Below are 461373 nucleotides of genomic sequence, written 5' to 3'. Positions count from 1 at the left end.
GGCGCTGGTCATTCGTATTGCCATGGTGCGCGGGGTGGTTACGCCGCTGCGCCAGGCGCTGGACCACTTTGCGCGCATTGCCGACGGCGACCTGACCGGGCGTATCGAAGACCGCGGCCGTAACGAGATTGGCCAGCTGTTCATTGGGCTGGCCGCCATGCAGGAAAAGCTCAGAACGCTGGTCCTCTCGTTGCGCAGCAGCAGTGAACACGTCTACAGCGGGGCCAGCGAGATTTCCTCCGGCAGCCAGGACCTCTCCTCGCGTACCGAGCAGCAGGCCGCCGCGCTTCAGCAAACGGCTTCCAGCATGGAGCAGATGGCGACCACGGTGGGCACCAATGCGGATATCGCCCAGCAGGCCGACCAGCTCTCCGTGGCGGCATCGCAGTCGGCAGAGCTGAGTGGCGACGAGGTCGAGCGAACCGTGCAACTGATGCGGGATATTGCGGCCAGCGCCGACAGGGTGAACGACATCATTGGCGTGATCGACTCGATTGCCTTCCAGACCAATATCCTGGCGCTCAATGCCTCCGTGGAAGCGGCCCGAGCCGGTGAGCAGGGGCGCGGCTTTGCCGTGGTGGCCAGCGAGGTGCGTTCTCTCGCTACCCGCAGTGCCGAGTCGGCCAAGGAGATTCGCGGCCTCATCGAGCAAACCACGACGCAAATCACCAGCGGTGCCAGTCAGGCCGAGCGCAGCGGGCAAACCATCCATCAGACGGTGGACGCCATTCGTCAGGTCACCACGCTGGTGGGTGAAATTTCCACGGCAACCCGTGAACAGAGAGGAGGGATCGAGCAGATCAATGCGGCGTTGACCGAAATGGATTCGGTGACCCAGCAGAACGCGGCGCTTGTGCAGGAAACCAGCGCGGCGGCCACGGCCCTGGAGGGCCAGGCCAGCGGTCTGGCAGAACTGATCTCCACCTTCCGGCTGGCTGCTGGCGAGCAATTGTCGCCTGCGCCGCAGGAGACAGCGCCCGCTCTTGGGCGACAAGCACCCGCCCCGATGCCCAAAGCCAAGTCTACCCAGACACAGCAGGACGAGTGGGACGAGTTCTAAAAAGGAAGGTCCAAGGAAGGTTACAGGACGCCCCCTGAGCGCACGACGTGCTCAGGGCGCGTTTTCTTTCAGGCGTGGGCCACCACGCGTAGGCGCACGTAGTCGGCGGTCCAGTTGCCGCGACCATCGCTCAGGCTATGCGCCAGCAGGTTGACCGCATTATCGAACACGGCATCTTTCAGATCATCATCCAGGCCGTGGAAGAACGGACTGGCAAAGGTGTCCAGCCAGTTGGCCATGCCCTTGGGCAGCGGCGTAGGGCGCGGGATGAGCTCGATGCTGTCGATACGAAAGCCCACGGTTTGCAGCAGGTTGGCGTACTCCTCTGCCGTCGGGAAATACCACGGGTGACGCCCTTTGGAGCTGATACCACGGAACTGCAGCGAAGCAATCAGCGCGGTGCAGATGGCCGCCACGTTACCGTGCCCACCAAACTCGGCCACAAAGCGCCCCCCAGGCTTGAGGGCTCGCTTGACGCCTGCCAACACGGCCTGAGGGTCGAGCATCCAGTGCAGGGCGGCATTGCTGAAAACCGCATCGAACTCGTGGTCGAAGGGCAGTTGGTGGCCATCGACAATTCTGGCCGTCACGCCGCGCTGCTGCGCCGCCGCGACCATTTCCGCCGACGCATCGACGCCCAGCACGTCAGCGCCCAGCTGCATGATGCGCTCGCTCAATACGCCATCACCGCAGCCCAGATCCAGAATGCGCTCACCCGGCTGAGGGGCGAGCAGCTTCAGCACCTCGTGGCCCAGCTTGGGCACGAAAGATGCGTTTTCCGCGTACTGGCTAGCATTCCATGCTTGCCCAGGCGGGGTATGTGAGGCGTTTGTCATGGCGGTATCCTGGCATCGTTATTCAGTGGTGCGATTATTCAGAGTGAAACACTGTATTAGAATAACGCTTTTTACAGTATAGCCATCCGCTGGATAAGCCCCAGTCACACAGCGTATTTCAGTTGTTGATGCGCACTGTCTTGGCCGTTGGTGACATATCCTGACGCTATACTGGTTCCATCACGTTTCACGTAAGCTGGTCATCTTTGTTTGACAATCCATACACCACACCCCGAGGCACCATGAACGACGTTATCAAGCTCTTGCAGTCCCACCGTTCCATTCGTAAATTCACCGACCAGGAGATTCCCCGTGGGCTGCTCCTGGAGCTGATCAAGGCTGGGCAGGCGGCGGCGACCTCCAGCCATGTGCAGGCGTACAGCGTGATTCACGTGAAAGATGCAGCCAACCGAGAGCAACTGGCCGAACTGTCCGGTGGCCAGGGCTATGTGGCCAGCAGTGCGGTATTTCTGGTGTTCTGCGCCGACATGAAGCGTCCTACCGAAGCCTCGGCGCGTACTGGCGCCAACGTAGAGCGCGGCATGACCGAGCAACTGCTGGTGGCCACCGTGGACACGGCGCTGATGGCCCAAAACGTGGCCGTGGCGGCCGAGTCGGAAGGGCTGGGCATCTGCTACATCGGCGGGATTCGCAACAACCCCGAGGCCGTCAGTGAACTGCTCAAACTGCCGCCCCATGTGTACCCGGTATTCGGCATGTGTCTGGGCTACCCGGACCATCAGCCGGAGGTCAAGCCCAGGCTGCCCGTGGAGGCGATTCTGAAAGAGGACTACTACACTGAAGACAGTGATCAGGTCGTGGCCTTCGATGACACCATGCGGGCCTACTACCAATCACGCAGTAGCGGCAATAAAAACAGTGACTGGTCGCACAACCTCACCCCTCTGTTCGACAACAAGCTGCGCCCCCACATGCGTGACTTTCTAGTGAAGCGTGGCTTTACCATGAAATAAGGAGCCCTTCATGTCCCTACAGCGTGCCTACCTTCTCTTCGCTGGGCTTTACAGCCTGCTGCCCGTGATGGGCGTCATTGCCATTCTCTTCGGGGGCGGGACACCGCTGGCGCTGGTGCACCTGTTCTTTGGGGTGTTGGGGGTCGTGGGGCTGTGGGGATACATGCTCAACCGAGGCGTCATGAATCAGCGCATGTGGCGGCCGCTGGCGCTGGTGTTTGCCGTGGGAAGCCTGGTGCAGATGGGCATTCTGCTGAGTACGCCAGTGGCGGGCGTAGAACTGACCTGGATGCTCATCAGCAGCATCTTTGCCCTCATCCTGGCCGTCATGCTCTATCACTACGGCAATCGAGACCAGCCGCTGTGGGCCAGTGAAGAAGAGCGAGTGGCCGCGTCGAAGCTGGCCCAACTGCTGGAGCAGCAGTCCAACGTCACGGCGTATCACCGGGAGCCGGGTCACGAGAACAGTGTCCGCGTCTCCAAAGTAGGCAGTGCCTATCAGGCCAGCGTTACCCGCCGCACCCCCAAAGGTCAGGAGACGTTCGAGCAGCGCTTTCGCCATCCTGAAACGCTGCTGTTCTTTGCCGAAAAGTTCGCGAGCGTCGCGCCACAGGAGTTCACTCGCCAGGAGGCGCCAGGCTCGCAGCCGGCGTGATCACCATCGTTATCCTTGTATGAGCTGCGTTAATGGGATGGGTTTGCCCAAATAGAACCCTTGTCCATAGGTAATGCCGTACTCTTGCAGAATAGGCGTCAACGGTGCCTGATCAACGAATTCAGCGATGGTCTGTTTACCGAACCCCTTGGCAATGTCGGCAATTGCTTTGACGATGGTATGGCTGTCGGGATTGATCAGCAGGCTACGAATGAACGAGCCATCGATCTTGATGTAATCCACCGGCAGTTGGCCAAGATAATGGAAACTGCTGAAGCCGATGCCAAAGTCGTCCAGCGCGGTACGGCAGCCCAGGTCTCTGAACGTTTGCAATACGTTGCGGGCGGTGGAAAAGTCGGTGATGGCTGCCGTTTCCGTGACTTCGAGAATCAGGTGGTGAGGGTCGGCACCGCTGCTGCGCAGCTCGTCGGTGAGGTACTGTTTCAAGCCCAGGTCGTGAAGCGACTGCCCCGACAGGTTCACGGCCAGCGAAACACCGCGCTCCTGCAGCTTGCCCAAGGCTTGCAGACTGTGCCTGATGACCCAGCGGTCCAGAGCGACTACCAGGCCGCTCTGCTCGGCGACCGGAATGAAGTGCTGAGGCGCCACCAGACTGCCATCCGGGTGTCGCATGCGGACCAGCACTTCGTAATGTTTGATATCGTGATCCTTGAGGCGCACGATGGGCTGCACCATCAGCTCGAACTGCTCGTGTTCCAGCGCGTTGTGCAGCTGTTCTACCCAATACACCCGCTCCTGCAGCTCATCCTTGGCATTTTCGGCCTGGGACAGCAGGTACCAATCCTGATTGCTGCTCTCTTTGGCCTTGTACATGGCCATGTCGGCGCTGGCCAGCAGGTCGGCAGAAGTCTGCCCATGGGCCGGGAACAGCGCGATCCCCATGCTGGCAGAGATATGATGTTTCCGGCCTGCGGCCTGGAAGCCAATGCTGCTCAGCAACTGGTTGATATAGTCGGCGACGCTGATGGCTTGCTCGCTGTTCACCCCTTCCAGCAACAGGGCAAACTCATCGCCCCCCAGCCTGGCAATCGTGCCACGCTGCCCGAGATTGATGAACAGCGTTTCGGCAACTTCACGCAGCAGGTGGTCGCCCACATGGTGCCCGCTCAGCTCATTGACCTCCTTGAACTCGTTGAGGTCGAGCAGCACGATGGCGCCTTCGCTCTGACACAGCAGGGCGTGCTGAACCGCGTCCTGGAAATATCGACGGTTGTACAGCTCGGTGAGTGGGTCGTGTTCGGCCAGCCAGGTCAAACGCTCTTCGGCAGCTTTGCGCTCGGTGATGTCCAGACCTACCGAAATGCGTGCTCCCCGCTCCCGATGGCTGCTGGTGAGTGGCGCATGGTACCAGGCCACGGTGGCGTAGCGCTTGTCCTGGGTATGCAGGGTTTTCTCTTCCTGCTGATGGCTGGCGAACTGGCCTGCGGGCTGCGCGTTGCGGTGCTCCGCTCCCCCTGGCAGAGGGTGGGCAGAGCTGTCGAAGATGTCGTAAAAATGGCGGCCTACCAGATCCTGGTCAGCCAACCCCAGGCGGCTGCGGGTATATTCATTGACTCGTTGAATGCGCCCAGTGGCCGTTTGCACGACAATGAACACCTGGGCCGTATCCAGCAGGCTATTGACGAAATCGCGCTCGCTGGCCAACTCCTCGATACGCTCGGCCAGTTGGCCGCTGTGATCATGTACCGACGACTCCAGACGCTCCAACTGGTCGGCCAGGGTGCGCGTGGCATTTTCCAGTATGTCGATCTCATTGGAGCGCCTGGGGGTCGTCATGGGCAGGCGGGTGCGCACGCGCTGAAACTGCCCATCCGACAGCGCCGGTAACAGGGCCGCTACACGGCGCAGCCGCGCCATGGGCCCGAGCAGAATCGCCAGCAGCAGCAATTCCGCCGCCAGCCAGCCCGCCACGCCCAGCGCCAGCAGCGTGTTGGTGGCCCGCTGAATGGCCGTCGTTTGCGTCGTGATGTCTGAAATCAACAGAAAATAGCTGGTGCTGCGCCAATCGGCATCGTCTTCCATGTAAACCGCGCTCAGCTCCAGGTAGCGTCCGGCGTACTCCATGCTGAAAGGCGTGTCTGCCAACTGGTAGATCGGCGTTGCCAACGAGGCCTGCTCCAGCAGCGGCAGGGTAGGTTCTCGGTTGGTGATGGCCACCAGATGACCGTTCCAGCCTGGCAGGTATCGCGATGGGTCGTTGGAGTCACCCTCGACGTGGCCCGTGACCATCAGCGCTACTTCGCTACCCGAGACCTCCTTGGCTTCGCGGGTGACGTCGGCAAGCGAACGAGACAGCATGACCATGCCGATGCTGTCGCCATCCACCAGAATCGGCACCGCCGCATATTGCTGGCAGCTGGTGGTACAGCGCAGCGTCTTGATGGGAATCTCTCGCGCCAGCAGGTCGTCTACCCAACCGCGAATGGGCAGCTCCATATCCGGGGAGCCCATCCCGGACTGCCCACGCTGCTGCCCCTGACGATCGAAGACGAACACGCCATCCACCCCGGCTTCCAACTGCAGCGAAGGCCACTGGGCTGCCAGCACCGTGCGTAGGCCTTCATCATCGTTCTGAGCCAAGGCATTGCCCAGGTCGGGGGCGTTTGCTGTCAAGCCTGCCAACTGGCGCAGGTTATCGGCAGAGCGCTGCATGGCCAGACGGATTTCTCGCTGTTGACGCTCATGATGCCCCTGACGGCTCTGTTCGAGCTGCTGGGTCAGGTGATGATGGCCAAGCCAGATGAACAGGGCCACCAGCACCAGCAGCAGCAAGCTGCTAGGCGCAATGACACGCCAGGCAAGACTCGAGCGACGCTTGACGGGTGGGCTGGACTGATTCATCGAGACAGATCCCGGTGGCAGGGTTTAAAAGCGCAGAGAGAGTTGAAACAGCAGCATGTTCCAATGCTTGCGGGTCAGGCCGGCATCGGGGTTGTCTTGCCGAGGCAGCCAACCGGTGCCATCCACGTAGTGATACTCCCCCGACAGCATGAGCTGGGGCGTGGGTGTCCACTGCACGCCCAGAGTGATGTCATCGGCGAATTGGGAATGCGCAGGACCGAACCCGGCCCGTTCGTAGGCGCGGCCCGAACGGTCCTCGGTATCGTTGACCAGCCGGTCGAAGCGAATCAGGCCGCTCCAGTCGGGAGAGAAGCGCCGCTGGTACTGGACATACCAGCTTTCACCCGTGATATCGAACGTGCGTGGCAGGTTATCGCCGCTCAGGGCCTGCTGGCGCAGCGCGTATTCGGCGGTCACGCTCCAGTACTCCTGGTCGTACTGCAAGGAAGCGATCCACGGTTGAAACTCGAAGTCGGCCGCCTGACCCACGAGCGTGGCATCCAGGTGCACCGAGGCCGTGCTCAATGCCGCTACCCACTGGCCGCTGTGGTCTTCGAAGAGCAGCTGCGCGATGGCCGAGGGCTCGGAGGCTGACACTCGTTGGGCCATGCCGCCAAACAGCTGGTCGGATAGCTCTGAGTCCGTCTGCGGGCGACCCAGGCCGCCTCTCAAGCGCCACGTACCCGCCGCGGTATGCTCCTCGGCATATAGGCTGATACCATCTGCCGCCAGCCCCAGTGCGCGGGTGCGGTCAAAGTAGATGGATTGAGGCAGCAAAATGCTCGGGCGTGTAAAGGCCACGTCCCGGGTCTGGTTGTAGAGTCCAAATGGGTTCTTGAAGCGGCCTGCCTGAACCCCCAGCGTGCGCGCCGGGCTGGACAGCATCTGGTAATCCACCACGCCGTAGTCGAGGGTGGGGGCCGCATCGCTGGTATCGCCTCCCGCACGGCGGCTGAGCAGTTGGCCTGCCACCAGCACCCGGCGGTGTGGGCGAAACGAGGCGTTCAACCCCAGTTCGGTATACTCCAGGCTGCCCTTGTCGCTACTGGGGCCAAAGAAGTCGTTATGGTCGGTGATGACCAGTGCCTGGCTGAGAAACCCGTGCACCTGAAGGGTGTCGGTGGGGGGCTCTTGGGCCATGCCTGCCATGGGCAGCCAGGCCAGCAAACCCGCCAGGGCGCAGCGCTGCCCCAAGCGCTTACTCCATGGAAATGACACGGACGCTTTCATCCAGGTACTCCCGCTCAAGGTAGCCTAGCGCGCCGGGAGTGCGGGCAACTCGCTCGCGCATATCCACTTGGTCGCGTACACGGTGGGGCGCTTGCCCCATGCCAGAAAACACCATCCTGTCCCAGGCGAGCTGCAGCTGATGCGGGTAGACGGCCAGCATCTCCTTGGCAAAGCGGGCATGTACAGGGTCGCGATTGGGTAACACAAAAACCTGCATGGCCTGGCCGCCAGGCCAGGTGCGTTGGCGCATGGCAAACATGGCGCGAAGGGCATCCCGTGGCAGCGCTGAAAGTTCGATGTCCGGGTGAGCCACGAGAACGATCGCCGTGAACGACTCGGTCGGCTCGGCTTCGGCCAGGGCACAGGCGGGCACCAGCCATAGCCAGATCAAGGCCAGCAGCCCATAGGCGCGACAGGGTCTCCGTGGCATCACGTTCAGCAAGGGCACCAGGAACAAGTGCCGTGTGTCATGGGTGTAAGAATGGGAAATCCCCCTGCAACGTACAAACGATGACCTAACAACGCTTCCGTCTCGACCCTGCCGTTCTTGTCATTTTTATATTAGAAAGATAGTACGCTAAAAGCGCGACAGGGTAACGATCGTCAGCACTTGAAAAAGCATGCTTATTCAACGATCAGTGACTGTAGGCGGTCCGGGTAATCCGTAAACAGTCCGTTGACTCCCATGCGCATCAGGCGCTCCATCTCTGGGCGCTCGTTGATGGTGTAAACGTGCACTGGCAGGCCGTTCTGCTGGGCCAGACGAATAAAGTCGGCATCGATCACGTCCTGCCCATCACGCTGGGCGTTGGTGCCGATCCCGACGGCGTATTCGGCGATGCGCTGAAAGTCGCTGGCACGCATCTGGGCGGGCCCGGGCGTGGTGTCGTTCCACTCGACCAAGGGGGAGCCTTCGCCCTCGCCAGGGGAGTACCACAACAGTTGCACCAGCGGGATCTCAGGATTGAGCGCCTGTATTTTCAGCAGGCTTTCCTGAGCAAACGACTGCACCAGTACACGGCCTTCCTGTACAAGGTCGTAGGCCTCCAGGCGCTCTACCAGCGCGGCTTCCAGGCCTGGGTTCAAGTGGGGTGACTTGGTTTCGATATAATAGCGGGTGGTATGCCCGAAGTGATCGAACAGTTCCTCCAGCGTCAGCATGGGTAAACCGACAAAGTCATCCGACGCTTGCGCGGGGTTTGCTTCGTTGAACCAGCTGCCGGTATCCAGCGCCTTCAGTTCGGCCAGTGTGTGCTCATGGATATGCCCTTCACCGTTACTGGTACGTTCCAGCGTGTTGTCATGAAAAATGACCACTTTGCCATCGGCGGTGAGCTGAGCGTCCAGCTCCAGATAGTCCACGCCCCACTCGTGAGCCAGCTCGTAGGCGGGCATCGTGCTTTCGGGAGCGTGACCGCTGGCGCCACGATGCGCGATGACCTGAAAGTTTTCCAAGGCGTTCAACTGCTGGGCCAGCGGCGGCTCGCTGGCGACCCCGGCAGTAGCAACGGTCATGAGTGCCGTCAGTGCGGCAGCAGTACTCGTATAGCGCGGCATGGTGGCTCCGTGGAATAGGTAATATTTATCAAGGACATAACGTCTGTCTATTAAAAACGCACGCACTCCCTGAAGAATCGGACGCACTCCCCGTGGCAGCGTGTTCATTCAGCACTTTCCCAGCACTCTCCACGAACAAGATGGCAATTAAAGGTATGCTGGTAGGAAAATACGCTCAATGTGGAGAACATCATGAGTCAGAAGAAGGGTAGGGGGGCGCTGGCACTTCGTGTGCTGTTTGCGGTGGTCATCGGGGTCGTGTTGGGCAGCGTCGTGCAAACCCAATTGAACCTGAGTGAGTTGCAGGCGTTGGGGGTGGCCATTCCCCTGGGTACACGGCTTTCGACCACGGCACAGGATCTTCTTCACTTTGCGCCCGTTTACGCAGGGCTGTTTCTGGCGGGGTTTCTGATCTCCCAGGCCGTGGCGGGCTGGCTCACTCGGCGGTGGCCTGCCAGCCTTCGACGCCTGGCCTTTGCGCTGGCGGCCGTGGCCGGGCTATGGCTGACTTTCCTGCTGACCAATACGTTTGCGCCCATGCCCACGCTGGTGGCAGCCACCCGCACTGCCGGTGGGCTGGCCGCCATGCTGGCAACGGCCGCCATAGCAGGCTGGCTGCTGGCCATGCTGACGTGTCCCGCGTCGCACAAGCGCCATGGCCGCACGTCTCTGGCCATGGCGCTGGTCGCCTTCGTGCTGCCCGTGACTCAGCCCGCTGCCGAAGCCCAAACGGCCTATCAGATCGACACCCTGGCCGATGCGCTGGAGCACCCTTGGTCGCTGGCATTCTTGCCCGATGGCCGCTTTTTGGTGACCGAGCGCCCAGGACGCCTATTGCTGCTGGATGACCGCGGCCAGACGCTGGCCGACCTCGATGGCGTGCCGGAGGTGTTTGCCTCTGGGCAATCGGGGTTGTTCGATGTGCTGCTTTCTCCCCAGTTCGAGACCAATCAACAGCTCTACCTCAGCTACGCCTGCGGTACGGCCAGTGCCAATCATGCCTGCCTGGCTCGGGCCACCCTGGGCGATATGCGTTTGGAGCAGGTGGAAGAGATTTTTCGGGTTCACCCCGCCAAGCGTGGCGATGCCCACTATGGGGGGCGCCTGGCATGGTTGCCGGATGACACGCTGATCCTCACCCTGGGCGATGGTTTCGATAACCGTGAAGATGCCCAGCGGGTGAACAGCCATATCGGCAGCATCGTGCGCCTGAATGCCGATGGCAGCGTGCCCGACGACAACCCCTTCCTGGCTCAGGCCGATGCACTGCCCGAGCTCTACAGTATTGGCCATCGCAACGTGCAGGGGCTGGTCTACGACGCCCAGCGCCAGCAGCTGTTTGCCCACGAGCATGGCCCGCGAGGCGGAGATGAGCTCAACCTCATCCAACCCGGCAACAACTACGGCTGGCCAATTGCCACCGGCGGGCTGGATTACACCTGGGCCAGAGTCTCGCCGTTTACAGAATACCCCGGCATGCAGCCCCCGGCGCTGGAGTGGACGCCTTCTATCGCCCCTTCGGGCATGGCCGTCTATCGGGGCGAGCTGTTCCCCGAGTGGCAGGGCGACCTGCTGGTGGGGGCATTGGTCAATCGTGAGGTGCGTCGGGTACGCTGGCAGGAAGACGGCAGCGCCGAAGACATAGAGGGGCTGTTTGGTGAGCTGGATGCGCGCATTCGTGACGTGCGAGTAGGCCCCGAGGGCGCAGTCTATTTGCTGACTGACAGTGAGGAAGGGCAACTATTGAAGGTAGTGCCCGCCCAATGAACTAAGCTGAGTAAACGAAGGCGACAACAGCCTCTTCCTCAGGAGACGCCATGATCCACCAAGAGCATCACCGCTCTCACCGCTCTGGCTGGTTAAGAGCTGCTGTACTGGGAGCTAATGATGGCATTGTTTCTACCAGCAGCCTGATTCTTGGAGTGGCCGCAGCGTCTACCGCACAAAGCGATATTTTATTGGCGGGGCTTGCTGGGTTGGTGGCTGGGGCAATGTCGATGGCGGCCGGGGAGTACGTCTCGGTAAGCTCGCAATCCGACACAGAACGTGCCGATTTAGCCATTGAGCGCAACGCGCTGACGCATCATTATGAAGCCGAAAAAGAGGAGCTGGCCTCCATTTATGTCGAGCGAGGTTTAACGCCTGAGCTTGCCAGACAAGTGGCAGAGCAATTGATGCAAAAAGATGCCTTGGGCACCCATGCCCGAGATGAAATCGGCATCACCGTGGTGAGCCAAGCAAAGCCATTGCAAGCAGCGTTTTCTTCGGCGGCGATGTTCACCATTGGCGCGCTAATACCGCTTCTGATGGCGTGGTGGGCTCCCACCCTGTTGCTGATTCCCTTGGTCGCCGTGACCTCTCTAGCGCTGCTGGCGCTGTTAGGTGCACTGGCGGCCAAAGTGGGCGGTGCACCGATACGTGCTGCTGCACTGCGTGTCCTGTTCTGGGGCGCGCTGGCCATGGCGTTGACATCGCTGATTGGCCGATTGTTTGGCGTTATGGCATAACCTGTATATGTCCATCGCTTGTAAGGAGAACGCGCATGCTGGCCTATACCATGGTGGGAACGAAAGACCTCGCGCGTGCTCTGCGGTTCTATACGCCGCTGTTCAATGCCATGGGGCTGGATATTTGTTGGCAAGATGATAGTTGCGTCTCATTCGGTGACCCGGACGATGTCAACGTGCCCCAATACTTCGTAGGCTACCCCTTCGATGGTCACGAGGCCACCGTCGGCAATGGCACCATGACCGCTTTCCAATTCGCCGATATCAAAGAGGTCGATACGCTGCATCACCTCGCCTTGGAAAGCGGCGGAAGCGACGAAGGCGCACCGGGTTTTCGCCCGCAGTATGGCGATGGTTTCTACGCCGCCTATGTGCGCGACCCCGATGGCAACAAGCTGGCGTTCGTGGTGTATCCGCACCGAGTAGGACTCTAACCTTTCAACTCCCTTAGTAACCAATCCACCAGCGCTTCGCTGCGGCGGGCGTTGGTGTGTTTGGGTAGCCATAGGCAAAGTCTGGCCGGGGTTTCGATGCTGCCCCAGGGGGCGACTAGCCGGCCGCTGTTTAGGTCGTCCTCCACCAGTAGCCTAGGGGCGATAGCTACCCCCAAGCCCGCTACGGTGGCTTCCATTAAGTAATAAAGATGCGCGAAACCTTGGCCCTTCTTCAGAGCCGTTTCCAAGGTGCTGCCATTCAACTTTTGAGCGGCTGCCCACTGGGGCCACGCTTGGGGGCGCGAGGCGGTATAAAGGAGCTTATTGGCAAATAGCGTTGCCGGATCAGCGTTTTGGCAAGCGCTGGCCAAGCGGGGGCTGGCGACGGCGCAAATTTCCTCAGGCATCAGCGTGATCAATTCACCCTCTTCAGGCCAGGGCGGTTCGAAAAAGGCCAGCGTGACACTGGTTTCCAGCTGCCCAGGCTGCTCGGCATCGCTCACCACCACCTGAAGTTTTAGCTCCGGCAGCGCTTGGTTCAAGCGGTCTAAACGAGGAATCAGCCAGCGGGCCAGCAGACTGCCGGGGCAGGCCAGGGTAAACGGCGCTTCTTCCACCTCATGCTTGAGCAACGTGCAACCATCCCTCAGTTTTGCAAAGGCTTCGCCCACGCCGCTTTGCAGCCGTTCGCCGTGGTGGGTAAGTACCAACCCGCGCCCGGACTTGGTGAACAGCGCCACGCCAAAATGCTCATCCAGGCTCTTTAGCTGGCGACTTACCGCGCCGTGGGTCACGCTCAGCTCATCGGCAGCAGCGGTCACGCTGCCTAGCCGGGCAGTGGCTTCAAAGGCGCGCAGGGCGCTCAAGGGCGGCAGGCTGTTTTGCATGGGGTCTCCTGAAACAGTTGCGTAAAACTCACAGGTGCTTGCCATCTTATCGATTTTTCTTCCCGCCTGCCTGCGCTAACGTCTTCACAAACCTAAATCGCACCCAAAACGCAGAGGTCATGATGAACCAACCCTTGAGCCTACCCGATGCCAACGGCATGTTTGGCAGCTTTGGTGGCCGCTTTGTGGCCGAAACTCTGATGCCGCTGATTCTCGAGCTGCAGGATGAGTACACCACCGCCAAAAACGACCCCGAATTCCAGCGCCAGCTCGCCTATTTTCAAGGCGACTACGTAGGGCGCCCCAACCCGCTCTATTTTGCCGAGCGCCTCACCGAGCACTTCGGCGGCGCGAGCATTTACTTCAAACGTGAAGAGCTGAACCACACCGGCGCGCACAAGATCAACAACTGCATCGGCCAGGTGTTGTTGGCCAAGCAGATGGGTAAAAAGCGCATCATCGCGGAAACCGGCGCGGGCATGCACGGCGTGGCCACCGCCACCGTCGCCGCGCGCTTTGGTCTGCCCTGCGTGATCTACATGGGCGCCACCGACATCGAGCGTCAGCAGGCCAACGTGTTCCGCATGAAGCTGCTGGGCGCGGAGATCGTGCCGGTCACTTCCGGTACCGGTACGCTAAAAGACGCCATGAACGAAGCGCTGCGCGACTGGGTCACCAACGTCGACGAGACCTTCTACATCATCGGCACCGTAGCGGGCCCCCACCCGTACCCGGCCATGGTGCGCGATTTCCAAGCGGTGATTGGCCACGAAACCCGCGCCCAGATGCTCGAAAAGCAGGGCCGCCTGCCGGATTCGCTGATTGCCTGCGTGGGCGGCGGCTCCAACGCCATGGGCCTTTTCTATCCGTTCATCAACGATGACAGCGTGCACATGGTCGGTGTGGAAGCGGGCGGTAAAGGCGTCAAGAGCGGCCTGCACGCCGCCAGCCTCAACGGCGGCACCCCCGGCGTATTGCACGGTAACCGTACCTACCTGCTGCAAAACGAAGATGGCCAGATTACCGACGCCCACTCCATTTCCGCAGGGCTCGATTACCCCGGCATTGGCCCCGAACACGCCTGGCTGCACGAGCAGGGGCGGGTCGAGTACGTCTCTGCCACCGATGACGAAGCGCTGGAAGCCTTCCAGATCTGCTGCCGCCAGGAGGGCATCATCCCCGCCCTGGAAACCGCCCACGCCCTGGCAGAAGTCGCCAAGCGTGCGCCGACACTGCCCCGCGAGCACCTGATGGTGGTCAACCTCAGCGGACGTGGTGACAAGGACATGAACAGCGTGGCCCAGCATCTGGGTGATCGCTTTGGCATGAAACACTCATGAGCGCGATACAGGAGACTCCCATGCAACCTACCTTGCAACGTACTTCTCGGCTCGACAGCTGCTTTGCCGCGCTCAAACAGCAAAACCGCCCAGCGCTGGTCAGCTACCTCACTGCCGGCGACCCGGACCCCGAGACCTCCCGCCGCTTGCTGCACGGGCTGCCGGAGGCCGGTGTGGATATCATCGAACTCGGCATGCCGTTCAGCGACCCCATGGCCGATGGCCCCGCCATTCAAAAGGCTGCCCTGCGCGCCCTGGAAAAGGGCCAGACCCAGGCCAAAACGCTGGCAATGGTGCGCCAGTTCCGTGAGCAGAACAGCACCACGCCCATCGTGCTGATGGGCTACTACAACCCGATTTACTGCTACGGCGTCGAGCGTTTTCTCAGTGACGCCGCCCAGGCAGGGGTTGACGGGCTGATCGTGGTGGACCTGCCCCCCGAGCACGACGAAGAGCTATGCCAGCCCGCCGCCAAGCACGGCATCGATTTCATTCGTCTGGCCACGCCCACCACCGATGCCAAGCGGCTACCCAAGGTGCTGGCCAACGCTTCCGGGTTCATCTACTACGTTTCCGTGGCGGGTGTGACGGGCGGCAGTGCCCCCACACCCGAGCGTCTGGAAAGCGCCGTGCACCAGCTGCGCGAACACACGCCGCTACCCATTGCCGTGGGCTTCGGCATTCGCACCGCCGAACAGGCCGCCACCATTGGCCGCTTCAGCGACGCCGTGGTAGTGGGTTCTGCACTGGTAGATTGCATCGAACATGCCAGCCGCGGCGATGACGCCGTGGCGCGGGTGCATGGGCTCGTCAAAGAGCTGGCGGAGAGTGTGAGAGGCTGCCGAGAAGCCCAGCAGGAACATGCCAGTTTGCCAGCCTGAAGGAAGTGGGAAAGCGCTATCAAAAACACAGAGCGGGCCATCATGGCCCGCTCTGTGTTTTACTGAATCCACCAAGCCCAACTTGCCGTTGTTTCTAGAAAACAGGCCTCATCCACGTTTGACGGCGGGATAACGTCACGTGTACTCAAACAGAGGAAAACCATGGGCAAGCTCTTTTCATTGCTGGTACTGCTGGGGTTGGGCTACGCAGGCATCTATTTCTACTACGGCGTGGTGATCGAGAAGGAAGTCGAGCAGCAGTTAGAAGCCCGTGGGCTGTCATCGGTGAGCGTGGATAACGTCGAGTACGATTGGCTGGCCCCGGTGAGCGACAGCGCCAATATTGCCGTGACGCTTAGCTACCGTGGCTCCCAGGCAGCAGTCAATGTGCAATTACAAGGCCACCCGCTGTTCTCTGATGACGTCACGTTACAGCTCGATAGCCTGCAAGCGCTGCGCTTGGGCCTTAGTTTCGGTCAATAAGATTTCTGAAAGGACACCCCCATGTTTACCGGTCTGAGTGCGTTTCCGCTGACTCCCATGAACGAGCAGGGCATCCACGAGCAGGAATTCATCCGGCTAGTGAGCCGTTTGGCGCAAGCGCAGTTGGATTCCATCGGCGTGCTGGGCTCCACTGGAAGCTACGCCTATTTGAGTGTGGAAGAGCGGGCTCGGGTGGCCAAGCTGGGCGTGGAAAACGCCGCTGGGGTGCCCGTGGTGGTGGGCATTGGCGCGCTGCGCACTCGCGATGTGCTGGCCAATGCCGAACATGCCCAGCAGGCCGGGGCGAGCGGGCTACTGTTAGCGCCTGTTTCTTATCAAAAGCTGACCGATGACGATGTGTTCAACCTGTTCAGCACCATCAGCCGCGCTATCAGCGTACCGCTGTGCGTGTACGACAACCCTGGCACCACGCATTTTACGTTCAGCGACGAACTGCACGGGCGCATTGCCGAGCTGCCCCAGGTGCGCTCGATCAAAATTCCGCCGGTGCCCAACCATCTAGACGAGGCCAACGCTCGTGTGGCGCGGCTGCGGGCGCTGATTCCTCATGATGTGACCATCGGGATCAGCGGCGACCCCGCCGCCGCCACGGGCCTGCTGGCAGGCTGCGAGGCGTGGTACTCGGTGATCGGCGGGCTCTACCCAGAACTCGCGCTGGCGCTCACCTGCGCCGCCCAAGCGGGCAACGCCGAAGAAATCCAAGCCTCTTCCGACGCCTTGGCCCCGCTATGGGCGCTGTATCACGACTATGGTGGCAGCCTGCGGGTGGTGGCGACCATGGCCGAACTCACTGGCCGCGTGAGCGCCCCCTGCCTGCCTCAGCCGCTGAACACCCTGCAAGGGGAGGCCCGCCAGCAGGTGGCAGCGGTGATCGAGGCGTTGGGGCTTCACTAGATCGCATCGAGCGAAGCGCACGTGGTTTACAGCCCTTGTGCCCCACGCCGCAGCCAGTCGTGAACGAATGCCAGCTTGCGCAGGGCCACATCTGAGAGCACGAAAGGATAGAGATCCGACAGGCCCATCGAGCGATTCACGTGGTTCACGCCCGCTACCAAAGAGGCCGCAATATGTATCAGCCGCTCGGCGTCCGGCTCTGCGTAGGCATCCCAGTTGTGGTCGTCCGGTAGCGCGGGCGAGGTCATGCCCGACGATACGAAGCTGTCGGTGATATCCGTCAGGTGCAGCAGGTGCGAGGCGGTTTCTGCCCAATCCTCGTGGGGGTGGGAAGAGGCATAGGTGGAAAGAAAGCGCGTTTGCCAATCCGCCGGCGGGCCGTTTTGGTAGTGGCGCTGCAGCGCCGCCGGGTAGTCTTCCCGCTCATCGCCAAACGTCTCGCGGAAGGCCGTCAGAAAATCCTCTCGCAGGCTAAGCCGCCACCACAGCATATGGGCGATTTCATGGCGCATATGGCCAATCATGGTGCGGTAGGGTTCATCCAGCGCCTCTTTACGGGTGGTGCGCAGCACGGCATCCGCTTCCGCCACGCTAATCGTCACCACGCCCCCCACGTGTCCCATGGGTACCGGCGTACCGCCTTCTGCCAACATATGAAACACCGGCGGCGCGCCCGGGTCTTCCGGGCGAAACCAGTGCCAGCGGCCAGATTATCGATGACCCAGCGCTTGGCCGCCTCGGTGTGCGCCCAATGGGGTATCGCATCGGAAATGGAAGGGTCTGGCGCCAGGGCGGTCATCGCGCAGGCGCGACAGAACTCGCCCTGCTTCGGGGCAATCCAGTTACAGCCAATCACCTCGCGGTTGGCGCAGAAGGGCGGCATGGGAATGAACGCCCGCGCCTGGGGGTCGTAGGCCACCGGCACACCATCCGCCGTGACCAAATTATCGAACCAGAGTGAACCGGCACCGACCGGATTAGAAAACACGCGCATAGGCCGGGTATCTTAAGAGAAACGAAGCTTCAGTCTAGGGGCCGTCGCCCGCCGACGCCAACGGCAATTGAGATACCCGCCGACTCAAGCGCTACACCACCGGTACCGTGCCTCCATCTATCACGAACTCCGTGCCCGTAATCGAGCCCGCCAGCGGCGAGGCCACGAACGCAATCAGGTTCGCCACTTCCGCCGGGGTAGAGGGCCTGCCCAGCGGAATGCCGCCCAGCGCGCCCATGATGATCTGCTTGCCCCCCTCGTAATCGGTGCCTGCCTGCTCGGCCAGCCGCTCTGCCAAGGCAACGGCAGCCTCCGTCTCGATCCAACCCGGCGAGACGCGCACCACTCGAACGCCTTGCGGCGACACCTCCTTCGACAAACTCTTGCTGTAAGTCGAGAGCGCCGCCTTGGCCGCCGCGTAGGCGGTGGTGGATTCCGGCAAAGGCAGCTCCCGCTGAATAGAAGTCACGTGAACGATCACCCCTTCACCCTGGGCCAGCATGCCCGGCAGCAGGGCGCGGTCTAGCCGCACGGCGGGGAACAGGTTCAGGTTCAGCTCCTGCTGCGACTCGTCTTCACCCAGGGCCGCAAAGCCGCCCGCCGGGGCGGATGAGCCGCCCACCACATGCACGATGATATCCACACCGCCCATGCGCGCCTTCACGGCTTCTGCCACTGTCGCGCAGCCTTCGGCCGTGGTGAGATCGGCGGCGACGAACAGTTCTTCAGGTAGGGCAGCGGGGCGGTTTCGGGCGGTGGTGAGCACCTGCGCGCCCTCTTCACGAAACAGCGCCACCACAGCCGCGCCCGCGCCTTTACCACCGCCTGTAATCAATACGCGACGGCCACTAAGCTGCAGGTTCATGGGGTAATCTCCAGGCTGTGGATGCGCTCATCGACCAATTCGATATGGTGAAACAGCTGCACCGGGCTACCGGGAAAATTGCCGGTCACGGTGGTGGTAATCACCATCTTGTCGCCATCACGAGAGACATCGGTGGGCGCCACGTGGTACTCAAACTGGCGGCGGGTGTCGCGTAACCAGGCACGAATGGCGGCAATGCCCTGGTGGGTTTGCCCTTCATCCAGCACGCGGGCATCGGCGGTAAAGCACTCCGCCAGCGGGGCATCATCCGCGCCGTTGCTAATGGCGATATAGGTGGCAATGGGAGTAGAGAGTGACACGCTCATGGTAGGCCTTCCTCATCGTGGTTGCTGTACGAGGATCTTCTGCTTAGGCTTACCGATTATCAAGAACGCACAAAAAGGTAAGTGGCTTACCCATGAGAAGGATTTACACGCCCACTAGCGCGGCCAGCGGAGTGGAAGATGTATTAAAAATGCTGGAAGGGCGCTGGAAGCTGATTATTCTCTTCCACCTCTTTGACGGTAACGTGCAACGCTACTCCGATTTTGAAAAGCTGATCCCCGGCATCTCGCAAAAAATGCTCGCCCAGCAGCTACGGCAACTGGAAGCCGATGGCATCGTGGCGCGCAAGGTGTACCCGCAAGTGCCGCCCAAAGTGGAGTACCGCCTAACCGAGTGGGGCCAAGCGCTCTGCCCCGCGCTGGATGCGCTGCTGAAATGGGCCGAGCAGAAGGATCACTTCAACCACCTTGCCGAGCAGAACGAACAAGACGATGTCGCCACCCAATGAGAACCGCCTGATGCGCTACCGCACCATGACGATCAACGACTACGAAGCCGCCATTGCCCTGTGGAGCGAAAGCCAAGGCGTGCGGCTACGCGATGCCGATTCACGGGAAGGCATCGAGAAGTACCTACTGCGCAATCCCGGCCTCAGTTTTGTGGCCGAATTAGAAGGCGAAGGAGAGAGCAAAGAGGGAGATAGAAACCAAGAGAGAGCAGGAGAGCTGGTGGGTACCATCATGGCGGGCCACGATGGCAAGCGCGGCTATGTGCAGCACTTATCGGTATCACATACCCACCGCCGATTAGGCATTGCCACACAGCTGGTTAGCCTCTGCCTGGAAGCATTGAAGAACGAAGGTATTTTGAAATCACACCTGATGATTCTTCCTGAGAACGAAGCCGCCCAGCGGTTTTGGGCAAGCCAAGGCTGGGCCTACCGATCTGATATTTTGCTTTATTCGTTTGTTAACGGGGATAACCACAACGTTTAACTGAGCTGAGCCTCAATCGCAGCCTGCACGCGACATGGGGTGAATCAATCGCCAAAAGCTCAATATTGAAGTGAAGGTCCGGTATCTGCTCATAATTGGCTTCAAGCATAGCGCGATAACCCTCAAGCCCTAGACTGGTTGGCGTGCGGGCATTCGCCAAGGGTAAGCAGGCTCAGTATCATACGCAGTCTAAACCAAGCCAAAGAAGTTATCGTTTATGTCATGCCCACCGTGCCCCCATTGCCAATCCGAATTCGTCTATCAAGATCAAAGCCTATTCATCTGCCCCGAATGCGCCCACGAATGGAACCCTGCTGAGGTTCAGGCGGAAGACACCGTCACGGTAAAAGATGCCCACGGCACGCTGTTAGCGGAAGGCGACAAGGTCACGATGATCAAAGACCTCAAGGTCAAAGGCAGCTCACTGGTACTCAAGGTGGGCACCAAAGCCGTGATCAAGAGATTAATGGACAGCAAGGATCACCAACTAGACTGTAAGGTAGATGGCGTCGGCGACATGATGGTGACCGCCCACTTTGTGAAAAAAGCCTAAACCAGCCCAGGATGCTTCTTGCCACCTCACGACGCCGTCAGCAATAACCATCCAACAAGGAGATACGAATGAAAGCCATCGTGTTTGACGTATTTGGCACTATTGTTGATTGGCGATCCAGCTTGATTCATCAGTTCAGGGGACTTGAGAAAGAACTGGGGATCGATCTACTCAGTGAAGAACTGGCTGACCAATGGCGGCAGCTTTATGCGCCTTCCATGGACAGGGTGCGCAGAGGGGAAATCCCCTGGACGGTACTCGATGAGCTGCATCGAGAAAGCTTGGTCAAACTATTCGATCAACAAGGCATAGCGCTAGACGAAGCGACCATTGATCGCGTCAATCACTTTTGGCACCAATTAGACCCCTGGCCGGATGTACCGCTAGGCCTACAGCGCTTGAAAGAGCACGGCATCATCGCCACGCTAACCAACGGTAATGTCTCATTAATGGTCGATGTTGCCCGTCACGCCAAGCTACCGTGGGATATGATTTTTTGCGCCGAGTTATTCGAGCACTACAAGCCTGACCCAGAGGTTTATTTAGGGGCTTGCCGCTTGCTACGCCTGCCGCCGGAAGAGGTAATGCTGTGCGCCGCGCATAATGCTGACCTGCGTGCTGCCCGCGCAGTGGGCATGAAAACGGCGTTTATCCCCCGGCGCACCGAGTATGGGCCCCACCAGAGCAAAGATTTAGAAGCTGAAGAAGCGTGGGATTTTGTGGCTGAAGATCTCGTCGCGTTGAGCGAGCATCTAAGACAGTGAGCCAACAACACGCACCTTAAGCGCACGGCGGCGTTGGTTCGAAAGCGGGTTGGAAAGGGCACGCGGGGGCCGTTTAAAGGCGACACACTCTAAAAGTGTATTCTTCTAGCATCCCGCGTGCACCGCAGTCATCACTAGTCCCTCCCTTCTCACTGACAGATATGACTAACGAAAGTGGAGACTGGTGGTTGCCGTGCAAGCGTCTCCGGGCAGATGACGCTCAGGTTCTTGGCCAGCCCGGCATCACTGACCGGGATAGCACACAAAGTGCCCGCTCGGATCTCCGCTTCGACGCAAGCCGCCAGCACCAGTGATACGCCCAGGCCTGCTTTGACAGCCTGTTTAACCGCTTCGGTACTGCCCAGTTGCATTGAAACCTTCGGGAACGGCCCTCTTTCGCCGAAGAAACTCGCCAGCAACCGGCCCGTACCTGTTCCGGGTTCACCGCCCAGCAGGCTCATTCCTGCGAGGGTTTTCCGGTCTATTTCATGCCATTCCGCACAGGGGTGATCGGGTGAAGTAATTAACACCACGGGCTCCTGTCGCCAATCCATTGCCTGGAAGCCAGATTTCGGGTGCCACCACTCCATCACCGCTATATCCAGCTCGCCGCTAGTCAGTTGTCTAGCAATGTTAGGATTGTTATCAATCACAAGATCCAGCTCAGGTACCGCCGGAATGTTCTTGAACGTGCTCACGTAGGGCTGGAGCATGTAAATACCGATGTTGGAACTTGCCCCTACGCGTAAACGCGTACCGCTAACGACTTCTCGAGCACGCTCGTCCAGTTGCAACATACTAAGCGCAAGCGGCATAAGCGCCAGGGCTGCTTTGGTGGGCTCGCAACCCGTTTTACTGCGGCGTATCAACAGGGCACCTAGCTGTTCTTCGAGCTTTTGAATGTGCTGTGAAAGCGTGGGTTGTGCGATACCGAGAGCTTGGGCGGCGGCCTGAAAACGTCGATGCTGAACCAGTGTGGTAAAACTTTTCAGCCAGACCAAGTTCAGCATGGAGTTGTCTCAGTGATAGTGGGCGAATTAGCCGCATCCTGAGGGCGTTCTCCTTGTAACGCTTGCAGAATATTGTCGGCAGCACGCTGTTCAATCATCAGCCGCACATCCTCGACGGCAGAGCCAATGTGTGCCGTGAATAGTGTGTTGGGATGTGCTCGCAAAGTGGGGCAAATCTCTTGCGGACGATCCTCTCGAGCCCAATCTTCCATTTCAAAAACATCCGCTGCGTAGCCGCCCAACTGCCCTGACTCCAATGCTTCCAAAACGGCAGCTTCCTGCACTACAGAACCCCTGCATGGGTTGATCAAAAAGGCGCCTGGTTTCATCAGGGCCAAGCGCGCAGCGTTCATGGTATGCAGCGTTTGTTTATTGAGCGGCAGGGCCAAAATGACAATGTCGGCTTGCCCGAGCAGCTCTTCAAGCGACTTGCGCGCCACGCCGAGCGTTTCCTCCTCCGCAGCGGGCAAGGCGTCTGGCTGAGAATACAGTAAGGTGGCCCCCCAGCCTTTGAACCGCGTTGCCACAGCCTTGCCGATGGGGCCCATGCCGACGATACCCACAGTAGCGTCTGCAATACCAAGCCCATAGAACGTTGGCTGCCACCCCCTGAACTGGCCAGAACGAACGTACTCGTCGGCCGCCCGAACATGTCGGATTAGGCTAATGGTTAGCCCTATGGTGAGCTCAGCCGTTGGCACTGTCAGCAAATCCGGTACGAAGGTCAGCCAAACGCCATGACGTGTACAGGCCTCTACATCGAAATTATCGTATCCCTTCAAAGCGGCGCCAATGACTTTCAGCTTGGGGCAGCCAGCTAGAAATTCCTCGCTGACCTGGTCCGGCATAAACACCATCATGCCATCTGCGGTTGCCGCGCGGGCCTTTACCTCGGCGGCGGGCAAGGTAGTGTCTGACTGGTTGGTGATTAATTCACAGCTCTGTTCCAGCCTTTCCAGCACACTGTTATGTACCCGGTGGGTAATGAAAACCCTTGGTTTCATTTGATTTCCTTACTTGAATTTCTTACGAAGATGGCCGCTAAGGCTATCCACCATTGTCACCATAACGAGTATGACAATCAGGATGGCGCTGACTTCCTGGTACTGCATGATGCGTAAAGAGCCCATTAGCTCGAAGCCGATCCCGCCGGCCCCCACCATGCCCATCACCGTCGAGGCGCGAAAATTGTATTCCCAGCGATAGATGGAGACATCGGCAAACTGAGGAAGAACCTGCGGCAGCACCGCGTGCCAGTGAACCTGTAAGCGAGTCGCGCCAGCGGCATTGGCGGCTTCCACTGGGTCTGGGTCGACATGCTCAATCGCTTCGGCAAAGAATTTACCCACCATCCCAATGGAATGAAGGCCGAGCGCTAGCACGCCCGGCAAGGCGCCAAAACCCACTGCAGCAACGAAGATAATGCCCATAATCAACTCGGGCACCGAACGCAGAGCGTTCAACAGCGTGCGGGTTACGTGGAATACCACGGGGTGGGGCGAGGTATTGCGAGCGGCCAGGAATGCCAGGGGTACCGAAGCGGTGACCGCTATCGCCGTACCGGCAATGCTCATGGCGAGGGTATCGACCAGCGGCGCTATCCAATCCATGGCGTTGGTGAAGTCGGGCGGTAGTGATTCTCCCAGTAGGGTAGCGATGGCAGGCACCCCGTTAGCCAGGGTGCGAAAATCCAGCAGATCCACATACCAACTTGCCAGGAGAACCACTGCCAGGACCAAGCCCGCCTGGAAGAGCTTGCTCCGCCAACCGCGCGCGTGTTCGTCCAGCACGGCGTCAGGAGAAAGCGATGAAAGGGGGGATGGCGCTGTTTTGGACTGATTCATCATGCCCCCTTACATCTCAGCGAAATCAAGATTGAGCAGACTACCCATTTCCCGGATCACATCGTAATCGGCGTCCGTGATAACTGCGAAACCTTCGGCTTTTAGGTTGTCCAGAATCTCTTCATCATCGATGCTAATAAAGGCATCTTGGATCTGCTGCTTGAGTTCAGGGTCCAGGTTGGAGCGCATCGCCCAGGGATACTGAGGAAACTCCCCGCTGTGGCCCAACACCCTAACCTGGTTGCGATCAATCAGGCCGCGATCCATTACGTGCTCAAAGATCACTTCCGATAGCCCGCCAGCATCCGCATTACCATTGGCCACGTTCACCGCCACGGCATCATGGGTGCCAACGAAGTGGGCTTCATAGTCCTCGCCTGCTTCCAGCCCCGCCGATTCAAGCAGCACGGTTTTGGGAATCAAGTGGCTTGATGTGGAGGCACGGTCGCCATAGGCCATCTTCATGCCTTCGATATCCGCATAGGACTCAATGCCGGAATCCACATTGGCAATGATGATGGAGCGGTAGGTGGGCTTGCCATCTACAATCATGGCGGCAAAGGGTTCGATCTCGCTTTTGCTTCTTGCCATGACATAGGAGAGCGGGCCGAAGTAGGCGAGGTCGATGCGACCAAAGCGCATGGCTTCGATCATGGAGGAGTAATCCGTGGTGACGATTAGCTCAATTTCTTTGCCAAGGGTACTTTCAAGATACTCTTTAAAGGGCTCGTTGCGTTTGATCAGCTCAGAAGCATTTTCATCGGGGAGTAGCGCGACTTTTAACAGATCCGGATTTGGATCAGGGTCCGCCGCCAAGGCCGGCATGGCGATTCCAAACATAAGACAGATGGCAAAGAAAAAGCTGAATAGCGGTTTCATTGGGCAATCTCCAGTTTTATCGGGGAGGGAGTGGTGGTTTGAGGGTTGGGTTCGGTGGTCTCAGCGGCGTCGGTCACAGCTCCGCGCGTGCCGTGGTAGATCTCGTTCAGGTGGCGTTGCTGTAACTGTGAGGGGGCCGCATCGAAAACGATTTGGGCATTCGCTAACCCGATAATGCGGTCAGCAAACCGCTGGGCATACTCCAGCTGGTGCAGTGAAATAATGGCGGTAATACCATCCTCACGGCATATATCCCGCAGTAACGTGAGCACTCGCTCAGAGGTTGCCGGGTCAAGGCTGGCCACTGGCTCGTCCGCCAATATCATGGCGGGCTGCTGCGCCAAGGCACGCGCAATGCCCACCCGCTGTTGCTGCCCGCCGGAGAGTTGATCGACCCGGGTAAGCGCTTTCTCGGCCATGCCTACGCGGTCCAGGCAGTGCAGAGCAAGCGCCTGTTCCTGCCTGGGTAGCGGAAACAAACTGCGCCAGGTGCTGTGGTAAGCAAGCCGACCGGTCAGCACATTCTGGAGCGCCGTATGGCGTTCAATGAGCTGATGGTGCTGGAAAACCATGGCGGTTTTGCACCGATGGCGGCGTACCGTAGACCGGGTTTCGAGCGCACCTAGCTCGGCCGAGATCACTTTGCCAGTGCTGGGCCGCACCAAGTGGTTGAGAGAACGCAGTAACGTCGATTTACCCGCACCGGAAAGGCCGAGTAGTACCGTAAACTCCCCTTTGTGGAAATCGACGGTGGTGGGGCGGAGTGCGAGGACATTCCCAGGATATGTCACCCCCATTTTCTCGATGCGGAGCATTAAGTCAGAGGATTGAATAGGCTCCATTGGATCACCTTCTGCAATGTATGAGCTCACTTGATTGTGACTCACAATGCAACGGTAGCCCGCCTAAGTGACAAAGCTGTGTCGTTCAGGTGATAAGTTAATGACACTCCAGAAAGAGCAGGTAGTCAGTCAAACGGCTCCGATAGCGCTTCCTCCGATAGCGCTTCAATAGACCAACATCGGCACAAAATAAGGCCCACCAGGGCTGGGCCTACCGATCCGCTATTCTGCTCTATTCGTACGTGATGGGGATAACCGCAACGTTTAACCTAGCTGAGTCTCAATCGCGGTTTTATCAATCACCGACCAGACCTCTCTAATCTTGCCATCGCTAAACAGGTAGAACGCGTTTTCGCAAAACGTCACGTTTTTGCCATCCACCGCAAGGCCAAGGAAGCTTCCTTTGGGTGTGACATCGAATCGCAGCCTGCACGCGATATGCGGTGGATCAACGGCCAGCAGCTCAATGTTAAAGTGCAGATCCGGTATCTGCTCGTAGTCGGCTTCTAGCATGGCGCGATAGCCATTAACGCCTAGGTAGCTGCCGTTGTGGTGGGCATCGTTATGCACGAACTGGCCAAGCTTCATCCAGTCTTGATTATTGAGGCAGGTGATGTAATCACGGTAGGTCGCTTCAAGGTCACGTTTGTTCATCCTGATGCTCCTTTCTTGGGCGGGCGTGAAGGCATTAGCCACGGTGCCAATGGCTCAGTATCATTATCAGCCTAAACCAAACCACAGAAGTCATCACTCATGCCGTGCCCACCTTGCCTCAACTAGCCAATCCGAATTCGTCTATCAGGATTAATGCCTGTTCCTCTGCCCCGAATACGCCCACGAATGGAACCCCACTGAGTCCATGGCGGAAGACACCGTGTCGATAAAAGATGCTCACGACACGCTGTTAGCGGAAGGCGATAAGGTAACAATGATCAAAGACCTCAAGGTCAAAGGCAGCTCACTGGTACTCAAGGTGGGCACCAAGGCCGTTATCAAGCAGATCACGGACAGCAAGGATCACCAACTGGACTGCAAAGTCTACGTCGTCGGCGACATGATGGTGACGGCCCATTTTGTGAAGAAGGCCTGCAGGAGCCAGTAGGCATCAGTAGCATTTGTTGGGATAGTGGCAGTTATAGGTATTAAGTATTTAAGCCGTGAGTTGGATTCCTGGGCCCAGGCTCAAGCAGATAGCGGAGGCAATCAAAAATATTTAAAAGGACACGCGATGTATTTGCAGAAAATGGCATAAACCGCAACATTCACGGTAACCCAAGGTAACCTATAAAAGTATTTTCTACGTACCTAAAAAAGGTAGTCACCATGTCAGCCACGATGAGCAAAGATGACGCGCACAAGCTAATTGAGCAACATTCCTGTGAATGCCACCTGGGAAGACCTTATGCATGAGATCTACATCCGGGAGACCATCGAAAAGGGCATGGCAAATAGCCAAGCGGGTAACATTACGAGTGTGGCGGATATTCGCAAGAAATACGGCTTGCCTGAATGAATGTGTTTTGGACAGCAACGCTATAGCGTATTGTCGCTACCCCATTCACGACGCAGTCAACTGAAGTTCATCCTCCACCACCGCATCACGCAACGTCTCAGCGAAGCTTGCCAGGGCGGGTGTCCAGGTTTCTGGTTCGGGGGCGACAAAATAGGTATCGACATTGGCGATGGGCGTGGGCAGTTCCAGCGTGTGAATCCCGAACCGGTGCTGATGGGCTTCAACCGTCCCACGGGGTAGTACCGTGTAACCCATTCCGGCAGCAACGCAGCCAAGCATTGCGTCCAGTGAACCAAACTCGAAGATCCGACCTGCATTGACACCCTGGGAGGCCAGCAGCAGCTCGATACGCTGGCGGTAGCTGCATCCCTGGCGAAACGCCAAGAAGGCAGATGTCAGCAGCGCTTGTGAAGAGGGCATCTTCGTCATCGGCGCAGAGCCGACTAATACAAGCTGCTCGCTAAACGCTTTGAGCGAGTGGTAGCGGCCATGCTCGAGCCGACCGGCCACGAAAACACAGTCCACCTGCCCGTTAAGCAACAACTCGACCAACTCAGCCGTAGGCCCGGTCTTGATCTGGATATCAACGTCAGGCTGCGCTGCGTGGTACGCCGCTAGTATCGGCGGAAGGCGCAACGCCGTCGTGGTCTCCATGGCGCCGATGCGCAGCCGCCCACACGCCTTCTCCTGGCCTTTGAACAGCGACACCGCTTCATCGTGGGCCGACAGCATGCGCTCGGCGTACTCCACCAGCGCCAACCCGGCACTGGTAGGGCGAACCCGCCCCGCACGGTGAATCAGCTGTACGCCTAACTCCTCCTCGAGCTTTTTAATGTGGGTGGTCACATTGGATTGCACCGTGTGCAGCTGCTTGGCCGCCGCACCAAAGCTGCCGGTGTCGGCCACGGCCACGAGCAGTCGCAGCGATTTAAGTTGCACGCGCCGTCTCCCTGTCAGGTTATCTATAAACAAGATAGTAGCTATCAAAACTAATCGTTTCCAGGAATGGCTACGCACGCGTAGCCTAAGAGGGTAACTACCTGCTGCTGACCTACCTGAGGTGGCTCCAAAGGGAACTGGCTTGATGAAGCGAACACTCACTACCGACGATCTGCCCGCGTTAATGACCGGCATCATGGCGACCCTGGCGGCGATAGGTATTGCTCGCTTTGCCTATACGCCGTTATTGCCCGCGATCATTCAGCAAGGGTGGTTTACCGCAAGCCAGGGTGCTTACCTGGGGGCGGCCAACCTGTTGGGGTATTTTATCGGCGCGCTTGCCGCCCACTCGCTGAGCGAGCGTTTTGCGCCGCGCTGGGTGTTGGCGGCAAGCTTTGCGGGTATCGGGCTCAGCTTCCTGCTTTGCGCGGGGGCGGGTGGCTTTCACTGGTTCTTCTTCTGGCGGCTGGTCTCGGGGGTAGGCGGGGGGATCTTGATGGTCGTGGGTCCCTCGCTGGCGCTGGCGGCCACGCCCCCGGAAAGGCGAACCCGTGTCGGTGCCCTGGTGTTTACCGGTATCGGGTTTGGAGCGCTGCTTTCCGCCCTCGTTGTGCCGTCACTGCTCGGGGTAAGCCTCTCGCTCACCTGGGGTGCGCTGGGGCTGCTCTGTTTGGCGGCTGGCCTGTCGTGCGACTGGGGCGTTGCGCGCTTGCCCCCACGCCCTGTGGCAAGCCAGGCGGCAAGCCCGGTGGGTCATAGCCCCGTTGGGTATGCGGGGGTAAAGTGGGTGGTGGTGCTGGTCATCGGCGCTTACGCGCTGGATGCGGTGGGGTTCGTGCCCCACACCGTGTTCTGGGTGGACTACCTCGCCAGGGAGCATGCCCTAGGCCATCAAGCCGCTTCCCTGCAATGGGGAATCTTCGGGCTGGGTGCCCTGTGCGGGCCGTTCATGGTGGGGGCGCTGGCCCAGCGCGTGGGGTGGCAAGGGGGCTTGATGATCGCCTTTACGGCCAAGGCCGCTGCCGTCATGCTCCCGGTGTTCTCGCTTGCCCTGCTCAGCCAGTCGGTTTCCTCGTTCATGGTGGGGGCAATGATTCCCGGCATCGTAGCCCTTACCTCTGGCCGCCTGGCCGAGCTGGTCGGGCCCACCGCCCACAAGCAGCTCTGGGGGCGAGCCACGGCCGCTTTCGCCGCTGCCCAGGCAGGGGCAGGCTATGCCATGTCGGCGCTGTTTGGCATGTGGGGCAGCTACACGCCGCTCTTCATCATCAGCGGCATGGCGCTTGCCCTTGGCTTGTTGCTAATACTGCTAAGCCGGGGCGTACAGCAGCGCCGCACACATCCTTCTGCCCAATAACCTAACAAGCACTATTCAGACAAAGGGAGGCCACCATGGAGCTCTACCTGAACGCAACATCCCCCTATGCGCGGCTGGTGCGCATCGTATTACTGGAAAAAGGCCTGATGGACGCCGTGACGCTCAAGTGGTGCGACCCCTGGGCCGACGACGCCGACCTTCTGAAGGCCAACCCCGCCGGGCGCATCCCCGCACTGGTAACGGAGGAGGGCACCACCCTCAGCGAATCCATGTTGATTGCCATGTATCTGGACAGCCTGGACAACGTAAAGCCCACCCCGCCCATACTGCCTACCAACTCGTTGAGTGACGTGCTGCACCTGGCAGGCCTGGGCCAAAACCTCATGGATGCCGCATTCACCACCGTGATTGCCCGCAAGCACTATGGCCAAGAGATCGACCAGAGCGAGCTGGGCCAACGCCGGGCAAGGGCCATGCAGCGGCTGTTGAAGCAACTGAATAGCGAGCTGAGCGGCAACCCCGCAGCCGCATCGATTCACTTGGGCGACATCGCCATCGCCGTCGCGCTGGAATACCTCGCCTTCCGGCTGCCAGAAATACGCTGGAAAGAAGCGCACCCCCAGCTTGCCGCGTGGCATGCGGCCGTAACAGCGCGGGCAAGCTTCCAGCAAACCGTCTTCACCTAGCCACCGTGGGAGGTGGCTTCAGCCCGCGACCACTTCCCCCAGAGGTGAACCAGCCCCGTGGGAGGTGGCTTTAGCCCGCGACCATTCCAGCGTGCAGCGGTAGCGTGGAAGTGATGACTCACCTTCCTCTCAAAGCATTCATGATCGACTAAAAACTAAGCCCCCGAGGTAGGCTTAACCCATGTTTGCTGCTAGGCTCAAAGTATTAGAGCGAATAACGCCGCAGGGACAACACAATGCAGAATGCTCGCATAACGCTTCACCCAAGCAAGCAGCGCATGCAAGTGCGGGTGGATGGCATTCTGCTAGCCGACTCCACCAATACGCTGGAACTCCGCGAACACGGCTACCCGCCACGCCACTACTTTCCACGTGAAGACGTGCAGATGGACTTACTTACTGCTTCTGAAAAGATCACCTATTGCCCGTTTAAAGGGCGTGCGGTGTATTTTTCGCTGGGTGAACGGTGGAATATTGCTTGGAGTTATGAGGAGCCGATTGAGGAGATGGAAGCTATTGCGGGTAGGGTGGCGTTTTATGGGGAAGTAAACGGATGATGCTTTTCGACCCGCAGTGGACATGCTGGGTAATGCAGCAGGCACGCGAGTTTTGGATATGTAGCCTAATTAAAATTAATGTCTCAAAGAATCATAGGCTTGGGAGAATCTGGCTGGCTGCATTTGCCGGAAAAAAGTGCCTGCACGTTCATTTAATCATAAAGCGAGCCGTCTAATACATTGTTAGGCATCCTTAACTAAACGGAGTATGAGAAATGTTTGGACTAGGCGTAACTATTTTCATCGTTGGGCTTTTTTCATTTATCCTTCCTTTGTTTGGCAGGCAGTTTATATTGATTACGCTATTTGAAATGTCCGGTATTCAATCGATTATCGCGGGCTTGGCCTTTATGGTCGTTGGTGCGATTTTGGCCATGAAAGCCATAAAAAGAGGTGATTTAGGATAGGCGTAAGAATATGTGTCAGTCAATTCGATCACATAACCTTGATTTAATTCGATGCATCAATGGTGCCTGAATCCGTGAGACCGGCCCCCGGAAGCACTTCTAACCCACTGACCTGCATGGCAATATAGCCATTATCGCCATTCACCCAGACAGTGCCATGCCCAACATAAAGTTCCGCGCCAGTTGCCGCACCCTCACCAGCCACGCCGGGCTGTCCATCATCGGGCAATGCTTCGAGATCGCTGGCGTCGACAGCATCGACAGCCGCTTCCCCACCACGCTGGGCATGCGCACCAGTGACGTGATCAAGAGCTACCTGGGCCTGCTGTGTCTGGGCATGAGCGACTATGACGCTGTCGAGAACTTCCGCCGCGACAAGCCCTTCCAACAACTGCTGACCCTGCAGAAGGTGCCGAGCGCGGCGACACTGCGACAGCGGCTGGAAAAACTTGCCGCCAACGACCTGCAGGCGCGCACCGCCACCTGGTCCACGACCCTGCTGTCACTGATCGAAGCACCGATCACCGCCGAGACGACGCACGTCTGCCTGGACATCGACACCTTCGTCATGGACAACAGCAACTCGAAGAAGGAAGGCGTCTCGCGGACCTACCAGAAGGTCGATGGCTACACCCCGATCGCCGCCTATCTGGGCAACGAAGGGTGGTGCCTGGGTCTGGAACTGCGGCCTGGCAAGCAGCACACCATGAAGGAGAGCAACGCCTTCCTGGAGCGGGTACTGCCTCGCGCCCAATGCTTGACCAAGCAACCGATCCTGTTACGCGAGGACAGCGGCTTCGACAGCCAGGCGCACCTGGCGCTTCTCGAACAGCAACGCCAGGTCTTTGCCGACGAGGGGCGCCGGCTCGACTATGTCGTCAAATGGAACCCGCGTGGCTCGGCCACGGCTGATCGAGATACCTGGCTGGCGGTGGCGGCGGACTACTGGGAAGAGCTGCGTCCTGGCAAGCGCCAGGCGCTGTGGTCGCAGACCGTCTCGATCCACGACGACAACAAGACCGAATACGTCGTCCAACGCGTGATGCGCCTGGTAGAGCGCACCGCCGATCGCGATGGCCAGTTGCTGCTCGAACCGGACTATGAGTTGGAAGGCTGGTGGACCAGCCTGGACGAGGCGCCGGAGGCGGTGATCAAACGCTACCAGGCGCATGCCACCCATGAGCAGTTTCACAGCGAGATCAAGACCGATCTCGACCTGGAGCGCTTGCCGTCCGGCAAGTTCGCCACCAACGATCTGATCCTGCATCTCGCCCAGTTGGCCTACAACATCCTGCGCCTGATGGGACAGCTGGGCATGACCGGCGAGCTGAGCCCGGTTCGCCACCCGGCCAAGCGGCGCGGCTGCGCACCGTGCTACAAGAGCTGGTGCACCGTGCGGCTCTCGTGATTCACAAGGCACGGCAGATCATCCTCGACTTCGGGCAGGATATCGGGCGCATGACGGTGCTCAAGACGCTGCGGAGCCGAGTGCGTTATCCACGAGGAACGCCATGCTGACCGTCAATCGGCGACACTCTATCCACAAGCAGTTCCAAGCGACACGCGATCGCCAGATATGTCGTGCCTGGCGGGTGGAAAGGCATGACAAAACGGGCCGTCAGCACCGATCAGCACGGTGGGTTTTGGCAATAACGGGCTTGCGAAAGCCAACTTGCACGGGGCGAATGATCAAAAAGTGCTCGCTGGCGGTGATAGGGAAAGTGTCGGCGCCGGCTTCACGGATTCAGGTGGTGGGCATAATAATACCGCACCCAAACTGGCATCAGTTGCAAACTCAAGCTACATATCAAAGATGGCAACGGGGCAGATGAATATCAGTGACTATACTGCGAGAGCTATCGAAAGAGCCTTGGAGTTACCAGAAGGATGGATGGATAGGGACAATATTTCCATATTAAACATGTCACTAACTCAATCCCAGATCCATTTCCTTGTCTCTAAACTAACCATTGAAAAGCAAACAGCATTATTCAATTTTTTATCGCCGGATGGGCTGTAATGCCTAACAAAAGCAGGCAGCGGGAACGCCAAACCGTCGCTTCGCTTTGGTTTGTCGTCCCCTGCTGCTGGCGTTATGGTTTCGAATCGTAAATGTATAGATGGTGTGTTTAGGGATGTAAATATATGGAAACTGTGAAAAGGCTTAACCCAACGCCGACTACACAGCGGGCTTTATTTCTGCTGTCAAGAAATGAATGCGCCTTTCCCGGGTGTACTCAAAGAATGGTCGACGACGTTGGTCATTACATTGGAAAAATTTGCCATATTGAGGCCGCAAATATTGGCGGGCCAAGGTTTAACGCAGCTCAAAGTAACGAAGATCGCCGACAATTCAGCAATTTGCTGTTGATGTGCGGGACTCATCATGACATCACGGATGATGTTATAAAGTATCCAGTTGACGTGATGCAGAATCTAAAGACCGAGCATGAAGGCCAAGCTCTTAGCGGTCCATCCGAAGCAGATATTCAACGCTTTGTGGATTTTAGTTTACTATCTACAGCTCAATATCCTGTTAGCTTCTCTAAGCTTGACCTTACTTATTGGGATGATAGAAGCTTTGAGGAAGCAATAAAATTTTTGGATATGTTTCTAAATGTTCCTACATTGTCGCGTAGTTTCTATGCACACGCATTGAATAATGCTTACATGGAAAATTTAGAACTATCTTTTGATCCTAGAGAGATACAGGTAAGACTAAATATAAACGGCCAAGAGCTGATGACTCATATTGCCATATTGCAGCGTTGCGGCCTACTTTCTGATTTAGACAACGACGAGTATCCACAGATTGTAAGGTACTACTTTATAACTAGCGATTTTGAGGATTACCAGATATCGTTTCTCTGTTCAGTGAAAGAATTATTCTCACAGAGACCTCACATGTTGATAGATTTCTTTGAAAGCTTAAACTTTTCGCACCTTGATGATTGACTACCATAACAAATGTAGGCACGGCGACGCCCATTACATTGCGCCTTCGGCTTCATTTCATGTGCGCGCATGTTGCAAGCGTTATGTGCTTGAAGTGACCTCCTCATTCAATAAGAACTAATTGTCAAACTCAGGAAGGAATATGAGACTAATAAGAGCTAGAGTAGAAAACTATCGCAGTGTGATAGATTCAGGGGAGTTTCATGTTGAGTCTCTGAAAACTATATTAGTTGGCCCCAATGAATCAGGGAAAACGGTTTTACTTCGAGCCCTCCAACAACTGAATAGACCTGAGGGTGTAGATGGATTTGATGCTCTTAGGGACTACCCTAGATCCAAATATAATGAAATTACAACCAAGCAAGTTAGCCCAGAAGACGTTACTGTCGTTACTGGTTATTTTGAACTTGAAGATAGTGACAAGGCGCTGATTCCAGCTGAATACCACCAGTGTGAATACAAACTATATCGCAATCTAGATAATAAAGGTTATCACTCCTTAGTCAGTGCTCCTGAAAAAAAGAAATATAGCGACCTTAGTAAAAATCTAAAACGCATGGTGTCTCATATGGATAAGCAACATGCAAGAACCCCTGAGGAGGAAGCCGGAGTTAAGCCATCTATGTCTTTAGAAGAACTTACCTCTAATTGGCTAGAGAGCACACCTATTTCAGGTGAGATCGCGAAATCACTATCTCTCTGGCTGGATGAAAATCTTGAATTTGTAGACGAAGATAACGAAACAGAAGAAAGAAGATATGATGAACTTGTTTCGAGTGCAAAATTCAACGACGGGTACGATGCAGTTCTTAAAACGCTTAGCGCACGAAAGCCGGTATTTATTCTCTTTAACAACTATTTTAATGTGAAACCTTCTATTCATTTAGAGCATCTTGCGCAAAGAGTTGAAGGTGACTTATTAGATGACAAGTATTATGACTATGGAAATCTATGCTTGCTTAAACTGCTTGGCTTCACGCCGAGAGAATTAGCAACATTAGGCTCAACTCCGAGTCCAAATATAAATGATATTGAGGCTCTAAAGAATTACCGCGATAAGCTTGATTCTAGGACATATCAATTAAATGCTGCGAGTGTAAGACTTACAAAAGAAATAAGATCGGTATGGATGCCAAACCCTGATCGACCAGAAGCAGATAAGTTAAAGGTTACTGCTGACGGGCAATACTTAAAGGTGGTTGTTGAAGATGATCTTGGTGTGGATGTAGAACTTGATCAAAGGTCAGAAGGGTTTCAGTGGCTAGTGTCATTTTTTGTAGTGTTTTTCTCAGAAGCAATGGATAAGCACAAGAATGCAATTTTGCTTCTCGATGAACCAGGTGTGAGTCTTCATGCGCTCAAGCAAAGAGATTTTAGAGAAACAATATCTAGATTGTCTGAAGGTAATCAGACTATATTCTCAACACACTCTCCTTTTCTCGTTGGGCCTGGCGAACTAGATATTGTTCGTGTCGTTGAAATGAAGAGTCGAGAGGCTGGAACAACAGTCCACACCACTTTGTCATCAGAAGACCCAGCTGGAATGCTTCCTCTACAAGAGGCGCTCGGCTATGACCTCGCCAATAGCCTATTTTCACAACAACGAAATTTGATCTTAGAGGGAATAACAGATTATTGGTATATCGAGGCTACGTCTGCACTATTTAAAGAAGCAGAAAGAACATTTTTAAATGACAAAATTGCGCTGGTATTTGCTAATACGGCGGGAAAGGTAGTTTATTACGCAACAATACTTCACGCCCATAAATTGAAAGTTGCTGCATTGCTGGATGCTGATAGCGCAGGAGATCAAGCAGCACAACAGGAAAATCTTGTTCACGCTCTCGGAAACAAAAATATTCTGCGAACAAAAGATTACTGCGACGTAGGGAAAGCGGAAATAGAAGATTTACTTAGGTTGACATTGGCATCAATCGTAAAGTCAGAATATGGAGTGGACCTTACAGAGAAAGTGACCTCTCAACCAAATAGGCCAGTTGTTGAACTGTTAACTAAAGAAATAGATGGCTTTTCAAAGTACAAACTAGCTAAGGCCTACATTCGCTGGACACAAAATCATACAGCAGACAATTTAGGCTCTGAGGAAATTGCTCAGTGGGATCAGCTATTTGATACTGTCAATAAAGTATTAAAGTAGTATTCATCAGCCATGCACATAAAAAACGCAATCAGTCGCAAAAATTACTCGCTGCGCTCGCAATTTTCCGCTGTTGCGGGCGTTAGGCTGTTTTCGAGCGTTGGGTGTTCACTCTAGGGAGTAAAAATTGAAAATTGAATCATCAGATCAAAAAATAGCTGACTTATTCAATGCTGGTTATTTTGTGATTCCTAGGTTTCAACGACCCTATTCGTGGGATCAAGAGAATATTTCCGAATTCTGGGATGATATTGTCAGGAATAAACCAACAGATTACTTTATCGGTTCGATGGTGGTTTACCGAATGGGTGATCGAAGATTCGGTGTTGTAGATGGCCAGCAACGTTTAACCCCGGCTTATTCATGAGGCAGGCCTGAAAACGAAGATAGCGGATGGTATTCTCTTAAAAAATCAGTGCATTTATGTTTTGGTTAAAATGGCCAAGAGAAGCCAGCTGGCTCTGCCAGGAGACTGGGATGATCTCACGATTGAGCATCTTATTCCTCAGGCCAGAATCGATGACGGTGCCCAAGCAGAGGAGATCGTTGGACAGATGGGTAATTTATTACTTGTGCCATCAAAGCTTAATGAAAAACTGAAAGACAAACCTTTTAAGGAAAAAAAGGCTATCCTCTTGAAGGAAGGGTATCCATTACCAAAGGAAATTGCCTCAGCAGATGAATGGACTGCCGAGCTTGTCGAGCTACGCACAGAGCAAATAGCTCTTGAGGCTTGTCAGAAAATTTGGAGAGTGTGAAGCCTCGCAAGTGAATCAAACCGACCGGTTTTCCGCTGCCGCACCAAACCGACGGCTTGTTCGTGACTTTATATCAGCACTACCTTAAAGACCGCTCTTGGCCGAAAACCGACACTACCAGCGCTGGTGGTGGCGGTTTCAATTAACCCCCAACCCCACTAACCCTAACCACCTCCCTCACCACCGCCTCATTCAACACCCCGCGCTTGGCTTCCACCACCGTGAGCCATTCGCGGGCGCGGGTGATGCCGGTGTACACCAGCTCGCGGGTCAGAATCGGGTTCAGCGTCGGTGGGAGCAGTAGGGCGGTGTGCAAGAACTCCGAGCCTTGGGATTTGTGCACCGTCATCGCAAACACGGTTTCTACCGCGTGCAGGCGGGAGGGCAGCACCCAGCGGATGGGTTTGTCGGTGTCGCTGGCAGCACTTGATGAAGGAAAGGCGACTCTTAATAGCTTCTGCTGCGGGTTGCGCGGGTCGGGCACGGCCAGGGTGATGCCGATATCGCCGTTCATCAATTTCAGGCCGTAGTCGTTTTGGGTGACCAGTACCGGGCGGCCCTCAAACCAGCCTTTCTCCAGCGTGTAGTCGCTGCCGAACAGCAGCTTTTCGCCGCGCAGCGTGCTGGTGATGCGCTGGTTCAAGCCTTCTACGCCCCAAGGGCCTTTGCGCAGCGCGCACAGCAGTTGGAAATGGCTGTAGGCGCTGAGTACCTCGCTGGCCCAGGCGTTGTAGGCGGCGGGGCTCTCCTCGAAGGATTCCCCCCGTGGGCGTTGTGCTTGCAGCACCTTGAGGTAGTGGCGGTAGCCCGTGGGCGGGGAGATGGGCTGGCCCTGGTGGTCGGTGCGGCCTTCGCCGTTACCCGCAAAGCCGCTGGGGCTGCCGTGAATCACCAGCTTGTCCAGCGCGGCGTCGTCACTCATCACCAAATGGTGAATATCCGGGTAGCCGTGGCGCAGCACGGCGGTGACGGCCTGCTGCTTTTCCCGCTCGCTTTGCGCATGGCCCGGTTGGTTGATGGCCTTGGCGAGCTGGCCGATGCCGCTGTGTTCATTGAAGCGGTGGCTGACCCGCAGCATGGTAATGGCCTGGTCCAGCGGTTGGCCAGCGGGGTCGATGAACTCCGCTGGCAGCGGTTGCCCGGTGGCCTGGGCCAGCCATTCGGCGGTGGCCGAGGTGTAGTGGGCGGCTTCCGCGCGGCGGCACAGGTCGCCGAGTACCGAACCGGCCTCTACCGAGGCGAGCTGGTCTTTGTCCCCCAGCAGTATGCACTGGGCATGGGCGGGCAGGGCGCTGAGGGTGGCGGCCATCATTTCGATATCCACCATCGAGGCTTCGTCGATCACCAGTACATCCAGGGCTAGCGGGTTGGCGGCGCTGTGGCGGAAGTGGCGGGTGTCGGGGCGTGCGCCGAGTAGGCGGTGCAGTGTCGTCACTTCCGTGGGAATCTCGATCTCGCTAGCTGCCGCAGAAGGTGAGTGTTCACTTAACAGCGTTGCCAACTCAGCGAGCGGTAACGCATTCACTTGCCCGGCGATGGATTCGTTCAAGCGGGCGGCGGCTTTGCCGGTGGGGGCGGCCAGGCGGATGCGCAGCGGCTGGCTGGGGTGCTGGGCGAGTTGCAGGGTTTGCAGCAGGGCGAGCAGGCGCACCACGGTGGTGGTTTTGCCAGTGCCGGGGCCGCCGGTAATGATGCCGAAGTGGCTGCGGGCGGCCAGGGCGCAGGCGGTTTTTTGCCAGTCCAGGGCGTTGCTTGGCTTGAACAGAATGTTCAGGGCTTGGGGGAGTAACCCAGGGTGACTGGCGTCACCCATCGCCCAATGAATTGGCCTCCCACTTTGGCTTTCTGAGCCTCTGCTTGCTGTGTGGCTAGTGGTTGGCTTGGCTGTCAGAGGAACTGGCCTCCCACTTTGGCTTTCTGAACCTGTGCTTGCTGTGTGGCTAGTGGTTGGCTTGGCTGTCAGATGAATTGGCCTCCCACTTGTGCTTTCTGCGCCTGTGCCTTCCAGGCGGGCGGCGATGTGTTGGTGGAGGCTTTGTTCGTACTGCCAGTAGCGGCGCAGGTAGAGCCGGGTGCTGGGCGTGGCGCTGGCTGAGTGAGTGGTTACTACCACCAGCGGCGTGTTGCCGGGGCCTTCGCTGGTGAGCAACGGGTGGTGCAGGGCGGCTTGCCATTCGCTGAGCGTGAGCGTGGCTAGCACGTCGCTGGGTAGCGGCGGCGGGTCGGTGAGGTCGTCGCCTTCGGGCGGTAGCGAAAGGGCGAAATCCGGCGCGTTGAGCGTGGCGTTGATATCCAGGCACACGTGGCCCCGGCCTAGCTGGTGGCTGGCCAGCGCTGCCGCCAGTAGCAGCAGCGTGGGGGCATCCGGTGCTTCGCTGGCGAGAAAACGCACCAGGGCGCGGTCCAGGTCCCGCAGCCAGCCGCGTGCCACCCAGCGTTCGCACAGGGCCAGCAGCTCCGGGGTACTGCTGAGTGCAGGATGGGCGCTGGCGGTGGGCGCATCGCCGAACATGTCGAAGGTGTGGGTGTCGTGCTGGCGGCTCATGCCGTGGCCTCCTGCTGGTTGGCGTGGGGTTCGCCTGCAAACAGGCTGTCCAGGGCTTCGATGAGCTCAACCGGGGCGGGTTCGCCCACCACGCCACGCCCAGGGCTGCGGCTGCCGCGCAGGAATACCGTCATCGAACCGCCCAAGTGCTGGTGCGGGTCGTAATCCGGCAGGCGCGCTTTGAGCAGCCGGTGCATGGCGAGCAGGTAGAGCGCAGCCTGCAGGTCGTAACGTTTGGCCAGCAGCGCGTGGCGCAGGGCCTCGGGTTCGTAGGCGCTGTCGTTGGGGCCGAGGTAGTTCGATTTCCAGTCCAGCACGTAGAAGCGCCCCTGATGCTCGAAGGCCAGGTCGATGAAGCCTTTCAGCATGCCGTTGAGGGTGTCGGCATCCAGCGCGGGGCGCTCGATGCCTGGCAGTAAGTGCTTGCTCACCAGCGCATCGATGGCCTGGGTGTTCACCCGCTTGGCGGCAAACCAGAACTCCAGCTCTACCTGGTAGCTTTCCAGCTCATTCAGCGCCACGCTTTGCGGGGTGGGCGCGGCCAGCGGCAGCGGCGTGGTGAGCAGGGCGCTTAGCCAGCCCGCCAGCGGTTCTTGCCATGCCTGCCAGCCGCGTAGCTGTACCCGCCGCCACAGCATGTCGTTGAGGGCTTCTCTATCATTTGCGGCAGCATCGAAACCTTGCTTGCCCGCCCACTCCAGCAGCCCGTGTAGAAAGGTGCCGGGGCCGGGGCCACGGGGGAATTTGTGCAGGTGATACGCTTCCGGTTGGGATCGTTCTTGAGATGGTTCTTGAGATGGTTCTTGAGATGGTTCTTGAGATAGTTCTTGAGGTTCATCCAGCACTTCGAAGGCGGTGGCTTCCTGGGCGGTGGTGGGCTCCAGCGGTGGCAGCACCGGGGCGGAGAGCGTGCCGGAAAGCCGCAGCGCGGAGTAGCTGGCAATCCACCAGTGCTCCTTGGCCGGGCGCGTGGGCGTGCGGGCGTGGCCCAGGGCGCTGCTTTCCGCCACGGGCGTCACGCGATCAGCGGTGGGCTCGGGCGGCATGCCGAGGTGGATGTCGCTGCCTTCCACCAGGGCATCGAGCGCCTTGGGGAGCGCATCGGGGGAAAGGGTGCTGCCACCGGTCAACAGGTAGCCCAGCGCGCTGTTTTCCAGGCCTTTCAGCGGGGCCAGCCCCAGCCAGGTGGCGTGGCGGGCGCGGGTGAGCGCCACGTAGAGTTTGCGCAGGTCTTCCCCCAGCCGTTCGCGGTCGGCGGTGGCGAGTATCGTGTCATTGGCGTCCAGGCTGAGCTGCAGGTTGCCCTCGCTGTCGTGCCAGCGCAGCGGTACGTCGTCGGCTTTCACCGGCCGGTGGTTGGCGATGAAGGGCAGGAACACCAGCGGGTACTCCAACCCTTTGGATTTGTGGATGGTGACCACCTTGACCAGATCCGCGTCGCTCTCCAGGCGCAGCTTGTGGCTGTCGCCGTGGCTTTCCGGGTCGGCAATGGCATCAAACAGAAAGCGAATCAGCGCGTGTTCGCCGTCCAGCTCGGTGCTGGCCTGTTGCAGCAGTTCGCCCAGATGCAGCAGGTCGGTGAGCAAGCGCTCACCCTCTTCGAACTCTGCCAGCAGCCGGGCGGGAATCTCGAAATCCACCATGATGCGGCGCACCAGCGGCAGCACGCCCTGGCGCTGCCACAGGCGGTGGTAGTGGCTGAACTTCTCGACCCGCGCTTCCCAGGCCAGCTCGTTCTGCTGCAGGTGGTCCAGCTCGGCAAGGCTGAGCCCCAGCACTGGGGTGGCCAGCGCGGCGCGCAGGTGCGCTTCGGCCTGGCGGGAGCTGGCCAGCGGCTCGGCGCAGGCGCGCAGCCAGCGCTCTACCTGGGCGGCCATGGGCGAGCTGAACACCTTGTCGTGGTCCGAAAGGTACACGCTCTTCACCCCTCGGCTGGCCAGCGCCTGACGTATGGCGCGGGCTTCCTGCAGGCCGTTCACCAGCACCGCCATATCGGAAGGCTTGAGCGGGGTGAGCGCGTCGTCGGTCTGAAAGCCGCTTTTGACGTGTTGGCCTGCGTTGAGCAGTTCCGCCATGTACGAGGCGCAGCGTTCGGCCATCTCGGTCTGGTAGGCGGTTTTGGAGAGCGGCTCGTCGGCGGCGAGTGGCCAAAGCGTCATGGCGGGCAGTGGTTGGCCCTGGTGAACGAGCTGTTCACTTCGGCCTTTGGCGTCTACCGGCAGAAACGGCAGCGGGTTGTCGCCGCCTTCTTCGCGGAATAAAAACGCCCCTGCCGGATGTTCATCGGCATAGCGGAAGCAGTGGTTCACCGCCGCTACCATGGCGCGGCTGGAGCGGAAGTTGGTGCCCAGCGTCACGTGGCGGCCTGCGGTGTCTTCGCGGGCTTTCAGGTAGGTGAAGATATCCGCGCCGCGAAAGGCGTAAATGGCCTGCTTGGGGTCGCCGATCAGCAGCATGGCGGCGTCGCGGCGGGGCCTGGCGACTTCATACACCGCGTTGAAGATGCGGTACTGGATGGGGTCGGTATCCTGGAACTCGTCGATCAGCGCCACGGGGAACTGGCGCAGTATCTGCGCGGCCAGCGCCTCCTTGTTGGGGCCTTGCAGGGCGCGGTCCAGGTGGGTGAGCAGGTCGTTGGGGCCCATTTCGGCGCGGCGCTCCTGCTCCCGCTCCAGGCGCACCTTGCACCACTGTACGGCGTGAATCAGCAGGTCGTTGCGTGGCTCGGGCAGCGTGTTGAGCGCGGCGGGCAGCTCGGCCAGCGCTTGCCAGGCTTTCGGGCAGGGTGGCGTGCCCTCTTTCCATATTTCCGCCATGCCGTCCGGGGTCAGGCGTTTCCAGGCGGCGGGTGTGAGCGCAGGGCGCTCTAGGTCGCTGTCGCTCCACTCCCGCAGTGCGCCTAGCCAGTTGGCGCGGCTTTTGGCGTTGAAGCTTTGGCCCTTGAAGGCTTTGCGCGTGGCGGCGTCTTCCAGTGCGGGCACCAGGTCGTCCAGCCATTCGGGCCAGGGGGCTTTTAGCGTGCTGAGCAGGGCGCTGCGCTCGGCGGCGGCGGTGCTCAGCGTGTGGGTTGGCTCGGGGCGTAACGCGCCCAGCGCGTCGCTTTCGTGGAGCAGTTTGCGCACGTCTTGGTGTAGCTGATCGGGGGATTTCCAGTAGCCGGTGATGCTGCCCAGGGCCTCGGCGTCCAGCGGGTAGTAGAAGGTGCGCCAGTAGTCGCGCACCACTTCTTGCTCCAGTTCGTGCTGGTCGTTTTCCAGGTTGAGCGAGAACAGGCTGCCGCTATCGAAGGCGTGTTCCCGCAGCATGCGGTAGCACCAGCTGTGGATGGTGGAAACCGCGGCTTCGTCCATCCACTCGGCGGCCAGCTCCAGGCGGCGAGCACAGGCGGGCCAGGTGGCCTCGGGGTACTGGCTGCGCAGCGCCAGAAGAAGAGAGTCTTCACCCTGATCACGAAATACGGCAGCCGCCTCCACCAGCCGATGGCGAATGCGTTCGCGCAGCTCCTGGGTGGCGGCGTTGGTGAACGTGACCACCAGAATTTCCGGCGGGGTGAGCGGGCGCACGAAGGCGGTGTCGTCCTCGCCGTGCTGCCCGCCCAGCACCAGGCGCACGTAGAGCAGCGCGATGGTGAAGGTTTTCCCCGTGCCCGCGCTGGCTTCGATCAAACGGCTGCCGTGAAGCGGCAGCGTCAGCGGGTTCAGCGGGGCGGGCTGGCTCATTCTTCTTCTCCGAACATCACGGCAGGCGGAAAGCAAAGCGCCTTGGGTGGGTGACCCAAGGCACCGGCACTATATCGCGTCGCCGGGTGCTGGGCAAAAGAGCAAAGCAGCGTTAGAGGCTGGTTTGAAAGACGCTATCGAACTCGCTGGAGAAGTCTTGGGTGGCTGGAAAAATCCCTAATTGTTCAGCGCTCCATGTCACGAGTCTTTTTGACGTGATGAGAAGAACGTCAGAAAGTTCGTTCAACAGGTTAAAGTGCTCTGCTATTTGCGCGTAGTGCGTCGAGTAATCATGAGCGGCAATATTGCGAATGGCACGACAACGCTGCCAGTCGCTGGTGGCGTCCACGACGCCTTGTTTTTCAAACAGCGAAAGGACTTTGAGAAAGCTGTCGGTCGATTCACCTGCCAACAGAGCGCTGTGCCTCATGGCAGACGCAATGGAGTCCTGGAGTTTGGCAAAGCGCTCATTGATAGCGGCCAGTGTTTCAAAAAGGTCGACGTCTTTTTTATGGTCGGCTAACCAGTCACCGTCCAAAGGCCATGTGACTTTTTTGCGTGACTGGTGAAGAAACCAGGCGCAACGCTGGATGGCTTCAAGCAGCTGCGCCAGATAACGCTGCTGTTCGCTAAGGACATCTTGGCTCATGCCGCTTCCTCAAGCGTTATTGAGCGTGACTGTGCGAGCGCCATGGCTTGAAACGGGGTGGGTTCCGCCTTTTTTACGTAGGTTACGAGATCGAACGGTAGCTGGAGGCGCTGTTCAAGCGCCATTTTGAGTTCAGCGCAGGCAAGTAGCGAAATAGCGGTGGGTGAGATAAGCAGTAAATCGACATCGCCGCCTCGCTTACCATCGTCTAGTCGCGAGCCGAATACATGCACGGCCACCGAAGGCCCAGCAAACTCACGGACGGCTGTCAGAATAAGCTCACGCTGTGATTGAGAAAGACGCATGGGGTCTGCTCCTCGCTGAACGCTAATGTTTTAAAGGTTAGCACTCTATTGCCGATGGCGGATAGTCGCTCAACTGCCCGCAAGTTAGGGCAAAAGAGGGCAGGGTGTGAGGTATCGCTGCCAACTGCTAATCTAGTGGGCTAGCCGCTCTTGGCGATCTGTTGACGCTGGTGAAGGGATCTCATGCTGACCTCGCTTCTGGATAACGATTTCTACAAGATCACGATGCAGAATGCCGTGATCAAACGCTTTCCCTATGCTCACGCCCGTTACGCATTCATCAATCGCGGGGAGCATGCCTTTCCCGAGGGCTTTGGTGAGGCGCTGCGCGGGGAGGTAGACCGCATGGTGGCGCTGTGCTTGACCGAGGAGGAGAAGCGCTATCTGGAAACCACCTGCTCTTACCTGGACCCCACCTATCTCGATTTTCTGGCGGGCTTTCGTTACGACCCCCGCGAGGTGACCATCGAGCAGCAGGGCGGCGAGCTGTCGGTGGTGATCGAAGGCCCTTGGTACCGCACCATTTTATGGGAAGTGCCGCTGATGGCGCTGATCAGCGAGCTTTGGTATCGGCTGCGCGGCGTGGTGGTGTCGGAAGAGGATGAAGCGCTCATCGAGCAGCGCACCCGGGAGAAGATCGAACTCTACCGCCAGCACGGGCTGAAGATTGCCGAGTTCGGCACTCGTCGGCGCTTCTCGTTTGCGGTGCATGACCGGGTGGTGGAAGCGCTGCGCCACTACGGTGGCGAGGCCTTTAGCGGCACCAGCAATGTGCTGCTGGCCATGCGCCACGGGGTGAAGCCCATTGGCACCCACGCCCACGAGTGGTTCATGTTCCACGGGGCGCGTTTCGGTTTCAAAATGGCCAACAGCCTGGCGCTGGAGCACTGGGTGGATGTGTACCGGGGGGATTTGGGCATCGCGCTCACCGATACGTTTACCACGCGGGCATTTTTCGAGAGCTTCGACAAGAAGTTCGCCAAGCTGTTTGACGGGGTGCGCCACGATAGCGGCGACCCGATCGAGTTCGCCGATGCCACCATTGCCCATTACCGGCGCCTGGGCATCGACCCGCTGAGCAAGACCATCATCTTCTCCGATGCGCTTACCCCTGAAAAAGTGGAGCGCATTCGCGCCTTCTGCCAGGGGCGCATTGGCATGGCCTTCGGGATCGGCACCAACTTCACCAACGATATCGGCGTGGCGCCCATGAACATGGTGATCAAGATGGTCGAGGCCCGCCCCGAAGGACAGGGCTGGCTGCCGGTGGTGAAACTGTCCGATGTGCCCACCAAGAACACCGGCGACCCTGAGATGATTGCGTTGGCGAAGAAAGTCCTCAGCATGGGCCGTTCATAGCCGTGTGGCTTTACTCCTTTTTACCCTTAACAGCGAAAAAGAGCGGCGCGTAAAGTGATTCGGTCAGTGTGGCAAAAGTGTGCCCGTTGGCCTGCTCGAAAAACAGCCGCTCGAAGCGGGGCCACTGGTGGCTTAAATACGCGCTTTGCGCGGCTTCGCCGGTGACCTTGTAACCCCCTTCATAGGCGGCTTCGGCGGCAGCAAAGGCGTCGCTGTCTCGGCCTTTCTCCTGCGCTATCTCCGGCGTGCCTTGCTTGGCCAGCCAGGCAAAACCGGCCTGTGGGGCCAGCGGCAGCGGGATTTGCAGGCCCGCTTGCCAGGCGGCGAGCTGAGTTTCCAGGTGCTGGCGGGCGGTGTCGGCGGCCACGGGTTCCAGCGTGACATGCCCGGCTTTGGAAAGTAGCAGGGTGGTCATCGGGCCGCTGAGGTTGCCTGCCAGGTGGGTAACCCAAGGGCGCAGCAGGTGGCTCCAGCGGTACTGGCCGCGCCCGCTGCCCTGGCTGATCAGGCTGCTGCTGAGCAGCAGCAGGCGGCAGCGCTGGCCTGCCTCATCCTGGCGCAGCTCGCCCAGGGGTTCCTCCAACGTGAGGCCGTGGGCCTCGAACTGCACCTGTGCGTCTGGCAGCGCGTGCGGCCACGCCGTGAGCGCTTCTTCGTAGGCGTTGAACAACTCTTCCATGGGGTCGGCGAGGGCGTCGCGCATGCGCTCGCCGAAGGCACCCATGGCCAGTACCCCTTGGCCTTGAAAGCGCTCCAGCGCGTCGTGCAGCGCCTCGATACGCGGCTGGCCGTGGTCCACCGCGTGGCGCTGGGCGGCAATCAGCTGGTCCTGGAGCTGCCAGTTTTGCAGGCCATCCAGCGCGAAGGGCTCGGCGTCCAGCTCGGCGATTGTCTCCTGTTCGAAATAGACCCCCAGCCGGGTATTGAAGAAGCTGCGCACCGGCTCGCGCAGAAAGCCGCCCAACTGGGCCAGCGAGAGGCTGGTGGGGGCGTTTTCCGGCGCGGGTAGCATGCGCTCCACCGCGGGCGGCGTGCGGGGGGCGTGTACTTCCCGCCATTCGTGGGCGTAGGTGAACAGGCGGCCCGCCGGTTGGTTGAAGTAAGCGCGGCTGAACGGCTGCAGCGGGTGTTCGGTGGTGAGACTTTCCAGCAGCGGCGCGCCGGTGTGCGTTTGCCAGCCAGCCTCCAGGTGATCGCGCAGTTGGCCCACCAGTACCGAGGGGGGCAGCGGGGAGTTGTCGATCTGGCTGCGGCCCATCCAACTAATGTAGAGCTGGTCCCGGGCGGAGAGCAGCGCTTCGAGAAACAGGTAGCGGTCGTCTTCTCGGCGGGAACGGTCGCCGGGACGGTAGTCGCTGCCCATCAGGTCGAAATCCAGCGGCGGCTGGGAGCGGGGATAGTCGCCGTCGTTCATGCCCAGCAGGCACACCCGCTTGAAGGGGATGGCGCGCATGGGCATTAGGGTGGCGAAGTTGACCGCCCCGGCCAAAAAGCGCTGGGAAAGGCTGTGTTCATCGATTTGTGCCAGCCAGTGTTCGCGCACCATGGAGAGCGGCAGCGGGTCGTCGAGTTCTGCTTCCTGGCTGCTTTCCAGCATCTGCTGCAAGCCGTTTTCCAGCTTGGTGAGCATGATGCTTTCCTGGGCATCGTCGGTGAGAAAGAAGGTTTCCAGCAGTGCCCGCAGCCGCGCCACCCAGGTGGCGGCATCGGTGGGTTGGCAGAAGATTTCCCAAGTGGCGTCGAGTTTTTCCAGCAGCGTGGCCAGCGGCCCTGCCAGGCCCGCTTCCAAGCCGCCAATATCATCGAAGGGCTCGATGCCTTGCCAGGCGTGGCCGTCGCCGACGGTGTAGCCCAGCAGCAGGCGGCGCAGGCCGAAGGCCCAGGTGTTTTGGCTCAGCCCACCGGGCAGTTCCAGCCGCTGGCGCTGCTTGGCGTTGAGGCCCCAGCGGATGCCCGCGCCTTCCATCCAGCGTTCCAGCACCGGCAGGTCGCGCTCTTCTAGGCCGAAGCGCTGGCGCAGGGCAGGTACATCCAGCAGGTCGAGCACATCGCTCACCGACAGGCGCAGCTCTGGAAGCCGTAGCAGCTTTTCCAGCGCAATCATCAGTGGCAGGCGGTGGCGGCTGGCTTGGTCGGAGAGCGTGTAGGGAATGTGCCGCGGGTCATCGGTGGGCAGCTGGCCAAACACCGCTTCGATGTGCGGCGCGTAACGGTCGATATCCGGCACCATAACGATGATGTCGCGCGGGCGCAGGTGTGGGTCGGCGCTGAAGGCGGCCAGCAGCTGGTCGTGAAGAATCTCCACTTCCCGCTGAGGGCCGTGGGCGATATGGAACACGATGGAGTCATCGGCAGCGGGCAGTGCGGGCCAATGGGCTTGGGTTTCTGCCACCGGGCGCAGCTCGCGGATATCGTCTTGCAGCTGGCTGAGCAGGCAGTGGCGCTCCTCGCCGCTGAACGGCTCGAACATATCGATGCGCAGCGCCTGCTGCTCGAATAGGGTTTGGTAGTTGCCCGCGTCGTCGTGCTCATCGAGCAGGCGCAGGTAGTCGCGGCCCTGCTTGCCCCAGGCGGCCAGCAGCGGCTGGGCGTGCAGGTGCAGGGCGTCATCGGCATCGCCGGTGCCCAGTACATCCAGCGCTTCGGGCATGCCGGTTTTGCGCCGCTGGCGATAGCGCTGGGCGCGCAGCAGGTCCTTGTGCTCGATGATGTCCGCCCAGTAGAACTGGCAGGGGTTGTGCACGCACAGCACGATCTGGCAGCAGCGTGAAAGCGCCGCCAGGGCTTCCAGGGTTTGCTGGGGCAGCGATGAAATGCCGAAGATAATCAGCCGCCGGGGCAGCCCTGGCGGGCAGGCCTGGCCTTCCAGCTGTTCGGTGGCCTTCAAAAAGCGCTGGTGTACCTGGGCGCGGCTGCTGTTCAGCCCGGCTTCGCCTTGGGTGGCGGCCACATCGTCACGCAGGATGCGCCACAGCGCAGGCTGCCAGCGCTGGTGCTCTTCCAGCGGGCGGTGTTCGCCTCGGGCGGTAATCAGCACATCGTGGCCGTTGGCCCAGGCGTCCAGCCAATCGGCGCGGTACACCTGGTACTGGTCGAAGAGATCCGCCAGCCGCTCGGCCAGCTGGTAGTGCTTGCGCTGGTCGCGGTCGGTTTCCAGAAACTGCGCCAGTGGTTCGAACACCGGCTGCCCGGCCAGGGTGGGCAGCAGGCGCAGCAGCCGCCACACCAGGCGCGATTTATCGAACGGCGAGGTTTCCGGCACGGCGTCGGCATCGTGGGAAACGTGGGTGAGCACCCGGCGGTAGGCCTGCCATAAAAACCGCGCGGGCAGCATCACGTCCAGCGCCGCTGCAATGCCCGCGCCGCCGTTGCCGGGGTCTTCCGCCAGGGCCAGCTTCAGCCACTGCCCAATGCCGTTGCTCTGCACCAGAATGGTTTCGTTCTCCAGCGGCCCCAGCGGCTGGCGGCGCATCCACTCCACCGCCAAACCGCGTAAATCTTCCAAGCGGTTAGCATGTACCACCATAAAACCGGGGGGGAGCGGAGTGGGGGAGAACAAAGCATTGGCAGGCATACGGCGGCGTTCCTTCACGGCAATCAGCGTCACGGGTAGCAGTGACGCTATGGTGCCATAAGTTAAGTACCTTGCGGGATGTAAGATATATCGCCAAGCTGTGGCCTTTGCCATGCCATTGAGAGGAGTCCGTGATGACCGAGCCGACCAACCATAATACCCGCCGCCACTCTGCCCAGGTGGTGGATGGCCCCGGTAAAGCGGCTAGCCGCGCTATGCTGCGCGCCGTGGGCTTCAACGATGACGATTTTCAAAAGCCCCAGGTGGGCGTAGCGTCCACCTGGAGCATGGTGACGCCGTGTAATAGCCATATCGGTGAGCTGGCAGAGTTTGCACGGGATGGGGCTGATGCTGCCGGTGGCAAAGGGGTGATTTTTAATACCATCACCATTTCCGATGGTATTGCCAACGGCACCGAAGGCATGAAGTACTCGCTGGTCTCGCGGGAAGTGATTGCGGATTCGATTGAAACCGTGGCGGGCTGCGAAGGCTTTGATGGCCTGGTGGCGATTGGCGGCTGCGATAAGAACATGCCGGGTTGCATTATGGGCTTGGCGCGGTTGGATCGCCCCAGCGTGTTCGTTTATGGCGGCACCATTATGCCCGGCAAGGGCCACACCGATATTGTCTCGGTGTTCGAGGCCATGGGAGCCCATTCACGGGGCGACATCGACCTGATCGAGTTGAAAAACATCGAAGAGACCGCGATTCCCGGTCCCGGTTCCTGTGGGGGGATGTATACCGCCAATACCATGGCTTCGGCCATCGAGGCGCTGGGCATGAGCCTGCCGGGCAGCTCGGCGCAGAACGCGATTTCCCAAGCGAAGCGTGATGACTGTAAAGCCGCTGGCGAGGCCGTGCTGGCGCTGCTGGCCCAAGACATCAAACCTTCCGACATCATGACCCGGGAGGCGTTCGAGAACGCCGTCACCGTGGTGATTGCCCTGGGTGGTTCCACCAATGCGGTGCTGCACCTGATTGGCATGGCGCGCACCATCGGTGTCGAGCTGACCCTGGCGGACTTCACCGAGATCGGTAAGCGCGTGCCAGTACTGGCCGACCTGCGCCCCAGCGGCCACTACATGATGAGCGAGTTGGTGGCGATTGGCGGTATCCAGCCGCTGATGAGAATCCTGCTGGATGCTGGGCTGCTTAACGGCAACTGCTTAACCGTGACCGGTAAAACGCTGGCGGAGAACCTCGCTAACGTCGAGCCGTACCCGATGGATCAGCAAATCATCGCGCCGCTGGGTAACCCGATTAAAGCCGAAAGCCACCTGCGTATTCTGTTTGGCAACTTAGCGCCGGAAGGGGCGGTGGCTAAAATTACCGGTAAAGAGGGCACGCGCTTTAGCGGCTCGGCGCGGGTATTCGGCTCGGAAGAGGAAGCCCAGGCGCGCATTAACGATGGCACCGTAGTGGCGGGCGATGTGGTGGTGATTCGCTACGAAGGCCCGAAAGGCGGCCCTGGCATGCGAGAAATGCTCACGCCTACCTCAGCCATTATGGGCCGTGGCTTGGGCAACGATGTGGCGCTGATTACCGACGGCCGCTTCTCCGGCGGCAGCCACGGTTTCGTGGTGGGGCATGTGTCCCCGGAAGCCTTCGAAGGTGGCCCGCTGGCGCTGGTGGAAGATGGTGACCCGATCACCATTGATGCCGAAGCCGATACCATTGATGTGCATATCAGCGATGAGGAGATGATGCGCCGCCGTGCGGCCTGGCAACAGCCTGAGCCGCGCTATCGTAAAGGCGTATTGGCGAAGTATGCCAAATTGGTCAGCTCGGCCAGTACCGGTGCGGTGACCGACCAAGAGTAACCTGTGAAGAGTCACCGGCACGGTTAGGCTGTCACTAAGTCGTCAAGCGCAAGGCGTACCCTTAATGCCTTGCGCTTTTTAATGAGTAAACGGTGGGTACGATGGCGGTAGAGAATAAGATACGAGGACGAGCCAGCGAGGTTTTTTGGGCATTTTTAGCGCTGGGGCTGACCTCCTTTGGCGGGCCGGTGGCGCACCTGGGCTACTTTCGTACGGCGTTTGTTGAACGCCGCCAGTGGCTCAGCGAGCAGGCCTACGCGGATTTGGTCGCGCTGTGCCAGTTCTTGCCGGGGCCAGCCAGTAGCCAGGTAGGCTTTGCCTTAGGGTTGATGCGCGCAGGCCCCTGGGGGGCGGCGATGGCGTGGCTGGCGTTTACGCTGCCCTCTGCCATCGTGCTGGTGCTGTTTGCATTGGGCGCGGCAGTGCTGGATGGCCCGGTGGCCAGCGGCATCATTCACGGCTTGAAAGTGGTGGCGGTGGCTATTGTGGCCCACGCGGTGTGGGGCATGGCGCGCAACCTCTGCCCGGATAAAACCCGCACGGGAATTGCCCTGGCAGCGGTGTTCGCGGTGGTGCTGGTTAGCGGGCCGTTGGGGCAGGTGGCGGCGATTGTGCTGGGCGGCGTGGCGGGGCTGCTGCTTTGTCGCCAAAGCGCTGCAGCATCGTCTAGCGAATCGCTACACTTCCCGGTGACACGCCAAGCGGGCACGCTGGCGTTACTAATATTCGCGGGGCTGTTGGTGCTCTTACCGCTGTTGGCGGCGAGTGCGGGTTGGTTGAACGTCGTCGATGCGTTCTACCGTTCAGGCGCGCTGGTGTTTGGCGGTGGCCATGTGGTGCTGCCGCTGCTGGAAGCGGAAGTAGTGCAATCGGGTTGGGTCACGGCAGATGAATTCTTAGCGGGTTACGGCGCAGCGCAGGCGGTGCCGGGGCCGCTTTTTACGTTTGCTGCATATTTAGGGGCGCTGCTGCCGGGAATTCCCAGCGTGATTGGCGCGTTACTGGCGCTGCTGGCGATTTTTGTACCGGGGTTTTTGCTGCTGGTCGGCGTGCTGCCATTTTGGAATCAGTTTCGCCAGTGGGGCAGTGCTCAAGCGCTGATGCGCGGTGCCAATGCGGCGGTGGTGGGGATTTTAGGCGCGGCGCTGTATCAGCCGGTGTGGACCAGTGCCATTATTGGGCCTTACGAGTTCGTGCTGGCGTTGACGGGCTTTATGCTGCTCACCGTATGGAAGTTGCCTGCATGGGTAGTCGTGATCGTCGTCGCTTTGGGTGGGGTAGTGATCACGCTGTAGCATCACTACCCCAGCCGGTTTATACGCGGCTTACTTTAACCGGTAGGCCTTGGCGCACGCTGGCGCCGCTAATCGGTTCAAGCCAAGTGCCGTCTACCGCCCGCGTAGGGTCTTTAAACCCCAAGTCGTTGATGTTGATGCCTGCCCGCATCCACGGCATATCAGGCTGGGGTTCACCGTCAATGATGTGTGGTGTGGCGCCTAAATCTTTATGACCGTAGCCGTGTTCAATACCCAGTGCGCCGGGCACAACGCTTTCGCTTACCAGGGCTAGCCCCACCACGCTGCCGCCAGGGCTTTCAATGCGAATGGTGTCGCCGTGCTGAATGCCAAAGCGTTCGGCATCTTGGCGGTGCATTTGCACGGGGTTGTAGGGCTTGATCATCCGCAGCCGTTCGTTACCGATGGCGTAGGAGTTCATCAGATTGGATTTGAACGAGAATGCCAGTAACGGCCACTCTTGCTCTGAGAAGATCTCCCGCATGGGCTGCTTATTCGCCATTTGAGGCAGCGAGTGACACGGTACGCCCCGGTTTGGCAGCCCATTGGTGGTATCAATGCTGGTGCCAACCGCTTCGTTATAGACACACAGGGTTTCTTTCCACTGGCGTTTTAAATGTTGGCCTACGAAGTGTTCACTGGCATCTTCAAAACGTCCACCCCGTGCGTACAGATAGGCCACACGGCTGCGCTCGTCGGCTTTCAGCGTACGTTCAAGCTTAGGCAGCAGCGGTGCAATGCCACTATGGGCAACGTCAGTTTCGTTCGCTTCTGGTAGCGGCGTCTCTTGGAAGGCAATATTGGCCGCTGCCCGCAAGTAGTAATCTTCAGCGCGGTTGAGGGGGTGCAGATTGCCATCGGTATCGGGGATGGCGTTATCACCGAAGCCCGGCAGCCCCAGCCGTTTAGCTACGGCGATAAAGAAGCTATCCATAGACACCGGCTCGCCTTCGGCGGTTTTTTGTTGGCGCGGTTCAACCACCGGCCAGCACGCGGTGGTCAGCTTGCCTAGCGTGCCTTTCCAGGAGCCTGCAAAGCCCCATACTTCGTACATCACTGAATCCGGTACGATGTAATCGGCGTAGCGGTTGGTCTCGTTGATAAAGCCATCAACCGCGACAAACAGCCCCAAGCGCTTGGGGTCTTTCAACTTATCAACAATCACGCCTTTTAAGCCCGCTTGGCCATAAATCGGGTTAGCCATGCAGCCAATCACCGCTTTAATGGGGTAAGGGTAGCCATCCAGCGCGGAAGGTAAATGTTCGGTGAGTGTTGGCGGCGCGAGCGAGCGCCAAGGAGCCTTAGCAGGGTAGGGGGGTTCGCCAGCCGCTACCTTGCGTTGATACTCCGACGATTTTTCATAGGGGAAACGTGAGCGCGAGAGAAAAACGCCCTGCGGGCCACGCTTGCCGGGGAAATTGGCTAAGTCGTAGCGTGGGCCTTCACCGGTGCCTTTATAGGTGCCGCCGCCCACCGCGCTGCCGCCTTTCATGTTGTAGTTGGCGGCCAACAGGTTGAGCATTTGAACGCCAAAAGCAGCGTAGAAGCCGTTGCCTGACATCATACCGCCGTGGCAGTTAACGGCGGCCTTACGGCCGTGGCTGGCATACTTTTTGGCTAAGTCGATAATCGTTGCTTTGGGAATACCACAATGTTCAGCATAGGTGTCCATGTCGTATTCATGGGCCGATTCACGCAGCAGCGTTAGGCTGGTTTTAACGGTGACGGTGCTGCCATCGGCAAGCTCCACTGCGCGCTCGGCAAATAGCTCGGCGGCCATGACATCTTCGCTGAGCGCGAATTCGCCGCCTGACACGACGACGGGAATATCCGCATCACTATCGGCCTCAGCAAGACCCAAATCGCTGGCGCGCAAAAAGTAGCCACGGCGCGGATGTTCGAACGTATCAATGATCAAATGCGTCGCGTTGGAGTGGGTGGTCTCACCTGCGGCATCGGCAGCGGTCTGGCCCGGCAGGGCGAGGAAGTCGCTGGCGTAACCCTCGTTATCCAGTAGCCACTGAATCATCGCCATGGCAAAGGCGCTGTCGGTACCGGGGCGAATGGGCACCCAGCGGTTATTATCCGCCGCGTGGGAAGTGGCGGCATTTAGCGCGGGGTCGACTACCACGTACTCAAGGGTTCCTGCAGCGCGCGCCTGAGCAAGCAAGCGGCCCTGACGCTTAAACGGGTTGCCTGCTTGGCTAGGCGCGCAGCCGATATACATGATGAACTGTGCGTTCTGAATATCGGGTTTTACATGGGCATTGGTGACAATATTGTTCATCACGGCCCCCGACCCCATGCGGAACGCCAAGCCGCAATAAGCACCGTGGTGGCCGTAGTTGCGGGTAGCAAAGGCGTTGAGCGTGAAGCGCTTGAGTAAATCGGAGCGCCCGTAGTCGGTGGCTTCCATGACCATCAGCTGGTTCGCCTTGGGGCCGTACTCTGGATTGGCAGGGTCGATAGGCGTGTCGTGGTCGTGAATGGCGCGCAGCCCATCTACATGGCCTTCACCAAACAGATCGCCCCCCTCACAAATCTCTTCAATCAACTGTTCAAACGAGATTTTTTGCCACTCCCGGTTACCGCGCTCGCCAACGCGCTTCAGGCAGTGGTCGATACGGAAAGGGTTGGTGATCTGGCTCATCATTGAGTTGCCACGGGCGCAGGCGGTAGAGCGATTTACTTGGCCCTGTTCTCCGTAAGCGCTCACGCTGCGCAATGCCTCGGCCACTGGAGTTCGCATTGGCAGATGGTCATCAGCAGAGAGCGGATGGTATGGGTTGCCAGATACACGCAGCACTTCGCCCCGGGTGTCATCGATGCGTACCCGCACACCGCATAGGGTAGTGCAGCCGTAGCAAATGGTAAAGGCGGTGCGTTGGTCGGGAGTGAGGGTTAGCTCGCCAGTGGCTAAGTCAACGCGGTACTCCGGCGTGAGCGAATTGCCGTGAATGTTGTGCTTGGGTTTTTCTCCTGCGCTGCCACTGAGTCCTTTGGCCATCTTGGCAAGCGGGTCAGCGTAGCCTACTGCAAAGGTGGCGGCACCGCCTGCGGCAGCAGCGCCTTTAAGAAACCGGCGGCGTGAGGGGTCTTGAGCAGACTTAGCCATGGTTAGGCGCTCCTTGTTCGGCGTTAAGCGAGTCACTGGATGTATTGGTATCGAAAGAGGGCGGCGGTTTAACGCCACCTTGCTGGGCTTGCCGCCATGGAATAAATAGCTCAATCAGTAAGATAGCGGCCAGCCAAAGCCCAAAGGTACCGACGATGCCTAAGATGCCGGAAGAGCCAGCGGGAATGCCATAGTGGTGGAAACCAGCACTATTACGGGCGACGTGCTGCACATCCATCAGCACCACCCAGCGGAACATCCAGCCCATATGAATAGCTACCAGGCCGAGTAGCCAAGCCCAGGCAAACAATGCGGGTTGGCGTTGGGCAGGGCGCGAGACTAACCACGCCACCGCTATAAAGAGCGTTATGCCAGTAATACCGCCCCACAGCGCGGTGCTGCGCCAGGAAGGGCTGTGACGAACAGACTCCAGCGCTGCTGCGACCGAGCCAACGTTGGCGTTAATACCATCCAGGAACCAGCTAGCCGCGATTAAACCCGCCACGGCACAGAAGGCAAGTAGGACATACAGCATTTGCCGAACGGTGGCGTGCGAACACACTCCGCTTACCCGGTTGAGTACCAGCACTAGCCCTGCTGCCGCGATGAAGCCTGTCGCGACCAGCATGGGCGGAAGCCATACGGTGTTCCATAGCGGGCGTGCTTTCACAATGGCAAGCTCCGCGCCGGTATAAAGCATAATGCCGCTGGAAAGCAGTAGTGCGGCTAGTCCCACGATGGCCACCAGCGCCCTTGGAGTGGCGCTATCGCCCAGACTTAGCCATTTAGCCATCCATCCGCTCAGCCCTGGCGCATTGCGCCGGGCCTGGAGCGCCGGGCGCCAAGCCAGCCAGGCAAGGCCCAGTACGCTGACGAGATAGAGCGGCAGAACCACGCTGCCAATAGACATCCACGAGTGGGTGTTGGCGTAAGCATAAAAGTGCCAAAAGCGCAGCGGTTGGTGTAGATCTGCAAGTAGTGCAACAGGTGCGACCAGCGTGGTGCTGACGCAAGCGATGAGTGCAAGACGTGCGGTGGGCAGCCACGCTTTTTTGCCGAAGATTAACGCGGGGGCTGCAAGCCAGAGACTCGCGTAGGAGACGGCGATCATGAAAAAGTACTGTACTGCCCAGGGGTACCAGGCAATGTCGTAGCGGGGGGCGAGCAGTTCAATGGTGGAATTCATAGCCCATCTCCTGGCCGTGGGGGTCAAACACTTCAAGCGCCACGGGTTCCGCCACGGGGCGTGTAGTGAAGCGTTCATCCATCCCGAGGTAGAACACTTGGGGAAGCGTGTTTTTTTCTGGCTGAAGTACCATCAGTGCATCACGGTGCTCTTGAATCATGCGGCTGATTTGGCTGTCAGGATTGCGCATATCACCAATAATCCGCGCACCTCCAACACAGCTTTCAACACACGCGGGCAGTAGCCCTGCCTCTAAACGGTGCGCGCAGAACGTGCATTTGTCGGCGGTTTGGGTGCGCTCGTTAATAAAGCGGGCATCGTAAGGGCAGGCGTTAACGCAATAAGCGCAGCCCACGCAGCGGTCGCTGTCCACCACCACGATGCCATCCTGCTGTTGGTAGGTAGCTTCAACGGGGCAAACGGGCACGCAGGGCGGGTTTTCGCAGTGATTGCACAGCCTGGGCAGCATAAACGTGGCAAGCTCACCGCTCTCCTGGTGCTGCACTTCGTACTGGGAGACTGTGGTGCGAAACTGGCCAAGCGGGGCGGCGTTCTCAATATGGCACGACACCGTGCAAGCCTGGCAGCCGATGCATTGGCGAAGATCAATCAGCATACCGTAGCGCTTTGTGGGATCACCTTCGCGCCGGGCAGGCTGCTGATTAATGCCTGCTTGGGCAAGGCTAGAAAAGGGTACCAGTGCAGCGCCTGCACTTAAGCGGGCCAGCTGGCCGAGTAGCGAGCGGCGTATGGCGTCCATAGCGCCTCCTTAGCGGGTAAAACGTCATTCGCAGGGGCGAATGGTCGGGGTACGCTAAGACTACTCCTTACGTTGAAGGGGAAAGTTGATTCACGTCAATGAGTTAGCGCGCTTTTCTTAATGCTCACTTAATCTTAAAACGCTAACTGATTGTTTTCATGAAAGATGTCCTATTAAGCGTGACAAACAAAAACAGGCTGACCCAATGGGCCAGCCTGTATCGAAAGGGGGTAGATTCTGATGTAGTAGCTGTTGCTATGGCGCCTCCAGCTCTAACGTGCGGCGCAGGACATTAAGCTCGTTGATGTCCAGATGCTCTAGCCTTCCGGCGAGCAGGTCGCTGATCTTTTGAACGGGTAAGCCAGCTTGGCGGGCTATTTCGCGGCTTCCCAGATCTGATACGGCGATCAGACGGGTAATAATACGCATGAGGCGCGTACGTTTTTCTAAATCCCTGACATCGAGGTCAGGGCTGCTTCGCGGAGGATCCTGCACTTCTGCGTGAGCAGTCGAGTATGCCGTACTCATGTGACTCCATGGGTCTGAAATGACAAACACACAATGCCGCCAACTCACGCGCTTTTCAATGCCTATTTAGATGAAAATTTCACGACCATGAGAAAGCCCGTAAACGCACTGGCTCTGGTAAACTATGCCCCTTCCCATTTTTCAATGAGCTGCAGCCTGTACGCGGCTCGTTCCACTGTTTTTCGCTAGAGCAGGCCATGGGCCGAGGAGTTATTGTATGTCGAACAGCGCACCCAAGGTGGGCGTGATCATGGGGTCGAAGTCGGATTGGCCGGTCATGGAGCACGCGGTGGCGATGTTGGAACGGCTGGGTGTTGCCTACGAAACCCGCGTGGTCTCGGCACACCGTACCCCGGACCTGCTGTTCGACTATGCGAAAAGCGCAGCGGAACGTGGCCTTCAGGTCATCGTGGCGGGCGCTGGCGGCGCGGCGCACCTGCCGGGCATGGTGGCCTCGCAAACGGCGCTGCCGGTGCTGGGTGTGCCGGTAGAGTCCAAGGCCTTGAAGGGGCTGGATTCGCTGCTCTCCATTGCACAAATGCCGGGTGGCATTGCCGTGGGCACGTTGGCCATCGGCAAAGCCGGGGCCACCAATGCGGGGCTGCTGGCGGCGCAAATCGTCGGCTTGCAGGACAGCGCCGTGCGTCAGGCCGTCGAGGCCTTCCGAGCAGAGCAAACGCAGCTGGTGCTGGATAACCCGGACCCCCGCCCGGATGCGCCTGCGGCCAGCGAATCGGCACAATAGGAAGCCCATCATGAGCGTGCATAGCAATCGCGTAAAACACATTGGCGTACTGGGTGCCGGGCAACTGGGCCGTATGCTGGCGTTGGCGGGCTACCCGCTGGGCAACACGTTTACCTTTCTGGACACCACCGGCAACCCTAGCGCCGGTATCGGTGAGGTGGTGGTCGACCCGGGTAACCAGCATCTGGCAGCGTTCCTCGACAAGGTCGATGTGGTGACCTACGAGTTCGAGCACCTGCCCGTGGCGCTGGTGCAGCAGATCGAACAGCACAAGCCGGTCTACCCCAGCAGCCGTGCCATTGCCGTGTGCCAGAACCGCGTGGAAGAGAAGGCGCTGTTCGACCGGCTGGGCATCCCGACGCCTGCCTACCGGGTGGTGGAGAGCGCCGAGCAGCTGCAGGCCGCTGCCACTGAGCTGGGCTGCCCCGTGGTGGCCAAATCCGTCACCGAAGGGTACGACGGCAAGGGCCAGGCGGTGCTGAGAGCGCCAGAGCAGGCCCAGGCCGCCTGGGAGTCGATTGGCCATTCCCGGTTGATCGTGGAAGCCTTCGTCGATTTCGTGCGCGAAGTGTCGCTGATTGCCGTGCGTGGTCGCGATGGGGAAGTGGTGTTTTACCCCATGGCAGAGAACCAGCACGTAGACGGCATTTTGCGCTATTCGGTGGCGCCGCTGCCCGACCTGGACAACAGCGTTCAGCAAACCGCCGATGGCTACATTCGTGCGCTGCTGGATGAGCTGGATTACGTGGGCGTGCTGGCGCTGGAGCTGTTCCAGACCCGCGACGGTAGCCTGCTGGCCAATGAGATGGCCCCGCGGGTGCATAACTCCGGCCACTGGACCATGGACGGCGCGGTGACCAGCCAGTTCGAAAACCATCTGCGGGCCGTACAGGGCTTGCCGCTGGGTTCGACTCAGGCGATTGGCCCCACCTGCATGGTCAACGTGATTGGGCAAGAGGGAGACAATCCCGCGCTGCTGGCGATTCCCCATACCCACCTGCACCGCTACGACAAGGCCGAGCGGGCGGGGCGCAAGCTGGCCCACGTGAACGTCGTGGCGGCCAGCCATGCCGAGCTGCTGGAAAAAGTACGCGCCTGCCAGGCACTGCTGCCGGGTGCTCCGGCGGTCGAGTGGAGCTTTGCCGACTCGCTCTGAGACGTGCGTTCGATGGCTGTCATGGCCTCTTAAGCCGCCCTTAGAGGCTAATGCCAGTCAGTTAAGAGTTTCATCAATGAGCTGACAATGCGATATTCCGGTATCAGTGATTCTCTGATACCGGATTTTTATGCATTTTAGTCAGGCCATTGATGCCATCGCTCGCGTTTCACCTGAACATTTCTCCAGCCTCGCGGATGTTCTCTCCCCCGAGCTGATTGACGAATGCCTAGCGCACGCCGGTGTAGCCACCTTGCGTAAGCGCCGTTTACCGCTTGAGATGGTGGTCTGGTCGATTGTCGGCATGGCCTTGTTCCGGCACATCCCGATGGGGCAAGTCGTTCATCAGCTTGATATTGTCTTACCCGGCCAACGTCCTTTCGTGGCACCCAGCGCCGTTGTCCAAGCACGTCAACGCCTCGGGGTAGAGGCTGTCAAACGTGCGTTCGAGCAAACGCAGGACCTGTGGCACGAACAAACCCCTCACCCTCATTGGTGTGGTCTCAGGCTGCTAGGCGTAGACGGAGTGGTATGGCGAACGCCTGACACGCCTGACAACCAAGCGGCTTTTACACGTACGCGTAACGCCTACCGAGAAGCGAGCTACCCGCAGGTGCGGATGGTGTGTCAAATGGAGCTGACGAGCCACCTAATCACGGGCGCCGCGTTTGACAGCATCTCGACGGGCGAAGTGGCGTTAACGACAGACCTGATCGCCAGTACACCTGACCACTCACTGACGTTATTTGACCGTGGGTTTTATTCGCTGGGTCTGCTGCATGCGTGGCAGCAAGCAGGCGAACAGCGCCACTGGATGATCCCGTTACGGAAGGGAGCGCAGTATGAAGAGATCTACTCGCTGGGACGTCAGGATCGACTGGTTCGTCTGACGACATCCCCACAAGCACGAGCGAAATGGCCAGACTTGCCCGCGACGTTAGAAGCACGTCTGATGCGTCGTAAGGTCAAGGGAAAAGAAGTTCAGGTGCTGACGTCGATGACCGATCCGCTGCGCTTTCCTGCTGCTGATATCGTGGATCTTTATAGCTATCGCTGGGAAATCGAGCTGGGCTACCGGGAAATGAAGCAGTCACTGCTGGGCAGCCGACTCACGCTGCGTAGTCGTACGCCGGACATGGTTCGCCAGGAGTTATGGGGAACGTTGCTCGCCTACAACTTGATACGCTTTCAGATGGCGCGAATGGCCTACAGCTTGGACAGCATTCACCCCAATCAATTGAGCTTTCACCAAGCTGCCCATTTTATTATCAAAGAGCTATCTATGTTGCCGGCGGTGTCACCTGGCCGTCTTCCCGAGGTCATGAGGTCGATGCTAGAGATGGCGCCTTCCTTCTTGTTACCCGATAGACGAGAACGGTCATACCCGCGTGCTGTTCGGACACGACCACAAAAATATGCGGTTAGAAAAATGCCAGTCAGGCTTAACTGACTGGCATTACCCTTAGAGGCGGCTTTTTCATGTTCGAAGGCTACTTTTACCAAACAGCGCGTAAAGCATCGCCCAGTCGGGCGGTGATACAAGCGCGCACCGCGTAGCGGTGCCAGATTGACTTCGCCTCATTACCCTGATATTTATACAGCATGACAAAGCGTGCCTACAAAGAGCGGTTCTACCCCACCTCCGAACAGGCTGAGCTGCTGGCGCAGTCGTTCGGGTGTGCCCGTTTTGTCTGGAATAATACCCTGGCCTATCGCACCGAGGCGTATCAGCAGCGCGGTGAATCGGTCTCGCACTCATCGGCGGAAAAGCGACTGGTGGGCTTAAAGGCGGAGTTTCCGTGGTTGCGGGATGTTTCCAGCGTGATCCTGCAGCAAACGCTCCGCGACCAGAAAGCCGCCTTCGACAACTTCTTCAACCCAAAGCTCAAGGCGCGCTACCCACGTTTCAAGCGCAAGGATTGCCGGCAGTCGATCCGGCTGACCAAGGCCGCGTTCCGCTATCGGGATGGTGAGATCACTATCGCAAAAGCGAAGACGCCGTTACCCATCCGATGGAGTCGGTCACTACCCTCTGCACCCTCTACCATCACGATTTCACGCGATCGTGCTGGACGCTACTTCATCAGTTGCCTGTGTGATTTCGTGCCAAAAGCGCTTCCGGTCACGCCCAAAACGGTCGGCATTGACCTTGGCTTGAGCGATTTGTTCATTACCAGTGACGGCGCAAAATCGGGCAATCCGCGTCATCTGAAACGCTACGAGGCGAAGCTGGCCTGCTTGCAGCGCCGGTTGGCGAAAAAACAGACAGGTTCAAACAACCGCAACAAACACCGTTGGAAAGTGGCACGGCTACATGCCAAGATCGCCGACTGTCGCCGTGACGCTACCCACAAAGCGACCCGCGCACTCATTAACGAAAACCAAGTCCTGTGCGTCGAGTCACTTAATATCATTGGTATGATCAAGAATAGACGGCTTTCTAAATCCATTAGCGATGCCGGGTGGGGTGAGTTCGTCCGGCAACTGGAATACAAGGCCGCCTGGGCGGGGCGCCAACTGGTGAAAGTGAGCCAGTGGTTCCCCAGCAGCAAGCGGTGTCATGGCTGTGGCTACAAGGTTGAGAAACTGCCGCTGTCGCAACGTCACTGGCACTGCGAAAGCTGCGGCTATCCCATTGACCGCGACATCAACGCGGCCAGGAATATACAAACCGCCGGGCTGGCGGGGTTAGCCTGTGGAGCGACCGGAGCGGAGGGCAGCGGCCTAGCTGCTATCTAGTGAAGGCGTGTGGAAGCAGGAAGGTTCTGGGGGTGATCTCAGAACCCTCGCCCAAAGCGCGAAGCGCGGCGGGCGGGGAGTGTCAGTGCGTAAACATGCTAAAAGATAGGGCGTGATAAAACGTTTGTATTAATCAATAAGATTGGCCCATAAGCCGACGAAAACGGGGGTTCTATGTCGCCCAGCAAGCCAGTGGCGTCGACGGCAACTGCGTCAGGGTTACGCAGCGGCTACCAGCGCGATCACCATCTCACCCTGCAACAGCTGCGCGGAGAAAAAGTGCGGATGTTGTATGACAACCTTTGGCAACCGGTGCTCAGCAGCGTTTTGGCGGGCGGCTTGCTGGTGGCGGCGATGTGGCCCGTGGTGGAAGGCTGGGTGCTGCTGGGTTGGTACACGGCTTTGGTGGTGGTGTCGGGATTGCGTTTGGCGTTGGCTCACCGTTTCAAGCGCTTGCCGATTCAGCAGCAGCAACGGCACCGGTGGCTACGCTGGTTTGCCATGGGGGCCATTGTTTCCGGGGTGGTATGGGGCAGTACGGGAGTGCTGTTGTTCAGCCCTGAATATCCGGGGCAAATTGCGGCGCTGTCGATCGTGCTGGCCGGTATCGCGGCGGGGGGCGTCACGACGCTGTCTTCGGTGTGGTGGGTGGCCACTGGCTTCGTATTGCCCATCCTGTTGCCTTTGAAATTCCAGTTCATGCTGATGGGAACACCGCTTTCCGTGTTGATCGGGCTGATGCTGGTCCTGTTTCTGCTGCTGATCCTGATCACCAGCCGCCGCTTGAGCCGAACCATCCATGACAATATCGCCCTGCGCGTTACCATGGCGGCCCGTGAGGCACAGCTTCGGGAAAGCGAAAACCGCTATCGCTCGATTTTCCAGCACTCCCCCTTGGGTGTTTTGCACTTTGACGACCAGGGGCAGATCACCGACTGCAACAGCAAGCTGCTGGAGATCCTGGGCGTCGAGCGTTCTCGGCTGCTGGGCTATCGCATGCTGGACCGTTCAGCCGACCGAAGCGTTGCCCGGGCCGTTTCCGCGGCGCTGGAAAAAGGCACCGGCTACTACGAGGGGACCTATCGGCTACCCAAGGCCAGTGAGGGGACGCCGCTGCGAGCGTTCTTCAACGGCGTACATGGCATGGATAACCGGATGATCGGCGGCGTGGCGATCATCGAAGACTTCACCGAGCGCAAGCGCAGTGAGGAGATCATTTATCGCCAGGCGTACTACGATGCGCTGACGGACTTGCCCAATCGGCGCCTGTTCATCGAGCGTATGGCAACGCTGTGCCAGGAGGAGGAGAGGCCGCAGCGGGGTGGCCTGGTGATGTTCATGGACATGGACCGCTTCAAACTGATCAACGACACGCTGGGACATGCCGCGGGCGATGACCTGTTGGTGCAGGTGGCGCGGCGCTTGGAGTCGTGCCTGCGCGACGGTGACATGGCCGCCCGGTTGAGTGGCGATGAGTTCGTGCTGCTGGCGCAGTTTTCAGAGCCTGATCTGGACAAGCTGAGCGCCCTGGCCGAGCAGTACATGCAGCGAGTGAAGCAGGCGCTGTCGGGGGAGTATCGGCTGGAGAGCCGCTGGGTAGAGGTGACCCCGAGTATGGGGTACACCTGCTTTGAAGCGTCTACCTGTGACCATGCCGAAGTGCTCAAGCAGGCCGATACCGCCATGTATCAGGCCAAGCTGGAAGGGCGTGATCGGCTGCGCCGCTACCAGCCCTGGATGCAGGACGAGGTCAATCGGCAGGTGGCAGAAAAGACGTTCAACCTGCCAGTTGGCCGCTGATCAATAGCCACAGGGCAATCAGGGCGAAGTGCCCTGGGTACCAGGCCAGCCACAGGCGGCGGGGCATGGCCAGCGCCACGGGCGGTACGCGCTGGGCGGCGCCCGCGGCCAGCATCAGCACCAGAACACAGGTACCGACGGTAAAGGATTTGGCCATGTCCGATGCGTTCATCTGCCCGGCGATCCAGAGCACCGGAAACGCCGCCAGACCCGCCCATAGCCTTGATTTGAGGGCATCGCGGGTCTCGCTGAGGGCCTGCATGGCAAACATGAACAGCGGAATCAGCAGCAGGCCGTTGTGGCCATACTCCACCCAGAAGCCCAGCAGATACCAGACGGTGACACACACGGCGGCCCCCAGCATCAGCCAGCCCAGGCCCAGCGTTTGTGCCTGGTAGTGCTGCCACCCCTGGCGTACCAAGGCACCGAGTGCCAGGCCGCTGGCCAGCGTAAAGCAGACATTCAGGATAAACGCATCCGAGGCCCTGGGCATCATCATGTAGGGCACTTGTGCCGCGATACCGATGATCAGGATACGGCGTGCGTAGCGCAGCGGCTTGCGGGTGTTGAACAGGCCGTGCCAGGCCACCATGGCAGCAAACAGCGGAAAGGCAATGCGCCCAATCGAAGAGCCCGCCCAGCCCAGGTCCCAGGCATCGGGCAGTACGTAGCGGGTCAGGTGGTCCACGGTCATGGTGAACAGCGCAAGCCACTGGCCCCAGGCGGTCCAATGGGACGAGGGGCGCATCGTCTCGGGTAGGCCCGTGGAGGGCGTTGCGTGTGCCGCTGAGTATTCTGCCATGTTACCTCCTTGTAAAAGCGCATTATGCCATTAAAGACCCGCATTGGCTGAGCAAGTTCGCTGGGCGGCTTCGGGCGCTCAGGGGGCGCTGAAAATCGGTTTGCCCAGTGCCCACACGTGGTCAATGGCCCAGCGACCTTCGCTCAACACGATGAAATCGGCATCCGAACCGGGTATCAGGCGGCCTTTTTGGGGAAGCTTCAAGGCATCAGCGGCGGTGGTGGTAGCACATTGCAGGGCGTGCTCCATGCTGATCTAATGAAGACGATGCCTGATTTCCCTGCGAGCAGCCCGGCGGTGCGGGCGTCGGAAGCAAGCCGCGTTAACTCTTGGGTAGTGGGGTGGGCTATTCGTCGAACCACTCGCTCAGGTAGAAGCGGACAATGGTGCCACGGGTACCTGGGCGTTGCGCATGGGGCGCAGAGGGGAATAGGCGGTCTGGAGTCATGGTATTGGCGTGCTGCCATGCCTTCCCTGAGGAAGGCATGGCGAGACGGTCAATGCTTACTCTTCGCCAAAGTAGCGAGTGTAGATTTCATCGTAGGTGCCGTCTTCCTGCAGTTCGGCCAGTGCTTCGTTGAAGCGCTCGGCCAGGGCCTGGTCGCGCTGGCGGAAGGCGATGCCGAAGCCGTCACCGAAGTACTCCTTGGGCTCGCTGATGCGCTCGCCTACGACCACGTACTCGGTGTCTTCGTTGTTCAGCAGGGTGGACTGGCCGATCGGATAGTCGAGGAAGACGATATCCAGGCGCTGTGCCTGCATGTCCAGCACCATGTCGTCAGCGGTGGAGTAGCGGCTGACGCTGGCAATACGGCCGTATTGGTCGGTCACGTAGTTGTCTTGCAGGGTGCCGCGCTGTACGCCGATGGTCTTGCCGGCCAGGGTCTCTTCGTTGGCCTCACTGAGTTCCAGGCTGGCGGGGGCAAACCAGGCCGACGGCATGGTGATGTAGGGGTCGGAGAACAGCACCTGCTGACGACGCTCGTCGTTGATGGTCATCGACGACATGATGGCATCGTAGTTACGTGACATCAGGCCCGGAATGATGCCGTCCCACTCCTGCTCGATCCACTCGCAGGTCACGCCGATGCGCTCGCACAGGGCGTTGCCCAGGTCGATATCGAAGCCGGTCAGCTCGCCGTCGGGGGTGCGGTATTCCATGGGCTCGTAAGGTACGTCGACGCCGATACGCACGTGGTCGTAATCACGGGCTTGAGCAGAAGACGCAGCAGCCACGGCCAGGCCCAGCAGAGAAACGGTCAGCAGTTTTTTCATTGTAGACTCCAAAGGAAGCAGGTTCACCGGAGGTGATCCCCTTTAAGCTACCCCAGCTTGCGGTTGGCGAAAAGGGGGGTGACCTGAATTAAACCAACGCTTGTTTTACGTTGGCGTACGTTGGATTTTTCGTCATGCTCAGGTTTGTGGCCGCAAATGTGCCAGCAGCCGTTTTTCCAGATAACGGAAAAAATACAGGATGGCAAAGGTGAGGCACAGATAAATGGCCGCCACGAACAGGAACGCATCGAAGGGGGCATAGAAGCGTGCATAGACGAAGCGTGCGGCCCCGGTCAGGTCCATCAGGGTGACGACGCTGGCAATGGCGCTGGCATGCAGCATGAAGATGACTTCGTTCCCGTAGGCGGGCAGGGCACGGCGAAAGGCGCTGGGCAGGATGATACGGCGCATCATCAGGCTGTTGGACATGCCATAGGCCTTGGCGGCTTCGATTTCACCCCGTGAGGTGGCTTTGATGGCACCCCGGAAAATCTCCGTGGTGTAGGCCGCCGTGTTCAAGGTGAAGGCGATCAGTGCTGGGTAGAAGGCTTCGCGCAGCAGCGGCCACAGGAAGGTTTCCTGAATGCCATCGATGAACACCACTCCGTAGTAGATGATGTAGAGCTGAATGAGCAGCGGGGTGCCACGAAACACATAGGTATACACATAGACCGGCAGGCTGATCCATTTGTGTTTTGAGCTGCGCATGATGGCCAACGGGACGGCCAGGATCAGGCCGGCCACCAGCGAGAGGAACACCAGCTGGGTGGTGGTCACCAGGCCTTCCCAGTAGTAGCCCAGGGTGGTGGGGGTGAAGATCAGGTTTCCCGCCAGTAAATCGTTGAACCATGCAGAGATGTCCAGCATGTCACTGCCCCCCGAAGCCGATGTCGTAACGTTTTTGCAACCGTGTGACGACCCACTCGGAGACGCTGGCAATCAGCAGATAAGCCGCCGCCACCGGAATGAGGAAGACAAATGGCTCGTGGGTGGCTCGAGAGGCTTCTGCCGCCACCCGCACCATGTCCGTCAGGCCGATCACCGACACCAGGGCGGTGGTCTTGAGCAGGACCATCCAGTTGTTGGAGAGGCCGGGCAGCGCATGACGCATCATCTGAGGAAAGCGAATACGCCGAAACACCAGTGCGTTGCTCATGCCGTAGGCCTTGCCTGCCTCGATCTGGCCGTTGTCGACGGCCATGAACGCCCCGCGAAAGGTTTCGCCCATATAGGCGCCGAAGATGAAGCCGATGGTGAGGACACCGGCCGCGAAAGCGTTGAAGTTGATGTAGATATCGATGTCGTAGCGGTCATAGAGCATATCGCTGATCGCATTGACCCCGATCTGCCCGCCGAAGAACAGCAGCATCATCAGCACCAGGTCGGGCACACCACGAATCACCGTGGTGTAGACCGTTGCGCTACGGCGCAATAGCCAGTTGCGGGACATTTTGGCGCTGGCGGTCAAGAGCCCCAGCACAATCGCCAGGATCAGCGAGAGGAGGGCCAACTGAACGGTCACGCCTGCGCCTTCCAGCAGGCGGGGGCCGTAGCCTTGCAAATCAAGCATCGTGCATGCCTCGCGGATCAGTATTTGGGCGCCAGAAACTGCTTCAGGCGCGGCGATTGCGGGTTGCCCAGCACGTCATCGGGCGTGCCGGCTTCTTCCACGAGGCCCTGGTGCAGGTAGATCACCTTGCTGGACACGTCCCGGGCAAAGCTCATCTCATGGGTCACCACTACCATGGTGCGCCCTTCGTTGGCCAAATCGCGCATGACCTTGAGCACGTCGCCCACCAGCTCAGGGTCCAGCGCCGAGGTGGGTTCGTCGAACAGCATGACCTCCGGGTTCATGGCCAGCGCCCGGGCGATGGCGCCACGCTGCTGCTGACCACCGGACATTTGCGCCGGGTAGGCGTTGGCACGCGCGCTGAGGCCGACTCGGTCGAGCAGCGCGTGGGCGTGTTCGATGGCTTCTTTCTTGGGTTTACCCAGCACGTGAATCGGCGCTTCGATGATGTTTTCCAGCAGCGTCATGTGGGCCCACAGGTTGAAGCTCTGGAAAACCATGGAGAGCTTGGCGCGCATCTGCACGACCTGTTTCCAGTCGGCGGGTTCACGGCCATGGCGGGTGGTCTTGAAGCGGATCTGTTCGCCGTGGACGATCAGGTCGCCGTCATCGGGCTGTTCCAGCAGGTTCATGCAGCGTAAAAAGGTGCTTTTGCCAGACCCTGAAGCACCAATCAGGGTGATCACATCACCTTTCTGGGCTTCAAGAGAGAGGCCTTTGAGGACTTCTGTATCGCCGAAGCGCTTTTTGATGTTACGCACTTCAAGGGGAGTCGGCGTAGCGGCCATAACTTAGGCTCCAGTACAGGGTTGCCGCAGCAACAACGAATGAGTGTTCGTGTTTCTGTGCGGCTGGCGCGAAAAAAGGGGCGATTCTATCAGGAGTGCGCCGGAGACGCGTACTTTATCAGGGCGACATTGGTCGTGTTGCCTGAAGAGCACTCCTGATGGCCCCTCTACGTTATTGTTATCAAACTATCTTTTCTTCAACGGGACTTTCTGTGGCTAGTTTGCCGTCCGTTCCGGTGCCACCAGCAAGGCGGCACGAGCACCTATCTCGACCTGTGCGTTGGGAAACACCACGTGCAGCGGCGTATCTTCCACCACGAAGTCACCGGCGGCGGCGTCTTTGGCCAGGCAGGTGCCGGTGTCGAAGCGGCTGAAGTTGGGAGTGTCTTCATCGAAACACAGCGTGAACTCCTCGGAATGACGCATCAGTTCATGCTGCACGCGGTAGAACGCCATGGCACTGGCTGGCTGGGTGGGGGGCGCATAGCCGCTACCGAGAGCACTGATCAACGTGAGCATGGGAGCCAGGGCGTCCATGTCGTTGTGGCCGAACGGGGCGACTCGCCCCAGCTCGAAGGTAAAGGCCTGGGCACCATGGTAGTGCTTGCTGTAGTGAGAAAACGTCCAGCTATGCTGATGCTGGTGAAGCACGGCCTGCATGTCGGCGGCGGCCAGCCACTCCCACTGTTCCGGGTCGGTCACCGACTCGGCGAACGGCTCGACCACGAAGCGGGTATGCAGGCTGTCGCGGATGGCGGTGTGCAGGTCGTAATGCAGCCGAGGCAGGGCGTGATGGCGAGCATAGAACGTATCCACGGCTTCCATCAGTTGTCGCGCTCGTTCGGGCTCGTCGCCCTGGTCGGCCAGTTCGCGCTTGAACAAGCGATTCAGGTTGGTGGTGATGTAGCGCTGCTGGGCCTTGAGCGCGGGAATGTTGCCCAGAATCACCAGCATGGGAGCGCCCAGTTGCAGGGTGCTGGCTTCCAGGGCAGCCAACCACTCGCCCAGCAGTTCTACCGGAGCGGTCTCGTTGCCATGAATGGCGGCGGAAAAGACACAGGCCCGGGCATGGGGGCGCAGTATGTTGGGCGTCAATTCCAGTACGCCCGGACGGTGCAGGTGATAGGTGCCGCTGGCAAAGCGGCCTATGCGTGGCAACGGGCGTTCACCGTCAAGGGTCCAGTCGAGCCATTGGCCTAGCATGAAAGTGTCCTTGGTCATGGGCATCTACTTGTGTTGCCCTACCTTTACCACGCTCAGCTCGTGCCACAAGGGGTGGTGTCGTGCGCGTGAAAATGGTCGGTGGGAAGATGAAAGTTGTTGGTACAAAAACGCTTATGGCAGATCGCTACAAGCGTTTTCAGGCCCAGCGCTTTTAGTGCCGAAGTGGCACAAGTGCAAGGTCGGCACATCGATGAAATCGAAGCGCGGCGTCGAAAACATTCGCTTTTATCTACGTTTAACTGCGCTATGTTTTAATGAGTTTTCACTGCCCGCCGTGGGCAACCTGTCTGATGCTTGAATGTAAGTCCAAAGGAGTGAGTAATGACGAAGGTACTGGTACTTTATTATTCCATGTATGGACATATCGATACCTTAGCAGCCGCTGTGGCGGAGGGGGCAAAGGGTGTTGATGGCGTAGAGGTCACGGTCAAACGCGTGCCCGAAACTATGCCGGAAGAAGCGTTCAAAAACGCGGGCGGCAAGCAGGATTTCACCACGCCGGAAGCCACGCCCCAAGAGCTGGCCGATTACGATGCCATCATCTTCGGCACGCCCACTCGCTTTGGCAACATGGCCGGTCAGATGCGTACCTTCCTCGACCAAACCGGAGGCTTATGGGCCAACGGCGCGCTGCGTGGCAAGGTGGCGAGCGTATTTACATCAACCGGTACTGGCGGTGGTGATGAGATGACCATTACCTCTACCTGGACCACGCTGGCCCACCATGGCATGGTTATTGTGCCGATTGGCTACGGCATTGAAGAGCAGTTTGATATTTCGAAAGTAAGCGGTGGCACGCCCTACGGTGCCGCGACGCTGGCCGGTGGCGATGGCTCCCGCCAGCCGGATGACCGCGAGCTGAAAATCGCCCGCTTCCAAGGAAAACACGTGGCTGAAATTGCCGCTAAGTTGGCGAGTTAATCGTTAGCTGCAAATTCTGGCTGAAAAAGAGCAACGCCTCGCTGTTAATGCAGCGAGGCGTTGCTCGTTATGGGGCGTTGTTTTTATAGGGAGATTAGCCGCCGATCCGATCAGCAATGGCTTTGCCCAAGCTTTCCGTGGTGCCCTGGCCGCCTACATCGCGGGTAAGCACCTGGCTATCGCCTTCGCCCAGCACGGCTTCGATGGCCTCGACCATGGCATCGCCAGCCTCTTTATAGCCCAGGTGCTCCAGCATCATCGCCCCAGACCAGATTTGGCCGATGGGATTGGCGATGCCTTTACCGGCGATATCCGGCGCGCTGCCGTGTACTGGCTCGAATAGGCTGGGGAATTTGCCTTCCGGGTTGATGTTGGCGGAGGGCGCAATGCCGATGGTGCCGGTGCAGGCCGGGCCTAAGTCGGAAAGAATATCGCCAAACAGGTTGCTGCCTACCACTACATCAAACCAGTCCGGGTGCAGCACAAAGTTGGCGGTCAAAATATCAATGTGGAACTTATCCACGGCGATCTCTGGGTACTGTTTGGCCATCTCGGCCACGCGCTCATCCCAGTAGGGCATGGTGATGGAGATACCGTTGGACTTCGTGGCCGAGGTGAGCTTTTTACGCGGGCGGGTTTGCGCTAGATCGAAGGCGTACTTTAGTACGCGGTCCACGCCGGTACGGCTCATCACCGTTTCCTGAATGACGATTTCACGCTCGGTGCCTTCATACATTTTGCCACCGATGCTGGAGTACTCGCCCTCGGTGTTCTCACGAACCACGTAAAAGTCGATATCACCAGGCTTGCGGCCCGCCAGCGGGCTTTTAATGCCAGGCATTAACCGGCAAGGGCGCAGGTTGATGTACTGGTCGAATTGACGACGGAATTGCAGCAGCGAACCCCATAGCGAAATATGGTCCGGTACTTTTTCTGGCCAGCCCACCGCTCCATAGAACAGCGCGTCAAAGCCTTTGAGCTGCTCAACCCAGTCGTCGGGCAGCATCTTGCCGTGTTCCAGGTAGTAGTCGCAGCTACCAAACTCAAACGTGGTGAATTCCAGGTCGATATTGAAGCGCTTGGCGGTGGCTTCTAGTGCGCGGATTCCTTCGGGCATCACTTCGGTACCGATACCGTCGCCAGCGATGACTGCAATACGATGGGCCATGGGGGCTCCTTGTTTTGTTAGACGTCACAAAATAGCAGGGCGTGTTTTCGTGGTATGAGTGTAGCGCCTGTTGGCGACGAGATAATCAGGCTACTATGCAAGCTATTGTTGCCTTAAAGTGAAGAATACCATGATGCTGGATGACCTCGCCTTTTTTCAGCAGCTGGCCCGGGCAGGGAGCTTAACTGCCACCGCCCGAGAGCTGGGGCTGTCACTCTCGGCCGTCAGCAAACGCTTAAAGCAGCTAGAAGCCCGGCTTGGCGTGACGCTGGCGGCGCGTACCACTCGCCGCTTGACGCTGACCGCCGAGGGGGAGCGCTATCTCACTCAAGGTGGGTTGATTTTAGAAGAGCTGCAAACGCTGGAGAGCGCACTCAGCGATACCGCGAGCCAAGGGCTTACTGGACGGCTGCGGGTCAACGCGACCTTTGGCTTTGGCAGGCGGCATATTGCGCCGCTGCTCTCACACTTTTGCGCAGAACACCCGGCGGTGGAGAGCTGGCTGGAGTTGACTAACTTTCCGCTCAATTTAAGCGATCACGGTTTTGACGTGGGGATTCGCATTGGCGAGCCGCCGGATTCGCGCCTAGTCGCCAAGCGTATTCTGCCCAACCGGCGAGTGCTGTGCGCCTCGCCAAGCTATATAGCGAAGATGCCCGCGCTGAATGTGCCGAGCGATCTTGCCCAGCACAGCTGTTTGGTGATTCGTGAAAATGATAGCGACTTCCCGCTATGGCGGTTTGAGTATCGCCACTCGTCGCAGCGCCAAGCGGTGAAAGTTAGCGGGCAACTGGCCAGTAACGACGGCGAGGTAATTACTCGCTTAGCGCTGGATGGCCATGGCGTGATGCTGCGCTCCTGGTGGGATGTGAACGAGCACTTGGCTAGCGGCGCGCTGCGCACGCTGCTGCCCGATTGGCAGGGCGTTCGCGCTGACTTTTATGCCGTGTTTGAGCACCGACGCCATATACCGACGCGCATTAGCGCCTTCATTGATTTTTTACAGCGGGAAATGGCGGGCAGGGTGCCCGCCTTGCCCAATGGCTGACAGACGGGGTGCGCTAGCGGCCTGGACAGGTTTGGTCCTGCACCACGTCAATCAGCTCATCGGTGGGGAAGTCCAGCTCGGCGGCGCGCTGGCGCAGGCGCTGCTCCACGTCGCCTTCAAGGGTTGGCGTGCGGGCCAGAATCCATAGATAGTCGCGGTTGGGGCCTGCCACCAATGCCCACTGGTAGTCGTCATCTAGCTCAAGGACGTTATAGCCGCCGTAAAACGGGCCAAAGAAGCTGACCTTCAGCCGACCAACGCTCTCATCATCAATAAAGTAAGCACGCCCCTCGGCTTCATCCCAGGCTTGCGCTTCCAGGTTGTAGCCTCGGTTGATTACCTTAACGCCGCCACCGTCACGCAGGCTGTAGGTGGCTGTGACGCAGTCCAACCCCTCTTCAAAGGAGTGATCCAGGCGGGCAATTTCATACCACTCGCCCAAATAGCGCTCTAGCTCAAAACCAGTGACGGGTTCGGTGCCATCGGGAATGCCGGTGCAGCCTACCAGCAGTGTGCTGGTGGCGGCGACCGCTACCAGAGTGGCCAGGCTCCTTGGCCGCGATGTGGGTTTCATCATCTTGCTCCTTGCACGTGAACAATAAACGTTAAATCTATCAGTGTGGGTCACTGCGTGCCATGGTTCCCGTTGGGCGCGATACGGCAGGCCAAGGAAATAGGCTATGGTATGTCTGTTACCGTATCCTCTTAACAATGCTTATAACAAAGGAGTGATTATGTGGCATCAACAAGAGATTCACTTGCCGGAAATGCCTCGGGGCTTTCACCTGATTACCGATGAGATTGTCAGGGCGCTGCCCTGTTTGGCGGAGTGCCACCAAGGGCTGCTGCATTTACAGCTGATGCACACTTCCGCTTCGTTAACGCTCAATGAAAACACCGACCCAGATGTTCGTCATGATTTGGATGCCTTTATTCGCCGCTTAGTGCCCGAAGGGCTGAGCTACTTCCAGCACACCTTAGAAGGCCCTGATGACATGCCTGCCCATGTGGCCTCTAGCCTGCTAGGCACTCAACTGAGCCTTGCGGTGCGGGATGGCCGTTTAGCCCTTGGCACGTGGCAAGGGGTATGGTTAGGTGAGCACCGTGAGCAGGGCGGTTCACGTCGCTTGCTGGCCACACTGAACGGCTGCGCCGCGCTCTAGCGACCGCCTATAGATGACCTTTTGAGATAAGCGCCCTACATGCCTCGACGTCTTTTTCGCCTCTCCCGCCAGCGCTGGTTGAGGCTGTTTTTTGTGCTGAACCTTGCGCTGGTCGCAGGTCTGATTATTTATCAGGTGTGGCTCTATGTGGCTGAGCCTGAATTTGAGTCGCTGCATACCGTGGAAGTCGCCGATATACGTGAACGGCTGTCAGGACGGGATGCCTACCGCTTTGCGGTGGTGGGCAATATCAATAACTCGGTGAACGTCTTTCAAGACGAAATTATTCCGCTGCTGAACCAAGGCGATATCGACTTTATGGTCTCGGCAGGTAACGCAGTGAGCGGCGGTCAGCAGGAGAGCTACCAGGCGATTTATCACAGCCTGGAGCTGCTCAACATGCCTTACCTGCTGACCTACGGTGATAACGAAGACAGCGATTTCGGCAGCTATCTGTTTTACGACTACTTCGGCCCGCACTTTTACTCGTTTGTGGCGGGCAATAGCCACTTTATTTTTCTGGACGGCACCGGTAAATCCTCTACCTCCTGGCAGTTGGATTGGCTGGAGCGCGAGCTGGCCGCCTCTGATGCCGTACACCGCTTTGTGTTTGTGGGCTTGCCGCTGCACAACGTGATTCAGGATGCGCCGCTGTTTGAAGAGGATAACTACCTTAACGACCCCCGGTTTGGCGATGGCATTATGCACTTGGCCGAGCAGTACCGGGTCGATACGGTATTTTCGGCGAATCTATCGCTATACGCCCAGCAAACCGTTAACGGTGTGAACTACGTCACCACGGGGGGCGCAGGCGGCCTGCTGCTGGATGCTGATGAGAGCTTTCATCACTATGTGGTGGTGGAAGTCGCGGGTGGCAGCGTCGGCATTTCGCCCGTGCGGTTGAATGTCGACCGTCCCGGCTGGTGGCGCATGCTGAGCAGCGTGGGCTCGACGATTTATGCGTTTTTCTACGTCAGCTATCCGCGTTTTCTGCTGATTGTCGGGGTGCTCACACTGCTGGCCATGCGCCTCTACCGGCTGATTTTTGAAGAGCGCGACTACTACCCCGATTTTGATATCGACCCCACGCCCTACCTGGAAAAAAGCCTGCGGGTGGCGATGGTCTCGAACAACTACTTCCCGTTTGTCTCTGGGGTGTCGGTTTCTGTTGAGCGGCTGCGCCAGGGGCTGGGCGACCTTAACCACCGTGTTCAGCTGCTGGTGCCGCGCTACCGAGAGCCGTGGCAGGATGATGACACCATTGTGCGCGTTCCTACGCTAATGGCATTTGGAGAGAAGCGTGAGTTTCGTTTAACGAACCCGTTTAGCGCCCGTTTTCGCCGCTGCCTGCGTGAGTTCAAACCCGATGTGATTCACGTGCATCACCCGTTCTGGCTGGGCTCGATGGGGCTGTGGATGGGGCGCAGGTTAAAGGTGCCGGTCATCTACACCTATCACACGCGCTTGGAGCACTATGCGCATTTTGTGCCGCTACCGGGGGCGCTGTTCCGCAATCTGATTTCTCACTACTTGATCAAGCGTTTCTCTAACCGCTGCCAAGGGGTCATTGTGCCGACTTACTCGGCAGAGGAGTACCTGCGCATGATCGGCGTGAAAACGCCGACGCTGGTGCAGCCCACCGGGATTGATGCTGAACGTTTTGCGAACGCCGATGAGAAGGCAGTGGCGCCACTTCGCCAGCAGTTGGATATCGGCGCCAACGATACGGTGCTGGTGAGTGTCTCTCGGATCAGCAAAGAGAAGAATATCGGCTTTATGCTGGAGGCGATGGCAGAGTTGAAGCGCAAGGGGAAGACAACGCTGCGCTTGCTGCTGGTGGGTGATGGGCCGGATCGTCAGACGATTCAAGCACAGATTGAAACGTTGGGCTTAGACGCACAGGTGACCTTGGTCGGGGCGGTGCCGCCGGAAGAGATGGCGCTCTACTATCACGTGGGGGATGTGTTTGTGTTTGCCTCTACCTCGGAAACCCAAGGCATGGTGATTTTAGAGGCCATGGCCGCTGGGCTTCCGGTGGTCGCCGTGCGCTCCAGCGGTATTGATGACGTGGTGCGCGATGGCTATAACGGTTTTAAAACGCCACAAAACCGCCAGAAGTGGGGGCAGCGTGTGGTGGAGCTGGCCGAGGATGAGGCGCTACGCGATACCCTAGGCAGCCAAGCAAACGCCTTCTCCGCTGACTACGATATTGCCAAGTTTGCCGGCGCCGTCGCGCATTTTTATGCCGAGGTGCTAGCGAAGCACGACTCTTCAGAGCATCCTTCACAAGAGAGCGAGGCCAAGCAGCGTGGCTAACTGAGACGTTAGGCGTCGTGTCGTTTGTTGGCCGTGCGGGCAGTCGCCACGCGCTTGAGTAGCCAAAGCAAGCCAATGCCCGCCACCAAACCGGCCACTGCCAGTGCCAACTCCTGCTTGGAGGCGGCAGTGAATAGCGCGCCGAGCTGGCTGCCGAGTAGGATCACCGCTGCCAGCCCCGGCACGATGCCCAGGGTCGATCCAATCATGTAGTCGCGGAAATTAAGGTGAAACGCTCCGGCGAGCATATTGGTGAGCGTGAAAGGAGCAAGGGGCAGCAGGTTGATCACCGTCATGGTGCGGATGCCGCGCTTGGAAAGGTAGCCGGAAAGACCGCGCAAATGGCGGCCGCCGTAGCGCATTAGGGCATCCCGACCCAGCCAATGGCCCACCCAGTAAGAGACCACCGAAGAGCTCAATGTGCCCAAGGTGGCGTAGGCCAACCCCCACACCGGCCCAAATAGCAGGCCAGTTAGCACCACTAGCAGGCTAAGCGGGAACATCACTAACAGCGAGCAGGTGTACACGGCCATGACGGCGGCAAACATCCAAGGGGCTCGCTGCCACTGGCTAATGGTGGTAGTGAGTTCTTCGAGGTGCGCTTGAGTCAGCAGCCCCTGCTGTTGCAGGTAGCGCCACATTACCCCTAGCACCACCAGAGCAATGAATAGGCCAAGGCCTTTTATTAACGTCCGTGACATCCCACTCCCACCGCCTACCTTGCAAAAGAGCAACAGCATACGCCACTGCGGCGGTGGGGTGAACGAACTCGTTACTGTAGGCGCGCTTCAATGACAGGCCAAGCAGCGTCACCATCGGTGGTCGTCACATCGGCCAGCATGGCTTCCACGCGCTCGGGGTGGTCGTTGATCCACTGCTGGGCCACCTCGGCAAGGTCGCGCTCCTCTTGGCCAAAGGCTTGGATCATCCAGCTCTGCTCGTCGGCGGTAAAGCTAAATTGTTCAAAGAAGGTAACCAGCGCCGGGTGGGCATCGGCGTAGTCGCTGCGCAGCAGGGTTCGTACGTCGCTTTCGCCGTTGTTCTCACCGAACAGGTTTTCCGGGTCTTCCAGGTAGCGCATGGGCAGCTCAAGGTTCATCCAGTGGGGCGTCCAACCGACCCACACAATGGCCTCTTCTCTGGAAATCGCATCTTGAGCGGCGGAGAGCATGCCCACTTCGCTGGTATCCACTAAGCTCCAGTCGCCCAGTCCCCAAGTGTCGTTATCAATCGCGTTATGGAGAATCTCGCTCGCCGCCGACCCTGCGCCAAAGCCATGAATTTGGCCGTTGAACTCATCACGGTGTTCATCTAAATCCGCGAAGCTTTGAATGCCGCGCTCATGCAGGTACGCCGGTACGGCCAGCGTCATCTGAGCGCCATCGACGTTGTTGGCGACATCGGTGAGCACGCCAGAGGCTTTACGCGGTTCGAACATCTCTTTTTGTGCGGGTAGCCAGGCGCCTAAAAAGGCGTCGACGTCGCCACTCTCCATGCCTTGATAGATCACCTGCAGGCCGATTTCGTGGGTTTGAGTGTCGTAGCCCAACGGGTTAAGGAGCTGCTCGGCAATTTCGGTTTTTACCGTAATACCGGGCCAGGCCGGGACGCCGAAATCGAGCGTGGCGTCATCAGCAATGGCGGCTTGGGTGGTAACGCCTGCCAAGCTTAGGGCAATCGTAGAAACGAGTGGATGGGTTAAACGCGTCATGGAAGGGGGTCTCCTTGCTTAGGTTGTTGTGATTACGCGGTAGTACGGGCGAGAACACGCAGGCGCGAAGCCAGCATATCGCGGTCTAGATAGGTGCCCTGAAGATGGCGAGCACCGCTATTGGGATCGAACTCCCGGCGGCCGTGAAGCACGCGACGGTTATCGAACGCCACCATCTGGCCCGGTTTTAAGGTGAACTCCAGCTGGTGGGCGTCGCTGTGGAAGAGCTGCCACAGCACTTTATAAGCGCGGTACCAGGCCGCCATTTTTTCGGCGGGTAGATGAAGGGTGTCGCGTATCCAGTTATTGAGGCGTATCTCCACCAGCTCGCCTTGGCTATCTAGGGTGATCACTGGGGCTTTGATGGCGATATCGTGGGTGTCGTCCTGAAAGCGAAAATCGATGGGTGTCTCACTAAGAATAACGAGCGCTTCCGGGTCCTGTTCGCGTAGGGCATTGATCACCCGGGCACCGTCAGCAAACAGCGACTCGCCACCGCTGGCGTCGTTTTGCAGGCAGTAGAGCAGTTGAATATCCGGCGGCTGCTGCCAGTTGGGCAGGTCGATATGCAGCGGTAGCCCGACAGCGGTATAGGCCGCGTTGTTGGGGTTGGGCTTGGAGCGAACATTAAAGCGCCCGCCGAAGTTGGTGGCGCGTTGCGGGCCAATGCGCTCGGCAAGGCGGCTGACTTCCTCTTCCACCAGCGGTGCGTCGGTGACCAGCGCTAAGCCGTCTCGTAGCAGGGCGGTCAGCCAGGTTTTCTCGCCTTCTGGGGTCAGAAAGTCGGCATGGCGAACGCCTTCGGGGAAGAAGTCGTCACGCCACGGCTGCGGGGCGGGCAGTGCAGAAAAGCGCGTCGCCTCAGGGCGGCGCTGGTACAGCCAGCCGCTATGAAAAGCGCTCACATGCCCATCCTGCCACTGTAAATAGAGGTGCCCATCTGCCAAGGTAACGCTAGGTGGCTGTTCGATATTGTCTAGCGGTAGGTAGAGACGCTCGCGGGTTTGCGGATGGCGACACTCGGCGCAGGCGCAGTGGTCGCGGAGCCATAGCAGGGGCAGTGCTGTTCGCGTACCGTCTTCCCAGGTCAGCGCAAGGCTGCTGTCGGTGAGCGTGGCATCGCTGAGTGCCGGGCCGTGTTCATAAGGCGTGAGTTCACTCATTTGAGGGGCTGAACGCTTTTCCGTCGCTGCTAGTGCGCTGGTCATAAGGGGCCTCGCTGTGGGTTGATGACATGTTGTTGAATGCTTCTATATAGGATGCGGAGTCCTCTGTGCAGTGACAAACGATTAATCTGGCCCCAAAGACTTTGTTTTATTTATAGGTAGCTTTTTCATGATCCAATTACCACCGCTGTTATGGCTACAAGCCTTTGAGTCGGCCGCCCGAACGTTGAGCTTTACTGCGGCGGGCCACGAGTTAGGTGTGACCCAGGCCGCCATCAGCCAGCGTATTCGGCTGCTGGAAGATCGTTTAGGCCAAAAACTATTCGTGCGCCACGCGCGAAGCCTGACCCTGACGCCTGCCGGGCAGGCGTGGCTGCCCAGCATTCATGATGCGTTTTCCCGCATTAGCGAGGGCACCACGGAAGTATTTGGGATGACTAGTGAGAAACCAGTGACGCTGCGCGCAACGCCGGTCATTCAGCAATCCTGGCTAGCACCACGGCTGGTGGCGCTGCATCAGCAAAAGCCCCATCTATTACTGCGTTTGGTGAGTGCGATCTGGCCTGACGACTTTGGCCCGGAAGGGGCGGACATTGAAATCCGCTATGGCCGTGGCGAGTGGAGTGGACTAGAGATGCTGCCGCTGGGCGACGAGCAACTGCTGCCAGTATGTACTCCGGCGTTGGCCCGTGAGTTAACCAAACCCAGCGACCTAGCAGGGCATACGCTGCTGCACGCGGTAGGTTTTGGCGTAGGTTGGCCCGGCTGGCTGCAGGCGGCGGGTATCGCCCATTTGGAGGCCGAGTGTCTGTCGCTTACCTGCGATAACCAAGTGATGACCTTGGCATTAGCCAGCCAGGGGGGCGGTGTGGCGTTAACCCATCGCCGTTTGCTGGATCAACGACAGGATTTAGTGGCGCCGTTTAACGTAGAGGTGCCCAGCGATGAGCGCTTCTGGCTGGTGCGGCCCAGTAAGCGGCAGGTAAGCGAAGAAGCTGGGGAGGTGTGGGATTGGTTAGCCACTTCCGTTTAATTGGTTTTTTTGCTGATAATGAGTAAATGCACCAATTTTCTTGCCATTTTGGTGCAACCGTGAAGAATGATGCGCCTTCTTTGTTTTAAAAAAGGTGTGTTTGGTATGGATTTTACTCTTCCTCCCCTGTTGACCGCGATGGTGGACCGCGGTAATGGGCTGTTATGGGGCAGTGTGCTGATTTACCTGCTCATCGGTGCTGGCCTCTATTTCACGGTCATGACCCGTGCTATTCAAATTCGTTATTTCGGACATATGTTCAAGCTGCTGCGCGGCTCCCGGCAGTCCAACGGCGGTATTTCCTCGTTCCAGGCGCTCTCTACCAGTCTCGCCGCGCGGGTGGGCACGGGTAACCTAGCGGGCGTTGCGGTGGCGATCTACTTCGGCGGCCCCGGCGCGATTTTCTGGATGTGGATGACCGCCATGGTGGGCATGGCGACCAGCTTTGTGGAGTCCACGCTGGCTCAGGCCTACAAAACTGACCATGGCGATAACACCTTTCGCGGTGGCCCGGCGCGCTACATCGAACGCGGCTTGGGGCTGCGCTGGCTGGCGGTACTGTTTTCTATCTGCCTGATTATTGCGTTTGGGTTGGCGTTTAACAGCGTACAGGCCAACTCCATCGCCCAGGCCATGGAGCAGGCATTCGCCATTCCCACCTGGGCCATGGGGTTAGTCTTGATGGCCATCGTTGCGCCGATTATTTTCGGCGGCTTGAAGTCGATTGCGAAAGTGGCCGAGTTAGTGGTGCCGCTGATGGCACTGCTGTACCTGATCTTGGCGCTGGTCGTGGTGGCGCTGAATATTAGCGACCTGCCCGCTGCCATCATGACAATCGTGCAGAGCGCTTTTGGTATTGAGCAGGCGGCCGGCGGTGCGATGGGCTATGCCATTTCCCAAGCGATTATGAACGGTATTCAGCGCGGCTTGTTCTCTAACGAAGCGGGCATGGGCTCTGCGCCTAACGCGGCAGCAACTGCTAGCACCCGCCCGGATCACCCGGCGGCCCAGGGCTTCATTCAAATGCTGGGCGTTTTTCTGGATACTCTAGTGATCTGTACCGCGACGGCGGCCATCATCATCATGGCGGGCCCTGAGCTGCTAGCGGGTGAAGAGAATAACGGCATTCAGCTAACCCAGACGGCGCTGTCCAGCCACGTAGGAGACTGGGGCGGCATGTTTATCGCCATTGCCATCCTGCTGTTTGCCTTCACCTCGGTGATTGCTAACTACTCCTACGGCGAATCCAACATCGAGTACCTGGCGGGCCGCCGTGCGCCGCTGGCGGTGATGATTTACCGCTTTGCCGTGCTGGGCATGATCATGGTGGGCTCCGTGGCCAGCCTGGGAGCTATCTGGAATTTTGCGGATCTCTCCATGGGTATGATGGCGATCATTAACCTGGTGGCGATTCTGCTGCTATCGCCCATTGCCTTTGCGCTGTTCAAAGATTACGACACCCAGCTCAAAGCGGGTAAAGAGCCGGTCTTCGATCCCAGCCAGTTCCCGAAACTGGCCAAAAAGGTCGACCCCAAGGCGTGGCCCAAGCAGAAGTAAAAGACGCGGGTTAAAAGTGCTAAACGCCCCGCTCGACGTTGCCAAACTGCAGCGTGGGGCGGGGCTTTTTCGTGGGGCGGATAATTCGATTTTGTCGAATGAAACTCGGAAAACGTTGCGCTTTTGCTTAGCCAAAAGCGCCGTAGAATAGCGCCTAACCTTCCCCCTGATTTTTAAGGATTTTTCATGACCACTCGTGCCCTTTTAGTGACCTCTTCTATTCTCGGCGACAACGGCCAGTCCAATGCGCTGGCGACTCATTTTCAACAGCAAGCCGCTGCACGCGATGGCGTCGCCGTTACCCACCGCGATGTGGTCGCCAACGCGCTTCCGCACCTCGCCATTGAAGAGTTAGGCGCTTGGCAGACCCCCGCTGAAGAGCGTACCGTTGAACAGCAGGCGCTTGCCGCTCACTCTGATGAGCTGCTGGCAGAGCTGCGCGCTAACGACGTGCTGGTACTGGCGGTGCCGATGTACAACCTGGGCATTCCGTCACAGCTGAAAGCGTGGTTTGACCGCGTGCTGCGCGCCGGTGAAACCTTCCGCTACACCGAAAACGGCCCCCAGGGGCTGATCGAAGGCAAGCGAGCTATCATTCTGGCCGCTCGTGGCGGTCAATACGCGGGCACCGAGTTCGATAGCCAAACGCCGCACCTGAAAACCATGTTGGGCCTGATGGGCATTCGCGATGTGGAAGTGGTGTTTGCTGAAGGTTTGAACATGGGCGACGCTCACCGCGATGCCGCGATGAAAGAAGCCTTCCAAGCCATTGATCAGCTTGTCGAAGCGCTCTAAACCAACGCCATAAGCCAAACGAGGTTGTCATGCCGCGCCCGGAACTGCTCGAACAGATTTACACTATTGTCGATCAAATTCCGGCGGGGCGGGTGACGACCTATGGCCGCATTGCCAAGATGACCGAAGGAGCAACGGCGCGCATGGTGGGGTCGGCCATGCGTCACCTGCCCGAGGGGCATCAGCTACCCTGGCATCGTGTCATTTCCGCGTCACTCAAACTGGCTGACCACGGCGGCGCGGCACGCCAGCACGAAAAGCTGCGTGCCGAGGGCGTCGCGTTCGATGCCAAAGGCCGCGTGCCGAGCCACCTTGTTTGGCCGGATGAGTAGCTCTTGGGTGAGTGGTTAATAGGGAGGTGTGAATAGAAAGCTGTGAATAGCGATTTGTGAATGACAAAACGCCGCCCGGTGGGCGGCGTTGGCGTACTTATGCGTAGTGGGTCGCAGGTTGAGCGTTAGTCTTCTTGCCTACTGCCGGACTTCAGCGACCAGTCCCGCCAGCGCAGGTCGAAGAGATCCTTGCGGCGGTCCTTGAGGTTGGTGACCGAGCCTTCTGCACGCACTACGGTCAGGCGGGTCAAGTCCAGGTCCGAGAAGATGATCATCTCGGTGTTGGGCGTGGTTTCGGCCAGCACTGCGTCATGGGGGAAGGCAAAGTCGGAGGGGGTGAATACCGCCGACTGGGCATACTGGATATCCAGGTTCTCGATGGACGGCAGGTTGCCGACGCTTCCGCAGATGACCACGTAGCACTCGTTCTCGATAGCCCGCGCCTGAGCGCAGTGTCGCACACGCAGGTAGCCATTTTTGGTGTCGACCCAGAACGGCACGAACAGAATGTCCATGTCCTGGTCGGCCAGCAGGCGGCCCAGTTCCGGGAATTCCACGTCGTAGCAGATCAGGATGCCGACACGGCCTGCATCGGTATCGAACACCTGCAGATCGTCGCCGCCTTCGATCACCCAGTCGCGCCGCTCCTGCGGGGTGATATGCAGCTTGGACTGTTTCTCCACCTCGCCGTCCCGATGGAACAGGTAAGCCACGTTATAAAGACGGTCATCCTCACCCACCTCGATCATCGAACCACCGACGATGTTGATGTTGTAGGACACCGCCATCCGCGACAGCTCGCTCTTGAAACGGTCGGTGAAGCCCGCCAAAAAGCGGATGGCAGCGGTCTGGTCTTTCTGCGCGGCGCGATCCTGCAGGCCCATGAGTGGCGTGGTGAACAGCTCCGGGAAAACGGCAAAGTCGCTCTGATAATCCGACAACGCATCGACGAAATACTCGATTTGCTGCAGCGCAGCCTCCACGGAGGCGAACTCACGCATTTGCCACTGCACCGCGCCCACGCGTACCTGAGTGGGGCGAGTGTCTAGCACGTTTTCAGCGGGCTCGAACAGAATATTGTTCCACTCCAACAGCGTGGCGTAGCCTCGGGACTGCTCGTCTTCCGGCAGGTACTTGCGTAACAGACGTTTGACCTGGAAGTCGTTGGCAAGCTGGAACGACAGAATCGGGTCGTAAATCTCCTTGCGGGAGACTTTGTCGATGTACTGGGCCGGGGTTAGCTCGCTGGCGTGCTGGTGATACTCGGGAATCCTCCCGCCCGCGAGAATGGCGCGCAGGTTGAGCGAACGGCACAGCTCTTTACGCGCTTCGTATAGGCGGCGGCCCAGGCGGTAGCCGCGATAGTCTGGGTGGATCAGTACATCCAGCCCGTACATGGCATCGCCTTCCGGATCGTTCAGGATGATTTCACGATGGCCGATCAAATCGTCGTATTTGTGCGGGTTGGAGAACTCGTCATAATCCACCTGCACGGTGAGCGCCACGCCGACCAGCACGCCATCGTCCTCGATAGCAATCTGACCATCAGGAAATTCTTGGATCAGCTTATCGATGGTGTGCTTGGGCCAAGCGCCACCAATGTCGTGATACACCGCGTCCATCAGCGACTTCAACTGATCGTAGTCGTCGCTGGTGAGGTTACGCAGATTGAGGTGCAGGTCTTCCAGGGACATAGGTCAGGGGTTCCCATTCAGCGAATGAAGTTAGCTTATTGTATCATTGCTGGGCGCTGCTCGTTTTACTGGCCGCCACGCGGCTGACCAGAGGGCGGGTCAAGGTCTGCGCCATGATCACGCCTGCCAGGATCAGCAGCCCGCCAATGAAGTGGAAGCCCGCTACCCGCTCACCCAAAAACGCCATGGCAATCAGGGCGCTGAACAAGGGCATCAGGTTGATGAAAATACTCGACTGGTTGGCCCCGATCTGACGGACGGCCCGCATCCACAGGAAGGTAGTGATCACCGAGGCCGGAATGCCCGCGTAGAGGATCAGCCAGACGTTGCTGCTATCCACTGGGGTCATGGGGCCCAACAGGTACGAGGGCAGCAGGAACAGGACGGCAAAGCAGACCTGGGCGTAAAGCATCACCCAGGGCGGAAGGTTCATGGCCCAGCGTTTCAGCATGACGCCATACAGCGCATAGCAGGTGGCTGCCACCACCATCAGCGCGTCGCCCTGGGCCACCTGCAGTTGCAGCAACGACAGCGGGTTGCCACGCCCCAGCAGTACCGTCACGCCAATGAAGGCCAGCACGCCGCCTGCCACGCCGCCCATCGTGGGGGGCTCACGCAGAATCAGCGCGCTGAGCAGTACCGTCAGCAGGGGCACCATGGCCGCCAGAATGCCCATATTGGTGGCGGTGGTGGTTTCGGCTGCCACGTAGGCAAGCCCCTGCCACAGGCCCATGCCCAGCAGCCCAAGCAGCGCCAGCTTCAGCCAGTTGCGGCGAATCTCGTCGCGGTGACGCAATACCGCAGGCAGCACGAAAGGGGTCATGACCACCAGCGCCAGCAGCCAGCGTAAAAAGGCGATACTGCTGGGCGCGATGGCGCCGACCGTCAACTGGTTGATGGTCATATTGCCGGACCATATCAGTACGGTGGCCAGTGGGGGCAAGAAGTAGATCAATGGCATAGCGCATTCCCTTAAAACAATCCCTTATCGTTAGCCGGTTAATGTGACGCGCTTTGCCGCCAGGGGCAAGGGGGGAAGTAGTCGATATAGCGACTATCGTCTGGATAAAAAGGCGATACAGTTGCGTGGTAAAAGTCTGTACGTAGCCAGCGCTATGTCATACGCTTGTTTGAATGTGAGTGGCAAGCCATTGATTGCCCGCCGTACTAATAACAGTGAAGGAGCACCGTGATGCACCAAGCGCCAGCTTATCCGCACCTATTTCGTCCATTAACCGTGGGACATTTAACGCTGCCTAACCGCGTATTGATGGGGTCCATGCACACCAATTTAGAAGAAGCGCCGAATGGCTTTGAGCGCTTGGCAGCGTTCTATGCAGAGCGCGCGCGTGCAGGGGTAAGCCTGATTGTGACGGGTGGCATTGCGCCCAATGCCGAAGGGGCGGTATTTCAAGGTGCCAACGCGCTGACAGAGGAGTCTCAAGTGGCGGAGCATCGCCATGTTGTCGACGCGGTACATGCTGCCGGTGGGCACCTATGCATGCAAATTTTGCACGCCGGGCGCTACGCTTACTCACCAGAGCTGGTGGCCCCCTCGGCGCTGCAAGCCCCCATCAACCCGTTCATCCCCCGAGCGCTCTCCAGTGAAGAGGTAGAGCAGCAGATTGCCGACTATGTTCGCTGCGCTACGCTCGCCCAGCAGGCGGGCTACGACGGCGTAGAGGTCATGGGCTCGGAAGGCTATTTGATCAACCAGTTTATTTGCCGCCGCACCAACCAGCGTGACGACGACTGGGGCGGCGATTTTGAGCGGCGTATGCGTTTCCCTGTCGAGATCGTCAAGCGTATTCGCCAAGCGGTTGGCGAGCGCTTCCTGCTGATCTTCCGCCTGTCGATGATTGATCTGGTGGAAGAGGGCAGCTCCTGGGAAGAGGTCGTACAACTGGGCCAGGCCATTGAAGCCGCTGGCGCGAACGTCATCAATACCGGCATTGGCTGGCACGAGGCACGGGTGCCGACCATCGTGACCAGCGTGCCCCGGGCCGCGTTTACCGAAGTCACCCGCCGCATTCGCGCGGCGCTGTCGATTCCGCTGATTACCACCAACCGTATCAATATGCCGGAGGTGGCCGAGCGCGTACTGGCCGAGGGCCATGCGGATATGGTGTCGATGGCGCGTCCGTTTTTGGCTGACCCCGAGTGGGTGCGTAAAGCCGAGGCGGGCTTGGCGAAGGAGATCAATACCTGCATCGCCTGTAACCAGGCCTGCTTGGATCACACCTTTATGGGCAAGCTGACTTCCTGCTTGGTCAACCCCCGTGCCTGCCACGAAACCGAGATCACCCTGGCGCCTGCGCAAACACCTAAGCGGGTAGCGGTGGTAGGCGGCGGCCCAGCGGGGCTTGCCACAGCAGTAGCGGCGGCCAGTCGTGGGCATGCCGTGGTGCTCTTTGAGCGGCGCAGCGAGTTGGGTGGGCAGTTTAACTACGCTCGCAAAATCCCCGGTAAAGAAGAGTTTAACGAAACTCTGCGCTACTTCCGCGTCATGCTCGAAAAGCACGCGGTGGACGTGCGCTTAAACACCGAAGCCACTGTAGGCGCCCTGGCAGATTTTGACGAAATCGTGATTGCCACGGGGGTGGTGCCCCGTGAACTGGCGTTACCTGGGGCCGACCACCCCAGCGTGCTGAGCTATGCAGACGCCATTGAGCAGCCTGAACGAGTAGGCAAGCGCGTGGCGGTGATTGGGGCAGGCGGCATTGGTTTTGATGTTTCGGAGCTGCTTTCCCACGAGGGGCACCCCACCATGGAGGTGGCCGCATGGTGCGATGAGTGGGGCGTGGATTTAGCAGTGGGCGAACGGGGCGGCTTAAAAGCGCCGCAGCCGCCACGTTCACCGCGCAGCATTGTGATGCTGCAGCGAAAAAGCTCTAAGCCAGGCAAAAACCTGGGTAAAACCACGGGTTGGGTGCATCGTGCCTCGTTAAAGCAGCGTGGCGTAGAAACACTGGCCGGCTGCGAGTATGTGCGCATCGACGATGCGGGCTTACACATCCGCCGCGAAGGGCAAGAGCAGGTGGTCGAGGTGGACACCATTGTGGTGTGCGCAGGCCAAGAGTCGGTACGCGACTTGATTTCGCCGCTGGCCCAAGCGGGTAGCCGCGTGCATGTGATTGGCGGCGCAGATGAAGCGGCCGAATTGGATGCCAAGCGCGCTATTGATCAAGGCACCCGGCTGGCGGCCTCGCTGTAACTCGCGTGGGGGCGTGACGTTCACGCTAAAATGGCGATAGACTGATGGATCACCCTAACTACTAAGCCACGTTAGGGATTTAAGGCGCGGGTGGCACCCAGCCTGCGCCGCACGACCGTCAGACAAAAGGATTATCGTCATGCTCTCGGAGTGTACCCCACGATTTTTAGCCAGTGACAACACCTCCGGTATCTGCCCGGAGGCGATGCAGTACTTACTCGAAGCCAATCAGGCCGATGATTTAGCCTACGGCAACGACCGCTGGACCGCCCGCGCCGCCGACCGTTTTCGTGAAATGTTCGACTACGATTGTGACGTATTTTTCGTGTTCAACGGCACTGCAGCCAACTCACTGGCGCTCTCCGCGATGGGGCGCAGCTACCACAGCGTGATTTGCCATGAGCTGGCGCATATTGAAACCGATGAGTGCGGTGGGCCGGAGTTCTTCTCCAACGGTGCCAAGCTGCTGACCTCGCCGGGAGCGAACGGCAAACTCACGCCGCAAGGGATTGAAGCGCTAGTGACCAAGCGCAGCGATATCCACTACCCGAAACCGAAGGTGGTATCGCTCACCCAAGCCACCGAAGTCGGCACCGTTTACTCCCGCGAAGAGCTGCTGGCCATTCGCGCCATGGCAGATAAGCATGACCTTCGGCTGCACATGGACGGTGCACGCTTTGCCAATGCTTGTGCCAGCTTGAACGCCTCACCCGCAGAGTTGACCTGGCAAGTGGGCGTCGATGCACTGTGTTTCTCGGGCACCAAAAACGGTCTGGCGTTTGGCGAAGCCATCCTGTTCTTCAACCGCGAGCTGGCGGAGGATTTTTCCTACCGCTGCAAGCAGGCGGGCCAGCTCGCCTCCAAGATGCGCTACGTCTCGGCGCCCTGGCTGGGCCTGCTGGAAAGCGGCGCCTGGTTGACCAATGCCGAGCACGCCAACGCCATGGCCCGATACTTGTCGGAAGGGTTGCAGGCGCTGCCTGGCGTCTCGCTGATGTTCCCCACCGAAGCCAACAGTGTGTTCGTTGAATTACCTCCTCACGCTATCGAAGCGTTGAAAGCCAAAGGATGGACCTTCTACACCTTTATTGGTGCAGGCGGGGCACGGTTTGTCTGCGCCTGGAACACTACCGTTGAATTGTTGGACCAGCTGTTGGCAGATGTGAAAGCGGTGCTTGACGTTCGTGCTTGAACAATACCGCCGCTAAAAACTGCTCTGACGTTAAGCTCTCAAGCGCCGCCTTCTCAGGCGGCGCGTTGCGTTGTGGAGTTGCCACAACATTTCACGCAACTAAACCCCTGTTGCTGTGCTCATATCGTTAACAGCGCTGCGTTGAAGGTTTAGTCATCACATTTTGCTAATGCTGACTACGCTGATAGAGCGACACTTCGCACGGCAGGCGGCCTGGGAATTTGGGTCAGGCGATGGCTGCCGGGGATGGGCCACAGGAGAGTTCCATGAGCATCTTTGATCACGTTCAAGACCGTTTTGCCCGCGTTCAGCAAGAGGACATGAGCCTGGAGGAGTATCTGGCGCTGTGCCGCCGTGATCCCAAGGTGTATGCCAGCGCCGCCGAGCGCATGCTGGAAGCCATAGGCGAGCCTGAAGTGATCGACACGGCGAAAGACCCGCGTCTGTCACGTATCTTTTCCAACAAGGTGATTCGCCGTTACCCTGCGTTTGCCGAATTTCATGGCATGGAAGAGGCCATCGAGCAGATCGTGGCCTACTTCCGCCACGCGGCCCAGGGCCTGGAAGAGCGCAAGCAGATCCTCTATCTGCTGGGGCCGGTGGGCGGCGGCAAATCGTCGCTGGCCGAGCGTCTGAAACTGCTCATGGAACGTATCCCGTTTTACGCCATCAAGGGCTCGCCAGTGTACGAATCCCCGCTGGGGCTGTTTTCACCGGAAGAGGACGGCAAGCTGCTGGAGCAGGAGTACGGTATTGCCAGCCGCTACTTGCGCAGCGTCATGTCACCTTGGGCCGCCAAGCGTTTGAAGGAGTACGGTGGGGATATCTCCCAATTCCGCGTGGTGCGGCTCTATCCGTCGCGCTTGAACCAGATCGCCATCTCCAAGACCGAACCCGGTGACGAGAACAACCAGGATATCTCCTCGCTGGTGGGCAAGGTGGATATCCGCCAGCTGGAGCTCTACTCTCAGGACGACCCGGATGCCTACAGCTTCTCGGGCGGGCTGTGCCGCGCCAACCAAGGCCTGATGGAGTTCGTGGAGATGTTCAAGGCACCCATCAAAGTGCTGCATCCGCTGCTGACCGCCACCCAGGAGGGGAACTACAACCCCACCGAAGGCATGGGCGCGATCCCCTTCGATGGCGTCATTCTGGCCCACTCCAACGAATCCGAATGGCAAGCCTTCCGCAACAACCGCAATAACGAGGCGTTCCTCGACCGTGTGTACATCGTCAAGGTGCCTTACTGCCTGCGCGTCTCCGAAGAGATCAAGATCTACCAGAAACTGCTCGAAGACTCGTCCCTGAGCGCCGCGCCTTGCGCCCCGGATACGCTGCGCATGCTGGCCCAGTTCTCCGTGCTGTCCCGGCTGAAAGTGCCTGAAAACTCCAGTATCTACTCCAAGATGCGGGTCTATGACGGCGACAACCTCAAGGATACCGACCCCCGCGCCAAGTCCATTCAGGAGTACCGCGACGCAGCGGGCGTCGATGAAGGCATGCAGGGGCTGTCGACCCGCTTTGCGTTCAAGATTCTGTCGAAGGTGTTCAACTTCGACAGCCAGGAAGTGGCAGCTAACCCGGTCCATCTGCTGTACGTGCTGGAGCAGGCGCTGGAGCGGGAGCAGCTGCCGTCGGAGGTGTTCGAGCGCTATCTGGGCTTCATCAAAGAGTTTCTGGCCCCGCGCTATGTGGACTTTATCGGCAAGGAGATTCAAACCGCTTATCTCGAGTCCTACAGCGAGTACGGTCAGAACATTTTCGACCGCTATGTGACCTATGCCGACTTCTGGATTCAGGATCAGGAGTACCGCGACCCCGAAACCGGCGAGCTGCTCAACCGCCAATCGCTGAACGAAGAGCTTGAGAAGATCGAGAAGCCAGCAGGCATCTCCAACCCGAAAGACTTCCGTCATGAAGTGGTCAACTTCGTGCTGCGGGCGCGGGCGCAGAACAACGGCATGAACCCCAGCTGGCAGTCCTATGAGAAGCTCAAGGGCGTCATCGAGCACAAGATGTTTGCCAATACCGAGGAGCTTTTGCCGGTCATCTCGTTCAACGCCAAGGCATCCAGGTCCGATCAGAAGAAACACGAGGATTTCGTGGCGCGCATGGTGGACCGCGGCTATACCGAAAAGCAGGTGCGTTTGCTTTCCGAGTGGTATCTGCGCGTTCGCAAGTCCCAGTAACCAGCCGGTTGCAGGGGTGACCCTCACGATGGGCGGGCGCGGATGTTCAGCGCTCCCGCCTGAGGTATCAAGGAGGTCGAATGACCTACTTCATTGATCGCAGACCTAACGCCAAGCACAAGAGCGCGGTCAATCGGCAGCGCTTTCTGGAGCGTTACCGCAAGCACATCAAGCGTTCGGTCGAGGAAGCCGTGAACCGTCGCTCCATCACCGACATGGAGCGCGGCGAGAAAATCTCGATTCCTGCCCGAGACATCTCCGAGCCGGTGTTCCAGCACGGCAGCGGCGGCGCCCGCACCATCGTTTCTCCCGGCAACAAGGAGTTTCTGCAAGGGGACAAGATTCGTCGCCCCGGTGGGCAGGGCGGCGGTGGCGGCGCGGGAGAAGGCGGGGCGTCCAACCAGGGGGAGGGCAACGACGAGTTTGCCTTCACCCTCAGCCGCGAGGAGTTTCTGGAATTCGTCTTCGACGGCCTGGAGCTGCCACACTTGCAGCGCAAGCCCTTGAAGTCGCTGGAAGAGATCAAGATGGTGCGGGCCGGGCTGGCCCGTGACGGCGTGCCTTCGCGCATCAGCATTACCCGCTCCATGCGCGAAGCCTACGCCCGCCGCATTGCCATGCGCGCCCCCATCAAACGGGCCTTGAAAGAGGCTGAAGAGGCGCTGGCGGCGGAAGAGCGCAAGGACCCCGTGCTGCGCAACCCGGCCCGAGTGGCGGAGCTCAAGGCCGAGGTGGAGCGGCTGGAGAAGCGCATCGAGGCGATTCCGTTCATCGATACCTACGACCTGCGCTATCACCAACTCGCCGCCCAGCCACAACCCTCGAGCCAGGCAGTGATGTTTTGCGTGATGGACGTTTCCGGCTCGATGACCCAGAACCACAAGGATATCGCCAAGCGGTTTTTCCTGCTGCTCTACCTGTTTCTGGAGAAGCACTACGAAAAGGTCGAGCTGGTGTTCGTGCGCCACCATACTGCCGCTCGGGAGGTCAACGAGGAGGAGTTCTTCTACTCCCGCGAAACCGGCGGAACCATCGTCTCCAGCGCGCTGACGCTGGTGAACAAGATCATCGAAAAGCGCTACCCGGCGGGCCAGTGGAATCTATACGTGGCCCAGGCCTCCGACGGCGACAACTGGGACGATGACTCCAATATCTGCCGCGACCTGCTGGTCAAGCAGCTGATGCCGCAGCTGCAGTATTACGCCTACGTGGAGATCACTCCCCATGATCATCAGTCGCTGTGGCATGAGTATGAAACCGTGGCTGCCCAGTTTCCCGAGCGTTTTGCCATGCGCCAGATCGTCAATGCCGGGGATATCTATCCCGTCTTCCGTGAGTTGTTCAAGCGCCGCTTGAGCCAGGAGCGCTAGCGCGCGTTAAGGAGTGGGCCATGAGTGTCGACCGCAACCCCATCGCGACGGGTTCCGACTGGAACTTCGGGATTCTGGAGCGCTTTGACGAAGAGCTGGCGCGGCTGGCTGACGAGTATCGGCTGGATACCTATCCCAATCAGATAGAAGTGATCACCACCGAGCAGATGATGGATGCCTACGCCAGCGTGGGGATGCCGGTGGGCTACCATCATTGGTCGTTTGGCAAGCAGTTTCTGGCCGTGGAACAGGCCTACAAGCGGGGCCAGATGGGCCTGGCCTACGAATTGGTGATCAACTCCAACCCCTGTATCGCTTACCTGATGGAGGAGAACACGTTGATGATGCAGGTGCTGGTGATTGCCCACGCCTGCTACGGCCATAACTCCTTCTTCAAGGGCAACTACCTATTCCGTACCTGGACCGATGCGGAATCCATCGTCGATTACCTCGTGTTCGCCCGAAAATACATCGCCCAGTGCGAAGAGCGACACGGCTCCCACGCCGTGGAGCAACTGCTGGACGCTTGCCACGCCCTGCAAAACTACGGGGTCGACCGTTACAAGCGGCCTTCGCCCATGTCGGCCGAGGAGGAGGCCAAGCGCCAGGAGGAGCGAGAGGCCTATCTGCAAACCCAGGTCAACATGCTCTGGCGTACCATTCCCGAGCCGCCGACGGGTGCCGTACCGCTACCCGGGGCGCTGCACAGCGACGATGACCCGCTAGGGCTGCATAGTGGCGGGCGCTACCCCTCGGAGCCCCAGGAGAACCTGCTCTACTTCATCGAGAAGAACGCGCCGCTGCTGGCCCCCTGGCAGCGTGAAATCGTGCGTATCGTGCGTAAGTTGGCCCAGTACTTTTACCCACAGCGGCAAACCCAGGTCATGAACGAGGGGTGGGCGTGCTTCTGGCACTACACCCTGATGAATCGGCTCTATGACGAGGGCAAGGTGGACGAAGGGCTGATGCTGGAGTTTCTGCAGTCCCACGCGGCGGTCATCAATCAGCCGGGGTTCGATAGCCCTTGCTACAGCGGCCTGAACCCCTATGCGTTGGGCTTTGCGATGTTCATGGATATCAAGCGTATCTGCGAAGACCCCACTGCCGAAGATCGCGAATGGTTTCCGGACATTGCCGGCAGCCCCTGGCGGGAAACGCTGGAGTTCGCCATGCGTAACTTCAAGGACGAGTCGTTCATTCAGCAGTTTCTATCACCCAAGGTGATGCGTGACCTGAAGCTGTTCATGATCGTCGACGACGACCAGTCGGAAATGTTGGAAGTGGCGGCGATTCATGACGAACGGGGGTATCGGCGGGTGCGCGAAGCGCTATCGACCCAGTATGCGCTATCGGTACGCGAGCCCAACATTCAAGTGGTGGAGGCCGCCATTCGGGGGGATCGTTCCCTGATACTGCATCACGTTCAGGACCATCGTCGTCCGCTGGCCAGAAGCGTGTATCCGGTGATTCGTCACCTTCAGCAGCTGTGGGGGTTTCCGGTGCATCTGGTGTCGCTGGACGAGGGGCGGGTGACTCGCCGCTACCAGTGGCCGGTAGAAGAAGAGAACAAGGAAAACCATCCCTGAAAACAGTGACCCCGCGGCGAGTGCGGGGTCCAGGGTATCAGCCTTGTGCGGTCCAGGACTGGCACCAGCCGTCCGGCTCGACACTGTTTTCCGGGAACAGCTGGCAGCCTTCGGTGCCTTCCACGAAAAACATGCAGTTGGAGCACAGTTCACCCTCTTCGAAAGCCGGGTGGTCGCTGGCGTCGCTGGCATTTTCAACGTAGTTCAGTGCCTGGGCTGTCGGTGAGGACGGGTCCAGACGGGGCAGCTCCTGAGCAAAAGCAGTTTTCGACAGGATACCCGCACCAAACGGCAGGGCAGCAAGCCCCAGCACGCTGTTACGCATGAACTTACGACGGCTCTGATTAGCCATGGTGTCTCCTTATCGTCACGGTCTGACGGTGTGCTACGGTGATCGGGTGGTGGGCCACCTCTATAAAACTCCGACAGCGAAACGCTGCTGGAGATCTCTAGTACATGCTAGCGCAAGCGTAAAATTAGTGCGAATAACCTTATGAAAAGCGCGACAATTGGCCACGCTGGCCGGCAAGGCTTGGCCCCGGCGGGCAGGCTGCTATACTCGCTGCGTCGTGCAATATTCATCTTACCGCCACTCATTTGCGAGGACGCCATGCAAAGCGCAGTCATCCTGATCAATACCGAAAAAGGCCAGATCAAGGCCGTGGCCGAACGCCTGGCCGATGTGGAAGGTATCAGTGAGGTGTACTCCACCTGCGGCCGTTACGATCTGGTGGCCATTGCGCGCACCCGCGATTTCGAAAACCTGGCCGAGCTGGTGACCGAGCGGTTGAATGCCGTGGAAGGCATCAGCGATACCGAGACGCTGAACGCCATGCAGGTTCACTCACGCCATGACCTGGAAACCATGTTTTCCGTTGGTTGGTAACGCCCCGGCTTTGCAAAGCCAATGAAGCGAATGATGAAACGCCGCTGAGAGGGTGTTTACAAATGTCACGAGCGACGGCCAGGCAAGGCGAAATCAGCCGAAAAAGCGGAGTTTACGGGCTGTAAATGAGCATTTTGAGGTTGATTTCAACGCCGCATGGCCAAGCGCAGTAGTTTGAAAACACCCTCTGATAAGGCGTCTTGAAAGATAGCAGGGGAGTCCTCCGTTGGCTAAATCACTTTTGCGCTGGCGTCGTCAGGGGCGACGCTTGGGCATTGCCGTGCTGTTCGTGCTGGTCGGTACGGGCTTGTGGGAGTATCAAGGGCGCCAGCACCAGCAGGCTTATACCTGGATGGGCGTGCCCACTTGGGAAACATTGCACCCTACCAGCCTGCACCGTGTACTGCGTAACGATGGCTTTTTAGTGGGGTGGTCGGATGTACGGGTGGGGGCGTTGTGGGTCAGCTACCAGGTAGAGGCCGTGCCTGAGGATATGCGTATTGGGCCCAGGCCCAATTTCCAGCCAGACTGGCGCATGCTGTGGCCGGTGAGTACCGATAGCTATTCCGGCAGTGGCTACGACAGAGGACATCTGGCGCCCAACTACGCCATTGCTGCCGTGCATGGGCGCAGCGCGCAGGTGGACACGTTCTTGATGAGCAACATGCTTCCCCAGCGGCCGAATCTGAATCGCCAGCTCTGGCAGCGGCTCGAAGCCTCCGTCATGGATCACTTTGCGCCGCGTTTCGATCGCTTGCAGGTGATTACTGGGCCGGTCTACCCCGAGCGCTTCATGGATAACGTTTTCAACCGCGTGGGGTGGGTGGAAATACCCGAAGCCTTTTACAAGATCATCGTGGCACCCCATGATGAGGCGCCTCTGGCGCTGGCGTTCATCATGCCTCAAGACGTGCAGGGCAATGAGCCGCTGAACGACTACCTGGTGACCATTGATGAGATCGAAGCCCGCACCGGGCTGAATTTCTTCCCGAACCTCTCACCCCAGCTTGAAGCCGTGCTGGAAGGTGAGCTGCGCACCCAGGGGTGGGCGCTGGAGGAGGTATCTCGTCGCCCAGGTCGGTTCCAGTAGTAGTCCGGTACGCTGCATTTTGGCAGGCCAAGGCGTTGCCCTGGCCTGCTGCTTGAGCGCAGGCACGGCAATACTCGAACGGCATGGGCTCGATGCGTATGAGATAAACAGGCAGAGGAGAAGGCAGGTAGAAGAGAAATGGTGGGGAAGAAAAAGTATCAGAGCAAAAGGGAATCAGAGAATAAAAGCATACAGATGAGAGTGCGCCAAAAGAGGGCGACTAATGAGGGACAATACACAGATAGAAAGACATCAGAGGGGATAATACGAAAGCAAGAGCGATACGGGGGCATCGGTGGTGCCCAGGAGAGGACTTGAACCTCCACGTCCGTACGGACACTAGCACCTGAAGCTAGCGCGTCTACCAATTCCGCCACCTGGGCGTATCGACTCTTTCACTGCTTTACTGCTTTACTGCTTTCACTATACATTCAGCCATTACGTCGGTGTTCGCATGGTGCCCAGGAGAGGACTTGAACCTCCACGACCATACGGTCACTAGCACCTGAAGCTAGCGCGTCTACCAATTCCGCCACCTGGGCGAACACGAACGTACTGCCTTTCTTTCACTGCTTTACTTGCCGCCGCACCGTTCTGGTTCATGAAAGGGGATAACATGAAACAGATGGTGCCCAGAAGAGGACTTGAACCTCCACGACCATACGGTCACTAGCACCTGAAGCTAGCGCGTCTACCAATTCCGCCATCTGGGCAAGTGGCGCGTATGATACCGAGGCTGTGGCTAAATGCAAGCCCCTGGGTGTTTTTTTTAATGTAAAAAACCCGGGTTTGCAGCCCCAAGTGGTTGGGTGATTGAACGGGCGGCGCTATACTGCGCCCATGACCAAACAAAACATGACTTATTTCAACTCATCGTTAGTTGAACACGACGCCCTTCGAGGCGCACATGCCTTTCGCCCGCAGTGCACGCTGCCCGCGCTTTTTGTTCGCCTCCCGCAACCGTTATCAAGGATGTTGATCGCATGAAGTACTGGACGTTGAGTGATGATCCGCACGCCGAGCGCGAGGCGAAGAATTACGATAACCCGGCTCCTAGCCGTGAATACCTGTTGGCTGCCCTGGAAAGCTATGGCAAGCCGATTACCCATGAAAACATGAGCCGCATGCTGGGCATCGAAGACGAAGACCATCTGGAAGCGGTGCGTCGGCGTATGGCGGCCATGGAGCGCGACGGCCAAGTGCTGCGCGACCGTCGAGGCGCCTATGCACTGATCGACAAACTCGACCTGATCAAGGGCAAGGTGCTGGGCCATCGGGATGGGTTTGGCTTCGTGCTGCGTGATGATGGCAAGAAGCCAGACCTGCTGCTGCCGCCTCGTCAGATGCGTCGCGTCTTCCACGGAGACCATGTGCTGGTGCGCATCAGTGGGCGAGACCGTCGCGGCCGCGACGAAGCCACGATTGCCGAAGTGATTGCCCGCAATACCGAGACCATGGTGGGCGTATACCGCAGCAATACGCCGGAATTCGGGATTCTCATTCCCGAAAACCCGCGGATTACCCAGGAAGTGATCATCCCGCACACCGCCAGCGGTGGTGCCAAGGATGGTCAGGTGATCTCTGCCAGGATCGTCCAGCAGCCCGCCACGCGGGTTCAGCCGGTGGGTGAAGTGATCGAAGTGCTGGGGGAACGTATGGACCCCGGCATGGAAATCGATATCGCCATCCGCAGCTACGACATTCCCGCCGAGTTTCCGCCGGAGGTATTGGATCAGATCAGCGAAATCTCCGCTGAAGTGCTGGAAGCCGACAAGCAGCACCGCGTCGATCTGCGCGACCTTCCGCTGGTGACCATCGACGACGAGTCCGCCAAGGATTTCGACGATGCGGTGTGTGCCTGGAAGACCAAGTCCGGTAGCTGGAAGCTGATCGTCGCGATTGCCGACGTTTCTCATTATGTGCGCCCTGGTACCGCGCTGGATGACGAAGCGCGCACCCGCGGCAACTCGGTCTACTTCCCGGGGCAAGTGGTGCCCATGCTGCCCGAGCTGCTTTCCAACGGTCTTTGTTCATTGAATCCGCACGTCGACCGGCTGGTGATGGTGTGCGAAATGAACATTTCCAAGACCGGTGCCATCAGCCGCTACTCCTTCTATGAAGCCGTGATGAATTCCCATGCCCGACTCACCTATAACAAGGTGGCGGCCATGCTGGACGGCGAGAGTGAAGAAGGGGAGGCGCTGCGTCGGGAGCACGCCGAGCTGGTCAAGCCGCTCAAGAACCTGCATGAGCTGTACGGCCTGCTGCGCGCTGCCCGGGAGGAGCGTGGGGCGATCGACTTCGATACCACGGAAACGGCGATCATCTTCAATGAAGAGCGCAAGATCGAGAAGATCGTGCCGCGCAGCCGTAACGATGCCCACAAGCTGATCGAGGAGTGCATGCTGGCCGCCAACGTGGCGACGGCGCGTTTCCTCGACAAGCACGACCTGCCGGCGCTGTATCGTATCCACGAGCGTCCAACGCCTGAGCGGCTCGACAAGCTGCGCCTGTTCCTGAGTGAGCTGGGGCTTTCGTTGGGCGGTGGCGACGAGCCGACGCCTCAGGATTACCAGGCACTGCGGGAAGCGATTGCCGACCGCCCGGATGCCGACATCATCCAGACCGTGATGCTGCGCTCGATGAACCAGGCGGTCTATTCGCCGCAGAACGAGGGGCACTTCGGCCTTGCTTATCAGGCCTACGCCCATTTCACGTCGCCCATTCGGCGCTATCCTGACCTGCTGGTGCATCGGGCCATTCGCTCGGTGATTCGCGGGCCGCGTCAGACCGCCACCGTGGTGCGGGTAGAGGGTGCGCCGGTGGATCCGCCGAGCAAGTGGTGCCCCTACACCTTCGAGCAGATGCTGGAGCTGGGCGAACACTGCTCCATGACCGAGCGGCGGGCCGATGAAGCCACCCGTGACGTGGAGAGCTGGCTCAAGTGCGAATTCATGTCGGACAAGCTGGGCGAAACCTTTGAGGGCACCATCGCCTCGGTGACCCAGTTCGGGCTCTTCGTGCGTCTCGATGACTTCTTTGTGGAAGGGCTGGTGCACGTCACGTCACTGCCTTCCGACTACTACCACTATGAAGCCGAAAAGCATCGTCTCAAGGGTGAGCGCACCGGCACCACGTATCGCCTGGGCGATGGCCTGACCGTCCAGGTGGCGCGGGTGGACATGGATGATCGCAAGATCGACTTCGGTCTTGCCGATGACAAGCCGCGCCCGCAGCGTCAGCCGCGCAAGCGTCGTAGTGAAAGCTCTGGTGAAAAAGGCGCTGGAGCAGGAGCAAAGGCGACTGCCGGTGAGCAGCCCGCCCGTCGTGGCCCGCGCCGTACGCGCAGCGGGTCGCGTAAACCATCTTCGAAAAAGGGTTGAGCATGAAATCGGCGTCGTCTCGACGTAGCCCGCGCCCGGCTACACGCACTCCTGTCCGTACGCCTGATGGCCTGGATCACGTCTATGGAGTGCATGCCCTGGAGAGCCTGCTGGCACGGGGCAAGTCGCCCAAGGAGCTGTGGGTGCAGCAGGGCGCAGGTCAGCGTTTGCAAACGCTGGTGGCCGATGCCCGAGCCAGCGGTGCGGCGGTCAAGGAGCAGCCGCGTGACGTGCTCGATCAGTTGACCCAAGGGGCGGCGCATCAGGGGGTGGTTGCTTTCTGTGCCCCCTTGACGGCAGAAGGAGAGGAGTCTTTGTGGCTCAAGCTCCGCGCCTGGCCGTCGGATACGCCTCCTTTGCTGCTGGTGCTGGATGGCGTCACCGACGTGCATAACTTTGGCGCGTGCCTGCGCAGTGCCGATGCCTCGGGTGCCCATGGAGTGATTGTAGCCAAGGACAAGGCGGCGCCGCTCAACGCCACGGTCAGAAAAGTCGCCTGTGGTGCCGCAGAGGTGGTGCCGGTCTATCAGGTCACCAATCTGGCGCGCACGCTGGCCAGGCTCAAGGAAGAGGGCGTGTGGATCACCGGCACCGCCGGTGAGGCACAGGTCAGCGTATTCGATATCGACTTCACCGGCCCGACCGCGCTGGTGATGGGTGCCGAAGGCAAGGGGTTGCGCCGGTTGACGCGGGAAGCGTGTGATCATCTGGCCAAGCTGCCCATGGCGGGGCAGGTATCTAGCCTGAATGTCTCGGTGGCTGCCGGAATCTGTCTGTTTGAAGCGGTGCGTCAGCGGCAGCTTGCAAGTTAGCCTCCGTCCCACTAGAATGCTTGCGCCCGTTTATACATAAGCGGGCGTTCGTATTGGTAACCCTCTACGACACTGGTTTTATCTGCTTGATGTTCTTTTCAGCCATACGTGGCTTGCCAAGGGCATTTCAGTCAACTCCTTGCTTCCCAGTCGCTGTCAGAGCATATGCTCCGGCACACTCAGGAAGCTGCCAAACCGCAAGGAGATTCCATGCGTCATTATGAAATCGTGTTCATGGTCCACCCGGATCAGAGCGAGCAAGTACCGGCAATGGTCGAGCGCTACACCAGCATCGTCACCGAAAGCAGCGGTACTGTGCATCGTCTGGAAGATTGGGGCCGTCGTCACCTGGCTTACCCGATCAACAAGATCCACAAAGCCCACTACGTGCTGATGAACGTTGAGTGCACCGGCGAGACTCTCGAAGAAATCGAGAACATCTTCCGCTTCAACGACGCCATCATCCGCAGCCTGGTTGTGCGCTGCAAGGAAGCCGTTACCGAAGCTTCTCCGATGATGAAGCCGGCAGAAGAAAAGCGTCCGCGTCGCGAAGAAAAGCCGCGCGCTGAAGCTGAAGAAACTGCCTGATTCTATCCACTGCACGTTTTAAGGAGCTAGTCCATGGCACGTTTTTTCCGTCGCCGCAAGTTTTGCCGCTTCACTGCTGAAGGCGTCAAGCAGATCGACTACAAAGATCTCGACACGCTGAAGGCTTACATCACGGAAACCGGCAAGATCGTTCCGAGCCGTATCACCGGCACCAAAGCACGCTATCAGCGTCAGCTGGCGACCGCTATCAAGCGTTCACGCTACCTGGCACTGCTGCCCTACTCCGATAGCCATCAGTAAGCGTTTAACGTGATGCTGGCACTGGCAAGATGGCTGATGCGCGGAACGCCCTATGCCGTAGGCGGAGCGGCCCTGGCATCGCTGGTGCCCTGGCTGTTTTGGCTAGGCGCCGCCATTGCCGCACTGGTGACCTTGCGCAAGGGGTTCGCTCCTGCGCTGCCGGTCATCATCGCCGCTGCTCTGCCTGCCGGTTTCTGGTGGGCACAAGGTGATGTGATACCACTGGCCAGCGTTCTGCTGGTCACGCTGATGTCCGTCATCCTGCGCGAGCGGATGCGCTGGAGCGAAGCCTTGATCGTGGGCACATTGGCTGCCGCGGTCATGGTTCAGCTGGGCATCTTCAGCCCGCCAGGGGGAACGCAGCTCATGCTGGAGCAGCTGCGGGAGAGCTCTGCGGAGATCGACCGCATGCTCACCGAGTTCGCCAATCAGGGCGTCGATACAACGGCCTTGGCTGCCATGGTCATCGGTGGTGTGACGGGCTTGGTCGTGTTGCTGGCCGCCATTATCTGCCTGGCGCTGGCCCGCAGCTGGCAAGCCGGGCTGTACAACCCCGGTGGCTTTCGCGAAGAGTTTCATGCGTTGCGCCTGAGCCCCCGTGAACTTGTCGTTCTGGTGGTGCTGGGAGTGGCAGGCATGGCGCTTGGTGCGCAGGCACTGGCGATGCTGTGCTGGATTCCGCTGCTGATCGCCGGTATTGCGTTAGTGCATGGGTTTATTGGAATAAAGGGGATGAACGGGCTGTGGCTGGTGGCATTTTATGTGCTGCTGATCACGACCTGGCCCACGATTCTCATTGTGCTGCTGTTGGGGCTGATCGATACATTTGCGAACGTTCGCGCACGCCTTGCCCGCAGCAACTGACAAGAGGTTTACGAGATGGAAGTCATTCTGCTCGACAAGATTGGTAAGCTGGGCGGCCTGGGTGACAAGGTCACTGTCAAGCCTGGTTATGGTCGTAACTACCTGGTGCCTTACGGCTTAGCCGTACCGGCCACCAAGGACAACATCGAAGCGTTCGAAGCGCAGCGTGCCGAGCTCGAAGCGCAAGCCGCTGAGCGTAAGGCAGAAGCCCAGGCGCGTGCCGAGCAACTCAACGACATCGAACTGTCGTTGGTGTCCAAGGCAGGCGACGAAGGCAAGCTGTTCGGCTCTATCGGTCCTCGTGACCTGGCCGACGCGATCTCCTCTGCTGGAATCGACGTCGCCAAGAGCGAAGTGCGTATGCCGCAAGGCCCGATTCGTCAAACTGGCGAATACGACATCGACCTCCACCTGCATGCAGAAGTGGACGCCGTTGTACGCGTGGTCGTTGTCGCCGAGTAATCATACTCGCCAACGCTGACGCCTCAAAGGGCGCGGGATCTCCCGCGCCCTTTGTCTTTTTAGGCCCTGTGGCTCTGTTGGCAAGGGGCGACACAGCAGGCTGATAAAGCCCTCCCTGTACGTGGGGGCCAGTGGTGTTATCCGAGCCGCACGGCTAAGATAAGCGCCGTTGGCTATCGGGTAATTGTTAAGGAGCTCGCAATGCAGGACCAGCCTTCTGCTGATCAGGAAACGGCAGCGTTAAAACTGCCACCGCATTCATTGGAAGCGGAGCAGTCGGTGTTAGGCGGGCTCATGCTGGACAACCAGGCGTGGGACAACGTCTCCGAGCGTCTGGTGGCCGACGATTTTTACCGCTATGAACACCGGCTGGTGTTCAATGTGATGACACATCTGGCCGAATCGGGCCAACCGCTGGACGTCGTGACCCTTTCCGAGGCGCTGGAAGCCCGTGACCAGCTGGATACGGTGGGCGGGCTGAGTTTCCTGGCCGAGCTGGCGCGTAACACGCCTTCGGCCAGCAACATACGCGCCTATGCCGATATCGTCCGTGAGCGTGCCACGCTGCGTAAGCTCATTCGGGCGGCCAACCAGATTGCCGAAGGGGCTTTTTCGCCTCAGGGCAGGCCCGCCGACGAGCTGCTCAACGAGGCCGAGCGGCTGGTGTTCCAGATTGCCGAAGAGCGGCCCAAGACCGGTGGCCCCATTGGCATGAGTGACCTGCTCACCAAGGCCGTGGATCGGATCGATGAGCTGTTCAACCTGAAAGGGGAAATGACCGGCCTTTCCACCGGCTTTCGTGATCTGGATGAGATGACCTCGGGCCTGCAGCCTTCCGATCTGGTCATCATTGCCGGGCGGCCCTCGATGGGCAAGACCACCTTCGCCATGAACCTGGTCGAGCATGCGGTCATTTCCAGTGACAAGCCGGTGATGGTGTTTTCCATGGAGATGCCCGCCGAATCGCTGATGCTGCGTGTGCTCTCGTCATTGGGGCGTATCGATCAGACCCGCGTGCGTTCGGGTCAGTTGGAAGACGAAGATTGGCCGCGGCTGACCTCGGCGGTGAACTTGCTGAAAGACAAGCAGCTGTTCATCGATGACACGGCAGCCTTGTCACCCAATGAGATGCGCTCACGGCTGCGCCGGGTGGTGCGTGAGCACGGCAATATCGCCTTGATCATGATCGACTATCTGCAGTTGATGCAGATTCCTGGCTTTAACGAAAACCGCACGGGCGAGATCTCGGAAATTTCGCGTTCGCTGAAAGGCCTGGCCAAGGAGTTCCAGTGTCCGGTGGTGGCGCTTTCCCAGCTGAACCGCTCGCTGGAGCAGCGCCCCAACAAGCGTCCGGTCATGTCGGATTTGCGTGAGTGTGTCACGGGAGACACGCGGGTGATGCTGGCAACCGGAGAGCGGTTGCCGATTGGTGATCTGGTCGGGCAAACGCCGGACGTCATATCGCTGGGTGAAGATGGCAAGCTGCGCCGCTCGACGACGGATTTGGTGTGGTCAGTGGGCACCAAGCCAGTATTCGAGGTTTGTTTGGCTAGTGGACGGCGTATACGTGCAACAGCCAAGCATCGATTGAAAGCGCTATGGGATTGGAAAACGGTGGCCGAGCTCAAGGTGGGGGATCGTATCGCCTTGGCCAGGCAGTTAGCGCAGCCTGAGCATCCGGTCGTGTGGGAGGAACATGCGCTTATCCTGCTGGCCCATTTGCTGGGTGACGGCAGCTATGTCAAAGGGCAGCCGCTGCGCTATACCACCGCTAGTGAAGCGAATAGCGACGTTGTGACGCGCTGCGCAGAGCAGTTTGGTTCGACGGTGACTCGCCATGCGGGACGCGGTAACTGGCATCAACTCGTCATTGCTGGCAATGGCAATCGCTGGCACGCCCAAGGAGTGGGCGCCTGGTTGAAATCGCTGGGTATCTTTGGGCAGCGCTCTGCAGAAAAGTATATTCCAGGTGAAATTTTCAGACTGTCCGATCAGCAGCTCGCGCTGTTCATACGTCATTTGTGGGCCACCGACGGCAGCATTACGACAGATAAAAATGGGCGCACACGCGTCTATTTCTCTACGGTTAGCCGTCGCCTTATCGATGATGTCAGCGCTCTGCTGTTACGTTTCGGTCTTGTGACCCGAATCCGCCATGTCGTGTCAGGAGAGGGGAGTGGTTGGTATACCGCTGACGTATCGGGAAGCGATCAACAGCAGCGCTTTGCACAGAAAATTGGGGCTTTTGGGCATCAGGTGGCGTCGTTAGCACCGCTGAAAGCGGCATCCGTCGTGGCGAACACCAATATCGATACCTTGCCCCAGGAGGTGTTCGAGCATGTCAAACAGGCCATGCTTGCTAAAGGCGTGAGTCATCGGAAAATGGCTGCAATGCGTGGCATATCTTATGGTGGCTCGTCCCATTTTAGCTTTGCTCCTTCCCGGGAAGCCCTTGGCAGCTATGCAGATGCGCTGGGCGATGTGGCTTTGACACAGATTGCCTCCAGCGATCTCTTTTGGGACCAAATCGTCGAGATACGCCCTTGCGGTGAAGAAGAGGTCTTCGATTTGACCGTCCCCGGTGACGCGTGCTGGCTAGCGGATGGCATCGTGAGCCATAACTCGGGCGCGATCGAGCAGGACGCAGACGTCATTGCCTTCGTGTATCGCGACGAAGTGTATAACCGCGATAACCCGGACAACCAGGGCCTGGCCGAGCTGATCATTGGTAAACAGCGTAATGGTCCCATCGGGACGGTACACATGGCCTTCATAGGCAAATACACGCGCTTCGAAGACCTGGCGCCGGATAGTTACGGTGAAGCCTTCGGCGATTGACTTGAGGCTGAGAGGGGAGCACGTATAATGCGCTCCCCGTTGGCTGAGTCGTCTGGGTAACCCTCACTGGAAGGGCGGGATGAGAAGCGTGGGTCAATCGCATTGGTAGATAGACAGGAGTAACGCATGGCAGGTGGTTTTAGGCGCGGTAACCGTAAGCGGCTTCCCAAGCTGGAAGGTCGGGGTGAGCTCCAGTCGTTAGAGCGTGAAGGTCCCTTCAAAGAGTGGTTGGGCATGCCCGATCTCTACCGCTACCACTTGGTAGTGGAAGGGGAGCAGTACAGCTACCAGACAGAAGATGCGGAATTACCTGTCACCATTGGCGACAAGGTCGTGTTCCGTTACAAGGAAACCAAAGGGGGCAACTGGATCGATCGCAACTCGCTTGGCAAGGCCATCGACCCCTCGGAATATCAGTAATACGACACACATCTTGACGTTTCGGTCAGGAACTCTTTTCTGTTATTGCCCTCTTAGGGGGATAGTGCCAAGGTAATACTATTGTCATGGGGCAAAGGCATGCTGTGCTCCATGGCGATGACCAATAACAGGAGGGAACCATGGAACTTAAAGAGCTTAAACAGTTCGTCGAACGTCATGACAATTTTGAAATCCGGGTAATCACGCATTCGGGCAGCCGTTTCTATCAGGTCGAGCTCGAAGACGTCGAGGGTGAGCGTCATATGCTGACCCAGCGTGGCAAGCCTATGCTGTTTCGAGCGCTGGACGATGTGTACCTCGAACTCAAGCGGGCCGGTATCCACCGGGCTTACCTCGTTCAGCACGTGCCTCAGGATGAAGTCATTGGTCGCGACGCCCACTACAGCACGCCGCTGACCTCGCGTATGCCGCTGGTATTCTGACGCCCAGGCATCACTGATTGTGCGAGCGTGACCCGCATTTTTCCCACCATTGGCCCAGCCGAATTCGGCGACGGGCAAAGAACCGATAGCCTGCATCCAATGAGCAGCAAAGGCTTGGACATGGGTTGGTCTACAGTTATACAAATTATGTTGATAGTATAACTTTATCCCACGTCCTTGCTGAAAAGTGATAAGATTTAGGCCATTGTGAATGATCGACAGCCCCCAGGAGTAAGTGAGATGGCCGACAGCGCTGTAAAGGATCAACCAGGTGAAGGGCGCTTGGCCCACGCGCCAAGCAGTCATCCTCCGGTTGCCCCCGCCAAGGTGGGCGTGGTGCTGGCCAATCTGGGGACTCCCGATGCGACTGACTACTGGTCCATGCGGCGCTATCTCAACGAATTCCTGTCGGATAAGCGGGTCGTGGACTATGCGGGTTGGAAATGGCAGCCGCTGCTGCAGCTCATCATTCTGACCAAGCGCCCCTTTACGTCGGGCCATGCCTACAAAAGCATCTGGAACACCGAAAAAGACGAGAGCCCGCTGCTGACCATTACCCGTGCACAGACGGAAAAGATGACCGCACGGCTGAAAGCGCTGTATGGCGACAGTGTCGAGGTCGATTTCTGCATGCGCTACGGCAACCCTTCCACGGAAAGCGTGCTGAATCGCATGAAAGAGAAGGGCTGCGAGCGCATCGTGTTCTTCCCGCTCTACCCGCAGTACGGCTCGCCCACCACGGCTACCGCCAACGATCAGGCGTTTCGCACGTTGATGAAGATGAAGTGGCAGCCCTACCTGCGCACGGTGCCGGCCTACTTTGAACACCCTGCGTACATCCAGGCGCTGGCCAACTCGGTGCAAGAGGCGTACGACGGCTTTGAAAGCCGTCCCACCAAGCTCGTGGCCAGCTACCACGGTGTGCCGGAACGCTATCTGATGGAAGGCGACCCCTACCATTGCCAGTGCCAGAAAACCACGCGCCTGCTGCGTGAGCGTCTGGGGTTGAGCAAGGAGGAGGTCGATACCGCCTTCCAGTCACAGTTTGGCCCGGAAAAGTGGGTAGGCCCGCAAACCGTGGATCATGTGGCCGAGCTGGCCAGGCAGGGCCACAAGCACATTGCCATTCTGTCACCTGCCTTCTCCTCCGACTGTGTGGAAACGCTCGAAGAGATCAAGGAGGAGATTCACGACAGTTTCATGGAGGCCGGTGGCGAGACGTTCAGCTATATTCCTTGCCTGAATGATCGCGATGACCATATCGATGCCCTGTTGGCCGTGGTCAACAATGAGCTGTTGGGCTGGTTGCCTGTGCCCGCTCAGTAAGATTTCTGCTCGCACTGACGCCGCTTTGGCCACTGGCCGAGCGGCTTTTTTATGCCAGCGAGGTGGCTGGAGTTTTTCGAAGGGCTGGTATAAGGTTTGTGCATATAAAAACACATTTATTCAACGTTTAAGCGGCACATGTCGTACCATGCGCCGCTCACGTGAATAGTTTGCGCTTATTTTAGGGAGAGAACGCCGGATGCAATTTGCCGTTTTAATAGGCTTCGTGCTGGCAGCTTCGTCACCGCTGCTCAACCTCTGGTGTAGGGAACGAACCAGTCTGGTGCTTGCGCTGTTTCCAGCGCTGATGGCCGCGTGGCTGATTGGCCAAGCGCCGGTGGTGCTGAGTGAAGGGCCGCAACTACTGGAGTGGGCGTGGGTGCCCTCGCTGGGGATCAGCCTGAGTTTTTTGCTGGATGGCCTGTCGCTGCTGTTTGGCCTGCTGATTTCCGTCATCGGTACTTGCGTACTGATCTATGCTGGCGGGTACTTGAAAGGCCATCCGGATATTGCCCGCTTCCATCTGGCGCTGGTGGCCTTCATGGCTTCCATGATGGGGCTGGTCATGGCCGATGGCCTGTTGACCCTGTTCGTGTTCTGGGAACTGACCAGTATCACCTCGTATCTGTTGATCGGCTTCAACCATAACGATATCGAGGCCAGAAAGTCGGCTCGCCAAGGCTTGTTCGTGACCGTTTCCGGTGGCCTTGCGCTGATGGCGGGACTGGTCCTGCTGGGTGTGGCCAGCGGCAGCTGGTCGCTGAGCGAGATTCTGCAGTCCGACGGCAACCTGCGCGAGCATGCGCTCTATACGCCCATGTTGATCTGCCTGCTGCTTGGGGCGTTCACCAAGTCGGCGCAGTTCCCGTTTCATTTCTGGCTGCCGAATGCCATGGCGGCGCCAACGCCTGTCTCGGCTTACCTGCACTCGGCCACCATGGTCAAGGCGGGTATCTACCTACTGGCGCGCCTGCAGCCCGAGCTGGGCGGTACCGGCATGTGGGTGGGCGTTCTCTCGGTGGTGGGTGCGACCACCATGCTGACGGGCGCCTTCCTGGCGATCCACCACACCAACATCAAGAAGCTGCTGGCCTACTCGACGATCATGGCGCTGGGCACCTTGACCATGCTGCTGGGCATTGGCTCCGACTATGCCATGACGGCGTTCGTCACCTTCCTGCTGGCGCACTCCATGTACAAAGGCGCACTCTTCATGGTAGCGGGTATTCTGGACCATGAAACGGGTACCAAGGATGTCACGGCCATGGGGGGCTTGCGAAGCGCCATGCCCGTGACGGCGACGATTGCATTCGTTGCGGCGTTGTCGTTGGCCGGGGTTCCACCGCTGTTCGGTTTCATTGGCAAAGAGCTGATGCTGGAGGCTGCCTTGGGCGCCGACAGCGTGCGTCTGATGCTGGTGCTGTTTGCGTTCTTCTCGGCCATTCTGACCATTGCCGTGGCGGCCATCATTGCGCTGCGCCCTTTCTTTGGCGCGCAGCATGCCACCCCCAAGGTTGCCCATGAAGCGCCGTTTAGCATGCTGTTGGGGCCTGCACTGCTGGCCTGCGGCTCGCTACTGCTGGGGCTGGCGCCCGCGCTGCTGGGGGTGGATGCACTGCTGACCGCTGCGGCCACTTCGGTAGTGGGCGATGCGCTGACGGTTACCCTGTCGCTGTGGCACGGTATCAACGTGGCGCTGATCATGTCGCTGGTGAGCATGGCGCTGGGCTTTTTGCTGTTCAAGCGTTGGGACGAGGTGCGCAGCCATTTGGCGCGATTGGCACCGGTCATGCGCTATGGGCCGGAAGCAGGCTATGAAGGCTTCATGAATGGCGTCGTACGCTTCTCCGAGTGGCAGACCCACATTCTGCAGAATGGCTACATGCGTAATTACATTCTGGTGATGCTGGTGGTGTTGATCGGCCTGGTCGGTAATTCGATTCTGCTGCGCCACTCGCCCCAGCTGGCGCTGACGCTGGACGTGCGTTTCCATGAAATCATCGTGGTCGGTACCATGGCCATGGGGGCAATTTTTGCCACCATCTCGCGCTCGCGCCTGGGAGCCGTGGTGTCGGTTGGCATCATGGGCTTCTCGATTGCGCTGATCTTCATTCTCTTCAGTGCCCCCGATCTCGGCATCACCCAGCTGCTGGTAGAGACCATGACGGTCATTCTGCTGGTGCTGGTGCTGTTCCGCTTGCCGCGTTACTCCAACCTCTCGACCAGCCTCGAGCGCGTGCGCGATGGGGTCGTGGCAGCTGCCATGGGGGTCATGATCTTCCTGTTGATCATGACGGCATGGAGCATCGACCAGTTCGAAACCATTTCCACGTACATGGTCGAGAACAGCGCGCCACTGGCCCATGGCCGTAACATCGTCAACGTGATTCTGGTGGACTACCGCGCCCTGGATACGCTGGGCGAAATGTTCGTGCTGGCGTTGGCCGCCATTGGTGTCATTGCCATGTTGAAACTGCGTCACGATGGCCCTCAGGGCAAATCAGTAGAGGCGGAGAAGAGCAGCGTCAAGGAGCCCTACGATGGTTAAGTCAGGTACGATCATTCTCAATACGGCGGCACGCTTTTTAATGCCGCTGCAATTGATGTTCTCTATTTTTCTGTTGCTGCGAGGCCATGACGAGCCCGGCGGTGGCTTCATTGCCGGGCTGGTGGCGGCTGGGGCGTTTGCGCTTTATCTGTTTGCTTTTGGTGCCAGCGCCACCCGAGAAGTGCTGCGCATGGTCGACCCCCGCGACCTGGTCGGTGCGGGCCTGCTGTTTGGCATGATATCGGTGGTGCCTGCCTGGTTCATGGGCGAACCTTTCTTGACCGCACAGTGGTGGACGATCCCAGGCATCGACTTCAAGGCCTCTACGCCGCTGATCTTCGATGTGGGCGTCTATCTGGCGGTGCTGGGTTCCGTGATGGGCATGGTCATGGCGTTAATGGAGGTGGACAAGGATGAGCCTTGAGCTGCATACCCCGGATAACATAGGAGGCTCCCCATGGAACCGCTAATGGCCCTGGCGATTGGTTTGCTGTACGCCACTGCCGTATTCATGATGCTGCGACGTTCGATCGTCAAGCTGGTGATCGGTTTGCTGCTGCTTTCCAACGGTGCCAACTTGTTGATTTTTACCACCGCAGGCATGACCCGTGGCGCACCCCCTCTGATTCCCGAGGGCATGCTGCAGCCATTGGGGCCCGTGGCTGACCCGCTGCCCCAGGCAGTGGTGCTGACCGCCATCGTCATCGCGTTTGGCGTGCTGGCGTTTGCCGTCGTACTGATTCGCCGCGCCTATGAAATCGTCAAGGCGGATGATTTGGACAAGATGAAGGATACCGACACGTGAGGCCTGAAGTCGCACTTCCCGTTTTGTTGCCTCTGCTTTCGGGGGCAATATCGCTGCTGTTCTGGCGGTCGCGGCCCATGCAGCGTTTTGTGGCCGTTGCCGGTAACGTTGTGCTGCTGGCGGTCAGTCTCTGGCTGTTTGTCGCGGTACTGAACGACGGCTATATCACCATGCAGATGGGCAACTGGCCCGCGCCATTCGGTATTACGCTGGTGGCGGACATGCTCAGTGCCGTGATGATCCTGCTGACCGGCATCATCGGTCTGGCCATGGGTATTTACTCATTGGCCACCACCGGGCGTGGTCATGAAAAATTCGGCTACTACCCGCTGATGCACCTGCTGCTGGCCGGTGTGGCCGGAGCCTTCCTGACCGGCGACATGTTCAACCTCTACGTGTGGTTCGAGGTGATGCTGGTGGCATCGTTCGCGCTGCTGATTCTGGGTGGCGAGCGTGCCCAGATGGAAGGAGCCATCAAGTATGTGACGCTGAACCTGTTGGCATCGGTGATCTTTCTGACCGCCGTCGGTCTACTGTATGGCACGGTCGGTTCGCTGAACATGGCCGATATCGCCCTGCGCATGGACGAAGCCGAACACAGTGGCATGGTGGAAGTGCTGGCCGTGATGTTCATGGTGGCCTTTGGTATCAAGGCAGCCGCGTTTCCGCTGTTTTTCTGGCTGCCCGCGTCCTATCACACGCCGCCCGTGGCGGTATCGGCGCTGTTTGCCGGGCTGCTGACGAAGGTCGGGGTGTACTCGCTGTTCCGCGTCTTCACACTGATCTTCGATCAGACCATGGGCTATCTCCAGGACATCATGTTGTGGGGGGCAGTCTTGACCATGGTGACCGGCGTGCTGGGGGCGGCGGCGCAGTATGAATTCCGCCGTATTCTCTCGTTTCACATCGTCAGCCAGATTGGCTACATGATTCTTGGTCTGGCGCTCTATACCCCGCTGGCCATCGCCGGTGGCGTGTTTGCGATCATGCACAACATCATCGTGAAAACGAACCTGTTCCTGATCAGTGGTATCACGCACCGCCTGCAGGGTACCTATCAGCTCAAGAAGATGGGCGGGCTTTATCGCGAGCGCCCCTGGCTTGCCGTCGCGTTCTTCATTTCGGCTTTCTCGTTGGCAGGCATACCGCCGCTGTCCGGTTTCTTCGCCAAGTTCGTACTGGTGCGAGCAGGCCTGGAAGCGGGCGCCTATGTAGCCACCGGGATTGCTTTGGCTGTGGGCTTGATGACCCTCTACTCCATGGTCAAGATCTGGAACGAAGTGTTCTGGAAAGCCTTGCCGGAAGAGAACAAGGTGCCTGCAACCCAAACGCCCACAGGCGATGATGGCCGTATGCTCAAACCGAGCCTGTGGATGATGTATCTGCCGGTGATCGTATTGGCCATGATGTCGCTGCTGGTAGGTATTTTCGCCGAGCCCATCATGCAGGTCATGAATCAGATAGGCGATCAATTGATGAACCCGGCAGGCTACATAGAAGCCGTGCTCGGCGAGTCAGCGAATGTCATCGATGCACTGCTGGAAGCGGCAGATGCGGGCGTGGATCAGGCGAGTGAAGTTCAGGAGGAAGCTCCATGACCGGTGCAATTTGGAACTTGTTACTCGGCCTGGCCTGGGTACTGTTGAGCGGTGATTTCTCGGGCTTGAACCTGCTGGTAGGCATGGTGTTTGGTTATATTGCGCTGGTATTGATCGAGCCTCAGGTCGAGGCGCTGAAGGGATACCCTTTACGAGTGCCGCGCATCATCGGCTTCATCGGTTTCTTCATGAAGGAGCTGGTGCAGGCCAATCTACGTGTCGCATTCGACATCCTGACGCCACCCTGGCACATGCAGCCAGGCGTCATTGCACTGCCGCTGGCGGCACGTACGGAGATGGAGATCACCATGGTGGCCAACCTGATTTCGCTGACGCCGGGTACCTTGAGTCTGGACGTCTCGGATGATCGCCGGGTGCTCTATATCCATGCCATGTTCCTGGACGATGAAGATGAGCTGAGACGCAGCCTCAAAGAGATGGAGCACCGAGCCCTGGAGTTATTTCGCTGATGGATACCGTGATTTTGATTAGCCAGGTCTTGATGGGCTGCGCCCTGATATTGACCTTTGTGCGCGTGGTGCGAGGCCCCAGCTTGCCGGACCGAGTGGTGGCGCTGGAGCTGTTTTCCACCACGGTAGTGGGGCTGGTGGGGGTATACGCCATTCAGTCAGGTGTATCGAGCTTTCTGGATGCCGCCATCGTCATCGCGCTGATGGGCTTCTTGGCCGCCATAGGATTCGCTCGCTTTCTGGAACGTGGGGGACCGCGTGATGATTGATTTTGTCAAAGGAACGCTGGTGTTGACCGGCGCCAGCTTCATGCTGCTGGCTTCCATCGGTTTGCTGCGCCTGCCCGACTTGTTGACCCGCATGCATGCTACTACCAAGGCTGCGGCACTGGGTGTGGTCCTGATCATGCTGGCGGCGGCCATGCACTTTGCCGAAGTAGGGGTGGTCGCACGTGCGTTCGCGATCATCGTCTTTATTTTGATCACAGCGCCCATTGCCGCTCACGTGATTGGCAGGGCGGGTTACTTCGTGGGCTCCCGTCTATGGAGCGGTACGGTGAAGGACGAGCTCAGGCCCAATTATGATCCGCTCACCCATGAATTGAAGAGTGGGCTGGAAACCGAGGAAAACGCCAAACGTCAACCTCGACCAACAGACCCTGATTGACAGCTAATCAACGAGTTAGCTAAAGGCCACCTTCGGGTGGCTTTTTTATGGCTGTGCCAACGGAGGGCTGTCTTTTACGCAATGCGTGTAGCGGCACACTATGCTCGTCAAACTATATACAATATATGTACTGTGTAAGATATAGTGTCCATGTATGAAAGCGTGGCGCGGTGATTGACGCGTAGCGAGTTGGACAGATGAGACGAAAACAAGACCTACCGGAAAAAGACTGCGTTCAATGCCAGCGCCCATTTACCTGGCGGAAAAAATGGGCGCGCTGTTGGGGGGAAGTGAGTTTTTGCAGCGAACGTTGCCGACGCGAAGCCAGACAGCACGCCGAGGAGGCGCGAGCATGAACAGCACGACTGATATTGTCTGGCTACAGGATAATCTCCGTGTAGCGGACAACCCTCTATTACATTTCACATCCGCCCCTGATCAACTGGTTTGCCTTTATGTACTGGACCGCGCATGGTTGCGCTCCAACATATCAGGCGAAGAGACTTGCCGCCTTGGCCCGGCGCGCCTGCGTTTCTTGTGGCAAAGCCTGATGGAACTGCGAGGCGAGCTGCTGCAATTGGGTAGCGATCTGCTGGTACGTATCGGTCACCCCGCCGAAGAGGTGGTGGCCATGGCCACGCGTCTCAATGCTCGACAAGTATTGGTTGCCGAGCACTCAGGCTGCGAAGAGCGTACCCACATCGATCAAGTGGCCGAGTCGCTGCCCGAACATTGCCCGCTGGTGCGTTCCGATAGCGGTTATCTGATTGACGCCTCGGCGCTGCCGTTTGCGCTGGAAGATTTGCCTGCCAGCTTTTCGGCGTTTCGTCGCCATGTGGAAAAGCATTGCGAAATCCCCGAGCCGCTGAGCATGCCAGTGACGCTGCCTGGGTGGCCAGATGACGCCCCCCGTGGCTTCCCGCCGCTCAAGGATGTGTGTCAGCAGAGCGCGGCCTGGCAGCCAGACAAGCGCCAAGGCTTTGTATTCGTAGGCGGTGAATCTGCCGCTGGAGACCGGCTGCAGCACTATCTGTGGCGGCAGAATGGCGCTGAGTCTTACAAGAAGACCCGCAATGGCTTGCTGGGCGCCAATTTTTCGACGCGGTTTTCGCCTTGGCTGGCCAGAGGCTGCCTCTCTGCTCGGCAAGTACATCGTGAGGTCAAGGCCTGGGAAGCCATCAACGGTAGCTGCGAGTCCAGCTACTGGATCGTGTTCGAGCTGTTGTGGCGTGACTATTTCCATCGTGCCGCGCAATTGGAAGGGGCCACGTTATTTGGTCGCGAGCAACTCCCCGTACCCAACGAGGCGTTCAATCGCTGGCGTGATGGCAAGACAGGGATCCCGTTCATCGATGCGGCGATGATCGAGCTCAAAGGGACCGGATGGATATCCAACCGCGCACGGCAGAACGTGGCCAGTTTTCTGGTCAAGGACCTGGGCGTTGATTGGCGTTTGGGCGCTGGCTGGTTCGAGCATTGCCTGGTCGATTACGACGTGGCCAGTAATTGGGGTAATTGGCGCTATATTGCCGGAGTAGGGCGAGACCCTCGGCAAGACCGCTATTTCAATGTGCTGAAGCAGGCGGGGCATTACGACCCGAAAGGTCTCTATGTCGCATACTGGCTGCCCGCCCTCGAGTCCTTGCCCTTTGGCCTCGAACGGCAACAGCCCTGGCGAGTCGCGCCTTCCAGGTTCGATGCGCCTTGTGTGCTGCCCAGTGAATGGCAGCGCTGGCTGATTTCTGCCGAAGAGTTCGAGGAGACCGATGAGTAAGGAAGCAGGGCGCGTCATGAACGAATGTCGATTGGCATGGGGCTCGGGGCTTGCCGGGCTGATCCCGTTCATTGCGGCGAGTGGCGCAGCATGGTGGGCGCCTACTGCCTGGCAGGTCACGGCGATTTACGGGTTTACTTACTACAGTGCGGTGATTCTGTCATTTCTGGGCGGCGTTCATTGGGGCTGTGCGCTGCAGGTCTCGCGGCCGGGTAACGGCAGGCGCCTGCTGCTGGCCATGGTGCCGAGCCTGATTGCCTGGCCTGCGCTGCTTTTCGATGTGGTGACGGGGCTATGGGTGCTGTTGGCAGGCTTTGTGCTCATTGGCCTTTACGATGTCAGCCGCGATGGCCGTGAAGGATTTCCTCGCTGGTACACAGGGTTACGCTGTGTGCTGACCGGTATCGTGGGGGCTGCCCACCTGGTGGTGCTTTGGCGGCTCATGGCCTGAGGCTGGCATCAGACCCGTTTCTGAGCCATTATCACAGCCACGCCAAGGACAGCCATGAGACGATGACATGTTATTGAAATCCCAAGCATCACCCGCTTTCGCGCCCTCCTTCAAGCCAGCCTTGATACTGGCAACGATGCTGGCTTTGGGGGGGCAATCTGCCCAAGCCAGCCCTCAACTGATGACCGAAGTCGATGCGCGAGCCGCCGAGCAAGTGCAGTATGCCAGCTTCAACCAGTGGCTGAGTGATTTCCGCCGTTACGCCGCCAATCAAGGGATCAGTGAAGCCACTCTGGCCAAAGCGCTGGACGGTGTGCGTTATCGCGAGCGCGTGATCGAGCTGGATCGTTATCAGCCTGAGTTCGTCAGGCCCATCTGGCAATACCTCGATAGCGCAGTGTCCAGTACGCGCATTGCCAATGGTCGTGAAAAGTATGCTCAGCATCGCGATACTGCTCAACAGATGCAGCAGCGCTATGGGGTGCCTGCCGAAATCATCGTTGCCATCTGGGGTGTCGAGAGTAATTACGGCAGCAACTTTGGTGACTTTTCGACGCTGGAGTCACTCGCCACTCTGGCCTACGACGGCCGTCGCCGTGATTTTGCCCGCGGAGAGCTTCTGGCAGCGCTGCGTATCATCGATCAGGGAGATATCGCCGCCGATGAGATGCGCGGCTCCTGGGCCGGGGCCATGGGGCATACTCAGTTCATCCCCAGCAGCTTCGAAGCCTATGCGGTGGACGGCGACAACGATGGACGGCGTGACATCTGGGGCAGTATTCCCGATGTCATGGCCTCGACGGCCAACTACCTGGCCCGCGCCGGTTGGCAAGCAGGCCAGCCCTGGGGGGCGGAAGTGGTGCTGCCTGATGCGTTCGACTACTCGCAAACCGAGCGTCTGAGCTCGGCCCAATGGGCCGCGCAGGGCGTACGAGCAGTGAATGGCGATTTGCCTGCTTTCGATAGCGCTGCCGTTATCGTGCCAGCAGGCGCCAGTGGCCCAGCATTCATCGTAGGCCCCAACTTCCGTGCCATTTTGCGCTACAACAATGCGACCAGCTATGCGTTGGCGGTGGCGACATTGGCCGATGCCATTGCCGGGCGTCAGGGCATTACTCAGTCCTGGCCCACTCATGAGGCACCTTTGACGCGCGACGATGTCAGAACGCTGCAACAGCGGTTGAACAACGCCGGTTATTCGGTGGGCGCCGCCGATGGCATCATGGGGCCCAATACCCAGGCCGGTGTGCGAGCCTTCCAGCGTGATCAAGGGCTGGTGCCAGATGGCTTTGCCACTCAATCACTGCTCGAGCGACTGCCATAATTCCACTACCCTTTTAATCCAACTATCAAGGATGCGTTGCGATGGTGAATAGACTGCGAAAGGCCATGGGCATGACGGCTCTGGCGAGTGTGCTGATGGCGAGTGTCAGCGTACAGGCTGAGGACAAGGTGTTCGGCTGGGTGGAGAACGCGTTCATCGAGCCTTGGGGCATTGGCGTCAAGGCCAAGCTGGACAGCGGTGCGCTGACCTCGTCGTTGGACGCCCGTGACATCGAGATTTTCGAGAAGGATGGCGAAGACTGGGTGCGCTTTCGCTTAAAGCTGGAGGATCAGGCCAGCGGTGAGACCTTTAGCGACGAAATCGAACGTCCGCTGTATCGTGAGCAAGCCGTGCGCGGCGCCGGTGGGCGCGATGAACGCCCCGTGGTGCTGATGGATGTGTGCATGGGCGACACCATCTATGAAGAGCAGTTCAGCCTGCGCGACCGCGAAGAGATGATTTACCCGCTGCTGCTGGGGCGTCGCACGATCAGCCATCTTGGGTTACTGGATGTGCGCAGAACGTTCCTGCAGACACCGGAGTGTGGGGAGAATGCCGAGTACGTTCCCCACGACCCCGAAGATGATCAAACCTGATCAATAGGGTGAGTCAGAACAGCCGTGCCAGCAGCGCCGTCACGGCGGTTTCTACTCTCAGGATGCGCGGGCCCAGGTGCATGCCCTTGCATCCTGCTGCCAGCAGTTGCTCGACTTCCCATTCGATAAAACCACCCTCTGGCCCCACGAAAAGTGCACAGGGCTCGTCGATGCCGCGTGGGCAGGCGTTGGGCATGCCGGGGTGAGCGACGAGCCCCCGTCGCTCGTGTAGTACGCCGTTCAGGTGATCTTCCAGAAAAGGGCGAAAGCCCTTGCACAGGGTGACCTGCGGGAGCTGCGTGTCGCGTGCCTGCTCCAACCCGAGCAGGAGATGCTGGTGCACCTTTTCCGGGCGTAGCTCCGGCGATTGCCAGTAGTTTTTCTCCACCCGCTGGGTGTGCAGTAGGGTAATCTGTTTCACGCCTAGCGCAGTGACATGTTCCAGCGTGCGGGCCAGCATGCGCGGGCGCGGCAAGGCCAGCACCAGATGCACCGGTAGCGGGGGCGGTGGAGGCGTTTCCAGCGGGCCCAGGTGGAAGGTGGCAACGCTGTCGCTCAGCTCGATCAGCTCGGCCTTGCCCATGTTGCCTCCCTGAACGCCCACGCTCAGTTGGTCCCCCGGCTGGGCGCGATGTACGTCGCGCAGATGCGTCAGGCGGCGGGTGTCGGTCAGGTGGGCTCGTTGGCCGTTCACCTCACTGGGGTCGAGCAAAATCAGGTTCATGATGGTCGTCTATTAGTCGTGGGCAGGCCGCGCATCGCGGCACTAATCCGTTAAGCTGGCTTGCATGGGCGTGTGTTGCAGGCACAATAGCAGCCATGGCGACAAAAGCCTTTATCGCGTTTAAGGAGATACGCTGTGCGCGTCATTCGTAAATATGCCAACCGCAGGTTGTACGACACACAACAAAGCCGCTACGTGACGCTGGAAGATTTGCGCCGTCTGATCATCGACGAAGAGCCTTTTCGTGTCGAAGATGCCAAAAGTGGCGAAGACCTCACGCGCACGATTCTACTGTCGATCATTATCGAACAGGAGCAGGCCGATAGTGAAGCGGAAGTGTTCTCCAACGACCTGCTGGCCCAGTTGATTCGCGTGTATGACATGTCGTCACCGCTGCCTCTGGCGCGCTATCTGGAACAGGGCACCCAGCTGATGCTGGAGCAGCAGAAGCGCCTCCAGAGCCAGTGGCAGCAGGCCATGCGGCATACGCCCATGGAGTTCATGCGTGAACTGGCCGAGGAGAACATGCGCTTTTGGCAGAACACGCTCAACCAGCCTTCCACCAAGGAAGACGACGACCCAACGGATGGCAAGCCTTAGCTTCACAACAGCGCTGGGTTTCAGACAGCGCTTGGCGCCCCGCTAGCGGCTGCGTTATGGCATAATGCGCCCATCGATGCTCTCCTGTTTTGAGAAGGATACCCATGAAAGTTTTGATGATCGGTGGCGGTGGCCGTGAACATGCCCTTGCCTGGAAGCTTGCCCAATCCCCCCAGGTCGAGCAGGTGTTCGTAGCGCCTGGTAATGCAGGTACAGCCACGGAGCCCAAGCTGAGCAATGTGGCCATAGCCGCAACCGACCTGCCGGCACTGGTGGCGTTTGCTCAGCAAGAGCAGATCGCCCTGACGGTCGTTGGCCCGGAAGCGCCGCTGGTGGAAGGGGTGGTCGATCAATTTCAGGCAGCGGGCCTGACCATCTTTGGCCCTACCCAGGGGGCTGCTCAGTTGGAAGGCTCCAAGTCCTTCACCAAGGACTTCCTGGCCCGCCACGCCATTCCCACCGCCGACTACCAGACCTTCACGGCGGTCGAGCCAGCGCTTGACTACCTGGCCCGCATGGGCGCGCCCATCGTCATCAAGGCCGATGGTCTGGCCGCCGGCAAGGGCGTGATCGTGGCCATGAGCGAAGCCGAAGCCGAAGCCGCCATTCGCGATATGCTGGAAGCCAACGCCTTTGGCGATGCCGGTGCCCGGGTCGTCATCGAAGAGTTTCTGGACGGCGAAGAAGCCAGCTTCATTGTCATGGTCGACGGTGAACATGTCGTCCCCATGGCCACCAGCCAGGATCACAAGCGTGCCTTCGATGGTGATACCGGTCCCAATACCGGCGGCATGGGGGCTTACTCACCGGCGCCTGTGGTCACGCCCGAGGTGGATGCCCGCATCATGGAGCAGGTGATCCTGCCTACCGTACGAGGCATGGCTGAAGAGGGCAATGCGTACACGGGCTTCCTGTATGCCGGTTTGATGATCGACGCTGCGGGCCAACCCAAAGTGATCGAATACAACTGCCGCTTTGGTGACCCGGAAACCCAGCCCATCATGATGCGTCTGGTGTCGGATCTGGCGGAGCTTTGTCTGGCGGGCGCCAAAGGCGAGCTGGCAGGCAAGCAGTGTGAATGGGACAGTCGTGCGGCGGTGGGCGTGGTCATGGCGGCGGGCGGTTATCCCGGCAGCTATCGCAAAGGCGATGTGATTCACGGTCTGACCGATGCCGAGCAGGCCCAGTGCAAGGTGTTCCACGCAGGCACTGCCCTGACCGATGAAGGCGAGATCGCCACGGCCGGTGGGCGCGTGCTGTGTGTCACGGCGCTGGGCGACAGCGTGTCGGCTGCTCAGCAGCAGGCCTATCAGGGGGTCAAGGCCATCCAGTGGGAAGGTGCCGAGTTCCGCCGTGACATCGCCTTCCGCGCCATTGCCCGGGAAGTGAATCACTAACGACCCCTTTCGTCACCCAAGCAGGAGAGCCGTCATGGAGCGCGTTGCTATCGAATTTCCCGCAGACGCGGTGATCCACCGCCATACCCTCTCGGTGCGGGTGACCGACATGAACTACGGCCGCCACCTGGGGCATGATGCCCTGGTGTCGCTGCTGCATGAAGCCAGGGCACAAGCACTGGGTAGCCTGCACTTGCCCGAGTGGGACATGGGCGGCTATCCCAGCGTCGTGGTGGACCTGGCGATACAGTATCAGCAGGAAGCGCGCTTCCCGGAGGTGCTGGTTATCGAGACGGCGGTGCCTGAACCTCAGGGCAAGGCATTGACCGTCTATCAGCGTGTCTTGAAGGAAGGCAGCGAGACCGTGGTCGCCACGGCCCGAATCAACAAGCTGCTGCTGGATCTGGGGGCTGGCAAGCCGGTGCCCATTCCTGACGCGGTGAAGCAGACACTCGCCGAGGCAAGGGGGGGGAGCTGATGTCCCGAGAGTACCCCATCATTGCCGTCACCGGCTCCTCCGGGGCAGGCACCACGACGGTGCGTCGCAGCTTCGAGCGCATGTTCCTGAGAGAAGACGTCCACGCGGCCATGGTGGATGGCGATGCCTTCCATCGCTATACCCGCGATGACCTCAAGCGCATCTTCCGCGAAGAGCCCGAGCGCAAGGATGAGCTTTCTCACTTTGCCGTCGAGGCCAACTTGCTGGATCGTCTGGAAAGCCTGTTCGTCGAGTACGGTGAACACGGCACTGGCACCTATCGGCACTACATCCATGCAGAGGACAAGCAGAAGATCGAAGCCGGTTATCGAGTGGGCACCTTTACCGAATGGCAGGCACTGCCCTGTGGTACCGACCTGCTGTTTTATGAAGGGCTGCACGGCGGGTTGGTGACTCAGGAGTATGACATAGCTCGGCACGTGGATTTGCTGGTGGGCGTTGCGCCGACCATGAACCTGGAGTGGATTCAGAAGATCGATCGTGACACCAAGCTGCGTGGCTACTCACAGGAAGCGGTCATCGACACCATTCTGGGGCGCATGGACGATTACGTGCGCTATATCCAGCCGCAGTTTTCGCGTACCCATATCAACTTTCAGCGCGTGCCTACCGTCGACACCTCCAACCCCTTCGAAGTGCAGGATATCCCGACCGATGCCGAGTCTTTCGTGGTAATTCGCTTTCGCGACCCCTCGACCGTGGATTTCCCCTGGCTGCTGGCCATGATCAAGGATGCGTTCATGACGCGGCCCCATACGCTGGTGGTGCCCGGTGCACGCATGTCGTTGGCGATGGAGTTGATCCTCGCCCCGTTGGTTCGCCACCTGCTGGCTCAGCGCCGTTTCCGATAGGCGCGCTTAGCTGGCTCTTTTGACAATAACGCGCCACACCAAGGAGGCTGCGATGGAGTGCCTGTTTTGTAAAATCATCAACCGCGAGATTCCTGCGGATATCGTTTTCGAAGACGAGCATGTACTTGCCTTTAACGATATTAGCCCTCAAGCGCCTACGCATCAGCTCATCATCCCTAAAAAGCACATTGCTACGCTCAATGACATTGCGCCTGACGATCTGCCGGTGATCGGCCGCTTGCAATATACCGCTGCCCAGTTGGCCAAACAGCAGGGGTTTGCCGAGGACGGCTATCGGGTGGTCATGAACTGTAACGAAATGGGCGGGCAGACGGTCTACCACATCCATATGCACTTAATGGGCGGGCGTCAGTTGACTTGGCCTGCAGGTTAAGTCTAACGCGGGAGGCTCGCTTTGGCGGGCGAAGGGCGCCGCCAGGCGCCCTGGCAAAGTCAGCCATCGCGAGCTGAAACTCCCTCCCACACCCGCCCTGCCGGGCACTGGTGGGAGGTCGCTTTAGCAGGCGAAAGGCGCCCGCAGTCAAGCGTCGATACGTTTGTACTTCATGCGCTTCGGCGTGTCGTTGCCGACTCGTTTCTTGTGATCTTCTTCGTATTCCGTGTAATTGCCATCGAAGAACACTACTTCCGAGTCGCCCTCGAAGGCCAGGATGTGCGTGGCGATACGATCCAGGAACCAACGGTCGTGGGAGATCACCATGGCGCAGCCGGGGAAGGCCAGTAGGGCTTCTTCCAGGGCGCGCAGTGTCTCGATGTCCAGGTCGTTGGAGGGTTCGTCCAGCAGCAATACGTTGGCACCCTGCTTGAGGGTTTGCGCCAGCTGCAGGCGCCCGCGCTCACCGCCCGACAGCTCATCCAGGCGCTTCTGCTGGTCGTTGCCCTTGAAGTTGAAGCGACCCACGTAGGCACGCGAAGAGACTTCGTAGCCGTTGATGTTGAGAATGTCCTGGCCGTCGGATACCGCTTCCCAGACCGTCTGCTTGTCGTCCAGCGCGTCGCGCAACTGCTCGACGTAGGCGATATCCACGGTTTCACCGATTACTACGTCGCCCGCATCCGGCTGCTCCTTGCCGGTGACCAGCTTGAACAGCGTCGATTTACCCGCGCCGTTACCGCCGACGATGCCGACAATGGCCCCTTGGGGAATGGTAAAGGAGAGGTCCTGATAGAGCAGCTTGTCATCGAAACGCTTGGTGACGTTGTGGAATTCGATGACCTTGTCACCCAGGCGCGGGCCAGGCGGAATGTAGATTTCGTTGGTTTCGTTACGCTTCTGGTAGTCGCCGGACTGCATCTCTTCAAAGCGATTGAGACGTGCCTTGCTTTTGGCTTGACGGCCTTTGGCGTTGCTGCGTACCCACTCCAGCTCTTGCTTGATGGCCTTCTGGCGCGAGGCTTCCTGCTTGGCTTCCTGGGTCAGGCGCTGCTCTTTCTGCTCCAGCCACTGCGAGTAGTTGCCCTCGAAGGGGATACCCTGGCCGCGGTCCAGTTCGAGAATCCAGCCCGCCACGTTGTCCAGGAAGTAACGGTCGTGAGTGATGGCCACGACGGTGCCGTTGTAGTCGTGCAGGAAGCGCTCCAGCCAGGCCACCGATTCCGCATCCAGGTGGTTGGTAGGCTCGTCCAGCAGCAGCATGTCCGGGCTGGACAGCAGCAGGCGACAGAGGGCAACACGGCGGCGCTCACCCCCGGAAAGGTTGCCTACCTTGGCGTCCCAGGGCGGCAGGCGCAGGGCTTCGGCGGCCACTTCCAGCTTACGCTCGATGTTATGGGCGTCGGCGGCTTCGATGATGTTTTCGAGCCGCGCCTGTTCGCTGGCGAGGGCATCGAAGTCTGCATCCGGTTCTGCGTAAGCCGCGTACACGGCATCCAGTTTCTGCTGAGCTTCCTTGAGGGCACCCAGCGCTTCCTCGACGGTATCCCGGACGTTTTTCTCGTCGTCCAACTGCGGCTCTTGGGGCAAGTAGCCCACGTTGATGCCGGGCATCGGACGAGCTTCACCTTCAAACTCTTTATCGACACCGGCCATGATGCGCAGCAGCGTGGATTTACCAGCGCCGTTCAAGCCCAGTACGCCAATCTTGGCCCCCGGGAAAAACGACAGCGAGATATCCTTGAGAATTTGCTTCTTGGGAGGCACGACTTTGCCAACCCGATTCATGGTGAATACGTATTGCGCCATGGAAATCCGTTAGGTTGTGGTAAAAGCGGGGCCAGCAGTGCTGGCTTGGTGTACAGATGATAGTGCCCAGCGCGGCTAAAGGCCAGCCGCACGGTACTGAGTCAGGTGAGCAGGATGAAACGAAAAAACGTACGGAAATGAAAAGTTCTACGCAGACTGGTTTGCATCTATTGGCCCCCACAGGCTGGCCTGGAGGCACTCACTGCTGTGGGAGGGGGTTGTTGTGGGAGGGAGCTTTAGCTCGCGACGATTCAGGCACCAGTGCCTGCCCAGACAGTCGCCCAATGAAATTGGCCTCCCACAAGCTGGCCTGGAGGCACTCACTGCTGTGGGAGGGAGCGTTCTGTTCGAACGACAGAGCATCTGCCCGTAAGGCGCTACTCTTCCTCATCCCAGTCGTCTTTGATGGCACGCTGCAGGCGTCGCTCTTCTAGCCATGCTTCCACCTGGCGCCGTGCGCGCAGGGTGTCGGCCTTGCTGGGTTTGCTCTTGGCGTATTGATCGTCGTTGACCGCGTCCAGGTTGTCGAAGTCGTCGGCGTCCAGCCCGTCGCTGGTGTAGGTCTCACGATTCAAGGGGTCACGGCTCATGGTATGCCCTCCAACCCAGGCCGGCGCACCGGCATCACAACGGCTCCCTTCCGCAGGGAGCGCCTAACGCTAAACAAGCGCCTAGGCGCTATATAACGCCAGTTGGGATGAAGTTCAAGCACAAACTTGCCTTGGCCGCCATTAAATCCCCAGAGCTACCAACAGCAGCATGGCCACAAACGCTATTCGGCCAGCGCCTGCTGTTCTTTCAGCGCTGCCAAAGCCAGCTGGGCTTCGACCCGTTCGGTGACGTCTTTCTGCACGCCGATGTAGTACATCAGGTTGTCGGCTTCATCATAAACCGGCGTAATCGATAGCTCGTTCCAGAACATCGTGCCGTCTTTACGATAGTTGCGCAGCACTTCGCGAGAGGGGCGGCCATCCTGCAGGGCATCACGAATCGACGCGAGGGCATCCTGGTCGCGGTCTTCGTTCTGCAGGAAACGACAATCTCGATAAAGGATTTCGTCTGCACTGTAGCCGGTCAGACGCTCGAAGCCTTTGTTGACGTAAATCAGAATGTTTTCGTCACCTTCCTGCTCTGCAACGACAATGCCATCTTCAGAAGCATCAACAATGCGTTCGAGTAACTCCGGGCTGATCAAGGGAGATCGTTTCATCAATGGATTCCTGTGCTTCTCGTCATTCTAGCCGTGTCGCTGTTCGTCAGCGCGAGGCTCGTTATAGGCAGGGTAGGCGATGCCACTTACCACTGATTACAGCTAGGATAGCAAAAAAACCACGTTACGCCGTGATTCCCGCCCATCATGGCGAGCGTTGCACGGGTTTGCAATCCTTGAAGATCACTCTGCTTCTGGAAGGCGCTGAGCGCTTACCATGGCCCCCAGTGCAGTGACCGCCAGCACCAGCAGCAGAGGGCTGCTGCCAAGCCTCTGTGCCAGCCCGCCAATCAGGCCACCCACTGCCAGCATGAGCACTCCTGTGAAAGTGTTGGATAGCGCCACATAGAGTGCTCGGTTGTCCTGACTGGCTATATCGACCAGGTAGGTTTTGCGGCCCAGGCGAACTCCATGGTGAATGATCATCAGCAGGGCATAAACGCAGGCGTAGGGCAGTACGCTGCGGGTCCACTCGCCCGGTAGCCAGGCAATGCCTGCGCCCAGGCAGCAACACAGAGCGGTACCGACGGCAGCATCACGCATGACGCGGCGGCTGGAGTGGTCCGCACGTTTACCCCATATGGGGCTGGCAATCATTGCTGACAACCCTGACACCACCACCATGATGCCTAGCCCGCCCAGCTCACTGCCGCTTTGCTGTTGACCCAGCAAGGCCAGATAGGGCAGAGCGAGTGCACTGGAGAGCAGCAGCGCCCTGGCCAGGTTGAAGTGCAGGAAGGTACGGTCCTCACGCATCAGGGTGAACCCGAGCTTGATGCTGTCCCAGGCATTTTGACCGCCTTCTACGGCGCCCGGCATTTCCTTGATGCGCGCGGCGCTGAACGCGTTGAGCAACCATCCCGCCGCCGCGACACATAGCAGCAGGGCCAGCGCCACGTTACCTGGGCGATCACCGAACCACAGCAACACACCGCCCGCCGCCAGCGTGGCGGCACCTGCTACGCTGCCACTCCAGCCCATGAGGGTCCCTCGCCGGCGCTTGGCGATGGTCTTGCCCAGTACGTCCTTGGTGGCGATCGACGAAAGCCCCCTCGCCAATGACAGCACCACCAGTACCGCCAACACCAGAAATCCGCCCACTGTTCCATTGCCCCAGAGCGCCAGTAGCGCGAGGCACAGTGCGGCCAAGGCTTGAAGCAGCGCTCCGGTGACCCAAACCCACTTGCGCTGAGGTTTCAAGCGAATGAAGCCTGCCACGAAAAGCTGAGGCAGCAGCGCACCAGCCTCGCGGATGGGCACCAGCATGCCCACCATCCACACTGGCGCACCAATAATGCCCATCAACCAGGGCAATACCAGCCGTGCACTGGAGAGTTCATCCGCCAGCTTGTTACCCAACGCCGCCCATAGATGATGGAAAAAGTTGCGCGGCTGCTCTTGGCAGGCGCCGTCAGGAATATCGGCGCACATGCGGCTGTCGTCATCGCCCGTCAGCCACTCATAGAGACGCGTTTGTGAAACATCTGGCTGGGCCATGGGGTTCCTTGGCAGTTGCTAATATAAGATGACAGAATGCTTGATCAATATCATAGCGTAATCGACATGATAGTTTAGCTTGCCTGGGAATCGACCGATAAGGAGTACGTCATGCCGCAGATCCGGATTCGCTACTGCACCCAGTGCCAATGGCTGCTGCGCAGCGGCTGGTACGCTCAAGAGTTGCTTTCTACCTTTGGTGAGCAGCTCGATCAGGTGGCGTTGGTGCCTTCCCATGGCGGCAGCTTCGAAATCTGGTGCGATGATACGCTGCTTTGGGAGCGTAAACGTGACGGCGGCTTTCCAGACATCAAGACCCTCAAGCAGCAGGTGCGTGATCATATCGACCCCGAGCGTGATCTTGGGCACATAGACCGATGAGCCAGGACAGAACAGCCATCCTGTATGGGCTGGGGGCCGTGGCGCTATGGTCAACGGTCGCGACTGCCTTCAAACTGGCGCTCTCCTGGATGAGCCCGATAGAGCTGATGTGGCTGGCGGCGCTGGTGTCGTGGCTGCTGATGGGGGGACTGGTGGCCGTTCAGGGGCATATGCGCCAGGCGCTCAGACATGGATGGCGTACGGCCCTGTGGGCGGGGCTAATGAACCCCGTCGCGTATTATCTGGTGTTGTTTGCAGCCTACGACCGCCTGCCAGGCCAGGAGGCCATGGCCCTGAACTACACTTGGGCATTGGCCATGGCATTTCTGGCGGTGCCTCTGCTGGGGCACCCGTTGACACGAAGAGACATGGTGGCCGGGCTGATCGCCTATGCCGGGGTGTGGGTCATTGCGACGCGTGGACAGGTTTTCAACGTCGCCTTCGAGGATGGTTTAGGCGTTACGCTGGCGCTTGCCTCTACACTGTTGTGGGCACTCTACTGGCTACTGAATGCGCGAGATGCCCGGCCGCCGTTAGTGGGGCAGTGGCAAAATTTTAGCGTTGGGATACCTGTTCTAACCGTTCTGTTACTTTTTGGCCCGGGGTTCCAGTGGCATGGCATGACCGCGCTGGCCTCCGGCGTATACGTAGGATTGTTCGAGATGGGCATTGCCTTCGTGCTTTGGCAGTTGGCGATCCACAAAATTTCTCGAACCGCCAAGGTATCTACGCTGATATTCCTCTCTCCACCGGTGTCACTCATGCTGCTTTATGTCGTGGTAGGCGAGCCGCTACTGGGCTCGACGCTGATTGGCCTGTTGCTGATATTGATGGGCCTGGCTTTCCAACAATGGCCCAGAAAAGCGCCTCTCGAGACGGATTGAATGTTTTTTTAGTACTTTATTGTAAGTTTTTGTGACTTTTATTTTTATGGCTTGCCACTGGCGCTCAGGCGTTTAATTTAAGCTAATAACAATTTGCTAAGGTGTTCTTGCTAGACAATGCTTAGCTGTCGGGTCCCGTGTGAATGACCATCCTCAGTCCATCGACCGAGTTCGGGGTACCTATCAGCAGCAGTTCGATATCGGACAGCGCACCCTGTTGGATGTGCTGGATAGCGAAAACGAGTTCTTCGAGGCCAGCCGGGCCTATGCCAATGCTGAGTTTGACCTGACGCTGGCGCAAGCCCGCACGTTGGCTGCCATGGGCCAACTGATGCAAACGCTGGAGGTCGCCCGTGACGACATCCCCAGCCTGGCAGAACTTGGCTACGAAGGCATGGCGCAGAATCCCGAGATGGCGTGCGGTACCGAAGGGCCACGCGGGACATGGACGCCATGAGCGTTGAGCAAATAGAGCTTAAGATTACTCGCTGGCATGCAAAAGCGCTATCCCTGCTGGTCACAACGTATCAACGTTTTGTTACCGAGCGGCCTGGTGCGATGCCTCTAGCATGGGCTCCAGTTCGGGCCAAACGTTGTCGAGAATGATAGGCTGTGCGTCTGCCGTGGGGTGGATGCCATCGCTTTGCATCAACTGGGTATTGAGCGCCACATCTTCCAGCAGAAAAGGCACCAGTGAAAGCGAGTACTCATCCGCCAGTGAGTGGAACACGCCGGTAAAGGCATCGCGATATGCCTGCCCGTAGTTGGGAGGAATATCGATGCCCAGCAGCAGCACCTCGGCGTCGGCCTGCTGGCTCTGTTCGATCATGCTGGCCAGATTGGCGCGCATCTGGGCCGGAGGCAGGCCCCGCAGGCCATCGTTGCCACCCAGCTCCAGCAGAACGATATCCGGCTGACGCTGTCGGAGAATGTCGGCGAATCGTTGCGCACCGCCAGAGGTGGTTTCACCGCTGATGCTGGCATTGACCACTTGGGCTTCGCCCTCCAGGCGCTCGGCGAGCAGCGCCACCCAGCCTTGCTCTTCCTCGATACCGTAGGCAGCGCTCAAGCTATCGCCCATCACCAGCAACGTGGGCAATGCGCGAGTATCCGAGGACGTGTCGTCGTCATCGGCGTACAAGGGGAGCACGCTCAAACAGGTCACCAGGGTGACGGCCGTCAGCATGAAGGCTCTTGAAAGTGCTGTTGGTGAGAAAGCTGTGTTTGCGAGTGTCGTGTGCATCGCCTGTCGTACAGGTACCATTCGTTGTCGAACCGTTATTAAAGGGAATCCACGCTTCATGTCCTGCTCCTCTGACCCTACTTCCAAAGTGCCCACCGATGCTGCCAATGCGCATGCGCCCATCACCGACACGCTAACGTCAGATAAGGTTCCCCCGGCCATGGCGCCCAACGTGGTGCTGCATGCCCATCAGTTGGCAAAACGCGTGGTCAGTGGCGAGCGTTCGCTGACCATACTGGACCACCTCGACCTTAGCGTGGCCGCCGGTGAAAGCGTTGCCATTCTAGGCAAGAGCGGGGCAGGCAAGTCAACCTTGCTGGGGCTTCTGGCGGGGCTGGACACGCCCAGCGATGGTGAGCTGACGCTGTTTGGTCACCCGCTGAGCCAGCTGGATGAGGATGGGCGTGCCGCGCTCAGGGCCGGACGAGTAGGTTTCGTGTTTCAAAACTTCCAGCTGCTGCCCACGCTCAGCGCCTTCGAAAATGTGCTGCTGCCGCTGGAGTTGTCGCCCCGGGCAGGGGAAACCGCTGCCGCCCAGCAGTGGCTGGAGCGTGTGGGGCTAGGGGAGCGCACCGCGCATCTGCCCAAGCAGCTCTCTGGGGGCGAGCAGCAGCGCGTGGCGATTGCCCGTGCCTTCGTCACCGACCCGGAACTGGTGTTCGCCGACGAACCCACCGGCAACCTCGACCCGGATACCGGCGCACAAATCATTGACCTGCTGTTCACGCTGAACCAGCAGGCGGGCACCACGCTGATTCTGGTGACTCACGACCACGCATTGGCGCGCCGTTGCGACCGCTGCCTGCGGCTCACCAATGGCCAATTGACGCCTTTCGTTCCCCCCCCCGGCCACCAGCGAGGAAGGCAATGAGTGACATCAACTGGCGGCTGGCCGCCCGTAGTTTAAAACGTGACTTGCGCGCGTCAGATGTCCGGGCGCTGTTCGTGGCCTTGATGTTGGCGGTGGCGGCATCCACCATGATCGCCTTCTTCCTGGACCGTCTGGAGCGTGGCCTGGAGCGCCAGGCCAGCCAGATACTGGGCGGCGACCTGGTGCTGGAACAGCGCGAGCCCTTCGATGAGAGCCTGCGTGCCGAACTCGAAGCGGCGGGCTTTATCCTGAGCGACCAGGTAGACCTGGTGTCGATGATTAGCCGCGGTGAGCGCTTTCAACCGGCCAGCCTCAAGGCCGTCGATGATATCTACCCGCATTATGGCGTCAACCTGGTCGACCTGGGCAACGGAGTCGAGCGGCTGGCCTCCGGGCCTGCCGCCGGTGAAGCCTGGGCCGACCCGCGTCTGGCGGAGCTGATCGAGATCCAGATTGGTGATCTGGTACAGGTAGGCCAAACCGAACTGACCGTCACCGGCATCATCGAGCGTGAAGCCGACCAGTCCGCAGGGTTTGGCAACTTCAACCCCCGGCTGATGCTCAATACCGCCGACCTTGGCGCCACCGGGCTGGTGCAGCCTGGCTCCCGGGTCGAGTTCGAACTGCTGGCCGCCGGGCCACCCGCTGCCCTGGAACAAGTCCAAGGCTTGCTGACACAGCTGCGCCGAAATGGTGTTGACGTTCGTGACGTGCGTGTCGACCGGCCGCAGTTGGGCAATGCACTGCAGCGCGCGGAGAGCTACCTGGGGCTGGCAGGGCTGGCGGCCGTGCTGTTGGCCGGGGTCGCAGTGGCCATGTCGACTCGTCGCTATGTCGAGCGCCATCTGGACACCGCCGCGCTGCTGCGCTGCTTCGGCGCTAGCCAGCAACAGCTGGTCATGCTGTTCAGTCTGCAGCTGGTGGGCCTGGCCTTGATGGCATCACTATTGGGTGCGGCCCTTGGGCTGGTAGGCCAGGCGCTGCTGCTGTGGTTGTTGAGCAGTTTCCTGCCCATGACGCTGCCTGCCCCCGGCATCATGCCGCTATGGCTGGGCATCTTCACCGCGCTGGCGGTACTGGTGGGTTTTGCTGGCCCCACATTGCTGCGCATCAAGCAGGTGAGCGCGCTGAAAGTGCTGCGCCGTGAGCTGGACCCGCTGCCGCCTGCCGCCTGGCTGGTGGTGGGCGTGGCCAGCCTGGTGTTTGGTGGCCTGCTGTGGCTCTACTCGGGCAGCTTCTCGCTGGCTCTGGCGCTGCTGTTGGGCGGTTCGCTATTGCTGGCACTTTTGTGGGGCGTCAGTGCCTTGCTGCTGAACGGCTTGTTGAAGGCAGTGCAGCGCCTCTCCGGTGCCAGTGAATGGGGCCAGGCCCTGCGTTTGGGAGGGCGGCAGTTGGCCCGCCGCAAGCAAGCCGGGCTAGGGCAACTGCTGGCCTTTTCGGTGACGTTTTTCGCCATGGCCATGATCGTGCTGGTACGTGGTGACCTGCTGACCACCTGGCAAGACCAGCTGCCGGACAACACCCCCAACTACTTTGCCATCAATATCCAGCCCAGCGAACGCGAGGCCTTCGAGCAGGCCGTGGCCCCGCGCGTCGAGACCCAAAGCACGCTCTACCCCATGGTACGCGGGCGCATCAGTGCCATCAACGGGCAAGCCCCCCGGGACGCCGTGCCACCCGATGCCCGTGGCGACAACTCCTTGCGCCGCGAGCTGAACCTCACCTGGCAAGCCACGCTGCCGGAAGGCAATCGCGTAGTGGCCGGGCAATGGTTTCGCACCCCCAGCGCGCCCCAAGGCTGGATGAGTGAAGTCGAAGCCACTGCCTCGGCGGTGGCCAGTACCGTGCCCATTTCGGTGGAAGAGGAGCTGGCAGCCCGCCTGGGGCTAGGCGTGGGCGATGAAATGACCTTCACCGTGGGGGGCGATACCATCACCACCCGCATCGACAGTTTGCGCAGCCTGAACTGGGATAGCTTCAACCCCAACTTCTTCGTGATCTTTCCGCCGGGCGTACTGGAGTCCTTTGGGCATAGCTTCATCACCGCCTTCCACTTGCCAGACGCGGAGCAGAGCCTGGTTCGCCAACTGGTCAGTGACTTCCCGGGCGTCTCGTTGCTCAACGTCGATGCCATCCTGGGCCAGGTACGTGACGTGCTCACCCAGGTAACGCGGGCCGTCGAACTGGTGCTGGCCCTGGTGCTGTTGGCAGGGGTGAGCGTGTTGTACGCCGCCCTCACGGCCAGCCGACCGGTACGCGCCCATGAAAGCGGCCTGCTGCGGGTGTTCGGGGCGGGTAATCGCATGATCTCCCGCGTGCAAGGGGCCGAGTACGCCCTGCTGGGCTTTGCCAGCGGGCTGCTGGGCACCGTGCTGGCCGAGTTGGTCACCGCTGCGCTCTACCTCTACTGGCTCGACCTCACCCCGCGCCCGCATTGGGGCCTATGGCTAGTGCTGCCCCTGGGCGGCGCGCTGCTGATCGGCATCATTGGTCATCTGCTCTCTTACCAACTGCGCCGCCAAGCCCCCGCCGCCAGCCTGGGGCTGTTGGGAGAAGCGTAGGCAATGAAGGAGTGGCTGCCCCGGCAGCCACTCAAGCCCACTTGAGGGAGGCCCATACATTGGCTTATAGCCAGAGCAGCCACCCAAGCTATCCTGTGGGAGGCCAATTTATTGGGCAACTGCATGAGCCGGTGCATTCTTCGCTTTTCACAAAGCAGGCTTCGTGTATGCTACGCGCCTCTTCATTGGAGTTCGCGGCATGTGGTCGTTCAACGTCTCCCATTTCTTACCTGTGCTTCCTCGTTTTCAACAGGGCATGCCGATCCTGGCAGGGCTTGTCGTCACCCTGTTGAGCGCTGGTGATGTTCATGCATCCGTGGCGGGGCTGGAGGCTGACCTGTAGGCCCAGTGGGGCCGTGGCGAGCAGCTCATCGAAATCGGCGAACTCCGTGAACAGGAGCAGCGCGTGATCGCCGAGCATATCGTGATCCGGCAGGCGCAAGGCGATGTGGTGACCATCGAGGCCTACCCCGTGCAGGGCGATTACGACCAACCCGAGAGCGTCTCGTTTCACGGTATTCGCGTCATCGAGCCTGACGTCAGTGACCCGGTCTTGACGCTGACCGAGCTGGCCCTCGATCGACCAGGAACGGCCGTCCCCGACTTCGCCAACTTCACGACCCCAGATGCACCGCTTCACGGTTTACAGCTGCGTGAGCTGTCTGTCTGGCTGGACGGCACCCTGGCCAAGCAGTGGACGGAAGAGTGGGGCAACGACGCGGCGCTGACGAGCTACCTCACCTTGCAAGCGTTGGTGCTGGAAGAGATGAGCGACGCTGCCCTTGGGCGCTTTGAGCTTCAGGGGCTGAAGGCCGAATTCAATGATCTGGCGTCCGGCTTTAGCGCTTCGCTGGGGCTGGATGAGCTGAGTATACGTGGGCTGGAAGGGCTCGATCGTCCAGGGCAGGAGCAGCTGGCGTGGGCCGAAGTGAACGGCTTCAGTCTGACCGGTGACCGCTGGAGTATGCTGCTGGAGCGTGCCTGGGCCAGCGGCAACCTCTACGTCAGCGATATGGGCTTTCAGGGGGCCGCGCTGGATATGGGGGCGTTGATTGGCCTGGCGCCACCGCAAGAGCGCCGGGATCTACAGGGGCTGGCAGGCCCGCAGGTCGCCAAGCTAATGGTGGCGCTGGTCGATATCATGGGGGGGCACGCCCAATCCTTGACCACGCACATCGCGCTGCCGGACCCCTTTACCCTCGAACAATTCATGATGGACCCGCTGGGCAGTAGCCAACGTTTACGCTTCACCTTTCAGCTCAAATAGCGCGGTTGTCCAGTTGGTCAGCCTGTAAAGGCTGCCGCCAACATGAAACATGCTCATGTAACACCTGATACGGATGCGATGAAAGTCGCGTCCGAGTGGGGTATCATGGCCCTCTCGCTTCTCCATGATGACCGTTTCGTTACGAGGTTCCCGCCGATGTTCAGCCGCGACATGACAATTGCCGGATTCGATGATGTGCTGTTTGATGCCATGCAGAAGGAAGTGGCACGCCAGGAAGCCCACATCGAACTGATTGCTTCCGAAAACTACGCCAGCCCGCGTGTCCTGGAAGCACAAGGCAGCCAGCTGACCAATAAATACGCTGAAGGCTACCCCGGCAAGCGCTACTACGGCGGCTGTGAGTTTGTCGATATCGCCGAGAACCTGGCCATCGATTACGCCAAGGAGCTGTTTGGCGCCACCTACGTCAATGTGCAGCCGCACTCCGGCTCTCAGGCAAACAGTGCCGTATTCCAGGCGCTGGTCAGCCCCGGCGATACCATCCTCGGCATGAGCCTGGACGCGGGCGGTCACCTGACCCACGGTGCCAAGCCCAACTTCTCTGGCAAGCACTACAATGCTATCCAGTACGGTCTCGATGAGCAGGGCCTGATCGATTACGCTCAAGTGGCTCAGCTGGCTCGTGAGCACCAGCCGAAAATGATCATTGCGGGCTTCTCGGCCTACTCCCAGATTGTCGATTGGGCCAAATTCCGCGAAATCGCCGACGAAGTAGGGGCTTACCTGCTGGTCGATATGGCCCACGTGTCGGGTCTGGTGGCCGCCGGTGTCTACCCCAGCCCGCTGCCCCACGCCCACGTGGTCACCTCCACCACCCACAAGACCCTGCGTGGCCCCCGTAGCGGCGTCATCCTCTCGGCGGAAAACAACCCCGAGATCGAGAAAAAGCTCCAGTCTGCCGTGTTCCCCGGCGGCCAGGGCGGCCCGCTGATGCACGTCATCGCGGCCAAGGCGATCTGCTTCAAGGAAGCCATGGCGCCCGAGTTCAAGACCTACCAGCAGCAGGTCGTCAAGAACGCACAGGCCATGGCAACCGTGTTCATCGAGCGTGGCTACGACATCGTCTCGGGCGGTACCGAAGACCACCTGTTCCTGCTTTCTCTGATCAAGCAGGGCGTGACCGGCAAAGATGCGGATGCTGCCCTGGGCCGTGCCCATATCACCGTCAACAAGAACGCCGTGCCCAACGACCCGCAAAGCCCGTTCGTCACCTCTGGCCTGCGCATCGGCACTCCGGCAGTGACCACCCGTGGTTTCGGTGAGCAAGAGTGTAGCCAACTGGCAGGCTGGATCTGCGATATCCTCGATGTGCTGGCCAGGGGGGAAGACACCAGCGGCATCGAAGCCCAGGTGTTGGATAAAGTGGCAGAGGTGTGTGGCCGCTTCCCGGTTTACAAGTAAGTGCTACTGCCTTCAGCAAGTAAAAACGCTAGCCTTGGGCTAGCGTTTTTTTTGGTAGGTCGCGTTTCCCAGGTCAATCGGCAGAGCGGTCCTGAGCATCACGTGCAGGCTCTGGTCTCACGACGCTGACGGTGCGCTGCTCCTTGGTCCATTTTCCCGCTTTTTTGTCGATATACTGAAAATGCTCGTTGGTGAAGCTGCCCTGGTTACAGGCATGCCGATAGGAGACAGTGGGCACGGCCTGTTGATCGAGTAGTTCGATGAACACCCCCGGCCCGGTCAGCTCGAAGACGTTGGTCAGGGAGCTGTCCTGAATGTTGTGCTGCACTCGTTCGATCAGCTTCAACAGGTTCGGATTGTCGGGGCGGCTGGCAATGAAATAGTTGCTGAGCTCGCCACGGCGGGTGGTGATGTAAAGCTCCTCATGCTTGCCTAGCGTGTTGGCCAAGGGCCAGATCGCGTGGGCATCGATATCCAGATACACGCCACCGTGTTGGTTGAGCACCAGCAGCCTCCAGAAATCGGCCTGGGCAGCACCGATTTGTAGGCGGTCATATTGCTGATTGATCTCTGGAGAGTAGTGAGCGGCAATGAACGCTTTTCTGGCCTCGGTAATCATGAAGCGGTATTCGAAGCGCGGGGCCATCAAGCGGTTGAACAGGTAGTTCAAGTAAACAGGGAGCGTGACCTTATTGGTGAAGTTGGTTTGCCAGATGATCCTGGGGATGGGCGTTGGCTCTTTGGGCTTCAGCCAGGGGGCCGCTTGTTCCGGTAGCGTAAAGCGTTTTTTGGGGAGCAGGGCATGAAAACCATAGCTCAACAGCTTGGTGATGTTGGCCGCTAGCTTGATGACTCTGCTGGTCGCCACGATATGCGGCTTGCGAGGTTTCGGTTGAGACGGCATCGGCTCTCTTTGCTCATTTCAATGAAAAGCCTAGGGAGTAAGCTCCTCAGGCTTTTCGACAATATTGAATGTTGCGGGGACGTTTACCCGATCATCACCAGCCGCCCTGGCCTTCCAGCAGGCTGCGGATGTTGTTATCGAGGGGGAGGCGGAAGTCTGCACTGCCCAGCACCATGGCATCACCCGCACGCACTACCCGTGCGCTCACATACAAGGAGTCCTGACCCTGAGCATAGGTCCCCATGAGAATGGAGCGAGCATTGTGCTGAGCGCTCAGGCGTTGCACTTGTCTGGAGAGAATCAATTCCCCCACGTTCTCTTCGATGAACATGCTATCGCGCATCTTGACTTCCCGCACCTGCATGCCTTGCTGAGAGAGAGCCGAAGCCATGATCTCCGAGCTTATACGCCCAAACGTGGAAGACTGGCTCAAGTTGTCGATGCTGACGAAGGTAGCCGCAATCATGGGGCTATAGCGGGTAAGATCTGGGTTGCTTGCCATCATTTGCTGAGCAGCTTGATGGGCAAGCTCGGAAAGGTCCGGTTTGGGCGCTTCCTGCTGGTTGTTATTGCCCAGGGAGGCGCAGCCGGCCAGCACCAACAGCGCAAGGCTCGCAGCAGCCATGTGAATCGAGCGTCGATAAGAAGCAGATAGCACCGTCATAAGCGTCAACAGCATAAGTTTACCAAGTGTCGGTGATGGAAATGACCGGCGTTGTGGGGGCCTGTGGCACTCTATGGGGTGCATACTGGCGCCGATCACCGGCATTAATGTAATAGATATTGGACGAAGAGTAGAGGATTTGATCCTGTTCAACGATCTGTGTGGTGACGATGATCTCTTCGTTGCTGGTGGGTGTCCAACTACCCCCGACAGAGTCGGCGAGGATGCCGGCCGGGATCAGTGCCAGCCCAGGCTCGCTCCAGTGGCGGATGGGAAAGCTGGCGACGGCAATGCCGGTTGCCAGCGCCGTGTAAGCACCAAAAGGCGGACGCGTGTAGCCTCGGTCACGATGTTGAACGACTTCCACATCGATCTGAACCGTTGCTCCGTTGGCACGGGGCTGGGTAGTGACGCTGCCACCGCGTGACACCAGCTCGCTGGTCAGCAGGGTTCTGAAGCCTCGTTCGAACTCTCCGCCACTGTAATAGCTGCCGTACTGCGCATGCTCGGGTGCCAGCACGTGCAGGTCCCGAAATCGCACGCGCTCGCTGGCCAGAATGCCCGCGGCTTCGTGGCGGGCAAGAACTTCCCAATGCTGGGCGGCCTGCATGCGTTGCTGTTCACTATAAGGATAAGTAGTGGCAATCGGCGCCTGGGATGTGTTGGCGTAAAAACAGCCGCTTAGCATCAAGCTGACCGCGCCAAGCCCGAGTGGGGCAAGAGAGCGGCGAGTGAGAGACAGCAAAGGACGAATGCGCACCGGGTAGTTCCTTATCGCTAGTAAACGGCTTTTTGACAGGGCTTTTTGATAGACTAGTTTGCCATGCTCATAGTAGATCGGCCACGAGGTTTAAAACTTGAATGAGTAATCCCCATGCTTGAGGACCACCGTAGCGGCCCCCGTCACGATTCGTTGTTGTCATCATACCCGGAAGACGATAGCAATAATGGCTGGATGATTAGTTATATCGACATCATGACGCTGCTGGTGGCGCTGTTCGTGATCATCATTGCGGCGGCCGGGGTGACCGGCACCGGTTGGAGCCCTGAAGCAGATAACACCGACGTCAGCGAAAGCAGTGTGCCTGCTCTTGAAGTGCCGCTGCCCGCATTGTTGGATGAGCGACGCCAAAAGCGCAACATCGCTTACCTGAATGAGCCCGGCACGCTTAGCCCGATGGCCATCAGTGCGGCTCTGGGGGTGGCGGGCCTGCCTTCGCCCGTCATGCCTGTCCTTCCGCTGACTGAAGTGCCTCCCTTGCTGGCTCGCGCGCCCATCGAAAGCGACACATCGCCCGTCGCGCCGCTGCTGGAGCGCTACTTGCCCGCCTTGCCTACGCCGCTGCTCGTCGATGAGACGCAGCGCCTGGGCCAGCCGTTGGCCAGTTACATGGTACTGCTGACCGACCGGCCGCCTGTCAACGTGCAACAGATCGACGATGAGGCCATTAGCAGCGCTTTGGCGCTGGATGAGCAGCTGCCCGAACGTGTCGAAACATCGCTTTATTTGCCGAACCTGGAAGGCGTCGAGGTCTCCAGGGTAGCGGAAGGCATCAGTCTGCGGGTGCAGGATCAGCTGCTGTTTCCCTCTGCCGCGGCGGGGTTGTCGGAAGGCGGCACATCGCTGGTAGGCAGCCTGCTGGAAACCATCCAGCGCTATGACGGCGAAGTATGGGTCGAAGGGCACTCGGACAGTCAACCGATCAATACCCCTGAGTTCTCGTCCAACTGGGCGCTCTCCAGCGCACGGGCCATTGCCATCGTTGAAGCACTAGAGGCCGCTGGGGTCGAGCCTGAACGGCTACGCGCCGTCGGGTTTGCCGATACCCGCCCGCTGGAGGATAACAGCAGCGCCGAAGGGCGCGCCCGCAATCGCCGTGTCGAAGTAGTGATTCACGTGGAGTAGGTACTCACACGCTGGCTTGGGGCGGCTCACTGTTGTAGGAGGAGGCTTCAGCCCGCGATGATTCCTGCACTCAGCTTGATATGGGTGGCTACTCAAGCAGTCGCCCAATAAATTGGCCTCCCACAGGATAGCCTGGGTGGCTGCTCTGGCTATAAGCCAATGAATGCTCCTCCCACTGTTCAAAAGCCCTGCTGTTAGTGGGAGCTTCATAATTCAGCGCTATTTCTGCGACTTCCGTGCCTCTTTGCAATGCTCTATTTTGGTGCATCATGGGTTGCCCTATTTTGGTGCTTGCTCTGGCATCGCTTCGATCGTGTTTTAATCTTTTGATTTTATTTAATTAAAGCATCTTGGCGTGCATTTTGCTTTGGTGGTTGTCTACCTTGGGTATTGATCTCAAAAGATGGCTACGTTGGGCTTTTGGGTGACCTGATTTCAGTTTGCAGAAGGTGCTGCCATGACCGAGTTCACGAGTCCTGAACTACTTGATCCCGCGTTACAGCCGCGTTTGGTGGTCACGGATCTCGACGGTTCCTTGCTGGACCACCATAGCTATGACTTTTCGCCTGCCGCTCCCTGGCTTGCTCGTCTCAAGCAGCTGGGTGTCCCGGTGATTCCCGTGACCAGCAAAACCCGGGCAGAACTACTGCCGCTGCGTGAAGCCCTGGGGCTGACAGCGACGCCCTTCATTGCTGAAAACGGTGCCGTGATTGGCCTGCCGCCAGGCTGGTGCCATGCCAGCCTTGATCGGCCAGGCAGCGGGCCAGACGGCGTGGTCATCAAGCACACGGGGGTCGATATCCGCTTTATCCGTGCGCGGTTGGCCATCTGGAAGCAGCGCCTCAACCTGCGGTTTACGCCCATGGGAGAGATGCAGGTGGCGGAAGTCATCGCCAGAACCGGCCTGGACGACCCTCGGGCCAAGGCGGCCAAACGGCGTGAGGGCAGCGAGCCGCTGATCTGGGAAGACGACGAGCGTGCCCTGGAGACCCTGCGCGAGGCGTTGGAGGGCGATGGTTTGACCATGACTCAGGGCGGGCGTTTTTGGCACGTCATGGCGCAGGCATCAGGCAAGGGGAGTGCGGTGACCTGGTTGATCCAGCGCTTTGCGGCGCTGCGCGGGCGTCAGCCGCTGGCGTTGGGGCTCGGCGATGGCCCCAACGACGTTTCCATGCTGGAAGCCGTGGACCAGGCCGTGGTGATCAAGGGCTGCCATGACCTGATAGTGGCACCGCACAACCGGGCGTTGTATCGCACCCAGGCAACCGGGCCAGCCGGATGGGCCGAGGGGGTGGCTCACTGGTGGGGGCGAGACGACCGCCGATTAGCGGCGGACTCCCACCAGCAAGCGGCCACGGCTTAACCCAATGAGGAAGTGCGCATGAGTGATTTTCATCAGAATGGCGTCATCACCGATTTTCATAACCTGACCCGTCGCCCCGTGGAAGAGCTCGAGCGGGAGCTGTGCCAATTTGCCAAGCGCCGCCCCATGGGGCTGATTCTACCGTCGTTGTTTTCCGAGCTGGAAGGGCCTGCACTCTCGGCCATTGTGGACGAGCTGGCCAAAGTGCCGTATCTCAACGAAATCGTGATTGGACTGGACCGGGCCGATCGCGAACAATTTCTTTATGCCCGCGAGTTTTTCTCACGCTTGCCGCAGCACACCCGCATTCTATGGAACGATGGGCCCCGGCTGCGTGAGTTGGATGCCGAGCTCGAACACCACGGGCTGGGGGCGTTGGAGCCTGGCAAGGGGCGCAACGTATGGTATTGCGCGGGCTATGTGCTGGCCTCCGGGCGCTCGACCGTGGTTGGGCTACACGACTGCGACATTCTTACCTATGACCGTAGCCTGCTGGCGCGCTTGATGTACCCGGTGGCGCACCCACGCTTCAACTACAGCTTCTGCAAGGGGTACTACCCGCGCATCGCCGAAGGCAAGCTGAATGGCCGGGTGTCTCGCTTGATGGTAACGCCGCTGCTGCGAGCGCTGAAGAGCGTGTGCGGTCCGTTACCGTATCTGGATTACCTGGACAGTTTCCGCTACCCGCTGTCGGGGGAGTTTGCCATGCGCAGCGATGTGCTGGAGGGGATCCGCATACCCGCCGATTGGGGGCTGGAAATTGGCGTGCTCTCGGAGCTACAGCGCAACTACTCGCATCGCCAGCTGTGCCAGGTAGATATTGCCGATGCCTACGACCACAAGCACCAGCCAGTGAGCGAAGAGGATGCCAGCGGTGGTTTGAACCGCATGAGCCTGGATATCGCCAAGGCGCTTTATCGCAAGCTGGCCACGCAAGGCGTCAGTTTTAGCAGCGAAGATTTCCGTACCTTGAAAGCCACCTATTATCGGTTGGCGCTGGACTTGATCGAGGCCTACGACCACGACGCTACCATGAATGGACTGAGTCTGGACCGCCACTGCGAAGAGCAGGCGGTAGAGCTGTTTGCCAGCAACCTGCTGGAAGCTGGCAACCTGTTTCTGGACAACCCGCGTGAGCGCCCGTTCATTCCTAGCTGGAACCGGGTGCAGGCCGCTGTACCTGACCTGCTGACCCGGATGCACGAAGCGGTCGCGCTGGATAACCAGGGGGATGTGTAGGCCATGACGGCCTAAGTTTGACGCCTAGAAATCGTCGCTGTGCGCCTGTGTGCTGGAAGGCGCCAGTGACAACGCCTGGGCTTGATGCCGTGACGCGTTGAGCTTGAAGTTGCTGACCATCTGACGCAGCTGGGTGCTCAAATGCGCCAATTGCTGGGTAGCGTGGTTGCTCTGCTGCACCAGTCCGGCATTTTGCTGAGTCATTTGATCCATCTGCGTTACGGCCTGGTTGACCTGCTCGATGCCGCTACTTTGTTCGATGGTAGCCGCAGAGATCTCCTGAACCAGCGTGCTGAGCTGTTGGATATCGCCTACCATGCCATTGATCACCTCGCCGGTGCTGCGCACTCGGCGGCTGCCTTCCACCACCTGGGCATCGGCATTTTCGATCAGCCCCTTGATCTCCTGAGCGGCAGACGCGGAGCGGCTGGCCAGTTGGCGCACCTCATTGGCCACCACGGCAAAACCGCGACCCTGTTCCCCGGCGCGGGCGGCTTCCACGGAGGCGTTCAGCGCCAGGATATTGGTCTGGAAGGCAATCGCATTGATCGTCTCGACGATGCTGCTCATGCGAGTGGCGCTTTCATTGATGGTGGCCATGGTGTCGATGACGGACGACATGGCGTCACTACCGCGTTGAGCGCTCTCAGCGGTTCGCGAGGCCAGGTTGCGGGCATGGTCGGCATGCTCAGCGTTCTGTTTTACCGTTGCGGTCAGCTGCTCCATGCTGGAGGCCGTTTCCGCCAGCGACGCAGCCTGCTCTTCGGTGCGCGTCGAGAGTTCTTCGTTGACCCCCACGATCTGCTCGACGCCATTATTGACCTGATCCGCGCCGTGATGGATATCGCTGATGGTGTCCGCCAGGGTTTCACGCATGCGGTTGATGTCGAACAGCAGGCTGCTGTGGTCACTGCTTTTCAGCGTGGCGGCCTGGGTCAGGTCGCCGTCGGCAATATGACGCACTACGCTGGCGGCATAGCGTGGGTCACCGCCCAGCCGACCAGCCACATCCCTGATCACCCAGCCCATCAGCAGCGTCACGGGCAGACCAATGATCAGCAGAATGACCGCCGAACGCACCAGCCCTGCGACAAAGGCAGCATCGATATCGTCCACATAGACACCCGCCGCCATGGACCAGCCCCATTCGGGTAAGTGGGCCACATAGCTCACCTTGGGCGATTGCTCTTCCCCCGAGATGCGTCGCGAGTAGTAGTCCACGTGGCCACCGCCCGCCTGGGCCACGTCACGCAGTACGCTGTAAAGGCGCATACCGCTGGCGTCCTGGAAGTTGGTCATGTCTTCGCCACGGGGGCGATTGGGGTGTGACACGATGGCCAGCTGGTTGTCGAACGCAAACACGTACTCGCCGTCACCAAAGCGTACGCTGGCAAGGTTGTCGATGGCCCGCTGCTGCGCTTCATCGACGCTCAGTTCACCGCTGGCGGCACGGGCTTGCAGATCGGCGAGCTGACCGTGAACGCTGTTGACGATGTACTGGATGCTGTCGCGGCGTTCATTGGCGATGGTCTGGCGGTTTTCCCACGCCAGCCAGCCCACCAAAAGCAGCATGGCCACCCAGATGATGCCCAGCGTGCTCCAGAGTTTCTGTGTTGTGGTCAGGTTGTTCATGGCGTCCTTATATCAAACGAGTTCAGTGAGTAAACCTTCACTTTTATCGGCCATGGTGCATGCAACCTTAGTAGAAAGTCCTCATTTAACTAAATTTTACAATTGATAATTCTAAAAGGTAATAAACATATAAGATTTTGTGCGCTACACTTGTTGAAATGCCTAACGCATGCGGTCAACTGCTGGAGGTCCATCATGCAACGCCCCGTCGTCACGCCCTTTTTCGATGAGCCAACCAACACGTTCAGTTACGTGGTGAGAGACCCTGATGGTACCGCCTGTGCCATCATCGACCCCGTACTCGATTTTGATTACGCCGCTGGGCGAACCGATACCCGTTCAGCGGAGCAGATCATCGCGTTCGTGCGCCGTGAAGGGCTAAACGTGGCCTGGATACTGGAAACCCACGTTCATGCCGACCACCTTTCGGCGGCCCCCTATTTGCACGCCCAGTTGGGCGGCAAGACCGGCATTGGAGCGTACATCGTCGAGGTGCAGGAGATTTTCGGCAAGGCCTTCAATGCGGGCACCGAGTTTGCTCGGGACGGTAGCCAGTTCGACGCGCTGTTCCAGGAGGGCGATACCTTCATGATTGGAGCCCTGGAAGCCAGCGTGCTGCATACGCCTGGCCACACGCCCGCCTGTTTGACCTATGTGGTGGGGGATGCCGCATTTGTCGGCGATACGCTGTTCATGCCCGACTACGGCACCGCCCGCTGTGATTTTCCCGGTGGCGATGCCCGCACTCTCTATCGTTCGATTCAGAAAGTGCTGGCCCTGCCTGACACGACACGGCTGTTTTTGTGCCACGACTACAAGGCCCCAGGGCGTGACGTGTACCAGCACGAAACCAGCGTTGCCGAGCAGCGCCAGGCCAACGTTCATGTGCATGAGGGCATTAGTGAAGACGCCTTCGTGCGTATGCGCACCGAGCGAGATGCCACCCTGGGCATGCCTCGGCTGATCATCCCGTCGGTGCAGGTCAACATGCGGGCTGGGGAGCTGCCCCCCGAGGAAGACAACGGTCAGGTGTATCTCAAGGTGCCGCTCAATCGTTTCTGAATCTTTTCAACCCACGTAATACGAGGAGCAGACGGTGGACGTAATGGCAAGCCTGCAAGGGCTGGTGGGGGGCGTGTTGATTGGGCTCTCCGCCGTTTGGTTGATGGGGGCGCTGGGGCGTGTTGCCGGCATCAGCGGGATCATTGGAGGGCTGGTGCTTCAGCGGCCCAAGGGCGATAGCGCCTGGCGGGTGGCTTTTTTGGCGGGCCTGGTCAGCGGCCCGCTGCTGGTCATGGCGCTGGGCGGTGGCCTGGGCAATGTAGCTGGCAGCCCCGGTGAAGTGATTGGCGCGCCTGCCGGTGGCGTCTCGTTGATGCTGTTGGCGGGCCTGCTGGTGGGGCTGGGCACCGGGCTGGGCAGCGGCTGCACCAGCGGCCACGGCGTATGTGGTTTGGCGCGCTTGGCGCCGCGTTCCATGGCGGCCACGGGCATGTTTCTGGTGACCGCCATCGTCACGGTGTATGTGGTGCGTCATGTCATTGGGGGTGGCGTATGAGCCGGGCCGCGTTGAAAACGGCAGCGGGCTACGTGGCAGGGCTGCTGTTTGGGTTAGGGCTGGCTATTTCCGGCATGACCGACCCAGCGAGGGTGCTGGGGTTTCTGGACATCGCGGGCGCCTGGGACCCCACGCTGATGTTCGTGCTGGGGGGCGCGGTGTGCACCACGTTTGTCGGTTACCGACTGGTGTTTGCTCGGGGGCAGCCGCTGTTGGCCGGTGGCTTTCAACTGCCCACGCGCCAGGAGCTGGATGGCAAGCTCCTCGGCGGTGCGGCGCTGTTTGGAGTGGGTTGGGGGCTGTCCGGCTACTGCCCTGGGCCTGCCATTGCTTCTTTGGGCGGCGTCACGCTGCCGTTACTGGCCATGTTGGCGGCCATGGTGCTGGGCTGGTGGGGGGCTGCACGCCTGCCTCGCTAGCACCACCGAACCAACGCGGCATGTTGTCGCCCTTGCCCCTGTCGGCAGGGGCGTTTTTTTTGATCTGCGGCAAGGGTTTTCGACCGGCGCTTAACGCTCGGTTAATACGCTTTTGTCATGCTGCTTCCATAACAAGGAAACCGCTATGCACGTCCTATTGATTGAAGATGACCCGCTGGTGGCGTCGGGTATTCGCGCCGGACTGATGATGTATCACTTTGTGGTCGAGCACGTGACGTCGTTACAGGCAGCGCGGCAGGCCATGCAGAGTGTCGCCAGCGACGTGGTCATCCTCGACCGTGGGTTACCGGATGGCGATGGCTTGAACCTGCTGCAAGCCTGGCGTGACGAGGGGGTCACCACGCCGGTGCTGGTGCTCACGGCCAGAGATGCCGTGCGTGACCGGGTGGATGGGCTGCAAACCGGCGCTGACGACTACCTGATCAAACCCTTCGACCTGGATGAGCTGGTCGCGCGCCTGCATGCGCTGTTGCGGCGTGTGGCAGGACGCAGCCAGGGCTTAACCGTGCACGGCACCCTGACTCTGGACCCAGCTGCTCGAGAAGTGAGAGTGGCCGATCACCTGGTTGCCCTGTCGCGTCGTGAGCTGGTGCTGCTGGAAGCTTTCCTGCATGCGCCGCGCAGCGTGCTTTCCGCCGACCAGCTCAAGGATAGCCTGTATGGCTTGAGCGACGATGTCGAAAGCAACGCGCTCAATGTGCACATTCACCACCTGCGGCGCAAATTGGGCAGCGGCATCATCGAAACCGTGCGTGGGTTGGGGTATCGGTTGGGCAAGCCCGAGGCGGTCCAGGTGCCCGGCCAGCGGCCCAAGGGGCAACGATGAGCCTGCGCGCGCGGCTACTGTTGACGCTGGGCATCACGCTGGTGCTGCTCTGGGGCGTGGCTGCCGCGTGGCTGTTGAACGATTTGCAGGCGTCTTTCGTGCGCACCCTCGACCAGCGGCTGGCCCAGTCGGCGCGCATGGTGGCTGGGCTGGTTCATCAGCTGCCGCCAGAGGTGTGGGAGCAGAACATGACCGCCGCGCTTTCCATTCCACCCATTGAAGGGCTGGCCTGCCAGGTGCACTCGCCACGTGGAGAGATCATTGCACGGACCCACGCCAATATGGAGGCCGTGTTGGCTCCCGGTCAGCACGGCCATAGCTACCGTCAGGAAGGGGAGACCACCTGGCGTGTGTTCACCTACGAGCGAGGTGGGCTGATCATCACCACGGCAGACCGCATGGATGAGCGCAACCTGCTGCTGGGCGGCATCGTGCGGGTGGCTGTGGTGCCGTTCGTGGTGGCGCTGGTGGGTAGCCTGGTCGCCCTGTGGATTGGGGTATGGCGTGGGCTGGCGCCACTGTCCCGCTTGCGTGCCTCCCTGGCCAGCCGCCATCCGGAAGCGCTGGCGCCGGTGTCTACCTATGGTGTGCCCAAGGAGATCAAGCCGCTGATCGACACGCTCAATGGGCTGCTGGTGCGCGTTCAACAGACGCTGGTGCGCGAGCAGCGCTTCACCAACGATGCCGCCCATGAGCTGCGTACGCCGCTAACGGCTATCAAGACCCACCTTCAAGTGGCGCAGCGGGCAGAAGGCCCGCTGGCACGCGAAGCCTTGAGCCACGCCGAAGAAGGCGTGGTGCGGCTGGCCGATACGCTGGATCAGCTGCTCACCCTGGCCCGGGTGGAAGGGCGCATGCGTTTCGACGATGGCGAACCCTGCAGCGTCGGCCCGGTGGTCGAGCTGGCCATCACCGATAGCGTGGTCGACCCAGCACAGTGCCGCGTGCCTGAGGCATTACCCGATGTGCAACTGGCCATGCCTCGTGAGCTGGCGATTACCGCGTTGCGCAATCTGCTGGACAACGCCGTGCGCCATGGGCCTGCCAACGCGCTGATTCACCTGAGCGTGCAGCGTTGGGGTGGGCGGGTCACGTTCACCGTGGCCGACGAGGGGCCTGGGGTGGATGACGCCACGCTGAAACAGCTAACGCAACGATTCTGGCGTGCCAGCAAGCACCAGGGCAGTGGCCTGGGGCTGGCCATCGTGGCCGCCATCGCCGAGCGCTTTAGCGGCAGCGTTCACTTTGCCAATGCACCCACCGGAGGTTTTCTGGCCCACCTCACGGTGCCCGAAGTGCTACCGCCAAACGCGTCATCACCACCAACGCCGTTACTGCAAGACCCAACATAACAAGCAATGCCAAGGGGGAATAATGCCATACATCCAATCGACGCACGTCGGCCTGCTGGCGGGGGCCTGCCTGCTGGCAAGTGCTGCCATGGCCCAGGCGGGAGACCCGGAACGGGGGCAAACCGCCGCCGCCACCTGTGTTGCCTGCCACCAGGCAGACGGCAGCGGCATGAACATTCCGGGCGGCGAGTCCTGGCCGCGCCTGGCAGGGCTGGATGCCGACTATCTGGCCAAGCAACTGCATGACTTTCAGTCCGGTGAGCGGCAAAACGCCACCATGCTGACCTTTGCCAACATGCTCAATGACCAGCAAATCGCCGATGTGGCTGCCTATTACAGCCAGCTGCCCGCGACACCAGGCCAAGACGGCGACGTGGAAGACAGCCTGCTGGCGCGTGGCCAGCAGCTGGCCGAACGTGGCGACTGGAATGCCTACATCGTGTCGTGCCAAAGCTGCCATGGGCCCGGCGGCTACGGAGTGGGCAGCGACTTTCCCGGGATCGCCGGGCAGCATGCAGGCTATATCAGTGCCCAATTGCACGCATGGAAAAACGATACCCGTCATAACGATCCACAACATCTGATGGGCGCCGTGGCCAAGCGCATGAACGATGACGACATTGCCGCCGTCTCGGCCTGGTACGCCGCTCAACCCTCTCAACGCCAGCAGGAGGCTAGCCAATGATGACGCGTCCAACGACCTTGACGTTCACCTTGTCGGGCGGCCTGCTGGCCTCGGCAGCCGCGTTGGCGCTCTATGCAGGCGCGGTGTCGGCCCAGCAGCCGCGTGCCGATGACGCCTTGGACATGCTGGTCCACGAGCCGCCCACCATGGACGACCTGGAAGCCTCCGATCTGCACCCGGAGCTCAAGAAAGTCATTCGCTACGGCTACGACCTGTTCACGGATACCCAGCAGCTGCGCGGTGAGTACGTGTACAACGATATGAACTGCTCCAGCTGCCACCTGGGAGAAGGGCGTGTGCCGTTCAGCGCGCCGGTATGGGCGGCCGCCATCACGCTACCGGATTTTCGCGGCAAGAATCAGCACGTCAACAATCTGGAAGAGCGCATTGCCGGATGTTTTGCCTACTCCATGAACGGCACACCGCCGGCGTATGGCAGCGATGAAATGCTGGCGTTGAGCGCCTACCACCAGTGGCTGGCCACGGGGGCGCCCATGTACCCCGACAAGCCCATCTATGGGCGCGGCTTTCCAGCCCCCGAGCATGAAGAAGCGCCCAGCTATGCCCGAGGAGAAACGGCTTACCTGGAAAATTGCGCCCTGTGCCATCAGTCCGACGGCTCAGGCCACTACGAAAATGGGGAATACGTCTTCCCACCGCCCTGGGGCGATGGCTCCAACAACTGGGGGGCCGGCATTGTTCGGGTAGAAACCATGGCAGGCTTCATCTATCAGAATATGCCGCTGGGCCAGCCACGCTCGCTCACCGGCCAGCAAGCCTGGGACATCGCCTATTACATCAGTAGTCAGGAGCGCCCCCAGGACCCGCGCTATACCGGCGATATCGCCGAAACCGCCGAGCGCTTTGGCCCCACCTTCCACAACCGTTCGCTCTACGGCCACACCCGTGAGCATGACGGTCACGTCCTCGGCGACCACGACAACTACGGCGAAAACGGCAACATCCAACCTTGGAACGTCGGCGCCCCGCGTTTTCAGCACCTTTCGGAGGAGTAGCGGCTGTGTAATGGGCGGCGGCTGCCCGTAACGATGAGGCCGCCGCCACGTTCGTTGGCTCCATCGGCAACGCTGGCGCGTTGCTTCGCGGGAGCGCTCCGCTTACGCCGCGCTACGGGTATATCGCCAACATTGGGTATGGGGGCACGGATACCCCCGTAGCGCGGCGTAACGATTGAGCGAGAGCAACGAGCGAGTGAGGCACCCGCGGAGGCGGCGCCAGCCGCCTCGATGGCGCCACAGCACCCACAGCATCCTCGAATGACAACATGCCACCGCCACCCGGTGCCCTCATCGGCAACGCTCTCCGCGTTGCTTCGCGGGTGCGCTCCGCTTACACCGCGCTACGGTATGCGCCCACATCACCCCGATACGTCACCACGTCAAATCGCGGCACCCCCGTAGCGCGGCGTAACGATTGAGCGAGAGCAACGAGCGAGTGAGGCACCCGCGAAGGCGGCGCCAGCCGCCCTGATGGTGCCACAGCACCCACAGCATCCTCGAATGACAACATGCCACCGCCACCCCCGGTGCCCTCATCGGCAACGCTGGCGCGTTGCTTCGCGGGTGCGCTCCGCTTACGCCGCGCTACGGTATGTCGCCAACATTGGGTATGGGGGCACGGGCACGGATACCCCCGTAGCGCGGCGTAACGACTGAGCGAGAGCAACGAGCGAAAGAGGCACCCGCGAAGGCGGCGCCAGCCGCCCTGATGGTGCCACAGCACCCACAGCATCCTCGAATGACAACATGCCACCGCCACCCCGGTGCCCTCATCGGCAACGCTGCGCGTTGCTTCGCGGGTGCGCTCCGCTTACGCCGCGCTACGGTATGTCGCCAACATTGGGTATGGGGGCACGGGCACGGATACCCCCGTAGCGCGGCGTAACGACTGAGCGAGAGCAACGAGCGAAAGAGGCACCCGCGAAGGCGGCGCCAGCCGCCCTGATGGTGCCACAGCACCCACAGCATCCTCGAATGACAACATGCCACCGCCACCCTGGTGCCCTCATCGGCAACGCTTTCCGCGTTGCTTCGCGGGTGCGCTCCGCTTACACCGCGCTACGGTATGTCGCCAACATCACTCCCAATACGTCACCACGTCAAATCGCGGCACCTCTGTAGCGCGGCGTAACGACTGAGCGAGAGCAACGAGCGAAAGAGGCACCCGCGAAGGCGGCGCCAGCCGCCCTGATGGTGCCACAGCACCCACAGCATCCTCGAATGACAACATGCCACCGCCACTCCCGGTGCCCTCATCGGCAACGCTTTCCGCGTTGCTTCGCGGGTGCGCTCCGCTTACACCGCGCTACGGTATGTCGCCAACATTGGGTATGGGGGCACGGGCACGGATACCCCCGTAGCGCGGCGTAACGGCTGAGCGAGAGCAACGAGCGAAAGAGGCACCCGCGAAGGCGGCGCCAGCCGCCCTGATGGTGCCACAGCACCCACAGCATCCTCGAATGACAACATGCCACCGCCACCCGCGGTGCCCTCATCGGCAACGCTGGCGCGTTGCTTCGCGGGTGCGCTCCGCTTACACCGCGCTACGGTATGTCGCCAACATTGGGTATGGGGGCACGGGCACGGATACCCCCGTAGCGCGGCGTAACGACTGAGCGAGAGCAACGAGCGAAAGAGGCACCCGCGGAGGCGGCGCCAGCCGCCCTGATGGTGCCACAGCACCCACAGCATCCTCGAATGACAACATGCCACCGCCACCCCGGTGCCCTCATCGGCAACGCTGGCGCGTTGCTTCGCGGGTGCGCTCCGCTTACGCCGCGCTACGGTATGCGCCCACATCACCCCGATACGTCACCACGTCAAATCGCGGCACCCCCGTAGCGCGGCGTAACGATTGAGCGAGAGCAACGAGCGAGTGAGGCACCCGCGGAGGCGGCGCCAGCCGCCTCGATGGCGCCACAGCACCCACAGCATCCTCGAATGACAACATGCCACCGCCACCCCGGTGCCCTCATCGGCAACGCTCTCCGCGTTGCTTCGCGGGTGCGCTCCGCTTACACCGCGCTACGGGTACATCGCCAACATTGGGTATGGGGGCACGGGCACGGATACCCCTGTAGCGCGGCGTAACGATTGAGCGAGAGCAACGAGCGAAAGAGGCACCCGCGGAGGCGGCGCCAGCCGCCCCGATAGCGCCACGGTCATTACCCCAGCACGATATCGCTAAAAGCCACAGCCACCTTGGGCGTGGTGGCTAGTCTGGCCTCCATGCTTACGGTGCTTCGCTGCCCATCATGTCCAGAAGGCGGGCTTCGTTGGGCATGCCCTGGATGCGGTCGATGCGTAGCAGGCCTGTGTCGGTTTCGCGTTGGTAGGCGCTGGTGGGGGTGGCGTACAGTCCCAGCTCATCGAAAAGCTGGTTATTGGCATAGACCTGTTCTTCGATATCGCGAGGTTGCGCACTGGCGCTCAGGGATTCGCCGTCGCTATGGCGGTGCAGGGCCTCGGCGGGGTCGTCGGCACCGAGGAGGGTGGCGGCGAGGGCGGGGCTATTCGGCGCCAGAATGCCTACCATGATGTGGCGTAACTGAACTTCGCCTGCTTCCACCCAAGGGCGCGTCTGTTGCCATAGCTGGCGGCAGTAAGGGCAGTTGGCGTCGGTGAAGGTGTAAATCACGCGGGGGGCGTTCGGGTTGCCGTCCTGAATCCAGTGACTCTCTTCCAGCAGTTGCCAGGTTTCGGCTTCGAGCGGGACGCGCACATGTTCGTCCAGCTGCGCTTCGGTCAGGTCATTGCCCGCGCTGTCCATCAGTGTGCCGACAATGGCGTGTTCGCCGTCGGCGGTCAGGTAGATGGCCATGTCCTGGCCTTGCACGCTGGCACCATAGCCGCGCATGCCGCCGGGGGCCTCGAACTGCCCGTGAATGCTGATGCCCTGGTCGGCCAGGGCTTGCACCGGGGCGGGTAGAGCATCGGCCTGGCTGGTAATGGCAAAGCCGCTCAGCGCAGCCAGCAGGGTCAGACGGCCCGTCTGAATGGGAAACATCCGTTGCATCACTTTATCCTCAAATAGGCCGCACTCGCGGCAGCGGGTAACTCATGATCACGCTGTAGAAGGCTTAACGAATACGTGATAGCCCATCGTTCAGGGTGGCCCGGGAAAGCTCGCCAAAGTGGGTGCTGACCAATTGGCCCTGGGCGTCATAATAAAGCGTGGTGGGCATGGCATGGGCACCTGTCACTTGACCCAGCGCATTGCGCGGGTCTTGCCAGACGTTGTCGAGCTGAAAGCCATGTTCTGCCATGAAGCGGTTGATTTGTGGAAGACTCTCCCCCTGATTGACGAACACGAACGTCACGTCCTGCTCCTGCTGCTGAGCCGCTTCGAAGACCGGCATTTCGCGAATGCAGGGCGGGCACCAGCTGGCCCACAGGTTCACTACCATGGGTTGGCCCTGTTGCTGAGCCAGCTCCGGCAGGCTGATGGGGGTGTCTTCCAGGGTGCTGAGCGGGGTGGTGGGCAGCGGCCGGGTCTGCTGTTCGATGAGCAGGGTGCTGCCCAGCGTGACGCCCCACACCAGACCGCCGGTGAGCATGGCAGCGCCCAGCGGCGCGCGTTGGCGCGGCGAGCGCCACAGTGCCCAGACGCCATACCCCATCCCGGCCAACGCACCGGCCAGCAGGTCAAAGCCACCGTCACGAATATCCAGGCGCGCGAGCATGCCGTCGTATTCCCCCCAGTAACGCACGACGAACACCAGCCTGGCCGACAGCAGGGCGACCATCAGCAGAGTAAATAGGGTGTCGCTGACCGAAACCTGCTGGCGCCTGCCCAGCAGGGCGCCTACCAACAGGGCGAGTAAGAAGGCAAAACCGATGATCAACTGATGCAGGCTGAACCCCATGGGGCCAATGGCCAGGCTTTGTTGCAACATAAACGCTCACGTATCCACCGTAGAATTGGATGGACAGTGTCGCAGGACAGGATTATTAAAGGATTATCTTGTTCTGTCCTGAGACGTTATGTCGCATGGCGTCAGGCGTTAGCCACCAGCCAGAGCACGGCATAGGGAGGCAGGGATGCCGGCGGGTGAAGCGAAGACGAGGTATCCAGCGGCTGCCAGGCGTGCTGCTGCAGTCGCTGAGTCAATGCCTCGCCGCCTTGGTCGAGGGCTATGCGGCGGTCGGTGACGTTGAACAGGGCCAGCAAGCGTCGGCCATTGGCCAGCGGACCGCGCTCGATGGCCAGCAGCTCCGCGGGCGTGCTGATGACCTGCTGGGGAACGTTGGGATGAAAGCAGGGCTCCTGGCGGCGAAGGTCCAACAGCCGACGCAGGGCATGGAAGACATCGTGGGTCGGGGTAGAGGGGCTTTCCAGCAGCAGCTCCAGTTCGTCCAGCGGCCAGCGACGCCGGTTGATGGAGCGCAGCCGCCCGCTGCGCTCGACACCTTCGACATCGTTGAGCGTGCCGGTCAGGGTGTGCAGGTAGAGTGCAGGAATGCCTTGCAGGCTGAGCATGATGGCCTGACTGCACAGGAAGCGGGCAATCTGCCAAGGGTCGGGGCCGCGCCGGGTGCCGCGCATGGCCTCGAACCAGGTAATGTTGATTTCGTAGGGTGTGTCGCTGCCGTCCGGGTTGCTGCGCATGCTGACGAAGCCACCGAAGCGGTGCATCAGCTCCAGCAGGGCGTCCCGTTCGTGGTCCGGCAGCAGGCCCTCCAGCGGGCGTACCCCGATGCCGTCGTGGCTGGCGGTAAAGTTGAGGTAAGTACAGTGTTCAGGCAGTACCGGCAGGCTGGATAGCCAGCTTTGCAGTGTGCTGGCCTCCCCACGGGTGAGGGTGTGCAGCAGCAGCGGGGGCAGCGCGAACTGGTACACCATGTGCGCTTCGTCCGGCGGGCCTTCCGCCAGGCGTTCGAGGCCGAAATAGCTGATGTTTTCGGCATGGGGCACGTTGGTTTCGGTGATGATCAAGGTGCCGGGGGCGATCTCATCGACGATGGCGCGTAGCAGGCGTACCACGGTATGGGTTTCGGGCAGGTGAATACAGGCCGTGCCCAGCCGCTTCCATAGGAATGCCACGGCATCGAGGCGGATGATTCGCACTCCCTGCTGCAGGTAAAACAGCAGGATGCCGACGAATTCCAGCAGGACATCCGGGTTCTCGAAATTCAGGTCGATCTGGTCTTCCGAAAACGTGGCCCACAGGTGGCGGGTGCCCCGGCGGGTGGAGACAGGCACGAGCAGCGGACTGCTGCGTGGCCGCGTGACCTGGGAAACATCGGTATCTGGGTCCACCTCGATGAAGTAATCCCGCCCCGGCAGGCTGCCGGTCAGATAATCCACGAACCACAGCGATTCACGGGAAACATGGTTGAGCACCAGATCGCCCATCACGTCATAGTGGCTGGCCAGGTCACGAATATGCGACCAGTCCCCCAGTTCGGGGTTGACTTCTCGGTAATGGATGACCGAAAAACCGTCGTCGCTGCTCCAGGGGAAAAAGGGCAGGACATGTACCCCGCTGATCGTCTCCCCCAGGTGGCGCTGCAGAAAGTGGTTCAGTACGCCCAATGGGGGCGTGCCGTCTGCCACGATGGAGTCACCATAGCTGATGACCCACTGATCCTTTTCGCTCCATGTTGGTGCAATGCCGCTCTGCTCAGCAGATAAAGGCGCCGCTGGAAGCAGCGGTCGGAAGTGGGCCAGATGCTGTTCGAGGCGCCGCTGTACCTCTCCTGCGCGCTCGCCGTACAGGTGGGTCAAGTAACGCTGTAGCCTGAGCTCAAATGCCGTCATGGGTGCCTCCTTTCATTCAACCCTAGACAAACGCTGCAGCTTGTGTGCCAAATCGTTACAATACAGGAGAATAGTGTGCGAAATGACGTACAAGTCATGAGTACGTCTGCTTTTGCAGGCATGACAAGCGGTAATGAGACGGTTTACCCAACGATCCTTGGATGGATCTTAAAATAGCTTAAAAAACAAGAGATAGCAGGCAGCCCGTTGGCATGGCTGGTATCTACGGGGCTGACACGCTGAGCGCACTTGCAGGTGCGTACCGACAATAGGTTGACTGCCATGCATTGTCCTTTTTGTGGTGCAAACGATACACGAGTGACGGACTCACGCCTGGTGGCAGAAGGTGATCAGGTGCGTCGTCGCCGCCAGTGTGCAAGCTGCCATGAGCGCTTCACGACCTACGAAACGGCGGAGCTGATCATGCCCAGGGTGGTGAAGTCGGATGGCTCGCGGGAGACCTTCAGCGAGGCCAAGTTAAGGGCTGGCATGCTGCGGGCGTTGGAAAAGCGCCCGGTCAGCGCGGAAGCCATCGAAGCCGCCGTGGAGCGTATCCGCCAATCCCTGCGTGCCCGCGGTGACCGCGAGGTGAATGCCCGTGACGTGGGCGAGGCCGTCATGCAGGCGCTACGCAGCCTGGATCAGGTGGCGTATATTCGCTTTGCGTCGGTGTATCGCAAGTTTCAGGATCTGGACGAGTTTCGGGCTGAAATCGACCGGCTGTCTCAGGAACCTGCTCAAGAGCCTGGCGATGACGCTGCCAGTGGGCCCGCGTCGAAAGAGGCTGAAGGATGAGCCTGTTCTCTGTTGCAGACCACCGTTTCATGGCCCGCGCCCTGAAACTGGCCCGCCACGGCCTGTATACCACGGACCCCAATCCCCGCGTGGGGTGCGTCATCGTTCGCTATGATCGTTCGGCCGAGGGCCAGGTGGTGGGGGAAGGCTACCACCTGCGCGCCGGTGAGCCTCATGCCGAAGTGCATGCGTTGGCAGCCGCTGGGGAGCAGGCCCGGGGGGCCACGGCCTATGTGACGCTGGAGCCCTGTTCCCATACCGGGCGTACCGGCCCCTGTGCCGTGGCGCTGGCCAATGCAGGCGTAGGGCGCGTGGTGGTGGCCATGGAAGACCCCAATCCGCAAGTGAGTGGGCGGGGGATTGCCCACTTGAAGGCTGCCGGTATCGAAGTCCACGTGGGCCTGCTGGAACAGGATGCTCGGGCGCTCAATCCTGGGTTCGTGTCGCGCATGCAGTCACGGCGACCGTTCGTGCGCTTGAAAATGGCGATGAGCCTCGATGGTCGAACGGCCATGGGATCGGGGGAGTCTCAGTGGATCACCGGCCCGCAGGCGCGCACCCAGGTGCAGCGCCTGCGAGCACGCTCCAGCGCGATTCTCAGTGGCGTGGAGTCCATGATCATGGACGATGCGCGGTTGACGGTGCGTGCCGAACAGCTGGCGCTGCCCCAGGCCGATGAGATCGTGCTGCGCCAACCGCTGCGGGTCATTCTGGATTCTCGGTTGCGGCTGCCGCTGGCGGCGGCCTGCCTGCGCGAGCCGGGGCGCACGCTGATCATCACCACCGACCAGCACAGCCCCGACAAGCGTCAGCGACTGGAAGCGGCCGGTGCCGAGATCCAGGTCCTGCCCAGCGCCGCCGACGGGCGTGTCGAGCTTGCTGACATGCTGCGCTGGTTAGCCGATAATGAGCAGGTAAACGAGCTGTTGGTAGAGACCGGTGCGACGCTGGCCGGGGCGCTGCTGGATGCGCAGCTAGTCGATGAGTTGCAGCTGTTCGTCGCCCCCACGCTGCTGGGAGGCGACGCCCGCCCGCTGTTCGAGCTGCCGGGGATCACCCGAATGGCGGATCAAAAGCGCCTAGTGATCAAGGAGTCCCGCCAGGTAGGTCAGGACTGGCAGATTATCGCGACCCCCGTGATCGACTAGCGCAAGCGGCCATAGCAAGGTACCCTGACGCCCGAAATCGCATCCCATGCGACCACTTTTTTTTGGAGATTCCATGGCGCACTCCGCTTCTGAGGGCCTGTCCCCTATCGCCGAGCTGGTAGAAGACATTCGCCAGGGCAAAATGGTGATCCTCATGGACGATGAGGATCGCGAAAACGAAGGCGATATCATCATGGCGGCCGAACTGGTCAAGCCAGAGCATATCAACTTCATGGCGCGTTATGCCTGCGGTCTGATCTGCATGCCCATGACCCGGGAGCGCTGCGAGCAGCTCAACCTGCCGCTCATGGTGCGTGACAACGGGTCCGGTTTTGGCACCAAGTTCACGCTGTCCATCGAGGCGACCGAAGGCGTGACCACCGGCATCTCTGCCGCGGACCGTGCACGTACGGTGCAGGCCGCCGCCGCACCCAATGCCAAGCCCACGGATATCGTTCAGCCAGGTCATATCTTTCCGCTGATGGCCGAGCCGGGTGGCGTACTGCGCCGGGCAGGGCACACCGAAGCGGCCTGCGACCTGGCGGCGCTGGCAGGGCTCGACCCCAGCGGCGTGATCTGTGAAATCATGAACGACGATGGCAGCATGGCGCGCCGTCCCGAGCTGGAAGCCTTCGCCAAGGCCCATGGCATCAAGATCGGTACCATTGCCGATTTGATCCACTACCGGATCGTCAACGAACAGACCGTCGATGCCATCGAGACCAGCCGTGTGTCCACGGTGCATGGCGAGCTGGCGCTGCATGTGTTCCGTGACCGCATTCAGGGCGCTCACCACCTGGCGCTGGTGAAAGGCCAGCCCACCGCCGAGCAGCCCACCACGGTTCGTGTACACTTGGCCGATACGCTGCGCGACGTGCTGGGGCTGATGAAAGGCGAACAGTGCCGCTGGGATTCCCACCGCGCCCTGCGTGAAATCGCCGAAGCGCCCGCCGGTGTGTTCGTCCTGATCGATGACGGACGGCCGCATCAGGATCTCAAAGACCAGCTGGACATCTTCCTGGATCGGGTACGCCAACCGCGTACCAATGACTCGGACGGAGCCGGCAACTATTTAACCATTGGTACGGGTTCGCAAATTCTGCGCCATCTGGGCGTCGGCAAGATGCGGCTACTCAGCTCCCCGTGGAAATTCTCGGCGCTTTCCGGGTTCGATCTTGAAGTGGTCGAGCGCCTGGGGCCCAACGACACGGCGTATGAGCCAACTACTCAGCAGGAATAAATCGATGCAATCCCTTTCGCAAGTTGAAGGCACTTTTGTCGACGTAGATGGCCGTTATGTCATCGTGGTGGGGCGTTTCAACCACCATGTGGTCGATAGCCTGGTAGAAGGCGCAGTGGACAGCCTGACCCGCCACGGCGTCGATGCCGAGCAAATCCATATCGTGCACGTGCCGGGAGCCTGGGAACTGCCGTTGGCAGTCAAGCGCGTGCTTCGCGTCATGAAGCCGGATGCCGTCATCGCGCTGGGCGCGGTCATTCGTGGCGGCACGCCGCACTTCGAATACGTAGCGGGTGGCTGCAACACGGCCATCAATCACCTGCAGCTGGAGTTCGACACGCCGGTCGCCAACGGCGTGCTGACCGTGGAGTCCATCGAACAGGCCATCGAACGAGCGGGCACCAAAGCAGGCAATAAAGGCACCGAAGCCGCCATGGCCGCCATGGAAATGGTATCGCTGCTGCGTGCACTGCCCGCAGGAGATGACCAATGAGCGAGCGACGTGAGCGCAAGTCCTCTGCGGCACAGCAGGGACGCCACGCCGCAAGGGAGTTGGCGGTACAAGGGTTATATCAATGGCACATGACCGGCAAATCGATCTCGACCATCGAAGCCGAATTTCGTAGCCAGAAGGCGGACGACGACCTGGAAGACCACGAGAACTGGGTCAAGGTCATGGAAATCGCCGACAAAGCGCTGTTTCATGAGCTGCTGCACAACACGGTGCGCTTCAAAGCCGAGCTGGACCGTGACATTGCACCGCTGCTGGATCGTCGTCTGGAAGACCTGGACGCGGTAGAACTGGCCATTCTGCGCCTGGGCGCTTACGAGCTCTCGCGCCGCATGGAAGTGCCTTACCGCGTGGTCATTAACGAAGGCGTTGAGCTGGCAAAATCGTTTGGCGCCACCGACGGCCATAAGTACGTGAATGGCATTCTCGACAAGCTGGCCAACCGCTTGCGAAGTGCCGAAGTCAGCGCCCGCCGCTTGTAAGCGGGCGACCTGATCAAGCGTTTAAGGGGCCTTTGTGCTTGCCGAATTTGATTTGATTCGACGTTTCTTCATGTCGCCGCAGGAGGCGAAAGCGACGGATGGCGTTGCCCTGGGATGCGGCGATGACGCCACCTTACTGCTGCCCCAGTCGGGGCAGCAGCTCGTGGTCAGTGTGGATACCTCCGTGGTAGACGTGCACTTTCCCCATGATGCGCCTGCCCATGCGGTTGGCCATCGCGCCCTGGCCGTGGCGCTCAGCGACCTGGCGGCCATGGGGGCACGCTCCCGCTGGTGCTTGATGGCGCTGACCCTCGACCAGCGTGCGTTCCCCAGCAGTGCGGCTGCCGAGGCGTGGCTATCGGGCTATGCCGATGGCTTCCATGAGCTGTGCCGTCGGCATGAGACCACGCTGGCGGGGGGTGATGTCACCGCAGGAGCGCTGAGCATAGCCGTGACGGTGATGGGAGAAGTGCCCTCCGGTGAAGCATTGACCCGCTCCGGGGCTCGTGCCGGCGATGTGATTGCCGTCACGGGCGCTTTGGGCGGTGGTGCGGGCGGGCTAGCGCTGTGGCAACAGGGTGAAAGAGACATGCAGCACCCGTTGCTCCAGCGCTATCTGTTGCCCCAGCCTCGCCTGGCGGCGGGTGTTGCCTTGCGTGGCCTGGCCAGCGCGGCGCTGGATATCTCCGATGGCCTGCTGGCGGATCTCACGCATCTTTGTGAAGCTTCCCAGGTGGGGGCTGCGCTGGAAGCAGAGCAACTGCCGCTGGCGGAAGGGCTGGAAGCCTGTCTGGGCGCGCAAGTAGCCCAGCGGGCAGCCCTTTCCGGAGGCGACGACTACGAGCTGCTGGTCACGCTCCCCCCGTCGCACGTTTCCCTGGCCAGGCAACGGCTGGCAGAGCAGGGGATCGCGCTCAGCGTGATTGGCCAGTGCACCGATACGCCTGGCATCAGCGGCGTGGCGCCGTTGGCCGAGTCTGGCTGGCAGCACTTTCGTGGGGGTGTCCAATGAACCGTGCACCGGCCAGCGTCTGGCGACGCCCCACTCACTTCTTCGCCTTTGGCCTGGGGAGTGGCACCGTGCCCTGGGCGCCTGGCACCTTCGGCACGCTGGCGGCGATTCCCTTCTATTGGATGATGGCGGACCTGCCGCTGGTCTGGTATCTCAGTATCGTGTTCGTGGCCTTCATCGTCGGTGTCTGGCTATGCGATAAAACCTCCCATGACCTGGGGGTACACGACCACTCCGGCATCGTCTGGGACGAGTTCGTCGGTTACTGGATCACCATGGCCGCCGTGCCCTTTTCCTGGGAGGCGGCCATCTGGGGGTTCATCGTCTTTCGCATTTTCGATGTGTTCAAGCCCTGGCCCATTCGCTGGGCCGACCGCCGGGTCGCCGGGGGCTTTGGCATCATGATCGACGACGTCATGGCGGGCATCTACGCCTGGAGTACCATGCATTTGTGGTTCTGGCTCCACTAGTCGACGCTCGATAGCAGGCGCTGCGCTTTTTCAGGAGGCCATACAAGGAGATAGCATGCGCAAGGAACGTTTGATCGTGCCTATCCTCTCGGTGATTGCCGTGATCTGGATGGTCGCGCAGCTGCTATCGAGCATCCTGTTCGAACGGAGCCTGCGTCAGGCGCTGGATGACCTGGAAGCCAGAGGGGAGTGGCGGGTAGAGCGCCTGGATAGCCGTCAGGGCTGGTTGACCTCCCGTGGTCAGCTCGTGCTGTCGCCCTTGCTGGGCCGTCCCTGGCGGCTGGAGTTGACCTACCACGCCCGCCACGGCCTGCTCTCCACCGATGTGCAGGGCACGCTGTTGCCTCGCCTGGACAGCGTGCTGCAAAAGGCCGTGGGCGATGTATCTGCCCCCTCCGTGCCGCGCTGGCAGGGTCGCTATCAAACGCTGAGTGGTCGCACCGAGCTGCGTTTGGCGCTGGCGCCCTTCGTGATCCAGCAGAATGGTCGGGAACTGGATGTTCGGGGCGCTCGGGTTCGCCTGGAAGGCATGTTTGGCGATTGGCGCCTGCGGGGATTGTTCGACCAGTTGACGCTGACCGATGGCTTGTCTCAATTGACACTGGGGCCCACCACCCTGGAAAGCCGCTATACCTACATCGACGATGCCTACCATTTCACCCAGCGTGACCACCTGCGCATCGACCGCCTGTCGATGCACTACCCCGCCTACGATATCCAGATCACCCCTCTGGATCTCTACAGCCAGATGACCCTGGATGAAACCGAGCTGAGCATTCAGGGAGAGCTGGTGCTGGGCGAGGTGCTGGTGCCCAGCGAAGCGCCGGAGACACCGCTGCTGAGCGGCCGTGTCGCGGCCGAACTGTCGCGGCTGAACGGTGATGCCGTGCGACAGGTGATCCGTCGGCTGCGCCAGGAAGCTGCCTGGGGGGATGCCGCGCTGCCCATGGCCGAAGGGCTGCTGGCGCGGCTGGAACCTGATCTGCTGCAAGTATTGAGCGACTCTCCGCGGCTCGATGTGACCACCATCGAGCTCGATAGCCCGCTGCTCGGCCTGCAAGTTGCCGCAGACGGGGCGCTGTTTTTCGACGGTCGACAGCTGGATAGATTGCGCGTCGTCTCGCTGAACAAGCCCGAGGAGCAAGCGCGCTGGCGGGCACGTATCGACGGCGACTTCATCTGGCACGACGCCCCTACCGTAGCGGCCCTGTGGCTGGGGTTGCCCCTCGGTACCCGGGAGCTGCAATTCGACGTGGTGCGCGGCGTCTGGCGCGTCAATGGTCGTCCCATGCCGACACTGTGGCCGTAACGTTCCACCAATAAGTACGCTGTCAAATGGCGCTCAGGGTTGAAGTTTTCCCTGGCTGCCCACATCCCAGTAACCATACGAAGCGGCGACAGTGGCAGGCAAACCCCTTGCTGGCCACTGCTGCTGGTTACTGTGGATGGGGAGGGCGCATGAGCGACCAGGATTACGACCGCGATCACGAACACCTCGATTGGCTCGCCGCAGGCGAGCATTCGGACCGTCACGAAGAACACCACAACGAAAACGACCACCGCTCGGATGGTGAGCGCACCCATTCACTGGTGCCTGCCAGCGACATGCTGCCCGAGCGCATCTATCTGCTGCCAATTCACAACCGCCCGTTCTTTCCCGCCCAGGTACAGCCTCTGGTGATCAATCGTGAGCGCTGGGAAGAGACCATGCGCCGCGTTGGCAATACGCCACATCACACCATTGGAGTAGCGTTCGTCGGAGAACAAGGGGTGCACTCCCTGGATCATGACGGCTTCCCCGAGATCGGAACGGCCGTCAAGGTGCACAAGCTGAAAAACGAAGAGCAGCAGATTCAGTTCATTGCCCAGGGCCTGCAGCGTTTCAAGATTCAGCGCTGGCTCTCCAAGGAACCGCCCTATCTGGTGGAAGTGACCTACCCGAAAGAGCCGGTCAATGCCGAAGATGAAGAAACCCGGGCCTACGCCATGGCGATCATCAACGGCATCAAGGAACTGCTGCCCATCAACCCGCTGTATGGGGAGGAGCTGAAGCACTACCTCAATCGATTCAGCCCCCATCAGCCTGGGCCGCTCACCGATTTTGCCGCGGCTATCACCTCGGCCAAAGGCCCTGAATTGCAGGACGTGCTGGCCACACTGCCCGTGGCGGAGCGTATGCACAAGGTGCTGCCGCTGCTGCGCAAGGAGATCGACGTTGCCCAGCTGCAAAGCGAAATCAGCGAGCAGGTCAACGCGCAGATGCAGGAGCGCCAGCGTGAATTCTTCCTGCGTGAACAGTTGAAGGTGATACAGCGTGAGCTGGGCATCTCCAAGGGCGACCGCGAGAACGACGTGGATACGTTCAGGAACCGTCTGGAGTCTCTGGTGGTGCCGGAGCGTGTTCAGGCCCGCATCGACGAAGAGCTCAACAAGCTCAGCGTGCTGGAAACCGGCTCGCCGGAGTATGGCACCACGCGCAACTATCTGGACTGGCTGACATCGCTGCCCTGGGGCGTCACCAGCCAGGACAAGCTGGACCTTGGCCATGCCCGTGAGGTGCTGGACCGAGACCACGATGGCCTGAAAGACGTCAAGGAGCGCATCATCGAGTTCCTGGCCGAAGGCACGTTCAAAGGCGATGTGGGGGGCTCCATCGTGCTGCTGGTGGGGCCGCCGGGGGTGGGCAAGACCTCCATCGGCCGCTCCATTGCCGAGGCGCTGGGGCGTGAGTTCTATCGTTTCTCGGTGGGTGGCATGCGCGACGAAGCCGAGATCAAAGGCCACCGACGCACCTACATCGGTGCCATGCCCGGCAAGCTGGTGCAGGCGTTCAAGGAAGTGGAGGTTGAAAACCCGGTCATCATGCTCGATGAGATCGACAAGCTGGGCCAGTCCTTCCAGGGCGACCCCGCCTCGGCGCTGCTCGAAGTGCTGGACCCCGAGCAGAACGTGGATTTTCTGGACCACTATCTGGACGTACGCATGGACCTCTCCAAGGTGCTGTTCGTGTGTACGGCCAATACCCTGGACAGCATCCCCGGCCCGCTGCTGGACCGCATGGAGCAGATTCGCCTGTCCGGCTACATCGCCGAAGAGAAGCTGGAGATCGCCAAGCACCACCTGTGGCCCAAGCTTCTCAAGCGTGACAACCTGCCGAAAAAACGCATCAACCTGACCGATGCCGCCCTCAAGCAGGTCATCGACGGCTACGCCCGCGAAGCGGGGGTACGTCAGCTGGAAAAACAGCTGCACCGCATCGTGCGCAAGGCGGCGGTCAAGTTGCTTGAAGAGCAGGTGGAAACAGTCAAGATTTCGGTCAAGAACCTGGAAGAGTTCCTGGGCGCGCCGCTTTTCCGCAAGGAAAAAGTGCTCAAGGGTGAAGGGGTCGTGACCGGCCTGGCCTGGACCTCCATGGGGGGCGCCACGCTGCCCATCGAAGCGGGCAAGATCCACTCCCTGGACCGAGGCTTCAAGCTCACCGGCAAGTTGGGGGAGGTCATGAAGGAGTCGGCCAATATCGCCTACAGCTACACCTTGGGGCACTTGGCCGAGTTCGGTGCCGATGCCGACTTCTTCGATTCCGCGTTCGTGCATCTGCACGTACCCGAAGGGGCAACACCCAAGGATGGCCCATCGGCCGGGGTCACCATGACTACGGCGCTACTGTCACTGGCCAAGCACCAGGCCATCAATCGCCCGCTGGCCATGACCGGAGAGCTGACCCTGACCGGGCAGGTTCTGCCGGTGGGCGGGATACGCGAAAAAGTCATTGCTGCCCGGCGCAGTGACATCTTCGAAGTGATCCTGCCGGAAGCCAACCGTCGCGATTACGACGAGCTGCCGGAGTACCTGAAAGAAGGCATGACGGTTCACTTCGCCAGCCGTTACCGAGATGTGGCCAACGTGGTGTTCAAGTAACGTCGGGTAAGCCCTGGTAACCAGTAAAGGGCTTAGTAGGTTATCGGTCTCTCCTTTCGGCGCCGCTCTTTGAATAGCGGCGTTTTTTATATGGCTATCTGAGGATTAACGCGACTTAATACGTTGGATAATGAGAGAACTCAAAAAAATCGAATAACACCCCTGGGGGCCGCGATGCGTAACAACCAGCCTGTGACACAGCGCGAATACGTGCTGGACGAAGAAACCGTTCTGATTTCTCGCTCCGACCTGAAAGGCAACGTGACCTACGCCAACGCAGCCTTCGTGGAGGTCAGCGGTTACAGCCGTGAGGAGTTGATGGGGGCACCCCACAACATGATCCGACACCCGGACATGCCCGAGGCCGCCTACGCCGACTTCTGGAAAACCATCCAGGCAGGCGGCACCTGGCAGGGTACGGTCAAGAACCGTCGCAAGAACGGCGATCACTACTGGGTCAATGCCACCGTGGCACCGCTGCGCGATGGCGAGCGGATCGTGGGCTATACCTCGCTGCGCCGCAAGGCGTCTGCCAAGCGGATCGCCCGGGCCGAGCAGGTGTATGCCGAGATTCGTGCCAAGGGCAAATCGCGCCGCTATCGGTTGCACCAGGGGGCACTGATTCGGCGTGGCCTGGGTGGGCTTGTGGCGCGCTTTCAGTTCAGTAGTTTAAAGGCCAAGCTGACGGGGATGGTCATTACCGCGCTGTTGCTGCTGGGCATGGCGGGGGGGCTTGGCGTCTATGGGTTGATGGTGTCGGGGGAGCGGTTGGATACGCTGAACCGCTCGGGGCTCGAGGCGATTGCCAACCTGCAGCTCATGGAGCGCCAGGTAGGGCTCACCGTCGAACAGCTGGAGCCCGCGGTGCGCAACCCGCGCCGGGTAGACTTGGTGGCCCTTGAATCGCGGCTGCAAGAAGTCACTCAGTCGGTCCAGACCCTGTGGGATGAGTATGAGTCGGATAGCGCAGCCGCTCCTGACGTGCTGCAAGTGGTCGAGGCGTCGTTGAATGCCTGGATCACTGGCGTGACCAGCGCCATGACGGCGGTCAGTCAGGCCAACGGCTTTGCCGCGTTCGAAGCTTTCAATGATGCCGTGCAGCCCGCCACCGAGCAGTTGCGACAGTTGAGTGACCAGCTCGTCGATGCCGAGCGGGAAGGCGCCCATGCGCTGGTGGCTCTGGCGCATCAGGGCCGTCAGCAGATGCTGGTGGCGCAACTGGTGCTGATGGCCGTAGGGCTACTGGTGATGATCGGCTTGAGCGTGATGATCCTGCGCTCGGTGATGCGCAGCCTGGCGGGAGCGCGCTACATGACCTTCCAGATTGCCGCAGGCAACCTGGCCGCCCGTGAGCGTCGTCAAAGCAACGATGAGCTGGGAGAGCTGCTCTATTCACTGGACACCATGCGTTTCAGCCTTTCCAGTATCGTCAGCGAGGTCGAAAACCGAGTGGCGGTGGTGACGCCTGCGATTCAGCAGATCGCCGCCGAGAACGAGGAGCTGGCATCGCGTACCGAGCAACAGGCCTCCTCGCTGCAGCAAACGGCCTCCAGCATGGAAGAGATGACCTCTACCGTGCAGCAGAATACCGACAACGCGCGCCAGGCCACCGAGCTCGCGCAGCAGAACGCCCACAGCACTCAGGAAACCCGCCAGCAAATGGAGCAGTTGGTGGAGCGCATGCAGCGCATTGCCCAGCGCGCCGAGAAGATGACCGAGATGATCGGCGTGATTGATGGCATTGCCTTCCAGACCAATATCCTGGCGCTGAACGCCTCCGTCGAGGCCGCTCGGGCCGGGGAGCATGGTCGCGGCTTTGCCGTGGTGGCCAGCGAAGTGCGTACCTTGGCCAGCCGCAGTGCTGATGCTGCCCAGGAAATCCGCAAGATGATCGACAGCACCACTCAGGAAGTCAGCGGTGGGCGCAGCGCCGTGGAGCAGGCCGAAAGCGCCATCGAGAACGTCGTGCGTCAGGTCAATCAGGTGAGCGAACTGATGGCCTCGATCAGCACCGCTTCCAGCGAGCAGAGCAGTGGAATCGGCCAGATCAACTCGGCGATTGCGGAGATGGACAACGTCACACAGCAAAATGCCACCAAGGTTCAGTCCATTGCCGCCTCCGCAGACAACCTGACCCTGGAAGCCTTCGAACTGGCCAACGTGGTCGATGCTTTCCGTTTGGAGGGTGCCCAGGACGAGAGCGTAGCGGCGGCTCGGGAGAAGCTGGCGCGGGTCAAGAAAGCCGTGCCTCAGCAAGCAGCCGCGCCATCCCGTCACGCGCTTGGCCACCAGCAGGACGAGCCATGGGAGACCTTCTGATCGGTGCGTTTAATCAGCATTGACCAATGAAGCCTTGGACCTTGCCAACGTGATCGCGGCTTTCCGCCTGGAAGGGGCCGAGGAGGAGAGCAGCGAAATGGCGCGGATTCGCGTGGCGCGTGCTGGGCAGTCGGCCAGCTTGCCGTCACCCTCGGCCTCTTCGTCAGCGCCGTCGAAGCGTCCGCTGGTGAAGGCTCGTGCCGCGGAGGAGTGGGAGACGTTCTGAAGCGGGTGGGGTATTGGATGTCGTCTACGTCTAGTCTCAGCGGTTCGCTCATGCCACAATCGAAGACCGCTGGATTCACCCGCCCGCCACCTCGTATGTGGCGGGCCATGATAAAGACGTAGAGGACACCATGCCCCAGTATCGCTCCCGTACCACTACCGCTGGCCGCAACATGGCAGGCGCTCGTGCCCTTTGGCGTGCCACCGGCATGAAGGATGACGACTTTCACAAACCGATCATCGCGGTAGCCAACTCGTTCACCCAGTTCGTGCCCGGCCATGTGCACCTGAAAGACATGGGGCAACTGGTTGCCCGCGAAATCGAAAAAGCGGGTGGTGTTGCCAAAGAGTTCAATACCATCGCCGTGGATGACGGTATCGCCATGGGCCACGACGGCATGCTCTACTCGCTGCCCAGCCGCGATATCATTGCCGACAGCGTCGAGTACATGTGCAACGCTCACTGTGCCGATGCGCTGGTGTGCATTTCCAACTGCGACAAGATCACCCCCGGAATGCTGATGGCCGCCATGCGGCTCAACATTCCCGTCATTTTCGTCTCCGGCGGCCCCATGGAAGCCGGCAAGACCAAGCTTCTGGATCACGGCCTGGATCTGGTCGATGCCATGGTCATGGCCGCAGACGATAGCGTCGACGACGAAACCCTGGCAGAAGTCGAGCGCAGCGCATGTCCCACCTGTGGCAGCTGCTCGGGGATGTTCACCGCCAACTCCATGAACTGTCTGATGGAGGCGCTGGGCCTGGCACTTCCCGGTAACGGCACCGTGCTGGCGACCCATGCCGATCGCCGTCGCCTGTTCGAAACGGCGGGCCATCGTATCGTCGAGCTGGCCAAGCGTTATTACGAAGGCGAAGAGGCACACCTGCTGCCCCGCGCCATTGGCAACAAGGCCGCCTTCAAGAATGCCATGACCCTGGACATTGCCATGGGCGGTTCCACCAATACCATTCTGCACCTGCTGGCGGCGGCTCAAGAGGCAGAAGTCGACTTCACCATGGCGGATATCGACCGCCTTTCCCGTGAAGTGCCGCAGCTGTGCAAAGTGGCGCCCAATACTCAGAAATACCATATCGAAGACGTGCACCGCGCGGGTGGCATCATGGCCATTCTGGGCGAGCTGGACCGGGCGGGGGTGCTGGATACCTCGGTGCCCACCGTGTACGGCGACAGCCTGAAAGCCGCGCTGGACGAGTGGGATATCATGCGCTCGCCCAGTTCAGAAGTGGTCGAGTTCTTCAAGGCCGGCCCGGGGGGCATTCCGACCCAAACCGCGTTCTCCCAGAGCGCCCGTTGGCCAAGCCTGGATGGCGACCGTGCCACCGGCTGTATCCGCGACCTGGAGCACGCCTTCTCCCGTGAGGGTGGCCTTGCCGTGCTCTACGGCAACATCGCCCTGGATGGATGTGTGGTCAAGACCGCTGGTGTAGACGACTCCATCCTGGTATTCGAGGGCAAGGCTCACGTGGTGGAGTCCCAGGATCAGGCAGTGGCCAACGTGCTGGATGGCAAAGTCAAAGAGGGCGACGTGGTGGTCATCCGCTACGAAGGCCCCAAAGGTGGCCCCGGTATGCAAGAGATGCTGTACCCCACCTCCTACCTGAAATCCAAAGGGCTGGGCAAGGCGTGCGCGCTGCTGACCGACGGCCGTTTTTCCGGGGGCACCTCGGGCCTGTCGATTGGTCACGTATCACCTGAGGCCGCCGCCGGGGGCGCCATCGGGCTGGTCGAACAGGGCGATACCATTCTGATCGACATCCCCAACCGCACCATCAACGTGCAGCTGAGCGATGCCGAGCTGGCCAAGCGCCGCGAGGCCATGGAGTCGCGTGGCAAGGACGCCTGGAAGCCCGTCGAGCAGCGCCCGCGCAAAGTCACGCCTGCTCTCAAGGCCTATGCCCTGCTGGCCACCTCCGCCGACAAGGGCGCGGTACGCGACCTCTCCAAACTGGATTGATCGGCGTATCTCACAGCCCGCGAAAGCGGGCTGTTTTTTTTGTGGTATATCACCCAACACCTATCGAGGAGCGTCATGAAGGCGACGATCAATGTGGGCCTGGTCGGCTATGGCTTTGCGAGTAAAACGTTTCATGCGCCGCTGATTCAGGCGGTACCGGGGTTGGAGCTGGTGGCGGTGTCTTCCAGCGATGCCAGCAAGGTGACTGCCGACTTGCCCCAGGTGGCGGTCGAGCGCGAGGCTCTGGCGCTGTGTCAACGCAAGGATCTGGATCTGATCGTTATCCCAACGCCCAATGATACTCACTTTCCCCTGGCCAAGGCCGCGCTGGCGGCAGGCAAGCATGTGGTGGTCGACAAACCCTTCTCCGTCACGCTGTCGGAGGCCAGGCAGCTCAAGGCCCTGGCGGCGGATAAAGAGTGCCTGCTCTCGGTATTTCACAATCGCCGTTGGGACAGCGACTTCTTGACCGTCAAGGCACTGCTGGCCGAAGGCACGCTGGGGCGAGTGACGGGCTTCGAATCCCGCTTCGATCGTTTTCGTCCGGAGGTGCGCGACCGCTGGCGCGAAAAAGCCGCGCCCGGGGGCGGCATCTGGTACGACCTGGGGCCTCACCTGCTGGACCAGGCCTGCGAGCTGTTTGGCATGCCCCACGCCATCCTGCTGGAGATCGGCGCGCGCCGAGACGCCGCCCATGCCGACGATGACTTCCTGGCCTTGCTGGAGTACGACGACTGCCGTGTCAGCCTGAGTGCAGGCACCCTGGTGGCCGAACCCACTCCCCGCTACCGCCTGCATGGCACGCTGGGCAGCTATGTGAAGATGGGGCTCGACCCACAGGAAGCGCGCTTGAAAGCAGGCGAGACCCCCACCCCGCACTGGGGGCAGGACATTCCCGGCACGCTCACCCTACGCAAAGGGCAAGGCGAAGATGCCCCGCTGGTCAGTCACGAACACCCCACGCTACCCGGCGACTACCTCGCCTATTACCAGGGCGTTGCCGACGCCATCCGCCAACAAGCCCCCCTCCCAGTCTCCGTCGAGGACGCCCTGCGCAGCATGACCTTGCTCGAAGCCGGCCTCGACAGCCACCGCCAACGCCGCTGGATAGCGTTGAAGCACCACTCATAAAGCCGACCGTGTATTGAATGCCTGCCTGAATGTGGAGCGGCAGGGTGGTTTCGTGGCCTCATCGGGGCGGCTGGCCGCCGCCCTTCGCGGGTGCCTCATTTGCTCGTGCCTCGCAAGATTCGTTACGCCGCGCTACGGGGTGTTGCCGGAATTTGGAGGGTCGGGGTACCCGTAGCGCGGCGTAAGCGGAGCGCACCCGCGAAGCAGCGCGAGGAGCGCTGCCTATGGGGGCTCGGGGGTGGGCGGTGGCGCGGTTGGTTGTGGTGGCATGATCGGGGCGGCTGGTGCCGCCCTCCGCGGGTACCTCTTTGCTCGTGCCTCGCAAGATTCGTTACGCCGCGCTACGGGAGGCTGTATGTGCTTGGGGGCGGTATAACCGTAGCGCGGCGTAAGCGGAGCGCACCCGCGAAGCAGCGCGAGGAGCGCTGCTGATGGGGGCTCGGGGGTGGGCGGTGGCACGGTGGGGGATGGTGGCGTGATCGGGGCGGCTGGCCGCCGCCCTTCGCGGGTGCCTCATTTGCTCGTGCCTCGCAAGATTCGTTACGCCGCGCTACGGGAGGCTGTATGTGCTTGGGGGCGGTATAACCGTAGCGCGGCGTAAGCGGAGCGCACCCGCGAAGCAGCGCGAAGAGCGCTGCCGATGGGGGCTCGGGGGTGGGCGGTGGCGCGGTTAGTTGTGGTGGCTCCATCGGGGCGGCTGGTGCCGCCTTCGCGGGTGCCTCATTTGCTCGTGCCTCGCAAGATTCGTTACGCCGCGCTACGGGAGGTTGCCGAAATTTGGAGGGGCGGGTTACCCGTAGCGCGGCGTAAGCGGAGCGCACCCGCGAAGCAGCGCGGAGAGCGCTGCCGATGGGGGCTCGGGGGTGGGCGGTGGCACGGTGGGGGATGGTGGCGTGATCGGGGCGGCTGGCCGCCGCCCTTCGCGGGTGCCTCTTTCGCTCGTTGCTCTCGCTCAATCGTTACGCCGCGCTACGGGGGGTTGCCGGAATTTGGAGGGTCGGGGTACCCGTAGCGCGGCGTAAGCGGAGCGCACCTGCGAAGCAGCGCGAGGAGCGCTGCCGATGATGGCGCAGGGGGGTAATACGGCACTAGAGCAAATCAATGCTGTTGCTGCGCTGCTCTTCGCGTAATCGGTCGCGTGCGATGTAGAGGGCGGCGATGGCGCGTGCTTCGTGGAAGTCTTCTCGAAGCAGCAGTGCGGGGAGCTCTTCGATGGCGTGAGTTTCCACGATCAGCGGTTCGGGCTCGTCGCCGGGCAGGCGTTTGGGGTAGAGGTCGGTGGCGATCAGTACCTGCATGCGGTGTCGCATGTAATTGGGGGCCAGCGAGAGTTCCACCAGCGGCTCGATGCGGTGGGCGCCAAAGCCGCACTCTTCCATGAGTTCACGGTTGGCGGCGGCCACGACATCCTCGCCGGGGTCCACCAAGCCTTTGGGCAGGGTGAGTACGTAGTCCTCGAAACCGGCCGCGTACTCGCGAATCAGCAAGACGTGTTCCGGGTCCGGCATGGCGATGATCATCACGGCGCCACGGTCGGCGCCGGTGAGGCGCTCGAACTGGCGCTCCTCGCCGTTCGAAAAGCGCAGGTCCAGCGCCTCGATCTGAAACAAGCGGCTTTGGGCCACGGGGTGACGAGCCAGAATCGTGGGCTTGCGCGGGTAGCGCTCAGTGACGTCGCTGGTGGTGGAATCGTCGCGGTCCATCATGCCTCCGTGGCTGCAAAAAACGGGTTACGCTACAATAGCACGCTTACTCTCAAAGACTGGAGTGGCCATGATTGATTGGCGCGAGATCGACACGGTGCTGTTGGACATGGATGGCACGCTGCTGGACCTCCACTTCGACAGCCACTTCTGGCTGGAGCATCTGCCACGCCGCTACGTCGAGCTGCACCAACTGGATCAAGCCAGTCAGGAAGCGCTGAAGAGCCGCATCATCGGTGAGCAGGGCACTCTGAACTGGTACAGCCTGGCCTATTGGAGCCGCGAGCTGAACGTCGATATTGTGGCCCTCAAGCGTGAAGTACAGCACCTGATTGGGTTACGTGGCGATGCACTGGATTTCCTTGGTTGGCTCAAGCAGGCCCATCCTCGTGTGGTGCTGGCCACCAACGCCGACCGCGCCAGTCTTGCACTGAAATTACCGCTCACCGGGTTGGAAAACTACCTGGATGCCATCATCTCCTCGGAAGACGTTGGCGCTGCCAAGGAGGAGCAGGCCTTCTGGTTCGCGCTGCAGGAGCGAGAACCCTTCGACCCCGCACGCACCCTGTTCATCGACGACAACGCTCGGGTGCTTGAAAGCGCCAGAGAGTTCGGGATCAAGTACTTGCTAGGTATCAAACAGCCCGATAGCCAGCGGCCCGAAAAAGAGCTGCAGGAGTTCGTGGCCCTGGACCGATTTGCCCAACTGTTGCCATGAGTGCGGCCTGGGCATCGGCCACTGAGTGATCCGCCAGTGGCGGCCTTCAGGGGCAGCCAATAGATGAGGAGAGTGCCAATGAGCGACAGCGTTCGCCTGGACAAGTGGCTATGGGCTGCACGGTTTTTCAAGACCCGCGCCCTGGCCAAGAAAGCGATAGAAGGCGGCAAGGTTCACTATAACGGTGAGCGTGCCAAGACCAGCAAGAACGTCGAGCTGGGGGCGCTGATTCGCGTGCCCCAGGGCTGGGACATTTACGAGGTGGAAGTCACGGCGCTTTCAGACCAGCGCAGGGGCGCTCCCGAAGCGCGCACCCTGTATGCCGAAACCGAGGCCAGCGCCCAGCGTCGTGCCAAGGAAACCGAGGCGCGTCGGCTCACCAACGAAGCGATGCAGCACCCCCTCAAGCGCCCCGATAAGAAGCAGCGCCGCGATATACACCGATTTCAACGCCAGCAGGGCGAGTAGCGTCGCTGACGCCTGCCTTGTCGACGTTCCCCTTTCTCTCTTCATGGTTTCACTATGTCTGATCAGATCCAGCGTTTCCTGTTTGACCAAACCAACGTGCGTGGCGAAATCGTCACGCTGAGCACCGCCTATCAGGACGTGCTCGATCGTCATGCCTACCCACCGGCGGTCAATGCCCTGCTGGGCGAGCTGCTGGCAGCGGTGGCCCTGCTGACCGATACGGTCAAGCTGGACGGTACGCTCAGCATCGAAGTGCGCGGCCAGGGCGCGCTGGCGCTGCTGATGGCAGAGTCCAATCCGGGCGGTGAGCTGCGCGCCATTGCACGTATCGCCGAAGAGGCCGCGCTGCCCAGCGAGCAGGCCAGCTTCCGTGAGCTGGTCGGTGACGGCCAGATCATGATCACCTTGGACCCCAACGAGGGGCACCGCTACCAGGGCATCGTGGCACTGGATCACGATACGCTGAGTGGCTGCCTGGAAGCCTATTTCGGCCAGTCCGAACAGCTACCTACCCGGCTGTGGCTGGCCGCCGATGGTCAGCGAGCGGGTGGGCTGCTGCTGCAGCGCTTGCCGGATGCCTCGCAAAACCAGGACGTGGATGCCTGGGAGCGCAGCGTGCACCTTGCCGAAACGATCAAGAACGAAGAGCTGCTGGGGCTGGAGCAGCGTGAGGTACTGTATCGGCTCTATCACGAAGAGACCGTCAGGGTCTTCGAACCCAAGGCGCTGCGCTTTGGCTGCACCTGTTCACGGGAGCGTATGAGCCATGCGCTGTACACCCTGGGCAAGGAAGAGTTGATGGATATTCTCCAGGAGCAGGGCGCCATCGACACCCAATGCCACTTTTGCCACACGAAATATCACTACACCGCCGCAGATATTGAAATTTTGTTGGAAGACCCGGGCGCACCACCGCCAGTCATTCACTGATTGTGTAGTCGGCTCCTGATGGGGTGGGCTTTCAGGCGGCCTGGCGCCACCCCAGAGGAGACAATGCGCTCGGCGCGCCCAGCAAACGGTTGTTTGAAAATATACTGCGCTGCAACACAAAATGTAGTGTCATTGTAGTAGTTTAACTACAAGATATTTGCGAGAAGCCCCCGTTTCCCGGGGGCTTTCTTTTTGCCATAATGCGCCGGACTTCAGCGCGCCCAGCCCGTTTGCGAGTGGTTGGGATGACTTTTAAAGGCGTCGTACGACGCCCGGTAAACGAGATAAACGGCCGCAAGGCCCAGGAATCGACATGACCACGACTCAAGCCGCTCCTCAAGCCCACGTCAATCTCAGCAGCGCCGAACTGATCGAGCGCGCCGTGGCCCGTGGTGAAGGTCGCCTCTCGGCGAACGGAGCCCTGGTAGTCAACACCGGCGCACGCACCGGGCGTTCACCGAAAGACCGTTTTATCGTCGATGAGCCCTCCACCCGTGACAGCATCGATTGGGGCAGCGTCAACCGCCCGTTCGACGCCGAGAAGTTCTCGGCGCTGTGGGCGCGTGTCGAAGACTACCTGGAAAGCCGTGAGCGCTTCGTGGCCGAGCTGCACGTGGGCAGCGACAACACCCACTACCTGCCGGTACGTGTCACCACGGAAACGGCCTGGCAAAACCTCTTTGGCCGCACCATGTTCGTGCGCCCGCTGGCCTACAACCAGGCCGCCAAGGAAGAGTGGACCATCCTCAACGCTGCAGGCTTCGAGTGCGACCCGAACCGTGATGGCACCAACTCCGACGGCTGCGTGATCATCAACTTTGCCGAGCGCAAGGTGCTGATCGCCGGCATGCGTTACGCCGGTGAAATGAAGAAAGCCATGTTCTCGGTGCAGAACTACCTGCTGCCCGCCGCCGACGTACTGCCGATGCACTGTTCTGCCAACGTGGGTGAAGATGGCGAAACCTGCCTGTTCTTCGGCCTCTCCGGCACCGGCAAGACCACGCTCTCCGCGGATCAGGCGCGCTTCTTGATTGGTGACGACGAGCACGCCTGGGGCGACGGCATCGTCTTCAACATGGAAGGCGGCTGCTACGCCAAGTGCATCGACCTTTCCGAGAAGAACGAACCGGTCATCTGGAACGCCATCAAGTTTGGCACCGTGCTGGAAAACGTCGTGCTGGATGACCGCCGCGAGCCGGACTACGCCGACGACAGCCTGACCCAGAACTCCCGTGCCGCCTACCCGCTGGAGCACGTCGAGAAGCGCGTGGCCGAAAACCTGGCGGGTGAGCCCAACGCCATCGTATTCCTGACCTGCGACATGTCGGGCGTTCTGCCGCCGGTGTCCATCCTGTCCAAGGAAGCCGCAGCCTACCACTTCCTGTCGGGCTACACCGCCAAGGTCGGCTCCACGGAAATGGGCTCTTCCGAAGGTCTGGCGGCAACGTTCTCTACCTGCTTCGGCGCACCGTTCTTCCCGCGTCCGGCCCGTGAATACGCCGACCTGCTGATCAAGCGTGTCGAAAAGAAAGACGCCCAGGTGTACCTGGTGAATACGGGCTGGACCGGTGGTGCCTACGGTGAAGGCGGCTCGCGCTTCTCGATCCCCACCACGCGCGCCATCATCAGCGCGATTCAGTCAGGTATCCTGCGTGATGTCGAGACCAAGCACATCGACGGCCTGAACCTGCAAGTGCCGCTGGCCGTGCCGGGCGTGGACTCCAGCCTGCTGGACCCCCGCGACACCTGGGCCGACCGCGACGCCTACGACCGTCACCTGCAAGACCTGGCCACCAAGTTCGTTGACAACTTCAAGAAGTTCGAAGGCGTCAACGAAGCGATCATCAAAGCTGGCCCGCAACTGACCTGATACTCGCTGTTTCATCGCTTCAAGGGAGGGTGCCTGGCACCCTCCCTTTTTTATTTTCCGCGGCGCTTCGTTAAATCATCGTTTATCAAATTTGGTTAATGCACCAATAGTGGGCAAAAAAATTGCGACTTTAGTCGAGTTGCGGCCGGTTTTTTGCCCATACCGAACCGGCATAGGGTATGCAGAAAAACGCCGTCACAGTTAAATACCGTCATGCGCTGGCCAGCATAACGACAGTCTCATTACGGTAACGGTACGACGCCATGCCCTACGTTCATGACACCCTTGCGCGGCTAGCCAAGAGTAGCCCTGCTCAAACCGAGTTCTATCAAGCCACCGAGGAAGTGCTCGAGTGCTTGCGCCCCCTGTTCGAGCGTTCGCCGCATTATCACCAGCACAGTATCATCGAGCGTATGATCGAGCCTGAACGGCAGATCATGTTCCGCGTCAGCTGGCTGGATGACAAGGGTCGGGTACAGGTCAACAAAGGGTATCGAGTGCAGTTCAACTCGGCCCTGGGGCCTTATAAAGGGGGGCTGCGGTTTCATCCCAGCGTGACCGCAGGCACCATCAAGTTTCTGGGGTTCGAGCAAATCTTCAAGAACGCGCTGACCGGCCTGGCGATTGGCGGCGGCAAGGGCGGCGCGGACTTCGACCCCAAGGGCAAGTCGGACAACGAAATCATGCGCTTCTGCCAGTCGTTCATGACCGAGCTGTACCGCCACGTGGGGCCCCATAGCGATGTGCCCGCCGGCGATATCGGCGTGGGCGCCCGCGAGATTGGCTATCTGTTTGGCCAGTACAAGCGGCTGACAGGGCGTTACGAAGGGGTGCTGACCGGTAAAGGGCTGAATTGGGGCGGCTCGCTCGGGCGCAAGGAGGCCACCGGCTACGGCGCGGTCTACTTTGCCCAGAACATGCTGGCCGCCCAGGGGGAGAGTCTGGCAGGCAAGACTTGCCTGGTGTCCGGCGCGGGCAACGTTGCCATCTATACCATCGAAAAGCTGCTGGAACTCGGTGCACTACCGGTGACCTGCAGTGATTCCAAGGGCATGATTCATGACCCTCGTGGCATCGACCTGGGGCTGCTCAAGCGTCTGAAGGAAGTGGAGCGTGTTTCCCTGGAGGCTTACCTTCACGAGCATCCTGAGGCACACTATGTGGCGGCACGGGATTACCCCGCCGATGGCCATGCCGTATGGCGGCTACCGGCGCAGGTAGCGTTTCCATGTGCCACTCAGAACGAATTGACCGAACAGGATGCCCAGGCGCTCATCGCCAACGGGGTGAGCTGTATCAGTGAAGGGGCCAACATGCCCTCTACCAAGGCGGCAGTGGAGCGCTTTATTGCCGCCAGGCTCGCCTACGGCCCCGGCAAGGCCGCCAACGCCGGTGGCGTGGCCACGAGCCAGCTGGAAATGGCCCAGAACAGCAGCATGGAGCAGTGGTCGCTAGAGAAGGTCGATGACAAGCTCAAGCGCATCATGGCCGATATCTATCAGCAGTGTGCTGACACGGCAGAAGAGTTCGGCGAACCCGGTAACCTGGTGCTCGGTGCCAACATCGCAGGCTTCCGCAAGGTCGCCGATGCCATGATCGAGCAGGGCGTTACCTGATCATGTCAGTGGCCTGGTCGATTGAGTTACCGGGTCACTTTAAATAAGCTATCCTGCATGTAGCGGATATCCACAGTCCTTTCCCTTTGGGGAAGGGCTGTTTTTTATGGTCGGTATCATCAAGGAGAGAGACCATGGGGCAGCGTCCTCCAATCATCATCAACCGTCTCGATGCAGAGCGTCTGCAGCGACTGATCGATCAAGCACCGGAAAAGGATCAGATGGTGGCGGAATTGCTCGAAGAAGAGCTGCTGCGCGGTGAGGTGCTCGACCCGCAGGACATTCCCGATAACGTCGTGAGCATGAATAGCCAGATCCGCTTCACCGACCTGACCCGTGGGCGGCAAATGATCCGCACGCTGGTCTATCCCCATGCGCTGGCCAGCGTGGAAGATGGTATTTCCGTCATGGCGCCGATCGGGGCTGCGCTGATTGGCTTGAAGGTGGGCGATGTCATCGAATGGCCGCTACCCAATGCCACTGAAGTGAAGTTGCGAGTGGATGCCATCTTCTGGCAGCCCGAGCGGGAGAAGCAATTCCACCGCTAAGGCGGTCTCGGGCGCGCAAGCCATGCCAGCACAGGTGCTTTGTGGTACCGTGTCGGCACCTCGAAGGCTGCATGAGCTGGTTGCACGTTATGGATGTCAAACAACGGATTATTGCGCGCCTGGCGTCAGAGCTGGGCGTACGACCTGAACAAGTCCTGGCCACGGTGGAATTGCTGGATGGCGGCGCCACCGTGCCCTTCATCGCCCGCTACCGCAAGGAAGTGACCGGCGCGCTGGACGATACTCAACTGCGCCAGTTGGATGAGCGCCTGCGTTACCTGCGCGAACTGGAAGAGCGGCGCGAAGCCGTGCTGGCGGCCATCGATGAACAAGGCAAGCTGGACCCCGCGCTCAAGGCCACCATCGAGGCTGCCGACACCAAGCAGCGCCTGGAAGACCTCTACCTCCCGTTCAAGAAAAAGCGCCGCACCAAAGCCCAGATTGCCCGGGAAGCCGGTCTCGAACCTCTGGCGGATGCGCTGCTGGCCGACCCCACCCTCGACCCGGAAAACGAAGCAGCACGCTACCTGCGCCCGGCAGAAGGGGAAGTGCCCGCCATCGAAGATGCCAAGGCCGCCCTCGACGGTGCCAAGCAGGTTCTGATGGAGCGCTTTGCCGAAGACCCCGAGCTGATCGGCCAACTGCGTGAGCGGCTCTGGCAGGAAGGCGAGCTGAGCGCCCGGGTGCTGGAAGGCAAGCAGCAGGAAGGCGCCAAGTTTTCGGATTACTTCGAGCACGACGAAAAACTCGCCAAGGTGCCCTCGCACCGTGCGCTGGCCATGTTCCGTGGCCGCAACGAAGGGATTCTGGGGCTGGCCATTCGCTTGCCCGGTGAAGAAGACGCCCCGGTGCATCCTGCCCAGGTGGCCATTGCCCGTCAGGTCGGTATTCGCGATGAAGGGCGCCCGGCCGACAAGTGGCTGGGCGAAGTGGTGCGCTGGACCTGGCGTGTCAAACTCTACACCGCACTGGAAACCGAGCTGCTGGGCCGCCTGCGCGAACAGGCCGAGCAGACCGCCATCGATGTCTTTGCTGCCAACCTGAAAGACCTGCTGCTGGCGGCCCCGGCGGGGCAGAAAGTCACCCTGGCGCTGGACCCCGGCCTGCGTACCGGCTGCAAGGTAGCGGTCATCGATGCCACCGGTCAGTTCATCGACCAGGCCACCATTTACCCCCACGCTCCCCAGAACCGCTGGAACGAATCGCTGGAGGTGCTGGCGCGGCTGGTCAAGCAGCATCGCGTGCAGCTGATTGCCGTGGGCAACGGAACCGCCAGCCGTGAAACCGACAAGCTGGCCGGGGAACTGGTGAAGGCGCTGGCGCCCGCGCAGCCGCTGAGCAAGGTCATGGTGTCGGAGGCCGGGGCATCGGTGTACTCGGCGTCGGAATACGCGGCCCGTGAGCTGCCCGACCTCGACGTCACCATCCGGGGGGCAGTCTCGATTGCCCGCCGCCTGCAGGACCCGCTGGCCGAGCTGGTGAAGATCGAGCCCAAATCCATCGGGGTAGGCCAGTATCAGCACGACGTCTCTCAGGGGCAGCTCTCGCGCAGCCTGGAAGCCGTCATCGAAGATTGTGTTAACGCGGTGGGCGTGGACCTCAACACGGCCTCCAGCGCATTGCTCTCCCGAGTGGCTGGCTTGAGCGCCGCGATGGCCGAAAACATCGTCGCGCAGCGCAACCTGCAGGGTGCCTTCAAAAGCCGCAAGGAACTGCTCGGCGTCAGCCGTCTGGGGCCCAAGACGTTCGAACAGTGTGCCGGTTTCCTGCGCATCAGCAATGGCGACAACCCGCTGGATGCCAGCGCCGTCCACCCAGAGGCCTATACCCTGGTCGAGCGCATCGCCAAGCAGAGTGGGCGTGACCTCAAGGGCCTGATTGGCGACAGCGCCACCCTCAAGGCGCTGAAGCCCGCCGATTTCGCCGATGAGCGCTTCGGGGTGCCCACTGTCAGCGACATTCTCAAGGAGCTGGACAAGCCAGGCCGAGACCCGCGCCCGGAGTTCAAGGCGGCGGAGTTCCGCGAAGGCGTGGAAACGCTCAAGGACCTCACCCTGGGCATGGTGCTGGAAGGCACGGTGACCAACGTGACGCACTTCGGCGCGTTCGTGGATATCGGGGTTCATCAGGATGGCCTGGTGCATATCTCGGCCTTGTCGGAGCGGTTCATCGACGACCCGCGCAGCGTGGTCAAGGCGGGCGACATCGTCACCGTCAAAGTGATGAGCGTCGATATTCCCCGCAAGCGAGTCGGGCTTTCCATGCGTCTCAGCGATGAACCAGAGCAGCCTGAGCAAAACGGCAGCCGCGCCGCTCAGGAGCCGCGCAAGCCTGCGCGCAGCAGCCGTCAGGCGGGCCAGCGCCAGGGGCAGCAACAGGGCAATGCACCGGCGGCCATGGGTGCCTTGGGTGCCGCGTTGTTGAAGGCCAAGCGGGGCAAATAGTCGCGTGTCTTGAAAAACACAGGGTTGCCGCCATATCCTGCCCACTATTCCCTATCAGGTAGGATACAGCTCATGGTCACGCCCGCCGGTTTCCACAAGGCCTGCGTCATGCAGGCCTTATCAACAAGGAGTGTTCACCTTGTCTGAACCACTCACGGTGCCTACGTCGCTGACCGCTCAGGTCGAGCGCCTGCTCCCCAGCGCCCGTCTGGGTCGTTTGGGGCGGCTGCGTCGCGGGCTAGAAAAAGAGGGGCTGAGGGTCGATGCGCAGGGCCATATCGCACAGACCCCACACCCCCAGGCGCTGGGCTCCAAGCTGACCCACCCGCACATCACTACCGACTACTCCGAAGCGCTGCTGGAGTACATCACCCCGGTGTATTCGGAACCCAAGGAGGCTCTGGCCTTTCTGTCCGATCTGCATACCTTTACCTATCACCATCTCGATAACGAGTGGATCTGGCCTGGCAGCATGCCTTCCCGGCTCTCCGGTAACGACAGCGTGCCGATTGCCGACTACGGCAGCTCCAACGTGGGCACCATGAAGCACGTTTACCGCAAGGGGCTCGACGTGCGCTACGGGCGGATCATGCAAGCCATTGCCGGGGTGCACTACAACGTCTCGCTGCCTGAAGACATGTGGTACGCCCTGCGCGAGATGGAAAAAGCCACCCACGTACCGTTCAACGACTACCGTTCGACGCGCTACTTTGGCTTGATTCGTCACTTCCGCCGCCATAGCTGGCTGCTGCTCTATCTGTTTGGTGCGTCTCCCGCCGTGGACAAGAGCTTCCTGCCCAACGGGCAGGTGCCGGACAAGCTGCAGCCGCTCGGTGACGATACTTATATCGCCCCCTACGCTACCACGCTGCGCATGTCCGACCTGGGGTATCAGAACAAGGTCCAGTCGCAGCTGAAAATCTGCTTCAACTCGCTCTCCAACTACGTCAACACCCTGCGCCATGCGATTTCCACACCGTGGCCCGATTATGAAGCGCTGGGCGTTCGGCAAGGCGATGAGTGGCAGCAGCTCAATGCCAATATCCTGCAGATCGAGAACGAGTATTACAGCGATATTCGCCCCAAACGCGTGGCGCGGCACAACGAAACCCCGAGCCAGGCACTCGAAGCTCGTGGCGTCGAGTACATCGAAGTGCGCTGTCTGGACCTCAACCCCTTCGATCCGTTGGGCGTCACGGAAGTGCAGATGCGCTTCGTCGACACCTTCCTGATGTGGTGTCTGCTCAGTGACAGCCCCTGGATTTCCGATGAAGAGTGTGACCGCCTGGATGACAACCGTCGCCTGGTGGTGGAGCGTGGGCGTGACCCTGAGCTGCGTCTCGTGCGTCAGGGGGAATCGGTGACGCTCCCCGAGTGGGGCGAGCAGATCTTCGCGGAAATGGCCGAGGTCGCTCGGCTGCTGGACGCCGTGGAAGACGACGCCCCCCATGCGGCCGCCCTGGCGGCGCTACAGCCCCGTTTGCGCCAGCCCGAGCTGACGCCCTCTGCGCAACTGCTGGCGAAGCTGCAATCCGGCAACGGCTCGCTCAGCGAGACTCTGCTGGGCATGGCCCAGGAGCAGGCAGAGGCCTTGAAGAGCACCCCCATGCTGCGCTCACGGGAAGCGCTGCTGGCACAGCTCATCGACACCTCGCACCAGCAGCAGCGTGATATCGAAGCCGCGGATCACGAAAGCTTCAGCACCTTCCTGGAAACCTACTTCACCAAGGCGCGGGAATCGCGAGCGCTATCGGCCATTACACCTGAGGATGGGCAATGACCTCATCAGCTATTCGTCCGGTCGCGCTACTCGGCGTCGCCTTCTGTATCCTGATGATGGCCGTGGCGCTAGGACTGGAGCACATTGGCGGGCTGGAGCCTTGCCCGCTGTGCATCTTCCAGCGCGTCGCGGTCATCGCCGCCGGGCTGGTGTTGGCCGTGGCTGCCATCCACAACCCCCGCGGCCGTTTCGGCAAGGGGCTATATGGCGTGCTCAGCCTGGCGGCGGTGGGTACAGGGGCGTTTATCGCAGGCCGCCATGTCTGGCTACAGAGCCTGCCCGCCGATGAAGTGCCCAGCTGTGGCCCAGGGCTGGACTATATGATGGATATTCTGCCCATGCAGGACGTCGTGGCCATGGTGCTCACCGGCTCCGGCGAGTGCGCGGAAATCGACTTCATGCTGCTGGGGCTGTCGCTGCCTGGTTGGACGCTGGTCGGGTTCCTCATTCTCGCCCTGGTACCGTTACGTATGTTATGGCTGGCCGTGACAGGGCAGGGTACGTTAGCCAAGCGTTGATTATTCAAGGCACACTCGGCAGTATCAAGGAAATCGTGTCCGTCTGCATTGACAGGGCTAGAAGGAACAGCGAGTCTAGCCCTGATGAAGGCGGCTATCAGCAAGGAGAAGCCCCATGCTCGAAGATTGCAAAAATGCCCTGGAGCGCTGGGGGGGCGTACACAGCCTGATCGACCGCTGGCTGGATCAACGGCGCGCACTACTGGTCAGCTTCATTGAGCTCAAGGAAGCCTGTGATGCCGAGCTCGAAGCCGTCAGCAAGGCGCGCATCGACACCTTCAGCGAGCTGCTGATGGATTACATCAGCGCGGGTCACTTCGAGATTTACCCGCAGCTGGCCGAAGAGGCCAAGGCATTCAACGACGAAAGCGCTCTGCACATTGCGGCCCGATTGCTGGAACGGTTGGAGATGTCCACCGCCATGGTGCTGGAGTTCGACGAAGACTTCGCCAGCCCGGTACGCTGCCAGCAAAACCTGGCCAGGCTGCCCGCCTGGATCGACCGGCTCGCCAAAGGGCTCACCGAACGCTTCGCCCTGGAGGACCAGCTCATCGCACGCCTCCACGCAGCCCACAGCCCCCAGCAGATCAAATCTCACGCTTAATGCCGCGCCCCTGTAGCGCGGCGTAACGAAAGAGCGAGAGCAACGAGCGAAAGAGGCACCCGCGGAGGCGGCGCCAGCCGCCCTGATGACGCCACCGAACCCACCGCGCCCTCGAACCACAAAACGCCACCGCCACCCCCGGTGCCCTCATCGGCAACGCTCTCCGCGTTGCTTCGCGGGTGCGCTCCGCTTACGCCGCGCTACGGGTGTGGCGGCAACGATGCAAATGGGGTTGCCCGTAGCGGGGTGGGGCGGCGTTTCACCCGAGATCTTTCTCCCGCCGTAAGCGGCCGCCGATCACTAGCATGCAGGGGGTGAGCAGCAGGGTGAGGAAGGTGGCGAACGTCAATCCACCGGCGATGGCGCTGGACATTTGTGTCCACCACTGGGCGGAGGGGGCGTTGAACCCGAGCGCGGGGGTGAACAGGTTGACGTTGACTCCCAGCACCATGGGCATCAGCCCCAGCACGGTGGTGATGGCGGTCAGCAGGACGGGGCGCAGGCGCAGGCAGCCTGCTTCCAGGGCTGCCTGAGGAGGTGGCATGCCGTCGCGGCGCAGCTCGTTGTAGGTATCGATCAAGACGATATTGTTGTTGACCACGATGCCCGCCAGCGCGATCACCCCCATGCCTACCATGACGATGCCAAAGGCCTGGCCGGTGATCAGCAGGCCCATGAGTACGCCCGCCGTGGAGAACACGATGGCGGACAACACCAGCGCGGCCTGGTAATAGCTGTTGAACTGGGTCACCAGAATCAGCGCCATCAATCCTACGGCAATCAGGAAGGCACTGATCAGAAACTGCATCGACTCCTGCTGATCCTCCTGCTCGCCAGCCACATTGACCATCAGGCCATCCGGCAGTTGGTCTTGGCCAGCGGCCAGCAGGGCTCTCAGGCGCTCATCGGCCAGGTAGCCGGGCGCCAGATCCGCTTCCAGCGTAATCGCGCGGCGGCCATCGATGCGGTTCAATGTTCCCACCTTGGGCGCCGGGGCGATCTCCACGAAATGAGAAATCGGCACCTGCCCACGGGAGGTGTTGATGGTGAGCCGCTCCAACTGGTCCAGCGTGCGCCAGTGTTCCGGGAAGCGTACGCGAATATCGACCTCGTCACTCACCGTGGGCGGGCGGTAGCTGGCCACCTGCAGGCCGGTGGTGAGCAGTTGAACCGCGCTGCCAATGGTGGTGATGTCGGTGCCCATGCGGGCGGCGGCCTCACGATCCACGGTGATCTGCCACTCCACCCCTGGCAGGCTGCGGTTGTCCTGAATATCCACGAAGCCGCCCAGCTCGCGCATCAACCGAGTGAGCTGATCGACCCCCGCATCGGCAACGTCCGGGTCCGTGGCGCTGACTTCCAGCACGATGGGTTTGCCGCCGCCGGGGCCCATTTCCTGCTCGCGGAATTCCAGGGTGATCCCTGGAATATCCGCCGTGCGCTCGGCCATGTCCGCCAGAATGGTGCGCGCCGGACGGCGCTGATACCAGTCAATGAACTGGAACTGCAGCATGCCGACCACGTCGCTGCCCATCTGCTGGTCGGGCACTGCAAAAGAGCGTGCGTAGAGGGCCTCTACTTCGCTCAGGCCGCCCAGGCGCTGCTCCACGCGGCGCAAAATGGCGTCGGTTTCCTGCGCGGAAAAATCGCCCCGGGCGCGCACTAGCACCTGGGCGCTATCGGGTTCGACGTTGGGGAAGAAATCCACGCCGTGGTTGAACCGCGCATAGCCGGTATACAGCAGCGCGATCAGCAGCAGCGCGAAGGCCAGCACCCAGCCGGGGTAGCGCAGTAGGCGGCTCAGCAGGTGACGATAACCACGCCCCAGGGTAGTGCTTTCGTCCATGGGCCCAGTGCCTGCGCCGCTGGCGTGGGCGGTACGGGTAAACAGCCGCCCAAGCGTGGGCAGGAAGATGAGCGCCATGACCAGCGAGGCCAGCAGGCACAGAATCACTGTCGCGGGCAGGTACTTCATGAACTGACCGACGACGCCGGGCCAGAACAGCAGCGGTAGAAACACCGCCAATGTGGTTGCCGTGGAGGCAATCACCGGCCAGCTCATCCGCGACGCGGCGTTCAGCCACGCCTGATGGGCCGTTTGCCCCTCGTGCAGATGGCGGTCGGCAAGCTCGCTGACCACGATGGCACCGTCCACCAGCATGCCCGCCACCAGAATCAGCGCAAACAGCACCACGATGTTGAGAGTGAAGCCAAAGGCCCAGACCAGCAGAATGCCGGTCAGGAAAGCCCCCGGAATGGTCAGTCCGACCAGCAGTGCCATGCGCCAGCCCATCACGGCGACCACCACGATCAGCACCAGCACCACGGCGGTCAGCACGTTGTTGAGCAGCTCGGAGAGCATGTTCTGCACGGTGACCGACTCATCCATGATCGTGGTCACCCGCAACTGCTCGGGTAACAGCGTTTGCGCCTCCGCAAAGCGGTCCCGCACGGCGTCGATGGTGGCGATGATGTTGGCCCCGGCGCGTTTGGAGATTTCCAGCACCACGGCAGGCTGGCCGTCGATACGGGCAAAGCCTTCGGGCTCTTTGTATGTGGGATGAATCCAGGCCACGTCACCGAACGTGACCACTTGCTCGCCCTCTACTTTCACGGGCATATTCATCACGTCTTCCAGGGCGGCGATGATGCCGGGCACCTTCAGCGCCAGCCTGCCTGCGCCAGTATCCAGGCTGCCGGCGGCCACCAGCCGATTGTTGCGCGAAACCTGGTTGAACAAGGCATCGAAATCGACCCCGTAACTCTCCAGCACCAGCGGGTCCACAACGATTTCCAGCAGGTCTTCACGGTCACCGGCAATGTCCACCTCCAGCACGTCGGCAATGCCTTCGATTTCCTCCTTCAGGCGGCGGGCGATGGCAATGCGTTCGCGGGTGTCCAGCTCCCCTGAAAGGCCGATGCTCAAGACCGGGAACTCCGAGACGTTGACCTCCATGACCCTCGGCTCGTCGGCTTCGGTGGGCAGGCTGCTACGCGCAATGTCTACCCGTTCCCGCACGTCGGAAAGCGCCGTGTCCGGATCGAAGCCCGGGTCGAACTCCAGCGTGACGGCGCCATGCCCCTCGCTGGACTGCGCCGTGAACTTGCGCAGCCCGGCAATGCCCCGCAGCTCCTGTTCCATCGGGCGAATCAGCAGCCGTTCGCCATCTTCCGGGCTGACCCCCTCCAGCGAGAGCGAGACATAAATGATCGGGATGGTGACGTCCGGGTTGGCTTCCTTGGGGATCACCTGCCAGGCCGTGAGCCCAGCCAGCAGCAGCCCTACCAGTAGCAGCAGGGTAGTGCGCGTATGGGTCAGCGCGGCATTAATGAGTGATCGCATGACCACCTTCCTGGGCAGGCACGGGGGTGACTTCCTCGCCAGGGCTGACCAGGCCAGCCCCCAATGTAATCAGCGTGACCGGGTCGGGCAGGCCGCTGACATAGGCGCGCTGGGTGTCGGCACTGACCAGCTCCACGGCAGACTGCACCACGCGGTTTTCGGCATCCAGGTGCCGAATGGCCAGCTGGCCCCGCTCATCCAGGCTGAACAGCGCAGGCGAAAGCGTATGCACGGCGCGAGGGGGCAGGGTGATGGTCAGCTCGGCGCTACCGCCTGCCAGCCGCTGGCGCTCGGGGTTGTCGAGGATGACTTCCACATAGAACGTCCGCGTCGCTTCATCGGCACGGCGGCTGATATAGCTCACTTCGCCGGTCAGCTCACCGCCATTCAACAAGCGGGCCGTCACCGGCAGCCCTTCGCTCAAAGCGCCTACCTGCTGCTGGGACACCCAGGCTTCCCCTTTCAGGCGACGGTCATCGACCAGGCGCGCCCACTCTTCTCCGGGCTGCAGCAGGTCGCCGATTTCCACCTGTACCCGCCCCAGCACGCCATCGAACGGCGCGCTGGGGCGGGTATCGCGTAGCTGCTTCTCCAGTTGAGCCACCTGGGCCGCGCTGGCGCTGAGTGCGCTTTGCAAGCGCAGCAGCTCAGGCTGGGAGATCAGCTCGCGACGGCGCAGGTTCTGGGCCCCCGCGTACTCGGCCTGCGCCAGGGCCAGCTCATCGCGTGCCTGCTGCAGGCGCTCAGGCAGGGCATCGCTCTCCAGTACCAGCAGCGTCTCGCCCGGTTGAACGCGCTCGCCTTGGGTGATGGGGGCTTCCGCCACCAGGCCCGCCACGTTGGCGCGCAATACCGCCTCGCGAGCGGCCGCCAGCTGGCCTTGAACGACCACCTGAGGAATGTAGAGCGTGCTGGGCTGGGTCGAGACCTCCACCCGAGCCAAGGTCTCGCCGTTGCTCTCGCGGTTTTCTACAGGGGTGGACTGAAAACGCTGAAAGTCGCCCAGGGCAAGCCATACCACCAGGGCCAGCACCAGCAGGCTAGCCAGTGCATAAGAGGGGGGGATTCTTCGCATGAGGAGTCACTGTTCCAAATAAAGAGGGGCTCGCAACCCGTCACACCATAGCGCAAGTGCTGCCGCTCAGCGAGTACCAAGCCGCCGCGCGAATGGGTAGTAGTCTCAAGTCTGATTGAGTTTTTGGGCGTGTGGGCATAACATCGGAGCGCGAATCTTTACCAGGCGAACCTTCACTAGGCGAACCATCAAGGAGCAATGATGAAAGATCCAGTACGTATTGCGATTACCGGCGGTGCCGGCCAGATCAGCTACTCTCTTATTTTCCGCATTGCCGCTGGCGACATGCTGGGGCCGGATCAGCCCGTCATTCTCCAGCTTCTCGAAATTCCCCAAGCCATGGACGCGCTGAACGGCGTCGTGATGGAAGTGAACGACTGTGCGTTCCCGCTGGTGCAAGATATCGTCGCCACCGACGATCCCAACGTGGCGTTCAAGGATGCCGACTTCGCTCTGCTGGTAGGTGCTCGTCCGCGTGGCCCCGGCATGGAGCGTAAAGACCTGCTGGAAGCCAACGCCGCCATCTTCTCCGTACAAGGTAAAGCGCTGAACGACCACGCCAGCCGCGACGTGAAAGTGCTGGTCGTCGGCAACCCGGCCAACACCAACGCGCTGATCGCCTCCTGCAACGCGCCGGACCTGGACGCTGGCCAGTTCACCGCCATGACCCGTCTGGACCACAACCGCGCCCTGACGCAGCTGGCACAGAAGACCGGCAAGCACGTCACCGACGTCGAAAACATGATCATCTGGGGCAACCACAGTGCCACCCAGTACCCGGACCTGGCCCAGTGCAAGGTAGACGGCAAAGCCGCTTTCGATCTGGTCGAGCGCGACTGGTACGAGAACGACTTCATCCCGACCGTACAGCAGCGCGGTGCCGCCATCATCAAGGCGCGCGGCGCCTCGTCTGCCGCCTCTGCTGCGTCTTCCGCCATCGACCACATGCGTGATTGGGCGCTGGGCTGCGACGGTATCGTCAGCATGGCCATCCCCTCCGACGGCAGCTACGGCATCGCCGAAGGCATCATCTACTCCTACCCGGTGCGCTGCCAGGGTGGCAAGTACGAAATCGTACAAGGTTTCGAACTCGATGCGTTCAGCAAAGAGAAGATGCAGGCCACGGAAAAAGAACTGCGCGAAGAGCGCGCTGCCGTCGAGCACCTGCTCGGCTAAGTACGCCGTTTGGCACCCGCCAACCGCACCCACCCCGCAAGCCATGCTTGCGGGGTTTTTTTATGGGCATGGGATGCTGCAAAAGTATGTCCCTTCAATAGGGTCGTCGCGAGTCACCGAGCGACTCGAATTTTTGAGCAAAAGCGTGTCAAATGTAGAGGGTATAGAAAAAACATTGGAGTACCGGGTTGCTCATCAGCAGCGCTTGAGGAGAAGAGTATGCAGGCGATTGAATTCGAAACAGATATTCAAGACGGTATGGTTAAAATTCCAGACGAATACGCAGAGCTGAGAAACAGGCATGCCCGGATCGTGGTGCTGTACGAAAACAGCACAGCAGCGCCGAGCGAGCCCGAGGCGTCATCCGGTCTTGATTTCTCGTCTGTAAAAGCGCCCACGCTGACAGCGCAGGAAGGGCTCGAGTATCAACGGAGCATGCGGGATGAGTGGTGATTATCTGCTCGACACGAATGTTTTTATTAACGCGATCAAGCGACAGCTATGCCTCCCGCCTGCTCATTACGCTTATTCCGTGATCACTGAGCTCGAACTGTTGGGATTCCCGGGGCTACCCTTGCAAGAAGAGCAGGCTATTTCAGCTTTATTAGCCAATCTGACACGCGTCGAACTCAACCATCTAGTCAAAGAGGAGACGATCAATACACGTCGTCATGCGCTGATGAAATTACCTGACAGCATCATTTCTGCATCTGCCACGGTGACGCAAACAACATTGGTCACAGACGATGCCAAATTGGCAGCTAAGCACCCAGGCAACGCTATATCATTGAATATGCTCTTGAGTTCTTAAGAGTAGATGTTGTCACCGAGATTGAATGATTCAGGGTGGCCCAATCCAGGCGGCTCATCGCCGCCTTCGCGGGTGCCTCATTTGCTCGTTACCTCGCAAGATTCGTTACGCCGCGCTACGGGTGTCACGTACTTGAGGTGGGCTAATTTGTAGCGCGGCGTAAGCGGAGCGCACCCGCGAAGCACCCCGCCAGGGGTGCCGATGGTGGCATTAGGTTGGATGAATTACGGTGGTAATATCGAGGCGGCTGTCGCCATCTCACGAAATGCGTGACACTTACCTTAATCCCGCAGGCTCATAATCCGCCAGTTCCGTTCTGCAGCCACTTGGCGAAGAGTATCATCAGGGTCTACGGCAACGGGGTTGTCGACCACTTCCAGCAGCGGCAGGTCGTTATGGGAGTCGCTGTAGAACCACGCGTCATCGAGGGTGCAATCCTGGTCTTCCAGCCACGCTTCCAAACGGGCGACCTTGCCTTCCCGGAAGCTGGGCACCCCGGCCACACGTCCGGTGTAGCGGCCATCGACCATCTCGGGGTCGACGGCAATCAGGTCATCCACGCCCAGCCGCTCGGCAATCGGGCCGGTGATGAAGCGGTTGGTGGCCGTGATGATCAGCAGCGTATCGCCCTTGGTGCGGTGGCGGGCCAGCAGCTCTTCGGCCTTGGGCAGAATATGTGGCTCGATCTTGCTAATCATAAACTGTTGGTGCCAGGCAGCAAGCTGTTCCGGGCTGTTGTCAGCCAACGGTTTCAGCGCCAGCGCCAGAAACGCCATCATGTCCAGCGTACCGGCGTTGTAATCGGCCAGGAAGCGCTCATTGGCCTCGCGGTAGGCCACCGGGTCCACGGCTCCTTGCTCTACCAGGAACTCCCCCCAGGCATGATCGCTATCGATGGATAGCAGCGTATTATCCAGGTCGAAAATGGCCAGACTCACGGCGCTCCCCTTGATGGTTGATGTTGGTGAGATGTGCGCGACACAAAGCGCCGGATTATCGCAGAGTCGCCTGGCTTTCACCACTTGGCGTTATATTGTATTGATACGGTTGACTCCCTTGTGGAAAAATGGGGACAACTGAAAATTTATGAAGGTGATGTCCGTGATCGACGCTGACGGCTTTCGCCCCAATGTTGGCATCATTATTGCCAATAGCCAGGGGCAACTGCTTTGGGCGCGTCGTGTAGGACAAAATGCGTGGCAATTCCCCCAGGGAGGCATCAAGGCAAGCGAGACACCACAACAAGCACTTTTTCGTGAGCTTCACGAAGAAATCGGCCTGACCGCCGACGATGTTGATATTGTCGCCTGCACCCGGGGCTGGCTGCGCTACCGTCTGCCACGACGCATGATTCGTACCCACTCCAGGCCAGTCTGCATTGGCCAGAAACAGAAGTGGTTTTTATTGCAAATTCGCTGCCAGGAAAACCGGATCTGTATGACGGCGACACCCAAGCCGGAATTCGATGGTTGGCGATGGGTCAGCTACTGGTACCCGCTGGGTCAGGTGGTGCCGTTTAAACGAGAGGTTTATCGACGCGCGTTACGAGAGCTGTCTCCTCGCGTGCAGCGCTTGGCACAAGATAATGAAGGATGACGGGCGCGTCACTGCTGGAAGCCGGCAGTGGGCTATAGCCGGACACTTCCTCCGCGAGGCAAACAACAGTGAATAGTAAAACGTCGATGCTTGAGGTGCTACGACGCGTGATTCAGGAAGTGAATGGCGCGCGCAACCTCGATGCCGCGCTGTCCACCATGGTACGTCGTATCCGTAAAGCCATGCAGACGGATGTCTGCTCGTTCTACCTGTATGACAAAGAGCTGGAGTCGCTGGTGCTGATGGAAACCATCGGCCTGCGCACCCAGGCCGTGGGCCGTGTGGTGCTGCCGCTGGGCGAAGGCCTGGTGGGGCTGGTGGCCAAACGCAGCGAGCCGCTCAACCTGGAAGATGCCCAGTCGCACTCCCATTTCCGCTACTTTGAAGCGACCGGTGAAGAGCGTTATTCAAGCTTTCTTGGGGTGCCGATCATCCACCAGCGTCACATGCTGGGCGTGCTGGTGGTGCAGCAGGCGGAAAAGCGCCGCTACGATGACGAAGACGAAGCCTTTCTGGTCACCATGGCAGCCCAGTTGGCCGGCGTGCTGGCCCATGCCCTGGCCACGGGCCACCTGACCCGCCCTGCGCTGCCCGGCGGCCAAGCCATGTTCAAGGGCGTGGCCGCTTCGCCCGGGATGGCCATGGGCGAGGCCGTGGTCATTACTCCGCCCGCTGACCTCAACAGCGTGCCAGACCTGATTCCCAGCGATCAGGAGTACGAAATCGCCCGTCTCAAGGAAGCCATCGGCAAGACCCGCGACGAAATCCGCGCGGCGGCCGAGCGGCTGGTCAACCGTATCTCTTCCCAGGAGCTGGCGCTGTTCGATGTCTACCAGCAGATGCTGGGCGAGGCAGCGCTTTCGGAAGAGGTCGAAAAACGCATCCGTGAAGGGCAGTGGGCGCCGGGGGCGTTGGCCGATGTGGTGCGCCGTCACGTGCAATACCTGGAGCGGGTCGATGACGACTACCTGCGTGAACGGGCGGCGGATATTCGCGACCTGGGCCGCCGCGTGCTGGCGCATCTTCAGGAAGACACGCCCGCCACCCCGGAAACCTACCCGGACGACGCCATTCTGGTGGGCGATGAAATCAGCGTGGCGATGTTGGGCGAAGTGCCCCGCGACAAGCTCAAGGGGCTGGTCTCGGTGCGCGGCTCCAGCACCTCGCATGTGGCCATCGTCGCCCGTGCCATGGGTATCCCCACCGTGCTGGGCATGATGGATTTGCCGCTGCCCCGCCTGAACGGCGCGCCTGTGGTGCTGGATGGCCACCGTGGGCGGCTGTTCGTGCGGCCCATGGCGGAGCTCAAGGCTCGCTACGCTAGCCTGATTGCCGAAGAGAAAGTGCTCAGTGAGGTGTTGGCCCACGAGCAGGACCTGCCCAGCGAAACCCCGGATGGCCACGGCATCCCGCTGATGGTGAACACCGGCCTGGCGGTGGATGCGTCTGCCATGCTGAAAAGCCGGATTGGCGGGGTAGGGCTCTACCGCACCGAAGTGCCGTTCATGATCACCGAGCGCTTCCCCGGCGAGAAAGAGCAAATGCGCATGTACCGAGAGCAGTTGGCAGGCTTTGCGCCCCTACCGGTGGTCATGCGCACGCTGGATATCGGCGGCGACAAGGATTTGCCCTACTTCCCCATCGAAGAGGCCAACCCATTCCTGGGCTGGCGCGGCATGCGCGTCACTCTCGACCACCCCGAAGTCCTGATGGTGCAGCTGCGCGCCATGCTCAAGGCCTCTCAGGATCTGAACAACCTCCACGTTCTGTTCCCGATGATCACCAACGTCGAGGAAGTGGACGAAGCGATTCGCCTGCTCGACCGCGCCATCATCGAGCTGGGCGAAGAGGGCATCCAGGTGGCGCGGCCCAGCGTCGGGGTCATGATCGAAGTGCCCGCCACCATCTATCAGATGGATGCGCTGGCCAAGCGGGTGGATTTCTTCTCGGTGGGCAGTAACGATCTCACCCAGTACCTGCTGGCGGTAGACCGCAACAATGCGCGGGTATCCAGCTTGTACGATGCCCTGCACCCGGCACTGCTGGGTGCGCTGGTCGAGCTATCCCAGGATGCCAAGCGGCTGAACAAACCCATTTCGCTGTGTGGTGAACTGGCCGGGGACCCGGCAGGGGCGCTGCTGCTGATGGCCATGGGCTTCAATAGCCTCTCCATGAACGCTCCCAGCCTGCCCAAGGTGCGAGCAGCCATTCGGCGTGTCACCCTGGCTGATGCGCAAACGCTGCTCAGTGAAATCATGCAGCTGGATACGCCTTCCCAGGTGCATGCCCATCTCAACCAGCGCTTCGACGAGTGGCAGCTTTCCCACCTGCTTCCCCCCAGGGATTAATACCCCCTGCGGGCGGGCGTTGCCAAGGTGGTCTCACCCTGAAAACGGCCGAGCGGCCCAAAGCGCTGCTCGGTCAGGGTGATGTCTCCTTGCTCACTCAGTGACAGCCATGTCGTGGCCCGCGTGCCGTAGGCCTCCCCCAGAATGAACGCAGCAGAGAGCTGACGTTCCAGCGTCAGCCCCACCCCGGTATCGGGTAGCGCGGCATCCTCCGCAAGGCTGGCATCGTGAAGCGCCTGGCGAGTTGCTCGGCGCCAGAGCGTCGACTCATGCTGGCTCAGCGCGTGGCGCACCGCCTGGAGCTTGGGCCACGCAGTGTTCAGGCTGGCGTTGGATAACCCGTGAACCCCCTCGGCCACTTCGTTCAGCGTCACGCCGTTGCGCCCCCGGTGCAGGTGCCAGCAGTGGGTGGGCGTCGCCACCAGCAGGTTGAACCCGGCATAACGGGCTGCGCCGTGCTCGGCCATGTCCCTTAACCACTGGGCAGGGTCGCTACTGGTGAGTGCGTTGGCCACCAGTTCGCCCCGGCTGGGCGGGTGAGCGGGGGCCAACAACCGGGTGTCGCGCACGTTGGTCAATGCGGCTACCATTCCTTTCCGGTTGGCCGCCAGCCAGGTGCCCCCGGCCTCCAGGTCGCGGCCGCCCAGCAGCGGCTTGTCGTCCCAGCGGGCCAGTGGTGCCGTGGGGCGGGCATGAAATTCATCCCGATTACCGGCCAGACGCAGCGGGAAACGACTCCCTGGGCGCCATGAAAAGGTGATCAAACACATAAACGACCCCTGTTGGTCACGAAATCCGACTCCTTGCGGTGTGCTGCATGACAGCATCCAAGAGTGGACGTACACTTAGCAAAGCTAAAGCAATAAGGCGGTTCACCTGCCGCGACAGAGCCTCATATCAACGAGGAAGACGCACACTATGCAACGTGATCAGCGAGAGCACTTCTGGAACGCCATCATCTGGCCCGTTCTGTGGCCGCTGCTGTTAGTGCAAGCCGCACTCGTACTGCTCTGCCTGTTGATGGGAGTGGTGATCTGGGTGATGTCGCCAGGCCAGGCCTCCTGGTCGACCACGTTATGGCTTACCCTGGCCCTGCTGCTGGGCAGTTGCATGAATGTAGGCGCTTTCTTGATGTTAATCAAAGCCCGGGCCAGATATAAGGATGCCCGTTTCATGCAGTGCCTGGTCGAGCTGGAGTGCCGTGTCGCCTCCTTGGGGCAGAAGGTCGCTCCCAGCCAGCCATGGGCGGCGGAAGAAGACACCCATCAGCGCCCCCTCAAGCGCCTTACCCATGCCAACGATCGGCTGGCCACCATGCTGGAACAGTTGGAAAAAATACCCACGGCGACGCAAGAGAGCGCGGGCCGGGCCGACCAGGCGCTGCTCGAAGACCTGCATCACCAGCAGAAGCAGCTGAAGCACCTGATGGCAGGCAGGGAGCGGGCACGGGAAGAGTCGCGGCTGAAGTCAGGCTACCTGACCTTGATGCAGCGTGAAGCCGACAGCCTGTTCGAACACCTGGGCAGCATGATCAAGGACGACACTACCGAGGCATGTCGCCAGAACGTCACCCATGTGCGCGAGCGGCTGGCCGACATACGCTCGCTGCTGGCCAATTTCGTGCAGCAGAGCGTCAACGAAGCCACCACCTGCGACGTGCTGAAAACCGAAGGGTATCAGCCCCGTGTACTGGTCGTGGATGACGGCCCCGTTAACCTGATGCTGGCACGGCAAATGCTTGAATCTCAAGGGCTTCAGGTAGAAGGCGTCAGCAGTGGCGAGCAGGCGCTGGAGCGGCAACAGTCCACTTTTTACGATCTCGTGTTCATGGACATCTTCATGCCCACGCTGGATGGCCTGGAAACTACCCGCCGCTGGCGACAGTTCGAGCGGCATAACCCCGCCCATCGCAGTATCATCATTGCCCTCACCGCGAACGTGGACAACGCCGGGCGAGGCACCTGCGAAACGGCAGGCATGGATGATATCCTAGCCAAGCCCTATCAACCCGAAACGCTGCAGCGCATGCTCAAGAAATGGCTGCCTGACGCTTTGGAGAAGCCCGCACAATGACATTTGCCGCCATTTTGGCCAGTTATCTCGTACTCGGTGCCGCCGCAGGCACCATGGCAGGACTGTTTGGCGTAGGGGGCGGCATCATCATCGTACCGGTGCTGGTGTTCGCTTTTGGCCTGCAAGGCATCGCGCCAGAAATCACCATGCATCTGGCAGTGGGCACGTCGCTGGCCACCATCGTGGTCACCGGAGCCTCTTCGGCCCTTGGCCACGTGCGTCGCGGCAGCGTACACCGCCCCTGGTTCATGGCGCTGCTGCCGGGGCTCATGCTCGGCGCGATTGCCGGGGTCTTCATTGCAGGGAATCTCTCAGGCACCGTGCTGGGCACACTGTTCGGCGTGTTCGTGCTGCTGCTGGCCGCCAAGATGGTCATTGGCTTGAATCCCAAGCCGGGCAGCGTTGCGCCCGGTAAAGTGGCGATGTCGGTGGCCGGAGGCGTCGTGGGCGCCATTTCGGCACTGTTCGGTATTGGCGGCGGGGCCATGACGGTGCCCTGGCTGTCTCGCTCCGGTGCCACCATGACTCAGGCCGTGGGCACCTCCGCCGCCTGCGGCCTGCCCATTGCCGTCGTGGGTGCCATCACCTTCATCATCGTCGGCTGGGGCAACCCTCTGTTGCCGCCGTGGGCCACTGGCTTCGTCATGTGGCCCGCGTTTATCGGCATCGTCGTCACCAGCGTACCCTTTGCACGGCTAGGGGTGCGGCTGGCGCACGTGTTGCCTGCCCACGTGCTGCGCTATGGTTTTGCCCTGCTGCTTACAGTGGTGGGGCTGCGCTTCATCCTGGCGTAATCGCCACCCGGCACGCTGTCACTTCTTTTGTTCACATAGAGAAACGAAATGATCAATTACCCCACGATAGACCCCGTCGCGATTTCGCTCGGCCCCCTGCAAGTGCACTGGTACGGTTTGATGTACGTGGTCGGTTTCGTTGCTGCCTGGTGGCTGGGCTGCCGCCGTGCTGCGCGGATCGGGCTCACCAAGGATGATATCAGCGACCTGCTGTTCTACTGCGCCATCGGCGTCGTGGCCGGTGGGCGATTGGGCTATGCGCTGTTTTACGGCCTGGGGCAGTGGTCTGCCGACCCGCTGTGGATCTTCCGCGTCTGGGATGGTGGCATGAGCTTCCACGGCGGTTTGATCGGCGTGTTGCTGGCCGCCTGGTTCTTTGCCCGTCGCAAGCAGCTGGCCTTCTTCACCCTCACCGATTTCATCGCCCCGCTCGTGCCCATCGGCCTGGGGGCAGGGCGCATCGGCAACTTCATCAATCATGAGCTGCCCGGTCGCGTGACCTCGCTCCCCTGGGGTATGCCGTTTCCCGGCATGGGCCCAGAGCCTCGTCACCCCTCGGCACTCTACGAAGCCGTATTGGAAGGCGCCGTGCTGTTCGTCATCCTCTGGTGGGTCTCGGCCAAGCCTCGCGCGCGCGGGTTCGTCTCCGGCCTGTTTTTGCTGGGCTACGGCGTCTTCCGCTTCATGGTCGAATTCGTCCGCATGCCCGACGCCCACATCGGCTACCTCGCCTTTGGCTGGTTCACCATGGGCATGCTCCTCACCTTGCCCATGATTATTCTTGGCATCCTGTTCATGCTCTGGTCAAAAGGCAAGCCCATCGACGCCAAGGTATAGAAAGCAGTACACCCCGTAGCGCGGCGTAAGCGGAGCGCACCCGCGAAGCAACGCGGAAGCGTTGCCGGTGAGGGCACGGTGGGTGGCGGTGGCATTTTCCCGTTTGGTGGCGTAATCGGGGCGGCTGGCGCCGCCTTCGCGGGTGCCTCCATCGCTCGTTGCTCTCGCTCTGTCGTTACGCCGCGCTACGGGGGCATAGCTTGCGGTGGAAAACGTAGCGCGGCGTAAGCAGAGCGCTCCCGCGAAGCAACGCGGAAGCGTTGCCGATGAGGGCACGGTGGGTGGCGGTGGCGTTTTATTGTTCGATACCGTAATCGTGGTGCCCACATCGGGCGGCATATGCACATGCGGTTGCACGACATCGGCGTTGGCGATATCCCCGTAGCGCGGCGTAAGCATAGCGCACCCGCGAAGCAACGCGAGAGCGTTGCCGATGAGGGCACGATGGGCGGCGGTGGCGTTTTGCCGTTTGGAGGCGTGATCGGCATGCCCACATGGGGTGGCATGTGCACATGCGGTTGCACAACATCGACGTTGGCGATATCCCCGTAGCGCGGCGTAAGCGGAGCGCACCCGCGAAGCAACGCGAGAGCGTTGCCGATGAGGGCGCGGTGGGCGGCGGTGGCGTTTTATTGTTCGATACCGTAATCGTGGTGCCCACATCGGGCGGCATATGCACATGCGGTTGCACGACATCGGCGTTGGCGATATCCCCGTAGCGCGGCGTAAGCATAGCGCACCCGCGAAGCAACGCGGAAGCGTTGCCGGTGAGGGCACGGTGGGTGGCGGTGGCATTTTCCCGTTTGGAGGCGTGATCGGGGCGGCTGGCGCCGCCTTCGCGGGTGCCTCCATCGCTCGTTGCTCTCGCTCTGTCGTTACGCCGCGCTACGGGGGCATAGCTTGCGGTGGAAAACGTAGCGCGGCGTAAGCGGAGCGCACCCGCGAAGCAACGCGAGAGCGTTGCCGATGGGGGCACGGTGGGCGGCGGTGGCGTTTTCCCGTTTGGAGGCGTAATCGTGGTGCCCAAATGGGGCGGCATATGCGCATGCGGTTGCACGACATCGGCGTTGGCGATATCCCCGTAGCGCGGCGTAAGCGGAGCGCACCCGCGAAGCAACGCGAGAGCGTTGCCGATGAGGGCGCGGTGGGCGGCGGTGGCGTTTTCCCGTTTGGTGGCGTAATCGGGGCGGCTGGCGCCGCCTCCGCGGGTGCCTCCATCGCTCGTTGCTCTCGCTCTGTCGTTACGCCGCGCTACGGGGGCATAGCTTGCGGTGGAAAACGTAGCGCGGCGTAAGCAGAGCGCTCCCGCGAAGCAACGCGGAAGCGTTGCCGATGAGGGCACGATGGGCGGCGGTGGCGTTTTCCCGTTTGGAGGCGTGATCGGCATGCCCACATGGGGTGGCATGTGCACATGCGGTTGCACAACATCGACGTTGGCGATATCCCCGTAGCGCGGCGTAAGCAGAGCGCACCCGCGAAGCAACGCGAGAGCGTTGCCGATGAGGGCACGGTGGGTGGCGGTGGCGTTTTCCCGTTTGGTGGCGTAATCGGGGCGGCTGGCGCCGCTGTCTGGGCAGGCACTTGTGCCTGCATCATCGCGAGCCAAAGCTCCCTCCCACCACCCTTAACATAGACGTTGCCTTTAGGGGGGCCTAGAATACAGCCTCATATTCGCTGTTAATCTGGAAACCTTGTGACTGCTACAACGCCTTCGCTTACCACGTCGAACGAATTGCCTGCGCTTGAGCAGCCTTACCTGGACTTGATGCGCACTGTGCTCGAACAGGGCGTTGATCGCGGTGACCGTACCGGTACGGGTACGCGCTCGGTGTTTGGCCACCAGATGCGTTTCGATCTTTCTCGTGGGTTTCCGCTGCTGACCACCAAGAAGCTGCACCTGCGCTCGATCATTCATGAGCTGCTGTGGTTTCTGAAGGGCGATACCAACATCGGTTACCTGAAAGAGCACGGTGTGCGTATCTGGGACGAATGGGCCGATGAAGAGGGCAACCTGGGTCCCGTATATGGCTATCAATGGCGTAGCTGGCCGCACCCCAAGGGTGGCAGCGTGGATCAGATTGCCAATGTGCTGGAGCAGATTCGCCATAACCCGCAGTCGCGCCGTTTGATCGTCTCGGCCTGGAACCCAGGGCAGGTGGATGAAATGAAGCTGCCGCCGTGCCACTGCCTGTTCCAGTTCTACGTGGCGAACGGTCGCCTTTCCTGCCAGCTGTACCAGCGCAGTGCGGATATTTTCCTCGGTGTGCCGTTCAATATCGCCAGCTACGCGCTGCTGCTCAGCATGGTGGCGCAAGTGACCGGGCTGAAGCCGGGCGAGTTCATCCACACGCTGGGCGATGCCCATCTCTACAGCAATCACCTGGAGCAGGCGCAGGAGCAGCTGGCGCGTACGCCCATGGCGCCGCCAGCGCTGGTGCTCAACCCGGCGGTCACGGATCTGTTCGACTTCACCTTCGATGATATTCATATAGAAGGTTACCAATCGCACCCCCACATCAAGGCAAAGGTTGCCGTATGAGCCAATCTCTCCCGACTGACGAACTGCTGATGCCGGTGGCGATGATCGTCGCCATGGCGAAGAATCGTGTCATCGGCGTCGATGGCAAGCTGCCTTGGTACCTGCCGGAAGACCTGAAGTTCTTCAAACGCATGACCCAGGCCAAGCCGCTGGTCATGGGGCGCAAGACCTATGCATCCATCGGCAAGCCGTTGCCCAATCGGCTGAATATCGTGGTGACCCGAGACTCGGCTTTCACCGCCGAGGGAACGCGCATCTGCCACGATCTGCCATCAGCCTTGGCGCTGGCCGACCAGCATGCCACCATCGAAGCGGCCGAAGAGATCATGGTGATGGGAGGCGGTGAGATCTACCAGCAAGCCTTGCCCTTTGCCCAGCGGCTGTATATTACTGAAGTCGATATCGACGTCGAGGGCGACGCCACGTTTCCAGAATTCTCGGCAGACGAGTGGCGTGAAGTGCAGCGCGTACCCGGTCAGCCAGCGGAAGGGCAGCCACGTTATGATTTCGTGGTATATGAGCGTGTCAACGACTGAGCAAGGAAAGGAGGAGGTGATGGCTGCCAACGTACTGCAACTATTAGAACTACTCGAAACACGGCTCGACCAGAAGAACGACGAGCTGGAAGCACTGCGTGCCGAAAACAGCCGCCTGAAACAGCAGCTGGCGCGCTGGGAAGCAGCGCCACCCCAGGTAGCGCCACCCCCTGCCGTTGAACCTGCTGCCAAAGCGACTCAGCCGCCATCGCCCCACGCGTTGTTGAAACAGTGGTATCAGCGCTACCCCAATGCTTTCTTCAAAGGGCATACCAAACCGCTGAAGGTAGGAATCCACCACGACCTGGCCGAGCGTGAGCCCTGGTCGGGCAAGCTGGTGCGCCGTGCGCTGGCCAACTACGTCAATCTGCCGCGCTACATCAAATCCATGCGGGAAGGGGTAGAGCGGGTCGATCTGGAAGGCAATCCGGCAGGCAAAGTCGACAAGGAAGCGGCACAGCACGCCAGTGCGCGGCGCCACGAAAGCCAGGCGACCACAGCAACAGAAGCCGCGCCGACACCGCGTGCCAAACCTGCTCAACGAACGCCGCCGCCAAGGAAGGAAAAACGTCAGGAAGTGCCCCGGCAGGAAAAAATCGAGCAGGCAAAACCGCTTAGCCTTGAAGAGAAGCTGAAAGGTTTGCAGCAGAAATTCGAAGGCCGCTGAGACCGGTTTGGGTTGGCTGGGTTCCATAAAAAAACACAAATCATAAAAAAACACTGTTTTTTTCTATTGCGTTCCTTGGAATCCCAGTATAGAGTTTGACCTGCGAGCATTGGACTATAACAAGGCTTTGTTGAGGACATGTCGCATACCACCGGGAAAAACCGGCGGATGAGAAAAAGAGCATGGCCCGCAAGCCACTTACTGGCTTCTACGAAGGCCAGTAATAACGATCGAAACAGTAAGCTAGTTAAAGGAACCTACATCATGAAAAAGACACTTTTAGCGACTGCCATCGTTGGCGCCCTGGGTGCCTCCGCTGCCGCTCAAGCAGCCACTGTCTATGACCAGGACGGCACTCGTCTGGACATTTACGGTCGTATCGCCATGGGTATCGCCGGTGGCGGCCCCGAGTTCAACAATGCTGGCCAAGAAATCGACAACGGCGCTGAGTTCGTAGACGTGTTCTCTCGTCTGGGTCTGCGCATGAGCCAGCAGGTTACTTCTGACCTGAGCGCTTTCGGTCACTTGGAATGGCGTTTCCGCGCTGACGAGCGTCGCAGCGGCGAAGCTTTCCGTGAAACTCGTCAGAGCTACATCGGTCTGAAGAGCGAGCAGTACGGTACAGTTGTCGGCGGTAACTTCGACAGCTTCTACAGCCAGTTCGTTTCCAAGCCGTTCGACGTCTACATCGACCAAGGTCTTGAGTTTGCTGGTCACCCGACACAGTCTCGCGGCGACTCTATCGGTTACTACACGCCTGACCTGAGCGGTTTCACTGCATTCCTGCAGCTGAAGCACTACAGCGAGCGCGGCCTGCTGGAAGGTATCGAAACTACTGAGCAAGGCGAAGTTGTAGCCGCTCAGGGTGGTGTTCGTTACGCTGAAGGTCCTGTAACTGTTGCTCTGGGCTTCGTTGACGACGTAGTTCGTGGCGGCGGCAACGGCGAAATGCTGTACGGCGTAATGGGTTCTTACGACATCACTGATCAGTTCTCTGCACGTCTGGGCTACGAAGGCCGTGACAACAGCACTGAATTCGGCGGTGGCTTCGACTCCGTAGGTCTGGGTGGTACTTTCACCACTGGTCCTTGGGCGTTCAACGTTGACTACTACAACATCGAGCGTGACAACGACTCTAACAGCAACGCATGGTCTGCTGGCGCATACTACAAAGTATCCAGCAACTTCGACGTATTCGCTGAGCTGGCTGACGGCGATGCGCCGAGCGTCGATCGTGGCACCACTCTGGGCGACCTGACCGACAACGTATACTGGCTGACTGGCGCTCGTTACCACTTCTAAGCCTGGCTTTCGCCAACGCTTGAATGGATAACTGCCTAACAGCAGATAGAACCGGCCCTCAGGGGCCGGTTTTTTATTTGATGGCCTATGGTCAGTTAGTGAACAGGTTGGCCAATCGCTTGGCTGTCTGTGAGCCCATTCTGTCTGTGAGAACAGGCTGCCTGTGCTATTATCGGCTTCCTCAATGATTTGCCGCCCCAGGGCCATGAAAGGAAGTCTGTTTCAATGTTGGCAACGCACTCCCCCTCATCACACGCAGGCACTCAGCCCCCCCAGCTATTCACGGGCGTGGCCGTCTTTCTATTGGCCGCCATTGCACTGGTGGTGCCCAGCGGCTACTCGCTAGGGGCGTTGCTGCTGCTGCTGGCGGGGCTGGGGCTCATCGCCCTGCGCCGTGTGCCTACGTTGACACGTCAGGATGGCGCTATCATGGCCGTGCTGCTGGCCTACGCGGCCATTACCATGCTGGAAGCATGGCTGGATGGCCAAGGCAGCAAAGGCTTCGACAAGCCCAGCCGCTTCATTCTGGCCATTCCGGCGCTGTTCTGGGTGCTGCGCTACCCGCCCAATCTGGCCTTTCTATGGAGCGGTGCCGCTGTGGGCGCGCTCAGTGCAGGTACCTGGGCCGGATGGCAGAAGCTGTTCGAAGGGGTGGGTCGTGCCCAGGGCCATACCCACGTGATTCAGTTCGGTAACCTCAGCATGCTGCTGGGCGTGCTGTGCATGGCAGGCTTGGGGTGGGCCGTGGTGCAGCGCCAGCGTCAGGTGTGGGTCGCCCTGCTGTTGGCAGGGGCGTTGGGCGGCATATTGGGCTCGCTGTTTTCCGGTAGCCGGGGCGGTTGGGTCGGTTTTCCCATCGTACTGTTGGTGCTGTACCGCGCCTATGGCACCCAGCTTTCTGCTCGGCTGAAAGTGGCCGTGGTGGCGGTCATGATGGTGGGAGGGGGGGTGGTATATTCAGTGCCTCAGTCGGGGGTTCAGGATCGCGTGCAGCATGCCTTCAGTGACGTGGCATTGTACATTTCCGGTGAAAATCGCTCGACCTCTGTTGGGGCTCGGTTCGACATGTGGCGCGGTGCTGCGATCCTGATTCAGGAAAAACCGCTGACCGGATGGGGCAGTACTGGCTACGCCGAAGCTATGTACGCCTTTGGTGAAGAGGGCATCATTAGCAGTGCAGCAGCCCAACATGGCCACGCCCACAACGAATTCGTCGATGCCTTTGCTAAGCGCGGTATTCTGGGGTTGGTGATTCTGCTGGCGCTTTACCTGGTGCCCATGCGACTGTTTGCCCGCGACCTACAAGCCAGCGACCTCACCACCCGCGCCGTGGCGACAGCGGGGGTGCTGCTACCCGTTACGTTCCTGGATTTCGGACTCTCCCAGGTATTCCTAGGGCACAACAGTGGCGTCATGATGTATGCCTTCCTACTGGTGGTGCTGTGGGGCAGCTATGCAGCACGGCACTCAGCCGCCAGTGCTCAGGTGGGCAGTAAGCATTAGGTAACGTAATGTTTTAAGTATAGATTTTAAACGGCCTCCTGGAGGCCGTTTTTTGTTGAAATGGTCAACAGTTCTTGCGCTAAATAGATTTAATTGATTGTACAAGGCTTGTCGACGTAGAGCTGCTACTGTTAATCCCTTACAATAGCCGAGCATTTTTATATCTCAGGTTAACCTCTATTCATCCGCACAGCGTAGGGCAAGGGAATGCGCCCGTATCAATCCCTGGGCGGTAGCGTGCCTTTTTGATGGAATCCACTATGTTGAACACCCCAATTTACGTCTCGCGGCCAGCTCGCATGCTGTTGGCGGCGGTCAGCGTGGCCCTGGTCAGCGGCTGCGCCACCCAGTACCCCTCTGGCAGCGCCCAGCAAGCGCCTCAATACGTGCTTACCCAGGATGCCGCGTCGCTGCTGGAAGACGAAGCGCTCAATCGCTTCCTCACCCAATCGCCCGCCAGCGGTGTACACACCGCCGCCCGTACCCCCTGGGGCGACAACGTGGAAATCATCGCCGAAGCCCCGTACCTGGCCGCCAGCGGGCGCAAATGCCGCCAGCTCCAAGTGATGGAGCCCGACGGCAGCGTACGCGCAGCACTCGCCTGTGAAACCCCCAATGGCTGGGCACACCAGCGCCTGGTCACCCAAGCAGGAGGGCGCTGACATGCCGGCCACGATCACTTCCACCCCCACCCTGTTGGCTCCGCTGAAGCGCGTGCTGGCCACGGCCGGGCTGGTGTTTGCCACGCTGGCCACTGCGCCCGCCATGGCGCAATCCATCAGTCTCTCCAACGACATCCTTCCCCAGCAGGGCAGCCAGCAAGGCGGCCAGCAGGGGCAGCAAGAACAGGTGGACGACACCCCGCGCGCCGACTGGCGCAGCGGCACCTACGGCCCCATCGCCACGCCGCCCCAAAACCCCGATGCCTTGCCGCCCTTTGGTGCCAACCTGTTCACCGGGGGCTTTCGTGGCGCCATGGGAGACGGCCTGAACGCCGATTACCGCATCAAGCCCGGCGACCAGATCACCGTGCGCGCCTGGGGCGCGTTCGAGTTCGACCGCGTGCTGCCCGTGGATGCCCAGGGCAACATCTTCATTCCCGGTTCCGGCCCGCTCAACGTGGAAGGGCAGAACAGCCAACAGGTCGATGGCAGCGTACGCGGCGCCATTACCTCGGTGTACCCCGATAACGTCGAGGTCTACACCAACGTGCAAGGCGTTCAGCCCGTGGCCGTGTTCGTCACCGGCTACGTGGAAAATCCGGGCCGCTATGCAGGCACCCCCAACGATTCGCTGCTCTACTTCCTCGACCAGGCAGGTGGCATCGACCAGGACCTGGGTAGCTACCGCCAGATTCGCGTCATCCGTGACGACCGCACCGTAGCCACCGTCGACCTCTACGATTTTCTCATCAACGGCACCATCGCCCGCCCGCAGTTCCAGGATGGCGACACCATCGTGGTGGAAGAGCGTGGCCCCGCCATTGCCGTGGTGGGTGACGTACACCGCGAACACCGCTACGAACTGATCGGCAACCAGCTCAGCGGTGCCGAAATCATCAACCTGGCCCGGTTGAGAAGCGGCGTTTCACACGTGCTGCTGCGCGGCGATCGCGACGACGGCCCGATTGCCCAATACTTCCCCATCAACCTGTTTGCAGGCCAAACGGTACGCAGCGGTGACGAAGTGGTGTTCAGCGCCGACCAGCGCAGTGAAACCATCGTGGTGGAAATCGAAGGCAGCTACTATGGCCCCTCGCGGTTTGCGCTGCCCCGCAATGCGCGCCTCAGCGAACTGCTCGACGCCATTGCCGTCCCCGAAAACATGACCGCCGTGGAAAGCATCTCGCTACAGCGGGAAAGCGTGCGCCAGCAACAGGCGCAATCCTTGCAGGACAGCCTGCGCCGCCTGGAAACCACCTACCTGGGCGCTTCCTCGCGCACCGACCAGGAAGCCCAGATCCGCCTGCAAGAAGCCGAACTGATCGAACGCTTCATCGAACGCGCCCGTGAGCTCGAACCCAGCGGCCGCTTGGTGGTGGCCTCCAGCGACGGCATCACCGACATCCGCCTCCAGGATGGCGACGTGATCACCATTCCTGAAATCAGCGACTCGGTGCTCATCAGCGGTGAAATCCTCGTGCCCCAGGCCGCCGTCTTCCGCCCCGGCATGAGCGTCATCGACTACGTGGAAAGCGCCGGTGGCTTCACCGAACGCGCCGACCGCGACCAGATCCTGCTGGTACGCCAGAACGGCGCCGTCGAACACGCCCGCAACACCCCGCTGCGCCCCGGCGACGAAATCCTCGTCATGCCCAAGGCACCCACGCACAACCTGCAGCTCGCCTCGACCCTCACCCAGATCCTCTTCCAGATCGCCGTCACCACCCGCGTCGCCCTGGACCTGTGATGGGTGGTTGGTAAATAGTGAATGGTGAGTGGTGAATAGTTAATGGTGAGTGGTGAATGAACATTATGCACACCACTTTCCGCTTACTAATTTAAAAGAAGCACTATGACAAATAGTAATAGCGCCCCGAAAGGGGCGCGCACCCCTTGGCAAGTTACCCGCAGCGTGTGGTACGCCATGTTCATGCGGGAAGCTCTTTCCCGCACCATGGGCGACCGCATGGGCTGGTTCTGGATGATCTTCGAACCCTTTGCGCTTGTTGCCATTATGGTGGGTATTCGTAGCTTCGTTAGTGGCGATAACTTAATAGCGAATGCACCCTTTATACCCTGGATGATCGTTGGAATGATGGGGTTTTTTTTAGTACGCGAAGGCATGATGCGTGGTATGGGAGCCATTGATGCTAACAGTTCATTATTTGCTTATCGCCAAGTACAACCTATAGACCCAGTATTAGTGCGCAATTTTCTTGAAGGCGCTCTACGGAGTTTTATATTCCTTATCTTTATTGGTGGGGGGTTAATGCTGGGGCTTGATATGTACCCCGATAACGCCATTAGAGCGATGGCTGCTTGGCTGTCCCTTTGGTGTCTCGGTGTGGGTTTGGGTCTAGTGACATCAGTCTCAGCAACCCTGGTGCCTGAAGTCGGTAAAGTTGTTCGAATGCTATCTCTACCGTTAATGATTATCTCGGGGGCAATTTTTCCGCTTAATCAATTACCGCACTGGTTGCTTGAGTATTTAATGTTTAACCCCGTTCCGCATGCGCTTGAAAACTTGCGGCTTGGTTTTTTCGAAAATTACCAAGTGATCCATGGCACTAGCATGCTTTATTTTTGGTTGGTGACATTGACTCTAAATGCGCTAGGACTACTCATGCATCTACGTTTTGTTGATCGTTTAAAGGCCAAATAACCCATGCACGTATCGTTTACTCGTTTTATCAAGCAGTCACCGCACTGGGCATTGGCCTTAATCGCTATCCTGCTCGTTAGTTTTTATTGGTTTGTATGGGCAGAGGAGCGCTACGTCTCGCGCGCGACCGTGGTGTTAGAAAGCCCTCAGGTCGCCACGCCAGAATTTAGCCTGTCATCCTTAATGGGGGGCGGGTCAGGTAACACCGCTGACCTATTGCTATTGCGTGAGCACTTACTTTCGGTAGATATGCTGCGCCTACTAGACGAGCAGCTCGGTATTCGCCAGCACTACAGCGAACACGGTGATTTCTTTGCGAAGCTGCGCGACCCCAACGTTCCAATCGAAGACTTGCACGACTACTACCTGCGCCGGGTAGAGGTAGAGCTAGACGAGTACGCAGGGGTGTTGAACATTCGTGTGCAGGGCTACACCCCGGAATTCGCCCACGACATGGCATCGCTGCTGTTAGAGGCCGGCGAAAACCACATGAACGAAATGGGCCACCGCCTGGCCGACGAACAGGTACGCTTCCTGGAGCGCCAAATGGTGCGCCTGGAAGAGCGCTTCAATGACACCCGCGCCCAACTGCTCGAATTCCAGAACGAGCACGGCCTGGTATCACCCACCAGCACGGTGGAAAGCATCAACCAGGTCGTCGCCACCCTCGAAGCCGACCTGGCCCGCTTCCAGGCCCAGCGCAACGCCCTGGCCAGCTTCCAAAGCTCGCAATCCGCCGAATTACGCCAAGTAGAGCGCAGCATTGCAGCACTACGCGACCAAATCACCGAACAGCGCGACCGCCTGGCCCAAGCCACCGGCAACTCGCTCAACCGCATCTCGGCAGAATACGAAACCCTGGAACTGCAAGCCCAGTTCGCCCAGGAAACCTACTCCAGCGCCCTGGCCGCCCTGGAAAACACCCGCCTGGAAGCCGCCCGCCAGCTCAAACAAGTCAGCGTGCTGCAAAGCCCGCTCATGCCCGAATACCCCACAGAGCCCAACCGCCTCTACAACAGCACGGTATTCGCCATCATCACCATCTTCCTCGCCTTCATCCTCAGCATGCTCATGATGATTGTGAAGGATCATCGGGATTAGAGTTGTTGGTGAGTGGTGAGTGGTGAGTAGTGAGTAGTGAGTAGTGAATGGTGAATGGTGAATGGTGAATGGTGAAGGGTGTCGCCACCCCGTAGCGCGGCGTAACGCAAGAGCGAGGTCACGAGCGAAAGAGGCACCCGCGAAGGGCGGCCCTAGCCGCCCCGATGGAGCCACGGTGATGAATCAAACCTCGTTGGCATATTCGGCACCCCTAACGGGGTGCTTCGCGGGTGCGCTCCGCTTACACCGCGCTACGGATGCATCGCCAACGATACGCATGGGCACCAACCCCGTAGCGCGGCGTAACGAAAGAGCGAGAGCAACGAGCGAAAGAGGCACCCGCGAAGGGCGGCCCTAGCCGCCCCGATTGAGCCACGATGATCGAGCAAACCCCAGTGGCATATTCGGCACCCCTAACGGGGTGCTTCGCGGGTGCGCTCCGCTTACACCGCGCTACGGGGCGCCGCCAACGATACGCATGGGCACCAACCCCGTAGCGCGGCGTAACGAAAGAGCGAGAGCAACGAACGAAAGAGACACCCGCAGCGGCGGCCCGGCGCGAAGGGCGGCGTCGGCCGCCCTGATCGAGCCACGATATTTAATGAATCATTGCAATAGCCTGCTCTATTCGAAACTACTCGGTCTATAATGAATCTATGGTTTCACAAGCTGTACTGAGAAGGGGGAAATCATGAGTCAGAAATCAAACCACGAGAAGCTAGCGATGGTGCGCAAAGGTAAGAGAAAAGATCCAATGCAAGACACGCGCTCACTCATGCAGTTTGCGAGTGAATCCTCTCGCGCGGCCATCCAAAGAAATTTGGCGGCAGGTGTTTCTGTGGTCTATGAACGTGATGGCTATCTGGTTGAAGAGTCGCCCGATCATCAGGTCAAGCAGCTCAAAAAGTTAAAACAAGCCCAGCCGTTCAATCTTAGGGAGTATTTGTGCCAAGGTTAAGGCTTGTTGCTGGCCCAAATGGCTCGGGTAAAACAACCCTGACTCAATTTTTTCTTACCTGAATCCGTGAAGCCGGCGCCGACACTTTCCCTATCACCGCCAGCGAGCACTTTTTGATCATTCGCCCCGTGCAAGTTGGCTTTCGCAAGCCCGTTATTGCCAAAACCCACCGTGCTGATCGGTGCTGACGGCCCGTTTTGTCATGCCTTTCCACCCGCCAGGCACGACATATCTGGCGATCGCGTGTCGCTTGGAACTGCTTGTGGATAGAGTGTCGCCGATTGACGGTCAGCATGGCGTTCCTCGTGGATAACGCACTCGGCTCCGCAGCGTCTTGAGCACCGTCATGCGCCCGATATCCTGCCCGAAGTCGAGGATGATCTGCCGTGCCTTGTGAATCACGAGAGCCGCACGGTGCACCAGCTCTTGTAGCACGGTGCGCAGCCGGCGCCGCTTGGCGGGTGGCGAACCGGGCTCAGCTCGCCGGTCATGCCCAGCTGTCCCATCAGGCGCAGGATGTTGTAGGCCAACTGGGCGAGATGCAGGATCAGATCGTTGGTGGCGAACTTGCCGGACGGCAAGCGCTCCAGGTCGAGATCGGTCTTGATCTCGCTGTGAAACTGCTCATGGGTGGCATGCGCCTGGTAGCGTTTGATCACCGCCTCCGGCGCCTCGTCCAGGCTGGTCCACCAGCCTTCCAACTCATAGTCCGGTTCGAGCAGCAACTGGCCATCGCGATCGGCGGTGCGCTCTACCAGGCGCATCACGCGTTGGACGACGTATTCGGTCTTGTTGTCGTCGTGGATCGAGACGGTCTGCGACCACAGCGCCTGGCGCTTGCCAGGACGCAGCTCTTCCCAGTAGTCCGCCGCCACCGCCAGCCAGGTATCTCGATCAGCCGTGGCCGAGCCACGCGGGTTCCATTTGACGACATAGTCGAGCCGGCGCCCCTCGTCGGCAAAGACCTGGCGTTGCTGTTCGAGAAGCGCCAGGTGCGCCTGGCTGTCGAAGCCGCTGTCCTCGCGTAACAGGATCGGTTGCTTGGTCAAGCATTGGGCGCGAGGCAGTACCCGCTCCAGGAAGGCGTTGCTCTCCTTCATGGTGTGCTGCTTGCCAGGCCGCAGTTCCAGACCCAGGCACCACCCTTCGTTGCCCAGATAGGCGGCGATCGGGGTGTAGCCATCGACCTTCTGGTAGGTCCGCGAGACGCCTTCCTTCTTCGAGTTGCTGTTGTCCATGACGAAGGTGTCGATGTCCAGGCAGACGTGCGTCGTCTCGGCGGTGATCGGTGCTTCGATCAGTGACAGCAGGGTCGTGGACCAGGTGGCGGTGCGCGCCTGCAGGTCGTTGGCGGCAAGTTTTTCCAGCCGCTGTCGCAGTGTCGCCGCGCTCGGCACCTTCTGCAGGGTCAGCAGTTGTTGGAAGGGCTTGTCGCGGCGGAAGTTCTCGACAGCGTCATAGTCGCTCATGCCCAGACACAGCAGGCCCAGGTAGCTCTTGATCACGTCACTGGTGCGCATGCCCAGCGTGGTGGGGAAGCGGCTGTCGATGCTGTCGACGCCAGCGATCTCGAAGCATTGCCCGATGATGGACAGCCCGGCGTGGCTGGTGAGGGTGCGGCAACTGGCGCGGAACTTTATGTTGGGCATGGCACTGTCTGGGTGAATGGCGATAATGGCTATATTGCCATGCAGGTCAGTGGGTTAGAAGTGCTTCCGGGGGCCGGTCTCACGGATTCAGGTCTTAGTAAGAAAATACCATTAGGGCAATATTTAAATCCTGATGATATTGCGAAGCATATTGAGCTAAATGATGTTATTGAAAAAACCTCAACCGCAATGTCTGAGGGCAAGGCGTCCGTAAAGTCTTTTGCTAAAGAGTTTGAAACGTATTTTGCTGCGATATCTGCGCAAGCGAATTTAAGAAAATTGATTCACTTTGGTTTGTCGATTCAGTGCTTAAAAAATGGGACAGATCTAAAGTGAGATCTGCACGCCCCTCATAACGCACGTAGCAATAAATAGCCGCCAACACCCGTATTAGCGGCACCAGCCGCCCCGATTGAGCCAGGGTGATTAATCAAACCCCGTTGGCATATTCGGCACCCCTAGCGGGGTGCTTCGCGGGTGCGCTCTGTTTACACCGCGCTACGGGAACACCGCCAACGTTAAGAAGCTTGCAGAGATCTCGTATCGCGTCATAACGATCAATCGCGTCAATACCTCGAATGGCGGCACCAAACCCGTAGCGCGGCGTAACGAAAGAGCGAGAGCAACGAGCGAATGAGGCACCCGCGGGGGCGGCCCGGCGCGAAGGCGGCGCTAGCCGCCCCGACGGAGCTACAGCAAGGAAAAGCCATGGTGAACCGTACAAGCCACGATCAAAATTTCAAAAACCTGATTTTGGACTATCCTCGCGAAGCCCTCGCTTTCTTTGCATCAGAAGAGGCTGGAGATTTACTGCCTAGCGTCAAAGTCACTCCTATTCGCCAGGAGCAATTAAAAGAGCGCCTGGGTGACAGATTTCATGAGCTAGACGTACCGTTGCTGGTAGAGTGGCCAAATGGGCAACGCGAAGCGCTACTGTTCACGCTAGAAGAAGAAACGGATCCCGGCCGTTTCTCGATCCACAGGCTGGCGCACTACACACTGCACCTGAGTGAGCTATTCGATACAGAACGAGTGGTACCGGTGGTGATTTTTTTGAATTCTAATAAAAAAGTGGCAGAAAGCCTGCATATTCGAAGTGAACGCCATAGCTACCTACAGTTTCACTATTTACATACACATTTAAATAAATTGCCGGCCAATCAGTATTTTAGTAGTCAAAATATCGTGGCGCGCCTGAATTTACCGAATATGGCATGGGCAGAGAAAGATAAAATCGATGTATACGCCAATGCCATACAAGGTCTGTTTTCGCTGGAACCAAGCATTGAAAAGCAACTCAAATACATAGACTTTGTCGATATCTACAGCGATTTAAGCACAGATGAAAGACAAGCCTACCAAAGGCGCTATCCTCAGGAGGAAAGCAAAATGGCTGGTTTAGCAGAGCGTCTTCGTACGGAAGGTATTCAGCAAGGCATGCAGCAGGGCCGTCAGCATGAAGCACAAAACATGCTGCGAAAGCTGCTCATGCTGAAGTTTGGCGAGTTACCGTCATGGGCCGATACCCAAATTGAGGCGGCTTCCATAGAGCAGCTGGAAAACTGGATGGAAGGCATATTGAGTGCCAACACATTGGAAGCCCTGATCGAACCTATTCAGTAACCGCTAATATTCACGCCATCATCGGCACCCCTAACGGGGTGCTTCGCGGGTGCGCTCCGCTTACACCGCGCTACAGGTGAATCACCAACGATACGCATGGGCGATCACCCCGTAGCGCGGCGTAACGAAAGAGCGAGAGAAACGAACGAAAGAGACACCCGCAGCGGCGGCCCGGCGCGAAGGGCGGCGTCGGCCGCCCTGATTAAGCCACAGCAAGGAAAAGCCATGGCGAACCGTACAAGCCACGATCAAAATTTCAAGAACCTGATTTTGGACTATCCTCGCGAAGCCCTCGCTTTCTTTGCATCAGAAGAGGCTGGAGATTTACTGCCTAGCGTCAAAGTCACTCCTATTCGCCAGGAGCAATTAAAAGAGCGCCTGGGTGACAGATTTCATGAGCTAGACGTACCGTTGCTGGTAGAGTGGCCAAATGGGCAACGCGAAGCGCTACTGTTCACGCTAGAAGAAGAAACGGATCCCGGCCGTTTCTCGATCCACAGGCTGGCGCACTACACACTGCACCTGAGTGAGCTATTCGATACAGAACGAGTGGTACCGGTGGTGATTTTTTTGAATTCTAATAAAAAAGTGGCAGAAAGCCTGCATATTCGAAGTGAACGCCATAGCTACCTACAGTTTCACTATTTACATACACATTTAAATAAATTGCCGGCCAATCAGTATTTTAGTAGCCAAAATATCGTAGCACGGCTTAATTTACCGAATATGGAATGGGCAGAGAAAGATAAAATCGATGTATACGCCAATGCCATACAAGGCCTGTTTTCGCTGGAACCAAGCATTGAAAAGCAACTCAAATACATAGACTTTGTCGATATCTACAGCGATTTAAGCACAGATGAAAGAAAAGCCTACCAAAGGCGCTATCCTCAGGAGGAAAGCAAAATGGCTGGTTTAGCAGAGCGTCTTCGTACGGAAGGTATTCAGCAAGGTATTCAGCAAGGCATGCAGCAAGGCATGCAGCAAGGTATGCAACAGGGCATGCAACAGGGCATGCAACAGGGCCGTCAGCATGAAGCGCAAAACATGCTGCGAAAGCTGCTCATGCTGAAGTTTGGCGAGTTACCGTCATGGGCCGATACCCAAATTGAGACGGCTTCCATAGAGCAGCTGGAAAACTGGATGGAAGGCATATTGAGTGCCAACACATTGGAAGCCCTGATCGAACCTATTCAGTAACCGCTGACACTCACGCCATCATCGGCACCCCTCACGGGGTGCTTCGCGGGTGCGCTCTGCTTACACCGCGCTACGGGAACACCGCCAACGTTATGAGGCGTGGCACCAACCCCGTTTCGCGCCATAACGAGCAACCGCGTCAACACCTCGAATGGCGGCACCAACCCCGTAGCGCGGCGTAACGAAAGAGCGAGAGCAACGAGCGAAAGAGGCACCCGCGTTGGCGGCGCCAGCCGCCCCGATTGAGCCACGGTGATCGAGCAAACCCCAGTGGCATATTCGGCACCCCTAACGGGGTGCTTCGCGGGTGCGCTCCGCTTACACCGCGCTACGGATGCATCGCCAACGATACGCATGGGCGATCACCCCGTAGCGCGGCGTAACGAAAGAGCGAGAGCAACGAGCGAAAGAGGCACCCGCGAAGGGCGGCCCTAGCCGCCCCGATCAAGCCACAGTGATCGAGCAGGCCTCATCGGCACCCCTAACGGGGTGCTTCGCGGGTGCGCTCTGCTTACAGCGCGCTACGGGAACACCGCCAACGTTATGAGGCGTGGCACCAACCCCGTTTCGCGCCATAACGATCAATCGCGGCAACACCTCGAATGGCGGCACCAACCCCGTAGCGCGGCGTAACGAAAGAGCGAGAGCAACGAGCGAAAGAGGCACCCGCGTTGGCGGCGCCAGCCGCCCTGATCGAGCCACGGTAATTGAGCAAACCCCAGTGGCATATTCGGCACCCCTAACGGGGTGCTTCGCGGGTGCGCTCCGCTTACACCGCGCTACGAATACGTAGCATACTTAGAAGCGTGGCAAGAACCCCGTAGCGCGGCGTAACGAAAGAGCGAGAGCAACGAGCGAAAGAGGCACCCGCGAAGGCGGCGCCAGCCGCCCCGATCACGCCACCAAACGCCAAAATGCCATACCGGTAAGAGAAAGCACGAAAAGGAATTCAATGCTCAACATCACCCACCACGGCGGTGCCACAGGCGTCACTGGAAGCTGCCACCAGCTCACCCTCGATAGCGAACACTCACTGCTGATCGACTGCGGGCTATTCCAAGGCGAAGACGCAAAAGAAGATGCTTTCCAGCAGCTACAAATCGAATTCGATATCAGCACCGTCAAAGCGCTGGTCATCACCCACGTACATATCGATCACGTAGGCCGCTTGCCCTACCTGCTGGCGGCGGGTTTCAAAGGGCCCATCATCTGCTCTATCCCCTCGGCCAAACTGCTGCCGCTGGTGATCGAAGACGCCCTGAAAATCGGTTTCACCCGTAACACCCAGTTGATCGAGCGCTTCCAGCAGCAGTTGGCTTCCCAGCTCATCAGTGTGCCCTATGGAAAATGGCACAGCGTGTTTGAAAAAACCGAAGAAGGCGGCATCACCACCCGCGTGAAGCTCAAGCGGGCAGGGCACATACTGGGCTCCAGCTACGTGGAAGTAGCCCACCAGCACCCCAACGGCGAAAAGGAACGGGTCATCTTCAGCGGCGATCTAGGCGCTCCCTACGCACCGCTACTGCCCGCGCCCCAATCGCCCTATGGCTGTGAACAATTAGTACTCGAAAGTACCTACGGCGACCGCCAACATCCCGACCGCCGCCAGCGCCGCGCCACGCTGAAACAGGCCATCGAGCAAGCGCTCACCAACGGCGGTACCGTGATGGTGCCCGCTTTCAGCATTGGCCGAACCCAAGAGTTGCTCTACGAGCTGGAAGGCATCATTCATGAAGCCGAGCGCAACGCCAAACGCGGGCTGCCCAAAAGCCTATGGCAAACGCTGGAGATCATCGTCGATTCACCGCTGGCCGCCCGTTTTACCCAGGTATACCGCGAGCTGAAGCCCTACTGGGACGACGAAGCCCAACGCCGCCTGCGCAGTGGCCGTCACCCGCTCAACTTCGCCAATCTCTACACCGTAGACAGCCACGAAGCCCACGAGCGAACGGTCAGCTACCTGGCCAGCACAGGCCGCCCAGCGGTGGTCATCGCCGCCAGCGGCATGTGCGCAGGCGGGCGCATCATGAACTACCTCAAAGCCATGCTGGGTGATGAACGCCACCAGGTACTGTTCGTCGGCTACCAGGGCGCAGGCACACCAGGCCGCGCCATACAGCAATACGGCCCGCGTGGCGGCTGGGTCGAGATCGACAACCAGCGATACGATATCAAAGCAGGCGTCACCTCCATCAGCGGCTACTCCGCCCACGCCGACCAAAAAGGCCTGCTCAACTTCGTCAAACGCATGCGCCGCTGGCCCCGCACCATCCACCTGGTGCATGGCGAACAAACCGCCCGCAGCGCACTCAAACGTGAGCTGGAAGCGATGTACGCTCGGAAAGGGAAAGAAGTGAAGGTTCATAATGGCTAATCAACAGGCCAAGTATGTTACGGAGATCGATCAGCTGCACATTTTGAGACAATGCAATGGATAGAGTGTATGCATTTCCAAAAGAAACCAAGCATTTTCATTGTTTCACGAGTGATGAAGATATAAAGCAGCATGCTGCCTATAGAGATGCCAAGTCAGGAGATGCAGAAGCTGCTTTACAACTTGTGGGTGATTTGGCTCTTGAGTTTCTGTTCTCTCTTGAAAATGAATTTCCTGAAGGAAGTATTTTTGTATCGCCCTACGCTCAAGAGGCTTCAGGTGATAATGCTTTACCTCTGATCCTCTCGCTGATGTGCGCAGAGGTGCTAGATGGTGTTAGTGAAACAGATATCGTTCAAATGCAAAAAGTGTTTCATACCGGGGCTGACCCTATGGAAAGACTCATTGCAAGACCCTCATTCGAGGGAGCTGTTCAGCATGGTGGTCGTTATATATTAGTAGATGACGTCACTAGTATGGGTAGCACGTTAGCTGAGCTGGCTAATTATTTGTTAATGAATGGTGGATACGTTATTGGGACGGTTCTGTTAGTAAATGCAGGTCGTTCGAAGGAGTTTCGAGCCTTAAAAAAACATACTCAGCTATTGGAGGAGCGTTTCTCTGATGAAATCAAAAATATCTTCGGAATACACATCTCAGCCCTCACCGCCAACGAATCAAGTTATCTCGTCGGCTTCAGAACCGCTGACGAGATCCGAAATCGATGCATTAAGGCAGAAAAAGAGACAGTTAAGCGCTTATTATCAAAAAATTATCCATATGCGGCTGGCAGCTAAGTAATGACTAACGGCTCATCATTTCCCGATGCCTGTTACCTATATGGAACCACCACCCCGTTTCGCGGCGTAACGAAAGAGCGAGAGAAACGAGCGAAAGAGGCACCCGCGAAGGGCGGCGCCAGCCGCCCCGATTAAGCCACGGTGATCGAGCAAACCTCACTGGCCTCACCGGCACCCCTCACGGGGTGCTTCGCGGGTGCGCTCCGCTTACACCGCGCTACGGGGGCGCCGCCAACGATACGCATGGGCACCAACCCCGTAGCGCGGCATAACGATCATCGCGTCAACACCTCGAATGGCGGCACCAACCCCGTAGCGCGGCGTAACGAAAGAGCGAGAGCAACGAGCGAAAGAGGCACCCGCGTGGGCGGCGCCAGCCGCCCCGATCAAGCCACTACGCTCCATAACGCCTTACCGCCCAAAGCAAGCACGAAAAGGAATTCAATGCTCAACATCACCCACCACGGCGGAGCCAAAGGCGTCACTGGAAGCTGCCACCAGCTCACCCTCGATAGCGAACACTCACTGCTGATCGACTGCGGGCTATTCCAAGGCGAAGACGCAAAAGAAAACGCCTTCGATCAGCTACAAATCGAATTCGATATCAGCACCGTCAAAGCGCTGGTCATCACCCACGTACATATCGATCACGTAGGCCGCTTGCCCTACCTGCTGGCGGCGGGTTTCAAAGGGCCCATCATCTGCTCTATCCCCTCGGCCAAACTGCTGCCGCTGGTGATCGAAGACGCCCTGAAAATCGGTTTCACCCGTAACACCCAGTTGATCGAGCGCTTCCAGCAGCAGTTGGCTTCCCAGCTCATCAGTGTGCCCTATGGAAAATGGCACAGCGTGTTTGAAAAAACCGAAGAAGGCGGCATCACCACCCGCGTGAAGCTCAAGCGGGCAGGGCACATACTGGGCTCCAGCTACGTGGAAGTAGCCCACCAGCACCCCAACGGCGAAAAGGAACGGGTCATCTTCAGCGGCGATCTAGGCGCTCCCTACGCACCGCTACTGCCCGCGCCCCAATCGCCCTATGGCTGTGAACAATTAGTACTCGAAAGTACCTACGGCGACCGCCAACATCCCGACCGCCGCCAGCGCCGCGCCACGCTGAAACAGGCCATCGAGCAAGCGCTCACTAGCGGCGGCACGGTCATGGTGCCCGCCTTCAGCATTGGCCGAACCCAAGAGCTACTCTACGAGCTGGAAGGCATCATTTATGAGGCCGAGCGCAACGCCAAACGCGGGCTGCCCAAAAGCCTATGGCAAACGCTGGAGATCATCGTCGATTCGCCGCTTGCTGCCCGCTTCACCCAGGTATACCGCGAGCTGAAGCCCTACTGGGACGACGAAGCCCAACGCCGCCTGCGCAGTGGCCGTCACCCGCTCAACTTCGCCAATCTCTACACCGTAGACAGCCACGAAGCCCACGAGCGAACGGTCAGCTACCTGGCCAGCACAGGCCGCCCAGCGGTGGTGATCGCCGCCAGTGGCATGTGCGCAGGCGGGCGCATCATGAACTACCTCAAAGCCATGCTGGGCGATGAACGCCACCAGGTACTGTTCGTCGGCTACCAGGGCGCAGGCACCCCAGGCCGCGCCATACAGCAATACGGCCCGCGTGGCGGCTGGGTCGAGATCGACAACCAGCGATACGATATCAAAGCAGGCGTCACCTCCATCAGCGGCTACTCCGCCCACGCCGACCAGAAAGACCTGCTCAACTTCGTCAAACGCATGCGCCGCTGGCCCCACACCATCCACCTGGTGCACGGCGAACAAACCGCCCGCAGCGCACTCAAACGTGAGCTGGAAGCGATGTACGCCCGAAAAGGAAGCGTGGTGAGAGTGGTGAATAGTGAGTGGTGAGTAGTTTTTGGTGAACAGTGAACAGTGAACAGTGAACAGTGAACAGTGAACAGTGAGTGGTGAAGTGTGGTAGGGAGGGGAAATGAGGAAGCATCAGGAGTTGAGGGTCTGGCAGCAGACGATGGACCTTGTCGAACATGTATACACACTCACCAAAACCTTCCCAGATGATGAAAAATACGGCCTCACCAGCCAAATGCGTAGATGTGCTGTCTCAGTGCCGAGCAATATTGCAGAAGGGGCGGCAAGAGGAAGCACCCAAGAATTCATTCGCTTTTTGTATATATCTCAAGGTTCTTTAAGCGAACTGGAGACCCAATTGCTGATTGCTCAACGTCTCGAATATTTACAAGATATATCAGCCACTCTAGCAGCAATTAACCAAGCATCAGCCCAGCTAGGTGGACTCATTAAACATTTAAAGAATCGGTGAAATCAATGCACCCCATGAACGCCCAATTCACCACTCACCCCTTACCACTCACTATTCACCCCTTACCATTCACTAATACCAAATGATCGAGATAAAGAACCTCTACAAGCGCTACCACAACCACCACGGTAGCGACTGGGTGCTCAAAGACATCAACCTCACCATACCTACCGGGGTGAGCGTAGGTCTGATTGGCCGCAACGGTGCCGGTAAATCAACATTGCTGCGCCTTATTGCAGGAATGGATACACCAGAGCGTGGCGAGGTAATACGCCACAGCCGGGTCTCTTGGCCAGTAGGGCTAGCAGGCGGCATGCAAAACAATATGACAGGCCGCCAAAACGTCAAATTTGTAGCGCGAACACAAGGCTGTGGCCCCGAAGAAGTAAAACGGGTAATAGCGTTTGTGCAAGATTTTGCAGAGATCGGTGAAGCGTTCAATGAACCAGTACGTACGTATTCATCAGGTATGCGTTCAAGGCTCTCGTTTGGCCTCTCACTAGCGTTTGATTTCGATGTTTATATTTCAGATGAAGCTACGGCGGTAGGGGATCGAGCGTTTAAAGCAAAAGCGCAAAACCTATTTAAATCGAAAGTTGGGCAATCGTCGCTGATTATTGTTTCTCACTCTGAGGGGATTCTCAAAGAGCTATGTCAAGTAGGCGTTTATATCAAGGACGGGCAAGCGCTTTGGTTTGATAACATTAATGAAGCGATAGAGTCTTACCACAATGATGTGGATAAAAAATAAATTCATCGTTGCTATCTAAATTGCATAAATACCAAGGTATAGAGGAATGTGTCAGTGAATAGAATTGCCATTGTCGGCCATCCATCTTCGGATTACATGGACGTAGAAGCACTGCTAAAAAAATATGGTATGGCAGAGGCAGCTCCTTCCAGAAGGGAAGGCATGAGTATTCACAAAATTCAGGACTCGCTTTTTAAAGCTCACAGTGCCGTAAATGTTGAAGATGCTCAACAAGAGAGCGAGTTGGGGCAGTTGGAGCTTAGCAATGTATGGCAAGGGCTAGTCTTGGACTTATTGCTAGGAAACATTGAGCAAGAGGGCGTATGGGGCTGGGCTTCACCGGATACTCTGCGGTTACTAGATATGTGGTATAAGGTAGATGAGCAGACCTCTTTCTTACTGGTATACCAACACCCAGCCATAGCACTGAAAAATGCACTAGATCGCAAAGAGGACATTTCCCCAATCAAGGTGCTCAACAACTGGGCGGCCTATCATGGGGCCTTGTTAGCCTTTTACTTACGCCACCCTGAGCGCAGTTTCCTGGTCCACACCCAGCAGCTCCTTAGTCAGCCCCAGGACATACTCAAAGCGCTACCTGAGTTTTCAGCTAATCCCGCAAGTGCAATTGTAGCGCCTAAGGCAAGCCGGTTAGCGACTGCGCTCGAATCATTCGATGGCTGTGAACAAGCAAATGTCACACAGTTAGAAGCAGAGCCGTTAGCGCGTTTTCTCAGCGAAAAAGTGGTCGAACAGCACTCTGCGCTTTCCTTGTTTGAAGAGCTGCAAGCGAGCGCTACCTATCCAAGGGAATGTAATAGCACACTGACATATGAGGATGCTTGGCAGTATTTCAAGCAAAAGCGCACTGCGCTATTAAGTACAATCACAAGTTTGCAACAGGCGCTGGAGAGCGAAAGCAGCAAGAGTGCTGCTTTAAAACGCGAAAATGAAACGTCGACCAATAAGATTGCAAGCTTGCAGCAAGCGCTGGAGAGAGAAAGCACCAAAAGTGCTGCTTTAAAACGCGAAAATGAAACGTCCGCTAATAAGATCGCAAGCTTGCAGCAGGCGCTAGAGAGCGAAAGTGCCAAGAGTGCTGCTTTAAAACGCGAAAATGATGCGCTGAAAAAAACACCTCCAGCCCCCGCTGTTGATACTACTAAGCTACAGCAAGAAAACAGTATGCTGCTGGAGCAACTGCACGTAGTGCAGGAAGAGCTAGAAAAACTGCATAGCCAAAGGGGAGTGAACTCTGCAGCTGCCTCAATAGATGAGTCTTATTACGGCGCGGACCAACGCATTAAACGCCAGCTAACTTACCGGTTAGGGGCAGTAGTAGTGAATAGCCACAGCATAAAAGACTTTATCTGCCTCCCCCTGTCACTGAAACGCGAATATGCCGCATATCAAAAAGACATGAAGGCTCGCAAAGGGGAAAAACTACCGCCCATTTCCCAGTATGCGGATGCCCACAAAGCGGAGCAGGTGAAACGTCATCTCTCTTATCGCTTAGGGCAAGTGATTATGAACCACGCAGGTTCCCCTGTAGGGTGGGTGAAGCTACCAACGGCATTAAGCCGAGAAGCCAAAGCTTTTCGTAAAGAGCGCCAGAGTTGATCATCATTCAGTATCTTGCCAATAACACCAACACCATAGCGAGCATCTTATGACGGTTTTGACTCACTCCACTCAAGCTTCCTCTTCACAGCCTGCACTTGGCTTCCATGCGCTTTCGCTTGTGCAATGGCTAAGCGCGCTTCATGGTTTACAGTCACCGTCACAAATAACGCTGTTTGGGGCAGGCAGTGGCCACAATGAAGTGCTTGCCTGGGCAGCAGAGCAGTCCATTGAAAAGGTTAGCTTGGTCGAAGGTAGCCAGCAGGCGTTTCATCAGTTAAGCGTTAGATGGCAGGCTGCGCAGCCGCAATGGAAGCTGCACAATGTGGTGATGGATGCCGGGGTGGATAAAGCTGATACGTTTTATTTAGCCAGCAACTCCACAGAAAGCGGCTTGCTGGCACCTTTAACACTTACCCCTCTATGGCCGAACATCGCAGAAAAAGAGAGCCAGCCATGTGAACCTGTCAGCTTGACTGAGTGGGCAAGTACACACTGGCGAAGCCCAGGGCAGTGGCTCTTTATTAACTATTTTTGTGAAGCAAGCTTGTTAGTTAATCAGGTCGCTGAGTTTGATAAAGTAGACGTGCTTAGGTTGCGTGTAAGTACTGAAAAATCAGTACCCCAAGCTATAACTGCAGCTGCATGGCAGCCAGCTTTGAAGCAAGCAGGTTTTCGCATCATCAGCCGTGAAAGTGAGCGTCATCCGGGTATTGAGCGCTGGCTGTGTGTTAAGGTCCTTAACAGCGGATCCTCTGCCGTTAAAGCAGAGCTTGCTCAAACAAAAGCGGAGTTTGAGCAGGTGAAAGAGAAACTTGAAAATACTCATAATTGGTTCATGAACCATAAGAAGCAAGCGCTGGAGTATGAAAAGCAACTGGCTGTTACAGAAGACGAATTAAAAGCAACTAAAAATGAACTGGCGCAAACGCGGCAGCAAATGGAGCAAATAAAGTTGCTAAGAGAATCAGTCGATCAATTATCCCAGAAAATGTCGTTAGGGTTTACGATTCAAAGCGAGCAGCGTCAACAGTCAACAAACGCATTAGGAAAACATATTACCCAAATGCTTCAACCTTCCAAAGTGAAGACCGAAAATGAGGAAAAGGATAACCTATGAGCGCACAGCCTCTTGTGGTCAAGCAGGCCATGCAAGCATTTCGGCAAGGGAATTATGCCGCCGCCAAAGTGCTTTACCAAAAAGCTGCCAAACAGTACGGCGCACACTTATTTAAAGCCAATCTCTACCTGTGTGATAAATACGCTGGCAGCGGTTCAAAACAGCTAGCCGTGATGCCTGAAAGCATGACAGGTCAAGCGGATCAGGCACAGCGCCAACTCCAGGAAACTCAGCAACTTCTTGAGCACTACTACCAGCGCTGCCAAGAACTTGAGTACCAACGATTAGAGCGTTGATTAACAGCTAAGGTAACAGAATGAAAGTATTGACCGTATTTGGCACCCGCCCCGAAGCGATTAAAATGGCACCGCTGGCGCTCCAATTAGCCGCCGATGAGCGTTTTGACGCTAAAGTATGCGTAACGGCACAGCACCGAGAAATGTTGGATCAGGTGTTATCTCTATTCGAGCTAGTACCCGATTTTGACCTGAATATCATGAAACCGGGCCAAGACCTCAACGATGTCACCTGCGGGATTCTGCAAGGTCTCAAGGGTGTTTTTGAAGAGTTTAAGCCTGATATCGTGCTGGTGCATGGCGACACAGCGACCACCTTTGCCACCACCCTAGCGGCTTACTACCAGCAAATTCCTGTTGGTCACGTAGAAGCAGGTCTGCGTACCGGTAACCTATACTCGCCTTGGCCGGAAGAGGGGAACCGTAAACTCACTGGGGCATTGGCAAAACTGCACTTTGCACCTACCGAAACCTCTCAACAAAACCTGTTGAACGAAGGCATCGCACCAGCGGATATTCACGTAACAGGCAATACAGTGATCGACGCACTGTTGGATGTTGCCCACAAGCTGGATACGAACCAGGCATTGGCGCAAGAGCAGGCCGCACGCTTTCCCATGTTGCAGGCAGGCAAGCGCTTAATACTGGTTACCGGCCACCGCCGCGAAAGCTTTGGCGGCGGTTTCGAACGTATTTGCCAAGCACTGGCAGATACCGCAAAAGCGCACCCCGATACGCAGATTCTCTACCCGGTTCACTTAAACCCGAATGTACGCGAGCCAGTGAATCGGTTATTGGCAGGTATTGATAACGTCCACCTTATCGAACCTCAAGACTACCTGCCGTTCGTCTACTTGATGAATCGCGCCCACATCATTCTGACGGATTCCGGTGGTATTCAAGAAGAGGCGCCATCTTTAGGTAAGCCCGTGCTGGTAATGCGCGATACCACCGAGCGCCCAGAAGCGGTTGCCGCTGGTACCGTAAAGTTGGTGGGCACCGATGCCGCTACCATCACTGAAGAGCTGACCCACCTGCTAACAGATGAAGCAGCCTACAACGCCATGAGTTATGCCCATAACCCCTACGGCGATGGCACCGCCTGCGAACGTATTCGCAACGTGTTAAGTGAGTGGAAACAGCAGTAGCAATTATCAAATTCACCATTCACCATTCACCATTCACCATTCACCATCGACTATTCACGGATAAACACATGAAATTTGAAACCATCTCTATGATTGGCCTGGGCTACATTGGTCTGCCGACTGCAGCGGTATTTGCTTCACGGAAGAAGAAAGTGATTGGTGTTGATGTTAACCAGCACGCCGTAGATACCATTAACAAGGGCGATATTCATATTGTAGAGCCTGAGCTAGATATTGTGGTGAACGCTGCGGTGAAGCAGGGTTACCTGCGTGCAACCACCACCCCTGAACCCGCTGATGCCTTTTTGGTAGCCGTACCTACACCGTTCCATACGGATGAAAACGGCCAGAATCACAAAGCAGATTTAAGCTATATCGAAGCAGCAGCTAAATCCGTAGCGGCAGTGTTACAGCCGGGCAACTTGGTGGTTCTAGAATCCACCAGCCCCGTAGGTGCCACCGAGCAGATGGCAGAGTGGCTGGCAGAAGCACGGCCAGATCTAACCTTCCCACAAACCCACGGCGAAGCATCCGATATTCGTATTGCCCACTGCCCCGAGCGTGTTTTACCGGGCCATGTGATTCGCGAGCTGGTTGAGAACGACCGCGTGATTGGTGGTATGACCCCGAAATGTGCTGAAGCTGCCTGCGCGCTCTATCAAATCGTGGTGGAAGGTGAGTGTGTTGCTACCACTGCTCGCACTGCCGAGATGGCCAAGCTAACCGAAAATAGCTTTCGCGATGTCAATATTGCTTTCGCAAATGAGCTTTCCACCATCTGCCACGAGCTAGATATCAATGTGTGGGAACTGATTGCTTTAGCAAACCGTCACCCACGAGTGAATATCCTGACCCCCGGTGCGGGCGTAGGTGGTCACTGTATTGCTGTAGACCCTTGGTTCATCGTAGATGCCTGCCCAGAACAGGCCAAAATCATTCGCGCAGCGCGCGAAGTGAACGATGCCAAACCGCAGTGGGTGTTAGGCCGTGTGAAAGAAGCGCTGGAGTACTACCACCAGCAGCACCCGGATGCCAAGCGTAGCGATTTGACCGTGGCTTGCTTGGGGGTTGCCTTTAAACCGGATATTGATGATCTGCGTGAAAGCCCCGCCCTGGGGATTGCCAAAGAAATTGGCAAACTGGGCTGCAAACTACAAGTGGTCGAACCCAATATTGAAACACTGCCTAAAGGCCTGGAAGGCGATAACGTAACACTGGCGACCTTCGATGAAGCCATGGCACAAGCCGATGTGGTCTGTGTGTTAGTGAAGCACAAGCCGTTTATTGTTCATAAGAAGGCCGTGAGCGGTAAGGAAACCGTCATCGACGCTGTGGGTCTGCTAGGTTAAATATTCACCCATAACTGTCGCTAAACCAGGTGAGTGGTAACAGCAAGGCGTTTCGCAGCCCAAACCACCACTCACCACTCACCATTCACCATTTATCTCTCACGGAAACCCATGGACGAGCTTCTTCAACACGCCACACATCTAGCGAATCAAACCAGCCACGCACTTTCGATGCCTATTAAAGGGCGTGTGGCTTATGTGGTCAGTCATGGTCAAAGTTATGCGAGCAACGGCTATGCGATTCGCACACAAGGTGTGGCTAAAGCCCTTAACCAACATGGCTTTGAAACTCTATGTTTTGTTCGGCCGGGTAGACCGTGGGAGTTAAAGCAAAATAGCCAACCTACTCCTCCTGAAGTGACCCTGCAGGGGGTGCGTTATATTCATAGCCGCTGGCCTAATGATGTTGCGCCGACCAACGAGCGCGAGCACTTAGAAGCGAGCGTTCAGCAATTCATGACGCTTTTCAGCGTTTACCGCCCAGAGGTGGTGCTAGCTGCCTCTAATTGGATAGTAGGCTTACCCGCCTGGGTGGCGGCTAAGCGCCTAGGTTTGCCGTTTTATAATGAAGTACGTGGTTTCTGGGAGCTATCACGCGCCGCACACGATCCCGCTTTTGAAAGTAGCAAAACCTGCCAAATTGAAGCAGAGCGCGATACCTTTGTGGCAAAGCAGGGGTTAACCACTTTCACGTTAAATGCCCCTATGCAGGAAGAGCTGGTGAAGCGTGGCGTCAAGCGAGAAAGCATTCAGCTAGTACCCAATGGCGTTAGCGAGCTACCGAATATTGCCCCCGCCGACCCTGCGCTTAAGAAGCGCTTAGGAATTCAGGAAGGTGACAAGGTAGTGGGCTACATTGGTAGCCACAGTGTTTATGAAGGCTTGGATACCTTGATAGCAGCCTGTGAGGCATTGGTGCAGCAGGGGCAAAAAATCAAGCTGCTTTTAGTGGGGGATCATCAGCCGATTACTCAGGCGCACAAAGCCAACAAGGCAAACGTAAAGCAACCTTGGCTCATTCAGACGGGGCGAGTGCCTCACGAGGAAGTCGCCAACTATTATGCATTGATCGATTTAGTCGTCATCCCGCGTAAACCGCTTCGCGTTTGCGAGTTAGTACCTCCGATGAAAGCGGTAGAAGCACTTTCCCAGGGCAAACAGCTGTTAATGAGTGATTTGCCTGCGTTAAGAGCCGTCGTTCCTGCTCATGACAATGTGTCATATGTGGTGTTTGAAGGTGCTGAAAGTTTATCGAAAAGCATCAAAGAAAGTCTTGCTAAAAGCACTAAAACTGACCTTGGTGATTTAGAAAGCATCACACTGGTACATAGTGTAAAAAACATGGTGTCGATTTTTAAGGGTGGTGTGATCAGTCAGCATAAAACCCCTTCAAAAAGCATCAAAGCAACACAGGAAAAAACATCAGCAACTGCCAGTAGCTTCTCTGCGGCTAGTCAGCAGTTTTACAAGCATGGCCAGATCAGCGGTGTCATCCAATCAATCCGACTGCTTTGTGACACCGGTAGTAAGTTGGATAAACCACAACGTGATTTCTTAGGCTTTATCGAAGGGCTCGAGCGTTTAAAAGGTGGCTGGCCGCTTCCTCCTAAGCAGCCCAACCCTGGTTTAATGACACAGCGTTTTCACGCGCTCTACTGTTTGCACCAATCGGTGCCTCATGCTACGAATGGCTATTCGACACGTTCCCATGGAATCGCAGTAGGGCTTCAACAAGCTGGTTGGAAAATCCGCGCCACCACGCGCCCAGGCTTCCCTTGGGATGCGGGCGCAAAAGGCTTAACAAAGGGCTATCACGAAGCACAAGTAGATGGTGTGACGTATGCCGCAGTAGCTGGATGGGATTTAAGTAAAACGCCACTGGATTACTATTTAGCAGAAGCGGCAGACCACTACGTTCGTGAAGCACAAACCAGCAGTGCTGAAGTCATTATTGCCGCCTCCAACCATATAACGGCTTTGCCAGCGTTGATGGCAGCTCGCCGATTGGGTTTACCGTTCGTTTATGAAGTACGTGGCTTGTGGGAAGTCACCCAGGCGTCTACACAGCCGGAATGGGCGAATTCAGAACGCTTCTACCTCATGCGAGAGCTAGAGCAGCAGGCGGCTCGTGAAGCTGATTTGGTCATCACGCTGACGGATGAGCTGTCGACTGAGCTTGTTAGTTGGGGTGTTTCCAAAGAAAACGTTGTAGTTATTCCTAACGCGGTCAACGCTGATACCTTTACTCCCACAAAACCCGATAGCGCCATTGCTGAAGCGCTGAAGCTACCCCCTAATGTCCCAGTGATTGGTTATGCTGGCAGCGCTGTGGCTTATGAAGGATTAGAGCTGCTACTTGAGGCGATGGCTAAGCTTAAACATCAAAAAAAAGAATTTGTATTTGTGTTAGTGGGTGACGGTAAAGTGATCGACACCGTCAAGGCAAAAGCCAAGGCGCTAGGTATTGAAGAGCAGTGTCGATTTACTGGGCGAATTTCGTTTGAAGAAGTACCGCGTTACCTATCTTGTATGGATATTATGCCGGTTCCCAGGCTTTCATCGGCAGTCACGGAAATGGTCTCCGCTCTGAAGCCGCTAGAAGCCATGGCCATGGGTAAAGCGGTGGTTCTTTCGGATGTATCTCCACATCTCACCATGGCAGGTAATAATGAACGTGCTCTGCTATTCAAAAAAGACAGTGTGGACAGCCTGACCGAAACCCTCAGCACGCTTATTCAACAGCCTAAATTACGTGAAACACTGGGCGGTGCGGCGCGGCGCTGGATTGAGCAAGAGCGCACTTGGCAATATGTCACGCAAAACTATCACCATGCTCTACAGCGTTTGTGGCAAACACCAACGGCTAGCGTCCAACAGCAAGCGAAAACGTTAGATCAAATTACGCTAGGCTTGATTGCTGACCAGTTTACAACCGATACACTGGCCAGCGGAGTGAAAGTGGTCAAACTATCTCCTGAGAATTGGCGTCAGGAAATAGTCGATCAACCTATCGATGTAATGTTCGTAGAGTCAGCTTGGAAGGGCAACGACTGGGCTTGGCACCGCAAGGTGGGCTATTACAGTGATGAAGAGTTTGCTCCACTCAGTGCATTATTAGCGTACTGCCGTGAAAAAGGCATTCCTTCGCTATTCTGGAATAAAGAAGACCCTGTTCACTTTGATCGCTTCCGTAAAACGGCAGCGCTTTGTGATCATGTGTTCACCACAGATTCAAGAAGAATCATCCCTTATTTAGCAACCCCAGGGGCATTGACACAAAGTGTTAGCAGTTGCCCTTTCTACGCGTCACCGAAGATCCATAACTTGCTGCCCTCTAAGCGCTCCTGGCAGCACACTGCTGCCTACGGCGGTACGTACTATGGCAAGCGCTACCCAGAGCGCACAGAGTATATGGACAAGATCATGAGCGCAGCAGCCCCCTTAGGGCTGACTATCTATGACCGGCAGCACGATGACCCAGAGTCACCCTATAAATACCCAGGTGGGCTAGGTAGCTATGTGGCAGGCAGCCTAAGCTACGAGGAGATGATTGAGGCGTATAAGGCGCACCCTGTACAAATCAATGTTAACTCGGTGCTCGATTCTCCTACGATGTTCTCAAGACGAGTAACCGAAGCAGCGGCTTGCGGTGCGCCCATTATTTCAGGGCCTGCATTGGGCATGAACCGCTACCTGGAGGCAGCAGGGCATGTGGTACGGCAGGAAAGCGAAGCTGCTCAGGCGCTTGAAAATCTGATGCACCATGACGCGTACCGTTGGCGTGTAGCTTTGAAGGGCGCAAGAGCGGTAATGCGGGCGCACACGACTCAAACACGCCTTACCCAAATGTTACGCACAGCAGGAATGCGTGTTTTAGCTCCTGAGTTACACGAAATTCGCCTCTATAGCGAAACGATCACTCAGGTTGCTGCGCAAAGTATCGTGAACCAAACCGTGTTGCCAGCCAGAGTCGCCGCAACTACCTGGAGTGAAGATACAAAAGCGCAGCTGCAGGCAGTGGGTGTCGAATGCATAGACGCACATCAGGTAGAAATAAAGGCTAATGAGTATTGGCTATGTACCCATGTAGATGCGTTAGAAAATGCCGAACCAGAGGATATTGAAGATTTAGCGTGGACAACGGTCTACTCACCTTATGCACGAAGCGTGCTAGATAGAGCGGATGCACTAGCTCAAGGAGAGTGGGCAGGTGTCGCGTTCGTGAGTGATACGGTAGAAAGCGATTTTCAGCTTATTCGTGCCGATGAGTCACAAAGTATTGAGCAGCTCATTGCATCTAGTCGCCAACAAGAAACACTCGCATTACGAAAACCTCCGAAACAATTTGCTCAAGCACCGAACGTAGCACCTACGAAAACAATCGTTATTGCAGGTCATGACTTAAAATTCATTAAGCCCTTCTATCCTTATTTCACAAAGGCTGGCATGCGCTTGCTGCTGGACTTCTGGAATGGCCACAATCAGCATAATGAAACAGCTAGCAAGCGGTTAGTGCGCCAAGCGGATACTGTTTTCTGCGAGTGGATGATGGGGAATGCCATTTGGTATGGCAAGCATAAGCGAGAAGGCCAAAAACTCATCGGCCGCTTGCATGCCCAAGAATTAAGAAGCCCGCTTTTCGATAAAGTACCTTTCAACGCATTCGATACAGTCATCTTCGTTGGCCCGCATATGCTTAGGCAGGCGATTACTCGAAACCCTGTGCTAGAAAAGAACGGCGTTGTGATCTACAACGGTGTCGATGTCGAGGCACTTCAAGCCGTACCGCGTAAGCCAACCAATGGCAAAGTGTTAGGCATTGTCGGTATTGTGCCTCAGAGTAAACGCTTCGATCGTGCTCTCGATATTCTGAAAGAGCTACGCAAGGACGACAAAGGGTACACATTACGGGTGAAAGGTAAGCGCCCAGAAGATTACCCCTGGATGAAAAACCGACCAGAAGAAATGGCATGGTATGAATCACAATACCAACGTTTGGAGAGCGATCCTGACTTGAAGGGGGCAGTATATTTTGACCCACAGGGTAACGATATGCCGGAGTGGTATGCGGGTATCGATTATGTGCTATCCGTTAGTGATCATGAAAGTTTCCATTTGGCTGTTGCTGAGGGTGCAGCTGCAGGATGTAAACCTATAGTACTCCCTTGGGAAGGTGCGGATGAGATATATCCTTCTGATTGGCTGAGTCTAAATGTTAAGTCTGCTGCAGCTGCAATTAATGATCAACGATTTGAAGTAGCTGCAGGTTTACATCTGTCGAGTGATTTTGATATCCCCTTAATTGCTGAGATGATAAAGAAAATAATGGGTGGTTTTGATGTCTCTTGTAAATAAAAAAATCAATTTTAAAGAGTTTGGGTTGGATTTTAATTATTTTTTTCATATGAAAGGTGAGAGAAATCTGTTGGTTTTCATGCCCTCTGCGATGAGTAATCGTGAAGTTATACCCAAGTTTAGTCGTTGGTCATGGATGGAGGAGGTTAAAGGTTTTGATTCAATATGTGTCGCAGATCCTACGTTGCACCTTAGTGAAAGTATTTTGGGTGGTTGGTTGCAAGGCACTCAAGAAGTATGGGCTTTAGAGCGGATTGTTAGCCATATTTATCTTCTGTCCTTGGTTCATGATTACGATAAGATTATATTTCATGGGTCTTCACTAGGTGGGTTTGGAGCAATTCAAAGCGTAGTTCTAATGAATAATATGTTTAATATTAATGCGCTATTTCTGGCGGAGAATCCTCAAATTGACCTTGCGATATATCAATGGAAAAGACATAGAGATACTGTGGCTAAGGTGGTATACGGCAAGGATGTTATAGAAGATGTTGACTCGGAATATCTCCACAGACTTAATGTGTCGAAAACTATTGAAAAGTTGTGGGGACAAGATTTCTCGCCTAGGGGAGTTGTTGTGGCTAAAGAGTCTGATAGGCACCATTACAAAGAACATGTAATTCCTTTCTTGGGTTATTTAAAATCAAATTTCAGAGAGTGTATGGTGGATCTCCATTTGATTAGTGTGCATGAGGATGCTAGTGGCCATACGGCTTTAGATAAAGAAAGGTTTTTTAGGGAACTAAGCGAATTGGTTGAAGATGCATAAAGTAGCCTTCTAGTAATTAGTTTCAAAATAGCTTGTTTTGAGGTGTTTATGAATGCATTTTTGGAGTGTAAGATAAAAGATCTGCCGTGTGCAAAGCACTTTGTGTTTACTAGGTTTGGTATTGGAGTATTTGATCCTAAATGGTTGGAATACAGGATTAAGCTTTTTTCGGCTGTAACTCTGCCAAGCGTTGTGGCTCAAAAAAATATAGATTTTGTGTGGGTTGTTTTTGTTGATGTTGATATAGATAAGGAAAGTTTACAGTTTTTAGAGAGGTGCGTAGGTGGTTATAATTTTATATATATTGTAAAGGTTGATTTTTATGCCGATTATTTTGATATTTCTGAGTGTTTAGTTGGTCTCTCAATAGATAGGAATGGAAGCTGCCTTGTGTCAAAGATTGATGATGATGCATGGCATAAAGACACTTTTGCCGAGCTTTATAATGAGTTAGACGATTACTATAGTGTATATGTTTTTCCAACTGGTTATGATTTTCTTTGCCAGGAAAGAATAATTCTTAAAAAAAATAGGCCTTATATTACACATAACACACATTTTTGTTTTAAAAGAAAGGATAGTTTGCCGATTTTAAGAGCTGGTCATCACAGAGTTGCAGAGCTTTCTGAAAATTATAGTCTTCATGTCAAAGAGATATCAACCAATAAGAGCATGTGGCTTTACTCAAGACCTGAATCCGTGAAGCCGGCGCCGACACTTTCCCTATCACCGCCAGCGAGCACTTTTTGATCATTCGCCCCGTGCAAGTTGGCTTTCGCAAGCCCGTTATTGCCAAAACCCACCGTGCTGATCGGTGCTGACGGCCCGTTTTGTCATGCCTTTCCACCCGCCAGGCACGACATATCTGGCGATCGCGTGTCGCTTGGAACTGCTTGTGGATAGAGTGTCGCCGATTGACGGTCAGCATGGCGTTCCTCGTGGATAACGCACTCGGCTCCGCAGCGTCTTGAGCACCGTCATGCGCCCGATATCCTGCCCGAAGTCGAGGATGATCTGCCGTGCCTTGTGAATCACGAGAGCCGCACGGTGCACCAGCTCTTGTAGCACGGTGCGCAGCCGGCGCCGCTTGGCGGGTGGCGAACCGGGCTCAGCTCGCCGGTCATGCCCAGCTGTCCCATCAGGCGCAGGATGTTGTAGGCCAACTGGGCGAGATGCAGGATCAGATCGTTGGTGGCGAACTTGCCGGACGGCAAGCGCTCCAGGTCGAGATCGGTCTTGATCTCGCTGTGAAACTGCTCATGGGTGGCATGCGCCTGGTAGCGTTTGATCACCGCCTCCGGCGCCTCGTCCAGGCTGGTCCACCAGCCTTCCAACTCATAGTCCGGTTCGAGCAGCAACTGGCCATCGCGATCGGCGGTGCGCTCTACCAGGCGCATCACGCGTTGGACGACGTATTCGGTCTTGTTGTCGTCGTGGATCGAGACGGTCTGCGACCACAGCGCCTGGCGCTTGCCAGGACGCAGCTCTTCCCAGTAGTCCGCCGCCACCGCCAGCCAGGTATCTCGATCAGCCGTGGCCGAGCCACGCGGGTTCCATTTGACGACATAGTCGAGCCGGCGCCCCTCGTCGGCAAAGACCTGGCGTTGCTGTTCGAGAAGCGCCAGGTGCGCCTGGCTGTCGAAGCCGCTGTCCTCGCGTAACAGGATCGGTTGCTTGGTCAAGCATTGGGCGCGAGGCAGTACCCGCTCCAGGAAGGCGTTGCTCTCCTTCATGGTGTGCTGCTTGCCAGGCCGCAGTTCCAGACCCAGGCACCACCCTTCGTTGCCCAGATAGGCGGCGATCGGGGTGTAGCCATCGACCTTCTGGTAGGTCCGCGAGACGCCTTCCTTCTTCGAGTTGCTGTTGTCCATGACGAAGGTGTCGATGTCCAGGCAGACGTGCGTCGTCTCGGCGGTGATCGGTGCTTCGATCAGTGACAGCAGGGTCGTGGACCAGGTGGCGGTGCGCGCCTGCAGGTCGTTGGCGGCAAGTTTTTCCAGCCGCTGTCGCAGTGTCGCCGCGCTCGGCACCTTCTGCAGGGTCAGCAGTTGTTGGAAGGGCTTGTCGCGGCGGAAGTTCTCGACAGCGTCATAGTCGCTCATGCCCAGACACAGCAGGCCCAGGTAGCTCTTGATCACGTCACTGGTGCGCATGCCCAGCGTGGTGGGGAAGCGGCTGTCGATGCTGTCGACGCCAGCGATCTCGAAGCATTGCCCGATGATGGACAGCCCGGCGTGGCTGGTGAGGGTGCGGCAACTGGCGCGGAACTTTATGTTGGGCATGGCACTGTCTGGGTGAATGGCGATAATGGCTATATTGCCATGCAGGTCAGTGGGTTAGAAGTGCTTCCGGGGGCCGGTCTCACGGATTCAGGTCAAGACATAAGCAGTCTGATTCTCGCTTTTCGGCAGTGAAGAACTCTATCCTGAATCCGTGAAGCCGGCGCCGACACTTTCCCTATCACCGCCAGCGAGCACTTTTTGATCATTCGCCCCGTGCAAGTTGGCTTTCGCAAGCCCGTTATTGCCAAAACCCACCGTGCTGATCGGTGCTGACGGCCCGTTTTGTCATGCCTTTCCACCCGCCAGGCACGACATATCTGGCGATCGCGTGTCGCTTGGAACTGCTTGTGGATAGAGTGTCGCCGATTGACGGTCAGCATGGCGTTCCTCGTGGATAACGCACTCGGCTCCGCAGCGTCTTGAGCACCGTCATGCGCCCGATATCCTGCCCGAAGTCGAGGATGATCTGCCGTGCCTTGTGAATCACGAGAGCCGCACGGTGCACCAGCTCTTGTAGCACGGTGCGCAGCCGGCGCCGCTTGGCGGGTGGCGAACCGGGCTCAGCTCGCCGGTCATGCCCAGCTGTCCCATCAGGCGCAGGATGTTGTAGGCCAACTGGGCGAGATGCAGGATCAGATCGTTGGTGGCGAACTTGCCGGACGGCAAGCGCTCCAGGTCGAGATCGGTCTTGATCTCGCTGTGAAACTGCTCATGGGTGGCATGCGCCTGGTAGCGTTTGATCACCGCCTCCGGCGCCTCGTCCAGGCTGGTCCACCAGCCTTCCAACTCATAGTCCGGTTCGAGCAGCAACTGGCCATCGCGATCGGCGGTGCGCTCTACCAGGCGCATCACGCGTTGGACGACGTATTCGGTCTTGTTGTCGTCGTGGATCGAGACGGTCTGCGACCACAGCGCCTGGCGCTTGCCAGGACGCAGCTCTTCCCAGTAGTCCGCCGCCACCGCCAGCCAGGTATCTCGATCAGCCGTGGCCGAGCCACGCGGGTTCCATTTGACGACATAGTCGAGCCGGCGCCCCTCGTCGGCAAAGACCTGGCGTTGCTGTTCGAGAAGCGCCAGGTGCGCCTGGCTGTCGAAGCCGCTGTCCTCGCGTAACAGGATCGGTTGCTTGGTCAAGCATTGGGCGCGAGGCAGTACCCGCTCCAGGAAGGCGTTGCTCTCCTTCATGGTGTGCTGCTTGCCAGGCCGCAGTTCCAGACCCAGGCACCACCCTTCGTTGCCCAGATAGGCGGCGATCGGGGTGTAGCCATCGACCTTCTGGTAGGTCCGCGAGACGCCTTCCTTCTTCGAGTTGCTGTTGTCCATGACGAAGGTGTCGATGTCCAGGCAGACGTGCGTCGTCTCGGCGGTGATCGGTGCTTCGATCAGTGACAGCAGGGTCGTGGACCAGGTGGCGGTGCGCGCCTGCAGGTCGTTGGCGGCAAGTTTTTCCAGCCGCTGTCGCAGTGTCGCCGCGCTCGGCACCTTCTGCAGGGTCAGCAGTTGTTGGAAGGGCTTGTCGCGGCGGAAGTTCTCGACAGCGTCATAGTCGCTCATGCCCAGACACAGCAGGCCCAGGTAGCTCTTGATCACGTCACTGGTGCGCATGCCCAGCGTGGTGGGGAAGCGGCTGTCGATGCTGTCGACGCCAGCGATCTCGAAGCATTGCCCGATGATGGACAGCCCGGCGTGGCTGGTGAGGGTGCGGCAACTGGCGCGGAACTTTATGTTGGGCATGGCACTGTCTGGGTGAATGGCGATAATGGCTATATTGCCATGCAGGTCAGTGGGTTAGAAGTGCTTCCGGGGGCCGGTCTCACGGATTCAGGTCTATATTAAATTCTTCTGCAAAAACTTATTTGACTAGTAAGGTGTATGACGATTTCTCATTTGATATGAGTTGCTATGATTTTTATAGGCAGTATGCATCTAAAGCTAGCCCAGCAGATAAAGGTAAAACTTGGGATATTAGTCAGGAGTTACAGGCTGAGGCAACTGCTTTAAAGAAAAAGCTTCGTGAGGTGAAGAAAAAAATAATTGAAAGCACAGCTAACGTTTTGTAAGGGGGGATGATTGTGAGTGGAAATAATGATAATTATATAGAATTCTCTGAAAAGATAATAAAAGAAATCAGGTTTTTTGGCAATAAAGTGATTAGAAGTCAAGTTGAGTTGGAGCTAAAAGCGTATGCTCAGTTTGAGGCTTTTTCTTGGCTACAACGCCGCCTAAAGATTAACAGTCAACTGCCACCATTAAGAGGATGGGCTACCTCACCCGATGTCCTTCTAAAGCTTCACACTCATGTCATGGCTAGCCTGCCCAAAGTGGTCGTTGAGTTTGGTAGTGGTTCCTCCACTTTAGTGACGGCTGATGCTCTTCGTCAGAATGGTTTTGGTCAACTGATTTCCATTGAACATAGCAGTCATTACGGCAAGCAGACGCTTGACACGTTAATTGCAGAAAATTTGCAACCTTGGGTAGATTTACGTGTTGGAGAACTGGAAGCTTGGAATAAGCATCACCTTTGCCCATCTGATGCGGAAAAGCCACCTTTCTGGTATCCCGAACGCTTATTGAAAGCTATAGAGGGTATCGACTTATTGCTTGTCGATGGCCCTCCAGGCGGCACTTGTGAGTTCGCTCGCTACCCTGCATTGCCTGCGCTTTTTGAAAGGTTAAATCCTGGAGCGCAGGTGTGGATGGATGACACCGTCCGTCAAGAAGAAAAAGATATCTGCCAGCGTTGGGCTGATGATTATGGGTTTAATTTGGAATACTACCCTCTTGAAAAGGGCCTCGGTATTCTGTCACGAGCTTAATTAGCACTTGGTGCATCTATGCAAATGCATATAGTTGTTTACTAAGAGCTGTTCTTTAAAAAATTCATTCTGAATTAACGGAAATACTATGTGCGGCATTGTTGGCGCGATTAGCGCAAAGGAAAGCACCGAATTTCTACTCGCAGGGCTGTCTACCCTGGAGTATCGCGGCTACGATTCGGCAGGCTTGGCGGTACTCAATAATGGGTTGCAGCGCGCCCGTGCCAAAGGGCGTGTGGCGGAGCTAGCCAGCAAAGTGGCGCAAGCGGGTATTAACGGGCATGTGGGTATCGCCCACACACGTTGGGCGACCCACGGCGTGCCCGCCGAGCGCAATGCCCACCCGCACATCTCCTCTAGTTTAGCGGTGGTGCATAACGGCATTATCGAGAACTACGAGTCTCTACGTGAGCGGCTTCAAGGCCTGGGGTATGTGTTCACCTCGGACACCGACACAGAAACCATTGCTCACCTGATTCAAGCCTGTTTTAAGGGCCAAATTGGCGAACCCGCTGAAAACCTCTTTTCCGCTGTGCAGTGCGCCGTTGCTCATTTGAAGGGTGCCTTTGCGTTAGCGGTAGTCAGTGAGGAAGAACCGGATTGCTTGGTGGTTGCCCGTGAAGGCTCCCCGTTAATGCTGGGCGTTGCAGAAGATGGCTACTATGCGGCATCCGATGCCTCTGCGCTGCTCTCTGTTACCAAGCGGATGATGTACCTGGAAAACGGCGATGTAGCTCGTTTGAGCCGCGATGCTGTGGTAGTGGTCGATGGTATTGGCCAGATGGTCGAGCGTGCCATTGTCACGTCTAGCTTGAACGCCAACGCGGTCGAGTTGGGCGATTACAACCACTACATGCAGAAGGAAATCTTCGAGCAGCCCCAGGCGCTGAGTAACACGCTGGAAATGATTAGCGGGGCAGGGCAGTTGCAGCCCGGCATTTTTGGTGCGGAAGCCGCAGAGATTTTCCAGCAGGTAGATTCGGTACTGATTCTAGCGTGTGGTACCTCTAGCTACGCAGGCATGACGGCGAAGTACTGGATCGAGCAGGTGGCGGGTATTCCTTGTAACTTAGAAATTGCCAGCGAGTACCGCTATCGCCATAGCGTGCCTAACCCAAAGCAGTTGGTCGTGGTGATTTCTCAGTCCGGTGAAACAGCGGATACCCTGGCGGCGCTGCACCATGCAAAGGCGCAGGGGCATACCTTCACCCTGGCGATCTGTAACGTTCCGGAATCTGCCATTGTACGTGAAACCGCGCTGCGCTTTATCACCCGCGCAGGCCCGGAAATTGGTGTGGCCTCTACCAAAGCGTTTACCACTCAGCTTAGTGCGCTGTTCTTACTCACGCTGCTGCTTGCCAAGGCGAATCAGCGCTTGAGCGATGACGACGAAAAAGCGTATTTAGACGAGCTTCGTCACTTGCCCATTGCCGTGGATAAAGTGCTGGCATTAGAGCCCAGCATCGAGGCGTGGTCACAGCATTTTGCCAATAAGCACCATGCGCTGTTTTTGGGCCGTGGTCGGCATTACCCCATTGCCTTAGAAGGCGCGCTGAAGCTCAAAGAGATCTCCTACATTCATGCGGAAGCCTACCCAGCGGGTGAGCTGAAGCATGGCCCGTTGGCACTGGTGGATTCCGACATGCCGGTAGTAGTGGTAGCGCCCAACGATGAAATGTTGGAAAAGCTGAAAGCCAACATGCAGGAAGTGAGCGCCCGTGGCGGCCAGCTTTATGTGTTCGCCGATGGTGGCAGTGCAGTGACGTCGTCTGACGGTGTGAACGTGCTGTTGATGCCTGAGCACTACGGGTTGCTTTCACCGGTGTTACACGTGGTAGCGCTTCAGTTGCTTTCTTACCATGTGGCGTTGGTGAAAGGCACCGATGTTGATAAGCCGCGTAATTTGGCGAAGAGTGTTACGGTGGAGTGAGGCGGTTTGGTGGGCTGCACCGGGGCGGCTAAGCGCCGCCCACTCGGGTGCCTCATTTGCTCGTGCCTCGCAAGATTCGTTACGCCGCGCTACAGGGGGCAGTGCATACACCTGTAGCGCGTGGTAAGCGGAGCGCACCCGCGAAGCACTCCGGTAGGAGTGCCGATGGTAGCGCGAAGGTGAAATGGCGCACGGTGGCTTCATCCAGGCGGCTGTTCGCCGCCCTCGCGGGTGCCTCCTTCGCTCGTTACTCTAGCTCTTTCGTTACGCCGCGCTACGGGGTCAGTGCATGCACTTGTAGCGCGTGGTAAGCGGAGCGCACCCGCGAAGCACTCCGGTAGGAGTGCCGATGGTAGCGCGAAGGTGAAATGGCGCACGGTGGCTTCATCCAGGCGGCTGTTCGCCGCCCTCGCGGGTGCCTCCTTCGCTCGTTACTCTAGCTCTTTCGTTACGCCGCGCTACGGGGTCAGTGCATGCACTTGTAGCGCGTGGTAAGCGGAGCGCACCCGCGAAGCACTCCGGTAGGAGTGCCGATGGTAGCGCGAAGGTGAAATGGCGCACGGTGGCTTCATCCAGGCGGCTGTTCGCCGCCCTCGCGGGTGCCTCCTTCGCTCGTTGCTCTCGCTCTTTCGTTACGCCGCGCTACGGGGTCAGTGCATGCACCTGTAGCGCGTGGTAAGCGGAACGCACCCGCGAAGCAATGTGTTGGCGGCGCCATTGGGGCGCGGGAGTTAACTTCTGATAAGATGACCACGCAGGGGCCTTAAGGCCCTTTTTTGTAGGCGAATGTTCAGGAGTGAACCGCCTGGGGCAGTGATTTTGCCGCATCGTTGTGCAGGGAGCGATATAACAAATAACACCTGAGTGGGGGCACCATGTCGGATGCACAGGAAACAATCGCGAGCCTGGAAGCACGTTTGCGAGCGCTGGTGGAACACTATGCGGTAGAGCGTGGTGAAATGGCCGAGCAGCTGAGCCAGTTGCTGGAAGAGAATGACCGCTTAAAGCGTCAGGTGAAGCAGCTGGAACACTCTGCGGGTGTACCGTTGGGGCAGTCGCAGGAATCTAACGGCCATGCGCTTACCTTTGATTTTTCATTACCTGATCAGCCCGTAAGCTAGTCAGGTAGGTAGTAATGCAGGAGTAAGGATGCAGGTGTTTAAGGCAGGAAAAGCACGGCTGCGCCAGTGGGTGGGGCAGCACGCGCTGGCCTTGGCGGCGGGTGGTTCATCATTCGCACAATCAGCGGCGGGGGTGTGGTCTTACTATCGCTTGGGAATGTACCAAACAGTGGTGAACCAGCCTGCCTTCCCAGATAACGTGAATGCTCAGTTCGCTAGAGCGGCCTCGTTAACGGCTCTGGGGGAAGCTCAGGAAGCCGAGGCAGTGGCGCGTTCACTGTTGAAAAGTGGCCAACTAGGCGCCCGTGTGCCTGCGTTCATTCAAGCCATCGCTGCCTTTTCGCCCCCCTTGGCGGAACGGCTCTGCCATGAAGCGGTGCTACCTGCTTCGTCTTTTCTACCCGTAGGCTTAGCCATGCGGTTGGGGGATTATCCCTTAGCTAAGCAGAGGCTACAGGCTTACCAGCAGGCGGCTAACACCCCCAATCCTGAAGCGTTGCTGGTGGAAAGTAACCTTACTGCCACCACGGCGCTTCAACAGTGCGACTTCATCAATCAATTTTTGGCCCGCCACGGGCTCGCCGCTGTTAGGCCCGTTGATGAGCACGCCCCGTTGGGCGTCATGAATCTTGCAGCGTTGGATAAGCCCGCCCACGCAGATAATGAGAGCGCGCCTGCCAGCCAAGGGCCGCTGGTCAGTGTGCTGATGACGACATACTGCTCGGGAGAGCGTGCCGTTCGTGCGATTGATTCGCTATTGGCTCAGCAGCACCGTCATCTTGAAATCATCGTGGTGGATGACGCTAGCCCTGATAACACCTTTGAGCAGCTCTTGGCGTGCGCTAAACAAGATGCGCGGGTTCGGTGTTATCAGTTGCCGAAAAACGCGGGCACGTACGTTGCTAAAACCTACGGCTACCAGCAGGCGCATGGCGAGTTCATTACCTGCCATGATTCCGATGATTGGTCGCACCCTGAAAAAATTAGCCGCCAACTGGCTCCCATGCTGAAACACCCGGCCATCATGGCGACCACGTCTCAGTGGGTTCGCTTAAGTGATGAAGGGAAGTTTTTTGTACGCCAGGCAGCACCGTTTACGCGCTTGAACCCGTCTTCGCCACTGTTTCGTCGTATGGTGATCGAGCGCATGGGCAGTTGGGATTTGGTGCGTACCGGGGCAGATAGTGAATTCTTGGCACGCATGAAGTTGTATTTTGGTAAGAGTGCCGTAAAACGCTTGATTGAGCCGCTTGCGTTTGGCGCGCACCGAGATGATTCATTGATGACCGCTAAAGATACCGGGCATCAAGAAAATGAGGTCTCCCCAGCACGGCTGGCCTACTGGGAAAGCTGGAGCGAGTGGCACCTTCAACAGTTACGCAACGGTGAGCCACTTTGCTTGGCACCGATAAGCGGTCAGCGGGCGTTTCCTGCACCCGATGCCATTGCGGTGCCTGATACGGATATCAACACATTGCTAGGTGAAGCGCGTTAAGGCGCTCGCCAGCCATTAACATAATACGTTTGGTGGGTTTGGAGAATGCGAAAGTATTTTGGTACCGATGGGGTTCGCGGGTTAGTGGGTGAATTCCCCATGACCCCCGATTTTGCCATGAAGCTGGGCTGGGCCGCCGGGCAGGTGCTGGGCGCAGAAGGCATTAAAGAGGTCATCATCGGTAAAGATACCCGTGCCAGTGGCTATATGCTGGAGTCGGCGTTAGAGGCAGGCTTTTCAGCGGCAGGCGTGAACGTGGCGTTGGTCGGGCCGCTTCCTACTCCGGCGGTGGCGTATTTAACCTCCACCTTCCGTGCGGATGCCGGGGTGGTGATCAGTGCCTCGCATAACCCGTTTCACGATAACGGCATCAAGATTTTTGGTCAGGGTGGTTTTAAACTGACTGATGCACAAGAGCAAGAGATCGAGCGTTTGCTGCACACCGCCATCGAAGGCGGCATGACGTGTGTGAGTTCGGAGCTGTTGGGTAAAGCCCGCCGAGTAGACGATGCCGCTGGGCGTTATATCGAATACTGCAAAGCGAACCTGCCCGGCCACTTGAGCTTGAGCGGCCTGAATGTAGTGGTAGATAGCGCCAACGGCGCTGCTTATAAAGTGGCCCCGGCCGTGTACCGAGAGCTGGGGGCCACGGTGGTGAGTATTCACGACCAGCCCAACGGCGTGAACATCAACGCGGGCTGCGGTGCCACCGCTATGGAAAGCCTACGGGCGGCCGTGCTTCAGCATGAAGCCGACCTGGGGATTGCGCTGGATGGCGATGCCGACCGCCTGATGATGGTGGATCACACCGGTACGGTGGTAGATGGTGATGAGCTGCTGTTCCTGCTGGCGAAAGATGCCAAGGCATCGGGTTATACCGGCGGTGTCGTCGGAACGCAAATGAGCAACCTGGGCCTGGAGCAAGCGCTAGTAGCCATGGATGTGCCCTTCAAGCGTGCCAAAGTAGGCGACCGCTACGTGATGGAGCAACTCAAGGCCACCGGCTGGCGCTTGGGCGGCGAGGGGTCTGGCCACTTATTGAGCCTAGACCACGCCTCTACAGGCGATGCCATTATTGCCTCACTACGCGTACTCACCTGCTTATTGCAGCAAGAGGCAACCCTGTTTGTGGCGAAGCAGGGCATGCACAAGCTACCGCAAACGTTGATTAACGTTCGCTACACTGCCGTAGAAGGCATCGACCCGCTAGAAAGCGAGCAGGTGAAAGCGGCGGTGGCTAACGTAGAAACGGAGCTTGGTGATAGTGGCCGTGTGCTGTTGCGTAAATCTGGCACCGAGCCGCTGATTCGTGTGATGGTTGAAGCAGTTGATGCCGAGCAGGCGACGTCTTGCGCGGAGGAAATCGCTGCGTCGTTGGCGTAATCCGGCCGTTCGTAGGTCAAGCCAGCCAGCCTTTCGGCTGGCTTTTTTGTGATTGCACATGTTTAACCTTTGTGGCGCTGAGGCGCGATACAACATGTGCGTATTGGTGCTGTGTTAGCCTTATCGATTTGTTTACTACTATCATCGTTGCGTAAGCACCGTGCGAGATAGAAATGATATCTAGCAAGGGAGAAGGAAATGGAAGCCATCGTAACGGCATTTTTTAATGAAACACCGGATGCCAGCATTGCTAGCGAGAGGGTAACCTTTGGAACGTCAGGCCACCGTGGCCGCGCCACCGAACGCACGTTTAACGAAGCGCACATTATCGCCATTACCCAGGCGGTGGTAGATTACCGCAAAGAGGAAGACTACCAAGGCCCGTTGTTCCTTGGAGTGGATACTCATGCGCTTTCACGCACTGCCTGGGAGTGTGCTTTGCGGGTGTTGGCGGCGAATAAAGTGCTGGTGATGATCGAAAAGGGCCATGGCTATACGGCCACGCCTTTGGTTAGCCACGCGATTTTGCAGCATAACGCTCAGCAGCGCCACGCAATGCACGCCGCGAAAGCCGATGGCTTGATTATTACGCCATCCCATAACCCGCCAGAAGATGGCGGTATTAAGTACAACCTCCACCACGGCGGCCCAGCAGATACCGAAGCGACCCAATGGATCGAGCTGCGTGCCAATGCGTACCTTCTTCGTCAGCTAAGCGATATCACGCTGGTGCCGCTGGAAGAAGCGCTTGCCCACGCCCAGGAGCATGACTACACCGCGCATTATGTAGCGCAGTTGGGTCACGTGGTGGATATGGCGGCGATTCAAAAAGCCAACTTAACGCTGGGTGTAGACCCCATGGGCGGCACGGCGCTGCCCGTGTGGCAGGCGGTTGGTGAGCATTTTGGCCTAAACCTGGAAGTTGTGAACACCACCATTGATGCCAGCTTCCGCTTTATGCCGCCCGATCACGACGGCAAGATCCGCATGGATTGCTCCAGCGCGGATGCCATGGCGAACCTGCTGAAGATTAAAGACCGCTTCGATATCGCCTTTGGCAACGACCCGGACGCCGACCGCCACGGCATTGTGGATGCCAACGGGTTGATGAACCCGAACCACTTCTTGGCGGTGTGTGTGGATTACCTGATCAGCCATCGCCCGCAGTGGAGCGATTCGCTGAAAATCGGTAAAACGCTGGTCTCTTCTTCGATGATCGATCGCGTTGTGGCTTCGCACAACCGTGAGCTGTTTGAAGTGCCGGTTGGCTTCAAGTGGTTCGTGGATGGCCTACACGAAGGCTGGCTCGCCTTCGGGGGCGAGGAGAGCGCTGGCGCAAGCCTGCTCACCCAAGCAGGCGAGGCGTGGTCCACCGATAAAGACGGCATCGCGCTGTGCTTGCTAGCCGCTGAGATTATGGCCGTTACCGGCAAAACGCCCAGCGAGTATTACCAAACCCTCACCGAACGCTTTGGCGAACCGTTCTATAAACGGGTCGATACCGCCTGCAGCGCAGAAGAGAAAGCCGCGTTCAAAAACCTCACCGCCGATAGCATCACCGACACGACCTTGGCAGGCGACCCCATCACTGCCGTATTGGTCAAAGCGCCGGGTAACCAAGCCGCCATTGGTGGTTTAAAAGTCACTACCGAAAACGGCTGGTTCGCCGCACGCCCCAGCGGCACGGAATCGCTCTACAAAGTGTACGCCGAAAGCTTCAAAGGCCCGCAGCATTTGGATGAGTTGATCGAAAGCGCCACCGCGCTTTTATCAGGCGTATTGAAAGGGTAAGGAATTCACGTAGCGCGGCGTAAGCAAATCAAAGTGGGCACTCCGCGCGTTTCGCCGTATTACGTGGCCCCACAATATGCAAGGCAGGCACCCGTAGCGCGGCGTAAGCGAAGCGCACCCGCGAAGCACTCCGCCAGGAGTGCCGATGGTGGCACCCAGGTATGATCATTCACGGCGGCTTCATCCAGGCGGCTACCCGCCGCCTTCGCGGGTGCCTCATTTGCTCGTTGCTCTCGCTTATTCGTTACGCCGCGCTACGGGGCAAGCACTCCGCTCTAATGGTTCGCGGCACTCTAGGCAGGCACCCGTAGCGCGGCGTAAGCGGAGCGCACCCGCGAAGCACTCCGCGAGGAGTGCCGATGGTGGCACCGAGATGTGACCATTCACGGAGGCTTCATCCAGGCGGCTACTCGCCGCCTTCGCGGGTGCCTCATTTGCTCGTTGCTCTCGCTTATTCGTTACGCCGCGCTACGGGGCAAGCACTCCGCTCTAATGGTTCGCGGCACTCTAGGCAGGCCCCGTAGCGCGGCGTAAGCGAAGCGCACCCGCGAAGCACTCCGCCAGGAGTGCCGATGGTGGCACCCAGGTATGATCATTCACGGCGGCTTCATCCAGGCGGCTACCCGCCGCCTTCGCGGGTGCCTCATTTGCTCGTTGCTCTCGCTCATTCGTTACGCCGCGCTACGGGGCAAGCACTCCGCTCTAATGGTTCGCAGCACTCTAGGTAGGCACTCGTAGCGCGGCGTAAGCGGAGCGCACCCGCGAAGCACTCCGCCAGGAGTGCCGGTCTTGGCACCCAGGTATGATCATTAACGGTGGCTTCATCCAGGCGGCTACTCGCCGCCTTCGCGGGTGCCTCATTTGCTCGTGCCTCGCAAGATTCGTTACGCCGCGCTACGGGGCAAGCACTCCGCTCTAATGGTTCGCAGCACTCTAGGCAGGCCCCGTAGCGCGGCGTAAGCGGAGCGCACCCGCGAAGCACTCCGCCAGGAGTGCCGATTTTGGCACCTAAGTATGATCATTAACGGTGGCTTCATCCAGGCGGCTACTCGCCGCCTTCGCGGGTGCCTCATTTGCTCGTGCCTCGCAAGATTCGTTACGCCGCGCTACATGGTGCCAAAATGGAGCATTATGTGTCCTGCGGCTGCACAATAAGCAAGGCAGGCCCCCGTAGCGCGGCGTAAGCGGAGCGCACCCGCGAAGCACTCCGCGAGGAGTGCCGATGGTGGCACCGAGATGTGACCATTCACGGAGGCTTCATCCAGGCGGCTACTCGCCGCCTTCGCGGGTGCCTCATTTGCTCGTGCCTCGCAAGATTCGTTACGCCGCGCTACGGGGGTATCCTTGCCCCATTCCCCATTCCCCATTCCCCATTCCCCATTCCCCATTCCCCCATACCCAATGTTGGTAAGCGCTCCACCAACCCCATCTTCTACAGCTGAGTAGCACGCGTCAGACTAGTGTCACCCGATTCCAAGGAGGACACCATGACCGACCTGACCTCGACACAGGCCTACTGGCTGGGCCATTTGTTCCATGCCTCATCCCGGCAGCTGGCGTTAAGTGAATATGCGGTGGAGCAAAGACTGGACCTGGCGGCTCTCATGACCTGGGAAAAGCGTCTGGCCGTGCAAGGTGTTGTTGTGCCACCGCGTCATCGCCCGGCGCGTTTTGTTGCGGTGGAGGTGGTGCGATGATCCGGCCGGATACCCGGCTGCGGGTCTATCTGTGCCGCGAGCCCGTCGACATGCGCAAGCAGATCGATGGACTGGCCCTGTTGGTTCAGGAGGCCATGGAGCTCAACCCCTTCGAGGAGGCGGTCTTCGTGTTCGGCAACCGCCAGCGCGACAAGGTGAAGCTGCTGTTCTGGGAGCGTAACGGATTCGTGGTCTGGTACAAGCGCCTGGAGCGGGAGCGCTTCTAGTGGCCGGACAGCCTGGAGAGCGACACTGTCACGCTCTCGGGCCAAGAGCTGAACTGGCTTCTGGATGGCTATGACCTCAGCGCCATGCGCCCCCATAAGGCCCTGGATTTTCAGTCGGTTGGCTGATTTTCTGCTGCTTTCAGCGGCGCCGCTTGGTAAAATGGCGGCATGATCTCACCGGCCTCGACATCTTCCATCAGCGTCTCCCAACTGCAGCGCCAAGTGCGTGCTCAGCAGGAGGAGATTGCGCGGCTTCATCGCCTGATGGAGAAGAAAGAGGCGGAGTGGGAAGCTGCCAAGGCCGCGCTGTTCGAGCAGTTCCGTCTGGCCATCGAGCGTCAGTTCGGCCCCTCCACCGAGAAGTACCGCGTCGAACAGGGTGATCTCCTCATCAACGAGGCCGAGGTGGCCGTGGATGAGGAGGAGGACGCGGCGACTGCCGATGACGCGAACGCTGAAGAAACCGCTGCTGAATCTCGCCAGCCGGCCAAGCGCCGCACTCGCGGCGGCCGCCTCGCCTTGCCGCCCGAACTGCCGCGCGTTGAGGTCGTGCACGAGCTGCCCGAAGACACCCGTCGCTGCGCCGAGGATGGCACCGAGCTCAAGGTCATCGGCGAGGAGATCAGCGAGGAACTGCATGTGGTGCCGGCACGGGTCGAGGTGATCCGCCATGTGCGTCGCAAATATGCCTGCCCGGCCTGCGAGGAAGGCGTACAGATCGCACCGCCACCGGCCAAGCTGCTGCCCAAGAGTAATGCCAGTGCCACCTTGCTGGCCTACATCGCCACCGCCAAGTACCAGGATGCCTTGCCGCTCTATCGGCAGAGCCAGATCTTTGCCCGCCACGGCATCGAGATCCCGCGTAACACTCTGGCGCGCTGGATGGTGCAAGCCGGTCAGCGTATGGCGCCACTCATCGAGGCGCTACGCCGACACCTTTTACAGGCGCCATTGATCCACATGGATGAGACCACCCTGCAGGTCAATGCTGAGCCGGAACGCAAGGCCAGTTCGACCTCCTACATGTGGCTACAACGCGGTGGTCCACCCGGCCAGCAGGTGGTGCTGTTTGATTATGACGCCAGCCGAGCCGGCCGGGTGCCCGTACGCCTGTTGGGTGACTATGCCGGTCGCCTGGTCACCGATGGCTACGAAGGCTATGCCGAGGTGGTGCGCAAGAACGGCATCACCCACGCGGGGTGCTGGGCGCATGCACGGCGCAAGTTCGTCGAGGCCCAGAAAGTGCAGCCCAAGGGCAAGACCGGCAAGGCCGACTGGGCACTCAACCAGATCCGCAAACTCTACGCTGTGGAAAGGCAGGCCAGGGCGTTGGCGCCCGAGGCGCGTCAGGCATTGCGTGATCAGAAGAGCCGCCCGCTGATCACCCAGCTGCGCACCTGGCTCGACAAGTCGCTGACGCAGGTGCTGCCGAAGAGCACGCTGGGCCGGGCGCTGCACTACCTGGAGGGCCAGTGGCAGCGACTGACCCGCTTCCTCGATGACGGGTTGATCCCGCTGGACAACAACCCGGCCGAAAACGCCATTCGCCCCTTCGTCGTTGGCCGCAAGAACTGGCTGTTCAGCCACACCCCGAGCGGTGCCCAGGCCAGCGCGGCAATCTACAGCCTGATCGAGACGGCCAGGGCCAACGGCCTCTCGCCCTACGAGTACCTGCAGTTCGTGTTCGAGACCCTGCCCGCCCTCAGCGACGATGACCTCGACACACTACTGCCCTGGCAGTGGAAAGAGACATTACCGGTCTAAACGATACCTGTATAGATGGGGTTATTGGACCGCTTACCAATGTTGGCGATGCACCCGTAGCGCGGCGTAAGCGGAGCGCACCCGCGAAGCACTCCGCGAGGAGTGCTGATGGAGGCACCCAGGCTCGCGCCGGTAGCTGCGTTCCTGCTATATTGATCGGCATGTCTATTGCATATCGTTTAGCGTGGTTTGTTAGTTGAAAGTTCACATTGGAAAGCACGCTTAGTAAAAGGACGTTAATGATGACTCAAGTACGCAAGGCGATTATTCCGGTGGCCGGTTTCGGTACGCGCCTGCTGCCGATCAGCAAGGCGATTCCTAAAGAGATGGTGCCGGTGGTCGACCGCCCCTTGATTCAGCACGTGGTGGAAGAGGCGCTGGCCGCAGGCATCAACGAGATCATTTTGGTCACGCGTGCTGGTAAGTCGGCGATTGAAGACCACTTCGATGCCCACTTCGAGCTTGAGCATTCGCTGGCCAGCAAGGGTAAGGATGCGCTGCTGGAGACGCTGTCGGCCATTTCTCCCAAGCAGTTGAAGGTGACCAGTGTTCGCCAGCCCAATGCCAAGGGCCTGGGGCATGCGATTTTTTGCGCGGCCCACCTGCTGGACCAGGGCGAGCCGTTCGCGGTGATCCTGCCGGACGTGCTGGTCAAGCCGCAGGTGGATAGTAGTGCTTGTGACTTAGGCAGCATGGTGGCGCGCTGGGAAGCCCACGACGCGTCGCAAATCATGGTGGAAGCCGTGCCCCAGGAAGAGGTGTACCGCTATGGCATCGTGGATTGCGATGAGCCTGCGGCAGGCGAAAGCGCCAACATGCGCGGCGTGGTGGAAAAGCCCAAACCGGAAGAAGCGCCTTCGCGCCTTTCCGTGATTGGCCGCTACGTGCTGCCTTACCGCATCATGGAGCTGCTGCGCGACCAGCCGCCCGGCGCGGGCAACGAAATCCAGCTCACCGATGCCATCGACCGCTTGATGCAGGAAGGGCAAACCGTGCAGGCGTACCGTATGCATGGCCGTACGTTCGACTGCGGGCATATCGAAGGCTGGCTGCAGGCCAATACCACGCTGGCCCGCGAAGCGGGTTACGACGTTTAACGGCCTGTTGCTGGCTGCGTGTTCGAAAACCGTCCCCCGTGGGCGGTTTTTGCATGTTTGGGAGGTGCCATGCGGGAATTACTGGAACAGGTGTTGGCCATTGCCAGGGCGGCGGACGACGCCATCATGGCGGTGTATGGCCGCGCCTTCGAAGTGACGGTCAAGCAGGATAACAGCCCACTGACCGAGGCGGACCGAGCGGCGCATGACGTCATTCGGCAAGGTTTGCAGGCGCTGCCGCAGGGGTATCCCATCCTTTCAGAAGAGGATGTGGAAGGCTTTTCAGGGGTGGGTGACGATGGCCGCTATTGGCTAGTGGACCCGCTGGATGGCACCAAGGAGTTCATCAAGCGCAACGGGGAGTTCACCGTGAACATCGCGCTGATCGAACACGGCGCGCCAGTTCTGGGCGTGGTGACCGCCCCGGTAACAGGCGTTGCTTACCTGGCGGCAGAGGAGGTAGGAGCTTACAAGATAGCGCCGGATGGCCAGCGCACCCGTTTGCAGGTGGCGGGCAGGCCCGCCGAGGGCGCCATGTGGCGCGTGCTGGGCAGCCGCTCTCATCACGACCCCGCACTCACCGATTGGCTGGCGGCATTGGGGCCTTATCAGATGCAGCCCATGGGCAGCTCGCTGAAAAGCTGCCTGATCGCCGAAGGCCAGGCCGACGTTTACCCCCGCTTCGGCCCCACCAGCCTCTGGGACACCGCCGCCGCCCACGCCATCGTCCACCAGGCCGGAGGGCGCATCGTCACCTTGGACGGCCAACCGCTGCACTACGCTACCCCCTCACAAACCCTGAACCCGCCTTTTGTGGTGTGGGGGGATCGGGGGTGATGTTGGGGTGTTTTGTCGTTCGGTGGCGTAATCAGGGCGGCTGGCGCCGCCCTCCGCGGGTGCCTCATTTGCTCGTGCCTCGCAAGATTCGTTACGCCGCGCTACGGGTGCCACCTTCGGAATGGTTATCCATGCCCGACGTTGGCGATGACCCTGTAGCGCGGTGTAAGCGAAGCGCACCCGCGAAGCAACGCGGGAGCGTTGCCGGTGAGGGCGCGATGGTTGGCGGTGGCGTGGTTGGTGATGGTGGCGTGATTAATCCATTTCCATACCCAACATCGGCGCGTTCGCGGCCATTCCCCATGCCCGATGTTGGCGATGACCCCGTAGCGCGGTGTAAGCGGAGCGCACCCGCGAAGCATCCCGTTAGGGATGCCGATGAGGCCACCGAGATTTGATCGGGCGCTGTGGCGTGATCAGGGCGGCTGGCGCCGCCTTCGCGGGTGCCTCTTTCGCTCGTTGCTCTCGCTCAGTCGTTACGCCGCGCTACGGTAGTGTCCGTGCCCGTGATTATTCCCCATGCCCGATGTTGGCGATGACCCCGTAGCGCGGTGTAAGCGGAGCGCACCCGCGAAGCAACGCGGGGAGCGTTGCCGATGAGGGCACATGGGCGGCGGTGGCACGGTGGGTTGTGGTGGCGTGATCGGGGCGGCTGGCGCCGCCTTCGCGGGTGCCTCATTTGCTCGTGCCTCGCAAGATTCGTTACGCCGCGCTACGGTGGTGTCCGTGCCCGTGACTATTCCCCATGCCCGACGTTGGCGATGACCCCGTAGCGCGGTGTAAGCGGAGCGCACCCGCGAAGCAACGCGGTGAGCGTTGCCGATGAGGGCATATGGGTGAGCGGTGGCGCGGTTGGTTTTTGTGGCGTAATCGGGGCGGCTGGCGCCGCCTTCGCGGGTGCCTCATTCGCTCGTTGCTCTCGCTCAATCGTTACGCCGCGCTACGGGGTATCCGTGCCCATTCCCCATGCCCGTGGGCATGTCCATGTCCCCATCCCCAATGTTGGCGATGTTCCCGTAGCGCGGTGTAAGCGGAGCGCACCCGCGAAGCAACGCGGGAGCGTTGCCGATGAGGGCGCGAGGGTGTTCATTCCCAGTTCATTTGGGCGATGTCGGGTGGGGTTTGGGCGCCCCATTGGGGGTCGTACCAGCCTTTGGTGACGCATTGGTGGAAGCTGGACCATTTCCATTCGCTGGGGGCGGTGGCCCAGCCGTGTTTGACGGGGTTGTAATGGATGTAGTCCATGTGGTTTTGCCAGTCTTGCTCATCGCGGATGGCGTGTTCCCAGAAGCCGCGTTGCCATGCGTTTTGGGAGCCGGGTGGGAGGATGAAATCTTGGGAGGCGTATTTTTTGACGTCTCGCCACCGTGAGGAGTAGTCGGCGTCGCCTTCGGGCAAGGTCCAGAGGCAGTGCAGGTGGTCGGGCATCAGGACGAAGGCATCCATGGTGAAGGGGCGTTCTTCTTTCACACGCCGGAAGGCCCGGCCCAGGGCGTTGATGTTGAGGTGGTCCGCCAGGAGCGGTTGGCGGCCGTAGGTTACCACGGTGAAGAAGTAGGTGCCGCCGGGGATGTGCGCGCGTCGGTAGGTGGCCAAGGGCTGCTTCCCTGCAGTGAATTTAGGGTAAGCGTACCTTGATTGGAATGGGAGTGCATCTTTCGTGCGGGGGTGGTTACCTGTGCCCGATGTTGGCGATGACCCTGTAGCGCGGTGTAAGCGGAGCGCACCCGCGAAGCATCCCGTTAGGGATGCCGATGAGGCCATATGGGTGTGCGGTGGCGCGGTGGGTGGTGGTGGCTCAATCAGGCGGCTGGCGCCGCCCTTCGCGGGTGCCTCTTTCGCTCGTTGCTCTCGCTCAATCGTTACGCCGCGCTACGGTGGTGTCCGTGCCCGTGATTATTCCCCATGCCCGACGTTGGCGATGACCCCGTAGCGCGGTGTAAGCGGAGCGCACCCGCGAAGCATCCCGTTAGGGATGCCGATGAGACCGCCGAGATTTGATCGAGCGCTGTGGCGAAATCGGGGCGGCTGGCGCCGCCCTTCGCGGGTGCCTCATTTGCTCGTACCTCGCAAGATTCGTTACGCCGCGCTACGGTGCTGCCACTCACCACTCACCACTCACCACTCACCACTCAACGCTTTTCCAGGCTTTCTACGGGGAGTTCGACGGGGTGGGGGCGTTGGAGGACGTTGAGGAGGACGATGGCGCGTTCTTCGCCTTTGCTGCGGGTGAAGATGGCTTCGAGGTCTTTGAAGGGGCCTTCGGTGATGGTGACTTTGTCGCCGGCGGTGAAGATGCTGTGGTTGCCTTCCTGGCGGTGGGGCTGGGCGCGAAGGGTTTCCACGAGGGCGTCGGGGACGGCGATGGGGGTGTTGCCGAAGGTGAGCAGGCGCAGGACGCCTCGGGTGGAGCGGATGGGGCGCCAGTTGCTGTTGACTTGGTCTAACTGAATGAATAGGTAGTAAGGGAACAGCGGCTCGGAAACGGTGGTGAGCTTGCCTTGCCGTTTGCGTTTGACGTCCAGCACGGGGTGGAACACCTCGTATCCTTGATTAGAGAGGTGTTCCGCCGCGCGAAAAGATTCGCTGCCTTTGCACTGAATGACGTACCAGTGGGCAGTGCTGGTCTCGATTGTTTCTACTACCATTGACTTTTTCCTATTGCCCAGTGGCTCCCTAGTTTAACGTGCCACCTTCTAGGCGGCTATCGCCGCCCTCGCGGGTGCCTCTTTCGCTCGTTGCTCTCGCTCTTTCGTTACGCCGCGCTACGGTGTTGGCATTCACCATTCACCATTCACCATTCACCATTCACCATTCACCATTCACCATTCACCATTCACCATTCACCATTCACCATTCACCATTCACCATTCACCATTCACCACTCACCACTCACCACTCACCACTCACCACCAATCACATCCCTTTCGCCATCAACTTTTCAAGCACGTCCAACGTTTCGTCGATGTGGGCTTGGGTGTGCTCGCAGGAGAGGAAGAAGCGTAGGCGGGCGCTTTTTTCGGGGACGGCGGGGTAGAGGATGGGTTGGACGTTGATGTCTTTTTCGAGCAGGGCGTTGGAGAGCCTGGCGGCCAGGGGTGAGCTGCCGACGATCACGGGGACGACGGCGGAGCCGATGCTGTGGCCGGTGTCCATGCCGCGTGCTTGCGCCTGTTCGAGGAAGTAACGGGAGATGGCCTGTAGCTGGGCGACTCGCTCGGGTTCCTGGGCCATGAGTTCCAGTACCTTGAGCGAGGGGGCGGCGACCTGGGCGGGCATGCCGACGCTGTAGAGGAAGCCGGGCGCAAAGTAGCGCAGGGTTTCGACCAGGGCCTTGTTACCGGCAATGTAGCCGCCGCAGCCGGAGAGCGTTTTGCTCATGGTGCCCATCCAGATGTCTACCTGGGTGGGGTCGATGGCAAAGTGTTCCCGCAGGCCCAGGCCTGTTTCGCCCATGACACCGAAAGAGTGGGCTTCGTCGACCATCAGCCAGGCCTGGTGGCGCTGTTTGATGGCGATGAAGCGAGGCAGGTCGGGGATGTCGCCGTCCATGCTGTAGAGCCCTTCGATCACCACCAGCACGCGTTCGAACTGGTGGCGGTGCTGGGTGAGCAGCGCGTCCAGGGCGTCGGGGTCGTTGTGGCTGAACGACATGCGCTTGGCCCCGGAGAGCTGGGCACCGACCAACGAGCTGTTGTGGATGTACTCGTCGTGGAGGATCAGATCCTTGGGGCCCAGCAGGTAGCCTAGCGTGGAGACGTTGGTGGCGTGACCGCTGACGAAGGCCACGGCATCTTCCACGGCATACGCCTTGGCGATGGCCTGTTCCAGCTCGCCGTGAATGGGGCGCTCGCCCGAGACCACGCGGCTGGCAGATACCGATGTGCCGTAGTGCTGGGCGGCCTCGCAGGCGGCCTGGATGACCCGCGGGTCGCCGGAGTAGCCCAGGTAGTTGTAGCTGGCGAAGTTGATGCAGGTGCGACCTTGCATGACGCTGGTGGCCCCGGCCAGGCCGTCGTGCACCTTGAAGAACGGCACCTGCAAGCCCAGCTGTTGCGCGCCCTGACGCATCATCGAGAGCTGTTGATAGCCTGGGTGGGCATCGAAGCGGGTGAAGCGTTCGGGCACGGAACGGGTTGCCCCTGCGCTGGTGGCAGGGGCAGTGGGCTGGCTGGCTCTTGCGGTAGGGCGCTTGCGCGCCTGTTCCAGTAGCTGGCGTTTTAGTTCTGAACGCTTGGCGGTCATGGTGTCTCGGTCGCTGGAGAGGATGCGGGCTCACTGGTAATGCCGTCCGCACCGTGGCGGGCGGCCAGAGAGGCTAACGCATCTTGTGGCGACTCTTCAACATCCTCATCGTGCTGGTGGAGCTTCTGGATCAGCACGCCGGCCAGCTTGTCGAGAGTGGAGGCTTCGCTGAGGACCATGACCGGCACTTGAACGCCCAGGCGGTTCTCGATGGCGGTCATCAGTTCCACGCCCATCAGCGAGTCGAAGCCCATGTCGTAGACCGAGCGATTCACGTCGATTTTTTCTTCATCGATCAGCAGAATGCTGGCCAGTTCGGCGCGCAGCAACTCGGTGATCGTGCTGTGCAGCTCTTCGGGCGAGAGATCTGCCAGCAGGGCGCTGATGTCGTCGTCGCTATCCAGGCTGCCGTCGTCATCGCTGGCGCGGGCAATTTCGTCGAAACGCGGGGTGTCGGAGGTGGGCAAAAAGCGCGCCAGTGCGCCCCATTCCAGCTCCAGCACACCCAGGCTTGGCCCGGGGGTCAGCAGCATTTGTTCCAGCACCTTCAGGGCGTCGTCGGAACGCAGCGCCGAGCCTCCCAAACGCTCTTGGAGGGCGTCGCGGGTGCGGGTGTTGCGGGCCAGGAAGCCGACGTCTTCGATGGCACCCCAACGCACGCAGGTGGCCGGAAGGCCCTGAGCGCGGCGGCGGGCAGCGAAGGCTTCGAGCCAGTGGTTGGCAGCCACGTAGTTGCCCTGGCCAGGGTTGCCGAACAGCGTGGTGGCCGATGAGTAGAGCACGAAGAAGTCCAGCGGGGCTTGCTGGGTCAGCGCTTCCAGGTGGCGTGCGCCGTCGATTTTCGGGGCCAGCACCTTGTGGATGCGTTCGGCGTCCAGGTTGCGGATCAGGCCGTCGTCGATCACCGTGGCGGCGTGGACGATGCCGTGCAGCGGGCTGAGCTCGGCCCTGGCGCGTTCCAGCACGTTGGCCAGGGCGTTGCGGTCGGTGATGTCGCAGGCGGCGGCCATGACCTTGATGCCCTGGGCGTCGAATTCACGGATGGCGGCCTGGGCTTCTTCACTGGCAGGACCGCTGCGGCTGAGCAGGATCAGTTCCCGTGCGCCTTTGCTGACCAGCCACTGAGCCGTCTTGAGGCCAAAGCCGCCCAGACCACCCGTGACCAGGTAGCTGGCATTGGCGGGCAGGGTGAGGCTGCCGCTGCCCAGCTGCTCCTGACGCGGTGCGGCGATGGGCTGTTCATAGGTGACCACGACCTTGCCGATCTGGCGAGCCTGCTGCATGTAGCGGAAGGCATCGATGACCTGGCTGTGGCTGAAGGCAGTGAACGGCAGCGGGCTGAGGGTGCCGTCGTTGAACAGCGCCATCATTTCACTGAACAGGGTTTGGGTGAGCGCGGGCTGCACTTTCATCAGCTGGTCGGAGTCGATGCCGAAGTAGCTGAGGTTGTTGCGGAACGGGCGCAGGCCAATGTGGGTGTTCTCGTAGAAGTCGCGCTTGCCCAGCTCCAGGAAGCGGCCGAACGGGCGCAGTGCGCGCAGGTTCTGGTTGATCGCTTCACCGGCCAGGGAGTTGAGCACGATATCGACGCCCTCGCCCTGGGTGTCTTCGAGGATTTCTTCGGCGAAGGTGAGCGAGCGGGAGTCATAGAGACGCGCTTCGCCCATCAGGCGCAGGAAGTCGCGTTTCTCTTCCGAGCCCACGGTGGCGTAGATGTCGGCGCCCATCCACTGGGCAATTTGCAGCGCGGCAATACCCACGCCCCCGGCGGCACCATGGATCAGCACCTTTTCACCGGGCTGCAGGCGTGCCAGGTGCTTCAGCGCGTAGTAGACCGTGAAGAAGGTGGTCGGAATGGTGGCGGCTGCGGCGTAGCTGACGCCTTCGGGCAGCGGGGCCACGGCGTGCTGGCTGGCGACCAGGCGGTCGCTGAAGCTGGCAGGGCCGAAGCCCACCACGCCCTGGCCGGGACTAAGATGGTTGACGTTGCTGCCGACGGCCACGATTTCCCCGGAGAACTCCAGGCCCAGCGTGGGGCCGGCAAAGCCGTTTTCGATGGCTTCATCGGAGAGCAGCCCGAGGGTGTACATGACGTCGCGGAAGTTCAGGCCGGTGGCCTTGACGCGCACTTCCACCTCGTCGGCACCCAGCTCGGGGAGCTGGCGTGGCCGCCACTGTAGCTGGCGCAACTGGCCGGGCAGGGCAAAGCCCAGCGTCATGGCTTGGCGCGGCGCTGCCTGGCTGGCCTTGTGCGGGTGCGGGGCGGGCAGGGTACGCAGGCGGGTGGCGTAGCGGGTGCCTGCCTGGGTAATGACCAGCTCGTTTTCCGCATCCGGGTGGGTCACGGAATCGGCGATACAGGCCAGGGCCTCGCTGCTGGGCTGCTCGGGCAGTTCCAGCAGGGTGACGCTGTGGCCTACGGCTTCGTTGGCCAGCGAGCGGCCAAAGCCCCAGAGCGCGGCGTCGTCGCCGTGCTGGTAACCCTGGGTGAGCAGCCACAGCGTGACACGGCTGCCCTGGGCTTCCAGGCCGCTGTGTTCGAGGGCCAGCGACCACTGCTGAGCCAGGTGGCAGCGCTGGGTCTGTGCGGCGGTGGTATCTTGGCCCAGGCCGCGCAGGTCCAGTACGTTCAGCGCGGCGGGGGGCGTTTCGTGCTGGCGCAGCTGCTCGGCCAGCAGGGCCGCAGGCTCGCCATCGCTGAGCAGGGTGACGTTGTCCAGCGCTGCCGCCAGCGCGTTGGCCAGGGCTTGCTGGGTGTCGTCGGCAATGACCAGGGTATGTGCCTGGGGCGCTTGCGCTACGCTGCCCGGCTGTTCGCTGGGGGCTTGCGCGTGCAGCAGGTAGGCGCCGTTCTCTTCCAGTTCCATGGGCGCGGTCACGCTGAGCCCTTGGGCGGAGAGCCACTCGATGAGGGTGGCTTGTTCCAGCGCGGCCTGGCCAATGCCGGGGGTGGCCAGCAGGTCGTCCAGCCAGCGGCTGGGATGAATGCCGACCACGATGAGCTGTGCGCCCGACGCCAACTGCGAAGGCAAGGCCTCGATGAGCTGGCGGGTGCGTTCGGGCTGGGTGACATCGGCGCTGATGAAGGCCAGCTGGGCTTTTTGTGCCTCTGCCAGCGTGGGCAGGGTCTCTTCCAGCGGCTGGACGTCGATCAGCGGGTAGCGTTCCTGGAGCTGTTCCGCTTGATGGCGCGCGGTGTCGCTGGTGGTCAGCGCACGGTAGCGGTAGCTGTCGGTGACCCTGGGCGAGTGATGGGCAAGGCGTTCCAGCAGGCGTTGGCCCAGCGCGGGGGCGCAGGGGCCTGCTTCCAACAGCGCCAGCCGCTGGCCTTCGGGCAGGGCGGCCAGGGCTGCTTCCATCAGGCTGCCCAGCTCGCTGGCCAGTACTTGCCAGCCGCTTTCGCCAATCAGGACGCGGTTGATGCCTGCCAGGTGTTCGTGGGTGACGCCCAGGCTTTCCAGGGTGTCGGTGCCACGCGCCAGGGCTTCCTTGTGCAGACCAAGCCTGCCCACCAGATGAATGGGGGCGAAGTAGTCCGGGTAGTCCTGGACCAGCAGCTGCCAGATGGTTTCCGGGGGCAGGGGCGCTGCGTCGTCGCTGGCGGCATCGTCGCCGGGTGCGGTGGCCTCGGCAGGCTGGCCCTGCTGGGCGAAGGCTTCGCTGAGGCTGTCCAGCAGCGGCGCGACTTCCTGGCCGTAACGCTGGCCGGTGCTGGCGCTGAAGGTATCGCTTAGCCCCATCAGGCGTGGCAGGGCTTCGCTGGGCATGGGCAGCGCGGCGGCGCGAAGCGGCGCAGGCGTGAGTTCGATATCCAGGTAGCTGAAGTGCTGGTGGTGTGCGCGGTTCAGGCGAATGGCCTTGAAGCGGGTCTGGCTGAGCACGGCCACGGCGCGGCCTTCGGCATCGTAGAGCTCGAAGTCGGCGGTGAAGGAGTGCGGCGCCCGTTTGCCCATGACGGCACGGGCCAGCACGGGAGTGCCTGCTTCGGCATTGACCTGAATACGGCCTACGCGCACGGGGACGAACGCAAGCTGCGAGGCAAGATCTGCCTGCTGAGCGAGCAGCGGAATGAACAGCTGGAAGGCGCTATCGAGAATGCCGGGATGCACGTGCAGCGTGTCGAGCTGGGCGGTGACGGCTTCCGAAAGGTGAATCTCGCCAATGACGCTGTCGCCCTCGATCCAGCCACGGGTAATGGCCTGGAAGGCGGGGCCGTAGTGCAGGCCGATGCGCTCGGCCATGGCCAGGTGCTGCTCCAGGGTGTAGTCGGCAGCGCGGCTGGGCAGTGCCGGGGCCTGGCGATTGAGCAGGAAGCCACGGCTTTCGCGCATCCGGCGTGCCACGGCATTGAGCTGCCACTCGCTTCCCGTGGCGGGCTCTCGGGAGTGGATGGCCAGACGTCCATCATCGGGGTCGAGGGTGAGACGCATGGTACGGCCATTGGGGCCGTCCAGCAGCAGCGGCGCGCGAATTTCCAGCTCTTCGATATCCAGCAGCGGGGTGTCTTTTTGCTGCATGGCGGCGGCCAGGGCCAGCTCGATGAAGCCCGCGCCGGGGAAGACGGCCCCTTCACCCACCACATGGTCGGCCAGCCAAGGCTGCCGCTTGGTGTCCAGCTGGCTTTCCCAGGTGTGCTCTTGCTGCGCTAATGGGTAACCCAGCAACGGGTGCTGGTAATAGCGTGATAGCAGGCCTTGGCCGTCGTTGGTGCCTTGAACCCATAGGTGAGTGCGCTGCCATGAGTAGCGGGGCAGCAGGACGCGCTGGCCCTCCACGGGGAAGAAGCGCTGGCTGTTGACGCTTAATCCGCTGAGTAGCAGCTGGCTGAGCGTGCGGTTCAAGCCCTCTAACCCTGGCTTGTGGCGCTCGATGGTGCCGAAGACCAAGCCGCTGCGCTCTTGCTGGCGCAGCGATTCGTTGAGATAGCGGCGTAAGATCGGGTGCGCCCCGACTTCGACGAAGACGTTGTAACCCTGCTCGATGAGGGCGGTCGCTGCGCTATCGAACAGTACCGGTTCACGGATGTTCAGCCACCAGTAGTGGGCATCCAGCGTCGTGCCTTCGGCCAAGGCTCCGGTGACGGTGGAGAAATACGGAATTCGAGTGGGCTGCGGCTGAATATCGGCCAGCGCTTCCATCACGCCTTCCTGGATGCTGTCCATGGCGGGGCTGTGGAAGGCGTAGTCCAGCGGCAGGCGCTTGGCAAAGGTGCCTTCGGCACTCAGCGCAGCTTCCAGCTCGCCGAGCTGGTCGCGATCGCCCGCCAGGGTAATGCCTTTGGGGCTATTGATACCGGCCAGGCTGATCTTGTCGAATTCGGGCTTGGCCAGCCAGGGGGCGATGTCGTCGGCACTCATGGCCACGGCGGTCATTTCGCCCTGGCCACGGGTCTTGCCCTGAAAGTCGCTGCGGTAGTAGATCACTTTCACCGCGTCTTCCAGGCTCAGGGCACCCGATGCCCAGGCAGCAGCGACTTCACCCACGCTGTGGCCGAACACGGCGGCGGGGGTAATGCCTTGCGCTTTTAGCCACTCGGTCAGCGCCACTTGCAGGGCAAATAGCGCCGGCTGGGCGATTTCGGTGCGTACGAAGCGGCTCTCTTCGCCGGCTTGCTGGTTCAGGCCTGCCAGCTCGGCGCGCAGTGAGAAGTTGCCGTGGCGCTGGAACAGCGCATCGACGCGGTCGATGGCGTCGCTGAAGGCTGGTGCGGTGTCGAGCAGGTCGTGGCCCATGGTGGCCCACTGGCAGCCGTTGCCGTCGTAGACGAACACCGGGCCCTTGGCGTCAGTGAGGCGCTCCAGAGTGGTGAGCTGACTGGTATTGCCCTCAGCAAACTGGCCAAGCGCGGCAGCGGCTTCTGCTGCGCTGCTGGCAAAGCAGAGCGCCCCGTGGCTGTGCTGCTCACGGTGGTGATAAAGCGTATGGGCTATATCGTAAAAATCCTGCCCGGATACCTGCAGGTGCTGGGCCAGCGCCAGTGCATTGTCGGTCAAGGCCGCTTCACTGCGGGCGCTAAGGCGAATGGGCAGCGGGGTAGCGGGTGTTTGGCGAGTCGCTGCCGCTTTTTCCGGTGCGCTCTCCAAAATGACGTGGGCATTGGCGCCACCAAAGCCAAACGAGTTGATGCCAATCACCAAACGGCCTGTGGGTTTCAGCGGCTGGGCTTTGGTGACCACGCTCAAGTTCCATTCGTCGAACTTGATGCGCGGATTCAGCTTGCGAATGCCGATGGTCGCGGGCACCTCGCGGTGCTGCAGGCTATAAAGCGCTTTGGCAAGCCCCGCCACGCCCGAGGCGGTTTCCAGGTGGCCGACATTACTTTTTACCGAACCAATCGGCAGCGGCGTTTTGCGATGCTGGCCGATGGCTTCGCCGATGGCACGGGTTTCGATGGGGTCGCCGACGGCGGTACCGGTGCCATGGGCTTCCAGGTAGTCGATCTCATCGGGGGAGATGCCCGCTTGCTCGTAGGCGCTGCGCATCAGGGCAACCTGAGCGCTGGGGTTGGGCACGGTCAGGCCGGATTTGTGGCCGTCGGTGTTGACCGCCGAGCCCGCGACCACCGCCAGGATGTTGTCGCCGTCGGCGATGGCCAGGTCGTAGTCCTTGAGCAGAAACAGGCCCGCGCCTTCCGAGCGCACGTAGCCATTGCCTGCTTCATCGAAGACCTGGCAGCGCCCGGTGGGCGACAGCATGCTGGCTTTGGAAAAGATGATGAAGCCATAGGGGTGCAAGTGCAGGCTGATACCGCCCGCCAGCGCCATCGTGGTTTCACCGCTACGGATGGATTGGCAAGCTTGGTGAAACGCCACCATCGAGGACGAGCACGCGGTATCCAGCGACATGCTGGGGCCGTGCAGGTCGAAAATGTACGACAGCCGGTTGGAGGCGATGCTGGACGTGTTGCCCGTGGCCGTGGAGGCGTCGATGGCCGCCATGTCGTCGGCCAGCCGATAGGAGTAATCCAGACTGGCCACGCCCACGAAGACGCCGCACTGGCTGCCACGCAGGGTGCTGGGCACGATGCCCGCGCTTTCCATGGCTTCCCAGGCCAGCTCCAGCAGCATGCGCTGCTGGGGGTCCATATTGGCTGCTTCCCTGGGGGAGATGCCGAAAAACTCTGCGTCGAACCCGCTGATATCGCCCAGGCTACCGGCGGCGAACGTCACGCTGGTGCCGGGGTGGCGCTTGTCGGGGTGCCAGAACGCATCGTGGCTCCAGCGGTCGGGCGCTACTTGGGTGACGAGGTCTTTTTCGGCTTGCAGGTCTTGCCAGAACGTTTCAGGGGTGGTGCCTGGGAAACGATGGGCGGCACCGATGATGGCCACGCGTTTAGTCATTCTTGCTCCTGAGGTTCTGGTTCTGCCTTGATCACATCGTTACTTATATCGTGTCCAAACACTTGTTTAAATAGCCGAAGGCCAAGTTCGTTGGCGGCTATGTCCTGCGGCGGCTGCTTGGCAGGCGTTTGGTCGGGCGGCGTTGATTGCGTCGACCATATCATGTAGGGCGTGCGGCCCGTAGGGGGCATGAAGTGCCCGTAGGCATCTGGCAGTATAGGCACATGGTCGCCATACCAGCCCAGTATGCCAGGCCTCACGCGCTCGTTTAGCGCGGTTTTAACGTTCGCCAACATTTGATCAGCTTCACCTAAGTGGTGCAAATAGACAGCGAGTTCACGCAGGTGGTCTGCAAGCGGCCAAGTCGCGTTGGGTAGGGTCGCCGCCAAGCGTGCCTGCGTAGGCGCCTCCAAATGCAGCGGGCCGTGATTTTCCATGGTGATCACGAACACGAATAGCGGCCTATTATCGTCATCTTTCAGCAGGCGTCCAACCTTTCGTGCGACGGCCTGGTCGCCGATGTATTGCCCGTGTTTGTCGCTACTGTCAAACGCGCTGATATCGATGAACGTATCGAAACCCAACTGCGGCATGACGTTATCGCGCATGTAGAAGGTAGCGGGGTAGGGGTGCACGCAAATAGTGCGGTATCCCTGCGCGCGAAAAGCGCTCGCCACGCTGGGTAGCGGGTAACGGCTTAGCGTGCGGTAGGGGTTGAACTGGCGGGCACCCCAGGCGCTGGGTGCCAACCCCGTGAGCACGGCGCATTCGGTGCGTACGGTATTGGCCCCCAGGCTTAAGACGCTCAGTTCGCCCTTTTCGACGGCCTCGGTAAAGGTGGCATCGAAATGTTGCAGTAGCGTCGACGCAACCTCTGGACACCATGGGCGCGGATCGAAAAAGGATTCGCTCTGGACCAGGACGACATTGGGTCGCTCGGCGCTATCTGGTGAAGCGACGGCACTGGGCTGGCTGGCAGCCGCGTAGGGGGATGCCAAAGGGTCAGGCGGTGACGAGCGCATCAATGCTACCCCATAGGCCCAAAGGCTGGCATATAGCCCCACGCGATGTAGATCCTCGACCGGTTGCAGGGACATGGCGCCGAGTGAGCGTAAACCAACGGCTACCAGCACCGCCCCAAGCCCGGCGAGCAGTCCGGTGCTTTGTAAAAAGAGCACGGTGCTCCATTGGCTAACCAGCGACGGCTCCACATAGAGAAAGCTGCCAATGGCGATGGCCCCCGCGCTGCTGGCCGCGATGGCGAGGCCAATGCCAAAAAACGGGACATAAAGCCGTGGGTGCAGGATGGCGTCCCAGAAGTACTCGAAGTCGTGGCAGATGAACGGTTCGTTGAGCGTTTTGGACTTGGTATTGCTCGACTGGACCACCACGAGCTGGAGTGACAGCACGAAGACCACGGCAAACCAGGGACGCTGGAGCAGCAGCGTGAAAAGCCCAAATAGCAGTAGCCAACTGCCGAGATGGATCACATTGGCTGCCATCGGGCGCTGCCAGAGGGGAGCAGGCCGTGGAGACAGCAGCGCTTCGAACGCTAGGCTGAACACTAGCCCGATGAAGAGCGGCAGGCTAAGCGATTGGAGCAGGTGGCCAAGCATCTTACCGGCCCCCTACATGATCGAAACCCAGTCGTTTGATGAGCCACTGCGACACGCCTGCTGGCAAGACGGCCAGCCACCAAGTGCCGAAGTTGAGCGGAAACGGGAAGCTGACTCGCGCACGGTTGGCGCGAATGCCACGAATGATCACTTTGGCGGCTCGTTCGGGTGGCCACTCAAAGGGCTTGGGGCCAGGCATGGCATTGCACATGGGGGAGGTGACGTAGCCGGGCATGACGACCGTTACCCCGATGCCGCAGGGGGCGAGCAAGCCGCGCAAGGCTTCGCCATACGCTTTGATGCCCGCTTTGCTGGCACTGTACGTGGGCGTGCTGGGTAGTCCATGCCAACCTGCCAGTGAGCTAATGAATACCAGTTGGCCGCTACCCCGTGCGCGCATGGCGGGCACCAGGTGGTGAGCCATGGCAATGGGGGTGGTGAGGTTGATGTCCAGCAAGGCTTGAACATCGGCCCAGGGCTCGAGTTCCCCCAACTGCTCAGGATGTGTGTTCTTGCCTGCGTTGGCGATCACGATATCCGGCAACTGCTCGGCACGGAGTGTGGTGAGCCACTGCGCTAGTGCCTCCTCATCAGTGAGGTTGATGGAGGAGAGCGTCACTTGCGCGCCTTTCTCTCGGCATGCGCTGGCCAACTGTTCCAGTGCTGAGGTGTTACGGCCATGGAGAATGAGATGCGTCTGCGGGGAGGCATACTCCTTGGCGAGTGCTCCGCCGATGGCCCCCGTGGCGCCGGTAATCAGCACGCGGCGTGTGTGTGGTGTCTTTGTCGAGTACGTTGCATCAACACTCACAGCAGCTTCTCCAGAGGGGATGGGCAGGCCTCTAATATGTGCGCAGCATTATTGACCGCAAGATCGATACTGGGCTGGCAGTAAAAACCGCCGTTTACCTGGGCGGTATGCATCACGGTATTGCGAAAATAGCCGAACAATTCGGCACTGGGCGGTGGTGGCTGGTGCCAAAACTCCTCCAGCGCGCCTTCGTAGGTAAGCCCTGCCAGATTATAAATGGGGTCGCTGAGCGCAAAGGTAGGGCAGTGTGATTCCAGTGAGACGATGCCCACGGTACTGTTCACCGTGACGGTGCCCACTGCATGCTTGATCAGCGCATTCAGATTGCCGGACTCGAGGTACACGATGCGCCCATCCAAGCCGTAAAAGTCTGAGAGACGTTGAATGATGGAGGGGTATTTCACGAGTCCCATATCGAGCGGGTGGTTCTTGATGCACAGCAAGGCATCGCTTGGTGCATGCTCGGCAAACGAGCCCATCACGTGGTCCATGACCTCTTCCATGTTGGCGTAGGGAGAGTGGTCACGAATTTGCGCATCGGTATTCAGCTGCAACGGCAGCATGAAGTAGGGCTTGCCGCTTCTGATCAATCGTTTAATCCGTGCTGCGTCGCGTTTTTTCCACTGTTTGAGCAGCGCGAAGCGCTTTAGGTAGCCCGCATACTCCACCGGTGCGGTAATGGGCGCGTGGTTGCGATAGCGCGGTGCGACCAGGGGGTTCGCCAGCCCGGCGACATGGTACGCCACATCGTGCATGGCGCGGATTTTAAACGATGAGCGAAAGCGTACCGGAGAAGGAAGCCCAGGTAACGCTTTGCCTGTTTCATAAAACCAGGTGGGATCGCGAGGCAGCAGCGAGTGGCCGTTGACTCCCTCACGTTCCAGCGTGATCCAAAAAGGCCGAAAGTAGCCTTCTTCGAACACATGGGTGCGAATGCCTGCGGCCGGGGCTTGGTCGACCGCTGGGCGGTGCACGGGACGCCGGTCGCCGAACAGGACTTGGTCGGTAATGCCGTAGCGTTGCCATAGAGAGGTGACGTAGGCGGGCAGCTCGCTCAGAGGGCCACGAAACAAGTGGCTATGGCTGTGCGTGCGTTGCCAATAGAGGAGGTCGCCCGCGTTGAAGTGTACTTTTACCACGCGGTGGCCGTCGTCGGTGAGGCGGCGGGCTAAGCGTTGGTAAAAGGGCGAGCAAACGCCTTGTAAGAATAAGAATGCGCGCTTCTGCTTCAACTCAATGGCTTCCAATCAACAAGTTACGATAGCAGCGATAAAGGCGCTGCTTCCATGTAAGTAGCGGTGTTTGTGCAGTAGATTGTTGTAACTTTGCCCGCTCCAATAGGCTGACGACGGTCTCGGCATTGCAAAGCTGACCAGAGGTGGGGTCGACGTAATTGGGGTACAGCAATAGCGTGCCAGCAACGAGGGCATCCAGGGTGAGCGTCCGGTTGCGCCTTGGGCAGCGCAGGGCGTCTTGCGTTAGCCCCCAACCCGCATAAAAAGGCAGGCCATAGGTCGTCACTTGACGATGACGCAACAGAGCTTCAAAACCGGTCAGCGAGCTCATTGTATGCACGGCATCCACGCGCTCTAGCAGAGCGGTGATGTCGACGTGGCTGGCGTCCAAATCATACAGACGTTTGGCATCAGTATCGAGTTTGCCTACTCGAGCCCCGCTGATCACATCAGGGTGTGCTTTGTAGATGATGAAAGCATTCGGCTGAGATTGGCGCACGGCTTTTAGCAGCGCGCTATTGGTGCGGATCTTCGGTGAGCCGGTGGCGATGGACGCATCGCTCTCGACTTGTCCCGGCACTAAAATGACCGTTCGATGATCGGGTAAGGCAATGTCTGCCGCCCCAGGCACGTTATATTTCGATAGCTTCAGGGTGACAAGGCGTTGGCGCAATTCGGCGGCCCTGGCCAGTAAGTCATCGCTAAATTCATGCTCGTTGAGTAGCGTTTCCAGGTCGCTTGGCTGACTGGGGTCGTAATAAATACCGTGGCGGTCTATCACCAGTGACAAGGGTTGAGTGAGGTCGACGCCCAGGCCCACCGAGCGGATAAAACCGTCTTCCATGCGCCAAAGATGAGGCAACAGTTCGCTGTGCTGCGTTTTGAAGGTGCCGTCGATACGGCTCGACCATACCAGCAGCCGTTGAGGCTCGACGGCTTGATGGGGGAGTCTCTTTTGATAACGAACGCGGGCAGCAGGGCCCAGAAAATCGCTGATAAAACGTCGCTTCCAAGAGGAGAAGCCGCAAGCGAGCCATGCGCCTCTCAACCGTTCTTGCTGACGCTTTTGGTCAGCGATGAGGTGTATCGTCTCTTCCAGCGTGGATGGCTGGCCCGTGTAGGGGTTAGCGTAACGGCAATAGCGAAGATAGGCCGCCGCGAATACTTCTGGTAATGTACGAGAACGCGTGCGCCGCGGGCAGGGGAGTTGGTCTTGGGTCAGGCCCCAGCCAGCATAGAAAGGGGTGCCAAAGCAGTGGACACGTTTGCCCGCCATAAGCGCTTCGAAGCCAAGCTGGCTAGTCACCACATAGACGTCGTCGACTTGGTCGAACAGGGCCCAGGGGTTGATATCTTCGCTGATGACCTGGCAGCGCGGGTGTTGAAGAGCGCTGGTAAGGTGCCCTTGCTTTTTACCCGCAATCACATCGGGATGAATTTTGACCAGCACTTTGGCCTGGGGGTGATAGGCCAGTGCGTGCTCCAGCATGGCTGAAAAACTGGCGGCGCTCGCGCCACCATACTCGATGGATGCATCCCCCGCCGTTTGGTCGACCACTAACACGGTGGCGCCACTAGCGCTCAGAGGCTTGTCCGGCGCATGGTTATATTTCGATAAGCGATAACGCTTTAGTAAGGCGACGCAATGTTCGGCCCTGGATACTTCTTCCGACGAAAAGTCGGCGGTCGCTAGCCACTGCTCTAGGTCGCTGGGTCGTGAGGCGTCGTAATAAATGCCGCTGTAATCCACTACGAGACTATGCGGTTGGTAACCGGCACTACTAAGCCCTAAAGAGCGTAAAAAACCATCTTCCAGGGCGACGTAGGGAAGACGGCGCTTGTTGGCGTAGCGCCTTGCTCGGCGGCTGGTAGGTTTCAATCCCCACCCAATGACGGCGTCTGGTTGGGCACTGAGGGGACGAAGCGGAAGGACGTCGTCGAATTCTCTTAAAAATGCGGCGAGTGGTGTGATGCTGCCAATGCCTTTAGAGGTGTAACCCGCCGTACGTTTTGCCATGGAGTGTGCCGAAATGTTTTGTCGGGTGGTTTGCGAGATAGGCGGCGAACATACGTGAAATAAGCGTGGTTATCAATTCGCACGCGCTTGGCTTAGAAAATAGCTAAGTTGATTTGTCTCAACGCGCACATTTCAGTTGTTTTTGATAAGTTATTTCTTTCGAGCCATGATAGCGTCTGAACTCGCGAGCCCCACTCAAGGAAAGTTAACGAAATAGGGTTTTCTGGTGCGCCTAGCCCCCCTGATCCATCGACTGATTACGCTTCGTTCGCTAAAAAGCCGGCTGCTGCTGGGGCTTTCCTGTGCGCTGGCCATCTTGGCGGGGGCCGTGCTGGGCATGGCGTGGCAGGTCGGCAAAATTATGGTGCACGAGACCAATATCGCCCACCTGCGCTATGAAGCCGATTTGCTGGCCGATGAGATTACTCAGCAGGTGAATCAGCGCATTACTGCGTTGGAGCTGTTGAGCAGCGCCATGGGGTCCGCCAACGAAACGAGTTGGTTATCGTATGAGCTGCAGAAAAACGATGCCTTGCTCTCCTGGTTCGATGGACTGATTGTGAGTGACGAGTATGGTGAGATCGTGGCGGACTGGCCCAGTGTGGTGGGGCGAGTGGGACTCGATACGGCAGAACTCGAGTATTTCAAGATGGTACGCGGTACACGCCGCCCTTATGTGAGCGAGCCTTTTATTGGCCGTGCAAGCGGCGCACCCATGGTGCTGATGATCGTACCTCGGCTGGACGAGGAGCGTCGTTTTGCCGGGTTCGTAGCGGGGATGGTGAGCCTGGACCCTAGCGGCCTGTTCAAGCGATTGGCCACGATTCGTTTGGGTGACCACGGCTTTGCGGCGGTTTCCACGGCGTCAGGCAAGATTCTTTACCACCCTGATTACGAGCTGGTGAATGCAGAAATCAGTCACGCCCAGCGCAATGCCCTGCTGGACCTGGCCATGGACGGCTGGCAAGGGGAGGGGGTCAGCGAGCTGGCCGACGGGCGCTCCAGCCTGCGAGCATATGCGCAAGTGTGGCCAGCCAACTGGGTCGTTGGGCTCTATTTGCCCACCGAGCAGGCGCAGCTTCCGCTTTCGGGCTTCATCTCCAAGCTGTTTGGTATCTGGCTGGTGATTTCCCTGTTGATGATGCCGCTGCTGTGGTGGTTGCTGGCGCGTATTCTCAAGCCCCTGGAGCATCTCGAACGCCAGATTGGTGAAGTAGGGGCTGGGCGGCGCTCGCAGTTGGCCCTGGCCACGGGGATGCAGGAGCTACAGCAGGTCGCCAATACCTTCAATCGTGTGGAAGACGAGCGCCAGCAACTGGTGGGACATTTGCAGGAGCGTGAGGCGTTTCTCGATTCGGTGCTGAGCGCCACCCCCCAGGGCATGTTCGTGGCCAACTTCGGTGGCAAGATCACCTACATGAACCCTGCGCTTTTGCAGATGCTGAGCATTTCAGCCGATACTCCGATGGAGCAGTGGCTGACACAGATTCACGCGGATGAACGTGAGGGTGCGCGTGATATGTGGCTGCACAGCTTGAATAGCGGCAGTGATTTCGTGCGCCAGCTGCGTTTTCTGCGCAGCGACGGCGAAACGCTGTGGCTGGATATTCACGCCCGGGTGGTGATGTTGACCCAAGGCGGCCACTCCTTGGGGTTGGTCGGTGTGGTGAAGGACATTACCGAGCGGCGCCAGCAAGAGGCGTTGCAGCGCTGGGAAGCCGAACATGACCCCTTGACCGGGCTGTTGAACCGACGTGGCTTCGAGCGCCGCCTGGAAGAGGCCTTCGCCGATTTTCAGAAAACCAGTACGCCTTCGGCGCTGCTGCTGTTCGACCTGGATCACTTCAAGCCGATCAATGACGAAGGCGGCCATGCCTTGGGTGACGAGATGCTGCGCCGTATTGCTCAGGTGGTGGCCTGGGAGGTGCGCCGCAGCGACCACGTGGCCCGCCAGGGGGGCGATGAGTTTGGCGTGCTGTTGCCTAGCTGCACGCTGGGGCAAGCCAAGGTGATTGCCGATTCACTGCGCAAGGCGGTGAGCGAGGTGTCGGTGACCCATGAGGGCAAGAAATATACCGTTACCTTGAGTATTGGGGTGACCGTCTTCGATGAAAGCGATGACGCCGTGGAAGTCGTCCTGGCCCGTGCCGACGCCGCCAGCTACGACGTCAAGGGCCAGGGGCGCGACGGCGTCATGGTCAAGCTGACGAGGGAAAGCGACCCGATAACGCTGTTCGATTAACGCAGCGCAAACCCTTCTGCCTGCCAGGTTTCCAGCCAGCCTGGTAGCGCGTCGGCGGGCATCGGACGGGCAATGCCGTAACCTTGTGCCAGATGGCAGCCCATGGCCAGCAGGGCTTTGGCATGCTCCATGGTCTCGACCCCTTCGGCCAGCACCGGCCGTGAGAATTTTCTGGCCATGAAGATGATGCTTTCCACGATGGCCTTGTCATCCTCGCTTTCCAGCATATCGCGCACGAAGTCGCGGTCTACCTTGATCAACTGCACGGGCAGGCGACGGAAGTAGGCCAGCGAGGAGTAGCCGGTGCCGAAGTCGTCCAGGGCAATTTCGATGCCGAGCCGCTGGCACTCTTCCAGCACGTGCAGGGCGGCCTGCATGTCATCCAGCGTGGCCGATTCGAGTATCTCGATGGCGAGCAGCCGTGAGGGGACTTGCGGGTAGTACAGCAGCAGCTGTTCCAACTGTGGCAGAAAGCCGGGGTGCAGCAGGTGTTGCGGGCTGATGTTGACACTCACCTGCAGTTCGATGCCCATGGCCAGCCAGCTTTGCAGCTGCTTCAAGGCGGCTTCGATGACCCACTCGCCCAGATGAAACTCCAGCTCGCTGCCTTCCAGCAGGGGTAGAAACTCTGCCGGGTTGCGCAGCCCGTGTTGCGGGTGAATCCAGCGAATCAGCGCTTCCGCCCCGACCACGGTGTGCGATTTGAGATCGACCTGGGGTTGGTAGTAGAGACGAAACTCGTTATTGGCCAGGCCGTGCTGAATGGCGCTGCGCTCTTGCTGGCGCAGTTTGACCAGGTGTTCTTCATCGGTGCTGTAGCGGACGCACTGGGCGATCCCTTGGGTCTTGGCCTGGTACAGCGCCTGGTAGGCATGGCGAAACAGGGCGTCTGGGTCGACGTTGTCTTTGGGGTAGCTGGTCATGCCGAGACAGGCGGTGAGCTTCAGCTTTTGCCCGTTCACATGCAGCGGCTGCTGGATGGCGTGCTGGATGGTGGACGGGGTAAGGCGCTGGACTGGCCCGGCCAACACGAACTCATCGCCGCTGAGCCGCGCCGTGATGCCCTGGGCCTTGAAGGGGCTGACCAACGCTTCCAGCCGTTTGGCAATGCGCTTGAGTATTCTGTTGCCGGTGGCGTAGCCAAACAGGTCGTTGAGGCGTTTGAAATCGTCGATGTTGAGGATCGCAACGGCCAGCGGGGTGTCCTGACGTACCAGCGCTTCCAACTGCGTGCGGGCCAGCCGCTGGTTGGGTAGCCGCGTCAGCTCGTCGATATTGGCGGCTTTGTACAGCGCTTCTTCGTGCAGCTTGGTGTCGGTGATGTCCGACTGGATGGCAATGAAGCCGCCGCCGGTTTGCTCGTTGGCGGGCAGCGGGTTGCAGCTGATATGTACCCAGTACGGGGTGCCATCCTTGCGGTAGTTGAGCAGCTCTTCCTCGAAGTGCTGGCGGTGGCGCAGGGCATGGGCGATGCGCAGTACCGTGGCGCGGTCGGTGGCTTTGCCCTGCAGCAGTTGCCCCGGCTTCTTGCCGACCGCTTCTGCGAAGGTGTAGCCACTGAGCCGGGTAAAGCCATCGTTGATCCATTCGATGTTGCCGCGTGCATCGGTGATCACCACACCGTTGCTGGTATTCTTGGCCACCAGAGAGAGCCGTGCGATAGCCTGTTGGTCTTGCTGCTGCTGGCGGTGGTGGCGCAGAGTGTTGATGAACTGCCCGATACTGCCCAGCAGCGGGGCCAGGTACTCCACCAGGTCGGGATGATAGCCCCCGGGGCGATTGGCCAGGCCAATCATGGCGATGCAACGACCGTGGAAGTGAATCGGTGCCCCCAGAAACGCATCGAGCGGTGGATGCCCCGGTGGCAGGCCTCCGCGCCTGGGGTCGTGGGCGGGCTCATTGGCAATGACCACTTCTTCGTGGCGCATGACATGACCGAACAGGGTGTCTAGGTTGCTGAATACCATGCCGTTGGGGGCGTTCTGAGCGTAGAACTGTCGCGAGGGCTCGTCCCAACTGATGTCGGTGATGGCATGGGCCACCAGGTAGGGCGTCTTGTCGGGGTGGTAAAGCACTTCGCCGATGAAGCCGTATTCGCTGCCGGTGAGGGTGAGCAGGTCGTCGAGCAGCGGGTTCAGCGCCTTGGCATTGCCCTGTTCGTCGATGAAGCTGGCCTGCGCCCGCATGATGGCCTGCTCCAGTGCCTGCTGGCGCAGTAGCTGTGTTTCGACCTTCTTGCGGGGGGTGACATCGAGCATGGTGCCGATGAGCTGCACCACTTGGCCATCCACGGCCAAGGGGGTGCCGGTGATTCTGACCCAGAGCGGCTCGCCCGAGGGGGGCTGCATCTCGAAGATGTCGTTGAAGGGCGTTCCGTGGGCAATGGCGGTGTCGATGGCTTCGACGAGCCGGGCGCGGTCAGCCGAGGTGTACGCCTGCATGCGCGCTTCGAAGGTGTTGGCTTGCCGAGCATCGGTTTGATAGAGCGCATCGACCACATCGTTCCAGTGGGTGGTGCGGGTGGCGACATCCATCTCCCAGAGGCCGATGGCGGCATTGCCAATGGCCTGGTAGGCGCGCTGGCTCAGGTAGTGTTCGAACTGCAGCATGGTGCTGCTGGCCAGTTGTTGTAGCAACTCCCGCTGGATAGGGCTCAGTTGGCGGGGCTTTTGATCCATGACGCACAGCGTGCCGATGATGTTGCCATTATCGGCAACCAGCGGCATGCCTGCATAGAACACGACATGGGGCGCTTCACTGACCATGGGCAACTTATGGAGCCGCGCATCCAGGCGTGCATCCGATACTTCGAACAGCTTGGGTTCGAGGATGGCTTCCCCGCATAATGAGAGCTGACGCAATACCTTAGGGCTGTATTCGCCCACGCCACTTTTGACCCAGACGTGACTGGCATCCACCAGCGTGATCAAGGCCATGGGGGTTTCGCAGTAAGCAGCCGCTAGACGGGTGATGCGGTCAAACTCCTGGTCAGCCGAAAGATCCCCCAGTGTGTACCGCTTCAGGGTGAGAGGCCGCTGTGCTTCGTGTTCAGGGACGGCGGGCTGTACCATACGTAACGTATCCGTGATGCGCGTTTAGGGCTACTTTCCCTTATGCCGAGGTGCCTGTCTAGCCAGTCGACAAATCCTGTTCAACGGTAGAGTTTGACATCCTCCCCGCCCTCAGGACGGGGATTCCCACTTCTGGACGGCCATGCCCGACCGCAAGAATGTTCTTGGCCGCGTTCACATCGCGGTCGTGAGTGACACCACACTCACTGCAAGTCCACTCTCTTATTCTCAAGCCTGATCTACCCTTCGGACTACTGACGGAAATACAACCGCAGCTCGAACAGGCTTGGGTGGTGTACGACTCGTTGACCTCTTTAAAAACAATGCCTGCGCTATCGCATTTATATTCCAGCATTGTTTTCAGCATAGCCCAGCCAGCGTCCAGCACTGACTTGGCCATCTTGGTTTTGGCCAACGAGGATGATTTCACATTACCGACGTAGATTTCCCCCGCACGGTTCACCAATTGACGGCTGAACTTGTGCAAGGCGTCCTTGCGCCGATTGGCAATCTTGGCGTGAATGTTTTGGGTACGCTTTTTCTTTCCGGCGCGTTGTGCAACAGCCAGCTTATCTTCCATATCGAGGTAGAAACGACCGGCTTCCAGCCTTGTACCATCCGAGCAGGTGGCGGTATCTTTCAGACCAAGGTCGATACCGATCTTGTCTTGACCGGCTGGCGGGTCTACCTCAATTTCAACCACGACATTGAAGTACCAGCGCCCACGCGCATCCTCGTTGAAGGATGCAGAGCGGAGCTTGTACTGGCTCAGCCCGTAGCTGTCCCAGACTTTGAAGTAACTGCCGTTGTGGAATACTTGCCCGCTCTTCCATTTGGCCGCGCCGGTATTGACCGGAATCCAGCCGAGAGAACGACGAACGCCACGCGATTTGCGCCAGTTGAGACGAGCCTTCCTAAACTGCTTGCGGCGGGTGACATATTCGGCGGCGATGCACTGCAAGGTCTGGCTATGCAGACCAAGTTCCTTGCCCGCCCCTTTGGTATAGGGATGCAGGTCATACGCCGACAGAAACAGACCGCGCTCACGAATGGCACGAGATGAGAGTTCGTTCAGATAGTTCCAGCAAAAGTTCACACTGCGTGCCATGCGGTTAAGCTGGGCAATGTGCTTGTCTCTTACGCGAACTTTTAATGTCTTGGTCTGTTTCATGGCTTTGAGTATACTTGGCCTATGGACAAGATCAAGACTATCAGAACAGGAAGACACTGCGTTTTTGAAATGCACGCCCACTTGGTCTTCGTAACCAAATATCGTGGAAGAGTATTCAATGACGCACACCTTCAATCCCTTGAAACCCTGTTCAGGCAGGTGTGTCAGGATTTCGAGGCTGAGCTAAAGGAGTTCCATGGTGAAACGGATCATGTTCACTTACTGGTGAACTTTCCGCCCAAGGTGGCGGTTTCAAGGCTGGTGAACAGCCTGAAAGGGGTTTCGAGCAGGCGGATGAAGCTGCTGCACCCCGAATTGGTACAGACTTCATACAGGAAAAATGCGCTATGGAGTCCGAGCTACTTTGCGGGAAGCGTCGGCGGCGCGCCGCTGAGTGTCGTAAAGCAATATATTGAGCAGCAAACAAGACCGGAATAGGGGACGCTTCGCGTCCCACGCTATTCATCCTCGCACTAGAAGTACGAGGTTTTTCGCGTTAATTGATAAGACGTCGCTTATCCAACTGAGAGGGCTGCTGTGGATCTACTGGAACTGTTTACCCGCACGCTAGACGTGACGCTACCCGTGTTTGCCATGGTGTTCATCGGCATTGGCTTGAAACGCCTTGGCTGGATCGACAGTGCCTTTATCAGCACGGCCTCGACGCTGGTGTTCAAGGCGACGCTGCCGACGCTTATTTTTCTGAGTCTAGTCAAGGCCGACCTCAGTGTCGCGTTGGACATTCCGCTGCTGCTGTTCTTCGCCGTGGCCACCCTGGCGCAGTTCGCCCTGAGCTGGGGCTGGGCGCATCTACGTGTGCCCCAGGCTGACAGAGGGATATACGTGCAGGGGGCCTTTCGCGGCAACTGCGGCGTGGTGGGGCTGGCCTTGGCGGCGGGCATGTACGGCAACTACGGGCTTTCGGCGGGAAGCCTGCTGCTGGGCGTGGTGATCGTGATGTACAACGCGCTTTCCGTGGTGGCCCTGGCGGCGTACCAGCCCGGCCAATCCACCGATTGGCGCAGCCTGCTGGGGCATATCGTCAAGAATCCGCTGATTCTTTCCGTGTTCGCGGCGTTGCCGTTCACGGCGTTCTCGGTAGGGCTGCCGAGCTGGGTGATGACCTCGGGCAACTACTTTGCCTCGCTGACGCTGCCCCTGGCGCTGATCTGCATTGGCGCCACGCTTTCGGTGTCCAGCTTGCGTGAAGGTAGCCAAGTGGCCATGAGTGCCAGCCTGATGAAGATGGTCGCCTTGCCCGCCTTGTCGACGGTCGCGGCGTGGCTGTTGGGCTTTTCCGGCGCGCAACTGGGCCTGCTGTTCCTGTTCTTCGCCAGCCCCACCGCCGCCGCCAGCTTCGTGATGGTGAAGGCCATCAACGGCAACGTGGCCCTGGCCGCCAATATCATCGCCATCACCACCCTGATGGCCAGCATCACCGTGACCCTGGGCATTTTCGCCCTGCGCCTGGCGGGGTGGATTTAAAGCGCGACGGTTGGCCGAGGCAAGCCAACGCGCTATACTACGCGCCCCCTAAGTCCCTGTAGCTCAGTAGGATAGAGCAGCCGCCTCCTAAGCGGCAGGTCGCAGGTTCGACTCCTGCCAGGGACGCCATCTAAATTAGATAACCATATCTTTTCCTGCTTTGAAGTATTCCCGTTTTTGTCTTTTCTGGGTTTGCAACCACTCGATTCTGGGGGTGGGTCTAAAACGCCTCCCGCCAATACTGAATTGATGAATCAGAAACCACCCCCCGGTGGGTGCCAATCTCGATGACGGCTTGCTGAAAAGTGCGTGCGAGGTCTGGCTGATGACACAACGCCAGTGACCGAATGATACGCGTGATGCGTAAATGGTTATGGCCACCGGCTTTCAGCCAGACTTGCGTCGGTATCGCTAACGTTGGTTGAGCAACGATGCCGTTTCCATCCCGGGCGAGGCCAAAAAAATCAAGCATCACCGTTAGCGATTGCTGCTGGTGCTGGCGCATAACATCGCTATCTTGAAAGGCAGCTTGCACGGCGGGTGTTAAAAGGGGCGCAAAGCCGTTAAACCTGCCCGCCTCAGGGATAGGGAACAGCCACTGAATATAGTCGTGGGTGTGTTCTAGCCAAAAGGACGACAGCGCCCAAATATCCTCTAGACGCCGACCTTTATGGTCCAGCCCTTCGCCACTGTAAAAATCGATCAAGCGTGTATCGTTATCCATTAGGCAGTTCCCATGGTGAGTTCTGTCGTCGCGTATAACGCCGTCTCGCGCGCATGGCGATCTGTTAAACGCTGGGTAGCCATGTGGGAGCCGTAAGCAAAATAGAGCATGGTAACCCTCCTTTGTGTAGAAACGATAAGTCGTGGCTTTTTCCGCATGCGGAAAACATGTATGTCAGAACCTGGGAATAAAAGCTGTTCATGACGGTGCAGAGTGTTCGGTGGCGTAGTGTGCCAGCATCTGTTCTGCGTTGGTTTTGATCGTTTCTTGCCATACATCAGGTGCAAGGACCTTGATATTTGGCCCCATGCCCATCAGCCACCACAGAGTTTGTTGGTCATCCGGTACATGGGCGGTTAGCCGATACCAACTGTCAGTGCCCGGCAATGCTTCTATCGACTGTTTGTCTGACAGCGGCGTTTCCTGTAATAGCCACGCTACTGATCTGGTGATGTCAGCTTCCAGAACCACATCGCTTGGCCCCTGACGGTATCCAAATGCACCGCCCTGGATGTACTCATCGATGTCAAAATCGTGCTGCGCCTGCCAGGGCTGATGACTTAATGTTGCCAGCTTCACTCGGTGAAGGGCGAACTGGCGCAGGTCTCTGAACCCGTCCACATGAGCTAACAGATAGGTGGCGCTGTGGCGGCTCACAATGCCTTGAGGATGAAGCGTCAACGCTTTTTCAGAGTGACTGGTGCGTGATAGATAAATCACGTCAACGGCTTTCTGCTCAAGGAGCGCCTGCGAAATGGTCTGCCAGGTTGCCTCGTCAATCTCAGCGGGGATTAGCGCTTTGCCATTGGGAATGGCACGTACCTTGCGTGCCCACTGACTAAGCCCATTAGTGCTCATATCGTCCAGCAGTTTTCGCGCATCGGTAAAGTGGTGCGAGAGTTGGCCGACCACCACCGGAGGAAGCAACCCTTTCAAGTACTCTTCCGCCAGAACCAGCGTCAGCGCGCCAGGCACATCCAGCGCAGGTAGCTGGCACTGAAAGTCACGATCAAAATACCAGCGGTAAGGTTTCTGGCTATCGTCACAGCCAATCGGAAACTGCGTGGATAGCTTCTGGCTTAAATCCCGCTGCAGCGAACGTGTATCGATATTGAACCCGCGCTCTGCAAGCTTCTCTTTCAACACGGGGGTCGCGATACGCCCTGGTGCTCGAGGAATCAACTGCAACATGGTTAAGTAGCGAAAAAGCGTATCGCGGGGCTCAGACATAGTGACGCAAACCTTGGCTGAATGCATGAAAGCGTTGAGTTTAGCGCGCCTCACAAAACGTAGCGACTTGTTCTGGCAAAGCACCTGGCTCTTTAGCGATCAGGTGGGCACGTTGTCTCCAAAGCATAAGGGTGCTGTGCGAGACTTGGGTGTCAGGTAAGGCATGCCACAAGGCGGCGGGATGTATATCCATGGAGGCTTCAACTGAAAGATTAGGGTGCCCCTCCAGCCAGCGGTAAACACTCAATGCGTTACGCCCCACACACACGGGAAAGAGCACGGCATCCGCAGGTAAAGGAATCTGAAGTGCTAACAGCAGTGAATTCACTTCATGGTCGCAAGCAAGGTGCCAACGTTGATAGTCGGCTACGAGCGGTGCAATCAGATGGCCGGCCACGCAATGCCAAATGAGATGCGCCTGCAGGAACTGGCGAGAGGTATCAGATAACGTAGCGCTGTATTGGGGGCAAAAAAAACCCGCTTCGGCGGGTTTTTTTGATGCCAATTAAGTTGTTCACGATTCCTAGCCAAACTTAGCGAATTGCGTTGCGTTCACTTCTGGCTCAATCCAGCAGCGATTCCCCCGTGCGTGTTAACAGCGCTTTCAAGCTAGGCGACTCGAACCGGCGCTGAATGGTAATGGCGTAGAATTCTTCCCATACGCTGGGCAGCGCGCCGTAATCTTTTAGCGTGCCGTTGTGCAGCTCGTCACGTACTACCACGGGGGGCATAACGGCAATGTGCTGCGTGTCCCGCGCCAATAGGCGCATCATTGCCATGTCGTCGACTTCGGCGGCAATCTTGGGCGTTAGCCGGTAGTGGCTGCACAGCTGGTCGAAGGCGTGGCGAGTGGCGTTTTCAACCCCAGGCAGAATAAACGCGTGGCCGTTTAAGCCTTTGGGAAAAGCGGGGGGCGGCGAGAGGAGGGGCGCTGCAATTAAACTTACCGGCTGGCGCGCTAACCGCTGGGAGCGCCAGGGGTGTTCACTATCGCCACGCACCGGCTGGTTCGAGAGTACCACGTCTAGCTTGTGGGCCGAAAGCCGCCTTAGCAGGTCATCCAGACCACCGCTTTGCAGTATCAAATCTAGGTCGTCTCGGCCCAGCAGCGGCCGTACAAATCCTTCCTGAAAGTTGCGCGATAGCGTGGCCACTGCCCCGACGCGCACCACTTCGCGATGGGCGTGGCCGCCTTCAGCAAACAGCGCGCTCAGCTCTTCTCCTTGGGTGAAGATGGTTTCCGCGTAATCAAATGCCAGCCTGCCCGCTTCGGAAAGGTGCAGCTGCCGCCCTTCGCGAATAAACAGCGCTTGGCCCAGGCGCTCCTCTAACTGACGAATTTGCTGAGAAAGCGACGACTGTGATACGTGCAGCGCTTCGGCCGTACGGGTCAGGTGGCCTGATTTCGCCACTTGCCAAAAATAGTAAAGATGATGGTAGTTGAGCTTCATGGCAGAGGGACCTCAGGCTGCGTGTTGGCTATTCGTTCTGTTTTAAAGAACGATTTATCAAAAATAAACTATTTTTTATATGGTGACGAGCTGGGCATAGTCGATGGCATATGACTAAGGGGGAAAGGCTATGCCACATTTCATCAACATAACGGTGCTATCACTGCTAGCGCTGTGGTTACTGGTCCCGGTTTCGCTGTTAGTGATGGCGGGCGTCAGCGCACGGGCCAGCACGCCCGCATCGCTGAAGCGCGCTTGGCAAATAGGCCGCTGGTTAACGGCAAGCGCGCTGGTCGCGAGCCTAGCGGTGGGCGGGCTACTGGTGCTGGATGCGCTGGGTGTACCTACCGGCCTGCCCGAAGCCGCTCAGCCGCTGGGCTTGTATCCGGATGGTTTGGCCGTGTGGATGGCGCTACTCATCAGCCTGTTAGGCACGGTGCTGCTGCGTTTTGCAGAGAACTACCTAAAGGGCGACCGTGGCGAGCGTCGGTTTTTGCCCTGGTGTTTGGTGGTGCTGGCAAGCGTGATGCTGCTGGTCTTTACCCATCACTTGGTCGTGATGCTGATTGCCTGGGTGGGAGTGAGTGTGGCGCTGCACCACTTATTAACGCTCTACCCTGAGCGTGTGGAAGCCCAACGGGCGGCATGGCAAAAATTTGTGGTTAGCCGTATAGGCGATGCGGCGCTGATTGTAGCGGTAGTGCTTTTATATGCCCGTTTCGGTTCCTTTCAGCTACCTGAGCTGTTTGCGGCCGCTGCGGCGTCCTCTGGCGGCTGGCAGGTGGAGGCCGCCTCGGTGGCGCTGGCCATCGCGGCACTGTGCAAATGCGCCCAGGTGCCGATGCATGGCTGGTTGATCAAAGTGATGGAAGCGCCCACGCCGGTCTCCGCGCTGCTGCATGCGGGGGTGATTAACCTGGGGGGCTTTGTGTGGCTGCGTTTGTTCCCGGTGTTTGATGGCCTAACGCTGGGCCACTACCTGCTCATTGCGGTGGGTGGTTTTACCGCACTGGTCGCGGTGATGACGATGCTGACCCAAACCTCCGTCAAGCATGCTCTGGCGTGGTCTACCTGCGCGCAAATGGGCTTTATGCTGTTCGAAATTGGCGTAGGGGCGTACACCTTGGCGCTGGCTCACCTGTTGGCGCACTCGCTTTACAAAGCTCACTCCTTCTTGGCGTCTGGCCGTACCGTGAGGGCCTCGCGCTGTGAGCGCCTGCCGCTTGCGCCGCTGCGTCAGCGTCTTTCTCTTGCGTTGCCTGCGGCCGCTGTCGCGGCGATGGTACTGATGCTGTGGCCCTCGCTGGTTAGCTATAATCCGCTGCTGGGTGCACTGCTTAGCTTGGCGGTGGGCAGCACGCTGTTGGGCATGCCGGTGGGCACCGCCAAACCCAAGCGTTTAGCGCTGGTAGGAATGGCGCTTGCCCTGGTGCCGTTGTATGCCTTGCTACACAGCGTGCTGGCACCTGCACTGCCCAGCGCCTACACGCCCTTAACACTCACGGCAGGACTTTTAGGGGCACTGATGCTGGCAAGCCTAGTGTTGGCCGCTGGAGCCGTCACGCTGTTCCCTCAGGCTGCCTGGGTAGCCCGCTGGCGCGTTCACTTTAGCCAGGGGCTTTACCTGGCACTGCCGTTTCAGCGTGCGGTGGATGCGGTAGCCCCCATTCGTGCCTGGTCGCGTCCTTCATCGCTTGCCCCTGGTTTAAAAGGAGAGTGGTCATGAGTCAGCCTATTGCCGTAGACACATCCTCACACCATTCGTCAGTGCCGTCGCCAGAGCAGTATCGCGATGCGTTAAAGCGCGCGACCGACGCCATTGCCCCGGTGTGGCCGCTGGACCAGTGGATTGCGGTCAACCCCTGGTGGGGCCTGAAGCATCAGCCCATTGAGCAGGTGAGCCAAGCGCTCAGCCGCCGGGCCGGGCAGCCGATGACCATGCCTGCCGAGTTTTATCGTAACGCTTGGGAATCGGGTCGGATTACCCCGCAAGACCTACAGCAGGCGCTGCGCCATGGCGGCTACGCTTATAGCGAGCAGAGCCTAGTGAGCTACTTGGCAACACCGCCAAAGCCGGTAACGCCGCTACGCAGCGCCTGGGATTCCCTGGCAGGGCATGATGGGTTTGACCCGCTGGCGGAGAGCTGTGCGAGCTACTTCGATCACCATCAACAGCGCTGGGCAAGCCCTGCTGTGCCTTCGCTTTATCACTTCTGGAAAACGGCGGCACAGCACGATCTGCGCTGGCCTAAAGCGCAGCGCCAGGCGCTACAAACTCTGCCAGATGACCCCGCCGCAGCGGTTGCGCAAATAGCCGAGGATTGGGGGCTCACCCCAGAAGCGTTTGAGGCGCTAGCCCACACGCTGCTGCTACGGGTTAACGGATGGGCTTCCTGGTGCCAAGGCATTGGTTGGCATACTGCCCACCAGCAGGCAGAGGCGGGCATCACCCAGCTGGCTGCCATGGTACTGGCATGGGAGTGGATAGGCGTTGAGCAGCTCACCAGCATCCAACAGAGCGAGTGGTTTGCCCAGTGGCAAACCGCCGGTGCCGCCATTACTTCTCCGCATGAGGCGCTGTGGTGCTGGCAGCACGCCTATGAGTTGGGTTATCAGCGGACGCTAGCCATGACGTTAGCCACGCCGAGTGCCGAGTCTTCCTCCGCTCCCAAGGTACAGGCTGCGTTCTGTATCGACGTGCGCTCTGAGCGGTTCCGTCGCCATTTAGAGCAGGCCACCCCTACCGTTGCCACATTAGGCGTCGCGGGGTTCTTCGCTATGCCGGTGGCCGATGCGGCTACAGGGCCTGAGCGTGCCCAGCCCCGCGTGCCGGGGTTGTTAAAACCGATTTATCGGGTGGGCTCGTTGCAGCCGCAGCAGCGGGGCGTTCAGCGCTATCAAAAAGAGAGCCAGCGCCAAAGCGTGCGCCACGCGAAGTACGCGCCGCTTTCAACCTTTACCCTGGTGGAAACAACCGGCATTGCCTGGGGCTGGAAGCTGATTAAAGACAGCCTGCGTAAACAGGCAACCGTGCCCCAGTGCGAAGCGCCCGCCGGGCTTTTTCACACCTACGACGGCGAGCCAATTGCCCGCCATGAAAAAATAGCGCTGGCGAAAAACCTGCTAACGCTACTGGGAACCCCCACGGCGTCGCTGCTGGTGCTGGTGGGCCACGACTCCCAAAGCGAAAACAACCCGCATCACGCCGGACTGACCTGCGGGGCCTGCGGCGGGCAGGGCGGCGGCATGAATGCGCGAGTGGCCGCTGCGCTGCTGAACGACCCGGAAGTACAGCAGGCCGTACAACACGCAGGTATCACGTTGCCTAGCCCTTTTCACGTATTGGCCGCCACCCACTGCACGCTCACCGACCGCGTGCACGTCTATCGGGATGAGCAGATGCCCGAAGCGCTAGAAGACGCGCTGGCAGCATTTGAAAGCGGTGTACACGTGGCGGGTGAGGCTACTCGTCTAGAGCGGGCACCTGACCTGGGGGTGGATGACGCCGACCCTATTGAGCGCCTGAAAACCTTCGCGACGCGCGGTGCCGACTGGTCGCAACCACGGCCTGAGTGGGGGTTGGTAAATAACGCCGCGCTTATTTTAGCGCCACGGGCGCGTACCCAAGGGAAAGCGCTGGACGGGCGCGCGTTCTTACACGAATACCGCCCAGAGCAAGATCCGGAAGGCAAGGTGTTAGAAGGGCTGATGATGGCACCAATGCTGGTGGCCAGTTGGATCAACCTGCAGTACTACGCGTCTACCGTGGTGCCTGGGCTGTACGGCGCGGGCAATAAGCTGCTGCATTCAGTGGTGGGTGGCCATGTGGGCGTTATTGAAGGTAATTCGCCCCAACTGCGCATTGGCTTGCCGGAGCAGTCGCTGCGCGATGGTGAGAAGCTTCATCATGAGCCGCTGCGCTTAACCGTGGTGATCGACGCGCCCAGAGAGCGCATCGAAGCGATTATTGAACGCCAGCCGGTGGTGGCGGATTTAATCAACCACCGCTGGCTGTGGCTCACTCGTTTGGGAGAAGGTGGCCTAGAGCGCTGTTCGCCAGAAGGCTGGCAGCCGGTTGCCTTTTGAGGGGCGAGCTACTCAGCGCTGAGATCCTCATAGCCGGTCACCTCTAAATAGCCTACCCCGAGCGCTGCCTGTGTGGCGGTGTCGCGCACCGTCTTGAAACGTTAGAAGGCATGAAGACGTTTTGGGATTTTGATGGTCGCGTCACGGCCCCCTTGCATGGTTCGCAAGCGCCGATGAGTATTATAAGCGCAGTAGCAGCGCCTATTTTGTCTCGGCCATTCAGGTGCCTACGCTGATCGTGCACGCGGAAGATGATCCGTTTATCTACCCGCATAGCGTTCCCAAGGCAGCAGCCTTACCTTACTGTGTTGCCTTGGAACTCTATTGAGGTTTTCAAATGTCTGGGTTTTACGAACGTTTGAAGGAAGTCGCATCGCCACGTATTGGGCTTGGCTGTATGAACCTTTCTCACGGCTACGGGCAGTATGTGCCGGAAGAGGAAGGTATCAGAGCGCTGAACGACGCCTTTGAAATGGGCTACCGCCATTTCGATACCGCTACGCTGTACGGCGGCACGGCTAACGAACGCCTGTTAGGAAAAGCGCTAGCGTCTAAACGTCGTGAGCTGCTGCTAGCCAGTAAGTGCGGCATGGTCATGGACCCAGAGAGTGGCAAGCGGGTGATTGATGGGCGGCCTGAAACGCTGCGCCGCCAGTGTGAAGAGAGCTTGGCTCGCCTAGGTACCGATCATTTGGATCTCTACTATCTTCACCGCATGGATCGTCAAGTCCCCATTGAAGAGAGCGTGGGCGCGCTTGGACGATTGGTAGAGGAGGGTAAATTGCGTGCAGTGGGTTTATCAGAAATCTCTGCCGACACATTGCGTAAGGCGCACGCTGAGTACCCGGTGGCAGCCGTTCAGTCAGAGTACTCGCTGTGGACGCGTAATCCTGAGATAGCCCTTAGCCAAGCGTGTAAAGAGCTGGGTACCGCGCTGGTGGCCTTTAGCCCGCTAGGTCGCGGGTTCCTATCTGGCGCTATTCACGCCCATACCACCTATGTGGAAGGCGATATGCGCGCCGGGATGCCGCGCTTTAATGGCGATAATCTGACCCATAACCTGACGCTGCTGGCGCATTTTAATGCGATGTCGAACGATTTAGAGATGACGCCTGCCCAGCTGGCGCTTGCTTGGGTAAAGGCGCAGGGCGACCATGTCATTCCCATTCCTGGGTCGCGCTCCGTTAGCCATATGCAGGAAAACCTCTACGCCGAGCAGGTGGTATTAAGCGATGAGGATTTGGTACAACTCAATAAAATGATGCTGCCTGGAGAAATCGCCGGTGCTCGTTATAACGAAGCGCAGCAGGCAGATATTGATACAGAAGAGTTTGTATAAATAGGCAGCGAGTTTATTTGGCTGTCGTCGCAACCAATCGGAAATTGGCTGGAGAGCTTTTGGCCCAGGTCGCGTTGCAGTGAACGGATATCGACCAAAAAGCCATGTTCGGCCAGCTTTTCCTTGAGGGCCGGGGTCGATATCCAGCCAGGGTAGCGCGGTATCAGCTGAAGCATGGTGATATGACGAAAGAGCGTATCGCGTGCATCGGACATGACGGCCAACCCTGGCAAAAAGAAAGCGTTCGTTAGCGAACCGTTAGTTTATCGCGCCCCACAAAACTTAGCGACACTTTCGGGCAGCGTGCCTGTTTCTCGGGCGGCCATGTGCGCGCGCCGACGCCACAGGGCAAGAACACGTTGATCAGGCGCCGTGCCCGGCAGGTGGCTCCAAAGGGCGGCGGGATGCACGTCGATGGTGGACTCCAGCGATGTGTCGGGGTGTCCTTCCAGCCATTGGTATACGTCCAGGGCGCTGCGTCCTATGCAGACGGGGAAGAGGAGCGCGTTACAGGGCAGGGGGAAGTCCAGTGCCAGCAGCAGGGCGTTGACTTCATGGTCGCAGGCCAGGTGCCAGCGATGACGATGTGCTACCAGTGGGGCACTCAGGTGGCCGGCCATGCAGTGCCAGATGAGGTGTGCGTGTAAAAAACGTCGCGACTCGTTCGTCAAAGAAGCGCTATAGTCGGGAGAAAAATAGAGATGACGGCCATCGGTGCTGGCGGTATCGAACCGCTGGCTGATCAGTGGGCTAAGCGTCAGGCATTCGCTGAGCAGTGCCATCATTGGATGTGAGTCTGCCCATTCGAGACGGTCTTGCTCCCACTTTCGTTGCTCTTGTCGGGCCAGTTGCTGCTGTACTGCCGTTGGCGTCATAGGGTCCATTGCGCTGCCTCCTTTGTGTCGATGAAGGCAGCGTACTGGCAAGGTGCGACACTGCAGGTCGCACAGCTGACATTGCGTTGAGGAAAATGACATGAGATTACGTTATTGGCCTCTGTGGATAGCGGTAGGGATGACCGCACTGCTGGCGGGATGTGCCACGGCAGGGGGTGAGCAGGCGCCGAGCATGCAAGCGGCGGCGGCTGAACATTGTGAGGCACGGGGAGGCGAGCGTATCACCCGTGAAAGCCGTTTGGGTACGGGGCGTTATTGCCGCTTGCCAGATGGCCGGGTAGAGAATGAATGGCATCTTTACCGTACGGAACGGCTGGATAACTTCTAATCCTATTGGGTGGCTGATAGTGCACGTGGTCATGGCGATGCTTCTTTCTCGATGGCGTACCCTGGCGGGGTGGCCTGCTCTGTGTGCCCTGCTGGCACTTTCTGGGCTGGCTCACGGCTACCAGGGCCCTTCTCCATTGGGGGAGTGGGAGTACCGTTGGGGGGACTCGCCATTGGACAGCGAAGGGGAGCCACTCTGGTTATCGGAGCCGAGCCGCGATTGGCAGGCCATTGCCTTTCCGTCGAACCCGCCCGAGCGCGAGGGGCGGCAATATGTCTGGTTCAGGACCGTACTGCCTGAGGGAAACTGGCGTGATCCGGTGATCCACATCACCAGCATCAATCTGGTCGGGCAGGTGTTTTTAGGGGATGAGCTGATTTATGAGCACGGCGATATGCAGCAGCCGCGCTTCATTGGTTGGCCGTGGCATTTGATTCCGCTGCCCGACGATTTTGCGGGCCAGACCCTGTCAATACGCATCTATTCGGACTACACCAGCATTGGTTTATGGGGCGATGTTCGGGTCATGGACCGTCTGGGCGCCCTCAAGGCGATGTTGAAGGCGTCAGCAAAAGACCTGGCGGTCAGTGCGTTCAGCCTGTTGTTGGCAACGCTTGCGGGTATTTTTGCGCTGATGGGCCCTGACCGGCGAGGCTTTGGCGCCACGGCGCTGTTCGCCTGTGCTTCCGGATTGATGCTGTTGGCCGAAACGCCTGCCAGGCAGCTGATCGCCGATGCCCCCTTGGCTTGGGACACGCTGCGCGCCGCCAGTTATTTTACCTTGCCCATTGCCATGGGGCTGCTGTTGAGCCACTGGTTGGTGGGGTCGGCCAAGCGCTGGATGGCGCGTTTCTGGCAGCTTCATCTGGGGTATCTGGTGGTGACAATGGGGCTGGTGCAGTTCGGCTTCTTGAACCTGGCCTTGACCTTTCCCGTGTTTGACGTGCTGCTGTTGCTGACGTTGCCCTGCATGCTGCTGATCACCCTGGTGGCATGGCGCCGCTTGGCGTTGGAGCAACGTTTGCTGGTGTTCAGCTTTGTGATGTTCGCGCCTTTGCTGGTGCTCGATATGCTGGTGGCCCACCGGCTGGTGGCGCTGCGGCAAGTGCCTTTGAGCTTTGGGGCGCTGGGCTTTTCGATGGCCATCGTGGGGGTCTCGCTGTGGCATTACCGTTTCACGCAGCGGCAGCTGGCGCTGGCGAACCTGACGCTGGAGGCGCAGGTGAAGTCGCGCACGGCGGAGCTGGATCAACTGGTGGACCAGTTGAAGGGATTGTCGCTCCAGGACGCCTTGACCGGGCTGCCCAACCGGCGCCACTTCGATACGCTGCTGGATGAAGAGATGGAGCGCGCCGCCCAGAGTGGGCAGCCGCTTTGCCTGTTGATGATCGACATCGATCACTTCAAGAACGTCAACGACAGCTTTGGCCATGATGTGGGCGATGCGGTGTTGATCGAAGTCGCCAACCTGCTGACACGCTGCTTTCGCGGGAGCGATGTGGTGTGCCGCCTGGGTGGGGAGGAGTTCGTGGCGCTGCTGCCGGTGACCGACCTGGATGAAGCCGAACGACGGGCCAACGAGCTGTTGCAGACGCTGCGTACCCATGCCCTGTTCCATCACCAGCAACCGTTGGGCTACATCACGCTTTCGTGCGGTATTGCGGCGTATCCCGAGCATACCGACAGCCGACATTCGCTGATCAAGATGGCAGACCAGGCGCTTTATCAGGCGAAGCACCGTGGACGAGATCGCTGTGTGATCTGGCAGCAGACTGAAGCGGATCAATCGTTTATTGATGCTTTTTAAATGTTATGTGTCGGGTCCTGTGTGATTATTCGTGTAGCCGTGTAAGTACCTCCGGCAGCTCGCTGGCATGATGAATGCCGATCGCGCCTGCGGGGGTGGCCTCTTCTTCCGGGAAGTGGTTCAGGTGGATGACGTGCATGCCTGCCGCCAGGCCAGCCTGCACGCCTACGGCGGCATCGTCGATGACCACGCACTGTTGTGGGGCGTAGCTCATGGCGGCAGCGGCCTTCAAGTACAGCTGCGGATCGGGTTTCCAGACGTTCAGGGTATAGGCGCTGAACAGGTTGCCCGCAAAATGGTGTGTCAGCTGCGTGCACTCCAGGGCGCAGCGGATTTTGCGCTCGGGGCCGTTGGATACCACCGCCTTGGGGTGGTGGGCCAGTTGGGCCAACGCATCTGGCATGCCTTCTATGGCCAGTAGCTCGGCCTGCATGCGTGCTTCCATGCGCGCGCGCATGGCGGCTTCGAGCTGTATCAATCGGGTTTCTTCCAGCGCTTGAAAGCGCTCCTCCAGGGTATGCACGATGGTGTGAAAACGTACTCCGCGAAACTCCGCCATGTATTGCCGGGCCGTAAAGGGCAGCCCGTACTCTGGAAGAACGTCGCCCATCACGTCAGCGAGCAGCGTCTCGCTGTCGACCAGCGTGCCGTCACAATCGAACAACAAGCAGTAGGCGGCATGTTCCGCCGATTGGCCAGTCGTGCTCATTTCCATACTTCCTCGTTGACCAGGCTGATTGGGCGCTGACCTTGCAGGGCCATGCGGATATTGTCCACCGCGCGTTGTGCCATGGCGTCTCGGGTTTCATGGGTGGCTGAGCCTATATGCGGCAGTGCGACCACGTTGGTCATCTGCAGCAAGGCCGAGTCATGGGCCAAAGGCTCTTGCGCAAACACGTCCAGCCCGGCGGCCTTGATCACGCCCTGTTGCAGCGCTTCGATCAGGGCGGGTTCGTCGACCACCTTGCCGCGGGCAATGTTGACCAGAATGGCCGAGGGCTTCATGCGGGCAAGTTCGGCAGCACCGATGAGGTGTTCCGTGTCGGCGGTCAGAGGGACCGTCAGACACACGAAATCGGACTCGGCCAGCAGTGCGTTCAGCTCACGCCGCTGGGCGCCCAGCGCCTGTTCGAGGTCTGGCTTGGGGGACGCATTGGAGTAGAGGATGCGCATTCCAAAGCCCAGGGCGCCGCGCTTGGCCACTGCCTGGCCGATGCGACCAAACCCCACCATGCCTAAGGTTTTGCCGTACACGTCGCTGCCGAACAGCGCTGGGCCAAGGCTCTGTTGCCACTGATTCGCCTTGACCCAATTGGCCAGTTCCACCACTCGGCGTGCGGTGGCCATGATGAGCGCAAAGCCGGTATCTGCCGTCGTTTCTGTAAGCACATCCGGGGTGTTGCATACCAGGATGCCGCGCCGGGTCAGTTCATCGACGGGCAGATGGTCATAGCCGACGGAAATGGTGGCGATGACCTTGAGGGCAGGGGAGGCTTCCAGCAGCTCATCGGTGATGAGCAGTCTGGAGCCGATGATCCCTTGTGCCTCTCGCAGCGCTTCGCGCACGTTGGGCTGAGTCAGCTCCAGTGGGCTTTCCAGCTCGATGAGCTGGAAGTGCTCGTCCAGTTCGGCCAGTTGGGCAGGGCTGAGACGCCCTGAAACGATGATACGCGGTTTCATGTGCTCTCCAGTGATCATGACGGGGTGGGGGTGTCAGGGCTGCTCCAGCTGCATGAGCTGCTGGCGGGTCGGCAGGCCCTCCATGTCGCCAACCGCTTGCACCGCCTGAGCACCGATCAGGTTGCCGCGCTGCAGTGCCTTTAGGTGGGGCAGACCATCCAGCAGCGCACTGATCACACCGACGGCAAAGCCGTCACCGGCGCCGACCGTATCGACCACGGTGGCAACCGGCTGGCCGGGCACGCTAAAGCTTTCCAGCTGGCCGCCCAGCACTCCTCGATAATAACTGCCTTCTGGGCCCAGCTTGATGATGACCGCCTTGACGCCTCGTTCCAGGTAGAAGTCGGCGATGGCCTCGGGCGATGTTTGCCCAGTGAGCAGGCGGCCCTCGGACAAGCCCGGCAGCACCCAGTCGGCCAGGGCGGCCAAGGCGTTGAGGGTATCGCGCATCAGGGCATCACTGGGCCAAAGCGTTGGGCGAAGGTTGGGGTCGAAAGAGACGCTGGCGCCCGCCGCGCGCGCTTGCTGCATCATATGGCGGCTCAACTGCGCGGCGCTTTCGGAAAGCGCAGGCGTGATGCCGGTGGCATGCAGGTGGGTGAGGGCGGCCATATCGACGCTTTTGGCGTCTTCGATGCACAGATGGCTGGCAGCACTGCCTCGCCTGAAGTAAGTGACCTTGGGGTCTGCCCCGCGCTTGGCACGCTCCTTGAACAGCAGGCCGGTGGGGTGGCTGGGGTCGGTATGAATATGGCGGCTGTCTACCCCTTCTGCTTCCAGTGCCTGGCGAATGAACTGCCCGAAGCTGTCGCTACCTACGCGGCTCATCCAGGCCACGTCAAATCCCAGCCGGGCCAGGCCTATGGCGACGTTGTTGTCCGCCCCCGCCAGGCGCCGCTGAAAATGCTCCACGGTGGCCAGTTCGCCGGGAGTCTCTGCCACGAACATGGCCATGGCTTCGCCAAAGGTGAGAACGCTGGGGGAGGGTTTGGGGTGTGTCATCGGGGCCTCACGTGTTGTCTTGGGTTGTCGTGTTGGTTTGCAGGCCCTGGCGGTGAGTGCTGCCTCGGGCAATGAGAGTGGGCGCATGGCGGTACTGCACCGGTTGCTCTATCGCCTGGGGGGCAGTCAACCGTGTGATCTGGTTCAGCAGGCTGGTCACGGCGGCCTGGCCAATGGCGTTGGTGGGCTGGGCCAGCGTGGTGATGCCCGGAGGCACCAGGGCGCACCACTCAAGCTCGTCTATACCGATCAGGCCGACGGGCCCCAGAGAAATGGCCTGGTGCTGGAAATGGCGAACCATGGCCAGGGTGGCGTTGCCGTTGGCGCATAGTACGGCGCAAGGGGCCTGGCGATGGCGTTGAACGAAGCCGCGCAGCCGTGAGGCTGCCTGTGGGTTGTCGAGGGATGTCAAGGTTTCGCCCTGTATGCCCAGTGACGTCACGCGTTGTCGAAAGCGCTGCAGCCGCTCCTGGCGAGCGCTGGCCAACTGGGGGGGCTCGCTGACATACAGTACCGCGCGATACCCCCGCTGCATGAGGTGTTCCAGCGCCAGGTCGATGGCCAGTGCGTTATCGAGGCCGATGGTCTCGGCGTCCAGGTTGGCGACGTCGCGGTCGATGAGGGCCAGGGGGATACCGTTGTGCGCCCAGGCTTTCAAGGCGCGCTCTGGCTGCCCGGCCGCATTGACGATCAATCCCTCCACTCGGTAGGACGATAGCGAGGCCAGATGCCGCGTTTCCAGCTCGGGGTCGTTATCGGTATTGCACACGATCAGCGAGTAACCCTGTGCCCGTGCCGCTTGCTCTACTCCATGAACGATGGCCACGGAAAACGGGTTGCGTATGTCGGCGACCAGCATGCCCAGCAGTCTGGATCCGCTGCCTTTCAAGCCCCGTGCCATTTGGTTGGGGGAGTAGCCAAGGCTCTTGGCCGCTTGATCGATACGCGCCTGCAAGGCAGCAGACAGCCTGTCTCGCTCCGGGCCGAAGAAACGTGAAACGCTGGTTTTGGACGTACCTGCCAGCCGAGCGACTTCGATGAGCGTTGCGCGTGAGGAGAGCATGAGCACGACGACCTGATGCAAATGAGTGAATGGGAACGTTCCCATGATAAGGTTTCACCTTAATACCTTTATATCGCCAAGACAATATGCCCATATGGTCAAGGCACATGTGGGCAATGCCTGTGTGGCCAATGCCCGAGCAGCCTTTGCTACGCTGAAAGAAAACCGGGAGGGTGGCGATGCACGTGCACGAGTATCAACAGTACGACGCAACGGGGCTGGCAGCGCTGATTCGTGGCGGGCAGGTGAGCCGGGAAGAGGTGCTGGAGGCCGCGCTGGTGGCCATCGAGCAGGCTAACCCGGCGCTGCAGGCCGTGGTGCGCATGCGGGTTGAGCAGGCGCGTCGTGAAAGCCAGCAGGTAGAAAGTTCGGCCTGTTTTGCCGGTGTGCCCACCTTGAGCAAGGATTTGTTGATGGCCCTCAAAGGGGAGCCCTTGGCGTTCGGCAGTGCTGCGTTACGCGACTGGCGGCCTGCCGAGGACTCGCTGTTCATCCAGCGCTCGCGCAGGGCGGGGCTGGTGGTGGTGGGCCAAACGGCCACGCCGGAGCTTGGCTTGATGGGCATCACGGAGCCCAAGGCATTTGCCCACCCTGAAAACCCGTGGTGCGCAGGCTATTCGCCCGGTGGTTCCAGCGGTGGGGCGGCGGCCGCGGTGGCCGGGGGTATGGTGCCCTTGGCGTTGGCAGGCGATGGCGGCGGTTCCATTCGTATCCCTGCCAGCTATTGCGGGCTGTTCGGGTTCAAGCCTTCCAGGGGCCGCGTGCCGCTGGCGCCAGCCCATGGTGAGGTGTGGCAGGGAGCAGTCGTTGAGCATGCGATCACGCGGAGCGTGCGTGACAGTGCGGCCCTGCTGGAAGAGGTCAACGGCATGGCGCCTTCGGGCCCTTACCCGGTGCTTGCGGAACGCGGCTATGTGGAGGCGCTGTCGAAACCCTGCCCACCCTTGCGGGTGGCGATCTCTCTGGGGGAGCCTTTTGGGCGCAGTGTGGGTACACGGTTGAATCCAGAGGTGAAAACGGCCATCGAGAAAACCGCCCAGCGGCTGGAGGAGATGGGGCACACGGTAGCGTGGTGTGACCCGCCGGTCGACGGTGAGGCGCTTGCCGACAGTTACCTGACGCTCTACCTGGGTCACTTGGCGGCAGACCTGCGCTGGATCAGTCAGCAAACCGGCGTGCCGCTCGGCCGCCTGCCTCTGGAGCCTTCTACCCGCGCCATTGGCCGCTTGGGCGCCAAACTCTCTGCCTGGGAGTACGAGACGGCCAAGCGCTACTGGCACGTGGCCGCCGAGCAGATGAGCCAGTTTCATCAGCGTCATGATGTGCTGGTGCTGCCCGTGGCCGCAGACACCGCGCCTCGGTTGGGGGAGCTGTACCCGTCGGCCCTGCGCGAACGGCTGATGGCGCTGCTGGCGGTGCCGGGCCTGCCCGCGCTGGCCCTGAAGGCGGGGCTGTTGAAGCGCCTGGCCGTCGATGCCCTGAGCCGTACGCCCTTTACCCAGTTGGCCAACCTGACCGGCCAGCCTGCCATGTCGCTACCGATGCACGTGGCGCAAAGCGGCTTGCCCGTGGGGGTGCAGGTAATTGGACGGCTGGGGGAAGACCGCCAGTTGCTGCAGTTGGCCGCCGCCCTGGAGCAGCAGGAAAACTGGCAGGCGAGGCTGCCTCGGCAAGCGTTTACAGCTCAGGCAGGGTAAACTACGCCCCCGTCAATCGACGCCCGTGATTCTATCTAGAGCTTGCTGCATGCACCCATCCTACGAACTGACCGAGGCGGGCGACCGTTATTTCGATGGTCTGGCGGAGAAATTTTCCCGCTCGCTGTATCAGGCCCCGCGTGGAGAGCTGCGCTTGGCCATGCTGGATTACCTGCTGCCTCAGATGCTGAACCTGAACGCCCAGCCGGTACTGGATGTAGGCGGCGGCCTGGGTCAGCTGTCGGCCTGGCTGGCCGAGCGGGGGCATGCGGTGACCATGGCAGAGCCTTCCCAGGATATGTTGGTACACGCCCAGGCATGGCATGGCCAGCGGGTCAGCGAAGGTGCTTTCAATGCCGACGCGCTGCACTACATTACGGCACCGCTGCAAGCGTTGCCCGTTCAAGCCCCCGGGCCCTGGCCGCTGATCACTTGTCATGCGGTGCTGGAGTGGCTGGGCGACCCGGCCCAGGCGCTGGCTACCCTGGCCAGCCTGCTGGCCCCCGGTGGCCAGCTGAGCCTGATGGTGTTCAATCGCGATGCGCTGCGCTTCTCCAACGTGGTGAAGGGCAACTTGAACAAGGCGCTGGGCGACCAGTTGGCAGGCAAGGGGCGTCGCCAGCGCTTGACCCCCATTTCACCCATGACCCACGCGCAAGTTCTGGGCTGGGCCGACACCTGCGGCCTGGAGATGGTCGACGTGGCGGGCATTCGTATCTTTCAGGACTACCTGCGCCAGGCCCCTGCCAGCGCTGACGACCAGGCCACGCTCATGGCGCTGGAACGCCAGTACTGCCGCCAGGAGCCCCATTGGCGGCTGGGCCGCTATCTACTTTACACCTTCACCAAACCCGAGGCCGATGCATGAGCGCTCAACTGCCCGCCAGCCAACTTCTCGAACGTTACCATGGCCCTGCGGCTCAACTGCTGCCCATCGCTCCGCCTGCCGACGGCTGGCTGGTGGAGCGCTCTACCGCCATGATCAGTGGCGATGTGGCGCTGCGCCAGCAGTGGCAGGACGCTGGAAAGCTGGCCAGTAGCCCGCTGGCGCCCATGAATGCAGAGCCCGCTGGCCGCGTGGTGCTATTCTGGCCCAAGGCGCATGCCTTGGGCACGTGGTGGCTGCGCTGGCTGTGCCAATGGCTCCCCGAGAACACGCCTTTCGAGATCGTGGGGGAGCACCAGGGCGGGATCAAGCGTGTGCCGAAGCTGCTGGCAGCGCTGGGCATGGGGTGTGACAAGCTGGACAACGCACGCCGCTGTTCACTGTTTGCCAGCCGCACTGTGGCGCTGCCCGAGCAGCCAGATGAGTGGCAGCGCTTCGAAGCGCTGGGCATGACGCTGGTGAGCCACCCTGGTGTGTTTGGCCATGGCAAGGTCGACGAAGGAACCTTGCTACTACTTAAAACCCTGGAAGCGCACTTGCCCAGGCGCCCGCTGAGCGTGCTGGACATGGGCTGTGGTGACGGCATCATCAGCGCCTGGCTGGCCAGCCGTGGCCATACGGTGACAGCGGTGGACGTCAACGCCTTTGCCGTCGAGGCGTGTCGCCAGACCCTAGCAGCCAACCAGCTGACGGGCAGCGTGTGCGAAAGCGATGTCTACCGTGCGCTGGGCGATGCGCGTTTCGACCTGATCGTCAGCAATCCACCGTTTCACCAGGAGCGCGAGATCAGCTACGGACCGAGTGCGCGGCTCATCGACGAAGCGCGTCAGCACCTGACCCCCAAAGGCCAACTGGTGCTGGTGGCCAACGCCTTCCTGCCTTATCCCGAGCGGCTGGAGCGTGCGTTTGGAAGCTTCGAGACGCTGGCCGACAATCGGCGTTTCCGGGTGTATCGCGGGCAGTCGTGAAGGTGCCGCTGGCTCAAACGCTGGGTGAGGCACCGGCATAGCGAATGTCGGTAATGGTGTAGAACGCCTCGCCGTAGGGCGTGATCACCGTGATCTCGTCGTCCACTTCCTTGCCCAGCAGCGCCTTGGCCATGGGGGCATCGACACTGATCCAGTGCTTCCGAGTGTCGATTTCGTCATGGCCCACCAGGCGAATATGCAGGGCTTCCCCCGCGTCGTCTTCCAAGCTCACGAACGCGCCGAAAAACACTTTGTCGGTGTTGGCGGGCAGCCTGTCCACCACCTGTAGTTCGTCCAGCCGCTGGGTCAGATAGCGGATGCGGGCGATGACCCGGTTCAACTCTTTCTTGTTGTAGGTGTAGTCGGCGTTCTCACTGCGGTCCCCCAACGCAGCGGCTTCCCCCACCTTGGCCGACAGCTCAGGGCGCTTGACGCGGGAAAGGTGGTCGAGAATGCCCCGCAGGCGGGCCGCACCCTCGGCGGTAATCAGGTTGCTCTTGGGTGCCTGGCGCGGGTCTTTTGCCGGATCGCGCCAGCGCGTCATGTTGCGGCCTTTCATGGTGTCGTTACCTTCCCGGAAAAGTGCCTAGCTTACGCTACCAAGGTACAGGGCAACAAAGCGGTGATTCTCTGGCGAATCATTCAAACGTTCGTTACATTGTCAGTGTGGACGAGATATCGCCATGCTTTGGGCAGGTCTAATTCGATAGTGATAACTCAACAGTCATGACTCATTCCTCATGGCTCATTCCTCATTCCTCATTCTTCATAACAACAAGCAGGAGTTTTCCATGCGTGCAATTCCATTTTCTAGACTCTTCATGGCGGCGGCGTTGGGCGGTGCCCTGGTACTGTCGCCGCTGAGCGCGTCGGCCTTCGAAAGCGAGCTGTTCTCCTTGAAGAACCGCTGGGAGCATACGGTGACCGAGATGCCCGCCAACCAACGGGAGTCGACCCTGAGGGCATTGGCGGGCGAGGCAGAGCGACTGGCCCAGCAGAACCCCAACGAGGCCGAGGTGCTGGTATGGCAAGGCATCGTGCTGGCTTCCTATGCTCGAGAGCGGGGTGGGTTGGGGGCGCTGGGTACCGCCGGTGATGCGCGTACGGTGCTGGAACGCGCCGTCGAGATCGACCCCATGGGGGGCAATGGCTCTGCGTATGTGACCCTGGGGGCGCTGTATGACCGTGCCCCGGGGCGCCCGCTGGGGTTTGGCAATAGTGCCACTGCCGAGCGGATGTTCCAGCGGGCACTGGAAATTCGCCCGGACGGTATCGACGTGAACTACTACTATGCCGCTTTCCTGAAGGAAGAGGGCAACACCCAGGCGGCGCGGGAGCATGCTCAGCGAGCCGTGAACGGCACGGCGCGAGAGAGTCGCCAACGTTCCGACGAAGCCCTTCGCCGTGATGCCGAGGCGCTGCTGCGCGAGCTGTAATGGCCGTCAAATCACGCGGTTGATGATCCGATTGGCATTCCCGGTGGCCAGCATTGATAATGGTACGATCATGTTCACTGGGAGTGCCGCATGGGCCCCACACTCAATCGCGACGATGTGGAACTCATCACGCGTGACACCCTTTACAAGGGGTTTTTTCGCCTGGAAGCGCTAGAGCTGCGTCATCGACTTTTCGAGGGCGGCTGGAGCGCCACCATGCGCCGAGAAGTGCACAACCGCCACGATGCGGTGGGTGTGCTGTTGTATGACCCCGAGCGCGATGCGCTGATCCTCGTCGAGCAGTTTCGCGCCGGCGCCATCGACGACCCTCACTCCCCCTGGAAGTTGGAACTGGTGGCTGGCCTCGTCGACAAGGACGAGACCCTGGAAAACGTGGCGCGCCGTGAGGCCCAGGAGGAAGCCGGTTGCCAGGTGGGCCAACTGACCCGATTGCATACCTACTACCCAAGCCCTGGCGCCTGCAACGAGCGGGTCACGCTATTTTGCGGGCTGGTCGATAGCCAGGGCGTGGGAGGCGTGCATGGCGTCGAGGACGAGAATGAAGACATCCGTGTTCATGTCGTCTCTTTTCCCGCCGCCTGGGAACTCCTGGAGCAGGGCAGACTCGACAACGCCATGTGTTTGATCGGCATGCACTGGTTGGCCGGGCAGCGCGCATCGCTGCGGGCGGCTTCCCATCGCGCGGCCGTGTCAGCCGCCGAGGCCAACACCCGGTAAGGAGTCATCATGGCAAGAGCCGCCTACGTAACCGATTTGAAAACTCTGCAAGGGGAGTGCAGCGCCAACTATCTGCGCCTGGTGCGCCTGGTGGGTGACCTGCAGAGCGGCCAGCGGCGCGATATCGCCTTGTGCGGTGATAACCGGCACTTTGGCGACCTCAAGCTGGCCATTCTTCAGCAGGCCCCTTACACCACGCTGGTGGAGATCTCCCAGCGCGGCCCGCTGGATGCGGTCATTGAGGGGCCGCGCATGCGCGTGCACCTTTACCATGATGTGCGCATGGCGGAAGTCATCGACTTTCAGCGCGAGCGTCATTTCAGCGGACGCTATCGCTACCCCAATTCGCGCATGCATCAACCGGATGAAAAGCTGCAGTTGAACTGCTTTTTAGGAGAGTGGTTGGCCCATGGGCTGGCCCATGGTCATGTCGTCGATTTGCCGGAGCTACCCTGATGCGGTTGATACAGATTACCGATGCGCATCTGCACGCTGACAAGCAGGCACGCTCTCGGGCGGCCATTCCCTGGCAGCAGTTCGAAGCCGTGCTGGCCGCCGTGGTGGCCGAGCGCCCGGACGTGGTGGTGGTGAGTGGTGACGTCAGCCAGGACGAAACCAGCGCGTCTTACGTTCACGCCTGCGAGGCCTTGAACCGCCTGCCGTGCCCCTGGTTCTGGATACCGGGCAACCACGACCAGCCCGAGCTGATGGCCGCAGAACGCCCGATGCTGGATGAAGTCGACCTGGAACAGTGGCGCCTGTTGCTGCTGGATACCCATGTGCCGGGCAAGCCCCATGGCGAGCTGGGAGCGAGCAAACTCACCGCCCTGGCCGAACGGCTGGAGCAGGACGAGCGGCCGGTGGCCATCGTCATGCACCACCCGCCGGTGGATGTCGGGGCGGCCTGGATGGATGCGATTGGCTTGCAGGACCGCGATGCGTTCTGGCAGCTGTTGAGCGCTTACCCCCAGGTCAAGATCATTCTGTTTGGGCATGCCCATCAGGCCTTTGCCCAGCATCAGCCGCTGGCGGGCTCGGCGATAGGCACTTATGGTTGCCCCGCCACGTCAGACCAGTTTCTGCCCGGTGCGGAAACCTTTACGGTGGATGAAGCGTCGCGGCCGGGTTATCGCGTGGTGGAGCTGCACGGGGAGGAGTGGCAGACCTGGGTCGAGCGTATCGACCTCTGATGCTTTTCTGTTTAGTTGATAAAGATATAAAAAGATAGTTATTAATTCTTTTGGGTTATTATTGGCCTAGCGTTACCCTACCCACAAATGCCCACCTTGCGATTCATGCGCGCCGGGCGGCACACCATGTTTGCACAGGCTTCCTTGAAAAGCCGTCTCGATAAAAGCAAGCACCGTTTTGTGAGGGAGTAGGTAATGAACCAGTTTTCTGCGCCGTCGGCGACGCAACAGGTGCCCATCGCACCGGATGCCGCTCGATTGACCCACTTGAAGCAGCTCGAAGCCGAGTCGATCCATATCATCCGGGAAGTGGCAGCCGAGTTCAGCAACCCGGTGATGATGTACTCCATCGGCAAGGACTCCTCGGTGATGCTGCATCTGGCGCGGAAGGCCTTCTACCCCGGCACGCCGCCGTTCCCGCTGATGCATATCGATACCACCTGGAAGTTCCGCGAGATGATCGCTTTCCGCAATCGCATGGCGGAAGAGGCGGGCATGGAGCTGATCGTGCATACCAACGAAGAGGGTCGCGCCGCCAACATCAACCCCTTCGATCACGGCAGTGCCAAGTACACCGATATCATGAAGACTCAGGCCCTCAAGCAGGCCCTGAGCAAGCACGGTTTCGATGCTGCCTTTGGCGGCGCGCGGCGCGACGAGGAAGCCTCCCGTGCCAAGGAGCGCGTCTACTCCTTCCGCGACAAGTACCACCGTTGGGATCCCAAAAATCAGCGCCCTGAGCTTTGGAACGTCTATAACGCCAAGGTCAATAAAGGCGAATCGATTCGCGTCTTCCCGCTTTCCAACTGGACCGAGCTGGATATTTGGCAGTACATCTATCTGGAGTCGATTCCGATTGTGCCGCTGTACTACTCCGCCAAACGTCCCGTGGTTGAGCGCGACGGTATGCAGATCATGGTGGACGACGAGCGCCTGCCGCTGGCTGAGGGCGAAGTGCCGGAAGAGAAGTGGGTGCGTTTCAGAACCCTGGGCTGCTACCCGCTGACGGGGGCGGTGGAGTCCACTGCCGCCACGCTGCCGGAGATCATTCAGGAGATGCTGCTGACCAAGACCAGCGAGCGCAGTGGCCGCGCCATCGATCACGATCAGGCCGGTTCCATGGAGAAGAAAAAGCGTGAGGGGTATTTCTAATGGCGCACCAATCAACGTTGATTGCCGATAACATCGAGCAATACCTGCACGAGCACGAAAACAAGGATCTGCTGCGTTTCATCACTTGCGGCAGCGTCGACGACGGCAAGTCCACGCTCATCGGACGGCTGCTCCACGACTCCAAGATGATCTTCGAAGATCAGCTCGCCGCGATCACCAAGGCTTCCAAAACCAGTGGCACCACCGGTGATATGGTGGACCTCGCCCTGTTGGTAGACGGCCTGCAATCGGAGCGCGAGCAGGGCATCACCATCGACGTGGCGTACCGCTTTTTCTCCACCGACAAGCGCAAGTTCATCATTGCCGATACGCCGGGGCATGAGCAGTACACGCGCAACATGGCCACGGGCGCTTCCACTGCCAGCTTGGCGATCATCCTGATCGACGCGCGCTACGGTGTGCAGACCCAAACCCGTCGGCACAGCTTCATTGCCGACCTGCTGGGCATTCAGCATCTGGTCATCGCGGTCAACAAGATGGACCTGGTGGGCTTCTCGGAGGCACGCTTCAACGAGATCGTGGCAGAGTACCGCGCCTTTGCGGCCAACTTGCAGGCCCCGGACATTCGCTTCGTGCCGATGTCGGCGCTCAATGGCGACAACGTGGTCAACGCCAGCGAGCACACGCCCTGGTACTTTGCGGCGGGCAGTGAAGGCTACGAAGGCAAGACCCTGATCGAGCTGCTGGAAAAGGTCGAAGTCACCCGTGACCAGAACCTGAGCGACCTGCGCCTGCCGGTGCAGTACGTCAATCGCCCCAACCTGGACTTCCGAGGCTATTGCGGCACCCTGGCGGCCGGTGTGCTGCGCCCAGGGCAAGCGGTGAAGGCCCTGCCTTCCGGTAAAGCGTCCCGCGTGGCACGCGTGGTCACCTTTGATGGTGATTTAGACGCCGCCTACCCAGGGCAGGCGATTACCGTGACTCTGGAAGATGAGATTGATATCTCTCGTGGTGACTGGATTGTAAGCGCGGATGCTGACATCCCGATCTCGAACGTGTTCAGCGCCGACATCGTGTGGATGCACGAAGACGCCCTCACGCCTGGCAAGCTCTACGACATCAAGCTCGCCACACGTGATTTGGCAGGGCAGGTCAGCGCCATTGAGTACCAGATTGATGTCAATACGCTGGAAAAGCATGCCACCGATTCCCTTGGGCTCAATGCCATCGCCCGCTGTGAGGTTGAGTTGACCGCTTCTATTCCGGTCGATGATTATCGTACCAGCCCTGGCACCGGCAGCTTTATCGTGATTGACCGCCTCACCAATGTGACGGTAGGGGCTGGCATGATTCGCGGCGTTGCTAACGCCCGCGAGCAGGCTGCCGCCACTGATTGGGCCGCCTTCGAGCGTGATTTGAACGCGCTGGTGCGCAAGCACTTCCCCCATTGGGAAGCGAAGGATGTTCGCGAATTGCTAAGCCGCTGAGCTGACGTCGCGTGATCTAAATCATAGTCCTAAAATCATAGCCATAAACAAAGGCCTGCTGCACTTGGTGCAGCAGGCCTTGTTGCGTTTGCCTCAGTGGCGGTGTATGCCAACACCGCCACTGAGGCTCTTCTGCAAAGGACTACTTGGCGTTAGGGAAAAACAGCTGTTGGCCGCCTACCTCGAAGTCAGCAATCGCCTGCTGACCCTCCTCGGATACGAGCCACTGGTGCCACTGGGCGGCTAAATCGTGCTTCAAGTGCGGATGACGCTCTTCCGAGAGCAGCAGGCTGCCGTACTGGTTAAACAGCGCTTCGTCGCCCTCGAACAGCAGGGTCAGGTCCTGCGGGTTTTCAAAGGCCACCCAGGTGGCGCGGTCGGTGAAGCTGTAGGCGTTCATGCCTGCGGCGGTATTCAGGGTCGGCCCCATGCCGCTGCCCAGCTCACGGTACCAATCTCCTTGCGGTGTGACGCCCGCATCTTCCCAAAGGCGCAGCTCGGCGCGGTGAGTGCCGCTGTCGTCACCCCGTGAGGCGAAGGGCGACTCGCTGTCGGCGATCCGCGCGAAGGCGTCGCTGACGCTGTCACTGTCGGCGATGTTGGCGGGGTCATCGCTGGGTCCCACGATCACGAAGTCGTTGTACATCACATCCAGCCGCTCGGTGGCGTAGCCATCGGCAACGAACTGCTCTTCGCCTGCGGTATCGTGAACCAGCAGGCTATCGGCATCGCCACGACGAGCGATTTCGAAGGCCTGGCCAGTGCCGACGGCCACCACCCGCACATCGATCCCGGTCGCTTCTGTAAAGACCGGCAGGATGGCCCCAAACAGGCCCGAGTTCTCGGTAGAGGTGGTGGAAGCCAGGGTAATGTAGTCATCATTGGCCAGCAGCGAGGCGCTCCAGGCCAGTGCCGTGGTGCATAGGCTGGCGGTAACGAGGGTAGTGGTCTTGTTCACGGTCCTGCTCCTTTGGGTATTGTTCAAGCGTCGTGGTGGGGCTTGCTAGAGTAGGGCTTACCAGACCAGCTCGCCCCGTATGAACGCCCTGGCTTGCGCTGTTGCCGGGGTGTCAAAAAAGTCTTCTGCCGAGGTGTGTTCGATCAACTGACCGCTGTACATGAACAGCACGTCATCGGCCAGACGCCGTGCCTGGTGCAAATCGTGGGTGGTCATGACGATACGCGTGCCTGCCTGATGGAACTCATTGACCGCGTCTTCCACGGCCTTGATGGCCGCCGGGTCCAGGGCGGAAGTGGGTTCATCCAGAAACAGGATGGCAGGCTTGAGCAGCCAGGCCCGTGCCAGCGTGAGACGTTGTTGCTCGCCTCCGGAAAGCACCCGGGCGGGGCGTTTGGCCAGGCTGGTCAGGCCGAACTTTTCCAATGCCTGCAAGGCCAGCGCCTTGCGCTGGCGGCGAGGCACCCGATGCACGGCCAGGGCGTAGGTGAGGTTGTCCAGCGCCGAACGGCGCAGTAGCACCGGACGCTGAAAGACCATGGCCTGCACCGGTGGCTTGCCTTCCCAGGTCACCTGGCCACTGCTGGGGCGCAGCAGCCCATGCGCCAAGCGCATGAGCAGGCTTTTGCCAGCCCCGTTGGGGCCCATTACCAGCGTCCGGCGGCAGCCATGCAGCGCCAGTGTGGTCGGTGCCAGCAGCGTGTCGCCACGGTGGCAGAAGCTGACCTGCTGAAAATGCAGGCTGGGGACGGTGGAAGCCGCGGGGCTGAGGGGTGCGTTCATCCTAACCGCCGTTTTGCCGTTTCACTGACCCAGTGGGCCAGTGCATTGATCAAGGTGACCAGACTGAGCAGAATGATGCCCAGCCCCAAGGCCATCGCCAGGTTACCCTTGCTGGTTTCCAGCACGATGCTGGTGGTCATGACCCTGGTCACGCCGTCGATATTACCCCCCACGATCATTACTGCGCCCACTTCCGCACTGGCGCGGCCAAAGCCCGCCAGGATCACGGTCAGCAGGCCAAAGCGCGCATCCCACAGCAGCGTGGGCATCATGCGCAGTTGGCTGAGCCCCAGCGAACGCAGCTGTTCGGCGTACTCGCTGTGCAGAGCTTCCACCTGCTGGCGTGTCAGGGCAGCAATGATCGGAAAGACGAGAATCACCTGGGCAATGACCATGGCGGTGGGCGAGAACAGCAGCCCGAACTGACCCAATGGCCCCGCACGGGAAAGCAGGAGGTAGACGCACAGGCCCGCGACCACGGGAGGCAGCCCCATAAGGGCATTGAGCACCACGATCAGAGCGTTCCGCCCGGGGAACTGCCACAGTGCCAGCGCCGCCCCCAGAGGCAGTGCCAACAGGCTGGCCAGGGTGACCGCGATCAGCGACACCTGAAGCGATAGCGTCACGATGGCCACGAGCGCGGGGTCCATGCCCAGAATGAGCGCTATCGCGGTGCTGAATGGGTTATCCGACATGACGTTCCGTAGCCAGGGTTGCTGATAGGGACAGGTTCATTGTGTTGGTAGGGTGTCGTTGTAAGGTCATGATGTATTTGAAAAGTCACGATGCTGGTAGGAGCATCAGGTAGGGACATAGTGTACGTAAATTTCCCGGGATGCACGGTGCGCTGAAAAATATGCGCTACTATGCAGTCTCATGCAGGAGTTGAAGGTGGGCGGGTGAGAGAGTCTCTGAAAGAGTATTCAAAAGAGTACCTTACGACGGCGGAAGTGGCGGAGTATCTGCGGCTCAAGGAGCGCAAGGTGTATGACCTGGTGCGCCAGGGGCAGATCCCTTGTAGCCGTGCGACCGGGAAACTGTTGTTTCCTCGCCAGCACATCGACATGTGGGTGTTGAGCCACCTGGAAGGCGACCAGGCCCAACGGTTGCCGCCCCCTCAGGTGCTGGCCGGAAGCCTCGATCCGCTGCTGGAGTGGGCGATTCGTGAGAGTGGCTGCGACCTGGCATCGCTGTGCCATGGGAGTGGCGACGGCATTCGGCGCTTGCTCGAAGGCAAGGCCATGGTGGCGGGTATCCACTTGCGGGACCCTGACAGCGGCCGCTACAACGAACCGACCTTGCTGGGGTTGGGTGGGGTCAAGGATCTGGTGGTGCTGCACTGGGCCAAGCGCCGTCAGGGTCTGATAGTAGCGCCGGGCAACCCGCTGGGCCTGAAGACGATCAAGGATCTTGCCCGCCCAGACGTGGTGTGTGCTCATCGCCAGCCCGATGCCGGGGCTGCGCATTTGCTGCGAGGCTTGTTGACGCAAGCGTCCATCGCGTCTGACGCGCTGCGCTGGGCCGACCACATGGCGCTCAGCGAGGAGGATCTCGGCCTGGCCATTGCTCAGGGAGAGGCGGATGTCGGGGTGGGCATGGAGGCGGCGGCGCATCGCCAGCAGCTTCATTTCATTCCCTTGGTGGAGGAGTCGTTCGATCTGGTCCTGCATCGACGCAGCGCTTTCGAGCCCACCATGCAAGCGCTGATGGCCTTTGCCCGGCAGCCGCGCTTTCATCAGCGGGCCGAGGCGCTGAAAGGTTACGACATCAGCCAGCTGGGTCGCGTTTTATACAATGCTTGACGATGGTATAAGATGCGCCACACTGGTTAGGTGCTGTACACGACTACTCATCACGAAATGGAGAGCATGATGAATCAAGCGCTAAATAGTAAACGTGTTGCTATTCTGGCAAAGGATGCCTTCAACGCCAAGCTGCTGGAAGAGCTGCAGGAAGGGCGCCACTCGGGTCAGCACGCTTAATGGCGTGGTATCACCAGTGGGCAAGCTTTGCCAAAAGGCTTGCCCATGTCGTTGCCAAACCCATGAAAAAGGACCGTGGCCGGGGTGGCATGATGGTGCACCCTTATCGTGGCTACGGCTCTCAACAGGAAATTTTCGTCATGGGCCGCGTGTTTCGACAGGCGGCCCTTGGGCGTGCCATCCCGCGGCGCGGCATATTGCGTGACACGGCCGACGTGGCTCGGCGCATCTTTCGCCGTGGCCTGGCTGATGCCCAGGTAGAGATCCGTGTGGGCGAAAATCAGCTGACGCTGACCACCGACCGCGACGGTTATTTCGACGCCCATTTGCCCATCACTTCGACGCTGCCAGTGGACGTTTCCTGGCACCGTGCCGATATCGTCGTACGTGCCAGCGGTCAGCCCACGGTGCGCACCAGCGTGGAAGTCTACGTGCCGCCCCCCGAGGCCGACCTGCTGGTGATCAGTGATATCGACGACACCGTGATGTTCACCGGTGTGGCCGAAAAGCTGAAGATGCTCTATCGGCTGTTCGTGCGCAAACCCCATCGACGCACCGCGTTTCCCGGCGTGGCATCGCTGTACCAGGCGCTCTACCGTGGCCAGACCGAAAAGGCAGAGCGTCCCATTCTGTATGTGTCCCGTGGCCCCTGGGCCATCTATGAAATGCTCGAAGCCTTCTTTCAGCTCAACCGTATTCCGGTGGGGCCAATCCTGTTTCTGCGCGAATGGGGTATCTCCTGGCGCAAGCCCTGGCCGCGCCGGGCAGAAGCCCACAAGCGCGACCTGATCGACCGCATGCTGGCGCTCTATCAGGACATGCCCTGCATCCTGATCGGCGACAGTGGCCAGCACGACCCGGAAGTGTATACCGAGGTTGTCAAAGCCTACCCGGAGCGCATCAAGGCGATCTACATCCGACGGGTGGACAGTGACCCCAAACGCGAAGAGGCCATTCAACGCCTGCGTGAGCAGTTGGCGCACACCCAGTGCGAACTGGTGTTGGCCGCTGACAGCGTGCTGATGGCCGAACATGCCCACGGGCAGGGCGATATATCTGCCCGCGGGCTGCAGGCCGTCAAGCGTGATGTCGCCGCACATCACAACGACCCCGACTGACGCTGCGCCCCCACGCGTATCATGGTAAAACTAATGGCCCGCTTGCGGGTCATTTTACGTAGGCACTGGCCGTCGCGAGCAGCTTGCTTTGCCGCTGTCAGTGCCCCCACGGCTTGTCGAAGCCTCTCTGAATTACCTGTGAACGCAGCGGTGGAGTTATGTGGATTCTGGTCATTGCCATCATGCTGGCAATCTTCGTACTGCCCAACCTCTGGGCGAAATGGGTGCTGAAGCGTCACACCCGTGGCCGTGACGACTACCCGGGCACCGGGGCCGAACTGGCCGAGCACCTGTTGCGCCGCCTGGGTGTAGAAGGGGTCAAGGTAGAGCGTACCGAGCATGGCGACCACTACGACCCGGAAGCCCGCTGTGTGCGCTTGACGCCAGACCACTACGACGGCCGCTCGCTCACCGCCGTCACCGTGGCGGCTCACGAAGTGGGCCATGCCCTGCAGCACCATGAAGGCTATGCGCCGCTGCTGGCCCGCAGCCGCCTGGTGCAGCTGGCGCAAAGAGCAGAAAAGCTGGGGGCGGTGCTGATGATGCTGGCGCCTTTCCTGTTCCTGCTGACCCGCTTGCCCGGCGGCCTGGCGGCGGTGGTGGCCATGGCCGTGATCAGTTTTGGCACTGCGGCACTGGTGCATCTGGTCACGCTGCCGGTCGAGTTCGATGCCAGCTTCAACCGGGCCCTGCCGCTGCTGAAAGACTACGTGCCCCCCTACGACATGCCCGGTGCCCGCCACGTGCTGACCGCTTGCGCCTTCACCTACGTGGCCGCCTCCCTGGCCAGCGTCATGAACCTGGGGCGCTGGCTGGTGATTTTAAGGCGCTGATTTAAAAGTACTGGTTTAAAAGTGCTGGGCGTCCAACACTCACTATTCCGGCTTGTTTGCCAGAATCACCGCGCGGCGTGGGGCGGGGTAGCCTTCAATGGTGCGGGTGCGGTCATTTGGGTCGAGGAAGTCCGCCAGCGACTGATAGGTCATCCACTCGGTGGAACGCTGCTCATCGAGCGTCGTCATCGCTTCATCTACCACCCGTACATTGGTGAAGCCGCAGCGCTCCAGCCAGTGGCACAGGGCGCGGGATGAGGGCAGGAAGTAGACGTTGGGCATGGCGGCGTAGCGCTCGCCGGGCACGAACACGGTTTGCTCATCGCCTTCTACCACCAGGGTTTCCAGCACCAGCTCACCACCGGGGGCCAGCGCGCCTTTTAGCTGTTGCAGGTGCTCAAGGGGCGAAGGGCGGTGGTAGAGCACGCCCATGGAGAACACCGTGTCGAAGAAGCCCAGGTTTTCCGGCACGTCCTCGATACCCACGGGCAGGAAGTGCGTGCGGCCTTCATCGGCGTTGCCGACAAAGTGACGCACCGCCTGAAACTGCCAGTAAAAGCGTGGCGAAGGGTCAATCACCAACACGAAAGCCGCGCCTGCGCCTGCCATCCGCCAGGCGTGGTAGCCGCTGCCACCGCCCACATCCAGCACCTTGCGGTACTTCAATGGTGCAAGATGCGGAGCGACACGCTGCCATTTCCAGTCGGAGCGCCACTCGGTATTGATCTCGATACCACCCAGGTTGAATGGCCCTTTGCGCCACGGGGCCAGCTTGCGCAGCAGGTTGAAACACTGGCGCTGCTGGCTCTCGGTAAGTGCCAGCTCTACCGTCAGCGTGTCGCTGTTTAGATCCACACGGCGCTCTTCCGGCAGCGGTGGCAGTTTGGCCACTGCTTTTTCCCAGGCAGATAGATCGCCGTGGCGCTGGCGGTCCAGCCCGCTGGCCAGCTGCTCGGGGAGTTTGGCCAGCCACGGCGTCAGCGAGGCATCCTGGGCGGCTTGGTCCAGAAACGCTTGATACAGCACGCGGTGATCGTCGGGGAGTAGCGCCACCTTAACCCTCCTTGAAAGCGATCAGCGAGGTGAAGTTCAGGTACTGGAACCAGGTCATGGCGCGGGGAAAGCCCGCCAGCGACAAACGCTCGTGCAGTGCATCCAGCGTGTCAGGAATCAGCACGTTCTCAAGCGCGGTGCGCTTTTGACTGATCTCCATATCGCTGTAGCCGTTAGCACGCTTGAAGTCGTGATAGCGTTCGACCCGCCAAGCGTTATCACGCTCGTCGGCATCGACGGTCTTTTCCGAGAGAATCAGCACGCCGCCGGGCTCCAGGGCAGCGTACAGCCGCTTGAGCAGGGCATCACGGTCGGCGGGGGGCAGAAACTGCAGCGTGAAGTTGAGAATGATCATCCCCGACGGCGCGTACGCATAGGTGCGAATGTCGGCTTCTTCCACCTGCATGGAGTGCTCGGGGCACTCATCGAGAAAGGTCTGCTTGGCTCGGGCGGCCATGGCCGGGGAAAGGTCGATGCCGGTATAGCGGAACGCATCGGCGGGCAGCGCGCCTGCCAGGGCGAGTCCGGATGCGCCCAGCGAGCAGCCTAGATCATAAACATGGGCGCCGTGGCGCAAATGGCGCTGGGCGATCAGGCTCAACATGCCCAGGATCTGGCCATAGCCGGGCACCGAGCGGCGGATCATGTCGGGAAAGCAGGCGACGACCTGTTCGTCGAAAGAGAACCTTGCCACCTTATCCAGGGGTGTTGAAAAGATAGCGTCGCGGTAAGATGCATCACTCATGGGCAAGCCAGGCTGGTTAATGAGGATCGCTAGTTTACGCGCCCTTGTTAATCCAGAACAGGCCCGTCGATCACAGATTCCTGCCTCACGGAACGACGCCACAGGAGAGGGCACATGGCTTCAGCAAAGGCAAATCCCGATACGCTACCCGCTTGGCAAACGCTTACCCAGCATGCCCAGGCGATTCGTCACATCCATCTGAAGAACCTGTTTGGTGACGACCCCGAGCGCTGGTCACACTTCACCCGTCAAGTAGCGGGACTGACGCTGGACCTCTCCAAACAGCGCTGGGATGACGACACCCTGGAGCATTTGCTGGGCCTGGCGGAAGAGGCGGGCGTGCCGGGGGCCATCGAAGCGCTGTTGAGCGGCAAGCGGGTCAACGTCAGCGAAAACCGCCCGGCGCTGCATACCGCCTTGCGCTTGCCCGCCGATGCTCAGCTGGAGGTGGAGGGTGAAGACATCGTCGGGGCCGTGCACGACAGCCTGGCGCAGATGGAGCGCCTGGTGCAGCGCCTGCACGCGGGCCAGTGGCGCGGTGCCACCGGCAAGCCGATTCGTCACGTGGTGAATCTGGGGGTAGGCGGTTCGGATTTGGGCCCGCTGATGGTGACCCACGCGCTGGCCGATTATCGCCCCAGCGACATTCACCCCGTCGAGGTGCACTTTGCCTCGACCATGGATGGCTCGCAGCTGGCCGACTACCTGACGCGTTTCAACCCGGAAACGACGCTGTTCGTGCTCTCTTCGAAGTCGTTCACCACCATCGATACGCTGTCCAACGCCAACACCGCCCGGGACTGGCTGCTGGGGCGGCTGTCCCGGCATGCAGAAGCTGGCGAAGCCCCTCAGGCGCACACCATCAGTGCCGAACTGGTCGTGCGTCAGCACTTCATTGGTGTCTCGGCAAGCCCGGAAAAAATGAGCGAGTGGGGCATCACCCCGGACCACCAGCTGATGTTCTGGGAGTGGGTGGGGGGGCGCTATTCACTCTGGGGCACCATCGGCCTGCCGATTGCCCTGGTGATCGGCATGGAGAACTTCCGTGCGCTGCTGTCGGGCGCGCACGCCATGGATACCCACTTCAAGACGGCGCCCATGGCCGACAACCTGCCCGTGCTGCTGGGCCTGGCGGGTATCTGGAACGTGAACTTTCTGGATATTCGTGCCCATTCGATTCTGCCCTATGACGGGCGTCTGGAATATTTTGCCGCCTATCTGGAACAGCTGGAAATGGAGTCCAACGGTAAATCCGTGACCCGCCAGGGCCAGGCGGTGAGTTACTCTACCTGCCCGGTGCTTTGGGGGCAGTTGGGTCCCAATGCTCAGCATGCGTTCTATCAGTTGCTGCACCAGGGCACCCAGCCGGTGGTCTGCGACTTCATTGCCCCGCTCAAACGCTACGACGAGATCGAAGACCCGGACACTCGCCGCCACCTGAAGGCCCAGCATCGGCTGGCGCTGGCCAACTGCTTCGCCCAGTCGCGGGTGCTGATGCTGGGGGACGATGCGCTGGAGGAGGACGGCCCGCGCCCCGAACACAAACGCTATCGCGGTAATCAGCCCTCGACCACGGTGCTGCTGGACAAACTCACGCCCGCCACCCTGGGGGCGCTGATTGCGCTCTACGAGCACAAGGTGTTCGTGCAGGCGGTGATCTGGGACATCAATCCTTTCGACCAGTGGGGTGTCGAGCTGGGCAAGCAGATTGCCACCGACACCCAGGCCATCATCGAAGGCGAAGGCGAGCTGGCGCGTTTGGACGCTTCCAGCCGTGGGCTGATCGAAGCGTTCTGGGCGGCGGAGCAGACGCCGCGCGGCTAAGGGATGCGTGGCGCCCGTTTTTCATGGCTGGATATACAGCTTTTTGCTTTTCCGCTATCCTGTGCCCTTTTGTCGGCGGCGCACGCCGCCGACAGTACGTATTTTTAGGAACTGACGTTACATGACCCAGTTTGATGCTTCTCAGTACGGCGCGAGTTCCATCGAGGTTCTCTCCGGGCTTGAGCCGGTGCGCAAGCGCCCTGGAATGTATACCGATACCTCGCGGCCCAATCACCTGGCGCAGGAGGTCATCGACAACAGTGTCGATGAAGCGCTGGCTGGGCATGCCACGGCCATCAGCGTCGTGCTGCACGGCGATGGCGCCATCGAAGTGCAGGATAACGGGCGCGGCATGCCCATCGACCTGCATCCCGAGCACGGCGTCTCAGGGGTCGAGCTGATTCTGACCAAGCTCCACGCGGGGGGCAAGTTCTCCTCGTCGAGCTATCGCTTTTCCGGCGGCTTGCACGGCGTGGGCGTGTCGGTGGTCAATGCGCTGTCGCGGCGGCTGGAGGTCGAGGTCACCCGTGACGGCGCGCGCCACGCCATTGCCTTCGAACACGGCGAAAAGGTCGAAGAGCTCAAGGAGATCGGCAAGGCCGCCAAACGTGCCACCGGAACGTTGGTGCGCTTCTGGCCGGACGAAAGCTACTTCGACAGCCCCAAACTTGCGCTCTCACGATTGAAGCACCTGCTGCGGGCCAAGGCGGTGCTGTGCCCGGGGCTGGCGGTCACGCTGGTGGAGCCGGACGGCACCAAAACCGAGTGGGCGTACGCCGATGGCCTGCGCGACTACCTGGCCGAAGCCACCGATGGCTACGAGGTGCTCCCCAGGGAGCCTTTCGTTGGCCACTTCAATGATGACGAGCATGGCGTGGACTGGGCGATTCAGTGGCTGCCGGAAGGCGGCGAAGCGCTGCTGGAGAGCTACGTCAACCTGATCCCCACGCCCCAGGGCGGCACCCATGTGAACGGTTTCCGGGCGGGGTTGCTGGATGCCCTGAGGGAGTTCTGCGAATTCCGCAACCTGCTGCCCAGGGGCATCAAACTCACCGCCGAAGACCTGTGGGAGCGCGCCTCCTTCGTGCTGTCGGTCAAGATGCTCGATCCTCAGTTTGCCGGGCAGACCAAGGAGCGGCTATCGTCGCGTACCATCGCCGGATTCGTGTCCGGCGTGGTGAAAGACGCGTTCTCGCTGTGGCTGAACCACCACGTGGAGCAGGCCGAGCAGTTGGCCGAGCTGGTGATCAGCGCTGCTCAGCAGCGTCAGCGGAAATCGAAGAAAGTGGCGCGCAAGAAGGTCACCTCGGGCCCCGCGCTGCCGGGCAAGCTGGCCGACTGTTCGGGCCAGGACCCGGCCCAGAGCGAGCTGTTCCTGGTGGAAGGGGACTCGGCCGGGGGCAGTGCCAAGCAGGCGCGCAACCGCGAAACCCAGGCCATCCTGCCGCTGCGCGGCAAGATTCTGAATACCTGGGAGGTCGAGACCCACGATATCTACGGCTCCCAGGAAGTCCACGACATCGCGGTGGCCATTGGCGCCGACCCCGGCAGTGCCGACCTGGAAAAGCTGCGCTACCACAAGATCTGCATCCTGGCCGATGCCGATTCGGATGGCCTGCACATCGCCACGCTGCTGTGTGCCCTGTTCGTGAGGCACTTCCCCGCCCTGGTGGATGCAGGCCATGTGTTCGTGGCCATGCCGCCGCTCTACCGGATCGACCTGGGCAAGGAAGTACACTACGCCCTGGACGAGAGCGAAAAGGCCGCCATTCTCAAGCAGCTGGCCAGCAAGCGCGGCACCCCCAACGTGCAGCGCTTCAAGGGGCTGGGCGAAATGAGCCCGCTACAGCTGCGTGAAACCACCATGGCCGTGGAGACCCGTCGGCTGGTTCAGCTCACGCTGAGCGAGGGGGACGGCACGCTGGAGATGATGGACATGCTGCTGGCGAAAAAACGTGCCAGCGACCGCAAGAAGTGGCTGGAAGATTACGGCAACCTCGCAGACATTGAGGTATAACCTCCGATGACCATGGATATTCAGGTAGCGGAGGGCGACGTCGAGCGTCTGTCCCTGCGCGACTACACCGAAAAAGCGTATCTCGACTACTCGATGTACGTCATTCTCGACCGCGCGTTGCCCAACATCGGTGACGGCATGAAGCCCGTCCAGCGGCGCATCATTTATGCCATGCGTGAACTGGCGCTGCACGCCAACGCCAAGTACAAGAAGTCGGCGCGTACCGTGGGCGACGTGCTGGGCAAGTTCCACCCCCACGGCGACAGCGCCTGCTACGAAGCCATGGTGCTGATGGCCCAGCCGTTCAGCTACCGCTACCCGCTGGTGGATGGTCAGGGCAACTGGGGTAGCCCGGACGACCCCAAATCCTTCGCGGCGATGCGCTATACCGAGGCCAAGCTTTCCAAATTTGCCGACGTACTGCTGAGTGAATTGGGCCAGGGCACCGTGGAGTGGGCGCCCAATTTCGATGGCACCATGCAGGAGCCGGTGGTACTGCCGGCTCGTCTGCCCCATGTGCTGCTCAATGGCGGCACCGGCATTGCCGTGGGCATGGCCACGGACATTCCGCCGCACAACGTATCGGAAGTGGTCGATGCCACCTGCCATCTGCTGCGCAACCCCAAGGCCACCACGGCCGAGCTGATGGCGTTCGTGCCCGCGCCGGACTTCCCCACCGATGCCGAGATCATCACCCCCAAAGCGGACCTGCAAAAGCTTTACGAAAGCGGCCGTGGCTCGGTGAAGCTGCGCGCTCGCTACGTGCGAGAAGAGGCCAACGTGGTGATCACCGCGCTGCCTTACCAGGTCAGCGGTGCCAAGGTGCTGGAGCAGATCGCCGCGCAGATGCAGGCGAAGAAGCTGCCCATGGTGGCCGACCTGCGCGACGAGTCGACCCATGAAGAGCCCACCCGGCTGGTGATCGAGCCGCGCTCCAGCCGAGTGGACGTGGAGTCGCTGATGGCCCATCTGTTCGCCACCACGGACCTAGAAAAGAACGTGCGGGTGAACATGAACGTGATTGGCCTGGACGGTCGGCCACGGGTCATGCCGCTGAATGACATGCTGGGCGAGTGGCTGCGCTTTCGTCGTGCCACGGTGCGCCGTCGCCTGGAGCATCGGCTGGGCAAGGTGGAAGATCGCCTGCACATTCTGGAAGGCCTGTTGACGGCTTACCTGAACATCGATGAAGTGATTCGTATCATCCGCGAAGAGGACGAGCCCAAACCTGCCCTGATGAGCGCTTTTGGCCTCTCCGAGCGGCAGGCCGAGGCGATTCTGGAGCTGCGCCTGCGCCACCTGGCCAAGCTGGAAGAGATGAAGATTCGCGGCGAGCAGGACGAGCTGGAGAAAGAGCGCAAGACCCTGCAAGGCCTGCTGGGCAGCGACGCCAAGCTCACCACGCTGATCGAGAAAGAGATTCGTGCGGCGGGCAAGGAGCACGGCGATGCGCGCCGTTCGCCGCTGGTCGAGCGCAGCGAAGCGAAAGCGCTCTCGGAAGTGGAGCTGCTGGGAGCCGACCCGATTACCGTGGTGCTGTCCGACAAGGGCTGGATCCGTGCGGCCAAGGGCCATGACATCGATCCTGAAGGGCTATCGTACAAGGCGGGCGACAGCTTCCGCCTGGCGGCCCGGGGCAAGACCAATCAGCCGCTGGTGCTGCTGGACGATACTGGCCGTGCCTACACGCTGCCAGCGCACAACCTGCCCAGCGCCCGAGGGCAGGGCGAGCCGGTCACCGGTCGGGTGAACGTGGCAGCGGGGGCGCAGATGGCGGGTCTCATGCTGGCGCCGCCCACGCGACGCTTTTTGCTGGCCAGCGATGGTGGCTATGGCTTCGTCGCGCCCCTGGAGGCGCTGACCGGCAAGAACAAGGCGGGCAAGGCGGTACTCAGCGTGCCGAAGGGCTGCAGCGTCATGGCCCCCGTGGAAGTGCCGGAAGGCGAATCGCTGTGGGTGGCGTCGGTTTCCAACGAAGGGCGGCTGCTGCTCTTCCCGCTGGACCAGTTGCCCGAGATGGCCAAGGGCAAGGGCAACAAGATGCTCGATATCCCCGGCCCCCGGGCGGCGCGGCGCGAAGAGTTCCTGCGTGATATCGCCATTGTGCCGGAAGGCGGTGAGCTGATCATTCATGCGGGCAAGCGCAAGCTGACGCTCAAGGCCGATGACCTTGCTTATTACCAGGGTGAACGTGGGCGTCGGGGCAGCAAGTTGCCGCGCGGTTTCCAAAAAGTTGAACGACTAGAAGCAGGGGAGTGACCGATGGCACGCGGTGATGAAGCAGTAGCCGATGTGGTGATGAGTGTACTGGCACCACGCTGGACACCCGACATGGAGCCGCCCCTGGCGGCACTGCTGGCGCAGTTCGGCCTGCAGGAGCAGCAGCGCACGCCGTTGGCCCAGGTGGCAGAAGGCGCGCCGCTGGATTGCCTGGAGCTGCATCTGGCTGGCGCTCCCGTCGAGTGGCGGGAGCTGCGTCAAGCAGCGCTGGCGCTGGGGGAAACGCTGGGGGCCGACGTGGTGGTGCAACCCGACCGGCGCCACCTGGGGGCTCCCAGGCTGGTCTGTTTCGATATGGATTCCACCCTGATCAAGGCCGAGGTGATCGATGAGCTGGCGCGCCGCCACGGGGTAGGTGACGAAGTGGCTGAAGTCACCGAGCGGGCGATGCGCGGCGAGCTGGACTTTCAGGCCAGCTTCCGGGAGCGGATGAGCAAGCTGGCGGGGCTGGATGAGTCGGTGTTGGCCAGCATTGCGGCCGAGCTGCCGCTGATGGACGGCGTCGAGCGGCTGATGGCCAATCTTCGCCACCAGGGAATCCGCACTGCCATCCTTTCTGGTGGCTTTACCTATTTTGCCCGTGGCCTGCAGGCGCGGCTTGGCTTCGATGAGATCCACGCCAATGAGCTGGTGATTCAGCAGGGCAAGGTCACAGGCGAAGTCCAGGAGCCCATCGTCGATGCCGAGCGCAAGGCGCTGCTGCTGGAGCAGATTGCCCAGCGTGAAGGTATCGACCTGGCGCAGACGGTGGCGGTAGGTGACGGGGCCAACGACCTGAAGATGTTGGCCAAGGCGGGAGTGGGCGTAGCGTTTCGCGCCAAGCCGCTGGTGCGTGCCGAGGCGCGTCAGGCGTTAGGCGTGGCGGGGCTGGATGGCGTGCTCTATCTGCTGGGCTATTCCCAGGCCGAGCTGATCGATCCTGTCTAGTTCGACCCTATCTTCGACCCTATCTTCGACCCTATCCAGTGACTGACGGGGCGGCGTTTGGCCGCCCTGTTCAGCTCGAAGGACTCTCGGTGCTGGGCGTCAGGCTACCGTACTCGGCCCGCAGGGCTTCCAGCCGTTCGGTTTCGGCCTCCGTCAGCGTAGGCGCGTGCCACAGCCGTTGGCCCTGGGCATCCTTCACGCCCTTCAGCGTGAGGGTGAGCTGGACATCCCGGGGTATCTGATCGTTGCCCCAGGGGCCAAAACGGTTGGGTGCCAGGCTCCAGGTGGCGCGTTCACCCGGCGCCAGGCCGCCGGAAATCACGTAGTAGAACGTCTCGTCTACCCAGGCAACGTCGCGGTTGGCGCTGCGCAGTACGCCGCGCAGCTGCAGCTCGGCAATGGCTGCATCAGAATCGTTGCTGACCTCTAGTTCAATGACCGGCTCCAGCGCTCCGAATGGGCTGGAAGCAAGATAGTAGCGCGCCCTGTCGATACTTACCCGCGCCAGCTGCTGCTGAGCGGCTTCGGCGTTGGCCTCTTTTTCTTCCAGGCGGCTCAAGGTGCGCAGGGCCTGGTCACGCTCTCGGGCACGGCGCTGGCGCAGCATCTCGTCGGCTCGCTCGATGACCTGGTCGCCGGTGAGCCCATGCATGTAGGCGTTGGCCGACTCGGCGATTTCAGCCGCGTTCATGCGCCCGGGCTGCAGCACGCTGATACCGCTGAAAGACGACATGGCGATGATCTTCAGCGCCTGGTCGAACTCGTCGCGTTTGTAGGTGGGCAGCGAATCGCGGACTTTCTCGATGGACACCACGGCTGCGGGCATCGAACTCGTATCAATTTTGGGGTCAGCACAGCCCGCTATCAGCAGGGCCGTCAGCGACAGTATCGATAGCCTTGTCAGGCGCCGCATAGTTGTACCTCGTTACAGGCCGAAAAACCGACAGGGAGCTTACCCGAAAGTGGTATCGACCACTAGCCGGAGCAGCAAAACTCCCCTGTATCCAGCAGGTGGAAGGCGGCTCTTTTTGGTATAAAGTGTGCCGATTCAACGTTTCCGAGAAGCCCCGTTCTATGAGTGCATCCTTTACTACCTGGCAGGCGCGCTTTGAAAAGCTGCGCAGCAACAAGCTGTTCGAGACCGTGGTGATCGCCATCATCGTGCTGTCTGCCCTGACCATCGGTGCTCGCACCTACGATGAGGTCAGTCAGTTCGAACAGTGGCTGATCTATCTGGACGTCGCCGTCACCATCTTCTTTCTGGTGGAACTGCTGATTCGCATGGCCGCCGAACGCAATCTGACCAACTTCTTCAAGAAGGGTTGGAACATCTTCGACTTCCTGATCGTCACGGCCAGCCTCATCCCCATGGACGACTCTGAGATGGTGCTGCTGGCACGCCTGCTGCGCATCTTCCGGGTGCTGCGTCTGGTGTCGATGATTCCCGAGCTGCGCCTGCTGCTGGTGGCGTTGATCAAGTCCATTCCACGGATGGGCTACGTGGCGCTGCTGATGTTCATCATCTTCTATATCTACGCGGCGGTGGGCAGCTTCATCTTCCATACCGTGGATGAGCAGCTGTGGGGCAACATTGCGCTGGCCATGCTGACGCTGTTCCAGGTGGCCACCTTCGAGAGCTGGGCCACGGCGGTGCTGTATCCCACCATGGAGCAGTACCCCTACGCCTGGATCTACTTTCTGACCTTCATCTTTTTGAATGCGTTCATTTTCCTGAATATGATGATCGGTATCGTGCTGGACGTGATGCAGAAAGAGAGCGCACAGATTGATTTAGAAAGCGGAGAAGGCGAAGCTGCAGAGATACAGGGCCTGCGTGACGACGTGCGCGCACTGCGCAGCCAGTTGGATCGCATGGAGTCCGCCCTGCAGGCGGCCGCTCAAGCAAAGCCTGGTCTAGCACCGCCTGGGCAAGCAAAGCCTGACCGCGACGAATAACAGGAGAGCCACGATGATGATGAAGGACCCTTCGAAAAAGTATCGCCCTTTCGTGGCGGTGGACCTGCCCGACCGTCAGTGGCCCGGCCAGCGTATCGACACGCCGCCCATCTGGTGCAGCGTCGACCTGCGCGATGGCAACCAGTCGCTGATCGACCCCATGGATCAGGAGCGCAAGCAGCGGTTGTTCGACATGCTGCTGAAGATCGGTTTCAAAGAGATCGAAGTGGGCTTTCCTTCTGCGTCGCAAACCGATTTCGATTTCGTGCGCTCGTTGATCGAGCAGGACAAGATTCCCGACGACGTCACCATCCAGGTGCTGACCCAGGCACGGCCGCATCTGATCGAGCGCACCTTCGAGGCGCTGAAGGGCGCCAAGCGCGCCATCGTGCACGTCTACAATGCCACCGACCCGATGTTTCGACGGGTGGTGTTCAATGTCGACAAGGCAGAGTGCGTGCAAATTGCCGTGGACGCCACGGCGCAGATACGTGACCTGATGGCCGCCAACCCGGAGACCCAGTGGACCTTCCAGTATTCGCCGGAACTGTTCACGACCACGGAAATGCCTTTTGCCGTGGAGATCGTCGAAGCCGTGATGGACACCTTCGGCCCCAGCGTGGACAACCGGATGATCGTCAACCTGCCGGCCACGGTCGAAGTGGCCACGCCCAACAATTACGCCGACCAGATCGAGTGGTTCTGCCGCCATGTGAAAAAGCGCGATACATTGATCGTCAGCGTGCACCCGCACAACGACCGCGGCACCGGCGTGGCGGCGGCGGAGTTGACGCTGATGGCGGGTGCCGACCGAATCGAGGGCACCCTGTTCGGTAACGGCGAGCGTACTGGCAACGTGGATATCGTCACGCTGGCCATGAACATGTACACCCAGGGCGTGCACCCCCAGCTCGATTTCTCCAATATCACGCCGATCATGCGCGAAGTGGAGTGCTGCAACCAGCTGCCGGTTCATCCGCGCCATCCTTACGTGGGCGACCTGGTGTTCACGGCGTTTTCCGGTTCGCATCAGGACGCCATCAAGAAGGGCATGGCCGAGCGTCGCGCCAACCCCGAAGCCCCCTGGGACGTGCCGTACCTGCCCATCGATCCCATGGATGTCGGGCGCAGCTACGAAGCCGTGATTCGCGTCAACAGCCAGTCGGGCAAGGGCGGCATCTCCTACCTGCTGGAGCAGGAGCACGGCATCGAGCTACCGCGCAGGCTCTCCATCGAATTCAGCCAGGTGGTGCAGGAAGTGGCGGACCGTACGGGTCGCGAGATCACTTCCCAGATGATCTACCAGGCCTTCCTGGAAGAGTACCTGGAGCAGCAGACACCGCTGGCGCTGGTCAACCACCGCCTGGCCTCCGAGCCGGATAGCCCCCGCGTCACCCTGGAAGCCGTCGTGGAGCAGCAGGGCGAACGCCATCTGCTGAGCGGTCAGGGCAACGGCCCGCTGGCGGCCTTCGTCAAAGCGCTACACGCCCAGGGTCACGACGTGGAGATCATCGACTACCACGAGCACTCCCGAGGCCAGGGCGCCGATGCGGAAGCCATTGCCTATGTCGAAGTCCGTATCGACGGCCAGGCCGTGTTTGGCGTCGGCAGCGACGAGAGCATCACCAGCGCCTCCATGAAAGGCGTGCTGAGTGCCATCAATCGTTATCATGCGGCTCGTTCCCAACAGTAAACGTTTAGGCGGCAACGTTGGAGTAAACACGGTTTACAAGATGCACTGACTTAGAGATCAGCATGGAGCAGGCGTACCTGCCCATGGAGGAAGTGCATCGCCAGCTACAGGATTGGGTAGGCTCATTAGGGTGTATATCCCTTTGACATATCCATTGCGTTGGCTAACATGAGCTCCATGTACGGTATCTCCCGATGGTCCTGGCACAGGAGTATGATCATGGAACAAGGCGCAGTCTTTCAGAGTAATCGAAGCCAGGCGGTTCGACTGCCCAAAGCGTTGGCTCTGCCCGAAGGTGTAAAGCGAGTCGACATCGTGGCCATTGGTCGTACCCGGGTTATATCGCCAGCCGGGGAGGCCTGGGATAGCTGGTTTGAGGGTGAAGGCGTGAGCGCTGACTTCATGTCGTCTCGTGAGCAGCCCCCCGAACAGGAACGAGACCTGTTTTGATGCTCAAGTTCATGCTCGATACCAATATCTGCATTTTCACGATTAAAAATCGTCCGCAAGAGGTTCGTGAGGCATTCAAACAGCATCATGGGCAGCTGTGCATCAGTACTGTCACACTGATGGAGTTGGTGTATGGTGCAGAAAAATCTGCTTTCCCTGAACGTAATTTAGCCACCATCGAAGGGTTTGCAGCCAGGCTGGACGTGTTGATGTACGACGAGGCAGCGGCATCGCATACAGGGCAGCTGCGCGCTGAACAAGCCAAGGTGGGCAAGCCCATAGGCCCTTACGATCAAATGATCGCCGGTCACGCGCGCTCACGAGGGCTGATACTGGTCACCAACAATATGCGCGAGTTCAAAGCAGTGCCGGGCTTGCGTGTAGAAGATTGGGTAGGCTCGGGGCAGTGACCTCTATGGCGGGAGACCACCTAGTGTCAAAGCGATTATTCCAGCATAGAACAGCAGGATAGCCGTCAATGTGCAGAGGATGGGTAACACGGGTTGGGTGGGTCTTCGTGCTGATTGCCTTGGCAGCTGCAATATTGACCTCGGCTGCCTCCCACGAGCCCTTCGAGCCACGGCTGGTGCGGCTGGAAGCCCATAAGGCACTGCCTGCATTGCCCCTTGAGCAAGAGTCTCCTGAGATCAACGCGCTGATGCTGCACTATGCTTCCGATCAGGCGCTGTGGATGAGCGCTTGGCTGGCTGTCATGCAGCATGGCGACCTCGCCCGGGAGGTACTGCTCGCGTACGGGCTCTCACCCCAGTGGCAAGACGTATTGGTGCGTTATGGTGCCGATGCGGTGCTGCCGGTCAGCTATTTTCATCATCACGACAGCGCCACGCTCCGTGCGCAGCACTGGCTGGGTGAGCGCTATCAGCAGCTGAGCCGATGGTGGAGCGATGAAGAGATGCCTGCCCCGGCGCAATGGTCGGCCCAGCAGCGCGGGCTGATGGGCATTGCGTTCCTCGATGCCGAGGGGCACGCACTGTTGAACCAGTTCGTCATCGACCGTGAAGGCCAGGTGAATTGGCTGCAAGGCGAGCGTGTCGTGACCGGGGTGGGCGACTTTTTCACCAGTGGGATTCGTCAACTGGAGAGCCAGTGGCGCAGTGGTGACGGCGTGCGTGCCAGCGATCTCGGGTGGGCAGGGGTGGACCTGCTGGTGATGGCCAGCACGGTCAAGGTGCTGCGAGCGGGAAGAGCCGCCCGGGCAGGCCGAGTCGGCGCGCTGGAGGCGCAGGGTGCCCGTGTGGGCGTCGCGGCCAGCACGGGGCGTTTCGCAGCGTTGCCTCGCATGGCGCGCGTGGCGGCAGTGGCGGGCACGGCCTACGTGGTGGTACGCCACCCCAGCCTGGTGAGCGCGCTAGGCGCCAATCTGGCCAACTGGCTTGGCTGGCCCACCTGGTTGGGGCAGTGGCTGCTGTGGTGCTTGGTCTTGCTGCCGGTGCTGATCATGGCTCGCTGGCTATATCGCTGGTTGATTTCCCCCTTGCTCTGGCTGCTACTGCCGGTGGCGCGCCTGTGCGCCAGGACGCTTGCACACGCGCCGAGGCAGCGTGGGTAGCGCCGCTCTGAGGTCATTGCTCAGAGCGGCGGGCGGTGTCAGGCGTGGCTGGCCAGCCACTTTCGCCAACTTCCGAATTCGGTAATGTCCCTGGCGGTACCGCTTTCGTTCAACGCCCCGGCAGTGCAGATGAATCCACACGCCCAGCGGCCGCTGGCCAGCTCCACCTGCCCCAGCCCCAGCGGCGCGGGAATCCCGGCCAGAAAGCTGCCCACGGTCTCGACGGGCAGCCGCCATACCTCTACGTCAATGGCCTGGCCCCCCGCATCGCGCAGCAGCGCCGGACGCGAAGGCGGCCCGCCTGCCAGCGCGAACAGCTTGTAGCAAGGAGCCGTCTGGCTCGCTTCGTGCAGCACGCCGCCGCGCTCCGTCAGTTGGTGGTTGAGGGGTAAGCCGCTCAGGTGAGCGCCGCACACCACGATCTCCATGTGGCCGTCCTGGGCGGTGGTTGCCAAATCAGCGAGTGGCGGATGTGCAATGCCGGTTGCCCCCAGTGGCAGCATCACGCGTGCCTCCAGCGCCCGCGCCAACGACAGCAGCATCAGGTCGGCAAACGCCGGGCCGAACAGGGTGACCCCGGCAGGCAGGCCGCTCTCGGGCAATGCCACAGGTACCGCCAGGGCGCTGTAATCGAGCAGGTTCATGAAGTTGGTCCAGGTCCCCAGCCGTGAGTTCACGCCAATCGGGTCAGCGGCGACATCTGCCTTGGTGGGGTGGGTCACCGTGGTGGGGCTGAGCATCACATCTACCTGGGCGATGAGCGCATCGGCCTGGCGCTTGAATTCGGCGAGCTGATAGCGCGCATCGAAGGCATCGACCGCCAGCGGGGTGGCCCCGCCTTGCGTGATCTGAAACGTCACCGGGTGAACGGCTTCGGGGTGGCTGGCCATCAGCTCACGAATCACGTGGTAGCGCTCGGCCACCCAGGGGCCTTCGTAAAGCAGGCGCGCCGCCGCCAGCAGTGGCGCGCAGTCCAGCTCGACCTTTTCACCGCCCAGCGCTTCAAGGTGGGCAATGGCCTGGTGCATGCCCTGGGTGTAGGCCGCATCCGTTTGCCATTGGGTTTCGGGCGGTACGCCAAAGCGGAACGCGGAAGGGGCCTTTCCATAGCGTCTGGCGTGCACGGCAAAATCGTGCTTTCGCGACCAGGCGCACTGATCATCATAGGCAGCGGTAATGCTGAGCACTTTCGCGGCATCGTCGGCGGTGAAGGTAAACAGGCTGATGGTGTCCAGCGTTGCGCAGGCGGGTACTACGCCGCGGGTGCTGAGCAGGCCAAGGCTTGGCTTGACCCCGTACAAGTTGTGAAAACAGGCCGGCACACGGCCTGAGCCCGCCGTATCGGTACCGAGAGCAAAGCTGACCATGCCTGCCGCCGTGACCACCGCCGAGCCACTGCTGGAGCCACCCGGCACCCGCGTCGGGTCGAAGGCATTGGCGGGCGTGCCGTAAACCTCCAGCGCCCGTTCACCGACCAGCCCCGTGGCAAACTGATCCAGGTTGGTTTTGCCCATGGGGATCGCCCCCGCATCGATCAACCGCTGCACGACGAAAGCGTGTTCGCTGGGCGTGTAGGCAAAAGCAGGACACCCCGCCGTGGTCGGAACGCCCGCCAGGTCGATATTGTCCTTGATCGCAAACGGAATGCCGTACAGGGGCAGGGTCTCCGGCGATTCGCCTTCCAGACGTTGGAGGTAGGGCGCTAATTGCTCACGCGTCAGCCGGGTGATCCAGGCAGGGTCATGGCCGTGTGTATCGGCCAGGGCGAGCAGGTGTTCTACCAGTCGTGCAGGTGTCAGGTTGCCCTGCCGATAGGCGCTGTGCAGGCTGGCGATATCCAGCGCTTGGGTGAGTGCCATGGTGGTCTCCTAATCTAGTGCTGAGCTAGTGGTTTTACCTAGCCGTTCTGGGTCGTGTCGAGCTTGAGTGGCGTGTCGTTCATTGGCGTGGCTGGGTGACCTATGCGCCAGGGGTGGGTCGAAAGACGAATCTGCCACCCTTGCCCATCGCGCTCCAGATAGTCCATGCACAGGCTGGCTCGCCAGCGCAGTGCGTCGTCGCTGGCCTTTTCCAGTGGCGTGTAAAGCGAGTCCTGGTGGCCTGATGCGGGGCGCGGAGTGATGGCCATGGCATGGTCACCGATCTGTAACCAGCGTAGCCGCCCTTGGGCGTCGGTGCGCACTAGCTCACGTTGGTCGGGGGTGCATTGGCGTTGCCAGTGTTCGACGTAGCGCCCGTGGGGGTGCTGCTCTTCGAGCAGGTGGTCATCGAGCCAGGCCAGGTGGCCGACGTCTTTCTCCAGGCTGGGGTTCAGGTCCTGCAGGCGGTGCCAGGTGCATACCGGCCCGTCGATCTGGGTGATGCCGACGAAACCGGTCAGGTGGGCGAGCCATTCGAGCTGCGCTCGACTGCACGCCCCCAGGTGCTCGATGCCTGCCAGCGCATCGTGACGGGCGGGAAGGCGCAGGTCGGCATGCCACTGAGCGCCCTGAAGCCAGACCACCTGGGTGCCGGTATCCGTGTACTGGTAGGGCGGCTGAGCGGGCTCGGCATAGAGCGTGCGCTTCCAGACGCCCCGAAACTCGGTTGGTGTGGCGGGGAGTGGTAAGGTCATGAGGCGGGCTTCCCGTCTTGGGCAGCCGAGTGCTTGCCGTGCTGGCCCAGGCTACCCACTTCCCGCGCACCTTCGGGAAGCGTAATCTCACCCTTTGCCAAACGCTCGCGCAGGTAGCGGAAGGTCTGGATCGTTTGGGCGTAGAGGTGATCGCCCGCTTTGAGCGGTGCGTAATGAGCTTTGCCGTGGCGCTCGACCAATTCAGGCAGCGGTGCCACTTCAGTATGGTAATCGCAGGCGAAAAACAGCGGGAAAGAGTAGCGCTCCTGTTTAACTTTGCGCACTCGGTGGGAGGTCGCCACAAATTCGCCGTTGCTCCAAATTTCCAGCATGTCGCCAATATTGACGACTAATGCATCCTCTTGATAGGGGACATCGATCCATTTGCCTGCACCATTCATTACCTCGAGCCCCGGTGCAGTGGGTAGCAGCAGCGTGAAGCACTCGTAGTCGGTATGGGCACCGATGCCTTGGGCATCTTCGGCATCAGGGTTATACGGATAGTGGATCAATCGCAGTTGGCTGGGCGGCTTGGTGACGTGGCGCAATAGCTGCTGCTCATCAAGACCCAATGCTCGGGCAAAGCCGCCCATGAGTGCCCGGCCTACTTGGTAGGCAGCCTCGTAGTAGGCGGCGACAGGCTCGCGGAAACCGTCAAGGTCGGGCCAGGGGTTGGGGCCGAGGAGTGGCGTACCTGCCAACACCTCTGGGTCGTCACTGGGCAGTTCAAAGGCAAGATCAAACGCCTCTTTCATGTCCGGCTTGTTAGGGTCTGGCGACTCTTCACCAGGAGGAACATAGCCTCGGTGGTGATGGTAGAGGCCGATGTAGCGCTCCATTTTGATGGCTTCAGGTTGGGCAAAGAAGCGTTTGGCTTGAGTAATCAAACCCTCGCGAAGCGGGAGGTCGATACCGTGTCCCACCATTTGAAAGAATCCCACGTCTCGTGCGGCGCGACCAAGGTTATCCGCAACCGCTTGGCGTGCAGCGGCATCACCATGGAGTAAACCGCTAATGTCGATAACGGGGATTGCTTGAAAGTCAGCTAAGCGCTGGTCGGCGGTGATCTGGCTCATGCGCTTACCTCCTGTTCACTGGTGAGCACCACAAGTGGTTGCCCCGGCGCAATGGAAGCGCCCTCAGAAAGGGGTAAGCGAGCAACACGGCCAGCGCAGTGGACGGTGATCTCAACTTCCATTTTCATCGACTCCACCAATGCCACTGGCTGGCCAGCCGTTACCAGATCACCCTCTTCCACCAGCAATTTCCACAGACTGCCGGTGACGGGGCTTTCGATGCCTATTTCGTGATCATCCAACGCGGTGACTTCGGTGGCTTCCGGGGCCTGATCTTCAAAGGTGAACTGGCCATTGGCACGCCAGGCGGCCATTTCGGCCTGGAAGGCGGCTTCACGTTTTGAGCGGAAGGTCTCAATTGCCGAGGCATGTTTGTCGATGTCGGCCTGGTAGTCCGCCAAGCGAAAGCGAGTCGTTTCAATGGACAACTCGTAACGACCATGGGGGAAGTCGCGGCGAATTTGCACCAGCGCCTCGTGGCTGACCTCATGAAAACGCAGTTGATCAAAAAAGCGCAGCAGCCAGGGGTTCTCGAAGTGGGCCGTGGTGCGATAGCGGTTCCACATCTGCAGGGTGCGCCCCACGAACTGGTAGCCGCCAGGGCCTTCCATGCCATAGACGCACAGGTAGGCGCCGCCGATACCCACCGAGTTTTCGGCGGTCCAGGTGCGGGCCGGGTTGTATTTGGTGGTAACCAGCCGCTGGCGCGGGTCGAGGGGCGTGGCGACCGGTGCGCCGAGGTAGACGTCCCCTAGCCCCATGACGAGATAGCGGGCGTTGAAGACGATGTCGCGCACCTGCTGCTCGCTTTCCAGCGCATTGATGCGGCGTATGAAGTCCAGGTTGCTGGGGCACCAGGGGGCGTCGGGTCGCACGCTGCGCTGGTACTTGTCCACCGCTTCCTGACAGGCGGGGTCGTCCCAGGAGAGCGGCAGGTGCACCACGCGGGACTCCACTTCCAGCGACTCGACATCCACCAGCGCCTGTTCGGCCTGGCGCAGGTGGGCGAGCAGCTGGTCGAGGCTTAGCTCGCGGGGCTCGTAGTGGAGCTGCAGGGAGCGAATGCCCGGCGTCAGCTCGCGCAGCCCCACCACTGGGTGCTCGCGTAGCCACAGCATCCAGGCGTGGACCCGAAAGCGCAGCGCGATATCCAGCTCCATGGGGCCGAATTCGATCAGCAGGAAGTCGTCACCTGCGCGGCGGTAGACGATGCGCTCGCCTGCCTGAGCAGCATCGACCTCACGGAGCAGCGGCGAGCCGCGCTCGGCCTCACAAACGGGCGCGGGCTGGGCGGACAGCTGCTGCAACTGCGTCAACTGATGCGCTTCCAGGGCGCGGGCATCCTCCAGGCGGATCGGCACGAAGCGCACCTTGTCGCCTGCCGTCAGTTGGCCCAGCTTCCAGCGTTCGGCGCGCACGACCGTGGCCGGGCAGACGAAGCCGCCTAGAGAGGGGCCGTCGGGGCCCAGGATGACCGGCATGTCGCCGGTGAAGTCGATGGTGCCGAAGGCGTAGGCGTTGTCATGAATATTGGAGGGGTGAAGCCCCGCCTCGCCGCCATCGGCGCGTGCCCAGGTAGGCCGAGGGCCGATGAGCCTGACGCCGGTGCGGCTGGAGTTGTAGTGGACTTCCCATTCATGGTCGAAAAAGCGCTCGATATCCTCGTCGGTAAAGAAGTCCGGGGCGCCGTGGGGGCCGTAGAGAACCGCAATGCGGGTCACCTCCGGGCCGCCAAAGGTGGGGATCAGCGCTGGGTCCAGCGCCTTGATGGGCGCAGCCGACAGCGTGGGAAGGTCCAGCATGTCGCCACTGCGCAGGGCGCGACCACCGTGGCCACCAAACTGGCCCAGCGTGAAGGTGCTGCGTGAGCCCAGGTAGCGGGGGCAGTCGATGCCGCCCCGCACCAGCAGGTACGCGCGGGCGCCCACGGCGGCCTTGCCCAGGGTCAGGGTGGCGCCGGCTGGCACGTCGATGACCTGCCAGCCGGAGATGGCGGTACCGTCGAGGATGGCAGGCAGCTCGGCGCCCGCCAGCACGATCTGGGTGGCGCGATGAAAGCGCAGCGTGGGGCCATTCAGGGTGATTTCGAGCCCGGCGGCCTCGTCGGGGTTGTCCAGCAGCCGATTGCCCAAGCGAAACGACCAGTCGTCGAAGGGACCGGATGGGGGAACACCCACGTCCCAGTGGCCTTGACGCCCCGGGTAATCCTGCACGGTGGTCAGCGTGCCTGGGCTGAGCACTTCCATGGCGGGAGGGGTCCATGCCAGCTGGGTGAGCCAGTGCGTGTCGATCTGGGCGGCGTCGAAGCGGGCGTCCCTCAGCACATGGGCCAGCCAGCGGCGATTGGTGGCAATGCCATACACCGAGGCGTCTTCCAGGGCCGTGGCCAGCCGGGCAATGGCCTGTTGGCGAGTGTCGGCATGGACCATCACTTTGGCCAGCATGGGGTCGAACAAGGGGGTGACTTCCAGGCCTGCTTCGAGGGCGTGGTCGATACGCAGGCCCTGGGCCTCGGGGAAGGTGACTTCGGTCAGCAGCCCCGCGCTGGGGCGGAAATCGTGCGCCGGGTCTTCGGCATACAGCCTGGCCTGCACGGCATGGCCACGGGGCTGCAGGCCCTCTGCCAGGCTCGCCAGCGGGGGGAGTGCCTGGCTACCGAGACGTACCATCCACTCGACGATATCGACCCCGTAGACCAGTTCGGTCACGCCGTGCTCGACCTGCAGACGGGTATTGACCTCCAGAAAGTAGAACGCTTCGCGTTCGGCATCGTAGATGAATTCGACGGTGCCCGCACTGCGGTAGTTGACCGCCTGGCCCAGCTGCACCGCCGTGGCGTGCAGGGAGCGCCGCACGGCATCAGGCAGGTTGGGAGCAGGGCACTCCTCGAGAACTTTCTGATGGCGCCGCTGGGTGGAGCAGTCCCGCTCGCCAAGGGCAATCACCTGCCCTTGGCCATCGCCGAACAGCTGCACTTCCAGATGGCGAGCACGGGCGATGTAGGCTTCGAGAAAGACGCCGCCATCGCCGAAGTTGCGCTCGCCCAGACCTTTCACCGAATCAAAAGCGCGTGCCAGCTCTGCCTGGGAGTGGCAGACCTGCATGCCGATGCCGCCACCGCCAGCGGTGGACTTGAGCATGACCGGGTAGCCGATACGCTCGGCGTGAGCCTTGGCGTCTTCCAGCGAGGCCAGCAGCGGTGAGCCGGGGACCAGCGGCACACCGGCCTGTTCGGCCAGCGCGCGGGCTTCGTGCTTCAAGCCAAACTGGCGGATCTGCTCGGCAGTCGGGCCCAGGAAGACCAGCCCGGCCGTGTCGCAGGCGCTGATGAAGCGGGTGTTTTCCGACAGGAAGCCGTAGCCGGGATGAACCGCCTGGGCGCCGCTTTGCTGCGCAATGGCGATGAGCTTGTCGATGTTCAGATAGGTCTCGCTGGCGCCGCCTTCACCCAGCGAATAGGCTTCGTCGGCCTGGTGCACGTAGGGCGCATCGCGGTCGGCGTCGGCGTATACCACGACGCTCTGGATGCCGAGGGCGTTCAGCGTTCGCAGGATACGCGCGGCAATGGCCCCGCGATTGGCAATCAATACCTTGGACAATAACGGTGTCGTGGACATGGTGGTGCCTGCAAAGAAGGGCGGGCCGTCCCGCAGATGAATCAGCCCCTTGGGGTCGTCCCCAGGAGGAAAAGTGACCTCACTCCCAGACCAGCAGCTCGATGGGCGTCGGGTTGTAGCCGTTACAGGGGTTGTTGAGCTGAGGGCAGTTGGAGACCAGCACGATGACATCCATGTTGGCTTCCATCTCGACGTACTTGCCGGGGGCCGAAATACCGTCGGCAAAGGTCAGCCCGCCGTCGGCCGTCACCGGCACGTTCATGAAAAAGTTGATGTTGTGGGTGATGTCGCGTTTGGTCAGCCCGAACTCGGGATGGCGGGCAATGGCCTGCATCCAGTTGTCGCGGCAGGAGTGCATATGGCGCTTTTCGAGATCGTAACGCACGGTATTGCTTTCGCTGGCGCAGGCGCCGCCCAGGGTGTCGTGGCGGCCACAGGTATCGGCGGTGATGGTCAGCATGGTGCGGCCTTCACTGGAGATCAGCTTGGAGCCTGCGGTGAGATAGACCGCTCCCTGTTCGCGAACGGTATCCATGGCGCTGTAGCGCTCGGCGATGTCGTCGGCGCTGAAGAACAGCGTGTCAGCCGCTTGATTGCCTTCCAGGTCTAAAATCCGCAAGGTTTGGCCCTGCTTCACGGTGCCAATATAGTGATCGCCCGCATTAACGGTAGTGCGGCTAATCGCGTTTTCGGGGCGTAAGGTACTCTCGATAATCATGGTTTTCCCCTTAAAGGCCGAGGTGGTATAGGCGGTTATTGGCAAAGCCACGGGCGTTTTCTGGCCGTGAGCGGTAGCAAGGATCGTCCTCTGTCGGTGGCTCAGCCGTACCTAACGCGATATCGACGCCACGGCGCGGGTAGTCAGTGGCAGGGTCCAGCGGGTGAGGGCAGGTATGCAACAATACGAGGGTATCCATTTCGAAGCGCAGCGTGACGCTGTTGCCCGGCTGGCAGTGGTTGCTGACATAGTGCAGCTTGCCTTCGTCATCGCTCTCGACGCGAGAGAACAGGTTGAGATTGGCAGCCATGTCTCGGCGGCCAAGCCCATACTTGGCGAGTTCGACCAGGAAGGCGTCGAAGCCGGTGCGTGTCCAGTCATTGTGGGCCTGCTGGTAGCTCACCGGCTGCCAGCCCTTGGCCAGAAGGTGGTGGGGCATCAGGTTGCCGCCCACGCTATCGTGCCAGCCCAGGGTGTCGTGGGTGATCGACGCAAAGATGCGGCCCATGTCGGAATAGAGGCAGTGGCCCTGGGTGAGTTTGAAGGTGTGCTGGCACTTCAGGGTGTCCGGGAGGTTGAGGCGCTCCAGCAGGTTTTCCGGGTTGTAGCAGAGCAGCCCTACGTTGCTGTTGGCCTGCTGGGCTGACAGGGTCAGCGTGGTGCCGCGGCGCAGGCGCAGGGACCAGTGATGGCCGCCGGGCAGGTGCGTGGTGTAGTCCGCGAGGGTTGTCATGACAGCGTCTCCTGTACGTGGGTGGTCAGGCCGCGTTCCGCCAGCGTGTCACTCAATGCCTGGGCGGAGTGTGCGCGATTGACCTGTTTGCCGATGGGCAGGTCGTAGGTGATGGTGGCGCCATAGGCCTCGGGGGCTTGGGGGTCGTGGCGAGTCTTGTCGAAGACCCACAGCCGCGTGCCGAGGGCGAAGGCTTCGGTGAGGTCGTGGGTGATCATGAAAATGGTCAGCGACTGCTCTTGCCAAAGCCGCGTGATCAGCGCGTGCATGTCCTGGCGAATGCCGGGGTCGAGCGCGCCGAACGGCTCGTCCAGCAGCAGTAACCGAGGTTTCATCATCAGCGCCTGGGCAATGGCGAGGCGTTGCTGCATGCCGCCGGAGAGCTCGTGGGGGTACTTGTGCAGCGCAGGGCCCAGGCCCACCTCCTCGATGCGCGCCGTGGCTACCTCGATGGCGCGCCGCCGGGATGCACCAAAGCGCTTGCCCAGCAGCGGGGCAGTACGCAGCTCTTCGGCGATCATGACGTTGCCCAGGACGGTCAGGTGGGGGAAGACCGAGTACTTTTGAAACACGACGCCTCGGTCAGGGCCGGGTTCGTCAGGAATGGGCTGGCCATCCAGCAGCAGGCTGCCTTTGGAGCGCTTTTCGGTGCCCAGCAGCATTTTCAGGAAGGTGGTCTTGCCACAACCTGACGCGCCCACCAGCGTCACGAACTCGCCTTCCTCGACGGAGAAGTTGAGGTTTTCCAGCACCACGTGCTGGCCATAATGCTTTTCCAACCGGTGGGCGGAGAGCAGGCTCATGATTTGTCTCCTTCATCGGCGTGATACCAGGGGAAGGCCAGCCGTGATACCCAGGCCAGCAGTTGATCCAGCACAAAGGCCAGCAGGGTGATCCAGGCCACGTAGGGCAGAATCACGTCCATGGAGAGGTAGCGGCGCACCAGAAAGATGCGATAGCCAAGGCCCTCCTGGGCGGCAATCGCTTCTGCTGCAATCAGGAACAGCCAGGCGCTGCCCAGCGCCAGCCGTGTGGCATTGAGCAGCCGAGGCGTCAATTGAGGCAACAGCACTCGCAGCAGCACTTGCCAGGAGCTGGCGCCCAGGGTCTGGGCCTTGATCAACTGTTCGTCTGGCAGGCGCAGGGCGTGGCCCTGCAAGTCACGAATCAGAAAGGGCGTCACGCCCATCACGATCAACGCGATCTTGGCCGCTTCCCCGGTGCCAAAGGCGATGAACAGGATCGGCAGAATGGCCATGGGCGGTATCAGCGACGTTACCGTGATCAGCGGCGAGAGCTTGGCGCGCAGCAGCGGAATGCCGCCACTCAAGATGCCCACCACCAGGCCGATCAGCGCGCTGATACCGACACCGATCAGCAGCCTTTCGAGGCTGGCGAAAGTGTCGGTCCACAATACGATCTGGCCGGTGCGCACGTTCTCGGCCGTGGCCAGGTGGTGAAAGGTCTGCGCCATGCTGCCAGGGGAAGGCAGCAGGCGGTCGTTGGGGTTGTCAGCCAGGCGAGCACTGGAGGCGCTCAGGTAGAGCATGCCCAGTACCAGAAACGGCACCAGTCCCAGCAGCCAGCGGCCGCCGCGCGAGGGCGACAGGTTAATCAAGCGCTTCATGGCAGGGTCCACCAGGTAAGTAAGGGGCAGAAGCGGCGAGCCGCCGCTTCATGGGGCGAATACCGTGGCCTCGTTACTGCGCGTCGAGGTACGCCTGAGTAAAGGAAGGATCGAAGCGCAGCTGCACGTTACTCTCGTCACCGAAGATACCGCTGGGCGTTTCGATGCCCACCACGCCCGCGCTGGGTGCCATGTCGCCCAACAGCCCGTGGGTAAAGCTGAAGTCGGCCACTCGCTCCATGGTGTCCAACAGCTCGGGGCTTTCCATCAGCGCCACGGCTTCGGCGGGGTCGGTATACAGGTAGGTTGCCTCTAGCTGGGCACGGTAACCCTCCAGATCGGTGCCGGCGGCATCGGCCATGATCGTCAGCGCGTGCTCGTCATTGGCCTCGACAAGCGCCATGACCTCGTACCAGGCGCCCACCAGGGCGTGACCCAGGGCGGGGTAGTCGGCCAGGGTTTGGGTGTGCACCACCATCATGTCGAGAATTTCACCGGGGATTTCCGCCGAGGTGTATACCACCTGGCTGTCCGGCATCTCGGCGATGGTGCTGAGCTGCGGATTCCATGCGGCTACGGCTTCGGTACTGCTGCTGGAAAACAGGCCGACGATATCGGCGTCGGAGGTATTGACCGTTTCGATGTCGCGCTCGGTCAGCCCAACGCTCTCCAGGGCGCGTGCCAGAAAGTAGTGAGACACGCTGAACTGCACCAGATTGACCCGGCGGCCTTCGATATCCGCCAGCTCACCGCCCCCTTTGAGCACGATGCCGTCATTGCCGTTGGAGTAGTCGTTGATGATCAGTGCGGTGGAGTCGACGCCGCTGGCGGCAGGAATGGTCAGAGCGTCCATGTTGGTCATGGCGCAGCCATCGACGTTGCCCGAGGTGAACTGGTTGATGGACTCGACGTAGTCGTTGACCTGTATCACGTCGATAGCGATGCCGTGCTGCTCGGCCCATTTGTCGACGATGCCTTCGACATCGGCATAGGCCCAAGGCATCCAGCCTGCATAAATGGACCAGCAGACGCTGAATTGATCACGCTCCTGGGCATGTACGAAAGAGGGAGCCAGCGAGGTGGCCAGCAGGGCGGCCGAGAGCGGAGCCAGCAGATATTTACCAGGGGTGCGGATGGAACGGGTCATGAGAGCCTCCAGCGGCTAAGTAAAAACTCAGGGGGCATCGGCGCATCACTGTGCCTTATCCTCCCGGGCTTTTATCCCGCCGTGTAACCTTGCGCTTGCAAGGTCGATCGCTCTCGGACCAGCCACAACCATCAGGGGCGTTTCGTTGATGGTGTCGGAACCCTAGCGATCTATTGGAAACTCGATTGTGCGGCTGCGATAGCGGCCAATACCCCGTGTGTAACACCATGAACACAGCAAGATATTGGCCGCTTGCTTAAAAATGACGGTGAATCATGCGTTTGGCGACGTTTCTGACGAACAGGGCATGCAGCGTCGCTTTTGTCTGCGCATTTTTTTGGTGCGTTATCATTGGGCTTGCACCACGCTGTATCGGTTGTCAGCGCTTACAGCGGCGTCTTGCTCATCCTGCCCGGTACTTCTCGCACCAGCCTGGGCATCAGGAAGCCGGGCAGGTGTTCGAGCAACTGCTGGACCAGCGCTTTGGCGCGTTCGTCGGTGACGTCGTAGTGGGCTGCGCCTTGTACGGGGTCGAAGGCGTGCAAGTAATAGGGCAGTATCCCCGCCTCGAACAGTCGTTCGGAGAGCGTGGCCAGGGTCGTGACGTCATCGTTGATGTCGCGCAGCAGGACGCTCTGATTGAGCAGCGTGACGCCCGCCTGTTTGAGGCGCGCGCAGGCTGCGACCACGGCCTGGTCGATCTCGTTGGCGTGGTTGATGTGCAGCACCATTACCTTTTGCAGCCGGGTGTTGCCAAGCCAGCCCAGCAGGTGGTCATCCACCCGGTCCGGGATGACCACCGGCAGGCGCGTATGCAGCCGCAGTCGCTGCAGGTGGGGAATCTCTTCCAGCTGCGCGACCAGCCAGCTCAATTGCCTGTCGTTGGCGGCCAGCGGGTCGCCGCCGGAGAGAATCACTTCCCGAATGGCGCTGTCCTGGCGGATATAGCCAAGGGCCTCCTGCCATTGGGCTCGCGAAGGCGCGTGCTCCTGGTAGGGGAAGTGGCGGCGAAAGCAGTAGCGGCAGTTGATGGCGCAGGCCGGGCTGGCGATCAACAGCACGCGGTTGGTGTATTTATGGATCAGGCCTTTGGCCGGGCGGTGATCGGCTTCTTCCAGTGGGTCAGTGACATAGCCAGGCGGCGACAGGGCTTCTTCGGCCAGCGGCAGGACCTGGCGCAGCAGCGGGTCGCCGGGGTCGTTGGGCGCGATGCGTGACAGATACGCCTCGGGCACGCAGATATCGAACAGGCGATGCCCCGCCTGGGCTTCTTGCTGCCACTGGGCGTCCAGGCCAAGGCGCTGACAGAGGGTTTGCGGGTCGCGAATGGCGCGGGATAGTTGCCGTTGCCAGGAGGCGGGCGCCTCGTCGGATATCGAGTGACCGGCAATGATGATGTTCTCCTGCAAAAAGCCCTCCTTCGGGTTATCATGCGCGCACTTGGCTACAAGGTTAACGACGGCGAAGCAGGGCTGCGCGCGTCACCGACTGAAACACACCATAGAACCATTGAGAGGCAGTATGGCGAACTATTCTACCAATGAATTCAAAGCGGGTTTGAAAGTAATGCTCGATGGCGATCCTTGTTCGATCGTCGAGAACGAGCTGGTCAAGCCTGGCAAGGGTCAAGCGTTCAACCGCGTCAAGCTGCGCAACCTGATGACTGGCCGTGTCGGTGAGCGCACCTTCAAGTCTGGCGACTCGCTGGAAGGCGCTGACGTCATGGATCTGGAGATGGAGTACCTCTACACCGACGGTGACATGTGGCACTTCATGAAGACCGACGGCTCTTTCGAGCAGTACGCGGTAGAGAAAAAAGCACTGGGCGAGACCGAAAAGTGGCTCAAGGAGCAGGTGCCCTACACCCTGACGCTGTGGAACGACAAGGCGATCTCGGTCACGCCGCCCAACTTCATCGAGCTGGAAGTCGTCGAAACCGACCCCGGCCTGAAAGGCGATACTGCTCAGGGCGGCTCAAAGCCTGCTACGCTTTCCTCGGGTGCCGTGGTACGCGTACCGCTGTTCATCAACCAGGGCGAAGTGTTGAAGATCGACACCCGCTCCGGTGAGTACGTATCACGCGCTTGATCGGCGTCACTTGCAAGCGGTAAGCAAAGCCACGCACTCTGCGTGGCTTTATGTTGTCAGGGAGAAGGGAATGACGGCCAGTTGGCAGCCAACAGCATCCATGGAGACGCTACGTGAGCGTGCGCGCCTGCTTGCGGCAGTGCGCCATTTTTTCGTATCACGGGATGTCATGGAAGTAGAGACCCCCGTCCTCGGGCAAGGGGGCAGTACCGATGTCAACCTCGTGTCGCTGGCGACGCGGGCACGCACGGACAAGGGCCAGCGCAAGCTGTGGCTGCAAACCTCGCCGGAATTTCACATGAAGCGGCTGCTGGCGGCGGGAAGCGGACCTATCTTTCAGCTGGCTCGGAGCTTTCGTGATGGAGAGGTGGGGTCGCGGCACAATATCGAATTCACCATGCTGGAGTGGTATCAGCCGGGCTATTCGCTCGCCCAGCTGATCGAAGAGACCACGGCGCTGGTCGCCCATGTGATGCCCAATGCTCCTGGGCCAGTGGTGCACTACCGCTACCGTGAGCTGTTTCATACGCATCTGGAAGTGGACCCTTTCACCACGTCGCTGGACACCCTGCGGCTGGTGGCGGCCGAGCGGGGCAGCATGCCCGCCAAGGCGTTGGCCGAGGAGGGGCGTGATACGTGCCTCGATCTGCTCATGGGCATGGTCATCGAGCCGCGCCTGGGCCAGCAGGAGCTGAGCGTGGTGGTGGATTATCCGGCCAGCCAGGCGGCACTCGCGCAGCGCCATCAGGATAGCGATGGGGAGTGGGTGGCGTCGCGGTTCGAGCTCTATCTGAACGGGGTCGAGCTGGCGAACGGCTACCATGAGCTGACCGATGCCGATGAACAGCGCCAGCGGTTTGCCCGCGATAACGAGGAGCGTCGTCGGTTGGGGCTGAGCGAAGTGGACGTGGACGAGCGGCTGCTGGCCGCGCTGGCCCATGGAATGCCTGCTGCCTCCGGTGTCGCGCTGGGCATCGACCGGTTGATACAGCAGGCCTTGGGCAAGGGGAAGCTGGAGGAAGTACTGGCGTTTGCTACCCCTGCCTGTTGAGGTTGGTCGTGCCGGGCGCTGGCTATGACGCCTGCGGCGTTGCCAAGGATTGGCCCATGGCCACCTTGGCGCCCAGCTCATGCTCGGCAAAGGTGATCGGCTTGGCGAAGCAGGTGACCACCGTGGAGCCCAGCTTGAAGCGGCCCATCTCGGCGCCTTTTTCGATCACGATGGGCTGGCCGAAGACCATCCGCTGGGGCGTGCCCGCCAGCGGGGTCACCTGGCCTGCCCAGACGGTCTCGATGGCGGCCACGATCATGGCACCCACCAGCACCATGGCCATGGGGCCGTGCTCGGTATCGAAGATACAGACCAGACGCTCATTGCGCGCAAACAGGCCGGGCACGTAGTTGGCGGTGGCCTGATTGACGGAGAACAGCCGCCCCGGCACGTAGATCATTTCGCGCAGTGTACCGGTCACCGGCATGTGCACGCGATGGTAATCCCGTGGGGAGAGGTACACGGTGGCAAAGCTGCCTGCCATGAACTCCTGGGCCAGCGCATCGTCCCCCCCCAGCAGCGTATGCACCGAATAGCGATGCCCCTTGGCTTGCACGATGTCGCCTGCGCACAGGCGGCCAAACTGTGAAAGGGTGCCGTCGGCCGGGCTGAGGATGCCATCGCCCAGGGGGCGGGCATCGGGCTTCAGCGCTCGGGTGAAGAAGTCGTTGAACGTGGCGTAGGCGGTAGGGTCCGGTTCCAGTGCCTGGCTCATGTCCACGTCGAAGCGTTTGATGAACGCTTTGATGACGGCATTCTTGACCCGTGGTTGATCGCACGCGGCGACCTTGCCCGTCAGCCGGGAAAGCGCGTGATGGGGCAGTGGGTACTGCAGTAGCGAAAAGGCTTTTTGAGAAACGGTCACAGTGGTGTCTTTGTCTCGATGTCGGTTGAGTGTCGTTGGCGCATGGCAGTCATCAGCGTTCGATGGGGGTATCGTCGCGATTGCCCCATTCGCCCCAGGAGCCCGCGTAGCCACGAATGTTGAAGCCCAGGGCCTTGCCCACCAGCCAGGTAAAGCTGCTGCGGTGGTGGCTTTGGCAGTGGGTGGCGATCTCCATGTCCGGTGTCAGGCCCAATGCGCCCAGTTCGGTGATCAGTTCGGCGTAGTCGCGAATGCGCAGCGCGCGTTGACGATCCATGGCGTCTACCCAATCCATGTTCACCGCGCCGGGGATGTGGCCCAGGTGCTTGTTGTTGCCACGCTCACCGTCGTATTCGGCCTTCGAACGGGCATCCCAGATGGCGAACTGCTTGTCGTTCAGCTTGTCGAGAATCTCGTCGCGGCTGATGGCGGCCTGGGGATTGAGAATGTCGGCCTGATAGTCACTGGGCGTGGGGGCCGTGGGCTCGGTGCTCTCTTCGAGGCCCGCGTCGCGCCATGCATGAATGCCGCCATTCAGGTAGGAGTAGCGGGTATGGCCAATCAGCTCCAGCGTCCACAGCAGGCGAGCAGCCCAGCCGCCACCCTCGTCATCGTAGGCCACCACGTGGGTATCACGGGTCAGGCCCATGGCGCTGAACAGCTGCGAGAGAAACGCCACGGAGGGCACGTCGTTGGGGACCGGGCCCTCGCCGCGCATCAGATAGCGGTAGTCGAGGTAAATGGCGCCGGGCACGTGCCCCTGCCGGTAGCTGTCGCCATTCAGTGGCACATCGACGATCAAGAGCTGAGGGTCGCCCAGATGCTCGACGAGCTGTTCTGGTTCGACGATCAGTGGCAGCACGTTGGTTTCGGAAGAGTGGCTGTTGGTCATGGTCGGCTCCCTGTCCCTGCAATGAAAGTAATCTGAGCCATCGGCGTCAGCCGTCAGGCCTGGGTGTTCAGGCTATCCAGTATGCGTCGGTAGCTGGTAAAGCGCTCTGGGTGAATCTTGCCCGCCTCGACGGCATTCAGTAAAGCACAGCCGGGCTCATTGCGATGGCGGCAATCCCTGAAGCGGCATTGGCCCAGGTAGGGGTGAAACTCGATGAAGCCGTTGGTCACTTCCTGTTCATCGAGGTGCACCAGCCCGAATTCGCGGATGCCGGGGGAGTCGATCAGCTCGCCGTCGTGCACTTCGTCGCTGCGCATGGCGTAGAGCCTGGCGGTGGTGGTGGTGTGAGTACCCTTGCGCGAATCTTCCGAGAGGGCGCCGATGCGCAGGGTCTCGTCCGGCAGCAGCAGATCGATCAGCGAAGATTTGCCTACCCCGCTCTGGCCGACGAACACCGAGGTACGGCCCTCCAGCTGCTGACGCAGGGCGTTCAGGCCGTCAGGGTTGGCCGTGGTGGTACGCACCACCCGATAGCCCAGTTGGCGGTAACGCTCCAGCAGTTGGCCAAGTTCGCCACCCCCTTCCGGCAGCAGGTCGGTCTTGTTGAGCACCAGTACGGGCGTGATGCCGGTGGCCTCGGCGGCGACCAGGTAGCGGTCGATCAGGTTGGGGTGCGGCGCGGGCTCCACCGCAAAGACGATCAGCAGCTGGTCGATGTTGGCGGCCACCGGCTTGAGCTGCCCTCTGGCATCCGGGCGCTTGAGGATGGTGTCGCGCTCCTCTCGGGCCACCACGACGCCAGAGCCATCCTGACCCGCTCGCCAGATCACCCGGTCGCCGGTCACCAGCCCTTCCAGGTTGGCGCGCAGATGGCAGCGTACCGGGGTGCCGTCGGCATCGCGGACTTCCAGGGTGCGGCCGAAGTGGGCCATCACACGGCCTGGCTGTTCGGGACCATACTCCCCGGCGGAGAGTTTTTCGGCGTCCCGCGCGTCGCGTTTTTCCGCCCGCTGAGCGCGCTCGGCCTGGATTTTTTCGACGCGCCACTGCTGCTGACGGCTTAATTTACGTTTGCTCATGACCACCCGAAGATCGTTACAATGGCAGGCATTGTAACCACCTGAGCCACCCGCTGTCCCCTACGGGGTGCGGTGCAAGGCAATATAAGCGACACTTTTATGCACATCGCTCGTGTTGAAGCGACTTTGGCCAAGGAATGAGACGAATGAGTGAGCAAGCCGTCACCCCGCGCAGCGACCTGCTGGTATGGATCGATCTGGAGATGACCGGCCTGGAGCCGAACAAGGAGCGCATCATCGAAGTGGCCACGCTGATCACCGATGCGCATCTCAACGTGGTGGCCGAAGGGCCGGTGATTGCCGTCAAGCAGCCGGACAGCCTGCTGGCCGCCATGGATGAGTGGAATCAGAAAACTCACGGTGAGTCGGGGCTCGTGGCGCGGGTCAAGGCCAGCCAGGTGAGTACCGAAGAGGCCGAGCAGCAGACGCTGGCGTTTTTGAGCCGCTACGTGGTGCCCGGCTCATCGCCCATGTGTGGCAACAGCATCCATCAGGATCGCCGCTTTCTGGAGCGTGAGATGCCCGCCCTGTGGAGCTTCTTCCACTACCGCAACCTGGATGTGTCCAGCGTCAAGGAACTGGCCAAGCGCTGGAACCCGAGTGCGCTGGAAGGGTTCAAGAAGCGCAACGTGCATTTGGCGATGGACGACATCAAGGAGTCGATTGCCGAGCTTGCCCACTATCGCAGCACCTTCCTGCGCGTGGCGCCCGGCAGCGACAGCAGCATTGATCCGCGCTGACGCTTTTCAGCCTTGCGTCGCGATGCGCGCTGCGCGTTTCTGGTGCTGCTCTGCCAGTGCCCAGACCACGTGCTCGCGGACCAGCGCGCTGGGGTAGGCGCGGCGTGCCCACAGGGCGGCTTCGACGTCACTGCTCCAGGGCGCATTGCCCAGGCCCACCGCCAGGTTGCGTAGCCAACGCTCGTAGCCGATGCGGCGTATCGGGCTCCCGGCAGTCTTGTCAAGAAACTCCGCCTCGCTCCAGCCGAACAGAGTGACGAGCGAGGCGCGGTCGAGATCGTGACGCGGAGCAAAATCCTGCTCCTGGGTCGGGCGTGTGAAGCGGGTAAACGGGCAGACCAGCTGGCAGTCATCGCACCCATAGACACGGTTGCCCATGGCCCGGCGGTACTCCACGGGGATCGCGCCGTGCAGTTCGATGGTCAGGTAGGAGACGCATTTGCGCGAATCGACCACCTTGTCATCGACGATGGCGCCGGTGGGGCAGGCCGTGCGGCAGGCGCTGCAGCTGCCGCAGTGCTCTCGCTCGAAGGGCGGGTCCACGGGCAGGGGCAGGTCGGTATACAGCTCGCCGAGAAAGAACAGCGAGCCAGCCTGGGGGTTGAGCAGCATGGCGTTCTTGCCGAACCAGCCAAGCCCTGCCTTCTGGGCCAAGGCACGCTCCATGACCGGGGCCGAGTCGACGAAAGCGCGAAAGCCAAAGGCGCCCACCTCTTGCTCGATCTGCCGCGCCAGCTGGGCCAGCCGTTTGCGCATCAGTTTGTGGTAGTCGCGCCCCAGGGCATAGCGCGATACATAGGCACGCTGGGGCTGCCCCAGTACTTTGGTGGTGGCAACGTCGGCGGGCAGGTAGTCCATGCGCACGCTGATCACCCGCTGTGTGCCGGGTTCCAGCTCGGCTGGGCGGGTGCGCTTGGTGCCGTGCTTGGCCATGAAGCCCATGTCGCCGTGGTAGCCCTGTTCCAGCCAGCGCTCGAGATGGCGCTCGTGGACGGTAAGATCGGTATCGGTGATGCCGACCTGCTGAAAGCCCAGCTCGCGCCCCCAGCGCTTGATTCGCTCGGCGAGTTGCTGGAGTTGCTCGGCAGAGAGTGAAAAATCAGAGGAAGGTGGCATGGTTGATCAACGTTGGCGCGACAGGCGCGCTATGCTAACCCATTACGCTTTCATACGACATGCACGGTGCTGCCGTGTCACCACGACGGCAGCGCCCCGGCACATGGCAACCGCTAAGGAGAGACCGTGTCCACACTGAGTACCTCATCGCTACGCCCTTTGTACAAGGCGGCCCAGGTGCGTGAGCTGGATCGACGCACCATTGCCAGTGGCATCGACAGCTTCGCACTGATGCAGCGCGCGGCTTCCAGTGCCTGGCACAGTTTTCGCTCGCGCTGGCCCCAGGCCCGCAGCGTCACGGTGCTGTGTGGAAGCGGCAACAACGGGGGCGATGGCCACGTGCTGGCGGCTCTGGCCATGCAGGCAGGGCTCAAGGTTCAGCGGCTTTCGAGCAAACCCCTGGAAGCGCTCACGGGGGACGTTGCCAAGGCGGCGGGGCTGGCATCGGCCGCCGGGGTGGGATTCGACGAGTGGCGGCCCGCCACGACCCTGGTGGGGGAGGTGATTGTCGATGCCCTGCTGGGTACCGGGCTTGCCGGTGAGCCCCAAGGCAACATCCGACAGGCCATCGAGGCCATCAATGGTGCGCACCAGCCGGTACTGGCGCTGGACATTCCCTCGGGTCTGTCGGCGGATAGCGGGGCCGTGCTGGGCAGTGCGGTGGTGGCGGATGGCACCGTTACCTTCATTGGCGACAAGGTCGGGCTGCATACCGGCGACGCGCCAGCCTATACCGGCGAGATCGATTTTCGCCCGTTGGGCGTAAAGGCTCAGGCCTTTTTCGATATTCCGCCCACGGCCTGGCGACTGGATGAAGCGCTGCTGGCCGACGCCTTTGCACCGCGTTCGCGGATCAGCCACAAGGGCAATCTGGGGCATGTGCTGGTCATGGGCGGCGCGCCCGGCTTTGGTGGAGCCGCCTTGCTGGCCGCCCAGGCCGCGGCGCGGCTAGGCGCGGGCAAGGTCACCCTGGCGACGGCCGAGGAGCACATTACCGCGAGTTTGGTACGCTGTCCGGAAGTCATGGCCCGAGCCGTGCGCGGCGGGGCGGAAGCCGCCGAACTGCCCGACACCGCCGATGTGGTGGTGATTGGCCCAGGTCTGGGGCAGGGCGCCTGGGGGCAGGCGCTGTTGCAAAGTGCACTGCAGGGGGCGACGCCGCTGGTGGTGGATGCCGATGCCCTGAACCTGCTGGCCAGCCGCTGGCCTGACGTGCGCCGCGATGACTGGATACTGACCCCGCATCCGGGGGAAGCCGCGCGACTGCTGGGGTGCACGGTGGCCGAGGTACAGGCGGATCGCCCCGAGGCGGCGCGGGCCTTGCAGCGTGCCCGTGGCGGCGTGGTGATCTTGAAAGGGGCAGGCAGCCTGATCGTCGGCCCCAGTGGGCTGGTGGTATGCCCATACGGGAATCCCGGCATGGCCAGCGGCGGCATGGGTGACGTGCTGAGCGGCATGCTGGGAGCCTTGGCAGGCCAGCATGATCGCCTGGAGTGGAGCGCCTGGCTGGGTGTCATGGTACACGGCCTGGCGGGCGATGCCGCCGCGAAAGCCAGCGGAGAGCGTGGCCTGTTGGCAAGTGATCTGGCATCCTATGCACGAGCGTTTATCAACCCGTGAAGGCAGCCCACATGCAGGTGCAATCAAGTGACGAAATGGCCCACGTTGCCTTTGGAGAAGCGCTGGGCAAGGCGCTGGAAGGTCGCGGGCGAGTGTATCTCGAAGGCGACCTGGGGGCAGGCAAGACGACGCTGACGCGAGGCATCTTGCGTGCCTATGGTTATCAGGGGGCGGTCAAAAGTCCCACGTATACCCTGGTAGAGCCCTACGAGCTAGGCGAGCAGCGGATTTATCACCTGGATCTTTACCGCCTTGCCGACCCGGAAGAGCTGGAGTTCATCGGCGGCCGAGAGGTGCTGTCCGACCAGGCCTTGTGCCTGGTGGAGTGGCCCAGCCAGGGCGCTGGCTGGCTGCCCGCGCCCGATCTGTGGATACGCTTGCAGGTGGCGTCACCCGGCCGCCTGCTGTCATTAAGTGCCGAGACGCCGCATGGAGTTGCGGTGTTGGCTCAGCTCGAAACGCTGGCGGCTGAACAGCAACAGGAGTGTGGTGTGGTTCAATGGACATGAGACAGTCATTGGCTGCCTGGGCAGGCAGGTTGGCCACCGGGTGCGCACTGCTCTTGATGAGTAGTGCATCGTTGCAGGCGGCGACCATCGAGAGCATGCGCCTGTGGGCGGCCCCCGATCATGCGCGGCTGGTGTTCGATTTGACCGCCGCCGCGCAGGCCAATGTGTTTACCCTGGACAATCCGGCGCGGCTGGTCATCGACCTCGACGACAGCCAGCTCGATACCGATGTCTCGACGCTGCCCCTGGAGGGCAGCGCGATTTCCGCCGTGCGTACGGGCTCCCGAGATGGTGGCGGCCTGCGCGTGGTGCTGGAGCTCAATCGCGATATTTCCCCGCGTCATTTTACTCTGCCGCCCAACGACCAGTACGGTCATCGGCTGGTGGTGGATCTGGAGTACCCCGGTGAAAGTGCCGTCGAAAACCCCATCGACCCCATCGAGGCGATGATCCGCGACCAGGAGATCATGGCGCAGCGTAGTGCCCAGGCCCAGCAGGCAGATGTGCCCAGTGCGGTGGCCGATGTGCCAGAAGCACCCACCCAGCCGGTCGAGGTTCAGCCTGCGCAGCCCCACCCGCGCCGCGACATCATCATCGCCATCGATGCCGGGCACGGAGGGGAAGACCCCGGCGCCATCGGGCCTGCCGGTACTCGGGAGAAGGACGTGGTGCTGGAGATAGCCCGTCGCCTGGCCGCCGATGTCAATCGAACCGAAGGCTTCAAGGCGGTGCTGATTCGTGACGGTGACTACTATCTTGGCCTGCGCCAGCGTACCCAGCTGGCCCGAGAGCAGAAAGCCGATTTCTTCGTCTCCATCCATGCGGATGCCTTCACCAGCCCCCGGCCGCAAGGCAGCTCGGTGTATGCGCTTTCCCAGCGGGGTGCCACCTCGGAAACCGCTCAGTGGCTGGCCGACAGCGAAAACCGCGCCGACCTGATAGGCGGTGTCGACGGCAGTCTGTCGCTGCGCGACAAGGACCAGGTGCTGCGTGGCGTACTGCTCGACTTGACCATGACCGCCACGCTCAACGACTCGCTCTCCATCGGTGGGCAGGTGCTGGAACAGTTGGGTCGGGTGAATCGCCTCCACAAGAGTCGCGTGGAGCAGGCCGGTTTCATGGTGCTCAAGTCGCCGGACATTCCGTCGCTGTTGATCGAGGTGGGCTTCATTTCCAATCCCGACGAAGAGCGACGGCTACGCGACCCGGTGCATCAGCAAGGCCTGTCGACGGCGATTTTCAGCGGCCTGCGCGAGCATTTTCAGAGCAACCCGCCACCGGCCAGCCTGCTGGCCTGGCAGCGCGACAATCAGCGCCGCCCCACGGGCAACGAATACCGTATCCAGTCTGGCGATACCCTGTCGGCTATCGCGATTCGCCATGGCGTGCCGGTGAACCAGCTCAAGCAGGCCAATGACCTGAACGGCGACGTGATTCGTGTGGGTCAGGTGCTGCGCATTCCCCGCTCTTGAAACGGATGACGAGCAGGCCGAGGCAACAGTGCTATGGAAACGAAGCAACGGAAACAGGTGAGGTGAAGGTTGGCTGAATTGACTTCTGCCGCTGGGCGGATACAGGTACTGGACCCCCGTCTGGCGAACCAGATTGCGGCCGGAGAAGTAGTCGAGCGGCCTTCGTCGGTGGCCAAGGAGTTGATCGAAAACGCCATCGATGCGGGCAGCCAGCGTATCGAGGTGGATATCGAGCAAGGCGGCGCCCGGTTGATCAAGATTCGCGACGACGGCATCGGTATCGGCGAGCAGGACCTGCCGCTGGCCCTGGCGCGTCATGCCACCAGCAAGATCACCAGCCTGGAAGATCTCGAAGGCGTCAGTTCGCTGGGGTTTCGCGGGGAGGCGCTGGCCTCCATCAGCTCGGTCTCCCGGCTGGAGCTGGTATCCAATGCTGAAGACGATCCCCGTCAAGGGTGGCGGGTGGTGGCGGAAGGGCGTGGCATGGAGGCCAGAGTGACGCCTGCGCCGCACCCGCGTGGCACCAGCGTGGCGGTGCGTGATTTGTTCTTCAATACGCCGGCCAGACGCAAGTTCCTGCGCACCGAGAAGACCGAGTTCGCCCATGTGGAAGAGGCGTTCCGCCGCCAGGCCTTGTCGCGTTACGATATTGGCTGGGTGCTGCGCCATAATCAGAAAGTGGTGCATCAACTGCCGCCCGGGGATACCGCCGCCGCGCGAGAACGGCGCATCGCTTCGCTGCTGGGCAAGAACTTCATCGAGCATGCCCGCTACATCGAGCGGGAAGCCGGGGGGCTAAGGCTCAGTGGCTGGGTGGGCCTGCCGACGCACTCGCGCTCCCAGGCGGACCAGCAGTACTTCTTCGTCAATGGGCGCGTCGTGCGCGACCGGCTGGTGGCCCACGCGGTGCGTCAGGCCTACCGAGACGTGCTCTACAACGGTCGGCATCCGGTCTTCGTGCTCTACCTGGAGCTGGACCCGGACGTGGTCGACGTCAACGTGCACCCCACCAAGCATGAAGTGCGCTTTCGCGATGGGCGCATGGTGCACGATTTTCTCTACTCCAGCCTGCATCACTGCCTGGCGGTGTCGCGGCCCAGTGAAGGTGCCGAGCCCGAGGTTGACCAAGCCCCGCAAGCCGAGTCGATTACGCCTGATGCCGAGCCGCCTGCGGCCCCGGCGCCACGCTGGCAGCAGCAGGGCATGGCGTTGGCGGAGAGTGAAGGCCGCCACCCAGGAGCCGAGCGGGTGCGGCGGTTCATGCAGGGCTATCAGGCGCTTCACCCCGACCATGAAGAGACGCTGCTGACGCCTCAGCCCAGCCCGCCAACGGCCACGATGCCTGAAGCCCATCAGGTGCGCGAGGCGCCGCCCGTCATGCCCCAGGAGGATGCCACGGCCGCGCCGCCGCTCGGGTTCGCGCTGGGTCAGCTGCATGGTGTTTATATTCTGGCTCAGAACGCCCAGGGGCTGGTGCTGGTGGATATGCATGCGGCCCATGAGCGCATCGTCTATGAGCGCATGAAGCAGCAGTGGTCTGCCGCGCAGGGTATCGATGCTCAGCCGCTGCTGGTGCCGGTGTCGCTGGCCGCCAGCCGCAGCGAAGTGGCGACAGCCGAAAGCGAGCGCGAGGCCATTGCGCAGCTAGGTATCGAGCTGGACGTGGCAGGGCCGGAAACGCTGCTGGTTCGCCAGTTGCCAGCCCTGCTGGCCCAGGCAGACCCCGAGGCACTGGTGCGCGAAATGCTGGAGGAGCTGTCGCGCTTTGGCCGCACTCATCAGGTAGAGGCGCGCATTCACGAGCTGCTCTCCACCATGGCTTGCCATGGCAGCGTGCGCGCCAATCGCCGCCTGACTCTGGATGAAATGAATGCGCTGCTGCGCGACATGGAGCGCACCGAGCGTAGCGACCAGTGTAACCATGGTCGCCCCACCTGGACGCAAATGAACATGAAGGCGCTCGATCGTCTGTTCTTGCGTGGCCAGTAGCCTTGAGACACCCCCTATGAACCTATTCCGTGAAGCAGGGCAGACCGATGGTTGACCAGCGCCCTTTGGCGATTTTCTTGATGGGACCTACCGCGGCAGGCAAGACCGATGCGGCCATTGCGCTGCACGAAACCCTGGGGCACGAACTGATCAGCGTCGATTCGGCCATGGTGTACCGTGGCATGGATATCGGCAGCGCCAAACCGAGTGCTGCGGAGCTGGCCCGCGCCCCCCATCGGCTGATCGACCTGCGGGACCCGGCAGACCCCTATTCCGCCGCTGATTTTCGTGAAGATGCGCTGCGTGAGATGCGGCAAATCAGCGCGGCAGGCAAAGTCCCCCTGTTGGTGGGCGGTACCATGCTCTACTTCAAACGCCTGGTGGAAGGGGTAGCCAATCTGCCCGCCGCAGACCCGCTCATTCGTGAGCGGCTGGCGGCCATGCAGGCAGAGCAAGGGCTGGCAGCACTGCATCGCGAACTGGCCAGCGTGGATCCGGTCTCGGCGGCGCGCATTCACCCCAACGACCCACAGCGGCTGATGCGTGCTCTGGAAGTGTTCCATGCCAGTGGCAGGCCGATGAGTGAACTGTGGGCTGAGCAGGAAGCGGAAACCTTTCCCTGGCGGGTGCTGTCGATAGCCTTGTCACCGCTCGATCGCTCGGTATTGCACCGGCGTATTGCCCAGCGATTTGACGCCATGCTGGATGAGGGCTTGATGGATGAGGTCGCCGCCCTCAAAAAGCGTAAAGATATTCATGCGGGCTTGCCCTCGATGAAAAGTGTTGGCTACCGTCAAGTATGGGAATATCTGGATGGTGAGTATGACTGGGACGAGCTGGTGTCCCGGGGAGTGATCGCTACGCGTCAACTGGCCAAGCGGCAGCTGACGTGGCTGCGTAGCTGGCCAGCACTGCGCTGGATAGATACGCAGCAGCCGGATACGCTGGATAAGCTGCTGAAATTCGTGCGTGAAAGCGGTGCTTAGCGTAAGATAGTGATTTCGTGACAAGTGTTTTAGAGTGAGTGTTTTAGAGTGGCCTTTGGCGCTCGAATCGACACTAGGCCTTTCGGGCAACAAGATTGCGGCGCAGCACCAGTAGGGCGCGCCATTTGATAACCAACCCCAACGACAGTTTAGGGAGAGCAACATGTCCAAAGGGCAGTCCCTTCAAGACCCGTACCTGAATATTTTGCGCAAGGAGCGCATTCCGGTCTCTATTTTCCTGGTAAACGGCATTAAGCTGCAGGGCCAGATTGAATCGTTTGACCAGTTTGTCATCTTGTTGCGCAATACCGTCAGTCAGATGGTTTATAAACACGCCATTTCCACCGTCGTGCCCTCGCGCAATGTGCGCCTGCCAGCACAGGATCCCTCAGCGGCTGACGCTGACATCTGAGACGGCTGGATGGCAAGAGAGTCCACGAGGTATTGATTGTTTTTTGAACGCCCTGAAGCCGGTGAAACGGCAGTCCTTGTTCACGTAGATTTCTATGATGAGCAGGCACGAGAAGACCCGGGTGAGTTCTTGGAGCTTGTGCGCTCTGCCGGTGCAGAGCCCGCGACGTTGCTCACAGCTAGCCGCCAGCGACCCGATTCCCGAACGTTCATCGGGAGCGGGAAGCTGGAGGAGCTGCGGGCGATGCTCGCAGCCCATGAAGCGGAACTGGTGATCTTCAACCACAGTTTAAGCCCTTCCCAGCAGCGTAACCTTGAGAAGGAACTCAAGTGTCGTGTCTTGGATCGCACCGGTCTGATTCTCGATATTTTTGCGCAGCGGGCGCGAACTCATGAGGGCAAGCTGCAAGTCGAGCTTGCCCAGCTCGAATACATGTCTACCCGTCTGATACGTGGGTGGACCCACCTTGAGCGGCAAAAAGGCGGCATTGGCCTGCGCGGTCCCGGCGAAACGCAGCTGGAGACCGATCGGCGATTGCTGCGTGCCCGTATCAAGTCCATCCACAAGCGTCTGGACAAGGTGCGCAGCCAGCGCGAGCAGAATCGCCGCGCCCGAGCCAGAGCCGAGATCCACAGCGTGTCGCTGGTGGGGTACACCAACGCTGGCAAGTCGACGCTATTCAACGCGCTGACCAGTGCTGAAGTCTATGCCGCCGATCAGCTGTTCGCGACGCTGGACCCGACGCTCAGACGGTTGGAAATAGAAGATGTCGGCCCCGTCGTGCTGGCCGATACCGTAGGCTTCATCCGTCACCTGCCGCACAAGCTGGTGGAGGCGTTCCAGGCGACCCTGCAAGAGGCTTCCGAAGCCACGTTGCTGGTCCACGTCATCGACGCCGCCGACCCGGATCGCGAATTGAACGTGGCGCAGGTGGACGAAGTGCTTAAGGAGATCGGCGCTGACGGCGTGCCGGTGCTCAAGGTCATGAACAAGATCGACAAGCTGGATAGCGCGCCGCGCATCGAGTACGACGGTCACGGCGTGCCGAGCGCGGTATGGCTATCTGCTCAGCAGGGGCAGGGTCTGGAGCTGCTGCACGAGGCGCTGTCAGAGCGTCTGGCCAATGACGTGATCGGCTTCTCGTTGACCCTGGCGCCAGAGCAGGGCAGGCTGCGCGCTGGCCTACACGAGCTGAATGCCGTACGCGAAGAGAGTTTCGACGAGCAGGGGCGTTCCGTACTGGACGTGCGCCTGCCGCGGCGTGATTTCAATCAGCTGATGGCCCAGCTGGGCGAGCGCGCCAATACCTATTTACCAGAAGCATTACGCGAATCTGACGAATGGTAGCCCTTCAAGTGCCGGCTCCCTTGCTGCCCATGGTGCAGTGTTGTGGAAGTGTGGTACAAGATTGATATAGCAATAATATCAAAAGCACTCGGCCTTGCCTGAGCGTAAGGTACGGTGCAGGTGAACACCTTAGTGGAGACGAAGTATGGCCTGGAATGAGCCCGGTGGTGGCAACCAGCACGACCCCTGGAGCAGCGGGGGGCGTCGTGGCAACAATAACGGCGGTGACCGTGGTGGTAATAACGGCGGCAACAACGGCGGAGGCAATGGTGGGAACGGTGGTAACAACCAGGGGCCTCCCGACCTTGATGAAGCGCTCAAGAAGTTTCAAGACAAGTTGAACGGCATGCTGGGCGGCGGCAAGAAGAGCGGTGGCGGTAGCGGCGGCAACAAGGGCGGCGGCAAGCCGCGCAACTCGTTTGCACTGCCCGGCTTGCTGCTGATCGTGGCGCTGGCCATTTGGGGTGCGTCCGGTTTCTATCTGGTCGATCAGTCCGAGCGTGGCGTCGTGCTGCGTTTTGGTGAGTTCCAGGGCATCGTTAGTCCCGGTCTGCAGTGGAATCCGCCGCTGATCGACGATGTGCGTATGGTGAACGTCACCCGCGTTCGCTCCGTTGCACAGACCCAGTCGATGCTGACTCGCGATGAAAACATCGTCGAAGTCGAAATCTCTGCCCAGTATCAGGTGGCCAATCCGCGTGATTTCGTACTGAATGTGCGCGATCCGGCACTCTCCATCGAGAATGCGCTGGACTCGGCTCTGCGTCACGTGGTGGGCGGCACCGACATGATCGACATCCTGACCTCGGGTCGTGAAATTCTCGGTAGCTCTGTGGCCAGCCGCCTGCAGACCTATCTGGATGCCTATGGTGCCGGTATTCGTCTGCAGACCATCAACATCGAGTCCACCTCGGCGCCCGCGCCAGTGATCGATGCTTTCGATGACGTTATCCGTGCCCGCGAAGATCGCCAGCGGACCATCAACGAAGGTATGGCTTATGCCAACGCGATCATCCCGGCTGCACAAGGTCAGGCTCAGCGCGTGGTAGAGCAGGGGCAGGGTTACCGTGAATCGGTCGTTGCCGAAGCACAGGGTCAGGCCAACCGCTTCAATGCGCTGTTGACCGAATACCAGAACTCACCGGAAGTGATGCGCGAGCGTATGTACCTGGATGCCATCGAAGAAGTCTTTGGGAACACGCCCAAGGTGCTGCTGGATATCAGCGACAATGCGCCCTTGATGTACCTGCCGCTGGATCAGATGCGCAGTGGAAGCAGCAGCGGTTCGAGCAGCTCCAGCAGCAACGACAGCAGCAGTAACAGCAGTGACGCTATCGACCCGCGCGTGCTCGATTCGCTGCGTACCAGTCAGGGTGGCGCTTCGTCATCATCCAGTAGTTCGTCCATTCGCAGGGAGGGTCGCTAAATGATTAATAACCGTTCCCTGCTGATCGTGGGTGGCCTGGCCGCAGTTGCCTGGCTGGCTAGCAACAGCCTGTACGTGGTGGATGAGACCGAGCGTGCCGTCAAGCTGCGCTTTGGTGAAGTCATCGAAGAGAACATTCAGCCTGGGCTTCACGTCAAGATTCCGATTGCCCAGACCGTGCGCAAGTTCGATGTGCGTCTGTTGACCCTCGATACCGATACCAGCCGTTATCTGACCCTCGAGCAGAAAGCGGTCATCGTCGACTCCTACGTCAAGTGGCAGGTGGTCAACCCCACCCGTTACTACGAGGCCACTGCGGGTGACGAGATGATGGCGGTGCGCCTGATTCAGCCCCGTGTCGACGAAAGCCTGCGTAATGAGTTCGGTCGTCTCAATCTTCAGGAAATCATTGCCGAGCGCCGTGATGACCTGATGACCGGACCCACCGGCGAACTCGACGAGCTGATGCGTGAAGAGTTGGGCGTGGCGATTCGTGATATTCGTATCAAGCGGATCGACCTGCCGGAAGACGTATCCGCTGCCGTCTTCGAGCGGATGCGCTCAGAACGTGAGCGTGAAGCGCGCGAGTGGCGTGCCCAGGGTCAGGAAGAGGCCGAGCGTATTCGCGCCAACGCCGACCGCCGCCGTCAGGTTCTGTTGGCGCAAGCCAACGAGCGTTCCGAGACCCTGCGTGGTGAAGGGGATGCCGAAGCCGCCGCGATCTTCTCCCAGGCTTACAGCCAGGATCAGGAATTCTTCGCCTTCTGGCGTAGCCTGAACGCCTATCGCCAGAGCTTCTCCGGCGACGGCAACCTGCTGGTACTGGAGCCAGACAGCGACTTCTTCCGCTACCTGCGCAGCGCCATGCCGGACAGCGACGAGTAAGCGAAGGATGCTGGTTTCCCGCTGGGCGATGCGCCCGGCGGGGTTCAACTGGGCTCCAAACGTGGTAGACTTTATCAACCGGGCGTCGCCCGGTTTTTTTGTGGCCCCATGTTACGTGCGTTATCAGGCCGGGCAGGTCAAGATGCCCACCTGGTGCCGTCGGCCGGGCCTTCATCGTCTTGCAGGATTGTTCACATGACCATCGCTGACCGCTGGCTACTGCCCGACGGCATGGATGAGGTGCTGCCGCCTCAGGCAAGCCGCATGGAAGAGCTGCGCCGTGCGCTACTCGATCTTTATCACGCCTGGGGCTATGACCAGGTAATGCCGCCACCGGTAGAGTTTCTCGACTCGCTGCTGACCGGTACCGGTACCGACCTCGACCTCCAAACCTTCAAGCTGACCGACCAGTTGACGGGGCGCATGATGGGCGCCTCGGCAGACGTCACGCCCCAGGTAGCGCGAATGGATGCGCACTCGCTGAAACGTCAGGGGCCGGTACGCCTGTGCTACTGCACCAACGTGCTGCGTGCCAAGGCCGACCAGCATCAGGGGGGACGCAGCCCCGTGCAGGTGGGTGTCGAGCTGTTTGGTCATGCGGGGCTCGAAGCCGACAGCGAAATCATTCACCTGGCGCTTGCCAGCCTGCATGCCGCCGGTGCCAGTGAGATCCACCTGGCGCTGGGGCATATCGGCATCTATCGCAGCCTGGTCGAAGCCGCTGCGCTCAGCGAAGAGCAGGAGCGTGCGCTGTTCGAGGCGCTGGCGCTCAAGTCGCCTGGGCAGTTGGCCGAGCAAGTGGGGGCCAGCGTCAAGGACCCGGTATTGGCGGAGATGCTGATGGCGCTTGGCGAACTGCACGGCAACGCCGAGGTGCTGAGCGAAGCGCGTGAGCGGTTTGCGGGCGCACCGGCGCCGGTCAATGCCGCGCTGGATCAGCTGGAAGCGTTGTACAAAGGGGTGTTGGCGCGTTTCGACGTGGCCTTGTACTTCGACCTGGCCGAGCTGCGTGGCTATCAGTACCACACCGGCATGATGTTTGCGGCTTACGTTCCCGGTTATGGCTACGCATTGGCCAAAGGGGGGCGCTATGATGATACTGGGCGTGCCTTTGGGCGTGCCCGCCCGGCGACGGGCTTCTCGATGGATCTGAAACAGCTGGCCTCCCTGGCGCCAGCATCTCCTGACCGCAAAGCGGTGTGGGCGCCAGCCCAGGAGGATGAGTCGCTCAATGCTGCCATCGTGGCACTGCGCGAGCAGGGTGAACGCGTTATTCAAGCGCTGCCTGGGCAGCGTACTGGGCCGGCGGAGCACAACTGTGACCGCCGTCTTGAGTTTATCGACGGCCGTTGGCAGACAGCGGCCCTGACACAAGAGACGAGTGCATAATGGGTAAGAATGTCGTAGTCCTGGGGACTCAGTGGGGCGATGAAGGCAAAGGCAAGATCGTCGATCTGTTGACCGAATCCGCTTCTGCCGTGGTTCGCTTTCAAGGTGGCCACAATGCTGGCCACACGCTGGTCATCGATGGTGAGAAAACCGTTCTTCACCTGATTCCGTCCGGCGTGCTGCGTCCGGGCAAGACCTGCGTCATCGGCAATGGCGTCGTGCTCTCTCCGGAAGCCTTGATCAAGGAGATTCGCGAGCTGGAAGCCAAGGGCGTACCGGTGCGTGAGCGTCTGCGCCTGTCGCCAGCCTGTCCGCTGATCCTGCCGTACCACGTGCGCCTGGATCAGGCGCGAGAAAAGGCCCGTGGCGTGGCCAAGATCGGCACTACCGGTCGTGGCATCGGCCCGGCTTATGAAGACAAGGTTGCCCGTCGTGGCCTGCGCCTGGGCGATATGCTGCATCGCGAGCGTTTTGCCTCCAAGCTGGGTGAAGTCCTCGATTACCACAACTTCGTACTGGTGAATTACCACGGCGAACCGGCGGTGGATTTCCAGGAAGTGCTCGACAGCGCCATGCAGATGGCCGAAGAGCTGCGCCCCATGGTCAGCGATACCGTCAGCATGGTCCACGACCTGCGCAAGGCCGGTGAGAACATTCTGTTCGAAGGGGCTCAAGGCTCGCTGCTGGATATCGACCACGGTACCTACCCCTACGTGACCAGCTCCAACACCACGGCCGGTGGTACCGCCACCGGCTCTGGCGTGGGTCCGCTGTACCTGGATTACGTGCTGGGTATCACCAAGGCGTACACCACGCGTGTAGGCTCTGGCCCGTTCCCCACCGAGCTGTTCGACGACCACGGCCGCCACCTGGCCGAGCGCGGCCATGAGTTCGGTGCTACCACCGGGCGTCCGCGTCGCTGTGGCTGGTTCGACGCCGTGGCCCTGCGCCACGCCGTGCAGATCAACTCGGTCTCGGGTATCTGCTTGACCAAGCTGGACGTGCTCGATGGCCTGGAGAACATTCGCGTCTGTGTCGGCTATCGCAGCAAGGACGGTGAAGTGCTCGACAATCCGGTGGACTCAGAGGGCTACGAAGCCGTCGAGCCGGTCTATCACGACCTGCCGGGCTGGAAAGAGTCGACTCTGGGAGCGAAGAAGGTCGAAGATCTTCCCGCCAACGCCCGTGCCTACATCAGCTACCTGGAAGAGCAGGTAGGCACCAGCATCGACATCATCTCTACCGGCCCTGACCGCGTGGAAACCATCGTGCTGCGCAATCCCTTCGACAGCTAATACCTGCCGATGCCAGCCAAACGGGGCGACGGTGACGTCGCCCCGTTTTGTTTGCAGCCCTGGCGCGGACTCAAAAGTCGATGCCGCGCCGCGCCTGCAGTCCGTTATTGAAGGCGTGACGCACCTCCTGCATTTCCGTCACCGTGTCGGCCATGGCCACCAGCTCGCGATGGGCGTTGCGCCCCGTGATGATGACGGTTTGCTCCCTCGGTCGATTGGCCAAGGCCTGTTTGACCGTGGCGATGTCGAGATAGCCGAACTTGAGCATGTAGGTGATTTCATCGAGCACCACCAGGTAGGTGTCGGGGTCGCTCAGCATGGCCTCGGCCTGCTGCCATACGGCCTGGCAGGCAGCGGTGTCGGCCTCGCGGTTTTGGGTATCCCAGGTGAAGCCGGTGGCCATGATGGCAACGCTCAAGTGCGGGTCTTCTTCCAGGCGATTGCGCTCGCCACACTCCCATAGCCCCTTGATGAACTGCACGACGCCGACTTTATAGCCGTAGCCCAGCGCCCGGGTCACGGTGCCCCAGGCAGCCGTGGTCTTGCCTTTGCCGTTGCCCGTATTGACCAGCAGCAGGCCACGCTGCTCGGTGGCCTTGGCGATTTTCTCGTCCACGTGGGTCTTGAGTTTTTCCATGGCTGCCTTGTGACGCGTCTCGCGATCGCTCATCGAATCTCCTCGTGATGGGGTGTCGTGCTCTGTCGAATTTACGCTGGGTAAAAACTTCGGGTAACAGAATTGGCCGCTGAGTGCCTTGCTGCTCTAGAATAGGAGGCTATGTCTCGATAGGAAACAGGTCATGCCATCTTTTGATATTGTGTCAGAGTTCGATCAACACGAAGCCGCCAATGCGGTGGATCAGGCGAACCGCGAAGTGCAGTCGCGCTTTGATTTTAAAGGCGTGGATGCCAGTTTTGCACTGGAAGGCGACAAGGTACAGCTGGAAGCCGAAGTCGACTTCCAGCTCAAACAGATGCTCGATGTGATGCGCAGTCGGCTGATCGCACGGGGTATCGATGCGCGCTGCATGGACATCAAGGACCCGGTGCTTTCCGGAGTGAAAGCTCGCCAGGAAGTAGTGCTCAAGCAGGGGCTCGACCAGGCCGAAGCCAAGGACGTCGTCAAGCGTATCAAGGCCAGCAAACTCAAGGTGCAGGCCCAGATACAGGGCGAAAAGGTGCGCGTGACGGGCAAGAAGCGCGACGACCTACAAAGCGTGATGGCCCTGCTGCGAGGCGAAGAGGGGCCCGACCTGCCGCTTCAGTTCGATAATTTCCGCGACTGATCACAACCGCATAGCCGCGTCGTGCAGCCGAAGGCTGCCACGGCGCGTTCACTTTATTGCCCACAGGAGTCACGAATCATGTCTGATCCGCAGCCGGTCTATTTAAGCGACTACCAGCCGCCCGACTATCAGGTCACCCATACCGAGCTGACGTTTGATCTTGACCCCACTGCGACCCGTGTCAAGGCACGTTTGACCATTGAGCGCCATGCCCAGGCCGCGCCGCAGGCGCCGCTAGTGCTCAATGGCGAGCATTTGACCCTGCGCTCGCTCGAGCTCGACGGTCGCCCGCTGGCAGAGAGCGAGTACCAGTTGAGCGATACCCAGCTCACCATTGGTGAGGTGCCCGAGGCGTTCGTGCTGGAGAGTGAGGTCGAGATTTCACCCAGCACCAACACCGCTCTGGAAGGACTCTATCAATCCAACGGCATGTACTGTACCCAGTGCGAGGCCGAGGGGTTTCGGCGTATCACCTTTTATCCTGACCGCCCCGACGTCATGGCCACTTACAGAGTCACCGTGGTGGGCGATGCCGAAAGCGAGCCGGTGCTGCTGGCCAACGGCAATCCCGTCGAGCGTGGCGAGCTGCCTGGCGGGCGTCACTTCGTCACCTGGGAAGACCCGCATCCCAAACCCTGCTACCTGTTTGCCCTGGTGGCAGGCAATCTGCACAAGGTCGAGGATCACTTCACGACCCTGAGCGGTCGTCGCGTGACCCTTCAGCTGTGGGTAGAGCAGGAAAACCTGAACAAGACCGATCACGCCATGGCATCGCTGAAGCGCTCCATGGCCTGGGATGAGCAGACCTACGGGCGTGAGTATGACCTGGACCTGTTCATGATCGTGGCGGTGAACGATTTCAACATGGGGGCCATGGAGAACAAGGGGCTGAACATCTTCAATTCGGCAGCCGTGTTGACCCACCCGGATACCGCCACCGATGCGGCTTTCCAGAACGTGGAAGGCATCGTGGCCCACGAATACTTCCACAACTGGTCGGGCAACCGGGTCACCTGTCGGGACTGGTTTCAGCTGTCGCTGAAAGAGGGCTTCACGGTCTTCCGGGACCAGTGCTTCTCGGCGGACGTCAACTCGGCGCCGGTCAAGCGTATTCAGGACGTGTCGTTTTTCCGTACGGCGCAGTTTGCTGAAGATGCAGGCCCCACGGCTCACCCCGTACGCCCAGACCACTATATCGAAATCACCAATTTCTACACCCTGACCATTTACGAAAAGGGTGCTGAAATCGTACGGATGCTGCGCAACCTGCTGGGCTGGGAGGCGTTCCGTCGCGGTGCCGACCGCTACTTCGAGCGCTTCGACGGTCAGGCGGTGACTATCGAAGACTTCGTCGGCTGCATGGCCGAAGTATCGGGGCTGGATCTGGAGCAGTTCATGCGCTGGTACGCTCAGGCGGGCACCCCCGAGATAGACGCCAACGGCGAATACGACTATGCCAATGCCGTGTACCGCCTGACGCTGCGCCAGCGTACCCCGGCGACGCCCGGCCAGCCGGTGAAGCAGCCGCTGCACATCCCCGTGCGTATGGGGTTGGTCGGCACCAAGTCGGGCCATGACCTGACCCTGATGCTGAACGGCGAGTCGCTGGGCAAGGATGCCGTGGTGCACTTGACCGACGATGAGCAGACGTTTGTGTTCACCGACGTTCCTGAAGCGCCAGTACCCTCGCTGCTGCGCGATTTCTCGGCCCCGGTGAAGCTGCACTTCCCCTATTCACGGGAAGAGCTGGCGTTCTTGCTGACCCACGACAGCGATGGCTTCAATCGCTGGGATGCCGGTCAGCGGCTGGCCATGCTGGCGCTGGACGATCTGATCGCCGCTCATCGCAATGGGGTCGAAAAAGTCATGGACGGTCGCGTGGTGGAGGCCTTCAGAACCCTGTTGACGGGCCCCATGCAGGACAAGGCCGTGCTGGCCGAGATGCTCACGCTGCCCACCGAGGCCTACATTGCCGAGCTGCAGCCGATCGTCGATGTGGATGCCATCCATGCGGCGCGAGAATTCGTTCGCCAGTCGTTGGCGCTGGCCCTACGCGAGGAGTTCCTGGCGGTCTACCAGGATAATCTCAGTGATGCGGCCTATGCACCTTCGGCTGAACAAATTGCCCAGCGCAGCCTCAAAAACGTGGCGCTCTCCTATCTGATGTCGATCGAGGATGACGAAGCCGTGGCGCTGTGCGAAGCGCAGTTCACGGCGGGACACAACATGACCGATGTTCGGCACGCCCTGACGCTGCTGGCGCACAGCGACCGTGACGACCTGGCGGCACCTGCCCTGAAAACGTTTGGCGAAAAGTGGGCCCACGACCCGCTGGTCATGGACCAGTGGTTTACCATCCAGGTTACCCGGCCTCAGGCGGATGTGCTGGAGCGGGTACGCTACTTGATGCAGCACCCGGCCTTCTCGATCAAGAACCCCAACAAGGTGCGTGCGCTGGTGGGGGCATTTACTCAGAACCGAGTGAACTTCCATCGCCTGGACGGGCAGGGCTATGTTTTACTGGCCGATGTGGTGATCGAGTTGAATCGACTCAACCCGGAAATTGCTGCACGGCTGATCACGCCGTTGACCCGCTGGCAGCGCTTTGACGAGGCTCGCCAGCAGCTGATGCGCCAGGAACTGATGCGCATTCGCCAGGAGCCGCTTTCGGCGAACGTCTACGAGGTGGTCGAAAAAGCATTGGCTTAAGATCGTTCTTGCGGTTTAACCAGGGAAAGGAAACGCGCCAGTGACAGATCCGAACAAGCACTATCTACTGATCATCAACGGAAAATCAGCGGGCGACCCTGAGCTGCGCGAGGCGGTAGCCGCCCAGCGCAAGGCAGGCGTTGCCATCACGGTACGTGCCACCTGGGAAGGGGGCGATGCCGCCGACTTTGCGGCCGACGCAGAGGCTTTGGGGGCGACCCACGTGGTGGCCTGTGGCGGCGATGGCACAGTCAACGAGGTGGTCAATGGATTGATGCGCCTACCCCATGACCACCGCCCCCCGCTGGGTATCGTGCCGTTGGGCAGTGCCAATGATTTCGCCACGTCGGTAGGGCTGCCCCTGGAGCCTGGGCCTGCGCTGCAAGCGGCTATCTCGCTCGCAGCGGCGCCCATCGACGTGATTCGCATGACGGCGGAAGCCAACGGCGAGCAGTCGGTCAGCTACTACGTCAACATGACCACCGGTGGCTTTGGGGCCGAAATTACCTCTTCGACCCCCAAGACCCTCAAGCGCATGCTGGGTGGGGGTGCCTACTCGCTAATGGGCGCGCTCAAGGCGTGGCGGCACCGCAGTTATCACGGCACGCTGCATTGGGCCGACAGCGAACAGGCCGCTTCGCTGCTGCTGCTGGCGCTGGGCAACGGGCGTCAATCAGGGGGCGGTCAGGTGCTGGCACCCAGGGCCCGGTTGGACGATGGGCGGCTGGATGTCCTGCTGGTCAAGGATTTCCGTTCGGTGCTGGAACTGCCTGCCTTGTTAGGCGAGCTGCAGCATTTTCCGCCGGACGGCCGCTACGTGCGCTACTTCACGGCCAGCCAATTGACCGTGACTACCAGACCGGAGGATGACCCCTGGCCGCTGACCCTGGATGGCGAAGCGAAGCGCTACGAGCGCTTTACGGCAGAGGTAGTGCCGTTGGCGCTCAAGGTGCTGCTACCCGAAGGGTGTGCGCTGTTGTCGGCCAATGAACGCCACTAGACTGTCATAATTGAGTCATTGAATACGATGTTTTAAGGAGCTATACGCAATGGTGAATCGACTCTGGATGCCTGTTTTGGCCAGCATGGCGCTGTTACTCAGTGCCTGTGGCGACAGCCAGGAAGAAGCCAACGTTTCCCCGGAAGAGACCCCTGCCACGCTGACTGAGGAGGAGGGGGCTGCCACCACGGAGGCGGCGCAGGACGACGGGGAGGACGAGGTGCCGGACCCGCAGGAGGTCGAGGACGATATTGAAGCGCGTCAGGCCGCGGAGCAGTTGGAAGCCGCCGAAGCGATGCGCGAGGGCGATGAGCAAGAACCCGGCGTGCCGGAAGCCAGCGAGCTGCAGGCCGGTGAAGAGACGCTGGGGGCCGACCCCGACGACGCTCTGGACGAGGCCAGTGCCATGCCGGGGGAAACCACGCGTTCTGACGTAGACGACATGATCGCCGAAACCGAGCGCCGCTTCGAAGAGGCCCAGCGCCAGCTCGAAGAGCAGTTTCAGGAAGTGGAGCAGCAGCGCCCTGAGCTGGAACCCATGGAGAGCGATCGCTTGTCGGGCGACTGGGAAACGGATAGCGCCATCACGAATGGTGCCCGTCTGGACGATGGCCTGGAAGCCACTGACGTGGACGCCCTGATCGAGGACACCGAGCGCCGTTTCGAGGAAGCCCAGCGACGCCTGGAAGAGCAGTTCGAAGAGCTGGAGCGGGAACGGCTGGAAAACTCAGGGGCGCGCAACGGGACGACGTCCCCCTGATCGCATGACCTCTTGAAACGCTAGAGTCATGCGAGAGCGAAAAAAAGAAGGCCCGCCAGAGCGGGCCTTCTACATTGGCCTGGGTCATACCGGGCGAATGTTGGATGCCTGAAGGCCTTTTTTACCCTGAGTCACTTCGAAGCTGACTTTTTGACCATCCTGCAGGGTCTTGAAGCCTTCCGCCTGAATTTCGGAGAAGTGGGCAAAGAGATCGTCACCGCCGTCATCGGGAGAGATGAAGCCGTAACCTTTCGTATCGTTGAACCACTTGACAGTACCAGTTGCCATCATTCATGTCCTTAACGTGCTTGATGATTAGACGGGCATTCACGGTGTTTGCCCGCGAAATTCACTTTAGAAGCAAATAGCCGGGTCGTCCAGTGGCCCCGAAAACCTTCCCGTCAACGTCTTTTGCGAGCCTGATACGCATGCCTTTTACCTTGATCGACGCGCAGTTCATCCCGTTTCTGGTGGCTATCACGCTGCTCTCTGTCAGCCCCGGGGTGGATACCCTGCTGGTGATCCGCAATACGGCACGCGGTGGCCTGCGCGACGGTATTGCCACCAGCGTGGCCATCTGCTGCGGCCTCTTCGTGCACGCAACGGTGTCGGCGCTGGGCATTTCGCTGATTCTTCTGCAATCGGCTTGGGCATTCAATGCGCTCAAGTTGGCCGGGGCGGCCTATCTGATCTGGCTGGGGGTTTCCAGTTTGATGGCCGCCCGTAGAGGAACGCCGCTGCCCGTCAAAGGCGTCATGCAGAACGCTGCGCCTGTCCCGCTCTGGCAGCCCATCAAGGAAGGGTTGCTGTCGAACGTGCTGAACCCCAAGACCGTGGTGTTTTACATGGCCTTCCTGCCGCAGTTCATCGCGCCCACCGACCCCGCCCTGCTGAAGTCGCTGTGGCTGGCAAGCATTCACTTCGTGATTGCCAATGTGTGGCAGATCAGCGTGGTATTGATGGTCGGGGGCGCCAGCAAATGGCTGGCCAGCGCGCGCTTTGCACAAACCCTGAATGCGGCCACGGGGGCGGTGTTGGTCATGTTCGGGCTGCGGCTGGCGCTGGAGCAGCGCCCGGTGTGACCGGGCGCGGGAGGGAAGCGGAGACAGGCTTAGCGTTGAACCAGCGCGCGGTCGTAGCGAACGCTCTGCTCGCTGTCGTTCAATAGCGAGACGCCTTCGCTGCTACCGCCGTTGGCCAGGCTCTCGAAGATGACTCGATAGCTCAGCACGGCCTGCACGTAATCGCGGGTTTCGCGGAAGGGGATGCTCTCCACGAACAGGTCGAACGACTCCATGCTGTTACTGCTTAGCCACTGGTCTACGCGACCAGGGCCGGCATTGTAAGCTGCCGTCGCGGCGAGGCGGTTGCCACGGTAACGGTCGAGCTTGTCACGCAGATAGGTACTGCCCAGGCGAATGTTCAGTTCGGGGTCGAGTACGCCGTAAGGCCCGGGGTCGCTGAGTCCCAGTTGGCGACTGACCTGCGTGGCGGTGCCGGGCATCAGCTGCATCAGGCCGCGTGCGCCAGCCGGTGACAGCGCCACGGGGTTGTAGGCGCTCTCCCGACGGGTGATCGCCATCAGCAGGAAGGGGTCTACCCCGGTCATGCGGCCCCAATGCAGAAAACTGTCCCGGTAGGCGGGTGGGAAGCGCCACTCCAGGGCATCCCACATCTCACCGGCAATCGTGGTTTGTACCAGCCGGGCATGCCACTGCTGCTGGGCAGCGTAGTCGGCGAGGGCGCGAGCCTGGTAAGGCGACGCTTCGCGAACGGCATGCAGCCACTCGCTGTTGGCCAGGCCCTCTTCACCAATGCGCAACAGCGCTTGCGTGCGCTGTACGGCGGGCAGTCGCGCGATATCCTCGCGGGTGGCTTCGTCGAAGTGGTGGCGCTCGTGGTTGAGTCGGTACGGCTGGCCGATTTTTTCAGCGGCGGCAAAGCCATAGAAGCTACGGTCCAGAGCGGCCTGCTGGTAGCGCGCCTGAGCAGCTTCCTGATTACCCAGCTGTTCGTTGGCGCGTCCCAGCCAGTACTGCCAGCGGCTGCTCTCCTGCTGGCTGGCGGGCATCTCTGCAATCCAGTGAATGACGTCGGTCCATTGGCGCTCCGCCAGGGCGCGGCGCACCCGAAGCTCCAGCACCCGTTCGCTCTGCAAGGAAGGCAGCACGCTGTCTACCCAGCTCAGCGTGCCGGGCACGTCGCGCACCAGGGCGTAGAAGGCCAGCTCCTCCTCGATGACCTGCTGGTCGCTGGGCGCCAGCGTCAGGCGCGGGGCGATCTGTTGCCAGGCGGCAAAGGCACGGGGCGTGTCTTCGCGGGTATAGCGCTGCATGGCCGCCTGATAGAACGCTGCCGTGGCGGCGCATTCAGGCCCCAGGCAAGTGGGGGCCGTGGTCAGGCTGTTGAGGCTTGTGTTGGCCCGCTCCGCCGTATCGATGGCCGTTTGCCACTGGCCGCTGAGCAATCCTCCCAGGTAAGTGCTCAAGCGCTGCTCGCCTGCTTGCCAGGCCAGCATCTTGCGCTCCCAGATGGCGGTGGCATCGATGGTGCCATCCGCGCGCAGGCGGCTGAACAGGGCGTTGCAGGCGTCCGGCTGTGAGCTGCCCACGCGCCACAGCGCCAGGCCCGCCGTGCGTGCCTGTTCGGGGGCGCGGTCGAGGAGTGCCGTGTAGTAGTAGCACTGCCGTGCCGTACCGGCGGGTTCGCCATCGGCGACGGCCAGCAGGTCGCTGAAACGGCCCGCATAGCCGTAGTTGGCAATGGCCTGGCCGCGCAGCCACTCACCCAGGGGGGAGTCACCGTGCTGCTCGATGAACTGCAGTACCTGGCTGACAGAGACGTTGGGCAACTGCTGGCGTAGCCGGTGATACTCCACATAGCCGCTGAGGATATGCCCGTCGATGGCGCTCTGGTCGATTTGTTGCCACTGCTGCTGGCGGGCGGCGTTCAATGCATCGCGCATGGCCTCGTCCGAGGCGGCCCAGGACGCAGATGGCAGGCCGATCAGTGCCGCGGCACACAGCGTGCGAAGGGTAGAACGAAATGGCGTTGCCTGCATGGCACTCCCTCTTTAACTGGAACTGGCTGATATGACGGTCGAGTAGGTGATGGCCACCGTCGCGTGGCCGTCGCGATCATGAACTATTTGGCCAAATGACGTTCTGACCATTGTACCCTGAGAGGATTCCCTGACGATGGCACGATTATCTAGCTGGTGGTTGTTTCGTCGCTTGAAAGGTCGGGCCTGGGCCATCAAACGAGTAGCCCGTGCGCTCACGCTTTTCCTGCCCATGACCCGCGACGTACTGCGTGGCAGCTTCAGGCCGGTGCCTTGGGCCGCCTTCGGTACCATGGCTCTGGCACTGGCCTATCTGGTCATGCCCTTTGATCTCATCCCTGATTTCCTGGTCATCATTGGCCTGGTCGACGATGTGCTGATCGTCGGTTGGCTGTTGAACCGTGTGGATCGCCACCTGGCCGAATATCGCGCCTGGAAGGCCGAGAACGAAGCAGCGTCGACGGCTGCCTGATCGGCGCGGCTGGTTGGCTAGCGCTTGAAATCCCATCACTTATCCCCATATTGCCTTCATCCTGTTTGACGCCTCTGCTTGGCTGGCAGAGGCGACACGCCACACGAAATAGATGAGGGCTAAGCGCATGACCACGGCGAACCACGAAGAAACCCTTGGCTTTCAAACCGAAGTCAAGCAGCTTCTGAACCTGATGATCCACTCCCTGTACTCCAACCGGGAGATATTCCTGCGTGAGCTGATTTCCAACGCAGCGGATGCCTGCGACAAGCTGCGCTATGCAGCCCTGGACAACGACGCCCTGTACGAAGGTGACAGCGAGCTGCGCATCGAAATCGAGCACGACCGTGATGCCAACACCATTACCTTGCGTGACAACGGTATCGGCATGAATCGCGAAGATGTCATCGCCAACCTGGGGACCATCGCCCGTTCAGGCACCGCCGAGTTTCTCAAGCAGCTTTCCGGTGAACAGCAGAAGGATGCCAAGCTGATCGGTCAGTTCGGTGTCGGTTTCTATTCTGGCTTCATTGTGGCAGACGAAGTCGCCGTGCGCACTCGCAAGGCGGGCACCGCCGCGTCGGAAGGCGTCGAGTGGCGCTCGCGGGGCGAAGGTGAGTTCACCGTGGCCGATATCGAGCGCGAGGTGCACGGCACCGAGATCACTCTGCACCTGAAAGAAGATGCCAAGGAGTTTGCCGACGACTACCGCCTGCAAAGCCTGGTGCGCAAGTACTCCGATCACATCGAAGTGCCGGTGCGCATGCCCAAGGTCGAGACCGCCCGTGACGACGAGGGCAACGAGATCGAAGGCAGTGAAGTCACCACCTGGGAAACCGTCAACGAAGCCACGGCGCTGTGGGCACGTCCCAAGAGCGATGTGTCGGACGACGAATACAAGGCGTTCTACAAGCACGTGGCACATGACTTCAGCGACCCGCTGACCTGGAGTCACAACAAGGTCGAGGGCAAGCTGGAGTACACCAGCCTGCTCTACGTGCCGGGCCGTGCACCGTTCGACATGTTCGACCGTGACGGTTCCCGAGGCGTCAAGCTGTACGTTCAGCGGGTATTCATCATGGATGACGCCGAACAGTTCCTGCCGCTCTACCTGCGTTTCATCAAGGGCGTGCTGGACACCCGCGATTTGTCGCTGAACGTCTCTCGTGAGCTGCTGCAGCAGGACCCCAAGGTCGACAAGATCAAGGGCGCCTTGACCAAGCGTGCCCTGGACATGCTCAAGAAGCTTTCCAAGGATAGCGAACAGTACCAGACGTTCTGGAACACCTTTGGCAGCGTGCTGAAAGAAGGGCCGGGTGAAGACTTCGCCAACCGCGAGAAAATCGCCGGTCTGCTGCGCTTTGCTTCCACGCATACCGACACGTCCACCCAGGAGCATTCTCTGGCCGAATACGTCGAGCGCATGAAGGAAGGTCAGAAGAAGATCTACTACGTGGTGGCCGACAGCTTCAATGCCGCGAAGAACAGCCCTCACCTGGAGATCTTCCGCAAGAAAGGTATCGAGGTGCTGCTACTCTCCGATCGTATCGATGAGTGGCTGATGAGCCACCTGACCGAGTTCGATGGCAAGTCTTTCGCCGACGTGGCCAAAGGCGAGCTGGACCTGGGCGATGTCGAAGACGAAGCCGAAAAGCAGGCTCAAGAAGAGACCGCCAAGGCAAAAGAGGCGTTGGTCAAGCGCGTTCAGGAAGCGCTGGGCGAGCACGTGCAGTCGGTGAAGGTCACTCACCGCCTGACCGACTCGCCTGCCTGTGTGGTGCTGCCGGAGCATGAGATGGGCTATCAGATGCGACGCATCATGGAGGCCGCGGGGCAGAAACTGCCCGAAGTGAAGCCCATTCTCGAGCTCAACCCCGATCATGCGCTGGTGGCGAGGCTCGAAGGCAGCGAAGGCGAGCTGTTTGCCCAGCTGGCGCATATTCTGCTCGATCAGGCGATCATTGCCGAAGGTGGCCACCTGGACGACCCGGCGGCTTACGTGAAGCGGCTGAACAGCGTGCTGACCGCGTGATGTCCATTCGTTGAGGGATGCGGCCCGCCTGGCCTGCCAGGCGGGCCGTTTGTTTTTCGGCCTGTTTTGAACGGCGAAGGCGGCCGTTGGTGATAAAGTAGGTGATCACTATGAATGCTAAACGATCAGGATGTCATCATGGCGGATGAGCAACAGATTAAGGTCGCCGTGCTGGGCGGGGGGAGTTTTGGTACCGCCTTGGCCAGCATTGCGGCAGACAACGGTGCCCAGGTGCGCCAGTGGATGCGTGACGAAGCGCTGGTGGCGCAGATCAATCAGGAGCACCGTAATGGCCGCTACCTGCCCGATTATCCGATCAACCCTGCCGTCGAGGCGTCCACTGACCTGGAAGCCGTCCTGGTCGGGGCGGAGCTGGTGCTGATCGCCATTCCCTCCAAGGCGTTTCGCAGCGTGGTGCAGGCGGCCAAGCCGTGGCTGACCGCCCAGCAGATTCTCGTCAGCACCACCAAGGGGATCGAGCAGGAGAGTTTTCTGCTGATGAGCCAGGTGCTGGAGCAGGAGACCGGCTTTAGCCATATTGGCGTGATCGCGGGCCCGAACCTGGCCTCCGAGATTGCCGATAAACAGCTGACCGCGACCGTGATTGCCAGCGCCGATGCCCTGACGCGTACCCGGGTGCAGCAGGTGCTGGGGTGTCGCTATTTCCGCGTTTACGCCAGTAATGACCGGCACGGCGTCGAACTGGGCGGGGCACTCAAGAATATCTATGCCATCGCCGCAGGCATGGCAGCGGCACTGGGCATGGGTGAAAACACCCGCAGCATGCTGATGACCCGTGCACTGGCGGAGATGAGCCGGTTTGCCGTGGCCCAGGGGGCCAATCCGATGACGTTTCTGGGGTTGGCGGGAGTAGGTGACTTGATCGTGACCTGCTCCTCGAATCTGTCGCGTAACTATCGGGTGGGGTATGCGCTGGGCGAGGGGCGTGACCTGGAGGCTGCGGTAGAAGCGTTGGGGCAGGTCGCGGAAGGGGTCAATACCGTCAAGCTGGTGTGCGCCAAGGCTGAGGAGTTGGGCGTTTACATGCCGCTGGCGGAAGGGCTGAAGCGGGTGCTGTTCGATGGCGTGCCCGCCCAGGAAATGGCGCGCACGCTGATGCTGGGCGAGCAAAGCAGCGACGTCGAGTTCATTCTGCCCCGTGAGGCCGTGCAGCAGGCGCATCGGGAACAGACATCGCCCCCTCGGGTAGCTGTCAGCAAAGGAGATGTTCATGAGTGACCAGGGAAATCAGGCGCTGCGCCATGTTGGCGCGAGCCCACTGCTGATCATGCGGCATGGTGAAGCCGCTCCCGGCTTTCCAGACCCGGTGCGTGCGCTGACTCGCCGCGGCGAACAGGAGGCGGGCGCCATGGCGCGCTGGCTGGCCGCGCGTGTCAGTGAGGGGGAGCTTGCCACCCCCGTGCTGTATGCCAGCCCCTATGTGCGCGCACAGCAAACCGCTGAGCATATTCGTGATGCCCTGGGCATTCCCTTGAATACATTAGCGTTCATCACGCCAGACGATTCCGCCAGTGACGTGGCCGAGTGGCTGATGGCACAACAGCCCCAAGGGCCCATCATGCTGGTCAGCCATATGCCGCTGGTGGGCGAGTTGGCAGGGTTGTTGATCGAAGGCTCGCCGAGCCAAGGGCTGGGTTTCCCCACGGCGGCCATTGCCGAGCTGGAGGCCGACGTCTGGGCAGCAGGGTGCGCTCAGCTGCAGCGCTTCACCCAGCCCAGCCAGCTGTAGCGGCTGGTTGTAGAGGTTAGTTGTAGAAAGTAGCTGTAGAGAGTAGCTGTTGAGAGTAGCTGTTGAAAATAGCTGAGCGAGTCCCCCTCCACGCAAAGCGGCTGCCGAAGCAGCCGCTCATGGTGATGCACTGGCACTGGGGGCGCGTTACAGCAGAGCGTCCAGCTTGGTCTTGAGCAGGTCGTTCACCTGCTGGGGGTTGGCGGTGCCGCGAGAGGCCTTCATGACCTGGCCCACGAAGTAGCCGATCATCTTGCCGCGCTTCTCGGGCTCCGAATCGCGGTACTGAGCGACCTGGGCCGGGCTCTCGGCGATGACCTGATCGATCATGCCTTCGATGGCGCCAGTATCGGTCACCTGCTTCAGCCCTTTGGCATCGATGATGGCATCGGCGCTCTCCCCCTGGCCATTCCACAGCGCCTGGAAGACCTGCTTGGCGGCCTTGCCGTTGATGGTGCCATCGAGCACGCGGCGTACCACTTCGCCCAGCTGCTGGGCCGAGACGGGGCTGTTCTGAATGCTCAGGTTTTCCCGGTTCAATGCACCGGACAGCTCGCCCTGAACCCAGTTGGCCGCCTGTTTGGCATCGCCGCACACTCGGTGGACTTCCTCGAAGAACTCCGCCATTTCGCGGCTGGCCGAGAGTACGCTGGCATCGTAAGCCGATAGCCCCAGCGCGTCCTGGAAACGAGCGCGCTTGTCGGCTGGCAGTTCCGGCAACTGGCTGCGCAGATGCTCCAGGTACGCTTCATCGAGGACCACGGGCAGCAGGTCGGGGCAGGGGAAGTAGCGGTAATCGTTGGCTTCTTCCTTGGTGCGCATGCTGCGGGTCTCATCGCGCTCAGGGTCGTACAGGCGGGTTTCCTGCACCACGCTGCCGCCATCTTCGATCAGCTCGATCTGACGCTCGACTTCGAAGGCGATGGCGCGCTCCACGAAGCGGAACGAGTTGACGTTCTTGATTTCTGCGCGCGTGCCGAACGCTTCCTGGCCTTTGGGGCGCACCGAGACGTTGACATCACAGCGCATCGAGCCTTCGGCCATGTTGCCGTCGGAAATGCCCAGGTAGGTCACGATGGAGTGGATGGCCTTCAGATAGGCCGCTGCTTCCTTGGCGTTGCGCATGTCCGGTTCGGAGACGATCTCCAGCAGCGGGGTGCCTGCGCGGTTCAGGTCGATGCCGGTCATGCCGTGGAAGTCTTCATGCAGCGACTTGCCTGCATCTTCTTCCAGGTGAGCATGGTGGATGCGGATGCGCTTGGTGGTGTCGTCGTCTAGGGTGATTTCCACCTCGCCAGCGCCCACGATGGGGTGATACATCTGGCTGGTCTGGTAGCCCTTGGGCAAGTCGGGGTAGAAGTAGTTCTTGCGGTCGAAGACCGATACTTCCGGGATCTCGGCGTGGACGGCCAGGCCGAACTGAACGGCCATGGCGACCGCCTGTTCGTTCAAGACGGGCAGCACGCCAGGTAGGCCCAGATCAACGGCGCAGGCCTGGGTGTTCGGCTCGGCGCCAAACGCCGTCGAGGCGCCGGAAAATATCTTGGAACGCGTTGCGAGCTGAACGTGGACCTCGAGCCCAATCACGGTTTCCCATTGCATCAGGCGTTCTCCTCGGCAAAGGCAGGCAGTTTGAGATGCCAGTCGGTGGCTTGCTGGAACTGGTGAGCGACGTTGAGCAGCTGCGCTTCGGCAAAGTGCGTGCCGAGAATTTGCAGGCCCACCGGGCGGCCGCCCGCAAATCCGGCCGGAACGCTGATGCCGGGAATGCCCGCCAGGTTCACGGCAATGGTGTAGATATCCTGCAGGTACATCGACACCGGGTCTTTCTTCGCGCCCAGGTCGAAGGCGGGCGTGGGCGATGCGGGGCCCATCAGTACATCGACATCTTCGAAGGCGTCGAGGAAGTCCTGACGAATCAGGCGACGCACCTTCTGGGCCTTGGTGTAATAAGCGTCGAAGAAGCCTTCCGACAGGGTGTGGGTGCCAATCAGGATACGCCGCTTGACCTCTTCACCAAACCCTTCGGCCCGCGAGCGGGTGTAAAGGTCAATCAGGTCGGCAGGCGCCTTGCAGCGGTGACCGAAGCGCACGCCGTCGAAGCGCGACAGGTTGGAGGAAGCTTCAGCGGGGGCAATCACGTAGTAGGCCGGGATGGCGTAGTGCGTGTGCGGCAGGCTGACCTGCCGCACCGTGGCGCCCAGCGACTCGTAAACCTTGACGGCATCACGCACGGCTTGCTCGACTTCCGGGTCGAGGCCGTCGCCAAAATACTCCTTGGGCAGGCCGATTTTCAGGCCTGACAGCGGCGCGTTGAGGGTTTCGGTGTAGTCAGGTACGCCACGGGCGACGCTGGTGGAGTCGCGCAGGTCGTGCCCGGCAATCACGTTGAGCAGCAGGGCACAATCTTCAGCCGTGCGTGCCATCGGGCCTGCCTGGTCGAGGCTGGAGGCGTAGGCAATCATGCCGTAACGGGAGACGCGCCCATAGGTGGGCTTCAATCCGGTGATGCCGCAGAACGCGGCCGGCTGACGAATGGAGCCGCCGGTGTCGGTGCCCATGGCCGCAGGTACTAGCCCTGCCGCTACCGCCGCCGCGCTACCGCCGGAGCTGCCGCCGGGGACTGCCGTCAGGTCCCAGGGGTTCTTGACCGCGCCATAGTGGCTGTTTTCGTTGGACGAGCCCATGGCGAACTCGTCCATATTGGTCTTGCCGAGACTGATGGTGCCAGCGGCCGCCAGCTTTTCCACCACGGTGGCATCGTAAGGCGCGATGAAATTATCGAGCATTTTGGAGCCGCAGGTGGTCTTGACGCCCTGGGTGCAGAAAATGTCTTTCAGCGCCAAGGGGATGCCAGCCAGCTTGCTCGCCTTGCCTGCCGCTCGTGCCTGGTCGGCGGCTTCGGCCTGGTTCAGCGCCTGCTCGGCGGTCACCGTGATGAAGCTGTTGAGCTTGCCATCGGCTTTTTCGATGCGCTGCAAAAAGTGGGAGGTCAGCTCTCGGCTGGAGAGTTCACCGCTATCCAGGGCGGCGGCGAGCTGCGTTACGGTTTTATCGTGCATGACCCGGAAGCTCCGTTCGGGGGCGAATGAAATAAGCAGAAACGAGCGGGGTGCGGCGGTTATTCAACCACGCGAGGCACCAGATACAGGCCGTTTTCCACTGCCGGAGCACAGCGCTGGAAAGCGTCGCGCTGATTGGTTTCGGTGACTTCGTCGGCGCGCAGGCGCTGCGTGGCATCCAGCGGGTGGGCCAGTGGCGCCACGCCTTCGGTATCCACGCTCTGGAGCTGGTCGACCATGTCCAGAATGCGGCTGAGATCGTCGACAAAGCCACTGGCTTGGTCATCGCTGACGGCGAGTCGGGCCAGATGTGCGGCCCGGCGCACATGAGATTCTTCAAGCGCCATGATCGAGGTTTCCTCGCAAACGTGATGGAACATATTCCGCTTTGAGCGGTATACATACGGTCATCTTAAATTCGTCTTGTGGAGCAGACGTGGAAAATAGCCGCAAAAGGTACCACATATTGCCCCCCTCGGGCACTATTGGGCACGACTCGTGCTTGCTGCCAAGGGGTTGCGGTGATACCGTTTGCATCCGCACAGGGTTCCCGGTCTGCACTAGGTAACAACATCCATGTTCAAACGTTTGAGGGGGCTGTTTTCCAGCGATCTGTCGATCGACTTGGGTACGGCCAACACACTGATTTATGTACGCGGTCGTGGCATCGTGCTCGATGAACCGTCCGTAGTCGCCATCCGCCAATCCGGTAGCATGCGCAGCGTGGCTTCGGTCGGCGCCGACGCGAAGCGTATGCTCGGTCGCACGCCTGGCAATATCACGGCCATTCGACCCATGAAGGACGGCGTCATTGCCGACTTTACCGTTACCGAGCAGATGCTCCAGCACTTCATTCGCAAGGTGCATCAGAGCACGTTTCTGACGCCCAGCCCGCGTGTCCTGGTCTGCGTGCCCTGCATGTCGACTCAGGTAGAGCGCCGTGCCATCCGCGAGTCCGCCGAAGGGGCGGGTGCCCGCGAAGTCTTCCTGATCGAAGAGCCCATGGCTGCGGCCATCGGCGCAGGCTTGCCGGTAGAAGAAGCGCAGGGGTCGATGGTGGTGGACATTGGTGGCGGTACCACCGAGATCGCCATCATCTCGCTCAACGGGGTGGTCTATTCCGAATCGATCCGCGTAGGCGGTGACCGTTTTGACGAGGCGATCACCGCGTACGTGCGCCGCCATTACGGTAGCCTGATCGGCGAAGCCACGGCCGAGCGCATCAAGGAAGAGATCGGGTGTGCCTACCCGGGTGGCGAGCTGCGCGAGATCGACGTGCGCGGCCGTAACCTGGCGGAGGGCATCCCGCGCAGCTTCACGCTCAACTCCCACGAGATTCTCGAGGCGCTCCAGGAAACGCTGGGTTCTATCGTATCTGCCGTCAAGAGCGCGCTGGAACAGTCGCCCCCCGAGCTTGCCTCGGACATCGCCGAACGCGGCCTGGTGCTGACCGGCGGTGGCGCGCTGCTGCGTGACCTCGACAAGCTGATCGCCGAAGAGACGGGCCTGCCGGTCATCGTGGCCGAAGATCCGCTGACCTGCGTGGCGCGTGGCGGTGGCAAGGCGCTGGAGATGATTGACCAGCATACCTTTGAGTTACTGTCGAGCGATTGATCGCAGCGGTTTGACGCGGGGGATTGCCTATTAAACCGCTGTTTTCACACGGACCGTTACCCGGTTACCGGCTTTTCTTCTGTGTGCTGGCGGCAAGCGTGCTGATGTTTGTCGACCAGCGTTTCACGCGCATGGAAGATATTCGCGCCCAGATGACCATGGTCGTTGCCCCTATTCAGTGGGTGGTGAGCGTGCCCAGCGACGTCTTGAACTGGGGGGCGCTGGCGCTCTCTGACCAGCAAGCGCTGGTGGATGAGAATCGCCGCCTGCGTGAGCAGATACTGACGCTGTCCCATCGTGGGCAGCGGCTCGCCAACCTGACCGCCGAAAACGCCGAGCTGCGCACGCTGCTCAAGGCGGGCGAGCGTCGTGAGATTCCCTACATCACGGCTGAATTGCTGTCGCTGGACAACGACCCCTTTACCCATCAAATGGTCGTCGACCGAGGGCATCGTAACGGCGCCTATGTCGGACAGCCAGTGATCGATGCGTCTGGGTTGGTCGGTCAGGTGACCGCTGTGTCTGCCTACTCCAGCCGCGTGCTGCTGCTGGTGGATGCAAGTCATGCCTTGCCGGTTCAGGTCAATCGAAACGGCCTGCGTTTCATCGTGCAGGGCACCGGCCGTTATGGCAGCGTCAGCGTGTTGCACGTACCGGATACTGCCGACATTCGCGAAGGAGACTTGTTGACCACCTCCGGGTTGGCGGGTCGCTTTCCTCCTGGGTATCCCGTGGCCCGTGTCACCGAGGTGTACCATGACCCCGGCCAACCGTTTGCACGTGTCATGGCCGAGCCAGCCGCCCAGCTGCAACGCTCACGGCATTTCCTGATGCTCTTTCCACCACCCCGCGAAGAGTTCGACGCGTCTGACTGGGACGAGTCCATGGATATCTCGGCTCAGGCCGTGCATGCCGCTCAGCGTCTGGCTGAGTCTCATTCACAGGAGGCGCCTTGATGGCTAGGGCTCCCGTTGTGCCGCTGTTCGCCGTTTGGCTGAGCCTGCTGCTGGCGCTGTGCTTGCAGGTCATGCCGGTGGCGGATGGCTGGCAGGTGTTTCGCCCCGAATGGGTGGGCCTCATGCTCATCTACTGGAGCATGCGCTCACCGGACCGAGTCGGGGTCTTTCACGGCTTCGTGGTGGGCCTGCTGCTAGACCTGATCGAAGGGACCGCGCTGGGCCAACACGCGCTCATCTTGTCGCTGTTGGCGTTTCTGGCTGCCATGGTCTATCCACGTTTTCGCGCTTACTCGCTGGTGCAGCAGGCCGTGCTGGTGCTGGTGCTGCTGGGGCTGGTGCAGCTGGTCGAGCAGTGGTTGCGTACCTTGACCGGCGAGTTTTCGATCCACCTCTCTTTCTTGATTCCCTCGCTGATGAGTGCGCTGTTGTGGCCTTGGCTGGCCACCATGCTGGTGGCTCTGGAGCGGCGCATGATGAGCAGTGGAACATGAGCGAAGTGATTTCCGGCGCATCCTCCCCGCCGGTGCTCTGCCTGGCGTCTGCGTCGCCGCGTCGCAAGGCGCTGCTGGCGTCGATTGGCGTGCCTGTCAGCGTGCTGCCCAGCGATATCGATGAAACGCCGCTGGCCGATGAGTCGGCCTTGGCGTATGTGGAGCGACTGGCCATCGCCAAGGCCAGCGCGGCCATGGCCCGAACGCACTTGCCGGTGCTCGGGTCGGATACGGCAGTCGTGGTGGCGGGGGATATTCTTGGCAAGCCCCGAGACCAGCAACATGCCGCCGAGATGTTGAAACGGCTCTCGGGGGGCACGCATCAAGTACTGACCGCGGTGGCAGTGAGTGGGCCGCTGGGTATACTCTCATGTTGTGTCACGACTCATGTCACCATGCGCTCATTGAGCCGCGAGGAAATCGCCTGCTACTGGCAGACTGGTGAGCCTGTGGACAAAGCCGGTGGCTATGCCATACAAGGGCTTGCTTCGGTGTTCGTCGAAGAAATTCAGGGCAGTCACTCTGCCGTCGTGGGGCTGCCGCTATTTGAAACCACGCGCTTGCTTGTCCAGCAGGGAGTGCCCGTTTGGGCGGGCCGATATCCAACGTAGCGATTGGGCCCGCACTGGTACCTGGCGACGACCGCTGCGCTGGCAAGGAACCGGATATTCAATAAGGAATTGTGCATGAGCGGTGAAGTCCTTATCAATTTGACGCCCATGGAGACCCGCGTCGCGCTGGTGGAAAATGGCGTGTTGCAGGAGGCGCTCATCGAGCGTTCTCGTCGCCGTGGGATCGTGGGTAATATCTACAAAGGCAAAGTGGTTCGCGTACTGCCTGGCATGCAGGCTGCCTTTGTCGATATTGGCCTTGAACGCGCCGCTTTCATTCATGCCCATGAAGTGATGCCGCCCGGCACCCCTAGCGATGAGCAGCAGACCATCGGGCAGTTGCTGCACGAAGGCCAGGCCCTGGTCGTGCAGGTCACCAAGGACCCTATCGGCACGAAAGGGGCGCGGCTGACTACCCATCTCTCGATTCCTTCGCGTTACCTGGTCTACATGCCGGACTCGCCTCACCATGGCGTTTCCCAGCGCATCGAAGACGAACGCGAGCGTGAGCGGCTGAAAGCGCTGCTGGACAAGAGCATCGCAGAACAGACCATCGACGTGACGGGTGGCTTCATCGTGCGTACGGCGGCAGAAGGCGTGGGCGATGAAGAGCTGGCCAGCGACATGTATTTTCTGCTGCGTATCTGGCGCAAGGTCAGCGAGCGCAAGATCACCGCTTCCCCGCCTAGCGTGATCTACGACGACTTGCCGCTGTTCATGCGCACCCTGCGTGACGTCATGCGCGATGATATCGAAAAAGTACGCATCGACTCCCGGGAAAACTTCGTCAAGCTGGTCGAATTTGCCGAAGAGTTCATGCCCGACGCGGTGGACCGTATCGAGTACTACCCGGGCGAGCGGCCGATTTTTGACCTCTACAGCGTCGAAGACGAGATTCAGAAAGCCTTGGGGCGCAAGGTGCAGCTCAAATCCGGTGGCTATCTGGTCATCGACCCTACCGAAGCCATGACGACCATCGACGTCAACACCGGTGGGTACGTCGGTCATCGCAATCTGGAAGAGACCATTTTCAAGACCAACCTGGAAGCCGCGACGGCCATTGCCCGTCAGTTACGGCTGCGCAACCTGGGCGGTATCATCATTATCGACTTCATCGACATGGTGGATGTCGAGCATCAGCGTCAGGTGCTTCGCGTATTGGAAAAGGCGCTGGAGCGTGACCATGCAAAAACCAAATGTACCGGGGTAACCGAGTTGGGGCTGGTGCAGCTGACTCGCAAGCGCACGCGGGAAAGTCTCGAACAAACCCTGTGCGAGGCCTGTCCCACCTGCGCCGGCCGCGGTACCTTGAAGACCCCTGAAACCATCTGCTACGAAATCTTCCGCGAAATCCTGCGTGAAGAGCGTGCCTACAGCGCAGAAACCTACATGGTGCTGGCCTCTCAGCCGGTGGTGGATCGTTTGTTGGATGAAGAGTCGGCGGCCGTGGCTGACCTGGAAACCTTCATCAACAAGACCATTCGCTTTCAGGTCGAGCAGCACTACTCCCAAGAGCAGTACGATATCGTACTCATGTGATGGCTGCGTCAAGCTCCTTACTCCGCCTCTCGCTTCGCGTCGTACTGGTGACGCTGGCAGTACTGCTGGGCCTGCTGGCGTTACTGCTGGTGACGCTGCGCGTGGCCCTAAGCCAGAGCGAGGCACTCGCGCCACGTATCGAAGCCGTGCTGGAAGCCAGAATCGGTGCACCGGTGAGTATCGGGCAAGTATCGCTCTCGTTGGCGCGCAATGATCTGCGTTTCCTGCTCGAAGACCTGCGTATCGATACCCCTCAAGGCGACCCGCTGGCTGCCGTCGAGCGCGTGCATTTACGCCTGGATGGTTTGGCGAGCCTGCGCCATTGGGCACCCATTTTCAGCGATGCCCGCATGGCGGGCCTCGAGTTCCACCTCTATCAAACCCCTGGAACCACCTGGGGATGGCCGGCGCCCGCCAGGCTTCCCTTGGGCATGGCCCCGCAGCCGGATATCGATCTGGCGTTGATCGACGCCTGGGCTGGGTTGTTGCTCCGGCAGCGTCTGTGGGTAGACAACAGCCGCGTGCTGCTGCATGGGCGTGAGCAGACGGTGCTGTTGCATGCACCGTCGCTGGTGCTGGATGGCGACGAGCGTCGGACGCGGCTCTCTGGCGAGCTGAATGTCGTGGAAGACCCCGACCAGGAAGCCGCGGCACTGCCTGCCATCACCATGGCCGCCGAGATGCAGCCAGGTGCGCGTGGCTTGAGTGATTTTTCGGCCGCGCTGCAGATGAATATGCAGCTGGATCATCTGGTGGTGCTGGCAGCGCTGTTTCGACCCGAGCAGATGCCCTATCTGGAGCAGGCGGGCGGTCAGGTGCAGTTATGGGGACGCTGGCGAGAAGGGCGCCTTGAGGATGCCCGACTTGCGGTCGATATGCCCGAGCTGACCCTGCGCCGGGATGTGGAGTATGCCGTGCTGCGCAACATTCAGGCCTCCGGGCAGTGGCAGCGCAACGGGGAGGGCGGTGAAGCCTGGCTGAGCGGCAACGCAGAAAGCGTCGAGTGGGCACAGCCAGAGGGCATCAGTGACGGTCCTGCCCTACCTTACCACTGGTATCTGGCCCACGAGCCCGGCCATTGGGAACTGCGCACCAGCGCCTTCGAACTGGCCTCGCTAGCCGCCTGGCGCGAGTACGCCCTGTTACCCGAGTCGCTGACGCGGGTGCTGCAAACCCTGGCCCCCAGAGGGCAAGTGCAGGGGCTGCGGCTAGGGCAGCGTGAAGGGCGCTGGGGGGTCGATGCCGCGCTGACCAACGTGGCGGTCGACCCGTGGCAGCAGGCTCCCGGTGGTGGCCCGCTGGATGCCTGGGTGCAGGCGCGTGACCTGCGTGGCCGGGTGACCTTCAGCAGTGCGGGCAACAGCGAACTCTATTTTCCCCAGCTGTTCGAAACGCCCATGCAGCTGGGGCATGCCGAGGGGGTGGTGGAGTGGGTCTACGATGGCCCACGTACCATGATCAGCGGGCGTGAGCTGCAAGTCGATTGGGATGGTGCGCGTATTGCGGGCGGCTTCGGCCTGATCACGGGGCAGCAGCGTGGTCAGTTTGGGCTCGACCTCGCCTTCGAGAATGTCGATGCCGTAGAGCGCCCGCTAGGCCAATGGCTACCGCTTGGCGCCTTCGAGCCGGCGCTGCGGGAATGGTTGCAAAACGACATCGGTGGCCGAGTGCCGCAGGGGGCGCTCAGGATGAGTCTGCCGTTTGGAGAACCCGGTAGTGCACCGCCATTTTCCGCCACGCTGGCGCTGCTGGTGCGCGAGGGGTACTTGCCGATTGCCAATGGTTGGCCTCTGCTGGAAGACGTCGATGGTCGCCTGATATGGCAAGGTGGAGAGCTGAAGGCACAAGTGACGAGTGCACAGAGCCAGGGTGTCCAGCTATCCGAGGGGGCCGTCCAGTTGGATGAGGACAACGTGCTGCGACTGTCGGGACAGTTGCACAGTGATGGCGCCTCTCTGCTGCGCTTTCTCAAGGCCACACCAGAGGCGGGCGGGTTACCGCTCGACGAGCTCAGTGCCGAAGGCGTGGTAGAAGGCTCCTTGGCGGCGGTCGTGCCTTTGGAACATCCAGAAGGACTGTCGCTGGATATCAACGTGGTGCCTTCTCTGGAGGTCGTGCGCTACCAACCGCTACCCTTGTCACTGCGTCAGGTCGAAGGCGAGGTGAACTGGCAGCAGTCGGGCGAGCAGCGTGCGCTGCTGGGTAACCTGCAGGGGCGTTGGCAAGGTGGGGGAATCCGGGCCGACTTTGATGAAGATCGGCAGCGGGTGCAGCTCAGCGGCGATGTGGACAGCGCAGCGCTCTGGGCATTGTCAGGCATGCCGGACACGGCGCGCGAAGTACTGCGTGGGCGAACGACCTGGGAAGGCCAGGTGAACTGGGAAGACACCCCGACCTTGAGTTTGCAAAGCCAGCTGGTTGGGCTGACCAGTCAGCTGCCCGAGCCGTTCGATAAACGCGCCGAGCAGCCCTGGCCGTTACGGGTGCGCGCTGATTTTTCCAGTGCCAGAGGAGAGGTGCGGATAGCTGATCTGCTGGCCATGCGTCTGGCGCTCAGAGAGCCAGAAGGTGTGATGGGCGAGGTCGCGCTGGGCAGCGTGGCACCGCTGGTGGAATGGCCCCAGCAGCCAGGCTGGAAAATCGATGCATCGCTAAACACCATTGATCCCTTGGCCTGGCAGCAGGCCTTGTCGCCGCTGTTCGACAATGGGGCGGGTGGTCCGCCGACGTCCGGGGCGTTGCCGACCCTCGAAGCCGTGCTGAGAACCTCCTGCTTGCGTTATCGCGACGAGTGTCTGGGCGCCATGACGGCTTCCGGTAGCGCCGAGACGGACCGGGCACAGCTGCAAATCAACGGTGAGCTGCTCTCCGGTCGTGTGCACTATCAGCCACGGGAGTCGCGCCCACTGGATGTGGTAGTGAGCTATCTGGCCGCTGACCGTTTGCTTGATTTGCCCAGCGAAGAGGCCGCGAGCGAGGCGTCGTCGAGAGAGGTGCCCACGCCGGGCTCCTGGGTCGACGAGATCACTACCGAATACGCCGCCCCAGCCGCTATCCCCGATTGGCTGGCATCCGTACCCAATGGACGGCTGCGACTGGCCGAGCTCAGTGTGGGTGACGGGCTTTATGGCCCCCTGACCGCTTATTGGCAGACCAGCGCTCAGGGGCTTTCCATTGCGCCGGTGGGGCTGACGTTGGGGCAGCTCTCGGCGCGTGGCGAGCTGCACTGGGAAGGTAATCCGGTGACCAGCCGCACCCGCGCTGACCTGACGATCCAGGGGGGAGATCTAGGCACTGCCCTGGAGCGTCTGGGGCAGCCCGTTGCCATGCGCAGCCGCACCACCAACGTGGCCGCCGAGCTTGCCTGGGCGGGGGCACCCTGGCAGTTTGCGCTGGCCCGCGCAGGTGGAGAGCTGAGCACGGATATTCGTGACGGGCGCTTCGTGATGCTCGACTCGGCACCTGCTCGGCTGGTGGGGCTGCTCAACTTCGATAACATTCTGCGCAGACTGCGCTTTGATTTTTCGGATGTGACCGGGCAGGGAACGGCGTTCGATCGGGTGCATGGCACGGCAGACGTGGCCCAAGGGCAGCTGTTGCTGCGTGGCCCCCTACAAATTGATGCCCCTGCCACGACCTTTACGCTGACAGGAAATGTTAATCTCTTGCAGCGCGAACTCGATCAGCGTCTTGGCGTCACACTGCCAGTGAGCCAAAGTCTGCCTATCGCTGCAATCGCGGTGGGTGCTCCCATCGTCGGTGGGGCGCTCTTTATTGCCGACCAGCTCTTTGGTGACGCACTGGCCCAGGCCACCACCATTCATTATCGCGTGCGAGGTCCCTGGACCTCGCCGCAGGTTACTTTAGAAGGCCCTCAATGACCGCACACACAAGCGATATAGAGTCTGCAATTTCCATTTTGCTAACGCCGGGTGGTCTCGATCTGGAAGCCCTGGATACGGGCCTTGGCTACGCCATGGGGGCAGGCATCGATTATGCTGACCTTTACTTTCAGCGCACCTGGCAGGAGGGGTGGGTGCTGGAAGACGGTGAGGTCAAGGAAGCGAGTTACAACATCGATGGCGGGGTCGGTGTGCGGGCGCTGGCCGGCGAAAAAACCGGCTTTGCCTACTCCAACCAGATTACTGCCGATGCTCTGATGGATACCGGACGCACCGCGTCGGGCATCGTGCGCAGTGGCAAGCAGTTGCCTGGCCAGCGTGTCGTGCCGGTAAGCGCAGCGGCGCGCTATGCAGGTATCGACCCGCTGGCAGGGCTGAGCGCCGAGGAGAAGGTGGCCATGCTGAAGCAGGCCGACCGCGTCGCGCGCGCTGCCGACCCCAGCATCAGCCAGGTCAGTGCCTCGCTGTCCGGCACCTACGAAGTCGTGCTGGTGCGCGCTAGCGACGGTACCCTGGCGGCGGACGTGCGACCGCTGGTACGTTTCAATGTCAGCGTGATCGCGGCCAAGAATGGCCGTCGGGAGCGGGGTAGCGCCGGTGGCGGTGGGCGCTACTCCATGGCTCGCCTGCGCGATGAGGGGGTGGCCGAGCGCTATGCCCAGGAGGCCGTGCGTCAGGCGCTGGTCAACCTGGAAGCGGTGGATGCACCCGCTGGACAGATGCCCGTGGTGCTTGGCGCTGGATGGCCTGGCATCCTCTTGCACGAGGCGGTCGGGCACGGCCTGGAGGGTGACTTCAATCGCAAGGGCAGCTCGGCTTTCGCCGGGCGAATGGGCCAGCGCGTGGCGGCCAAGGGCGTCACCGTGGTAGACGATGCCACGGTCATGGATAGCCGCGGGGCGCTCAGCGTCGATGACGAGGGCACGCCGGGCCAGTACACCCCTCTGATCGAGGATGGCATTCTCACCGGCTACATGCAGGACAAGCTGAACGCGCGATTGATGAACATGGCGCCAACCGGGAACGCGCGGCGTGAGTCCTTTGCCCACCTGCCGATGCCGCGTATGACCAACACGGTGATGCTGGCCGGGCAAGATGCGCCGGAAGACATCATCAAGAGCGTCAAGCGCGGCCTTTACGCGGTCAGCTTCGGTGGCGGGCAGGTAGATATCACGTCGGGCAAGTTCGTGTTTTCAGCCAGCGAAGCCTACCTGATCGAAGATGGCCGCATCACCTCGCCAGTCAAGGGCGCCACGCTGATCGGCAATGGCCCTGAGGCGATGGGACGAGTGTCCATGATTGGCCATGACCTGGCCATGGATACCGGGATTGGGGTATGCGGCAAGGAGGGCCAGGGCGTGCCGGTAGGCGTTGGGCAGCCCACCCTCAAGCTGGACGAGCTGACCGTCGGTGGCACGCAATCCGGCTAGTCAGACAGCGCAGCTCGTCATCGTTGGTGTGGGGGGGTCAGAGCGCCAGCGTATCGCGCAAGTGCTTGAACAGCTTGCGCGCGCTGGTCGGCGGTTTGCCCTGCTCACGCTCCTTGCGGGCGTTACGCACCAGCTGACGCAGGGTCTGGCGGTCGGCATCGGGGTAGTCGGCAAGGAACAGGTCGACGGCGTCGTCACCCTCGTCGACCAGCCGATCACGCCATTTTTCCAGACGATGGAAGGCATGGTCGCGCTGCTCTTTCTCTTGCTCGATGGCATCGAATACCCCCTGGATGGCGGCTAGATCCTCCTTGCGGATCAACTTGCCTACGTACTGCATGTGGCGGCGGCGGCCTTCATGGGAGCGGATGCGCGAGGTTTCCTCGATGGCCCGCAGCATGTCGTCAGACAGCGGAAAACGCGCTCGTTCGGCGGGTTTCATGGCAATCAAGGTTTCGCCAAGCGCCTGAAGAGCATGCATTTCACGCTTGAGCTGGGATTTACTGGGACGCTCTTCCTGCTCGTCAATATCGAGGGGCTCGGGGCGTTGCTTAGGCATACAGACACTCACTGATTTGGATTCGTCGGCAGCATTATATCAGGCTGCGACCATAACATTGATTCGCCAATGCAATTGAGGCGAAAAGGAGACCACATGGCACAGGCATTTGATGCAGCAGCGCAGCAGGCGCTACTGGCGCAGCGGGCGGAAGAAGCCCTTGGCCTGGCGAAAACGCTGGGCGCCGATGCCGCTGAAGTAGGCGCCAGTGTCGACCAGGGGGTGGGCGTCAGCGTACGACTCGGCGAGGTCGAGACCGTCGAGCTTTCCCGTGACCAGGGAATCGCCATTACGGTCTACGTTGGCCAGCGCAAGGGGAGCGCCTCTTCCACGGATGCCAGCAGCGCCTCGCTGCGCGCCACGGTGGAAAAGGCCCTGGCAATTGCGCGCTATACCGGCGAAGACCCTGCTGCCGGATTGGCAGACGCTGCGCTGATGGCGACCCGGTTGCCGGATCTCAAGGTGCACCACCCGTGGGCGCTCTCGACCGAGCAGGCCATCGAGCTGGCGCTGCGCTGTGAACAGGCGGGGCGCAGCGTGGACGGTATTCACCAGTCCGAAGGTGCCTCGTTGTCCAGTGGCGAGGGCGTGCGGGTCTACGCCAATAGCCATGGCTTTCTAGGTACCCAAAAGGGCAGCAGCCATTCGCTGTCCTGCATGCTGATCGCCCAGGATGACAAGGGTATGCAGCGCGACTATGACTACACGTCGGCGCGCAATCCCGTACAGCTGCGTGACCCGGAGGACGTCGGGCGCGAAGCGGCCGCACGCACCCTGCGGCGGCTGGGTGCGCGCAAGCCGCCCACCGGTACGTTTCCCGTGCTGTTCGACCCAACCCTGGCCGCAGGCCTGGTAGGCCACCTGATGGGCGCCTTGGCGGGCGGGGCGTTATATCGTGAAGCATCGTTCTTGTGTGATCGTCTGGGTAGCCCGCTTTTCCCGGAGTGGATGGGGCTGGAGGAGCGCCCCATGGAAGTCGGCGCCACGGCCAGCTCACCCTTCGACGCCGAGGGTGTGCAGACCCGGGATAACCGTTTCATCGAGCAGGGCAGGATCGCCAGCTACATGCTGTCTGCCTACAGCGCGCGTCGCCTGGGTATGCAGTCGACGGGGAACGCTGGCGGAGCGCGTAACCTGCGTCTGTTGGCCCCGCGGACACCGCGTCACGAGCTGTTGCAGCAGATGGGGCGGGGTATTTGGGTCACCGAGCTGATGGGGCAGGGGGTCAATGGCGTAACGGGGGACTACTCTCGCGGTGCGGCCGGTTTCTGGGTCGAGAATGGCGAGGTACAGTACCCCATCGAAGAGTTCACCATTGCCAGCAATCTCAACACCATGTTCGCTGGCCTGATGGGGATTGGCGATGATACCGATACGCGTGGCAGCATTCATACCGGCAGCTGGCTGGTGGATGCCATGACGGTGGCGGGCAGCTAACGAGGGTTACTGATCCTCGTCGAAACGTGCGTCGAACAGGGCCTGAATGGCATCCAGGGCCTGGTCGGCGTCTTCACCTTCTGCGGTGATGGTGAGTGACGTGCCGCAGGGGGCCGCCAGCATCAGCAGCGACATGATGTTGGCCGCATCGGCCTTTTGCTGCTGTTTGTACACGTGGATGCGGGCTGAAAACTGCTGGCCGCACTTGACCAGTTTGGTGGCGGCGCGGGCATGAAGGCCGCGTTGGTTGGTCAGCGTTAAGGTTCTTTCAGGCACTCTGATTCCTTTTTGCCGAGTGATATCAGGGCGACTTCGTGTCGCTGGGAGGGGTGGAAGAAGCGGCATCGACGGTAGCGGGTAATTCGCTCAGCGTGTACTGCAAGCCCAATTCCCGGTGTCTGAGCTGAATAGCGCCAGTGCGCTTGACCAGCGATTGCGCCAGTTGCTCGACCATGTAGACAGAGCGATGCTGTCCGCCGGTACAGCCAATGGCCACGGTCATATAGCTGCGCTGACTGCTTTGGTAAGCAGGTAGCCATTTCTCCAGCCAGGCATGAATATCGTCACGCATGTCATCGACGATGGGGTAGCCTCTCAAGAAGGCCTTGATATTGGCGTCGCGTCCGGTGAACTGCCGCAAGCTGGGGTCCCAGTAGGGGTTGGGCAGGCAGCGCACGTCGAACACGATATCGGCATCCATGGGTACGCCCCGTTTGTAGCCGAAAGATTCGAACGTCAGGGTCAACTGGTCACGCCGCTGATGAGCAACCTGATCGGTGATGCGGCGGCGTAGGTCGTGTACCGAAAGACGCGACGTGTCGATCAGCAGGTCAGCCAGGTCCCGAATCTCGAGCAGGGTTTCTTCTTCTTTGTTGATGGCCTCTTCCAGGGTCATGTCGCTATCCCGGGTCAGCGGGTGGCGCCGACGGGTGGCCGAGTAGCGCTCCAGCAGAATGCGCGCGTCCGTGGTCAGGTAGATGACCTGAAAACGGATCTGACGCTGGCGTAGTTCTTCCAGCAGAGCAGGCAACTGTTCCAGTGCAGTAGGCAAGTTGCGCGCATCGATGCTGACGGCCAAATGAGTACGTCCGCCCTGTTGACGCAGTTCATCGACCAGCGAGCCCAGCAGCATGGCAGGCAGGTTGTCGATGGCGTAATAGCCAAGATCTTCCAGCGCCTGTAGGGCGATGGACTTACCGGACCCTGAACGGCCGCTAATGATCACCAGCTGCATAGCGCATCTCTCTTGGCTTGAGAAGGAATAGAGGGTTACCGTCGGCCTTGCTGCCCGGCAAAGGCTGCGCTAGGCAGCCTGCTCGCGAATCTTGTCGGTCAACAGCGTCAGCAGTTCACGCTGGCTGCTGACATTGCGCAATTGCTGGCGTGTGGCTGCGTCGTTCATGATCGTGGCGACCTGACCCAATAGCGCCAAATGCGTATCATCGGCTTCTTCGGGTACCAGCAGCACGAACACCAGATCGACGGGGTCACCATCGATGGCATCGAAGTCGACGGGTTCGGCCAGCTTGAGAAACCCAGCAATCGGCGTGCTGCAGTGAGGACTGCGTGCGTGGGGAATGGCCACGCCATTGCCGATGCCGGTACTGCCCAGCCGTTCACGGCCAATCAATCGACTGAAGACTTCCTGGCTATCCAGGCTGGGCGTGTTTTGAGCGATAAAGGTGCTGAAAAACTCCAGCACCCTTTTTTTGCTGCCCCCGGGCACGTCGTACAGCACGCGCTCCGGGGGGAGAATGGTTTCCAACATCATCGGGTTAACGCACGCCAGCGCCTTGGGCGCGGGCTTGTGCTTTTTCCTTGTGTTTTACGAGCTGACGGTCGATTTTGTCCGCCAGGGCGTCAATGGCTGCGTACATGTCGTTGTCCAGCGCTTCGGCATGAAGGTCGGCTCCTGCTGCGTGCAGGGTGCAGGCGGCTTGCTGGCGCTCCTTTTCAACAGATAAGGTGACCTGGACGGTCGTGATGTTGTCGTAGTGACGTTCAACGCGTTCCAGCTTTTCGTTTACGTAGTCACGCAAGGCGTCAGTCAGTTCAACGTGATGACCAGTGATGTTTACTTGCATTGACGTGCTCCTTATCCATCGGACTGTACTTCGATTGTAACCCTTTTTGGGCCATTGCAAAGCCCTCGTCGAGAGTTTGTTGGGCGAGAGCGTTTAACTAGCGTAAACGACGGCGCTCACTCGACGAAGGTATACCCATCGACTCACGGTACTTGGCCACGGTGCGGCGGGCCACGGTGATGCCGCCCGCTTCCAGCAGGGTGACCAGACGGCTGTCGGAGAGTGGCTTGCCCGGAGGCTCGTCCTGAATCAGTTTCTTGATGCGTGCTCGAATGGCCGTGCTGGAATGGCTGTCGCCACCTTCCTGGCCGCTGACTTGGCTGGAGAAGAAGTACTTGAGCTCGAACACCCCGCGCGGGGTATGAATGTATTTCTGGGTAGTGACCCGCGAGATGGTCGACTCATGCATCTCCACCGCTTCGGCGATATCGGCCAGAATCAGCGGTTTCATGGCCTCTTCACCCTGCTCGAGGAAGCCTATCTGGCGGGCAATGATCTCGCGCCCCACGCGCAGCAGCGTGTCGTTGCGGCTCGACAGGCTCTTGATCAGCCAGCGAGCCTCCTGGAGGTGCTCTTTCAAAAACTGGTTGTCCTGGCTCTTGTCGGCGCGCTTGATCAGGCTGGCGTAGTCGGGCTGGATACGTAGCCGAGGCAGCGCTTCCGGGTTGAGTTCCAGATGCCAGCCCTCGTGATCGTGACGTACCACCAGGTCCGGCGTCACATAGCTGTCGTCGGTGACGCCGTAGGCGCTTCCGGGGCGAGGGTCAAGGCTGCGGATTAAACGAATGACATCGTCCAGCTGCTCGTCATCGAGGCTCAGGCGTCGTTTCAGCAGGCGCATGTCGTCCTTGCCCAGCGCTTCGAGAAACTGGCGTACCAGACGCTTGGCGGGCATCAACAGCGGAGTGTCTTCGGGTAGCGCGGCCAGCTGCAGCATCAGGCACTCGCGCAGGTCACGGGCGAACACGCCAGTAGGCTCGAACTGCTGCAGGCGCAGCAAGGTGTTTTCGACCTCGCGTTGGCTCAGGCCATCGTGGCCCTGCGCCTTGAGCCCCTCGCGGATGTCGTTGAGCGGCTGGGTCAGATAGCCGTTGGCATCCAGCGCATCGATGAGGCTCTCGGCAATGGCTTGCTCACGCGCAGAGAAGTCGGTCATGGCCAGTTGCCAGAGCAAGTGCCCGTGAAGGCTCTGCCCGGCCGCCTGGCGCTCGAAGTCCGGGCCTTCGCTACTGCCGCCCGCGCTGCCCATGTCCTGGTAGGTGTCGGACCAGTCGCTGTCCACGGAGAGCTCGTTGGGAATGCTGTCTGCCCACTCGGCTTCCTGAGGCTCGCTGACCGCCTGTTCGCCAAACTCATCCTCCTGTTCGAGCATGGGGTTGGCATCCAGCGCCTGCTGAATTTCTTGACGAAGGTCCAGCGTCGATAGCTGAAGCAGCGCAATGGCCTGCTGCAGCTGAGGTGTCATGGTCAGCTGTGTGCCGATGCGCAGTTGAAGAGAAGCTTTCATGACCATCTGAGAACCACTCGTTAATCAGAAAGCTCCACCCTAGAGCGACTCTCCGTTTGGTGCAAGTGCAATAAGCATGCCACTAAATAAAATGTCTTCGTGGGCCATTATTTAAAGGCGGAAGTCGGCGCCCAGGTAGACGTCGCGCACCTTCTGGTTATTGAGAATTTCCTGGGGGTTTCCACTGGCTATGATGTGTCCGTCGCCAACAATATAGGCAATATCGCAGATATCCAGGGTTTCACGCACGTTGTGGTCGGTAATCAGCACGCCAATATGGCGCTTCTTGAGCGCGCGTATGATCGACTTGATATCGCCCACGGAAATGGGGTCGACGCCAGCAAAAGGTTCGTCCAGTAGAATGAAGGCGGGCTCGGTGGCCAGCGAGCGGGCAATTTCCACCCGTCGCCGCTCGCCGCCCGACAGGCTCATGCCCAGGTTGTCGCGAATATGGGTGATGTGGAAGTCTTCCAGCAGGGATTCGAGCTTCGCTTCTCGGCTATTGCGGTCCAGCTCCCGGCGCGTTTCCAGAATGGCCATGATGTTGTCGGCCACCGACAGCTTGCGAAAGATCGATGCTTCCTGGGGCAGGTAGCCGATACCCGCCAGCGCGCGTTCATGCATGGGCGCCCGGGTCAGGTCGAGATCGTCGATGCCCACCTTGCCAGCATCGGATTTCACCAGGCCGACGATCATGTAGAACGAGGTGGTCTTGCCCGCGCCGTTAGGGCCCAGCAGGCCCACCACGCTGCCCTGGGCAATTTCCAGATTGATATCCTTGACCACGCGGCGGCGTTTGTAGCTCTTGGCCAGATGCTGTGCATGGAGTGTCTTGACCGCTGCGGTGTCGGGGGTCATCGCTGTCACGGGGCGTCCTCTCGCTATTGTTCGGGCTGCAGGGTCATGCGGATGCGCTGTGGCGAACTGCCGCTGACATCAGAGCGCGCTTGCACCACCCCGCGGTCGATGAAGTATTCGAGCCGTCCCCCCTGGAAACGATCCCCTTGCTGGGTCAGTTCGGCTTGGTCGATGAGCTCGACGCGGCGTTCGGACACGTGGTAGACGATGCGGCGCGCCCAGCCTTCCATGGGCGTCGTCTGGTCTTCCAGTTGATTGCGCAGGTAGGCACGCTCGCCCGTGGCGACGGCCCGGGAGAGTTCGCCGGCCTGGTTGCGGTGAATTTCGACACGCTCTCCCCGCAGCTGCATTTCACCCTGACGAATATCGACATTGCCAGAGTAAACCGCCGTGCCCGCGCGCTGGTCCAAGTCCAGGCGGTCGGCCTCTACTTCGATAGGGGCTTGTTGTTGAGCAGTAGCAGGCAGCGCGCCTACGACTACCATGGGAACGGCAAGGGCGAGCAGTGCCGTACGAAGCAGGGCGTTCATGGCGACTCCTGAGAAGAGTGGGGGGCGGGCGGATGCACGCCGCGCACGTTATTGATCAAGCTGACACGACTATCGTCCAGCCAGACATCCATACGGGATGCCTCGATACGTTGGGGCGGCTGCTGCAGCACTACGGGGGTATCGCTCCAGGCATGACGTGCCAGGCCATCATAATGCAGCAGGTCGGTATCCAGCTGCCAGCCTTCGTCTGGTGCCAATAGCCGTGCCGATCCGGCCAGCGTCAGCGCCTGGGTGTCCGTGTTCAGGGTACCGGTATCGGCAACCGCCAACCACTCACGCTGTTCACTATCGAACAGCGTGGCGCGCGGTGACGTGACGTTGGTCATCGCCGCTTGCGGGGTATGTACCAGTCGCGGCGCGACCAGCGACTGTTGCAGAGTGCCATCTTCACCAAACAGAGTGATCTCGGCATTCTCCAGCACGTGTCCGGGCTCCTGAGCCTGAGCCTCAGGATCTACCTCGCGCTGCTGGGGCGCGCGGGGGTCCAGCCAAACCAGCAGTCCCCCCAGGGTGATGACCAGCCCCGTCAGCCAGACGCGCTTTTTCACCCTGATGCCCATTCAGGTGGAGCCGTGTAGGTAAGTGTCGAGCACGGCGTCCCAGTGCCCCTGGCTGGTCAGCAGCGTGTCGCAAATTTCGCGAACGGCGCCATGTCCGCCCAGACGGTCGGTAATCCAGTCGGCGTGGGTATGCATGTAGTCCGGTGCGTTGGGGACGGTGATGCCGATGCCCGAGCGTTTGATCGGCGCCAGGTCCGGGAGGTCATCGCCGCAGAAGGCGACCTGCTCCAGGGTGATACCGAGCCGCTGGCAGAGCCCACGCAGGGTGGCGAGCTTGTCTTCACAGCCTTGATGAACATGGCTGATGCCCAGCGCTGCGGCGCGCTGGCTCACCATGGGCGAGTCACGGCCGGTAATCAGCGCGACATGGATGCCGACGCGCTTGAGCAGCTTCAAGCCGTGGCCATCCTGGGTATGAAAGGCCTTGATTTCGACGCCGTCGGCCTGGAAGTAAAGGCGACCATCGGTCAGTACGCCGTCTACGTCCAGGGCCAGCAGTTTTACACGGCGTATACGATCTAAAAGTGCGTCAGGTAGGGCCATAGAGCCTCCGTATCATCCATCATTGGATCATGGGTTAGATAACGCCGCTTGCCAGCAGGTCATGCATGTGCAGCGCGCCAATCGGGCGCTGCTGTTCATCGACCACGGCCAGCGCCGTGATACGACTATCTTCCATTATACGCACGGCTTCGGCTGCCAGGACGTCGGGGCCGATGCGTTTGCCGGGCCGCGTCATGACGTCGTCTACCTTGACGTCACGCAGGTCGTGAAACTGGTCCAGCGTGCGGCGCAGGTCGCCGTCGGTATAGACCCCGGCCAGCCGACCCTCATTGTCGATGACACAGGTAAAGCCGAGCCCCTGGCGCGTAATTTCCAGCAGAGCATCGCGCAGCGGGCTGCCCAGCGCCACCCGAGGCAGCCGCGCGCCGTCGTGCATCAGGTCGCGTACCCTTAGCAGCAGGCGTTTGCCCAGGCTGCCGCCGGGGTGTGACAGGGCGAAGTCTTCGGCTGTGAAGCCACGTGCTTCCAGCAGTGCGACGGCCAGCGCGTCACCCAGCGCAAGCGCTGCCGTCGTCGAGCTGGTGGGGGCCAGATCCAGTGGGCAGGCTTCTCGCTCGACGCCGCTGTCCAGGTGGGCCTCGGCATGGCGTGCCAGGGTGGAGTCCGGGCGCCCCGTCATGCTGATCAAGGGGGTTCCCAGGCGTTTGAGCAGCGGTAGCAGGGCGGTGACTTCGGCGGTTTCACCTGAGTTCGACAGGGCCAGCACCACATCGCCCCGGGTAATCATGCCGAGGTCGCCGTGGCTGGCTTCACCGGGGTGAACGAAGAACGCGGGCGTGCCGGTACTGGCCAGGGTGGCTGCCAGCTTGCCGGCGATATGGCCGGATTTGCCCATGCCGGTCACCACCACACGACCCTTGCAAGCCAGGATCAGCTGGCAGGCGCGGTCGAAGCTCTCGTCCAGCTTGGCTTGCAGGCCGCCAATCGCGGCTTGCTCTATCTGCAGTGTCCGCAGTGCGCTTTCACGCAGTGAGCTGGGTGGGGTGGGGGGCTGGGGCATGGTCGGTCTCGTTCTCGTCATCACGGTTGATAGCCTTCAAGAATAACATCTTGCGGCGGCTTTTAGCCAAACCACTGGCAGGCCGTGGCCAGCAGGCAAGGTGCGCGTGGCTGTTCCTGTGGGTAGCGTTAGGATACGATGTTCGATAATATTTCGAAAACACTGTTTTTTAAACCGCCGGGGTGGGCCTGAAAGGCCTGCACTGGCGAGCAAGCGAGGGGTGTGATGCCCATGACGGATATGCCCTTTATCCAGGTGGAAGATGTGTACTTTTCCCGCGGCGACCACGATATCTTTCGTGGCGTGAGCATGAGCATTCCGCGTGGCAAAGTCACTGCTATCATGGGGCCCAGCGGAACCGGCAAGACCACCCTGTTGAAATTGATCGGTGGGCAGCTGGTGCCTGATCGGGGGCGCGTGCTGATTGATGGGCAGGATGTGCATCGGCTGTCTCGCAAGGCGCTGTTTGCGCTGCGCAAACGAATGGGCATGCTGTTTCAGAGTGGCGCGCTGTTTTCCGATCTGGATGTCTTCGAGAACGTGGCTTTTCCACTACGCGTGCATACCGACCTGCCCGATACCATGATTCGTGACCTGGTGTTGATGAAGCTGCAGGCCGTGGGCCTGCGCGGCGCGCGGCACCTGTCGCCCGCCGAGCTTTCGGGGGGCATGGCCCGCCGGGTGGCGCTGGCGCGGGCCGTGGCGCTGGACCCGGAGCTGATTCTCTATGATGAGCCCTTTGTGGGCCAGGACCCTATTTCCATGGGCGTACTGGTGCAGCTTATCAAGCGCTTGAACCAGGCCATGTCGCTGACCTCTGTAGTGGTTTCCCATGACATCAAGGAGACCTTGAGCATTGCCGACTACCTCTACCTGATCGCCGATGGCCAGGTGGTGGCGCATGGCACGCCGGCGTCGCTGGATGTCAACGAGGACCCCAGAGTCAGTCAGTTCATGCATGGTGAGCCGGACGGCCCTGTGCCGTTTCACTATCCTGGCAACACCCTTTACCGAGACATTCTCGGTCACGATCCAGCAAGCGGGGCAGGGTAAATGCAGTCAAGACTCTTACAGTGGGTAGCGCCCATCACGCGATTGGGGCGCAAGGGATGCGAGATGGTCGAAGCGCTGGGGCGCGCGGCCGTTTTTCTGGCGCAGTCGGCGGTGGGCGTGCCCTCCCGTGAAGGGTGGGCTCTGTGGCTTCGTCAAATGCATTTTGTCGGCGTGCTTTCTCTGGCTATCGTGCTGGTGTCCGGGCTGTTCATCGGCATGGTGCTGGCGCTTCAGGGCTACACCATTCTGGTGGACTTTGGTGCCGAGCAGGCGTTGGGGCAGATGGTGGCGCTGTCGTTGCTGCGGGAGCTGGCGCCGGTGGTGGCAGCGCTGCTTTTTGCAGGGCGGGCTGGTTCGGCGTTGACCGCCGAAATTGGTTTGATGAAGGCCACCGAACAGTTGACCAGCATGGAAATGATTGGCGTCGACCCGCTGCGTCGCGTAGTGGCCCCGAGGCTTTGGGCCGGGTTCGTGGCGCTGCCGATTCTCACCGTGGGATTCAGTGTGGTGGGTATCTGGGGCGGCTATCTGGTGGGCGTCGAGTGGCTGGGCGTTTTCGAAGGCTCTTACTGGAGCAACATGCAGTCCAGCGTCTCGTTCATCAACGATGTCGGTAACGGCATGATCAAGAGCCTGGTGTTTGCCCTGGTGGTGACCTGGATCGCCGTGTTCCAGGGCTATGATCTGATTCCCACGTCCGAAGGCATTTCTCGGGCGACCACTCGTACGGTGGTGTACTCATCGCTGGCGGTGCTGGGGCTGGATTTCGTTTTAACCGCCGTCATGTTCGGCGGCCTTCAATAGCTGGGGTGGTGTCATGAAGCGCAGTAAAACCATGGAGTTTGGCGTTGGCCTGTTCATGTTGGCGGGGATCATCGGCCTGGTCTTTCTGGGGCTGAGAGTCAGCGGTTTGACGCTTTCGGGCGCGTCTGACACGTTCCGTCTGGAAGCCAACTTCTCCAATATCGGCGGCCTCAAGCCGCGTGCCCGCGTCACCATGGCGGGCGTGACCGTTGGACGTGTCGAGGCCATCGAGCTGGACCGAGAGTGGTACGACGCACGCGTGGTACTGAGCCTGAACAGTGACCTGGAAGGCCAGCTTTCCCAGGATACCACGGCGGCCATTCTGACGGCGGGGCTGCTGGGCGAGCAGTACATTGGTCTGAGTGTGGGCGGCGCCCCGGAGGTGCTACAGGATGGTGACACGATTCGCGATACGCAATCCGCGCTGGTGTTGGAAGAACTTATTCAGCAGTTCGTGTCCAATATGGTCAGCAACTAAGCGTCAATGGTGATGGTGCCAGATTATAGAGGTGTAACGATGCAGAAAATGACAGTGATTTTTTCCCGGTGGGTTGCCCTTGCCATGCTGTTGATGGCCTTGCCTGCCTTGGCCAAGGCGCAATCTCAATCGCCCGAACAGATGATTCGCAACAACATCGACGAATTCATGGCGCAAATCGAAGGGCGTGAAGACTATTACGCCAATAACCTCGATGAGCTGAAGGCACTGGTCAACGATAGCCTGGATGATATTGCCGATTTCCGTTACATCGGCGCCAGCGTCATGGGCAGTTACTTCCGCAACGCTACGCCAGAGCAGCGCAGCCGCTTTGCGGATGTCTTCCGCCAGACGCTGATCGATACCTACACGCGTGGTCTGGTGACCTTCGACTACGATGAGCTGCGTGTGTTGAGTCAGCAGCGTGCCCAGCGTCACGAAGATCAAGCCAGCGTCGATATGGAAGTGGTGGCCAACAACGGCCAGGTCTACCCGGTCACCTACAGCCTGCGGCTGGCCAATGGTGAGTGGCGTGTGGTCAACGTGATCGTCAATGGCATCAACCTGGGTCTCACGTTCCGCAATCAGTTCGATCAGGCCATGCGTGAAAACAATCGCGATTACGATGCGGTCATTCGTGGCTGGTCGCCGGACATCGGCGTCGAAGAGCTGGAGCAAGGGGGCGATGCGTGAGCACGCTGCTCGACCGCCCGAATGTCTCGCTGGCCGAGCAACCGGATGGGTTGGTGGTGTCCGGTGACTTGAGCATGAACGCCGCCGCCGATGTGGCGGCGGCGGGGGTAAGCTGGCTGCGAACCACCCGTTCCACGTCGGTTCAGTTCGACTTCAGCGGTGTCGATGTTGCCAGTAGCGCTGCCTTGAGCGTGATGTTCGAGTGGCTGCGAGCGAGCCAGGCCAGGCAGTTGCCGGTGAGCGCGATCGTGCTATCGCCGCCGCTCCAGCGTCTGGCGACGCTGGCAGAGCTGGAGCCCTTGATAGCTCAGCACAGCCCCGTGCAGTAATCCTTCTCCATAAAGCAGCCTGCGGGCTGCTATCTTCTCTTTGGCATGCCGCCAGCATCGCCAAGCGTGATGCTTTTCTTTATCATGTGGCTTTTCCGCACATTCTTTTCGACCCCAAAGGAGTTTCCTGGCTTATGCAACCCAACGAGGTCAAAGCACTGCTTGAATCCCGCATCGATGGGTGTGAGTTTCACATCCAGGGAGAAGGCTGCAATTTTCAGGTTATTGCGGTTGGCGAAGCCTTTGAAGGTCTTTCACCCGTAAAGCGCCAGCAACTGGTCTACGCCGCGCTGAGTGATGAAATCGCGTCCGGTGCCCTCCACGCTATCAGCATCAAAACGTTTACCCCGACGCAGTGGCAAACTGCATCGCAAAGCGCTGAGTAACGGCCTGCCCATGGATAAGCTGATTATTACCGGCAACGGTTGCGTTGACGGAGAAGTGTGGGCCAGTGGCGCCAAGAACGCGGCGCTGCCCATTCTGTGTGCCAGCCTGTTGGCCGATGGCCCCGTCGTGATCGGCAATTTGCCGCACTTGCAGGATATCACCACGACGCTGGAGCTGTTGGGCCGGATGGGCGTCGAGCCCGTCATGGGCGAGAAGCTGAGCATTCAGTTGGATGGCTCTCAAGTGACCCAGTGCCATGCGCCTTACGAGCTGGTCAAGAAAATGCGCGCCTCGATCCTGGTGCTGGGCCCGTTGTTGGCGCACTTCGGCAAGGCCGACGTCTCGCTGCCTGGCGGGTGTGCGATTGGTTCGCGCCCGGTGGATCTGCATCTGCGTGGTCTGGAGGCCATGGGTGCCGAAATCCACGTGGAAGCGGGCTATATTCGTGCGCGCGTAGATGGACGCCTCAAGGGTGCCACGATCTTCTTCGATACGGTGACCGTGACAGGCACCGAGAACCTGCTGATGGCCGCGACCCTGGCCGATGGCCGTACCATTCTTGAAAATGCTGCTCGTGAGCCCGAGGTCGTGGACCTTGCCGAGTGCCTGATCAGGATGGGCGCGAAGATCAAGGGGCATGGCACCGATACCATCATCATCGATGGGGTGCCTTCCCTGCACGGCTGTGAACACGATGTGATGCCGGACCGTATCGAAACCGGAACGTTTCTGGTGGCGGCTGCCATGACCGGTGGGCGTGTCAAGGTCAAGCACACTCGCGCCGATATCCTCGAAGCGGTGTTGGCCAAGCTGGAAGAGGCCGGTGCCGAGATCACCAGTGGTGATGACTGGATCGCGCTGGATATGCACGGCAAGCGCCCCAAGGCCGTCAACATCCGCACGGCGCCGTATCCGGCATTTCCCACCGACATGCAGGCGCAGTTCGTGGCCATGAACGCGGTGGCAGAAGGGCACTCGCGTGTCGTGGAAACGATCTTCGAGAACCGCTTCATGCATGTGCAGGAGCTCAATCGCATGGGCGCCAATATCGTGCTGGAAGGTAACGCTGCGCTCATCCAGGGCGTCGACAAGCTGTCCGGTGCACCGGTCATGGCGACGGACCTGCGTGCCTCGGCGTCTCTGGTGATTGCGGCCATGATGGCCGAAGGCGAGACGCTGGTGGATCGTATTTATCATATCGATCGCGGTTATGAGTGTATCGAGGAAAAACTTCAGCTGCTGGGGGCGAAGATTCGTCGCATTCCTGGCTAAGCCATGTGACCAACCATTGGCCTTACATCATGAGTAAGCAATTGATCCTGGCCCTTTCGAAAGGGCGTATTCTGGACGAAACGCTGCCGCTGTTGGCAGATGCGGGCATAACGCCCGCAGAAGATTTGAGCAAGAGTCGCAAGCTGCTGTTCGATACCAACCTGCCGGATGTGAAGCTGGTCATCATTCGCGCCACCGATGTGCCTACCTATGTGCAGTTAGGAGCTGCCGATGTGGGCGTGGCGGGCAAGGATGTGCTGCTGGAGCACGGTGCCGATGGGCTGTACGAGCCGCTGGATCTGGACATTGCTCGCTGCAAGCTGATGACGGCAGGCGTGACCGGGCAACCACCGGCACGAGCTCGTCGCCGGGTGGCGACCAAGTTCGTCAACGTGGCGCGCCGCTACTACGCCGAGCAGGGCATTCAGGCAGAGGTGATCAAGCTGTACGGCGCCATGGAGCTGGCGCCGTTGATGAACCTCGCCGATGAAATCGTCGATATCGTCGATACCGGCAATACGCTGCGTGCCAATGGCATGGAGCCAAGGGAATTGATTGCCCATATCAGTACCCGTCTGGTGGTCAACAAGGCGGCCATGACCATGAAGCATGATCGTATCAAGCCGCTGTTGGCGCGTTTGGAAAGTGCCGTAAAGCAACGTCAATTGCAGCCTGCCGAATGACACGAGGTTTGCCATGAGTGAGACAACCACTGCCACCATTGCTCGGCTCTCTACCACTGGGCCGGGCTTTCATCGTCAGCTGGATACGCTGCTGGACTGGGAGGGCGTGTCCGATAGCGCCGTGCAGGCCCGTGTCGATGAAATAGTGGCGGACGTCAAACAGCGCGGTGATCAGGCCGTCATCGATGCCACCAACCGCTTCGATCGGCTGGCCGTCGATTCCATGGAGCAATTGCGCCTGTCGCCCGAGCAGTTGAAAACGGCGTATGAGGGGCTGCCGTCGGAACAGCGTGAAGCGCTGGCCGTTGCAGCGGAGCGCATTCGTCGCTACCACGAGCGGCAGAAGCCGGAGTCCTGGCAGTATCAAGAGGCCGATGGCACGGTGCTGGGGCAAAAGGTGACGCCACTGGACCGCGCTGGTATCTATGTGCCGGGCGGCAAGGCGGCCTATCCTTCTTCGGTGCTGATGAATGCGATACCCGCCCACGTGGCTGGCGTGCGTGAGATCGTCATGGTGGTGCCGACCCCTGACGGCGTGCTGAACGATCTGGTGCTGGCGGCGGCACACTTGGCCGGTGTCGATCATGTCTTCACCATCGGTGGGGCGCAGGCCGTTGCAGCATTGGCTTATGGCACCCAGAGCGTACCCCGTGTCGACAAGATCGTGGGCCCTGGCAACATTTACGTGGCCACCGCCAAGCGTGCGGTATTCGGGCAGGTAGGCATCGACATGATTGCCGGGCCGTCAGAAATCATGGTGGTCTCCGATGGACAGACCGACCCTGATTGGTTGGCCATGGATCTATTCTCCCAGGCCGAGCATGATGAAGATGCCCAGGCGATTCTGGTCAGTTGGGACGCCGAGCACCTGGATGCCGTCGCGGCTTCCATCGAACGACTGCTGCCTACGCTGGAGCGCGAGGAGATTGCGCGTGCTTCGCTCAAGCGCCGGGGGGCGCTGATTCTCTGTCAGCACCCGGCTGACGCCGTCGAGATGATCAATCGCATAGCGCCGGAGCACCTGGAGCTCTCCGTGGCCGAGCCCGAGGTGTGGCTAGAGGAGATCCGCCATGCAGGCGCCATCTTCATGGGGCGTCATACGTCGGAGGCCTTGGGCGACTACTGCGCGGGTCCCAATCACGTGCTGCCGACGTCCGGCACGGCGCGTTTCTCGTCACCGCTGGGGGTTTATGACTTCCAGAAGCGCTCTTCGATCATTCACTGCTCTCCTGAAGGAGCGTCCGAACTGGGCAAAGTGGCGTCGATCCTCGCCCGAGGCGAATACCTGACGGCGCATGCACGCTCAGCCGAGTATCGTATTCGCAGCAAGTGAGGTATGGGTCGAGCGGCTTCAGGAGCCGCTCTGCCGATCTTCGGACGTCGCATTGGTGGGCACGGGGCGCTCGCCCACTTCCAGGGTGACTTCCATGCGCTCACCGCTGCGCACGATGGTCAGGGGAAGCTTGGTGCCCGGTGGGATAGAGGCAATCTCGCTCATGGTGGCACGAGCGTCCATGATGACCTGGTCGTCGATGGAAAGCAGCACATCGCCGGGCTGCAGCCCTGCCTCTGCTGCTGGCCCACCGCTGACCACGCCAGCCACGATGACGCCTTGGGGAGTGCGTAACCCAAACGAGGCGGCCAGTTCCCGCGATAACGCCTGAGCCTCGATGCCTAGCCAGCCGCGAATCACCCGGCCGCGGGTGACCAGTTCGTCGAGGATGCTGTGGGCAAGGTTGGCCGGAATGGCGAAACCGATGCCCTGTGAGCCTCCCGAGCGTGAAAAGATCGCCGTATTGATGCCCACCAGTGCGCCGTCAGGATTGACCAGCGCTCCGCCCGAGTTGCCCGGGTTGATGGCCGCGTCGGTTTGAATGAAATCTTCGTAGGCATTCAGCCCCAGGTGGCTGCGCCCCGTGGCGCTGATGATCCCCATGGTCACTGTCTGGCCAACCCCAAAGGGGTTGCCTATTGCCAGTGCCACATCGCCCACGGCCACCTCTTTCGAATCGGCCAGCTCGATCACGGGCAGGTTGTCCAGTTGAATGCGCAACACTGCCAGATCGCTTTCCGGGTCGGTGCCAATCACTTGGGCCAGGGTTTCTCGGCCATCGCGCAGCGCCACTTGTATCTGGTCGGCCCCGCTGATCACGTGGTGGTTGGTGAGCACGTAACCATCGTCGCTGACAATGACGCCAGAGCCCAGGCTGGAGAGCATGCGTTGATGGGTCGTCGCATCGTCGCCGCTGAAGAACTGCTGGAAGAATGGATCGGACATCAGCGGGTGCTGGTCCCGTGACACGATGCGCGACGAATAGATGTTGACCACCGCTGGCGCGGCCTGATTGACAGCGTTGGCGTAGCTGGCCGGACCCTGGCTGCGAGAGAGCGGTGCTGCCTGACGGATATCTGGGGCAGGGCGGTTGGCCGTTGGTTGGTTGCCAGTCGCGACCAGTGCGGGCTGTGGCTCGACGGTGGTGGGCGTCGCCTGACGAAACGGGTTGGGAATCTGCTGGGGGAAGGCCAGCAGAATGACTGCGGCCAGCAGAAGGCCCGTGGTAATGGGCCAGAGATAGGGCAGCACAAAGCGGTGCATGCAAGCATTCCTCAGCGGATGGCGGTCTTCAGCAGGTCGCGAGGTTCGCGATAACGTGCAGCGAGTTTACAATAGACGATATGGTAACACTTTACGCTGCGCTTCCCCACGGGGCAGCGGCAACTATTAAGGAGTCCGCGTGAACCATCGTGATCAACTCGTCGCTGCTTGTGACCACCAGCTCCGCGCTGGCCAATTCAAGGATTACACTATCAATGGCCTGCAAGTCGAAGGGCGGGAGGAAGTGCGGCGGGTCATGACCGGCGTGACGGCGTGCCAGGCGCTGCTCGATGAGGCGGTGGCCTGGCAGGCAGATATGGTGCTGGTTCATCACGGCTATTTCTGGAAGAACGAGCCAGTGGCGATTACCGGGATGAAGCAGAAGCGCATCAAGACGCTGATGGCCCACGATATGAGTTTGCTGGCGTATCACTTGCCTCTGGATGCCCATGCGGAGTTGGGCAATAACGCCGAATTGGCGCGGCGCCTGGGATGGAAGGTAGAGGGATGTCTGGACGGCGAGCTGGGCGAAGGATTGCTGTGGTCGGGGCGATTGGTGACACCTCAACCTCTGGCCGCGTTGGCGGAGCAGTTGAGCCATACCCTACAGCGTCAGGCGCTGGTCGTCGAGGCGCCGCTGGCGGGGCCAGTGGAGCGAATTGCCTGGTGTACCGGTGGGGCGCAGGACATGATCACGGCTGCCCACGAAGCAGGTGCTCAAGTATTCGTGTCAGGAGAGATTTCCGAGCGTACCACGCACCTGGCGCGCGAGCTGGGTATTCACTACATAGCGGCTGGGCACCATGCCACCGAGCGTTATGGGGTGCAGGCGCTGGGTGATTGGCTGTCTAGCCAGTTCGATGTCGAGCATCGTTTCGTGGATATCGACAACCCGGCCTGACTCGGAGAAAAGTGCACGCTGCCAGGGCGCTCAAAGGCGCCCTGGCGTGCGTAGATCAGTAGCGTGGGGGTTGCGCAAGCGTATCGCTGTCCGATTTCTGATGCTCTTTCAATCCGAACCCTTCGGAGAGCGTGCCGTTCTTGCCAGCGGCGTAATCGCGGGGCATGGCAAGGTCGGCATCGTTTTCTGCCGTGGCCGCTGCTTTATGATGGGAGGCCTTGACGCTGGTGAGCTGCCATTGAGCCGCCTCGTCGGCGATCTGCGCTTCGATCTGATTTGTCTCTTGGCGGATGCTGTCAAGGCGTTGCTGAATGCCGGTCAGGCTGCTGCCCATGGCTTTTTTCAGTTCCGCAATCTTGTGCTCGCGCTCCAGCAGCGTTTGCTTCAGCGCAGCCGTGTCTCTCTCGCTCTTGCTGAACAGGCGATAGCAGGCAAGGCCAATGAGAAAGCCAACGATGAGACCTACAACGGCAAAGGTGATTGGCGAGCTTGCTTCCACGGTATTCTCCCTAATAATGATGCGCGCCATGTCATCGATGGCATGGCGTCGCCGATCGCACAGCTGCATGGACGGACCCATTATAGGCGCGTCACGGCTGGTCGGGTCAATCCGCTCATGCGCTTAGCGTTCAACCCGCGTATAATTAGGCTCTTTTTATCGGTCAGGCCAGTGCTCGGCGTGCGTGCCATTGTGCGCCGAAGCAGGCGCTTGACTACGCGCTGCGGGAGCATCTTCATGTCATCAGTATCTGCACGCCAGGCGTCTGAACACCCCCGTCGCCTGACGCCACTGGAGCGTTACCAACAGGATTTGACGCGCAGTGACTTTCAATACGACCCGGCTCAGGAGCAGGCGGTCAAGCATCTTCAGCGCCTTTACGATGATCTGTTGTCGGCTTCCACGACCGTACCCAAGGCTGTGGTCGCAAGCAAAGGGTTGAAGGCGAAGATGGCAGGCCTGCTGGGCAAGCGCAGTGAGCCGGGCAAGCCCCCGGTGCCCCAGGTGAAGGGTCTCTACTTTTGGGGTGGGGTCGGGCGCGGCAAGACCTACCTGGTGGATACGTTTTATGACGCCTTGCCCTTTCCCGAAAAAATGCGCACGCACTTTCATCGGTTCATGCAGCGGGTGCATAACGAGTTGAGGCACTACAAGGGTGAGAAAAACCCGCTGACGCTGATTGCCGGCAAGTTTGCAACCGAGGCTCGGGTCATCTGTTTCGACGAGTTTTTCGTCAAGGACATCACGGATGCCATGATTCTGGCCAATCTCATGGAGGCGCTGTTCGAGCGTGGTGTCGTGCTGGTGGCGACCTCCAATATCATCCCTGATGAGCTCTACAAGGATGGCCTGCAGCGCGCTCGGTTCCTGTCTGCCATCGAGCTGGTCAATCGCCACTGTGACGTCGTGAATGTGGACTCGGGGATCGATTATCGGTTGCGGGCGCTGGAGCGTGCGGAAATTTTCCATGCGCCGCTGGATGAGGCTGCTGACAAGGAGCTGGCGCGCAGCTTCAAGGAGATTGCCGGCCAGGCAGGAGAAGAGGGCGCGCCGCTGGAAATCAACCGCCGTGTGCTGAAAACGCGTCGACTGCATGAGGATGTCGTCTGGTTCGAATTTGCCGAACTGTGTGACGGGCCGCGTAGCCAGAACGACTATATCGAGCTTGCTCGAGAGTTTCATACCGTGCTGGTGGCCAATGTGCCGCGCATGGATGCCAAGCGCGACGATCAAGCGCGCCGCTTCATCAATATGGTGGACGAGTTTTATGATCGGGGCGTCAAGCTCTTGATGTCGGCAGAAGTGCCCGTCGAGTCGCTTTACAGTGACGGCAAGCTGACCTTCGAATTTCAGCGGACGCTGTCTCGCTTGCAGGAGATGCAGTCGCGGGAGTATCTGGCGCTGCCGCATAAACCCTGAGCGCCTCTGTAGCCTGGGTGCGATGCCAAGGGCGTGCGAGAAAAGTGAAGATGGCACTTAACTTGTCCGCTCACTTACTGTAGAATGCCGCCTCGCTGTACGTTGCAGTCTTTTTCTGGCTGCAACCAAAAAGAATAGGGATGGTGCTTCGCTATCAAGTGGCGCAAGTTACCCAACACACTTAATCTGGTGATTTCATCCATGAAGACGTTCAGTGCTAAGCCGCAGTCCGTCCAGCGCGACTGGTATGTTGTCGACGCTACGGACAAAACGCTCGGTCGTCTGGCAACCGAGATTGCTCGCCGCCTGCGTGGCAAGCATAAGCCCGAATTTACCCCTCACGTTGATACCGGCGACTACATCGTTGTCATCAATGCCGAGAAAGTCCAGGTGACCGGTAACAAGGCGAAGGCCAAGACCTACTATCGCCACACTGGTTACCCGGGCGGTCTCCGCTCCATGACCTTCGACAAGATGCTGGACCACGCTCCCGAGCGCATCATCGAGTCTGCTGTCAAGGGCATGCTGCCGAAAGGCCCGCTGGGTCGCGCCATGTATTCCAAGTTGAAAGTGTACGCAGGTGCCGAGCATCCGCATGCTGCCCAGCAGCCGCTTGAACTGAACATCTGAGGACATCTTCGCCATGACACAGCAGTATTACGGTACCGGGCGCCGCAAGACTTCCACCGCTCGTGTGTTCCTGAAGCCGGGCTCCGGCAAAATCACTGTCAACAACCGTGAACTCGACGAGTACTTCGGTCGCGTTACCGGCCGCATGGTTGTTCGTCAGCCCCTCGAGCTGACCGAGACCCTGAACCAGTTCGACGTGTATGTGACCGTCGAAGGTGGTGGTGGTTCTTCACAGGCTGGTGCTATCCGTCACGGCATCACGCGTGCCCTGATGAACTACAACGAAGACCTGCGCCCGACCCTGCGCGCTGCTGGCTACGTCACCCGTGACGCACGTCAGGTAGAGCGTAAGAAAGTCGGCCTGCGCAAGGCGCGTCGTCGTCCGCAGTTCTCCAAGCGTTAATTTTACGCTATGCGGCAAAAACGCCCAGGTCCAAGACCTGGGCGTTTTTTATTGGAATATCAAAAAACTATAGTACCTGTACCACCATGGTCCGGGGCGGTTGTTCTTGTGCAGAGCGCTTTGTTTTTTTAACATAGGGCGTATTTGATATTCGTCGCCGCAAGACGCCTTTGCGGCGAAACGGGTAAGCTGATGGGAGAAACCAGAAATGGCAGATAACGGCGTAAACAAAGGCCGGCGCCGTTTCCTCGTGGGCGCCACCTCCGTTGTGGGGGCGGTGGGCGCTGTCGGGGTTGCGGTCCCCTTTGTGGCATCCTGGCAGCCTAGTGCCAGTGCGTTGGCGGCCGGTGCGCCGGTTCGAGCTAACTTTTCCAAGCTCGAACCGGGGCAGCGTGTCACCATCGAGTGGCGTGGGCGGCCGGTATGGATCATCAACCGTACGCCTGAGATGGTCGAGCGTACAGAGAGCCTGGATCCGTCTCGCTTGCGGGATCCAGAGTCCACGGAGCAGCAGCAGCCTGCCTACATCACTGGCCCGTTGCGCTCTGTGCGCCCCGAGGTCGGTGTCATAGTTGGCGTGTGCACCCACCTGGGTTGCTCTCCGTTGTACCGTCCCGAGCCTGAGGCCGCAGTCACAGACAACTGGCCGGGCGGTTTCTTCTGTCCTTGCCATGGCTCGTACTTCGATCTCGCCGGACGCGTCTTCAATAACGTACCTGCACCCTCCAACCTTGAAGTGCCGCCCTATCGTTTCGAGGGTGAGGACATCATCGTTGGTGAAGACGAGGAGGCCGCGTAATGGGTAATCCTAATCGAGTCAAGGCTGAACGCGGCATCATGCGCTGGGTGGACGACCGCTTCCCCGCAACGCAAATGATGCAAGACCACCTCACCAAGTACTACGCTCCGAAGAACTTCAACTTCCTCTACATCTTTGGTGTATTGGCGTTGCTGGTGCTGGTCAACCAGATTCTGACCGGTGTCTGGCTGACCATGAGCTACAACCCCACGTCGGAAGGCGCTTTCCGCTCTGTGGAATACATCATGCGTGACGTCGAGTACGGCTGGATCATCCGCTATATGCACTCGACAGGCGCCTCTGCCTTCTTTGTCGTCATTTACATGCATATGTTCCGTGCATTGATGTACGGATCATACAAGGCCCCGCGCGAGCTGGTCTGGATCTTCGGCATGGCCATCTATCTGCTGCTGATGGCAGAGGCCTTCATGGGTTATCTGTTGCCCTGGGGTCAGATGTCCTACTGGGGTGCTCAGGTCATCATCTCGCTGTTCGCGACCATCCCTGGTATCGGCCCGGATCTGGCGCAGTGGATTCGTGGTGACTTCCTGATTTCTGGAATCACGCTGAACCGCTTCTTTGCCCTGCACGTGGTGGCGCTGCCTATCGTGATCCTGGCACTGGTGGTGCTGCATATCATTGCACTGCACGAAGTCGGCTCCAATAACCCAGATGGCATCGAGATCAAGGAAAAGAAAGACGAAACCGGCAAACCGCTGGACGGCATTCCTTTCCATCCGTACTACACCGTGAAGGATCTGGTGGGTGTGGCGGTCTTCCTGTTCGTTTTTGCGGTGGTGCTGTTCTACTTCCCGGAAGGGGGTGGTTACTTCATCGAGCGTCCCAACTTCGAGCCTGCCAACCCGATGGTAACGCCTGATCACATTGCGCCGGTGTGGTACTTCACGCCGTTCTATGCCATCTTGCGGGCCATTACCTTCGACTTCCTGGGATTGCGTGCCGAGTTCCTGGGCGTGCTGGCCATGGGTGGCGCTATCGCCATTCTGTTCGTACTGCCCTGGTTGGATCGTAGTCCGGTCAAGTCCATGCGTTACAAAGGCTGGTTGTCGCGTATTGCGCTCATCATCTTTGCGATCAGCTTTGTGATCCTGGGTGTTCTGGGTGCCATTCCGGCGACTCCGCTGCGTACGCTGGTTGCCCAGATCTGTACGGTGCTCTACTTCGCCTTCTTCATTCTGATGCCGGTGTATACCAGTATCGAGAAGACTAAACCCGTTCCTGAAAGGGTGACTGGCTAATGAAAAAGCAACTGTTCGCACTGCTGTTCGCGCTGCTGCCTTTTATGGCGGTCGCAGCGCCAGGGCCCGATGTGCCTTACTCCATGACGCCGGATCTGCGTGATCAGGAGTCTCTGCAGCGTGGTATGCAGCTCTACGTCAACTACTGCATGGGATGTCACTCGCTGGAGCATCAGCGCTTCTCCCGTGCAGCAAATGATCTGGGCATGCCGCAGGACCTGGTCGAAGAGAACCTGATTTTCTCTTCATCGCTGGGTTACAACGACCTGATGCACATCGCCATGCTGCCGGAAGATGGTGAAAGCTGGTTCGGCGCTGCGCCGCCTGATCTGACGCTGCATGGTCGTCTGCGTGGTCCCGATTGGATCTACTCCTACCTGCTGAGCTTCTACCGTGACCCGAGCCGTCCACTGGGCGTCAATAACGCGGTATTTGATCTGGTAGCCATGCCCAACGTGCTGGAGCCGCTGCAGGGTGTTCAGGAGATGGTCTGCTCGGAAACCGACCAGCCGATAGCAGGGCAGTCGCCCGACCCGCTGTCTGGCAAGTACCAGTCTTGTGAAGTGCTGCAAGTCACTCAGCCGGGTTCCATGGAGCCTGCCGAGTTCGAGGAAGCCGTCTATGACCTGACCAACTTCCTGGCCTACGTCGGTGAGCCTTCCAAGCTGCAGGCTCAGGCACTGGCGCCCAAGGTGCTGATCTTCATCTTTATCTTTGGTGTGATCGCCTACCTGCTCAAGCGTGAGTACTGGCGGGATGTTCACTAAGCATTAGCCTATGCTTGGTGGGCGGGGCGCACGGCGAAAGCCGTGCGCCCTTTGTTTGTTTATGTGCCCCCAGGGGCTTTGCGTCGCTTTACCATAAAAGGCGGCGGGCGTGTTACTATCGTCTATTGTTTTGATGCGAGGATGCTTTCATGGGTGTTGTGGCCAAGCGGTCGTCAATGATCTTTTACTCAGGTAATGATGATCATTTCAGTCATCGTGTACGCATTGTTCTGGCTGAAAAGGGAGTGGCGGTCGATATCGTCGATGTTGCTGAGGAACAGCCACCTGAAGAGTTAGCGGACCTCAACCCGTACAACAGTGTTCCCACGCTGCTGGATCGTGATCTGGTGCTCTATGAGTCCAAGGTCATGATGGAGTATCTGGATGAGCGCTTTCCTCATCCGCCGCTGTTGCCCGTCTACCCAGTGGCACGTGCTCAAAGTCGGCTGTGGATGCACCGTATCGAACGCGAATGGTGCCCGATGCTCGAGCTGATCCGCACGGGTGGCAAGAAAGAGGCAGACAAGGCGCGTAAAGAGCTGCGCGAAAGCCTGATCGGCATTTCGCCCATCTTTGAAGATATGCCGTATTTCATGAGCGAAGAGTTTACGCTGGTGGATTGCTGTCTGGCGCCCATCCTTTGGCGTCTGCCCGAGCTCAATATCGAGCTGCCGGAGAAGCAGGTGAAGCCGCTGCTGAACTACATGTCGCGCGTATTCGAGCGTGAAGCGTTCAAGGCCTCCTTGAACGAGCGTGAAAAAGAGATGCGCGCCTGAATTCATATGGCCCCTAGCCTGATGGGCAGGGGCCTCACTTGTCAGGAGGAGGGAGACTTATGAAGTCGAGCCGTCCCTATCTCGCCCGAGCCTTGTACGAATGGCTTTTGGATAACGACCTAACGCCTTACCTGGTGGTGGATGCCACGCAGCCGGGCGTAGAAGTGCCGCGCCAGTTCGTTCAGAACGGACAGATCGTACTCAATGCCGCGCCAACGGCAGTGCGTGATTTGTTCATGGAGAACCAGGCAATTGGTTTCAGTGCTCGCTTTGGGGGTCAGCCCATGCAGGTGATGATCCCCATCCCTGCGTTGATCGCTATCTACGCTCGTGAAAACGGGGCAGGCATGGTCTTTGGCCATGAGCCGGAACTGGATGCCGACGAGCTTGAGGGAGGTGAGGAATCCTCAGCTGATGAAGCTGCACGACCCGAGCTGACCTTGACGGAAGCACCTTCCAAAGAGGCATCGGATGCATCGACTGCGTCTGAAAAGCCCAAGAAGAAACCGGCTCTCAGAGTGGTCAAGTAGCCGGGCTTATAGCCTGGTCATGGCTAAATGGCCATGACTAAAAAAGCCTCGCCAGTCATGCTGGCGAGGCTTTTTGTTGCCAGGACGAAGCTCAGTTCAGGTAATCGAAGACCTTGACGATGCGCTGAATGCCGGCCACGCCGGACACCGCATTGACGATTCGGTCGGCTTCCTCACGAGTGACCATGCCCATCAGGTACACGGTGGCATTCTCAGTGGTGACTTTCAGCTTGGAAGAGTCGATCTGGTTATTGGTGGCAAGGTGGCTGATGACATTGGTGGTCAACCAGGTGTCGGCCAGACGTTGGCTGGCGGGCAGGTTGGCTGCAATGGTCAGTTCGTTGTGCAGCTGATTGACGCCGCGCAAATTGGAGGCCACGTTGCCTGCCATGGTTTTCAGTTCATCGCTAGGTACCTGGCCGACCAGCAGCAAGGTGCCGTTGTAGCTATGGGCACGAATCCGCGCGTCGCCCAGCCGAGCATCGGAGCGTGACAGAGAGCGCTCCACTTCGCGTTCGATGGTGGCATCGACGGCCTGGACATCGCTGCTGCGCTGGCCGTAGTTGGAGGGGTTGGAGCCGCTGTTGTTGGCACAGCCGCTGAGCAGAACCGCGCCGCACAGCGTAGCGACCAGGAGGGAGCGAGAAGAAAAACGTAGGGCCATTGAGATGACTCCTTTATCGATATAATTCGTTGACCTGAGCGCGCTGTCAGGCAGCGCCGCCAAACAGCTGTTCGTCAATTAAATCACACAGACAGTGAATGACCAGTAGATGGACTTCCTGTATGCGGGCCGTCGAGGTGGCGGGCACGCGTATTTCACAGTCATCCTGGCCAAGCAGCGACGCCATGTTGCCACCGTCACGCCCTGTGAGAGCCACCACTGTCATGTCGCGATCATGGGCGGCCTGGATGGCTTGCACGATATTGGCGGAGTTGCCGCTGGTCGAGATGGCCAGCAGGACATCGCCTGGTTGACCCAGCGCACGAATCTGTTTGGAAAATACTTCGTTGTAGCTGTAGTCGTTGGCGATGGAGGTAAGCGTCGACGTGTCGGTGGTCAATGCCAGCGCAGGCAGGCTGGGGCGCTCGCGCTCGAAGCGGTTGAGCAGTTCCGAAGAGAAGTGCTGGCTGTCGCCTGCGCTGCCGCCATTGCCGCAGGCCAGGATCTTGCCTTCATTGACCAGGCACTGAACCATCATTTGGCTGGCCACTTCGATAAACGGTGGTAGCACCTCGCTGGCATAGGTTTTGGTGTCAATGCTGGCATTGAAGTGGTTGAGAATGCGAGATTGAAAGTCCATCAGGGCTTCCCGGTTATAGAGTGTTAATAAGCGTCAAAAGCCGCTTGTTCCCATTCGAACGTCAGCTCGGGTGGCATGCCTGTGATCGCTAGAATATCAAAGCGGCAGGGGCAGTCGAGGCCATGCCTTGCAATATAAAGCGTGGCAGCCTTTACCAGGCGGCGACGTTTCTGTGCCGTCACGGTCTCCAGTGGATGCCCGTGCTCCGTGGTGGCGCGGTGTTTGACCTCGATGAACACCAGAATATCCCGATCATACATGATCAGGTCCAGTTCGCCGCCCTTCACGTGGTGGTTGCTGGCCACCAGCCGAAGGCCTTTCTCCTGCAGCCATTGAGCGGCGGTTCGCTCAATGGCTGCTCCTCGGTAGCGTGCGCTTTGCGGGCTACGGCGCATTGCCCAAGAGGCCAGGGGTCAGGATGGGCGCGGGCGTGCCGTTCTGGAATTTTGCCCACGGGAGTTCACGGTGGATGCGGCCGTCGCTGGCCAATGACATGCGACCGGTGCTGCCGTTCAGGCCGTTGATGTCAGCCAGATCCGACATGCGTTTGGCCAGCTCGTAGGCATCGACGCCCATGGCCATGAGACGGAACATGGAGGCGTCGGACTCGTCGCGCAGCTGTTGGTAGGTGGTGTAGAAGGGCAGGGCTTCTTCTCCGCCGACGGCTGCGTCAGGAATCTGCCAGGGGATGTCCATGAACATGACGTCGTTGAGGTCCTGATCCAGGCGCGTTTGCCGGCGGCCTTCATGCAGGTGCGAGGTGGCGTAGATCGGCAGGTCAGGGGCGTAGTAGTAATCCATGGTGGGCGGTACCTGGCGTGCATAGTCAGGTAGGGCGAGTAGGAACAGGGCGTCGATGTTGCCCAGGCGAGCCCGTTCGCCGCTGACATTCAGCGCTGTTTGTACCGCATTGGACACCGGGCTGCTCGGGTTGTAGCGCACGGCGTTGGTGACTTCGCCGCCCAGACGCTGGTACTCGTTCCAGAAGGCTTCGCCTACTCGGCGGCCCCAGTCATTATCCGGCACCATGACGGCTACCTGGCGGTGCCCGTCCTGATAAGCACGGCGAGCTGCCTGGCGCGCTTCGTCTTCCGCTGACAGGCCATACTGCAGCAGGCGCTGGGCCTGGTTACTGGAGTTGTGCCCATAGTTGAGCGCCAGCGTAGGAAGTGGAACGCTGTCGCGCTCCTCCAGCTGGGTCACCTGCTCCTTGTCGAGTGGGCCGATCAATAGCTGTGCGTTCATTTGTTCGGCACGGCTGTAGATTTCATCCAGAGAGTGCTGGGAGGCGTCGATGAAGGTCAGCTGTACGCCATCATTGCTGATTTCATTGTGGCGGCGCATGGCCGTGGTCAGCGTGCTGGCCACGCTGTTCAGGGGGCCGGATTCCGGCAGGGCTACGGCGATGCGTCGCACGTCGGTGCCTTTCAGCTCCGGCAGCGCGACCTGTACCTCGTCAGGGCGTTGGTCCAGCGCTTCCTGGGCCCATTGACGGCGCTCTGCCAACGTTTGCTGCTGATTGGCTTGCATGGGCAGCTCATCATTCAGCACTTGCGTGGCGCGCAGGACCGCTTGCGGGTCGTTCATGCCGCGGGCCAGTTCCGAAAACAGCATGGCCCAGCGCAAGCGATCGGTATCGCCCAGTTGGGCTTCATCAATGCTGCTGGCGGCCTCGAAAGCGCTCTCTCGCTGACCCTGGCGGGCCAGGATGTTGGCCGCTTCCAGGCGCGTTTGGGCCGCCTGTTCGGGAGCCTGCTGTTCAGCCTGGCTGAGCAGTCGTCCTGCGTCCTGGTCGGGGGCTCGGTCAACGACGCTGGGAGGCTGCATGGCACACCCGGTGATGAGAAGTGCCATGAAGGCAGTGGCCAACAGGCCACGAAGTGACTGTTTCATGTATCCTTCCTTAGTTTCCATTTGCGCTGTCGCGGCCTATGAGCAGGTTGATCTCACGTTGAGTAAGCATAGCGCACCGTCAGGGCAAGCTATTAATAAATCGGGAGTCACGATGACACACCAACCTCCGGGCACATTGTACGTGGTTGCTACGCCAATTGGGAATTTGGACGATCTGTCGCCTCGCGCCGCTCGGATACTTGCCAGTGTGGCACGCATCGCCGCTGAGGATACGCGGCATAGCGGACGTTTGTTGGCCCATCTGGGGGTCAATACGCCCATGATATCACTGCATGAGCATAACGAGGCGCAGCGTGTGGATAGCCTGGATCGTTATCTCATGGCGGGGGAGGACATCGCTCTGATCAGTGATGCCGGCACGCCGCTGATCTGTGATCCGGGATTCGTGCTGGTGCGCGAACTGCGTGCGCGTGGCCGTCATGTGGTGCCCTTGCCCGGTCCTTGTGCCTTGATCGCGGCGCTGTCGGCGGCTGGCCTGCCCACGGATCGCTTCACTTTTGGCGGTTTCTTGCCTGCCAGGTCCAGTGGCAGGCGCCAGGCGCTGGAGCGGTGGGTGGCCCGGGAGGAGACGCTGGTGTTTTACGAGTCGCCTCATCGTATCCTGGCGACGTTGGAGGCGCTGGCAGAGCAGATGCCCGAGCGCAGCGTGGTGCTGGCCAGGGAGCTGACCAAGACTTTCGAGACGTTTTTGCAGGGAACCCCTGCGCAGCTGCTGGAACAGATGGAACAGGATGCCAATCAGGCGCGTGGTGAGTTCGTGATCGTCATTGCCGGAGCGGCGCCCGTCGAGCAGGGTGATGAGCAGTCCGTGGAGGCAGATGCTCTGCTGGCGGCGCTATTGGCCGAAGGGGTCGGGGTCAAGCAGGGAGCGGCGGTGGCGGCGCGATTGATGGGGGGGCGCAAGCAGCAGTGGTATGCCAGATTGCAGGCAATCAAAGGCGAGCATTGAGGCCAGGGCGGGGCGCTGGTATGCTTGCCGCCGGAGTTGGCCAGACAGTCGCCGCTAATATGCTCGCAAGAGCCGTTGGGGGAGGAAAGTCCGGGCTCCACAGGGCAGGGTGCCAGGTAACGCCTGGGCGGCGAGAGCCGACGGAAAGTGCAGCAGAGAGTAGACCGCCTAAGTTTCTGACATCAACCTCAGGAACCGGTAAGGGTGAAAGGGTGCGGTAAGAGCGCACCGCGCGCCTGGCAACAGTGCGTGGCATGGTAAACCCCACTCGGAGCAAGACCAAATAGGGACCCAATGGCGTGGCCCGCGCTGGGTCCGGGTAGGTTGCTTGAGCGCTGTGGTGACGCAGCGCCTAGAGGAATGACTGTCCACGACAGAACCCGGCTTATCGGCCGACTCCCCATTTCCATGAAAGGCGTGCAGGGCACGCCTTCCCAAATTTTGTGCGAGAGTAACATGCCTTCTGCCGACGCCGATCAGGTCGCTTCCCGTTTTTGTCATACCAGCGTGTTATTGGACGGGGCCGTCGATGCGTTGATCCATGATCCCGACGGTGTCTATCTGGACGGCACGTTCGGCCGCGGGGGCCACTCGCGTCTCATCCTGTCGCGGTTGAGTGAACAGGGCCGCTTGTTGGCCATGGACCGCGACCCACAGGCCATTGCCGCCGCTGCGGAAATCACCGACTCGCGTTTTGAGATCACTCGGCGTGAATTTGCGCGGTTGGCGGAATTCGCCCAAGAGCAGGGCGTCCATGGTCGGTTGTCGGGCATCCTGCTGGATATCGGCGTGTCGTCGCCGCAGTTGGACGATCCCGAGCGTGGTTTCAGCTTCATGCGCAATGGCCCGTTGGACATGCGCATGGACCCCACGCAAGGCGAGAGTGCAGCAAGCTTTCTGGCCCGTGCCAGCGAATCCGAGATAGCCAGCGTCTTCAAGACCTATGGCGAAGAGCGCTACGCCAGGCGGTTGGCCAATGCCGTGGTCAAGCGGCGCGTCGAGCAACCTTTCACGCACACCGTGGATCTGGCCGACGTCCTCAAGGCAGCCCATCCCGCCTGGGAAAAGGGCAAGCACCCGGCGACCAAGGCGTTTCAGGGGCTGCGTATTTACCTCAACGGCGAGCTGGAACAGCTGGATGGCGCTTTGGAAGCGGCCCTGGAGGCCTTGGCGCCGGGTGGGCATCTGGTGGTCATCAGCTTTCATTCGCTGGAAGACCGTCGCGTCAAGCGCTTCATTCGCCACCATGTCCGCGGAGATACCCATCTGCCACGTGGCGTTCCCATCCGTGATGATCAGTTGAAGCGCCGCCTCGAGGCCTTGGGCAAGGGGAGCCGTCCCAGCGACGAAGAGGTGGATGCCAATCCCCGGGCCCGCAGTGCCGTCATGCGTGCCGCCCGTAAGCGAGCGTGACCATGAGCCTTGATCGCTTCGAACGATGGCTGTCCACGTTGCAGGCCGAGTGGCCATTTCAAGTGCGTCTGCGCCTCTGGCCGCTGCTGTTGGTCGCCCTGTTTGCCTTATGTCTGCTGACGGCGTTGTCGGTGGTGATGACCACCCACATGACTCGGGTACAGTTTGCCGAGCTGCAGCGTCTGGAGCAGGAGAAGAATCAGCTGCAAACCGAATGGGGGCAGCTGTTATTGGAAGAGGGTGCCTGGTCGACACCGGCACGCATCGAGCAAATCGCCACGGAACGGCTAGAAATGCGTATTCCAGACGTCAACGATGTTGAGGTTATTCGTCCATGAGACGCGAAGGTCGGGGAGGGAAGTCCCGTCAATATCCCATTGCACCGCCCTTGGCTGGCGGTCGTTTCTTTTTCATCTTGCTGGTGGTAGGGCTGGCCTCTGCCATTCTGATCGGTCGTATCACGCTGCTCCAGGTCATCGACCGACCCTTTTTGCAAAGCCAAGGGGACGCGCGCACCCTGCGTCATGAGGCCATTCCGGCACATCGCGGCATGATCACCGACCGCAATGGTGAGCCATTGGCCATCTCGACGCCTGTGGTTACCCTGTGGGCCAACCCGCAAGAGTTGCCTGGCGACGCCATTCAGCGAGTCATGCTGGCCCAGGCCCTGGGGATGTCGCTGGATGATTTCGATGCCCGGGTCGCGCGCTTTGCCAGTCGAGAATTCATGTATCTGCGTCGCCATATGACCCCGGAAGCTGCGCAGCGAGTGCTGGATCTGCGCACCCCCGGGGTGTATCCGCAGCGGGAGTACAAGCGCTATTACCCGGCAGGGGAAGTGGTGGCCCAACTGCTGGGCGTCACCAACGTCGATGACGTGGGGCAGGAGGGGTTGGAGCTTGCTTATCAACCTTATCTGGCTGGTCACCCCGGCCAGCGGCGCGTCATCAAGGATCGGCGGGGGCGTCTGGTGCGTGAACTGGGAGTGATCCGTGATGCCCAGCCGGGGGGCGAGCTGACGCTTTCCATCGATCAGCGCATTCAGTACATGGCCTATCGTGAACTGCGCGCCGCCGTTGCCGAGCACGAGGCGGACGGCGGCGTGCTGGTCATGATGGATGCACGCACTGGCGAGGTGCTGGCCATGGCCAACCTGCCCTCCTACAACCCCAACAACCGTGCAGGGCTCGATCCTCGAGGGCTGCGCAATCAGGCCCTGGTGGATGTCTTCGAACCCGGGTCGGTCATGAAGCCGCTGGCCATGGCGGCGATTCTCGAAAGCGGCGTATTTGACCGCGATGTGGTCGTCGATACGTCGCCGGGCTGGATGCGCATCGACCAGTTCACCATTCGTGATATCCGTAATTACGGGCAGTTGGATCTGGCGGGTATTCTGGAAAAATCTTCCAACATCGGTATGTCGCGGTTGGCGCTTCAGCTCAGCGATACGGCGATCTGGGAAAAGTACAATCAGTTGGGCTTCGGGCAGGGGCCGGGCACCGGTTTTCCTGGCGAGTCCACGGGTAGTCTCCCGGCGCCGGTGCGGTGGTCGCGCAGTGAGCGTGCGGCGCTCTCCTATGGCTATGGCTTATCGACTTCTGCGCTGCAGATTGCCAGTGCTTACACGGCATTGGCCAACGGCGGCGAGCGCCTGCCGCCCTCGCTATTGAGGTTGTCCGAACCTCCCCCTGGTATTCCGGCTATTTCGCCCAGCGTTGCAGATGATCTTCTGGACGTGCTGGAAACGTCCGTGGGAGCCTACTCTGGTGGGCGTCGTGCGCGGGTCGAGGGCTACCGGGTAGGTGGCAAGACCGGTACGGTACGCAAGAGCGGTCAGCAGGGTTACGCCACGGATGCTTACCGCAGCGTCTTTGCTGGCATTGCCCCTATCTCTGATCCGCGCATCGTCACGGTGGTGATGATCGATAACCCCCAGGCGGGGCAGTTTTATGGCGGGGCAGTGGCGGCCCCCGTATTTTCCAGCGTCACCGGCAACGCACTACGTCTGCTGGATGTGCCGCCCGATCATGACGTTGAATAGCTTTCAAGGAGTAGGCATGACTGTGAGCCTCGACCAGTTTCGGGCCGCCCTGAAGGCGGTGTGGCCGGGTGCCGACTTGCCCGAGCTGCCACCGCTGCCCGTGTCGCTCGATCTGGTGACCGATTCGCGCAAGGTGGCAGAAGGGAGTGTCTTCGTGGCGGTGCCCGGTAGCCAAGGGGATGGCCGTGAGTATATCGACCAGGCGCTGGAGGGCGGTGCCTCGCTGGTGCTGGCGCATACGCGGCAGGCCGAGCTGACGCTGCAGGGCAAGGTGCTTTCACTACCTCATCTGGCACGGCGGCTGGGTGAGCTGGGCCGCTCACTTTATCAAGTGCCTGACGACCTGGAAGTGATTGCGGTCACGGGAACCAACGGCAAGAGTTCGGTCACGCACTATGTGGCGGTATTGAGCGAACTACTGGGCATCCCGGCTGGAGTGATAGGTACCCTGGGCGTTGGACGCCCGGGGCAGCTAATGGATACCGGGCTGACCACGCCTGGGCCGCTGGCGTTGCAGGCTACTCTGGGGCAGTTAGGGCGCCAAGGTGTCCAGCGCGTGGCGCTGGAGGCTTCCTCCCACGCGCTGGACCAGCACCGTCTGGAGTCAGTGAACGTGACGGTCGGCGTGTTCACCAATCTGACCCGAGATCATCTGGACTATCACGGCAGCATGGCGGCCTATGCTGCCGCCAAGGCCAAGCTGTTTCGTCGTTCCGAGCTGACCTTGGCAGTGGTCAACGGTGACGATCCTCTGGCTCGGCTGATGCTGGCGGGGTGTGAGCCCCACGTGCGCGTGCTGGCCACGGGTAGCGATGAGGCGGTAACGCTGCGTATTCTCGATTGGCATCCGTTGGAAACCGGTCAACAGGCTCTGGTTGCCACGCCCGAAGGCGAAAAAGCACTTGAGTTGCCGTTGATGGGGCGTTTTAACCTGGATAACGTGCTGCTGGCCATTAGCGTGTTGTACGGGCTGGGCGAGTCGCTGGACGCGCTGTTCGAGGCGGCGACCAAGTTAAGCCCGGTGCCGGGTCGTATGACGCGCTTTGGCGGTGGCGAAGCGCCTTGTGTGGTGGTGGACTATGCCCACACCCCTGACGCGCTACAAAATGCGCTGGAAGCCCTGCGCGACCATTTGGGGGGGCAGGGAAAACTGTGGTGCCTGTTTGGCTGTGGTGGTGAGCGCGATACCGGCAAGCGTTCGGAAATGGCCAAAGTGGCCGAACGTCTGGCTGACTGTGTGGTGGTGACCGATGACAACCCCCGCCGTGAATCTGCCGCCCAGATTCGTCAGCAAATTTTGGCGGGTTTTCACGAGCCGCAGCGGGTGAAAGAGATTGGTGATCGGCGTCAGGCCATCCTGCATGCCGTGGCTCAGGCAGGTCCTCAGGATGTGGTGCTGGTGGCTGGCAAGGGCCATGAAGCATATCAGGAAATCGAGGGCGTTCGACACGCCTACCAGGATGATGAGCAGGTGCAGCAGGCCATTCGGGCGCGAGGTGGCTGCTGATGTGGACCCTTGGCGGAGTGGCTGCGGCGATGGGTATTCCGTTGGCAGACGATGCGACTGACGTGTCGATCAGCCAGGTAGTGACGGACACTCGCCAGATCGTGCCGGGTTGCCTGTTCATTGCCTTGAAAGGCCCACGCTTCGATGGCCACGATTTCGTCGAGCAAGCCCGAGAGCAGGGCGCCGTAGCGGCACTGGTGGAGCACCCCGTGGATAGCCCGCTGCCGCAATTGTGCTGCCCGGATACTCGGCTGGGATTAGGGCTGTTGGCGGGCGCATGGCGGCGACGCTTTACGCTGCCGCTGGTGGCGGTCACGGGGAATAGCGGAAAAACCACGGTCAAGGAGATGGTGTCTGCCCTGTTGGCGCCACTCGGTGAGGTGTTGGCGACCATCGGCAACCTCAATAACGATATTGGGGCGCCGCTGACGCTGTTGCGTCTTGGGCCGCAGCACCAGGCGGGTGTCATCGAACTGGGGGCCAATCATTTGGGTGAAATCGCCTGGACGGCCGGGTTGGCGGCCCCCAGGGTGGTCATCATCACCAACGTGACGGGCGCTCATGTAGGTGAGTTTGGTGGCATGGGGCAGATTGCCCAGGCCAAGAGCGAAATTTTGTCCGGGCTCGATCAGGATGGCGTGGCCATCATCAATGCCGATGATCGCTACTTTCCTTTCTGGGCGGCCTGTGCGGCCCCCCGCCGAGTGGTCAGCTACGGGGTGCAGGGCAATGCGGACGTAAACGCTTCGGCTCTTTCCTGCGACTCACAGGGGCGTTATGCTTTCACGCTCGTTGTCGACGGTGAGCCGTTGGGGCGCGTAGCGCTACCTCTGATCGGCAAGCATAATGTCAGTAACGCCCTGGCTGCCGCCGCTGCCGCACTGGCGTTGAATGTCCCCGCTCCGCAGGTCGTGGCTGGGCTGAATCGGTTGTCGGCATTGCAGGGCCGCATGAACGTGGTGCCCGGTATTCGTGGCACGACGCTGTTGGACGACACTTACAACGCCAACCCTGGCGCGGTCAAGGCAGCTCTGGATGCCCTGGCGAGCTTTCCTGCCCCTCGCTGGTGCGCCCTGGGCGCGATGGGGGAGCTGGGGGATGAGTCCGACCGGCTACATGCTGACGTGGGCGCTTATGCTGCGTCGCTGGGGCTGGACATGCTGTTGACGGTTGGCGAGGCAGCCAGGGCTGCCTCGGATGCCTTTGGTCGCGGGCTGCACTTCGACGACCACGAGACGCTAGTGCGTCATGTTATTAATTCTCTGCCACCCGACGCCACGCTGCTGGCGAAAGGATCGCGCAGTGCCGGCATGGAAAGAGTCATTGCTGCGCTGCGTGCGGATGACACAAGGTAAGCGCCGTTCATGTTACTTCATTTGGCGAATTTTCTAGCTCAATTTCAATCTGCGTTTCAGGTGTTCAATTATTTGACGCTACGCGTCATTCTCGCCGCGCTCACCGCGCTGATGCTGTGCCTTTGGCTGGGGCCCTGGGTGATACGCCGACTGGTTGAAGGGCAGATTGGCCAGGCCGTTCGCGACGACGGCCCACAGTCGCATCTTTCCAAGGCAGGTACGCCGACCATGGGCGGCGCCATGATCCTGCTGGCGATTGCGATCAGCACCTTGCTGTGGGGTGACCTGACCAACTATTACGTCTGGATCGTGCTGCTGGTGACGCTGGGCTTTGGCGCCATCGGGTGGGTCGACGATTATCGCAAAGTGGTCGAAAAGAATCCCCGCGGGCTGCCAGCACGTTGGAAATATTTCTGGCAGTCGGTGGTCGGCCTAGGAGCCGCCATCATTCTGTACGCCACGGCCACCACGCCCGCCGAAACCAGCCTGCTCATTCCGCTGTTCAAGGACGTTGCGCTGCCGTTGGGCTTGTTCTACATCGTGTTGAGCTATTTTGTGATTGTCGGTAGCTCCAATGCCGTCAACCTGACCGATGGCCTGGATGGTCTGGCCATCATGCCCACCGTGCTGGTAGCCATGGGGCTGGCGGTGTTTGCCTATGCCAGCGGCAATGCCGTATTTGCCAACTACCTGCATATTCCCTTCATTCAGGGAACCGGCGAGCTGGCCATTTTCTGTGCCACGATTGCCGGTGCTGGCCTGGGCTTTCTGTGGTTCAACACCTATCCCGCCCAGGTGTTCATGGGCGATGTGGGTGCGCTGGCGTTAGGGGCCGCCCTGGGCGTGGTGGCGGTCATCGTGCGCCAGGAGATCGTGCTGTTCATCATGGGCGGTATTTTCGTGCTGGAAACCGTATCGGTCATTCTGCAGGTCGGCTCCTACAAGCTGACGGGGCGCCGTATCTTCCGCATGGCTCCGCTGCATCACCATTACGAACTCAAGGGATGGCCTGAGCCGCGCGTGATCGTGCGTTTCTGGATCATCACCGTTGTCCTCGTTCTGCTGGGACTGGCCACACTGAAAGTGCGTTAGTCATTGGGTAGTCGTGTCAGGGTAGTCGTGTCACGGTGGCCAAGGCCGCTCTAGCCCGGGCCAAGGAGTCGTTCATGGTGAAGGTACCTCAGGGTGTTACCGTTGTTGTTGGACTGGGCATTTCCGGTCAGGCGATCTGTCGCCATTTGGACCGCCATGGAGTGCCTTTCATGGTGGCCGATACCCGCGAGATGCCGCCTGGACTCGCCGCGTTCCAGCAGCGTTATCCGGCGATTGATTGCCACTGTGGGCCGCTGAATGAGCTGGATTTCAGCGATGCGTACGAGGTGGTGGTCAGTCCGGGGGTCGACCCGCATTTGGCAGGCCTCGACGGGCTGTTGGAGCGAGTCAACCCTGCCACCGGCGAGCCGATGCTGGTGGGTGAAACGGCACTGTTCAGGCGTCTGGTGCGTGCCCCGGTGGCGGCGATTACGGGCTCCAATGCCAAGTCCACGGTGACCACGCTATTAGGTGCAATGGCCAAGGCCTCGGGGGTGAATGCCGCCGTGGGGGGCAATCTGGGCACGGCGGCTCTGGATCTGTTGGCCGACCATCCCGGTGCCGAGCTCTTCATCCTCGAACTCTCCAGCTTTCAACTGGAAACGACGCCTCGCCTCGGAGCGGCGTCGGCTGCGTTTCTCAATTTATGCGATGATCATCTGGACCGTCATGGCGATTTGGCGGGTTACCGTCAGGCCAAGCAGCGCATTTTCATGGGCGCCGAGCACGCGGTGGTCAACGCCGATGACCCCATGACCTGGCCTCTGGATGCCCTCGACCGTGTCGAGCGTTTTGGTGTGGGTGTTCCGGCCGGTAGTGACTGGGGGCTGGCCGATATCGATGGACGCCGCTATTTGATGCACGGCGAGACGCCGTGGCTGGCGGTGGATGAGCTGGCCATTACTGGTCAGCACAATCAGTTGAACGCGCTGGCAGCGTTGGCCATGGGCCGGGCGCTGGGGTTTGATCGTCAGGCCATGTGTGAGGTGTTGACCACGTTCAAGGGGCTGCCGCACCGTAGCGAAACCGTTGCTGAGGTGAACGGGGTTCGCTGGGTCAACGACTCCAAAGGGACCAACGTGGGTGCGACCCTGGCCGCCATCAATGGTATTGGCGTCGCGCTCACTGGCAAGATCATTCTGTTGGCGGGAGGCGTGGGTAAGGGAGCCGACTTTACGCCGCTGGCCGGGCCGTTGGCGGACCATGGAAAAGCCGCGCTGCTCTACGGCGCAGACGCCGAGCGTCTCGACAACGTGCTTGGCCCTTGCCTTCACACTCAGCGTGTCGAAACGCTGACACAGGCGATGGAAGCCGCATGGCAGCTGGCCGAGCGAGGGGATTGTGTGTTGCTCTCGCCAGCGTGTGCCAGCCTGGACCAATTCGCCAACTACCAGGCGCGGGGCGACCTGTTTCGCGACTGGATCGAGCAGAAACAGCGTGAGAGTGCCCCATGAGCGACGAAACCATGAGTAGGATGCAGCGACTGCGTGAAGCGCTGGCGACCCGCCACCTGCCTTGCGATGTCTGGCTGATTGTCGCGGCGGTCGCGCTGGCGGGGCTGGGCTGGGTCATGGTCAGCTCCGCGTCGATAGGGCTACTGGAAAATAGCTATCACTATGCCCGCCAGCACGGCATCTTTCTGGTGCTGGCCATCATGGCATGCCTGTTCATGGTGTGTGTGCCGCTGGAGCTGTGGCGTCAGAACGCGGCATTGCTGCTGCTGTTCAGCATCTTCATGCTGGTCGTGGTGCTGGTCGTGGGTCAAGAGGTCAACGGCAGCAAGCGCTGGATTGCCCTGCCGGGGCCGCTTCCCAGCCTGCAAGTCTCGGAATTCGGCAAGCTGGGGCTGATCTTTTACATGGCAGCGTTCATGTCGCGCTTCACTTACGAATTGCGCCAGCGTGCTTTTACCATGTGGCGCCCCTTGGCGGTACTGACCATTCCTGCCTTCCTGCTGTTTCTTGCCCCGGATTTCGGCGGCATGGTGGTGTATGCCGTCTGTGTGATCGGCATGCTGATGATGAGTGGCGCTTCGCTGACGCTGTTGCTGGGCAGTGGGGGGGTACTGGGGTTTGGTGCCGTGATGATGGTCGTCATGGAGCCGTATCGACTGGCGCGCTGGACCAGCTTCCTGGACCCGTGGGCCGACCAGTTCGCCACCGGGTATCAGCTGACGCAGGCATTGATCGCGTTTGGGCGTGGTCATGTGACCGGCACCGGATTGGGCAACAGCGTGCAGAAGCTGCACTATCTCCCTGAAGCCCATACGGACTTCATTTTTGCGGTGGTGGCCGAAGAACTGGGCATGATTGGAGCGATTGCCGTGGTGCTGCTGTTCACCCTGTTCATCGTGCGGGCCATGTGGGTGGGCCGGCGAGCAGAGTTGGCCGGGCATCTGTTTGGTGCCTACGTGAGTTACGGAATCGGCTTTATCGTGGCGGCTCAGGCGTTTATCAATATGGCGGTGAGCGCTGGCTTGCTGCCGACCAAAGGGCTGACCCTGCCGCTGATCAGCTACGGGGGGTCCAGTCTGCTGGTCACTGGCATGATGGTGGGGCTGTTGCTCCGGGTGGATGCAGAAACTCGGCATCGCCCGCGCCGATTGTCGACGCCTTACCGTGCTCGCCGAGAGCCGCGGTTGACGTAATTATTCAAGGAGCTGTTTGTGGCGATACATGCGGGTCGACGGGTATTGGTCATGGCGGGAGGAACGGGAGGCCACGTCATTCCGGCGCTCTCGCTGGCGCGTGCCCTCCAGGCCCAGGGAGTAGCCGTGGAGTGGTTGGGTAGCCCACGGGGAATTGAAAACCGCCTGGTGCCCGAGGCGGGCATTCTGCTGCATACCATTGCGATCAGTGGCTTGCGCGGCAATGGCGCTGCTGGCTGGCTCAAGGCACCGCTCAACCTGTCGCGCGCGGTGCTCCGGGCACGTGGTGTCATCAAGCGTTTCCAGCCGGATGTGGTGGTAGGGCTGGGTGGATTCGCCAGCGGGCCTGGCGGTCTGGCGGCCCGGCTATCGGGTATTCCGCTGGTCATTCATGAACAGAATGCCGTGGCAGGGCTGACCAACAAGGTGTTGTCGCGATTGGCGACGCGGACGTATGCCGCGTTCGAAAATGCGTTTGGCACGCGTGCCGAGGTGATCGGCAACCCGGTGCGTGATGATATCGCCGTGCTGGGCGAGCAGCCCCGCCAGGTGGCCGACATGCAGGGCAGGCCGCTGCGCCTGTTGGTGGTAGGCGGCTCCCTGGGCGCGGTAGCGTTGAACGAGCGCCTGCCTGTGGCCTTGGCTGCGCTGCCGCCGGAGCGACGTCCCGAGGTGCGTCACCAGGCTGGCAAGGAGCGCGATATCGCCACGGCAGAGGCCTATGCTCAACAGGCGGTAGTCGCCGAGGTTTCGCCGTTCATCGATGATATGGCCGCTGCTTATGCCTGGGCAGATCTGGTCGTTTGCCGAGCCGGTGCGCTGACGATTGCCGAACTGGCGGCGGCGGCCAAGCCCGCGTTGCTGGTGCCGTTTCCTTTTGCCGTCGATGACCATCAACGGGTCAATGCCGACGTGCTGGTCCAGGCGGGGGCGGCCCTATGTGTCGTTCAGTCCGAGCTGACGCCTGATTATTTAAGTAATCTTTTGGAACAATTACTCCACCCAGAGACCCTGGCAGAGATGGCCGTCAAGGCACGTCAAGCCGCGTCTTTGAACGCGACCGAGCGCCTGGTCGAAGGCTGTCTCTCGCTGGTGAAGCAAGGAGAAACTGCGTGACCGAGTCAGTCAATCATACGTCGCCGCAGCTGAGTGGCCCGAGCGGCCCGGGTATGCGCCGTATCCAGCGGCTTCATTTCGTCGGTATTGGCGGTGCCGGAATGTGCGGCATTGCCGAGGTGCTCGCCAATCAGGGGTACCAGGTCAGCGGTAGTGACATGAAAGCGTCCACTGTCGTGGAGCGCTTGCGTCAATGCGGCGTCGATGTATTCATTGGGCATGCCAAGGAAAACGTGGAAGGCGCGGATGTGGTCGTCGTCTCCAGTGCCATCGATGAAGCCAACCCTGAAATTCGCTGGGCACATGACCACCGCGTGCCGGTGGTGCGGCGTGCGGAAATGCTCGCCGAGCTGATGCGCTTTCGTCACGGCATTGCCGTGGCCGGTACTCACGGCAAGACCACCACGACCAGCCTGACGGCTACCCTGTTGGCAGAGGGCGGCCTGGACCCAACTTTCGTGATCGGTGGCAAACTCACCAGCGCAGGCGCCAATGCTCGCCTGGGGGAGGGCGACTATCTGGTGGCCGAGGCCGACGAATCCGATGCGTCGTTTCTTCACCTTCAGCCCATGGTGTCGATCGTCACCAATATCGATGCTGACCACATGGCCACTTATGGGGGGGACTTCGAGCGTTTGAAAAATACCTTCATCGAGTTCTTGCACAATCTGCCTTTCTACGGCTTGGCGGTGCTGTGTATCGATGATCCCCACGTGCGCGGGCTGTGCGAGCGTATCAAGCGCCAGTTCGTGACCTACGGCTTCGATGAAGATGCCGATTACCGCATCGTGGATTTTAGTCAGCAGGCCGGGGAAGTCTCCTTCACGGCATTGCGGCCCGGTGGTGCGCCTCCGTTGGCCATTCGACTGGCCATGCCTGGCCGTCATAATGCCTTGAACGCCATGGCGGCCATCGTGGTGGCGACCGACGCCGGGGTCAGTGATGACGCCATTCAGCGCGGTCTCATGGGGTTTGCGGGCGTAGGGCGGCGCTTTCAGGTCCATGGCCACTATCCGGCACCGGTCGGCGAAGGCGAGATCATGCTGGTCGACGATTACGGTCACCATCCGCGTGAAGTGGACATGGTCATTCAGGCGGTGCGTGCCGGCTGGCCCGAGCGCCGGCTGGTGATGCTCTACCAGCCCCACCGTTACAGCCGTACCCGCGATCTCTACGAAGACTTCGTACGCGTACTGTCTCAGGTGGATACGCTGGTGCTGCTCGACGTTTACAGCGCTGGCGAGGCGGTGCTGCCGGGTGCTGAAGGCAAGACCCTGGCAGGCTCCATCCGTCAACGTGGCGATGTCGATCCGCTGTTCGTGGAGCACAAGCACGAGCTGCCTGCCCTGCTCAACAACGTGCTGCGTCCAGGCGATATTCTGATTACCCAGGGCGCGGGCGATGTGGGTGGCATTTCACTGCGCCTTGCCCAAGCCAAGCTGGTCATGAAAGAGGTGGTGCTATGACATCAGGGAAAACGCAGCAGGCTGGCCTGGAGCGTGTCGTTGTGGTCTACGGCGGCATGTCGGCCGAGCGGGAGGTGTCGCTCAAGAGTGGTGCCGCCGTGTTGAGCGCCTTGCAGCGTCAAGGCGTGAATGCGCAGGGTTATGATCTCAAAGAGGGTGGGCTGGCGGGCCTCGAGCGCCTCGATCCCACCGTGGTGTTCATCGCACTGCATGGGCGTGGCGGTGAAGATGGTGCGCTGCAGGGCGCATTGGAGCTGCTCGGTTTGCCTTACACCGGCAGTGGCGTACTGGCTTCGGCGCTGGGAATGGACAAGCAGCGTACCAAGCAGGTGTGGCAAGCCGTCGGCCTGCCCACGCCGGAGTGCATCATGCTGAATGCCGCTTCGGACTGGGAGGCAGTAGTAGCCCAGCTAGGACTACCCATGATGGTCAAGCCGGTCCACGAAGGCTCGACTCTGGGGATCAGTATCGTCCGCAGCCACGATGAGCTGAAAGCGGCCTATGCCCAGGCCGCCACTTTCGATGCCAGGGTCATGGCAGAGCGCTTCATCACGGGGGACGAGTACACCGTCGGCCTGCTGGGCGATGACGTGTTGCCTGCCATCCGTGTCGAGGTGCCGGGTGGGTTTTATGATTATGAAGCCAAGTATCTGACCAACACCACCCAGTACCATTTGCCCTGTGGCTTGTCGCCGCAAGACGAGCAGGCGTTGGCCGCGCTGTGCAAAGAGGCCTTCCTGGCCGTAGGCGGAGAGGGCTGGGGGCGTATCGATGTGATGCGTGATGCCGCGGGCGATTTCTGGCTGATCGAAGTGAATACCGTGCCCGGCATGACCGACCATAGCCTCGTGCCTCAGGCGGCGGCCCACGCCGGTATCGATTTCGACCAGCTGGTGATGCGTATTTTGACCACTGCACTGGCGCGCGATTCGTGACGGGGCATGGCATGAGTTCCTTATGAAGAAGCGCAATGCGTGGCTCGGTATCGTTCTACTGGCATTGCTGCTGGGGGCGGGGAGCCGAGCGCTATGGCTTTGGTTGGATCGCCCTATCGAGCGCGTCTCCATTCGAGGCGAGTGGGAATACGTGAGCGCCGACTATTTGCGTTCACAGCTGGCCCCGCTGGTTCACGACATTACCTGGTTATCGGCGGACTTGGGCGAGCTGCGCCGCAATGCGCTGGAGATTGGTTGGCTGGATGAAGTGCGAATCTCCAGAGAGTGGCCCAATGCGCTGGTCTTCGAATTGATAGAACAGACGCCGGTAGCCCGCTGGAATGACGGCTTCCTGCTTAACCCGCGAGGCGAACCCTTCTCCTATGCGCCTCTTGCCGCGCCCCCTGGGTTGCCCGATCTGGCGGGCCCTCAGGAAAGCAGTGCGGAAGTGCTGGCCTATTATCAGCGCTTGACGCCGCACTTTGCCGGGCTGTCGTTGACGCTGGCTCAGCTCCGCCTGGAGCCTCGTGGTGCCTGGCGACTTCAACTTGATCAAGGCACCTGGGTAATGTTGGGGCGTCGTCACCATGGCGAACGACTTGCCCGGCTGTCGGCCTCCTGGCAGCGTGAGCTGGGTAGCCTGGGCGAGCATATTCGCTATATCGACTTGCGCTATCCCAATGGTGTGGCGGTGGCGTGGCACGGTGAAACCGAGGTTCCGGAGGAGGAGGGCGAGTCACTATAAGGCGCAATGTGCAAAAAATCGGGTAAATGGGCAGGTCGGCCCGCTAAAAAACCCTTTTATGGGGTTTAAAATGCTTTCCAAGCCAATTATCGTTGGTTTGGGCTAGTCGTATTGTGGCTATTGTTTCTATACTATGTCCCAGGCGATGCTGTGGGTCAGTTTTTATTATTCGGTCAGCGGTTAGCGGCGTCACACAGTTTTAGTCAGGTTATTTATTTTATCTTTGGGTTTCGCCTGCTTTTGCTTAAGCATTAAAAGCGATCCCCGTTCTTATAAAACGACGACAAGGAGATTTACCGACTCATGGCAGGCTCACCCAACGCATCCAATATGGTTGTCGGGCTGGACATTGGAACGTCCAAGGTCGTCGCGATAGTCGGTCAACCCACCGATGATGGTGGGATTGAAATCGCCGGTATCGGTTCTCACCCTTCTCGTGGCATGAAGCGGGGAGTGGTCATCAATATCGAATCCACGGTTCAGTCGATTCAGCGTGCAGTAGAAGAAGCAGAGCTGATGGCGGGTTGCGACATCCATTCCGTCTATGTCGGTGTGGCAGGCAGCCATATCAGCTCCATGAATTCCGACGGCGTGGTGGCCATCAAGGAGCGCGAAGTCACTCCTTACGATATCGAACGGGTCATCGATTCCGCGCGGGCACGGGCCATTTCCGAAGGGCAGCGAGTGCTGCATGTATTGCCCCAGGAGTTTTCCATCGACGCCCAAGGGGGCATCCGAGAACCGTTGGGCATGTCCGGGGTTCGTCTGGAAGCTCAGGTGCATCTGGTCACGGCTGCCTTGAATGCCGTGCAGAACATCGAAAAGTGCGTGCGGCGGTGCGGTCTGGATGTGGATGCTATTATTCTGGAACAGCTGGCATCCAGCATGGCGGTACTGACCGAAGACGAGCGCGAGCTCGGTGTCTGTATGGTCGATATCGGTGGGGGAACCACTGACATGGCCATCTTCAGCGAAGGTGCCATACGCCATACGGCGGTCATACCGATCGCGGGTGATCAGGTCACCAACGATATCGCCATGGCGTTGCGCACGCCCACTCAGCACGCAGAAGAAATCAAGGTAAAATACGCTTGCGCGCTGACGCAGCTGGCCGCCAGCGATGAAATGATCAAAGTACCCAGCGTGGGCGATCGCGCGGCACGAGATCTGTCGCGCCAAGCGTTGGCAGAAGTCGTGGAGCCTCGCTATGAAGAGCTCTTCACGCTGGTCAGAGACGAATTACGCCGCAGTGGCTATGAGGATATGGTGGCGGCGGGAGTGGTGCTTACCGGCGGCACTTCACGCATGGAAGGTGTCAGCGAATTGGCCGAAGAAATTTTTCACATGCCGGTTCGTATTGCCTGCCCACAAAATGTCAGAGGCTTGGCAGATGTGGTTCGCAATCCTATCTATGCGACGGGCGTTGGTTTGCTGCACTATGCACTGCAGGAAACGCGTCATGGGCAAGGCCTAGAAAGCCACGGGGGAAGCGCTGCGGGACACAAAGGACGCAGTGAATTTGCCCGACGTGATATCAAGGATGGCCATTCGGCGCTGGCAAGAATCAAAGGCTGGTTCAAAGGAAATTTCTGATAGGGCCGCGACGCGGTTCAGGAGACGGGGCTTATGTTCGAATTGGTAGATAACGCACCCTCGAGCAGTGCGGTCATTAAAGTAGTCGGTGTTGGCGGTGGCGGCGGCAATGCTGTCAACCACATGGTCGAGAGCAACATCGAAGGCGTCGAATTCATTTGCGCCAACACCGATGCACAGGCGCTCAAGCGGGTGTCGGCAAAAACGGTGCTTCAGTTGGGGGGGGAAATCACCAAGGGGCTGGGCGCAGGCGCCAACCCTGAGGTGGGTCGTCAGGCCGCGATGGAAGATCGTGATCGTATTGCCGAGCTGCTCAGTGGCGCCGACATGGTCTTCATCACTGCCGGTATGGGCGGTGGCACGGGGACAGGAGGCGCTCCAGTGGTTGCCCAGGTCGCCAAAGAGCTGGGCATCCTGACGGTTGCCGTGGTCACCCGTCCCTTCCCGTTCGAAGGGCCAAAGCGCATGCGAGCGGCCGAGGAGGGCATGAAAGAGCTTTCCGAGCATGTCGATTCGTTGATCACCATCCCCAACGAAAAGCTGCTGTCGGTGCTGGGCAAGAACGCGACCCTGCTGACGGCATTCAGCGCTGCCAACGACGTGCTGCTGGGGGCGGTGCAAGGCATTGCCGAGCTGATCACCAGCCCGGGCATCATCAACGTCGACTTTGCCGACGTGCGTACTGTCATGTCCGAAATGGGCATGGCGATGATGGGTACTGGCGGCGCCACTGGTGAGAACCGTGCCCGTGAAGCTGCAGAGAAAGCCATCCGCAGCCCGCTGCTGGAAGATATCGACCTGCACGGTGCCCGCGGCATTCTGGTCAACATCACGGCTGGCCCCGACCTATCCATTGGCGAGTTCAATGACGTCGGTGCCACGGTGCAGGAGTTCGCCTCTCAGGAAGCCACCATCGTCGTGGGTACTTCCATCGATATGGAGATGTCCGACGAGCTGCGCGTGACCGTTGTGGCGGCTGGCCTGGATGGCAGCAAGGCCAAGGCCGTGTCTCGCGAACCGGCACGCCGCTCCGCTGCAGATGCCGGTGGTTCCGACTACCGTAAATTGCAGCAGCCCACCGTCATGCGGCAACAGGCTACCGCGCGTGCCGAAGCGCCGGAAGCAGCAGCCAAGCCACGCCCTGAAAAACGTCGTTCGGCCGATGCCGATGACTATCTGGATATCCCCGCGTTCCTGCGCCGCCAGGCAGATTGATCTGCGCTATCAGGTTTATTGAGGCAGCAAACGAGAGTTTTATTGGTAAAACGCTCGTTTGCTGTTAAAGTGAACACTGTTTGATAACTTTTCTCCCCCTGCGGCTGGGTAGCGACTCGTTACACGCCGCCGATATTAGAGCTTGACCACTGCCCATGATCAGACAACGCACACTACAAAACGTCATCCGCGCCACTGGAGTGGGTCTGCACTCTGGCAAGAAAGTCCATCTGGCTTTGCGCCCGGCACCGGCCAACACGGGTATTGTGTTTGTCAGAACCGATCTGGACCCAGTGGTTCACGTTCCTGCCCGCGCCGAGCTGGTGGAAGACACTACCTTGTGCACGGCACTTTCCCATGAAGGCGTCAAGGTAGCCACCGTCGAGCACCTCATGTCTGCCTTTGCGGGCTTGGGTATCGACAATGCCTACGTGGATATCAGTGCCGCGGAAGTGCCGATCATGGATGGTAGCGCCAGCCCGTTCGTTTTCCTCATCCAGTCTGCAGGTATTCTCGAACAGGACGCGGCCAAGAAATTCATTCGCATCAAGCGTCGTGTGGCGGTCAGTGATGGTGACAAGGAAGCCGTATTCCTGCCCCATCAAGGCTTCAAGGTGTCATTTGCCATCGACTTCGACCATCCTGTCTTCGAGCAGCAGAAGCAGACGGCATTGATCGATTTTTCCACGACCTCGTTTGTCAAGGAAGTCTCTCGGGCCAGAACCTTTGGCTTCATGCGTGACCTGGAATACCTGCGCTCGAACAATCTGGCGCTGGGTGGCAGTCTCGACAACGCCATCGTGGTGGATGATTACCGTATCGTGAATGAAGGTGGTCTGCGCTACGAGGACGAATTCGTGAAGCACAAGGTGCTCGACGCCATCGGCGATCTGTATCAGCTTGGCTACAGCCTGATTGGCGAGTTCCGTGGCGTGAAATCCGGCCATGCCCTCAACAATCGTCTGTGCCGTGAGCTGATGGCGCAGCCCGATGCCTACGAAATCGTGACCTTCGAAGAAGAGAAGGCCGTTGCGCCTATCTCCTATGCGGCACCCGCCATGGCGTAACGTGGTTTTTGAAGCGCGCAGGTTGAAATCGGGGGAATGCCCCCCACTAATAATAAAGCACCGCCATGCGGTGCTTTATTGCGTTTGGCCTGGCAGTCAGGTGCATGACGTGCTCCGCAGGCGGCTCATGAAGAGCGCTGGGCATGCGAAGCAAGGCGCTCCAGGGCCTGCTTCAGCTTGGGGTGTTCGGTGTCTTCGGCGCACTCCATGAGGGTCGTGCCAGCGCTGGTAGAGAGAGTGCGCGCATAGCGTGCCGGTGGTGTCACGGTGCGCACGGGGCGTACTTTCAGCGTAAAGCCAGTGACCCCTGCAAAGCCGGGGAGTTGCTGCAGGAGGCTCAAAAGGCGCGGTTGCTCGTAGCGCAACCAGGTCAACCAGCTGGCCTGGCTGCTGATCAGGGTCAGTCGTCCATTGCTGAAGCCGCCGACGAACACATGCGCACGCATCTCTTCGGGCAAGTGGGCCCGAAGATGGGTCTGGGCTTGATCGATCAGGCGCGACTGACGCATCAGGTGGCCTGCGCCAGCGGACGCGTTCAGCAATTGGGTAATGGGCTGTGCGCGGGAACGCTTAACCTTTATACTCATTTACCTGATTCCTGGGGTGTTGCGGATAGTATCGTGCTGACGAGTGCGCGCAGCACCCATGTTTTTCGTCTATCGACAGAGCCTAACACGCTCAGGAGCCACGCCACAGCATGCCATCAACGCTCGATACATTATCTGCTCTGCCTCGGCGACATCGTCGCCATGGGCTGGCGCGTTGGTGGCTTGCGGGCCTGCTGGTGAGCTGTCTGCTGCCCGCCAGTTTACACCCTTCCGATCTGCGCAGCAGCGACCGGAGCGTGTGTATCTGCTTTTGGGTGCCCGCCATGCTGCGTGCCCAGTCGCAGTGGATCGCCAAAAAGCGCCGCGCGCTAAGGCGCTGGGTAGCACGCCAGCAGCGTCAACTTCCTGTTCTGAAAAGCTTTCTCTCTTTCTTTTCCGTCATGCTCCGCCAGACGATCGCTCTGGATATATGCTCTCCTCGGGGGCCGCCAGCCCGTTGACCTGCCGCTAGCGGTACGTTCATTTACCCGACGTTAATTGACCCTATGAAAGAGTGCGCCTGAAGAGGTCGCTCCTGTTGATGTGGATATTTCATGATTAATTCCTTGTTACGCAAAGTCGTTGGCTCCAAGAACGACCGTGAAGTCAAACGCATGCTCAAGAGCGTGCAGAGTGTCAACGTACTGGAAGAGACCCTGGTCGGCTTGAGCGATGGCGAGCTGCAGGCCAAGACGGCCGAGCTGCGCCAGCGTCTGGAGGCTGGGGAAAGCCTGGATAAACTGCTGCCTGAGGCCTTTGCGGTAGTGCGCGAAGCCGGCAAGCGAGTCATGGGCATGCGTCACTTCGATGTGCAGATGGTCGGTGGCATGACGCTGCACCGCGGCCGTATCGCCGAAATGAAAACCGGCGAGGGCAAGACCCTGGTGGGCACGCTGGCGGTATACCTGAATGCCTTGACGGGCAAAGGGGTACACGTGGTCACGGTGAACGACTATCTGGCTCGCCGTGATGCCGAGTGGATGCGCCCGCTGTATGAGTTCCTGGGGCTGTCGATAGGGGTGATTTTTGCTGGCCAGACCGGTGAAGAGAAGCGCCACGCCTACCAATGTGACATCACCTACGGCACCAACAACGAGTTTGGCTTCGACTACCTGCGCGACAACATGGCGTTCTCGCTGGAGGACAAGGTGCAGCGCGGTTTGCACTATGCCATTGTCGACGAAGTGGACTCCATCCTGATCGACGAAGCACGTACGCCGCTGATCATTTCCGGTGCGGTGGACGAGAACACCGAGCTGTACACCATCGTCAACCGTCTGGCCCAGCAGCTGGAGCAGGCGGAAGTATCCGAAGACGAAGACGCTCCTGTCGAAGGCGACTTCGTGCTGGACGAGAAGCAGAAGCAGGTCGAGCTCACCGAGCAAGGCCATAACAAGGTCGAGGAGTTGATGCGCGCCGAAGGCTTGCTGGGCGAAGGCGATTCGCTCTATGCGGCGCAAAACCTCAACCTGTTGCAGCACATGCACTCGGCGCTGCGGGCGCGGCACCTCTATCATCTTGACGTCGACTACATCGTCGCCGACGGGCAAGTGGTCATCGTCGATGAGCACACTGGGCGCACCATGCCTGGCCGCCGCTGGTCGGAAGGCCTGCACCAGGCGGTCGAGGCCAAAGAGGGCGTGACCGTTCAGCGTGAAAGCCAGACCCTGGCATCGACCACCTTCCAGAATTACTTCCGCCTTTATGAAAAACTGGCGGGCATGACCGGCACTGCAGATACCGAGGCCTTCGAGTTTCGTCAGATCTACGGCCTCGACGTCATCGTCATTCCCACCAACCGGCCTCTGGCACGCAAGGATCTCAACGACCTCGTCTATCTCAGTGCCGAAGAGAAGTACGAAGCGATCATCAAGGACGTCTCTGCCGAGACCGCGGCGGGTCGACCGGTGCTGGTCGGTACGGCTTCCATCGAGACCTCCGAATATCTGGCACGCCTGATGCGTGACGCGGGCCTCAAATTCAGCGTGCTCAATGCCAAGCAGCACCAGAGCGAAGCCGAAATCATTGCCCAGGCCGGGCGCCCCGGCGCCATCACCATTGCCACCAACATGGCCGGTCGTGGTACCGATATCATGCTGGGCGGCAACTGGGAGGCTGATGCCGCCAAGCTGCAGAACCCGACCCAGGCCCAGCTCGATGCCCTGAAAGCCGAATGGCAGGAGCGTCATGATGCGGTACTGGCAGCTGGCGGGCTGCACGTGATCGGTTCCGAACGCCACGAATCGCGTCGTATCGACAATCAGCTGCGTGGCCGTGCGGGCCGTCAGGGCGACCCTGGCTCCACGCGCTTCTTCCTCTCGCTGGAAGACAGCCTGATGCGACTGTTCGGCTCGGACCGAGTGAAGCGTTTGATGCAGGCGCTGGGTCTGGAGCGTGGCGAAGCCATCGAGCACAAGATGGTGTCCAACGCCGTCGAGCGTGCCCAGAAGAAAGTCGAGGGGCGCAACTTCGATATTCGTAAGCAGCTGCTCGAGTACGATGACGTCGCCAACGACCAGCGCCGCGTCATTTACGAGCAGCGTAACGAAATTCTCGCCTCTGACGACGTATCGAGCGCCGTGCTGGGCATTCGTGAGGAGGTGATGGAAGAGGCCATCAGCACCTACGTGCCGCCGCAGAGCTTGGCCGAGCAGTGGGATCTGCATGGCCTGGAGTCGCATCTGAAAACCGAGTTCAATCTGGATGCACCGGTGGTTCAGTGGGCGGAAGAGGATGAGCGCTTCAGTGAAGAGAAGCTGCGCGAGCGCCTGCAGACCATGCATCGTGAAGCTTACGAAGCCAAGATTGCCTCGGCGGGCGCGGCGTTGATTCGTCGCTTCGAGAAGCAGGTCATGCTGCAGGTGCTGGATACGCGCTGGAAAGAGCATCTGCAATCCATGGACCACCTGCGTCGCGGTATCCATCTGCGTGGCTACGCCCAGAAGAACCCCAAGCAGGAGTACAAGCGCGAGTCCTTCGAACTGTTCCAGCATCTGCTGACCAACATCAAGGCCGATGTCACCCGCATCCTGAGTCATGTCCAGGTGCGCCAACCAGAAGAAGTGGATGCGCTGGAGCAGAAGCGCCGCGAAGAGCTGGCGCGTGAGAAGGCCACGGCGGCCAGCCGCCACGATGCGCCCAGCGAAGATGGTGAGGCAGCCGCGCCTGGTGCCGATGGGCGCCCGCTGCGCCGTGAGGGGCCGAAAGTCGGCCGTAACGATCCGTGTATTTGTGGTTCCGGCAAGAAATACAAGCAGTGCTGCGGCAAACTAAGCTGATTATCGTTAGCGCACGTTAAGGAGAGAAACATGGCGGTGGGTAACCTTCCCTTTCCGGAGTTGCCACCCCTTGAAGGGGTGCGTCTGGGCACTGCAATGGCGGGCATCAAGAAGCCGGGCCGCCGCGATATGGTGGTGATCGAGCTACCCGAAAGCGCCAGTGTGGCGGGCGTGTTTACCCGCAATGCGTTCTGCGCAGCGCCGGTCACCGTGGCCAAGGAGCACATGGCGCAGTGCCAGGCGGCGGGGAAGGCCCCTCGCTATTGGCTGATCAATACCGGTAATGCCAATGCGGGTACCGGCGATTCAGGGATGCAGGATGCTCGTGAGAGCTGCGAGGCACTGGCCGCGCAGGCAGGCGTTTCGGCGCAACAGGTGCTGCCGTTTTCGACCGGTGTGATCGGTGAGCCGCTGCCCATGGCGCGGCTGTTGGCGGGTCTGTCGCCAGCGCTGGATACCCTGGCGGCGAGTAGTCAGGCTTGGCAACACGCCGGTGAAGGTATACTGACCACCGACACCCGCGCCAAAGGGGCAACGGTGACGCTAGCGCTGGGGGACCAGCAGGTCACCATCAACGGCATTACCAAAGGGTCGGGCATGATCAAGCCCAACATGGCCACCATGCTGGGGTTCGTGGTCACCGATGCGGCCATCGAGCAAACGCTGTTGGCAACCCTGCTGCGTGAGACCGTCGACCGGTCGTTCAACTGCATCACGGTGGATAGCGACACCTCCACCAACGACGCCTGCATGCTGGCGGCCACGGGTACCGGCGTTCGCATCGAAAGCGATGAGCAGGTGGCGATTTTCCGCAACGGCCTGCAGCGCGTGATGACCGAGCTTGCACAGGCCATCATTCGTGATGGCGAAGGAGCGACCAAGTTCGTCACTTTGCAGGTCGATGAGGCGCGTACCCGCCAGGAGGCACTGGATGTCGCCTTCACCGTCGCCCACTCACCGCTGGTGAAAACCGCGCTGTATGCCTCGGATGCCAACTGGGGGCGTATTCTGGCCGCAGTGGGCCGTGCGCCAGTTGAGGCCTTCGACGTCAGCCGAGTGGTCATCGACCTCGGGGACGTGCGCCTGGTGGAGCAGGGCGGTCGCGCCAGCAGCTATACCGAGGCCGCTGGCAGTGCGGTCATGGCGCAGGAGGAGATCACCATTCGGATCACGCTGGGTCGTGGTGAGGAGGGGGCTACCGTGTGGACCTCCGACCTTTCCCATGACTATGTGTCCATCAATGCGGATTACCGCAGCTAGGCTGTGGCATCGTGCTCAACAAAGCCAGATAGCGCCGTACCTGTCCCGTGCGGCGCGCACAGAGTGGATTAGACGTAATGAGTGTAATGGTAAAACGACGGGTTCATGTCGCGGCAGCGGCCATCATCAGCGCTGATCAGAAGCACGTGCTGATCGCGCGTCGGCCGTCCAATGTCGATCATGGCGGCCTGTGGGAGTTTCCTGGCGGCAAGCTGGCGCCCTATGAAACGGGCCTGGAAGGTCTGAAGCGTGAGCTGCATGAAGAGCTGGGGGTAGAGATCGTGCGCGCCCAGCCTCTGATTCGTGTGCACCACGAGTACCCGGACAAGCACATTCTGCTGGACGTGTGGCAAGTGCATGAGTTTGCCGGTGAACCTTTCGGGCGTGAAGGTCAGGCCGTGCGCTGGGTACCCATGGACGAGCTGGTGAACTACCCGTTCCCCGCCGCCAATCTGCCCATCCTGCGCGCAGTGATGCTGCCTACCGAATACCTCATTACCGGTGAAGAGGCCGATGATGAGCGGTTTGCGGCACTGCTGGAGCGTGCCCTGCGTGAGGATAGTGTTCGGCTGGTGCAGCTGCGGGCCAAGTCGCTGGATAAAGCGGCCTACCTGACGCGGGCAGAGCGTGCGTTGGCGCTGTGCCGCCAGTACGGCGCCAAGCTGCTGCTCAATGCCGAGCCGGAAGTGCTGGAGCAGGTGGATGCCGACGGTATTCATCTCACCAGTGCCCGTTTGATGTCGCTGGACCGCCGCCCCATTGCCGAAAACAAGTGGCTCTCTGCCTCGACCCATGACCAGACGCAGCTGTCTCAAGCCGCCGTGCTGGGCTGCGATTTCGTGACGCTGTCACCCCTGCGGACCACGCCCTCCCACCCGGAAGTGGCCCCCATGGGGTGGCACGACTTCCAGCAGTTGGTCGAGCGGGCGGGCATGCCGGTGTTCGCGCTGGGTGGCATGACGCGCTTCGATGCCAACCATGCCCGGGCCGTGGGGGCTCAGGGGATCGCGTCGATCCGCGATTTCTGGAAGTGAGCCCGTGACGTCCGGCCCTGCTTGCTGGCAGGCGACGGGCGACATGGCGTGAAGAAGGGACGCCTCGTGATGCAAATGAAAACGCCTGCTCGGGTTACCCGGGCAGGCGTTTTTTTATGATGGCGGTGGTTGAAAGAACGCTTGGCTCAATCCCGGTAGCGGCGCGTCAGGTCACCGTAGGCATCGATACGGCGGTCGCGCAGATAAGGCCAGATGCGTCGCGTGTTTTCACTGCGCGCCATGTCCAGGGTCACCACCAACTGCTCGCGCTGCTCGCCAGCGTGGGCCAGCAGTTCCCCCTGGGGGCCGCAGATGAAGCTGCCTCCCCAGAATTCGATACCCTCGCCGACGCCCGAATGGTCGACTTCGAAGCCCACCCGGTTGGCGACCAGTACCGGCAGGCCATTGGCGACGCCGTGGGCACGCTGAATCAGCGTCCAGGCTTCCTTCTGGCGAGCTTTTTCGGCAGGGTCGTCGCTGGGGTCCCAGCCAATCGCCGTGGGGTAGAGCAGCAGCTCCGCGCCCGCCAGCGCCATGAGTCGTGCGGCTTCCGGATACCACTGATCCCAACACACCAGGATGCCCAGGCGTCCCACCGAGGTGTCGATGGGGGTGAAACCATCGCCACGGGCGGCATCGGCATCGCCGGGGGTGAAGTAGAATTTCTCGTAGAAGCCGGGATCGTCGGGAATGTGCATCTTGCGATACTGGCCCACGCGACCCTGGGCGCGGTCATACACCACGGCGGTATTGTGGTAGAGGCCTGCGGCGCGCTTCTCGAACAGCGAGCCCACCAGCACGATATCCAGCTCTTTTGCCAGGTCGGCCAGGCGCTGCCCGGTGGGGCCATCCAGCGGCTCGGCCAGATCGAACAGCGCCGGGTCTTCGTATTGGCAGAAGTAGTGGGTAGCATGCAGCTCCTGCAGCAGTACCAGCTGGGCACCCTGGCGGGCTGCTTCGCGAATACCGGCTTCGCTCTCTGCCAGGCTGCGTGCCTTGTCAGGCCAGGCAGCCTGTTGAATGACCGCAACGTTCAGCGTGTGTGACATGCCGTTCTCCTCAAGACGTTCACTTCAAGGCGTTAGTTTGAAGACATTATCTTCAAGACATTATCTTCAAGACATGGAAACAATCGGGGCGAGTGTGCCTTTGGGTAGCTGCATGGTCAGGCAGTGCAGGCTGCCGTGCTGGCGAATCACGCTGACGCACTCGATCGGGATCAGTGTGTGCTCCGGAAACGCCGTGGCCAGGGCTTGCAGGGCAACCACGTCGGCGGGGTCACCATAGGTGGGCACCAGCACCGCTTCGTTGATGATCAGGAAGTTGGCGTAGGTAGCCGGCAGCCGGTGGCCATCCTCCGGATCGAAGCAGGCCTGTGGCCAGGGCAGGGCGATCAGGCGGTAGGGCTCGCCATTGCGCTGGCGGAATGCCCTGAGCTCCTGCTCCATGGCCTGCAGTGCCGGATAATGCGGATCTGTTGGATCGTCGCAGCGCACGTAGGCAATGGTGGTGGGGTCGCAAAAGCGTGCCAGCGTGTCCACATGGCTGTCGGTGTCGTCGCCTTCCAGGTGGCCATGAGCCAGCCACAGAAAGCGGTCCACGCCGAAATCTTCTGCCAGCCGGGCTTCCACGTCGGCGCGGCTGAGGGTCGGGTTGCGGTTGGGGTTCAGCAGGCAGGCTTCGGTCGTCAACAGCGTGCCTTCGCCGTCGGTCTCGATGCCGCCCCCTTCCAGTACCATGGCCCGAGAGGCGACGGGGCAGGCCCATACTCCAGCGTCCGCCAGCCATTGGGTGAGCTGGTTGTCGTGCTCGGCAGGGAATTTTCCGCCCCAGCCGGTAAAGGTATAGTCCAGCAGCAGGGGCTGATCCTCTTCGTCCAGCACCGTGATGGGGCCGTGATCGCGCGCCCAGGTATCATCGGTGGGTGCGACAATCAGCTGCAGCTGCGCGTCGGGGATGCCATAAGCGCTGAACGTGGCGAGCAGGCGTTGCCGAGTCGCCTCATCCGGCACGCTGATGATGACGCGTTGATAGCGTGCGGTGGCCAACACAATGCGCTCAAGGGTTGCTTCGATCCGCGATAGCATGGGCGCCCAGTCGCCGTCTGGGCGGGGCCAGGTCAACTGTAGGCCATCCTGTGGATGCCATTCGGGGAGCAAGCGATACGTCTTGATAGCCAATGTCACGGGTACTCGTGTCGAGGTAAGAGAGCTCGCCCAGCGGGCAAGAGGAACGGGCGCAATTTAGGGGGTTGCCACGCAACTTGCAAGCGTTACCGTGTGCCAGGGAACAGCCGCTGCTTTCGCTACTCTAAGGCTGCGTTTGTACATGCAGCCATGCTGAAAAAACCGTACCATGGACGCTCATTATTAAGGAATGAAGCCATGCTTGATCGTTTGCCTTTCCTGGTGGGGCTGCGCTATGTGCGCGCTAAACGCCGCAACCATTTTATTTCGTTCATTTCGCTGACCTCGATGCTTGGGTTGATGCTCGGCGTGGCGGTGTTGATTCTGGTGTTGTCGGTCATGAATGGCTTCGATCATGAGCTGCGCACGCGTATCCTCGGCATGGTGCCGCACACCAAGATCGAAGCGCAGGAGGGTCTGGTCGAATGGGAGGCGCTGGCCAACCGGCTGACGCAGCGCGACCGGGTGATTGGCGCGGCGCCCTACGTCGAGCAGCAGGGTATGTTCTCGTCGGGTGGGCGTAATCAGGGGGCCATGGTGAACGGCATCCACCCTGACTGGGAAGGCCAGGTGTCGATCATTGGCCAGCACATGCGGGAAGGTGAGCTGGCCGATCTGGTGCCCGGCGAGTGGAATGTGGTGCTGGGCTCCATGCTGGCCAGGCGTCTTGGCGTCGGGGTGGGTGACCGCGTCACGCTGCTGGTGCCCGAAGCGTCGATTACGCCCGCTGGGGTCTTTCCCCGGCTGAAGCGTTTTACGGTTAGTGGAATCTTCAGCGTGGGCGCGGATCTGGATGCCAATCTGGCCTATGCCAACATCGAAGACATGCAGACCCTGGCGCGCATGGGCGACGCCGTAGGCGGGCTGCGACTCGAGCTGGATGATCTGTTCGTGGCCGGGAGCGAAACCCAGGCCATCGTCAGGGAGCTGGGCTCGGGTTATCGTGGCACCGACTGGACGTTCTCCCACGGCAACCTGTTCCAGGCCATCCAGATGGAGAAGCGCATGATTGCACTGCTGCTGACGGTGATCATTGCGGTGGCGGCGTTCAACATTGTGTCCACCCTGGTTATGGTGGTGACCGACAAGCGTGCCGACATTGCCATCTTGCGCACCATCGGTGCCACACCACGCTCGATCATGGGTATTTTCATCGTCCAGGGGTTGGCCATCGGCTTGATCGGCATTGCCGTCGGGGTAGCGGTCGGCATTGCGCTGGCGCTGACCATTTCCGACATCATCGCCTGGTTCGAGAGTGCTTTCGGCATCCAGTTCCTCGATGCTGGGGTCTACTTCATCAGCGACTTGCCCTCGCGCTTGCAGTGGAGCGATGTGCGGGACATCGTGCTGGCCGCCTTCGGCCTGACGTTCCTCTCGACACTTTACCCTGCCTGGCGAGCAGCTCGGGTTCAACCGGCTGACGTACTGCGCTATGAATAAGGATGCTCTGATGACTTCGACGATTACTCAACCACCCGCCGTCATGCTGGAATGCCGTGGCCTGACACGGGTGTATAGCGAAGGGCCGCAGGATTTGACGGTGCTGGACCAGCTGGATCTGCAGGTACATGCCGGGGAGCGCGTGGCCATCGTGGGCAGCTCCGGTTCCGGCAAGACTACGCTGTTGAACCTGCTGGGGGGGCTGGATCGCCCCAGTGAGGGCAGCGTGGTGATCGCCGGCGAGCCGCTGTCGGACCTCAACGAAGCCGCACTTGGCAAGTTTCGCAATCGCTATATCGGTTTCGTTTACCAGTTCCACCACCTGCTGGCCGAGTTCACTGCCTTGGAGAATGCCGCGCTGCCGCTGATCATTCGCGGCCAGGCGAAAAAGGTCGCCGAACAGCGCGCCTTGCAACTGCTCGACCGGGTGGGCATGAAGGCGCGTGCCGACCACAAGCCTGGTGAGCTTTCGGGCGGCGAGCGCCAGCGTGTGGCCATTGCCAGGGCGCTGGTGACCGACCCGAGCCTGGTGTTGATGGATGAGCCCACTGGGAATCTCGATCAGACCACCGCCAGCACCATTCTGGACTTGATGGATGAGCTGGCCAAGGAGAGCGCCTGCGCCTTCGTGATCGTGACCCACGATGTGAGCCTGGCGGCTCATCAGGATAGGGTCATGAAGCTGGATGGTGGGCGGCTCGTCGAGCAGCTCCAGAGTTAATCGCTCAGGGGTTAATCGTCGAACTGCGATTCGATGCAGGCTCTGCGCCGTCGCCTTTTCAGGCGGCGGCGTTTCCAGTTATGGGAGACGTGCCAGCGCCAGATGAGCCGAATTGCGACGTTGGAGATGATGGCCAGCACGATGGCACTGATCAGGGAACCCAGCAGGAGGGGCGGCAGGATGTCGTGCATCTGCTCGGCTATCCAGCGGGTCGAAATGCGAGAAGGCGCCTCTCGCACCGGAGCGCCCAGCAAAAAAGTACCGATCCGATAATTGATATAAAAGATCAACGGCATGGTCAGCGGATTGGTGACCCACACCAGACCCACCGACAGGGCCAGATTGCAGCGAGCCAGCCGTGCCCCCAGCGCGGCCACGACCATTTGAAAAGGAATGGGCAGCATGGCACAAAAAAGCCCGACACTGAATGCGTTGGCAACGCTGCGTCGAGTGAGTAGCCACAAACCTGGGTCGGCAATCAACGGCGCCATGAAACGTAGCGATCGTTGGCGTCGGATGGTGTCCGGTTTAGGCATGTAGCGCTGCAGGAAACGGCGCGGCATGTCAGGTACTCTTGCTATTGGTGCAAGCTATTATCCACATAGCGCAGGGCTTAGGCTACGTTACTGAGGCGAAGGGTTTCGGCCAGGGAGGTGGAATGGGGCGAGGGAGTGCGGTGCCAGCGGCCTTGGCTGCGCTGTTGGGCGGTGCGCTGGCAGGTTGGCTGGGGGCCGAGCGGGACGCCAACCTGGCGCTGGCACTGCTGATGGTGGCTGCCGTGATCGTGGCGACGATGCGCCCACGCTGGTGGATATGGCTGGCGCTGGTGGCACTGATGGTGCTGACCCTTCAGCTGGAGTGGGGCAAGCGACTGCCCGACGGCTTGAGCGGCCAGGACCTGACGCTGGAGGCCCGCGTGCTCCACGTGCAAAGAGAGGACGGCGGCAGCCAACGTTTGAGGCTGGCGGTAGAAGCGTGCCGCTCGCCGGAGTCCCTGCTGCCCTGTGATCGGCTGAAGCAAGTGCGGGTCAGCGCCTACTCGGCTTTTCCCTCGTCTGCCACCCAGTCCAGTGCGGTTTACGCCGTTGGCGAGCGCTGGCAGCTGACCGTTCGGCTACGCCCACCCAGAGGCTTTGCCAACCCCAACAGCTTTGACTATGCCCAGTGGCTGTGGCGTGAAGGTATTCATGCCACTGGCTATGTACGCAACGACCCTGCGCCCGAACGTTTGTCGGAGGCGCCTTTCCAACTACGTCAGCAGGCGGTGGACTACCTGGAGAGTACTGCGCCAGAGGCGCGTACCCAGCGCTGGCTGGCCGCGCTGACGCTGGGCGATAGCGACCAGCTGACGCAGCAGGACTGGGCGCTGTTGAATGCCACCGGCACCACGCACCTGGTGGTGATTTCCGGTTTGCACGTTGGCCTGGTGGCGTCCTTTGCGCTGCTGTTGGCCCGCTTGGCAGCACGGCTGATGACTCCCGGTGACTGGCGCCTGCGCGTCTGGCCCTGGTGGGTGGCGGGGGCGGCTGCCGTGGGCTATGCACTGCTGGCAGGGCTGGCACCTCCTGCCATGCGCGCCATGATCATGACCCTGCTGGGGCTATGGGTGTTGAGCGGGCGCCATGCGCCAGGCCCCTGGCAGGCCTGGTGGCTGGCCCTCGCCGTTATCGTGGTGGCCGACCCGCTCTCTCTATGGCGGCCCGGCTTGTGGCTGTCGTTCGTGGCGGTGGGCTGGCTGATCGTGATCTGGCAGGGGCGCCCTCGCCCTCGGGGTATCAAAGGCTGGTGCTGGGCGCTGCTGCGTTCCCAGCTGTTGCTGGCCCCGCTGATGGCGGCGGCGGTGCTGTTGGCATTTGGCCGAGTGGCGCCCGCGGCTCCGCTGGTCAATCTGTTGGCCGTACCTTGGGTCAGCTCGATCATGGTGCCTTCGGCGCTGCTGGGGTGGCTGCTCGCGCCGCTGCCGGGCATTGGGCTGGCAGCCTGGTGGGTGTTCGCACAGGCGCTGGCGCTGTTCCATTATCTACTGGAGGCCTCGCTGGCCCTGGCACCGCTGTGGCAGCCACCGCACGAGCACGTTTACCCGTTGGCACTGGCCTGGCTGCTGCTGGCGCTTGGCTGGGGATTGCCCGCCACGCCCAGCGGGGTGCGTATACTGGTTACGCTATTGGCGCTGAGCGCTCCCTGGTGGCCAAGTGAACGCGTCGAAGAGCGTCGGCTGGTCGTCACCGTGCACGATGTGGGGCAGGGCCAGCTGGTCGAGCTGCGCAGCGCCGGTTATCGGATGCTTTACGATACGGGGCCGCGTTTTCGCAGCGGTTTCATGCCCTTGCAAACGCTCTGGCCGCCTGGTCAGGCCTTCGACCTGGTGGTGGTCAGCCATGCCGATACCGACCACGCAGGCGGCGTCGAAGCGTTGCGGGACGAACATCAGGTGGCGGGCTGGCGTGCTCCGCTGGACGAGCCGCTGATCGTTGCCAGCACGCCCTGTGAGCAGGGCCAGCAGTGGCAGCAGGAGGGGATCATCTATCGTTTCCTCTGGCCCCCGGCAGGACATCAGCAGCTCTCTTCCAATGACCGCTCCTGCGTGCTGGAAGTCCTGGTGGGAGAGCATCGGCTGCTGATCACCGGTGATGTGGGGCGTCAGGTGGAACGCCACTTGCTGCCCTTGTTGGCCGGTGACGCCACGGTGCTGGTGGCGGGCCATCACGGCAGTCACACCAGCTCCGGTGTGCAGTTCGTCCGTGAAGCGATGCCTCGGCATGCCATCTTCAGTGCCGGACGTGATAATGCCTTCCAGCACCCGGCCGATGAGGTGGTACGGCGCTTCCGCCGCCAGCACAGCTGCCTGTGGAGTACCGCCCATGATGGCGCGGTGCGTATCCGCCTGGAACCGGGGGTGCCCGTGCAGATAGATACCCAGCGGCGTGTCCCCGGTGGCCAGAAGCGGTGTTGAAGCGGGCCACCATAGGGTAGAATCGCCCCCACTGCACACTACTGCCGGGAGCGCGTGTGACTGATTCAGGTTGGGTACTCTATAAACGCTTGTTGAGTTATGTGAAGCCACACTGGCGTGCTTTTTCGCTGGCCGTGGTCGGGTTTCTGATTTACGCCGCGTCCAGCACTGCGCTGGCCGAGATGATGAAGCGCCTCATCGATGGCATTCAGAATCCCGATGCCGCGTTTCGGCTTTTCCTGCCCTTGTTCGTCGTGCTGATGTTCGCAGCCCGAGGGTTGGGCACTTTCCTCAGTACTTACTTCATGGCCTACGTAGGGCGCTATATGATTCATACGCTGCGCTGTAACGTATTCGATCACATGCTGCATCTGCCGGGGCGCTTCTTCGATCACCACTCCAGCGGGCATCTGGTGTCCCGGGTGACCTACCATGTCGAGCAGGTTGCCGGGGCAGCGACCAACGCGGTGACCATCATTCTCCGTGAAGGACTCTTCGTGGTGGGCCTGATTGGCTACCTGTTCTGGACCAACTGGATGCTCACTCTGCTGTTCATGGGCGTGACGCCGTTGATTGCCGGTGTGGTGAGTTACGTCAGCAAGCGCTTTCGACGCATCTCCAAGCGCATTCAGCACTCCATGGGCGATGTGACGCACGTGGCTTCGGAAGCTCTCTCGGGGTATCGCGTGGTGCGCACCCATGGTGCCGAAGCCTATGAAAAGCAGCGCTTCGAACGTGTCAGCGAAGAGAATCGTCGGCAAAGCATGAAAGAAGCCATGACCCGAGCGGTCAGCTCGCCGGTGATTCTGATGCTGGTGGCCATTTCCATGGCCCTGCTGGTATGGCTGGCCATGGCCCCTCGTCTGATGGCCAACATGACGCCCGGTGAGTTCGTTGCCTTCATTACTGCCGCTGCGCTGATGATCAAGCCGGTACGTCAGCTCACTGAAGTGAACAGTGAGATTCAGAAGGGCATTGCTGCTGCTGCCGAGCTGTTCGGTCTCATGGACCTGACCCCGGAGCGCGATGAGGGCGACGTGGTGCCGAGCCGTTTGGCTGGCGAGGTGGTCATCGACCATGTCAGCTTCCGCTACGCCGACGACCAGCCCAACGTGCTGCACGATATTCAGCTGCGCGTCGCTCCCGGCGAATTGGTCGCTATCGTAGGGCGCTCGGGAAGCGGCAAGTCTACCCTGGTGAGCCTGTTGCCGCGCTTCTATCGACCCACCGAAGGCCAGATCCTGATCGATGGCATCGATGCCGACCGCTACGCGCTGGGGCCGCTGCGGCAGCAGATAGCGCTGGTTTCCCAGCAGGTCACCCTGTTCAATGCCACCATCGCCGACAATATCGCGTATGGCGTGGAAAATCCGGACATGGCCGCCGTGAAAGCTGCCGCAGAAGCCGCCTACGCCAGTGAGTTCATCGAGAAACTGCCGGAAGGCTATCTCACCGTGGTAGGCGAAAATGGGGTCATGCTCTCGGGCGGGCAGCGCCAGCGGTTGGCGATTGCCCGAGCCATCTTCAAGGATGCGCCGATTCTGATTCTGGACGAGGCTACGTCGGCGCTGGATACCGAATCCGAACGCTATATCCAGAAAGCCCTGGAGCGGGTCTGTGAGGGGCGCACCACGCTGGTGATCGCCCACCGCCTGTCGACCATCGAGCGTGCCGACCGCATTCTGGTCATGGACCAGGGGCGTATCGTGGAGCAGGGCACCCATCAGGCGCTGCTGGAAAAGTCAGGTGCTTATGCGGCCCTGCACCAGCTTCAGTTTCAGGAGCACGAGTGAGCCTGGCGAAGCGCTGGCTCGACGCCGCCTACGGCGGAAGCCCGTGGCTGGCGCCGCTGTTTCCGTTAGGCAATTTATACCGTTATCTTATGCGTCGTCGAGCGCGTGAATACCGACGGGGGCGTAAGCCCGTCTGGCGGGCGGAGGTGCCGGTGATCGTGGTGGGCAATATCACCCTGGGCGGCACCGGCAAGTCACCGCTGGTGGCCTGGTTGGGGCGCTGGCTGGTCGCGCAGGGCTACTCGCCAGGCATCGTGACCCGGGGGTATGGCGGCACCGCACCCCATTATCCGCTTCACGTCACGCCCACCACGGACCCCGCGCATAGCGGTGACGAACCGCTCATGCTGGTTCAGCAGACCGGACTGCCCGTCATCGCAGACCCGCAGCGGGTTCGGGGCGCCCGAGCGCTGGTCGAGATGGGCTGCGATGTCGTGATCAGCGATGACGGCTTGCAACACCTGGCACTGGGGCGCGATATTGAACTGGTGGTGGTCGATGGCAGCCGTGGGCTGGGCAACCAGCGCTGCCTGCCTGCAGGACCGCTGCGCGAAGGCGTTGCTCGCTTGCAACAAGTGGATGCGGTGATCGTCAATGGCACGCTGACGGCTCCCTTGCCGGTGCCTTCGGTGGCCATGCAACTGGTACCTCAAGGCTGGCGCAAGCTGGCCAGTGGCCAGCACTACCCGCTGGCTCCCTTGCCCTTTACGCTGCCAGCACATGCGCTGGCGGGGATCGGCAACCCGCAGCGCTTTTTCAAGACCCTCGAAACGCTGGGGGTCCATGGGGAACAGCACCCCTTGGCGGATCATCACGCTTTCGATGAGCGAACCTTCAAGCCCATGGCCTTCGGGCCGGTGGTCATGACGGCCAAGGATGCGGTCAAATGCCGTGAGCTGGCCCCGGCGGACAGCTGGGTGCTGGAGGTGGAAGCACGGCTTCCAGAAGAGTTTGAAGATTGGCTGGCTTCCAGGCTGGCAGAACTGACACAAAGGGGAAGCACCGATGGATAAGGAACTGTTGGCAATGCTGGTTTGCCCGCTCTGCAACGGCAAGCTGAAGTATCAGCGCGACGCACAGGAGCTGTGCTGCCACTATGATGGTCTGGCCTATCCCATCCGAGACGGGATTCCGGTGATGCTGCCTGAAGAAGCGCGGCAGATGGACGCCGATGAGAAACTGGCCACTTCACCTGGCCGTACCGGGGAGGTGTGATGGGCTCTGCGGCGCAATTCATCGCGGTCGTCCCGGCACGGTTCGGCTCTTCACGGCTGCCTGGCAAGCCGCTTCTGGATATCGCCGGTGAGCCCATGGTGGCCCACGTATGGCGCCGTGCCTGCGAGAGCCAGGCGCAGCGAGTCATCGTGGCCACTGACGACGAGCGTATCCGTGACGCCATGCAGGCCTACGGCGCGGAAGTGGTCATGACTCGGGCCGACCATCCCTCCGGCACGGACCGGCTGGCCGAAGTGGCCGAACAGCTCTCACTGGCGGGTGACACGCTGGTCGTCAACGTGCAGGGTGATGAGCCATTGATTCCTCCCGTGTTGATCGACCAGGTAGCCCAGCGGCTGGCAGACGATCCTGAGGCGGCCATGGCCACTTTGGCCGAGCCCATCGGCGATGTGGATACGCTATTCAACCCCAATGTGGTCAAGGTGGTGCGTTCACTGCAAGGGCGCGCGCTCTATTTTTCCCGAGCGCCGATCCCTTGGGACAGAGAGCAGTTCAAGACTCAGCCCGATTTGCTCACCACCGATGCCTGGCTGCGCCATATTGGCATCTACGCTTATCGTGCCAGCTTTCTGGCCACCTACCGTGATCTGACGGCGTCCAGCCTGGAGCAGTTGGAACAGCTCGAGCAGCTGCGTGTATTGCAGCACGGTCATGCCATTCAGGTGGCGCTGGCCGCGGCGGCGAACCCGGCGGGGGTCGATACCCCTGAGGACCTGACACGGGTACGCGCCTTGTTGACCTCATCGGAGGATCGTTCATGAAGCGCGTGCTGTTCGTCTGTTTAGGCAATATTTGCCGCTCGCCCACGGCGGAAGGCGTTTTTCAGCAGGCCGTGGTGCGAGCAGGGCTGGATGGCCGCGTCACCATCGACTCCTGCGGAGTAGGTGACTGGCACGTGGGGAAAGCCCCAGACCCCCGCTCCCAGGCGGCGGCGCGTCAACGAGGTATCGAGATTGGCCATCTTCGCGCTCGCCAATTGAAAGTCAGTGACTTCCACGAGTTCGACTACGTGCTGGGCATGGATCGCGAAAACCTCGCCGCCATGCGTGCTCTGCAACCGGCCAATAGTCAGGCCCAAGTAGGGCTGCTGCTCGATTACGCCGGGCTGCCGCAGAGCGATGTGCCTGACCCCTATTACGGTGGCGACGACGGGTTCGAGCAAGTGCTGGACTTGATCGAGCGTGCATCGCAGGGTCTGCTCGATGAGTTGCAGCGTGAACGCTAGCGCTGTCTCCCGTCCTGACGTCCTGATGGCATCCTGGGATCTGACCCAGGCCAATACGCTGCGCTTGCCCTGTGTGGCCGAACAGTACGCGGCGCCGACCACGCTGGCGGCGTTGCAGGACGTGTTGCATCAGGCACGGCAGCAGCGGAGGCCGATGACGTTGCTCGGGGGGGGCAGTAACGTCCTGTTGCCGAGCCAGTTGTCAGGAGTGGTCATTCGTCCTTCGCTCCAGCAGTGGTGGTTGGAGCGGCGTGGCCGGGAGGTGTTGGCCTACGTAGGGGCGGGAGTGAATTGGCACGCACTGGTGATGGCGCTGGCGGCGCGTGGCCTGTGGGGCTGTGAGAATCTGGCGCTGATCCCCGGTGACTGTGGGGCCGCTCCGGTGCAGAACATAGGTGCCTATGGTGTCGAACTGGCCGACGTGCTGGCGGCGGTGCAGGTGGTCGAACTGGCCACTGGGGAAGTGCGCTGGCTGGATGCCGAGGCGTGTCAGTTTGGTTATCGAGACAGTCTCTTCAAACGTGAGTTGGCAGGCAAGGTGGTCATTACGCAGCTCGTCTTGCGGCTCTCGGAAACGCCCAATCCTCAATTGGGGTATGGCGACCTGGCCGCACGGGTGTCTGCCGCGCCTGACCCGCTGGAGGTGGCGCGTGCGGTCTGCGCCATTCGCCAGCAGAAACTGCCGGACCCCGCCGTGCTGGCCAATGCCGGCAGCTTCTTCAAGAACCCGCTCGTGAGCAGTGACCATGCCCAGCGGCTATTGAACGACTATCCTGGTATGCCGCATTTTCCCCAGCCCGATGGGCAGGTGAAACTGGCGGCCGGATGGCTGATCGATCAGTGTGGCCTGAAAGGGCACCGCCAGGGGGCGTTTGGCGTGCACCAGCACCAGGCGCTGGTGCTGGTGCACTTTGGTGGCGGTAACCGTGCAGAGCTGCTGGCGTTTGCGGATGTCGTTGCAGATGCGGTCGCTGAACGTTTTGGCGTCAGGCTGGAAGCGGAGCCACGAGTGATCTCTTCACGCTAGCGCATAAAAAACCCCGCCGAAGCGGGGTTTTTTTACGGCTGTCAGCATTACTCGGGGGAGTTTTGCTGGGCCTGCTGCTTGCGCTGTTCACGCGGGTCATTATGAGCCCGGCGGCGGCGACGACGTGGCTTGGAGGCCTCTTCGTCAGCGGCAGGCTCGCCACTGGTGTTGGCGTCGGCCGCTGCTTGAGAGGCTTCGGGGGCTTTCTCTGCTGCTGCGTTTTGTGCAGCAGGCGTCGAACGCTCCTGAGTCGCTTCCGTGGGCGCTTGCTCCTCGGCCGTGGCGGGCTTTTCCTCAGTGGTGACGGAAGATTGCGCTTCAGTGGCTGCTGAGGTGTCTTCTGCTGCTACTGCGGAAGACGCTTTTGAAGGCTCTTCCTCAACGGCTGCTGAGACTTTTTCTTCAACCACCGCCGAAGATTTCTCTTCAACCACCGCCGAAGGCTCTTTCTCTACTACCGCTGAAGGCTCTTCAGTAGTGGCGGAAGATTGGCCCTCATCGGCAGAAGGTGCTTCTGCCACGGTCGTTGAGGGCTTGTCTTCAGAAACCGCTGAGGGCTTTTCTGCGAACGCCGCTGAGGGCTCTTTCTCTACCGCCGCTGGAGGCTCTTGAGCCGTCGCCGAGGTTGGTTGTTCCTCGCGTGGCGCTTTCGGCTCTTCTGTGGCCGCAGCGGGCTGCTCATGGGTGGCCGCCGGTGTCTGAGGCTCCATGGCGGATGCGGCGGGGGTGCCGTTGTCGTTTCCAGACGCGTTGGCTTCCTTGGCCGCTTCGTCGCGAATGGCAGGTTGACGGCGCTGGCGCGTTGACTTGCGTGCTTTGTCGGCATTGCTGGCGCGAGCGGTGGCCGTGGTGTCCTCTGCCGCGGCCTCTTCGGTGGCCTCCTGACGTGTGTCAGTGTGCGCTTCTGCCGCTTCGCCTGGCGATTGAGCCGCGGGCTCTTGCGTGGCTGTCTCTTGGGCAGCGGTTGCTTGAGTCGCCGTTTCTGACGCTGACGCGGCTTTCTTTGCAGGCGTTTCAGCGTCTGCCGCCGCTGGGGCAGGGGCTTCCTCGGGTGCCTGCTGGGCTTCTGCCTGGAGCTTCAACTGCTCGGCTTCAGCCTGTGGGCTCAGTGCCTGCTTGCGTGAACGCTGGCGCGGGTTGTTGCGCGTGCGCTTCGGTTTGCCGTCATCCTTTTGCGGCTCGTCCTGCTGAACGGCCTCCGAGCGGCTATCGTCGTGCTTGGGTTTGTTGTCGCGGGGTTTCTCGCGACGCTGTTCCGGCTGCGGTGCGCTGCTGGCAGCATCGTTCTGCGACGACTCCTTGGCAGTCTCTTTCTGACGCGGGTTGCGGGGCGTGCTTTCCTGAGCCCGGCCATCTTCCTGCTGCGGATGACGGCGACGGTTGCGTGTGCGGCTAGGGCCGCTGCGCTTGTCGTTGGCGTCGTCGTTGCGGGCAGCAGGTGCCTTGGCGGTCTCGTTGCGCTGGTCGCGTGAGGCGCTGTTTTCCTGACGCTCGGGTGCTGAACGCTCCTGGGGCTGGCGCTCCTGAGACTGGCGCTCTTGCGCAGGCTTCTGGCGACGCTCATTGCGCGGCGGGCGGCTTGGGGCTGCCGGCTGCTCGGGCTTGCGGTTCGTCGAGCTGGCTTCCTGGGAGGCCGTCGTGCTGGTCTCATCGCCACCCAGCAGTTTGGCAAAACCGCGAATGAAGCGGCCCAGTACGCTGGGCTGTTCCACGGGCGCCACGGCTGCGGCTGGTTTGGCGGGCGCTTCTTCGGTTTGCAGCGACTCGGGGGCCGGAGCGTTGTGAGCGATGCTCTTGACCGCGGCTTCTGCCCGCTGAGCCGGAGCCGCGAAGCTGGGAGGCGGCTCTTTGCCAATCTCGGTGTCCGTGGAAAGCTCGAAGCTCGACAGGGTGTGGCTGTCGTCTTCGTCCAGGTGGTCATCGCGCAGGCGCTGAACGTCGTAGTGCGGGGTGTCCATGTCCGGGCTGGGCAGAATGACCACGCGTACGCCCTGGCGTGACTCGATATCCGCCAGCACGCTGCGCTTTTCGTTGAGCAGATAAGTGGCGACCGGCACGGGCAGGATGGCGCGGATCTGGGCGCTGCGCTCTTTCATGGCCTCTTCTTCGATCAGGCGCATGATAGAGAGCGACAGCGAGCGCACATCGCGGATGGTGCCCTGGCCGTTACAGCGCGGGCAGACCACGCCGCTGGTTTCACCCAGCGAGGGGCGCAGACGTTGGCGCGACATTTCCATCAGGCCGAAGCGCGAAATGCGGCCGATCTGTACGCGGGCGCGATCCAGCTTGAGCGCATCACGCATGCGGTTTTCGACTTCACGCTGGTTGCGGGCAGGGCCCATGTCGATGAAATCGATGACCACTAGCCCACCGATGTCGCGCAGGCGGAGCTGGCGAGCAATCTCGTCGGCGGCTTCGGTGTTGGTCTGCAGGGCGGTCTCTTCGATATCGCTGCCGCGGGTGGCGCGGGCCGAGTTGATGTCGATGGAGACCAGCGCTTCGGTGTGATCGATGACGATGGAGCCGCCGGAGGGCAGCTTCACTTCCCGCTGGTAGGCCGTTTCGATTTGAGATTCGATCTGGAAGCGCGAGAACAGCGGCACTTCATCGGCATACAGCTTGATCTTTTGCTGGTAGGAAGGCATCACCTGGCGGATGAACGCCAGCGCCTCGGCGTGGATGTCGGGGCTGTCGATCAACACCTCGCCAATGTCCTGGCGCAGGTAGTCGCGCATGGCGCGGATGATGACATTGGATTCGCGGTAGATCAAAAAAGGCGCAGGGCGCTTGGCGGACTCGGTGGTGATCGATTCCCACACCTGTACCAGGTAGTCCAGGTCCCACTGCAGCTCCTCGGAGCTGCGGCCAATGCCGGCGGTACGCACGATCAGGCCCATCTTGTCGGGTACCGTCAGCTGGCCCATGGCATCCTTGAGCTGGCTGCGGTCATCGCCTTCGATACGGCGCGATATGCCACCGGCACGAGGGTTGTTGGGCATCAGTACCAAAAAGCGTCCGGCCAGGCTGATGAAGGTGGTCAGGGCAGCGCCCTTGTTGCCACGCTCTTCCTTGTCTACCTGGACGATGACTTCCTGGCCCTCTTTCAATACTTCCTTGATGTTGGGGCGGCCCGAAACATCCTTGATGAAGTATTCGCGAGAGATCTCTTTCAGCGGCAGAAAGCCGTGGCGCTCGGCGCCAAAGTCGACGAAGGCGGCTTCGAGGGAGGGCTCTACCCGGGTGATTTTGCCCCGGTAGATGTTGGCTTTCTTCTGTTCGCGTGCGCCGGACTCGATATCCAGATCGTAAAGGCGCTGTCCGTCTACCAGGGCGACCCGCAGCTCTTCGGGCTGGGTCGCATTAATAAGCATCCGTTTCATGTGGTCTCACGTAGCATGTCGTGCCGTCAAACGAGGAGTCGTCGACGAACCGCTGTGTGCTGCGTGCTTGTGCTCGGCGCATGGCTATGCTGACGCATCAAGCCGGGAAGGCATCGTAGCCGACCCGGCCAAATAGGGCGTTGAGTACGTGGCGGAGGCAGAACGTGTTTCGGTGGCTGTCACGTCCATCCGGCTCTGCTGACACCGCCTACACCTGGCATTCATCGATTCGTCAACGCCGGCTGTCGGCACAGCGTTGATCTTTGCGCCCCGGCATGACAGCGCCTTGTGACGAATAAGGTAACTGCCTGGTAGGGGCGTAACGTTTTTTTGCCAGTCGTGGCTGGCGATATTCTTTTCCCTCTGCCGCGGTCAGGCGACAGAGTTGCTGCATTTCATTACGTAGGAAGCAGGCAATGCGTACACTGCCGAAGGCTCCGTTGCTCTGACCTGCATGTTGGTCGGGCAGGTGCCTAGGCTGACGTGACGGACAATTCGCTAGACGACAATTTGCCATGCAAGGCGGCTTATTGCGTTTCAGATCAGCAAGTCACGTTGGCCGATGAGCGTCTTGGAATATAACAGTAAAGAGAAGCGCCAGCAATTGACGCAATGGGGTAAGGTCTACGCTAGAATGCCGCTTTTCAATCAAGGTCACTGGCCATCATGTGGCGTGGATGACACTAGGAGTGCACGGTAATGTCCGAAGGGCGTGAAGTACAGTGGGTGGAAATCGCCCCGGAGCAGGCGGGTCAACGAATCGACAATTTTCTCATGACTCGATTGAAGGGCGCTCCACGGGCGCTGATCTACCGTATCGTGCGCAAGGGTGAAGTTCGAGTGAACAAGAAACGCGTGAAAGTGGACTATCGCCTGCAGGGGGGAGACCTCGTCCGCGTACCACCTCTGCGCCTGGCACCCAAGGAGGCGGTCAAGGAGGTCAGCGATAACCTGCGCGACGTGTTGGTGGGTAGTGTCATCATGGAAGGGCCGGACTGGATGGTGTTGAACAAGCCTTCTGGCTTGGCGGTGCATGGTGGGAGTGGCGTCAAGATCGGTCTGATCGAGGCATTGCGTCAGGTGCGTGACGACTTGAGCTTTCTCGAGCTGGTCCATCGTCTGGATCGTGACACCTCAGGATGCCTGCTGTTGGCCAAGTCGCGTGAGGCGCTGGTGACCCTCAACGAGGCGCTCAAGAAGCACGGTATGGACAAGCGCTACCTGGCGTTGGTGGCAGGGCGCTGGCCTGCCAGAAAGACCTATGAAAGTGCTCGGCTGGACCGTTTCGATGCTGGAAATGGCGAGCGCCGTGTACGGGTGGATCCCAACGGCAAGGTGTCGCGTACTCACTTTTCCGTTGTGGAAACCTTCGAGAAAGTGACGCTCATCGAGGCCGAGCCGGTGACTGGGCGTACCCATCAGATTCGTGTGCACGCTGCTCACGCGGGGCACGCTTTGCTGGGCGATGACAAATACGCGACGCGTGAAAGCGAACTGCTCTCCAGGCAGCTGGGTTTGGGGCGCTTGTTCCTGCATGCGCGCTCATTGACCTTTCCCGAGCCTGGTAACGGTCGTCCGGTGACGGTCAAGGCGCCACTGCCTGAAGCGCTGGAAGAGACGCTGGCACGTGCGCGTCAGCCGAGCAAGTAGGGGGGAGCCTGATGCGTTACGAGCTGATCATCTTCGACTGGGATGGGACGCTGATGAATTCGGTGCCCAAGATCGTGTCGTGCATGCATGCCGCTGCGGCGGATGTACGCTGGCCGCCCCTGGAAGACAGCGCCATCGAAAACATCATTGGTCTTGGCCTGCCTGAAGCCATTGCAACGCTGTGTCCGGGCATCTCTCCGGAGCAGGCAGAGTGCTTGCGCCAGCGCTACTCGCATCACTTTGTGAGTGGCGACACGACGCCCATGCCTTTTTTCAACGGTGTCGAGGAGCAGTTGGCCAGGCTGCGCCAGCGTCCCCGGCAGCGGCTGGCCGTGGCCACGGGCAAGAGTCGTCGCGGCCTGGATCGTGTCTTTCGAGAAACCGATAGCGGCCAGTGGTTCGATGCCAGTCGTACCGCAGACGAAACCCGCTCCAAACCCCATCCGCAGATGCTGCTGGAGCTGCTCGCCGAGCTTAATACGCCGGTAGAGCGTGCGGTGATGGTGGGGGATACCGAATACGACCTGGAAATGGCACGCGCCATCGGCATGGATCGGGTCGGTGTGACCTATGGGGTGCACTCTCCCGAGCGGCTGGCGGCGTGCCAGCCTGTCTGGATGACGGATGACATTCCCACGCTGTTTGAATGGTTGCATGGCTGACGCTGGGTGATAGCGGGGCTGAGTTCTATATGGCTACTCTGTATAGCCACTTGTACCTGGCCACTTTTAATCCTGGATCAGGGAAACAGACAGCATGAGGGGAAATCAAAATCATGAGGGAAATAGTATGAGCGACGATCAGTCCCGCGATAGAGAGCAAGGCAGCCCCTCCCGCGAAGAGCCGTCGGTCAGCGAGCAGGATCCTTGGACGCAGGGGCCGCAAGTCGACGCGACCGCGTCGAAAGCATCGGCCGCAGGTGAGCCGAGCGACGATGCCGAAACGCTGCGCGAACGTCAGCGTCTGGCCCAGCTGGAAATGATGGACCGCTGGATTGGTGGCGTCTTGACCGAGCAGCGTCGGGCGCGGCGGTGGAAGCTGTTTTTCCGTTTCGTCGTATTGATGCTGGTGCTGGTGTCGATCACCACGACGCTTTACCGCGTGTTCGTCGCAGAGCCGGCCTCAAGCGTGCCGGAGCAGCAGCATCTGGCGTTGGTCGAGGTGCAGGGCGTCATTGCCAGTGATGCGCCCGCCAATGCCGAACGCATCATTCGCGGCTTGAATCGTGCCTGGGAGAGCGAGAGCGCGGCGGCAGTCGTGCTGCATATCGACAGCCCCGGCGGGAGCCCGGTGCAATCCCAGCGCATCCATGCGGAAATCATGCGGCTGCGTGACCTGGGAGACAAACCCATCCTGGCGGTCATCGAAGACGTGGGGGCCAGCGGTGCCTACTATATCGCGTCGGCGGCGGATGAGATCATTGCCTCTCCCGCCAGCCTGGTGGGTTCCATAGGCGTCATCTACGCAGGCTTTGGTTTCCAGGAGGCGATCGGTCGGCTGGGCGTGGAGCGGCGTGTCATGACCGCTGGTGAGAACAAGGCGTTTCTTGATCCGTTCCAGCCGCTCGATGAGGAGGTGGTTCAGTTCTGGCAAACGGTGCTGGCGCAGACCCATGAGCAGTTCATGGCAGACGTCCGGGCCGGGAGAGGCGAGCGATTGAGTGGCGATCCTGAGATTTTTTCCGGGCTGGTATGGAGCGGTGAGCAGGCGCTGGCGCTGGGGCTGGTGGATGAGCTGGCCAGTCTCGAGCAAGTGGCGCGAGCGCGTATCGGAGAAGCCGAGTGGGAGAATTACACGCCTCGGCTGGACCCCTTCGAGCGCCTGACGCGTCGTTTCACCCAGGCGGCAGCGGAAGTGCTGGGGGTGGAAAGCGCCCGCTCGCCGCTGCGCTTCCAGGCCCCCTAGTGGTAAGCCTCCAGATCGTGACTATGCTGCACCGAGCGGGTCCAGGCCTGCCTGGCGCAGCATGTCGCAAAGAGCGATCAACGGCAGGCCGATGAGCGCATTGGGGTCGCGTCCTTCCAGGCGCTCGAACAGCGTGATGCCGAGTCCTTCCATGCGAAAGCTGCCCGCACTGTCCAGCGGTTGCTCCAGGGCGACATAGCGTTCGATTTCGGCATCGCGCAGGTGGCGAAACACGACATCGAACGTCTCGATATGCACCAGGTGGCGCTGCTGGCGGGTATCCAGTAGTGCCAGGCCTGTCAGGAAGCTGACGCGCTGGCCTGAAAAGCGTTTCAGGTTGGCGCAGGCGCGCTCGGCGGTATGAGGCTTGCCCAGCATGTCGCCTTCGAACAGCGCAATTTGATCCGACCCGATGATGCAGTGTGCCGGAAACGATTCGGCGACGGCGTGTGCCTTGCTCAGCGATAGTCGATGCACCAGGGCTTCTGGTGTTTCATGGGGCAGCGGTGTCTCATCGATATCCGGCGATTGGCACTGATAGGGTAGCTGTAATCGGTCGAGCAGGGCTTGTCGCGAGCGTGAGCTGGAGGCCAGTACCAGCGTGGCATTGGGGGCGAGGGGCACGATACTCTCCTGTGAAGGGCAAGATTTGGGTGATCGAAAAGAAAAAACGCATCGCGGACAGTGTAGCGAAAAGCCTTGGCGCATGCCTGCAGAGGCTGTCTGCGAACAGAAACTGTCAAGAAATATGCCGCTGGCTTTGACACCGGCGGGGCGAGTGCCTATCATTGCGCGCCTATGTTGACCTCACAACTCCCCAGCCGGGTTGAGCCTTATAAGCTTGCAGCCCGCCGCGAACGACTCGAAGGCCTGGTAGCGTTGAACAAGCTGCCTCGTCTGGCTGAAGAAGCCGGTGACCAAACGGGTGACTGCCACGTCACTCTTGAGTTTGGTGTCGATGCCCAAGGTCGTCGCGAAATTCGTGGTTCCCTGAAAGCGACCTTGGCGCTGCCTTGTCGTCGTTGTCTGGTGCCGCTGAGCCAAGACGTGTCGAGTGAATTCCTTCTGGGAATGATTTCAGACGAAGCGTTGGCTGCCGAGCTGCCTGCCAGTCATGAGCCTGTGCTGGTGGAAAACGAACAGCTGGACTTGCTGACGGTAATCGAGGATGAGTTGATCCTCAGCTTGCCGCAGGTGGTCTATCACGATGAGACCGAATGCCATGTCTCGGCGGAGCAGCTGGTCAGCAAGACCGAAGGCGCAGCGGACGAGTCCGCTCCTGCCAAAAACCCTTTCGCGGTGCTCAATGCTTTGAAAAGCAGTGGCGCTTTGAAAGGCAAAAAGTAAGCATCACTTACCCTACATACCTTGGAGTAAACACCCATGGCAGTTCAACAGAACCGTAAAACTCGTTCCAAGCGCGGTATGCGTCGTAGCCACGATGCGCTGAGCGCCCCGACCCTGTCTCAGGACAAGGAAACCGGCACGACTCACCTGCGTCACCACGTTTCTCCGGACGGTTTCTACCGTGGTCGCAAGGTGGTTGAGGTTTAAGCCTCTCTCGACCTTTCGCGCGGCCAGTCAGCGTGAGTGCAGTGCGCCTGGCGATTGATGTCATGGGGGGTGACCAAGGCCCCCGTGCCATTGTCGAAGGCTCTGCAAGAGCAGTGGTGGAAAATCCTGTTCTCGAACTTGCTCTGTTTGGCCCGCATCAGCGCATTGTCGCTGAGCTTTCGCGCTTGCCGCAGCCCTTGGCTGCGGCAGTGTCACGTTTGGCGGTCATCGACGCGCCTGATAGCGTGGCGCCCGACGCTACCGCCGCCTGGGCGTTGCGCCGCGGCCAGCACACCAGCATGGCCTCCATGCTGCGCCATGTGTCGGCTGGGCACGCCGTTGCGGGGGTCAGCGCAGGCAATACCGGAGCGCTGGTGGCGCTTGCAAGGCGTGAGCTGGGCATGCTTGCGGGGTTTTCCAGGCCAGCGATCAGCACCGCCATTCCTGCACGATCAGGGGGGCGTTGCTATCTGCTTGATCTGGGTGCCAACGTCGATTCCCCCGCAGAACGGTTGGTAGATTTTGCCGTCATGGGGGCGGCCATGGCGCAATGCATGGACGGTATCGAACGTCCGCGCGTGGCGTTATTGAACGTTGGCTCGGAAGCCACCAAGGGCAGTGCCACGGTGCGTGAAGCAGATGCCTTGATCCGCCGTTATGCAGACCCCGGTTTCGACTATTGCGGCTATGCTGAGGGGGGTGATGTCTTCCAGGGCGAGCTGGACGTGGTCGTGTGTGATGGCTTTGTCGGCAATGTGATGCTCAAGGCAAGTGAAGGTTTGACTCGTATGCTGGTCGAGCGTGTTCAGATGGCGTTTGAATCGCGCCTCACTGGGCGGCTGGCAAGTCTACTGGCCAAGCCTGTACTCAAGCGCCTCAAGCAAGAGCTGGATCCGGTGCGCTATAACGGAGCCAGCCTGCTTGGGTTGAAGCATATCGTGGTGAAAAGTCATGGCGGAGCCCAGGCAGACGGCTTTTATTATGCCATTTTGCGAGCGCTGCACGAGGTAGAGCAGGATTTGCCCACTCAGTTGGCAAAACGCTTTCGCTGATGCCGCCGTGATCGGATGACAATAAACGATATACGATTTTGCGGGTTATTGGAGGCAGCAGGAGATGCCGACACCCGTTGTCAAACGGGGACAATAGCTACGCCTATCGCTCAATTGAGCAAATGCCTACAAGAGCAAAGGTGAACGACATGTCTCAACCCCTTGCCCTCATTTTTCCCGGGCAGGGCTCTCAGCAGCTTGGAATGCTGCGAGAGCTGGCCGAGCGCTACAGCGTAGTGGGAACGACCTTTGAGGAAGCGTCAGATGCGTTGGGCTACGATTTGTGGAAAGTAGTCCAGGAAGGACCTGAAGATGCATTGAACGCGACCGCGTGCACCCAGCCGGCGCTGCTGACCTCCAGCGTGGCCATCTGGCGTGTATGGCAGGAGTTGGAAGGACCGCGCCCCAACATGATGGCAGGCCACAGCCTGGGCGAGTACAGTGCCATGGTGTGTGCCGGTGTCATGGGGTTTGCCGAGGGTGTGCAGCTGGTACGCCTGCGCGGTGAAGCCATGCAGCAGGCGGTGCCCGCTGGTCAGGGGGGGATGGCGGCCATCCTCGGGCTGGATGATCAGGCGGTAGAAGACGCCTGTGCGCAAGCAGCCCAGGGCGACGTGGTCGCTGCGGTCAACTACAATTCGCCTGGCCAGGTGGTCATCGCGGGCAGCAAGGCAGCCGTAGAGCGTGCTATCGTTGCCTGCCAGGAGGCGGGTGCCAAGCGTGCTCTGTCCCTGCCGGTCTCTGTGCCTTCGCACTGTGCTCTGATGAAGCCTGCGGCCGAGCAGTTGGCCGAGGCCATGCAGAACATGGAGCTGCGTGCCCCTCGCTACACGGTGGTTCAGAATGTAGATGCCCAGGCGCATGCCGATATCGATACCCTGCGCACGCGCCTGATCGAGCAGCTTTACCAGCCGGTGCGCTGGTCTGCTTGCGTCGAGGCGATGACCGAGCAAGGGGCGAGCGTGTTTATCGAGTGTGGCCCAGGCAAGGTGCTGACTGGTTTGAACAAGCGTATCGTGCGCAGTGCCAAGGGGTTGGCGGTGAATGACCCGGATAGCCTGGATGCCGCGCTGGAGCTCGCTCGCGAAGCGTTGGCAAACGGTGCGTGACCAGCGGTTGTTTTCTGCTACCTTTGCTAGTTTGGTGAAAGGATAAACGAAATGACGCAAGAAAAACGAGTGGCGCTGGTAACCGGTGCCAGCCGAGGCATCGGGCGAGCCATTGCGCATGAGCTAGGCCGCCAAGGGCGCATCGTGGTAGGTACTGCCACCAGTGAGTCGGGTGCCGAGAAGATCGATGCCGATCTCAAGGCCAATGGTATCGAAGGTGCAGGCCTGTGTCTGAACGTGACCGATCAGGCCAGCATCGATGAGGTGTTGAAGAGTATTGCCGAAGGCTTTGGTGCGCCGACCATTCTGGTCAACAATGCCGGTATCACTCGTGATAACCTGCTCATGCGCATGAAGGAAGAGGAGTGGGACTCCGTCATGGATACCAACCTCAAGTCCGTCTATCGTGTCAGTAAGGCTTGCTTGCGTGGCATGACCAAGGCTCGTTTTGGCCGTATCGTGTCGATTAGCTCGGTGGTGGCGACCATGGGTAACCTGGGTCAGACCAACTACGCGGCCGCCAAGGCAGGCATGGAAGGGTTCAGTCGTGCACTGGCCCGTGAAGTTGCCTCGCGTGCGATCACGGTCAATGCTGTGGCACCGGGTTTCATCGCCACCGACATGACCGAAGCGCTGCCGGAAGCGCAGCACGAGATGCTGCTCAAGCAGATTCCGCTCGCTCGCTTGGGTGGGCCGGAAGAGATCGCCGCCGCAGTGGGGTTCCTGACCAGTGATGCTGCAGGTTACATCACGGGTGAAACCCTGCATGTCAATGGCGGTATGAATATGCGTTGATGGCCTTGAGACTGGCGGTTGCGTCAGCTTGAGGGCGTCTATAAACTACCCCGCAGCTTTTGGCTTGCGGTTTCCAAATAGCTGGTTATCTCTAACGGCTAATGTGAACGACTGGAGTACGTTGATGAGTACTATTGAAGAGCGCGTTAAAAAAGTTGTGGCTGAGCGCCTGAACGTAAAAGAAGAAGATATCCAGAATAGCTCTTCTTTCACAGAAGACCTGGGTGCTGACTCTCTGGACACCGTTGAACTGGTGATGGCGCTTGAAGAGGAATTCGACACCGAGATCCCCGACGAAGAAGCCGAGAAGATCACCACGGTTCAGGAAGCCATCGACTACGTAAACGCCCACCAGTAAGGGCTCGGTCGACGCTGTGAACCAGGGTGGCAGGCTGCCACCCATGTTAAAAAAGCCGTCCTGATGTGGGGCGGCTTTTTTGCTTTGCAGTCACAATGAATATACCGTGCAATCTCCGTTATACTAGTCACCAATTTTGTGCTGCAAAATGACCCGGACGGGTCGTGTCACCATGGATGCCTGGAGGAAAACTGATGGCGCGGAGAAGGGTAGTGGTAACCGGGTTAGGCCTGGTGACCCCAGTGGGCAACAACGTGGCTGAATCGTGGGCGAATATCGTCGCCGGTAAAAGTGGAATCGCAGCCATCGAGCATTTCGATACCAGCGGTTTCAACACGCGGTTTGGCGGTTCGGTCAAGGACTTCGATATCAGCCCTTATCTGAATCCGAAAGATGCCCGCAAGATGGATCTATTCATTCAGTACGGCATGGCAGCCGGAGCCCAGGCCATTAAGGATTCTGGCATCGAGTGCACCGAAGAGAATGCCGAGCGGATTGGTGTGGCGGTAGGCTCGGGCATTGGCGGCCTGCCGATGATCGAGCAGAACCACAGTGCGCTGCTCAAGGGAGGCGCTCGTCGCGTGTCGCCGTTCTTCGTGCCCGGCTCTATCATCAATATGATTTCCGGCAACATGGCCATTCAGCACGGCTTCCGAGGTCCCAATATCGCGATTACCACGGCCTGCACGTCGGGTACTCACAATATCGGCTACAGTGCGCGTACCATCGCCTATGGCGATGCCGACGTGATGGTGTGTGGCGGGGCAGAAATGGCCACTACGCCCTTGGGCCTGGGGGGCTTCTCGGCGGCCCGCGCCTTGTCTACTCGCAATGACGACCCGCAAGCGGCCAGCCGCCCCTGGGATCGGGATCGCGATGGTTTCGTGCTGTCCGACGGGGCGGGCATACTGGTGCTGGAAGAGTACGAGCACGCCAAGGCGCGCGGCGCACGCATCTATGCGGAGCTGGCAGGCTTTGGCATGAGCGATGATGCCTATCACATGACCGCCCCGCCGGAAGATGGTCGAGGCGCTGCGCTCTCCATGAGCAACGCCATCAAGGACGCGGGTATCGACCCCTCCGAGGTGGACTATATCAATGCCCATGGTACCTCGACGGCCGCAGGCGACCTGGCCGAAAGCCGTGCCGTCGAGAAGGTGTTGGGCAGTGCTGCGCAAGACGTGGCGGTCAGCTCGACCAAATCCATGATTGGCCACTTGCTGGGTGCGGCCGGTGCGGTCGAGGCGGTGTTCAGTATTCTGGCGATTCGTGATCAGGTGGCACCGCCCACCATCAACCTGGATAACCCCCAGGAGGGCTGTCGTCTCGACTACGTGCCCCACACCGCCCGCGACATGCGCATCGATATCACGCTCTCCAACTCCTTCGGGTTTGGTGGCACCAATGGTTCGCTGCTGTTCAAGCGGGTATAGCGCGTCATGACCATGCCTTGGGTGCCGTTCGATGACCGAGGGCTGGCGTATGGGGATGGCCTGTTCGAAACGGTACTGCTGCGTGAAGGGCAGCCCGTGCTGTGGTCATACCATCAGGCAAGATTGGCCTTGGGGTGCCAGCGGCTTGGTATTCCGATGCCTGCGGATTCAGCGCTTGCCGATACGTGGAAAACCCCCGCAGAGGCACCTCTGGAGGTGCTCAAGGTCATCGTGACCCGGGGCAGTGGAGGGCGCGGCTACGCGCTTCCCGATCAAATAGCGCCGAGGCTACTGAGTCGCAGAACGCCTTTTGCTGCCAGCCCCGAGCGCTGGCAGCCGGGGGTGCGCGTGCGCTTATGCCAACTGCGGCTGGGTCACCAGCCGCAGTTGGCGGGCATCAAGCACTTGAACCGCCTCGAAAACGTGCTTGCCCGCCGGGAGTGGCAGGCAAGTACCATTGCTGAAGGGCTGCTACTCGATCACCGCGATCACGTCATCGAAGCGACCAGCATGAACCTGTTCTGGCAATCGGGTCAGGCGTTGTTGACGCCCTTCGTCGATGGCTGCGGCGTCGCAGGAACGCTGCGGGCTGCGCTACTGGAGCTGGGGCATGTCAGGGAGAGCAAGCTGCCTGTGAGCGCGCTCTCCAGCGTCGAGCGCCTTTGGGTGGGCAACTCTGTGCAAGGTGTGTGGCCCGTGTATCGGTTGGATGACCCGCAGGGCAGCATCTTGCGTACCTGGCCGGAGGTGCAAGGCCCCGACCCGTTACAGCAGGTGGCCCATCCGTTATTGGGCTATCCAGCCTGAATAGCCAACAACGACTTTAAAATCACTGAGGTGACATCGTGAAACGGTTTCTTATCGCCGTGGGGCTGATCATTGCACTAGGCGTTGCCGCAGTGGCCGGTGGTTATGCCTATTGGCAGCATCGTCTGGCGGCGCCCATTGCGCTGGATGAGCCTGCGCTTTACCAGGTGCCTGCCGGTGCCGGCTTCAATCAGGTGATTCGCCAGTTGGAAGCGGAAGGCATTATCCAGGCGCGCTGGCCCTTCCAACTGCTGGCGCGGCTGGAGTCCGAGCAAGTGCCGCGCCTACGGGTAGGCGAATATCAGCTGGTGCCGGGCATGAGCGGTATGGAGTTGGTGGCACTGCTGGGCAGCAACAACGTGGTGACGTACTCGTTGACTATCCCGGAAGGGTGGACCTTCCGCCAGATGCGCGCTTTGCTGGACAGTGCCCCGAAGCTGGAAAATCGCACTGCCGAGATGAGCGATGACGAGGTCATGGCCTTATTGGGGCGTGAAGGCACGTTTCCTGAGGGTTGGTTCTTTCCGGATACCTACCGCTACCACCTGGGCATGAGTGATGTGGATATTCTGCGCCAGTCGCTGAGCCGCATGGAGCGAATCCTGGAAGAGGTCTGGGAGCAGCGTGATGACGACCTGACCATCGATACCCCTTACGAGGCGTTGATCATGGCGTCGTTGATCGAACGCGAAACCGGTGCGCCGGAAGAGCGTCGTGAAATCGCCGGGGTGTTCAAGCGGCGCATGGAGCGGGGCATGCGGCTGCAGACCGACCCGACCATCATCTATGGCATGG

The 461373-nt window shown here is 60.2% G+C and carries 406 protein-coding genes, 4 tRNA genes, 1 other RNA gene, 7 pseudogenes and 1 riboswitch (2 of these 419 running past the window's edge); of the genes and pseudogenes, 282 read left to right on the top strand and 136 right to left on the bottom strand.

Going from position 1 to position 461373, the window contains the following annotated elements; genetic code table 11:
- A protein-coding gene (locus RVM27_RS04005; protein WP_498957409.1) for a methyl-accepting chemotaxis protein crosses the window boundary here: on the top strand, positions 1-1060 show its 3' portion. 602 nt of this gene lie to the left of the window's left edge; 1060 of the gene's 1662 nt are visible here — the last part of the coding sequence; the start codon falls outside the window, past its left edge; it ends in the stop codon at positions 1058-1060.
- A gap of 68 nt (positions 1061-1128) precedes the next feature.
- Here RVM27_RS04005 and RVM27_RS04000 read toward each other — a convergent pair whose 3' ends face one another.
- Positions 1129-1896 (bottom strand): class I SAM-dependent methyltransferase, encoded by a 768-nt coding sequence (locus tag RVM27_RS04000; protein ID WP_498957408.1) that lies wholly within the window; start codon positions 1894-1896, stop codon positions 1129-1131.
- 242 nt (positions 1897-2138) lie between these two features.
- Between RVM27_RS04000 and nfsA the strand changes: the two genes are divergently transcribed.
- Positions 2139-2870, top strand: coding sequence for an oxygen-insensitive NADPH nitroreductase (gene nfsA, locus RVM27_RS03995; protein WP_016916478.1), 732 nt, complete (start codon positions 2139-2141; stop codon positions 2868-2870).
- 10 nt (positions 2871-2880) lie between these two features.
- Positions 2881-3525 carry a hypothetical protein gene (locus RVM27_RS03990; RefSeq protein WP_287804445.1) on the top strand — a complete coding sequence of 215 codons (645 nt, stop codon included), beginning with the start codon at positions 2881-2883 and terminating at the stop codon, positions 3523-3525.
- A 9-nt stretch (positions 3526-3534) separates the two neighbouring features.
- Here the strand turns inward: RVM27_RS03990 and RVM27_RS03985 are convergent, their stop codons facing one another.
- From RVM27_RS03985 to RVM27_RS03970, 4 genes are all read right to left on the bottom strand, one after another.
- Positions 3535-6387 carry a bifunctional diguanylate cyclase/phosphodiesterase gene (locus RVM27_RS03985; RefSeq protein WP_498957407.1) on the bottom strand — a complete coding sequence of 951 codons (2853 nt, stop codon included), beginning with the start codon at positions 6385-6387 and terminating at the stop codon, positions 3535-3537.
- Positions 6388-6411: 24 nt separating this feature from the next.
- The gene (locus RVM27_RS03980; protein WP_498957406.1) at positions 6412-7617 is read right to left on the bottom strand and encodes a porin family protein; all 1206 of its coding nucleotides are present in this window, start codon (positions 7615-7617) and stop codon (positions 6412-6414) included.
- Positions 7586-8047: a hypothetical protein gene (locus tag RVM27_RS03975; protein ID WP_287804459.1), complete on the bottom strand. Its 462-nt coding sequence runs from the start codon at positions 8045-8047 to the stop codon at positions 7586-7588. The genes RVM27_RS03980 and RVM27_RS03975 overlap by 32 nt, the downstream gene beginning before the upstream one ends.
- Before the next feature lie 194 nt (positions 8048-8241).
- Positions 8242-9174, bottom strand: coding sequence for a glycerophosphodiester phosphodiesterase (locus RVM27_RS03970; RefSeq protein WP_498957405.1), 933 nt, complete (start codon positions 9172-9174; stop codon positions 8242-8244).
- A 192-nt stretch (positions 9175-9366) separates the two neighbouring features.
- Between RVM27_RS03970 and RVM27_RS03965 the strand changes: the two genes are divergently transcribed.
- The 3 genes from RVM27_RS03965 to RVM27_RS03955 are packed head-to-tail and all read left to right on the top strand — an operon-like array spanning position 9367 to position 12115.
- Entirely contained in the window at positions 9367-10941 is a 1575-nt protein-coding gene (locus RVM27_RS03965; protein WP_096921269.1) for a PQQ-dependent sugar dehydrogenase, read from the top strand.
- Positions 10942-10991: 50 nt separating this feature from the next.
- Complete coding sequence (locus tag RVM27_RS03960) at positions 10992-11681, top strand: VIT1/CCC1 transporter family protein (protein WP_039175881.1); 690 nt, start codon at positions 10992-10994, stop codon at positions 11679-11681.
- 35 nt (positions 11682-11716) lie between these two features.
- A complete protein-coding gene (locus tag RVM27_RS03955; protein ID WP_139526703.1) occupies positions 11717-12115 on the top strand; it encodes a VOC family protein in 399 nt (132 codons plus the stop codon).
- Here the strand turns inward: RVM27_RS03955 and RVM27_RS03950 are convergent.
- On the bottom strand, positions 12112-13002 hold the full coding sequence (locus RVM27_RS03950) for a LysR family transcriptional regulator (protein WP_230835058.1): 891 nt from the start codon (positions 13000-13002) through the stop codon (positions 12112-12114). The two genes, RVM27_RS03955 and RVM27_RS03950, sit on opposite strands and share 4 nt — an antisense overlap.
- 122 nt (positions 13003-13124) lie before the next feature.
- Between RVM27_RS03950 and trpB the strand changes: the two genes are divergently transcribed.
- The 4 genes from trpB to RVM27_RS03930 all read left to right on the top strand — a co-directional run bounded on the left by trpB (position 13125) and on the right by RVM27_RS03930 (position 16621).
- Complete coding sequence (trpB, locus tag RVM27_RS03945) at positions 13125-14342, top strand: tryptophan synthase subunit beta (RefSeq protein WP_498957748.1); 1218 nt, start codon at positions 13125-13127, stop codon at positions 14340-14342.
- Between the two features lie 32 nt (positions 14343-14374).
- Entirely contained in the window at positions 14375-15223 is an 849-nt protein-coding gene (gene trpA, locus RVM27_RS03940) for a tryptophan synthase subunit alpha (protein WP_498957747.1), read from the top strand.
- 162 nt (positions 15224-15385) lie between these two features.
- Positions 15386-15706, top strand: coding sequence for a hypothetical protein (locus tag RVM27_RS03935; protein ID WP_193461262.1), 321 nt, complete (start codon positions 15386-15388; stop codon positions 15704-15706).
- 21 nt (positions 15707-15727) lie between these two features.
- On the top strand, positions 15728-16621 hold the full coding sequence (locus RVM27_RS03930; RefSeq protein ID WP_193461261.1) for a dihydrodipicolinate synthase family protein: 894 nt from the start codon (positions 15728-15730) through the stop codon (positions 16619-16621).
- Between the two features lie 26 nt (positions 16622-16647).
- Here RVM27_RS03930 and RVM27_RS03925 read toward each other — a convergent pair.
- The 3 genes and pseudogenes from RVM27_RS03925 to RVM27_RS03915 form a co-directional block, all read right to left on the bottom strand.
- Positions 16648-17615: pseudogene (locus RVM27_RS03925) on the bottom strand (zinc-binding metallopeptidase family protein).
- Positions 17616-17706: 91 nt separating this feature from the next.
- Positions 17707-18480, bottom strand: a complete 774-nt coding sequence (locus tag RVM27_RS03920) for an SDR family oxidoreductase (RefSeq protein WP_044628434.1) — start codon at positions 18478-18480, stop codon at positions 17707-17709.
- On the bottom strand, positions 18477-18806 hold the full coding sequence (locus tag RVM27_RS03915; protein WP_044628435.1) for a nuclear transport factor 2 family protein: 330 nt from the start codon (positions 18804-18806) through the stop codon (positions 18477-18479). The genes RVM27_RS03920 and RVM27_RS03915 overlap by 4 nt, the downstream gene beginning before the upstream one ends.
- Before the next feature lie 92 nt (positions 18807-18898).
- On the opposite strand from RVM27_RS03915, the gene RVM27_RS03910 reads away from it, so the two are divergent.
- Together RVM27_RS03910 and RVM27_RS03905 are read left to right on the top strand one after the other, a co-directional pair.
- Positions 18899-19273 carry a winged helix-turn-helix transcriptional regulator gene (locus RVM27_RS03910; protein ID WP_044628436.1) on the top strand — a complete coding sequence of 125 codons (375 nt, stop codon included), beginning with the start codon at positions 18899-18901 and terminating at the stop codon, positions 19271-19273.
- Positions 19257-19760, top strand: a complete 504-nt coding sequence (locus tag RVM27_RS03905) for a GNAT family N-acetyltransferase (RefSeq protein WP_228168642.1) — start codon at positions 19257-19259, stop codon at positions 19758-19760. Before RVM27_RS03910 ends, RVM27_RS03905 begins: the two co-directional genes overlap by 17 nt.
- On the opposite strand, the gene RVM27_RS03900 is transcribed toward RVM27_RS03905, so the two are convergent.
- The gene (locus RVM27_RS03900; RefSeq protein WP_152621765.1) at positions 19735-19869 is read right to left on the bottom strand and encodes a hypothetical protein; all 135 of its coding nucleotides are present in this window, start codon (positions 19867-19869) and stop codon (positions 19735-19737) included. The two genes, RVM27_RS03905 and RVM27_RS03900, sit on opposite strands and share 26 nt — an antisense overlap.
- A gap of 108 nt (positions 19870-19977) precedes the next feature.
- On the opposite strand from RVM27_RS03900, the gene RVM27_RS03895 reads away from it, so the two are divergent.
- Positions 19978-20313, top strand: a complete 336-nt coding sequence (locus RVM27_RS03895; protein ID WP_044628437.1) for a zinc ribbon domain-containing protein YjdM — start codon at positions 19978-19980, stop codon at positions 20311-20313.
- 68 nt (positions 20314-20381) lie between these two features.
- Positions 20382-21077 carry a haloacid dehalogenase type II gene (locus RVM27_RS03890; RefSeq protein ID WP_044628438.1) on the top strand — a complete coding sequence of 232 codons (696 nt, stop codon included), beginning with the start codon at positions 20382-20384 and terminating at the stop codon, positions 21075-21077.
- A gap of 149 nt (positions 21078-21226) precedes the next feature.
- On the opposite strand, the gene RVM27_RS03885 is transcribed toward RVM27_RS03890, so the two are convergent.
- The 6 genes from RVM27_RS03885 to RVM27_RS03860 form a co-directional block, all read right to left on the bottom strand.
- Positions 21227-22087: a LysR family transcriptional regulator gene (locus tag RVM27_RS03885; protein ID WP_009287603.1), complete on the bottom strand. Its 861-nt coding sequence runs from the start codon at positions 22085-22087 to the stop codon at positions 21227-21229.
- On the bottom strand, positions 22081-23091 hold the full coding sequence (locus tag RVM27_RS03880) for a phosphonate dehydrogenase (RefSeq protein ID WP_133733741.1): 1011 nt from the start codon (positions 23089-23091) through the stop codon (positions 22081-22083). Before RVM27_RS03880 ends, RVM27_RS03885 begins: the two co-directional genes overlap by 7 nt.
- Before the next feature lie 9 nt (positions 23092-23100).
- Positions 23101-23931 carry a PhnE/PtxC family ABC transporter permease gene (gene phnE, locus RVM27_RS03875; protein ID WP_498957404.1) on the bottom strand — a complete coding sequence of 277 codons (831 nt, stop codon included), beginning with the start codon at positions 23929-23931 and terminating at the stop codon, positions 23101-23103.
- Positions 23932-23940: 9 nt separating this feature from the next.
- On the bottom strand, positions 23941-24810 hold the full coding sequence (gene phnD, locus RVM27_RS03870) for a phosphate/phosphite/phosphonate ABC transporter substrate-binding protein (RefSeq protein WP_230835055.1): 870 nt from the start codon (positions 24808-24810) through the stop codon (positions 23941-23943).
- Positions 24807-25652, bottom strand: coding sequence for a phosphonate ABC transporter ATP-binding protein (gene phnC / locus RVM27_RS03865; protein ID WP_022522626.1), 846 nt, complete (start codon positions 25650-25652; stop codon positions 24807-24809). The genes phnD and phnC overlap by 4 nt, the downstream gene beginning before the upstream one ends.
- A 264-nt stretch (positions 25653-25916) precedes the next feature.
- On the bottom strand, positions 25917-26306 hold the full coding sequence (locus tag RVM27_RS03860) for an ester cyclase (protein ID WP_498957403.1): 390 nt from the start codon (positions 26304-26306) through the stop codon (positions 25917-25919).
- A gap of 99 nt (positions 26307-26405) precedes the next feature.
- On the opposite strand from RVM27_RS03860, the pseudogene RVM27_RS03855 reads away from it, so the two are divergent.
- Positions 26406-26754: pseudogene (locus RVM27_RS03855) on the top strand (zinc ribbon domain-containing protein YjdM).
- A 456-nt stretch (positions 26755-27210) separates the two neighbouring features.
- Here RVM27_RS03855 and RVM27_RS03850 read toward each other — a convergent pair.
- Positions 27211-28104, bottom strand: coding sequence for a LysR family transcriptional regulator (locus tag RVM27_RS03850; protein ID WP_498957402.1), 894 nt, complete (start codon positions 28102-28104; stop codon positions 27211-27213).
- 145 nt (positions 28105-28249) lie between these two features.
- Here RVM27_RS03850 and RVM27_RS03845 point away from each other — a divergent pair, with 145 nt between their 5' ends.
- From RVM27_RS03845 to RVM27_RS03800, 10 genes and pseudogenes are all read left to right on the top strand, one after another.
- On the top strand, positions 28250-29461 hold the full coding sequence (locus RVM27_RS03845) for an MFS transporter (protein WP_498957401.1): 1212 nt from the start codon (positions 28250-28252) through the stop codon (positions 29459-29461).
- 35 nt (positions 29462-29496) lie between these two features.
- Complete coding sequence (locus RVM27_RS03840; RefSeq protein WP_498957400.1) at positions 29497-30108, top strand: glutathione S-transferase family protein; 612 nt, start codon at positions 29497-29499, stop codon at positions 30106-30108.
- Between the two features lie 236 nt (positions 30109-30344).
- Complete coding sequence (locus tag RVM27_RS03835; RefSeq protein ID WP_498957399.1) at positions 30345-30665, top strand: DUF427 domain-containing protein; 321 nt, start codon at positions 30345-30347, stop codon at positions 30663-30665.
- 215 nt (positions 30666-30880) lie between these two features.
- Positions 30881-31072, top strand: coding sequence for a hypothetical protein (locus RVM27_RS03830; protein ID WP_498957398.1), 192 nt, complete (start codon positions 30881-30883; stop codon positions 31070-31072).
- 157 nt (positions 31073-31229) lie between these two features.
- Positions 31230-32590 (top strand): annotated as a pseudogene (locus RVM27_RS03825) (IS1380 family transposase).
- A 118-nt stretch (positions 32591-32708) separates the two neighbouring features.
- Positions 32709-33092, top strand: coding sequence for a hypothetical protein (locus tag RVM27_RS03820; protein ID WP_498957397.1), 384 nt, complete (start codon positions 32709-32711; stop codon positions 33090-33092).
- 125 nt (positions 33093-33217) lie between these two features.
- Positions 33218-34027, top strand: coding sequence for a hypothetical protein (locus tag RVM27_RS03815; protein ID WP_498957395.1), 810 nt, complete (start codon positions 33218-33220; stop codon positions 34025-34027).
- 142 nt (positions 34028-34169) lie between these two features.
- Positions 34170-36185, top strand: a complete 2016-nt coding sequence (locus tag RVM27_RS03810) for an AAA family ATPase (RefSeq protein ID WP_498957394.1) — start codon at positions 34170-34172, stop codon at positions 36183-36185.
- 127 nt (positions 36186-36312) lie between these two features.
- A complete protein-coding gene (locus RVM27_RS03805) occupies positions 36313-36552 on the top strand; it encodes a DUF262 domain-containing protein (RefSeq protein ID WP_498957393.1) in 240 nt (79 codons plus the stop codon).
- A gap of 70 nt (positions 36553-36622) precedes the next feature.
- Positions 36623-36943 (top strand): HNH endonuclease family protein, encoded by a 321-nt coding sequence (locus tag RVM27_RS03800; RefSeq protein WP_498957392.1) that lies wholly within the window; start codon positions 36623-36625, stop codon positions 36941-36943.
- Positions 36944-37085: 142 nt separating this feature from the next.
- Here RVM27_RS03800 and recD read toward each other — a convergent pair whose 3' ends face one another.
- The 4 genes from recD to RVM27_RS03780 form a co-directional block, all read right to left on the bottom strand.
- Positions 37086-39488 carry an exodeoxyribonuclease V subunit alpha family protein gene (gene recD / locus RVM27_RS03795; protein ID WP_498957391.1) on the bottom strand — a complete coding sequence of 801 codons (2403 nt, stop codon included), beginning with the start codon at positions 39486-39488 and terminating at the stop codon, positions 37086-37088.
- Positions 39485-43207: an exodeoxyribonuclease V subunit beta gene (recB, locus tag RVM27_RS03790; protein ID WP_498957390.1), complete on the bottom strand. Its 3723-nt coding sequence runs from the start codon at positions 43205-43207 to the stop codon at positions 39485-39487. The genes recD and recB overlap by 4 nt, the downstream gene beginning before the upstream one ends.
- Before the next feature lie 112 nt (positions 43208-43319).
- Entirely contained in the window at positions 43320-43856 is a 537-nt protein-coding gene (locus tag RVM27_RS03785) for a hypothetical protein (protein ID WP_096921249.1), read from the bottom strand.
- On the bottom strand, positions 43853-44161 hold the full coding sequence (locus tag RVM27_RS03780) for a nucleotidyltransferase domain-containing protein (RefSeq protein ID WP_189463688.1): 309 nt from the start codon (positions 44159-44161) through the stop codon (positions 43853-43855). Before RVM27_RS03780 ends, RVM27_RS03785 begins: the two co-directional genes overlap by 4 nt.
- Before the next feature lie 183 nt (positions 44162-44344).
- Here RVM27_RS03780 and pncB point away from each other — a divergent pair, with 183 nt between their 5' ends.
- A complete protein-coding gene (gene pncB / locus RVM27_RS03775; protein WP_498957389.1) occupies positions 44345-45520 on the top strand; it encodes a nicotinate phosphoribosyltransferase in 1176 nt (391 codons plus the stop codon).
- Positions 45521-45530: 10 nt separating this feature from the next.
- On the opposite strand, the gene recC is transcribed toward pncB, so the two are convergent.
- Entirely contained in the window at positions 45531-49094 is a 3564-nt protein-coding gene (recC, locus tag RVM27_RS03770; protein ID WP_498957388.1) for an exodeoxyribonuclease V subunit gamma, read from the bottom strand.
- A gap of 134 nt (positions 49095-49228) precedes the next feature.
- On the opposite strand from recC, the gene ilvD (RVM27_RS03765) reads away from it, so the two are divergent.
- Complete coding sequence (ilvD, locus tag RVM27_RS03765; protein WP_498957387.1) at positions 49229-50914, top strand: dihydroxy-acid dehydratase; 1686 nt, start codon at positions 49229-49231, stop codon at positions 50912-50914.
- Positions 50915-51015: 101 nt separating this feature from the next.
- Entirely contained in the window at positions 51016-52209 is a 1194-nt protein-coding gene (chrA, locus tag RVM27_RS03760; protein WP_498940636.1) for a chromate transporter, read from the top strand.
- A 19-nt stretch (positions 52210-52228) separates the two neighbouring features.
- On the opposite strand, the gene RVM27_RS03755 is transcribed toward chrA, so the two are convergent.
- The 4 genes from RVM27_RS03755 to RVM27_RS03740 all read right to left on the bottom strand — a co-directional run bounded on the left by RVM27_RS03755 (position 52229) and on the right by RVM27_RS03740 (position 57798).
- Complete coding sequence (locus RVM27_RS03755) at positions 52229-55324, bottom strand: molybdopterin dinucleotide binding domain-containing protein (protein ID WP_498957386.1); 3096 nt, start codon at positions 55322-55324, stop codon at positions 52229-52231.
- A complete protein-coding gene (gene nrfD, locus RVM27_RS03750; RefSeq protein ID WP_498957385.1) occupies positions 55317-56510 on the bottom strand; it encodes a polysulfide reductase NrfD family protein in 1194 nt (397 codons plus the stop codon). The genes RVM27_RS03755 and nrfD overlap by 8 nt, the downstream gene beginning before the upstream one ends.
- On the bottom strand, positions 56494-57270 hold the full coding sequence (gene dsrO / locus RVM27_RS03745; RefSeq protein ID WP_137094539.1) for a sulfate reduction electron transfer complex DsrMKJOP subunit DsrO: 777 nt from the start codon (positions 57268-57270) through the stop codon (positions 56494-56496). The genes nrfD and dsrO overlap by 17 nt, the downstream gene beginning before the upstream one ends.
- Before the next feature lie 255 nt (positions 57271-57525).
- Positions 57526-57798 carry a helix-turn-helix domain-containing protein gene (locus RVM27_RS03740; RefSeq protein WP_498957384.1) on the bottom strand — a complete coding sequence of 91 codons (273 nt, stop codon included), beginning with the start codon at positions 57796-57798 and terminating at the stop codon, positions 57526-57528.
- A 217-nt stretch (positions 57799-58015) separates the two neighbouring features.
- On the opposite strand from RVM27_RS03740, the gene purE reads away from it, so the two are divergent.
- The 5 genes from purE (at position 58016) to RVM27_RS03715 (ending at position 64238) form a co-directional block, all read left to right on the top strand.
- A complete protein-coding gene (gene purE / locus RVM27_RS03735; protein ID WP_016916523.1) occupies positions 58016-58543 on the top strand; it encodes a 5-(carboxyamino)imidazole ribonucleotide mutase in 528 nt (175 codons plus the stop codon).
- A gap of 10 nt (positions 58544-58553) precedes the next feature.
- A complete protein-coding gene (locus tag RVM27_RS03730; protein ID WP_287808280.1) occupies positions 58554-59699 on the top strand; it encodes a 5-(carboxyamino)imidazole ribonucleotide synthase in 1146 nt (381 codons plus the stop codon).
- A 130-nt stretch (positions 59700-59829) separates the two neighbouring features.
- Positions 59830-61149, top strand: coding sequence for an IS4 family transposase (locus RVM27_RS03725; RefSeq protein ID WP_498940643.1), 1320 nt, complete (start codon positions 59830-59832; stop codon positions 61147-61149).
- A gap of 152 nt (positions 61150-61301) precedes the next feature.
- On the top strand, positions 61302-62438 hold the full coding sequence (locus RVM27_RS03720; protein WP_498957383.1) for an RNA-guided endonuclease InsQ/TnpB family protein: 1137 nt from the start codon (positions 61302-61304) through the stop codon (positions 62436-62438).
- A gap of 174 nt (positions 62439-62612) precedes the next feature.
- Complete coding sequence (locus tag RVM27_RS03715; protein ID WP_287808353.1) at positions 62613-64238, top strand: diguanylate cyclase domain-containing protein; 1626 nt, start codon at positions 62613-62615, stop codon at positions 64236-64238.
- Here RVM27_RS03715 and RVM27_RS03710 read toward each other — a convergent pair.
- The 7 genes from RVM27_RS03710 to RVM27_RS03680 form a co-directional block, all read right to left on the bottom strand.
- Positions 64216-65040 carry a TraX family protein gene (locus tag RVM27_RS03710; RefSeq protein WP_287808352.1) on the bottom strand — a complete coding sequence of 275 codons (825 nt, stop codon included), beginning with the start codon at positions 65038-65040 and terminating at the stop codon, positions 64216-64218. The genes RVM27_RS03715 and RVM27_RS03710 overlap by 23 nt on opposite strands.
- A gap of 78 nt (positions 65041-65118) precedes the next feature.
- Entirely contained in the window at positions 65119-65289 is a 171-nt protein-coding gene (locus tag RVM27_RS03705; RefSeq protein WP_287808351.1) for an amidohydrolase family protein, read from the bottom strand.
- 255 nt (positions 65290-65544) lie between these two features.
- The gene (locus RVM27_RS03700) at positions 65545-66315 is read right to left on the bottom strand and encodes a type 2 periplasmic-binding domain-containing protein (RefSeq protein WP_498957382.1); all 771 of its coding nucleotides are present in this window, start codon (positions 66313-66315) and stop codon (positions 65545-65547) included.
- Positions 66316-66453: 138 nt separating this feature from the next.
- Positions 66454-67182 carry an ABC transporter permease gene (locus RVM27_RS03695; protein WP_016916530.1) on the bottom strand — a complete coding sequence of 243 codons (729 nt, stop codon included), beginning with the start codon at positions 67180-67182 and terminating at the stop codon, positions 66454-66456.
- Position 67183: 1 nt separating this feature from the next.
- Positions 67184-67885, bottom strand: coding sequence for an ABC transporter permease (locus RVM27_RS03690; RefSeq protein ID WP_498957381.1), 702 nt, complete (start codon positions 67883-67885; stop codon positions 67184-67186).
- 17 nt (positions 67886-67902) lie between these two features.
- Entirely contained in the window at positions 67903-68673 is a 771-nt protein-coding gene (locus RVM27_RS03685; protein ID WP_016916532.1) for an ABC transporter ATP-binding protein, read from the bottom strand.
- 216 nt (positions 68674-68889) lie between these two features.
- The gene (locus RVM27_RS03680; protein ID WP_498957746.1) at positions 68890-69876 is read right to left on the bottom strand and encodes a succinylglutamate desuccinylase; all 987 of its coding nucleotides are present in this window, start codon (positions 69874-69876) and stop codon (positions 68890-68892) included.
- Between the two features lie 342 nt (positions 69877-70218).
- Here RVM27_RS03680 and wrbA point away from each other — a divergent pair, with 342 nt between their 5' ends.
- The gene (gene wrbA / locus RVM27_RS03675; RefSeq protein ID WP_213262353.1) at positions 70219-70818 is read left to right on the top strand and encodes an NAD(P)H:quinone oxidoreductase; all 600 of its coding nucleotides are present in this window, start codon (positions 70219-70221) and stop codon (positions 70816-70818) included.
- Positions 70819-70912: 94 nt separating this feature from the next.
- Here wrbA and RVM27_RS03670 read toward each other — a convergent pair whose 3' ends face one another.
- Positions 70913-71986: a tartrate dehydrogenase gene (locus RVM27_RS03670; protein ID WP_058576721.1), complete on the bottom strand. Its 1074-nt coding sequence runs from the start codon at positions 71984-71986 to the stop codon at positions 70913-70915.
- 130 nt (positions 71987-72116) lie between these two features.
- Between RVM27_RS03670 and RVM27_RS03665 the strand changes: the two genes are divergently transcribed.
- Positions 72117-73034 carry a LysR family transcriptional regulator gene (locus RVM27_RS03665; RefSeq protein WP_044628472.1) on the top strand — a complete coding sequence of 306 codons (918 nt, stop codon included), beginning with the start codon at positions 72117-72119 and terminating at the stop codon, positions 73032-73034.
- 13 nt (positions 73035-73047) lie between these two features.
- On the opposite strand, the gene RVM27_RS03660 is transcribed toward RVM27_RS03665, so the two are convergent.
- On the bottom strand, positions 73048-73611 hold the full coding sequence (locus tag RVM27_RS03660; RefSeq protein WP_498957380.1) for a lipocalin family protein: 564 nt from the start codon (positions 73609-73611) through the stop codon (positions 73048-73050).
- Positions 73612-73768: 157 nt separating this feature from the next.
- Between RVM27_RS03660 and RVM27_RS03655 the strand changes: the two genes are divergently transcribed.
- Together RVM27_RS03655 and RVM27_RS03650 are read left to right on the top strand one after the other, a co-directional pair.
- Positions 73769-74197, top strand: a complete 429-nt coding sequence (locus RVM27_RS03655) for a YjbQ family protein (protein WP_498940652.1) — start codon at positions 73769-73771, stop codon at positions 74195-74197.
- Positions 74198-74236: 39 nt separating this feature from the next.
- On the top strand, positions 74237-76513 hold the full coding sequence (locus RVM27_RS03650) for a glycosyltransferase (RefSeq protein ID WP_287808344.1): 2277 nt from the start codon (positions 74237-74239) through the stop codon (positions 76511-76513).
- An 8-nt stretch (positions 76514-76521) separates the two neighbouring features.
- Here the strand turns inward: RVM27_RS03650 and RVM27_RS03645 are convergent, their stop codons facing one another.
- From RVM27_RS03645 to RVM27_RS03635, 3 genes are all read right to left on the bottom strand, one after another.
- Positions 76522-77214: a TVP38/TMEM64 family protein gene (locus RVM27_RS03645; RefSeq protein ID WP_287808342.1), complete on the bottom strand. Its 693-nt coding sequence runs from the start codon at positions 77212-77214 to the stop codon at positions 76522-76524.
- A gap of 71 nt (positions 77215-77285) precedes the next feature.
- Positions 77286-78224 carry an ABC transporter substrate-binding protein gene (locus RVM27_RS03640; protein ID WP_498957379.1) on the bottom strand — a complete coding sequence of 313 codons (939 nt, stop codon included), beginning with the start codon at positions 78222-78224 and terminating at the stop codon, positions 77286-77288.
- A 32-nt stretch (positions 78225-78256) separates the two neighbouring features.
- The gene (locus RVM27_RS03635; protein WP_498957378.1) at positions 78257-79432 is read right to left on the bottom strand and encodes a Fe(II)-2OG oxygenase family protein; all 1176 of its coding nucleotides are present in this window, start codon (positions 79430-79432) and stop codon (positions 78257-78259) included.
- A gap of 127 nt (positions 79433-79559) precedes the next feature.
- On the opposite strand from RVM27_RS03635, the gene RVM27_RS03630 reads away from it, so the two are divergent.
- From RVM27_RS03630 to RVM27_RS03615, 4 genes are all read left to right on the top strand, one after another.
- Positions 79560-80423: a LysR family transcriptional regulator gene (locus tag RVM27_RS03630; protein WP_498957377.1), complete on the top strand. Its 864-nt coding sequence runs from the start codon at positions 79560-79562 to the stop codon at positions 80421-80423.
- A 105-nt stretch (positions 80424-80528) separates the two neighbouring features.
- Positions 80529-81980 (top strand): alanine/glycine:cation symporter family protein, encoded by a 1452-nt coding sequence (locus tag RVM27_RS03625; RefSeq protein WP_498957376.1) that lies wholly within the window; start codon positions 80529-80531, stop codon positions 81978-81980.
- A gap of 186 nt (positions 81981-82166) precedes the next feature.
- Positions 82167-82775 (top strand): FMN-dependent NADH-azoreductase, encoded by a 609-nt coding sequence (locus RVM27_RS03620; RefSeq protein ID WP_498957375.1) that lies wholly within the window; start codon positions 82167-82169, stop codon positions 82773-82775.
- 29 nt (positions 82776-82804) lie between these two features.
- Positions 82805-83107 carry an MGMT family protein gene (locus RVM27_RS03615; RefSeq protein WP_058577101.1) on the top strand — a complete coding sequence of 101 codons (303 nt, stop codon included), beginning with the start codon at positions 82805-82807 and terminating at the stop codon, positions 83105-83107.
- 125 nt (positions 83108-83232) lie between these two features.
- Here the strand turns inward: RVM27_RS03615 and RVM27_RS03610 are convergent, their stop codons facing one another.
- Together RVM27_RS03610 and RVM27_RS03605 are read right to left on the bottom strand one after the other, a co-directional pair.
- Entirely contained in the window at positions 83233-84801 is a 1569-nt protein-coding gene (locus tag RVM27_RS03610; protein ID WP_498957374.1) for a GNAT family N-acetyltransferase, read from the bottom strand.
- A gap of 43 nt (positions 84802-84844) precedes the next feature.
- The gene (locus RVM27_RS03605) at positions 84845-85762 is read right to left on the bottom strand and encodes a DMT family transporter (RefSeq protein ID WP_287808335.1); all 918 of its coding nucleotides are present in this window, start codon (positions 85760-85762) and stop codon (positions 84845-84847) included.
- A 231-nt stretch (positions 85763-85993) separates the two neighbouring features.
- On the opposite strand from RVM27_RS03605, the gene RVM27_RS03600 reads away from it, so the two are divergent.
- The 5 genes from RVM27_RS03600 to RVM27_RS03580 all read left to right on the top strand — a co-directional run bounded on the left by RVM27_RS03600 (position 85994) and on the right by RVM27_RS03580 (position 94352).
- Positions 85994-88015: an FAD-dependent oxidoreductase gene (locus RVM27_RS03600; protein WP_287808334.1), complete on the top strand. Its 2022-nt coding sequence runs from the start codon at positions 85994-85996 to the stop codon at positions 88013-88015.
- A gap of 139 nt (positions 88016-88154) precedes the next feature.
- Positions 88155-89207: a threonine aldolase family protein gene (locus RVM27_RS03595; RefSeq protein ID WP_498940662.1), complete on the top strand. Its 1053-nt coding sequence runs from the start codon at positions 88155-88157 to the stop codon at positions 89205-89207.
- A 266-nt stretch (positions 89208-89473) separates the two neighbouring features.
- A complete protein-coding gene (locus RVM27_RS03590) occupies positions 89474-91396 on the top strand; it encodes a PrkA family serine protein kinase (protein WP_498957373.1) in 1923 nt (640 codons plus the stop codon).
- Positions 91397-91476: 80 nt separating this feature from the next.
- A complete protein-coding gene (locus RVM27_RS03585; protein WP_039181974.1) occupies positions 91477-92766 on the top strand; it encodes a YeaH/YhbH family protein in 1290 nt (429 codons plus the stop codon).
- 20 nt (positions 92767-92786) lie between these two features.
- Positions 92787-94352 (top strand): SpoVR family protein, encoded by a 1566-nt coding sequence (locus RVM27_RS03580; RefSeq protein ID WP_498957372.1) that lies wholly within the window; start codon positions 92787-92789, stop codon positions 94350-94352.
- Between the two features lie 37 nt (positions 94353-94389).
- Here RVM27_RS03580 and RVM27_RS03575 read toward each other — a convergent pair whose 3' ends face one another.
- The gene (locus RVM27_RS03575) at positions 94390-94704 is read right to left on the bottom strand and encodes a high-potential iron-sulfur protein (RefSeq protein WP_039181982.1); all 315 of its coding nucleotides are present in this window, start codon (positions 94702-94704) and stop codon (positions 94390-94392) included.
- Between the two features lie 258 nt (positions 94705-94962).
- Between RVM27_RS03575 and RVM27_RS03570 the strand changes: the two genes are divergently transcribed.
- Positions 94963-95238: an Lrp/AsnC family transcriptional regulator gene (locus RVM27_RS03570; RefSeq protein ID WP_486996726.1), complete on the top strand. Its 276-nt coding sequence runs from the start codon at positions 94963-94965 to the stop codon at positions 95236-95238.
- A gap of 226 nt (positions 95239-95464) precedes the next feature.
- A complete protein-coding gene (locus tag RVM27_RS03565) occupies positions 95465-96328 on the top strand; it encodes a DNA/RNA non-specific endonuclease (RefSeq protein WP_227407781.1) in 864 nt (287 codons plus the stop codon).
- Between the two features lie 296 nt (positions 96329-96624).
- Here the strand turns inward: RVM27_RS03565 and RVM27_RS03560 are convergent.
- From RVM27_RS03560 to RVM27_RS03550, 3 genes are all read right to left on the bottom strand, one after another.
- Positions 96625-96711, bottom strand: a tRNA-Leu gene (locus RVM27_RS03560).
- A 72-nt stretch (positions 96712-96783) separates the two neighbouring features.
- Positions 96784-96870, bottom strand: a tRNA-Leu gene (locus tag RVM27_RS03555).
- A gap of 84 nt (positions 96871-96954) precedes the next feature.
- Positions 96955-97041, bottom strand: a tRNA-Leu gene (locus tag RVM27_RS03550).
- 270 nt (positions 97042-97311) lie between these two features.
- Here RVM27_RS03550 and rnr point away from each other — a divergent pair.
- The 22 genes from rnr to rloA3 all read left to right on the top strand — a co-directional run bounded on the left by rnr (position 97312) and on the right by rloA3 (position 117957).
- The gene (gene rnr / locus RVM27_RS03545; RefSeq protein WP_498940668.1) at positions 97312-99711 is read left to right on the top strand and encodes a ribonuclease R family protein; all 2400 of its coding nucleotides are present in this window, start codon (positions 97312-97314) and stop codon (positions 99709-99711) included.
- 2 nt (positions 99712-99713) lie between these two features.
- Complete coding sequence (gene rlmB, locus RVM27_RS03540) at positions 99714-100523, top strand: SPOUT family RNA methyltransferase (protein ID WP_498957371.1); 810 nt, start codon at positions 99714-99716, stop codon at positions 100521-100523.
- A 210-nt stretch (positions 100524-100733) separates the two neighbouring features.
- The gene (rpsF, locus tag RVM27_RS03535) at positions 100734-101111 is read left to right on the top strand and encodes a 30S ribosomal protein S6 (protein ID WP_498957370.1); all 378 of its coding nucleotides are present in this window, start codon (positions 100734-100736) and stop codon (positions 101109-101111) included.
- A gap of 33 nt (positions 101112-101144) precedes the next feature.
- Entirely contained in the window at positions 101145-101372 is a 228-nt protein-coding gene (gene rpsR / locus RVM27_RS03530; protein WP_009097135.1) for a 30S ribosomal protein S18, read from the top strand.
- Between the two features lie 12 nt (positions 101373-101384).
- On the top strand, positions 101385-102236 hold the full coding sequence (locus RVM27_RS03525; RefSeq protein ID WP_498957745.1) for a hypothetical protein: 852 nt from the start codon (positions 101385-101387) through the stop codon (positions 102234-102236).
- A gap of 15 nt (positions 102237-102251) precedes the next feature.
- Positions 102252-102698, top strand: coding sequence for a 50S ribosomal protein L9 (rplI, locus tag RVM27_RS03520; protein ID WP_016916556.1), 447 nt, complete (start codon positions 102252-102254; stop codon positions 102696-102698).
- A gap of 201 nt (positions 102699-102899) precedes the next feature.
- Entirely contained in the window at positions 102900-105536 is a 2637-nt protein-coding gene (locus tag RVM27_RS03515; RefSeq protein WP_498957369.1) for a replicative DNA helicase, read from the top strand.
- A 126-nt stretch (positions 105537-105662) separates the two neighbouring features.
- Positions 105663-105956 (top strand): hypothetical protein, encoded by a 294-nt coding sequence (locus tag RVM27_RS03510; RefSeq protein WP_039182003.1) that lies wholly within the window; start codon positions 105663-105665, stop codon positions 105954-105956.
- 140 nt (positions 105957-106096) lie between these two features.
- The gene (locus tag RVM27_RS03505) at positions 106097-106399 is read left to right on the top strand and encodes a DUF6482 family protein (protein ID WP_498940674.1); all 303 of its coding nucleotides are present in this window, start codon (positions 106097-106099) and stop codon (positions 106397-106399) included.
- Positions 106400-106639: 240 nt separating this feature from the next.
- Positions 106640-107725, top strand: a complete 1086-nt coding sequence (hemH, locus tag RVM27_RS03500; protein ID WP_498957368.1) for a ferrochelatase — start codon at positions 106640-106642, stop codon at positions 107723-107725.
- A gap of 199 nt (positions 107726-107924) precedes the next feature.
- The gene (locus tag RVM27_RS03495; RefSeq protein ID WP_498957367.1) at positions 107925-110273 is read left to right on the top strand and encodes a putative monovalent cation/H+ antiporter subunit A; all 2349 of its coding nucleotides are present in this window, start codon (positions 107925-107927) and stop codon (positions 110271-110273) included.
- Positions 110266-110697 (top strand): Na+/H+ antiporter subunit B, encoded by a 432-nt coding sequence (locus RVM27_RS03490; RefSeq protein ID WP_081135354.1) that lies wholly within the window; start codon positions 110266-110268, stop codon positions 110695-110697. The genes RVM27_RS03495 and RVM27_RS03490 overlap by 8 nt, the downstream gene beginning before the upstream one ends.
- Positions 110698-110730: 33 nt before the next feature.
- On the top strand, positions 110731-111078 hold the full coding sequence (locus tag RVM27_RS03485; RefSeq protein WP_039182023.1) for a Na+/H+ antiporter subunit C: 348 nt from the start codon (positions 110731-110733) through the stop codon (positions 111076-111078).
- Positions 111075-112676, top strand: coding sequence for a proton-conducting transporter membrane subunit (locus RVM27_RS03480; protein ID WP_498957366.1), 1602 nt, complete (start codon positions 111075-111077; stop codon positions 112674-112676). Before RVM27_RS03485 ends, RVM27_RS03480 begins: the two co-directional genes overlap by 4 nt.
- Positions 112673-113146 carry a Na+/H+ antiporter subunit E gene (locus RVM27_RS03475; protein ID WP_039182030.1) on the top strand — a complete coding sequence of 158 codons (474 nt, stop codon included), beginning with the start codon at positions 112673-112675 and terminating at the stop codon, positions 113144-113146. Before RVM27_RS03480 ends, RVM27_RS03475 begins: the two co-directional genes overlap by 4 nt.
- Complete coding sequence (locus RVM27_RS03470; protein ID WP_039182034.1) at positions 113146-113415, top strand: MrpF/PhaF family protein; 270 nt, start codon at positions 113146-113148, stop codon at positions 113413-113415. Before RVM27_RS03475 ends, RVM27_RS03470 begins: the two co-directional genes overlap by 1 nt.
- Positions 113408-113812, top strand: coding sequence for a cation:proton antiporter (gene mnhG / locus RVM27_RS03465; protein WP_498940686.1), 405 nt, complete (start codon positions 113408-113410; stop codon positions 113810-113812). Before RVM27_RS03470 ends, mnhG begins: the two co-directional genes overlap by 8 nt.
- Before the next feature lie 197 nt (positions 113813-114009).
- Positions 114010-114168 carry a DUF2256 domain-containing protein gene (locus RVM27_RS03460; RefSeq protein WP_498940688.1) on the top strand — a complete coding sequence of 53 codons (159 nt, stop codon included), beginning with the start codon at positions 114010-114012 and terminating at the stop codon, positions 114166-114168.
- The gene (locus tag RVM27_RS03455; protein ID WP_498940690.1) at positions 114165-115586 is read left to right on the top strand and encodes a cryptochrome/deoxyribodipyrimidine photo-lyase family protein; all 1422 of its coding nucleotides are present in this window, start codon (positions 114165-114167) and stop codon (positions 115584-115586) included. Before RVM27_RS03460 ends, RVM27_RS03455 begins: the two co-directional genes overlap by 4 nt.
- Positions 115579-116037: a DUF3429 domain-containing protein gene (locus RVM27_RS03450; protein WP_498940692.1), complete on the top strand. Its 459-nt coding sequence runs from the start codon at positions 115579-115581 to the stop codon at positions 116035-116037. Before RVM27_RS03455 ends, RVM27_RS03450 begins: the two co-directional genes overlap by 8 nt.
- A gap of 67 nt (positions 116038-116104) precedes the next feature.
- Complete coding sequence (locus RVM27_RS03445; RefSeq protein WP_498940694.1) at positions 116105-117361, top strand: lytic murein transglycosylase; 1257 nt, start codon at positions 116105-116107, stop codon at positions 117359-117361.
- Positions 117362-117426: 65 nt separating this feature from the next.
- Complete coding sequence (gene rloA3, locus RVM27_RS03440; RefSeq protein ID WP_498957744.1) at positions 117427-117957, top strand: retropepsin-like aspartic peptidase RloA3; 531 nt, start codon at positions 117427-117429, stop codon at positions 117955-117957.
- A gap of 13 nt (positions 117958-117970) precedes the next feature.
- Here rloA3 and RVM27_RS03435 read toward each other — a convergent pair whose 3' ends face one another.
- Positions 117971-118681, bottom strand: a complete 711-nt coding sequence (locus RVM27_RS03435; RefSeq protein ID WP_498957365.1) for a 16S rRNA (uracil(1498)-N(3))-methyltransferase — start codon at positions 118679-118681, stop codon at positions 117971-117973.
- Positions 118682-118816: 135 nt separating this feature from the next.
- Between RVM27_RS03435 and phaR the strand changes: the two genes are divergently transcribed.
- The 5 genes from phaR to RVM27_RS03410 all read left to right on the top strand — a co-directional run bounded on the left by phaR (position 118817) and on the right by RVM27_RS03410 (position 122422).
- A complete protein-coding gene (gene phaR, locus RVM27_RS03430) occupies positions 118817-119281 on the top strand; it encodes a polyhydroxyalkanoate synthesis repressor PhaR (protein ID WP_016916575.1) in 465 nt (154 codons plus the stop codon).
- A gap of 104 nt (positions 119282-119385) precedes the next feature.
- Positions 119386-120678 carry a phosphoribosylamine--glycine ligase gene (gene purD / locus RVM27_RS03425; protein ID WP_039182052.1) on the top strand — a complete coding sequence of 431 codons (1293 nt, stop codon included), beginning with the start codon at positions 119386-119388 and terminating at the stop codon, positions 120676-120678.
- Positions 120679-120712: 34 nt separating this feature from the next.
- The gene (locus RVM27_RS03420) at positions 120713-121156 is read left to right on the top strand and encodes an acyl-CoA thioesterase (RefSeq protein WP_498957364.1); all 444 of its coding nucleotides are present in this window, start codon (positions 120713-120715) and stop codon (positions 121154-121156) included.
- Positions 121156-122028 (top strand): phosphoribulokinase, encoded by an 873-nt coding sequence (locus tag RVM27_RS03415; RefSeq protein WP_039182055.1) that lies wholly within the window; start codon positions 121156-121158, stop codon positions 122026-122028. Before RVM27_RS03420 ends, RVM27_RS03415 begins: the two co-directional genes overlap by 1 nt.
- A 52-nt stretch (positions 122029-122080) precedes the next feature.
- Positions 122081-122422, top strand: a complete 342-nt coding sequence (locus RVM27_RS03410) for a histidine triad nucleotide-binding protein (protein WP_498957363.1) — start codon at positions 122081-122083, stop codon at positions 122420-122422.
- A 147-nt stretch (positions 122423-122569) separates the two neighbouring features.
- On the opposite strand, the gene ettA is transcribed toward RVM27_RS03410, so the two are convergent.
- From ettA to RVM27_RS03390, 4 genes are all read right to left on the bottom strand, one after another.
- Positions 122570-124231 (bottom strand): energy-dependent translational throttle protein EttA, encoded by a 1662-nt coding sequence (ettA, locus tag RVM27_RS03405; protein WP_016916580.1) that lies wholly within the window; start codon positions 124229-124231, stop codon positions 122570-122572.
- Between the two features lie 377 nt (positions 124232-124608).
- Positions 124609-124821 (bottom strand): PA3496 family putative envelope integrity protein, encoded by a 213-nt coding sequence (locus RVM27_RS03400; RefSeq protein WP_016916581.1) that lies wholly within the window; start codon positions 124819-124821, stop codon positions 124609-124611.
- A gap of 182 nt (positions 124822-125003) precedes the next feature.
- Positions 125004-125441, bottom strand: a complete 438-nt coding sequence (locus tag RVM27_RS03395; RefSeq protein WP_016916582.1) for a PAS domain S-box protein — start codon at positions 125439-125441, stop codon at positions 125004-125006.
- Between the two features lie 183 nt (positions 125442-125624).
- The gene (locus RVM27_RS03390) at positions 125625-126938 is read right to left on the bottom strand and encodes an MFS transporter (protein WP_498957362.1); all 1314 of its coding nucleotides are present in this window, start codon (positions 126936-126938) and stop codon (positions 125625-125627) included.
- Between the two features lie 111 nt (positions 126939-127049).
- On the opposite strand from RVM27_RS03390, the gene RVM27_RS03385 reads away from it, so the two are divergent.
- The 3 genes and pseudogenes from RVM27_RS03385 to RVM27_RS03375 all read left to right on the top strand — a co-directional run.
- On the top strand, positions 127050-127319 hold the full coding sequence (locus tag RVM27_RS03385) for an Rdx family protein (RefSeq protein ID WP_039182071.1): 270 nt from the start codon (positions 127050-127052) through the stop codon (positions 127317-127319).
- Positions 127316-128203: a DMT family transporter gene (locus RVM27_RS03380; protein ID WP_498957361.1), complete on the top strand. Its 888-nt coding sequence runs from the start codon at positions 127316-127318 to the stop codon at positions 128201-128203. Before RVM27_RS03385 ends, RVM27_RS03380 begins: the two co-directional genes overlap by 4 nt.
- A gap of 139 nt (positions 128204-128342) precedes the next feature.
- Positions 128343-128660, top strand: a pseudogene (locus RVM27_RS03375) (TolC family outer membrane protein); the annotation flags it as partial.
- An 81-nt stretch (positions 128661-128741) separates the two neighbouring features.
- Here RVM27_RS03375 and RVM27_RS03370 read toward each other — a convergent pair.
- Complete coding sequence (locus tag RVM27_RS03370) at positions 128742-129389, bottom strand: arylesterase (protein ID WP_498957360.1); 648 nt, start codon at positions 129387-129389, stop codon at positions 128742-128744.
- Positions 129390-129606: 217 nt separating this feature from the next.
- On the opposite strand from RVM27_RS03370, the gene RVM27_RS03365 reads away from it, so the two are divergent.
- Both RVM27_RS03365 and RVM27_RS03360 read left to right on the top strand, forming a co-directional pair.
- Positions 129607-130317: an ABC transporter ATP-binding protein gene (locus tag RVM27_RS03365; protein ID WP_498957743.1), complete on the top strand. Its 711-nt coding sequence runs from the start codon at positions 129607-129609 to the stop codon at positions 130315-130317.
- Positions 130314-132878: an ABC transporter permease gene (locus tag RVM27_RS03360; protein ID WP_498957359.1), complete on the top strand. Its 2565-nt coding sequence runs from the start codon at positions 130314-130316 to the stop codon at positions 132876-132878. The genes RVM27_RS03365 and RVM27_RS03360 overlap by 4 nt, the downstream gene beginning before the upstream one ends.
- 226 nt (positions 132879-133104) lie before the next feature.
- Here RVM27_RS03360 and RVM27_RS03355 read toward each other — a convergent pair whose 3' ends face one another.
- Positions 133105-133299, bottom strand: a complete 195-nt coding sequence (locus RVM27_RS03355; protein ID WP_498957358.1) for a hypothetical protein — start codon at positions 133297-133299, stop codon at positions 133105-133107.
- Here RVM27_RS03355 and RVM27_RS03350 point away from each other — a divergent pair.
- Positions 133285-134145: a hypothetical protein gene (locus RVM27_RS03350; protein WP_498957357.1), complete on the top strand. Its 861-nt coding sequence runs from the start codon at positions 133285-133287 to the stop codon at positions 134143-134145. The genes RVM27_RS03355 and RVM27_RS03350 overlap by 15 nt on opposite strands.
- Positions 134146-134301: 156 nt before the next feature.
- Complete coding sequence (gene glyA / locus RVM27_RS03345; RefSeq protein ID WP_498957356.1) at positions 134302-135567, top strand: serine hydroxymethyltransferase; 1266 nt, start codon at positions 134302-134304, stop codon at positions 135565-135567.
- Positions 135568-135640: 73 nt separating this feature from the next.
- Here glyA and RVM27_RS03340 read toward each other — a convergent pair whose 3' ends face one another.
- The 3 genes from RVM27_RS03340 to RVM27_RS03330 form a co-directional block, all read right to left on the bottom strand.
- Positions 135641-136471: a glycosyltransferase family 32 protein gene (locus tag RVM27_RS03340; RefSeq protein ID WP_498957355.1), complete on the bottom strand. Its 831-nt coding sequence runs from the start codon at positions 136469-136471 to the stop codon at positions 135641-135643.
- Positions 136472-136565: 94 nt separating this feature from the next.
- Positions 136566-137150, bottom strand: a complete 585-nt coding sequence (locus RVM27_RS03335; protein WP_498957354.1) for a FlgO family outer membrane protein — start codon at positions 137148-137150, stop codon at positions 136566-136568.
- A gap of 4 nt (positions 137151-137154) precedes the next feature.
- Entirely contained in the window at positions 137155-137823 is a 669-nt protein-coding gene (locus RVM27_RS03330) for a hypothetical protein (RefSeq protein ID WP_498957742.1), read from the bottom strand.
- Positions 137824-138009: 186 nt separating this feature from the next.
- Between RVM27_RS03330 and RVM27_RS03325 the strand changes: the two genes are divergently transcribed.
- From RVM27_RS03325 to RVM27_RS03315, 3 genes are all read left to right on the top strand, one after another.
- A complete protein-coding gene (locus RVM27_RS03325) occupies positions 138010-139041 on the top strand; it encodes an OmpA family protein (RefSeq protein ID WP_498957353.1) in 1032 nt (343 codons plus the stop codon).
- A 457-nt stretch (positions 139042-139498) separates the two neighbouring features.
- Positions 139499-140404 (top strand): HAD-IIB family hydrolase, encoded by a 906-nt coding sequence (locus RVM27_RS03320; protein ID WP_498957352.1) that lies wholly within the window; start codon positions 139499-139501, stop codon positions 140402-140404.
- An 18-nt stretch (positions 140405-140422) separates the two neighbouring features.
- The gene (locus RVM27_RS03315; protein WP_498957351.1) at positions 140423-141643 is read left to right on the top strand and encodes a glycosyltransferase family protein; all 1221 of its coding nucleotides are present in this window, start codon (positions 140423-140425) and stop codon (positions 141641-141643) included.
- A gap of 24 nt (positions 141644-141667) precedes the next feature.
- Here the strand turns inward: RVM27_RS03315 and RVM27_RS03310 are convergent, their stop codons facing one another.
- A complete protein-coding gene (locus tag RVM27_RS03310) occupies positions 141668-143275 on the bottom strand; it encodes a methyl-accepting chemotaxis protein (protein WP_498957350.1) in 1608 nt (535 codons plus the stop codon).
- Positions 143276-143470: 195 nt separating this feature from the next.
- Here RVM27_RS03310 and RVM27_RS03305 point away from each other — a divergent pair, with 195 nt between their 5' ends.
- The 7 genes from RVM27_RS03305 to RVM27_RS03275 all read left to right on the top strand — a co-directional run bounded on the left by RVM27_RS03305 (position 143471) and on the right by RVM27_RS03275 (position 149152).
- Positions 143471-144337, top strand: a complete 867-nt coding sequence (locus RVM27_RS03305; RefSeq protein ID WP_498957349.1) for an MBL fold metallo-hydrolase — start codon at positions 143471-143473, stop codon at positions 144335-144337.
- A gap of 34 nt (positions 144338-144371) precedes the next feature.
- Positions 144372-144833, top strand: a complete 462-nt coding sequence (locus RVM27_RS03300; RefSeq protein WP_498957348.1) for a YeeE/YedE family protein — start codon at positions 144372-144374, stop codon at positions 144831-144833.
- Complete coding sequence (locus RVM27_RS03295; protein ID WP_096923307.1) at positions 144830-145252, top strand: DUF6691 family protein; 423 nt, start codon at positions 144830-144832, stop codon at positions 145250-145252. Before RVM27_RS03300 ends, RVM27_RS03295 begins: the two co-directional genes overlap by 4 nt.
- A gap of 145 nt (positions 145253-145397) precedes the next feature.
- Positions 145398-146099 (top strand): response regulator transcription factor family protein, encoded by a 702-nt coding sequence (locus tag RVM27_RS03290; protein WP_498957347.1) that lies wholly within the window; start codon positions 145398-145400, stop codon positions 146097-146099.
- Positions 146096-147451: an ATP-binding protein gene (locus tag RVM27_RS03285; RefSeq protein WP_096923306.1), complete on the top strand. Its 1356-nt coding sequence runs from the start codon at positions 146096-146098 to the stop codon at positions 147449-147451. Before RVM27_RS03290 ends, RVM27_RS03285 begins: the two co-directional genes overlap by 4 nt.
- Positions 147452-147473: 22 nt before the next feature.
- Positions 147474-148136, top strand: coding sequence for a c-type cytochrome (locus RVM27_RS03280; RefSeq protein WP_096923305.1), 663 nt, complete (start codon positions 147474-147476; stop codon positions 148134-148136).
- Positions 148133-149152 carry a c-type cytochrome gene (locus RVM27_RS03275; RefSeq protein WP_167385723.1) on the top strand — a complete coding sequence of 340 codons (1020 nt, stop codon included), beginning with the start codon at positions 148133-148135 and terminating at the stop codon, positions 149150-149152. The genes RVM27_RS03280 and RVM27_RS03275 overlap by 4 nt, the downstream gene beginning before the upstream one ends.
- 2236 nt (positions 149153-151388) lie before the next feature.
- Here RVM27_RS03275 and dsbG read toward each other — a convergent pair.
- The 3 genes from dsbG to RVM27_RS03260 form a co-directional block, all read right to left on the bottom strand.
- Positions 151389-152171 (bottom strand): thiol:disulfide interchange protein DsbG, encoded by a 783-nt coding sequence (gene dsbG / locus RVM27_RS03270; protein WP_193461980.1) that lies wholly within the window; start codon positions 152169-152171, stop codon positions 151389-151391.
- A gap of 64 nt (positions 152172-152235) precedes the next feature.
- Positions 152236-153051, bottom strand: a complete 816-nt coding sequence (locus RVM27_RS03265; RefSeq protein ID WP_498957346.1) for a TlpA family protein disulfide reductase — start codon at positions 153049-153051, stop codon at positions 152236-152238.
- Positions 153052-153152: 101 nt separating this feature from the next.
- Positions 153153-154916, bottom strand: a complete 1764-nt coding sequence (locus tag RVM27_RS03260; RefSeq protein ID WP_498957345.1) for a sugar phosphorylase — start codon at positions 154914-154916, stop codon at positions 153153-153155.
- Positions 154917-155198: 282 nt separating this feature from the next.
- Between RVM27_RS03260 and nrdR the strand changes: the two genes are divergently transcribed.
- From nrdR to RVM27_RS03195, 13 genes are all read left to right on the top strand, one after another.
- A complete protein-coding gene (gene nrdR, locus RVM27_RS03255; protein ID WP_394425018.1) occupies positions 155199-155711 on the top strand; it encodes a transcriptional regulator NrdR in 513 nt (170 codons plus the stop codon).
- A complete protein-coding gene (gene ribD / locus RVM27_RS03250) occupies positions 155708-156859 on the top strand; it encodes a bifunctional diaminohydroxyphosphoribosylaminopyrimidine deaminase/5-amino-6-(5-phosphoribosylamino)uracil reductase RibD (protein WP_081138194.1) in 1152 nt (383 codons plus the stop codon). The genes nrdR and ribD overlap by 4 nt, the downstream gene beginning before the upstream one ends.
- Positions 156860-156932: 73 nt before the next feature.
- Entirely contained in the window at positions 156933-158099 is a 1167-nt protein-coding gene (gene ribBA, locus RVM27_RS03245) for a bifunctional 3,4-dihydroxy-2-butanone-4-phosphate synthase/GTP cyclohydrolase II (RefSeq protein WP_039183682.1), read from the top strand.
- Positions 158100-158103: 4 nt separating this feature from the next.
- Positions 158104-158592 carry a 6,7-dimethyl-8-ribityllumazine synthase gene (ribH, locus tag RVM27_RS03240; protein WP_039183684.1) on the top strand — a complete coding sequence of 163 codons (489 nt, stop codon included), beginning with the start codon at positions 158104-158106 and terminating at the stop codon, positions 158590-158592.
- On the top strand, positions 158589-159092 hold the full coding sequence (gene nusB / locus RVM27_RS03235; RefSeq protein WP_016913295.1) for a transcription antitermination factor NusB: 504 nt from the start codon (positions 158589-158591) through the stop codon (positions 159090-159092). Before ribH ends, nusB begins: the two co-directional genes overlap by 4 nt.
- A gap of 34 nt (positions 159093-159126) precedes the next feature.
- Entirely contained in the window at positions 159127-160104 is a 978-nt protein-coding gene (gene thiL, locus RVM27_RS03230) for a thiamine-phosphate kinase (protein WP_096923302.1), read from the top strand.
- Positions 160101-160574, top strand: coding sequence for a phosphatidylglycerophosphatase A family protein (locus RVM27_RS03225; RefSeq protein ID WP_039183688.1), 474 nt, complete (start codon positions 160101-160103; stop codon positions 160572-160574). Before thiL ends, RVM27_RS03225 begins: the two co-directional genes overlap by 4 nt.
- 55 nt (positions 160575-160629) lie before the next feature.
- Positions 160630-161883: a YdgA family protein gene (locus RVM27_RS03220; protein WP_498957344.1), complete on the top strand. Its 1254-nt coding sequence runs from the start codon at positions 160630-160632 to the stop codon at positions 161881-161883.
- Positions 161884-162032: 149 nt separating this feature from the next.
- Positions 162033-164492, top strand: a complete 2460-nt coding sequence (gene lon / locus RVM27_RS03215) for an endopeptidase La (protein ID WP_498957343.1) — start codon at positions 162033-162035, stop codon at positions 164490-164492.
- Positions 164493-164666: 174 nt separating this feature from the next.
- Complete coding sequence (locus tag RVM27_RS03210; RefSeq protein ID WP_498957342.1) at positions 164667-166811, top strand: methyl-accepting chemotaxis protein; 2145 nt, start codon at positions 164667-164669, stop codon at positions 166809-166811.
- Positions 166812-166845: 34 nt separating this feature from the next.
- Entirely contained in the window at positions 166846-167037 is a 192-nt protein-coding gene (locus tag RVM27_RS03205) for a hypothetical protein (protein ID WP_287807753.1), read from the top strand.
- Between the two features lie 130 nt (positions 167038-167167).
- Positions 167168-169012, top strand: coding sequence for a dihydroxy-acid dehydratase (gene ilvD / locus RVM27_RS03200; RefSeq protein WP_081193648.1), 1845 nt, complete (start codon positions 167168-167170; stop codon positions 169010-169012).
- A 75-nt stretch (positions 169013-169087) separates the two neighbouring features.
- Complete coding sequence (locus RVM27_RS03195) at positions 169088-170143, top strand: oxidoreductase (RefSeq protein ID WP_498940756.1); 1056 nt, start codon at positions 169088-169090, stop codon at positions 170141-170143.
- Positions 170144-171231: 1088 nt separating this feature from the next.
- Here the strand turns inward: RVM27_RS03195 and nudE are convergent.
- Positions 171232-171846, bottom strand: coding sequence for an ADP compounds hydrolase NudE (nudE, locus tag RVM27_RS03190; RefSeq protein WP_498957341.1), 615 nt, complete (start codon positions 171844-171846; stop codon positions 171232-171234).
- Positions 171847-171916: 70 nt separating this feature from the next.
- On the opposite strand from nudE, the gene yrfG reads away from it, so the two are divergent.
- The 10 genes from yrfG to rsd all read left to right on the top strand — a co-directional run bounded on the left by yrfG (position 171917) and on the right by rsd (position 183342).
- On the top strand, positions 171917-172564 hold the full coding sequence (yrfG, locus tag RVM27_RS03185) for a GMP/IMP nucleotidase (RefSeq protein WP_100731821.1): 648 nt from the start codon (positions 171917-171919) through the stop codon (positions 172562-172564).
- Between the two features lie 78 nt (positions 172565-172642).
- Positions 172643-173032, top strand: a complete 390-nt coding sequence (gene hslR / locus RVM27_RS03180) for a ribosome-associated heat shock protein Hsp15 (RefSeq protein WP_039183812.1) — start codon at positions 172643-172645, stop codon at positions 173030-173032.
- Positions 173033-173086: 54 nt separating this feature from the next.
- Entirely contained in the window at positions 173087-173962 is an 876-nt protein-coding gene (gene hslO, locus RVM27_RS03175; RefSeq protein WP_498957340.1) for an Hsp33 family molecular chaperone HslO, read from the top strand.
- 313 nt (positions 173963-174275) lie between these two features.
- Positions 174276-175832: a phosphoenolpyruvate carboxykinase gene (locus RVM27_RS03170; RefSeq protein ID WP_193461988.1), complete on the top strand. Its 1557-nt coding sequence runs from the start codon at positions 174276-174278 to the stop codon at positions 175830-175832.
- Positions 175833-176095: 263 nt separating this feature from the next.
- Positions 176096-177448 carry a glutamate dehydrogenase gene (gene gdhA / locus RVM27_RS03165; protein WP_498957339.1) on the top strand — a complete coding sequence of 451 codons (1353 nt, stop codon included), beginning with the start codon at positions 176096-176098 and terminating at the stop codon, positions 177446-177448.
- Positions 177449-177582: 134 nt separating this feature from the next.
- Positions 177583-177996 (top strand): nucleoside diphosphate kinase regulator, encoded by a 414-nt coding sequence (gene rnk, locus RVM27_RS03160; RefSeq protein WP_218314711.1) that lies wholly within the window; start codon positions 177583-177585, stop codon positions 177994-177996.
- An 89-nt stretch (positions 177997-178085) separates the two neighbouring features.
- Complete coding sequence (locus tag RVM27_RS03155) at positions 178086-180440, top strand: Tex family protein (protein ID WP_498957338.1); 2355 nt, start codon at positions 178086-178088, stop codon at positions 180438-180440.
- Positions 180441-180579: 139 nt separating this feature from the next.
- Entirely contained in the window at positions 180580-182220 is a 1641-nt protein-coding gene (gene gshA, locus RVM27_RS03150) for a glutamate--cysteine ligase (RefSeq protein ID WP_498957337.1), read from the top strand.
- Positions 182217-182738 carry a disulfide bond formation protein B gene (locus RVM27_RS03145; RefSeq protein WP_498957336.1) on the top strand — a complete coding sequence of 174 codons (522 nt, stop codon included), beginning with the start codon at positions 182217-182219 and terminating at the stop codon, positions 182736-182738. Before gshA ends, RVM27_RS03145 begins: the two co-directional genes overlap by 4 nt.
- Before the next feature lie 115 nt (positions 182739-182853).
- Entirely contained in the window at positions 182854-183342 is a 489-nt protein-coding gene (rsd, locus tag RVM27_RS03140; protein WP_081138233.1) for a sigma D regulator, read from the top strand.
- Positions 183343-183601: 259 nt separating this feature from the next.
- Here the strand turns inward: rsd and RVM27_RS03135 are convergent, their stop codons facing one another.
- Entirely contained in the window at positions 183602-186685 is a 3084-nt protein-coding gene (locus RVM27_RS03135) for an efflux RND transporter permease subunit (protein ID WP_498957335.1), read from the bottom strand.
- A complete protein-coding gene (locus RVM27_RS03130; protein WP_287807723.1) occupies positions 186669-187760 on the bottom strand; it encodes an efflux RND transporter periplasmic adaptor subunit in 1092 nt (363 codons plus the stop codon). The genes RVM27_RS03135 and RVM27_RS03130 overlap by 17 nt, the downstream gene beginning before the upstream one ends.
- A gap of 201 nt (positions 187761-187961) precedes the next feature.
- On the opposite strand from RVM27_RS03130, the gene RVM27_RS03125 reads away from it, so the two are divergent.
- The 3 genes from RVM27_RS03125 (at position 187962) to RVM27_RS03115 (ending at position 189747) form a co-directional block, all read left to right on the top strand.
- Entirely contained in the window at positions 187962-188936 is a 975-nt protein-coding gene (locus RVM27_RS03125; protein ID WP_016913321.1) for a malate dehydrogenase, read from the top strand.
- Positions 188937-189155: 219 nt separating this feature from the next.
- Positions 189156-189389 carry a hypothetical protein gene (locus RVM27_RS03120; RefSeq protein ID WP_287807721.1) on the top strand — a complete coding sequence of 78 codons (234 nt, stop codon included), beginning with the start codon at positions 189156-189158 and terminating at the stop codon, positions 189387-189389.
- Positions 189379-189747: a PIN domain-containing protein gene (locus RVM27_RS03115; RefSeq protein WP_287807719.1), complete on the top strand. Its 369-nt coding sequence runs from the start codon at positions 189379-189381 to the stop codon at positions 189745-189747. The genes RVM27_RS03120 and RVM27_RS03115 overlap by 11 nt, the downstream gene beginning before the upstream one ends.
- Positions 189748-190028: 281 nt before the next feature.
- On the opposite strand, the gene RVM27_RS03110 is transcribed toward RVM27_RS03115, so the two are convergent.
- Positions 190029-190685 carry a histidinol-phosphatase gene (locus RVM27_RS03110; protein ID WP_287807717.1) on the bottom strand — a complete coding sequence of 219 codons (657 nt, stop codon included), beginning with the start codon at positions 190683-190685 and terminating at the stop codon, positions 190029-190031.
- 163 nt (positions 190686-190848) lie between these two features.
- Here RVM27_RS03110 and RVM27_RS03105 point away from each other — a divergent pair, with 163 nt between their 5' ends.
- Complete coding sequence (locus RVM27_RS03105) at positions 190849-191343, top strand: RNA pyrophosphohydrolase (protein WP_039183147.1); 495 nt, start codon at positions 190849-190851, stop codon at positions 191341-191343.
- An 86-nt stretch (positions 191344-191429) separates the two neighbouring features.
- Positions 191430-193691, top strand: coding sequence for a phosphoenolpyruvate--protein phosphotransferase (gene ptsP / locus RVM27_RS03100; RefSeq protein ID WP_498957334.1), 2262 nt, complete (start codon positions 191430-191432; stop codon positions 193689-193691).
- Here ptsP and RVM27_RS03095 read toward each other — a convergent pair.
- Positions 193688-194461 carry an NRDE family protein gene (locus RVM27_RS03095; RefSeq protein ID WP_498957333.1) on the bottom strand — a complete coding sequence of 258 codons (774 nt, stop codon included), beginning with the start codon at positions 194459-194461 and terminating at the stop codon, positions 193688-193690. The two genes, ptsP and RVM27_RS03095, sit on opposite strands and share 4 nt — an antisense overlap.
- A 148-nt stretch (positions 194462-194609) precedes the next feature.
- On the opposite strand from RVM27_RS03095, the gene RVM27_RS03090 reads away from it, so the two are divergent.
- The 13 genes from RVM27_RS03090 (at position 194610) to RVM27_RS03030 (ending at position 209325) form a co-directional block, all read left to right on the top strand.
- Positions 194610-195764, top strand: a complete 1155-nt coding sequence (locus tag RVM27_RS03090; protein ID WP_498957332.1) for a response regulator — start codon at positions 194610-194612, stop codon at positions 195762-195764.
- The gene (locus tag RVM27_RS03085; protein ID WP_144980249.1) at positions 195761-196558 is read left to right on the top strand and encodes a sulfite exporter TauE/SafE family protein; all 798 of its coding nucleotides are present in this window, start codon (positions 195761-195763) and stop codon (positions 196556-196558) included. The genes RVM27_RS03090 and RVM27_RS03085 overlap by 4 nt, the downstream gene beginning before the upstream one ends.
- Positions 196559-196606: 48 nt before the next feature.
- Positions 196607-197395, top strand: coding sequence for a prolipoprotein diacylglyceryl transferase (gene lgt, locus RVM27_RS03080; RefSeq protein WP_498957331.1), 789 nt, complete (start codon positions 196607-196609; stop codon positions 197393-197395).
- A gap of 1693 nt (positions 197396-199088) precedes the next feature.
- A complete protein-coding gene (locus RVM27_RS03075) occupies positions 199089-199934 on the top strand; it encodes a thymidylate synthase (protein WP_498957330.1) in 846 nt (281 codons plus the stop codon).
- Positions 199931-200470: a dihydrofolate reductase gene (locus tag RVM27_RS03070; protein WP_498957329.1), complete on the top strand. Its 540-nt coding sequence runs from the start codon at positions 199931-199933 to the stop codon at positions 200468-200470. Before RVM27_RS03075 ends, RVM27_RS03070 begins: the two co-directional genes overlap by 4 nt.
- Positions 200471-200489: 19 nt before the next feature.
- Positions 200490-201137: a ProQ/FINO family protein gene (locus RVM27_RS03065; RefSeq protein WP_498957328.1), complete on the top strand. Its 648-nt coding sequence runs from the start codon at positions 200490-200492 to the stop codon at positions 201135-201137.
- 264 nt (positions 201138-201401) lie between these two features.
- Complete coding sequence (locus RVM27_RS03060; RefSeq protein WP_498957327.1) at positions 201402-202439, top strand: porin; 1038 nt, start codon at positions 201402-201404, stop codon at positions 202437-202439.
- Between the two features lie 225 nt (positions 202440-202664).
- Positions 202665-203942, top strand: coding sequence for an O-antigen ligase family protein (locus RVM27_RS03055; protein WP_498957326.1), 1278 nt, complete (start codon positions 202665-202667; stop codon positions 203940-203942).
- Positions 203943-204202: 260 nt separating this feature from the next.
- On the top strand, positions 204203-204604 hold the full coding sequence (locus RVM27_RS03050; RefSeq protein WP_498957325.1) for an RT0821/Lpp0805 family surface protein: 402 nt from the start codon (positions 204203-204205) through the stop codon (positions 204602-204604).
- A gap of 1 nt (position 204605) precedes the next feature.
- A complete protein-coding gene (locus RVM27_RS03045; protein ID WP_498957324.1) occupies positions 204606-206351 on the top strand; it encodes a polysaccharide biosynthesis/export family protein in 1746 nt (581 codons plus the stop codon).
- Positions 206352-206456: 105 nt separating this feature from the next.
- Positions 206457-207266: an ABC transporter permease gene (locus RVM27_RS03040; protein WP_498957323.1), complete on the top strand. Its 810-nt coding sequence runs from the start codon at positions 206457-206459 to the stop codon at positions 207264-207266.
- A gap of 3 nt (positions 207267-207269) precedes the next feature.
- Positions 207270-208367, top strand: coding sequence for a KpsE/RkpR family capsule polysaccharide export protein (locus tag RVM27_RS03035; RefSeq protein WP_498957322.1), 1098 nt, complete (start codon positions 207270-207272; stop codon positions 208365-208367).
- A gap of 691 nt (positions 208368-209058) precedes the next feature.
- Positions 209059-209325 (top strand): hypothetical protein, encoded by a 267-nt coding sequence (locus RVM27_RS03030; protein ID WP_016913346.1) that lies wholly within the window; start codon positions 209059-209061, stop codon positions 209323-209325.
- A 288-nt stretch (positions 209326-209613) separates the two neighbouring features.
- Here the strand turns inward: RVM27_RS03030 and RVM27_RS03025 are convergent.
- Positions 209614-210974: pseudogene (locus tag RVM27_RS03025) on the bottom strand (IS1380 family transposase).
- Between the two features lie 12 nt (positions 210975-210986).
- Here RVM27_RS03025 and RVM27_RS03020 point away from each other — a divergent pair.
- The 16 genes from RVM27_RS03020 (at position 210987) to RVM27_RS02945 (ending at position 232434) form a co-directional block, all read left to right on the top strand.
- Positions 210987-211310 (top strand): hypothetical protein, encoded by a 324-nt coding sequence (locus RVM27_RS03020; RefSeq protein WP_498957321.1) that lies wholly within the window; start codon positions 210987-210989, stop codon positions 211308-211310.
- 372 nt (positions 211311-211682) lie between these two features.
- Positions 211683-212597: an RpnC/YadD family protein gene (locus tag RVM27_RS03015; RefSeq protein WP_498957320.1), complete on the top strand. Its 915-nt coding sequence runs from the start codon at positions 211683-211685 to the stop codon at positions 212595-212597.
- Positions 212598-212822: 225 nt separating this feature from the next.
- Positions 212823-213797 (top strand): DUF4351 domain-containing protein, encoded by a 975-nt coding sequence (locus RVM27_RS03010; RefSeq protein WP_498957319.1) that lies wholly within the window; start codon positions 212823-212825, stop codon positions 213795-213797.
- A gap of 952 nt (positions 213798-214749) precedes the next feature.
- Positions 214750-216171 carry an MBL fold metallo-hydrolase RNA specificity domain-containing protein gene (locus RVM27_RS03005; protein WP_498957318.1) on the top strand — a complete coding sequence of 474 codons (1422 nt, stop codon included), beginning with the start codon at positions 214750-214752 and terminating at the stop codon, positions 216169-216171.
- Between the two features lie 56 nt (positions 216172-216227).
- The gene (locus RVM27_RS03000) at positions 216228-216968 is read left to right on the top strand and encodes a phosphoribosyltransferase (protein ID WP_081136789.1); all 741 of its coding nucleotides are present in this window, start codon (positions 216228-216230) and stop codon (positions 216966-216968) included.
- Positions 216969-217415: 447 nt separating this feature from the next.
- Complete coding sequence (locus RVM27_RS02995) at positions 217416-218843, top strand: MBL fold metallo-hydrolase RNA specificity domain-containing protein (protein ID WP_498957317.1); 1428 nt, start codon at positions 217416-217418, stop codon at positions 218841-218843.
- Between the two features lie 82 nt (positions 218844-218925).
- Complete coding sequence (locus RVM27_RS02990; protein WP_498957316.1) at positions 218926-219276, top strand: four helix bundle protein; 351 nt, start codon at positions 218926-218928, stop codon at positions 219274-219276.
- Between the two features lie 82 nt (positions 219277-219358).
- Positions 219359-220027: an ABC transporter ATP-binding protein gene (locus RVM27_RS02985; protein ID WP_074210387.1), complete on the top strand. Its 669-nt coding sequence runs from the start codon at positions 219359-219361 to the stop codon at positions 220025-220027.
- Between the two features lie 54 nt (positions 220028-220081).
- Positions 220082-221647: a DUF8374 domain-containing protein gene (locus RVM27_RS02980; RefSeq protein WP_474189142.1), complete on the top strand. Its 1566-nt coding sequence runs from the start codon at positions 220082-220084 to the stop codon at positions 221645-221647.
- Between the two features lie 49 nt (positions 221648-221696).
- Positions 221697-222767, top strand: a complete 1071-nt coding sequence (locus RVM27_RS02975) for a hypothetical protein (RefSeq protein ID WP_498957315.1) — start codon at positions 221697-221699, stop codon at positions 222765-222767.
- Entirely contained in the window at positions 222764-223063 is a 300-nt protein-coding gene (locus RVM27_RS02970) for a hypothetical protein (protein ID WP_498940824.1), read from the top strand. Before RVM27_RS02975 ends, RVM27_RS02970 begins: the two co-directional genes overlap by 4 nt.
- 20 nt (positions 223064-223083) lie before the next feature.
- Positions 223084-224211 carry a UDP-N-acetyl glucosamine 2-epimerase gene (gene wecB, locus RVM27_RS02965; protein ID WP_498957314.1) on the top strand — a complete coding sequence of 376 codons (1128 nt, stop codon included), beginning with the start codon at positions 223084-223086 and terminating at the stop codon, positions 224209-224211.
- A 68-nt stretch (positions 224212-224279) separates the two neighbouring features.
- Positions 224280-225560, top strand: a complete 1281-nt coding sequence (wecC, locus tag RVM27_RS02960) for a UDP-N-acetyl-D-mannosamine dehydrogenase (protein WP_074210392.1) — start codon at positions 224280-224282, stop codon at positions 225558-225560.
- A gap of 111 nt (positions 225561-225671) precedes the next feature.
- Positions 225672-230915 carry a glycosyltransferase gene (locus RVM27_RS02955; RefSeq protein ID WP_498957313.1) on the top strand — a complete coding sequence of 1748 codons (5244 nt, stop codon included), beginning with the start codon at positions 225672-225674 and terminating at the stop codon, positions 230913-230915.
- Positions 230899-231684: a hypothetical protein gene (locus RVM27_RS02950; RefSeq protein ID WP_498957312.1), complete on the top strand. Its 786-nt coding sequence runs from the start codon at positions 230899-230901 to the stop codon at positions 231682-231684. The genes RVM27_RS02955 and RVM27_RS02950 overlap by 17 nt, the downstream gene beginning before the upstream one ends.
- Before the next feature lie 48 nt (positions 231685-231732).
- Positions 231733-232434 (top strand): glycosyltransferase, encoded by a 702-nt coding sequence (locus RVM27_RS02945; RefSeq protein WP_498957311.1) that lies wholly within the window; start codon positions 231733-231735, stop codon positions 232432-232434.
- A gap of 171 nt (positions 232435-232605) precedes the next feature.
- Here the strand turns inward: RVM27_RS02945 and RVM27_RS02940 are convergent.
- Both RVM27_RS02940 and RVM27_RS02935 read right to left on the bottom strand, forming a co-directional pair.
- Positions 232606-233966 (bottom strand): annotated as a pseudogene (locus RVM27_RS02940) (IS1380 family transposase).
- 373 nt (positions 233967-234339) lie between these two features.
- Positions 234340-235700 (bottom strand): annotated as a pseudogene (locus RVM27_RS02935) (IS1380 family transposase).
- Between the two features lie 134 nt (positions 235701-235834).
- Here RVM27_RS02935 and RVM27_RS02930 point away from each other — a divergent pair.
- The 12 genes from RVM27_RS02930 (at position 235835) to cysQ (ending at position 250124) form a co-directional block, all read left to right on the top strand.
- Positions 235835-236026, top strand: a complete 192-nt coding sequence (locus RVM27_RS02930) for a hypothetical protein (protein WP_498957310.1) — start codon at positions 235835-235837, stop codon at positions 236024-236026.
- Positions 236027-236038: 12 nt separating this feature from the next.
- Positions 236039-236782, top strand: coding sequence for a class I SAM-dependent methyltransferase (locus RVM27_RS02925; RefSeq protein WP_498957309.1), 744 nt, complete (start codon positions 236039-236041; stop codon positions 236780-236782).
- Positions 236783-236870: 88 nt separating this feature from the next.
- Complete coding sequence (glmS, locus tag RVM27_RS02920; RefSeq protein WP_498957308.1) at positions 236871-238712, top strand: glutamine--fructose-6-phosphate aminotransferase; 1842 nt, start codon at positions 236871-236873, stop codon at positions 238710-238712.
- A gap of 875 nt (positions 238713-239587) precedes the next feature.
- Positions 239588-239833, top strand: a complete 246-nt coding sequence (locus tag RVM27_RS02915; protein WP_498957307.1) for a hypothetical protein — start codon at positions 239588-239590, stop codon at positions 239831-239833.
- Between the two features lie 28 nt (positions 239834-239861).
- Positions 239862-241328, top strand: coding sequence for a glycosyltransferase family 2 protein (locus RVM27_RS02910; RefSeq protein WP_498957306.1), 1467 nt, complete (start codon positions 239862-239864; stop codon positions 241326-241328).
- 45 nt (positions 241329-241373) lie between these two features.
- Positions 241374-242711: a phosphoglucosamine mutase gene (gene glmM, locus RVM27_RS02905; protein WP_498957305.1), complete on the top strand. Its 1338-nt coding sequence runs from the start codon at positions 241374-241376 to the stop codon at positions 242709-242711.
- Positions 242712-242909: 198 nt separating this feature from the next.
- Positions 242910-244502 (top strand): phosphoglucomutase, encoded by a 1593-nt coding sequence (gene pgm / locus RVM27_RS02900; protein WP_498957304.1) that lies wholly within the window; start codon positions 242910-242912, stop codon positions 244500-244502.
- A gap of 1487 nt (positions 244503-245989) precedes the next feature.
- A complete protein-coding gene (locus tag RVM27_RS02895; protein WP_498957303.1) occupies positions 245990-246199 on the top strand; it encodes a hypothetical protein in 210 nt (69 codons plus the stop codon).
- Complete coding sequence (gene tnpB / locus RVM27_RS02890) at positions 246196-246426, top strand: IS66 family insertion sequence element accessory protein TnpB (protein ID WP_498957302.1); 231 nt, start codon at positions 246196-246198, stop codon at positions 246424-246426. Before RVM27_RS02895 ends, tnpB begins: the two co-directional genes overlap by 4 nt.
- Positions 246427-246594: 168 nt before the next feature.
- Positions 246595-248190 (top strand): IS66 family transposase, encoded by a 1596-nt coding sequence (tnpC, locus tag RVM27_RS02885; protein WP_498939217.1) that lies wholly within the window; start codon positions 246595-246597, stop codon positions 248188-248190.
- A gap of 242 nt (positions 248191-248432) precedes the next feature.
- Complete coding sequence (locus tag RVM27_RS02880) at positions 248433-249287, top strand: UTP--glucose-1-phosphate uridylyltransferase (RefSeq protein ID WP_498957301.1); 855 nt, start codon at positions 248433-248435, stop codon at positions 249285-249287.
- Between the two features lie 69 nt (positions 249288-249356).
- The gene (cysQ, locus tag RVM27_RS02875; RefSeq protein WP_074210403.1) at positions 249357-250124 is read left to right on the top strand and encodes a 3'(2'),5'-bisphosphate nucleotidase CysQ; all 768 of its coding nucleotides are present in this window, start codon (positions 249357-249359) and stop codon (positions 250122-250124) included.
- Between the two features lie 1086 nt (positions 250125-251210).
- Here the strand turns inward: cysQ and RVM27_RS02870 are convergent.
- The 8 genes from RVM27_RS02870 to RVM27_RS02835 all read right to left on the bottom strand — a co-directional run bounded on the left by RVM27_RS02870 (position 251211) and on the right by RVM27_RS02835 (position 267388).
- Positions 251211-251720 carry an REP-associated tyrosine transposase gene (locus tag RVM27_RS02870; protein ID WP_039177759.1) on the bottom strand — a complete coding sequence of 170 codons (510 nt, stop codon included), beginning with the start codon at positions 251718-251720 and terminating at the stop codon, positions 251211-251213.
- 536 nt (positions 251721-252256) lie between these two features.
- Positions 252257-252772, bottom strand: coding sequence for a transcription/translation regulatory transformer protein RfaH (gene rfaH / locus RVM27_RS02865; protein WP_498957300.1), 516 nt, complete (start codon positions 252770-252772; stop codon positions 252257-252259).
- A 268-nt stretch (positions 252773-253040) separates the two neighbouring features.
- A complete protein-coding gene (locus RVM27_RS02860; protein WP_498957299.1) occupies positions 253041-254369 on the bottom strand; it encodes an aminotransferase class I/II-fold pyridoxal phosphate-dependent enzyme in 1329 nt (442 codons plus the stop codon).
- On the bottom strand, positions 254366-261709 hold the full coding sequence (locus RVM27_RS02855; protein WP_498957298.1) for a type I polyketide synthase: 7344 nt from the start codon (positions 261707-261709) through the stop codon (positions 254366-254368). The genes RVM27_RS02860 and RVM27_RS02855 overlap by 4 nt, the downstream gene beginning before the upstream one ends.
- Positions 261706-263325 carry an LTA synthase family protein gene (locus tag RVM27_RS02850; protein ID WP_498957297.1) on the bottom strand — a complete coding sequence of 540 codons (1620 nt, stop codon included), beginning with the start codon at positions 263323-263325 and terminating at the stop codon, positions 261706-261708. Before RVM27_RS02850 ends, RVM27_RS02855 begins: the two co-directional genes overlap by 4 nt.
- 1 nt (position 263326) lies before the next feature.
- Positions 263327-264136 (bottom strand): SDR family NAD(P)-dependent oxidoreductase, encoded by an 810-nt coding sequence (locus tag RVM27_RS02845; protein ID WP_498957296.1) that lies wholly within the window; start codon positions 264134-264136, stop codon positions 263327-263329.
- Positions 264133-265368, bottom strand: coding sequence for a capsule polysaccharide biogenesis protein (locus tag RVM27_RS02840; protein WP_498957295.1), 1236 nt, complete (start codon positions 265366-265368; stop codon positions 264133-264135). The genes RVM27_RS02845 and RVM27_RS02840 overlap by 4 nt, the downstream gene beginning before the upstream one ends.
- A gap of 1 nt (position 265369) precedes the next feature.
- On the bottom strand, positions 265370-267388 hold the full coding sequence (locus RVM27_RS02835) for a capsule polysaccharide biogenesis protein (protein WP_498957294.1): 2019 nt from the start codon (positions 267386-267388) through the stop codon (positions 265370-265372).
- 226 nt (positions 267389-267614) lie between these two features.
- On the opposite strand from RVM27_RS02835, the gene RVM27_RS02830 reads away from it, so the two are divergent.
- Positions 267615-269630 (top strand): sensor domain-containing diguanylate cyclase, encoded by a 2016-nt coding sequence (locus tag RVM27_RS02830; protein ID WP_498957293.1) that lies wholly within the window; start codon positions 267615-267617, stop codon positions 269628-269630.
- On the opposite strand, the gene RVM27_RS02825 is transcribed toward RVM27_RS02830, so the two are convergent.
- A complete protein-coding gene (locus tag RVM27_RS02825) occupies positions 269627-272701 on the bottom strand; it encodes a bifunctional diguanylate cyclase/phosphodiesterase (RefSeq protein WP_498957291.1) in 3075 nt (1024 codons plus the stop codon). The two genes, RVM27_RS02830 and RVM27_RS02825, sit on opposite strands and share 4 nt — an antisense overlap.
- Positions 272702-272759: 58 nt before the next feature.
- Positions 272760-273872 (bottom strand): RNA-guided endonuclease InsQ/TnpB family protein, encoded by a 1113-nt coding sequence (locus RVM27_RS02820; protein WP_498957290.1) that lies wholly within the window; start codon positions 273870-273872, stop codon positions 272760-272762.
- Positions 273873-273893: 21 nt separating this feature from the next.
- Here RVM27_RS02820 and tnpA point away from each other — a divergent pair, with 21 nt between their 5' ends.
- The 3 genes from tnpA to RVM27_RS02805 all read left to right on the top strand — a co-directional run bounded on the left by tnpA (position 273894) and on the right by RVM27_RS02805 (position 275486).
- Positions 273894-274310, top strand: coding sequence for an IS200/IS605 family transposase (gene tnpA / locus RVM27_RS02815; protein WP_081136850.1), 417 nt, complete (start codon positions 273894-273896; stop codon positions 274308-274310).
- Positions 274311-274409: 99 nt separating this feature from the next.
- Positions 274410-275357: an AEC family transporter gene (locus RVM27_RS02810; protein ID WP_039177736.1), complete on the top strand. Its 948-nt coding sequence runs from the start codon at positions 274410-274412 to the stop codon at positions 275355-275357.
- 52 nt (positions 275358-275409) lie between these two features.
- Positions 275410-275486, top strand: a tRNA-Arg gene (locus RVM27_RS02805).
- Positions 275487-275577: 91 nt separating this feature from the next.
- Here RVM27_RS02805 and RVM27_RS02800 read toward each other — a convergent pair.
- The 4 genes from RVM27_RS02800 to RVM27_RS02785 form a co-directional block, all read right to left on the bottom strand.
- Entirely contained in the window at positions 275578-276081 is a 504-nt protein-coding gene (locus RVM27_RS02800; protein WP_287808305.1) for an opioid growth factor receptor-related protein, read from the bottom strand.
- Positions 276082-276279: 198 nt separating this feature from the next.
- Complete coding sequence (locus RVM27_RS02795) at positions 276280-277311, bottom strand: helix-turn-helix transcriptional regulator (RefSeq protein ID WP_016915973.1); 1032 nt, start codon at positions 277309-277311, stop codon at positions 276280-276282.
- Positions 277312-277351: 40 nt separating this feature from the next.
- Positions 277352-277816 carry a DUF2201 family putative metallopeptidase gene (locus tag RVM27_RS02790; protein WP_498940880.1) on the bottom strand — a complete coding sequence of 155 codons (465 nt, stop codon included), beginning with the start codon at positions 277814-277816 and terminating at the stop codon, positions 277352-277354.
- Between the two features lie 58 nt (positions 277817-277874).
- Entirely contained in the window at positions 277875-278762 is an 888-nt protein-coding gene (locus RVM27_RS02785) for a LysR family transcriptional regulator (RefSeq protein WP_287808813.1), read from the bottom strand.
- A 130-nt stretch (positions 278763-278892) separates the two neighbouring features.
- Here RVM27_RS02785 and RVM27_RS02780 point away from each other — a divergent pair, with 130 nt between their 5' ends.
- From RVM27_RS02780 to RVM27_RS02770, 3 genes are all read left to right on the top strand, one after another.
- Entirely contained in the window at positions 278893-280488 is a 1596-nt protein-coding gene (locus RVM27_RS02780; protein WP_287808812.1) for an NADH-quinone oxidoreductase subunit L, read from the top strand.
- Complete coding sequence (locus RVM27_RS02775; protein WP_498957289.1) at positions 280485-282848, top strand: putative inorganic carbon transporter subunit DabA; 2364 nt, start codon at positions 280485-280487, stop codon at positions 282846-282848. The genes RVM27_RS02780 and RVM27_RS02775 overlap by 4 nt, the downstream gene beginning before the upstream one ends.
- A 337-nt stretch (positions 282849-283185) precedes the next feature.
- Positions 283186-284187 (top strand): aldo-keto reductase family protein, encoded by a 1002-nt coding sequence (locus tag RVM27_RS02770; protein ID WP_498940885.1) that lies wholly within the window; start codon positions 283186-283188, stop codon positions 284185-284187.
- Here RVM27_RS02770 and RVM27_RS02765 read toward each other — a convergent pair.
- Positions 284139-284402, bottom strand: coding sequence for a hypothetical protein (locus RVM27_RS02765; protein ID WP_498940887.1), 264 nt, complete (start codon positions 284400-284402; stop codon positions 284139-284141). The genes RVM27_RS02770 and RVM27_RS02765 overlap by 49 nt on opposite strands.
- Before the next feature lie 48 nt (positions 284403-284450).
- Positions 284451-285071, bottom strand: a complete 621-nt coding sequence (locus RVM27_RS02760) for a DUF2201 family putative metallopeptidase (RefSeq protein WP_498940889.1) — start codon at positions 285069-285071, stop codon at positions 284451-284453.
- 91 nt (positions 285072-285162) lie between these two features.
- On the opposite strand from RVM27_RS02760, the gene RVM27_RS02755 reads away from it, so the two are divergent.
- A complete protein-coding gene (locus tag RVM27_RS02755) occupies positions 285163-285411 on the top strand; it encodes a putative hemolysin (protein ID WP_287808809.1) in 249 nt (82 codons plus the stop codon).
- 37 nt (positions 285412-285448) lie between these two features.
- Positions 285449-287218 carry a GGDEF domain-containing protein gene (locus tag RVM27_RS02750; protein WP_498940891.1) on the top strand — a complete coding sequence of 590 codons (1770 nt, stop codon included), beginning with the start codon at positions 285449-285451 and terminating at the stop codon, positions 287216-287218.
- 25 nt (positions 287219-287243) lie between these two features.
- On the opposite strand, the gene RVM27_RS02745 is transcribed toward RVM27_RS02750, so the two are convergent.
- The 4 genes from RVM27_RS02745 to RVM27_RS02730 are packed head-to-tail and all read right to left on the bottom strand — an operon-like array spanning position 287244 to position 291008.
- Positions 287244-287927: an HAD family hydrolase gene (locus RVM27_RS02745; RefSeq protein WP_287807408.1), complete on the bottom strand. Its 684-nt coding sequence runs from the start codon at positions 287925-287927 to the stop codon at positions 287244-287246.
- Positions 287924-288898 (bottom strand): 2-hydroxyacid dehydrogenase, encoded by a 975-nt coding sequence (locus tag RVM27_RS02740; RefSeq protein WP_287807406.1) that lies wholly within the window; start codon positions 288896-288898, stop codon positions 287924-287926. The genes RVM27_RS02745 and RVM27_RS02740 overlap by 4 nt, the downstream gene beginning before the upstream one ends.
- Before the next feature lie 33 nt (positions 288899-288931).
- Positions 288932-289900, bottom strand: coding sequence for a sugar kinase (locus tag RVM27_RS02735; protein ID WP_498957288.1), 969 nt, complete (start codon positions 289898-289900; stop codon positions 288932-288934).
- Positions 289901-289907: 7 nt separating this feature from the next.
- Positions 289908-291008 carry a LacI family DNA-binding transcriptional regulator gene (locus RVM27_RS02730; RefSeq protein ID WP_498957287.1) on the bottom strand — a complete coding sequence of 367 codons (1101 nt, stop codon included), beginning with the start codon at positions 291006-291008 and terminating at the stop codon, positions 289908-289910.
- Positions 291009-291142: 134 nt separating this feature from the next.
- Between RVM27_RS02730 and RVM27_RS02725 the strand changes: the two genes are divergently transcribed.
- From RVM27_RS02725 to RVM27_RS02715, 3 genes are read left to right on the top strand one after another with little or no spacing between them, the layout of a single operon-like run.
- Positions 291143-292660: an amidase gene (locus tag RVM27_RS02725; RefSeq protein WP_498957286.1), complete on the top strand. Its 1518-nt coding sequence runs from the start codon at positions 291143-291145 to the stop codon at positions 292658-292660.
- A 49-nt stretch (positions 292661-292709) separates the two neighbouring features.
- Positions 292710-293528, top strand: a complete 819-nt coding sequence (locus RVM27_RS02720; RefSeq protein ID WP_498957285.1) for a class I SAM-dependent methyltransferase — start codon at positions 292710-292712, stop codon at positions 293526-293528.
- Positions 293525-294514, top strand: a complete 990-nt coding sequence (locus RVM27_RS02715) for a 16S rRNA (guanine(1207)-N(2))-methyltransferase RsmC (RefSeq protein WP_498957284.1) — start codon at positions 293525-293527, stop codon at positions 294512-294514. Before RVM27_RS02720 ends, RVM27_RS02715 begins: the two co-directional genes overlap by 4 nt.
- Before the next feature lie 13 nt (positions 294515-294527).
- Here the strand turns inward: RVM27_RS02715 and greB are convergent, their stop codons facing one another.
- On the bottom strand, positions 294528-295073 hold the full coding sequence (greB, locus tag RVM27_RS02710; protein ID WP_498957283.1) for a transcription elongation factor GreB: 546 nt from the start codon (positions 295071-295073) through the stop codon (positions 294528-294530).
- 232 nt (positions 295074-295305) lie between these two features.
- On the opposite strand from greB, the gene RVM27_RS02705 reads away from it, so the two are divergent.
- The 6 genes from RVM27_RS02705 to cysN all read left to right on the top strand — a co-directional run bounded on the left by RVM27_RS02705 (position 295306) and on the right by cysN (position 300478).
- A complete protein-coding gene (locus RVM27_RS02705) occupies positions 295306-295950 on the top strand; it encodes a TRAP transporter TatT component family protein (protein ID WP_144983456.1) in 645 nt (214 codons plus the stop codon).
- Positions 295951-296040: 90 nt separating this feature from the next.
- Positions 296041-296688 carry an NUDIX hydrolase gene (locus RVM27_RS02700; protein WP_498957282.1) on the top strand — a complete coding sequence of 216 codons (648 nt, stop codon included), beginning with the start codon at positions 296041-296043 and terminating at the stop codon, positions 296686-296688.
- 9 nt (positions 296689-296697) lie between these two features.
- Positions 296698-297144, top strand: coding sequence for a DUF1249 domain-containing protein (locus RVM27_RS02695; RefSeq protein WP_498957281.1), 447 nt, complete (start codon positions 296698-296700; stop codon positions 297142-297144).
- Positions 297144-297878 (top strand): metallophosphoesterase, encoded by a 735-nt coding sequence (locus tag RVM27_RS02690; RefSeq protein ID WP_287807388.1) that lies wholly within the window; start codon positions 297144-297146, stop codon positions 297876-297878. Before RVM27_RS02695 ends, RVM27_RS02690 begins: the two co-directional genes overlap by 1 nt.
- 195 nt (positions 297879-298073) lie before the next feature.
- Positions 298074-299030, top strand: coding sequence for a sulfate adenylyltransferase subunit CysD (gene cysD / locus RVM27_RS02685; RefSeq protein WP_498957280.1), 957 nt, complete (start codon positions 298074-298076; stop codon positions 299028-299030).
- Positions 299030-300478 carry a sulfate adenylyltransferase subunit 1 gene (cysN, locus tag RVM27_RS02680; RefSeq protein ID WP_498957279.1) on the top strand — a complete coding sequence of 483 codons (1449 nt, stop codon included), beginning with the start codon at positions 299030-299032 and terminating at the stop codon, positions 300476-300478. The genes cysD and cysN overlap by 1 nt, the downstream gene beginning before the upstream one ends.
- A 142-nt stretch (positions 300479-300620) precedes the next feature.
- Here the strand turns inward: cysN and RVM27_RS02675 are convergent, their stop codons facing one another.
- The 3 genes from RVM27_RS02675 to RVM27_RS02665 are packed head-to-tail and all read right to left on the bottom strand — an operon-like array spanning position 300621 to position 302914.
- Positions 300621-301436: an ABC transporter substrate-binding protein gene (locus RVM27_RS02675; protein ID WP_228219422.1), complete on the bottom strand. Its 816-nt coding sequence runs from the start codon at positions 301434-301436 to the stop codon at positions 300621-300623.
- A gap of 57 nt (positions 301437-301493) precedes the next feature.
- Complete coding sequence (locus RVM27_RS02670; RefSeq protein ID WP_498957278.1) at positions 301494-302219, bottom strand: P-loop NTPase family protein; 726 nt, start codon at positions 302217-302219, stop codon at positions 301494-301496.
- Positions 302216-302914 carry an ABC transporter permease gene (locus RVM27_RS02665; RefSeq protein WP_287807378.1) on the bottom strand — a complete coding sequence of 233 codons (699 nt, stop codon included), beginning with the start codon at positions 302912-302914 and terminating at the stop codon, positions 302216-302218. The genes RVM27_RS02670 and RVM27_RS02665 overlap by 4 nt, the downstream gene beginning before the upstream one ends.
- Positions 302915-303118: 204 nt before the next feature.
- Between RVM27_RS02665 and RVM27_RS02660 the strand changes: the two genes are divergently transcribed.
- From RVM27_RS02660 to RVM27_RS02650, 3 genes are all read left to right on the top strand, one after another.
- Positions 303119-304021: a substrate-binding domain-containing protein gene (locus tag RVM27_RS02660; protein ID WP_498957277.1), complete on the top strand. Its 903-nt coding sequence runs from the start codon at positions 303119-303121 to the stop codon at positions 304019-304021.
- Between the two features lie 242 nt (positions 304022-304263).
- Positions 304264-305319: an App1 family protein phosphatidate phosphatase gene (locus RVM27_RS02655; protein WP_227407877.1), complete on the top strand. Its 1056-nt coding sequence runs from the start codon at positions 304264-304266 to the stop codon at positions 305317-305319.
- 158 nt (positions 305320-305477) lie between these two features.
- Entirely contained in the window at positions 305478-306152 is a 675-nt protein-coding gene (locus tag RVM27_RS02650; protein WP_039177627.1) for a zinc metallopeptidase, read from the top strand.
- A 42-nt stretch (positions 306153-306194) separates the two neighbouring features.
- Here the strand turns inward: RVM27_RS02650 and cmoB are convergent, their stop codons facing one another.
- Both cmoB and cmoA read right to left on the bottom strand, forming a co-directional pair.
- Positions 306195-307205 (bottom strand): tRNA 5-methoxyuridine(34)/uridine 5-oxyacetic acid(34) synthase CmoB, encoded by a 1011-nt coding sequence (gene cmoB, locus RVM27_RS02645; RefSeq protein WP_287807372.1) that lies wholly within the window; start codon positions 307203-307205, stop codon positions 306195-306197.
- A 1-nt stretch (position 307206) separates the two neighbouring features.
- Entirely contained in the window at positions 307207-307950 is a 744-nt protein-coding gene (gene cmoA / locus RVM27_RS02640) for a class I SAM-dependent methyltransferase (protein ID WP_498957276.1), read from the bottom strand.
- Positions 307951-308064: 114 nt separating this feature from the next.
- Here cmoA and pgi point away from each other — a divergent pair, with 114 nt between their 5' ends.
- From pgi to serB, 4 genes are all read left to right on the top strand, one after another.
- Positions 308065-309774 carry a glucose-6-phosphate isomerase gene (gene pgi, locus RVM27_RS02635; protein WP_498957275.1) on the top strand — a complete coding sequence of 570 codons (1710 nt, stop codon included), beginning with the start codon at positions 308065-308067 and terminating at the stop codon, positions 309772-309774.
- A 121-nt stretch (positions 309775-309895) separates the two neighbouring features.
- Positions 309896-311791 carry a DNA topoisomerase IV subunit B gene (parE, locus tag RVM27_RS02630; protein ID WP_016913415.1) on the top strand — a complete coding sequence of 632 codons (1896 nt, stop codon included), beginning with the start codon at positions 309896-309898 and terminating at the stop codon, positions 311789-311791.
- 6 nt (positions 311792-311797) lie between these two features.
- Complete coding sequence (gene parC, locus RVM27_RS02625; protein ID WP_498957274.1) at positions 311798-314050, top strand: DNA topoisomerase IV subunit A; 2253 nt, start codon at positions 311798-311800, stop codon at positions 314048-314050.
- A gap of 3 nt (positions 314051-314053) precedes the next feature.
- Complete coding sequence (gene serB / locus RVM27_RS02620) at positions 314054-314998, top strand: phosphoserine phosphatase SerB (RefSeq protein ID WP_287807363.1); 945 nt, start codon at positions 314054-314056, stop codon at positions 314996-314998.
- 70 nt (positions 314999-315068) lie between these two features.
- Here serB and RVM27_RS02615 read toward each other — a convergent pair whose 3' ends face one another.
- Complete coding sequence (locus RVM27_RS02615; RefSeq protein WP_084123757.1) at positions 315069-315911, bottom strand: DUF6694 family lipoprotein; 843 nt, start codon at positions 315909-315911, stop codon at positions 315069-315071.
- 161 nt (positions 315912-316072) lie between these two features.
- On the opposite strand from RVM27_RS02615, the gene RVM27_RS02610 reads away from it, so the two are divergent.
- The 5 genes from RVM27_RS02610 (at position 316073) to RVM27_RS02590 (ending at position 320667) form a co-directional block, all read left to right on the top strand.
- Positions 316073-316954, top strand: coding sequence for an ion transporter (locus RVM27_RS02610; protein ID WP_498957273.1), 882 nt, complete (start codon positions 316073-316075; stop codon positions 316952-316954).
- Between the two features lie 13 nt (positions 316955-316967).
- A complete protein-coding gene (leuA, locus tag RVM27_RS02605) occupies positions 316968-318647 on the top strand; it encodes a 2-isopropylmalate synthase (protein ID WP_498957272.1) in 1680 nt (559 codons plus the stop codon).
- A gap of 219 nt (positions 318648-318866) precedes the next feature.
- The gene (vapB, locus tag RVM27_RS02600) at positions 318867-319097 is read left to right on the top strand and encodes a type II toxin-antitoxin system VapB family antitoxin (protein ID WP_039177604.1); all 231 of its coding nucleotides are present in this window, start codon (positions 318867-318869) and stop codon (positions 319095-319097) included.
- Positions 319097-319507, top strand: coding sequence for a type II toxin-antitoxin system tRNA(fMet)-specific endonuclease VapC (vapC, locus tag RVM27_RS02595; RefSeq protein WP_016913422.1), 411 nt, complete (start codon positions 319097-319099; stop codon positions 319505-319507). The genes vapB and vapC overlap by 1 nt, the downstream gene beginning before the upstream one ends.
- Positions 319508-319614: 107 nt before the next feature.
- Positions 319615-320667 carry a hypothetical protein gene (locus tag RVM27_RS02590; protein ID WP_189462899.1) on the top strand — a complete coding sequence of 351 codons (1053 nt, stop codon included), beginning with the start codon at positions 319615-319617 and terminating at the stop codon, positions 320665-320667.
- A 38-nt stretch (positions 320668-320705) separates the two neighbouring features.
- Here the strand turns inward: RVM27_RS02590 and atzF are convergent, their stop codons facing one another.
- The 10 genes from atzF to epmB form a co-directional block, all read right to left on the bottom strand.
- Positions 320706-322526: an allophanate hydrolase gene (gene atzF / locus RVM27_RS02585; RefSeq protein ID WP_498957271.1), complete on the bottom strand. Its 1821-nt coding sequence runs from the start codon at positions 322524-322526 to the stop codon at positions 320706-320708.
- A 38-nt stretch (positions 322527-322564) separates the two neighbouring features.
- Entirely contained in the window at positions 322565-323281 is a 717-nt protein-coding gene (locus RVM27_RS02580; protein WP_498957270.1) for a hypothetical protein, read from the bottom strand.
- Entirely contained in the window at positions 323278-324357 is a 1080-nt protein-coding gene (locus RVM27_RS02575) for an isopenicillin N synthase family dioxygenase (RefSeq protein WP_498957269.1), read from the bottom strand. Before RVM27_RS02575 ends, RVM27_RS02580 begins: the two co-directional genes overlap by 4 nt.
- Positions 324354-327974 (bottom strand): acetyl-CoA carboxylase biotin carboxylase subunit family protein, encoded by a 3621-nt coding sequence (gene uca / locus RVM27_RS02570; protein WP_498957268.1) that lies wholly within the window; start codon positions 327972-327974, stop codon positions 324354-324356. The genes RVM27_RS02575 and uca overlap by 4 nt, the downstream gene beginning before the upstream one ends.
- A gap of 79 nt (positions 327975-328053) precedes the next feature.
- On the bottom strand, positions 328054-328692 hold the full coding sequence (locus RVM27_RS02565) for an urea carboxylase-associated family protein (protein ID WP_498957267.1): 639 nt from the start codon (positions 328690-328692) through the stop codon (positions 328054-328056).
- Positions 328693-328702: 10 nt separating this feature from the next.
- Complete coding sequence (locus RVM27_RS02560) at positions 328703-329425, bottom strand: urea carboxylase-associated family protein (protein ID WP_498957266.1); 723 nt, start codon at positions 329423-329425, stop codon at positions 328703-328705.
- A complete protein-coding gene (locus RVM27_RS02555; RefSeq protein WP_498957265.1) occupies positions 329422-330228 on the bottom strand; it encodes an ABC transporter ATP-binding protein in 807 nt (268 codons plus the stop codon). Before RVM27_RS02555 ends, RVM27_RS02560 begins: the two co-directional genes overlap by 4 nt.
- Positions 330225-331052, bottom strand: a complete 828-nt coding sequence (locus RVM27_RS02550) for an ABC transporter permease (RefSeq protein WP_081136957.1) — start codon at positions 331050-331052, stop codon at positions 330225-330227. Before RVM27_RS02550 ends, RVM27_RS02555 begins: the two co-directional genes overlap by 4 nt.
- A gap of 73 nt (positions 331053-331125) precedes the next feature.
- Positions 331126-332199, bottom strand: coding sequence for a putative urea ABC transporter substrate-binding protein (locus RVM27_RS02545; protein WP_189462894.1), 1074 nt, complete (start codon positions 332197-332199; stop codon positions 331126-331128).
- 58 nt (positions 332200-332257) lie between these two features.
- A riboswitch (guanidine-I (ykkC/yxkD leader) is annotated at positions 332258-332376 on the bottom strand.
- A 209-nt stretch (positions 332377-332585) separates the two neighbouring features.
- Positions 332586-333608, bottom strand: coding sequence for an EF-P beta-lysylation protein EpmB (epmB, locus tag RVM27_RS02540; protein WP_039177581.1), 1023 nt, complete (start codon positions 333606-333608; stop codon positions 332586-332588).
- A gap of 112 nt (positions 333609-333720) precedes the next feature.
- Between epmB and efp the strand changes: the two genes are divergently transcribed.
- Positions 333721-334287, top strand: coding sequence for an elongation factor P (gene efp / locus RVM27_RS02535; protein WP_016913434.1), 567 nt, complete (start codon positions 333721-333723; stop codon positions 334285-334287).
- 70 nt (positions 334288-334357) lie between these two features.
- Entirely contained in the window at positions 334358-335338 is a 981-nt protein-coding gene (epmA, locus tag RVM27_RS02530; protein WP_016913435.1) for an EF-P lysine aminoacylase EpmA, read from the top strand.
- A 22-nt stretch (positions 335339-335360) separates the two neighbouring features.
- On the opposite strand, the gene asd is transcribed toward epmA, so the two are convergent.
- Genes asd through rsgA form a run of 3 tightly spaced genes read right to left on the bottom strand, consistent with a single transcriptional unit; the run spans position 335361 to position 338174 of the window.
- Positions 335361-336203: an archaetidylserine decarboxylase gene (gene asd, locus RVM27_RS02525; RefSeq protein WP_016913436.1), complete on the bottom strand. Its 843-nt coding sequence runs from the start codon at positions 336201-336203 to the stop codon at positions 335361-335363.
- 52 nt (positions 336204-336255) lie between these two features.
- The gene (locus RVM27_RS02520; protein WP_081136963.1) at positions 336256-337095 is read right to left on the bottom strand and encodes a sulfurtransferase; all 840 of its coding nucleotides are present in this window, start codon (positions 337093-337095) and stop codon (positions 336256-336258) included.
- Between the two features lie 53 nt (positions 337096-337148).
- Complete coding sequence (gene rsgA, locus RVM27_RS02515) at positions 337149-338174, bottom strand: small ribosomal subunit biogenesis GTPase RsgA (protein ID WP_026001635.1); 1026 nt, start codon at positions 338172-338174, stop codon at positions 337149-337151.
- Positions 338175-338320: 146 nt separating this feature from the next.
- Here rsgA and orn point away from each other — a divergent pair, with 146 nt between their 5' ends.
- A complete protein-coding gene (orn, locus tag RVM27_RS02510; protein ID WP_287807346.1) occupies positions 338321-338914 on the top strand; it encodes an oligoribonuclease in 594 nt (197 codons plus the stop codon).
- 6 nt (positions 338915-338920) lie between these two features.
- On the opposite strand, the gene queG is transcribed toward orn, so the two are convergent.
- Complete coding sequence (queG, locus tag RVM27_RS02505) at positions 338921-340030, bottom strand: tRNA epoxyqueuosine(34) reductase QueG (protein WP_287807345.1); 1110 nt, start codon at positions 340028-340030, stop codon at positions 338921-338923.
- A gap of 126 nt (positions 340031-340156) precedes the next feature.
- Between queG and RVM27_RS02500 the strand changes: the two genes are divergently transcribed.
- The 11 genes from RVM27_RS02500 to RVM27_RS02450 all read left to right on the top strand — a co-directional run bounded on the left by RVM27_RS02500 (position 340157) and on the right by RVM27_RS02450 (position 353360).
- Positions 340157-341650: a carbohydrate kinase family protein gene (locus tag RVM27_RS02500; protein WP_498957264.1), complete on the top strand. Its 1494-nt coding sequence runs from the start codon at positions 340157-340159 to the stop codon at positions 341648-341650.
- A gap of 11 nt (positions 341651-341661) precedes the next feature.
- Positions 341662-342159, top strand: coding sequence for a tRNA (adenosine(37)-N6)-threonylcarbamoyltransferase complex ATPase subunit type 1 TsaE (tsaE, locus tag RVM27_RS02495; RefSeq protein ID WP_039177559.1), 498 nt, complete (start codon positions 341662-341664; stop codon positions 342157-342159).
- Positions 342150-343631, top strand: a complete 1482-nt coding sequence (locus RVM27_RS02490; protein ID WP_498957263.1) for an N-acetylmuramoyl-L-alanine amidase — start codon at positions 342150-342152, stop codon at positions 343629-343631. The genes tsaE and RVM27_RS02490 overlap by 10 nt, the downstream gene beginning before the upstream one ends.
- A 78-nt stretch (positions 343632-343709) precedes the next feature.
- Complete coding sequence (mutL, locus tag RVM27_RS02485) at positions 343710-345620, top strand: DNA mismatch repair endonuclease MutL (protein ID WP_100730759.1); 1911 nt, start codon at positions 343710-343712, stop codon at positions 345618-345620.
- Between the two features lie 47 nt (positions 345621-345667).
- Complete coding sequence (gene miaA, locus RVM27_RS02480) at positions 345668-346606, top strand: tRNA (adenosine(37)-N6)-dimethylallyltransferase (RefSeq protein WP_498957262.1); 939 nt, start codon at positions 345668-345670, stop codon at positions 346604-346606.
- Between the two features lie 163 nt (positions 346607-346769).
- Entirely contained in the window at positions 346770-347018 is a 249-nt protein-coding gene (gene hfq, locus RVM27_RS02475) for an RNA chaperone Hfq (RefSeq protein ID WP_016913446.1), read from the top strand.
- Positions 347019-347054: 36 nt separating this feature from the next.
- Positions 347055-348365: an HflX GTPase family protein gene (hflX, locus tag RVM27_RS02470; RefSeq protein WP_498957261.1), complete on the top strand. Its 1311-nt coding sequence runs from the start codon at positions 347055-347057 to the stop codon at positions 348363-348365.
- A gap of 145 nt (positions 348366-348510) precedes the next feature.
- Positions 348511-349791, top strand: coding sequence for an FtsH protease activity modulator HflK (hflK, locus tag RVM27_RS02465; RefSeq protein WP_218314815.1), 1281 nt, complete (start codon positions 348511-348513; stop codon positions 349789-349791).
- Positions 349792-350676, top strand: coding sequence for a protease modulator HflC (hflC, locus tag RVM27_RS02460; protein ID WP_039177541.1), 885 nt, complete (start codon positions 349792-349794; stop codon positions 350674-350676). It abuts the gene before it with no gap.
- 195 nt (positions 350677-350871) lie between these two features.
- Positions 350872-352065 carry an ATP phosphoribosyltransferase regulatory subunit gene (locus RVM27_RS02455; RefSeq protein WP_394424927.1) on the top strand — a complete coding sequence of 398 codons (1194 nt, stop codon included), beginning with the start codon at positions 350872-350874 and terminating at the stop codon, positions 352063-352065.
- Positions 352065-353360: an adenylosuccinate synthase gene (locus RVM27_RS02450; protein WP_039177535.1), complete on the top strand. Its 1296-nt coding sequence runs from the start codon at positions 352065-352067 to the stop codon at positions 353358-353360. The genes RVM27_RS02455 and RVM27_RS02450 overlap by 1 nt, the downstream gene beginning before the upstream one ends.
- A 70-nt stretch (positions 353361-353430) precedes the next feature.
- Here RVM27_RS02450 and cobO read toward each other — a convergent pair whose 3' ends face one another.
- On the bottom strand, positions 353431-354030 hold the full coding sequence (cobO, locus tag RVM27_RS02445) for a cob(I)yrinic acid a,c-diamide adenosyltransferase (RefSeq protein WP_287807332.1): 600 nt from the start codon (positions 354028-354030) through the stop codon (positions 353431-353433).
- Between the two features lie 130 nt (positions 354031-354160).
- On the opposite strand from cobO, the gene RVM27_RS02440 reads away from it, so the two are divergent.
- The 4 genes from RVM27_RS02440 (at position 354161) to RVM27_RS02425 (ending at position 359115) form a co-directional block, all read left to right on the top strand.
- The gene (locus RVM27_RS02440; protein ID WP_287807330.1) at positions 354161-354646 is read left to right on the top strand and encodes a YajQ family cyclic di-GMP-binding protein; all 486 of its coding nucleotides are present in this window, start codon (positions 354161-354163) and stop codon (positions 354644-354646) included.
- A gap of 78 nt (positions 354647-354724) precedes the next feature.
- Positions 354725-357355 (top strand): M1 family metallopeptidase, encoded by a 2631-nt coding sequence (pepN, locus tag RVM27_RS02435; protein WP_498957260.1) that lies wholly within the window; start codon positions 354725-354727, stop codon positions 357353-357355.
- A gap of 40 nt (positions 357356-357395) precedes the next feature.
- Positions 357396-358355: a lipid kinase YegS gene (gene yegS, locus RVM27_RS02430; protein WP_498957258.1), complete on the top strand. Its 960-nt coding sequence runs from the start codon at positions 357396-357398 to the stop codon at positions 358353-358355.
- Positions 358356-358404: 49 nt separating this feature from the next.
- A complete protein-coding gene (locus tag RVM27_RS02425) occupies positions 358405-359115 on the top strand; it encodes a hypothetical protein (protein ID WP_498940970.1) in 711 nt (236 codons plus the stop codon).
- 84 nt (positions 359116-359199) lie between these two features.
- Here RVM27_RS02425 and RVM27_RS02420 read toward each other — a convergent pair whose 3' ends face one another.
- Complete coding sequence (locus RVM27_RS02420; RefSeq protein WP_016913457.1) at positions 359200-359403, bottom strand: cold-shock protein; 204 nt, start codon at positions 359401-359403, stop codon at positions 359200-359202.
- A 140-nt stretch (positions 359404-359543) separates the two neighbouring features.
- On the opposite strand from RVM27_RS02420, the gene RVM27_RS02415 reads away from it, so the two are divergent.
- Positions 359544-360197, top strand: coding sequence for a LysE family translocator (locus tag RVM27_RS02415; RefSeq protein ID WP_016913458.1), 654 nt, complete (start codon positions 359544-359546; stop codon positions 360195-360197).
- A 29-nt stretch (positions 360198-360226) separates the two neighbouring features.
- On the opposite strand, the gene RVM27_RS02410 is transcribed toward RVM27_RS02415, so the two are convergent.
- Positions 360227-362176 (bottom strand): lytic transglycosylase domain-containing protein, encoded by a 1950-nt coding sequence (locus RVM27_RS02410; RefSeq protein WP_498940973.1) that lies wholly within the window; start codon positions 362174-362176, stop codon positions 360227-360229.
- A 136-nt stretch (positions 362177-362312) separates the two neighbouring features.
- Here RVM27_RS02410 and RVM27_RS02405 point away from each other — a divergent pair, with 136 nt between their 5' ends.
- From RVM27_RS02405 to sixA, 4 genes are all read left to right on the top strand, one after another.
- Complete coding sequence (locus RVM27_RS02405; RefSeq protein WP_016913460.1) at positions 362313-362648, top strand: YkvA family protein; 336 nt, start codon at positions 362313-362315, stop codon at positions 362646-362648.
- Positions 362649-362775: 127 nt separating this feature from the next.
- Complete coding sequence (gene htpG, locus RVM27_RS02400; RefSeq protein ID WP_498940975.1) at positions 362776-364680, top strand: Hsp90 family chaperone protein; 1905 nt, start codon at positions 362776-362778, stop codon at positions 364678-364680.
- A 114-nt stretch (positions 364681-364794) separates the two neighbouring features.
- On the top strand, positions 364795-365919 hold the full coding sequence (locus tag RVM27_RS02395; protein ID WP_422822513.1) for an NAD(P)H-dependent glycerol-3-phosphate dehydrogenase: 1125 nt from the start codon (positions 364795-364797) through the stop codon (positions 365917-365919).
- Positions 365912-366430 carry a SixA phosphatase family protein gene (gene sixA / locus RVM27_RS02390; RefSeq protein WP_498957257.1) on the top strand — a complete coding sequence of 173 codons (519 nt, stop codon included), beginning with the start codon at positions 365912-365914 and terminating at the stop codon, positions 366428-366430. Before RVM27_RS02395 ends, sixA begins: the two co-directional genes overlap by 8 nt.
- Positions 366431-366577: 147 nt before the next feature.
- Here the strand turns inward: sixA and gatB are convergent, their stop codons facing one another.
- Genes gatB through gatC form a run of 3 tightly spaced genes read right to left on the bottom strand, consistent with a single transcriptional unit; the run spans position 366578 to position 369839 of the window.
- A complete protein-coding gene (gene gatB, locus RVM27_RS02385; protein WP_016913464.1) occupies positions 366578-368032 on the bottom strand; it encodes an Asp-tRNA(Asn)/Glu-tRNA(Gln) amidotransferase subunit GatB in 1455 nt (484 codons plus the stop codon).
- Complete coding sequence (gatA, locus tag RVM27_RS02380) at positions 368032-369492, bottom strand: amidase (RefSeq protein WP_498940979.1); 1461 nt, start codon at positions 369490-369492, stop codon at positions 368032-368034. The genes gatB and gatA overlap by 1 nt, the downstream gene beginning before the upstream one ends.
- A 59-nt stretch (positions 369493-369551) precedes the next feature.
- Positions 369552-369839, bottom strand: coding sequence for an Asp-tRNA(Asn)/Glu-tRNA(Gln) amidotransferase subunit GatC (gene gatC / locus RVM27_RS02375; protein ID WP_016913466.1), 288 nt, complete (start codon positions 369837-369839; stop codon positions 369552-369554).
- A 229-nt stretch (positions 369840-370068) separates the two neighbouring features.
- Between gatC and RVM27_RS02370 the strand changes: the two genes are divergently transcribed.
- The 7 genes from RVM27_RS02370 (at position 370069) to tldD (ending at position 380038) form a co-directional block, all read left to right on the top strand.
- The gene (locus RVM27_RS02370) at positions 370069-371106 is read left to right on the top strand and encodes a rod shape-determining protein (protein ID WP_039177500.1); all 1038 of its coding nucleotides are present in this window, start codon (positions 370069-370071) and stop codon (positions 371104-371106) included.
- A 23-nt stretch (positions 371107-371129) separates the two neighbouring features.
- Positions 371130-372062, top strand: a complete 933-nt coding sequence (mreC, locus tag RVM27_RS02365) for a rod shape-determining protein MreC (protein WP_287805360.1) — start codon at positions 371130-371132, stop codon at positions 372060-372062.
- Positions 372062-372556, top strand: a complete 495-nt coding sequence (gene mreD, locus RVM27_RS02360; RefSeq protein WP_144983537.1) for a rod shape-determining protein MreD — start codon at positions 372062-372064, stop codon at positions 372554-372556. The genes mreC and mreD overlap by 1 nt, the downstream gene beginning before the upstream one ends.
- Positions 372553-373167, top strand: coding sequence for a Maf family protein (locus RVM27_RS02355; RefSeq protein WP_287805365.1), 615 nt, complete (start codon positions 372553-372555; stop codon positions 373165-373167). Before mreD ends, RVM27_RS02355 begins: the two co-directional genes overlap by 4 nt.
- Before the next feature lie 75 nt (positions 373168-373242).
- Positions 373243-374706, top strand: coding sequence for a ribonuclease G (gene rng, locus RVM27_RS02350; RefSeq protein WP_039177490.1), 1464 nt, complete (start codon positions 373243-373245; stop codon positions 374704-374706).
- Positions 374706-378587 (top strand): YhdP family phospholipid transporter, encoded by a 3882-nt coding sequence (locus tag RVM27_RS02345; RefSeq protein WP_498957256.1) that lies wholly within the window; start codon positions 374706-374708, stop codon positions 378585-378587. The genes rng and RVM27_RS02345 overlap by 1 nt, the downstream gene beginning before the upstream one ends.
- Positions 378584-380038 (top strand): metalloprotease TldD, encoded by a 1455-nt coding sequence (gene tldD / locus RVM27_RS02340; RefSeq protein ID WP_039177484.1) that lies wholly within the window; start codon positions 378584-378586, stop codon positions 380036-380038. The genes RVM27_RS02345 and tldD overlap by 4 nt, the downstream gene beginning before the upstream one ends.
- A gap of 37 nt (positions 380039-380075) precedes the next feature.
- On the opposite strand, the gene yjgA is transcribed toward tldD, so the two are convergent.
- The gene (yjgA, locus tag RVM27_RS02335) at positions 380076-380597 is read right to left on the bottom strand and encodes a ribosome biogenesis factor YjgA (RefSeq protein WP_016913474.1); all 522 of its coding nucleotides are present in this window, start codon (positions 380595-380597) and stop codon (positions 380076-380078) included.
- A 96-nt stretch (positions 380598-380693) separates the two neighbouring features.
- On the opposite strand from yjgA, the gene pmbA reads away from it, so the two are divergent.
- Entirely contained in the window at positions 380694-382034 is a 1341-nt protein-coding gene (pmbA, locus tag RVM27_RS02330; RefSeq protein WP_498957255.1) for a metalloprotease PmbA/TldD family protein, read from the top strand.
- Between the two features lie 6 nt (positions 382035-382040).
- Here the strand turns inward: pmbA and RVM27_RS02325 are convergent, their stop codons facing one another.
- The 10 genes from RVM27_RS02325 to RVM27_RS02280 all read right to left on the bottom strand — a co-directional run bounded on the left by RVM27_RS02325 (position 382041) and on the right by RVM27_RS02280 (position 389158).
- Positions 382041-382310: an HPr family phosphocarrier protein gene (locus RVM27_RS02325; protein WP_039177479.1), complete on the bottom strand. Its 270-nt coding sequence runs from the start codon at positions 382308-382310 to the stop codon at positions 382041-382043.
- Between the two features lie 25 nt (positions 382311-382335).
- Complete coding sequence (gene rapZ, locus RVM27_RS02320; protein ID WP_498957253.1) at positions 382336-383268, bottom strand: RapZ family nucleotide-binding protein; 933 nt, start codon at positions 383266-383268, stop codon at positions 382336-382338.
- 69 nt (positions 383269-383337) lie between these two features.
- A complete protein-coding gene (gene ptsN, locus RVM27_RS02315; RefSeq protein ID WP_498940991.1) occupies positions 383338-383805 on the bottom strand; it encodes a PTS sugar transporter subunit IIA in 468 nt (155 codons plus the stop codon).
- Positions 383806-383809: 4 nt separating this feature from the next.
- Positions 383810-384118 (bottom strand): ribosome hibernation-promoting factor, HPF/YfiA family, encoded by a 309-nt coding sequence (gene hpf, locus RVM27_RS02310; RefSeq protein ID WP_027335376.1) that lies wholly within the window; start codon positions 384116-384118, stop codon positions 383810-383812.
- Positions 384119-384215: 97 nt separating this feature from the next.
- A complete protein-coding gene (locus RVM27_RS02305; protein ID WP_498957252.1) occupies positions 384216-385631 on the bottom strand; it encodes an RNA polymerase factor sigma-54 in 1416 nt (471 codons plus the stop codon).
- A 105-nt stretch (positions 385632-385736) separates the two neighbouring features.
- Positions 385737-386483: an LPS export ABC transporter ATP-binding protein gene (lptB, locus tag RVM27_RS02300; RefSeq protein WP_016913481.1), complete on the bottom strand. Its 747-nt coding sequence runs from the start codon at positions 386481-386483 to the stop codon at positions 385737-385739.
- A gap of 23 nt (positions 386484-386506) precedes the next feature.
- Positions 386507-387013, bottom strand: a complete 507-nt coding sequence (gene lptA, locus RVM27_RS02295) for a lipopolysaccharide transport periplasmic protein LptA (RefSeq protein ID WP_016913482.1) — start codon at positions 387011-387013, stop codon at positions 386507-386509.
- Positions 387010-387594, bottom strand: coding sequence for an LPS export ABC transporter periplasmic protein LptC (gene lptC / locus RVM27_RS02290; protein WP_016913483.1), 585 nt, complete (start codon positions 387592-387594; stop codon positions 387010-387012). Before lptC ends, lptA begins: the two co-directional genes overlap by 4 nt.
- Positions 387595-388137 (bottom strand): KdsC family phosphatase, encoded by a 543-nt coding sequence (locus RVM27_RS02285; RefSeq protein WP_016913484.1) that lies wholly within the window; start codon positions 388135-388137, stop codon positions 387595-387597. It lies immediately after the preceding gene.
- 34 nt (positions 388138-388171) lie between these two features.
- A complete protein-coding gene (locus RVM27_RS02280; RefSeq protein WP_498957251.1) occupies positions 388172-389158 on the bottom strand; it encodes a KpsF/GutQ family sugar-phosphate isomerase in 987 nt (328 codons plus the stop codon).
- 231 nt (positions 389159-389389) lie between these two features.
- Between RVM27_RS02280 and RVM27_RS02275 the strand changes: the two genes are divergently transcribed.
- The 9 genes from RVM27_RS02275 to hisD all read left to right on the top strand — a co-directional run bounded on the left by RVM27_RS02275 (position 389390) and on the right by hisD (position 396190).
- On the top strand, positions 389390-390211 hold the full coding sequence (locus RVM27_RS02275; RefSeq protein WP_040460708.1) for an ABC transporter ATP-binding protein: 822 nt from the start codon (positions 389390-389392) through the stop codon (positions 390209-390211).
- Positions 390212-391015 (top strand): lipid asymmetry maintenance ABC transporter permease subunit MlaE, encoded by an 804-nt coding sequence (gene mlaE, locus RVM27_RS02270; protein ID WP_039177449.1) that lies wholly within the window; start codon positions 390212-390214, stop codon positions 391013-391015. It abuts the gene before it with no gap.
- A 13-nt stretch (positions 391016-391028) separates the two neighbouring features.
- Complete coding sequence (gene mlaD / locus RVM27_RS02265) at positions 391029-391493, top strand: outer membrane lipid asymmetry maintenance protein MlaD (protein WP_016913488.1); 465 nt, start codon at positions 391029-391031, stop codon at positions 391491-391493.
- Positions 391494-391532: 39 nt separating this feature from the next.
- Entirely contained in the window at positions 391533-392186 is a 654-nt protein-coding gene (locus tag RVM27_RS02260; protein ID WP_016913489.1) for an MlaC/ttg2D family ABC transporter substrate-binding protein, read from the top strand.
- Complete coding sequence (locus RVM27_RS02255) at positions 392183-392515, top strand: STAS domain-containing protein (RefSeq protein ID WP_016913490.1); 333 nt, start codon at positions 392183-392185, stop codon at positions 392513-392515. Before RVM27_RS02260 ends, RVM27_RS02255 begins: the two co-directional genes overlap by 4 nt.
- A 134-nt stretch (positions 392516-392649) precedes the next feature.
- Positions 392650-392901, top strand: coding sequence for a BolA family protein (locus RVM27_RS02250; protein WP_016913491.1), 252 nt, complete (start codon positions 392650-392652; stop codon positions 392899-392901).
- 10 nt (positions 392902-392911) lie between these two features.
- Positions 392912-394174, top strand: coding sequence for a UDP-N-acetylglucosamine 1-carboxyvinyltransferase (murA, locus tag RVM27_RS02245; protein WP_498941002.1), 1263 nt, complete (start codon positions 392912-392914; stop codon positions 394172-394174).
- A 29-nt stretch (positions 394175-394203) separates the two neighbouring features.
- Positions 394204-394857, top strand: a complete 654-nt coding sequence (gene hisG / locus RVM27_RS02240) for an ATP phosphoribosyltransferase (RefSeq protein WP_193461182.1) — start codon at positions 394204-394206, stop codon at positions 394855-394857.
- 13 nt (positions 394858-394870) lie between these two features.
- Complete coding sequence (gene hisD, locus RVM27_RS02235; protein WP_498957250.1) at positions 394871-396190, top strand: histidinol dehydrogenase; 1320 nt, start codon at positions 394871-394873, stop codon at positions 396188-396190.
- Between the two features lie 18 nt (positions 396191-396208).
- Here hisD and RVM27_RS02230 read toward each other — a convergent pair whose 3' ends face one another.
- Positions 396209-397453, bottom strand: a complete 1245-nt coding sequence (locus tag RVM27_RS02230; RefSeq protein WP_096923169.1) for a S1C family serine protease — start codon at positions 397451-397453, stop codon at positions 396209-396211.
- Positions 397454-397592: 139 nt separating this feature from the next.
- Here RVM27_RS02230 and RVM27_RS02225 point away from each other — a divergent pair, with 139 nt between their 5' ends.
- Entirely contained in the window at positions 397593-398354 is a 762-nt protein-coding gene (locus RVM27_RS02225; protein WP_498941010.1) for a Nif3-like dinuclear metal center hexameric protein, read from the top strand.
- Positions 398355-398409: 55 nt separating this feature from the next.
- Here the strand turns inward: RVM27_RS02225 and RVM27_RS02220 are convergent, their stop codons facing one another.
- The gene (locus RVM27_RS02220) at positions 398410-398922 is read right to left on the bottom strand and encodes a Z-ring associated ZapG family protein (RefSeq protein WP_498957249.1); all 513 of its coding nucleotides are present in this window, start codon (positions 398920-398922) and stop codon (positions 398410-398412) included.
- 168 nt (positions 398923-399090) lie between these two features.
- Here RVM27_RS02220 and zapE point away from each other — a divergent pair, with 168 nt between their 5' ends.
- The 8 genes from zapE (at position 399091) to RVM27_RS02180 (ending at position 405436) form a co-directional block, all read left to right on the top strand.
- Positions 399091-400272: a cell division protein ZapE gene (gene zapE / locus RVM27_RS02215; protein ID WP_287805410.1), complete on the top strand. Its 1182-nt coding sequence runs from the start codon at positions 399091-399093 to the stop codon at positions 400270-400272.
- Positions 400273-400473: 201 nt separating this feature from the next.
- Positions 400474-400902, top strand: coding sequence for a 50S ribosomal protein L13 (gene rplM, locus RVM27_RS02210; protein WP_016913499.1), 429 nt, complete (start codon positions 400474-400476; stop codon positions 400900-400902).
- A gap of 13 nt (positions 400903-400915) precedes the next feature.
- Positions 400916-401305 (top strand): 30S ribosomal protein S9, encoded by a 390-nt coding sequence (gene rpsI / locus RVM27_RS02205; protein ID WP_016913500.1) that lies wholly within the window; start codon positions 400916-400918, stop codon positions 401303-401305.
- Positions 401306-401513: 208 nt separating this feature from the next.
- On the top strand, positions 401514-402104 hold the full coding sequence (gene petA / locus RVM27_RS02200; protein ID WP_287805414.1) for a ubiquinol-cytochrome c reductase iron-sulfur subunit: 591 nt from the start codon (positions 401514-401516) through the stop codon (positions 402102-402104).
- Positions 402104-403363, top strand: a complete 1260-nt coding sequence (locus tag RVM27_RS02195; protein WP_039177421.1) for a cytochrome b — start codon at positions 402104-402106, stop codon at positions 403361-403363. The genes petA and RVM27_RS02195 overlap by 1 nt, the downstream gene beginning before the upstream one ends.
- Positions 403363-404130: a cytochrome c1 gene (locus RVM27_RS02190; RefSeq protein WP_498957248.1), complete on the top strand. Its 768-nt coding sequence runs from the start codon at positions 403363-403365 to the stop codon at positions 404128-404130. Before RVM27_RS02195 ends, RVM27_RS02190 begins: the two co-directional genes overlap by 1 nt.
- Before the next feature lie 149 nt (positions 404131-404279).
- A complete protein-coding gene (sspA, locus tag RVM27_RS02185) occupies positions 404280-404906 on the top strand; it encodes a stringent starvation protein SspA (RefSeq protein ID WP_026001643.1) in 627 nt (208 codons plus the stop codon).
- A 59-nt stretch (positions 404907-404965) separates the two neighbouring features.
- On the top strand, positions 404966-405436 hold the full coding sequence (locus RVM27_RS02180; protein ID WP_039177413.1) for a ClpXP protease specificity-enhancing factor: 471 nt from the start codon (positions 404966-404968) through the stop codon (positions 405434-405436).
- Between the two features lie 91 nt (positions 405437-405527).
- Here RVM27_RS02180 and RVM27_RS02175 read toward each other — a convergent pair whose 3' ends face one another.
- From RVM27_RS02175 to RVM27_RS02160, 4 genes are read right to left on the bottom strand one after another with little or no spacing between them, the layout of a single operon-like run.
- Positions 405528-406100, bottom strand: a complete 573-nt coding sequence (locus RVM27_RS02175; RefSeq protein WP_498957247.1) for a BON domain-containing protein — start codon at positions 406098-406100, stop codon at positions 405528-405530.
- A 46-nt stretch (positions 406101-406146) separates the two neighbouring features.
- A complete protein-coding gene (locus tag RVM27_RS02170; protein ID WP_016913507.1) occupies positions 406147-406740 on the bottom strand; it encodes a phosphoheptose isomerase in 594 nt (197 codons plus the stop codon).
- Positions 406741-406763: 23 nt separating this feature from the next.
- Positions 406764-407135 (bottom strand): YraN family protein, encoded by a 372-nt coding sequence (locus RVM27_RS02165; RefSeq protein ID WP_498957246.1) that lies wholly within the window; start codon positions 407133-407135, stop codon positions 406764-406766.
- Positions 407125-408633: a penicillin-binding protein activator gene (locus RVM27_RS02160; RefSeq protein ID WP_498957245.1), complete on the bottom strand. Its 1509-nt coding sequence runs from the start codon at positions 408631-408633 to the stop codon at positions 407125-407127. The genes RVM27_RS02165 and RVM27_RS02160 overlap by 11 nt, the downstream gene beginning before the upstream one ends.
- A 112-nt stretch (positions 408634-408745) precedes the next feature.
- Here RVM27_RS02160 and rsmI point away from each other — a divergent pair, with 112 nt between their 5' ends.
- The 17 genes from rsmI to lpxC all read left to right on the top strand — a co-directional run bounded on the left by rsmI (position 408746) and on the right by lpxC (position 427795).
- On the top strand, positions 408746-409603 hold the full coding sequence (rsmI, locus tag RVM27_RS02155) for a 16S rRNA (cytidine(1402)-2'-O)-methyltransferase (RefSeq protein WP_498957244.1): 858 nt from the start codon (positions 408746-408748) through the stop codon (positions 409601-409603).
- 32 nt (positions 409604-409635) lie between these two features.
- Positions 409636-410007, top strand: an RNA gene (rnpB, locus tag RVM27_RS02150) — RNase P RNA component class A.
- Positions 410008-410059: 52 nt separating this feature from the next.
- A complete protein-coding gene (gene rsmH / locus RVM27_RS02145) occupies positions 410060-411016 on the top strand; it encodes a 16S rRNA (cytosine(1402)-N(4))-methyltransferase (protein WP_498957243.1) in 957 nt (318 codons plus the stop codon).
- Positions 411017-411018: 2 nt separating this feature from the next.
- A complete protein-coding gene (ftsL, locus tag RVM27_RS02140) occupies positions 411019-411354 on the top strand; it encodes a cell division protein FtsL (protein ID WP_039177396.1) in 336 nt (111 codons plus the stop codon).
- Positions 411351-413057: a peptidoglycan D,D-transpeptidase FtsI family protein gene (locus RVM27_RS02135; protein WP_498957242.1), complete on the top strand. Its 1707-nt coding sequence runs from the start codon at positions 411351-411353 to the stop codon at positions 413055-413057. The genes ftsL and RVM27_RS02135 overlap by 4 nt, the downstream gene beginning before the upstream one ends.
- Before the next feature lie 16 nt (positions 413058-413073).
- The gene (locus RVM27_RS02130) at positions 413074-414564 is read left to right on the top strand and encodes a UDP-N-acetylmuramoyl-L-alanyl-D-glutamate--2,6-diaminopimelate ligase (RefSeq protein WP_445011898.1); all 1491 of its coding nucleotides are present in this window, start codon (positions 413074-413076) and stop codon (positions 414562-414564) included.
- Positions 414561-415919 (top strand): UDP-N-acetylmuramoyl-tripeptide--D-alanyl-D-alanine ligase, encoded by a 1359-nt coding sequence (locus tag RVM27_RS02125; protein WP_081137050.1) that lies wholly within the window; start codon positions 414561-414563, stop codon positions 415917-415919. The genes RVM27_RS02130 and RVM27_RS02125 overlap by 4 nt, the downstream gene beginning before the upstream one ends.
- 9 nt (positions 415920-415928) lie before the next feature.
- Entirely contained in the window at positions 415929-417011 is a 1083-nt protein-coding gene (gene mraY, locus RVM27_RS02120) for a phospho-N-acetylmuramoyl-pentapeptide-transferase (RefSeq protein WP_016913516.1), read from the top strand.
- Between the two features lie 74 nt (positions 417012-417085).
- The gene (gene murD, locus RVM27_RS02115) at positions 417086-418465 is read left to right on the top strand and encodes a UDP-N-acetylmuramoyl-L-alanine--D-glutamate ligase (RefSeq protein ID WP_016913517.1); all 1380 of its coding nucleotides are present in this window, start codon (positions 417086-417088) and stop codon (positions 418463-418465) included.
- Between the two features lie 11 nt (positions 418466-418476).
- Positions 418477-419658: an FtsW/RodA/SpoVE family cell cycle protein gene (gene ftsW, locus RVM27_RS02110; RefSeq protein WP_498957241.1), complete on the top strand. Its 1182-nt coding sequence runs from the start codon at positions 418477-418479 to the stop codon at positions 419656-419658.
- Positions 419659-419709: 51 nt separating this feature from the next.
- Entirely contained in the window at positions 419710-420774 is a 1065-nt protein-coding gene (gene murG / locus RVM27_RS02105; protein ID WP_498957741.1) for a UDP-N-acetylglucosamine--N-acetylmuramyl-(pentapeptide) pyrophosphoryl-undecaprenol N-acetylglucosamine transferase, read from the top strand.
- Positions 420775-420827: 53 nt separating this feature from the next.
- Positions 420828-422240 (top strand): UDP-N-acetylmuramate--L-alanine ligase, encoded by a 1413-nt coding sequence (gene murC / locus RVM27_RS02100; RefSeq protein WP_287805458.1) that lies wholly within the window; start codon positions 420828-420830, stop codon positions 422238-422240.
- Positions 422237-423175 carry a D-alanine--D-alanine ligase gene (locus RVM27_RS02095; RefSeq protein ID WP_287805444.1) on the top strand — a complete coding sequence of 313 codons (939 nt, stop codon included), beginning with the start codon at positions 422237-422239 and terminating at the stop codon, positions 423173-423175. The genes murC and RVM27_RS02095 overlap by 4 nt, the downstream gene beginning before the upstream one ends.
- 22 nt (positions 423176-423197) lie before the next feature.
- Entirely contained in the window at positions 423198-423920 is a 723-nt protein-coding gene (locus RVM27_RS02090) for a cell division protein FtsQ/DivIB (RefSeq protein ID WP_498957240.1), read from the top strand.
- 303 nt (positions 423921-424223) lie between these two features.
- Entirely contained in the window at positions 424224-425513 is a 1290-nt protein-coding gene (gene ftsA / locus RVM27_RS02085; protein ID WP_039177368.1) for a cell division protein FtsA, read from the top strand.
- Positions 425514-425546: 33 nt separating this feature from the next.
- Complete coding sequence (ftsZ, locus tag RVM27_RS02080) at positions 425547-426728, top strand: cell division protein FtsZ (RefSeq protein ID WP_039177365.1); 1182 nt, start codon at positions 425547-425549, stop codon at positions 426726-426728.
- Between the two features lie 155 nt (positions 426729-426883).
- The gene (gene lpxC / locus RVM27_RS02075; protein WP_039177362.1) at positions 426884-427795 is read left to right on the top strand and encodes a UDP-3-O-acyl-N-acetylglucosamine deacetylase; all 912 of its coding nucleotides are present in this window, start codon (positions 426884-426886) and stop codon (positions 427793-427795) included.
- 125 nt (positions 427796-427920) lie between these two features.
- Here the strand turns inward: lpxC and RVM27_RS02070 are convergent, their stop codons facing one another.
- Positions 427921-428382, bottom strand: coding sequence for a DUF721 domain-containing protein (locus RVM27_RS02070; protein ID WP_498941044.1), 462 nt, complete (start codon positions 428380-428382; stop codon positions 427921-427923).
- A gap of 110 nt (positions 428383-428492) precedes the next feature.
- On the opposite strand from RVM27_RS02070, the gene RVM27_RS02065 reads away from it, so the two are divergent.
- The 4 genes from RVM27_RS02065 to RVM27_RS02050 all read left to right on the top strand — a co-directional run bounded on the left by RVM27_RS02065 (position 428493) and on the right by RVM27_RS02050 (position 433954).
- On the top strand, positions 428493-428843 hold the full coding sequence (locus RVM27_RS02065) for a hypothetical protein (RefSeq protein ID WP_287805769.1): 351 nt from the start codon (positions 428493-428495) through the stop codon (positions 428841-428843).
- 93 nt (positions 428844-428936) lie between these two features.
- Positions 428937-431660: a preprotein translocase subunit SecA gene (secA, locus tag RVM27_RS02060; RefSeq protein ID WP_498957239.1), complete on the top strand. Its 2724-nt coding sequence runs from the start codon at positions 428937-428939 to the stop codon at positions 431658-431660.
- A 30-nt stretch (positions 431661-431690) separates the two neighbouring features.
- A complete protein-coding gene (gene argJ, locus RVM27_RS02055; protein WP_100730792.1) occupies positions 431691-432920 on the top strand; it encodes a bifunctional glutamate N-acetyltransferase/amino-acid acetyltransferase ArgJ in 1230 nt (409 codons plus the stop codon).
- Between the two features lie 77 nt (positions 432921-432997).
- On the top strand, positions 432998-433954 hold the full coding sequence (locus tag RVM27_RS02050; protein ID WP_026001651.1) for a Nudix family hydrolase: 957 nt from the start codon (positions 432998-433000) through the stop codon (positions 433952-433954).
- Between the two features lie 146 nt (positions 433955-434100).
- Here RVM27_RS02050 and RVM27_RS02045 read toward each other — a convergent pair whose 3' ends face one another.
- Complete coding sequence (locus RVM27_RS02045) at positions 434101-435003, bottom strand: carbon-nitrogen hydrolase (RefSeq protein ID WP_016913531.1); 903 nt, start codon at positions 435001-435003, stop codon at positions 434101-434103.
- Between the two features lie 66 nt (positions 435004-435069).
- Positions 435070-436140, bottom strand: a complete 1071-nt coding sequence (locus tag RVM27_RS02040; protein ID WP_176212869.1) for an agmatine deiminase family protein — start codon at positions 436138-436140, stop codon at positions 435070-435072.
- Between the two features lie 198 nt (positions 436141-436338).
- Between RVM27_RS02040 and RVM27_RS02035 the strand changes: the two genes are divergently transcribed.
- A complete protein-coding gene (locus tag RVM27_RS02035; protein WP_498941053.1) occupies positions 436339-437580 on the top strand; it encodes an ABC transporter permease in 1242 nt (413 codons plus the stop codon).
- Between the two features lie 10 nt (positions 437581-437590).
- Complete coding sequence (locus RVM27_RS02030; RefSeq protein ID WP_016913534.1) at positions 437591-438301, top strand: ABC transporter ATP-binding protein; 711 nt, start codon at positions 437591-437593, stop codon at positions 438299-438301.
- Positions 438302-438312: 11 nt separating this feature from the next.
- Here RVM27_RS02030 and RVM27_RS02025 read toward each other — a convergent pair whose 3' ends face one another.
- Positions 438313-438864: a DUF2062 domain-containing protein gene (locus RVM27_RS02025; RefSeq protein WP_016913535.1), complete on the bottom strand. Its 552-nt coding sequence runs from the start codon at positions 438862-438864 to the stop codon at positions 438313-438315.
- 95 nt (positions 438865-438959) lie between these two features.
- On the opposite strand from RVM27_RS02025, the gene RVM27_RS02020 reads away from it, so the two are divergent.
- Genes RVM27_RS02020 through murB form a run of 7 tightly spaced genes read left to right on the top strand, consistent with a single transcriptional unit; the run spans position 438960 to position 446535 of the window.
- Entirely contained in the window at positions 438960-441254 is a 2295-nt protein-coding gene (locus RVM27_RS02020; RefSeq protein ID WP_287805751.1) for a DNA internalization-related competence protein ComEC/Rec2, read from the top strand.
- Positions 441255-441310: 56 nt separating this feature from the next.
- A complete protein-coding gene (gene msbA / locus RVM27_RS02015) occupies positions 441311-443047 on the top strand; it encodes a lipid A export permease/ATP-binding protein MsbA (protein WP_287805748.1) in 1737 nt (578 codons plus the stop codon).
- Positions 443044-444060 (top strand): tetraacyldisaccharide 4'-kinase, encoded by a 1017-nt coding sequence (lpxK, locus tag RVM27_RS02010; protein ID WP_287805745.1) that lies wholly within the window; start codon positions 443044-443046, stop codon positions 444058-444060. The genes msbA and lpxK overlap by 4 nt, the downstream gene beginning before the upstream one ends.
- Complete coding sequence (locus tag RVM27_RS02005) at positions 444053-444262, top strand: Trm112 family protein (protein WP_026001654.1); 210 nt, start codon at positions 444053-444055, stop codon at positions 444260-444262. Before lpxK ends, RVM27_RS02005 begins: the two co-directional genes overlap by 8 nt.
- Complete coding sequence (kdsB, locus tag RVM27_RS02000; RefSeq protein WP_287805741.1) at positions 444262-445044, top strand: 3-deoxy-manno-octulosonate cytidylyltransferase; 783 nt, start codon at positions 444262-444264, stop codon at positions 445042-445044. The genes RVM27_RS02005 and kdsB overlap by 1 nt, the downstream gene beginning before the upstream one ends.
- Entirely contained in the window at positions 445041-445508 is a 468-nt protein-coding gene (locus tag RVM27_RS01995) for a low molecular weight protein-tyrosine-phosphatase (protein ID WP_287805738.1), read from the top strand. The genes kdsB and RVM27_RS01995 overlap by 4 nt, the downstream gene beginning before the upstream one ends.
- 25 nt (positions 445509-445533) lie before the next feature.
- A complete protein-coding gene (murB, locus tag RVM27_RS01990) occupies positions 445534-446535 on the top strand; it encodes a UDP-N-acetylmuramate dehydrogenase (protein WP_287805782.1) in 1002 nt (333 codons plus the stop codon).
- A 47-nt stretch (positions 446536-446582) separates the two neighbouring features.
- On the opposite strand, the gene rne is transcribed toward murB, so the two are convergent.
- A complete protein-coding gene (gene rne, locus RVM27_RS01985) occupies positions 446583-449915 on the bottom strand; it encodes a ribonuclease E domain-containing protein (RefSeq protein ID WP_498957238.1) in 3333 nt (1110 codons plus the stop codon).
- 699 nt (positions 449916-450614) lie between these two features.
- Here rne and RVM27_RS01980 point away from each other — a divergent pair.
- From RVM27_RS01980 to sppA, 3 genes are all read left to right on the top strand, one after another.
- Positions 450615-451565, top strand: coding sequence for an RluA family pseudouridine synthase (locus RVM27_RS01980; protein WP_039177310.1), 951 nt, complete (start codon positions 450615-450617; stop codon positions 451563-451565).
- An 11-nt stretch (positions 451566-451576) separates the two neighbouring features.
- Positions 451577-452227, top strand: a complete 651-nt coding sequence (locus RVM27_RS01975; protein WP_498957237.1) for an HAD family hydrolase — start codon at positions 451577-451579, stop codon at positions 452225-452227.
- A 127-nt stretch (positions 452228-452354) separates the two neighbouring features.
- Positions 452355-453470, top strand: a complete 1116-nt coding sequence (gene sppA / locus RVM27_RS01970) for a S49 family peptidase (RefSeq protein ID WP_498957236.1) — start codon at positions 452355-452357, stop codon at positions 453468-453470.
- Positions 453471-453491: 21 nt separating this feature from the next.
- Here the strand turns inward: sppA and RVM27_RS01965 are convergent, their stop codons facing one another.
- Positions 453492-454094: a Maf family protein gene (locus tag RVM27_RS01965; RefSeq protein ID WP_498957235.1), complete on the bottom strand. Its 603-nt coding sequence runs from the start codon at positions 454092-454094 to the stop codon at positions 453492-453494.
- 174 nt (positions 454095-454268) lie between these two features.
- Here RVM27_RS01965 and RVM27_RS01960 point away from each other — a divergent pair, with 174 nt between their 5' ends.
- The 9 genes from RVM27_RS01960 to mltG form a co-directional block, all read left to right on the top strand.
- Positions 454269-454817: a YceD family protein gene (locus RVM27_RS01960; RefSeq protein ID WP_039177300.1), complete on the top strand. Its 549-nt coding sequence runs from the start codon at positions 454269-454271 to the stop codon at positions 454815-454817.
- A gap of 36 nt (positions 454818-454853) precedes the next feature.
- Positions 454854-455024 (top strand): 50S ribosomal protein L32, encoded by a 171-nt coding sequence (rpmF, locus tag RVM27_RS01955; protein ID WP_009099300.1) that lies wholly within the window; start codon positions 454854-454856, stop codon positions 455022-455024.
- A gap of 41 nt (positions 455025-455065) precedes the next feature.
- A complete protein-coding gene (gene plsX / locus RVM27_RS01950) occupies positions 455066-456076 on the top strand; it encodes a phosphate acyltransferase (RefSeq protein WP_498957740.1) in 1011 nt (336 codons plus the stop codon).
- 149 nt (positions 456077-456225) lie between these two features.
- A complete protein-coding gene (fabD, locus tag RVM27_RS01945; RefSeq protein WP_498957234.1) occupies positions 456226-457185 on the top strand; it encodes an ACP S-malonyltransferase in 960 nt (319 codons plus the stop codon).
- Between the two features lie 51 nt (positions 457186-457236).
- Entirely contained in the window at positions 457237-457980 is a 744-nt protein-coding gene (gene fabG / locus RVM27_RS01940) for a 3-oxoacyl-ACP reductase family protein (protein WP_498957233.1), read from the top strand.
- Between the two features lie 124 nt (positions 457981-458104).
- The gene (gene acpP, locus RVM27_RS01935; RefSeq protein ID WP_008956801.1) at positions 458105-458338 is read left to right on the top strand and encodes an acyl carrier protein; all 234 of its coding nucleotides are present in this window, start codon (positions 458105-458107) and stop codon (positions 458336-458338) included.
- 194 nt (positions 458339-458532) lie between these two features.
- Positions 458533-459771, top strand: coding sequence for a beta-ketoacyl-ACP synthase II (gene fabF, locus RVM27_RS01930; protein WP_498957232.1), 1239 nt, complete (start codon positions 458533-458535; stop codon positions 459769-459771).
- A gap of 6 nt (positions 459772-459777) precedes the next feature.
- A complete protein-coding gene (gene pabC / locus RVM27_RS01925) occupies positions 459778-460578 on the top strand; it encodes an aminotransferase class IV (RefSeq protein ID WP_498957231.1) in 801 nt (266 codons plus the stop codon).
- Between the two features lie 35 nt (positions 460579-460613).
- A protein-coding gene (gene mltG, locus RVM27_RS01920) for an endolytic transglycosylase MltG (RefSeq protein WP_498957739.1) crosses the window boundary here: on the top strand, positions 460614-461373 show its 5' portion. Its footprint extends 248 nt past the window's final position; 760 of the gene's 1008 nt are visible here — the first part of the coding sequence; it begins with the start codon at positions 460614-460616; the stop codon falls past the right edge of the window.

This window comes from Halomonas sp. KM007 (genome assembly GCF_050709225.1).
In the GTDB taxonomy this organism is placed as follows: Bacteria; Pseudomonadota; Gammaproteobacteria; order Pseudomonadales; family Halomonadaceae; genus Vreelandella; species Vreelandella hamiltonii.
The sequence above is the reverse complement of the archived record's forward strand: the minus strand, read 5'-3'. Positions and strand labels throughout refer to the sequence as shown.

What these genes read in the sequence shown, in the direction of transcription:
- RVM27_RS04000 (WP_498957408.1), bottom strand. Translation starts at nt 1,896, where the DNA reads ATGACAAACGCCTCACATACCCCGCCTGGGCAAGCATGGAATGCTAGC.
- nfsA (WP_016916478.1), top strand. Translation starts at nt 2,139, where the DNA reads ATGAACGACGTTATCAAGCTCTTGCAGTCCCACCGTTCCATTCGTAAA.
- RVM27_RS03990 (WP_287804445.1), top strand. Translation starts at nt 2,881, where the DNA reads ATGTCCCTACAGCGTGCCTACCTTCTCTTCGCTGGGCTTTACAGCCTG.
- RVM27_RS03985 (WP_498957407.1), bottom strand. Translation starts at nt 6,387, where the DNA reads ATGAATCAGTCCAGCCCACCCGTCAAGCGTCGCTCGAGTCTTGCCTGG.
- RVM27_RS03980 (WP_498957406.1), bottom strand. Translation starts at nt 7,617, where the DNA reads ATGAAAGCGTCCGTGTCATTTCCATGGAGTAAGCGCTTGGGGCAGCGC.
- RVM27_RS03975 (WP_287804459.1), bottom strand. Translation starts at nt 8,047, where the DNA reads ATGCCACGGAGACCCTGTCGCGCCTATGGGCTGCTGGCCTTGATCTGG.
- RVM27_RS03970 (WP_498957405.1), bottom strand. Translation starts at nt 9,174, where the DNA reads ATGCCGCGCTATACGAGTACTGCTGCCGCACTGACGGCACTCATGACC.
- RVM27_RS03965 (WP_096921269.1), top strand. Translation starts at nt 9,367, where the DNA reads ATGAGTCAGAAGAAGGGTAGGGGGGCGCTGGCACTTCGTGTGCTGTTT.
- RVM27_RS03960 (WP_039175881.1), top strand. Translation starts at nt 10,992, where the DNA reads ATGATCCACCAAGAGCATCACCGCTCTCACCGCTCTGGCTGGTTAAGA.
- RVM27_RS03955 (WP_139526703.1), top strand. Translation starts at nt 11,717, where the DNA reads ATGCTGGCCTATACCATGGTGGGAACGAAAGACCTCGCGCGTGCTCTG.
- RVM27_RS03950 (WP_230835058.1), bottom strand. Translation starts at nt 13,002, where the DNA reads ATGCAAAACAGCCTGCCGCCCTTGAGCGCCCTGCGCGCCTTTGAAGCC.
- trpB (WP_498957748.1), top strand. Translation starts at nt 13,125, where the DNA reads ATGAACCAACCCTTGAGCCTACCCGATGCCAACGGCATGTTTGGCAGC.
- RVM27_RS03935 (WP_193461262.1), top strand. Translation starts at nt 15,386, where the DNA reads ATGGGCAAGCTCTTTTCATTGCTGGTACTGCTGGGGTTGGGCTACGCA.
- RVM27_RS03930 (WP_193461261.1), top strand. Translation starts at nt 15,728, where the DNA reads ATGTTTACCGGTCTGAGTGCGTTTCCGCTGACTCCCATGAACGAGCAG.
- RVM27_RS03920 (WP_044628434.1), bottom strand. Translation starts at nt 18,480, where the DNA reads ATGAACCTGCAGCTTAGTGGCCGTCGCGTATTGATTACAGGCGGTGGT.
- RVM27_RS03915 (WP_044628435.1), bottom strand. Translation starts at nt 18,806, where the DNA reads ATGAGCGTGTCACTCTCTACTCCCATTGCCACCTATATCGCCATTAGC.
- RVM27_RS03910 (WP_044628436.1), top strand. Translation starts at nt 18,899, where the DNA reads ATGAGAAGGATTTACACGCCCACTAGCGCGGCCAGCGGAGTGGAAGAT.
- RVM27_RS03905 (WP_228168642.1), top strand. Translation starts at nt 19,257, where the DNA reads ATGTCGCCACCCAATGAGAACCGCCTGATGCGCTACCGCACCATGACG.
- RVM27_RS03900 (WP_152621765.1), bottom strand. Translation starts at nt 19,869, where the DNA reads ATGCTTGAAGCCAATTATGAGCAGATACCGGACCTTCACTTCAATATT.
- RVM27_RS03895 (WP_044628437.1), top strand. Translation starts at nt 19,978, where the DNA reads ATGTCATGCCCACCGTGCCCCCATTGCCAATCCGAATTCGTCTATCAA.
- RVM27_RS03890 (WP_044628438.1), top strand. Translation starts at nt 20,382, where the DNA reads ATGAAAGCCATCGTGTTTGACGTATTTGGCACTATTGTTGATTGGCGA.
- RVM27_RS03885 (WP_009287603.1), bottom strand. Translation starts at nt 22,087, where the DNA reads ATGCTGAACTTGGTCTGGCTGAAAAGTTTTACCACACTGGTTCAGCAT.
- RVM27_RS03880 (WP_133733741.1), bottom strand. Translation starts at nt 23,091, where the DNA reads ATGAAACCAAGGGTTTTCATTACCCACCGGGTACATAACAGTGTGCTG.
- phnE (WP_498957404.1), bottom strand. Translation starts at nt 23,931, where the DNA reads ATGAATCAGTCCAAAACAGCGCCATCCCCCCTTTCATCGCTTTCTCCT.
- phnD (WP_230835055.1), bottom strand. Translation starts at nt 24,810, where the DNA reads ATGAAACCGCTATTCAGCTTTTTCTTTGCCATCTGTCTTATGTTTGGA.
- phnC (WP_022522626.1), bottom strand. Translation starts at nt 25,652, where the DNA reads ATGGAGCCTATTCAATCCTCTGACTTAATGCTCCGCATCGAGAAAATG.
- RVM27_RS03860 (WP_498957403.1), bottom strand. Translation starts at nt 26,306, where the DNA reads ATGAACAAACGTGACCTTGAAGCGACCTACCGTGATTACATCACCTGC.
- RVM27_RS03845 (WP_498957401.1), top strand. Translation starts at nt 28,250, where the DNA reads ATGAAGCGAACACTCACTACCGACGATCTGCCCGCGTTAATGACCGGC.
- RVM27_RS03840 (WP_498957400.1), top strand. Translation starts at nt 29,497, where the DNA reads ATGGAGCTCTACCTGAACGCAACATCCCCCTATGCGCGGCTGGTGCGC.
- RVM27_RS03835 (WP_498957399.1), top strand. Translation starts at nt 30,345, where the DNA reads ATGCAGAATGCTCGCATAACGCTTCACCCAAGCAAGCAGCGCATGCAA.
- RVM27_RS03830 (WP_498957398.1), top strand. Translation starts at nt 30,881, where the DNA reads ATGTTTGGACTAGGCGTAACTATTTTCATCGTTGGGCTTTTTTCATTT.
- RVM27_RS03815 (WP_498957395.1), top strand. Translation starts at nt 33,218, where the DNA reads ATGGAAACTGTGAAAAGGCTTAACCCAACGCCGACTACACAGCGGGCT.
- RVM27_RS03810 (WP_498957394.1), top strand. Translation starts at nt 34,170, where the DNA reads ATGAGACTAATAAGAGCTAGAGTAGAAAACTATCGCAGTGTGATAGAT.
- RVM27_RS03800 (WP_498957392.1), top strand. Translation starts at nt 36,623, where the DNA reads ATGGCCAAGAGAAGCCAGCTGGCTCTGCCAGGAGACTGGGATGATCTC.
- recD (WP_498957391.1), bottom strand. Translation starts at nt 39,488, where the DNA reads ATGAGCCGCCAGCACGACACCCACACCTTCGACATGTTCGGCGATGCG.
- recB (WP_498957390.1), bottom strand. Translation starts at nt 43,207, where the DNA reads ATGAGCCAGCCCGCCCCGCTGAACCCGCTGACGCTGCCGCTTCACGGC.
- RVM27_RS03785 (WP_096921249.1), bottom strand. Translation starts at nt 43,856, where the DNA reads ATGAGCCAAGATGTCCTTAGCGAACAGCAGCGTTATCTGGCGCAGCTG.
- RVM27_RS03780 (WP_189463688.1), bottom strand. Translation starts at nt 44,161, where the DNA reads ATGCGTCTTTCTCAATCACAGCGTGAGCTTATTCTGACAGCCGTCCGT.
- pncB (WP_498957389.1), top strand. Translation starts at nt 44,345, where the DNA reads ATGCTGACCTCGCTTCTGGATAACGATTTCTACAAGATCACGATGCAG.
- recC (WP_498957388.1), bottom strand. Translation starts at nt 49,094, where the DNA reads ATGCCTGCCAATGCTTTGTTCTCCCCCACTCCGCTCCCCCCCGGTTTT.
- ilvD (WP_498957387.1), top strand. Translation starts at nt 49,229, where the DNA reads ATGACCGAGCCGACCAACCATAATACCCGCCGCCACTCTGCCCAGGTG.
- chrA (WP_498940636.1), top strand. Translation starts at nt 51,016, where the DNA reads ATGGCGGTAGAGAATAAGATACGAGGACGAGCCAGCGAGGTTTTTTGG.
- RVM27_RS03755 (WP_498957386.1), bottom strand. Translation starts at nt 55,324, where the DNA reads ATGGCTAAGTCTGCTCAAGACCCCTCACGCCGCCGGTTTCTTAAAGGC.
- nrfD (WP_498957385.1), bottom strand. Translation starts at nt 56,510, where the DNA reads ATGAATTCCACCATTGAACTGCTCGCCCCCCGCTACGACATTGCCTGG.
- dsrO (WP_137094539.1), bottom strand. Translation starts at nt 57,270, where the DNA reads ATGGACGCCATACGCCGCTCGCTACTCGGCCAGCTGGCCCGCTTAAGT.
- RVM27_RS03740 (WP_498957384.1), bottom strand. Translation starts at nt 57,798, where the DNA reads ATGAGTACGGCATACTCGACTGCTCACGCAGAAGTGCAGGATCCTCCG.
- purE (WP_016916523.1), top strand. Translation starts at nt 58,016, where the DNA reads ATGTCGAACAGCGCACCCAAGGTGGGCGTGATCATGGGGTCGAAGTCG.
- RVM27_RS03730 (WP_287808280.1), top strand. Translation starts at nt 58,554, where the DNA reads ATGAGCGTGCATAGCAATCGCGTAAAACACATTGGCGTACTGGGTGCC.
- RVM27_RS03725 (WP_498940643.1), top strand. Translation starts at nt 59,830, where the DNA reads ATGCATTTTAGTCAGGCCATTGATGCCATCGCTCGCGTTTCACCTGAA.
- RVM27_RS03720 (WP_498957383.1), top strand. Translation starts at nt 61,302, where the DNA reads ATGACAAAGCGTGCCTACAAAGAGCGGTTCTACCCCACCTCCGAACAG.
- RVM27_RS03715 (WP_287808353.1), top strand. Translation starts at nt 62,613, where the DNA reads ATGTCGCCCAGCAAGCCAGTGGCGTCGACGGCAACTGCGTCAGGGTTA.
- RVM27_RS03710 (WP_287808352.1), bottom strand. Translation starts at nt 65,040, where the DNA reads ATGGCAGAATACTCAGCGGCACACGCAACGCCCTCCACGGGCCTACCC.
- RVM27_RS03705 (WP_287808351.1), bottom strand. Translation starts at nt 65,289, where the DNA reads ATGGAGCACGCCCTGCAATGTGCTACCACCACCGCCGCTGATGCCTTG.
- RVM27_RS03700 (WP_498957382.1), bottom strand. Translation starts at nt 66,315, where the DNA reads ATGAAAAAACTGCTGACCGTTTCTCTGCTGGGCCTGGCCGTGGCTGCT.
- RVM27_RS03695 (WP_016916530.1), bottom strand. Translation starts at nt 67,182, where the DNA reads ATGCTGGACATCTCTGCATGGTTCAACGATTTACTGGCGGGAAACCTG.
- RVM27_RS03690 (WP_498957381.1), bottom strand. Translation starts at nt 67,885, where the DNA reads ATGCTTGATTTGCAAGGCTACGGCCCCCGCCTGCTGGAAGGCGCAGGC.
- RVM27_RS03685 (WP_016916532.1), bottom strand. Translation starts at nt 68,673, where the DNA reads ATGGCCGCTACGCCGACTCCCCTTGAAGTGCGTAACATCAAAAAGCGC.
- RVM27_RS03680 (WP_498957746.1), bottom strand. Translation starts at nt 69,876, where the DNA reads ATGCTAGGCCAATGGCTCGACTGGACCCTTGACGGTGAACGCCCGTTG.
- wrbA (WP_213262353.1), top strand. Translation starts at nt 70,219, where the DNA reads ATGACGAAGGTACTGGTACTTTATTATTCCATGTATGGACATATCGAT.
- RVM27_RS03670 (WP_058576721.1), bottom strand. Translation starts at nt 71,986, where the DNA reads ATGGCCCATCGTATTGCAGTCATCGCTGGCGACGGTATCGGTACCGAA.
- RVM27_RS03665 (WP_044628472.1), top strand. Translation starts at nt 72,117, where the DNA reads ATGATGCTGGATGACCTCGCCTTTTTTCAGCAGCTGGCCCGGGCAGGG.
- RVM27_RS03660 (WP_498957380.1), bottom strand. Translation starts at nt 73,611, where the DNA reads ATGATGAAACCCACATCGCGGCCAAGGAGCCTGGCCACTCTGGTAGCG.
- RVM27_RS03655 (WP_498940652.1), top strand. Translation starts at nt 73,769, where the DNA reads ATGTGGCATCAACAAGAGATTCACTTGCCGGAAATGCCTCGGGGCTTT.
- RVM27_RS03650 (WP_287808344.1), top strand. Translation starts at nt 74,237, where the DNA reads ATGCCTCGACGTCTTTTTCGCCTCTCCCGCCAGCGCTGGTTGAGGCTG.
- RVM27_RS03645 (WP_287808342.1), bottom strand. Translation starts at nt 77,214, where the DNA reads ATGTCACGGACGTTAATAAAAGGCCTTGGCCTATTCATTGCTCTGGTG.
- RVM27_RS03640 (WP_498957379.1), bottom strand. Translation starts at nt 78,224, where the DNA reads ATGACGCGTTTAACCCATCCACTCGTTTCTACGATTGCCCTAAGCTTG.
- RVM27_RS03635 (WP_498957378.1), bottom strand. Translation starts at nt 79,432, where the DNA reads ATGACCAGCGCACTAGCAGCGACGGAAAAGCGTTCAGCCCCTCAAATG.
- RVM27_RS03630 (WP_498957377.1), top strand. Translation starts at nt 79,560, where the DNA reads ATGATCCAATTACCACCGCTGTTATGGCTACAAGCCTTTGAGTCGGCC.
- RVM27_RS03625 (WP_498957376.1), top strand. Translation starts at nt 80,529, where the DNA reads ATGGATTTTACTCTTCCTCCCCTGTTGACCGCGATGGTGGACCGCGGT.
- RVM27_RS03620 (WP_498957375.1), top strand. Translation starts at nt 82,167, where the DNA reads ATGACCACTCGTGCCCTTTTAGTGACCTCTTCTATTCTCGGCGACAAC.
- RVM27_RS03615 (WP_058577101.1), top strand. Translation starts at nt 82,805, where the DNA reads ATGCCGCGCCCGGAACTGCTCGAACAGATTTACACTATTGTCGATCAA.
- RVM27_RS03610 (WP_498957374.1), bottom strand. Translation starts at nt 84,801, where the DNA reads ATGTCCCTGGAAGACCTGCACCTCAATCTGCGTAACCTCACCAGCGAC.
- RVM27_RS03605 (WP_287808335.1), bottom strand. Translation starts at nt 85,762, where the DNA reads ATGCCATTGATCTACTTCTTGCCCCCACTGGCCACCGTACTGATATGG.
- RVM27_RS03600 (WP_287808334.1), top strand. Translation starts at nt 85,994, where the DNA reads ATGCACCAAGCGCCAGCTTATCCGCACCTATTTCGTCCATTAACCGTG.
- RVM27_RS03595 (WP_498940662.1), top strand. Translation starts at nt 88,155, where the DNA reads ATGCTCTCGGAGTGTACCCCACGATTTTTAGCCAGTGACAACACCTCC.
- RVM27_RS03590 (WP_498957373.1), top strand. Translation starts at nt 89,474, where the DNA reads ATGAGCATCTTTGATCACGTTCAAGACCGTTTTGCCCGCGTTCAGCAA.
- RVM27_RS03585 (WP_039181974.1), top strand. Translation starts at nt 91,477, where the DNA reads ATGACCTACTTCATTGATCGCAGACCTAACGCCAAGCACAAGAGCGCG.
- RVM27_RS03580 (WP_498957372.1), top strand. Translation starts at nt 92,787, where the DNA reads ATGAGTGTCGACCGCAACCCCATCGCGACGGGTTCCGACTGGAACTTC.
- RVM27_RS03575 (WP_039181982.1), bottom strand. Translation starts at nt 94,704, where the DNA reads ATGGCTAATCAGAGCCGTCGTAAGTTCATGCGTAACAGCGTGCTGGGG.
- RVM27_RS03570 (WP_486996726.1), top strand. Translation starts at nt 94,963, where the DNA reads ATGCAAAGCGCAGTCATCCTGATCAATACCGAAAAAGGCCAGATCAAG.
- rnr (WP_498940668.1), top strand. Translation starts at nt 97,312, where the DNA reads ATGAAGTACTGGACGTTGAGTGATGATCCGCACGCCGAGCGCGAGGCG.
- rlmB (WP_498957371.1), top strand. Translation starts at nt 99,714, where the DNA reads ATGAAATCGGCGTCGTCTCGACGTAGCCCGCGCCCGGCTACACGCACT.
- rpsF (WP_498957370.1), top strand. Translation starts at nt 100,734, where the DNA reads ATGCGTCATTATGAAATCGTGTTCATGGTCCACCCGGATCAGAGCGAG.
- rpsR (WP_009097135.1), top strand. Translation starts at nt 101,145, where the DNA reads ATGGCACGTTTTTTCCGTCGCCGCAAGTTTTGCCGCTTCACTGCTGAA.
- RVM27_RS03525 (WP_498957745.1), top strand. Translation starts at nt 101,385, where the DNA reads ATGCTGGCACTGGCAAGATGGCTGATGCGCGGAACGCCCTATGCCGTA.
- rplI (WP_016916556.1), top strand. Translation starts at nt 102,252, where the DNA reads ATGGAAGTCATTCTGCTCGACAAGATTGGTAAGCTGGGCGGCCTGGGT.
- RVM27_RS03515 (WP_498957369.1), top strand. Translation starts at nt 102,900, where the DNA reads ATGCAGGACCAGCCTTCTGCTGATCAGGAAACGGCAGCGTTAAAACTG.
- RVM27_RS03510 (WP_039182003.1), top strand. Translation starts at nt 105,663, where the DNA reads ATGGCAGGTGGTTTTAGGCGCGGTAACCGTAAGCGGCTTCCCAAGCTG.
- RVM27_RS03505 (WP_498940674.1), top strand. Translation starts at nt 106,097, where the DNA reads ATGGAACTTAAAGAGCTTAAACAGTTCGTCGAACGTCATGACAATTTT.
- hemH (WP_498957368.1), top strand. Translation starts at nt 106,640, where the DNA reads ATGGCCGACAGCGCTGTAAAGGATCAACCAGGTGAAGGGCGCTTGGCC.
- RVM27_RS03495 (WP_498957367.1), top strand. Translation starts at nt 107,925, where the DNA reads ATGCAATTTGCCGTTTTAATAGGCTTCGTGCTGGCAGCTTCGTCACCG.
- RVM27_RS03490 (WP_081135354.1), top strand. Translation starts at nt 110,266, where the DNA reads ATGGTTAAGTCAGGTACGATCATTCTCAATACGGCGGCACGCTTTTTA.
- RVM27_RS03485 (WP_039182023.1), top strand. Translation starts at nt 110,731, where the DNA reads ATGGAACCGCTAATGGCCCTGGCGATTGGTTTGCTGTACGCCACTGCC.
- RVM27_RS03475 (WP_039182030.1), top strand. Translation starts at nt 112,673, where the DNA reads ATGACCGGTGCAATTTGGAACTTGTTACTCGGCCTGGCCTGGGTACTG.
- RVM27_RS03470 (WP_039182034.1), top strand. Translation starts at nt 113,146, where the DNA reads ATGGATACCGTGATTTTGATTAGCCAGGTCTTGATGGGCTGCGCCCTG.
- mnhG (WP_498940686.1), top strand. Translation starts at nt 113,408, where the DNA reads ATGATTGATTTTGTCAAAGGAACGCTGGTGTTGACCGGCGCCAGCTTC.
- RVM27_RS03460 (WP_498940688.1), top strand. Translation starts at nt 114,010, where the DNA reads ATGAGACGAAAACAAGACCTACCGGAAAAAGACTGCGTTCAATGCCAG.
- RVM27_RS03455 (WP_498940690.1), top strand. Translation starts at nt 114,165, where the DNA reads ATGAACAGCACGACTGATATTGTCTGGCTACAGGATAATCTCCGTGTA.
- RVM27_RS03450 (WP_498940692.1), top strand. Translation starts at nt 115,579, where the DNA reads ATGAGTAAGGAAGCAGGGCGCGTCATGAACGAATGTCGATTGGCATGG.
- RVM27_RS03445 (WP_498940694.1), top strand. Translation starts at nt 116,105, where the DNA reads ATGTTATTGAAATCCCAAGCATCACCCGCTTTCGCGCCCTCCTTCAAG.
- rloA3 (WP_498957744.1), top strand. Translation starts at nt 117,427, where the DNA reads ATGGGCATGACGGCTCTGGCGAGTGTGCTGATGGCGAGTGTCAGCGTA.
- RVM27_RS03435 (WP_498957365.1), bottom strand. Translation starts at nt 118,681, where the DNA reads ATGAACCTGATTTTGCTCGACCCCAGTGAGGTGAACGGCCAACGAGCC.
- purD (WP_039182052.1), top strand. Translation starts at nt 119,386, where the DNA reads ATGAAAGTTTTGATGATCGGTGGCGGTGGCCGTGAACATGCCCTTGCC.
- RVM27_RS03420 (WP_498957364.1), top strand. Translation starts at nt 120,713, where the DNA reads ATGGAGCGCGTTGCTATCGAATTTCCCGCAGACGCGGTGATCCACCGC.
- RVM27_RS03415 (WP_039182055.1), top strand. Translation starts at nt 121,156, where the DNA reads ATGTCCCGAGAGTACCCCATCATTGCCGTCACCGGCTCCTCCGGGGCA.
- RVM27_RS03410 (WP_498957363.1), top strand. Translation starts at nt 122,081, where the DNA reads ATGGAGTGCCTGTTTTGTAAAATCATCAACCGCGAGATTCCTGCGGAT.
- ettA (WP_016916580.1), bottom strand. Translation starts at nt 124,231, where the DNA reads ATGGCGCAATACGTATTCACCATGAATCGGGTTGGCAAAGTCGTGCCT.
- RVM27_RS03400 (WP_016916581.1), bottom strand. Translation starts at nt 124,821, where the DNA reads ATGAGCCGTGACCCCTTGAATCGTGAGACCTACACCAGCGACGGGCTG.
- RVM27_RS03395 (WP_016916582.1), bottom strand. Translation starts at nt 125,441, where the DNA reads ATGAAACGATCTCCCTTGATCAGCCCGGAGTTACTCGAACGCATTGTT.
- RVM27_RS03390 (WP_498957362.1), bottom strand. Translation starts at nt 126,938, where the DNA reads ATGGCCCAGCCAGATGTTTCACAAACGCGTCTCTATGAGTGGCTGACG.
- RVM27_RS03385 (WP_039182071.1), top strand. Translation starts at nt 127,050, where the DNA reads ATGCCGCAGATCCGGATTCGCTACTGCACCCAGTGCCAATGGCTGCTG.
- RVM27_RS03380 (WP_498957361.1), top strand. Translation starts at nt 127,316, where the DNA reads ATGAGCCAGGACAGAACAGCCATCCTGTATGGGCTGGGGGCCGTGGCG.
- RVM27_RS03370 (WP_498957360.1), bottom strand. Translation starts at nt 129,389, where the DNA reads ATGCTGACGGCCGTCACCCTGGTGACCTGTTTGAGCGTGCTCCCCTTG.
- RVM27_RS03365 (WP_498957743.1), top strand. Translation starts at nt 129,607, where the DNA reads ATGGCGCCCAACGTGGTGCTGCATGCCCATCAGTTGGCAAAACGCGTG.
- RVM27_RS03360 (WP_498957359.1), top strand. Translation starts at nt 130,314, where the DNA reads ATGAGTGACATCAACTGGCGGCTGGCCGCCCGTAGTTTAAAACGTGAC.
- RVM27_RS03355 (WP_498957358.1), bottom strand. Translation starts at nt 133,299, where the DNA reads ATGCTCGGCGATCACGCGCTGCTCCTGTTCACGGAGTTCGCCGATTTC.
- glyA (WP_498957356.1), top strand. Translation starts at nt 134,302, where the DNA reads ATGTTCAGCCGCGACATGACAATTGCCGGATTCGATGATGTGCTGTTT.
- RVM27_RS03340 (WP_498957355.1), bottom strand. Translation starts at nt 136,471, where the DNA reads ATGCCGTCTCAACCGAAACCTCGCAAGCCGCATATCGTGGCGACCAGC.
- RVM27_RS03335 (WP_498957354.1), bottom strand. Translation starts at nt 137,150, where the DNA reads ATGCTGTTGACGCTTATGACGGTGCTATCTGCTTCTTATCGACGCTCG.
- RVM27_RS03330 (WP_498957742.1), bottom strand. Translation starts at nt 137,823, where the DNA reads ATGCTAAGCGGCTGTTTTTACGCCAACACATCCCAGGCGCCGATTGCC.
- RVM27_RS03325 (WP_498957353.1), top strand. Translation starts at nt 138,010, where the DNA reads ATGCTTGAGGACCACCGTAGCGGCCCCCGTCACGATTCGTTGTTGTCA.
- RVM27_RS03320 (WP_498957352.1), top strand. Translation starts at nt 139,499, where the DNA reads ATGACCGAGTTCACGAGTCCTGAACTACTTGATCCCGCGTTACAGCCG.
- RVM27_RS03315 (WP_498957351.1), top strand. Translation starts at nt 140,423, where the DNA reads ATGAGTGATTTTCATCAGAATGGCGTCATCACCGATTTTCATAACCTG.
- RVM27_RS03310 (WP_498957350.1), bottom strand. Translation starts at nt 143,275, where the DNA reads ATGAACAACCTGACCACAACACAGAAACTCTGGAGCACGCTGGGCATC.
- RVM27_RS03305 (WP_498957349.1), top strand. Translation starts at nt 143,471, where the DNA reads ATGCAACGCCCCGTCGTCACGCCCTTTTTCGATGAGCCAACCAACACG.
- RVM27_RS03295 (WP_096923307.1), top strand. Translation starts at nt 144,830, where the DNA reads ATGAGCCGGGCCGCGTTGAAAACGGCAGCGGGCTACGTGGCAGGGCTG.
- RVM27_RS03290 (WP_498957347.1), top strand. Translation starts at nt 145,398, where the DNA reads ATGCACGTCCTATTGATTGAAGATGACCCGCTGGTGGCGTCGGGTATT.
- RVM27_RS03285 (WP_096923306.1), top strand. Translation starts at nt 146,096, where the DNA reads ATGAGCCTGCGCGCGCGGCTACTGTTGACGCTGGGCATCACGCTGGTG.
- RVM27_RS03280 (WP_096923305.1), top strand. Translation starts at nt 147,474, where the DNA reads ATGCCATACATCCAATCGACGCACGTCGGCCTGCTGGCGGGGGCCTGC.
- RVM27_RS03275 (WP_167385723.1), top strand. Translation starts at nt 148,133, where the DNA reads ATGATGACGCGTCCAACGACCTTGACGTTCACCTTGTCGGGCGGCCTG.
- dsbG (WP_193461980.1), bottom strand. Translation starts at nt 152,171, where the DNA reads ATGCAACGGATGTTTCCCATTCAGACGGGCCGTCTGACCCTGCTGGCT.
- RVM27_RS03265 (WP_498957346.1), bottom strand. Translation starts at nt 153,051, where the DNA reads ATGTTGCAACAAAGCCTGGCCATTGGCCCCATGGGGTTCAGCCTGCAT.
- RVM27_RS03260 (WP_498957345.1), bottom strand. Translation starts at nt 154,916, where the DNA reads ATGACGGCATTTGAGCTCAGGCTACAGCGTTACTTGACCCACCTGTAC.
- nrdR (WP_394425018.1), top strand. Translation starts at nt 155,199, where the DNA reads ATGCATTGTCCTTTTTGTGGTGCAAACGATACACGAGTGACGGACTCA.
- ribD (WP_081138194.1), top strand. Translation starts at nt 155,708, where the DNA reads ATGAGCCTGTTCTCTGTTGCAGACCACCGTTTCATGGCCCGCGCCCTG.
- ribBA (WP_039183682.1), top strand. Translation starts at nt 156,933, where the DNA reads ATGGCGCACTCCGCTTCTGAGGGCCTGTCCCCTATCGCCGAGCTGGTA.
- ribH (WP_039183684.1), top strand. Translation starts at nt 158,104, where the DNA reads ATGCAATCCCTTTCGCAAGTTGAAGGCACTTTTGTCGACGTAGATGGC.
- nusB (WP_016913295.1), top strand. Translation starts at nt 158,589, where the DNA reads ATGAGCGAGCGACGTGAGCGCAAGTCCTCTGCGGCACAGCAGGGACGC.
- RVM27_RS03225 (WP_039183688.1), top strand. Translation starts at nt 160,101, where the DNA reads ATGAACCGTGCACCGGCCAGCGTCTGGCGACGCCCCACTCACTTCTTC.
- RVM27_RS03220 (WP_498957344.1), top strand. Translation starts at nt 160,630, where the DNA reads ATGCGCAAGGAACGTTTGATCGTGCCTATCCTCTCGGTGATTGCCGTG.
- lon (WP_498957343.1), top strand. Translation starts at nt 162,033, where the DNA reads ATGAGCGACCAGGATTACGACCGCGATCACGAACACCTCGATTGGCTC.
- RVM27_RS03210 (WP_498957342.1), top strand. Translation starts at nt 164,667, where the DNA reads ATGCGTAACAACCAGCCTGTGACACAGCGCGAATACGTGCTGGACGAA.
- ilvD (WP_081193648.1), top strand. Translation starts at nt 167,168, where the DNA reads ATGCCCCAGTATCGCTCCCGTACCACTACCGCTGGCCGCAACATGGCA.
- RVM27_RS03195 (WP_498940756.1), top strand. Translation starts at nt 169,088, where the DNA reads ATGAAGGCGACGATCAATGTGGGCCTGGTCGGCTATGGCTTTGCGAGT.
- nudE (WP_498957341.1), bottom strand. Translation starts at nt 171,846, where the DNA reads ATGGACCGCGACGATTCCACCACCAGCGACGTCACTGAGCGCTACCCG.
- yrfG (WP_100731821.1), top strand. Translation starts at nt 171,917, where the DNA reads ATGATTGATTGGCGCGAGATCGACACGGTGCTGTTGGACATGGATGGC.
- hslR (WP_039183812.1), top strand. Translation starts at nt 172,643, where the DNA reads ATGAGCGACAGCGTTCGCCTGGACAAGTGGCTATGGGCTGCACGGTTT.
- hslO (WP_498957340.1), top strand. Translation starts at nt 173,087, where the DNA reads ATGTCTGATCAGATCCAGCGTTTCCTGTTTGACCAAACCAACGTGCGT.
- RVM27_RS03170 (WP_193461988.1), top strand. Translation starts at nt 174,276, where the DNA reads ATGACCACGACTCAAGCCGCTCCTCAAGCCCACGTCAATCTCAGCAGC.
- gdhA (WP_498957339.1), top strand. Translation starts at nt 176,096, where the DNA reads ATGCCCTACGTTCATGACACCCTTGCGCGGCTAGCCAAGAGTAGCCCT.
- rnk (WP_218314711.1), top strand. Translation starts at nt 177,583, where the DNA reads ATGGGGCAGCGTCCTCCAATCATCATCAACCGTCTCGATGCAGAGCGT.
- RVM27_RS03155 (WP_498957338.1), top strand. Translation starts at nt 178,086, where the DNA reads ATGGATGTCAAACAACGGATTATTGCGCGCCTGGCGTCAGAGCTGGGC.
- RVM27_RS03145 (WP_498957336.1), top strand. Translation starts at nt 182,217, where the DNA reads ATGACCTCATCAGCTATTCGTCCGGTCGCGCTACTCGGCGTCGCCTTC.
- rsd (WP_081138233.1), top strand. Translation starts at nt 182,854, where the DNA reads ATGCTCGAAGATTGCAAAAATGCCCTGGAGCGCTGGGGGGGCGTACAC.
- RVM27_RS03135 (WP_498957335.1), bottom strand. Translation starts at nt 186,685, where the DNA reads ATGCGATCACTCATTAATGCCGCGCTGACCCATACGCGCACTACCCTG.
- RVM27_RS03130 (WP_287807723.1), bottom strand. Translation starts at nt 187,760, where the DNA reads ATGCGAAGAATCCCCCCCTCTTATGCACTGGCTAGCCTGCTGGTGCTG.
- RVM27_RS03125 (WP_016913321.1), top strand. Translation starts at nt 187,962, where the DNA reads ATGAAAGATCCAGTACGTATTGCGATTACCGGCGGTGCCGGCCAGATC.
- RVM27_RS03120 (WP_287807721.1), top strand. Translation starts at nt 189,156, where the DNA reads ATGCAGGCGATTGAATTCGAAACAGATATTCAAGACGGTATGGTTAAA.
- RVM27_RS03115 (WP_287807719.1), top strand. Translation starts at nt 189,379, where the DNA reads ATGAGTGGTGATTATCTGCTCGACACGAATGTTTTTATTAACGCGATC.
- ptsP (WP_498957334.1), top strand. Translation starts at nt 191,430, where the DNA reads ATGCTTGAGGTGCTACGACGCGTGATTCAGGAAGTGAATGGCGCGCGC.
- RVM27_RS03095 (WP_498957333.1), bottom strand. Translation starts at nt 194,461, where the DNA reads ATGTGTTTGATCACCTTTTCATGGCGCCCAGGGAGTCGTTTCCCGCTG.
- RVM27_RS03090 (WP_498957332.1), top strand. Translation starts at nt 194,610, where the DNA reads ATGCAACGTGATCAGCGAGAGCACTTCTGGAACGCCATCATCTGGCCC.
- RVM27_RS03085 (WP_144980249.1), top strand. Translation starts at nt 195,761, where the DNA reads ATGACATTTGCCGCCATTTTGGCCAGTTATCTCGTACTCGGTGCCGCC.
- lgt (WP_498957331.1), top strand. Translation starts at nt 196,607, where the DNA reads ATGATCAATTACCCCACGATAGACCCCGTCGCGATTTCGCTCGGCCCC.
- RVM27_RS03070 (WP_498957329.1), top strand. Translation starts at nt 199,931, where the DNA reads ATGAGCCAATCTCTCCCGACTGACGAACTGCTGATGCCGGTGGCGATG.
- RVM27_RS03065 (WP_498957328.1), top strand. Translation starts at nt 200,490, where the DNA reads ATGGCTGCCAACGTACTGCAACTATTAGAACTACTCGAAACACGGCTC.
- RVM27_RS03060 (WP_498957327.1), top strand. Translation starts at nt 201,402, where the DNA reads ATGAAAAAGACACTTTTAGCGACTGCCATCGTTGGCGCCCTGGGTGCC.
- RVM27_RS03055 (WP_498957326.1), top strand. Translation starts at nt 202,665, where the DNA reads ATGTTGGCAACGCACTCCCCCTCATCACACGCAGGCACTCAGCCCCCC.
- RVM27_RS03050 (WP_498957325.1), top strand. Translation starts at nt 204,203, where the DNA reads ATGTTGAACACCCCAATTTACGTCTCGCGGCCAGCTCGCATGCTGTTG.
- RVM27_RS03045 (WP_498957324.1), top strand. Translation starts at nt 204,606, where the DNA reads ATGCCGGCCACGATCACTTCCACCCCCACCCTGTTGGCTCCGCTGAAG.
- RVM27_RS03040 (WP_498957323.1), top strand. Translation starts at nt 206,457, where the DNA reads ATGACAAATAGTAATAGCGCCCCGAAAGGGGCGCGCACCCCTTGGCAA.
- RVM27_RS03035 (WP_498957322.1), top strand. Translation starts at nt 207,270, where the DNA reads ATGCACGTATCGTTTACTCGTTTTATCAAGCAGTCACCGCACTGGGCA.
- RVM27_RS03030 (WP_016913346.1), top strand. Translation starts at nt 209,059, where the DNA reads ATGAGTCAGAAATCAAACCACGAGAAGCTAGCGATGGTGCGCAAAGGT.
- RVM27_RS03015 (WP_498957320.1), top strand. Translation starts at nt 211,683, where the DNA reads ATGGTGAACCGTACAAGCCACGATCAAAATTTCAAAAACCTGATTTTG.
- RVM27_RS03010 (WP_498957319.1), top strand. Translation starts at nt 212,823, where the DNA reads ATGGCGAACCGTACAAGCCACGATCAAAATTTCAAGAACCTGATTTTG.
- RVM27_RS03005 (WP_498957318.1), top strand. Translation starts at nt 214,750, where the DNA reads ATGCTCAACATCACCCACCACGGCGGTGCCACAGGCGTCACTGGAAGC.
- RVM27_RS03000 (WP_081136789.1), top strand. Translation starts at nt 216,228, where the DNA reads ATGGATAGAGTGTATGCATTTCCAAAAGAAACCAAGCATTTTCATTGT.
- RVM27_RS02995 (WP_498957317.1), top strand. Translation starts at nt 217,416, where the DNA reads ATGCTCAACATCACCCACCACGGCGGAGCCAAAGGCGTCACTGGAAGC.
- RVM27_RS02990 (WP_498957316.1), top strand. Translation starts at nt 218,926, where the DNA reads ATGAGGAAGCATCAGGAGTTGAGGGTCTGGCAGCAGACGATGGACCTT.
- RVM27_RS02985 (WP_074210387.1), top strand. Translation starts at nt 219,359, where the DNA reads ATGATCGAGATAAAGAACCTCTACAAGCGCTACCACAACCACCACGGT.
- RVM27_RS02975 (WP_498957315.1), top strand. Translation starts at nt 221,697, where the DNA reads ATGACGGTTTTGACTCACTCCACTCAAGCTTCCTCTTCACAGCCTGCA.
- RVM27_RS02970 (WP_498940824.1), top strand. Translation starts at nt 222,764, where the DNA reads ATGAGCGCACAGCCTCTTGTGGTCAAGCAGGCCATGCAAGCATTTCGG.
- wecB (WP_498957314.1), top strand. Translation starts at nt 223,084, where the DNA reads ATGAAAGTATTGACCGTATTTGGCACCCGCCCCGAAGCGATTAAAATG.
- wecC (WP_074210392.1), top strand. Translation starts at nt 224,280, where the DNA reads ATGAAATTTGAAACCATCTCTATGATTGGCCTGGGCTACATTGGTCTG.
- RVM27_RS02955 (WP_498957313.1), top strand. Translation starts at nt 225,672, where the DNA reads ATGGACGAGCTTCTTCAACACGCCACACATCTAGCGAATCAAACCAGC.
- RVM27_RS02950 (WP_498957312.1), top strand. Translation starts at nt 230,899, where the DNA reads ATGTCTCTTGTAAATAAAAAAATCAATTTTAAAGAGTTTGGGTTGGAT.
- RVM27_RS02945 (WP_498957311.1), top strand. Translation starts at nt 231,733, where the DNA reads ATGAATGCATTTTTGGAGTGTAAGATAAAAGATCTGCCGTGTGCAAAG.
- glmS (WP_498957308.1), top strand. Translation starts at nt 236,871, where the DNA reads ATGTGCGGCATTGTTGGCGCGATTAGCGCAAAGGAAAGCACCGAATTT.
- RVM27_RS02915 (WP_498957307.1), top strand. Translation starts at nt 239,588, where the DNA reads ATGTCGGATGCACAGGAAACAATCGCGAGCCTGGAAGCACGTTTGCGA.
- RVM27_RS02910 (WP_498957306.1), top strand. Translation starts at nt 239,862, where the DNA reads ATGCAGGTGTTTAAGGCAGGAAAAGCACGGCTGCGCCAGTGGGTGGGG.
- glmM (WP_498957305.1), top strand. Translation starts at nt 241,374, where the DNA reads ATGCGAAAGTATTTTGGTACCGATGGGGTTCGCGGGTTAGTGGGTGAA.
- pgm (WP_498957304.1), top strand. Translation starts at nt 242,910, where the DNA reads ATGGAAGCCATCGTAACGGCATTTTTTAATGAAACACCGGATGCCAGC.
- RVM27_RS02895 (WP_498957303.1), top strand. Translation starts at nt 245,990, where the DNA reads ATGACCGACCTGACCTCGACACAGGCCTACTGGCTGGGCCATTTGTTC.
- tnpB (WP_498957302.1), top strand. Translation starts at nt 246,196, where the DNA reads ATGATCCGGCCGGATACCCGGCTGCGGGTCTATCTGTGCCGCGAGCCC.
- tnpC (WP_498939217.1), top strand. Translation starts at nt 246,595, where the DNA reads ATGATCTCACCGGCCTCGACATCTTCCATCAGCGTCTCCCAACTGCAG.
- RVM27_RS02880 (WP_498957301.1), top strand. Translation starts at nt 248,433, where the DNA reads ATGACTCAAGTACGCAAGGCGATTATTCCGGTGGCCGGTTTCGGTACG.
- cysQ (WP_074210403.1), top strand. Translation starts at nt 249,357, where the DNA reads ATGCGGGAATTACTGGAACAGGTGTTGGCCATTGCCAGGGCGGCGGAC.
- rfaH (WP_498957300.1), bottom strand. Translation starts at nt 252,772, where the DNA reads ATGGTAGTAGAAACAATCGAGACCAGCACTGCCCACTGGTACGTCATT.
- RVM27_RS02860 (WP_498957299.1), bottom strand. Translation starts at nt 254,369, where the DNA reads ATGACCGCCAAGCGTTCAGAACTAAAACGCCAGCTACTGGAACAGGCG.
- RVM27_RS02855 (WP_498957298.1), bottom strand. Translation starts at nt 261,709, where the DNA reads ATGACTAAACGCGTGGCCATCATCGGTGCCGCCCATCGTTTCCCAGGC.
- RVM27_RS02850 (WP_498957297.1), bottom strand. Translation starts at nt 263,325, where the DNA reads ATGCTTGGCCACCTGCTCCAATCGCTTAGCCTGCCGCTCTTCATCGGG.
- RVM27_RS02835 (WP_498957294.1), bottom strand. Translation starts at nt 267,388, where the DNA reads ATGGCAAAACGTACGGCGGGTTACACCTCTAAAGGCATTGGCAGCATC.
- RVM27_RS02825 (WP_498957291.1), bottom strand. Translation starts at nt 272,701, where the DNA reads ATGGTACAGCCCGCCGTCCCTGAACACGAAGCACAGCGGCCTCTCACC.
- RVM27_RS02820 (WP_498957290.1), bottom strand. Translation starts at nt 273,872, where the DNA reads ATGAAACAGACCAAGACATTAAAAGTTCGCGTAAGAGACAAGCACATT.
- tnpA (WP_081136850.1), top strand. Translation starts at nt 273,894, where the DNA reads ATGGACAAGATCAAGACTATCAGAACAGGAAGACACTGCGTTTTTGAA.
- RVM27_RS02800 (WP_287808305.1), bottom strand. Translation starts at nt 276,081, where the DNA reads ATGGATAACGATACACGCTTGATCGATTTTTACAGTGGCGAAGGGCTG.
- RVM27_RS02795 (WP_016915973.1), bottom strand. Translation starts at nt 277,311, where the DNA reads ATGTCTGAGCCCCGCGATACGCTTTTTCGCTACTTAACCATGTTGCAG.
- RVM27_RS02785 (WP_287808813.1), bottom strand. Translation starts at nt 278,762, where the DNA reads ATGAAGCTCAACTACCATCATCTTTACTATTTTTGGCAAGTGGCGAAA.
- RVM27_RS02780 (WP_287808812.1), top strand. Translation starts at nt 278,893, where the DNA reads ATGCCACATTTCATCAACATAACGGTGCTATCACTGCTAGCGCTGTGG.
- RVM27_RS02775 (WP_498957289.1), top strand. Translation starts at nt 280,485, where the DNA reads ATGAGTCAGCCTATTGCCGTAGACACATCCTCACACCATTCGTCAGTG.
- RVM27_RS02770 (WP_498940885.1), top strand. Translation starts at nt 283,186, where the DNA reads ATGTCTGGGTTTTACGAACGTTTGAAGGAAGTCGCATCGCCACGTATT.
- RVM27_RS02765 (WP_498940887.1), bottom strand. Translation starts at nt 284,402, where the DNA reads ATGTCCGATGCACGCGATACGCTCTTTCGTCATATCACCATGCTTCAG.
- RVM27_RS02760 (WP_498940889.1), bottom strand. Translation starts at nt 285,071, where the DNA reads ATGGACCCTATGACGCCAACGGCAGTACAGCAGCAACTGGCCCGACAA.
- RVM27_RS02755 (WP_287808809.1), top strand. Translation starts at nt 285,163, where the DNA reads ATGAGATTACGTTATTGGCCTCTGTGGATAGCGGTAGGGATGACCGCA.
- RVM27_RS02750 (WP_498940891.1), top strand. Translation starts at nt 285,449, where the DNA reads ATGCTTCTTTCTCGATGGCGTACCCTGGCGGGGTGGCCTGCTCTGTGT.
- RVM27_RS02745 (WP_287807408.1), bottom strand. Translation starts at nt 287,927, where the DNA reads ATGAGCACGACTGGCCAATCGGCGGAACATGCCGCCTACTGCTTGTTG.
- RVM27_RS02740 (WP_287807406.1), bottom strand. Translation starts at nt 288,898, where the DNA reads ATGAAACCGCGTATCATCGTTTCAGGGCGTCTCAGCCCTGCCCAACTG.
- RVM27_RS02735 (WP_498957288.1), bottom strand. Translation starts at nt 289,900, where the DNA reads ATGACACACCCCAAACCCTCCCCCAGCGTTCTCACCTTTGGCGAAGCC.
- RVM27_RS02730 (WP_498957287.1), bottom strand. Translation starts at nt 291,008, where the DNA reads ATGGGAACGTTCCCATTCACTCATTTGCATCAGGTCGTCGTGCTCATG.
- RVM27_RS02725 (WP_498957286.1), top strand. Translation starts at nt 291,143, where the DNA reads ATGCACGTGCACGAGTATCAACAGTACGACGCAACGGGGCTGGCAGCG.
- RVM27_RS02720 (WP_498957285.1), top strand. Translation starts at nt 292,710, where the DNA reads ATGCACCCATCCTACGAACTGACCGAGGCGGGCGACCGTTATTTCGAT.
- RVM27_RS02715 (WP_498957284.1), top strand. Translation starts at nt 293,525, where the DNA reads ATGAGCGCTCAACTGCCCGCCAGCCAACTTCTCGAACGTTACCATGGC.
- greB (WP_498957283.1), bottom strand. Translation starts at nt 295,073, where the DNA reads ATGAAAGGCCGCAACATGACGCGCTGGCGCGATCCGGCAAAAGACCCG.
- RVM27_RS02705 (WP_144983456.1), top strand. Translation starts at nt 295,306, where the DNA reads ATGCGTGCAATTCCATTTTCTAGACTCTTCATGGCGGCGGCGTTGGGC.
- RVM27_RS02700 (WP_498957282.1), top strand. Translation starts at nt 296,041, where the DNA reads ATGGGCCCCACACTCAATCGCGACGATGTGGAACTCATCACGCGTGAC.
- RVM27_RS02695 (WP_498957281.1), top strand. Translation starts at nt 296,698, where the DNA reads ATGGCAAGAGCCGCCTACGTAACCGATTTGAAAACTCTGCAAGGGGAG.
- RVM27_RS02690 (WP_287807388.1), top strand. Translation starts at nt 297,144, where the DNA reads ATGCGGTTGATACAGATTACCGATGCGCATCTGCACGCTGACAAGCAG.
- cysD (WP_498957280.1), top strand. Translation starts at nt 298,074, where the DNA reads ATGAACCAGTTTTCTGCGCCGTCGGCGACGCAACAGGTGCCCATCGCA.
- cysN (WP_498957279.1), top strand. Translation starts at nt 299,030, where the DNA reads ATGGCGCACCAATCAACGTTGATTGCCGATAACATCGAGCAATACCTG.
- RVM27_RS02670 (WP_498957278.1), bottom strand. Translation starts at nt 302,219, where the DNA reads ATGAACGCACCCCTCAGCCCCGCGGCTTCCACCGTCCCCAGCCTGCAT.
- RVM27_RS02665 (WP_287807378.1), bottom strand. Translation starts at nt 302,914, where the DNA reads ATGTCGGATAACCCATTCAGCACCGCGATAGCGCTCATTCTGGGCATG.
- RVM27_RS02655 (WP_227407877.1), top strand. Translation starts at nt 304,264, where the DNA reads ATGAAAAAGGACCGTGGCCGGGGTGGCATGATGGTGCACCCTTATCGT.
- RVM27_RS02650 (WP_039177627.1), top strand. Translation starts at nt 305,478, where the DNA reads ATGTGGATTCTGGTCATTGCCATCATGCTGGCAATCTTCGTACTGCCC.
- cmoA (WP_498957276.1), bottom strand. Translation starts at nt 307,950, where the DNA reads ATGAGTGATGCATCTTACCGCGACGCTATCTTTTCAACACCCCTGGAT.
- pgi (WP_498957275.1), top strand. Translation starts at nt 308,065, where the DNA reads ATGGCTTCAGCAAAGGCAAATCCCGATACGCTACCCGCTTGGCAAACG.
- parE (WP_016913415.1), top strand. Translation starts at nt 309,896, where the DNA reads ATGACCCAGTTTGATGCTTCTCAGTACGGCGCGAGTTCCATCGAGGTT.
- parC (WP_498957274.1), top strand. Translation starts at nt 311,798, where the DNA reads ATGACCATGGATATTCAGGTAGCGGAGGGCGACGTCGAGCGTCTGTCC.
- serB (WP_287807363.1), top strand. Translation starts at nt 314,054, where the DNA reads ATGGCACGCGGTGATGAAGCAGTAGCCGATGTGGTGATGAGTGTACTG.
- RVM27_RS02615 (WP_084123757.1), bottom strand. Translation starts at nt 315,911, where the DNA reads ATGCGGCGCCTGACAAGGCTATCGATACTGTCGCTGACGGCCCTGCTG.
- RVM27_RS02610 (WP_498957273.1), top strand. Translation starts at nt 316,073, where the DNA reads ATGAGTGCATCCTTTACTACCTGGCAGGCGCGCTTTGAAAAGCTGCGC.
- leuA (WP_498957272.1), top strand. Translation starts at nt 316,968, where the DNA reads ATGATGATGAAGGACCCTTCGAAAAAGTATCGCCCTTTCGTGGCGGTG.
- vapB (WP_039177604.1), top strand. Translation starts at nt 318,867, where the DNA reads ATGGAACAAGGCGCAGTCTTTCAGAGTAATCGAAGCCAGGCGGTTCGA.
- vapC (WP_016913422.1), top strand. Translation starts at nt 319,097, where the DNA reads ATGCTCAAGTTCATGCTCGATACCAATATCTGCATTTTCACGATTAAA.
- atzF (WP_498957271.1), bottom strand. Translation starts at nt 322,526, where the DNA reads ATGGCACTCACCCAAGCGCTGGATATCGCCAGCCTGCACAGCGCCTAT.
- RVM27_RS02580 (WP_498957270.1), bottom strand. Translation starts at nt 323,281, where the DNA reads ATGACCTTACCACTCCCCGCCACACCAACCGAGTTTCGGGGCGTCTGG.
- RVM27_RS02575 (WP_498957269.1), bottom strand. Translation starts at nt 324,357, where the DNA reads ATGAGCCAGATCACCGCCGACCAGCGCTTAGCTGACTTTCAAGCAATC.
- uca (WP_498957268.1), bottom strand. Translation starts at nt 327,974, where the DNA reads ATGTCCACGACACCGTTATTGTCCAAGGTATTGATTGCCAATCGCGGG.
- RVM27_RS02565 (WP_498957267.1), bottom strand. Translation starts at nt 328,692, where the DNA reads ATGATTATCGAGAGTACCTTACGCCCCGAAAACGCGATTAGCCGCACT.
- RVM27_RS02560 (WP_498957266.1), bottom strand. Translation starts at nt 329,425, where the DNA reads ATGACAACCCTCGCGGACTACACCACGCACCTGCCCGGCGGCCATCAC.
- RVM27_RS02555 (WP_498957265.1), bottom strand. Translation starts at nt 330,228, where the DNA reads ATGAGCCTGCTCTCCGCCCACCGGTTGGAAAAGCATTATGGCCAGCAC.
- RVM27_RS02550 (WP_081136957.1), bottom strand. Translation starts at nt 331,052, where the DNA reads ATGAAGCGCTTGATTAACCTGTCGCCCTCGCGCGGCGGCCGCTGGCTG.
- RVM27_RS02545 (WP_189462894.1), bottom strand. Translation starts at nt 332,199, where the DNA reads ATGACCCGTTCCATCCGCACCCCTGGTAAATATCTGCTGGCTCCGCTC.
- efp (WP_016913434.1), top strand. Translation starts at nt 333,721, where the DNA reads ATGGCGAACTATTCTACCAATGAATTCAAAGCGGGTTTGAAAGTAATG.
- epmA (WP_016913435.1), top strand. Translation starts at nt 334,358, where the DNA reads ATGACGGCCAGTTGGCAGCCAACAGCATCCATGGAGACGCTACGTGAG.
- RVM27_RS02520 (WP_081136963.1), bottom strand. Translation starts at nt 337,095, where the DNA reads ATGACCAACAGCCACTCTTCCGAAACCAACGTGCTGCCACTGATCGTC.
- rsgA (WP_026001635.1), bottom strand. Translation starts at nt 338,174, where the DNA reads ATGAGCAAACGTAAATTAAGCCGTCAGCAGCAGTGGCGCGTCGAAAAA.
- orn (WP_287807346.1), top strand. Translation starts at nt 338,321, where the DNA reads ATGAGTGAGCAAGCCGTCACCCCGCGCAGCGACCTGCTGGTATGGATC.
- queG (WP_287807345.1), bottom strand. Translation starts at nt 340,030, where the DNA reads ATGCCACCTTCCTCTGATTTTTCACTCTCTGCCGAGCAACTCCAGCAA.
- tsaE (WP_039177559.1), top strand. Translation starts at nt 341,662, where the DNA reads ATGCAGGTGCAATCAAGTGACGAAATGGCCCACGTTGCCTTTGGAGAA.
- RVM27_RS02490 (WP_498957263.1), top strand. Translation starts at nt 342,150, where the DNA reads ATGGACATGAGACAGTCATTGGCTGCCTGGGCAGGCAGGTTGGCCACC.
- miaA (WP_498957262.1), top strand. Translation starts at nt 345,668, where the DNA reads ATGGTTGACCAGCGCCCTTTGGCGATTTTCTTGATGGGACCTACCGCG.
- hfq (WP_016913446.1), top strand. Translation starts at nt 346,770, where the DNA reads ATGTCCAAAGGGCAGTCCCTTCAAGACCCGTACCTGAATATTTTGCGC.
- hflK (WP_218314815.1), top strand. Translation starts at nt 348,511, where the DNA reads ATGGCCTGGAATGAGCCCGGTGGTGGCAACCAGCACGACCCCTGGAGC.
- hflC (WP_039177541.1), top strand. Translation starts at nt 349,792, where the DNA reads ATGATTAATAACCGTTCCCTGCTGATCGTGGGTGGCCTGGCCGCAGTT.
- RVM27_RS02455 (WP_394424927.1), top strand. Translation starts at nt 350,872, where the DNA reads ATGACCATCGCTGACCGCTGGCTACTGCCCGACGGCATGGATGAGGTG.
- RVM27_RS02450 (WP_039177535.1), top strand. Translation starts at nt 352,065, where the DNA reads ATGGGTAAGAATGTCGTAGTCCTGGGGACTCAGTGGGGCGATGAAGGC.
- cobO (WP_287807332.1), bottom strand. Translation starts at nt 354,030, where the DNA reads ATGAGCGATCGCGAGACGCGTCACAAGGCAGCCATGGAAAAACTCAAG.
- RVM27_RS02440 (WP_287807330.1), top strand. Translation starts at nt 354,161, where the DNA reads ATGCCATCTTTTGATATTGTGTCAGAGTTCGATCAACACGAAGCCGCC.
- pepN (WP_498957260.1), top strand. Translation starts at nt 354,725, where the DNA reads ATGTCTGATCCGCAGCCGGTCTATTTAAGCGACTACCAGCCGCCCGAC.
- RVM27_RS02425 (WP_498940970.1), top strand. Translation starts at nt 358,405, where the DNA reads ATGGTGAATCGACTCTGGATGCCTGTTTTGGCCAGCATGGCGCTGTTA.
- RVM27_RS02420 (WP_016913457.1), bottom strand. Translation starts at nt 359,403, where the DNA reads ATGGCAACTGGTACTGTCAAGTGGTTCAACGATACGAAAGGTTACGGC.
- RVM27_RS02415 (WP_016913458.1), top strand. Translation starts at nt 359,544, where the DNA reads ATGCCTTTTACCTTGATCGACGCGCAGTTCATCCCGTTTCTGGTGGCT.
- RVM27_RS02410 (WP_498940973.1), bottom strand. Translation starts at nt 362,176, where the DNA reads ATGCAGGCAACGCCATTTCGTTCTACCCTTCGCACGCTGTGTGCCGCG.
- RVM27_RS02405 (WP_016913460.1), top strand. Translation starts at nt 362,313, where the DNA reads ATGGCACGATTATCTAGCTGGTGGTTGTTTCGTCGCTTGAAAGGTCGG.
- htpG (WP_498940975.1), top strand. Translation starts at nt 362,776, where the DNA reads ATGACCACGGCGAACCACGAAGAAACCCTTGGCTTTCAAACCGAAGTC.
- RVM27_RS02395 (WP_422822513.1), top strand. Translation starts at nt 364,795, where the DNA reads ATGCTAAACGATCAGGATGTCATCATGGCGGATGAGCAACAGATTAAG.
- sixA (WP_498957257.1), top strand. Translation starts at nt 365,912, where the DNA reads ATGAGTGACCAGGGAAATCAGGCGCTGCGCCATGTTGGCGCGAGCCCA.
- gatB (WP_016913464.1), bottom strand. Translation starts at nt 368,032, where the DNA reads ATGCAATGGGAAACCGTGATTGGGCTCGAGGTCCACGTTCAGCTCGCA.
- gatA (WP_498940979.1), bottom strand. Translation starts at nt 369,492, where the DNA reads ATGCACGATAAAACCGTAACGCAGCTCGCCGCCGCCCTGGATAGCGGT.
- gatC (WP_016913466.1), bottom strand. Translation starts at nt 369,839, where the DNA reads ATGGCGCTTGAAGAATCTCATGTGCGCCGGGCCGCACATCTGGCCCGA.
- RVM27_RS02370 (WP_039177500.1), top strand. Translation starts at nt 370,069, where the DNA reads ATGTTCAAACGTTTGAGGGGGCTGTTTTCCAGCGATCTGTCGATCGAC.
- mreD (WP_144983537.1), top strand. Translation starts at nt 372,062, where the DNA reads ATGGCTAGGGCTCCCGTTGTGCCGCTGTTCGCCGTTTGGCTGAGCCTG.
- RVM27_RS02355 (WP_287805365.1), top strand. Translation starts at nt 372,553, where the DNA reads ATGAGCGAAGTGATTTCCGGCGCATCCTCCCCGCCGGTGCTCTGCCTG.
- rng (WP_039177490.1), top strand. Translation starts at nt 373,243, where the DNA reads ATGAGCGGTGAAGTCCTTATCAATTTGACGCCCATGGAGACCCGCGTC.
- RVM27_RS02345 (WP_498957256.1), top strand. Translation starts at nt 374,706, where the DNA reads ATGGCTGCGTCAAGCTCCTTACTCCGCCTCTCGCTTCGCGTCGTACTG.
- tldD (WP_039177484.1), top strand. Translation starts at nt 378,584, where the DNA reads ATGACCGCACACACAAGCGATATAGAGTCTGCAATTTCCATTTTGCTA.
- yjgA (WP_016913474.1), bottom strand. Translation starts at nt 380,597, where the DNA reads ATGCCTAAGCAACGCCCCGAGCCCCTCGATATTGACGAGCAGGAAGAG.
- pmbA (WP_498957255.1), top strand. Translation starts at nt 380,694, where the DNA reads ATGGCACAGGCATTTGATGCAGCAGCGCAGCAGGCGCTACTGGCGCAG.
- rapZ (WP_498957253.1), bottom strand. Translation starts at nt 383,268, where the DNA reads ATGCAGCTGGTGATCATTAGCGGCCGTTCAGGGTCCGGTAAGTCCATC.
- ptsN (WP_498940991.1), bottom strand. Translation starts at nt 383,805, where the DNA reads ATGATGTTGGAAACCATTCTCCCCCCGGAGCGCGTGCTGTACGACGTG.
- hpf (WP_027335376.1), bottom strand. Translation starts at nt 384,118, where the DNA reads ATGCAAGTAAACATCACTGGTCATCACGTTGAACTGACTGACGCCTTG.
- RVM27_RS02305 (WP_498957252.1), bottom strand. Translation starts at nt 385,631, where the DNA reads ATGGTCATGAAAGCTTCTCTTCAACTGCGCATCGGCACACAGCTGACC.
- lptB (WP_016913481.1), bottom strand. Translation starts at nt 386,483, where the DNA reads ATGACCCCCGACACCGCAGCGGTCAAGACACTCCATGCACAGCATCTG.
- lptA (WP_016913482.1), bottom strand. Translation starts at nt 387,013, where the DNA reads ATGAACGCCCTGCTTCGTACGGCACTGCTCGCCCTTGCCGTTCCCATG.
- lptC (WP_016913483.1), bottom strand. Translation starts at nt 387,594, where the DNA reads ATGGGCATCAGGGTGAAAAAGCGCGTCTGGCTGACGGGGCTGGTCATC.
- RVM27_RS02285 (WP_016913484.1), bottom strand. Translation starts at nt 388,137, where the DNA reads ATGGCCCTACCTGACGCACTTTTAGATCGTATACGCCGTGTAAAACTG.
- RVM27_RS02280 (WP_498957251.1), bottom strand. Translation starts at nt 389,158, where the DNA reads ATGCCCCAGCCCCCCACCCCACCCAGCTCACTGCGTGAAAGCGCACTG.
- RVM27_RS02275 (WP_040460708.1), top strand. Translation starts at nt 389,390, where the DNA reads ATGACGGATATGCCCTTTATCCAGGTGGAAGATGTGTACTTTTCCCGC.
- mlaE (WP_039177449.1), top strand. Translation starts at nt 390,212, where the DNA reads ATGCAGTCAAGACTCTTACAGTGGGTAGCGCCCATCACGCGATTGGGG.
- mlaD (WP_016913488.1), top strand. Translation starts at nt 391,029, where the DNA reads ATGAAGCGCAGTAAAACCATGGAGTTTGGCGTTGGCCTGTTCATGTTG.
- RVM27_RS02260 (WP_016913489.1), top strand. Translation starts at nt 391,533, where the DNA reads ATGCAGAAAATGACAGTGATTTTTTCCCGGTGGGTTGCCCTTGCCATG.
- RVM27_RS02250 (WP_016913491.1), top strand. Translation starts at nt 392,650, where the DNA reads ATGCAACCCAACGAGGTCAAAGCACTGCTTGAATCCCGCATCGATGGG.
- murA (WP_498941002.1), top strand. Translation starts at nt 392,912, where the DNA reads ATGGATAAGCTGATTATTACCGGCAACGGTTGCGTTGACGGAGAAGTG.
- hisG (WP_193461182.1), top strand. Translation starts at nt 394,204, where the DNA reads ATGAGTAAGCAATTGATCCTGGCCCTTTCGAAAGGGCGTATTCTGGAC.
- hisD (WP_498957250.1), top strand. Translation starts at nt 394,871, where the DNA reads ATGAGTGAGACAACCACTGCCACCATTGCTCGGCTCTCTACCACTGGG.
- RVM27_RS02230 (WP_096923169.1), bottom strand. Translation starts at nt 397,453, where the DNA reads ATGCACCGCTTTGTGCTGCCCTATCTCTGGCCCATTACCACGGGCCTT.
- RVM27_RS02220 (WP_498957249.1), bottom strand. Translation starts at nt 398,922, where the DNA reads ATGCAGCTGTGCGATCGGCGACGCCATGCCATCGATGACATGGCGCGC.
- zapE (WP_287805410.1), top strand. Translation starts at nt 399,091, where the DNA reads ATGTCATCAGTATCTGCACGCCAGGCGTCTGAACACCCCCGTCGCCTG.
- rplM (WP_016913499.1), top strand. Translation starts at nt 400,474, where the DNA reads ATGAAGACGTTCAGTGCTAAGCCGCAGTCCGTCCAGCGCGACTGGTAT.
- rpsI (WP_016913500.1), top strand. Translation starts at nt 400,916, where the DNA reads ATGACACAGCAGTATTACGGTACCGGGCGCCGCAAGACTTCCACCGCT.
- petA (WP_287805414.1), top strand. Translation starts at nt 401,514, where the DNA reads ATGGCAGATAACGGCGTAAACAAAGGCCGGCGCCGTTTCCTCGTGGGC.
- RVM27_RS02195 (WP_039177421.1), top strand. Translation starts at nt 402,104, where the DNA reads ATGGGTAATCCTAATCGAGTCAAGGCTGAACGCGGCATCATGCGCTGG.
- RVM27_RS02190 (WP_498957248.1), top strand. Translation starts at nt 403,363, where the DNA reads ATGAAAAAGCAACTGTTCGCACTGCTGTTCGCGCTGCTGCCTTTTATG.
- sspA (WP_026001643.1), top strand. Translation starts at nt 404,280, where the DNA reads ATGGGTGTTGTGGCCAAGCGGTCGTCAATGATCTTTTACTCAGGTAAT.
- RVM27_RS02180 (WP_039177413.1), top strand. Translation starts at nt 404,966, where the DNA reads ATGAAGTCGAGCCGTCCCTATCTCGCCCGAGCCTTGTACGAATGGCTT.
- RVM27_RS02175 (WP_498957247.1), bottom strand. Translation starts at nt 406,100, where the DNA reads ATGGCCCTACGTTTTTCTTCTCGCTCCCTCCTGGTCGCTACGCTGTGC.
- RVM27_RS02170 (WP_016913507.1), bottom strand. Translation starts at nt 406,740, where the DNA reads ATGGACTTTCAATCTCGCATTCTCAACCACTTCAATGCCAGCATTGAC.
- RVM27_RS02165 (WP_498957246.1), bottom strand. Translation starts at nt 407,135, where the DNA reads ATGCGCCGTAGCCCGCAAAGCGCACGCTACCGAGGAGCAGCCATTGAG.
- RVM27_RS02160 (WP_498957245.1), bottom strand. Translation starts at nt 408,633, where the DNA reads ATGAAACAGTCACTTCGTGGCCTGTTGGCCACTGCCTTCATGGCACTT.
- rsmI (WP_498957244.1), top strand. Translation starts at nt 408,746, where the DNA reads ATGACACACCAACCTCCGGGCACATTGTACGTGGTTGCTACGCCAATT.
- rsmH (WP_498957243.1), top strand. Translation starts at nt 410,060, where the DNA reads ATGCCTTCTGCCGACGCCGATCAGGTCGCTTCCCGTTTTTGTCATACC.
- ftsL (WP_039177396.1), top strand. Translation starts at nt 411,019, where the DNA reads ATGAGCCTTGATCGCTTCGAACGATGGCTGTCCACGTTGCAGGCCGAG.
- RVM27_RS02135 (WP_498957242.1), top strand. Translation starts at nt 411,351, where the DNA reads ATGAGACGCGAAGGTCGGGGAGGGAAGTCCCGTCAATATCCCATTGCA.
- RVM27_RS02130 (WP_445011898.1), top strand. Translation starts at nt 413,074, where the DNA reads ATGACTGTGAGCCTCGACCAGTTTCGGGCCGCCCTGAAGGCGGTGTGG.
- mraY (WP_016913516.1), top strand. Translation starts at nt 415,929, where the DNA reads ATGTTACTTCATTTGGCGAATTTTCTAGCTCAATTTCAATCTGCGTTT.
- murD (WP_016913517.1), top strand. Translation starts at nt 417,086, where the DNA reads ATGGTGAAGGTACCTCAGGGTGTTACCGTTGTTGTTGGACTGGGCATT.
- ftsW (WP_498957241.1), top strand. Translation starts at nt 418,477, where the DNA reads ATGAGTAGGATGCAGCGACTGCGTGAAGCGCTGGCGACCCGCCACCTG.
- murG (WP_498957741.1), top strand. Translation starts at nt 419,710, where the DNA reads ATGGCGGGAGGAACGGGAGGCCACGTCATTCCGGCGCTCTCGCTGGCG.
- murC (WP_287805458.1), top strand. Translation starts at nt 420,828, where the DNA reads ATGCGCCGTATCCAGCGGCTTCATTTCGTCGGTATTGGCGGTGCCGGA.
- RVM27_RS02095 (WP_287805444.1), top strand. Translation starts at nt 422,237, where the DNA reads ATGACATCAGGGAAAACGCAGCAGGCTGGCCTGGAGCGTGTCGTTGTG.
- RVM27_RS02090 (WP_498957240.1), top strand. Translation starts at nt 423,198, where the DNA reads ATGAAGAAGCGCAATGCGTGGCTCGGTATCGTTCTACTGGCATTGCTG.
- ftsA (WP_039177368.1), top strand. Translation starts at nt 424,224, where the DNA reads ATGGCAGGCTCACCCAACGCATCCAATATGGTTGTCGGGCTGGACATT.
- ftsZ (WP_039177365.1), top strand. Translation starts at nt 425,547, where the DNA reads ATGTTCGAATTGGTAGATAACGCACCCTCGAGCAGTGCGGTCATTAAA.
- lpxC (WP_039177362.1), top strand. Translation starts at nt 426,884, where the DNA reads ATGATCAGACAACGCACACTACAAAACGTCATCCGCGCCACTGGAGTG.
- RVM27_RS02070 (WP_498941044.1), bottom strand. Translation starts at nt 428,382, where the DNA reads ATGAGTATAAAGGTTAAGCGTTCCCGCGCACAGCCCATTACCCAATTG.
- RVM27_RS02065 (WP_287805769.1), top strand. Translation starts at nt 428,493, where the DNA reads ATGCCATCAACGCTCGATACATTATCTGCTCTGCCTCGGCGACATCGT.
- secA (WP_498957239.1), top strand. Translation starts at nt 428,937, where the DNA reads ATGATTAATTCCTTGTTACGCAAAGTCGTTGGCTCCAAGAACGACCGT.
- argJ (WP_100730792.1), top strand. Translation starts at nt 431,691, where the DNA reads ATGGCGGTGGGTAACCTTCCCTTTCCGGAGTTGCCACCCCTTGAAGGG.
- RVM27_RS02050 (WP_026001651.1), top strand. Translation starts at nt 432,998, where the DNA reads ATGAGTGTAATGGTAAAACGACGGGTTCATGTCGCGGCAGCGGCCATC.
- RVM27_RS02045 (WP_016913531.1), bottom strand. Translation starts at nt 435,003, where the DNA reads ATGTCACACACGCTGAACGTTGCGGTCATTCAACAGGCTGCCTGGCCT.
- RVM27_RS02035 (WP_498941053.1), top strand. Translation starts at nt 436,339, where the DNA reads ATGCTTGATCGTTTGCCTTTCCTGGTGGGGCTGCGCTATGTGCGCGCT.
- RVM27_RS02030 (WP_016913534.1), top strand. Translation starts at nt 437,591, where the DNA reads ATGACTTCGACGATTACTCAACCACCCGCCGTCATGCTGGAATGCCGT.
- RVM27_RS02025 (WP_016913535.1), bottom strand. Translation starts at nt 438,864, where the DNA reads ATGCCGCGCCGTTTCCTGCAGCGCTACATGCCTAAACCGGACACCATC.
- RVM27_RS02020 (WP_287805751.1), top strand. Translation starts at nt 438,960, where the DNA reads ATGGGGCGAGGGAGTGCGGTGCCAGCGGCCTTGGCTGCGCTGTTGGGC.
- RVM27_RS02005 (WP_026001654.1), top strand. Translation starts at nt 444,053, where the DNA reads ATGGATAAGGAACTGTTGGCAATGCTGGTTTGCCCGCTCTGCAACGGC.
- kdsB (WP_287805741.1), top strand. Translation starts at nt 444,262, where the DNA reads ATGGGCTCTGCGGCGCAATTCATCGCGGTCGTCCCGGCACGGTTCGGC.
- RVM27_RS01995 (WP_287805738.1), top strand. Translation starts at nt 445,041, where the DNA reads ATGAAGCGCGTGCTGTTCGTCTGTTTAGGCAATATTTGCCGCTCGCCC.
- murB (WP_287805782.1), top strand. Translation starts at nt 445,534, where the DNA reads ATGGCATCCTGGGATCTGACCCAGGCCAATACGCTGCGCTTGCCCTGT.
- rne (WP_498957238.1), bottom strand. Translation starts at nt 449,915, where the DNA reads ATGAAACGGATGCTTATTAATGCGACCCAGCCCGAAGAGCTGCGGGTC.
- RVM27_RS01980 (WP_039177310.1), top strand. Translation starts at nt 450,615, where the DNA reads ATGTCCGAAGGGCGTGAAGTACAGTGGGTGGAAATCGCCCCGGAGCAG.
- RVM27_RS01975 (WP_498957237.1), top strand. Translation starts at nt 451,577, where the DNA reads ATGCGTTACGAGCTGATCATCTTCGACTGGGATGGGACGCTGATGAAT.
- sppA (WP_498957236.1), top strand. Translation starts at nt 452,355, where the DNA reads ATGAGCGACGATCAGTCCCGCGATAGAGAGCAAGGCAGCCCCTCCCGC.
- RVM27_RS01960 (WP_039177300.1), top strand. Translation starts at nt 454,269, where the DNA reads ATGTTGACCTCACAACTCCCCAGCCGGGTTGAGCCTTATAAGCTTGCA.
- rpmF (WP_009099300.1), top strand. Translation starts at nt 454,854, where the DNA reads ATGGCAGTTCAACAGAACCGTAAAACTCGTTCCAAGCGCGGTATGCGT.
- fabD (WP_498957234.1), top strand. Translation starts at nt 456,226, where the DNA reads ATGTCTCAACCCCTTGCCCTCATTTTTCCCGGGCAGGGCTCTCAGCAG.
- fabG (WP_498957233.1), top strand. Translation starts at nt 457,237, where the DNA reads ATGACGCAAGAAAAACGAGTGGCGCTGGTAACCGGTGCCAGCCGAGGC.
- acpP (WP_008956801.1), top strand. Translation starts at nt 458,105, where the DNA reads ATGAGTACTATTGAAGAGCGCGTTAAAAAAGTTGTGGCTGAGCGCCTG.
- fabF (WP_498957232.1), top strand. Translation starts at nt 458,533, where the DNA reads ATGGCGCGGAGAAGGGTAGTGGTAACCGGGTTAGGCCTGGTGACCCCA.
- pabC (WP_498957231.1), top strand. Translation starts at nt 459,778, where the DNA reads ATGACCATGCCTTGGGTGCCGTTCGATGACCGAGGGCTGGCGTATGGG.